The sequence below is a fragment of the Polymorphobacter megasporae genome, from assembly GCF_018982885.2.
Taxonomy (GTDB): Bacteria; Pseudomonadota; Alphaproteobacteria; order Sphingomonadales; family Sphingomonadaceae; genus Polymorphobacter_B; species Polymorphobacter_B megasporae.
The window spans coordinates 287,652-749,024 of sequence record NZ_CP081849.1; the positions used below are offsets into that span (position 1 = coordinate 287,652).

372 protein-coding genes and 23 pseudogenes (1 of these 395 cut by a window edge) are annotated in these 461,373 nt (G+C 62.3%); 213 read left to right on the top strand and 182 right to left on the bottom strand.

Annotated elements, in window-relative coordinates; genetic code table 11:
- A pseudogene (locus KTC28_RS19705) lies at nucleotides 1–71 on the top strand (IS3 family transposase) (it extends 1,076 nt beyond the left edge of the window).
- Between the two features lie 155 nt (nucleotides 72–226).
- Here the strand turns inward: KTC28_RS19705 and KTC28_RS19710 are convergent.
- Complete coding sequence (locus KTC28_RS19710) at nucleotides 227–460, bottom strand: hypothetical protein (RefSeq protein WP_216711542.1); 234 nt, start codon at nucleotides 458–460, stop codon at nucleotides 227–229.
- Nucleotides 461–587: 127 nt separating this feature from the next.
- Between KTC28_RS19710 and KTC28_RS19715 the strand changes: the two genes are divergently transcribed.
- From KTC28_RS19715 to KTC28_RS19725, 3 genes are all read left to right on the top strand, one after another.
- A complete protein-coding gene (locus KTC28_RS19715; protein ID WP_369426598.1) occupies nucleotides 588–1,433 on the top strand; it encodes a BON domain-containing protein in 846 nt (281 codons plus the stop codon).
- Nucleotides 1,434–1,594: 161 nt separating this feature from the next.
- Nucleotides 1,595–2,929 carry a hypothetical protein gene (locus KTC28_RS19720; protein WP_216711543.1) on the top strand — a complete coding sequence of 445 codons (1,335 nt, stop codon included), beginning with the start codon at nucleotides 1,595–1,597 and terminating at the stop codon, nucleotides 2,927–2,929.
- The gene (locus tag KTC28_RS19725; RefSeq protein WP_216711544.1) at nucleotides 2,914–3,288 is read left to right on the top strand and encodes a c-type cytochrome; all 375 of its coding nucleotides are present in this window, start codon (nucleotides 2,914–2,916) and stop codon (nucleotides 3,286–3,288) included. The genes KTC28_RS19720 and KTC28_RS19725 overlap by 16 nt, the downstream gene beginning before the upstream one ends.
- Nucleotides 3,289–3,584: 296 nt before the next feature.
- Here the strand turns inward: KTC28_RS19725 and KTC28_RS19730 are convergent, their stop codons facing one another.
- Nucleotides 3,585–3,758: a hypothetical protein gene (locus tag KTC28_RS19730; RefSeq protein ID WP_216711545.1), complete on the bottom strand. Its 174-nt coding sequence runs from the start codon at nucleotides 3,756–3,758 to the stop codon at nucleotides 3,585–3,587.
- A 74-nt stretch (nucleotides 3,759–3,832) separates the two neighbouring features.
- Between KTC28_RS19730 and KTC28_RS19735 the strand changes: the two genes are divergently transcribed.
- From KTC28_RS19735 to tpiA (KTC28_RS19870), 27 genes are all read left to right on the top strand, one after another.
- The gene (locus tag KTC28_RS19735; RefSeq protein ID WP_216711546.1) at nucleotides 3,833–4,150 is read left to right on the top strand and encodes a universal stress protein; all 318 of its coding nucleotides are present in this window, start codon (nucleotides 3,833–3,835) and stop codon (nucleotides 4,148–4,150) included.
- Nucleotides 4,151–4,286: 136 nt separating this feature from the next.
- On the top strand, nucleotides 4,287–5,606 hold the full coding sequence (locus tag KTC28_RS19740; protein WP_216711547.1) for an NRAMP family divalent metal transporter: 1,320 nt from the start codon (nucleotides 4,287–4,289) through the stop codon (nucleotides 5,604–5,606).
- Between the two features lie 238 nt (nucleotides 5,607–5,844).
- Complete coding sequence (locus tag KTC28_RS19745; RefSeq protein WP_216711713.1) at nucleotides 5,845–6,678, top strand: IS5 family transposase; 834 nt, start codon at nucleotides 5,845–5,847, stop codon at nucleotides 6,676–6,678.
- A 946-nt stretch (nucleotides 6,679–7,624) separates the two neighbouring features.
- The gene (locus KTC28_RS19755; protein ID WP_216711657.1) at nucleotides 7,625–8,302 is read left to right on the top strand and encodes a type 1 glutamine amidotransferase domain-containing protein; all 678 of its coding nucleotides are present in this window, start codon (nucleotides 7,625–7,627) and stop codon (nucleotides 8,300–8,302) included.
- A gap of 397 nt (nucleotides 8,303–8,699) precedes the next feature.
- A complete protein-coding gene (locus KTC28_RS19760) occupies nucleotides 8,700–9,269 on the top strand; it encodes a TetR/AcrR family transcriptional regulator (protein WP_216711658.1) in 570 nt (189 codons plus the stop codon).
- A complete protein-coding gene (locus KTC28_RS19765) occupies nucleotides 9,266–10,231 on the top strand; it encodes an NAD-dependent epimerase/dehydratase family protein (protein WP_216711659.1) in 966 nt (321 codons plus the stop codon). The genes KTC28_RS19760 and KTC28_RS19765 overlap by 4 nt, the downstream gene beginning before the upstream one ends.
- Nucleotides 10,232–10,673: 442 nt before the next feature.
- Nucleotides 10,674–12,104, top strand: coding sequence for a cytochrome ubiquinol oxidase subunit I (locus KTC28_RS19770; RefSeq protein ID WP_223132364.1), 1,431 nt, complete (start codon nucleotides 10,674–10,676; stop codon nucleotides 12,102–12,104).
- A 3-nt stretch (nucleotides 12,105–12,107) separates the two neighbouring features.
- Complete coding sequence (cydB, locus tag KTC28_RS19775) at nucleotides 12,108–13,106, top strand: cytochrome d ubiquinol oxidase subunit II (RefSeq protein WP_223132365.1); 999 nt, start codon at nucleotides 12,108–12,110, stop codon at nucleotides 13,104–13,106.
- Complete coding sequence (locus tag KTC28_RS19780) at nucleotides 13,103–13,228, top strand: DUF2474 family protein (RefSeq protein WP_216711166.1); 126 nt, start codon at nucleotides 13,103–13,105, stop codon at nucleotides 13,226–13,228. The genes cydB and KTC28_RS19780 overlap by 4 nt, the downstream gene beginning before the upstream one ends.
- Before the next feature lie 318 nt (nucleotides 13,229–13,546).
- Nucleotides 13,547–14,047 (top strand): hypothetical protein, encoded by a 501-nt coding sequence (locus tag KTC28_RS19785; protein ID WP_216711165.1) that lies wholly within the window; start codon nucleotides 13,547–13,549, stop codon nucleotides 14,045–14,047.
- Nucleotides 14,048–14,157: 110 nt separating this feature from the next.
- Entirely contained in the window at nucleotides 14,158–17,046 is a 2,889-nt protein-coding gene (locus tag KTC28_RS19790) for a plasma-membrane proton-efflux P-type ATPase (protein ID WP_216711164.1), read from the top strand.
- A complete protein-coding gene (locus KTC28_RS19795) occupies nucleotides 17,043–17,912 on the top strand; it encodes an ADP-polyphosphate phosphotransferase (RefSeq protein WP_216711163.1) in 870 nt (289 codons plus the stop codon). The genes KTC28_RS19790 and KTC28_RS19795 overlap by 4 nt, the downstream gene beginning before the upstream one ends.
- A gap of 132 nt (nucleotides 17,913–18,044) precedes the next feature.
- A complete protein-coding gene (locus tag KTC28_RS19800) occupies nucleotides 18,045–18,797 on the top strand; it encodes a PRC-barrel domain-containing protein (protein WP_216711162.1) in 753 nt (250 codons plus the stop codon).
- 103 nt (nucleotides 18,798–18,900) lie between these two features.
- Nucleotides 18,901–20,880 carry a transketolase gene (gene tkt / locus KTC28_RS19805; protein ID WP_216711161.1) on the top strand — a complete coding sequence of 660 codons (1,980 nt, stop codon included), beginning with the start codon at nucleotides 18,901–18,903 and terminating at the stop codon, nucleotides 20,878–20,880.
- Entirely contained in the window at nucleotides 20,877–22,427 is a 1,551-nt protein-coding gene (gene zwf / locus KTC28_RS19810) for a glucose-6-phosphate dehydrogenase (protein WP_216711160.1), read from the top strand. The genes tkt (KTC28_RS19805) and zwf (KTC28_RS19810) overlap by 4 nt, the downstream gene beginning before the upstream one ends.
- Nucleotides 22,427–23,179 (top strand): ribulose-phosphate 3-epimerase, encoded by a 753-nt coding sequence (gene rpe, locus KTC28_RS19815; protein WP_216711173.1) that lies wholly within the window; start codon nucleotides 22,427–22,429, stop codon nucleotides 23,177–23,179. The genes zwf (KTC28_RS19810) and rpe (KTC28_RS19815) overlap by 1 nt, the downstream gene beginning before the upstream one ends.
- Entirely contained in the window at nucleotides 23,176–24,378 is a 1,203-nt protein-coding gene (locus tag KTC28_RS19820; RefSeq protein ID WP_216711159.1) for an acetate/propionate family kinase, read from the top strand. The genes rpe (KTC28_RS19815) and KTC28_RS19820 overlap by 4 nt, the downstream gene beginning before the upstream one ends.
- A 97-nt stretch (nucleotides 24,379–24,475) precedes the next feature.
- Nucleotides 24,476–25,507, top strand: a complete 1,032-nt coding sequence (gene gnd / locus KTC28_RS19825) for a phosphogluconate dehydrogenase (NAD(+)-dependent, decarboxylating) (RefSeq protein WP_216711158.1) — start codon at nucleotides 24,476–24,478, stop codon at nucleotides 25,505–25,507.
- A gap of 11 nt (nucleotides 25,508–25,518) precedes the next feature.
- Nucleotides 25,519–26,592: a transaldolase gene (gene tal, locus KTC28_RS19830; protein ID WP_216711157.1), complete on the top strand. Its 1,074-nt coding sequence runs from the start codon at nucleotides 25,519–25,521 to the stop codon at nucleotides 26,590–26,592.
- Nucleotides 26,589–28,202 (top strand): glucose-6-phosphate isomerase, encoded by a 1,614-nt coding sequence (gene pgi / locus KTC28_RS19835; protein ID WP_216711156.1) that lies wholly within the window; start codon nucleotides 26,589–26,591, stop codon nucleotides 28,200–28,202. The genes tal (KTC28_RS19830) and pgi (KTC28_RS19835) overlap by 4 nt, the downstream gene beginning before the upstream one ends.
- The gene (rpiA, locus tag KTC28_RS19840; RefSeq protein WP_216711155.1) at nucleotides 28,199–28,897 is read left to right on the top strand and encodes a ribose-5-phosphate isomerase RpiA; all 699 of its coding nucleotides are present in this window, start codon (nucleotides 28,199–28,201) and stop codon (nucleotides 28,895–28,897) included. Before pgi (KTC28_RS19835) ends, rpiA (KTC28_RS19840) begins: the two co-directional genes overlap by 4 nt.
- Nucleotides 28,898–28,992: 95 nt before the next feature.
- On the top strand, nucleotides 28,993–31,413 hold the full coding sequence (locus KTC28_RS19845) for a phosphoketolase family protein (protein WP_216711172.1): 2,421 nt from the start codon (nucleotides 28,993–28,995) through the stop codon (nucleotides 31,411–31,413).
- Entirely contained in the window at nucleotides 31,410–32,444 is a 1,035-nt protein-coding gene (locus tag KTC28_RS19850; RefSeq protein WP_216711154.1) for a class I fructose-bisphosphate aldolase, read from the top strand. The genes KTC28_RS19845 and KTC28_RS19850 overlap by 4 nt, the downstream gene beginning before the upstream one ends.
- Nucleotides 32,441–33,091: a histidine phosphatase family protein gene (locus tag KTC28_RS19855; protein ID WP_216711153.1), complete on the top strand. Its 651-nt coding sequence runs from the start codon at nucleotides 32,441–32,443 to the stop codon at nucleotides 33,089–33,091. The genes KTC28_RS19850 and KTC28_RS19855 overlap by 4 nt, the downstream gene beginning before the upstream one ends.
- Nucleotides 33,092–33,237: 146 nt before the next feature.
- The gene (locus KTC28_RS19860) at nucleotides 33,238–41,781 is read left to right on the top strand and encodes a glycoside hydrolase family 94 protein (RefSeq protein ID WP_216711152.1); all 8,544 of its coding nucleotides are present in this window, start codon (nucleotides 33,238–33,240) and stop codon (nucleotides 41,779–41,781) included.
- 8 nt (nucleotides 41,782–41,789) lie between these two features.
- Nucleotides 41,790–43,439: a phosphoglucomutase (alpha-D-glucose-1,6-bisphosphate-dependent) gene (gene pgm, locus KTC28_RS19865; RefSeq protein ID WP_216711151.1), complete on the top strand. Its 1,650-nt coding sequence runs from the start codon at nucleotides 41,790–41,792 to the stop codon at nucleotides 43,437–43,439.
- A gap of 444 nt (nucleotides 43,440–43,883) precedes the next feature.
- Nucleotides 43,884–44,618 carry a triose-phosphate isomerase gene (gene tpiA, locus KTC28_RS19870; RefSeq protein WP_255602605.1) on the top strand — a complete coding sequence of 245 codons (735 nt, stop codon included), beginning with the start codon at nucleotides 43,884–43,886 and terminating at the stop codon, nucleotides 44,616–44,618.
- A gap of 427 nt (nucleotides 44,619–45,045) precedes the next feature.
- Here the strand turns inward: tpiA (KTC28_RS19870) and KTC28_RS19875 are convergent, their stop codons facing one another.
- The 7 genes from KTC28_RS19875 to KTC28_RS19905 all read right to left on the bottom strand — a co-directional run bounded on the left by KTC28_RS19875 (nucleotide 45,046) and on the right by KTC28_RS19905 (nucleotide 50,601).
- Nucleotides 45,046–46,116, bottom strand: a complete 1,071-nt coding sequence (locus tag KTC28_RS19875) for a sensor histidine kinase (protein WP_216711149.1) — start codon at nucleotides 46,114–46,116, stop codon at nucleotides 45,046–45,048.
- Nucleotides 46,117–46,237: 121 nt separating this feature from the next.
- Nucleotides 46,238–46,564 carry an HdeA/HdeB family chaperone gene (locus tag KTC28_RS19880; protein WP_219774127.1) on the bottom strand — a complete coding sequence of 109 codons (327 nt, stop codon included), beginning with the start codon at nucleotides 46,562–46,564 and terminating at the stop codon, nucleotides 46,238–46,240.
- 153 nt (nucleotides 46,565–46,717) lie between these two features.
- Nucleotides 46,718–47,056 (bottom strand): hypothetical protein, encoded by a 339-nt coding sequence (locus tag KTC28_RS19885; protein ID WP_216711147.1) that lies wholly within the window; start codon nucleotides 47,054–47,056, stop codon nucleotides 46,718–46,720.
- A 771-nt stretch (nucleotides 47,057–47,827) separates the two neighbouring features.
- On the bottom strand, nucleotides 47,828–48,205 hold the full coding sequence (locus tag KTC28_RS19890; protein ID WP_216711146.1) for a hypothetical protein: 378 nt from the start codon (nucleotides 48,203–48,205) through the stop codon (nucleotides 47,828–47,830).
- A 150-nt stretch (nucleotides 48,206–48,355) separates the two neighbouring features.
- Entirely contained in the window at nucleotides 48,356–49,195 is an 840-nt protein-coding gene (locus tag KTC28_RS19895; RefSeq protein ID WP_216711171.1) for a slipin family protein, read from the bottom strand.
- 134 nt (nucleotides 49,196–49,329) lie between these two features.
- Complete coding sequence (locus tag KTC28_RS19900) at nucleotides 49,330–49,566, bottom strand: SHOCT domain-containing protein (protein WP_216711145.1); 237 nt, start codon at nucleotides 49,564–49,566, stop codon at nucleotides 49,330–49,332.
- Between the two features lie 267 nt (nucleotides 49,567–49,833).
- Entirely contained in the window at nucleotides 49,834–50,601 is a 768-nt protein-coding gene (locus KTC28_RS19905) for a PRC-barrel domain-containing protein (protein WP_216711144.1), read from the bottom strand.
- 234 nt (nucleotides 50,602–50,835) lie between these two features.
- Here KTC28_RS19905 and KTC28_RS19910 point away from each other — a divergent pair, with 234 nt between their 5' ends.
- The 3 genes from KTC28_RS19910 (at nucleotide 50,836) to KTC28_RS19920 (ending at nucleotide 54,611) form a co-directional block, all read left to right on the top strand.
- Nucleotides 50,836–51,405: a hypothetical protein gene (locus KTC28_RS19910; protein WP_216711143.1), complete on the top strand. Its 570-nt coding sequence runs from the start codon at nucleotides 50,836–50,838 to the stop codon at nucleotides 51,403–51,405.
- A gap of 522 nt (nucleotides 51,406–51,927) precedes the next feature.
- Nucleotides 51,928–52,806, top strand: coding sequence for an ADP-polyphosphate phosphotransferase (locus tag KTC28_RS19915; protein ID WP_216711142.1), 879 nt, complete (start codon nucleotides 51,928–51,930; stop codon nucleotides 52,804–52,806).
- Nucleotides 52,807–52,985: 179 nt separating this feature from the next.
- Entirely contained in the window at nucleotides 52,986–54,611 is a 1,626-nt protein-coding gene (locus KTC28_RS19920) for a Na+/H+ antiporter (protein WP_216711141.1), read from the top strand.
- A 199-nt stretch (nucleotides 54,612–54,810) separates the two neighbouring features.
- On the opposite strand, the gene KTC28_RS19925 is transcribed toward KTC28_RS19920, so the two are convergent.
- Nucleotides 54,811–59,097 (bottom strand): chemotaxis protein CheB, encoded by a 4,287-nt coding sequence (locus KTC28_RS19925; RefSeq protein ID WP_216711140.1) that lies wholly within the window; start codon nucleotides 59,095–59,097, stop codon nucleotides 54,811–54,813.
- 183 nt (nucleotides 59,098–59,280) lie between these two features.
- Here KTC28_RS19925 and KTC28_RS19930 point away from each other — a divergent pair, with 183 nt between their 5' ends.
- Both KTC28_RS19930 and KTC28_RS19935 read left to right on the top strand, forming a co-directional pair.
- On the top strand, nucleotides 59,281–59,640 hold the full coding sequence (locus KTC28_RS19930) for a response regulator (RefSeq protein ID WP_216711139.1): 360 nt from the start codon (nucleotides 59,281–59,283) through the stop codon (nucleotides 59,638–59,640).
- Nucleotides 59,633–60,250: a chemotaxis protein CheB gene (locus KTC28_RS19935; protein ID WP_370647437.1), complete on the top strand. Its 618-nt coding sequence runs from the start codon at nucleotides 59,633–59,635 to the stop codon at nucleotides 60,248–60,250. Before KTC28_RS19930 ends, KTC28_RS19935 begins: the two co-directional genes overlap by 8 nt.
- A 497-nt stretch (nucleotides 60,251–60,747) precedes the next feature.
- Here KTC28_RS19935 and KTC28_RS19940 read toward each other — a convergent pair whose 3' ends face one another.
- Entirely contained in the window at nucleotides 60,748–62,319 is a 1,572-nt protein-coding gene (locus KTC28_RS19940) for an oleate hydratase (protein ID WP_216711138.1), read from the bottom strand.
- A 163-nt stretch (nucleotides 62,320–62,482) separates the two neighbouring features.
- Between KTC28_RS19940 and gst the strand changes: the two genes are divergently transcribed.
- From gst to KTC28_RS19975, 7 genes are all read left to right on the top strand, one after another.
- Nucleotides 62,483–63,184 (top strand): glutathione transferase, Atu5508 family, encoded by a 702-nt coding sequence (gene gst / locus KTC28_RS19945; RefSeq protein ID WP_216711169.1) that lies wholly within the window; start codon nucleotides 62,483–62,485, stop codon nucleotides 63,182–63,184.
- Between the two features lie 139 nt (nucleotides 63,185–63,323).
- Entirely contained in the window at nucleotides 63,324–64,700 is a 1,377-nt protein-coding gene (gene cls, locus KTC28_RS19950; RefSeq protein WP_255602609.1) for a cardiolipin synthase, read from the top strand.
- Between the two features lie 6 nt (nucleotides 64,701–64,706).
- Entirely contained in the window at nucleotides 64,707–65,438 is a 732-nt protein-coding gene (locus tag KTC28_RS19955; protein WP_216711137.1) for an endonuclease/exonuclease/phosphatase family protein, read from the top strand.
- Between the two features lie 289 nt (nucleotides 65,439–65,727).
- Nucleotides 65,728–66,482, top strand: a protein-coding gene (locus KTC28_RS19960) for an IS5 family transposase (RefSeq protein WP_219774167.1) whose coding sequence is annotated in 2 segments (ribosomal slippage) — nucleotides 65,728–66,061 and nucleotides 66,061–66,482 — 756 coding nt in all. Because the reading frame shifts where the segments join, the coding sequence is not laid out codon by codon here.
- Between the two features lie 262 nt (nucleotides 66,483–66,744).
- On the top strand, nucleotides 66,745–67,110 hold the full coding sequence (locus KTC28_RS19965; RefSeq protein WP_216711281.1) for a hypothetical protein: 366 nt from the start codon (nucleotides 66,745–66,747) through the stop codon (nucleotides 67,108–67,110).
- A 565-nt stretch (nucleotides 67,111–67,675) separates the two neighbouring features.
- Nucleotides 67,676–69,160: an FAD-dependent oxidoreductase gene (locus KTC28_RS19970; RefSeq protein WP_216711282.1), complete on the top strand. Its 1,485-nt coding sequence runs from the start codon at nucleotides 67,676–67,678 to the stop codon at nucleotides 69,158–69,160.
- Nucleotides 69,161–69,162: 2 nt separating this feature from the next.
- A complete protein-coding gene (locus tag KTC28_RS19975; RefSeq protein ID WP_216711283.1) occupies nucleotides 69,163–70,113 on the top strand; it encodes an NAD(P)/FAD-dependent oxidoreductase in 951 nt (316 codons plus the stop codon).
- Between the two features lie 313 nt (nucleotides 70,114–70,426).
- Here the strand turns inward: KTC28_RS19975 and KTC28_RS19980 are convergent, their stop codons facing one another.
- The 9 genes and pseudogenes from KTC28_RS19980 to hypE form a co-directional block, all read right to left on the bottom strand.
- Nucleotides 70,427–70,870 (bottom strand): hypothetical protein, encoded by a 444-nt coding sequence (locus tag KTC28_RS19980; protein ID WP_216711284.1) that lies wholly within the window; start codon nucleotides 70,868–70,870, stop codon nucleotides 70,427–70,429.
- Between the two features lie 47 nt (nucleotides 70,871–70,917).
- Entirely contained in the window at nucleotides 70,918–72,000 is a 1,083-nt protein-coding gene (locus KTC28_RS19985; RefSeq protein WP_370647439.1) for a zinc-dependent alcohol dehydrogenase, read from the bottom strand.
- Between the two features lie 43 nt (nucleotides 72,001–72,043).
- Nucleotides 72,044–72,814, bottom strand: a complete 771-nt coding sequence (locus tag KTC28_RS19990) for a TorF family putative porin (protein WP_216711285.1) — start codon at nucleotides 72,812–72,814, stop codon at nucleotides 72,044–72,046.
- On the bottom strand, nucleotides 72,814–74,265 hold the full coding sequence (locus KTC28_RS19995) for an NAD(P)(+) transhydrogenase (Re/Si-specific) subunit beta (RefSeq protein ID WP_216711286.1): 1,452 nt from the start codon (nucleotides 74,263–74,265) through the stop codon (nucleotides 72,814–72,816). Before KTC28_RS19995 ends, KTC28_RS19990 begins: the two co-directional genes overlap by 1 nt.
- Before the next feature lie 5 nt (nucleotides 74,266–74,270).
- The gene (locus KTC28_RS20000) at nucleotides 74,271–74,621 is read right to left on the bottom strand and encodes an NAD(P) transhydrogenase subunit alpha part 2 (protein WP_216711287.1); all 351 of its coding nucleotides are present in this window, start codon (nucleotides 74,619–74,621) and stop codon (nucleotides 74,271–74,273) included.
- A gap of 19 nt (nucleotides 74,622–74,640) precedes the next feature.
- A complete protein-coding gene (locus KTC28_RS20005; RefSeq protein ID WP_216711288.1) occupies nucleotides 74,641–75,762 on the bottom strand; it encodes an NAD(P) transhydrogenase subunit alpha in 1,122 nt (373 codons plus the stop codon).
- A 63-nt stretch (nucleotides 75,763–75,825) separates the two neighbouring features.
- A complete protein-coding gene (locus tag KTC28_RS20010; protein WP_216711289.1) occupies nucleotides 75,826–77,208 on the bottom strand; it encodes an NAD-dependent succinate-semialdehyde dehydrogenase in 1,383 nt (460 codons plus the stop codon).
- Nucleotides 77,209–78,077: 869 nt separating this feature from the next.
- Nucleotides 78,078–78,689 (bottom strand): adenylate kinase, encoded by a 612-nt coding sequence (locus KTC28_RS20015; protein ID WP_216711290.1) that lies wholly within the window; start codon nucleotides 78,687–78,689, stop codon nucleotides 78,078–78,080.
- A 220-nt stretch (nucleotides 78,690–78,909) separates the two neighbouring features.
- Nucleotides 78,910–79,955: pseudogene (gene hypE, locus KTC28_RS20020) on the bottom strand (hydrogenase expression/formation protein HypE).
- A 400-nt stretch (nucleotides 79,956–80,355) separates the two neighbouring features.
- Between hypE and KTC28_RS20025 the strand changes: the two are divergent.
- From KTC28_RS20025 to KTC28_RS20060, 8 genes and pseudogenes are all read left to right on the top strand, one after another.
- Nucleotides 80,356–81,873, top strand: coding sequence for an NAD(P)H-hydrate dehydratase (locus KTC28_RS20025; RefSeq protein WP_216711291.1), 1,518 nt, complete (start codon nucleotides 80,356–80,358; stop codon nucleotides 81,871–81,873).
- 8 nt (nucleotides 81,874–81,881) lie between these two features.
- The gene (locus tag KTC28_RS20030) at nucleotides 81,882–82,871 is read left to right on the top strand and encodes a zinc-dependent alcohol dehydrogenase family protein (protein ID WP_216711292.1); all 990 of its coding nucleotides are present in this window, start codon (nucleotides 81,882–81,884) and stop codon (nucleotides 82,869–82,871) included.
- 51 nt (nucleotides 82,872–82,922) lie between these two features.
- Nucleotides 82,923–83,213, top strand: a complete 291-nt coding sequence (locus KTC28_RS20035; protein WP_216711293.1) for a YciI family protein — start codon at nucleotides 82,923–82,925, stop codon at nucleotides 83,211–83,213.
- A gap of 154 nt (nucleotides 83,214–83,367) precedes the next feature.
- Nucleotides 83,368–84,006, top strand: a complete 639-nt coding sequence (locus tag KTC28_RS20040; RefSeq protein WP_255602636.1) for an alpha/beta fold hydrolase — start codon at nucleotides 83,368–83,370, stop codon at nucleotides 84,004–84,006.
- A gap of 166 nt (nucleotides 84,007–84,172) precedes the next feature.
- Nucleotides 84,173–84,829 carry an alpha/beta hydrolase gene (locus tag KTC28_RS23350; protein WP_216711295.1) on the top strand — a complete coding sequence of 219 codons (657 nt, stop codon included), beginning with the start codon at nucleotides 84,173–84,175 and terminating at the stop codon, nucleotides 84,827–84,829.
- A pseudogene (locus tag KTC28_RS20050) lies at nucleotides 84,727–85,586 on the top strand (peptidase S10); the annotation flags it as partial. The gene KTC28_RS23350 and the pseudogene KTC28_RS20050, both read left to right, overlap by 103 nt.
- A 454-nt stretch (nucleotides 85,587–86,040) precedes the next feature.
- Nucleotides 86,041–86,283 (top strand): ACT-like domain-containing protein, encoded by a 243-nt coding sequence (locus KTC28_RS20055; RefSeq protein ID WP_500797311.1) that lies wholly within the window; start codon nucleotides 86,041–86,043, stop codon nucleotides 86,281–86,283.
- Between the two features lie 456 nt (nucleotides 86,284–86,739).
- The gene (locus tag KTC28_RS20060; protein ID WP_216711298.1) at nucleotides 86,740–87,966 is read left to right on the top strand and encodes a M20/M25/M40 family metallo-hydrolase; all 1,227 of its coding nucleotides are present in this window, start codon (nucleotides 86,740–86,742) and stop codon (nucleotides 87,964–87,966) included.
- Nucleotides 87,967–88,476: 510 nt separating this feature from the next.
- Here the strand turns inward: KTC28_RS20060 and KTC28_RS20065 are convergent.
- On the bottom strand, nucleotides 88,477–90,486 hold the full coding sequence (locus KTC28_RS20065; protein WP_216711299.1) for an amidohydrolase family protein: 2,010 nt from the start codon (nucleotides 90,484–90,486) through the stop codon (nucleotides 88,477–88,479).
- 29 nt (nucleotides 90,487–90,515) lie between these two features.
- Here KTC28_RS20065 and KTC28_RS20070 point away from each other — a divergent pair, with 29 nt between their 5' ends.
- Complete coding sequence (locus KTC28_RS20070) at nucleotides 90,516–90,875, top strand: hypothetical protein (RefSeq protein WP_216711300.1); 360 nt, start codon at nucleotides 90,516–90,518, stop codon at nucleotides 90,873–90,875.
- Between the two features lie 42 nt (nucleotides 90,876–90,917).
- On the opposite strand, the gene KTC28_RS20075 is transcribed toward KTC28_RS20070, so the two are convergent.
- Entirely contained in the window at nucleotides 90,918–92,006 is a 1,089-nt protein-coding gene (locus KTC28_RS20075; protein ID WP_216711307.1) for a YeiH family protein, read from the bottom strand.
- Between the two features lie 105 nt (nucleotides 92,007–92,111).
- On the opposite strand from KTC28_RS20075, the gene KTC28_RS20080 reads away from it, so the two are divergent.
- Together KTC28_RS20080 and KTC28_RS20085 are read left to right on the top strand one after the other, a co-directional pair.
- Nucleotides 92,112–93,023: a LysR family transcriptional regulator gene (locus KTC28_RS20080; protein WP_216711301.1), complete on the top strand. Its 912-nt coding sequence runs from the start codon at nucleotides 92,112–92,114 to the stop codon at nucleotides 93,021–93,023.
- 92 nt (nucleotides 93,024–93,115) lie between these two features.
- Nucleotides 93,116–93,904 (top strand): hypothetical protein, encoded by a 789-nt coding sequence (locus tag KTC28_RS20085; RefSeq protein WP_216711302.1) that lies wholly within the window; start codon nucleotides 93,116–93,118, stop codon nucleotides 93,902–93,904.
- 827 nt (nucleotides 93,905–94,731) lie between these two features.
- On the opposite strand, the gene KTC28_RS20090 is transcribed toward KTC28_RS20085, so the two are convergent.
- From KTC28_RS20090 to KTC28_RS20100, 3 genes are read right to left on the bottom strand one after another with little or no spacing between them, the layout of a single operon-like run.
- Nucleotides 94,732–95,301, bottom strand: coding sequence for a recombinase family protein (locus KTC28_RS20090; protein WP_216711303.1), 570 nt, complete (start codon nucleotides 95,299–95,301; stop codon nucleotides 94,732–94,734).
- Between the two features lie 9 nt (nucleotides 95,302–95,310).
- Nucleotides 95,311–95,697 (bottom strand): type II toxin-antitoxin system VapC family toxin, encoded by a 387-nt coding sequence (locus KTC28_RS20095; RefSeq protein WP_216711304.1) that lies wholly within the window; start codon nucleotides 95,695–95,697, stop codon nucleotides 95,311–95,313.
- Between the two features lie 14 nt (nucleotides 95,698–95,711).
- Complete coding sequence (locus KTC28_RS20100) at nucleotides 95,712–95,969, bottom strand: AbrB/MazE/SpoVT family DNA-binding domain-containing protein (protein WP_216711305.1); 258 nt, start codon at nucleotides 95,967–95,969, stop codon at nucleotides 95,712–95,714.
- 266 nt (nucleotides 95,970–96,235) lie between these two features.
- Between KTC28_RS20100 and KTC28_RS20105 the strand changes: the two are divergent.
- Together KTC28_RS20105 and KTC28_RS20110 are read left to right on the top strand one after the other, a co-directional pair.
- Nucleotides 96,236–98,876, top strand: a pseudogene (locus KTC28_RS20105) (Tn3 family transposase).
- 525 nt (nucleotides 98,877–99,401) lie between these two features.
- Nucleotides 99,402–100,169: pseudogene (locus KTC28_RS20110) on the top strand (IS110 family RNA-guided transposase); the annotation flags it as partial.
- Nucleotides 100,170–100,499: 330 nt separating this feature from the next.
- On the opposite strand, the gene KTC28_RS20115 reads toward KTC28_RS20110, so the two are convergent.
- The 4 genes from KTC28_RS20115 to KTC28_RS20130 form a co-directional block, all read right to left on the bottom strand.
- Nucleotides 100,500–100,859, bottom strand: a complete 360-nt coding sequence (locus KTC28_RS20115) for an NUDIX hydrolase (protein WP_255602637.1) — start codon at nucleotides 100,857–100,859, stop codon at nucleotides 100,500–100,502.
- A gap of 119 nt (nucleotides 100,860–100,978) precedes the next feature.
- Nucleotides 100,979–102,237, bottom strand: a protein-coding gene (locus KTC28_RS20120) for an IS3 family transposase (protein WP_223132368.1) whose coding sequence is annotated in 2 segments (ribosomal slippage) — nucleotides 100,979–101,875 and nucleotides 101,878–102,237 — 1,257 coding nt in all. Because the reading frame shifts where the segments join, the coding sequence is not laid out codon by codon here.
- Nucleotides 102,238–102,821: 584 nt separating this feature from the next.
- Nucleotides 102,822–103,301 (bottom strand): CHRD domain-containing protein, encoded by a 480-nt coding sequence (locus KTC28_RS20125; protein WP_216711624.1) that lies wholly within the window; start codon nucleotides 103,299–103,301, stop codon nucleotides 102,822–102,824.
- Between the two features lie 247 nt (nucleotides 103,302–103,548).
- Entirely contained in the window at nucleotides 103,549–105,534 is a 1,986-nt protein-coding gene (locus KTC28_RS20130) for a M1 family metallopeptidase (RefSeq protein WP_219774220.1), read from the bottom strand.
- A gap of 325 nt (nucleotides 105,535–105,859) precedes the next feature.
- Here KTC28_RS20130 and KTC28_RS20135 point away from each other — a divergent pair, with 325 nt between their 5' ends.
- A complete protein-coding gene (locus KTC28_RS20135; protein WP_216711623.1) occupies nucleotides 105,860–106,489 on the top strand; it encodes a hypothetical protein in 630 nt (209 codons plus the stop codon).
- A gap of 219 nt (nucleotides 106,490–106,708) precedes the next feature.
- Nucleotides 106,709–107,872, top strand: coding sequence for an Aq_097 family APC-type transporter (locus KTC28_RS20140; RefSeq protein WP_216711622.1), 1,164 nt, complete (start codon nucleotides 106,709–106,711; stop codon nucleotides 107,870–107,872).
- A gap of 242 nt (nucleotides 107,873–108,114) precedes the next feature.
- On the opposite strand, the gene KTC28_RS20145 is transcribed toward KTC28_RS20140, so the two are convergent.
- The 6 genes and pseudogenes from KTC28_RS20145 to KTC28_RS20165 form a co-directional block, all read right to left on the bottom strand.
- A complete protein-coding gene (locus KTC28_RS20145) occupies nucleotides 108,115–109,413 on the bottom strand; it encodes an Nramp family divalent metal transporter (protein WP_216711621.1) in 1,299 nt (432 codons plus the stop codon).
- Nucleotides 109,414–109,732: 319 nt separating this feature from the next.
- On the bottom strand, nucleotides 109,733–110,584 hold the full coding sequence (locus KTC28_RS20150; RefSeq protein ID WP_255602620.1) for a mechanosensitive ion channel family protein: 852 nt from the start codon (nucleotides 110,582–110,584) through the stop codon (nucleotides 109,733–109,735).
- A pseudogene (locus tag KTC28_RS20155) lies at nucleotides 110,581–111,404 on the bottom strand (IS5 family transposase). The gene KTC28_RS20150 and the pseudogene KTC28_RS20155 overlap by 4 nt, the downstream one beginning before the upstream one ends.
- 771 nt (nucleotides 111,405–112,175) lie before the next feature.
- Entirely contained in the window at nucleotides 112,176–112,436 is a 261-nt protein-coding gene (locus tag KTC28_RS23355) for a hypothetical protein (protein WP_216710897.1), read from the bottom strand.
- A complete protein-coding gene (locus tag KTC28_RS20160; protein ID WP_216710896.1) occupies nucleotides 112,433–113,545 on the bottom strand; it encodes a DUF2254 domain-containing protein in 1,113 nt (370 codons plus the stop codon). Before KTC28_RS20160 ends, KTC28_RS23355 begins: the two co-directional genes overlap by 4 nt.
- 9 nt (nucleotides 113,546–113,554) lie before the next feature.
- Complete coding sequence (locus tag KTC28_RS20165) at nucleotides 113,555–114,769, bottom strand: Aq_097 family APC-type transporter (RefSeq protein WP_216710895.1); 1,215 nt, start codon at nucleotides 114,767–114,769, stop codon at nucleotides 113,555–113,557.
- A gap of 104 nt (nucleotides 114,770–114,873) precedes the next feature.
- Here KTC28_RS20165 and KTC28_RS20170 point away from each other — a divergent pair, with 104 nt between their 5' ends.
- Nucleotides 114,874–116,148: a mechanosensitive ion channel family protein gene (locus tag KTC28_RS20170; protein ID WP_255602621.1), complete on the top strand. Its 1,275-nt coding sequence runs from the start codon at nucleotides 114,874–114,876 to the stop codon at nucleotides 116,146–116,148.
- On the opposite strand, the gene KTC28_RS20175 is transcribed toward KTC28_RS20170, so the two are convergent.
- The 3 genes from KTC28_RS20175 to KTC28_RS20185 are packed head-to-tail and all read right to left on the bottom strand — an operon-like array spanning nucleotide 116,145 to nucleotide 120,681.
- The gene (locus KTC28_RS20175) at nucleotides 116,145–117,857 is read right to left on the bottom strand and encodes an SLC13 family permease (RefSeq protein WP_216710894.1); all 1,713 of its coding nucleotides are present in this window, start codon (nucleotides 117,855–117,857) and stop codon (nucleotides 116,145–116,147) included. The genes KTC28_RS20170 and KTC28_RS20175 overlap by 4 nt on opposite strands.
- On the bottom strand, nucleotides 117,854–119,119 hold the full coding sequence (locus tag KTC28_RS20180; RefSeq protein ID WP_255602622.1) for a cation:proton antiporter: 1,266 nt from the start codon (nucleotides 119,117–119,119) through the stop codon (nucleotides 117,854–117,856). Before KTC28_RS20180 ends, KTC28_RS20175 begins: the two co-directional genes overlap by 4 nt.
- Nucleotides 119,120–119,127: 8 nt before the next feature.
- Nucleotides 119,128–120,681, bottom strand: a complete 1,554-nt coding sequence (locus tag KTC28_RS20185; protein WP_226895888.1) for a DUF389 domain-containing protein — start codon at nucleotides 120,679–120,681, stop codon at nucleotides 119,128–119,130.
- 176 nt (nucleotides 120,682–120,857) lie between these two features.
- Between KTC28_RS20185 and KTC28_RS20190 the strand changes: the two genes are divergently transcribed.
- On the top strand, nucleotides 120,858–121,649 hold the full coding sequence (locus KTC28_RS20190; RefSeq protein ID WP_216710891.1) for a DUF535 family protein: 792 nt from the start codon (nucleotides 120,858–120,860) through the stop codon (nucleotides 121,647–121,649).
- A gap of 191 nt (nucleotides 121,650–121,840) precedes the next feature.
- The gene (locus KTC28_RS20195) at nucleotides 121,841–122,635 is read left to right on the top strand and encodes a hypothetical protein (RefSeq protein WP_255602623.1); all 795 of its coding nucleotides are present in this window, start codon (nucleotides 121,841–121,843) and stop codon (nucleotides 122,633–122,635) included.
- A 262-nt stretch (nucleotides 122,636–122,897) separates the two neighbouring features.
- Here the strand turns inward: KTC28_RS20195 and KTC28_RS20200 are convergent, their stop codons facing one another.
- The 5 genes from KTC28_RS20200 to KTC28_RS20220 all read right to left on the bottom strand — a co-directional run bounded on the left by KTC28_RS20200 (nucleotide 122,898) and on the right by KTC28_RS20220 (nucleotide 129,482).
- A complete protein-coding gene (locus tag KTC28_RS20200; RefSeq protein WP_216710890.1) occupies nucleotides 122,898–123,998 on the bottom strand; it encodes a dipeptidase in 1,101 nt (366 codons plus the stop codon).
- A 391-nt stretch (nucleotides 123,999–124,389) separates the two neighbouring features.
- Entirely contained in the window at nucleotides 124,390–125,373 is a 984-nt protein-coding gene (locus KTC28_RS20205) for a transporter (RefSeq protein WP_226895890.1), read from the bottom strand.
- A 1-nt stretch (nucleotide 125,374) separates the two neighbouring features.
- Nucleotides 125,375–126,082, bottom strand: a complete 708-nt coding sequence (locus KTC28_RS20210; protein ID WP_255602624.1) for a MarC family protein — start codon at nucleotides 126,080–126,082, stop codon at nucleotides 125,375–125,377.
- A gap of 10 nt (nucleotides 126,083–126,092) precedes the next feature.
- The gene (gene gadC / locus KTC28_RS20215; protein WP_216710889.1) at nucleotides 126,093–127,640 is read right to left on the bottom strand and encodes a glutamine/gamma-aminobutyrate antiporter GadC; all 1,548 of its coding nucleotides are present in this window, start codon (nucleotides 127,638–127,640) and stop codon (nucleotides 126,093–126,095) included.
- Between the two features lie 66 nt (nucleotides 127,641–127,706).
- Nucleotides 127,707–129,482, bottom strand: a complete 1,776-nt coding sequence (locus KTC28_RS20220) for a pyridoxal-dependent decarboxylase (protein ID WP_216710888.1) — start codon at nucleotides 129,480–129,482, stop codon at nucleotides 127,707–127,709.
- Nucleotides 129,483–130,099: 617 nt separating this feature from the next.
- Here KTC28_RS20220 and KTC28_RS20225 point away from each other — a divergent pair.
- Nucleotides 130,100–132,187 carry a copper-transporting P-type ATPase gene (locus KTC28_RS20225; RefSeq protein ID WP_219774222.1) on the top strand — a complete coding sequence of 696 codons (2,088 nt, stop codon included), beginning with the start codon at nucleotides 130,100–130,102 and terminating at the stop codon, nucleotides 132,185–132,187.
- 73 nt (nucleotides 132,188–132,260) lie between these two features.
- A complete protein-coding gene (locus KTC28_RS20230; protein WP_255602625.1) occupies nucleotides 132,261–132,866 on the top strand; it encodes a hypothetical protein in 606 nt (201 codons plus the stop codon).
- 3 nt (nucleotides 132,867–132,869) lie between these two features.
- Here the strand turns inward: KTC28_RS20230 and KTC28_RS20235 are convergent, their stop codons facing one another.
- The 3 genes from KTC28_RS20235 to KTC28_RS20245 are packed head-to-tail and all read right to left on the bottom strand — an operon-like array spanning nucleotide 132,870 to nucleotide 136,446.
- Complete coding sequence (locus KTC28_RS20235) at nucleotides 132,870–133,976, bottom strand: alkene reductase (RefSeq protein WP_216710886.1); 1,107 nt, start codon at nucleotides 133,974–133,976, stop codon at nucleotides 132,870–132,872.
- Nucleotides 133,973–134,959 carry an NAD(P)/FAD-dependent oxidoreductase gene (locus KTC28_RS20240; protein ID WP_216710885.1) on the bottom strand — a complete coding sequence of 329 codons (987 nt, stop codon included), beginning with the start codon at nucleotides 134,957–134,959 and terminating at the stop codon, nucleotides 133,973–133,975. The genes KTC28_RS20235 and KTC28_RS20240 overlap by 4 nt, the downstream gene beginning before the upstream one ends.
- On the bottom strand, nucleotides 134,959–136,446 hold the full coding sequence (locus KTC28_RS20245) for an FAD-dependent oxidoreductase (RefSeq protein ID WP_216710884.1): 1,488 nt from the start codon (nucleotides 136,444–136,446) through the stop codon (nucleotides 134,959–134,961). Before KTC28_RS20245 ends, KTC28_RS20240 begins: the two co-directional genes overlap by 1 nt.
- Before the next feature lie 322 nt (nucleotides 136,447–136,768).
- On the opposite strand from KTC28_RS20245, the gene KTC28_RS20250 reads away from it, so the two are divergent.
- The 3 genes from KTC28_RS20250 to KTC28_RS20260 all read left to right on the top strand — a co-directional run bounded on the left by KTC28_RS20250 (nucleotide 136,769) and on the right by KTC28_RS20260 (nucleotide 139,735).
- Nucleotides 136,769–137,419, top strand: a complete 651-nt coding sequence (locus KTC28_RS20250) for a BON domain-containing protein (protein ID WP_216710883.1) — start codon at nucleotides 136,769–136,771, stop codon at nucleotides 137,417–137,419.
- A gap of 32 nt (nucleotides 137,420–137,451) precedes the next feature.
- A complete protein-coding gene (locus KTC28_RS20255; protein ID WP_216710882.1) occupies nucleotides 137,452–138,294 on the top strand; it encodes a universal stress protein in 843 nt (280 codons plus the stop codon).
- Between the two features lie 487 nt (nucleotides 138,295–138,781).
- A complete protein-coding gene (locus tag KTC28_RS20260) occupies nucleotides 138,782–139,735 on the top strand; it encodes a L,D-transpeptidase (protein ID WP_216710881.1) in 954 nt (317 codons plus the stop codon).
- Between the two features lie 16 nt (nucleotides 139,736–139,751).
- Here KTC28_RS20260 and KTC28_RS20265 read toward each other — a convergent pair whose 3' ends face one another.
- Entirely contained in the window at nucleotides 139,752–140,357 is a 606-nt protein-coding gene (locus tag KTC28_RS20265; protein WP_216710880.1) for a murein L,D-transpeptidase catalytic domain-containing protein, read from the bottom strand.
- Between the two features lie 65 nt (nucleotides 140,358–140,422).
- Complete coding sequence (locus KTC28_RS20270) at nucleotides 140,423–140,782, bottom strand: PRC-barrel domain-containing protein (RefSeq protein ID WP_216710879.1); 360 nt, start codon at nucleotides 140,780–140,782, stop codon at nucleotides 140,423–140,425.
- Between the two features lie 212 nt (nucleotides 140,783–140,994).
- On the opposite strand from KTC28_RS20270, the gene KTC28_RS20275 reads away from it, so the two are divergent.
- The 3 genes from KTC28_RS20275 (at nucleotide 140,995) to KTC28_RS20285 (ending at nucleotide 147,344) form a co-directional block, all read left to right on the top strand.
- Nucleotides 140,995–145,338: a CheR family methyltransferase gene (locus tag KTC28_RS20275; protein WP_216710878.1), complete on the top strand. Its 4,344-nt coding sequence runs from the start codon at nucleotides 140,995–140,997 to the stop codon at nucleotides 145,336–145,338.
- A 64-nt stretch (nucleotides 145,339–145,402) separates the two neighbouring features.
- Complete coding sequence (locus KTC28_RS20280; protein WP_216710877.1) at nucleotides 145,403–147,013, top strand: oleate hydratase; 1,611 nt, start codon at nucleotides 145,403–145,405, stop codon at nucleotides 147,011–147,013.
- Between the two features lie 94 nt (nucleotides 147,014–147,107).
- On the top strand, nucleotides 147,108–147,344 hold the full coding sequence (locus KTC28_RS20285; RefSeq protein ID WP_226895894.1) for an SHOCT domain-containing protein: 237 nt from the start codon (nucleotides 147,108–147,110) through the stop codon (nucleotides 147,342–147,344).
- Nucleotides 147,345–147,382: 38 nt separating this feature from the next.
- On the opposite strand, the gene KTC28_RS20290 is transcribed toward KTC28_RS20285, so the two are convergent.
- From KTC28_RS20290 to atpD, 10 genes are read right to left on the bottom strand one after another with little or no spacing between them, the layout of a single operon-like run.
- Complete coding sequence (locus tag KTC28_RS20290) at nucleotides 147,383–147,973, bottom strand: F0F1 ATP synthase subunit gamma (RefSeq protein WP_369426600.1); 591 nt, start codon at nucleotides 147,971–147,973, stop codon at nucleotides 147,383–147,385.
- A 48-nt stretch (nucleotides 147,974–148,021) separates the two neighbouring features.
- The gene (locus tag KTC28_RS23360) at nucleotides 148,022–148,273 is read right to left on the bottom strand and encodes a F0F1 ATP synthase subunit gamma (protein ID WP_216710876.1); all 252 of its coding nucleotides are present in this window, start codon (nucleotides 148,271–148,273) and stop codon (nucleotides 148,022–148,024) included.
- On the bottom strand, nucleotides 148,270–149,859 hold the full coding sequence (locus KTC28_RS20295; protein WP_216710875.1) for an alternate F1F0 ATPase, F1 subunit alpha: 1,590 nt from the start codon (nucleotides 149,857–149,859) through the stop codon (nucleotides 148,270–148,272). Before KTC28_RS20295 ends, KTC28_RS23360 begins: the two co-directional genes overlap by 4 nt.
- On the bottom strand, nucleotides 149,856–150,647 hold the full coding sequence (locus KTC28_RS20300; RefSeq protein WP_216710874.1) for a F0F1 ATP synthase subunit delta: 792 nt from the start codon (nucleotides 150,645–150,647) through the stop codon (nucleotides 149,856–149,858). The genes KTC28_RS20295 and KTC28_RS20300 overlap by 4 nt, the downstream gene beginning before the upstream one ends.
- On the bottom strand, nucleotides 150,648–150,938 hold the full coding sequence (locus KTC28_RS20305) for a F0F1 ATP synthase subunit C (RefSeq protein WP_216710873.1): 291 nt from the start codon (nucleotides 150,936–150,938) through the stop codon (nucleotides 150,648–150,650).
- A 22-nt stretch (nucleotides 150,939–150,960) separates the two neighbouring features.
- The gene (locus tag KTC28_RS20310) at nucleotides 150,961–151,659 is read right to left on the bottom strand and encodes a F0F1 ATP synthase subunit A (RefSeq protein ID WP_216710872.1); all 699 of its coding nucleotides are present in this window, start codon (nucleotides 151,657–151,659) and stop codon (nucleotides 150,961–150,963) included.
- Nucleotides 151,649–151,969: an ATP synthase subunit I gene (locus KTC28_RS20315; RefSeq protein WP_216710871.1), complete on the bottom strand. Its 321-nt coding sequence runs from the start codon at nucleotides 151,967–151,969 to the stop codon at nucleotides 151,649–151,651. Before KTC28_RS20315 ends, KTC28_RS20310 begins: the two co-directional genes overlap by 11 nt.
- The gene (locus KTC28_RS20320) at nucleotides 151,953–152,279 is read right to left on the bottom strand and encodes an AtpZ/AtpI family protein (protein ID WP_216710870.1); all 327 of its coding nucleotides are present in this window, start codon (nucleotides 152,277–152,279) and stop codon (nucleotides 151,953–151,955) included. The genes KTC28_RS20315 and KTC28_RS20320 overlap by 17 nt, the downstream gene beginning before the upstream one ends.
- A complete protein-coding gene (locus KTC28_RS20325; protein WP_216710869.1) occupies nucleotides 152,272–152,661 on the bottom strand; it encodes a F0F1 ATP synthase subunit epsilon in 390 nt (129 codons plus the stop codon). Before KTC28_RS20325 ends, KTC28_RS20320 begins: the two co-directional genes overlap by 8 nt.
- The gene (atpD, locus tag KTC28_RS20330) at nucleotides 152,651–154,108 is read right to left on the bottom strand and encodes a F0F1 ATP synthase subunit beta (RefSeq protein WP_216710868.1); all 1,458 of its coding nucleotides are present in this window, start codon (nucleotides 154,106–154,108) and stop codon (nucleotides 152,651–152,653) included. The genes KTC28_RS20325 and atpD overlap by 11 nt, the downstream gene beginning before the upstream one ends.
- Nucleotides 154,109–154,362: 254 nt before the next feature.
- Here atpD and KTC28_RS20335 point away from each other — a divergent pair, with 254 nt between their 5' ends.
- The 14 genes and pseudogenes from KTC28_RS20335 to pgm (KTC28_RS20405) all read left to right on the top strand — a co-directional run bounded on the left by KTC28_RS20335 (nucleotide 154,363) and on the right by pgm (KTC28_RS20405) (nucleotide 179,785).
- Nucleotides 154,363–155,130, top strand: a complete 768-nt coding sequence (locus tag KTC28_RS20335) for a PRC-barrel domain-containing protein (RefSeq protein WP_216710867.1) — start codon at nucleotides 154,363–154,365, stop codon at nucleotides 155,128–155,130.
- Between the two features lie 4 nt (nucleotides 155,131–155,134).
- Nucleotides 155,135–157,213, top strand: a complete 2,079-nt coding sequence (gene tkt / locus KTC28_RS20340; protein ID WP_219774224.1) for a transketolase — start codon at nucleotides 155,135–155,137, stop codon at nucleotides 157,211–157,213.
- 83 nt (nucleotides 157,214–157,296) lie between these two features.
- Nucleotides 157,297–158,760: a glucose-6-phosphate dehydrogenase gene (zwf, locus tag KTC28_RS20345; RefSeq protein WP_255602626.1), complete on the top strand. Its 1,464-nt coding sequence runs from the start codon at nucleotides 157,297–157,299 to the stop codon at nucleotides 158,758–158,760.
- Nucleotides 158,757–159,512 carry a ribulose-phosphate 3-epimerase gene (gene rpe, locus KTC28_RS20350; RefSeq protein ID WP_216710864.1) on the top strand — a complete coding sequence of 252 codons (756 nt, stop codon included), beginning with the start codon at nucleotides 158,757–158,759 and terminating at the stop codon, nucleotides 159,510–159,512. Before zwf (KTC28_RS20345) ends, rpe (KTC28_RS20350) begins: the two co-directional genes overlap by 4 nt.
- Complete coding sequence (locus tag KTC28_RS20355) at nucleotides 159,509–160,705, top strand: acetate/propionate family kinase (protein WP_216710863.1); 1,197 nt, start codon at nucleotides 159,509–159,511, stop codon at nucleotides 160,703–160,705. The genes rpe (KTC28_RS20350) and KTC28_RS20355 overlap by 4 nt, the downstream gene beginning before the upstream one ends.
- A 110-nt stretch (nucleotides 160,706–160,815) precedes the next feature.
- On the top strand, nucleotides 160,816–161,847 hold the full coding sequence (gene gnd, locus KTC28_RS20360) for a phosphogluconate dehydrogenase (NAD(+)-dependent, decarboxylating) (RefSeq protein ID WP_216710862.1): 1,032 nt from the start codon (nucleotides 160,816–160,818) through the stop codon (nucleotides 161,845–161,847).
- An 11-nt stretch (nucleotides 161,848–161,858) separates the two neighbouring features.
- A complete protein-coding gene (gene tal, locus KTC28_RS20365) occupies nucleotides 161,859–162,932 on the top strand; it encodes a transaldolase (RefSeq protein WP_216710861.1) in 1,074 nt (357 codons plus the stop codon).
- The gene (gene pgi / locus KTC28_RS20370) at nucleotides 162,929–164,542 is read left to right on the top strand and encodes a glucose-6-phosphate isomerase (RefSeq protein ID WP_216710860.1); all 1,614 of its coding nucleotides are present in this window, start codon (nucleotides 162,929–162,931) and stop codon (nucleotides 164,540–164,542) included. The genes tal (KTC28_RS20365) and pgi (KTC28_RS20370) overlap by 4 nt, the downstream gene beginning before the upstream one ends.
- Nucleotides 164,539–165,237 (top strand): ribose-5-phosphate isomerase RpiA, encoded by a 699-nt coding sequence (gene rpiA / locus KTC28_RS20375; protein WP_216710859.1) that lies wholly within the window; start codon nucleotides 164,539–164,541, stop codon nucleotides 165,235–165,237. The genes pgi (KTC28_RS20370) and rpiA (KTC28_RS20375) overlap by 4 nt, the downstream gene beginning before the upstream one ends.
- A 92-nt stretch (nucleotides 165,238–165,329) precedes the next feature.
- Nucleotides 165,330–167,753: a phosphoketolase family protein gene (locus KTC28_RS20380; RefSeq protein ID WP_216710858.1), complete on the top strand. Its 2,424-nt coding sequence runs from the start codon at nucleotides 165,330–165,332 to the stop codon at nucleotides 167,751–167,753.
- Nucleotides 167,750–168,784, top strand: coding sequence for a class I fructose-bisphosphate aldolase (locus KTC28_RS20385; protein WP_226895895.1), 1,035 nt, complete (start codon nucleotides 167,750–167,752; stop codon nucleotides 168,782–168,784). Before KTC28_RS20380 ends, KTC28_RS20385 begins: the two co-directional genes overlap by 4 nt.
- Complete coding sequence (locus KTC28_RS20390; RefSeq protein ID WP_226895896.1) at nucleotides 168,781–169,419, top strand: histidine phosphatase family protein; 639 nt, start codon at nucleotides 168,781–168,783, stop codon at nucleotides 169,417–169,419. Before KTC28_RS20385 ends, KTC28_RS20390 begins: the two co-directional genes overlap by 4 nt.
- A gap of 3,971 nt (nucleotides 169,420–173,390) precedes the next feature.
- A pseudogene (locus KTC28_RS23365) lies at nucleotides 173,391–178,124 on the top strand (glycoside hydrolase family 94 protein).
- 8 nt (nucleotides 178,125–178,132) lie between these two features.
- A complete protein-coding gene (pgm, locus tag KTC28_RS20405; protein WP_216710855.1) occupies nucleotides 178,133–179,785 on the top strand; it encodes a phosphoglucomutase (alpha-D-glucose-1,6-bisphosphate-dependent) in 1,653 nt (550 codons plus the stop codon).
- A 163-nt stretch (nucleotides 179,786–179,948) separates the two neighbouring features.
- On the opposite strand, the gene KTC28_RS20410 is transcribed toward pgm (KTC28_RS20405), so the two are convergent.
- Entirely contained in the window at nucleotides 179,949–181,250 is a 1,302-nt protein-coding gene (locus KTC28_RS20410; RefSeq protein WP_223132306.1) for an IS701 family transposase, read from the bottom strand.
- A 104-nt stretch (nucleotides 181,251–181,354) separates the two neighbouring features.
- Nucleotides 181,355–182,109 (bottom strand): IS5 family transposase gene (locus KTC28_RS20415; protein WP_219774167.1). Its coding sequence is split into 2 segments (ribosomal slippage): nucleotides 181,355–181,776 and nucleotides 181,776–182,109, totalling 756 coding nucleotides; the frame shifts between segments, so codons are not numbered across the junction.
- Nucleotides 182,110–182,395: 286 nt separating this feature from the next.
- Between KTC28_RS20415 and tpiA (KTC28_RS20420) the strand changes: the two genes are divergently transcribed.
- The 3 genes and pseudogenes from tpiA (KTC28_RS20420) to KTC28_RS20430 all read left to right on the top strand — a co-directional run bounded on the left by tpiA (KTC28_RS20420) (nucleotide 182,396) and on the right by KTC28_RS20430 (nucleotide 185,967).
- Nucleotides 182,396–183,139 (top strand): triose-phosphate isomerase, encoded by a 744-nt coding sequence (gene tpiA, locus KTC28_RS20420; protein ID WP_216711458.1) that lies wholly within the window; start codon nucleotides 182,396–182,398, stop codon nucleotides 183,137–183,139.
- 569 nt (nucleotides 183,140–183,708) lie between these two features.
- Nucleotides 183,709–184,524: an SDR family NAD(P)-dependent oxidoreductase gene (locus KTC28_RS20425; RefSeq protein ID WP_216711457.1), complete on the top strand. Its 816-nt coding sequence runs from the start codon at nucleotides 183,709–183,711 to the stop codon at nucleotides 184,522–184,524.
- Between the two features lie 503 nt (nucleotides 184,525–185,027).
- Nucleotides 185,028–185,967 (top strand): annotated as a pseudogene (locus tag KTC28_RS20430) (tyrosine-type recombinase/integrase).
- Here KTC28_RS20430 and KTC28_RS20435 read toward each other — a convergent pair.
- Nucleotides 185,964–186,113, bottom strand: a complete 150-nt coding sequence (locus KTC28_RS20435; RefSeq protein WP_219774160.1) for a hypothetical protein — start codon at nucleotides 186,111–186,113, stop codon at nucleotides 185,964–185,966. The pseudogene KTC28_RS20430 and the gene KTC28_RS20435 overlap by 4 nt on opposite strands.
- A 234-nt stretch (nucleotides 186,114–186,347) precedes the next feature.
- Here KTC28_RS20435 and KTC28_RS20440 point away from each other — a divergent pair, with 234 nt between their 5' ends.
- The 3 genes and pseudogenes from KTC28_RS20440 to KTC28_RS20450 all read left to right on the top strand — a co-directional run bounded on the left by KTC28_RS20440 (nucleotide 186,348) and on the right by KTC28_RS20450 (nucleotide 187,535).
- On the top strand, nucleotides 186,348–186,605 hold the full coding sequence (locus KTC28_RS20440) for an ATP-binding cassette domain-containing protein (RefSeq protein ID WP_216711456.1): 258 nt from the start codon (nucleotides 186,348–186,350) through the stop codon (nucleotides 186,603–186,605).
- Between the two features lie 14 nt (nucleotides 186,606–186,619).
- Nucleotides 186,620–187,006, top strand: a complete 387-nt coding sequence (locus KTC28_RS20445; protein WP_216711455.1) for a type II toxin-antitoxin system VapC family toxin — start codon at nucleotides 186,620–186,622, stop codon at nucleotides 187,004–187,006.
- Nucleotides 187,007–187,049: 43 nt separating this feature from the next.
- Nucleotides 187,050–187,535, top strand: a pseudogene (locus KTC28_RS20450) (CinA family protein).
- Nucleotides 187,536–187,588: 53 nt separating this feature from the next.
- Here KTC28_RS20450 and KTC28_RS20455 read toward each other — a convergent pair.
- Nucleotides 187,589–188,617 carry an IS481 family transposase gene (locus KTC28_RS20455; protein ID WP_216711459.1) on the bottom strand — a complete coding sequence of 343 codons (1,029 nt, stop codon included), beginning with the start codon at nucleotides 188,615–188,617 and terminating at the stop codon, nucleotides 187,589–187,591.
- A 24-nt stretch (nucleotides 188,618–188,641) separates the two neighbouring features.
- On the opposite strand from KTC28_RS20455, the pseudogene KTC28_RS20460 reads away from it, so the two are divergent.
- A pseudogene (locus tag KTC28_RS20460) lies at nucleotides 188,642–189,196 on the top strand (site-specific integrase); the annotation flags it as partial.
- A gap of 157 nt (nucleotides 189,197–189,353) precedes the next feature.
- On the opposite strand, the gene KTC28_RS20465 reads toward KTC28_RS20460, so the two are convergent.
- The 4 genes from KTC28_RS20465 to KTC28_RS20480 form a co-directional block, all read right to left on the bottom strand.
- Nucleotides 189,354–189,875 (bottom strand): Ros/MucR family transcriptional regulator, encoded by a 522-nt coding sequence (locus KTC28_RS20465; RefSeq protein WP_216711453.1) that lies wholly within the window; start codon nucleotides 189,873–189,875, stop codon nucleotides 189,354–189,356.
- A gap of 473 nt (nucleotides 189,876–190,348) precedes the next feature.
- On the bottom strand, nucleotides 190,349–190,816 hold the full coding sequence (locus KTC28_RS20470) for a Ros/MucR family transcriptional regulator (protein ID WP_216711452.1): 468 nt from the start codon (nucleotides 190,814–190,816) through the stop codon (nucleotides 190,349–190,351).
- A 504-nt stretch (nucleotides 190,817–191,320) separates the two neighbouring features.
- A complete protein-coding gene (locus KTC28_RS20475) occupies nucleotides 191,321–191,911 on the bottom strand; it encodes a mobile mystery protein B (RefSeq protein ID WP_216711451.1) in 591 nt (196 codons plus the stop codon).
- The gene (locus KTC28_RS20480; protein WP_216711450.1) at nucleotides 191,908–192,372 is read right to left on the bottom strand and encodes a mobile mystery protein A; all 465 of its coding nucleotides are present in this window, start codon (nucleotides 192,370–192,372) and stop codon (nucleotides 191,908–191,910) included. Before KTC28_RS20480 ends, KTC28_RS20475 begins: the two co-directional genes overlap by 4 nt.
- A 436-nt stretch (nucleotides 192,373–192,808) precedes the next feature.
- On the opposite strand from KTC28_RS20480, the gene KTC28_RS20485 reads away from it, so the two are divergent.
- The gene (locus KTC28_RS20485) at nucleotides 192,809–193,195 is read left to right on the top strand and encodes a hypothetical protein (RefSeq protein ID WP_216711449.1); all 387 of its coding nucleotides are present in this window, start codon (nucleotides 192,809–192,811) and stop codon (nucleotides 193,193–193,195) included.
- A 319-nt stretch (nucleotides 193,196–193,514) separates the two neighbouring features.
- Here the strand turns inward: KTC28_RS20485 and KTC28_RS20490 are convergent, their stop codons facing one another.
- Nucleotides 193,515–194,444, bottom strand: a complete 930-nt coding sequence (locus KTC28_RS20490) for an NAD(P)/FAD-dependent oxidoreductase (RefSeq protein ID WP_216711448.1) — start codon at nucleotides 194,442–194,444, stop codon at nucleotides 193,515–193,517.
- On the opposite strand from KTC28_RS20490, the gene KTC28_RS20495 reads away from it, so the two are divergent.
- Nucleotides 194,428–194,607 (top strand): hypothetical protein, encoded by a 180-nt coding sequence (locus KTC28_RS20495; RefSeq protein ID WP_216711447.1) that lies wholly within the window; start codon nucleotides 194,428–194,430, stop codon nucleotides 194,605–194,607. The two genes, KTC28_RS20490 and KTC28_RS20495, sit on opposite strands and share 17 nt — an antisense overlap.
- Before the next feature lie 39 nt (nucleotides 194,608–194,646).
- Here the strand turns inward: KTC28_RS20495 and KTC28_RS20500 are convergent, their stop codons facing one another.
- The 3 genes from KTC28_RS20500 to KTC28_RS20510 all read right to left on the bottom strand — a co-directional run bounded on the left by KTC28_RS20500 (nucleotide 194,647) and on the right by KTC28_RS20510 (nucleotide 196,963).
- Nucleotides 194,647–195,057: a fasciclin domain-containing protein gene (locus KTC28_RS20500; protein WP_216711446.1), complete on the bottom strand. Its 411-nt coding sequence runs from the start codon at nucleotides 195,055–195,057 to the stop codon at nucleotides 194,647–194,649.
- A 135-nt stretch (nucleotides 195,058–195,192) separates the two neighbouring features.
- On the bottom strand, nucleotides 195,193–196,134 hold the full coding sequence (locus tag KTC28_RS20505) for a Brp/Blh family beta-carotene 15,15'-dioxygenase (protein WP_216711445.1): 942 nt from the start codon (nucleotides 196,132–196,134) through the stop codon (nucleotides 195,193–195,195).
- A gap of 49 nt (nucleotides 196,135–196,183) precedes the next feature.
- A complete protein-coding gene (locus KTC28_RS20510; RefSeq protein ID WP_216711444.1) occupies nucleotides 196,184–196,963 on the bottom strand; it encodes a bacteriorhodopsin-like in 780 nt (259 codons plus the stop codon).
- 753 nt (nucleotides 196,964–197,716) lie between these two features.
- Here KTC28_RS20510 and KTC28_RS20515 point away from each other — a divergent pair.
- Together KTC28_RS20515 and KTC28_RS20520 are read left to right on the top strand one after the other, a co-directional pair.
- Nucleotides 197,717–198,127 (top strand): response regulator, encoded by a 411-nt coding sequence (locus KTC28_RS20515; protein ID WP_216711443.1) that lies wholly within the window; start codon nucleotides 197,717–197,719, stop codon nucleotides 198,125–198,127.
- Entirely contained in the window at nucleotides 198,120–198,536 is a 417-nt protein-coding gene (locus KTC28_RS20520; RefSeq protein ID WP_216711442.1) for a response regulator, read from the top strand. Before KTC28_RS20515 ends, KTC28_RS20520 begins: the two co-directional genes overlap by 8 nt.
- 367 nt (nucleotides 198,537–198,903) lie before the next feature.
- Here KTC28_RS20520 and KTC28_RS20525 read toward each other — a convergent pair whose 3' ends face one another.
- The 5 genes from KTC28_RS20525 to KTC28_RS20545 all read right to left on the bottom strand — a co-directional run bounded on the left by KTC28_RS20525 (nucleotide 198,904) and on the right by KTC28_RS20545 (nucleotide 203,621).
- A complete protein-coding gene (locus tag KTC28_RS20525) occupies nucleotides 198,904–200,205 on the bottom strand; it encodes an IS701 family transposase (RefSeq protein ID WP_223132307.1) in 1,302 nt (433 codons plus the stop codon).
- 104 nt (nucleotides 200,206–200,309) lie between these two features.
- Nucleotides 200,310–201,064 (bottom strand): IS5 family transposase gene (locus KTC28_RS20530; protein WP_219774167.1). Its coding sequence is split into 2 segments (ribosomal slippage): nucleotides 200,310–200,731 and nucleotides 200,731–201,064, totalling 756 coding nucleotides; the frame shifts between segments, so codons are not numbered across the junction.
- A gap of 308 nt (nucleotides 201,065–201,372) precedes the next feature.
- Nucleotides 201,373–201,972 carry a PEPxxWA-CTERM sorting domain-containing protein gene (locus tag KTC28_RS20535; RefSeq protein ID WP_226895905.1) on the bottom strand — a complete coding sequence of 200 codons (600 nt, stop codon included), beginning with the start codon at nucleotides 201,970–201,972 and terminating at the stop codon, nucleotides 201,373–201,375.
- Between the two features lie 205 nt (nucleotides 201,973–202,177).
- A complete protein-coding gene (locus KTC28_RS20540) occupies nucleotides 202,178–202,726 on the bottom strand; it encodes a PEP-CTERM sorting domain-containing protein (RefSeq protein WP_223132308.1) in 549 nt (182 codons plus the stop codon).
- A gap of 61 nt (nucleotides 202,727–202,787) precedes the next feature.
- Entirely contained in the window at nucleotides 202,788–203,621 is an 834-nt protein-coding gene (locus tag KTC28_RS20545) for an IS5 family transposase (RefSeq protein WP_216711713.1), read from the bottom strand.
- 503 nt (nucleotides 203,622–204,124) lie between these two features.
- Here KTC28_RS20545 and KTC28_RS20550 point away from each other — a divergent pair.
- Together KTC28_RS20550 and KTC28_RS20555 are read left to right on the top strand one after the other, a co-directional pair.
- A complete protein-coding gene (locus KTC28_RS20550) occupies nucleotides 204,125–204,478 on the top strand; it encodes a hypothetical protein (protein ID WP_216711610.1) in 354 nt (117 codons plus the stop codon).
- Between the two features lie 218 nt (nucleotides 204,479–204,696).
- Nucleotides 204,697–205,083: a DUF1761 family protein gene (locus KTC28_RS20555; RefSeq protein WP_216711609.1), complete on the top strand. Its 387-nt coding sequence runs from the start codon at nucleotides 204,697–204,699 to the stop codon at nucleotides 205,081–205,083.
- Between the two features lie 295 nt (nucleotides 205,084–205,378).
- Here the strand turns inward: KTC28_RS20555 and KTC28_RS20560 are convergent, their stop codons facing one another.
- The 4 genes from KTC28_RS20560 to KTC28_RS20575 are packed head-to-tail and all read right to left on the bottom strand — an operon-like array spanning nucleotide 205,379 to nucleotide 211,290.
- Nucleotides 205,379–206,638, bottom strand: coding sequence for an MFS transporter (locus tag KTC28_RS20560; RefSeq protein ID WP_216711608.1), 1,260 nt, complete (start codon nucleotides 206,636–206,638; stop codon nucleotides 205,379–205,381).
- Between the two features lie 10 nt (nucleotides 206,639–206,648).
- Nucleotides 206,649–207,959, bottom strand: coding sequence for an aldehyde dehydrogenase family protein (locus tag KTC28_RS20565; protein ID WP_255602641.1), 1,311 nt, complete (start codon nucleotides 207,957–207,959; stop codon nucleotides 206,649–206,651).
- Nucleotides 207,960–208,015: 56 nt separating this feature from the next.
- Nucleotides 208,016–208,783, bottom strand: coding sequence for a coniferyl-alcohol dehydrogenase (locus tag KTC28_RS20570; protein WP_216711607.1), 768 nt, complete (start codon nucleotides 208,781–208,783; stop codon nucleotides 208,016–208,018).
- A gap of 23 nt (nucleotides 208,784–208,806) precedes the next feature.
- The gene (locus tag KTC28_RS20575) at nucleotides 208,807–211,290 is read right to left on the bottom strand and encodes a TonB-dependent receptor (RefSeq protein ID WP_216711606.1); all 2,484 of its coding nucleotides are present in this window, start codon (nucleotides 211,288–211,290) and stop codon (nucleotides 208,807–208,809) included.
- 192 nt (nucleotides 211,291–211,482) lie between these two features.
- Here KTC28_RS20575 and KTC28_RS20580 point away from each other — a divergent pair, with 192 nt between their 5' ends.
- The 5 genes from KTC28_RS20580 to KTC28_RS20600 all read left to right on the top strand — a co-directional run bounded on the left by KTC28_RS20580 (nucleotide 211,483) and on the right by KTC28_RS20600 (nucleotide 218,041).
- Nucleotides 211,483–213,186 carry a sigma-54-dependent Fis family transcriptional regulator gene (locus tag KTC28_RS20580; RefSeq protein WP_216711605.1) on the top strand — a complete coding sequence of 568 codons (1,704 nt, stop codon included), beginning with the start codon at nucleotides 211,483–211,485 and terminating at the stop codon, nucleotides 213,184–213,186.
- 266 nt (nucleotides 213,187–213,452) lie between these two features.
- On the top strand, nucleotides 213,453–214,466 hold the full coding sequence (locus KTC28_RS20585; protein WP_226895898.1) for an AraC family transcriptional regulator: 1,014 nt from the start codon (nucleotides 213,453–213,455) through the stop codon (nucleotides 214,464–214,466).
- 142 nt (nucleotides 214,467–214,608) lie between these two features.
- Nucleotides 214,609–215,133 (top strand): GNAT family N-acetyltransferase, encoded by a 525-nt coding sequence (locus KTC28_RS20590; RefSeq protein WP_255602520.1) that lies wholly within the window; start codon nucleotides 214,609–214,611, stop codon nucleotides 215,131–215,133.
- Nucleotides 215,134–215,293: 160 nt separating this feature from the next.
- Nucleotides 215,294–217,084, top strand: coding sequence for a retropepsin-like aspartic protease (locus tag KTC28_RS20595; protein ID WP_223132309.1), 1,791 nt, complete (start codon nucleotides 215,294–215,296; stop codon nucleotides 217,082–217,084).
- A gap of 798 nt (nucleotides 217,085–217,882) precedes the next feature.
- Nucleotides 217,883–218,041, top strand: coding sequence for a PEPxxWA-CTERM sorting domain-containing protein (locus KTC28_RS20600; protein WP_219774175.1), 159 nt, complete (start codon nucleotides 217,883–217,885; stop codon nucleotides 218,039–218,041).
- A gap of 102 nt (nucleotides 218,042–218,143) precedes the next feature.
- Here the strand turns inward: KTC28_RS20600 and KTC28_RS23370 are convergent, their stop codons facing one another.
- From KTC28_RS23370 to KTC28_RS20635, 7 genes and pseudogenes are all read right to left on the bottom strand, one after another.
- Nucleotides 218,144–218,302 (bottom strand): PEP-CTERM sorting domain-containing protein, encoded by a 159-nt coding sequence (locus tag KTC28_RS23370; RefSeq protein WP_223132310.1) that lies wholly within the window; start codon nucleotides 218,300–218,302, stop codon nucleotides 218,144–218,146.
- Nucleotides 218,303–218,365: 63 nt separating this feature from the next.
- Nucleotides 218,366–219,974, bottom strand: a pseudogene (gene tnpC, locus KTC28_RS20610) (IS66 family transposase).
- Nucleotides 219,975–220,055: 81 nt separating this feature from the next.
- A pseudogene (gene tnpB, locus KTC28_RS20615) lies at nucleotides 220,056–220,419 on the bottom strand (IS66 family insertion sequence element accessory protein TnpB).
- The gene (gene tnpA, locus KTC28_RS20620; protein ID WP_216711671.1) at nucleotides 220,416–220,874 is read right to left on the bottom strand and encodes an IS66-like element accessory protein TnpA; all 459 of its coding nucleotides are present in this window, start codon (nucleotides 220,872–220,874) and stop codon (nucleotides 220,416–220,418) included. Before tnpA (KTC28_RS20620) ends, tnpB (KTC28_RS20615) begins: the two are co-directional and overlap by 4 nt.
- 214 nt (nucleotides 220,875–221,088) lie before the next feature.
- Nucleotides 221,089–221,988 carry a lysozyme inhibitor LprI family protein gene (locus KTC28_RS20625; RefSeq protein ID WP_216711514.1) on the bottom strand — a complete coding sequence of 300 codons (900 nt, stop codon included), beginning with the start codon at nucleotides 221,986–221,988 and terminating at the stop codon, nucleotides 221,089–221,091.
- Between the two features lie 91 nt (nucleotides 221,989–222,079).
- Complete coding sequence (locus KTC28_RS20630) at nucleotides 222,080–222,256, bottom strand: hypothetical protein (protein WP_216711515.1); 177 nt, start codon at nucleotides 222,254–222,256, stop codon at nucleotides 222,080–222,082.
- 1,236 nt (nucleotides 222,257–223,492) lie between these two features.
- The gene (locus KTC28_RS20635; protein WP_216711516.1) at nucleotides 223,493–223,756 is read right to left on the bottom strand and encodes a hypothetical protein; all 264 of its coding nucleotides are present in this window, start codon (nucleotides 223,754–223,756) and stop codon (nucleotides 223,493–223,495) included.
- 952 nt (nucleotides 223,757–224,708) lie between these two features.
- Here KTC28_RS20635 and KTC28_RS20640 point away from each other — a divergent pair.
- The 7 genes from KTC28_RS20640 to KTC28_RS23510 all read left to right on the top strand — a co-directional run bounded on the left by KTC28_RS20640 (nucleotide 224,709) and on the right by KTC28_RS23510 (nucleotide 231,569).
- Nucleotides 224,709–225,188: a response regulator transcription factor gene (locus tag KTC28_RS20640; protein ID WP_216711517.1), complete on the top strand. Its 480-nt coding sequence runs from the start codon at nucleotides 224,709–224,711 to the stop codon at nucleotides 225,186–225,188.
- A 565-nt stretch (nucleotides 225,189–225,753) separates the two neighbouring features.
- Nucleotides 225,754–226,263, top strand: a complete 510-nt coding sequence (locus tag KTC28_RS20645; RefSeq protein ID WP_219773740.1) for a Csu type fimbrial protein — start codon at nucleotides 225,754–225,756, stop codon at nucleotides 226,261–226,263.
- Nucleotides 226,264–226,289: 26 nt separating this feature from the next.
- The gene (locus KTC28_RS20650; protein WP_216711518.1) at nucleotides 226,290–227,003 is read left to right on the top strand and encodes a fimbrial biogenesis chaperone; all 714 of its coding nucleotides are present in this window, start codon (nucleotides 226,290–226,292) and stop codon (nucleotides 227,001–227,003) included.
- A gap of 99 nt (nucleotides 227,004–227,102) precedes the next feature.
- Nucleotides 227,103–229,400, top strand: a complete 2,298-nt coding sequence (locus tag KTC28_RS20655) for a fimbria/pilus outer membrane usher protein (RefSeq protein WP_216711519.1) — start codon at nucleotides 227,103–227,105, stop codon at nucleotides 229,398–229,400.
- Nucleotides 229,397–229,684: a hypothetical protein gene (locus KTC28_RS20660; RefSeq protein WP_216711520.1), complete on the top strand. Its 288-nt coding sequence runs from the start codon at nucleotides 229,397–229,399 to the stop codon at nucleotides 229,682–229,684. The genes KTC28_RS20655 and KTC28_RS20660 overlap by 4 nt, the downstream gene beginning before the upstream one ends.
- Before the next feature lie 127 nt (nucleotides 229,685–229,811).
- On the top strand, nucleotides 229,812–230,552 hold the full coding sequence (locus tag KTC28_RS20665) for a Csu type fimbrial protein (protein WP_255602523.1): 741 nt from the start codon (nucleotides 229,812–229,814) through the stop codon (nucleotides 230,550–230,552).
- 939 nt (nucleotides 230,553–231,491) lie between these two features.
- Nucleotides 231,492–231,569 (top strand): hypothetical protein, encoded by a 78-nt coding sequence (locus KTC28_RS23510; RefSeq protein WP_439650133.1) that lies wholly within the window; start codon nucleotides 231,492–231,494, stop codon nucleotides 231,567–231,569.
- Nucleotides 231,570–231,883: 314 nt separating this feature from the next.
- Here KTC28_RS23510 and KTC28_RS20670 read toward each other — a convergent pair whose 3' ends face one another.
- The gene (locus KTC28_RS20670) at nucleotides 231,884–232,822 is read right to left on the bottom strand and encodes a hypothetical protein (protein ID WP_216711521.1); all 939 of its coding nucleotides are present in this window, start codon (nucleotides 232,820–232,822) and stop codon (nucleotides 231,884–231,886) included.
- Between the two features lie 1,131 nt (nucleotides 232,823–233,953).
- Nucleotides 233,954–235,102: a GGDEF domain-containing protein gene (locus KTC28_RS20675; RefSeq protein WP_216711522.1), complete on the bottom strand. Its 1,149-nt coding sequence runs from the start codon at nucleotides 235,100–235,102 to the stop codon at nucleotides 233,954–233,956.
- A gap of 321 nt (nucleotides 235,103–235,423) precedes the next feature.
- Here KTC28_RS20675 and KTC28_RS20680 point away from each other — a divergent pair, with 321 nt between their 5' ends.
- Nucleotides 235,424–236,257: an IS5 family transposase gene (locus KTC28_RS20680; protein WP_216711713.1), complete on the top strand. Its 834-nt coding sequence runs from the start codon at nucleotides 235,424–235,426 to the stop codon at nucleotides 236,255–236,257.
- Nucleotides 236,258–236,479: 222 nt separating this feature from the next.
- Nucleotides 236,480–237,079, top strand: a complete 600-nt coding sequence (locus KTC28_RS20685; RefSeq protein ID WP_226895816.1) for a PEP-CTERM sorting domain-containing protein — start codon at nucleotides 236,480–236,482, stop codon at nucleotides 237,077–237,079.
- A 270-nt stretch (nucleotides 237,080–237,349) separates the two neighbouring features.
- Here the strand turns inward: KTC28_RS20685 and KTC28_RS20690 are convergent.
- Nucleotides 237,350–238,409: pseudogene (locus KTC28_RS20690) on the bottom strand (IS630 family transposase).
- A gap of 160 nt (nucleotides 238,410–238,569) precedes the next feature.
- Between KTC28_RS20690 and KTC28_RS20695 the strand changes: the two are divergent.
- Nucleotides 238,570–239,324 (top strand): IS5 family transposase gene (locus KTC28_RS20695; protein WP_223132311.1). Its coding sequence is split into 2 segments (ribosomal slippage): nucleotides 238,570–238,903 and nucleotides 238,903–239,324, totalling 756 coding nucleotides; the frame shifts between segments, so codons are not numbered across the junction.
- A gap of 62 nt (nucleotides 239,325–239,386) precedes the next feature.
- Here KTC28_RS20695 and KTC28_RS20700 read toward each other — a convergent pair.
- Nucleotides 239,387–240,688 (bottom strand): IS701 family transposase, encoded by a 1,302-nt coding sequence (locus KTC28_RS20700; RefSeq protein WP_223132312.1) that lies wholly within the window; start codon nucleotides 240,686–240,688, stop codon nucleotides 239,387–239,389.
- A gap of 29 nt (nucleotides 240,689–240,717) precedes the next feature.
- On the opposite strand from KTC28_RS20700, the gene KTC28_RS20705 reads away from it, so the two are divergent.
- The 3 genes and pseudogenes from KTC28_RS20705 to KTC28_RS20710 all read left to right on the top strand — a co-directional run bounded on the left by KTC28_RS20705 (nucleotide 240,718) and on the right by KTC28_RS20710 (nucleotide 242,083).
- The gene (locus KTC28_RS20705; protein ID WP_255602642.1) at nucleotides 240,718–241,146 is read left to right on the top strand and encodes a pyridoxamine 5'-phosphate oxidase family protein; all 429 of its coding nucleotides are present in this window, start codon (nucleotides 240,718–240,720) and stop codon (nucleotides 241,144–241,146) included.
- Between the two features lie 85 nt (nucleotides 241,147–241,231).
- Nucleotides 241,232–241,318 (top strand): annotated as a pseudogene (locus KTC28_RS23035) (LysR family transcriptional regulator); the annotation flags it as partial.
- 171 nt (nucleotides 241,319–241,489) lie between these two features.
- The gene (locus tag KTC28_RS20710) at nucleotides 241,490–242,083 is read left to right on the top strand and encodes a substrate binding domain-containing protein (protein WP_255602643.1); all 594 of its coding nucleotides are present in this window, start codon (nucleotides 241,490–241,492) and stop codon (nucleotides 242,081–242,083) included.
- Nucleotides 242,084–242,288: 205 nt separating this feature from the next.
- Here KTC28_RS20710 and KTC28_RS20715 read toward each other — a convergent pair whose 3' ends face one another.
- On the bottom strand, nucleotides 242,289–242,990 hold the full coding sequence (locus KTC28_RS20715; RefSeq protein ID WP_216711574.1) for a PEPxxWA-CTERM sorting domain-containing protein: 702 nt from the start codon (nucleotides 242,988–242,990) through the stop codon (nucleotides 242,289–242,291).
- Nucleotides 242,991–243,271: 281 nt separating this feature from the next.
- Between KTC28_RS20715 and KTC28_RS20720 the strand changes: the two genes are divergently transcribed.
- The gene (locus KTC28_RS20720; protein ID WP_216711573.1) at nucleotides 243,272–245,650 is read left to right on the top strand and encodes an AfsR/SARP family transcriptional regulator; all 2,379 of its coding nucleotides are present in this window, start codon (nucleotides 243,272–243,274) and stop codon (nucleotides 245,648–245,650) included.
- Between the two features lie 1,077 nt (nucleotides 245,651–246,727).
- Here KTC28_RS20720 and KTC28_RS20725 read toward each other — a convergent pair.
- Complete coding sequence (locus tag KTC28_RS20725) at nucleotides 246,728–247,555, bottom strand: PEPxxWA-CTERM sorting domain-containing protein (protein ID WP_223132314.1); 828 nt, start codon at nucleotides 247,553–247,555, stop codon at nucleotides 246,728–246,730.
- 426 nt (nucleotides 247,556–247,981) lie between these two features.
- Here KTC28_RS20725 and KTC28_RS20730 point away from each other — a divergent pair, with 426 nt between their 5' ends.
- A complete protein-coding gene (locus tag KTC28_RS20730; RefSeq protein ID WP_216711572.1) occupies nucleotides 247,982–248,242 on the top strand; it encodes a hypothetical protein in 261 nt (86 codons plus the stop codon).
- Nucleotides 248,243–248,464: 222 nt separating this feature from the next.
- Here the strand turns inward: KTC28_RS20730 and KTC28_RS20735 are convergent, their stop codons facing one another.
- The 4 genes from KTC28_RS20735 to KTC28_RS20750 all read right to left on the bottom strand — a co-directional run bounded on the left by KTC28_RS20735 (nucleotide 248,465) and on the right by KTC28_RS20750 (nucleotide 251,523).
- Nucleotides 248,465–250,300, bottom strand: a complete 1,836-nt coding sequence (locus tag KTC28_RS20735; RefSeq protein WP_216711571.1) for a PLL family lectin — start codon at nucleotides 250,298–250,300, stop codon at nucleotides 248,465–248,467.
- Nucleotides 250,301–250,338: 38 nt separating this feature from the next.
- The gene (locus tag KTC28_RS23040; protein ID WP_255602644.1) at nucleotides 250,339–250,437 is read right to left on the bottom strand and encodes a hypothetical protein; all 99 of its coding nucleotides are present in this window, start codon (nucleotides 250,435–250,437) and stop codon (nucleotides 250,339–250,341) included.
- 203 nt (nucleotides 250,438–250,640) lie between these two features.
- Nucleotides 250,641–251,180 (bottom strand): hypothetical protein, encoded by a 540-nt coding sequence (locus KTC28_RS20745; protein WP_216711570.1) that lies wholly within the window; start codon nucleotides 251,178–251,180, stop codon nucleotides 250,641–250,643.
- Between the two features lie 91 nt (nucleotides 251,181–251,271).
- Nucleotides 251,272–251,523 carry a hypothetical protein gene (locus KTC28_RS20750; RefSeq protein WP_216711569.1) on the bottom strand — a complete coding sequence of 84 codons (252 nt, stop codon included), beginning with the start codon at nucleotides 251,521–251,523 and terminating at the stop codon, nucleotides 251,272–251,274.
- A 267-nt stretch (nucleotides 251,524–251,790) separates the two neighbouring features.
- Here KTC28_RS20750 and KTC28_RS23375 point away from each other — a divergent pair.
- Nucleotides 251,791–251,970: pseudogene (locus KTC28_RS23375) on the top strand (winged helix-turn-helix domain-containing protein); the annotation flags it as partial.
- A gap of 76 nt (nucleotides 251,971–252,046) precedes the next feature.
- Here KTC28_RS23375 and KTC28_RS20760 read toward each other — a convergent pair.
- Nucleotides 252,047–252,871, bottom strand: a complete 825-nt coding sequence (locus KTC28_RS20760; protein WP_223132315.1) for an IS5 family transposase — start codon at nucleotides 252,869–252,871, stop codon at nucleotides 252,047–252,049.
- 332 nt (nucleotides 252,872–253,203) lie between these two features.
- Between KTC28_RS20760 and KTC28_RS20765 the strand changes: the two genes are divergently transcribed.
- The 3 genes from KTC28_RS20765 to KTC28_RS20775 all read left to right on the top strand — a co-directional run bounded on the left by KTC28_RS20765 (nucleotide 253,204) and on the right by KTC28_RS20775 (nucleotide 255,879).
- A complete protein-coding gene (locus KTC28_RS20765; RefSeq protein WP_219773770.1) occupies nucleotides 253,204–254,565 on the top strand; it encodes a tetratricopeptide repeat protein in 1,362 nt (453 codons plus the stop codon).
- A 241-nt stretch (nucleotides 254,566–254,806) separates the two neighbouring features.
- The gene (locus KTC28_RS20770) at nucleotides 254,807–255,079 is read left to right on the top strand and encodes a hypothetical protein (protein WP_223132316.1); all 273 of its coding nucleotides are present in this window, start codon (nucleotides 254,807–254,809) and stop codon (nucleotides 255,077–255,079) included.
- 437 nt (nucleotides 255,080–255,516) lie between these two features.
- Complete coding sequence (locus tag KTC28_RS20775; protein WP_216711565.1) at nucleotides 255,517–255,879, top strand: hypothetical protein; 363 nt, start codon at nucleotides 255,517–255,519, stop codon at nucleotides 255,877–255,879.
- 437 nt (nucleotides 255,880–256,316) lie between these two features.
- Here KTC28_RS20775 and KTC28_RS20780 read toward each other — a convergent pair whose 3' ends face one another.
- Genes KTC28_RS20780 through KTC28_RS20790 form a run of 3 tightly spaced genes read right to left on the bottom strand, consistent with a single transcriptional unit; the run spans nucleotide 256,317 to nucleotide 259,299 of the window.
- Nucleotides 256,317–257,564 (bottom strand): adenosylmethionine--8-amino-7-oxononanoate transaminase, encoded by a 1,248-nt coding sequence (locus KTC28_RS20780; RefSeq protein WP_216711564.1) that lies wholly within the window; start codon nucleotides 257,562–257,564, stop codon nucleotides 256,317–256,319.
- A complete protein-coding gene (bioD, locus tag KTC28_RS20785; RefSeq protein ID WP_216711563.1) occupies nucleotides 257,561–258,181 on the bottom strand; it encodes a dethiobiotin synthase in 621 nt (206 codons plus the stop codon). Before bioD ends, KTC28_RS20780 begins: the two co-directional genes overlap by 4 nt.
- On the bottom strand, nucleotides 258,178–259,299 hold the full coding sequence (locus KTC28_RS20790; protein ID WP_216711562.1) for an 8-amino-7-oxononanoate synthase: 1,122 nt from the start codon (nucleotides 259,297–259,299) through the stop codon (nucleotides 258,178–258,180). Before KTC28_RS20790 ends, bioD begins: the two co-directional genes overlap by 4 nt.
- A gap of 494 nt (nucleotides 259,300–259,793) precedes the next feature.
- On the opposite strand from KTC28_RS20790, the pseudogene KTC28_RS20795 reads away from it, so the two are divergent.
- Together KTC28_RS20795 and KTC28_RS20800 are read left to right on the top strand one after the other, a co-directional pair.
- Nucleotides 259,794–260,042: pseudogene (locus KTC28_RS20795) on the top strand (tyrosine-type recombinase/integrase); the annotation flags it as partial.
- Between the two features lie 679 nt (nucleotides 260,043–260,721).
- Nucleotides 260,722–262,593, top strand: a complete 1,872-nt coding sequence (locus KTC28_RS20800) for a hypothetical protein (protein ID WP_216711561.1) — start codon at nucleotides 260,722–260,724, stop codon at nucleotides 262,591–262,593.
- A gap of 348 nt (nucleotides 262,594–262,941) precedes the next feature.
- Here the strand turns inward: KTC28_RS20800 and KTC28_RS20805 are convergent, their stop codons facing one another.
- The 5 genes from KTC28_RS20805 to KTC28_RS20820 all read right to left on the bottom strand — a co-directional run bounded on the left by KTC28_RS20805 (nucleotide 262,942) and on the right by KTC28_RS20820 (nucleotide 266,661).
- A complete protein-coding gene (locus KTC28_RS20805; protein WP_216711560.1) occupies nucleotides 262,942–263,535 on the bottom strand; it encodes a UPF0149 family protein in 594 nt (197 codons plus the stop codon).
- 29 nt (nucleotides 263,536–263,564) lie between these two features.
- Nucleotides 263,565–265,196 carry an IS66 family transposase gene (gene tnpC / locus KTC28_RS20810; protein WP_223132317.1) on the bottom strand — a complete coding sequence of 544 codons (1,632 nt, stop codon included), beginning with the start codon at nucleotides 265,194–265,196 and terminating at the stop codon, nucleotides 263,565–263,567.
- A 102-nt stretch (nucleotides 265,197–265,298) separates the two neighbouring features.
- Nucleotides 265,299–265,655: an IS66 family insertion sequence element accessory protein TnpB gene (gene tnpB / locus KTC28_RS23045; RefSeq protein WP_369426594.1), complete on the bottom strand. Its 357-nt coding sequence runs from the start codon at nucleotides 265,653–265,655 to the stop codon at nucleotides 265,299–265,301.
- Nucleotides 265,652–266,065, bottom strand: coding sequence for an IS66-like element accessory protein TnpA (gene tnpA / locus KTC28_RS23515; RefSeq protein WP_439650110.1), 414 nt, complete (start codon nucleotides 266,063–266,065; stop codon nucleotides 265,652–265,654). The genes tnpB (KTC28_RS23045) and tnpA (KTC28_RS23515) overlap by 4 nt, the downstream gene beginning before the upstream one ends.
- 449 nt (nucleotides 266,066–266,514) lie before the next feature.
- Nucleotides 266,515–266,661 (bottom strand): hypothetical protein, encoded by a 147-nt coding sequence (locus KTC28_RS20820; protein ID WP_216711579.1) that lies wholly within the window; start codon nucleotides 266,659–266,661, stop codon nucleotides 266,515–266,517.
- A 287-nt stretch (nucleotides 266,662–266,948) separates the two neighbouring features.
- Between KTC28_RS20820 and KTC28_RS23565 the strand changes: the two are divergent.
- The 3 genes and pseudogenes from KTC28_RS23565 to KTC28_RS20830 form a co-directional block, all read left to right on the top strand.
- Nucleotides 266,949–267,620: pseudogene (locus tag KTC28_RS23565) on the top strand (right-handed parallel beta-helix repeat-containing protein); the annotation flags it as partial.
- Nucleotides 267,621–267,899: 279 nt separating this feature from the next.
- Nucleotides 267,900–268,001: pseudogene (locus KTC28_RS23525) on the top strand (PEPxxWA-CTERM sorting domain-containing protein); the annotation flags it as partial.
- A gap of 466 nt (nucleotides 268,002–268,467) precedes the next feature.
- The gene (locus KTC28_RS20830) at nucleotides 268,468–268,821 is read left to right on the top strand and encodes a MarR family transcriptional regulator (RefSeq protein WP_216711586.1); all 354 of its coding nucleotides are present in this window, start codon (nucleotides 268,468–268,470) and stop codon (nucleotides 268,819–268,821) included.
- A 156-nt stretch (nucleotides 268,822–268,977) separates the two neighbouring features.
- On the opposite strand, the gene KTC28_RS23380 is transcribed toward KTC28_RS20830, so the two are convergent.
- Both KTC28_RS23380 and KTC28_RS20840 read right to left on the bottom strand, forming a co-directional pair.
- The gene (locus KTC28_RS23380; protein WP_216711587.1) at nucleotides 268,978–269,034 is read right to left on the bottom strand and encodes a hypothetical protein; all 57 of its coding nucleotides are present in this window, start codon (nucleotides 269,032–269,034) and stop codon (nucleotides 268,978–268,980) included.
- 180 nt (nucleotides 269,035–269,214) lie between these two features.
- On the bottom strand, nucleotides 269,215–269,961 hold the full coding sequence (locus tag KTC28_RS20840; RefSeq protein ID WP_255602525.1) for a Crp/Fnr family transcriptional regulator: 747 nt from the start codon (nucleotides 269,959–269,961) through the stop codon (nucleotides 269,215–269,217).
- 378 nt (nucleotides 269,962–270,339) lie between these two features.
- Between KTC28_RS20840 and KTC28_RS20845 the strand changes: the two genes are divergently transcribed.
- The 6 genes from KTC28_RS20845 (at nucleotide 270,340) to KTC28_RS20870 (ending at nucleotide 277,486) form a co-directional block, all read left to right on the top strand.
- Nucleotides 270,340–270,684: a DUF2382 domain-containing protein gene (locus tag KTC28_RS20845; protein ID WP_223132318.1), complete on the top strand. Its 345-nt coding sequence runs from the start codon at nucleotides 270,340–270,342 to the stop codon at nucleotides 270,682–270,684.
- Nucleotides 270,684–271,328: an OmpA family protein gene (locus KTC28_RS20850; protein WP_255602526.1), complete on the top strand. Its 645-nt coding sequence runs from the start codon at nucleotides 270,684–270,686 to the stop codon at nucleotides 271,326–271,328. The genes KTC28_RS20845 and KTC28_RS20850 overlap by 1 nt, the downstream gene beginning before the upstream one ends.
- Nucleotides 271,329–271,363: 35 nt before the next feature.
- Complete coding sequence (locus KTC28_RS20855; RefSeq protein WP_216711581.1) at nucleotides 271,364–272,308, top strand: DUF2382 domain-containing protein; 945 nt, start codon at nucleotides 271,364–271,366, stop codon at nucleotides 272,306–272,308.
- 429 nt (nucleotides 272,309–272,737) lie between these two features.
- Nucleotides 272,738–274,669, top strand: a complete 1,932-nt coding sequence (locus KTC28_RS20860) for an AI-2E family transporter (protein ID WP_216711582.1) — start codon at nucleotides 272,738–272,740, stop codon at nucleotides 274,667–274,669.
- Between the two features lie 2 nt (nucleotides 274,670–274,671).
- Nucleotides 274,672–275,586 carry a YihY/virulence factor BrkB family protein gene (locus KTC28_RS20865; protein WP_216711583.1) on the top strand — a complete coding sequence of 305 codons (915 nt, stop codon included), beginning with the start codon at nucleotides 274,672–274,674 and terminating at the stop codon, nucleotides 275,584–275,586.
- A gap of 1,145 nt (nucleotides 275,587–276,731) precedes the next feature.
- Nucleotides 276,732–277,486, top strand: a protein-coding gene (locus KTC28_RS20870) for an IS5 family transposase (RefSeq protein ID WP_219774167.1) whose coding sequence is annotated in 2 segments (ribosomal slippage) — nucleotides 276,732–277,065 and nucleotides 277,065–277,486 — 756 coding nt in all. Because the reading frame shifts where the segments join, the coding sequence is not laid out codon by codon here.
- 62 nt (nucleotides 277,487–277,548) lie between these two features.
- On the opposite strand, the gene KTC28_RS20875 is transcribed toward KTC28_RS20870, so the two are convergent.
- Both KTC28_RS20875 and KTC28_RS20880 read right to left on the bottom strand, forming a co-directional pair.
- Nucleotides 277,549–278,850: an IS701 family transposase gene (locus tag KTC28_RS20875; protein ID WP_223132319.1), complete on the bottom strand. Its 1,302-nt coding sequence runs from the start codon at nucleotides 278,848–278,850 to the stop codon at nucleotides 277,549–277,551.
- A 1,656-nt stretch (nucleotides 278,851–280,506) separates the two neighbouring features.
- On the bottom strand, nucleotides 280,507–280,719 hold the full coding sequence (locus KTC28_RS20880) for a hypothetical protein (protein ID WP_216711664.1): 213 nt from the start codon (nucleotides 280,717–280,719) through the stop codon (nucleotides 280,507–280,509).
- 334 nt (nucleotides 280,720–281,053) lie between these two features.
- Between KTC28_RS20880 and KTC28_RS20885 the strand changes: the two genes are divergently transcribed.
- The 3 genes from KTC28_RS20885 (at nucleotide 281,054) to KTC28_RS20895 (ending at nucleotide 282,467) form a co-directional block, all read left to right on the top strand.
- On the top strand, nucleotides 281,054–281,257 hold the full coding sequence (locus tag KTC28_RS20885; protein ID WP_216711663.1) for a hypothetical protein: 204 nt from the start codon (nucleotides 281,054–281,056) through the stop codon (nucleotides 281,255–281,257).
- Between the two features lie 568 nt (nucleotides 281,258–281,825).
- Entirely contained in the window at nucleotides 281,826–282,137 is a 312-nt protein-coding gene (locus KTC28_RS20890; protein ID WP_216711662.1) for an SWIB/MDM2 domain-containing protein, read from the top strand.
- A gap of 177 nt (nucleotides 282,138–282,314) precedes the next feature.
- Nucleotides 282,315–282,467: a hypothetical protein gene (locus tag KTC28_RS20895; protein ID WP_219773782.1), complete on the top strand. Its 153-nt coding sequence runs from the start codon at nucleotides 282,315–282,317 to the stop codon at nucleotides 282,465–282,467.
- On the opposite strand, the gene KTC28_RS20900 is transcribed toward KTC28_RS20895, so the two are convergent.
- The 3 genes from KTC28_RS20900 to KTC28_RS20910 all read right to left on the bottom strand — a co-directional run bounded on the left by KTC28_RS20900 (nucleotide 282,455) and on the right by KTC28_RS20910 (nucleotide 285,612).
- Entirely contained in the window at nucleotides 282,455–283,168 is a 714-nt protein-coding gene (locus KTC28_RS20900; protein WP_223132320.1) for a Crp/Fnr family transcriptional regulator, read from the bottom strand. The two genes, KTC28_RS20895 and KTC28_RS20900, sit on opposite strands and share 13 nt — an antisense overlap.
- A 224-nt stretch (nucleotides 283,169–283,392) precedes the next feature.
- Complete coding sequence (locus KTC28_RS20905) at nucleotides 283,393–284,232, bottom strand: glycosyltransferase (RefSeq protein WP_216711685.1); 840 nt, start codon at nucleotides 284,230–284,232, stop codon at nucleotides 283,393–283,395.
- A gap of 133 nt (nucleotides 284,233–284,365) precedes the next feature.
- A protein-coding gene (locus KTC28_RS20910; protein WP_439650134.1) for an IS3 family transposase occupies nucleotides 284,366–285,612 on the bottom strand; the annotation gives its coding sequence in 2 pieces (ribosomal slippage) (nucleotides 284,366–285,262 and nucleotides 285,265–285,612; 1,245 coding nt in all).
- Between the two features lie 2,374 nt (nucleotides 285,613–287,986).
- Here KTC28_RS20910 and KTC28_RS23065 point away from each other — a divergent pair.
- The 6 genes and pseudogenes from KTC28_RS23065 to KTC28_RS20935 form a co-directional block, all read left to right on the top strand.
- Nucleotides 287,987–288,319, top strand: a pseudogene (locus tag KTC28_RS23065) (divalent metal cation transporter); the annotation flags it as partial.
- Nucleotides 288,319–288,585: a divalent metal cation transporter gene (locus KTC28_RS23070; RefSeq protein ID WP_255602648.1), complete on the top strand. Its 267-nt coding sequence runs from the start codon at nucleotides 288,319–288,321 to the stop codon at nucleotides 288,583–288,585. The pseudogene KTC28_RS23065 and the gene KTC28_RS23070, both read left to right, overlap by 1 nt.
- Before the next feature lie 435 nt (nucleotides 288,586–289,020).
- Nucleotides 289,021–289,761: a Crp/Fnr family transcriptional regulator gene (locus KTC28_RS20920; RefSeq protein ID WP_216711429.1), complete on the top strand. Its 741-nt coding sequence runs from the start codon at nucleotides 289,021–289,023 to the stop codon at nucleotides 289,759–289,761.
- A 796-nt stretch (nucleotides 289,762–290,557) separates the two neighbouring features.
- The gene (locus tag KTC28_RS20925; protein ID WP_216711430.1) at nucleotides 290,558–290,875 is read left to right on the top strand and encodes a hypothetical protein; all 318 of its coding nucleotides are present in this window, start codon (nucleotides 290,558–290,560) and stop codon (nucleotides 290,873–290,875) included.
- A gap of 95 nt (nucleotides 290,876–290,970) precedes the next feature.
- Nucleotides 290,971–291,219, top strand: a complete 249-nt coding sequence (locus tag KTC28_RS20930; protein ID WP_216711431.1) for a hypothetical protein — start codon at nucleotides 290,971–290,973, stop codon at nucleotides 291,217–291,219.
- Between the two features lie 446 nt (nucleotides 291,220–291,665).
- Complete coding sequence (locus KTC28_RS20935) at nucleotides 291,666–292,031, top strand: energy transducer TonB (RefSeq protein ID WP_223132321.1); 366 nt, start codon at nucleotides 291,666–291,668, stop codon at nucleotides 292,029–292,031.
- Nucleotides 292,032–292,748: 717 nt separating this feature from the next.
- On the opposite strand, the gene KTC28_RS23075 is transcribed toward KTC28_RS20935, so the two are convergent.
- Nucleotides 292,749–292,931, bottom strand: coding sequence for a hypothetical protein (locus KTC28_RS23075; protein WP_255602657.1), 183 nt, complete (start codon nucleotides 292,929–292,931; stop codon nucleotides 292,749–292,751).
- On the opposite strand from KTC28_RS23075, the gene KTC28_RS20940 reads away from it, so the two are divergent.
- Complete coding sequence (locus tag KTC28_RS20940; RefSeq protein WP_255602649.1) at nucleotides 292,890–294,485, top strand: BTAD domain-containing putative transcriptional regulator; 1,596 nt, start codon at nucleotides 292,890–292,892, stop codon at nucleotides 294,483–294,485. The two genes, KTC28_RS23075 and KTC28_RS20940, sit on opposite strands and share 42 nt — an antisense overlap.
- Here the strand turns inward: KTC28_RS20940 and KTC28_RS20945 are convergent.
- The 9 genes from KTC28_RS20945 to KTC28_RS20985 all read right to left on the bottom strand — a co-directional run bounded on the left by KTC28_RS20945 (nucleotide 294,445) and on the right by KTC28_RS20985 (nucleotide 305,060).
- The gene (locus KTC28_RS20945) at nucleotides 294,445–296,283 is read right to left on the bottom strand and encodes a YcaO-like family protein (RefSeq protein ID WP_216711434.1); all 1,839 of its coding nucleotides are present in this window, start codon (nucleotides 296,281–296,283) and stop codon (nucleotides 294,445–294,447) included. The genes KTC28_RS20940 and KTC28_RS20945 overlap by 41 nt on opposite strands.
- 85 nt (nucleotides 296,284–296,368) lie before the next feature.
- Nucleotides 296,369–296,722, bottom strand: a complete 354-nt coding sequence (locus tag KTC28_RS20950) for a hypothetical protein (protein ID WP_216711435.1) — start codon at nucleotides 296,720–296,722, stop codon at nucleotides 296,369–296,371.
- 135 nt (nucleotides 296,723–296,857) lie between these two features.
- Nucleotides 296,858–297,187 (bottom strand): UrcA family protein, encoded by a 330-nt coding sequence (locus tag KTC28_RS20955; RefSeq protein ID WP_216711436.1) that lies wholly within the window; start codon nucleotides 297,185–297,187, stop codon nucleotides 296,858–296,860.
- Between the two features lie 493 nt (nucleotides 297,188–297,680).
- On the bottom strand, nucleotides 297,681–299,705 hold the full coding sequence (locus tag KTC28_RS20960) for an AfsR/SARP family transcriptional regulator (protein ID WP_216711437.1): 2,025 nt from the start codon (nucleotides 299,703–299,705) through the stop codon (nucleotides 297,681–297,683).
- Between the two features lie 102 nt (nucleotides 299,706–299,807).
- Nucleotides 299,808–300,518: a PEPxxWA-CTERM sorting domain-containing protein gene (locus tag KTC28_RS20965; protein ID WP_223132322.1), complete on the bottom strand. Its 711-nt coding sequence runs from the start codon at nucleotides 300,516–300,518 to the stop codon at nucleotides 299,808–299,810.
- 231 nt (nucleotides 300,519–300,749) lie between these two features.
- Complete coding sequence (locus tag KTC28_RS20970; protein ID WP_226895829.1) at nucleotides 300,750–301,427, bottom strand: PEPxxWA-CTERM sorting domain-containing protein; 678 nt, start codon at nucleotides 301,425–301,427, stop codon at nucleotides 300,750–300,752.
- A gap of 455 nt (nucleotides 301,428–301,882) precedes the next feature.
- The gene (locus KTC28_RS20975; RefSeq protein ID WP_216711439.1) at nucleotides 301,883–302,782 is read right to left on the bottom strand and encodes an NmrA family NAD(P)-binding protein; all 900 of its coding nucleotides are present in this window, start codon (nucleotides 302,780–302,782) and stop codon (nucleotides 301,883–301,885) included.
- Nucleotides 302,779–303,930: an epoxide hydrolase family protein gene (locus tag KTC28_RS20980; RefSeq protein ID WP_216711440.1), complete on the bottom strand. Its 1,152-nt coding sequence runs from the start codon at nucleotides 303,928–303,930 to the stop codon at nucleotides 302,779–302,781. The genes KTC28_RS20975 and KTC28_RS20980 overlap by 4 nt, the downstream gene beginning before the upstream one ends.
- Before the next feature lie 50 nt (nucleotides 303,931–303,980).
- On the bottom strand, nucleotides 303,981–305,060 hold the full coding sequence (locus KTC28_RS20985) for an IS630 family transposase (RefSeq protein ID WP_216711703.1): 1,080 nt from the start codon (nucleotides 305,058–305,060) through the stop codon (nucleotides 303,981–303,983).
- 135 nt (nucleotides 305,061–305,195) lie between these two features.
- On the opposite strand from KTC28_RS20985, the gene KTC28_RS20990 reads away from it, so the two are divergent.
- Both KTC28_RS20990 and KTC28_RS20995 read left to right on the top strand, forming a co-directional pair.
- The gene (locus KTC28_RS20990) at nucleotides 305,196–306,083 is read left to right on the top strand and encodes a LysR family transcriptional regulator (RefSeq protein ID WP_216711550.1); all 888 of its coding nucleotides are present in this window, start codon (nucleotides 305,196–305,198) and stop codon (nucleotides 306,081–306,083) included.
- Between the two features lie 661 nt (nucleotides 306,084–306,744).
- On the top strand, nucleotides 306,745–307,449 hold the full coding sequence (locus KTC28_RS20995; RefSeq protein WP_216711551.1) for a gluzincin family metallopeptidase: 705 nt from the start codon (nucleotides 306,745–306,747) through the stop codon (nucleotides 307,447–307,449).
- Here KTC28_RS20995 and KTC28_RS21000 read toward each other — a convergent pair.
- Nucleotides 307,424–308,776, bottom strand: a complete 1,353-nt coding sequence (locus KTC28_RS21000; protein WP_216711552.1) for an IS1380 family transposase — start codon at nucleotides 308,774–308,776, stop codon at nucleotides 307,424–307,426. The genes KTC28_RS20995 and KTC28_RS21000 overlap by 26 nt on opposite strands.
- Before the next feature lie 146 nt (nucleotides 308,777–308,922).
- Here KTC28_RS21000 and KTC28_RS21005 point away from each other — a divergent pair, with 146 nt between their 5' ends.
- The 4 genes from KTC28_RS21005 to KTC28_RS21020 all read left to right on the top strand — a co-directional run bounded on the left by KTC28_RS21005 (nucleotide 308,923) and on the right by KTC28_RS21020 (nucleotide 313,341).
- Nucleotides 308,923–309,705, top strand: a complete 783-nt coding sequence (locus KTC28_RS21005) for a gluzincin family metallopeptidase (RefSeq protein ID WP_216711553.1) — start codon at nucleotides 308,923–308,925, stop codon at nucleotides 309,703–309,705.
- A 606-nt stretch (nucleotides 309,706–310,311) separates the two neighbouring features.
- Nucleotides 310,312–310,998 (top strand): PEPxxWA-CTERM sorting domain-containing protein, encoded by a 687-nt coding sequence (locus KTC28_RS21010; protein ID WP_216711554.1) that lies wholly within the window; start codon nucleotides 310,312–310,314, stop codon nucleotides 310,996–310,998.
- A 565-nt stretch (nucleotides 310,999–311,563) separates the two neighbouring features.
- On the top strand, nucleotides 311,564–311,929 hold the full coding sequence (locus KTC28_RS21015) for a hypothetical protein (RefSeq protein WP_216711555.1): 366 nt from the start codon (nucleotides 311,564–311,566) through the stop codon (nucleotides 311,927–311,929).
- A gap of 878 nt (nucleotides 311,930–312,807) precedes the next feature.
- Complete coding sequence (locus tag KTC28_RS21020; protein WP_216711557.1) at nucleotides 312,808–313,341, top strand: PEPxxWA-CTERM sorting domain-containing protein; 534 nt, start codon at nucleotides 312,808–312,810, stop codon at nucleotides 313,339–313,341.
- A gap of 2,366 nt (nucleotides 313,342–315,707) precedes the next feature.
- Here KTC28_RS21020 and KTC28_RS21025 read toward each other — a convergent pair.
- Nucleotides 315,708–316,316: an Npun_F0296 family exosortase-dependent surface protein gene (locus tag KTC28_RS21025; protein WP_223132323.1), complete on the bottom strand. Its 609-nt coding sequence runs from the start codon at nucleotides 316,314–316,316 to the stop codon at nucleotides 315,708–315,710.
- A 304-nt stretch (nucleotides 316,317–316,620) separates the two neighbouring features.
- Between KTC28_RS21025 and KTC28_RS21030 the strand changes: the two genes are divergently transcribed.
- Nucleotides 316,621–317,922: an IS701 family transposase gene (locus KTC28_RS21030; RefSeq protein WP_223132319.1), complete on the top strand. Its 1,302-nt coding sequence runs from the start codon at nucleotides 316,621–316,623 to the stop codon at nucleotides 317,920–317,922.
- A 62-nt stretch (nucleotides 317,923–317,984) separates the two neighbouring features.
- Here the strand turns inward: KTC28_RS21030 and KTC28_RS21035 are convergent.
- Nucleotides 317,985–318,739 (bottom strand): IS5 family transposase gene (locus KTC28_RS21035; RefSeq protein ID WP_219774167.1). Its coding sequence is split into 2 segments (ribosomal slippage): nucleotides 317,985–318,406 and nucleotides 318,406–318,739, totalling 756 coding nucleotides; the frame shifts between segments, so codons are not numbered across the junction.
- Between the two features lie 218 nt (nucleotides 318,740–318,957).
- On the opposite strand from KTC28_RS21035, the gene KTC28_RS21040 reads away from it, so the two are divergent.
- The 7 genes and pseudogenes from KTC28_RS21040 (at nucleotide 318,958) to KTC28_RS21070 (ending at nucleotide 327,249) form a co-directional block, all read left to right on the top strand.
- Nucleotides 318,958–320,346, top strand: coding sequence for an acyl-CoA thioesterase/bile acid-CoA:amino acid N-acyltransferase family protein (locus KTC28_RS21040; RefSeq protein ID WP_216711596.1), 1,389 nt, complete (start codon nucleotides 318,958–318,960; stop codon nucleotides 320,344–320,346).
- A gap of 163 nt (nucleotides 320,347–320,509) precedes the next feature.
- Nucleotides 320,510–322,033, top strand: coding sequence for a M20/M25/M40 family metallo-hydrolase (locus KTC28_RS21045; RefSeq protein ID WP_223132324.1), 1,524 nt, complete (start codon nucleotides 320,510–320,512; stop codon nucleotides 322,031–322,033).
- A 330-nt stretch (nucleotides 322,034–322,363) separates the two neighbouring features.
- On the top strand, nucleotides 322,364–323,098 hold the full coding sequence (locus KTC28_RS21050) for a LytTR family DNA-binding domain-containing protein (RefSeq protein ID WP_216711598.1): 735 nt from the start codon (nucleotides 322,364–322,366) through the stop codon (nucleotides 323,096–323,098).
- 119 nt (nucleotides 323,099–323,217) lie between these two features.
- Complete coding sequence (locus tag KTC28_RS21055) at nucleotides 323,218–324,591, top strand: acyl-CoA thioesterase/bile acid-CoA:amino acid N-acyltransferase family protein (protein WP_216711599.1); 1,374 nt, start codon at nucleotides 323,218–323,220, stop codon at nucleotides 324,589–324,591.
- Nucleotides 324,592–324,708: 117 nt separating this feature from the next.
- Nucleotides 324,709–325,151: pseudogene (locus KTC28_RS21060) on the top strand (IS110 family RNA-guided transposase); the annotation flags it as partial.
- Between the two features lie 885 nt (nucleotides 325,152–326,036).
- Nucleotides 326,037–326,261, top strand: a complete 225-nt coding sequence (locus tag KTC28_RS21065) for a hypothetical protein (RefSeq protein WP_216711601.1) — start codon at nucleotides 326,037–326,039, stop codon at nucleotides 326,259–326,261.
- Complete coding sequence (locus KTC28_RS21070) at nucleotides 326,254–327,249, top strand: GGDEF domain-containing protein (RefSeq protein ID WP_216711602.1); 996 nt, start codon at nucleotides 326,254–326,256, stop codon at nucleotides 327,247–327,249. Before KTC28_RS21065 ends, KTC28_RS21070 begins: the two co-directional genes overlap by 8 nt.
- A 383-nt stretch (nucleotides 327,250–327,632) precedes the next feature.
- Here the strand turns inward: KTC28_RS21070 and KTC28_RS21075 are convergent, their stop codons facing one another.
- The 7 genes from KTC28_RS21075 to KTC28_RS21105 form a co-directional block, all read right to left on the bottom strand.
- Nucleotides 327,633–328,589 carry an alpha/beta fold hydrolase gene (locus KTC28_RS21075; RefSeq protein WP_216711603.1) on the bottom strand — a complete coding sequence of 319 codons (957 nt, stop codon included), beginning with the start codon at nucleotides 328,587–328,589 and terminating at the stop codon, nucleotides 327,633–327,635.
- A gap of 83 nt (nucleotides 328,590–328,672) precedes the next feature.
- Nucleotides 328,673–330,271 carry an amidase gene (locus KTC28_RS21080; protein WP_223132325.1) on the bottom strand — a complete coding sequence of 533 codons (1,599 nt, stop codon included), beginning with the start codon at nucleotides 330,269–330,271 and terminating at the stop codon, nucleotides 328,673–328,675.
- 16 nt (nucleotides 330,272–330,287) lie between these two features.
- The gene (locus KTC28_RS21085; RefSeq protein ID WP_216711504.1) at nucleotides 330,288–331,376 is read right to left on the bottom strand and encodes an alpha/beta fold hydrolase; all 1,089 of its coding nucleotides are present in this window, start codon (nucleotides 331,374–331,376) and stop codon (nucleotides 330,288–330,290) included.
- Between the two features lie 22 nt (nucleotides 331,377–331,398).
- Nucleotides 331,399–334,455: a TonB-dependent receptor domain-containing protein gene (locus KTC28_RS21090; protein ID WP_216711505.1), complete on the bottom strand. Its 3,057-nt coding sequence runs from the start codon at nucleotides 334,453–334,455 to the stop codon at nucleotides 331,399–331,401.
- Nucleotides 334,456–334,701: 246 nt separating this feature from the next.
- A complete protein-coding gene (locus KTC28_RS21095) occupies nucleotides 334,702–335,406 on the bottom strand; it encodes a helix-turn-helix transcriptional regulator (protein WP_216711506.1) in 705 nt (234 codons plus the stop codon).
- Nucleotides 335,407–336,095: 689 nt separating this feature from the next.
- Nucleotides 336,096–339,296, bottom strand: a complete 3,201-nt coding sequence (locus KTC28_RS21100; protein ID WP_216711507.1) for an efflux RND transporter permease subunit — start codon at nucleotides 339,294–339,296, stop codon at nucleotides 336,096–336,098.
- Nucleotides 339,293–340,609 carry a TolC family protein gene (locus KTC28_RS21105; protein ID WP_255602531.1) on the bottom strand — a complete coding sequence of 439 codons (1,317 nt, stop codon included), beginning with the start codon at nucleotides 340,607–340,609 and terminating at the stop codon, nucleotides 339,293–339,295. Before KTC28_RS21105 ends, KTC28_RS21100 begins: the two co-directional genes overlap by 4 nt.
- Before the next feature lie 131 nt (nucleotides 340,610–340,740).
- On the opposite strand from KTC28_RS21105, the gene KTC28_RS21110 reads away from it, so the two are divergent.
- From KTC28_RS21110 to KTC28_RS21125, 4 genes are all read left to right on the top strand, one after another.
- A complete protein-coding gene (locus tag KTC28_RS21110; RefSeq protein ID WP_216711508.1) occupies nucleotides 340,741–341,418 on the top strand; it encodes a response regulator transcription factor in 678 nt (225 codons plus the stop codon).
- The gene (locus KTC28_RS21115) at nucleotides 341,405–342,757 is read left to right on the top strand and encodes a sensor histidine kinase (protein ID WP_255602532.1); all 1,353 of its coding nucleotides are present in this window, start codon (nucleotides 341,405–341,407) and stop codon (nucleotides 342,755–342,757) included. Before KTC28_RS21110 ends, KTC28_RS21115 begins: the two co-directional genes overlap by 14 nt.
- 13 nt (nucleotides 342,758–342,770) lie before the next feature.
- Nucleotides 342,771–343,370: a phosphatase PAP2 family protein gene (locus tag KTC28_RS21120; RefSeq protein WP_216711510.1), complete on the top strand. Its 600-nt coding sequence runs from the start codon at nucleotides 342,771–342,773 to the stop codon at nucleotides 343,368–343,370.
- 103 nt (nucleotides 343,371–343,473) lie between these two features.
- Nucleotides 343,474–344,175 (top strand): VIT1/CCC1 transporter family protein, encoded by a 702-nt coding sequence (locus KTC28_RS21125; RefSeq protein ID WP_216711511.1) that lies wholly within the window; start codon nucleotides 343,474–343,476, stop codon nucleotides 344,173–344,175.
- Between the two features lie 202 nt (nucleotides 344,176–344,377).
- Here the strand turns inward: KTC28_RS21125 and tnpC (KTC28_RS21130) are convergent, their stop codons facing one another.
- The 11 genes from tnpC (KTC28_RS21130) to KTC28_RS21180 form a co-directional block, all read right to left on the bottom strand.
- Nucleotides 344,378–345,964, bottom strand: a complete 1,587-nt coding sequence (gene tnpC / locus KTC28_RS21130) for an IS66 family transposase (protein WP_223132326.1) — start codon at nucleotides 345,962–345,964, stop codon at nucleotides 344,378–344,380.
- Nucleotides 345,965–346,045: 81 nt separating this feature from the next.
- Nucleotides 346,046–346,408: an IS66 family insertion sequence element accessory protein TnpB gene (tnpB, locus tag KTC28_RS21135; RefSeq protein ID WP_223132327.1), complete on the bottom strand. Its 363-nt coding sequence runs from the start codon at nucleotides 346,406–346,408 to the stop codon at nucleotides 346,046–346,048.
- Nucleotides 346,405–346,851 carry an IS66-like element accessory protein TnpA gene (gene tnpA / locus KTC28_RS21140; protein WP_216711350.1) on the bottom strand — a complete coding sequence of 149 codons (447 nt, stop codon included), beginning with the start codon at nucleotides 346,849–346,851 and terminating at the stop codon, nucleotides 346,405–346,407. The genes tnpB (KTC28_RS21135) and tnpA (KTC28_RS21140) overlap by 4 nt, the downstream gene beginning before the upstream one ends.
- A gap of 573 nt (nucleotides 346,852–347,424) precedes the next feature.
- On the bottom strand, nucleotides 347,425–348,165 hold the full coding sequence (locus KTC28_RS21145) for an ATP-grasp fold amidoligase family protein (protein ID WP_216711351.1): 741 nt from the start codon (nucleotides 348,163–348,165) through the stop codon (nucleotides 347,425–347,427).
- Nucleotides 348,166–348,379: 214 nt separating this feature from the next.
- Nucleotides 348,380–348,829: a DUF3833 family protein gene (locus tag KTC28_RS21150; protein ID WP_216711352.1), complete on the bottom strand. Its 450-nt coding sequence runs from the start codon at nucleotides 348,827–348,829 to the stop codon at nucleotides 348,380–348,382.
- A gap of 1,036 nt (nucleotides 348,830–349,865) precedes the next feature.
- Nucleotides 349,866–352,970, bottom strand: coding sequence for an efflux RND transporter permease subunit (locus KTC28_RS21155; RefSeq protein ID WP_255602533.1), 3,105 nt, complete (start codon nucleotides 352,968–352,970; stop codon nucleotides 349,866–349,868).
- Nucleotides 352,967–354,010 carry an efflux RND transporter periplasmic adaptor subunit gene (locus tag KTC28_RS21160; RefSeq protein ID WP_216711353.1) on the bottom strand — a complete coding sequence of 348 codons (1,044 nt, stop codon included), beginning with the start codon at nucleotides 354,008–354,010 and terminating at the stop codon, nucleotides 352,967–352,969. Before KTC28_RS21160 ends, KTC28_RS21155 begins: the two co-directional genes overlap by 4 nt.
- Nucleotides 354,007–355,368 carry a TolC family protein gene (locus tag KTC28_RS21165; protein ID WP_216711354.1) on the bottom strand — a complete coding sequence of 454 codons (1,362 nt, stop codon included), beginning with the start codon at nucleotides 355,366–355,368 and terminating at the stop codon, nucleotides 354,007–354,009. The genes KTC28_RS21160 and KTC28_RS21165 overlap by 4 nt, the downstream gene beginning before the upstream one ends.
- A 23-nt stretch (nucleotides 355,369–355,391) precedes the next feature.
- The gene (locus KTC28_RS21170; protein ID WP_216711355.1) at nucleotides 355,392–358,499 is read right to left on the bottom strand and encodes a TonB-dependent receptor domain-containing protein; all 3,108 of its coding nucleotides are present in this window, start codon (nucleotides 358,497–358,499) and stop codon (nucleotides 355,392–355,394) included.
- A 62-nt stretch (nucleotides 358,500–358,561) separates the two neighbouring features.
- On the bottom strand, nucleotides 358,562–359,566 hold the full coding sequence (locus KTC28_RS21175; protein ID WP_216711356.1) for a YncE family protein: 1,005 nt from the start codon (nucleotides 359,564–359,566) through the stop codon (nucleotides 358,562–358,564).
- 17 nt (nucleotides 359,567–359,583) lie between these two features.
- Nucleotides 359,584–360,423 carry a hypothetical protein gene (locus KTC28_RS21180; RefSeq protein WP_216711357.1) on the bottom strand — a complete coding sequence of 280 codons (840 nt, stop codon included), beginning with the start codon at nucleotides 360,421–360,423 and terminating at the stop codon, nucleotides 359,584–359,586.
- A gap of 180 nt (nucleotides 360,424–360,603) precedes the next feature.
- On the opposite strand from KTC28_RS21180, the gene KTC28_RS21185 reads away from it, so the two are divergent.
- On the top strand, nucleotides 360,604–361,113 hold the full coding sequence (locus KTC28_RS21185) for a hypothetical protein (protein WP_216711358.1): 510 nt from the start codon (nucleotides 360,604–360,606) through the stop codon (nucleotides 361,111–361,113).
- On the opposite strand, the gene KTC28_RS21190 is transcribed toward KTC28_RS21185, so the two are convergent.
- Together KTC28_RS21190 and KTC28_RS21195 are read right to left on the bottom strand one after the other, a co-directional pair.
- Nucleotides 361,110–362,489, bottom strand: coding sequence for a sensor histidine kinase (locus KTC28_RS21190; protein WP_216711359.1), 1,380 nt, complete (start codon nucleotides 362,487–362,489; stop codon nucleotides 361,110–361,112). The genes KTC28_RS21185 and KTC28_RS21190 overlap by 4 nt on opposite strands.
- Nucleotides 362,486–363,151: a response regulator transcription factor gene (locus tag KTC28_RS21195; protein WP_216711360.1), complete on the bottom strand. Its 666-nt coding sequence runs from the start codon at nucleotides 363,149–363,151 to the stop codon at nucleotides 362,486–362,488. The genes KTC28_RS21190 and KTC28_RS21195 overlap by 4 nt, the downstream gene beginning before the upstream one ends.
- A gap of 182 nt (nucleotides 363,152–363,333) precedes the next feature.
- Between KTC28_RS21195 and KTC28_RS21200 the strand changes: the two genes are divergently transcribed.
- The 4 genes from KTC28_RS21200 to KTC28_RS21215 are packed head-to-tail and all read left to right on the top strand — an operon-like array spanning nucleotide 363,334 to nucleotide 367,105.
- Nucleotides 363,334–364,383 (top strand): YncE family protein, encoded by a 1,050-nt coding sequence (locus KTC28_RS21200; RefSeq protein ID WP_216711361.1) that lies wholly within the window; start codon nucleotides 363,334–363,336, stop codon nucleotides 364,381–364,383.
- 15 nt (nucleotides 364,384–364,398) lie between these two features.
- Nucleotides 364,399–365,727, top strand: a complete 1,329-nt coding sequence (locus KTC28_RS21205; RefSeq protein ID WP_216711362.1) for a 2-hydroxycarboxylate transporter family protein — start codon at nucleotides 364,399–364,401, stop codon at nucleotides 365,725–365,727.
- 41 nt (nucleotides 365,728–365,768) lie between these two features.
- Nucleotides 365,769–366,548, top strand: a complete 780-nt coding sequence (locus KTC28_RS21210; RefSeq protein WP_223132328.1) for a hypothetical protein — start codon at nucleotides 365,769–365,771, stop codon at nucleotides 366,546–366,548.
- Complete coding sequence (locus tag KTC28_RS21215; RefSeq protein WP_216711364.1) at nucleotides 366,545–367,105, top strand: cytochrome b; 561 nt, start codon at nucleotides 366,545–366,547, stop codon at nucleotides 367,103–367,105. The genes KTC28_RS21210 and KTC28_RS21215 overlap by 4 nt, the downstream gene beginning before the upstream one ends.
- Here KTC28_RS21215 and KTC28_RS21220 read toward each other — a convergent pair.
- The 7 genes from KTC28_RS21220 to KTC28_RS21250 form a co-directional block, all read right to left on the bottom strand.
- The gene (locus KTC28_RS21220) at nucleotides 367,102–367,947 is read right to left on the bottom strand and encodes a class I SAM-dependent methyltransferase (RefSeq protein WP_216711365.1); all 846 of its coding nucleotides are present in this window, start codon (nucleotides 367,945–367,947) and stop codon (nucleotides 367,102–367,104) included. The two genes, KTC28_RS21215 and KTC28_RS21220, sit on opposite strands and share 4 nt — an antisense overlap.
- A 146-nt stretch (nucleotides 367,948–368,093) precedes the next feature.
- Nucleotides 368,094–371,009, bottom strand: a complete 2,916-nt coding sequence (locus tag KTC28_RS21225; RefSeq protein ID WP_216711366.1) for a TonB-dependent receptor domain-containing protein — start codon at nucleotides 371,007–371,009, stop codon at nucleotides 368,094–368,096.
- 386 nt (nucleotides 371,010–371,395) lie between these two features.
- A complete protein-coding gene (locus KTC28_RS21230) occupies nucleotides 371,396–372,475 on the bottom strand; it encodes an IS630 family transposase (protein ID WP_216711703.1) in 1,080 nt (359 codons plus the stop codon).
- Between the two features lie 235 nt (nucleotides 372,476–372,710).
- The gene (locus KTC28_RS21235; RefSeq protein ID WP_216711495.1) at nucleotides 372,711–375,422 is read right to left on the bottom strand and encodes a hypothetical protein; all 2,712 of its coding nucleotides are present in this window, start codon (nucleotides 375,420–375,422) and stop codon (nucleotides 372,711–372,713) included.
- Nucleotides 375,416–376,702 (bottom strand): ATP citrate lyase citrate-binding domain-containing protein, encoded by a 1,287-nt coding sequence (locus tag KTC28_RS21240; protein ID WP_223132329.1) that lies wholly within the window; start codon nucleotides 376,700–376,702, stop codon nucleotides 375,416–375,418. Before KTC28_RS21240 ends, KTC28_RS21235 begins: the two co-directional genes overlap by 7 nt.
- Nucleotides 376,703–376,943: 241 nt before the next feature.
- Nucleotides 376,944–378,326, bottom strand: coding sequence for a sensor histidine kinase (locus KTC28_RS21245; protein WP_216711497.1), 1,383 nt, complete (start codon nucleotides 378,324–378,326; stop codon nucleotides 376,944–376,946).
- 1 nt (nucleotide 378,327) lies between these two features.
- Nucleotides 378,328–378,999 carry a winged helix-turn-helix domain-containing protein gene (locus tag KTC28_RS21250; protein WP_216711498.1) on the bottom strand — a complete coding sequence of 224 codons (672 nt, stop codon included), beginning with the start codon at nucleotides 378,997–378,999 and terminating at the stop codon, nucleotides 378,328–378,330.
- Nucleotides 379,000–379,093: 94 nt separating this feature from the next.
- Here KTC28_RS21250 and KTC28_RS21255 point away from each other — a divergent pair, with 94 nt between their 5' ends.
- From KTC28_RS21255 to KTC28_RS21265, 3 genes are all read left to right on the top strand, one after another.
- Nucleotides 379,094–379,468, top strand: a complete 375-nt coding sequence (locus tag KTC28_RS21255; protein WP_255602534.1) for a peptidase M4 — start codon at nucleotides 379,094–379,096, stop codon at nucleotides 379,466–379,468.
- A 179-nt stretch (nucleotides 379,469–379,647) separates the two neighbouring features.
- Nucleotides 379,648–382,185: a TonB-dependent receptor gene (locus KTC28_RS21260; protein ID WP_216711499.1), complete on the top strand. Its 2,538-nt coding sequence runs from the start codon at nucleotides 379,648–379,650 to the stop codon at nucleotides 382,183–382,185.
- 37 nt (nucleotides 382,186–382,222) lie between these two features.
- Complete coding sequence (locus tag KTC28_RS21265; RefSeq protein ID WP_216711500.1) at nucleotides 382,223–383,212, top strand: YncE family protein; 990 nt, start codon at nucleotides 382,223–382,225, stop codon at nucleotides 383,210–383,212.
- 293 nt (nucleotides 383,213–383,505) lie between these two features.
- On the opposite strand, the gene KTC28_RS21270 is transcribed toward KTC28_RS21265, so the two are convergent.
- The 4 genes and pseudogenes from KTC28_RS21270 to KTC28_RS21285 form a co-directional block, all read right to left on the bottom strand.
- On the bottom strand, nucleotides 383,506–384,588 hold the full coding sequence (locus KTC28_RS21270) for an alkaline phosphatase family protein (protein WP_216711501.1): 1,083 nt from the start codon (nucleotides 384,586–384,588) through the stop codon (nucleotides 383,506–383,508).
- Nucleotides 384,589–384,982: 394 nt separating this feature from the next.
- Nucleotides 384,983–385,084, bottom strand: a pseudogene (locus tag KTC28_RS23530) (PEPxxWA-CTERM sorting domain-containing protein); the annotation flags it as partial.
- Nucleotides 385,085–387,183: 2,099 nt separating this feature from the next.
- Nucleotides 387,184–387,435 (bottom strand): hypothetical protein, encoded by a 252-nt coding sequence (locus KTC28_RS21280; protein WP_216711502.1) that lies wholly within the window; start codon nucleotides 387,433–387,435, stop codon nucleotides 387,184–387,186.
- 452 nt (nucleotides 387,436–387,887) lie between these two features.
- On the bottom strand, nucleotides 387,888–388,721 hold the full coding sequence (locus tag KTC28_RS21285) for an IS5 family transposase (protein WP_216711713.1): 834 nt from the start codon (nucleotides 388,719–388,721) through the stop codon (nucleotides 387,888–387,890).
- 156 nt (nucleotides 388,722–388,877) lie between these two features.
- Here KTC28_RS21285 and KTC28_RS21290 point away from each other — a divergent pair, with 156 nt between their 5' ends.
- A complete protein-coding gene (locus tag KTC28_RS21290; RefSeq protein ID WP_223132379.1) occupies nucleotides 388,878–389,996 on the top strand; it encodes a metallophosphoesterase in 1,119 nt (372 codons plus the stop codon).
- A 63-nt stretch (nucleotides 389,997–390,059) separates the two neighbouring features.
- Here KTC28_RS21290 and KTC28_RS21295 read toward each other — a convergent pair whose 3' ends face one another.
- The 3 genes from KTC28_RS21295 to KTC28_RS23085 all read right to left on the bottom strand — a co-directional run bounded on the left by KTC28_RS21295 (nucleotide 390,060) and on the right by KTC28_RS23085 (nucleotide 391,746).
- On the bottom strand, nucleotides 390,060–391,133 hold the full coding sequence (locus tag KTC28_RS21295; protein ID WP_255602651.1) for a LysR substrate-binding domain-containing protein: 1,074 nt from the start codon (nucleotides 391,131–391,133) through the stop codon (nucleotides 390,060–390,062).
- Nucleotides 391,094–391,393: a LysR family transcriptional regulator gene (locus KTC28_RS23385; protein WP_216711643.1), complete on the bottom strand. Its 300-nt coding sequence runs from the start codon at nucleotides 391,391–391,393 to the stop codon at nucleotides 391,094–391,096. The genes KTC28_RS21295 and KTC28_RS23385 overlap by 40 nt, the downstream gene beginning before the upstream one ends.
- A 218-nt stretch (nucleotides 391,394–391,611) precedes the next feature.
- On the bottom strand, nucleotides 391,612–391,746 hold the full coding sequence (locus KTC28_RS23085) for a hypothetical protein (protein WP_255602536.1): 135 nt from the start codon (nucleotides 391,744–391,746) through the stop codon (nucleotides 391,612–391,614).
- Between the two features lie 1,058 nt (nucleotides 391,747–392,804).
- On the opposite strand from KTC28_RS23085, the gene KTC28_RS21305 reads away from it, so the two are divergent.
- The gene (locus tag KTC28_RS21305; protein WP_223132330.1) at nucleotides 392,805–393,344 is read left to right on the top strand and encodes a hypothetical protein; all 540 of its coding nucleotides are present in this window, start codon (nucleotides 392,805–392,807) and stop codon (nucleotides 393,342–393,344) included.
- 11 nt (nucleotides 393,345–393,355) lie between these two features.
- Here KTC28_RS21305 and tnpC (KTC28_RS21310) read toward each other — a convergent pair whose 3' ends face one another.
- The 3 genes from tnpC (KTC28_RS21310) to tnpA (KTC28_RS21320) all read right to left on the bottom strand — a co-directional run bounded on the left by tnpC (KTC28_RS21310) (nucleotide 393,356) and on the right by tnpA (KTC28_RS21320) (nucleotide 395,766).
- On the bottom strand, nucleotides 393,356–394,969 hold the full coding sequence (gene tnpC / locus KTC28_RS21310) for an IS66 family transposase (RefSeq protein ID WP_255602537.1): 1,614 nt from the start codon (nucleotides 394,967–394,969) through the stop codon (nucleotides 393,356–393,358).
- A gap of 93 nt (nucleotides 394,970–395,062) precedes the next feature.
- Nucleotides 395,063–395,371, bottom strand: a complete 309-nt coding sequence (gene tnpB / locus KTC28_RS21315; RefSeq protein ID WP_216711647.1) for an IS66 family insertion sequence element accessory protein TnpB — start codon at nucleotides 395,369–395,371, stop codon at nucleotides 395,063–395,065.
- Between the two features lie 29 nt (nucleotides 395,372–395,400).
- On the bottom strand, nucleotides 395,401–395,766 hold the full coding sequence (gene tnpA, locus KTC28_RS21320) for an IS66-like element accessory protein TnpA (protein WP_216711646.1): 366 nt from the start codon (nucleotides 395,764–395,766) through the stop codon (nucleotides 395,401–395,403).
- Nucleotides 395,767–395,925: 159 nt separating this feature from the next.
- On the opposite strand from tnpA (KTC28_RS21320), the gene tnpA (KTC28_RS21325) reads away from it, so the two are divergent.
- The 3 genes from tnpA (KTC28_RS21325) to tnpC (KTC28_RS21335) all read left to right on the top strand — a co-directional run bounded on the left by tnpA (KTC28_RS21325) (nucleotide 395,926) and on the right by tnpC (KTC28_RS21335) (nucleotide 398,335).
- On the top strand, nucleotides 395,926–396,279 hold the full coding sequence (gene tnpA / locus KTC28_RS21325; RefSeq protein WP_216711666.1) for an IS66-like element accessory protein TnpA: 354 nt from the start codon (nucleotides 395,926–395,928) through the stop codon (nucleotides 396,277–396,279).
- A complete protein-coding gene (tnpB, locus tag KTC28_RS21330) occupies nucleotides 396,276–396,623 on the top strand; it encodes an IS66 family insertion sequence element accessory protein TnpB (protein ID WP_216711667.1) in 348 nt (115 codons plus the stop codon). Before tnpA (KTC28_RS21325) ends, tnpB (KTC28_RS21330) begins: the two co-directional genes overlap by 4 nt.
- Before the next feature lie 71 nt (nucleotides 396,624–396,694).
- Complete coding sequence (gene tnpC, locus KTC28_RS21335; RefSeq protein ID WP_216711668.1) at nucleotides 396,695–398,335, top strand: IS66 family transposase; 1,641 nt, start codon at nucleotides 396,695–396,697, stop codon at nucleotides 398,333–398,335.
- Between the two features lie 416 nt (nucleotides 398,336–398,751).
- Here the strand turns inward: tnpC (KTC28_RS21335) and KTC28_RS21340 are convergent, their stop codons facing one another.
- A complete protein-coding gene (locus tag KTC28_RS21340) occupies nucleotides 398,752–399,255 on the bottom strand; it encodes a YciE/YciF ferroxidase family protein (RefSeq protein ID WP_216710773.1) in 504 nt (167 codons plus the stop codon).
- Nucleotides 399,256–399,358: 103 nt separating this feature from the next.
- Between KTC28_RS21340 and KTC28_RS21345 the strand changes: the two genes are divergently transcribed.
- Nucleotides 399,359–399,523 (top strand): hypothetical protein, encoded by a 165-nt coding sequence (locus KTC28_RS21345; RefSeq protein WP_216710772.1) that lies wholly within the window; start codon nucleotides 399,359–399,361, stop codon nucleotides 399,521–399,523.
- A gap of 1,053 nt (nucleotides 399,524–400,576) precedes the next feature.
- Nucleotides 400,577–400,897, top strand: a complete 321-nt coding sequence (locus KTC28_RS21350) for a YhjD/YihY/BrkB family envelope integrity protein (RefSeq protein WP_216710771.1) — start codon at nucleotides 400,577–400,579, stop codon at nucleotides 400,895–400,897.
- Nucleotides 400,898–401,065: 168 nt separating this feature from the next.
- On the opposite strand, the gene KTC28_RS21355 is transcribed toward KTC28_RS21350, so the two are convergent.
- Nucleotides 401,066–401,680, bottom strand: a complete 615-nt coding sequence (locus KTC28_RS21355; protein WP_219773845.1) for an Npun_F0296 family exosortase-dependent surface protein — start codon at nucleotides 401,678–401,680, stop codon at nucleotides 401,066–401,068.
- Nucleotides 401,681–402,008: 328 nt separating this feature from the next.
- Here KTC28_RS21355 and KTC28_RS21360 point away from each other — a divergent pair, with 328 nt between their 5' ends.
- The 5 genes from KTC28_RS21360 (at nucleotide 402,009) to KTC28_RS21380 (ending at nucleotide 405,061) form a co-directional block, all read left to right on the top strand.
- Complete coding sequence (locus tag KTC28_RS21360; RefSeq protein ID WP_216710770.1) at nucleotides 402,009–402,269, top strand: hypothetical protein; 261 nt, start codon at nucleotides 402,009–402,011, stop codon at nucleotides 402,267–402,269.
- An 83-nt stretch (nucleotides 402,270–402,352) separates the two neighbouring features.
- Nucleotides 402,353–402,502 (top strand): hypothetical protein, encoded by a 150-nt coding sequence (locus KTC28_RS21365; protein WP_216710769.1) that lies wholly within the window; start codon nucleotides 402,353–402,355, stop codon nucleotides 402,500–402,502.
- The gene (locus tag KTC28_RS21370; RefSeq protein WP_216710768.1) at nucleotides 402,474–402,626 is read left to right on the top strand and encodes a hypothetical protein; all 153 of its coding nucleotides are present in this window, start codon (nucleotides 402,474–402,476) and stop codon (nucleotides 402,624–402,626) included. The genes KTC28_RS21365 and KTC28_RS21370 overlap by 29 nt, the downstream gene beginning before the upstream one ends.
- A 506-nt stretch (nucleotides 402,627–403,132) precedes the next feature.
- Nucleotides 403,133–403,645 carry a hypothetical protein gene (locus KTC28_RS21375; protein WP_216710767.1) on the top strand — a complete coding sequence of 171 codons (513 nt, stop codon included), beginning with the start codon at nucleotides 403,133–403,135 and terminating at the stop codon, nucleotides 403,643–403,645.
- 159 nt (nucleotides 403,646–403,804) lie between these two features.
- Nucleotides 403,805–405,061, top strand: coding sequence for a GGDEF domain-containing protein (locus KTC28_RS21380; RefSeq protein ID WP_216710766.1), 1,257 nt, complete (start codon nucleotides 403,805–403,807; stop codon nucleotides 405,059–405,061).
- Between the two features lie 268 nt (nucleotides 405,062–405,329).
- Here the strand turns inward: KTC28_RS21380 and KTC28_RS21385 are convergent, their stop codons facing one another.
- The gene (locus tag KTC28_RS21385) at nucleotides 405,330–405,836 is read right to left on the bottom strand and encodes a helix-turn-helix domain-containing protein (protein WP_216710765.1); all 507 of its coding nucleotides are present in this window, start codon (nucleotides 405,834–405,836) and stop codon (nucleotides 405,330–405,332) included.
- A 264-nt stretch (nucleotides 405,837–406,100) separates the two neighbouring features.
- On the opposite strand from KTC28_RS21385, the gene KTC28_RS21390 reads away from it, so the two are divergent.
- From KTC28_RS21390 to KTC28_RS21400, 3 genes are all read left to right on the top strand, one after another.
- On the top strand, nucleotides 406,101–406,712 hold the full coding sequence (locus KTC28_RS21390; RefSeq protein ID WP_216710764.1) for a GntR family transcriptional regulator: 612 nt from the start codon (nucleotides 406,101–406,103) through the stop codon (nucleotides 406,710–406,712).
- A gap of 296 nt (nucleotides 406,713–407,008) precedes the next feature.
- Entirely contained in the window at nucleotides 407,009–407,704 is a 696-nt protein-coding gene (locus KTC28_RS21395; protein ID WP_216710763.1) for a lasso peptide biosynthesis B2 protein, read from the top strand.
- Complete coding sequence (locus KTC28_RS21400; protein ID WP_216710762.1) at nucleotides 407,704–409,446, top strand: asparagine synthase-related protein; 1,743 nt, start codon at nucleotides 407,704–407,706, stop codon at nucleotides 409,444–409,446. Before KTC28_RS21395 ends, KTC28_RS21400 begins: the two co-directional genes overlap by 1 nt.
- Here KTC28_RS21400 and KTC28_RS21405 read toward each other — a convergent pair.
- Complete coding sequence (locus KTC28_RS21405) at nucleotides 409,409–411,847, bottom strand: S9 family peptidase (RefSeq protein WP_216710761.1); 2,439 nt, start codon at nucleotides 411,845–411,847, stop codon at nucleotides 409,409–409,411. The two genes, KTC28_RS21400 and KTC28_RS21405, sit on opposite strands and share 38 nt — an antisense overlap.
- Nucleotides 411,848–411,924: 77 nt before the next feature.
- Nucleotides 411,925–414,735, bottom strand: coding sequence for a TonB-dependent receptor plug domain-containing protein (locus KTC28_RS21410; RefSeq protein WP_255602652.1), 2,811 nt, complete (start codon nucleotides 414,733–414,735; stop codon nucleotides 411,925–411,927).
- Here KTC28_RS21410 and KTC28_RS23090 point away from each other — a divergent pair.
- Nucleotides 414,658–414,885, top strand: a complete 228-nt coding sequence (locus tag KTC28_RS23090) for a hypothetical protein (protein ID WP_255602658.1) — start codon at nucleotides 414,658–414,660, stop codon at nucleotides 414,883–414,885. The genes KTC28_RS21410 and KTC28_RS23090 overlap by 78 nt on opposite strands.
- A gap of 156 nt (nucleotides 414,886–415,041) precedes the next feature.
- On the opposite strand, the gene KTC28_RS21415 is transcribed toward KTC28_RS23090, so the two are convergent.
- From KTC28_RS21415 to KTC28_RS21425, 3 genes are all read right to left on the bottom strand, one after another.
- Nucleotides 415,042–416,019 (bottom strand): FecR family protein, encoded by a 978-nt coding sequence (locus tag KTC28_RS21415; protein WP_216710759.1) that lies wholly within the window; start codon nucleotides 416,017–416,019, stop codon nucleotides 415,042–415,044.
- A gap of 12 nt (nucleotides 416,020–416,031) precedes the next feature.
- Complete coding sequence (locus KTC28_RS21420) at nucleotides 416,032–416,592, bottom strand: RNA polymerase sigma factor (protein ID WP_216710758.1); 561 nt, start codon at nucleotides 416,590–416,592, stop codon at nucleotides 416,032–416,034.
- Between the two features lie 368 nt (nucleotides 416,593–416,960).
- Nucleotides 416,961–417,914, bottom strand: a complete 954-nt coding sequence (locus tag KTC28_RS21425) for a HEPN domain-containing protein (RefSeq protein ID WP_216710757.1) — start codon at nucleotides 417,912–417,914, stop codon at nucleotides 416,961–416,963.
- 514 nt (nucleotides 417,915–418,428) lie between these two features.
- Between KTC28_RS21425 and KTC28_RS21430 the strand changes: the two genes are divergently transcribed.
- From KTC28_RS21430 to KTC28_RS21540, 23 genes are all read left to right on the top strand, one after another.
- Entirely contained in the window at nucleotides 418,429–418,698 is a 270-nt protein-coding gene (locus KTC28_RS21430; RefSeq protein ID WP_255602538.1) for a hypothetical protein, read from the top strand.
- Between the two features lie 37 nt (nucleotides 418,699–418,735).
- Nucleotides 418,736–419,023, top strand: coding sequence for a type IV conjugative transfer system protein TraL (gene traL / locus KTC28_RS21435; protein ID WP_216710755.1), 288 nt, complete (start codon nucleotides 418,736–418,738; stop codon nucleotides 419,021–419,023).
- 6 nt (nucleotides 419,024–419,029) lie between these two features.
- Nucleotides 419,030–419,599, top strand: coding sequence for a type IV conjugative transfer system protein TraE (locus tag KTC28_RS21440; protein ID WP_216710754.1), 570 nt, complete (start codon nucleotides 419,030–419,032; stop codon nucleotides 419,597–419,599).
- Nucleotides 419,596–420,405, top strand: a complete 810-nt coding sequence (locus KTC28_RS21445; protein ID WP_255602539.1) for a type-F conjugative transfer system secretin TraK — start codon at nucleotides 419,596–419,598, stop codon at nucleotides 420,403–420,405. Before KTC28_RS21440 ends, KTC28_RS21445 begins: the two co-directional genes overlap by 4 nt.
- Nucleotides 420,406–420,408: 3 nt before the next feature.
- Nucleotides 420,409–421,848, top strand: coding sequence for a TraB/TrbI/VirB10 family type IV secretion system protein (locus KTC28_RS21450; RefSeq protein ID WP_255602540.1), 1,440 nt, complete (start codon nucleotides 420,409–420,411; stop codon nucleotides 421,846–421,848).
- Nucleotides 421,845–422,678, top strand: a complete 834-nt coding sequence (locus tag KTC28_RS21455; protein ID WP_255602541.1) for a DsbC family protein — start codon at nucleotides 421,845–421,847, stop codon at nucleotides 422,676–422,678. Before KTC28_RS21450 ends, KTC28_RS21455 begins: the two co-directional genes overlap by 4 nt.
- A gap of 115 nt (nucleotides 422,679–422,793) precedes the next feature.
- A complete protein-coding gene (locus KTC28_RS21460) occupies nucleotides 422,794–423,996 on the top strand; it encodes a hypothetical protein (protein ID WP_216710753.1) in 1,203 nt (400 codons plus the stop codon).
- Complete coding sequence (traC, locus tag KTC28_RS21465) at nucleotides 423,993–426,548, top strand: type IV secretion system protein TraC (RefSeq protein ID WP_216710752.1); 2,556 nt, start codon at nucleotides 423,993–423,995, stop codon at nucleotides 426,546–426,548. Before KTC28_RS21460 ends, traC begins: the two co-directional genes overlap by 4 nt.
- Nucleotides 426,549–426,651: 103 nt before the next feature.
- The gene (locus KTC28_RS21470; protein ID WP_223132331.1) at nucleotides 426,652–426,972 is read left to right on the top strand and encodes a hypothetical protein; all 321 of its coding nucleotides are present in this window, start codon (nucleotides 426,652–426,654) and stop codon (nucleotides 426,970–426,972) included.
- Entirely contained in the window at nucleotides 426,969–427,454 is a 486-nt protein-coding gene (locus KTC28_RS21475; RefSeq protein ID WP_216710751.1) for a TrbI F-type domain-containing protein, read from the top strand. Before KTC28_RS21470 ends, KTC28_RS21475 begins: the two co-directional genes overlap by 4 nt.
- Nucleotides 427,455–427,643: 189 nt before the next feature.
- Nucleotides 427,644–428,210 carry a S26 family signal peptidase gene (locus tag KTC28_RS21480; protein WP_216710750.1) on the top strand — a complete coding sequence of 189 codons (567 nt, stop codon included), beginning with the start codon at nucleotides 427,644–427,646 and terminating at the stop codon, nucleotides 428,208–428,210.
- The gene (locus KTC28_RS21485; RefSeq protein WP_216710783.1) at nucleotides 428,207–428,401 is read left to right on the top strand and encodes a hypothetical protein; all 195 of its coding nucleotides are present in this window, start codon (nucleotides 428,207–428,209) and stop codon (nucleotides 428,399–428,401) included. The genes KTC28_RS21480 and KTC28_RS21485 overlap by 4 nt, the downstream gene beginning before the upstream one ends.
- 53 nt (nucleotides 428,402–428,454) lie before the next feature.
- Nucleotides 428,455–429,063 (top strand): type-F conjugative transfer system protein TraW, encoded by a 609-nt coding sequence (gene traW, locus KTC28_RS21490; protein ID WP_255602542.1) that lies wholly within the window; start codon nucleotides 428,455–428,457, stop codon nucleotides 429,061–429,063.
- Entirely contained in the window at nucleotides 429,060–429,311 is a 252-nt protein-coding gene (locus KTC28_RS21495) for a hypothetical protein (protein WP_216710748.1), read from the top strand. Before traW ends, KTC28_RS21495 begins: the two co-directional genes overlap by 4 nt.
- Complete coding sequence (locus KTC28_RS21500) at nucleotides 429,308–429,763, top strand: hypothetical protein (RefSeq protein WP_216710747.1); 456 nt, start codon at nucleotides 429,308–429,310, stop codon at nucleotides 429,761–429,763. Before KTC28_RS21495 ends, KTC28_RS21500 begins: the two co-directional genes overlap by 4 nt.
- 47 nt (nucleotides 429,764–429,810) lie before the next feature.
- Entirely contained in the window at nucleotides 429,811–430,791 is a 981-nt protein-coding gene (gene traU / locus KTC28_RS21505; RefSeq protein WP_216710778.1) for a conjugal transfer pilus assembly protein TraU, read from the top strand.
- Between the two features lie 29 nt (nucleotides 430,792–430,820).
- A complete protein-coding gene (trbC, locus tag KTC28_RS21510) occupies nucleotides 430,821–431,579 on the top strand; it encodes a type-F conjugative transfer system pilin assembly protein TrbC (RefSeq protein ID WP_216710746.1) in 759 nt (252 codons plus the stop codon).
- Nucleotides 431,576–432,160: a DUF2726 domain-containing protein gene (locus KTC28_RS21515; protein WP_216710745.1), complete on the top strand. Its 585-nt coding sequence runs from the start codon at nucleotides 431,576–431,578 to the stop codon at nucleotides 432,158–432,160. The genes trbC and KTC28_RS21515 overlap by 4 nt, the downstream gene beginning before the upstream one ends.
- Nucleotides 432,157–433,842 (top strand): conjugal transfer protein TraN, encoded by a 1,686-nt coding sequence (locus tag KTC28_RS21520; protein ID WP_216710744.1) that lies wholly within the window; start codon nucleotides 432,157–432,159, stop codon nucleotides 433,840–433,842. Before KTC28_RS21515 ends, KTC28_RS21520 begins: the two co-directional genes overlap by 4 nt.
- 17 nt (nucleotides 433,843–433,859) lie before the next feature.
- A complete protein-coding gene (locus tag KTC28_RS21525; protein ID WP_216710743.1) occupies nucleotides 433,860–434,222 on the top strand; it encodes a hypothetical protein in 363 nt (120 codons plus the stop codon).
- On the top strand, nucleotides 434,215–435,057 hold the full coding sequence (gene traF / locus KTC28_RS21530; RefSeq protein WP_216710742.1) for a conjugal transfer protein TraF: 843 nt from the start codon (nucleotides 434,215–434,217) through the stop codon (nucleotides 435,055–435,057). The genes KTC28_RS21525 and traF overlap by 8 nt, the downstream gene beginning before the upstream one ends.
- A 27-nt stretch (nucleotides 435,058–435,084) precedes the next feature.
- Nucleotides 435,085–436,716, top strand: coding sequence for a conjugal transfer protein TraH (locus KTC28_RS21535; protein ID WP_255602544.1), 1,632 nt, complete (start codon nucleotides 435,085–435,087; stop codon nucleotides 436,714–436,716).
- Between the two features lie 58 nt (nucleotides 436,717–436,774).
- On the top strand, nucleotides 436,775–439,606 hold the full coding sequence (locus KTC28_RS21540; RefSeq protein WP_216710741.1) for a conjugal transfer protein TraG N-terminal domain-containing protein: 2,832 nt from the start codon (nucleotides 436,775–436,777) through the stop codon (nucleotides 439,604–439,606).
- Nucleotides 439,607–439,652: 46 nt separating this feature from the next.
- On the opposite strand, the gene KTC28_RS21545 is transcribed toward KTC28_RS21540, so the two are convergent.
- Nucleotides 439,653–439,901, bottom strand: coding sequence for a hypothetical protein (locus KTC28_RS21545; RefSeq protein ID WP_216710740.1), 249 nt, complete (start codon nucleotides 439,899–439,901; stop codon nucleotides 439,653–439,655).
- An 85-nt stretch (nucleotides 439,902–439,986) separates the two neighbouring features.
- Here KTC28_RS21545 and KTC28_RS21550 point away from each other — a divergent pair, with 85 nt between their 5' ends.
- Nucleotides 439,987–440,280 carry a WGR domain-containing protein gene (locus KTC28_RS21550; protein WP_216710739.1) on the top strand — a complete coding sequence of 98 codons (294 nt, stop codon included), beginning with the start codon at nucleotides 439,987–439,989 and terminating at the stop codon, nucleotides 440,278–440,280.
- A complete protein-coding gene (locus tag KTC28_RS21555) occupies nucleotides 440,280–441,122 on the top strand; it encodes a S1/P1 nuclease (RefSeq protein ID WP_216710738.1) in 843 nt (280 codons plus the stop codon). The genes KTC28_RS21550 and KTC28_RS21555 overlap by 1 nt, the downstream gene beginning before the upstream one ends.
- Before the next feature lie 58 nt (nucleotides 441,123–441,180).
- On the opposite strand, the gene KTC28_RS21560 is transcribed toward KTC28_RS21555, so the two are convergent.
- From KTC28_RS21560 to KTC28_RS21585, 7 genes and pseudogenes are all read right to left on the bottom strand, one after another.
- The gene (locus KTC28_RS21560) at nucleotides 441,181–442,605 is read right to left on the bottom strand and encodes a UvrD-helicase domain-containing protein (RefSeq protein ID WP_216710737.1); all 1,425 of its coding nucleotides are present in this window, start codon (nucleotides 442,603–442,605) and stop codon (nucleotides 441,181–441,183) included.
- Between the two features lie 131 nt (nucleotides 442,606–442,736).
- On the bottom strand, nucleotides 442,737–444,002 hold the full coding sequence (locus KTC28_RS21565; RefSeq protein WP_216710736.1) for a DUF1173 family protein: 1,266 nt from the start codon (nucleotides 444,000–444,002) through the stop codon (nucleotides 442,737–442,739).
- 283 nt (nucleotides 444,003–444,285) lie between these two features.
- On the bottom strand, nucleotides 444,286–447,327 hold the full coding sequence (gene mobF, locus KTC28_RS21570) for a MobF family relaxase (protein ID WP_216710735.1): 3,042 nt from the start codon (nucleotides 447,325–447,327) through the stop codon (nucleotides 444,286–444,288).
- Nucleotides 447,324–448,031, bottom strand: a complete 708-nt coding sequence (locus KTC28_RS21575; protein WP_223132332.1) for a hypothetical protein — start codon at nucleotides 448,029–448,031, stop codon at nucleotides 447,324–447,326. The genes mobF and KTC28_RS21575 overlap by 4 nt, the downstream gene beginning before the upstream one ends.
- Nucleotides 448,032–448,064: 33 nt before the next feature.
- Nucleotides 448,065–448,124, bottom strand: a pseudogene (locus KTC28_RS23390) (hypothetical protein); the annotation flags it as partial.
- A 412-nt stretch (nucleotides 448,125–448,536) separates the two neighbouring features.
- Nucleotides 448,537–449,688, bottom strand: a pseudogene (locus KTC28_RS21580) (type IV secretion system DNA-binding domain-containing protein); the annotation flags it as partial.
- The gene (locus KTC28_RS21585; RefSeq protein WP_216710732.1) at nucleotides 449,678–449,995 is read right to left on the bottom strand and encodes a hypothetical protein; all 318 of its coding nucleotides are present in this window, start codon (nucleotides 449,993–449,995) and stop codon (nucleotides 449,678–449,680) included. The pseudogene KTC28_RS21580 and the gene KTC28_RS21585, both read right to left, overlap by 11 nt.
- A 567-nt stretch (nucleotides 449,996–450,562) precedes the next feature.
- Between KTC28_RS21585 and KTC28_RS21590 the strand changes: the two genes are divergently transcribed.
- Genes KTC28_RS21590 through KTC28_RS21600 form a run of 3 tightly spaced genes read left to right on the top strand, consistent with a single transcriptional unit; the run spans nucleotide 450,563 to nucleotide 452,927 of the window.
- Nucleotides 450,563–450,973, top strand: a complete 411-nt coding sequence (locus KTC28_RS21590) for a DCC1-like thiol-disulfide oxidoreductase family protein (RefSeq protein WP_216710776.1) — start codon at nucleotides 450,563–450,565, stop codon at nucleotides 450,971–450,973.
- Nucleotides 450,970–451,464 (top strand): DUF427 domain-containing protein, encoded by a 495-nt coding sequence (locus tag KTC28_RS21595; protein WP_216710731.1) that lies wholly within the window; start codon nucleotides 450,970–450,972, stop codon nucleotides 451,462–451,464. The genes KTC28_RS21590 and KTC28_RS21595 overlap by 4 nt, the downstream gene beginning before the upstream one ends.
- 2 nt (nucleotides 451,465–451,466) lie before the next feature.
- Nucleotides 451,467–452,927 (top strand): deoxyribodipyrimidine photo-lyase, encoded by a 1,461-nt coding sequence (locus tag KTC28_RS21600; protein WP_216710775.1) that lies wholly within the window; start codon nucleotides 451,467–451,469, stop codon nucleotides 452,925–452,927.
- 4 nt (nucleotides 452,928–452,931) lie between these two features.
- Here KTC28_RS21600 and KTC28_RS21605 read toward each other — a convergent pair whose 3' ends face one another.
- The 4 genes from KTC28_RS21605 to KTC28_RS21620 form a co-directional block, all read right to left on the bottom strand.
- Nucleotides 452,932–453,762 carry a hypothetical protein gene (locus KTC28_RS21605; RefSeq protein ID WP_216710730.1) on the bottom strand — a complete coding sequence of 277 codons (831 nt, stop codon included), beginning with the start codon at nucleotides 453,760–453,762 and terminating at the stop codon, nucleotides 452,932–452,934.
- Nucleotides 453,759–454,715 carry a hypothetical protein gene (locus tag KTC28_RS21610; protein ID WP_216710729.1) on the bottom strand — a complete coding sequence of 319 codons (957 nt, stop codon included), beginning with the start codon at nucleotides 454,713–454,715 and terminating at the stop codon, nucleotides 453,759–453,761. The genes KTC28_RS21605 and KTC28_RS21610 overlap by 4 nt, the downstream gene beginning before the upstream one ends.
- Before the next feature lie 598 nt (nucleotides 454,716–455,313).
- The gene (locus tag KTC28_RS23395) at nucleotides 455,314–455,865 is read right to left on the bottom strand and encodes a helix-turn-helix domain-containing protein (RefSeq protein WP_369426602.1); all 552 of its coding nucleotides are present in this window, start codon (nucleotides 455,863–455,865) and stop codon (nucleotides 455,314–455,316) included.
- A 277-nt stretch (nucleotides 455,866–456,142) separates the two neighbouring features.
- On the bottom strand, nucleotides 456,143–459,196 hold the full coding sequence (locus KTC28_RS21620; RefSeq protein ID WP_255602546.1) for a TonB-dependent receptor domain-containing protein: 3,054 nt from the start codon (nucleotides 459,194–459,196) through the stop codon (nucleotides 456,143–456,145).
- A 253-nt stretch (nucleotides 459,197–459,449) separates the two neighbouring features.
- On the opposite strand from KTC28_RS21620, the gene KTC28_RS21625 reads away from it, so the two are divergent.
- On the top strand, nucleotides 459,450–459,986 hold the full coding sequence (locus KTC28_RS21625; RefSeq protein WP_216710726.1) for a hypothetical protein: 537 nt from the start codon (nucleotides 459,450–459,452) through the stop codon (nucleotides 459,984–459,986).
- Nucleotides 459,983–461,161 carry an aspartyl/asparaginyl beta-hydroxylase domain-containing protein gene (locus KTC28_RS21630; RefSeq protein ID WP_216710725.1) on the top strand — a complete coding sequence of 393 codons (1,179 nt, stop codon included), beginning with the start codon at nucleotides 459,983–459,985 and terminating at the stop codon, nucleotides 461,159–461,161. Before KTC28_RS21625 ends, KTC28_RS21630 begins: the two co-directional genes overlap by 4 nt.
- Nucleotides 461,162–461,373 lie beyond the last annotated feature (212 nt).

Consider the following 461,373-nt stretch of genomic DNA (forward strand, 5'->3'; position numbering starts at 1 on the left):
CGACCCGCCGGCACTCGACCCTGGGGTATCTCAGCCCCATGGACTTCGAGAAACAGGCGGTTGTAGCTTAACCTCCTGTCTACGGGACCGGTGGCAGCTCAGTTTGAAAGCCGCCCGAGCGCTTTCGGCCCCACTAGCGATTTCCGCGGGTTGCGTAAATTACCGAGTGTGATCTCGCTGCCGCGAGGGCTATCATAGTCGTAAACGAAAGCGACTTTCGGTCGCTTTAGTGCCGCGTTAGAGCTCCGATCGGTAAGCTAGCGACGACATCACCGTCCTCGTCGACGATTTCCAAAACACTCCCCGAAAGCTTCAAGGCGTGGTCGGCATGGCGGAGTTTATGCCTTGCTAATGTGAAGCGCCCGATCGCGATCGCATCGGTGATGTCGCCGAACTCTGCTTCCCCGCCGTTCAAATGCGTGGCATCGCCTGTACGTACCTGAAAACTATATCGAGCCATTGAGTGCCCCTCGATGATTAACCGTAACGCTCATCCTGTCTGATCGGTATGGCTCGGGTACACCACTAACCCCCTGATGGAGCCGCGACGTTGGGCCCCTGCGGCACCTGCACCGCCGTAGAAAGGTATGGCGTCAGCCATCGGAGGTTACGCAGACAGAGCAAAACGACTGGAGTATGACGCTGCAATTTGCTCACGCTCACTTCCGCACCGGCGACTGAAGTTGCCTGTGGGTAGATTCCGAGGGTACCACCTCTTCTCCGGAAGGCGCTCTCTCGCAGTGCAGCTCCCCGTACCAGGCGAGCGATGCAGGAGACGTGCGATGATGAGCGACACGCTATTGCGCGACACTGTCCAGATTGAGCTTGGCTGGGAGCCGCGGCTTGATGCCGGCAATATCGGTGTGACCGCCAAGTCGGGCGTCGTTACGCTTACCGGCAACGTCCCCAGCTACGCCGAAAAATATGCTGCCGAAATCGCGACGCGGCGGGTCAAGGGTGTCAAGGCCGTCGCCGAGGAACTCGAAGTCCATCTTCCATTTTCGGTCAAGCGCGACGATCGGGATATCGCATCTGCGATCGTCAACCGCTTCGCCTGGGACACGCAGGTACCGCATGACCGCGTCAAGGCGACAGTCGAGAAAGGTCGGGTCGTGCTGACCGGTCAGGTCGATTGGCAGTTTCAGAACGAATCGGCCAAAGATCACGTTCGCTATCTCTTCGGGGTCGTCGGCGTCTCCAATCAGCTGACATTGAAGCCGCGGGTCGAGACCGAGCACGTGAGTGATGATATCGATCATGCCTTGGGCCGGTCGTGGTTCTTCGATCCGGAAACCATTCATGTCACCGCCGAAGGTGGTAAAGTCCGATTGACTGGGACTGCGCGCACGCCGCACGACCGGATGCTTGCCGGATCGACAGCATGGGCCGCACCAGGGGCCACCTCGGTCGAGAATGATATCGTCGTCGTCTGATCAAGCTTGCCCGCGCTCAAACTTTGGCGAGGGGTGGCAACACCAAGGAACGGTGATGGGTCGCGTCCTTCTCGCGGTTATCGTGCTGTTGTTCGTAGGCGCCTTTGCGGCCGCCCATGCCGTCTGGCGATATTGACCGCAAATTCCGATTGGACACCCAATTGACGAAGAGAAAGCGTCTGATCAACTCGGCGCTCGCGGCGGCGGCAGCAGCAATGTTGCTCGGCGACCGCGCTGCTGCGGTTCCCAGTTTCGCGGCACAGACTGGCCAGCCGTGCCAATCGTGCCACGTCGGCGGCTTCGGCCCCCAGCTTACCCAGTACGGTAGGGAGTTCAAGATCGGCGGGTACACGACGCGTGCCGTGCCGTGGAACGTCCCCCTTTCAGCCCAGGCGATCGGATCCTTTACGGCAACGCGCAAAGCGCAAGCTGCCCCGCCTACGCCGGACTTTCACACGAACAATAACCTCGCGCTCGACCAGATCGGCATTTTTCTCGGCGGCGGCATCGGCAATCATTTCGGTGGACTCGCGCAGGCAACCTACAGCGGCACCAGTCACAAATGGTCGTGGGACAACACCGATCTTCGCGCGGTCGACCGCGTGACGATCGTCGGTACGCCGGTGGTGATCGGTGCGAGCCTTAACAACAATCCGGGCATCGACGACCCGTGGAATACGCTCCCCGGTTGGGGATATCCGTACTCAGGTTCGGCGTTGCTGCCGTCGCCGGCGACCGCGCCGCTATTTTCCGGTGGGTTGGGACAGAAGGTCGTTGGCTTGACCGCCTATGCGTGGATCGACGGTAAGGGCTATGTCGAGGGTGGCGGCTTCCGCACACCCAGCGTTGGCACGCTGCGCTGGCTCGGGTCCGATCCCTACTCTCCCGGCGACATCAATGGCATTGCCCCCTACGGTCGCATCGCCTACCAACAGCCGCTGGGCGCCGGCGACATCGAGGTTGGTGCGTTCGCGCTGCGTGCGAGCCTCTTCCCTAGCCGCGACCGCACGACCGGGAACACAGACCGCTACACCGACACTGGGATTGACGCGTCGTTCCAGCTACCCCGGGCGAACAGCGATGTCTTCTCGATCAACGCGCGTTATACGCACGAAGACCAGCGGCTCGGCGCGTCACAGGCGCTCGGCAATGTCGGCAATAGCGGCGGTAACCTCGACGATTTCCGCATCGACGGCTCGTACTACTTCCGCCAGGCGCTTGGCGGCACAGTCCAGTTCTTCCAGACGACGGGGTCGAGCGACTTCGTTCATTACGGCGGCCGGACCGGACGACCCGACAGCGACGGCTTCGTCTTCCAGATCGACGGTACGCCGTTCGGCAACGACTCCCCGGTGGGCAGCTGGTTCAACGTCCGGCTCGGCGTTCAGTACACCGCCTACACCCGCTTCGATGGCGCGCGGATCAACTACGACGGCAGCGGCACCAATGCCGCCGATAACAACAGCTTGAGGATATTCGCATGGCTGGCCTTGTAATCGCACGCGTCGTCATCCTCCTCGTGGGGCTCGCCGCAGCGTCACCATCGCTTGCCGATGCCGCGGCGGGACAAAAGGTGTTCCAAAGCCAATGCTCGACCTGTCATGCCGTGACGAGCGGCACGATGAAGATTGGGCCCAGCCTGTACGCCATTGTCGGCCGGGCCGCAGGGACGGAGACGGGGTATCGGTATAGCCCGGCGATGACAAAGTCGGGCCTGACTTGGACGTCGGCGGAGCTGCACACCTACCTCGCCGCACCGCGAAAGGCGGTACCAGGCACCAAGATGACCTACGCCGGGGTGAAGGATCCCGCCAAACTTGACGATGTCGTCGCCTACCTGGAAACCGTGAAGTGAACGGATCGGGCTATGACCTATGCCACGGCGAGGGTGGTCGTCGAGCTTGGCCGTTCGAACGTGCGACTGCTCGCATTTGCTGCCGACCTCGCAACGCGAATGAGGCTCGGGATCATGGGCGTCGCCGCGTTTCAGCCAATGGCTGCGATATATGACCAATCGATGATCCTCGGTGATTATGGCAGGAGGATCGAGAAGAGCTCGAAACAAAGATCAAGACCGCCAAAGTTGAATTCGACGCATCACTGGATGGGCGCGGAATTAAGCTCGACTGACATTCAATCGTCACAATCAGCTCACTCTGCGAGTACACTGTCGCGCGCGCCCGGGCCGCCGATGGCATCCTGCGCGCGACCGGCGGTGAACCGATGGTGGCCTCGCGCCGTGCCGGCGTCAGCGACATTGTCATACATGCGGGTCGACCGGTCTTGCTCGTACCGACGCATGTCCAGACGCTCGCGCTCGATCATTCGGTCATCGCTTGGAAAGATACCCGCGACGCGCGATCGCCGACGCGCTGCCGCTTCTGAAGCTGGCCCGGAACGTGACGATCGTCGAGATCGCCAGTGCCGCCAAATTGAGCGCAGCGAAGCTGCGGCTCGAGGATCTCGTCGGCTGGCTTCGGCATCAACTGATCACTGCTACCGCCGCGCCGGTCCTCGTCATCGGCGACGATGCGACCCAGCTAGCGCAATTCATTGCTGAGGCAAAAGCGGATCCAACCGTGGCTGGAGCCTATGGTTACAGCCGAATGCGCCAATGGGCACTGGGCGGAGTAACCCGCGACCTGCTCCTCGCGCCGCAGCAATGTGCGCTTGCTGTCGCACCAACCAATTGCGCGTCCGAAATAAAACTACTTTGACAGATCCATAATTTATGCGCTGCGGATACGGCAATGCCAGTCGTGGCCAAGGCCAACGTGAACGCGATTAGCAAGTTGCGCATGATGGTATTTATAGCCCATCATTTCCAGTGGACGCGATCGGAGCGAATTTGCGATGACGCCAAGTATAAAAAATGGCGGACCCCGATCTCACTCAGCGCCGGCGTTCGCTGCGACGTTATCGGCGACGCACGCCACAACGCTCTTGCGCACGTTGGGGCCGGGTCTTGTCACCGGCGCAGCCGACGACGATCCGAGCGGGATCGCGACATACAGCCAAGTCGGCGCGCAGTTCGGGTACGGCCTGGCGTGGACCATGCTGTTCAGTTTCCCGCTGCAGGCGGTGTTCCAGGAGGTCTGCGCGCGCATTGGCGCGGTGACCGGCGTCGGCATCGCCCATAACCTGCGGCGGCACTACCCTCTATGGCTGCTGCGGTCGGCGGTCCTGCTGCTGCTGATCGCCAACGTCATAAACCTCGGGGCCGATCTCGGGGCGATGGGTGCCGCTGCGCAGCTGCTGATCGGCGGGTCGGGCTTGCTCTACACGGTGCTGTTCGGGATAGCCTGCATCCTGCTCGAAACATTCCTCAGCTATGCACGCTACTCCCAAGTGCTGAAGTGGCTGACGCTGTCGTTGTTTGCCTATGTCGCGGTCGTATTTGCCGCGCACGTACACTGGAGCACAGCGCTATTTTATACGATGGTCCCGCATCTAACGTTCGACAGACCCCATGCTACAGCGCTGGTTGCGGTTCTCGGCACAACGATTAGCCCCTATCTGTTTTTCTGGCAAAGCTCCCAGGAGGTCGAGGAAGGTCGACGCCGCCATGTTCAACCGTTGGGCCTCCGGCCTCGCACCGCTGCGGGCGAGCTTGCGCGCATCCGCACCGATACGGTCGTCGGCATGGGTGTCTCCAACCTCATCGCGCTGTTCATCATCCTGGCAACGGCCGCTACGCTGCACGCTGCCGGCATCACCAATATTCAGACCTCGTCGCAAGCGGCCGAAGCCCTGCGCCCAATAGCAGGCCCGTTCACATTCTTCGTCTTTGCCGCCGGGATCATCGGCACCGGAATGCTCGCCGTTCCGGTCCTTGCGGGTTCAGCTGCCTATGCCGTCGCCGAAGTCTTCCATTGGAAAGGAGGCCTAGACAGCCGATTTTCGCAAGCTCGCGCTTTCTACGGGACGATCGCTGCGGCGACGCTGGCCGGGGTCGCGCTCAATTTTACAGCGCTCGATCCTATCAAGGCGCTCTACTGGGCAGCCGTTGTCAACGGCGTGCTCGCCGCGCCGCTGATGGTGGTCATCATGCTCATCGCGACCAAGCCTAAAATTATGGGGCAATTTATTCTTCCGCTATCGATGCGTGTCGTCGGTTGGCTAGCAACGTCGGTAATGGCAACTGCAACAATCGGACTTTTCTTGATAAATTGAAGTATCAGTTGTGATTAACCTGGTCCCGGCGTCCACTCGCCTTCGGCCTTGAGCAGCGAGTTTGTCAGGATGACAAGCTTCCGCATGAGGGCTGTGATCGCAACCTTTAAGGACGGCAGCCGGTCGTCTTTGCGTCAGGCGAGCTGCGCATTTGCGGCTTAGAGCCTGAACGAAAAGTAGTTGAGCGATACCAGTAGGTTGTGATTCACCGTCGTTGTCGAGACGATAGGAGAAGAACTTGCCTTGGACTGATACCGCTCGCCGTCAGCATATGCGCAAGGGGGGGCGCTATCCAAGCGATTTACGGGATGCGGAATGGGCGTTGATCGAGCCGCTGTTTCCGGCAGCCCGCAGCGGCGGGCGTCGTCGCACGACCTGCCTTCGGGCGGTGATGGATGCGATCATGTATATTGCGTCGAGCGGTTGCGCCTGGCGGATGCTGCCCAAATGCTTTCCGGCGACGTCGACAGTGCGCGGCTATTTCTACAGCTGGCGGGATAGTGGGCTGCTGACGACAATCAACCACTTGCTGGTAATGGCAGCACGCGAACAGGCCGGCCGCGAGGCCTCACCCAGTGCTGGCGTTATCGACAGCCAATCGGTCAAAACAACGGAAAGCGGCGGAATTTGCGGCTATGACGCCGGCAAGAAGGTGAAGGGCCGCAAACGCCATATCATCACCGATACCTGCGGCTTTCTGGTGTTTATCCTGGTCCATGCCGCCGACATTCAGGACCGCGACGGCGCTGTCGATGTCCTCAAAGCCATCCGTTTCCGTTTCCCGTTCCTGCGCCATGTGTTTGCCGATGGTGGCTATGCCGGTGACAAACTCAAGGCCGCGCTTGAAGGCCATGGCAGCTGGACCCTCGAAATCATCAAGCGCTCCGATACCGCCAAGGGCTTTGTGCTTTTGCCCCGCCGTTGGGTTGTCGAGCGGACCTTCGCGTGGCTGGGCCGCTGCCGACGTCTCGCCAAAGACTGGGAGCGATCCATCGAAAGCGCCACGGCATGGGCAACCATCGCCAGCATCCGAATGCTCACACGCAGAATCGCAAGGCTCTCAACTCATTGATGTACTTTTGAATCGGGCTCTTAGGCATGGTGGCTCGAAAGGATGTTCGTCAGTCTGATCGACTGCTCAATTTGCTACGGACTTGTGTGTTATTATATCGACTTGGAGTCGGGAGTTAGATAAGATAAATTACACGTAAATCGTGTTAGGTAACGATATTTGATCAAACTTTGTGTCTAGGGTTGCCATGCACTTTATTAGCATTACGAGATTAAGAATTCGATCGTTCCGTTTCCTACCCCGTTTCGCGATGGACTTCCTTGAAACTCGGAAACAGGTGAAAGGCTCAACCGGCTTCAAGGGCGGATCGCTTTTAGCTGATCGTTCCTGGACATTTTGGACTATGACGATGTGGGATAGCCAGCAAAGCATGAAAAGCTATATGAATGTGGGTTCGCATCGGACAGCAATGCCGCGCCTTTTGGAATGGTGCGATGAGGCATCTGTCGTTCATTGGACCCAGTCGGAGGCTGATCTTCCATCGTGGATCGAGGCCGACAAGCACATGCGTAATGACGGACGCCCTTCGAAAGTTCGAAACCCCAGCCCACAGCACGCGACTATGACTTTTCGTGCACCACGTACGATCCTATCAGGGCCGATCAAACCGGAATCCCAATAGTACTGCTTTTGATAATCTTTGCCATGATAACGGATCCGCCACGCGCCTTTGTAGAGGGCGACCTTGCCGATCCTGAGTCGAGTCGCGGCCTCGAACTGAGCCCGCTGCCGATGTGCATCTGGAGTCGCTGCCGCTCAGGCCTAGCTGAGCGCAGCGACAAGAATTGCGGGGGCCGATTGCTGTCTGGCGTGTCTTAGCGCAGAGAACACATGACCAGCCATTTGTGACGGCATCGTACACCGACATTGATGGATTTGGGTGAGACCTGCAGAGGCTTCGGTCCCATCACGCTGTCACCCACGAATTACCGGTCGGAGAATATGAATGAATATCCTCGTCATCCTCACTTCACACCCCGATCTTGGCAATACGGGCAAGAAAACCGGGTTTTGGCTCGAAGAGCTGGCGGCACCCTATTATGTCTTCACGGACGCCGGGGCGGTGGTAACGCTGGCCTCGCCGCGCGGTGGACAGCCGCCACTTGATCCCAAGAGCGCCGAGCCCGATGCCGCGACGGCGTCCACACGGCGGTTCAATGCCGATGCGATGGCAACAGCGGCGCTGGCCACGACCCACAAACTGGCCGACGTCACGATCGCCGACTATGACGCGGTGTTCTATCCCGGCGGTCATGGCCCGCTGTGGGATTTGACGAACGATCCGGTGTCGGTCGCGCTGATCGAAGGCATGCTTGCCGCTGGCAAGCCGGTGGCGGCCGTCTGCCACGCGCCAGGGGTACTTCGCGACGTCAAGAACCAGGACCGCACGTCGTTGATCGCGGGCAAGAACGTCACCGGCTTCACCGACACGGAGGAAGCTGCCGTCGGACTGACCGGCATTGTGCCATTTCTTGTGGAGGATATGCTAAAGGCGAAGGGCGGCCATTACACGAAAGCTGCCGATTGGGCGGTTCATGTGGTTGAGGACGGCCTGTTAATTACCGGTCAAAACCCAGCATCGTCGGCCAAGGCTGCCGAGATGCTTCTGCGAAAAATCGGGTGAAACGCAACAAATTATCTGGGGGGCGGCCGCGGCGAGGCGGCGCTCGACTATAACGGCAAAATACTGCAAGCGGCCCGGCGCATCGCTCTACGGCTATCCAATCGCTTCGCCTCGTTTTTTTTCAACTAATCCAGGCCTCGGCGCGCGAAACGCCCTATGTCCTCGACGGGCCCGTCCACAACGATAGTTGGGAGGTGAGTAACAACGGACCAGAAAACATACATAAGGCAGTCCGCATTTTGGCTGCGCAGCTTCCGGAACGGCAAAAATTGGCGGCTTGTTGCGGGAATGGCTTTTGACCGCAGAGAATCATTAGTGGGTGTTCGTTCATCACAAACACCGCAGGACGTTATAGCATCGCTATAGACTCCTTATATAGCAGTGCTATATATGGTCGATGACGACACGCGAGAAACTGCTAGCGGTAGCGTTACAAGCGCTTGAAAAAGAGGGCGAAGCCCAGTTTTCGACGCGCGCGGTTTGCGCCTTGGCGGGCGTCAGCGCGCCGACGCTCTACCACCACTTCGGCAGCGCCGATGGCCTCCTGAGTGCCGCGATGACGGAAGCCTTCCGCCAGTTTCTCGAGCGGAAGAAAGCGGCGGTGATATCGCCTGATCCAGAAACCGCGTTAAGGCAGGGCTGGGACGATTATGTCGGCTTCGCAGCGGATCGCCCGCGCCTGTACGCGGCGATGATCGCCCGTGTGATGCTCGGCGTGCGCATTCCGGCGGCGGAAGAGGCGCGCCAGCTTCTAAACCACCAGATCGCCGCGATCGCCGCCGAAGGTCGACTGGGGATGTCCTCGTCCGACGCAGCAGCCGATCTCGCCTGGGCAATAGCCCACGCTGCCGCGCTGCTGCATGTGACAGCGGTCGATCGCAAACCCGAACCCGAAGTGATCGCCGCCCTCCGCGATTATGCGCTTCAAACCATCTGCAAACCTCGCCAGAAGAAATTGCTCACATGAAAATATTGGTTACTGGTGGCTCGGGCTTTCTCGGCGCACGGCTGATTCCAAAGCTGGTGGCGGACGGTCATGACGTGCTGGCGCTCTCACGATCGGCGGCGTCGGTTCAAAAAGTGAAAGCGCTGGGTGCGTCGCCAGTTGCGGGCGATCTTGAACAGCCCAACGCACTTTCACTGCCACCCATCGATGCGGTGATCCACGCGGCGGCCGTCTTCCGATTTGCCGGGGCGCGCGAGCCGTATTTCCGAACGAATGTGACCGGCACCCGCGCGCTGCTGCAGGCAGCGGAGACGGCAGGGGCGGGCTCGTTCCTCTATGTCAGCGCCGGCGCTGTAGTCATGGATGATCGAGGTTCACCCGTTCATAACGTCGACGAAAGCGCGCCGACCTACCCGAACAGCTTCTCGGCCTATATTGGCAGCAAGGCGCAAGGTGAGGCCGCTGTGCTAAGGGCAAACAAACCCGGTTTTCGCACGATCGCAATCCGACCCCCAGCCATCTGGGGACCGGGCGATGCCTTCAGTCATGCGATACCCGAGGCGATCGGATCGGGCCACTTCGCTTTCATCGGGCGTGGCGACTATCCGGTCATAACCTGCCACGTCGATAACGTGATCGAGGCTCTGCAATGTGCGCTTGAACGCGGCGCAGGCGGGCGCACTTATTGGGTGGCGGATCAAGAGCGGATAAACTTTCGCGACTTCATCGGCGGCCTTGCGGATCTGCAAGGGCTATCCATCGAGAAAATTCGCTCGATGCCCTATGGACTGGCTTTCGCCATTGGCCGGATCATGGAAATTGGGGCGGCGTTGTCTTTCTCCAAGAAAGACCCTCCCTTGTCGCGTACCATGGTCCGGATGATCGGACGAGAGTTTACGGCCAGCGATGCCGCCGCGCGGAGCGAACTTGGCTATGTCGCCAAGGTGTCCCGCGAGGAAGGCCTCGCAATGTATCGGTCGTGACAGACAGCCCCGGATTTTGCAGTGACGCCGTTGCCGGCATCGATCCGCGGCTGCCAGTCTAATTCAGTCTGGACCGTATCCCGCAGTAGGCATCGGTCATCATCACTTTATCCTGATTTCCTCGCCGGGCTTAGACGTTGTCAGGTAAAAGCGGCAATCATGTGTCGCGGTGACAGGTTCGGAATATACCCAGATGCCTGCGTCCGCGCCTACGGTATTCGGTGCCGACGTAGGTAGCGATTTAGTGCCGGCCGGTATGAGTAGTTTCCGATAGCTGGCGCTGCATGGTGCCGCGCCGCTAATAGAATCTCTTGGACTACCGCTAGTCGCTCGCTTCGAGGATAGTTGATGAAAGATGTTACGCGGTGCGAACCAATCGCGGTCATAATGTGTCAGCCGACGGGTATCCCGGCGCATTTGACGGCAGGATACGGATCCAGCGATGTTCGATAATGCGTCGGCGATCGACCTCGCGCGGGCACAGTTCGCGTTCACGATCTCATTCCACTTCATCTTTCCGGCGCTGTCGATCGGGCTGGCGAGCTATCTCGCGGTCCTTGAAGCGCTGTGGCTGCGGACCGGACGCGAGGTCTATCTAACGCTGTTCAAATATTGGCTGAAGATCTTCGCCATCGCCTTCGGAATGGGCGTCGTTTCGGGCATCGTCATGGCGTACCAGTTCGGCACCAACTGGGCGGTGTTCTCCGATAAGGCGGGGCCGGTGATCGGGCCGCTGATGGCCTACGAAGTGCTGACCGCCTTCTTCCTCGAGGCCGGCTTCCTCGGCGTCATGCTGTTCGGCATGGAGCGAGTCGGACGCAAATTGCACTTCACCGCGACGCTCGCGGTCGCGGCCGGCACCTTCATCTCGGCGTTCTGGATCATCGTCGTCAATTCGTGGATGCAGACGCCGCAGGGCTATGGAGTCAACGCACATGGCCAATTCATCCCGCTCGACTGGTGGGTGGTGATCTTCAACCCGTCGATGCCGTACCGATTGGTGCACACCGTCCTCGGGGCCTATCTGACTGTCGCCTTCGTCGTCGGCGGGGTCGGCGCATGGCACCTGCTGCGCGAGCGCCATCACCGCGAAGGTCCGAGCGAAAGCACCCGCGTCATGTTCTCGATGGCGATGTGGATGGCGGCGATCGTCGCGCCGCTGCAGATCGTCGCCGGCCACACCCAGGGCGAGAACACGCTCGCCTACCAGCCGGCAAAGATCGCCGCGATGGAAGGCGACTACCGCAGTTATCCGCACGGCGCGCCGCTGACGCTGTTCGGCATTCCGGATCAGGCAAACGGCGTCATGCGCCACGCGGTCGAGATTCCCCTGCTCGGCTCACTGGTCCTGAAGAACGACCTGCATGCCCCGATCGCCGGTCTCGACGCCTTTCCGCGCCGCGATTGGGCCCCGGTCAACATCGTTTTCTGGACGTTTCGCATCATGGTCGCCATCGGCGTCGGCATGGCCGCGCTCGGGCTGTGGAGCCTCGTCGCGCGGGCGACGGGCAATCTCTACGGCTGGCCGTGGATGCACCGCTTCGCCGTGCTGATGGGGCCGACCGGCTTCGTCGCGGTGATCGCCGGCTGGGCGACGACCGAAAGCGGGCGGCAGCCGTTCACCGTCTTCCACCTGCTGCGGACGGCGCAGTCGGTGTCGCCGCTGCAAGCGCCGGCGGTGGCGTCGTCGTTGATCGCCTTCGTTCTCGTCTATTTCGCAGTGTTCGGCACCGGCACATGGTTCATTCTCAAGCTGATGGGGCACTCACCGCATCCGGGCGAGAGCGGACCGTCTCGCGGCGACGTTACCCGTACTGCCGGCATCACGCCGGCCCCTCAGCTCGATCCCTCGATCCTGAGCCCGGCAGAATAGGTCATGAACATCGACCTCACCATCGTCTGGGCCGGCATCATCGCGTTCGCGGTGTTCGCCTACGTCATCATGGACGGCTTCGACCTTGGCATCGGCATTCTGTTCCCGTGGATCGCCAGGGGCGAGGCGCGCAACGCAGCGATCAACTCGGTCGCCCCGGTTTGGGACGGCAACGAGACGTGGCTGGTGCTCGGCGGCGGCGGACTGCTCGCAGCGTTCCCGCTCGCCTATGCGGTAATCATGCCGGCCGTCTATGTGCCAATTATCGCGATGCTGCTCGGGCTGGTGTTCCGCGGTGTCGCGTTCGAGTTCCGTGCGCGCACCGGCCGACTGTGGATCTGGGACGCGGCGTTTGCCTTCGGCTCGACGGTGGCGGCGCTTGCACAGGGTATCACGCTCGGCGCGATCCTGCAGGGAATCACCGTTCACGGCCGCGGTTACGGCGGCGGCTGGTGGGACTGGCTGACGCCGTTCAGCCTGCTGACGGGTATCGCGGTCGTCATCGGCTACGGTCTGCTCGGCACGTGCTGGTTGATCTATCGGACGGAAGGAGCGTTGCAGGAGCGGTGCTACCGGCTCGCGCCGTGGCTCGGCGGAGCGACGCTGGCAGCGGTCGTCGCCGTCAGCGCGGCGACGCCGTTCCTCAGCTACAACTATTACGATCGCTGGCTGCGCGCACCGGGCATCTACCTGACCGCGCCCGTCCCGATCCTCGTCGGCGTTGCCGCGCTACTGTTCGTCCGCAGCCTGTCGCGGCGGGCCGAACTCGTCCCGTTCCTGCTCGCGCTCGGCGTCTTTCTGCTCAGTTTCGTCGGGCTCGGCATCAGCATGTTCCCGTATCTGGTACCGCCGTCGATCACCATCTGGGACGCCGCCGCACCGCCGGCGAGCCAGATCTTCATGCTGGTGGGCGTCGGTATCATGGTTCCGGTCATCCTTGCGTACACCGGCTATGCCTACTGGGTGTTCCGCGGCAAGGTCGGCCACGAAGGCTATCATTGAGGACGCGGGTTCTGCCACCGGGGCTAAAGCGCTGGCTGTGGTTCGTCGGCTTGTGGGCGGCGGGCGTCGCGACGGTCGGCGTCGTGTCGCTGATCCTGCGCGCCTGGATCGGGCACGGGTGAGCGATAACGAAAGGCAGCCCCTCGCCGGCCAAGCTCCGACGGACGCTTGTCTATCCTTCAGACCTCTCATCATGGAGTCTTTCGAGCAAGGCGGCGGTCAGGACGCACGTGATTGGCGAGGGCGGGCAATCGCTTGGGCCGCTTCTCCCTGGAGGCCGGGGTGCGAGTTCAAAGTTGGCGCAGGATCATAGGTAATTTCCGAAGCTAAACACCGTCGGGGATCGCCCTATGACGGACTTAGGTTTGTGGCGACGCTCTTTGAGTTTCGCGTCGGCCGCATCGGATTGCTGGCGATGATCGCCGGCAGAGGTCAATTCTATGGTCGAACCGTTGAATATCCGACCGGCTTCGGCATTGCGGCCGGACTTCGATGCCTTTTTATTTGCCAAGGTCGATGAAGTTGCGCGTGACGTTCCGTTAAGGGTCGTATCGGTGCTGGCGCGGCTCGATCTCGACCCCTGGGCCGAGGCGGCCGAGCTGACGCAAATGTCCAAGGAAACGGCGGTTGAGCGACTGACCGCCCTGTTGACCAATCTACCGGACAGTTCACCGACGGGTGCAGATTCGCGAACGATCGCGTCACGCCTGATTGGCCTGTTACCCGCTACTGCCGGGCATACCAGCGGCTGGTCGGTGCCAGACGAGGAGCGAGGCGCTCCCGTTGCAGCCAACTTTGCCCTCGTCTTCATGTTTTCAATGATCGTCGTGATAATCGTCTCCGCCATGGTTCATCTCGCCGAAGGCCCGACGCCGGGGCCAACGATGGCCACGGCCGCAAAGGCAGCAGCTCCTGTGCCGCCCATCCCGGCACGACCGTGAAGCGCGCATCGACGACGGCATCTCCGATGAACAACCCGGCACGCTGACGATGCCCTTCCAGAATCCTGCGGCACACGACCCAGAACCGGTGCCTCAGAAAGGACAGCTCCATGACCGCGCAGAAGCCTAAATCCGACGAGTTGGCGGCCGCGAAGTCGGCAGTGAAGAAATCAGCCGGCAAGGCGGGCGGCGGCAACCCATTCGAGACGATGCCCGTGGCGGACCTCGAGAAAAAACTCGGCTGGTCGGCGGACGGCCTGACCCACGCCGAGGCGACGAAGCGCCTGACGCAGTACGGTGCGAACGAGATCGTCGAGAAGAAGCAGAACGTCCTGCTGAAGCTTCTCACCTATTTCTGGGGGCCGATCCCGTGGATGATCGAAGTCGCAGTCGTGCTGTCCGCCGTCGTCGGCCACTGGGCCGATTTCGGCATCATCCTGCTGTTGCTGGTCGCCAATGCCGGGGTTGGCTTCTGGGAAGAACGCCAGGCGGGGAACGCCATTGCCGCGCTCAAGGCAAAGTTGGCGATCAAGGCCGACGTTAAACGCGATGGCAAGTGGATCACGCCGCCGGCGCGGCAGGTCGTGCCCGGCGACACGGTTCGCCTCAACATCGGCGACATCGTTCCCGCCGACGCTCGGCTGCTCGACGGCGACGAACTGTCGGTCGATCAGTCGGCCCTGACCGGCGAGTCGTTGCCGAAGACCTGCAAGGCCGGCGACCCCGTGTTCTCCGGCTCGATCGTCCGACGCGGCGAGACCACGGCCCTCGTCTATGCCACGGGCAGCGACACGTTCTTCGGCAAGACAGCGGACCTCGTCCAGACCGCGGTGACGGTCAGCCATTTTCAGACGGCCGTGCTGCGGATCGGCCGGTATCTGATCGTCCTCGCGCTGGTGATGGTCGTGGTGATCATCGCCATGGGCCTCTATCGCGGCGAGGCGATCCTGACGACGCTGCAGTTCGCGCTGGTGCTGACGGTGGCGGCGATCCCGGTGGCGATGCCGACAGTCCTGTCGGTGACGATGGCGGTCGGTGCCCGGCTGCTTGCCGAGAAGAAGGCGATCGTCAGCAAGCTCGTCGCGATAGAGGAACTGGCCGGCGTCGACGTGCTGTGCGCCGACAAGACGGGCACGCTGACGCAGAACAAGCTGACGCTGGGCGACCCGTTCTGCCTCGACAAGACGACGCCGGACGAACTCATCCTTGCCGGTGCCCTTGCCTCCCGCGCGGACAGCAAAGACACGATCGACCTCGCGGTCATCGGCGGCGTCAAGGACAAGGCGGCGCTGAAGCCATATGACGTGACGCATTTCGAGCCGTTCGATCCGGTGCACAAGCGGACCGTGGCGACCGTCACCGGGCCAGGTGGGCAGGCGTTCAAGGTTTCCAAGGGCGCGCCGCAGGTCATGCTCGCCATGGCCGCCAACGCCGACGCAGTGAAGGCAGCGTTCGACAAGGCGGTCGACGATTTCGCAGCGCGCGGCTTCCGCGCGCTCGGCGTTGCCCGCGCCGACGGCGACGGCACATGGCAGCTGCTCGGCGTTTTGCCGCTGTACGACCCGCCGCGCGACGACGCCAAGGCGACGGTGGCGACCGCAGCGGCGATGGGCGTCAAGATCAAGATGGTGACTGGGGACGCGCTCGCCATCGCCATCGAGACTGCCAAAACGCTCGGCATGGGCACAAACATCCTCGACGGTGCCATCCTCGGCGATGCCGAGACGAAGGCGACCGCGGCGGTCACCAAGTCGATCGAGAATGCCGACGGCTTCGCCCAGGTCTTTCCCGAACATAAGTTCCACATCGTCGAAGTGCTGCAGAAGAACGGCCATATCGTCGGCATGACCGGCGACGGGGTCAACGACGCCCCGGCGCTGAAAAAGGCTGACTGCGGTTTCGCCGTTTCAGGCGCGACCGATGCGGCCCGCGCCGCCGCCTCGATAGTGCTCGTGGCCCCCGGGCTGTCGGTCATCATCGATGCGCTGAAGGAGAGTCGTAAAATCTTCCAGCGGATGAACAGCTATTCGATTTACCGTATTGCGGAGACGTTGCGTGTCCTGCTGTTCATGACGGCGGCGATCGTCTTCTTTAACTTCTACCCGGTCACCGCGATCATGATCGTGATGCTGGCGTTGCTCAACGACGGCGCGATCCTGTCGATCGCTTACGACAACGTCCGCTATTCGAACCGGCCCGAGGCGTGGAACATGCGCCTCGTGCTTGGCATCGCGACGGTGCTTGGTCTGGTCGGCGTGGTGGCGGCGTTCGGCCTGTTCTACCTCGGCCTGCGTGTCTTTCACCTCGGTCATCCGCAGCTGCAGACGATGATGTACCTGAAGCTGTCGGTCGCCGGGCACCTGACCATCTTCCAGGCCCGCACCCGTGGCCCGTGGTGGTCGACCCGTCCCGCGTGGATCCTGCTGGCGGCGGTGTTGGGCACACAAGTCGTGGCGACGCTGATCGCCGTCTACGGCGCGGGACTGGTGGTGCCGCTCGGGTGGTACTATGCGGGTGTTGTCTGGGCCTATGCGATTGCGTGGTTCCTCGTGACCGACCCGGTCAAGCTGCTCGCCTATCATTTCCTTGCCCGGGCGGCGGAGGCTCCGGTTCCCGTAGTCAAGGCCAAAGATCCGGCAGCGGCGGCGACGGCAAGCCCGGCCAAGGTGGCCGTGCCGTATGATCCGGCGCCAACACCAGCTGCCACGGCAAGCGACACGAATCCGACAGCTATCGCCGCTCTCCTCGACACGCGGCTCGGCGACATTTTGGCGGCCGGGGTCTTGAAAGAGCCGCACGAGGCCGAGCATATCCTAGCAGAGGCGATCGCCGCCGCCGAGACCTCCGAGCGGAAGGGTCACGCGGCACCCGTCGCTGACGCCGAGCATCACGCGGCCAAGCCTAGGCCGCATGCCCAAACCAAAACAACGGCCGCACCCGTCGTTCCTGCCAAGAGCGGCGACCACAAGCGCGCTTCCGCGCCGAAAGGACATCGATGAAGATCCATACCGGAGATTTCCGCGTCCACGAGGACGCGACGGTCGACCTCGGCCACTGGCCGACGGAAGTCGATCCCGTCTACAAATCCAAGAAGCAGTACAAATCGCTGCTGCAGAAGCACGTCGACAAGCTCAGCGAGCTGCAGCGGCTGCACTATGCGTCCAACCGTTATGCCCTGCTCCTGATCTTCCAAGCGATGGATGCGGCCGGCAAGGACGGGGCAATTCGGCACGTCATGTCGGGGGTCAATCCCCAGGGTTGCCAGGTGTTCAGCTTCAAGCACCCGAGCGCTGCCGAACTCGAACATGATTTTCTCTGGCGCACAACGCGCGACCTGCCGGCGCGCGGCCGCATCGGCATCTTCAACCGGTCCTATTACGAGGAAGTGCTGATCACCCGCGTTCATCCCAAGATTCTGCAGGGCGAAGGTCTGCCCGATCTGCCGGCTGACGACGACAGCGTGTGGCACGATCGGTACCGCTCGATCCGCGACCTCGAGACGCATCTCCACTGCAATGGCACGCGCATCGTCAAGTTCTTCCTACATCTTTCGAAGGACGAGCAGCGGAAGCGCTTCCTCGCGCGGATCGACGAACCCGACAAGAACTGGAAGTTCAGCATGAACGACATCGTCGAGCGTGGATTCTGGAAGGAATATATGAAAGTTTATGGCGAGTGTCTCGGCGCGACGAGTAGCGAAGATTCACCGTGGTACGTCGTACCCGCCGACGACAAGGAAAATGCTCGGCTGATTGTCTCGCAAATCATCCTCGACACATTCGATGGGCTTAAAATGGCGTTCCCGAAGACAACTCCGGCCCGTCAGAAAGAGTTAGCGTCGATCCGCAAGACCTTAGAAAAGTAGCTGGCACGATAACCCCGCGTGGGTTGCCGTCGAAACCAGCTGCAGCGGCGACGTAGGTAGTTTCCGGCCCTGCTACCGCACTACTGCATCGGCTAAAAAGTCGTTTGACAGCTACGATTTTGGAATTGGTCGATGATCCGCCATACTTCGAAGATTGAGGGTTTCGCGCTGGAGGCGAGCGACGGCGCAATCGGTTCGATCAGCGATCTACTTTTCGACGACGCGACGTGGCAAATACGCTGGCTCGTGATTGATACCGGAGGCTGGCTGTCCGGCCGCAAGGTACTGCTGCCGCCATCCGCGTTGGGGCACGTTAATCATATTGGTCATCAATTTTCGGTGCGCCTGACCCAACAGCAGGTTAAAGACAGCCCGTCGGTAAATACGGACGAGCCGGTGTCCCGACAGATGGAGACCGGCCTCTATGATTATTATGGCTGGGCGCCGTACTGGTCGACTGGTTTTTATATGGGCGGTTACGGCTATGCCGGTGGCGTCGGAATGCCGCTTTCCATTCCCGCTCACGATGCAAAGGCAATGCACGGCGATCCGCGTTTACGCAGCGTCCGCGAAATCACCGGTTATCGGCTCGATGCCAACGATGGCGAAATCGGCCATGTCGCTGATGTCCTGATCGAGGATGCTGATTGGAGTATCCACTATCTCGTCGCCGACACGCGCAATTGGTGGCCCGGCAAGAAGGTCTTGATCTCGCCGAGGTCGATCGCCTCGATCGACTGGTCACCGCGGTTGGTGCATCTCATCATTAGCCGCGAACAACTAAAGGGCAGCCCGGCGTACGACGGATCGCAGGCTCTCGACCGTGCGTATGAATATGCCTTCCATGGCTATTACGACGGACACCCCGTGATCGAGCCGGTCTGACGTCGTGCTTGAAAACGTCCTGGAATTACATTGTGCCGTAACGCAATCGGAAAGCGGATCAGATCTCGATTCGCTGTGCATCGATACGATCAGGACGCTGTCGATGGATGCGGTAGAGGAGGCCGAATCCGGCCACCCCGGCACGCCGATGGCGTTGGCCCCTGTAATCCATACGCTGTGGCAGCGTTTCCTGCGTTTCGATCCTGCCGACAGCGAATGGCCGAACCGCGACCGCTTCGTGCTTTCGAACGGTCATGCCTCGATCATGCTCTATTCAATCCTATTCCTCACCGGCGTCCGCAACCGGCATCAGGAGCCACTGACCCTCGACGACATCGAGGCGTTCCGCAGCCTTGGCAGCCGGTGCCCTGGTCACCCTGAGCATGGGCTCACCCCCGGCGTCGAGACGACGACCGGACCGCTCGGTCAGGGGTGCGGCAACAGTGTCGGCATGGCGATCGCCGGCCGCTGGCTCGGCGCGCGCTTTAACCGTCCCGACTTCCCGCTGTTCGACCACGACGTCTATGCGTTCTGTGGCGACGGCGACATGATGGAAGGCGTCAGCAGCGAGGCCGCGGCACTCGCCGGCCACCTGATGCTTGGCAACCTTTGCTGGATCTACGACCGCAACCGCGTCACCATCGAAGGCCACACCGATCTCGCGTTTACTGAAGACGTCGCGGCCCGGTTCCTCGCCTATGGCTGGAACGTCGAACAGGTCGGCGACGCAAACGATACCGACGCTCTCGCTGCTGCGTTTGCCAGTTTTCGCGCCCGCGCCGACGTGCCGACGCTGATGATCGTCGACAGCCATATTGGCTACGGCGCGCCGCACAAGCAGGACACCAGCGCCGCCCACGGCGACCCGCTCGGGCCCGATGAAATCCGCCTCGCCAAGCGCCGGTATGGCTGGCCGGAGGACGCGAAGTTTCGCGTGCCGGACGGTGTCGAGGCACATTACCGCGCCGGCATAGGGGCCCGCGGCGGTGCCCTCGAGGCCGCGTGGCGCGATCTGCTGGACGGCTATCGGACCGCCCATCCCGACGAGTCGGAGGCGCTCGACCTGATTCTCGCCGGCACGCCGCCTGCCGGTGTCGCCGACGATCTCCCGGCATTTCCGGCCGATGCCAAGGGTCTAGCCACCCGTGAGACATCCGCAACCGTCCTCAACGCCATCGCGCAGCGCTATCCGGCACTGCTCGGTGGTGCCGCCGATCTCGCGCCATCGACCAAGACCCAGCTGAAGTTCGCCGGCGTCGGCGACTTGGAAGCACCGAACCCAGGCGGTCGCAACCTTCATTTCGGCATCCGCGAACATGCGATGGGCGCAATCGTCAGCGGTATGGCCCTGTCGGGACTGCGCCCCTACGGCGCGACTTATCTCGTCTTTTCCGACTATATGAAACCGGCAATCCGGCTTGCGGCGTTGATGGCATTGCCGGTGATCTACATTCTAACGCACGACTCGATCGGCGTTGGCCAGGACGGACCGACGCACCAGCCGGTCGAGCAATTGGCGGCGCTGCGCAGCGTCCCTGATCTGCTGACCTTCCGGCCGGCCGACGCTAACGAAGTTGCGCACAGCTGGCGCGCCATCGTCGGATTAAATCAACCGGCGTGCCTCGTTCTGACCCGGCAGGCGGTGCCGACGCTCGATCGCGGCGTCTACGCCGATGCGGCAGGCGTGGCCCGCGGCGCCTATGTGCTGGCCGGTGACCCCGACGCCAACCCGGCGTTGATCCTGATCGCCACGGGCAGCGAAGTCGCTCTGTGCATTGCGGTGTTCGAAACGCTCAGCGCCGAGGGCGTCGCGGTGCGCGTCGTCAGCATGCCGTGCTGGGAACTGTTTGAGTCGCAGGACCAGGGTTATCGCGACTCCGTCCTGCCGCCAGGCGTGCGCGCGCGCGTCACCGTGGAGGCGGCAGCGCCGCTGGGGTGGGACCGCTACGCGGGTGCTTCGGGCACGATCATCGCCATGCGCAGCTTCGGCGCATCGGCCCCGATCGGCGACCTGATGCAAAAGTTCGGCTTCACGACGCAGGACGTGCTCGCGGCGGCGCGCGAGCAGCTGGCCGCCGGATGAACGCTCCGACAGCGCCGACACCTGCGCCGCATGCGGTGGTCGGCGACCCCTGCACGATCGTCCTGTTTGGTGCCGGCGGCGACATGACCAAGCGCCTGATGGTGCCGGCGTTGTACAATCTGGCGCGAACTGGCGTGCTGCCGCAGGATTTCGCGGTCATCGGAGTCGATCTTGCGTCGGGGACGGACAAGAGCTGGTGCGACAGCCTGCATGCCATGCTCGCCAGCTTCGTCGGTGACGATCACGCCGAGTTTCGCATCGACCGGATCGACGAAGCCGTGTGGCAGGGGCTCACCGACCGGATGACGTATCTTCAAGGCGATATGACGAAGCCGGAGCTTTACGGCGACGTCACCGCGGCACTCGAGGTCGCTCAGATACGGCACAAAACGCGGGGCAACGCCATTTTCTATCTCGCCGTCGCCGGCGATTTCTTCGCTACCGTCGTGACCGAACTTGCCGCCGCGAAGCTGACCGAGGATGCGGGTACTGGCTACTGGCGCCGGGTCGTCGTCGAAAAGCCGTTCGGCCATAGCCTCGCGTCGGCCCAAACGCTCAACCGCAATATCCTTTGCACGCTCCGCGAAGACCAGATCTTCCGGATCGACCATTTCCTCGGCAAGGACACGGTGCAGAGCATCATGGCGCTGCGCTTTGCTAACGGCATGTTCGAACCGATCTGGAACCGCGACCGCATCGACCACGTCCAGATCACCGTCGCAGAGACCGTGGGGGTCGAGACACGCGGCAAATTCTATGAGGTCACTGGCGCGCTGCGCGACATGGTGCCTAACCATGTCTTCACGCTGCTTTCGATGATCACGATGGAGCCGCCGACCGGTTTCGATGCAGCGTCGATCCGGTCGCGCAAGGCCGACGTCTTCGCGGCGATGGCCACGGCCCAGCCGGCCCAGGCCGTGCGCGGCCAATATGCTGCCGGCACGGTGCGCGACCGTCCCGTTGTCGCCTATCGCGACGAACCCGAAGTCGCTTCGAACTCCACGGTCGAAACCTATGTCGCGATGGAACTCACAATCGACAACTGGCGCTGGGCCGGCGTGCCCTTCTACTTCCGCACCGGCAAGCACCTGTCGGCGCGCAGCACCGAAGTCGCCATCAGCTTCAAGCAGGCACCGTTCGCTGCGTTCCGCGACACGCCGGTTGCCAGTTTGCGACCGAACTGGCTGGTACTTCGTATCGCGCCGGACGAGGGTATCTCACTGCAGTTCGAGGTCAAGCGGCCGGGTCCAGTCGTCGATCTTGCGGCGGTCAAGATGGATTTTCATTATGCCGAGTGGTTCGCAAAGGAGCCAAACGTCGGCTACGAGACGCTGATCCGCGATGTCATGATCGGCGACCAGACGCTGTTCATGCGCGCCGACATGGTCGAGCAGGGGTGGCGCGTCGTCCAGCCCGTGCTCGACGCCTGGGCCGCCGCGCCCGCCGGTCCGGAGCTGTACGCGTCGGGCGGCAACGGACCGACCGCGGCCAATGCCTTGCTGGCGCGGAGCGGGCGTGAATGGCGCGCGATCGGCACACCAGCATGATGCGCGAATTTTCGACTGCGATCGTCGACACCGCGCCGCCGCTCATCGTCGCCGCTTCGGTTCTGGCAGCTGATTTCGGCAGGCTCGCTGATGAAGTGCGCGCCGTCGATGCCGCCGGTGCCGACTGGATCCACGTCGATGTCATGGACGGGCGCTTCGTACCCGAAATCACCATCGGGCCGCGCGCGGTCGCCGCTATCCGTAGGGCCACGTCCAAGCCGCTCAACGTCCATTTGATGATCGTCGAACCCGACCGGCAGATCGCCGCATTCGCCGGCGCCGGTGCCGACCATATCCTCGTCCATGCCGAAGCAACCGCCACCGTTCACCTCCACCGAGTGCTCGGCGAGATACGGGCGGTCGGGTGCAAGGCCGGCGTCGCCCTAGACCCCGCCAGCCCGGTGGCGATGATCGAATATGTACTCCAGCTCTGCGACATCGTCATGGTCATGACGGTCAACCCCGGTGCCGGGGGCCAGTCGTTTTTGCCCGAAATGTTGCCCAAGATCCGGCACCTGCGCGCCTTGTGCAACGCCCGCGGCCTCGCCCCGATCATCGAGGTTGACGGTGGCCTCGACGGCGACACGACTGGCCTCGCCGTGGCCGCAGGTGCCCGCGCGATCGCCGCGGGCAGCGCGATCTTCGAATCTCCCGATTACGCCGAGGCAGTCGCCGGCCTGCGCCGATCGAAGCCTCCGGCAGGGGTCGGCCGGGTGCTCGACGCTCCACGCGCGGTTCTACCACGGCCATGACCGGCGCCGGCGTCATCCTGACGCTGAACGGCGGCTCGTCGAGCATTAAATTTGCGCTGTTTGCGGCGCAAACTCCGCTTGTTCGGGTCGTGTCTGGTGCAGTGGAGGGCATCGGATCGGCGAACCCTCAGCTCCGAGTGGCAGGAAAGCCGGCAACGGCCATAGCTGCAACCTCCGACCACGACAGCGCCGGGGAACTGGTGCTAGTAGAAGCAGAACGGCAGGTCGCCGGATGCAAGTTGATCGCCGTCGGCCACCGCATTGTCCATGGCGGGCCGGTCTTCGTGCGTCCGCAGCGCATCGGACCGGCCATGCTCGCGGCATTGCGTCGGCTCAGGCCGCTCGATCCTGAACATCTGCCGGTCGAGGTGGCGCTGGTGATGGCCGCAATGCGCCGCTTTCCCGACATTCCTCAGGTCGCCTGTTTCGACACCGCGTTTCATCATACCATGCCGCGTGTCGCGAAACTGCTGCCGATCCCGCTGCACTATGCCTCCGAGGGCGTTATTCGCTACGGCTTTCACGGCCTCTCCTACACCTATCTGCTGGGCGAGGTGGAGCGACTAGATGGTGCCGCGGCGGCGCGGGGGCGGATCGTCATGGCGCATCTCGGCAGCGGTGCGAGCCTCGCGGCAGTCTATGACGGTAAGCCGGTCGACACTAGCATGGGCTTCACGCCGGCATCGGGGGTGCCGATGGGCACGAGGTGTGGAGACATCGATCCGGGACTTGCCGCGTACCTCGCGCGCACTGAAACGATCAGCACTGCAGCGTTTGATCATATGGCGAACTTCGAGTCCGGCCTGCTCGGTCTGTCGGAAACCAGCGCCGACATGCGCGAGTTGCTGGCGCGCGAGGCGACCGACCCGCGCGCCGCCGACGCTGTGTTGTCGTTTTGCTATGCGATCAAGCAACGGATCGGTGCTTTTGCCGCCACGCTTGGAGGCATCGATTCGCTGATCTTTAGCGGCGGAATCGGTGCCAATACGCCGGCGATCCGCGCCCGGGTCTGCGACGGTCTGGGCTTTCTCGGTATCGTCGTCGATGCCCGCCGCAACGCCGACGGCGCGGCCATCGTCTCGCCCGACGCCGGCGCGGTTGTCGTCCGTGTCATGCCGACCGACGAGGAAGTCGTGATCGCGCGCGCGGCCCGAGACCTGACCGACGGCGTCGCCGAGCCATCGACTGCGACGCCGTAAGTAGTTTCCGATGCTCGCCGTCGGAGGCCTACGGTCGCTAGCTGCCCGGGAAACGTGATCGGCTCATCGGATGGAGCATGGGTCGCTGGAGGAACGGATGCAAATCGGAATGGTCGGCCTTGGCCGCATGGGGCTCAACATTGGCCTCCGCCTGTCCGCCGCCGGCCATGATTGCGTCGTCTGCGATCATCACCCGGAAGCGGTCGCAGCCGCGGTCGCCGGCGGAGCCAAAGGCGCAGACGATGTGCCTGCCATGCTGGCCCTCCTGGCCTCTCCGCGCGTCGTCTGGCTGATGATCCCCGCCGCTGCAGTCGACAGCGCGATCGACAAACTGGTCCCGTTGCTGACCGCCGGCGATATTATCGTCGACGGCGGCAACAGCAACTATCACGACGACCTCCGTCGCGCTGCGGCACTGTGGGCAAACGGTATCCACTACGTCGACGTCGGGGTGAGTGGCGGCGTCTGGGGCCGCGACCGCGGTTTCTGTCATATGATTGGCGGCGAGGACGATATCGTCGGACATCTCGATCCGATCTTCCGGTCGCTGGCGCCGGGCGTGACGGTTGCCGCGCGGACGCCCGGCGTAGTCGGTGAACCGAGTGATGCCGAACAGGGCTATCTCCATTGCGGCCCGACCGGTGCCGGACACTTCGTCAAGATGGTCCACAACGGCATCGAATACGGGATGATGGCGGCGCTCGCTGAGGGGTTGAACATCCTTCATCACGCCGATGCCGGTGCGGCTAACCGCGCGCTCGATGCCGAAACCGCGCCGCTGCGCCACCCCGAACTGTATCGCTATCATTTCGACATCGCCGCCATCGCCGAGATGTGGCGGCGCGGCAGCGTTGTCTCGTCTTGGCTGCTCGATCTGGCAGCAGCGGCGCTGCTTCAGAACCCGAGCCTCGACAGCTTCGCCGGCGGTGTATCCGATTCCGGCGAGGGGCGCTGGACGCTGCAGGCGGCGATCGACGAGGGCGTTCCGGCGCCGGTGCTCGCCAACGCGCTGTTCGCCCGGTTCGGATCGCGCGGCGAGGCCGAGTATGCCGACCGCGTCCTCTCGGCGCTGCGCTTCGGCTTCGGTGGCCATCTCGAAAAGCCGGCGGCCACGCCGGCCCAGAATTGAAGGTGCCCGCCATGCCCGCGACTGCCGCACTTAGCGCACTCGGCCAGAGCCTTTGGCTCGACAATATTACCCGCGACCTGCTCGATAACGGCACGCTTCAGGTCTATATCGATACCCTCTCCGTCACCGGGCTGACCTCGAACCCGACGATCTTCGACAAGGCCATCGCCGGCAGCGCCGCCTACGACGCGGAAATCCGGCAGCGCCATGCGGCGGGTGGGAGCGACGAAGACCTGTTCTTCAATCTCGCCATCGCCGACCTGCGGCGCGCCGCCGACCTGTTCGCGCCGGTCCATGCCGCGCGCTGCGGTGTCGACGGCTTTGTCTCGCTCGAGGTGTCGCCCCGGCTCGCGCATGATACCGACGCCACCATAGCGCAGGCCAAGGCGCTCCACGCCCGCGCCGCGCGCGCCAATCTGTTCATGAAGATTCCCGGCACCGCAGAGGGATTACCGGCCATTTCCGAATGCCTGTGCGCCGGTGTGCCGGTCAACGTCACGCTGCTGTTCTCGGTCGGACAATACCGCGCCGCGGTCGACGCCTGGCTGACTGGCCTCGAACGGCGCGTCGAGATGGGGATGGCACCGGATATCGCCTCGGTGGCGTCGCTGTTCGTCAGTCGCTGGGACGTCGCAATCGCCGACAAGGTCGACCCGTCGCTGCGCAACACGCTGGGGATCGCCGTCGCCGGACAGGTCTACCGCGCCTATCGCGAAATGATGGCGTCCGACCGTTTCCAGCGGCTGCAGACTCTCGGCGCGCGGCCGCAGCGGTTGTTGTTCGCCAGCACCGGCACCAAGGACCCCGGAGCATCGGACACGCTCTATGTCGACGCGCTGGCAGCTCCGAACACGATCAACACCATGCCCGAGAAGACGTTGCGTGCATACTGCAAGGACGGTCGGCAGCCGCTTGCGATGGTCCATGATGCAGGCGCGGCCGATGCCATGGTCGCGCGACATGCCGCTGCCGGGATCGATATCGATGCGCTCGGCACGCGGTTGCAGGACGAAGGCGCGGGTTCGTTCGTCGCGTCGTGGGAGAGCCTGCTCGCGGCTGTGGCCGCCAAGCGGGCAGCGGCGTGACTCCGAGCCCCGCCTGGGCGGCGCTGACCGCGCATCATGCCCGCGTCAAGGATACGCACCTGCGGGGCTTGTTCGCGGAAGACGAGGGGCGGGCGGCTAGCTTCTCGGCGGAGGGCGCGGGCCTGTTTCTCGACTATTCCAAGAACCGCGTCACCGATGAAACGCTGGTGCTTCTGCTTGAGCTCGCCGCCGAGCGCGACGTCACGGGGCGCCGCGATGCGATGTTCGCGGGCGAGCACATAAACACCAGCGAGGATCGCGCTGTACTTCACGTCGCGTTGCGGGCACCGCCAGGTGAGCGGCTGACAACCGGCGGCATCGATGTCGTGCCCGATGTCCACCGCGTCCTGGCGGCGATGGCGCGTTTTGCTGAGGGCGTGCGCAGCGGCGACCTGACCGGTCACGGCGGCCAGCGTTTCAGGACGATCGTCAACATCGGCATCGGCGGATCCTACCTGGGTCCCGAAATGGCCTGTTTCGCCTTGCGCGAATTTCGCGATCCGAGCCTCGATTTCCGCTTCGTCGCCAATGTCGACGGGGCGGCGTTTACGGCCGCTACGGCAGACCTCGACGCCGCCACGACCCTGTTCATCGTCGCCTCCAAGACCTTCACGACACTTGAGACTATGGCCAACGCCGCCGCCGCGCGCGCTTGGCTCGTCGAGCGGCTCGGCAGTGACGCCGCCGTTGCGAGCCACTTCGCCGCGGTCTCGACCAACATTTCTGGTGCCGTTGCTTTCGGGATCGACCCGGCACGCGTCTTCGGTTTCTGGGACTGGGTCGGCGGCCGCTATTCGATCGACAGCGCCGTCGGGCTGTCGACGATGATTGCGATCGGCCCCGAAAACTTCCGGGCGATGCTCGGCGGCTTTCATGCGATGGACGAGCACTTCCGGACTGCGCCACCCGCCGCTAATCTGCCGATGCTGCTGGGGCTAATCTCGACCTGGTACAATAATTTCTTCGGTGCCCAGACGCTCGCAGTAATTCCCTATGCCGCCGATCTGGCGCGGTTTCCGGCGTACCTCCAGCAGCTGCAGATGGAGAGCAACGGCAAGCACGTCGACCTTGCCGGACGCGCGGTCGGTTGCGACACCGCGCCAATCATCTGGGGCGAGCCGGGCACCGACGGCCAGCACAGCTTTTTCCAGCTGCTCCACCAGGGCACGCGGCTGGTGCCGTGCGACCTCATCGGCTTCTGCCGGCCGATGAGCGCGCTGACGGATCAGCACGACCTGCTGATGGCCAGCCTGTTTGCGCAGGCCGAGGCGCTCGCCTTTGGCCGGACGGCGGCGGCGCTGGCGGCGACGGGTTCGCCCGCCGCCCAGACGCCGTTCCGCGTTACGGAGGGCAACCGACCGACCAACGTCATCCTCGCCGACCGGCTCGACCCGGCAACGCTCGGGGCGCTAGTCGCCCTCTACGAGCACAGCGTTTTCACCCAGGGTGCGATCTGGGGGATCGACAGTTTCGATCAATGGGGCGTCGAATTGGGCAAGGACCTGGCGGGTGCTATCATTCCCGAACTCGACCGCGATGCCGAGCCTGCGCTCGCGCGTGACTCGTCGACCAATGCCCTTATCGCGCGCTATCGGAAGCGGCGCGGATGACCAGCGACACCCAAGGCTATAAGCAACAAGCCGGTGAAGCGGCAGCGGCGCTGGTCGAACCGGGCATGGTCGTTGGCCTCGGCACTGGCACGACGGCGATTTTCGCGATCCGCTCGATCGCGGCACGGCTAAGAAGCGGCGAATTGACCGACCTCGTTGCAGTGGCGACGTCGGTCGCGACGTCCGCGGCGGCTAAGGCTCTTGGCATTCCGCTGCTCGCGGATGATATGCCTCGCGCTATCGATCTGACCATTGACGGTGCCGATGAAGTCGATGCGTCACTCGATCTGATTAAGGGCGCAGGCGGCGCGCTGGTGCGCGAAAAGATCGTCGCGCAGGCGAGCGACCGGGTCGTCATCGTTGTCGACGCCAGCAAGGTTTCAGACGTGCTCGGCATCCGGGCGCACCTCCCGGTCGAGGTGCTCGTGTGGGGCTGGCAAGCGCAGGTGCGCTTTCTCGACAGCCTCGGTGCCACGGCTGCAGTGCGCGAGACGGATAGCCACCGCTACGTCACGGACGGCGGCAACCTGATCATCGATTGCGGCTTCGGCACCATCACGGATCCGGCCGGCCTTGCGGCAGTGCTCGAGGCGCGCGCCGGAATCGTTGGCCACGGCCTGTTCGTTGCGATTGCCAGCGAAGTCATCGTCGCCGGGCCGAGCGGCATCCACCATCGTTACCGCACGCCTGGGTAGTTTCCGACCCTGCATTGCAGGCACGGCAGCGATTACGCCGCTCAACGCCACCTCCGCGGTGGCTGTGCGCTGTTTACGACAGGATGATCGCGATGATGCTCGATGAACCTCGCACCGCCCCGGCTGATGAGCCCGAAACAGCCCTTGGCGGCACTGACGAACTGCGGCTGATCGATGCCTATTGGCGAGCGGCTAACTATATCTCGGTCGGGCAGATCTACCTCTATGACAACCCGCTGCTGCGCCGGCCGTTGACGCTCGCCGACGTCAAGCCGATGGTCGTCGGTCACTGGGGAACGACGCCGGGCCAGAACTTTATCTACGTCCACCTCAACCGGGTCATCAAGAAGTTTGATCTCAACATGATCTATGTCGCCGGCCCCGGTCACGGCGGGCCGGCCATCGTCGGCAATGTCTGGCTGGAGGGCAGCTGGACCGACATCTATCCGAACGTCGGTCGCGACGAGGCCGGCATGAAGGCGCTGTTCAAGCAGTTCTCGTTCCCGGGCGGCATTTCAAGCCACGTCGCGCCGACGACGCCAGGGTCGATCCACGAGGGCGGCGAACTAGGCTATTCGCTCAGCCACTCGTTCGGCGCGGTATTTGACAATCCCGGGCTGATCGTCGCTTGCGTCGTCGGCGACGGCGAAGCCGAGACCGGGCCGCTCGCCACGTCGTGGCAGTCGAACAAGCTGCTTGACCCCGTCACCGACGGCGCGGTCCTGCCGATCCTGCACCTCAACGGCTACAAGATCAGCAATCCGACGCTGTTGGCGCGGATTCCGCACGACGAACTCGACGCGTTCCTGCGCGGCTGCGGCTGGAACCCTCATTTCGTCGAGGGCGACGACCCGGCGACGATGCATGGACGCATGGCCGAGGTACTCGACGAGGTCGTAACCGAAATCCGCACGATCCAGCAGGCCGCCCGGAACGACGGTGCGATTAGCCGTCCCGCGTGGCCGATGATCGTGCTCAAGTCACCCAAGGGCTGGACCGGGCCGAAGGTCGTCGATGGCCTGAAGATCGAAGGCACGTTCCGCGCCCATCAGGTGCCGCTCCTCGTCGATATAGCGCACCCGGCGCATGTCGCGATGCTCGAAAGCTGGATGAAGAGCTACCGCGCCGAGGAGCTGTTCGACGCCCAGGGCTGCTTAATTCCGGAGCTAGCGGCGCTTGCCCCGAAAGGTCTGCGCCGGATGGGGTCGAATCCGCACGCTAATGGGGGGCTCCTGCTGTGCGACCTCGCGATGCCCGATTTCCGCGATCAAGCCGTCGCCGTACCCGCGCCCGGGGCGTGCGAGGGCCATGACATGGTCGTCCTCGGTCGTTTCCTGCGGGATGTCGCGTTGTTCAACAAGGAGCAGCGTAATTTCCGTGTGTTCGGTCCCGACGAGACGCTGTCCAATTTGCTCGGCGCGGTGTTCGAGGCAACCGATCGGCAATGGGATACCAGCACGGTCCCTGGCGACGAGTTCCTCGCGCGGGATGGCAGGGTGCACGATTCGATGCTCAGCGAACACCAGTGCGAGGGGTGGCTGGAGGGTTATCTGCTGACCGGTCGCCACGGCCTGTTCAACAGCTACGAGGCGTTCATCCGCATCGTCGATTCGATGTTCAGCCAGCACGCCAAATGGCTCAAGGTCTGTGCCGAGCTGCCGTGGCGGCGGAGCATTTCATCGCTTAACTATGTCCTTGCCTCGCATGTCTGGCAGCAGGATCACAACGGCTTCACCCATCAGGACCCCGGCTTCCTCGACCACGTCATCAACAAGAAGGCCGACATCGTCCGGGTCTATCTGCCTCCCGACGGCAACTGTCTGTTGTCGGTCATGGATCACTGCCTGCGCAGCCGCGACTATGTTAACGTCGTCGTCGCCAGCAAACACGCCCGGCCGCAATGGCTGACAATGGAGGACGCAGTCATCCATTGTACCAAAGGCATCGGCATCTGGCGCTGGGCGAGCAACGACGAGGACGCACGGCCGGATGTCGTGATGGCCTGCTGCGGGGAGACGCCGACGCTGGAGGTCCTAGCTGCAGTGTCGATCCTGCGCCAGCACCTCCCTGAACTCAAGATCAGGGTGATCAACGTCGTCGACCTGATGCGGCTGCAGCCCGCGTCGGAGCACCCGCATGGGCTGTGCGAGGCCGATTACGACGCGCTGTTCACCCGCGACGTGCCGATCGTCTTCGCGTTCCACGGCTACCCGTGGCTGGTCCACCGGCTGACCTATGCGCGCGCCAACCGCAACCTCCATGTCCGGGGCTACAAGGAGGAAGGCACGATCACGACGCCGTTCGACATGCGCGTCCAGAACGACCTCGACCGCTTCCATCTGGTCGAGGACGTCATCGACCGGGTGCCGGGCCTCGGCTCGCGCGGTGACTATCTGCGTCAGGAAATGCGCGACAAGCTGATCGTGCACAAAAACTATGTCGATACCTGCGGCGAGGATATGCCCGAGATCCGCGACTGGAAATGGGGCACGCCACCGGAAGAGTCCGCGACATGACCGCGGAACTCGTCGACACCGCACGGTTGCTGGTCGCCAGCGGCAAGGGCCTGCTCGCCATGGACGAGAGTAACAGCACCTGCGATCGTCGCTTCGCCGAAGTCGGCATCCCGCAGACCGCGGAGTTCCGCCAGCGTTACCGTACCTTGTTAATCACCACGCCGGAGCTGGGCGAGGCGATCAGCGGCGCGATCCTGTCCGACGAAACGATCCGTCAATCGGCGCCCGATGGCCGACCGTTCGTCAGCCTGCTCGCCGATCGCGGCATGGTGCCGGGGATCAAGGTCGATCGCGGCACCCATGCGCTCGCGCTTCACCCCGGCGAGACGGTCACCGAAGGCCTCGATGTTTTGGGCGACCGGTTGCGCGAGTACGCGACGCTTGGCGCGCGCTTCGCCAAGTGGCGAGCCGTCCTCGCCATCGGGGACGGTCTGCCGAGCCTTGCCGCTATCGCCGTCAACGCCCATGCCCTCGCTCGCTATGCGGCGCTGTGCCAGGCCTGCGGGATCGTGCCGATCGTCGAACCCGAAGTGTTGATGACCGGTAACCATTCGTCGGCGCGTAGCGGGGCCGCCACCGAGACGGTGCTGCGCGCCGTGTTCGCCGCGCTGGTCGAACAAGAGGTTGCACTGGAGGCGATGATCCTCAAGCCCAACATGGTCCTTGCCGGCAGCGACTGGCCCAGCGAGGCGACGGCCGAGATGGTTGCAACCGAGACGTTGTCCTGTCTGCTGCGAACCGTGCCGGCGGTAGTCGCAGGGGTCGCCTTCCTGTCCGGCGGTCAGTCGGGCCCGCGCGCCGCCGAGCGCCTCGATGCGATCAATCGCCGACGATCGCTGCACAGTTCGCGCGCGCCGTGGCCGCTGGTTTTCTCCTTCGCCCGCGCCATCCAACATCCGGGGCTACAGATTTGGCAGGGGGACGATGCCAATGTCGCTGCCGCACAGGCAGCGGTTAGACACCGCGCTCTTTGCAGTCATGCCGCCATCCACGGCCGTTACGACGACGCGATGGAAGGGGAAGCGTCATGAATGTCCTCTCCAGCAAGCCTGAACCGCTGAAGATCTATTTCGTGCGGCACGGCGAGACGGCTTGGTCGTTGACGGAGCAGCACACGGGCAGGACCGATCTTCCGCTGACTGCGCATGGCGAAGCGGAGGCGCGCGCGCTGGCTCCGACGTTGCACGATATCGCCTTCGCCCATGTCCTGACTAGCCCATTGCAGCGCGCCCGGCTGACCTGCGCGTTGACCGGGCTGGCCCCCGCAGCGGTGGTCGAGCCCGATCTCCTCGAGTGGAACTACGGCGAGTATGAAGGGCTGCGCTCGGTCGACATTCGCAAGCAACGACCCGGCTGGTCGCTGTTCGACGATGGCTGTCCCGGTGGTGAAATGCCGGACGAGGTGGCTGCCCGTGCCGACCGGCTGATCGCCAAGTTGGGCGGCCTGACCGGCAACGTCGCCGTATTCAGTCATAAACAGTTCGGCTGTAGCCTGGCGGTGCGGTGGATCGGTCTCACTATCGCCGAAGGACAGAGGCTGGGATTGGCTACCGCGTCGCTGAGCATACTCGGCAGCGACGATCATCACGCCGAAACCCGCGTGATCGACACGTGGAACTTCGTTCCCGGCAGGTTCGCCGCGGCGCCCTATCCGGTGCCGCCGAGCACGCATAGGTAATTTCCGAAGCTGCCCGCGGCGCGCGCCGAACTCTAGACCCTTCTCTCATCCCGGCGGCGATCCACTTGGTCGCCGGCCGCATGCCAATCCATCGCCGGGCGCGCCCTGCAGCCTGGAGCGGTCGCAACCGGCTGCAGGAGGGCGTCTTGAAGTTCGAGCATCTTCGGTCGTGGCTGCCCCAGGAGCCGGTATCGCCAGAACCGCCGATCTGCGCGGAACTGTTTAGCATCGAACGGTTGGAAGCGTGCGCCCGCGCCCTTGCCGCGAATCAGCCGGTCGCCGCCGATCCGCGCACCGGACGGTCGATCTCGGCGCGTCTAGCGGCCAACAGCAAAGTGCTGACGGCGGCGTACCGAGCCGTGGCCGCCGATCTCGCGGCGAGCCGGCCGATCAGCCCGGGAGCCAGCTGGTTGCTCGACAATTTTCACATCGTCGAGGAACAACTCCGACAGATCAGCAACGACCTGCCGCCGGGCTTTTACCGGCGGCTGCCGAAATTAGCGGACGGTCCCCTGCAAGGTTATCCGCGCGTTTTCGGCATTTCGTGGACGCTGGTTGCGCACACCGACAGTGCCTTCGACGCGGCGCGGATTATCCGTTTCGTCGAGGCTTATCAGACAGTCCAGCCGCTCGACATCGGCGAACTCTGGGCGCTCGCCATCACCCTCCGGGTCGTGCTCGTCGAAAATCTTCGCCGGCTGGCCGAAGCGATCCTGACCCAGCAGGCGGCCGGCGACGAAGCGGACCGGCTTGCCGGCCGCATCTTCGGCACCGTCGACGGGCGGCCGCAGACTAACGACGAGATCGTCGCCTGCCTCAAGGCCGCGCCGTGGTCGACCGCCTTCGCCGTCGAGATGGTGGAACGGTTGCGCCATCAGGACCCCGGGGCCGTTCCGGCGCTGCACTGGCTTAATGCGCGGTTGCTCGCCGAAGGTTCGGATGCCAACCGCATCGTCTATGACGATCTCCAGCGCCAGAGCGCCATTGATGTGACCGTGCGCAACGTCATCACCAGTATGCGGCTGGTGTCGATGATGAACTGGGCGGAAGTCTTCGAAACCCTGAGTCCGGTCGACGCGGTGCTGCGCGGCGCGAGCGACTTCGGCGCGATGGATTTCCCGACGCGCGATCACTATCGTAGAACGATCGAAGTGCTCGCCCGGCAGTCGAGGCTCGCTGAGGTCGAGGTGGCGCGGCGCGTAATCGCTGCTGCCGCGGAAGCACCCGCGCTGCCGGACGCGCCGCCGCGGCGCGAACGCGAGCCCGGCTATTATCTGATCAACAACGGTCGCGCCGGATTCGAGGCGACGCTCGGCTGCCGCGTGCCGACGAAGACCTCGCTGTTCCGGCTTTATACCGATGTCGGTATTCTCAGCTACATCGCGATGATCGCCGTACTGGCGCTCGCGGTTCTGGCACTCGCCCTGTGGGCGGTCGCTGCGGCTGGCGGCGATCGCATCGTCGTCATCATGCTTGGCGTCGTCGGCCTGGTGCCCGCTTCGGACATTGCCGTCGCGCTGGTCAACCGCTGGATCACTCGCTCGGTCAGCGGTAGCCCGCTGCCAGCGATGGAATTGCGGGATGGCATAACCGCCGACCTGCGGACGATCATCGTCATTCCGACCCTGCTGGTCGATGCGCCGAGCATTGCCGAGCAACTCGACCGGCTGGAGGACCATCATCTCGGCAATCCCGACGACTATTTCAGCTTTGCGCTGATTTCGGACTGGCTCGATGCGCCGACCAAACATGTCGCGGGCGATCAGGCGCTGCTCGATCAAGCTGCCGCCGGGATCGCGTCGCTCAATACGCTGTATGGGCCGGGACCCGATGGGCCGCGCTTCTTCCTGCTCCACCGGCGCCGCCAGTGGAACGTCGGTGAAGGCAAATGGATCGGTTGGGAACGCAAGCGCGGTAAGCTGCGCGAACTCAACAGGCTCCTGCGCGGGGCAACCGACACCAGCTTCATAACGATCGGCAGCGTAGCCGCGGCGCTGCCAGCCGCTATTCGCTACGTCATTACTCTCGACGTCGACACGCGGCTGCCACTGGGCACGGCGCGCCGGCTCGTCGGCAAGATGGCGCATCCGCTCAACCACGCTGAGTTCGATGACCGCGTAGGCCTCGTCACCCGCGGCCATGGCATGCTGCAACCGCGGGTCACCCCGTCACTGCCGATCAGCAGCACAGGCTCGTTATTCCAGCGCGCGTTCTCCGGCCCCAATGGGCTCGACCCCTATGCGCTTGCGGTGTCCGACGTCTATCAGGACCTGTTCGAGGAGGGCTCGTTCACCGGCAAGGGCATCTACGAGGTCGACAGCTTCGAAGCGGCGCTGAACGATCAGTTTCCCGAAAGCAGCGTGCTTAGCCACGATCTGCTGGAAGGTATTTTCGCCCGGGCGGCGCTGGCGGCCGACATCGAGGTGGTGGAGGAGTTCCCATCCCGCTACGGCGTGGCGGCGGCGCGTCAGCACCGCTGGGTTCGGGGTGATTGGCAGTTGTTGCCGTGGATCCTGGGCCTTGCGCGTTGTACCGGCTCCGGCACGCGGCTGACCTCGATCCCGCTGATGGGTCGGTGGAAGCTCCTCGATAATCTTCGCCGCTCGCTGTCAGCACCAACTGCATTGTTGGCTTTGCTGATCGGCTGGCTGCAGGCGCCCGCCATCGCCGAAGTCTGGACTGCCTGTATCCTGTTGGCCGTCTGTCTGCCGCCGCTGTTGCCAGCAATCGGCAACATCATGCCGAACCGCGCAGGCATCTCGCTGCGCAACCATTTCCGCACGCTTCGCGGCGACTTCGCGCTGGGGCTGATGCAAAGCGGGTTCCTCATCGTTTTTCTCGCTCATCAGGGTTGGCTGATGGTCGATGCCATCGCGCGGACGATGTTGCGGGTATTCTTCCGCCGTCGGCATCTGCTGCAGTGGGTCACAACGGCGCAGAGCAGCGACGCCCATCGCTTCGATACGCGCGCGTTAACGTTGCAAGTTGCCGCGAGCGCCGCGTGCTGCGGTGGCTTTGCAGGGTTGATCGCGGCGTCGGGCGATCGCACCTGGATCGTCGCGTTGCCGATGTTGGCGCTCTGGGCGGTGTCGCCGCTGATCGCTTGGCAGGCCAGCCTGCCGCCCACGGCCGAGTCCGATCTCGCGATCACGACGACCGATGAGAGGGCGCTGCGGCTGGTCGCCCGGCGTACGTGGCGGTTCTTCGAGACGTTCATCACCGCCGACGACAACATGCTACCGCCGGACAATTTCCAGGAAACGCCAAGGCCGGTTGTCGCCCATCGCACCTCGCCGACCAACATCGGCCTTTATCTGCTGTCGATTTTATCGGCCCACGATTTCGGTTGGATCGGGATCGGCGACGTGCTCGACCGATGCGAGGCGACCTTTGCCGCGATGGATCGACTCGAACGCTTTCGCGGCCATTTCTTCAACTGGTACGATACGACCGACCTACGGGCGCTGGAGCCGCGCTACGTATCCTCGGTCGATAGCGGCAACCTCGCCGGGCATCTCCTCGCGTTACGCAATGGGCTTCAAGAGATCGCCACGGGTCCAGCCGTTGGCGCGGGCTGGGCGGCTGGAGTCGACGATGCTGCCGCGTTGCTCGCCGAGACCGTCGCTGGGGGCCGGGCGGCGCGCACGCTATCCGACGCCGCCGCCGCGCCCTTGCTGGCGCGCCTAGCGCTTTTCAACGATCGCCTTTCGGCCGCAACGACGACTGATCACGAGGTGTCGACCAAGCTGCGCGATCTTGGCGATCACGCTGATGTCCTTGTTGTAATTGCACGTGAAATCATCACCTCAGGTGCAAAAGTCGAACTGCTCGACTGGGCGCTGGCGCTTCACTCCAGCGTCGGTGAATGGCGCGACGAAGTCGAAGCCACTAGCGACAAGGTTGTCGCGCGCGTGCAGCGCCTCGCGGGCCTTGCTGGCCGGGCCAAGGCGATGTTCGACTCTATGGCGTTCGGCTTCCTCTTCGATCACGGGCGCGAGCTGATGTCGATCGGCTACCGCGTCGATGACGCCAGCCTCGATGGCAATTTCTACGACCTGCTGGCGTCGGAAGCACGCTTGGCGAGCTTCATCGCGATCGCCAAAGGCGATCTGCCAGCCAAACACTGGTTCCGGCTCGGCCGCACGCTTACGCCGATCGATGGCGGTTCCGGGCTGATCTCCTGGTCCGGATCAATGTTCGAATATCTGATGCCGTCGTTGGTCATGCGCGCGCCCGCCGCAAGCCTGCTCGCGCAAACCAACGCGCTGATCGTCTGGCGGCAGCGCACCTATGCCGAAAAACGCGGAATGCCGTGGGGCATTTCGGAATCGGAATATGATGTTCGCGATGCCGAGCAGACCTATCAGTATTCGAGCTTCGGCGTGCCCGACCTCGGCTACAAGCGCGGCCTTGCCGACAATCTCGTCATCGCGCCCTATGCTACCGGCCTAGCTGCGATGATCGATCCGACGGCTGCGGCCGCCAACTTCAGGCGTATGACCGACCTCGGCGCGCGCGGCACTTATGGCTGGTACGAGGCACTTGATTACACCCAGTCGCGGCTGCCCAACGGGACTAAGATGGCGATCGTCCGGGCCTTTATGGCGCACCATCAGGGGATGCTGCTGGTCGGCATCGGCAATGCGCTTCACGACGGCCGGATGCGCGCGCGCTTTCACGCGGAACCGATCATCCGCGCCTCCGAATTGCTATTGCAAGAGCGCATGCCGCGCGATTTTGCCGTCGCGCGGTCGCCGTCCGAATTAACTGGTCCCGCTGATCAAGCCGCAGCGAGCACCGCACCCGATCCCGATCGACATTATTCGTCGCCGCATTCGCGAGTGCCACGCACGCATCTGCTGTCCAATGGTCGGCTGTCGACGATGTTGACGGCGACTGGATCGGGCTACTGCCGCTGGAACGACCTTGCCATTACACGCTGGCGTGAAGACGTTACCTGCGATGAGCGCGGTGCGCATATTTTCCTCCGCGATTGTGACACCGGCGCAACTTGGTCCGCCGGCTTCCAACCGACCGCAGTCGAGGCCAACCAGTACGATGTTGCCTTTTCCGAATGCTCGGCGCGGATCACTCGAGTCGACGACGACTTGGTGACGACCATGGAAGTATACATATCGCCGGATGACGACGCCGAAGTAAGGCATCTGTCCATCGCCAATCATGGTTCTCGCGATCGCGTCGTCGAAGTCACGTCCTATGCCGAGCTGGTGCTGGCGAGACAATCCGACGATCAGGCGCACCCGGCGTTCGGCGCGCTGTTCGTCGAGACCGAATTTGTCCCCGATCTGGGTGCACTGCTTGCGACCCGTCGGCGTCGCGGACCCAGCGATCCCGAAATCTGGGCCGGGCATCTAAGCGTCGTCAACGGCGAATCGACCGCCGAAGTCCAGTACGAAACGGACCGCGTGGGATTCGTTGGCCGCAGCCGAACCCTCCACGCCCCCGCTGCCATCGCCGATGGTTGGCCGCTGTCAAATTCGGACGGAGCCGTACTCGACCCGATCTTCAGCCTGCGGCGACAGGTTCGCATACCAGCAGGTTCGAGCGTCAGTATCAGCTTCTGGACGGTGGTCGCGGCAACGCGGGAGGCGGTGATGGCACTGGCCGACCGGCATCGCGATCCGGTCGCCTTTGAACGTACCGTGACGTTGGCTTGGACGCAGGCACAGATGCAGCTGCGGCATCTCGGCATCGACAGTCGGGAGGCGCACCGCTTCCAGCGTCTGGCAAGCCATGTTCTGTTCTCCGATCCGGTCCTGCGGCCGGCGCCCGTCGACATCGGCCGCTGGGCCGGAGCGCCATCGACACTGTGGGCTGCGGGCATTTCAGGCGACCTGCCGATCGTCCTCGTCCGGATCGCCGACGACGCGCATCTCGATTTAGTCCGCGACGTGCTGCGGGCGCACGAATATTGGCGGACAAAGCGTCTGGCGGTCGACCTCGTCATCATCAACGAACGCAGCGCGTCCTACGCCGAAGGTCTGCAGGCCGCGCTCGATGCGCTGGTCCGGATGCTGCGACCGTTGGCGAGCGCGGCGGACAAGGCGGTCGGCGCGGTGTTCGTGCTGCGCGCCGACCTTATCACGCCCGAGTTGGGCGGACTGATCGCCAGCTGTGCCCGAGCCGTCCTGCACGGGGACCGCGGCTCACTCGGCGACCAGCTGCGCCGCGCCAGCGACGCGGATGACCGCGGCGCCGGAGCCACTCTGCCGCTGCTGGCTCCGGCTGCAGCTGGCCCGACGCCGCCGTACGAGCTCGAATTCTGCAACGGCATAGGTGGCTTCGACGATGATGGCCGTGACTATGTGACGATCCTTGACGATCGCCAGACGACGCCTGCACCGTGGCTCAACGTCGTCGCCAACCCCTGCTTCGGGTTCCAGGCCAGCGCCGACGGCAGCGGCTTCACCTGGGCGCGCAACAGCCAGCAGAACCAATTGACCCCGTGGTCGAACGATCCCGTCTGTGACCCGCCCGGCGAGGCGATTTATGTCCGCGACGAGGACACCGGCGACGTATGGACGCCGACGGCGCTGCCGATCCGCGACACCTCGGCGCGCTACACCGTCCGGCACGGCCAAGGCTTCAGCCGGTTCGAAACATCCGCACGCGGCATCCTGCTCTCGTTGACGCAGTACGTCCCGGTCGACGATCCGATAAAGATTTCAGTGCTGCGGATCACCAACGCTTCCGGCAGGCCCCGATCCCTGTCTGTCACGGCCTATGTCGAATGGGTACTAGGTCAGAATCGGTCGGTAAACGCGCCGTTCGTCACTACCGAAGTCGATCCGGCAACCGGCGCCATCTTCGCACGCAACCGCTGGAACGCTGCCTTTGCCGACGATGTCGCCTTCGCCGATCTCAATGGGGCGCAGACGACGCTGACCGCGGACCGCACCGAATTCCTGGGCCGCAACGGCGCGATAGGTCGGCCGCTGGCACTGGCAACCGGGCGGCCGTTGTCGGGCAGCGTCGGGGCGGGGCTCGACCCTTGTGCCGCACTGCAGGCGAAGGTCCGGCTGGCACCCGGTGCTACCGCCGAGATCGTCTGCTTTCTCGGTCAGGCTTCCAGTGCCGCTGTCGCCCAGGCGCTATTGATCAAATACCGCGACGCAGATTTAAACGCGGTTCTAGCGGCCGTCACCGCGCAATGGGATGCAACGCTGGGGGTCGTTCAGATCAGCACCCCCGACCGCGCGCTCGACATCATGGTCAACCGCTGGATCCCTTATCAGACGCTGGCCTGCCGGATCTGGGCACGAAGCGCGTTTTATCAGGCGAGCGGCGCCTATGGCTTCCGCGACCAGTTGCAGGACGTGCTGGCGCTGTGCGTGGCGCGGCCCGACATCGCCCGCGCCCATCTACTGCGCGCTGCAGGTCGGCAGTTCGCGGAAGGCGATGTCCAGCATTGGTGGCTTCCGGAATCGGGGCGCGGCGTGCGCACCCGCATCATGGACGACCGCGTATGGCTGGCATACGCGATCGCGCACTATGTGATGGTAACCGGCGATGTCGCCGTCCTTGAGGAATCAGTATCGTTCGTTGCCGGTCCGGCACTGAGGGACGGCGAACACGACTCGTTCTTCCAGCCGACCGCGACCGCCGAGCAGCCGAGCCTGTTTGATCACGTGGCACTGACGCTCGATACCAGCCTGGCCACCGGCGCGCACGGCCTGCCGCTGATGGGCACCGGCGACTGGAACGATGGCATGGATGCGGTCGGAGCCGGTGGCCGCGGTGAAAGCGTCTGGCTCGGATGGTTTCTCTACGGCGCGCTCACCGACTGCGCGCTGTTGGCCGACCGGCGCGGGCTACCGGACAAGGCCGACGCATGGCGCCGCCACGCCGGACTGTTGCAGTCCGCACTCGAAGACGCCGGCTGGGACGGGGACTGGTACCGACGCGCGTTCTTTGACGATGGAACGGCGCTAGGGTCGGTCGGCGATCGCGAATGCCGCATCGATTCGATAGCGCAGTCATGGGCTGTTATTTCGGGCGCGGGCGATCTCGCGCACGCGTCCCGCGCGATGGCTGCGCTCGACCGCTATCTGGTGCGTCGCGACGATGGCATCGTCCTGCTGTTCGAGCCACCCTTCGACAAGCCTGACCGCGATCCGGGTTACATCAAGGGCTATCCTCCCGGAATTCGCGAAAACGGCGGTCAATACACCCATGCCGCGACTTGGGTAGCACTGGCGTTCGCGATGCAGGGTGACGGCGACCGCGCCGGCGAGGTCCTCGCCATGCTCAATCCGATCCACCACGCCGATACGCCAGCAGCGATTAATCGGTACAAAGTCGAGCCTTATGTCATCTGCGCTGACGTCTATTCGCAGGCACCCCATGTCGGGCGCGGCGGATGGACTTGGTACACGGGGTCGGCGGCGTGGATGTACCGGGTGTCCCTCGAGGGGATGCTGGGTTTCCACCTGACTGGCGAAACGCTGCGGATCGATCCGTGCATCCCGCACGACTGGCCAGGGTTCGGCATTCTCTTTCGCCATCACTCGACAACTTACGACATTGTTGTCGCCAATCCCGACGGCGTCTGCCGCGGCGTGACCGCCGTCCGCCTTGACGACGCGGTGCTGCCTGCCACGGCATCGATCGGGTTGGTCGACGACGGCGCGACGCACCGCCTGCACGTCACCCTCGGCTACGCAATATAGAGGTCGTCATGTCTGACATAAGTCCCCTAGCTGGCAAGCCTGCCCCGCGAACGTTGCTCGTCAACGTGCCTCGGCTGATGACCGCCTATTTCACGTTGGTACCCGACCCGGCGATCGCCGCCCAGCGGGTGTCGTTCGGGACGTCGGGGCATCGCGGTTCAGCGTTCGCGACCGCCTTCAACGAAGCCCATGTCCTCGCGATAACCCAGGCGATCTGCACATGGCGTCGACAGGCCAGCACCGATGGTCCGCTGTTCCTTGGCATGGACACCCATGCACTATCGGAAGCCGCCTTCGCCAGCGCGATCGAGGTGCTGGCCGCCAATGGCGTCGAAACGATGATCGACGATGCCCACGGCTATACACCGACGCCGGTAATCTCCCACGCCATCTTGGGGCATAACAAGAGCCGGACAACGGGCCTGGCCGACGGCATCGTCATTAGCCCGTCGCACAACCCACCAGACGAAGGCGGCTTCAAATATAATCCGGCGAATGGCGGCCCTGCCGACACGGGCATCACAGGCTGGATCGAGACAACGGCGAATCGCTTGCTCGGCGATGGATTGAAGGATGTCCGCCGGATGCCCTACGCTCGGGCCCGCAAGGCCGCGTGCATCCATGACCACGATTATGTCACGCCCTATGTCGCGAGCCTTGGTGACGTCGTCGATATGGCCGCGATCGCTGCAGCTGGCGTGCGCATCGGCATCGATCCGCTGGGTGGTGCCGCGGTCCGTTACTGGCAGCCGATAATCGAGCGCTACAAGCTCGCGGCGACGGTCGTGAACGAAATCGTAGATCCGACATTTGCGTTCATGACGGTCGACCACGACGGCAAGATCCGGATGGATTGCTCATCGCCGTCAGCGATGACGAAGCTGGTGGCGCTCCGCGGCCAGTATGACATCGCCTTCGCCAACGACACAGATGCCGACCGGCACGGCATCGTCTGCCCGTCCGAAGGACTGATGAAGCCCAACGACTTCCTTGTCGCCGCGATCGACTATTTGTGCCGCAACCGCCCGGCGTGGACCGGCGGCGGCGCGATCGGCAAGACCGCGGTGTCGAGCGCGATGATCGACCGTATAACGACGAAGCTCGGACGCAAGCTGTATGAGGTTCCTGTTGGGTTCAAATGGTTCAGTGCCGGACTGATCGACGGCTCGCTGGTGTTTGGCGGCGAAGAGAGTGCCGGCGCCTCGTTCCTTCGGCGCGACGGTACTGTATGGACCACCGACAAAGACGGACTGATCATGGGCTTGCTGGCGGCCGAAATAACCGCACGGACAGGTATGGACCCTGGCAAGTACCACGCCAAGGCGACGAGCGACCTCGGCACGTCGCACTATTCGCGAACCGACGCACCGGCATCACCGGAGCAGCGCGACAGGCTGGCGAAGTTCAAGCCGGCGGAGGTTAAGGCCACTTCGCTCGGCGGCGAGCCGGTGTTGACCAAGCTCGACCATGCCCCGGGAAACGGCGAAGCCATCGGCGGGATTAAGGTGACGGCACGCGACGGCTGGTTCGCCGCCCGCCCGTCGGGAACAGAGGATGTCTACAAGATTTACGCAGAGAGCTTTCGCGACGAAGCTCATCTTAAGCTGATCAAGGACGAAGCCCATACCTTGATCGATCACCTGTTCGGGCGGGTATAGTGTAGTTCGCGTCGTCCGTAGCCGCACGCGCGAGGACAGCCGTCTGATCAGCAAAGAACGACCGTGCTCGGTCTAGGTGATTTCCGAACCTGTCGCGGGCCGTGCTCCTGGCTCAGACAGGATATGCGCAAAGACCTGCCCGCGCGGACTTGCTGCAAGGAACCTACCATGACTGAGTCAACTAATTTGGAGCGTAACGGCACCGCGAACGAGGCGCCGGTTAGTGCCGAGGAAGACGGGCAATCGCGCGTCCGAAAGACGTTGCGGCTCTCTCCCACATATGAGCGCCCAACCCAAGGACGCGCGCCCCTGTTTCGTCGATAACGGAACATGGTCATGGTCCTCGGATCGGACCCCCAGCACGTAGCGAATCGGGCTACGGATCCTGTAAGACGATCGTCCGCTACCGGCGGGACGCGGCCGCTAATCGCCGGCAACTGGAAAATGCACGGCCTAGCGGCGCAGCTCGACCAGATCGCGACGATCGCCGCATCGGTTCACGCAACACCGCACGCAGCCGACGTCGTGATCTGCGTTCCGTCGACGCTCCTTTCGCGAGCGGTGGACATCGCCGCGGACCGGATTGCGCTCGGCGGCGAGGATTGTCACGCTGAAGTCTGCGGTCCGTTCACCGGCGATATAAGCGCTCGAATGCTCTCCGACGCCGGGGCTACGGCGGTGATCGTCGGCCACTCGGAGCGCCGCAACCACCATCATGAGACAGACGCGATGGTTGCCGCGAAGGCAGCGGCGGCTTGGGCGGCAGGACTGTCGACCATTGTTTGCATCGGCGAGTCTGAGATTCAGCGGCGTAAAGGCGACGCGTTTACCGTGTGCGCCGATCAGATAAGTGGGAGCCTGCCCCGTGACGTGGCGCGCTCCGGATCGGTCGCGATTGCGTACGAACCGCTGTGGGCGATCGGCAGCGGCAACATGCCAAGTGCCAGTCAGATTACGGAAATGCACCAGCACCTTCGATCTTGCCTTATGAAGCTCGCCGGCCCTTCCGGAGCGGGCATCCGCATCCTTTATGGCGGGTCTGTCACCGGAGATAATGCGAGGGAAATCCTTGGGCTGGCCAACGTCAACGGCGTGCTAATTGGCGGAGCCAGTTTGCTTGCAGCCGACTTCGATGCTGTGTTGCAGTGCGTGCCCGACCTGCAGGCCGCATCTAAATAGCGCAAAGGATCGTCGCTAAGAAGCGAGGTGCAATCGCAATTGGTCAGCTGGAATAATTGACCTGCGCGGGGCTGCGCAAGGCAGCGACGCAGCGGTCGCGGCGCACATTGCGCCGGTCGTCTTGCAGCCGGAACCGGTGACACTGTGCCTGCCAGGAGAAGTGACGCCGCGGCCGATATTCGCAACGTTGGCGGCCAGGCTGCTAACGTTGAATAAGACGACGATCGACCCAGGCGACGACCGTGAGACGACACACAATTACCCTGCGAGCAACATCGGATAGTTGTGTGGGCGTTTGGCGCGAAAGGGGCCACGATCGAGGCGGAGTTTATCACGCTGATTTTACGTCGAGAAGGAAGGTAAAGACACGCTTGGAGACACGCGCTGTCTAGAATAGACGGAATAACTTGCCATTCGAGCGCCGCGCTCAGATGGCATGCTCAACCTGTAAACGAACTGAACCGTCCACTGCTCTCAGCATAGATCGTTTCACCGTAACCCGCGTGCCTGGACCCGTCGCGACAACATGAATCGTCGCATCCAGTTGTTTTGCGAGCGCATTTACGATTGCGGTGCCTAGGCCAGCCTTGGCGTCGTCAATGTTAGGGGATATGCCGACACCGTCGTCGGCGACGCTTAGCTGCCAACCTGTTCTTGTGGCATTGTAGCTGACATTGATTCTACCATGCCGGTGTTCGGGAAAGGCGTGTTTTAACGCGTTGATCACCAGCTCCGTGACGATAAGTCCGATGCTGACCGATGTATCGGGCGCGACGCTGCTGCCGTCGGCATCAACGGCGATAGCTAACTGATTGTGATCGGCAATCATCGAAGCTCCGATGCTGCGGCAAAGCTGATCAAGGTAAGTCTTAATAGCCACATCTGTCAGATTCGTAACAGCCAAGTGCCGCTGAAGCTCGGCAATCGACATCACTCGACTATGCGCGTTGGTGAGGTGATCGCGGAGCTCTTCAGATTGCGTCTTGCGCGCGCTTTGCATCAAGACGCTGGCGATGATCTGCAGGCTGTTGGCTACGCGATGCTGCAGTTCCTGCAACATGAGGGATTTATCACGGACCAGATCATCGCGCAGCCTATCATTGGCCCGCGCCTCGGTCACATCCGTTATGGAAACGAGCAAACGGACGGCCATTCGGTCGTCGTAATCGACACGATGAGCGCTGAGGCACAACCGGCGAGCACCGCGTTCCCTCAAGTTCAGGTCTAGTTCGTAGTCTTCGACCCTTGCGCCGCCCGAAGCCACCGCCGTCAGCAATGACCGTAGCCGTGGTGAGTCCCACTCCCCTCTTCCAAGCGAGAATATCGCTCGACCACCAACCTGGGCCGGATCGACGTTAAAGTCACGGCAGAATGCATTGCTTGCGGCAACAACGTCGAGATCGCCGTCGATTAGGAGTAACGGCATCGTGGCAGATGTCACCATAGCCACGGCGAGGGGAAGTCCGTCCGAGACTGAGGGCGGCACCGGAAAATTCATGGAATGGCACTTTCAGTGGACCGGTGCTCGCAAGTCGTTAGCAGCTCTCGATTTCACGTAAGATTACAGCATTGGAATGAAATCGCGGCATTAATGTCCACCCCGCGCTTAGATGAAACATCTAAAGGCGGCGATTCACCGAAGCCTCTAATTTTTTCCACGACGCATCAAGCTTTGCCCAGAACGAGGCTTGAGGAGCCGCCGAACACTGTTCCACTATGATCGGAACGACGCGGTCAACAGAAGTGACGTCAATGATCGCATCTTGAGGACGCCCCTTATGCTTCGCGCCTTCGGCCCAATAGACGACCTTCGGCCGCTGCACTTCCGTCAGGGACATGAAGTCACTGCACCTCATATCGCCGCGCAAAGGCGCGGCGGTCACCTGGGATGCAACGCCACCAATCGCGATCAAACAGCCGACCATCGCGGATCCTAAAACCTTCATCGCCGACACACTCCTAAATCATTGTTTGTCATGGATAAGTCGCGCTAAATGATTTGCGATGAGAGCCGCTAAGGTTATCAGGCCAAGGCCATTTGCACGATGAAACATCGCTCGTCAGATAATTCTCAGGTCCGTCGGACGGCGTCCGCAATGTTAATTGCTGACGATCAGTGTCGGAATTTCAAACGGGAAAGTTCTGATGCTTCCGTCCTTGCCTTCGACCGTGGCAACGCCAATTTCAAAATCCACGGCGACAACGCGCTTGGCAGCAAATTGTTTGGAGATGTTGTTCAGAAGCATGGTTTCGACGATACCACGCACTGTCTGCTTTCCCTTCAAACGAGCCTCGACCTGACTTCGTACCGTCGGCGACAGCTGCGCCAATTCTGCGCGCTGAAATGGTGTCGGCATTTCAGCGAAGGCCGTATCGGCCATGAGGAACGTTGTCGCGAGTGCGGCGCCAGCGATGACGCGTCCGGTAATATGTCGCATTTTTCAGCATCCTCGATAGACGACAAGTCTTCTACCGGTCCCGAGTGCGGGTCCGGCTTAGCGTTGGAAACCGTCTTACTAAGGCTTGGGTTAATATTGGAGGCTCGGAAAATACCTACGGTCTTCGGCGCTGACCCTTCGAAGATCATACCATTATCGCGCTGTAATTCCCAGGAGCAGCTAATCAAAGTCGATATGCCAATGTGAGCATTTTCCGAACCTGCAAGGCTTTCCGCAAACGGCCAAAACTGCACGACTTCGAATGCGTGTGTTCAGCTTCTCCGTGGCGCCGCGGGCTTGGCTCCCGATCATCGGAGGGGCCAATCGAGCCAATCTCGCTATGCGAAGGCCAAGCGCGATTATCATGCCGCAACGTATCACTACACCGTCCAGACGGCATTCCGCGAGGTTGTCGACGGGTTGGCCCGGCGCGGACCGATCGTCGCCAGCGCGCAGCGCAGGCTCCGCTGATTAAATCATCGGCGACCAGCTACAACTTGCCGACGCCCAGTACCGCGTCGGTAGCGACGCTTTCTTCAAGCCCTGATCTCGCAGTCCAGGCTCTATCCGGCGCGCCAATCACAAGTGTCAACCATCCTCGCGGATCTTGATAGCCGTATTCACTCTACGATTGTATCGGATTGTATGATCCTATTTGAACCAATATTAAGGGCCATTGAAGTGTTCTCAAACGACCAGCATGAAAAGGGCTGCACGTCGCGACCGGCGGGAAAACAGCTGCAGACGCTCGAAATCACGTTAGGACAGGGATCAGTTGTAATTTTCTGCGATCTTGGCGACTCGAGTCGAGAAGGATTTCAGGGCATCTTGCTTTCCGGTTTCGTCGAGCGTCCGATCCGTTTTGATTTTTGGGCAGAAGCCGGTGATCAGATAGTTGACTATTTCGCTCGTAGCCGCTTTCGGATGGCGTGCCTTGATCGTAGCGACTGCCGTCGAGATATCGTTTTCGCTACCCGCACCGAGCCGTTCACCGGCGATCGCAATTTGCTTCGGCGATTCACCTAACGTGCTGCCGGCGTTACGACCTTCGGGCAGCGGACATTGCAATTTGGTTTGTGGATGAGAGCAGCTGGTAACGAGTCCGATTAGACATAGCTGGAAGAGATAGGGAGCCACCAAGCGTTTCACGATCATCCTTTCTAAAAGGCAGTTTCTGCTTCTCGTCTGCCCTGCGGGCTTCAACATCAGAAGCCAACGTCGGCCGTCAGCAGAGTAATGACGACTTTGTAAAAGCTCAGCCGGTTGTCAGCCGCAGTGCGGTTCCGAGGCCTGGCTGACCTATCGACTTGCGATGGCGTGCGCAGATTGCGGGGTGGCAGGCGGAGCGACCGGTCTCGCGTCTCCATTCGCTTTGGCGGTCTTCGCGGCCTGCTCGCGCAGGTCGAGGAAAGGCTTGATGATGTCGATCGGCATCGGAAAGATGATCGTCGAGTTCTGCTCGGCGCCGATCTCGGTCAGCGTCTGCAAGTAGCGGAGCTGCATCGCGGCAGGAATACTCGAGAGAATCGTGGCAGCGTTGACCAGTGTCTGCGACGCTTGGAACTCGGCTTCGGCGTGGATGATCTTGGCGCGGCGGTCGCGTTCGGCCTCGGCCTGCTTGGCGATCGCGCGGACCATATTCTCGGTCAGCTCGACTGTCCTGATCTCGACGTTGCTGACCTTGATCCCCCAAGTCTCGGTCTGGGCGTCGAGGATGCTCTGCACGTCTGCGCTGAGCTTCTTGCGCTCGGAAAGCATCTCGTCGAGTTCATGTTGTCCGAGGACGGCACGAAGCGTCGTCTGGGCGAGCATATTGGTCGCCGGCAAGTAGCTTTGGACCTGGATTATGGCCTGTTCGGGGTCGACGACCTTAAAATACAGCACCGCGTCGACCTTCATCGACACGTTGTCGCGCGAGATGACATCCTGAGTGGGGATTTCGATGACCTGAATTCGCAGGTCAACGCGCACCATTTCCTGGATGAACGGGATCAGCAAGACCACGCCCGGCCCTTTCACTGCTTGGAATTTGCCCAGCGTGAAGACAACCGCGCGCTCATACTGGCGCAAAATCTTGATCGTCGCAAACAGGCAGGCAACCGCGAAGACGACCAGCAACGAACCGAGGTAGAACGACATAGGAAACATCTGCCTATACCTTCAATATTCGCCCGAGAATTTCTCGGGAGTGAAAGCCATTCCGTTTTTAATCGTCATCGGCTTCGACGCTAACCGGGCTCTCGCGATAGTTACGGGCCGCATCGCCTGCGTGATCATTTTGCGAGTATATCCGCCTTCAACTGCACGAACTGCTCGCGGGTGATTTCACCCCGCGCATATCGCTCGTTGAGAATATCGAGCCCGCTATTGGTTATACCGGAATCGTATCTCCGATGGGCGCGATAGGTGTAACCCCAGTTGCCAAGACCTGAAAAGAACAGGAAGATAAACCCAAACCACAGGATCCAACCCCAACCGAAGTACCAGTCGTTCCAGTAGGTGTGAGTCATCTGCGGAGTCCTCAAATCAAGCAGCAGTTCACTAGGCCGGGCATCAGCGCGAACTCACCACCATGGGCCAAAGTACCCAGCTACCGATTAGCGTTCGCAAGTCGGATTAATACCGACTTTCACGTCACAACCGCTGGATTAGCAACGCTGCCAATTTAGGCCCCATCGTGGGATGTGATAGGTTCGGAAACTACTCAGCTACCACATTAGGCGCGCAAATTTGCCGCTGTGTGCACGACCGTGATACCGTGCGTCGCTTGCGGTCGGCTATGCCGGTTCCAATGCCAGCAAGTCGTCATAGTAACCGTGAAATTGACGTTCATAGGCACGATCAACCGCTTCCGAGCCGTCATACGCAGGGCTGTCCTTGATCTGCTGACGGGTAACGTCGAGATCAACGGTCCGACCAGGCCAATTAGTTTTCAAGACCGACCGTGGCGAAACAAGAACCGCCTTCCCGAACCACCACACAGAAGTGTCGGCGATCAGATAGTGGATACTCCAGTCGCCATCCTCGACAAGGAAATCTGCAACGCAGCCGATCGTGCCATCGGAGGCGTGAATATGATACCCGTCGACTTCGTGCACGCTGCGGAGGTGTCCATCGCTCGCGTTCTCCGGGCCTTTGCTAATAGCCGGTCCGGGCGCGAGCCGAGATGCCGGCTCGACGAGCGATCCAGCATCGGAGTACCCTCCCGTATAAAAACTTTTCGACCAATACGGTCTCCAGCCGTAGTAATTGTAAAGGTCCTTTTCCGTCGCTCGCGAGACGGGCTCGTCGGATTCGACGCCAGGGCTATCTTTGATTTGCTGTCTGGACAGTCGCACGGCGTATTGGTGGCTGACATCATTGGCATAACTCAGGGCGGAGGGCGGAATCAGCACCTTGCGTCCGGGGAGGAGGTCGCCGGTATCCACGACCAGCCAGCGCACCAGCCATGTAATATCGTCGAAGAGGAGATCGACGGTTGACCCGATCGGCCCGTCGGTCGCTACGATGGTGCAGCCTCGAATTTGCGAGCTTCGGATCAACATATCGGGTTCCCAGCCCGCAATCGAGCCTAGCTTGATATGCACAGGAAAAGGTAGATCGGGAGGACTCGGAATCTACGCAGTCCACCCCGATTGTAGCTCGGCAAAAAGCCAATTCCGCCTCGCTTGCACGTCAACCATCAAAAATTACGCTTTTTTACGACATAGGTAGTTTCCGATGCTGAACATCGGCGGCTTTGGCGCTTTATTAGATCTTAGGCATTTTGTTTTTATTACGTGCTCCGCGATACCGAAGACTCAATCAACGGCCGTATCCGTCGATTAAAGGTGAATCTTATGGCTGGAAGCTCTCAATCAACGTCGGCTTTGACCCTGCGGCCTGACTTCGATGCTTTTCTGTTCGCGAGGGTCGATGAGGTTGCGCGCGACGTTCCGCTAAGAGTAGTCTCCGTGCTGGCGCGCCTTGATCTCGACCCATGGGCGGAGGCTGCTGAGCTGACACAAATGCCCAAGGATACCGCAGTTCACCGGCTGACCGCTCTGTTAAACATTCTACCAGATGGTCCGTCCACCGAAACAGAATCGCAAACAATCGCCGCGCGCCTGATAAGCTTGTTGCCCGGTTCGGCCGGCCGTCCCCGCGGCTGGTCCTCGCCCAGCACCGAGGAAGGCGTTCCCGCAGGGGTCAATTTCGCTCTATTAGTTATGATCTCCATGTTCATGATGATGATCATCTCAGCCACAATGCATCTCGCCAGCCGTCCGATGCCGGGCGATGCCAAGGCGGTGCCGGCGGGCCCTCCGGTATCGCCCGTTGCAGAGCGACCGTCAGGCACGTTACCCTGAACACTTTTTAGCCAACAAGCGGCCGACACGATCACGATTACCTCACGAACGCCGGCGAAGTGCTCACTAGCACCGGCTTGGCTGAACGGCCCGCAAGATGACCGCGTCGAAGCCATGTCCGAGAAATCGGGAGTTCGACAATGGTGGAGGTACAAGGAACAGTGCCGCACGCAACGCATCCCACGCGGCAGCGGCGAAGGGCAATGAATATCCGTCGCGAAAAGAGGCGGTCAGCGCAACGCCGGGTTCGCTGCCCTCTTTTCTCGAAGTTCGGTGAGATTCGTTCGCTCATATTCCTGAATAACTCGCGCGGAGTCGAAACTTATGGTCAGGCAAGTAATCGCGGCCGCAGAGCTCTCCGATGCGCGTGCACGATCAACCGAACTTTGCGTTGCGCCTGCAGCCTGAGCGGCAGCGCCGGCAGAGCCGAAGCCGCATCGATAGCCAAGAACGCCCGCCGTGAAAGCCGTTGAGGACCGCACGAGCCAGACCTTGCACCCCTACGCTGTCGAAAGAACGAAGATGAAGATCCATACCGGCGAATTCCGCGTGCATGAGGACGCGACGGTCGATCTCGCCGATTGGCCGACGAACGTCGATCCGGTCTACAAATCGAAGAAGCAATACAAAGCGCTACTCCAAAAACATGTCGACCGGCTTAGCGATGCTCAGCGCCTACACTACGCATCCAACCGCCATGCCCTGCTCCTGATTTTCCAGGCGATGGACGCGGCGGGCAAGGACGGGGCGATTCGACACGTCATGTCCGGCGTCAATCCGCAGGGGTGCCAGGTCTTCAGCTTCAAGCATCCAAGCGCTGCCGAGCTGGAACATGATTTTCTCTGGCGTACCACCCGCGATCTGCCAGAGCGGGGCCGGATCGGGATATTTAACCGGTCCTATTACGAGGAGGTGTTAATCACACGCGTCCATCCCGCAATTCTGACTGCTGAAGGGCTTCCGGATCAAGTCGCGAACGACGACAGCCTATGGCACGACCGTTACCGTTCGATCCGCGACCTCGAGAGACACCTCCACAGCAACGGAACACGCATCATCAAGTTCTTCCTCCATCTGTCGAAGGACGAGCAGCGCAAGCGGTTCCTCGCGCGGATCGACGAGCCTGAAAAGAACTGGAAGTTCAGCATGAACGACATCGTCGAACGCGGCTTCTGGAACGACTACATGAAGGTCTATGGCGAGTGTCTCGGCGCGACCAGCGGCGCGGATGCGCCATGGTACGTCGTGCCGGCCGATGACAAGGAAAACGCTCGGCTGATCGTCTCCCAGATCATCCTCGACACTCTCGATAGCTTGAAGATGGCATATCCGAAAACGACCGTTGCCCGTCGGAAAGAGTTGATGGCGATTCGCAAGAACCTTGAAACGTCGAAGGGTTGATCGGTGAACTTCATGGAGTTTGCGCATCACAGAAGTTTCGATTGCCAATATGGTCTCACTATCCGTTGACGACGGTCTCGCAATGGCGGCAAGCGCGGGAGCCGAAACGTTAGCTAGAAAGTTCAAAAGTTCGTTTGGTCGGATTGACCGCGCGCATTCCGCGCGCCAGGAATTGAGCGTTGGAAATAATCACGATCGTTCTTGCGCTCCTGGTTGCCGTTGTCGCCAGCGGGATTGCGTCACGCCTCCTACCACTCCCAATACCCCTCCCCCTCGTTCAGATCGTGCTTGGCGGGGTGATTGGCCTGGCGGGCGACTGGCGGGTGACGCTGAACCCAATTGTTTTCTTCTTGCTGCTTCTGCCGCCGCTGTTGTTCCTTGATGGCTGGCGCATCCCACGTGAGAAGGTCCTGCACGATGCTCGACCTATTTTGGGCCTGGCACTGGGGCTTGTCGTTTTCACGGTGTTCGGCGCAGGATGGTTCATCCACTGGCTGATACCGGCAATGCCGTTGCCTGTTGCATTCGCGCTGGCAGCGGTGATTTCACCGACCGATCCTATAGCGGTTTCGTCGATCGCGCAGCGCGTGCCCATTCCCGACAGGATGATGCACATTCTGGAAGGCGAGTCGCTTCTCAACGATGCGTCGGGCCTGGTCTGCCTGCGCTTCGCGATCGCCGCAGCGCTGACCGGCACATTTTCGCTTTCGAGTGCGGCACTCGAATTCCTGTGGCTCGCGGTGGGAGGGCTCGCGATCGGTGCGGGGCTAACTTGGGTCGTCGGTCGAACAAAGAACTTGATCAGCCGACGACTTGGTGAGGATAGCGGCTCCCAGATTTTGATTAGCCTTCTGATCCCGTATGGGTCCTATCTCCTGGCTGAGCGGAGTCACTGTTCAGGGATCCTCGCCGCTGTCGCCGCCGGTCTGACGATGAGCGTCATCGAAGGGGGCGGGCAGGCGCTGGCCACCACGCGCCTGCGTCGCAGTACTGTCTGGGACATAATCCAATTGATCGCGAACGGCATCATCTTCGTCCTATTGGGCGAACAACTGCCGACGATCCTTGCGCGTGTGGGCGATACGGTTCGGCTCGCGGGACACCAGACGCCTTGGTGGTTGGCCTTCTATGTGCTGGCAATAACGCTCGGCCTTGGGACACTGCGATGCGCCTGGGTTTACGTCTCGTTGCGGGTCACCCTATTCCGGAGAAAGGGGGCGTCGGCACCACCCAACTGGCGCGTCGTTGCGGCCATGTCCTTTGCCGGCGTGCGAGGAGCTATTACGCTGGCCGGCGTCCTTACCATTCCACTGACGCTGGCCAATGGATCGCCGTTTCCTGCACGCAACCTGGCGATCTTCCTGGCGAGTGGCGTGATCGTCACCTCGCTGGTTGCGGCAAGCATCGCCTTGCCTTGGCTTCTCGCCGGTCTACAGATGCCGCCAGAGCCTTTGCGGCAGATTGAGGAAGATACCGCGCGGATTGGCGCGGCGAAGGCGGCCATCGCTGAGATCGACCGGGTCCAAAATAGCCGTGCTAAAGGAAGCAGCGACGCGGACCTCTATGTCGCCGCCGCCGCGAGGGTGATGGCAAGCTACCGGCAGCGCATCGACAACCGTGAGGGCAACGCGGAGGCCAACGCATTGGGCCGGCTATCCGAAAAGATCGAGCTTGACCTGCGGCTCGCAGCGCTGAGGGCCGAACGAGCCGAACTGTTTCGAATGGTTCGACGAGGCAAGATTGCGAGCGATGTTGCCCGAAAGCTGGTCAGGGAGTTGGACTTGGTTGAAACGCGTTATGCATAATGGAGCCGCTGGAATTTCATTGGCACCAAAGTAGAGGTCATCTCTCAGCTGGTCGACTGCGAAATCTGAATTGAACCCGACGACTCGAGGTGCACGTACAGACCGGCGTCGATTGAGCTGACGAATGAAAGCGTTGCAGCGTACGTAAGTCAGGCTTTGTTTCGCACGAGCTCGCAGTGAGGCGCTTCGGAGTTTCGCATCAGATGCTAGGGGCCAGCGATTCTCGCGCGGAGAGCGCCATCCGCGCGAGCTCGGGCAATGATTTCGTGTTCGTCTTGTGCATGATCGCCGCTCGATGGTTTTCGACTGTACGCTGACTGATATGTAGGTCTGCAGCGATGTTCTTGCTTGGATGGCCGGCAAGCACGAGGGTCATGATCTGATGCTGACGCGGTGTCAGTCGGGCGACATACTCTGCCGCTGACGCGCGTCGCCGCGCCAGTGCCGCATCGTCGTGATCTGTATCAAGCGCCCGATTGACCGCCGCGACCAACGCGGCTGCGCCGATCGGCTTCTCGAGAAAGTCAATAGCACCGGCTTTCATCGCTTCGATCGCCATTCCGACGTCGCTTTCGCCGGTCATAATGACGGTTGCCAGGGCATGGCCGTCCGCACGTAGGCGGCGCAGCAGATCGAGGCCGCTCAGACCAGGCATATAGGCGTCGAGCAGCAGACATCCGGCGGTATCGTTCGTGTAGCGACTGAGAAATTTCTCGCCCGACGCGAATGTCTCAACTGTGTGGTCGCTACCTTCAAGCACGTCGCGGATGCTATCGCGGACCCCACGGTCGTCATCGACGACGAAGACGGTTCCCAAATTATGCTTGCGAATTAATTTCGACGGCTCGCCTTTGCCCGATAGCATTTGAGCGATCGCCTCGAGCAATTTGCCGATCTTGACCGGCTTGCTCATCTGGCGGCAGTCGTGAGAGGCGACATCGCGCAGCGTTTCAGTCGAGATTTCGCCGGTGAGCACGATGACAGGCGTCGCAACGTTGGCGAGTGACCGGAGGTGGAGGGCCATTTCAAGCCCGTTGAGATCACCGGGCAAGTTATAATCCGTCAGGATTAGATCCGGACGAACGCCGGTCTGCAATAAGACCGCCGCCGCGCCATCCCTCGCAACGAGTGTGTCGTGACCGGCGTCGCGAAGCGCCATATCGAGCAGGTCACGAATTTCCGGATCATCCTCAACGAGTAGGATCAGCGCCTTTTGTTCGGGAAGCGGCTGTGGAAGTGGCTCGGTAACCGCCCGAACCGGTGCGTTGGCGGCGATCGGCACTTCGAGCCAGAAGATCGAGCCGCGTCCAAGCTGCGAGCGCACATGAACCGGGTGGCCAAGAAGGTCACCGAGCCGGCGGACGATCGCCAGCCCGAGGCCGAGGCCGCGGCTGCGTTCTCGGGCGGAATTGTCGAGCTGTTCGTATTCGCCGAAAATACGGCCAAGTTCGGCTTCCGGAATGCCGATGCCGGTGTCTAGCACCTCTACCCTGAGCATCTCGCCATGTCGGCGGCAGCCCAGCAACACCTTGCCGTTTGAAGTATATTTCAGCGCGTTCGATAACAGGTTGCGCAGAATCTGCTCAAGCAGTCGCGGATCGCTCGTTACTAGTTGTGTGGACCCGACAACCCGCAATACGAGCCGTTTCGCCTCGGCGTGGTACGTAAACTCATCCCGCAACCGCTCGAGCAGGGGGCCGATCGCGAGGCTTTCGGTCTGCGCGCGCAATGTGCCGGCCTCGATCTGATTGATGTCGAGCAGCGTGTTGAGCAACCCCGTCATCGCGCCAAGCGTCTCGTCGAACCGGGCAACCAGATGCTGTCCACGATCGTCGTCGACACGGTTCGCAAGCAACCCCTGAATCAGTGCCAATGTTTGCAGCGGCTGGCGCAGGTCGTGGCTGGCGGCGGCGAGAAAACGGGATTTGGCAAGGTTGGCCTCGTCTGCTGTGCGCCGCGCGGAGTCGAGTGCGGCAGCAACGCGTTTGCGTTCGGTGATGTCGGCGAAAGTGATAACGACACCCTCAATGCTGCTGTCCTGCGCCCGGTAGGGAAGTACCGTGCGACACCATTCTCCCGCGGCGGTCACCACCTCGCGCTCGATTGCGGCTTGGCCGGCCATCACTGCCCGGGCATCGTCGGCCAACGCTGCGTCCGCCGCGAACGAATGAAGGTCGGACAACGGCCGCCCAATGTCGCCGGTGATGACATGAAACAGCGCCCTCGTCGCGGGGGTGAAGAAGCGGATCTTCAGTTCTTTATCGAGGAAGAGTGTCGCGACGTCGGTGCTGTAAAGAACGTTCTGCAGATCGTTCGAGGTCGTTCGTTGCGACCCGAGCGTTTCCTGAAGCTGGCCATTGAGGGCAGTCAGCTCTTCGTTGAGAGACTGGAGTTCCTCTTTCGAGGTTAGTAGTTCCTCATTGGTCGATTGGAACTCCTCATTGACCGACAGTGCCTCCTCGTTGACCGATTTCTGGTCGTCGGCGGCGTGCTCCAGATCATCAAGCGCCGAACGCAATTCGAGCCGGGTCGCGGCTAGCTCGTGTTCGAGTTCGGCGATGCGGGTCGCTTCTGGCGCTGAGAGCAGCGTGGGCTGTTTCGCGTTCGCAAGTCGGTCGACGAAGCAGACCAGCGACATCGCCTCCCCGGACGCGACCACGGGCCGGACGACGATGGTATAGCCGGGGCGATCAGCGGTGCCGCGAGGACCGGTAACATCAACTGGTTTGTTGTCGGCGGTGGCTCTACCGATTGCCGCTCGCAGCTTGGCCCGCAGGCTCGGAGCAACCAATCCGCCGATATCGATCGACGGCTGTCCAGCGGATACGGTTAGATATCTTTCGACCGGACCGAGCGAATACAGGACGGTTTGGCGTGCATCGATCAATACGGCAGCGGGGGCATAGTTTTCGAGGACCAGCTTGCGACACACCTCGGCATACAGAGGTATCCGGCGTGGCGTTGGCGTCCCGGTTCGCGACGACACGCGGGCGGCATCGTGCGTCGTCTGGACGCCGAAGCCGCCGGGACGATGGCGGCCAACATGTCGGTACAGGCAAGCGGTTTTCGACACCAGTTCGAAGCGACCGTCGATCTCACCGGGCGTCTCGGCGCAGCCCAGCAGCAGCAGCCCGCCCTCGCGCAGCGAGAAATGCAGCAGCGCGATCACCTTCGCCTGTGCGTCCCGGCCAAGGTAGATCAGCAGATTGCGGCACGACACCATGTCGAGCCGCGAGAACGGCGGATCGGCGAGTAAATCCTGAACGGTGAACACCACTGTCTGACGGAGTTCGGGCAGCGCGCGGTAGGTCTCGTCTTCGCGGACGAAGAAGCGCGCCAACCGTGTGCGCGACACATCGCGTTCAATCGTCTTCGGGTAGATACCGGCGCGAGCCGTCGTCACTGCATCGCCGTCGACGTCGGAGGCGAACATCTGCAGACGCACGCCCCGCTTGTCGTTTGCAATTGCCTCGTGGAACAGCATCGCCAGCGAATAGGTCTCCTCACCGGTACTGCATCCTGCGGTCCACACCCGCAGCGGCCGATCGGCGGGCTGAGCGCGAACCAGTTCGGGAATGATTGTCTGCGCCAATTCGTCGAAGACCGTGGCGTCGCGGAAGAAGCTGGTGACGTTGATTAGAAGGTCCTTGGCGAGAGCGGTCCGCTCGTCCTCGTTACCGCGCAACAGGTCGAGGTAGCGGGCGCGCTCCGTCAGCTTGATGCCGGCTAAGCCCATCCGCCGCTCGATCCGCCGCTGGAGCGTGCCGGTCTTGTACGGGTGGAAGTCATGCGCCGTGCTCGTCTGTAACATGTCGACGATCTTAGTCAGCCACGCTGGCGCCGTATCGTCCGCGTCATCTGGCGCGGTTTCGGCGGGCTTGGCCGTCGTTACGGAACCGCGTGGCGTGGAGAGCGCGGCCGGCATGTCGGCAATTCGGCAAATTCGGTCGACGTGCCCGGTGTCGATCGCTGCTTGAGGCATCCCGGGGAAGTTCGCCTCTTTCGGGTCTTGCGCGAGCACCCGCCCGCCGGCTGCGTGAAGTGCAGCAAGCCCAACACTACCGTCGCTTCCGGTGCCCGACAGGATGATCGCCGTCACGTGGGTCGCATCGCCGAACGCGAGCGATCGGAGGAGGTCATCGATCAATTGGCGGATACCCTTGGCCGTCTCGGGCGGTCCGGTGTGCAGGTGTCCATTCGCCACCGTGAGAGTGGTTCCGGGCGCGATAACATAGACGTGGTTCGGTTCGATCGACGTGTCGTGCCGCGCTTCATCGACCGGCATCGCCGTGTGGCGCGCAAGCAATTCGACCAAAAGGCTGTCGTGCAACGGATCGAGATGCTGGACGATGATAAAAGCGCAGCCCGTGTCGGGTGCGAGAACGTCGAGTAGCAGGCGGCAAGCTTCCAGACCGCCCGCCGAAGCGCCGATTGCGACGATGGGGCATAATGCGTTGGACGATTTACGGCTGCTTGCGGTCGACATCGTAGACGACCCTTCCTTCCGCCGACCGGCGGCCAGATGAGGTAACACGTCATCGGGGAAAATGTCCCGAAGTTAATTTACGGCTTATGGGTAGATTCCGAAGCTGGCAAGCGAAGCACTCCCATGGAATTTCCTTGGTGAGCACATTGGTCCGGTTCGCGGCCGAGGCGGGGACGTTAGCCGATGGGTCTGAACATTCTTATCGTCGAAGACGAGGCAGTCATTGGCCTACTGCTTGGCGAAGTGCTGGCTGAGATGGGCCATCAAGTCTGCGGAATTGCAGCAACGGCAACCGAGGCGATCGCTGTGGCTACTATGCACCGTCCGGATTTGATGATCGTCGACATCAATCTCGCGGGCAAGAACGGCAGTGCTGACGTCGCAGATCTCCGAGCACAATCGCCAACGCCGTGTCTCTTAGTCGGCGGTGACGAGAATATTCTGGAGGTCTTTGCCGGGCGTGGCGACGCCTTGGTCAAGCGTTATCAGCCACAGCAGAGCGAGATCGCTATAATGCGCGAGCTCATCGCCGCCCTTGCTTAAGCCGGTGCCCGCTCGTGAGGTGCCAATCATATGCGTTGGTGGCTCAGCAGGGGGATTGGACGCATATCAGCGCCTTCTGGACCATTTGCCGGTGGATCTCGGGGCGGCAGTCGTCATCGTAAATCATCTCAGGACAGTATCGACGCTGCTTCACGAGATACTCCCACGCCACACGCGCATGCCGGTCGATCTTATCGTTGACGGTCTCGACATTCGACCTAATCGTGTTTTCATCATTCCGCCGCAGCGAGACCTGCACGTCTTGAACGGCGAGTTCCGGTTGCGACCAATATCCAAACCGCGGGGATGGCCAGACGTGATCACGGTCTTTTTGCGGTCGTTGACAAAGCACTGGCATGGCAAACTCGTCGCGGTAATCGTGTCAGGTTATGATGGCGACGGTGCCGACGCATTATGCCAAATCCGCGAGGTTGGCGGTATAACGATTGCTCAGTCGCCCGCCTCGGCAGGCCAGCCAGATATGCCAGATAGCGCCATTGCGAGCGGATGCGTCGATTTCGTTCTGGCACCCGAGCAGATCGCTGCGCAGATTTCCGGCCTGATCAGATCTCCGCCTTTCCGCGAAACGAAACGGTCGCAGTGCGTTTAATGGGTTACGTCCTAACCAGCTGAGGATCGGTTTCGTTATATGTCAGAAACGGATAAGCCGCTGTATGAGCAGATGACCGATGCAATGGGGGCCATTCGCAGACAATTGGACCTACTTCGCTTAGGGCCGAGCGTCGGCGGTCCCTCCGATGACCGCAACGTAATCGCAAATCTTGAAGCTGAGTTTCAGTCGTTGAGAGTAGGTCGGGCCAACCTGGGCCCCGACGATCGCTGAGCCGCCCCTGATTAGATGTGTTAGCAGCTGATTTGTGGTGAAATCGTGTTGGAGTGTGCAATACTTGCGGCATCTGCTCGGAACACGCCGTTGACACGTGCTCACCCGCAAGCCGCAGGTATCCTCACTCAGGTGGCTAGACATCACCACCCAGCGGTCGACGCCTACTGAGAAGCTCTCATCGTCCACCTAGGCACGAATATGACGAGGTTCCAGTTCGACAGCGATCCAAACCCGATAGTCCATAGAGCGAAAGTTGCACGCTACCGATGCAACGTCCGGATCGCATCGACGATCACTTTCGGGCTGTGCAGACCTTTGTACACCGGCGGTGGGGTCTTATCGATCTTGAGCAGCGTATAGACTGCGGTCATCGCGCAGCGCACGGAATATTCTACCGTGAACACCACGTCGTCGGGCTGCTCGGCGTATTGGCCGAGAAAGGCGAGGTTGGTCGATCCATCGGGGACCACCTTTGGCCGGTCGCCGAGCTTACGCATCATGAATTGGCTGGTGATATAAGGCATCGCGCAGGGGATACAGATCGATGCCGCCACGACCGCTGCCTGGTCCGCCGCAACAAAGTTTAGATGGCCGAGCACTTCCTCGAGGATTTCGGCACCGGTGCACTCGACCATCGGTTTCTTGACGAAATCGCCCGGGCGATCATGGAACAGGCCATAGCCCCACCACACCGCAACGCTTTCGGGCTGGTTCGGGAAGAACGGCTGATGATAGATCGAGATGGTGATCAACCAGCTCGAGTCCTTGAAGGTGATGAGCCCGCCGGTGCCGGCCGCGCTGCCGCTGAAGCGTTCCATTAACTGCAGGAACAGCGGGTCCTTGACCGTGACGGTGTACGAGATCCACGAGCTTTCAGCGAGGTTGCCGTTGAACGCGGCCGGATTGCCGAAAGCCGGGCGTCCCTGCGCGAGCTTTTCCCACAGGTTCCACGCACCCGAATGGTTGCTCGGATTAAGGCCGGGCGCTTTCGTCATCGATCCGAACACCTTGTCGGCGGTCATCGAGCCGTTGGTGACGAACACGCGGTCGTCGGGGGCGACCGGAATGATCGCGGTGCCGTCGGCGCCGCGCGTGGTGATGCTGGTGACGGTGATCGCGTCGCTGCCCGACGCGAACCCCAGATCTTCGACGCGGACGCCATAACGGAACTGCACTCCGCGCGCCTTGAGCCAGGTGACGATAGGCGCGATGATGCCGTCATACTGATTATAGACGGTGCGATAGATGTCGTGCTGCACATCGATCGTCGAGAAGTGATGCACGAACCGCCGCAGGTAGCGCCTGAACTCGATCGCGCTGTGCCAGGATTCGAAGGCGAACAGTGTGCACCATTCCATCCAAAAATTAGTCTCGAAGAAGTGCCGTTCGAAGCAATCGGTGATGCGCTTGTCGTCGAGCAGGCTCTCGGGCTCGGCGATCAGCTTGGTCAGATCGATCCGGTCGCGCTCAGTGAAGCCCATCGTGTGGGCGTCGGGGATGCTGCCGTCGCGACTGACTAGGCGAACTTTGGCGTCCCACGGCCATTTGGCGGCGGCGCGGTTCGTTTCTTGCGTCACCGACATGGTCGGGTCGGTCGCCGAGGGAATCGAATCCAGCAGATCAAAGGTGCAAAGGTACTTTGCCTCGAACATGCGGCTACCGCTCATGAAATAGCCGTTCTCGGCATCGCCGTGGGCATCGAATGCACCGCCGGTCTGATGGCTTTCTTCGAGGATCGTTATGTCCTTGCCCTCGACCGCGGCGTCGCGAATGAGGATCACCGCGCCGGCTAGGGATGCGATGCCGCTGCCGACGAAGGTGTGCGTGGCCATCCAGGAACGTCCTTTTTTAAGGGCTCAAACTACCAGAGTCGCTGCGGCGCCCGGCAGCCTCGGAAATTACCTAGGGTCGCGTAAATGCGACGGCATCGACAAGTCGAACGTTCGTCCGTCGGCGGCGTTATGGTCGTTATCCCGATTTGACTGGAACACCTGCATGGCGGACTATGACCTCTACTATTGGCCGGTACCGTTCCTGGGCCAATTTGTGCGCGCGGTCTTGGCGCATTCGGGCAAAACCTGGACCGAAAGCGACCCTGCCGCGATTGCGACACTGATGGACGGGCCTGTAACGCGGATGGCGGTCCCGTTTATGGGCCCGCCACTGCTCGTCGACAAAAAGACTGACTTCGCTATCGCCGAGATGCCCGCCATTTTACTATATCTCGGCGAGACGCTTGACTTGATGCCATCCACCGCTGGCCGTCGAGCCATGAGCATGAAGACGATCAACGACGCCAACGACGTCATCGACGAAATCACTCTCGATGGAGGCCGCCAAATGTGGACGGTCAAACGCTGGGCCGATTTCGTTCCGCGTCTAAAGCGATGGATGGCGTTCTGGGAGGAAACCGGCAGGCGTCACGGCCTAACGGCACACGCGGGCTACCTGTTGGGTGGTGCGACTCCAGGTGTCGCCGACGTCGTAACAGCCACTCTCTGGTCGACAATGACCGATCGTTTTCGACCGATCCACACTATGCTTGAGGATGCCGCGCCAATGACTGCCGCTCTGTCGCGGCGTATTTCCGCGCTCCCCGCTCTAGCGGATCTCACGGCTAAGGCGAAGCAGGACTATGGCGACGCCTTTTGCGGCGGCGAGATCGAGGCGTCGCTGCGCGACGTGATAGAGTCTTGAGACGCGCGCGCGCGCTGGGGGTGATAGCCCCCACAAACTGTCCTGGCACGGATTCTGGTGCCATTACTCGACGGGCTCGGCGACGGTGATAGCCGCGTTTCCGCCCGTTTCGTCGCTTCTGTCGTGGGGTACCGCATATGTGATCGTCATCTGGACGATCCGCCTTGGTTCGATTGTCTTCGTGCCGCTGCGGCGGTCGCCACAGGCCGCAGCGAGCTGGCTGCTGCTGATCGTCTTTCTGCCGATACCGGGATTGCTCGTATACCTCGCGATCGGACGACCGACATTCCCAAAATGGCGGGCCAACCGATTCGCCAAGCTTACTCCCTTCTTTGTCGATACTGCCAGTCGGCTCGCTGAGCACGCGCCTTCCGGACACGGCAACGCTCAGGACATAATCGACCTGGCCACCAGACTTTGCGGCCTGCCGGCTGTCGGTGGCAATGAAATTAAATTCCTCGATGTCTATGACGAAATGATCGATCGGCTGGTGGCCGATATCGACATGGCGCGCCAACATGTCAGGCTTCTCGTCTATATTTTTGCCGACGATTGTACTGGCCGGAAGATCGTCGCGGCGCTGGCACGCGCCGTTGCTCGCGGAGTCGTTTGCAATGTTCTGCTTGACCCGGTCGGGTCGCGGTCTTGGCGCCGACGAACGTTGACGGCGCTCCGTGGCGCGGGTGTCGATGCCCGGGAAACGCTGTCCGTGACTCTGTGGCGGCCACGTGATCGGAATGACATGCGCAATCATCGCAAGCTGTTCATCATCGACGGGCTGATTGGCTATGCCGGTTCGCAAAACCTGATCGCAAAGGACTTTCGCCCTCGCATCACCAACTTGGAGATGGAAGTGCGGGTAACCGGCCCAGTGGTTGCGGCGATGACGTCGATCTTCATCGCCGATTGGTTCATGGAAACCGAGATCATGCTGCAGGCCGTCGTCGTCGTGCCGCAACCCACCGGCACAACAGTCAGCCAGCTGCTACCGAGTGGCGCAACCTATCGGCTATCAGGTTTTGAAACGCTCCTCGTCTGGCAGATCCATAACGCCCGCCATCGTGTTATCCTAACGACGCCATATTTCATCCCTAATGCAGCGCTCATTAGCGCGATGCGCACGGCAGTGGCGCGCAGTGTCGAGGTCGTCCTGATCGTCTCGGCTGTCGCAGACCAGAAGCTCGTGCGTCTCGCACAATGCTCTTATTATGACGATCTCCTGTCTGCCGGTGTCCAAATCTATCTCTTCGGCCACTACCTTCTGCACGCCAAGAACGTGAGCATTGACAGCCGCCTGGGCATCGTTGGCTCAAGTAACGTCGATATCCGCTCGTTCAAGCTTAATGAGGAGGTTAGTTTGTTGCTAGTTGACGCTCCGACCATCGCCGAGTTACAGGTTCTTCAGGCCCACGCGCTAGCGCAGAGCCAAGCCATCGACCTGCAGACGTGGCGGCGGCGGCCGATGCTACATCGGGTTGGCGAGGGTCTGGCGCGCCTTGTCAGTCCGCTGCTTTAGCAGAGCATGTTGATCAAGGTCGCGACTTACAACATCCACAAGGCCGTCGGCACCGACGGTCTCTATGCACCCGACCGCATTCTCGCCACGCTCGAAGAAATCGGTGCCGACGTCGTCGTTCTCCAGGAGGCGGATCGCCGATTCGGCACTCGCGAAACCGTTCTGCCGTTGGCGAGGATCGTGGAGCGCACACCCTATCGCCCGGTGGTATTCGGCCATAATTCGGCCAGTCTCGGCTGGCACGGCAATGCGGCGCTGGTCTCGGAACGTTTGACGGTCACGGCCTCGGCTACGCTTGACTTGCCGACGCTCGAGCCTCGCGGTGCCATCCTCATTGAGACGCTAACCGACGGCCACCCGATGCGGATTGGTGGCATGCACCTTGATCTGACCGGCCTGCGGCGACGGCAGCAGGCTCGCTCGGTTCAGGCGCAGGTCCTTGCCCGTTCCACTACGATGCCAACGCTTCTGATGGGCGATCTTAATGAGTGGCGGGCGGCGCGCGGCTGCCTCATCGATTTCGCGGAAAACTATCACATCGCTCCCACCGGTCCGAGCTTTCCCGCGCGCCTTCCATTTGGGCGCCTCGATCGCATCATGGTTGGAAGGGGCATCGAGATCGTCGACTGCGGTACCCATCGGTCATCCTTGTCGCGGGTCGCGTCTGACCATCTGCCGGTCTGGGCGACGTTGCGGCTCAGCCCCAATCAATCGGCAGTATCACTCCTATGTATTTAAAGCGCATCTGATCCGCGCGGCGTCGCTCGCTAAAAAAAATAAGCATCAGACCCCGAACGGATATGTCTCGTCCTCGCCTGCGGTGACTGATGTGGGCAGAGGGATCATTGCACGGGTCTCGTCAATCAAGCGAAGGCGTCGTATTGATTGGGAAGCGCTGACGAGCTGTAATGGCTCCAGCGCACCGTCTCCGGCGGATGTATGCAAACGATCTAGGCTCAGGACCTATTAAAGTGCTTGCGGAGACGGTGATCGGTTGATTCAATGGCGGCGCTGAGGAGGCGTCGTGATGAGTGATTTGATCTGGTTGTCGGCGGCACAGATGCGTCGGATCGAGCCGCACTTTCCCCTGTCGCATGGGGTGCCGCGCGTTGACGACCGGCGAGTGATCAGCGGGATCATCTTCGTGATCAGGAACGGGCTGCGCTGGCGCGATGCGCCCAAGGACTACGGTCCGCACAAGACGATCTACAACCGCTTCATCCGCTGGAGCCGGCTGGGTGTGTTCAACCGTATCTTTGCAGCGCTGGCGGCAAAAGGCGGCAAGCCCGACCAGTTGATGATCGATGCGACCCACCTGAAGGCACACCGAACCGCCGCGAGCCTCCTCAAAAAGGGGCTCTTCCCCGATGTATCGGACGCACCAAAGGCGGCCTGAACTCCAAGCTGCACGCGGTCTGCGACGGCCAGGGCCGACCGCTGGTCATGCTCCTCACCGAGGGGCAGACCAGCGACTACAAGGGCGCAGCGCTGATGCTCGACGCCCTGCCCAAAGCGAGGGCCATGCTCGGTGACCGCGGCTATGACGCCGACTGGTTCCGCGCCGCCCTGATCGCCAAGGGCATCACACCCTGCATCCCATCGAAGGCCAACCGCAAAACCCCGATCCCGCATGACCGAACTCTCTACCGGCAACGTCACCGCATCGAGAACATGTTCGGCAGGCTCAAGGACTGGCGGCGTATCCACACCCGCTATGACCGCTGCGCGCACGCCTTCTTCTCGGCCATCGCGCTCGCCGCGACCGTCATCTTCTGGCTGTGATCAATGAGTCCTGAGCCTAACGCTCGAGCCGAGGCTCGATGCCGTGGTCGAATCCGAACTGTCGCATGCGTCGAGTTCATCGAGCTGCGTGCTTCGTGGGTTGCGCCGGCCACGTATGGTGGACCACCTTGACTTCGGGATCCAGTGGCCCAACTCAGATCAGTGCCGCGCTCCGCATAAGTAGTTTCCGAAACTGATGTGGCGTCACCCGAAAGCCTACATTAGGCAATTGGCCGGACCGTGTTGATGGTTTGGTGCCGGAATGGAAGACCTGACCATGTCCAAAGACGCTTTCGCAATCGACCCCGATCATGCCGGTTCACTTTCTGGTACCCATCTTCACGCGCTCGAAAAGGTCTTTCAACACCCCCTCTCGCACAACCTGTCGTGGCGTGAGGTGAACAAGCTGTTCGCGACAATCGGATCCATTGAGCACCGACACAACGGTGACCGTGTGCTGAACGTCGGTGGAGAGAAGCTGATCCTGGAGCCAGAGAAGGGCAAAAATCTCGATGCGACCGACGTCATGGATATACGACATTTGTTGGCCCGCGCCGGATGGGCAGCGAAACCGTCCAACCCGGAGACGGTCGCAGCCAACACGATGGTACGCGGGGACCGCCAGTGAAATTACACATTCTTGGTCTCGGCGCGCTGCTTGTCGGCGGCGGTACGGTATCGGCCCAGATTGTCGGCAAAGAGCTCGCGCGAAGCGCAGCCCATTATGACATGCCTGCTGCCAGGTTGGTTGCCCAAGCGGTTCTCGACCGCGGCCGGTAGGGCGACGTGCAGATGTGGTCGGAATCGGGCAAGACCGGCAAGGTCCATCTCCTTGATGGCGGCGGAGCGTCAAAATGTGGTCGTGTCCGACTGACAGGGATACACCGTGGCGTCGAAACCCACGGCTACATCTTTCGATACTGCCGGAACGCTGCAGGGGATTGGCGCACCTTAGGCTGACAACAACGCGCTTTTCTTCCCGCACTAAAGGTTGCCGGAGGCTTGCGACGATCTGCACAGCTAAAGGGACCTGACGTCAAGCTCAACAGCATTTAACGCCGGCCAGCCTTCCGATGGCGGCCGCGTAAGTAGTTTCCGATGCTCCTAAGGCGGATGGGTCGGCGGCACTAGAGTTTCGGCTAGTAATCGGGCGAGCATCGCCTCTCGGGTCCGGCTAGTCACGGAGGACGGCCATGGTCGAAGCGCTTCCAGACTGGGACAGTGAATACGACGTTATCGTCGTCGGCTATGGCTACGCCGGTGCCACCGCGGCGATCACCGCCCACGACGCCGGTGCCAAGGTTCTGCTCCTCGAGAAAGCCCCGGAAACTGACAAGGGCGGCAACAGCCGCGTGTCCGCCAACCTCGTTTTCTGGCCGAATGACATCTTGATGGCAAAGGCCTATTTCCGCGCGCTTGCCGGGCCCTACACGGACGACATATCCGACGGGATGATCGACGTTTGGGCGACCGAGATGCACGCCAATCGGGCGTGGCTAGAAAACCTTGGTATGACGCCCTTCGACCTGCCGTACATCGAGTTCCCCGAGATGGCGGGGTCTGAGTGCGTTCGCGTGCTGATGAACGGTCCGGGGCCGATGGGCGGTGAACGCCTGTGGCGGATTATCGAGGCTGCCGTTGCGGCGCGTGATATCGCTGTGCTGTATCAGTCGCCCGCGGTCAGCCTCGTCAAAGACGACTGCCAAATCCTCGGCGTTGTCACGGAACAGCATGGCGAGCGTGTTGCTATCCGCGCAAAGCGCGCGGTGGTGCTCACGTGCGGCGGCTTTGAGAATAACCCGGCGATGGTCCGAAACTATGTCGACGGCTTGCCCCGGATCTTCCCGAACGGCACCCCGTACAATACCGGCGACGGCATTCGCATGGGCCTCGAAGTCGGTGCTCAGCTTTGGCACATGAACAATATCTCGGGTCCGATCCTGTCGTTCAAGGCGCCCGAGATCGCAGTGGCACAGTGGCTCAACCTGCCGAAGGGCACGAGCTACCTGTTCGTTGCGCGCGACGGATCACGGTTTACGATGGAGGGCGATCCATGCATCACCGGCGACCTGCACGGCAAGGTCAAGCGTCACGGCTACTGGGGGCAACAAGTGCTGCCGATCCCGATTTACATGATCTTCGACGAAGATTTCCGCAAATCCGGCCATATCGGTAGGGCCACCGCCGACTGGGATGTCAGCCACGGCAATCTCTATAACTGGAGCGACGACAACCTGCGTGAAGTCGAGAAGGGGTGGATCAAGAAGGCCGACACGATGGAGGCCTTGGCCGCGCTGATCGATATCCCAGCCAAAGCACTCGTTGGCAGCGTCGCCCGGTTCGACGCGCTCGCAGTGGCCGGCGAAGACACTGACTGGGGCCGTTCTGCCGGTAAGATGGCACCTCTCGCGGTTCCGCCCTTCTATGCGATCGAGTTGACCCCGGCGTTTGTGAACACTCAGGGCGGCCCCCGTCGAAACGAACATGCTCAGGTAATTAGTACGAACGGCACCCCGATCGGACGGCTCTTCTCCGCAGGCGAGCTTGGCTCGATTTACTCGTTTCTTTACCAAGGCGGGGCCAACATCGGTGAATGCTTTGCCTTCGGCCGCATCGCGGGCCGCAACGCTGCGGCGATGGCATCAGCGCTCAGCGCTGCGAAGCAACTGGCGGCCTGAAAGTGACAGATGTACCGCTCGACTGCCTCATCGTCGGGGGCGGACCGGCTGGTTTGACGGCAGCTACCTACCTCGGGCGCTTCCGCCGGGATGTCACGATCGTAGACAAGGGGTGGAGCCGTGCCGAGTGGATTACGCGCAGCCGCAATGTGCCGGGCTTTTCGGCGGGGGTCGGCGGCTCCGTCCTGCTCGATCTCATGCGGACCCAAGCGCGCTGCTTCGGGGCCGTCCTCGAGCACGGCACCGTCGAGGCAATTGGCCGCGGAGCCGATGAGCTATTCACCGCCACTTTCGGCGGTGCGTCGGTAACTGCATATACCGTTCTGCTCGCCAGCGGCGTCGTCGAGAACAAACCGCCGTTGGCGCATCTCGCCGACGCAGTGAAGCGCGGGCTAATCCGGACCTGTCCGATCTGCGACGGCTACGAAGCGATCGACATGGCCATCGCCGTCCTTGGCAATGGTGAGCATGCTGCTGCTGAGGCGCTGTTTCTGCGCACATATTCGGCAGCCATCACGCTGCTCCTTACAGCCGCCGAAACTGCCGACTTGTCGAGTGCGACGCGAGCGGCACTGCAAGCCGCGGGCATAGCGCTCAGTCATATCATCATCGGCTCAGTCAGCGTTGATTTGAACGGCGTCACGGTTTTGACTGTCGAGGGCGGCCAGCAGCACCGGTTCGACCTCGTATACACCGCCTTCGGGACTACCCCCCAAAGCGCGTTGGCAGCGGAGTTGGGCGCGCGCGTCGAAGCCACTGGCCGACTATGCGTTGACGAGCATCAGGCCACGTCGGTGGCTGGACTTTACGCTGCCGGCGACCTCGTGCGAGGGCTCAACCAAATTAGCGTCGCCGCGGGCGAGGCCGCGATTGCTGCCACGGCAATACATAACGGTCTTCATCGCACTTTCGCTGTTCGCAGTGGCGCCGACAAGCAACCGACAATCAGATAATCTTGCATACTGCGGATTCCGGGACGCGGGCGTCAGCGCTGCTTCGATCCGGGCGAGCCTTTTCCGTGGGGGTCTATCGACCAGCTGGATCTTCCTCGTCGGCCGGCTATGGGTGCCGTGTTCGCTGTCTTGTTCGACTGCGTTCAAAGAGGTGCGCCAAGCGCCGTGAGGAGTTTATTTGCGCATGGGGCACCTGCTCGCGTAACATTTGGCGAACGTCATGTATTCTCCCGAACTGCTGCCGAGCTCTTTCAAGCGCTGTACCAGTCGAGTTAAGGCGTCGCCGATGGCTTTTTCGTTTGCATCGGGTGAACTAATTCGGGGGTGTTAGCCTGATAACGACCCCGCCTGCAGCAAGACTGACTTCCGCGCCGATTTCTTTTGCCCGGAATTCGATCACGACGCCCTTATGGTTCTTTAGGCTGGCGCTACCGCGCTGGCCCTTGCTGATCGTGCTGCCGGCACCGGCGGTGCCATAGGTGCCAGCAAAATCCGCGACATTTGTTAAATGATAAATTTCGCCGGTGCCATTTATACTATTCATACCTAGTCCTACGGCGCTGAGACCATCGACCTTGAAGGGATACGTTTTACCCCTAAACGTCAGCACTCCATTACCCCAGGTGAAAACAACGCCGACCGCGACGGAATCACCCGAAAATGTCGCTGTTGCCGAGGGCATTGTCTTGGCCTCGGCTGGCGCCAGCGTCGCGGTGGCAGCAAAGATAGACAGCGCGATTATGAGACTTGATTTCATAACATTACCCTTGTTCCGACGCATAGTTACCCGGCGCCATTTCGGATTCAGGCGGAGGCGGGTTGCCTCACCTCGGCTTTTGGCTTTTCGGTGGTACCGCCGGTCAAATCGAGCACGACGCGCGAGGGCACCTCACCCTTCTCAAGTCGTTCCAGGACCGAATTGATCGAAGCGAGTGGTTGCAGCTCAATATCTGCCTTGACCTTACCTTCGGCGGCAAACTGCAGGCATTCGGCCATGTCCTCGCGGGTGCCTACGAACGAGCCGCGGATGGTGATGCAATTTGCCACCACGTCGAACAACGGTGTCGGGAAATTGCCTGGCGGCAGGCCGACGAGGACGCAGGTGCCCCGCTTGCGGGTCATCTCCACGCCCTGCTTGAACGCGGGCAGGGACGGCGCAGTGATCAGAACGCCGTGCGCGCCGCCACCGATCGCCGCCTTGAGCATCGCCGCCGGGTCCTGGGTCTTGGCGTTGACCACCATGTCGGCCCCAAGCCGTTTGGCGTGGTCAAGCTTGCCGTCGTCGATATCGACCGCGCAGACGTGGAGGCCCATCGCCTTCGCGTATTGTATCGCCATATGGCCAAGACCGCCGCAACCCGAGACGGCGATCCATTCGCCCGGCCGCGCCTCGGTTTCCTTGATACCCTTGTAGGTCGTAATTCCGGCGCAGATCAGCGGGGCCGCCTCGGTGGGGCTGAGCTTCATCGGGATATGGGCGACGTAGTTTGGGTCGCCGAGAAGATATTCGGCGAACCCGCCGTTCTGCGTATAGCCGCCGTACTTAGCCTCGGGGCAGACCGTCTCCCAAGCCGACAGGCAGTATTCGCAGTGGCCGCATGCCGAATAAAGCCACGGTACACCGACACGGTCGCCTTCTTTGACGAGCGTTACGCCGGCGCCAAGCGCAACGACGATGCCAATCGCTTCGTGACCGGGAATGAATGGCGGCGTCGGCTTCGCTGGCCAGTCGCCGTTGGCGGCGTGTAGGTCGGTATGGCAAACCCCGCACGCCTCAGTCTTGACGAGGATTTGACCCGGACCTGGCGTCGGCACATCCCATTCCTGCAGTTGCAACGGCTTGCCGAAGGCGGTGACGACAGCAGCATGCATTTTCTTGGCGATCATGGTGCGTTCCTTTTCGAATGAATGGGGGATGGGCGTGGCGGGTTCAGAAGCCCACCCTGACCGAGCCGACGTAATGCGGGCCGTAGAGCCTGCCGTCGGCATGAGAGTCGGTGTCGGAATATCTAAATCCCACGGCAACATGCTTGTTGAGGGCATAGGCAGGGCCGAGGTTCCAGGTGGTAAAGCTGTGGCCTGCATCGATTTCCTGGCGGCCGATCGCGCCGCGCAAGGTCAAACCATGAACGATCGTATACGTAGCGTTGCCCTCGAAGTAGTTCGCGGGCCGCTTCGTGCCGAAATACTCGAAGGCGTGATGGAAGCTGGCGCCCAGCTTGAGCGGGCCGATGGTCCGCGCAACGGCGGCGTGGAGTTCGATCGTATCGATCGACACGCCGGCCGGTGCGCCGATATAGCCGTAGCGGATAAAGCCGAGGTCGAAGTCGAACTTGGTTAGCGACGGTGTCCAGCCGCCGGACAAGTCATACTCGGTATTGATCCCGTTGTGGAAGTCGACGTTTTCTCCGCCCGCGGCAAGATAGAAGTGATCGTAGGCAACCTTGGCGCTGCCGAAGATCGCGACGTGGTTATCGGTCTGGCTAACGCCGCGAAAGATATAATCCGAGGCGCCGGTGAGATTGACGCTGAGCACCGGCGGCGGCGGCTCCGCTACTGGAACCTCGGGCAGCATTGTTTCCGTGTCCGATCCATGCACTTGCGCGTCCGCCGGGCAGAAGCCGCTGCAGAACAGGGCCAACGTCCCCGCGATTACTACAAAGCGCGACATCAGTTTTGACTGGCGCGTGCTATCGGTCATCACGCTGCTGCCGCGCCGAGGCCGCGAACCGCCTCGATCATCTTGATCATTACCGCCTGCGCGTCGCCGAAGACCATGTTGCAATTGGGCATGTAGAACAGGGCGTTGACGATCCCCGAATAACCTTTGCCCTGGCCGCGTTTGATCACGTAAACCTGTTTGGCCTTGTCGGCGTTGAGGATCGGCATGCCGAAGATCGGCGAGGACTTATCGGTGCGAGCCGCCGGGTTGACGACGTCGTTGGCACCGATCACCAGAACGACGTCCGTGGTCGCAAAATCGTCGTTGATTGTGTCGAGCTGAAAGATGAGATCGTACGGCACCCCCGCTTCGGCGAGCAGCACGTCCATCTGCCCCGGCATCCGCCCGGCCACCGGGTGGATTGCGAAGCGAACCTGGACCTTCGCGGCGAGCAGCAGCTTGACGAACTCGTAGAGCTTTTGCTGGGCCTGCGCCGCGGCAAGGCCGTAGCCCGGCACGATGATCACGCTGCTCGCATAGCGCATCTTTATTGCGGCGTCTGATGCCTGGGTCTCGCGCTCGGTCCCGGTGATCGCACCATGCTTCTTCTTTTTGGACGTCTCACCAAAGTTGGCAAAGAGGACGTTAGCGACCGAGCGGTTCATCGCCTTGGCCATCAGCAGGGTCAGCAGCAGACCCGCCGCGCCCACGACCATGCCGGCGATCATCAGGGCCGGGTTGCCGAGGACAAAGCCTTCTAGACCGACGGCAAGTCCGGTAAAGGCGTTGAAGATCGAGATCACCACCGGCATGTCGGCACCGCCGATAGGCAGGGTCATCAGGATGCCGAACAGCAGCGCGAGGCCGAAGAAGATGGTAATCCAAGTGGCGACCGGAAGCATCGGTGCCGCGCCGCCCACCGCCACAAACACGATCCAACCGCCGACCACGACCGAGGCGAGGAAGGCAACGCCGTTCAAAATCCGCTGGCCCGGAAAGCGGAGTGGCTTTTTGATGACGCCTTGCAGCTTCGCCCACGCAATGACTGAGCCCGACATCGACACGGCACCGATGCAGGCACCGAGCAACGTCACCACCAATTGTGTGACGCCGTGCGCCCGGTTGCCGAATAGCTCGACGGCGGCGATGCCACCGGCCGCGCCGCCGCCCATGCCGTTGTAGATCGCCACCATCTGCGGCATCGCAGTCATGGCCACCCTGCGGCCGACGACCCAAGCGCCGCCGCCGCCGATAGCGAGCGCGACGACCGCCAGTCCCAGATTGACCAAGATGTGTGGCTTCGCAGCGGCATCAACGGTGAAGAAATAGAGAAAACTGATGAGGACAGCGGCCGCCATGCCGATGCCCGCGACGCGAATGCCTGATGTTGCGGTCGCCGGCGACGACATCCGCTTCAGCCCGTAGAGGAATAGGAAGGCGGCAACGAGATCGGTGGCGCCGATCGCGATCTGCGAGAGTGTGACGAGCATGTCCCTCACCCCTTCTTCTTGAAGTGATGGATCTTGGCTGAGGTGTGGTGTTTTGCGGCCGCGCCGCTCACCTTGAACATCGCCAGCATTCGGTCGGTCACGGCATAGCCGCCGGCCACGTTCCCGGCCCCGAGCAGCACCGCGAAGAAGCCTATCCCCTGCTCGAGAGGTGTGTTGGCGTTGAGTAAGGCGAATAAGCCACCAACGACGACGATACCGTGGATGAAGTTCGACCCCGACATTAGCGGGGTGTGGAGGATCGCCGGCACGTTGCCGATAATCACCCAGCCGGCAAACGCGGCGAGCATGAAGATGTACAGCGCGACGAAGCCTGTGATCGTGATGTCGAAAGTCATGGTTGGTGTCCCATCACGGTCACGCCGCCTTTGCCTGCTTGGGGGTGTCACACAGCTTGCCGTCGTGAGTGAGCGCGGTCTTCGCGAGAATCTCGTCGCTCCAGTCGATCGTGATGACATTGTCCTTCAGCATCAGCGCGAGCAGGTTGAACTGGTTCTTGGCGTAGAGTTCGCTGGCGTCCGTCCCCAGAAGCGACGGCACGTTCAATGGCGCGACGATGGTGACGTCACCGACGCGGATCGTCTCTCCCGGCTGGGTCATCTCGCAGTTGCCACCGCCCTCGGCCGACAAGTCGACGATCACCGCGCCCGACTTCATCCCCGCAACCTGCGCCTTGCTGATCAATTTGGGCGACGCCTTGCCGGGAATAGCGGCGGTGGTGACGATCAGGTCGGATGCCTGGATATGTTTTGTTAGCGCGGCGTCGACCTTGGTCTTTTCCTCCGCCGTGAGCGCACGTGCGTATCCGCCCTTGCCGGTGGCATCGACGCCGGTGTCGACGAAGGTCGCGCCGAGCGACAGCGCCTGTTCCCTGGTTTCCGGGCGAACGTCATAGCCCTCGACGACGGCTCCCAGCCGATGGACGGTGGCCACCGCCTCCAGCCCGGCGACGCCGAGGCCCATCACGAGCGCTTTCGCCGGGCCGATTACCCCCGCAGCCGAGGTGATCTTGGGCAGCACGCGTGTCATGTGCGTCATACCCAACGCGACGGCATAATAGCCGGCCAACGCCGATTGGCTCGACAGCGCGTCCATTGCCTGCGCCCGCGAGATGCGCGGGATCCGCTCCATCGCGAAGCAGGTGATGCCGCGGGCGAGCATCCGCTTCACGAGTTCGGGTTCGTTGGCCGCATAGACGAAGCAGATCAGGATCGACCCCGGCTTCATCGCATCGACTACCGCCAGCGCCGGCGGCTGGACGCAGAGCACGACGTCGGCGTCGGCGACCATCGCGGTGCGGTCATCCATGAAAACGACATCGCCGTACGCGGCTGCCGGCACCCGGATCGCATCGGCCGCGCCGGTCTCCATGTGGAGCCGCGCGCCGAGCTTGGTCAGCTTGGGCACCAGCGACGGGACGAGCGCGACGCGACCCTCGTTCGGCTGCTTCTCTTTCAGGACGGCGACATTGACGTACATTGGGTGCTCCGGACTGCGGCTGCTGCGGGACGCCCGGCAGAATTACCGGACGTCCCTGACAGCTCAGGCGGGCGCTTTGGCGTTGTGGGTTCGGACCAGCTTCTTGTTGACGAACTGTTGAATGCCCATGTCGCCGAGCTCGCGGCCATACCCTGAGTCCTTGATGCCACCGAACGGCAGCTCGGCATCGGTCCAGTCGATGTTATTGATGAACATCATGCCCGTCTCGACGCGGCTGGCGACGCGCTTGCCGCGAGCGACATCCTTCGTCCACACCGAGCCACCGAGACCGAAGTCAGAGTCGTTGGCGAGCGCGATCGCGGCATCCTCGTCCTTGACCCGGAAGAACAATGCTACGGGACCGAAGAATTCTTCACGGAAAGCGGGATTTTCCGGTTTGATGTCGGTCAGGATGCTAGGCTCCATGAACGACCCCGGACGGTCGATGCGCTTGCCGCCCAACGCCAGCTTCGCACCCTTGGTGACCGCGCCGTCGACCTGCTTGAGCAGCGCAACCAGCGCCTCTTCGGTCGATAGCGGCCCGAGCGTCGTCTTCTCGTCCATTGGGTCGCCGGCCTTGAGCGCACCGAGCGCGGCCTTGAACTTCGCCAGGAACGCGTCGGCCATGCTCTCCACGACGATGAAGCGCTTTGCCGCGCAGCAGGTCTGGCCCGTATTGTACATCCGGCCCCAAACTGCCCATGGGATGGTCAGGTCGAGATCGGCGTCCTCAAGCACGATGAAGGCGTCGCTGCCTCCGAGCTCCATCGACGACACTTTCAGATTCTTCCCGGCGCGCGAGGCGATGCTGCGGCCCGCAGCGACGCTGCCGGTCAGCGCGACACCCTTGATCCGCACATCCTCGACCAGTTCATCCGACTGCTCGTGGCTGATTAGGAGATTGGTGTAGAGGCCAACCGGCGCGCCGGCTTCGAGGAACAGCTTTTCGAACGCGATCGCGCACTGCGGGACGATGCTGGCATGCTTCACCATCAGCGTGTTGCCTGCCATCAGGTGCGGACCGGCGACGCGGGCGAGCTGGTAATAGGGAAAGTTCCACGGCTCGACGCAAAAGATCACGCCGATCGGGCTGCTCTCCATGTGGGCCTCGCCGTTCGTCGGGTTGAGCTTCACCGGTGCAAGGAAGCGTTCGGCGTTCTTGGCGTAATAGGCCAGGATTCGCGCGCTGAACTCGACCTCACCGCGTGCTTCGCCGATCCGCTTGCCCATCTCGGTTGTCATGATCCGCGCGAATTCGTCGGCACGGGCGTGGAGAATCTCGCCGGCCTTGGCGATAATCGTTGCGCGCTCGGCGTACGACTTGTGGCGCCACGTCTGGAAGCAGGCGTCCGCCGCAGCAATCTTGTTCTCAAGTTGAGGGTCGCCCAGCACCTTGAAGGTCTCGACGAGCTTCCTACTGAACGGGTTGAAGCTTTGATAAGTCATCGGTTTTCCTTTTGCGCCACGCCAAGTTCAAAGACTGAAATCCCATCTCGGCCGTTTTAGAATCACGGGGTCAGGTCGTTGCGGCAGCGACTATTTAGGGAATTTCGTTATTGTTTCCGTCCTGATCGCAGCAATCAAATAAGTGCGATCGCTTTGTTCCGGCAGGTTCGGAATGTACCTACAGGCTGCCATAGCCGCGCCGACGGAAGACGGTTATGGACCGATCCGATACGTTCCAAACTCGACGACCGCGAAACCGCAGTGATAAAGCCTGCGGCGCAGACCGGGCATCGGAGATCCTGCTGGTCCCTCACCTTATCGCAGGTCTTCGGGCTAGAACGAGGGTGCTTATCAGTAAGTCTTGAAATAACTTGCCCTGGATGCTATGTCAGCAACTATTGTTGTGGATGTGAGTGCGCCCAGTTGAGATACGCGCTTGCTATTCCGTTGATCCTAGCCGTCGCAGGGTGTGGACGATCACCGTCACGTGATATTGGGCTTTGCCGCAGTGAAGTCGCGCCTCGAAATTCCGAGGTTGGCAGTTCCCCTATTTTGGGATGCATGGAAGCGAAGGGGTATAAGTTTCATAACAAGAACGGTTGCATCCCTAATTCTGTCGCTTGTTACGATGCACCAGGTCGGCCGCCAGCCAATTACCCATTTCCACGAAACTAGGACTCCAACTGCCGATTTGACCCCGTGCAATGCTCACCGTGGCGTGGCGGAGCACTCCGTGCGCAGCTTCCAATGGTTGCGTGTACCTCGTGAATAAAGTAAGCCGCAAATCGCCGTTAGCATCAGATTGCGCGAGCAGAAAACGTTCTGATTGCGATAGGACGTACTGAATTACGGGCGAGTCAATTTAAGAGTTATCGTATCGCAGCTCTACGACAAAGTCGGCGCCGTTGACTGCCCCACGCGTTATCAACACGGGCAATCTCATCGCTAACTACAGTGATTGTTTCCATGATGTTCTCCATCTCCAGCTTTCCTTCCCCCTGATAGAAAGCAATCAGCGCTGGTGCCGTGCGGTAATAAATCACTAGCCGGTTCTTCAACGTTTCAGCAGTGTCGTCCGGTCGCGCCGGTCCATCCACTTTGCGCACCTCTATTCTCTTAATAAGTACATCGTCGTCAATTATTAGGTTGAGCACGAGATCGACCTTCGCCTGTTGTCCGGCCAGTAGCTTGTCAAGTGCCCTTGCTTGCCTGATCGTTCGGGGAAAGCCGTCGAATATAGCGCCGTCGGCACAGTCGGCTTCTCGCAGGCGCTCGGCGATCAGCTCTAAGACGATATGAGCTGAAACGAGGTCGCCGCTAGCCAGGGTCGCCTCCACCGATTGGCCAAGCGCCGAACCGGATGCGACAGCGGCTCGCAGCATGTCTCCGGTCGAAACCCGCGGGACACCTATATGCTTTGAAAGCAATTGGCCTTGCGTTCCCTTGCCCGCACCGGGCGGTCCCAGGACGACAATATTCAATATTTCAGCTTGTTTGGTAAAGCGTTCGATAAGAACCGGCGCTGCAACTCGCCGCTGCCCAAAGCACCGCTCGCGGAGGGGCCGGCGAGTGTCGTCCTCGCCCAGGCCGCCAGCTTGGAGGGTGCTGGCAGGCGAAAGGGATCATCGGTATGCCGACGTGAGTAGTTGGTGTTCCGCGCCACAAGCGGTTCGGGTATGGGCACGGTGTTTGACGATGAGGTCAGCATATCCGCGGAAGCTGCTCGCCGCGAGCCGATCGATGATCCGCCCGCCGCCAAACGACGTCGTCATCTGGACAAAGCGTTGATCGTCGGCGGTGACTGTGCCGATTATGGCAGCGTCGCGCCCGAGCGGATGGGCGCGCATCGTTGCTAGAAGGTCATCAGCAGCCCCTGGCACGACCACGGCGACGAGTTTGCCCTCATTGGCGACGTCGAGGGGGTCGAGACCCAGGAATTCACACGCGGCCATGACTTCCGGCCGAGCGGGTATGCGGGCCTCTTCAATCAGAAAGCCGCACCGCGACTGCTGAGCGATTTTGTTGAGCGTGGCGGCCAGACCGCCGCGGGTCGGATCGCGCAGAAGACGGATCGCGGAGCCCGCAGTATCGACCATCGCGGCGACTAGACCGTGCAACGCCGCGCTATCAGACACGATCTCGGTTTCAAACCCGAGATTGTTCCGCTTCGACATCACTACGACCCCATGATCGCCGATCGAGCCGGATACGATCACTTTGTCGCCGGGCCGGGCCCGGTCGCCCGAGAAGTCAATATGCGGCGGAATGACGCCCACACCGGTGGTGGTGATGAACACGCCGTCGGCCTTGCCGCGTTCGACAACCTTGGTGTCGCCGGTGACGGTAGCGACTTCCGCCTCCCGCGCGGCGTCTACCATTCTGACGGCGATGCACTACGGGTCGGCGGGGGTAAAGTCTTCTTCTGTGATAAAGCTGGCAGCCAGATGCAGCGGCCGCGCGCCCGCCATCGCGACGTCGTTGATCGTGCCGTGCACGGCCAGCGAGCCGATGTTGCCACCAGGAAAAAACAGCGGCCAGATCACATAGGCGTCGGTCGAAATCACCATGCGGCCGGGCGGCGGATCAAAGGTCGCCTGGTCGTTGCCTTGACCGAGGTAGGGATTATCGAAAGCGCTGCGGCAGACTTCGTCGATGAGTTCCGCCATCGCGCGACTTCCCGCGCCGTGCGAGAGATCAACCGTCCTTCTCTTATGTCGAGCCCTCGTACGCCGCCGCGGCGCTGTCACGCGACAGTCTCGGCCATGCGTTCCTTGGCGTTGGCGCGGAACCGGCCATACGCCCAGTAGGCCGCACGGGAATTGCTACGACGCGTCTACTTAACATAGCAGACCGCCAAAAGGAACGGCCAAGCACGGCCCGGTGAGCAAAAAATAGGCAATTCGGGTTGCGGGCGAGGAGGATCGGAATTTACTTAGTTGGCGGGTGATGGGGTGCCTTGGACGGATGTCAGCACGGCTAGGTATTTCCCGACCCTGCCGCGGCCCTGATTCTAGCATTAGTTTTCGATAGAGCGACCACCGCATCGATTTTCAGATGCGGTCCCGTCGTCTGGAGCGTGACTGCAATGCGAGTTTGCCGACCGAAACCTCGCGGCCACTCCGACATGCTGCTCCGGGCCACAGTTTGATGAACAAAGTCGCAACCCGAGGCGCAGCGCCAGGTCACGCGGCGCGGCTGGACGATCACGCCCTGCTGACGTCCGTGGAAATGGGGGCCGTCGATCGTCTTGCCGCCGCCGGTGTCGTTCCCGCCGGTGGATTCATGGAAGCCGCGGGGGCGGCGGTCGCGGTCGCCATCAGCGCGCGCTGGCCGATGCGGCCGGTGACTGTGCTGTGCGGTCCAGGAAACAACGGTGGCGACGGATACATCGCCGCCCGGCATCTGTCAGCTGCGGGCTGGCCGGTTACCGTGGCCGTGATGGGGTCGCGGGCCGCACTATCGGGCGACGCTGCGCACGCCGCAAGTCTGTGGACTGGGACGATAGTTCCGTTCACTGCCAAATGTCTCGACGGTGCTGGCCTCGTGGTCGATGGGATCTTCGGCGCGGGCCTGAGCCGTCCACTGTCGGGAGCGGCGCTCGCTATTGTTGAGGCCCTGAATGATCGTCCGGTCCCGGTTTGCGCGATCGATTTGCCAAGCGGGGTCGACGGGTCGACCGGTGCGGTCTTGGGTGCTGCCGCATCTGCCGACCTGACGGTGACATGTTTCCGCAAAAAGCTTGGCCATCTGCTTTACCCGGGCCGAGGTCTGTGCGGCGACGTCGTCCTCGCCGACATCGGCACCCCGGTGTCCGTGCTAAACACGGTCAGGCCCATGGCGTGGGAAAACGATCCGGCACTGTGGCTCGATCGATTCCCGTGGCCGCAGGCGGAAAGCTATAAGTACACCCGCGGCGAGGTCCTTGTACTCGGCGGCGAGGCAATTACCGGGGCCAGCCGCATGACCGCTATAGCGGCCTCGCGCGGCGGTGCGGGCATGGTCACGCTCGCCGCGCCGGCCAAGGTGTGGAGCGTCTATGCCACGTCGCTGATTAATGCGATCGTTCAAAGCTTCGATGGACTGGCCAACTTCAGCGCGATGCTCGCCGACGTCCGCCGCAACGTCATCGCGATCGGACCGGGCGTAGGCGTCGGGGCCGCGACCCGCGACTATGCGCTCGCGGCGCTCGCCACCCAACGCAGCGTGGTACTCGACGCCGACGCCCTGACGTCGTTCGCCGACGCCCCGGAAGACCTGTTCGCGGCGATCAAGGGACCGTGCGTGCTCACGCCCCACGCGGGCGAGTTCAAGCGCCTGTTCCACTTCACCGGCGACAAGCTTCATTTGGCCCGGTCGGCTGCCAAACAGTGCCAAGCCATCGTCGTATTGAAAGGGCCGGACACGGTGATCGCCGCCCCCGATGGCCGCGCGATCATTAACGCCAACGCGCCGCCGCAGCTGGCGACCGGCGGCAGTGGCGATGTCCTGACGGGGTTCGTCGCCGCCATGCTGGCACAGGGTCTGCCTGCGTTCGAGGGAGCAGCCGCCGCGGTGTGGCTCCACGGAGCGGCGGCCGCCGCGTTCGGGCTTGGCCTGGTCGCCGCCGACCTTCCGGATGCGTTGCCGCATGTTCTGCAGCGGCTCGCTGCCCAGACCAAAAGTTAGGACAAGCCATGCACGCGATGGTGCTGAATAAGCCGAAGACGCGGCTAGTCTGGACCGAACTGGCCGACCGCCAGCCTGGCGCGAATGAAATTCGCGTTAAGGTGCTGGCCTGCGGCGTCTGCCGGACCGACCTGCACGTCCTTGATGGCGAGCTGCCGCACCCGAATTCACCGATTATTCCCGGTCACGAAATCGTCGGCCGCATCGACGCGATCGGCGCGGGCGTGACGGACCTCAAGATCGGCGAGCGCGTGGGTATCCCGTGGCTCGGCCACACCGATGGGACGTGTCCCTATTGCCGCACCGGCCGCGAAAACCTGTGCGATGCGCCGCTGTTCACCGGCTATACGCGTGACGGCGGCTTCGCCACATCTACGATCGCCGATGCTCGATTTGCCTTCCCGCTGGGCGAAGACGGCGACGACGTCTCGCTGGCCCCATTGCTCTGCGCCGGCCTTATCGGCTGGCGCGCCCTCGGAATCGCTGGCAACGGCAAGAAAATCGGACTCTACGGCTTCGGCGCTGCTGCGCATATCCTGGCGCAGGTTATCAAATGGCAGCGGCGAGAGGTCTACGCCTTTACCCGGCCCGGTGACACCGCCGCGCAGGCATTCTCCAAGAGTCTTGGCGCAGTATGGGCGGGCGGGTCCGACATCGCACCCCCCGACCAGCTCGATGCGGCGATCATTTTTGCGACGGTCGGTGCCCTCGTGCCACTGGCGCTGAAGGCCGTTCGAAAGGGCGGGCGCGTCGTCTGCGCCGGCATCCACATGAGCGACATTCCGAGCTTCCCGTATCAAATCCTGTGGGAAGAGCGCCAGATCATGTCGGTCGCCAATCTCACCCGCCAGGACGGCCTCGATTTTCTCGAGCTAGTGCCAAAGATCGGCATCGTCACCAAGACGACGACTTACCCGCTTGCGAAAGCCAATGAGGCATTGGCCGATCTTCGCGCCGGTCGCTTCGAAGGGGCGGCCGTGCTCGTGCCCGAGGCCTGATTTGTGAGGCTGCCTCGCTGAGGAACAATTTCTTCCATACGGAGACAATCGATGCTGTTTGCGGTCATGGGCTTTTTCAAGCCAAAAATTGATTCCGAGGCCGTTGAACTTCTGCCGGCGCTTAACGCTCATCTCGGTCAGCCTGGTTTGTCAATCCGCTTGGCGGGGTTCTTAAAGGACCGAGATGGCAATCGCGCCGGCCTTCTAGTTTGTCTTGAATCTGATGGATTTGCGGCGGCCGACGCCTACTTGAAGGAAAGCCCTTTTGTTGAGCACGACATGTATCAGCGTGTCGAGGTCGTCGAGCTGTGTCTCGAGGTGGGGGCAGGCCAGCTGCGGTGACAAAGTCTATTTGGATCATTTCCAGGCGCGACAGCCGCGGCGCGCACGGCGTGGCGCCAGCGGCGCGACAGGTACGGAGCAGCGTCCTGCCAGGCAACAAACCGTGACCCGGCTGGTCTTCGCCCACTATTTCGGTGGTTCCGCGCGATCATGGGTGCCATTAGTTCACGCGCTCACAAATTACGATTGCAAGGCACCAGATGTACCGGGATTTGGCGGCACGCCGGCGCCGACGGTCCCGTCGCTCGATACATATGCCGATTGGCTAATCGCGACCGCTGGATCTGACCCGTGGGTTGCCATTGGGCATTCGATGGGCGGCAAAATCGCGCTGGCGGCGGCGGCGCGGCAACCGCCAAAACTGACCGCGCTGATCCTGCTCGCGGCGTCGCCGCCGACGCCCGAGCCTATAAGCGACCGCGACCGCGCGGCGATGCTCGATGCCTTCGGCAACCGCCGCCTCGCGCGGGCGCAGCTCGCAAGAACTGGCAGCCTCCTGCCACCTGCGATGCTCAAGGTTGCGATCGACGACGAGTTGCGCGTGGCCGAGCCAGTATGGCGCTGGTGGCTGGAGACCGGTAGTTGCGACGACATCTCGGCGGCGACTGCTGGCATCGACCTGCCGGTGCTGGTCGTTGCAGGCGATCGCGACGAATCGATGGACCCCGGCGTCGCCCCGGCGATCACTCGCAGGCTTCGCCGCGCTGAATTATGTGTTATCGCCGATGCCGGGCATTTGCTGCCGCTCGAGAGACCGCGGGCGGTCGCCGATCTTATCGCTGCGTTCGTCTGAGTAATGCGATCCACCTAGACGACCTGCACCGACTGCCAACGCCGGAAGAGGACCGCGGCGTCATGGCATAGCCGTATGACTATATTAGGAGATCGCTGGTGGGAAAGCGCCGCTTCATGGCTCCTATCGAGTTCCACAGGGTTTCGCTCGAGGACCTGCGGTTCTGATGATCGCCGGTTCGGGGCCGACCGACCGCAACAGCGACAGTACGATACCTGGCGTCAAACCGGGAAGCTTTCGCCTTCTGGCTGACGATCTCGAACGACAAGGTATCCCATCTCTCCGCTTCGACAAGCGCAGTATCGGCGCGAGCGCTGGTGCCGCGCGACTGGAAGCGGATCTGCGCTTCGACGACTTCGTCAGGGACGCAGCCGACTGGGCGGCATTCCTCGGGAGCCGACCTGGTGTCACTTGTGTTGTTATATTCGGGCATTCGGAAGGAGCACTGATTGGTGCCGCCATCGCATCTCATGTGCCGGTATGCGGGCCTGTCGAAGCATCGGGCGTCGGTCGCCCGATGGATGCGGTTGTCGAGGCACAAGTCGCTGCTGCCGGAGCACCGAGTGAGGTCCAAGATCAGGTGCAAGCGATTTATGAGGCTCTAAAGCAAGGCAGAACAGTCGATTCTCCGCCAAAGTTGAGGGGCCTGTTTCGTCCTCCGGTACAGCCCTACCTGATTTCTGCGTTGAGGGTACGATCCCGTAGCGACAATCGAGCTAGGGCAGCTACACAGACGTTGCGCTTAACGGCATTATACTCATCTCGACCATTCTCGACTTCAGCGAGGCCGCGGATGCACCAGGCAACGAGCTGGGCTATGTGACCAATCTGCCCTCGATGGCCGCGACGGCATGGTATCATGATAAGGTGGCGAATAAGCCCGCTACGGTCGAGGAGTTCGTTACGCAAGCAAAGGCGTTTGCCTTCGGACCGTACGCGACGGCCTTGTTGAAGGGCAGCCTCATCCCTGCCGGCGAACGGGCGTCGATTGCTTCCCAGCTATCGCGGTTTACGGGCATCTCCGAGGGCTTTCTCGAACGGGCTGACCTTCGGTTGACACCAAACCGTTTCTTCAAGGAGCTGCTCCGTGATCGCGGCTTGAGCATTGGCCGTTTGGACACCAGATACACCGGGAAAGACTACGACAACGCAGGTGAGTCGCCTGACAACGATCCTAGTTTCTATGGTATTGATGGCGCTTACACTGCGGCGATGAATGAATGGACCAGGGAAGGATTGAAATATTCGCCAAGTGTGGTCTAATCCTCAATCGGGGGCGTGAAGGATTGGGACTGGAAGCTCGAAGGTGAGCCACGAGGTGGTGAGGGTTACCTCAATGTAGCGCCTTACATTGGTCGCGCTTTGAGGGGAATAGTGGTCTTCGGGTCTTCGTCGGGCAGGGATATTATGATTTTGCAACCCCTTTCGCCGGCGCTGAGTATTCACTGAGCCGCACGGGGATGCCCACTGATGGACGCATATCGTGGCATTATTATCATGCCGGGCATATGATGTATGTCAGAGACGAGGATCTTCGGAAACTTTCATCTGACATCAGGGCGTTCATCCACGCAGGATGATCCCTATCTAGAGGATTGACCCCCTGTTTTGGTGTTTCGCTGTCCACCGCCAGCCGGAAGGAAGCTCAATGGGCCAGATGCTTTACGGAAGCGGCGTAACGGCTGAGGAAGTCCGTTGGACGAAACAGCAGGCTCGAACGTGCTCGAGGGTGTTGGCAATGCGCAACGACGTTAGGGTTGTTGGCCATAGGGGTCACTCGGATCTCAAGACACATATAGGCAGATCCGTTTGAACCTTACGATAGATACCTCAACGGGATACGCCCGCATTTTCTCGGGATTTGGCATGCGTCTGGCACTGCGAGCCCTGTCCGTTCAATGGACCTCTTCGACGAGGACAGCGGCTTGGTAAATTACATTACCTTTAAACAACAATATGAGCAGGCGGCACGATCTGGGAATGGGGATAATCAGCGAGACGGTGGCGCGGCGAAAGACAGCCTCGTTGGCAAGCATGACACGGACCCAGTTCTGCGTCCGCGCGACGCTTGACGTCGAGGCCTTGCCGAGGATCATCAGCTTGTTCGCACAGCGCGGGCTGGTGCCCGAACAGTTCTACTGTCGCCGCAGCGGAGCGTTGCTGATCGTCGACATCGATGTCGAGGCGGTCGACCGGACGCTTTTCGACATCCTCCTTCAGAAGGTGCGGGCGCTCGTCCTGATCGACCGCGCCAGGATCGTCGGAAGTCGCGCATGACAGCCCGCCGTCCTCGATTCCTTTGCAGCCCGGCCTTGTTGCACATACCCCAGTTCTCATCGCGTTGCGGCGTCCTGTCGGCCTTCTCCTATCTCGCTGAATGCATATCCGGTGAGCTCATGACGGCACCGCCGGATTGGGCCTGTGATGCCGGTTAGGTCACCAGTCGTGTCCAGCACTATCGCGATGATCACCAGGCAATCGGAGTGACGCATGATTACGTCGAATCGGAATTCAAAATCTGCGTTCGTTCAGTTGTCGGGCGCGTGCATGGCGAGGAATAGGATAGTTGCCGCCGGGTCCAGGGGCGTGCCGACTGAGGATGCACCAGCGGCTGAAAAATCACCTCGTCTATGGCGGCTCCATTTCGGGTATCGCTATTGGCCGGTCCTCGGCTACGACGGATTCGGTCGTCGGCGATCCATCGCGGACAATGGCGGCGAGAGGGGTCTCGTGATGAGCGATGAACATGTCCATTCGAGGCTTTCATGCGTCCTTCGGGTCATCTCCGGCGTGATGGCTCTCGCCGTAGCATCGCCAATTCTTGCTCAATCGGCGGCGACGGATTCCGTGCGCGTGCTGGTGAATCGACTCGATCTCACGAGGTATAAGGCGACGATCAAGGACCTCACCCAGTTTGGCGACCGCCGCCAGGGAACGGCGCGCAACGGTGCCGCGATCAACTGGATCGAAGCCCAACTCAAGAGCTACGGCTGCACCAACACGGAGCGCGTGAAATACACCTTCGGCGAGGAGCCCGTGCACACCGTCGCACCGGCGAGGGCGACGGTCGCCGCCGCATCGGACGAACCTGGCCTGTCGGTCGGCGGCGGTCGCTCCCGCGGCTTCACGCGCGAGACCGGTGTGAACAGCGACCCCAGTGCCCAGCCCGACGCTAGGATCAGGACGCTGGACACGCCGCCGGCAGTCCCGGGGCCGCGCGAGGAGGTTTATTGCACCAAAATCGGGACCGGCCATCCGAACGAGATGTATATCGTCAGCGCACACATGGACGGTATAGGCTTTGGCGAAGCGGCCAACGACGATGGCTCGGGGACGGCGCTGGTGATGGAGTTAGCGCGGGTGTTCAGCAGCCCCGACGTGCAGACCGACCGTTCGATCCGTTTCATCCTGTGGAACAACGAGGAAACCGGGCTGAACGGCGCCAAAGCCTATGTCGAGCAGCGGGCCACCCTGCAAGGCAGGGAATCGCCTGCCGGATCGGGCCATTACCCCGAGCCGAAATGGCTCGGAGTAATGCAGCACGACATGATGCTGTTCGACCACGGCATGCCCCGGGCCGATGGCAGCATGAGTCCGGTGCAGCGTCCCGAGGCCGACGTGAACATCGAGTTCCAGTCTATGTCGAAGTTCGCCGCCAAGGCCCAGGAACTGGCCTGGGCCCTCGAAGCGGCGAACGAGCGTTACGCCACGGATTATCCGGCCGCGGTCGGTCGGCACATGACCAACACCGATTCAACCCCGTTTATGGACCTGGCGCCAGCAGTCAGCCTACGCGAGAATGACCGCGGGGCCCAGGTCGGCAGCGGCTGGGACCCGCAATGGCACCAGCCGACTGACCTCTATGCTACTTACAGCGACAAGGACTTCCTGCTCGGGCTGAACGCGGCTCAGACGACCCTGTCGGCTACGGCGCGGCTGGCGGGCGCGACCCTGCGTTAGCCTTGCTCAGTGACCAACGATGCTACGTTCGCCTCGGATGGCTTTCTTCCCTGAAGCGGACGCTTTCCGTAGATGGCACTCGCGTGTCGCAAGAACAATTCGACGATTTGGCTTAGGGTCGGGTGCAGCCCTCTGTTCTGCCTGTTGGTGCGTAAGCGCCGGAAGGCGGAGCGCAGCGGAACAGAAATCCTGATCAGGACCGGGGTCTGGCAGTCGTAGAATTTTTGCACGGGTGGATATGAGATTGAGGTGAGAACGACTTCTGCGTCGCATTCACAATGGAACGACGCCGCATAAAACATGAAATAGCGGCGGCGCGACAGAAACCTCGTTGGGCCGAATCGACACAAAGCCCGTTAATCCACTGATCTTTAATGGCTCTACAGGTCCTGGCGTTTGTTCATTTTGGGCAGCAAGGCTGATAGCCCAACGGCGTGGCTCGGCGTTCGAGATGGTTGCTTAGCTCTCGCCCAAAAGCCGAAGCCGACACGACATCACGAGAGCGACCTCTCAATGCGGTATCTGAACCGTCGGTGCCTTCGTGAACGGCGTGATTCCGAACTTCGGATAGACCTCGGTCGGATAGTAGAAGACGCCGTCCTTGACGACCATCGAGATTGTCTTGATCGCCTTGAGGTCTTTGGTCGGATCGCCGGGAATCAGGAAGAAATCGGCGAGCTTGCCCTTGTCGATCGACCCCATCCGCTGGTCTTCGCCGACGTATTTCGCACTGTCATAGGTCGCGCGCTTGAGGATCTCGGGCGCTGTCATGCCAGCCTTTTGATAGAGTTCGAGTTCGCGGTGATACGTGAACGAGCCGCCGGTGTCGGTGCCAAACACGATGAAGACGCCGCGGTCGTGGAGCATGCGGACGGTATCGACCAGCTTGGTAAACGCCTGACTGTAGAGCTTGTCGTCGCCCGGGGCCGAGGTGTCGATCCACGCCTTCATCGCGTCGCGCCGCGTGCCGATCGGCATATGGTCGATGTAGTCGACCGCGCCCGGCGGAACCTTGCCGTCGCGGTTCTGCAACAGGTTCTCGTGGATACCGAGCGTCGGGTCGATCGCCTTGTGGCCGTCGACCATCAACTGCAGCGTATGCTGGACCTTGGGTTCGTTGAGGTCGAGCGCCGGTAGCCGTTTGAGCGCAGTCAGGCGGAACAGCGTGCGCGTGTCTTCCTTGGGACCGATGACCCAGCCGAGAACGAACTGATTAATGTGGGTCATCTCGTCGTAGCCGGCCGTGATCATCTGGTCGGCGTTGGCGAATGCGGGGACATGGCCCGCGACGCGCATCCCGAGCTTGTGCGCCTCGGCGACCATCGCCGGGACCCATGCCGGGTTCATGCTGTTGTAGATCTTGATCTGCCAGAAGCCCCGCGCGCCGTACCAGCGGACCGCGTCGACCGCCTGCTGCTGGCTGTCGACCAATATGCCATTGTTCGCGCTGAACGGGCTCTTCCCCTCGATGAAGCCCGAGCGGATGATGTGTGGGCCGCCGATCTCGCCGGCGTCGATGCGCTTGATCAGCGTCGCCAGCACCGCGTTGTCGTTGCCCATGTCGCGGACCGTCGTGATGCCGGCCACGAGGTTGAGTAGCGCGATGTCCTGCCCGATATGGCCATGCATCTCGTACATACCGGCGATCAGCGTTCCGCCGGCCCCGTCGATGGTGACCTCGTCCGGCGTAGCGGGGCTGTCGATCGGTTCGATCGCTGCAATGATCTTGTCATTGACCAGCACCGACACTGGTGCGGTCAGGCTGCTGGTCTTCGGATCGAATAGCCGGACGTTGCGGATGCGGACGGGCGCGCCGTAATCGTGGGCGACCTCCTTCTGCATCGAGGTGTAGCGTGCCGTCGTCCAGTCGGCGGCAAGGCCACGCAGGCGCTTCTCTTCGCCTTCGTAGCCGGCGCGGACGACGATCGAGTTGGGGCTGACCGAGGCGAACAGCAGGCCTTGATCGTCGAGCAGCATTGTTTCGGGCGTCAGGTCGATCCCACTCAGCGTGTAGCGCGTCACCTTGAGCGGGCCGCCCGCGCCGGCGACGGCAACGGTCTCGCCCTTCTCGAGGCGCAGCGTCCCGCCGGGGAGCGCTGCCATCGACATTCCGGGCGCCTTCAACAGCGCCGTCGCGTAGATCTGATCGGACCACGGGCTGCCGCTTTGCGCGACGTACAGGCCTGGACCTTTGACGGCAGCGGTGCCGCTGCCGGTCGAATCGGTCCACATCGCCTTGTCGTCAACGCGGGTAAATTTCTCCTCGACCTTGCTGCCGAAGGTCGTTGCGCCGGTGATCGCCCATGTCGTCGGCAGCCCGTCGGTCCCGAGGGTCAGGGCCTCCTTCATCGTCGGCCCGCGACCGTTGTTCTTGACGTCGTAATCGACGGTGACGTTGTCGCCCTGCCGGTCGACGATGACATGGCCGACGTTCTTGCCGCCGAAAATCGCGGTGTAGCGCACCGTCTCCCCCGATGCGGTCGTGGCGAGAAGGGCAGCGGCGATAAGGATTCTGGTCATTCCGTAAGGTACGGCGGTGGCGAGGGCGCATGCAACGAAATACGCATGAAGGTGTGCTGCGGTTGATGCCGCTTACGCCGGCGGTCTGCGCCTTTGGGCGTCGTCCCGATTCCGGAGCGCTGGAGTGGCATCGTCAGCTTGTCATTGTTGGCGCAAAGTATGCGCGCATCTGGGCAGCAATATTACGTCTGCTTCCTGACCACGATCCCCCGGCATACGTCAGTGATCGTCACGACCCGGCCAGACACGATCTCATCTCGAATTCAGCGGGATCCTTCTTCGGCGCCTATCCACATTTGTCTTTTCGCGCGCGCGACGGCGCCACGCTGATGCTGGACCGGTCACACTTATCATTTTGGATTCGAGCAATCATCATGTTGCAAGACTAAATCCAAGGACGATCTCGGTGGGTTGCGAGCCTTCACATGTAGCTAAGCCAGACGCAGGAGGGCGAGTAGCGCAAAACTGATCGCGCCGAGCCCGACTAGCGATATCACTACGGCGGCCGTAACCCGGCCCCCGGCCTTCACCACGGTGCGAACATCGACACCGAGTCCGAGCGCCGCCATCGACACTACGGTCAGCAGCGTCGCTATCCGACCGATCGGCGCGATCGCTGCGGTCGGCACGAGGCCCAGCGACCGGCAGGCAACTAACGCCAGGAAGCCGATGATGAACCATGGCACGAGATGCGCGAGGCCAGGCCGCTTCCCGGGGACGTCGCCGGCAACGAATTTGCCATCTGGCTCCGCCTGGGGTGAAAGCCGGGGAGCGATCAGTGACAGGATGAGGCTGACCGGCCCGAGCATCAGCACGCGCATTAGTTTCACCAGCGTGCCGGTCTGAACCGCTATCGCCCCCATCGGCGATGCTGCCGCAATCACCTGCGGCACAGCATAGACTGTTAGTCCGGCAAATGCGCCGTAGGCGATACCGCTCATCCCCAGAGCGACCCCAAAAAATGGCAATCCCACGACGACCACTACACCCAGCACCGCGGTGAAGGCGATCGAGGCGGCGACGTCGTCGCTGTCTGCACCGATCACCGGCGCCACTGCGGCGATTGCCGAATTGCCGCAAATCGAGTTTCCGCATGCAATCAGCAACGCCATGCGGGTGGGCAAGCCCAGCAAGCGGCCGATGCCGAAGCTCAGTAGGATGGCGACGGCGACCACGACGACAATGCCGACCAGCAGCGCCGGTCCGGCCGCGAGAATGGTCGCAGCACTGACCGAGGCACCAAGCAGGACGACGGCGACCTCGAGCAGATATTTGGCGCTGAAGACGATCCCGCCATCCCACCGGGCGCCAGGCATCCATACGCTGCGAACGGCGGTTCCGACCAAAATAGCGAGCACCAGTGCCTCAAGCCATGCCTTGCCGGCGACCGCGCGCTCGCCTGCTTCCAGTCCATAGGCGGCTATGGTCACGGCGGCGCAGAGCAGGATGCCCGGGATAAGTTCGCCATTGTATTGGTCGAACTCCGTATCCAGCGTCGACTGCGGATCGAGATTTGGCATCATGGTATCCTTCCACAGCGTTTTAACCGATGGGAATCGTTCAAACCAACGCATCATTCTTATCATTTCAATCGTCTGACCTGATTGGTCGTGCTAGGCGCCGCCATGACGTTCGAGCAACTTCGTATTTTTGTCGGCGTCGCCGAGCGCGAACACATGACTTTGGCTGCCCGCGCGCTTCATATTACCCAATCGGCCGCATCAGCTGCGATCGCAGCACTCGAAGAGCGGCACGGCGTAAAACTTTTTCACCGCGTGGGCCGCGGTATTGGCCTGACCGAGGCGGGAAATGTCTTCCTGATCGAGGCACGTAGTATTCTCGCCCGGGCCACGGCTGCCGAAACCATTCTAGATGAGTTGGGCACCCTCAAGCGGGGCACGCTTCGCGTCGTTGCCAGCCAAACGATCGCGGCATACTGGCTGCCGCCGATCCTTGCTGTCTTCCACGATCGTTATCCGTTGGTGTCGGTTGTGCTGACGATCGGCAACACTAGGCAGGCAGCGGTGCGCGTCCGCAATGACGAGGCCGATCTCGGGTTTGTCGAAGGCGAGGTCGACGATCCTACCCTCGTCGTTTGGCCGATCGGCGAGGACAGGTTGGTGTTGGTCCGATCAGTGCCGTTCGCGGAGGAGACGGTCGATGCCGACTGGCTGCGGCAGGCGCGTTGGGTTGAGCGTGAGCCGGGTTCGGGCACCCGTTCGACGCTCGATCGTCACCGACTTGCGCTCGGCGTTGATCCAGCGATGCTCGATGTGGCGCTGGTGCTGCCGTCCAATGAAAGTGTCCGAACCGCGGTCGAGGCCGGTGCCGGCGTCGCCGTGTTGTCGTCACTTGTCGTCGCACCGGCGCTAAAGGCGGGCTTGCTGTACGCGGCACCGATCACCTTCCGACCACGACCGTTCTACGGGCTGCGTCACAAGGAGCGATACCGGACCAAGGCGACGGATGCGCTGCTCGAATTGATCGGATCGTCCCGCCCTGGGCAAACAACTGAGATGTTTAGTCTTGGAATTTAATGGGTCGGATCTGACGTAAGTCGATGGGCCACGCTGGGCCAGCGTTTGCAGATCGCTTCGTGTCAACTCGATCCCGCATCGATTGAAAAGGCTTGGCCATCATCAGCAGGCGGCGCATGATGTGCGAGATGACGCCTTTATTTGCTCGTATTGCAGTCGGCGTCCTCGCTGTCGCCGTTGCTTGCCCGACTACCGTGAGCGCGGAGCCGACGCATCTAATGGTCCGTGCCCAGAGTGTCGACGCCAAGTTTATGGGAACGCACACCGGCGGCGTGGCGGTCACGGTCACCGACGAGCGGTCAGGGAAGGTGCTCGCGAAGGGGATGATCAAGGGAGGAACAGGCGACACCGAACGGATCATGGAGAAAGCTCACGCACGTTGGCAGGTGATTTCTGACGCCGAAACCGCCGGTTATGACGCATCGCTTGACATTGAAGCGCCAACCCTCGTGCGAGTTGACGCGCGGGGTCCCATGGGTGCGTCTGCTGCCGCTATTACGGTCTCCTCGACCCTCTGGATGCTCCCCGGGCGCAACGTGCTCGGCGACGGGTTGGTCCTCACTTTTCCGGGTCTGATCATCACGCCTGCCACAACGCGCAATCCTGATGGTACGCTCCGCATCGACGCCCAAGTGACGATGATGTGCGGATGCCCGATCACACCCGGTGGGATATGGGACGCCAAGGACTACACGGTTACGGGCTATGTGCTGGATCATGGTCATGTCGTAGCAACGGCAACGATGCATTATGCGGGCCAGCCGAGCCAGTTTACATTCGGTGACTTAAAGATCGCCCGCAATCGTCTGTCGGTCCGACTCGTCGCCAGTTCCAATCTCACCCCTAACGTCGGCGTCGTCGAGACGGATATCGGTAACTAGAGACCTTCGCAGATGTAATCAGGCGGCGTGCGGGCCCCTTAGCGTCGCCAAATCACAAACATGCCAACCGCGGCCCCCAGCATCGCGGCCGTCTGTAGTCATCCGACCGATTGCAGCACCGGAGAGGTCCCGAATTCTCCAATCATTTTCGGCCGGTTTGCAAGATTCGTCATCGCGATTTCATGCGGTGGAGACACATGTGGCAGGCTAAATGTGCGAATAGGCGTTGAAGCGGGATCCTACCGCACTCGTGGCAAGTATTTGTAGTCAAACGCTTTCCCTCCTTGCAGAGGGGGTCTCGATCGGCGCCGATTGGGACCCCTCTATGGCAAGAACCGTCAAAGATTACAGCTATTGCCCGAAACTGATGGGGTCCGGCTTCGACGCCTATCCATGTGGATAGGCGTTGAAGCGGGACCCCACTCAACTCGGGGCAAGTGATTGTAGGCAAGCGCTTTTCCTCCCGCGAAGGGGGTCCCGATCGGCGCCGATCGGGACATCGCGTTGATAGAGGTTTCCAGCACGATTTCAAAGGTTTACGCAGTGAAACAAGTAACCGGGGCAAATTCCTGTGCGGGGTGTCTTCCCAGATTGGTCCGGGTGTGATTCACACTGCCGGTGACTCCTTCTGGCTCAGACTCGGTTGATGCCCTGCCGCTAGCGGATTTGCGGCGTGTGGTTTCGGCTTTGGTCGCACAGGTGGCGACGCTTCAGGAAACGGTCGACAGGCTGACCACCGAGAATGAGGTCATCGCAACGGATGTTGTCTGAATTGCGCTAGACGCGAACAGACCGGGAACGGCAGGCTAAGCGGCCTGCCAAAATGCCTACGCCGGTCGACTGATCCCAAAACGTCTCATCTCGCGGTAGATGGTTGAGCGCCCCAGTCCGAGCTGTCTTGCGGCTTCAGCAGGTGGCGTATTGGCCTGGATAAGCGTCAGCGCCGCATTGAGCTTTGTCACATCGAGCGGCTGTCGCCCCGGCTTCCTGCCCTTTGCACGTGCCGCAGCAATACCGTCCTTCGTTCGCTCTGAGATCAGTCGTCTCTCGAAATGGGCAATGGCACCGAAGACGTGGAAAATCAGTTCGCCGGCGGCCGAGGAGGTGTCGATCTTTTCCTCGAGGCTGAGGAGCGCGATCTTGCGTTCGCGCAGCATCGTGACCGTGGATAGCAATTCCGCCAGCGAGCGACCGAGCCGATCGAGGCGCACCACGGCAAGCGTGTCCCCCGACCGTGCATAGGCGAGAAGCGCCGTAAGGCCGGGCCGATCCATGCTTCTGCCCGACATGACATCGGTAAAGGTCTTGATGGCGCCGGCCTCGGTCAACCGCATGGTCTGGCCGGCGACATCCTGGTCGCCGGTACTGACCCGGGCGTAGCCAAGGATATCAGGCATGGGAGTCCTTTATCGCGCCAGCATCAGTTTCAGGCCCGGGATTTCGATCCTGGCCCATTCCCGATCCGCAGTGAGGACCGGCAGGCCTTCAGCGATCGCCAAGGCCGTGCAGGTACGATCGCCAAGGCCGCTGCCGAATGCCTTGGTCGCAGGATAGAGGTTGGCCGCGGCGACCGCATCGTCACGCCCGTGCGGACGCACGTCGAGATGCAAGGCGTCGAGCATCGCCAGCGCCGCATCGTTCGGCACCTCGCGACGCAACAGGCCCTTGATCACCTCCTGGAAGTTGACCGCCGAGATAAGCCCGTCACCGATGTACTGCGCAACAACATCGGCGCCTGGCTCATCGCGTAGCAGCGCCAGTATCGCCGAGGCGTCAAAAACGATCGATGCCATACTTGTTCCGGGGCCTAGTCGAGGTCTTCGCGCGCGGCTTCGGCCCGGCGCTCGGCAATGAAGTCATCCACCGGAAGATCGTTTGTTGCATGTTGACGGTATAGATCCTGGGCACGCTTGATGCTCTGCCGCATCGACGTAAGCTTCACGTTGTCACCGTCGATTGACAGCACGACGACGCCAGCTCCCGTAACGCCAAGCGCCTTTCGCGCCGATCGTGGCAGCACCATGCGACCGTTCTCGGCAATTCGGATATCGATCATTTCCTGCACGAGTGGCACCTCGCTGTTAGTGACATAGCTTGCATATCTGTCATATCGCAGTGATTGTCTATTGCTGTCACGTTGCACCGGCTTTTACGGGAATGCGCCGTCTCGCAACCGACCGTTCTGGGGACAGCAGGCGAAGCCGCGCTTTGATGGTCCCAAACCCGTCCAGAGACTACGTCTCTTTATTGCCTTATGTCCACAATCTTGTGCAACCTTGATGGACTGTTTTCATGGCCCGGCGCGATCTCCTGACTTCTGACGAACGGCAAATGCTGTTTGGCGTCCCGACGGACCGGGAAAACCTCGCCCGCCACTACAAGCTGTCCTCGCAGGACATGTCGCTGGTCGCGACGCGCCGCGGTGATACGAACCAGATCGGGTTCGCCGTGCAGCTCGGGTTACTGCGTCATCCAGGGTTCAGATTTACTCTCGACGAGGGCGCGCCAACCGAGCTTGTCGGGTTCATGGGCGAGCAGATCGGCGTTCCGCCAAAAGCGTTCGAGCGCTATGCGAGCCGGCCCGCGACCGCATCCGTCCACGCACGCGAAGCCGAGGCGGCACTTGGCCTGCGACCACCGGTCAACGCCGATCTGCCGCTCCTCATCGACGCCGCAACAAAAGCGGCCTGGGCGACCGATCGCGGCGTGCCGATTGTCGCCGGCATTACGGATGCCCTTCGGGCTTCGTGCATTACGCTACCTTCGCCGTCGGTGATCGAGCGTGCCGGGCTCGCCGGGCGGGCCCGTGCCCGACAGCGTGCCTATCAGGCAATGCTGGCCGGCGTGCCGGCCGACAGCATCGCCAGGCTCGATGCTATCTTGATCGTTGATCCAAAAAATTGGTCTGACGCCACTTGCCTGGCTGCGCGATATCGCCACCGCGCCGACCGCCGACAATGTCTGCGGGCTGCTTGAACGCCTGCACCGCATGCGCCTGTTCGATCGCACCGTCGCCGCGCTCGAGAAGTCGCAGGACAGCGGCATCGACGGGTTCGCTGCGGTCGATGCCGCGGTTGGCTGGGACAAGTTGCTGCGCGCGCGCAGCGAGGCGCGGATCATCGCTGATCTTGCCGAGGAGAACCCGCTGATCCGTGCTGCCGATCGGTGGAAGACGCTGCGCAAGTTTGCGCCGCTTCTCCTGGAGGCAATCGACTTCAAGGTGGGCCGGGGCAGCTCCTCGACCATCGCCGCCGTCAATGCTTTGCGCGAATTGAACCGGTCCGGCCGACGCGATGTGCCGGCGGACGCGCCGATGCCGTTCCGCAAGGAATGGCGCGCACTGGTGAAAGAGGGTGGCGACAAGCCCGACAGGCACCTTTGGGAAACCGCCGTCCTTGCGCATCTTCGCAACAAGTGGCGCTCGGGCGACGTATGGATCGAGCGGTCGGCGAATTACCGGCGCTTCGACAGTTACTTGCTTCCGCCGGCTCAGGTCGCGCCGATTGCAGCCGGTCTGAAGCTGCCGGCGACCGCTGACGAATGGCTAGCCGACCGGGGCCGCGAACTCGACCGGCGGCTGAAGCGATTTGCGCACCGGCTCGGGCGCGGCGAGGTCGAAGGCGTGTCCTTTGAGAATGGAAAGCTTTCCATCTCGCCGGTGCGCGCTGATGAGTCCGTCGCCGCCAAGCAATTGGCGGCACGGATCGACGGTATGATGCCGCGGGTGCGTATCACCGAGCTTCTCCACGAAGTCGCACGCTCGACCGGCTTTGCGCAGGCCTTCACCAACGTCCGGACCCGCGAACCGCACGACAATGAAAACGCGCTGCTGGCCGCGATCCTGGCTGACGGCTCCAACCTCGGTCTCGCCCGCATGGCCGAGGCCAGCCAGGGCGTCACCGCCGATCAGCTGATCTGGACGAAGTCGGCGTACATCGCCCCCGACAACTACAAGGCCGCCCTGGCGCGCATCATCGACGCTCATCATGGGCTGCCGATTGCAGCCGTCTGGGGCCAAGGCACGACCTCGTCATCCGATGGTCAGTTCTTCCGCTCGGGCAAGCGCGGCAGCGGCGCCGGCGATTTCAACGCAAAGTACGGGGTCGATCCTGGGTTCTCATTTTACACCCATGTCTCCGACCAGCACGGGCCGTATCATGCCACGGTCATTTCGGCGGCCACGCACGAAGCGCCGTTTGTGCTCGATGGTCTCCTCCATCACGGCACCGGTCTCGAGATCGACATGCACTTCACCGATACCGGCGGCGCCACCGATCACGTCTTCGCGCTCTGCCAAATGCTCGGCTTTCGGTTCTGCCCGCGTCTGCGCGATTTTGGCGACCGCCGCATGGCGAGCATCGAGGCGCCAGGACAATATCCCTTGCTGAAACCGCTGATGGGCAACCGGATAAAGGTCGACGTCATCCGCGCGCACTGGGACGAAATCGTCCGCCTGGTTGCGTCGTTGAAAACCGGCACCGTCTTGCCCTCGGCAATGCTGCGCAAGCTTGCCGCCTACGAACGCCAGAACCAGCTCGACCTCGCGTTGCGCGAGATCGGCCGTGTTGAACGCACGCTGTTCATGCTCGACTGGTTGGAAAGCCCGTCGCTGCGGCGGCGCTGCCAGGCGGGCCTCAACAAGTCCGAACAGCGCCACTTTCTGACGCAGGCGATCTGCACGTTCAAGCAGGGCCGTATCGCCGACCGGACCCACGAGGCCCAGCAGTTCCGTGCCTCCGGCCTCAACCTGATCATCGCTGCCATCGTCTACTGGAACTCGACCTATATCGCCGATGCCGTCGCCCACCTCCGAGCGAGCGGCGAAATCGTGCCCGACGAGCTTCTGGCGCACACATCGCCTGTCGGGTGGGGCCACATCGCATTCTCGGGCGACTTCCTCTGGGACCGCGCCGCTGCGATGGCACCCGGGCGCCGACCGCTCAACCTTGGCCGAACGAGCCTTGCGGCATGAAACTCGGGAATGTTCGTGATACGTTCACGTCTAGCGCAATTGAGAGAACATCCGTTGCGATGACCTCTAGACGGTCGGGGAGGGGTGGTCAGCCGCAATCACTGTCGTGCTGAGCCGAGGCGAACCGAGCCTCGCCCACAGTCACTTTGTTCTGTTCTAGATAGCGCAGCCCGAAGAAGACTGCAGCACTCATAGCGATTAGGAAAGCTGCGAGAAAAATGTTCCAGATCAGATGATTAGGCTCGTGCAATTCTCGCCAGAGCGGGATTGCGAGGAATGCGCTTACCCAAAAAACCGCGTACCGTTTAGACATCGCGCCCACCAGTGTTCTGCTGCCGATCCTCATCATAGCGAGACAGTCTATGTCCGCCAGGGGGTCGGGAGCTGCCATCGGATCCGTGATCCGTTGAACGGCAGCTATTTGCATTTCATGCCGGAAAGCGGACAGGCAGCAAATGATGCGGTGGACGGCTCTCCTACCCGACCTGCGATATAATCTGCGGGTTGAGCCAGAAGGAGAGCGATGATGCGGCCGATGCCGAAGCGATCTGCGAGGCGGTGACAAGGCCGACGATGCGCTTCGTCGCAGTGAAGACGCCCGAGCAGCAGAGCGTGATGATGCTCCATCGGGTGCGACTGATGCTGAGCCGCCAGCGGACGCAGGTGTCGAACGCGATGCGAGCGCACCTGTCGGAGTTCGGCATCGTTGCCGCCATCGGACGCGGCGGGATCGAGCAGCTCCTGGCGGTGCTCGCGGACCCGAACGATGCGCGCGTCCCGCCCGACGCGCGGCTGTGCCTTGAGATGCTGGCGGCACAGCTGGCAGTGGTGAAGTCGCAGATCCTCGACAACGACCGCCGCATCCGGGAGAGCGCGCGGGAGACCGAGGTCGGTCGGCGGCTGATGGAGATCCCCGGCGTCGGCCCGGTGATCGCCAGCGCTTTCGTCGCCGCGGTCGCCGACCCGGCGGTGTTCAAGAGCGGACGCAACCTCGCGGCGTGGATCGGGCTCGTCCCGAAGCAGAACTCGAGCGGCGGCAAGGAGCGGCTCGGCGGGATCACAAAGGCAGGCAACAGCTACCTCCGCCAGATGCTCGTTGTCGGCTCGATGGCCGTGATCCGCACCGCCGAGCGACATGGCACCCGGCGACCGTGGGTGCTGCAGCTGCTGGCGCGACGTTCGAAGATGGTCGCCGCCGTCGCGCTGGCCAACAAGATGGCGCGGATGATCTGGGCGCTGATGACGAACGGCGAGCGCTACCGCGATCCCGTCGTCGCGACAGCCGCGGCATGAGCATGAGGACACAGAAATAGGCGCACGCACCGACGCGCCGACGAGGTTGGAAAGGGCGGACACGAGTTAATGCACCAAGCCGGTCGATACCGCCGGATCAGGAAAACCCAGTGGGGCCGTGGCACTTAGAGTGCGAGCTACCGATCGGGACCTGAGACGCGCGAATGGCATTATGGCCAGCGGCACATGATAAGGCCGCACTACAGGTCGAACACATGGCCGCACCGACCAACGAACGTGCAGAAGCTCAAGAAAGCCCTTGCCAACGGAGAGCCGTCCACACACGGCCCCAAAGCTGCCGGACCGCTGACGGTTCCCGTACAATACCTCTCACGCAGGGAGCGGGTGGCGGAAAGCAGCGATGATCAATTTAAGTTCAGGTTCTTCGACCGCGTTGGCGGCGTCGTTCAGGCCAAACCATTCCGTTACGCGCTCATGCTGCTCAGGCCAATGCTTGGCGCGCCCGAGCACGGCGAGAGGAAATACATCCACCCGCGCCGCCCGAGTTGTGCCGTCGTTGATCACCTTGGCATAGCCGTAGCTGCCGATCGCCTCCGCCTTGACGACGCCAGAGATGCCCGCTTCCTCGAAGGCTTCGCGCGCCGCGGCCAAATGTGGTAACAATCCGCGGATTGGATTGCCCTTCGGAATAATCCAACGCTTGGTAGTACGTGATGTAATTAACAGCACCTCGAGCAAACCGCTCGGACCGTCACGGAATGGTAGCGCGGCAACCTGCTTGATGGCGATAGTCCTCCGTAAATCTACCAATGCGTTATACGCCGAAAGTGCTACCTTGTTGTTGCCCCCTAAAGGCCTGACAGGTCCTCTTGGGTTGAGCGAGCGATGAACTCGCGGGGGGAACGATAGCCGAGGGCGCTGTGCGGGTGAACCGTATTGTAGTGTTTGAACCAGCCCGGCAGCTGGTCGATGACTGAGCGGGCGTCGGGCTTTGGGTTCACGCGGGCGTAGTCGCGTTTCAAGGTCCGGACGAACGCCTCAGCCATCCCATTCGACTGCGGGCTTTCGACCGGCGTCGTGCAGGGAACGAGGCCGATGTCGCGGGCGAACCGACGGGTGTCGTGGGCGGTGTAGCAGCTGCCGTTATCGGTCAGCCACTCGATGGGATCTGCCAGTGTGTTGACCTGGCCGAACCGGTGCTCGACGCTGAGGGTCATGAGGTCGCGAACGTCCGCGGCGCTGATCCCGGCGGTCGTCGCGACATAGCCCATGGCTTCCCGGTCGCAGCAGTCGAGGGCGAAGGCGACGCGGACCTTCTCGCCGTTGTCGCACGCGATCTCGAGCCCGTCGGAGCACCAGCGGGTGTTGCGGATATCGACCGCGACGCGGCCGTCATGCCGGCGTTGCTCGTTGCGAGTCCCGGCGCGCTGGAGGAGCAGGCCGTGCAGCTTCATCACCCGGTAGACGCGTTTGGGGTTGGGCGCTGCGCGCCCGGAGGCCTCGGCCTGTCGACGCAGCAGGGCGTGTATGCGGCGATATCCGTAGGTCGGCAGATCGGCGATCAGCGTGCCTATCGCTGCGACCAACTCGCCGTCGGGTTGCGGCGGCCGTCCACGTCGGCGGCGCGGGCCGGCGTGGAGGGTCGCGGAGAGGTGCGGGCGCGACATGCCCATGGCAGCAGCTGCGGCGCTCACTGTCCGACCTCCGGCCACGAGCTGGAGCGCAACAGCAGTTTTTTTGGGCCTGTGGCCCGGGTCACGGCCTCGCGCAGGACCTCATTCTCCATCGTCTTCTTGCCGAGCATGCGTTGAAGCTCGCGGACCTGGCTCTCGAGCGCGCGGTACTGCGACGCCGGCACGACCTCCTCGCCGGCACCCGCCGCGGTCAGCGCCCCCTGCGCCATCAACCGGCGCCAAGCGAACAGCTGGTTGGCCGCGATGCCGTGGCGACGGGCAATGAGCGAGACCGAGTGCCCGGGGAGGTACGTCTCCTCGACGATCCGCACCTTCTCCTCGGGCGTCCATCGCCTACGGCGTTGGACGCCGAGAACGTCGGTCCGCCCAATCCGGCCGCCATCGTCATACGTGCTGGTTATAGTATCAGGCATAATCATCACACTTCCATAAGTGTGAGGGACTGTCAGGCGATTTAGGGGGCTACTTCATACCTTGTGAAATCCTGGAGTTGAGCCTTCTTCCACTGGATATACTGCGTTCACCGGTAGCGTCCTCAGGCCGCGCTCGAAACTCATGCAATGACGCTGCGGTTATCGAGAGGGCCGCCAATGTTTGGCCCCGAGCACAGAACGTCCACCTGTTCGCGATTTTCTCCATCGCTTCGGTCATCTGCTGGCGCAGCGGCTTCCCTGATTCCGACATATCCGACTGGGCCCTACCTTCTTGAGTTTGCTCGCCGGATGTCGACGCGTCATTCAATACCGATCCGATCGAAAACCGATCCACTGAAGATCGACTATGCGCCGATAGGTTCGCCGTAAATCGTGATCCGATGCATTAGCCGACGATCACCCTGATAGTCGTTCACCGCATAGTTCCATGTCGAGAGGTTATCCCACACCGCGATCGCGCCTGAAGCCTGGCGCACCAATTTTATAAGGCCAGGTGCTCAACGAAGCTGTCAGCCCCCCGACCCGAATAACCGTGCTATCCGGGCCGTTCACTCGTCTGAGCATTAGCGGCTTAACTGTCCTCGCATCGCTCCCTTCGGGAAGGCGGCCGTATGGACGTTGACGTAATAATCCGAGGGAGTGGCGATAATTGCACTCATTACGTCCGCGGCAACGGGTGTGCAGCCCTTCGCGCGGCCGTTTGCGGGAGCGGTTAGCGAGACGACTACAGGACCAGGCGTGCCGATCGCGCCCTTGTGGATGTGAGCCATCGTGGGCGTGTCAGTTCCGCTAGCGGTCAGCGTGTAGCAGACATGACCCTTCTCGCTATCGAAGGCCAACTTGGCCAAGCCGGTTCCCTTCTCGGCACCCGGACCCGGCGCTTCGGCCGCGCCTATCAGCTTGGTCGACATTTTTGTGGTGGTGGCGACGGCTGGCACCGCGAGGACAACGGCCATCAAACTCGGCAGAAGATATCGCATGGGGTACTCCTTGTTGCCTGCAACAAACACCTCGGTGATCGAGCGGTCAAGCGCGATCGCCATTGTTTGGCTATAGACGTCGAAGCGTATCCCCCTACGTTCCACTAAGTATCCCTTCGAAATGATACCGAAACCGCTATTACAATGATCTGAATTCTCGATTGGGAACCATTTTTCGTGAAGAACGATCGGAAATTACACGCCCTTGCATAGAGTTTGCTCGGCTGTAATCAGGCGTCGAAGCGGGATCCTAATCCTTAATAGCCTATTGTGAGTCTTCGATGCAATTAAGTGGATCTTCTCCGTTCTCTCAAGGCACGAAGCTGTTGTTGCTTCGATCACGGTCCGGCAAAAGATGGTCGGGGTCGAGCATGACCAATGTTATGCGGCCGGCAGGTGCCGCGATGACGGGCTTAATCCGCATCCATGTTTCGACGGGCAGCTTAATCCGCGTGGCGTGTCCGTCAGCATATTTAACCTCCAGCACCGCCGGCATGACCAGCTTGTCGCGGCTCTCCAGCGTGATGCTGGCCCCCTTGGCTGGGTCGCCATCGGTATAGGCGATGTTCGTCACCGCCAGATCGAGCTGCCAGTTGTTGAAGAACCAGCCGCGCCAGAACCAGCTAAGGTCTTCGCCAGATTCGCTCGACATTTCGCGGAAGAAGTCGGACGGGCTGGGATGTTTGAACGCCCAGTCGGCGGTATATTTGCGGAAGGCAGGATCGAACCGGTCGGGGCCAAGGACGACATCGCGCAACAGGCGCAGCCCCAGCGCGGTCTTGAAATAGCTCACCGAATGGCGGTATTTTTCGCCCATGACGTCGGGATAGCTCATGATCGGCGGCGCATCCCGGTCGGCGAGCAGCGGCAGAATCTCGTCCACCGGATTGCCGCCGTCCGGCGCATATTCGCTGTCGCGCTTGGGGCCGAACACACCGCTCTTGAACTCGTCGCTTTCGAACGTGTCGATGAAGGTGTTGAAGCCTTCGTCCATCCAGGCGTCGCGGCGTTCGTTCGAGCCAACGACCATGGGGTACCAGCTGTGGCCGATCTCGTGTGCCGTGATCCAGAACAGCTCCTTGCCCTTGTCGGGGATGCCGTCGAACGCCATTCCCGGATATTCCATGCCCGTCGACCCGCCGGCGATGCTCCACGCGGTCGGGTAGGGATAGGCGAACCAATGCTGCGAGAAGCGCTCGACCGAATCCTTCAGATATTCCGTCGACCGTCCCCAGCCGGCGTCACCGGCACTCTCAATCGGATAGACGCTTTCCGCCAGCGCGGTCTTGCCGCCGGGCAGGTTCATCCGCGCCGCATCCCACACGAATGCGCGCGAGGCGGAGAAGGCCACATCGCGGGTATTGGCGAAGTGATAGCGCCACGTCTTCTCGGTTTTCGCCGCCGGACGCGCACTGTCGCGCGCCACTTCATCGGGCGTGCGGATCATCACCGTCGCGTCGCTGGCAGCCGCCTCGGCGAGGCGTGCGCGCTGAAGCGGTGTCAGGACTTCCGCCGCATTGATCAGCACGCCGCCGCCGGCGACGATCATGTCGGCGGGTACGGTGACCGCGTAATCCACATCGCCATATTCGCAGTAGAACTCGGACCCGAGGTAGGGGAGCGTGTCCCAGCCGCGCAGATCGTCATAGACGGCCATGCGCGGGAACCACTGAGCGATATCGAAGATCGTCCCGTTCGGCGTGTCGAGCCACGAGTTGCGCCCGCCCCATATGCCCGGGATGGCATAATGGTAGGCGATCCGGAACTTAAGCTTCGTCCCGCCGCCCTTTATCGGCTGATCGAGCCGGAGGTTCATGCGCGTATCGGAGACAACAAAAGGAATATTCAACCAGGCCTTGCCGCGCAGCACTTCCACTGACGCGATTTCATAGCCGTCGCTATGCTCGCCCCCGCCGCCGCCCTTACGCCGGCCGCCTATCGTCGCCGCGCGCGAGTCCGGACGATAGATATTCTGGTCTAGCTGCATCCACAGGCTTGGCAGGACGTCGGGACTGTTGTTGGTGTAATCGATCGTTTCGGAGGCTGTCAGCGTTCTGGCTGCAGCGTCGATCCGTGCGGTGATCGCGTAGTCAACCCGGTTCTGCCAGTACCCTGGCCCGGGTGCGCCGTTGGACGAGCGATAGACGTTCACCCCGTGCGGCAGCGGCTGCGCGGCGAAGGCAACCTTGGGGTCGAAGTCGGCAGCCCGCATCGGAGCCGAGCACAGAACCGCAGCAGCGCAGGCGCAACGTAGAATCGCCCGCGACAAATGATGTCTCACCGACCCTCCAGGCATTTGAACTTGCGCATAATGACCGTTCAGCAGCACTTTGAAAGCGGTCAAATGCCCGCAAATCCGGATATCGATCAAGTACTCAGCACGATGCCGGCTTTGCGTGTTCGGCGCTAAGGTTTGCCGGTCCGTATTCCACAAGGCAGTGTGGAGTAGCGAGTAATTAACACCGACAATAGCGATCGCCTAGACCAAATTTCGTTGCCTGCATCGAACATGCATGGGGAGCGGAAGTCGGAGGGATAACGACGTGCCAGGAACGACGGAGATTAGCTCCTCGGCCAGCATTTAAAGTGACACGTCGGTGGGCGCCGGTTAATGTAAATTGGTGGCTACGAATGACATCGAAGCAGGGCAATCGCGAAGCCAGTCCGATGCGCTGCGAGGCCGCGCCAGCGGCGTGGTTGTCGGTTCGGTGATTGCCTTCGGCTGGGCCGTCTACGCTGCATCGAGCCTAGCCTCCACCTCCCGATATCTTCTCATCGCCGTTGCGGCGACCTTGAGTTCCTCGCTTTTTATTGCTGGCGCAGCGATGATGCGTCTCGCGCGATTGTTACCGTCGGCGACAGCGGGTCAGGTTTTGGCAAGACGACGCATTTGGCGAATGTTCTGGCTTAATCTGGTCGCCGAAATCATCTTGCTCAATGTTGCTGTTTCCCTTCTAGCGTCGCCAGATCGGCGGGCGTTTTGGATACCGGCGATCTCCGTTGTAGTTGGGCTGCATTTCTGGCCGATGGCCGTCTTCTTTCGGGTGCGAAGTTACTGGTTTGTTGGCGGTGCGATGATCGCGATCGCAGCCGTCGTCTCCTTCGTCGTTATCAACCATCCTGATAGCACCTCCGCTGCGGTGCACGGAGAGGGTTTGGGTAATGCTCTGGTCTTGTGGATCGCGCTAGCGACAGGTGCAGCATTTGCACTGCGGCAGCGGCGTGAGCATTCTGCAATTGACGGTGAATAGGCGTCGAAGCGGTCCCCCCCTGTTTCGCTGTGTAACCCTTTGATGTAGCGCTGCACCTCTATCAACGCGGTATTCCGATCGGCGTCAATCGGGACACCCTCCTCAGGAGGACGAGCGCTTGGCTACAATTACTTGCCCCGCATTCGGTGGGGTCCCGCTTCGTCACCTATCGATGGTCGACCCTATTTTTCGATACGAGAATCGCGAAAGAGACGATCGTTGAATCGTCAGGCTGCAGGTCGAATTTCGGACGCGAGTTGGCGGCTTCGCCTATCGGCGATGACGACGCCGCTCGCATCGATCTTCGGCAGCGGGTTCCTCGTCATCGTCTCAGTCCTGGGCGGCAGCGTGGGCGCGTGGTCTGTACCGGCAATGGCGGGAATATGTGCGCTCGCATATGCTGTCGGCGCGGTCGTCCGCCACAATATCCGGCGTGCCGAGCCGGTGCTTGCAGCCGAGGACACGCCACGACTTGTGGCGATCCTGTCGACCGTCGCTCAGCTGGCGTTGATCCCCGCCTATATGATTTCTGTCACGCTCTACATCCGTATCCTTGCTTCATATGGGCTGGGTTTTTTCAAACACGATGGCATGGTCGCAGAGCAGCTTTTGACAACCGGGGTGATCGGCGCCGTGCTCGCGATCGGGGTCACAAAAGGCTTGAAGGCGCTGGAGGCGGGCGGGAAGTGGGCGCTGGCGCTGACGGTCGCGATTATGGTCCTGCTTCTTGCTGCTTTTGGTTTTCACGACGTAAGATTGCTCTCGACAAGCGGCATCGTGCTCCCTGCGGCATCGAGCGCCGGGGCGTGGCAGATCGTGACCACACTCGCGGGCGCGCTCATCGTGGTTCAGGGTTTCGAGACAACCCGCTATCTTGGCGGACAGTTCGACGCTGACACGCGCGTCCGTGCGGCGCGCGATGCGCAGATCGTTTCGACTGTTGTCTATCTGTTGTTCGTGGCCAGCGCGACGCCGCTGCTGCACTATCTGCCACGCCACGTTGCCGACAATTCACTGATGCAGCTCGCAGGAATCGTCGCGGTCTGGCTGACCTATCCCCTGGTAGCGATCGCAATCTTCAGCCAGCTCAGTGCCGCAATCGCCGATATCATCGGCGGGTCGGGTAGCCTGATCGAGGTTTCACGGAGCGCGTTGTCGACGCGTGCTACTTATTTCCTGATCTGCCTGTCGGCGATTGCATTATGCTGGGCGACGACGACGCTGACGATCCTCGCGCTCGCCTCGCGGGCTTTTGCATTTTATTATCTGATGCAGTGCCTTGTCGCGATCACGGTATCGGAAAAGCTGACGCACAAGCTTGTGTTCGGGGGGGTTGGGGTGACACTCGCGTTTATTACGGTCTTCGCGGTGCCTGTCGACTGAAATCGGCAAAGGCTTTTGGGGAGAGGTTTAGGGACAGATCATACAATTAAAGGCTCTAACGATTTGAACCAGGGATTATAGTGATGATGAGTGGTGTTGCCTTGAAGGGGTGGACCGACAGCCGCCGCTGCAGCTCGCGATCAGTCAAACGTCCGCTATGCCGCCGTAAATTCTCGAAAACAGTCAGGCGGCTAGGAGCCCCGAGCCAGACGCAAAACCTAAACTCACGTCCGGCGCCGCGCTCAGTGGTACACTAAATTCCAGAGCAACGCTGCGTTCAGGACGACGATCAGACCGGTTGCTACCCAAGCAGCACACGCCAGCCATCGCGGATTGGCAAAGCGGCCCATTACCTCGCGTCGATTGGTGAACGAGACGAGCGGTACCACTGCAAACGGCAGTTGCAGGCTGAGGATGACCTGGCTGAGGATCAGGAGTTCGGTTGCGCCGCGATCACCCTTCGCCGCGACGATGATCGCCGCCGGCACGACGGCAAGGAGCCGTGTTACCAGCCGGCGGAGCCAGACCGGAAGCCGAAGGTCGAGAAAGCCCTCCATCACGATCTGACCGGCGAGCGTTCCGGTGACAGTGGAGTTCTGACCCGAGGCGAGCAGCGCCACCGCGAACACCGTGCTCGCGACGCCGACGAACGGCGTCAGGAGATCAGAGGCCTGTGAAATATCGGCGATCTCGGTTCGGCCTGCGCGATGGAACGTCGCCGCCGCTAGCATCAGAATGGCGGCGTTGATGAAGAAGGCAAAAAATAAAGCGATGGTGCTGTCCAGGGTCGCGAGGCCGATCGCCTGCGCCTTGGCGTGATCATCGTCGGCGATGGTTCTGGTCTGAACGAGCGCCGAATGCAGGTAGAGATTATGCGGCATGACCGTCGCGCCAAGAATGCCGATCGCCAGATACAGCGCCTTGGGGTCGGTGATGATCTGCTGGGAAGGGACCAGTCCGACTGCAGCCTGCATCCAATTGGGCCCGGCGATCGCGAGTTCGAACGCGAAGCAGCCGGCGATCACCATGAGGAGGGCGATGATCACCGCCTCGAGCTTGCGGAAGCCGAAGCGCTGCAGCGCCAGGATCAGGAAAACGTCGAACGCGGTGACGATGACCCCCCACAGCAGCGGCAGGTGAAACAGCAGTTGCAGTGCGATGGCGGTGCCGAGCACCTCGGCGAGATCGCAGGCGACGATCGCGATCTCACACAAGATCCATAAGCCGATCGATACAGGTCGGGGGTAGAATGCGCGGCAGGCCTGAGCGAGATCGAGGCGAGCGGCGACGCCTAGCCGGACCGACAGTGCTTGCAACAGCATCGCCATAACGCTGGCAGCGAGCACGACCGAGAGGAGCATGTAGCCGAACGCCGAGCCGCCACCGATGTCGGTCGCCCAGTTCCCCGGGTCCATATAGCCGACGGCGATGAGGTAACCGGGTCCAATGAAGGCGAAGAACCGCCGCCACCACGGCGCGTTGCCAGGAACCGAAACGCTACCTTGTGCTAGCGCGGCGAACGCAGAATGTGGGGCTTGCATGGCGTCGGTCTACAGAAGGCGCTGATAGCGACAAGCGGTCGCCGGTGACGCGGCAGATCATAAGAGCATGCAAATATGCCGGCGTGACCCTTAATATTGAAACGGTTTGGGTGGGAAGCAATATGCCCGAATATGGGTCATCCACCGTACGAGGGTTTCGGTGTCCTTCTTCCGCAGTGCTGCAGTGGCGCAAACCCGGCCGCAATTAGGACGCCTTCGACGATCATTCCGAGCGCGCTAACGAACGCGGGCTTCGCGTAGTGCAGGTTCGGTGAATGAATATTTGGATCCACGCAGGGGCATCCGTCGCTGCATATCGCTAGGCGTTTACGTCAGCTGACCGCCGCACCTCGATCGGCGGAAAGCCGACGATGTCGTAGGTCGCCGAGGCGATGCCAATTCCGGCCTTGTCGAGCTCGGCGATGATAATTCGGCTCATCTCATCCTTTACGGTCCGAATACCGTGCAGGTGTACGGCGAAGCGCACCGTCAGCTCGAGCCAATTGTCGGTGATGCGAAAGAATACGCGCGGGGTGAGATCGACCGGCACGACGCCGAACCGCTCTTGCAGATTGCGCTTGGCATCTGCGGCGAGTGAGTCGGCATCCACCGCATGCTTTTGAGCGGCGGCGAGCATGATGTCCTCGACCTTCGCTCGGTCTGCGGCATAGGTAATCGGGATCACCATTTCCTCCCAGATGAATGGGAAGTCGCGGGTATAGTTGAACACTGGCTCAGCGAATATTTTGGCGTTGCTGACAGTGACAATGCGACCAGTAAACTGCCGACTGTGGACCCACATTGCCGGGGTTGCAGCTTGGACCGCCGGCGGTTGACCCATTTCCATGATTGTCGTCTGGATGAAGCCTAACCGAATGACGTCGCCACGCACCCCGCCCATCGAAATCCGGTCGCCGACCGTGAAGGTTCCGCCCCGCAGAATGACGAAATAACTCGCGATCGCGGTCACCGGCTGCTGGAGGGCAAAAGCCAGACCGGCCGACACGAGGCTGAGTGCCGTCGCCAGTCGCGTCGGGTCACTGAACCAGATCGACAGAAGGCCGAGCAAAAGGATGATCGTCGCGAGTAGGCTTACTGCCTGGCGCATCCAAAACTTGGACTGAACGGTAGCATGTTCTGTGCTTCTTAGAGTCCGTTTGAGAATGCTCACGGGTGCACGATCCGTCTTAGCATCAGGCTGCCGAGGGCGACGTGGATCATGGCTTCGGAGACATCGATCCGCTGTTCGTAATCGCGGACGAGGCGCTTCCATCGTGTCATCCAGCCAAAGGTGCGCTCGACCACCCATCGCCGCGGCAGCACTTTGAAGCCGGGCTCCTTGTCGGTGCGGCGGAGGATCTCGAGGACGAAGTCCTGGTAGATGGCCGCGTCCATCAACTTGGTGCGGTCATAGGCGCCATCGGCGAACAGGTGCTTGAGCCAGGGCCACCGCTTGCGGATCGCGGCAACGATCGCCTGCGCGCCGGCGCTGTCGGAGATGTCCGCCGTCGTCAGGTTGATCATCAAGAGCCGCCCGTCGGTGTCCACGGCGATGTGACGCTTGCGGCCGAGGACCTTCTTGCCGGCGTCGAACCCACGGCTTTGCGCTGCCGGAGCCTTGATCGACTGACTGTCGATCACTGCTGCACTCGGGCTTTGCTCACGACCCTCGCGTGCCCGGTCCAGCATCAGCGTGACGTCGTGGAGCGTGCGAAACAACAGCCGCCGCACAAGCCGCCGAAACCACCAATAGACCGTCTGCCATGGCGGAAAGTCGTTCGGCAGCATCCGCCAGCCCCACCCGTCCGAGCAAGATAACGCAAGGCGTCAAGCACCGCGCGAAGATCCGTCGTCGGCTTACGCCCTCGTTTTGGCGCGGGTGGCAGAAACGGCTGGATAAACCGCCACTCCTCGTCCGTCAGATCGGTCGGGTAGCGCTTCGCTCGCTGCTCAAATCCAGCCATCCGGCCACGGCTCGCTCGGGTCCACATCCCAAGCTTGAATCACAACCGCGCCACCCCTTCAAGCCATTCTCAAACGGTCTCTTAGGGCCAAACCTATAAGCCAGCGAAGGAGCCAGCTTGTGAATAACACGATGACGATAAAAGCGATCGACAGGAGAAGCGTGCGGCCGTTGGCAGCATCGACTCCGACCCAGGTGATTCCAAGGAAGTGCATGCAGTATAAACCTGTTACGCCAATGGCGGGCTCTGGTTGCAGAAACCAGGTGCCCCGTTCGCCCAACGACGAACGGGGCACTCACCTAACCTTTTACGCCGGACATTTCGCAACATTAAATGGTACGGTTGTCAAATCTTATTAGTAGAAGTTTTCGACCCGTGGGGTCGGAGCTCGGCATGCGCGATGGTTGCCGTGCCGACATGCGCGTACCTGAGTCCGCCAAGATGCCATCGCATCCGCATATGCCATTTGCTGCCGAAGGTATCGGCGATCGTACCGGTTGACCGCTCTGTGATGAGCCCTCATCGCGGACATATAGGCTTGCCGATCGGCCTGGTACCGTGCGCCGCGATGCACACGATGCCGGTAAGCCCGGCGTGCGGATACATAATTTGATGCGCGATTGAGCTGACTGGTCGTTGGCGCTCTGTTTTCCGACGATGTGCTAGCCGGTGCGTTTTGGATCGATGGTGGTGGGTTCATCTCTGACTGAGCAACAGCTGGCACCGAAAGAGTAAATATGCTGGCAAAAGCCAGGAAGGCGCTCGCCGATTTTATAAATAAGCTCATGAAACGGTTTCCTAAAATGAGACATCGTTGGAGATGCCGGACATTATAATAACCGGCGCTCGCTCGACAGGTTCCGTCTGGAACTGCCGTCCGACCATGGTCGCGTCATCAAGCTGTGAATTTGCTTGGCGCGAAAGCAACTCGGTCAGATCTGCGGAACTGCCAATCGTCCGTTTTGCGTCGTCAACGACGAGGTCGGCATGCCGCCGAAGCGTTGCTAAACGCGTCGCGTCACGCTCGCAGCTGGCGACCGCAGCCAATACCTCGATCATTCGAATGAGGACAGCTGCGCTACCGGCAGCGTTTGCCGGATCATATGGAACATCGCATCAGCAATGCCGTCGTACGATGAAGCGGATGTCCGCAGTGCCGGAGTGCCCTCGTGGTACGTGATGCCAGTCGGCAGAAACCGGGGGACGATGTCGAAGAGGGTCGCACCCATGCGGTCCAGCACGCTGATTGCGGTGTGCGGGTCGTTGATCCCGGGCGATAGCGCCCGCACCGCAATCTCAACAAGCTGCCGAATCGGATATTCAAGATCGGCGCGACTGACGCGCTGCGCGCCCAGCGCTGTCGCTCGCCGGATCGCTTCGCCGATGCCCTCGACCCCAGGCTCGACACGAGCGATCACCGCCCCCGGGAACACGAAGTCGCCCGGACGGACGAGCAACTCGATTCTGACCCCATTTGCTGCGGCCCACTCGGCGAGCGCATCGCGATCAAGCTTTTGCAGATAGCCACGGCGCGGATCGGTAACGGCAACTGCCGCTGTCCCAAGCTTAGACCATAAGACCGAATGAGGCGCATTTGCCAGCGTCGACGACGCGAGTGCCTCGTTGACGTCTTCGCTGACTAATTCGATGACGGTGTCGACGTTGATCCGGCCGGCCATATGACCGACGAAGAAGACAAGCGTTCCGACGCACAGGAAGGCAAGAAGGATGCCTACCGTCATGGACACGTGTGGGACGAAGACGCCTTCGCCCTGCGTTCGGACGGTGCGCAAAACCATCAGCGCGTAGGAAAATGTGCCGAGAAAGGCACCAAGCGTAAATTGGTTGCCGCGGTCGCTGACGAAGTTGCGAAGTAAGCGCGGTCCCATCTGCCCGGCTGCCATCGAAAGCGCAGCGATGGTGATCGAGAACACCGTACCTGCGACACCGATCGTCGAGGAGGCGACCGCGCCGAGCAGCGTCCGCGCGCCGGTCCCGCCGCCATTGTAAAGCCACGGACTGTCGATCAGAGCCTGAGAAATCCGCCCGCTACGATCGAGCTCGACGAGACCGAGTGCCAGTGCGATGCCGGCGACGACCAGCATGGCCGGAACCAGCCAGAATGTTTCGGCGAGATTCCCCAAGAACTGTCTGATGCGGGCGTTCATACATCCCCTCTAGCCGCCAGCGGGCGCGCCGACGAGAGCGGCGACGATGCAGATCAGCCCCACCAGGGCAAAACCAGACTGGAGCAGCGCCGAACCGGCCCGGGTCCGGCGCGACACCCATACCGCGAGGCCGGCCTGGACCGCGTAGAACAGCGCGAAGGCGCGCGACGATAGTGCGATGACTTCGAATGGGTCGGTCAGCCAAACCACCGAGATCGTGAGCGCATTGGCCACGAGGAAAGCAGTCCGCACTCCCAATTTTCGGCGCGACACCTCGATGATGAGTCCGCCCGAGCCGATCGAGTCAGCGATCGCTGCACTGAGCTGGCTGAACACCGCGCCCACGAGCACGAACACACCCATGATTGGCGCGACGAGCGCCATGATATCGAGGATGCCGGCGACCCCTTCGGCATGGGTGGCCTGCTGTAGAAACGGCGTCAGCAAGCCAAGACACGCGAGGTAGATCGCCGACGATAGCAATTGCGCGTAGCGCATGGTGCGAACTCGGGTCGCCTGATCGTAGCTCTCTCCGAGATAACGCGACGTCTCGAAGCCCTGGACCGTAATCAGAAGGCCGAGCAGCAGCGGAATCGAGGTGAGCGAGACTTTCGCCGGCGGCAAGTCGAGCGAGGCTGCGGCGTGGCTCGCCCACCATACGGCGAGTCCGGTCAGCAGTCCGGCGATAATGCCCAGCTTGACTGCAACGGTCGCATGCGCAGCATGCTCGATGCGTTTGAGCTCGCCGGAATAGGTCAGCAGGGTAAGGGCGACAATGATCAGGGATACGAGAACATTCGCGACGATAGCGTGATGGCTCACAGGGAACGGCACCGACTTGAGCACAAACTCAGCGAGCAACTTGAGATAATATGCGACGGACACCGAGTAGGCGATTGCCAGCAGGAATTGACCGACCCGCATCGCCCACGCGAACGGGTCATTGAGCGTCAAGGTTGCCGCGTGGTCTTCAACATGGACGATATTGAATCGTATGACGACCCCAACGGCATAGGCGAGCGCCAGAAGGGCCGCCATTGCGGGTAGAGCCGCCGCGCCGAATTCACGCGCGAGCAGGGGGCCGCAGATCAGGAAGCCACTGCCGATGATCGAAGCAAGCGGGGTCACCGTCGCTTTCCAGCCGGTCGAGCGCGCCAGGGGACCGATGCTGAGCAGAGCGGTCACCGCAAGTGCAGCGACGCAGGCGAGAATTACGATCAGCATCGACGGGCCGCCTTTCGGGCAAAACCCGTTAGATGGGTGGAGAACTTTAGCGTCGTGCCATTACGAGCTGGTTGTGCCAAGCCTCGACGCTCTCGGGAGAAGACGTGGATCTATTGCTGAAATTGCGCGCGCTCGGACTGCCCCTCCCCGCGGTGCCGGAATTCCGCGATATTGCGACTACGGTCACGGTGATCCTCGTCGCCGTGACGGTCGGGTGGCTCACTGGGCGTGCCGCGGCGCTGCCGCTGACTCACCTCCTTCAGCGCGCCACCGGGCGCCCCGGCGGCGCGACGCTCGGCGACCGCATTCGCCGACTGCTGCGCAGCGGAATCGCCGGACTGCTGATGGTCGTTGGCAGCGCCGCAATTCCTGCGGGTGGATATGCAGCGCTGCTGCTCGCGGCAACGACTGGGCTGACGCTTGCCGTCTTCGCATATCGCGTCGCCCAAGCTGTCGGTTTGCGTTCTGGAGCGGCGATGACCGCCGGGGCGGTGGTCCTCGTGACCGGTGCGGCATCAATGCTCGGCGGACTGCATTCGCTAACGGTGAGCCTCGACGCTTTCGCGTTTAAAGTCGGCACGCATCGCCTGTCGCTGCTCGGCGTGATCAATTTTGGATTGGTGGCGGTTGTCCTTTTCGTGCTGGCGCGGTTCCTCAACCGCGTCCTTGGTCACACGATCGAGCGGATGAGCGGGTTCGATTCTTCCCAACGCGCATTGTTGCAGAAATTGGCAGGCATCGTCGTCGTCGTGGCGGCGATCCTGTTCGGCATCGATCTTCTCGGCATAGATCTGACCGCGCTTACCGTCTTCTCGGGCGCGTTCGGCTTAGCGGTCGGTTTCGGGCTGCAGAAAACCTTTGGCAACCTGATCGCCGGGGTCATTCTGCTGATGGATCGGTCGATCAAGCCAGGGGACGTCATCGTCGTCGGCAACACCTTCGGCAGCGTCAACAAGATCGGCGTGCGCGCGGTCTCGGTGGTCACCCGCGACGGTAAGGAACACCTCATTCCGAACGAGAAATTGATGACCGATCCGGTTGAGAATTGGTCGTACAGCAGTCCGAACATTCGCGTGCACATTCCAGTCGGCGTTGCCTACAACTGCGACCTCGCTCTGGCGCAGCGTCTCATGATCGAGGCGGCGACCGCGTCCGAGCGCGTTCTCGCCGAGCCGCGACCGACCGTCTGGCTGATGGCGTTCGGTGAAAGTTCGGTCGACCATGAAATCCTTGCGTGGATCAGGGACCCGGAGGCGGGCGTTGGCAATGTCCGCTCCGAAATTCTCAATCGCCTGTGGATTTCATTCCGCGAGCACGGCATCGAAATTCCGTTCGCGCAGCGTGACATCAATATTCGCAGCCTGCCGTCTCAGCCCTAGCCAAGCGTCAGCACCGCCCCAGTGATCAGGACCACCAGCATAACGAGCGGTGCGCCCATCCGGGCATAGTCGCTGAACCGGTAGCCGCCGGGGCCCATCACCAGCAAGTTGTTCTGATGGCCGATCGGCGTCAGGAAGTCCGCGGACGCTCCCACGAGAACGGCGAGAAGCGCGGCATCCGGGCTGACACCGAGCATCCCTGCGGCGTCGATCGCCAGCGGCCCCATGATGATCGCGGTGGCCACGTTGTTGAGAAAGATCGATAGCAAAATGGTGACGGCGCAGATCGCCATCAGCACCAGCGGTAGCGGTGCGCCTGTCAGCAATTGGGCAAGAAGCTTGGCCGCCGTTGCTGCGGCTCCGCTCGTCTCAAAGCTTTGGCCCACCGGGATCATCGCCGCGAGCAGCACGACCACGCTCCAGTCGATCGAGCGGTAGATTTCGTCTGCGGCGATCAGCCGGGTTGCCGCCAGTGTGACCGCAGCCCCGAGAAACGCCAACGCTGGCGAGACATGGCCTAAGACGATTGCGGCGATCGCGCAGATGAATATCGCTAGAATTGCCAGTGCGCGCCGCCGATCAATCGGCACGGGATCGAGTCGATCGATCTCCAGCAACCGTGCGCTGGTCGAAAACCGCGTCAAGGCATCCGGTTCGCCTCGCACGAAAAGCTGGTCGCCGGCTTCGATGCGAAGCGTCGCGAGCGGCACGCGCTGGCGAGCGGCCCGGGGACCGGCGGCGACCACGGCCAGTTCGTGGTTGCTCCGAATCCGAACAGCTTCATGACTTAGACCAATGAGGAATGAGCCATGGGCGACAGCCACGCGGGCGGTCACCCCGTTCGCTACTAACGCGGGATCGAGCGAACTTAGCAGGCCGGTCGCTTCGGCTAAGCTCCACTGATTACCCCGTGACAAAAGCAGTAGCGTATCGTCCGTGGCGAGATCGCCGGTCGCAGGTAAGCGGGCATCGTTCCGATAGGCTGCAAGCAACCGCACCGACATGCTCCGCAATCGCGCCAGAAGGGCATCGCGGGGCAATGCGGTTTTCGCGGTCAACTCAAAGACCCGCCATGGCACCCGAGCGAGGTCGCGGGCCGATTGACGAATCGGCAGCAGCCGCCAGCCGATTAGCCCTAGATAGATAAGGCCGGCCACGGCCACAGCGCCGCCGACCGGGGCCATCTGGAAAAAGCCGAAGGGTGCGCCCAACTCGGTTTCACGGACTGACGAAAGGATCAGGTTGGCCGGCGTGCCGATCAGCGTTGTCATGCCGCCGTGGATCGTCGCGAAGGCGAGAGGCATGAGCGTGGCTGCCGGCGCGCGCTTGCTTTGCCGCGCGATTTCGGTCGCGATCGGCATGGTGATGACCAGCGCCGCAATATTGTTCATGAAAGCGGACAACGCCGCACCGACCAGCAGCAGGGTAGAAAGCCGGACCGCGAAACCGGCGGTTGCGGGCACAATATTTCGCGCAACGGCAGCGGCGATGCCCGACAACTCGACCGCACGCCCGACAACGAGGACCGCAGCAACCGAGATGACCGCAGGGTCGGCGAATCCTGCCAGCGCCTTCTCCGGCGTCGTCAATCCGGCGAACAGGCAAGCGAACAGCGCCAATAAGGCAACGAGGTCGTGGCGAACCTTTTCTGAGACGAACATTGCAAGGGCAAACACGAGGATAAGCGTGCTGAGGATCGCGGGGCTCAATCGTCTGCACCGTCGGCGCGGCTGGATTTCCAGCGCAGCACTCGCTCGATACTGCCGCCCTGAACGATAACCGAAAACAGCACGATGATGTAGGTTGCCGCCAGCGATGTGCTGCGTGCCGGGCCTTCGGGCAGGCTCAGCGCGAGGGCAACCGAGATGCCGCCGCGTAGACCACCCCAGATAAGCGTGGTCGGAGCAAGCGGGCCCAGATTTAGCCACGGCCGCAAAGCATTTAGCGGCACAAGGACCGATACCGCGCGTGCAATCATGACCAATGGGATCGCGGCGACGCCGGCCAACAAGAGGCGGGGATCGGCAGGAATGGCGACGACTTCGAGCCCGATCAGTAGGAAAAGAACCGCATTGAGGATCTCGTCGATGATCGACCAGAATTTAAGCAGATACTCGCTGGTCTTGTCGCTCATCGCCTTGTCGACGACATGGTTGCCGATCAGCAGTCCGGCAGTCGCCATCGCCACCGGGCCGCTGATGTGCAGCCAGCGGCCGAGCGTATAGCCGCCCATAACCACGGCAAGGCTGATCATGACCTCGACATTGTAATCATCGATTGAACGCATCGCGACGAATGCCAACCAGCCGAGGACAAGTCCCATCGCCAGTCCTCCGCCAGCCTCGCGCGCGAACAGCAGGACCGCCCGGCCGGGTTCGAACGCCTGCGAGCCGAGCGCTGTACCGAGAATGATCGAGAACAGGACGACCCCGACACCGTCGTTGTAAAGGCTCTCGCCCGCGACCGTCGCTTGCAATGTCGGTGGAACGCTTGTGCGTTTCAACACCGCCATCACCGCCACTGGGTCGGTCGGACTGATTAGCGCGCCGAAGACAAGGCACCAGACCAGTGGCACCGGCAACCCGATCGCTGCAGTGATGAGCAGAAAGCCGCCAGCGACGATCGCCGTCGACATGAGAACGCCGACGGTGCTCAGCGTGACGACCCCAAGACGGCCGCGCTTCATCGCGGTCCAGTCGACATGCAAAGCGCCCGCGAACAGCAGGAACGACAGCATTCCGTCCATCAAGGTCGCGTGGAAGTCGATCGCTCTTAAGAAACGCACGATATCGGCGTTGACGGTCACGTCCGGCAACAGCAGGTCGAGACCGATCACCCCCAGCGATGCCACAGCTCCCATAACCGTCAGGCCAACCGACGGGGGTAACCCGATAAAACGTTGGTTAATGTAGCCGAGCAGGGCAGCCAGCACGATCAGGATCGCGGCCGCGTCGAAGGGGGTGATCGACACGCCACCGATCACGGTTCGTCTGTTCCCGACGGAGCGACCCGCATGTTGATGATCTGTCCCTGCGGCGGAGCAGCTACCGCCGCGATGTTCTGAGCCTTGAGTAATGCCGCGATCGCGAGGGCCCTGCGTTCATCGAGCTTTGGTCGAACCGGCACGACCCCGCGCGCCGGTAGGCCGGGCACGATCAGCGCTGGCGCATTCCATCGCTGCGAGGCCCAGAGTGCGAGTGCGACCGCAGCACGTGCGCGATCATCGAGGGTATCGATGTTATTGGCAAATTGGACTGGTGGGAGGGCGGCGAACGGTGGGACGATGACGATGTCCCAGCCTTCGGCCGCCGCTGCCGCGCGCGCCTCGAGGGCGCGATATGTCGCGAGACCGGCCCCTGCAAGCGGTGTCGCGGTTGTGGTCGCCCGCTGATGGTCACGGTCCAAAGTAACACGCGCGGCTGTCGTCCCTGCAGCGAGACCGACCAGCCGCGCTATTTCGGATGCATCCCGCTCCGCAGCATTGTTGGCCTCGGCCTTCTCGACCTCGGCCCGTTGAGCGGCGAGGGCATCTGCACCGGGTTCGAGCAAGACGCGATCGAGCTGCAGGCTTATTGGCCGGCCGAGCTTGTCGACAAGCGCCGAGCGAAGATGCGCGTTGCTGATCTGTCGTGCGCGCGGTGCGATCACGACCGCACGGACGACGAGTGGATCACGGGCAAAATCGACGTCGAGCTGACTGACTCGAGCCTGCGCACCGAAGCGTTCGATCAGCAGTGTCCTAACCTGACTCACTGTCACAGCCTCGCTTGCGATCTGGCGGAGGGCGAAGGCGAGGGGAACCGAGAGTACGACGAACGCTGAGATAAGCAGCAGCGTCTGCATCATACTCTGACGAACCGACAGGGCATGGCCGAAGCCAAAGAAACGCGCCATCGCGGTCGCTGTCAGTGCAATTGTGACAAAGTTGGTTGCAAATAGCTCGATCGCGCCGGAGAAAACCGGCATATTTCGTGTCGCTAACCCGTAGCCCACGACCGCCAGCGGGGGCATCAACGCGGTCGCGATGGCGACACCGACGATCGTCTCGCCGCGACCGCGGATGATCGCGAATGTTCCGGCCAACGCAGCGAACAGCGCGACCAGCAGATCGAACAAATTCGGCCGGGTGCGCGCTAGAATCTCGGCGGTTGGCGCTTTCAGCGGCGAGGCCAGTACGACTAACGCCGTGAACAAGACGGCAAGTGCCGCGCCGCCCGCGAGCGCGAGCGATGACCGCCGCACCTCGGCGAAGTCGAAGGTTGCGAGGCCGAAGCCCAGCCCGAGGATGGGGTTCATCAATGGCGAGATCAACATCGCGCCGATGACGACCGCAGGCGATGACAGCAGCAGCCCCAGCACCGCGATGCCCGCCGACATGAGTGTCATGAAGATGAACCGCGCCGACCAACCGCTTTCTCCCTCGATCCGCGCGACCACTTCGGCATGATCGATCCCGGCGACGAGCGGCGCGCGCCAGATGTGGAAGAGCCCATTCTTCGGCATAGGCATAGCGGCGGCCGGTTGGTCGATCATATTCATCCTTAGTCGGCACAACTACGATGGCTCGGCAACCGAATTTTCTCGCCTAATGCTTTCGAGGGGAAAAAGATGGATCAGGTACATGCTCCGCAGCTGGTGGTTTAAACCTTATTCGCATTCGATCGTCGGCTTACAGGCTCGCCGGGCTGGCAACTCGGCTGATCGAGCTATTGGCCAATTTCGGCCGACATCGCGCGGTTCGGGATGCGGTAGGGCGGCCCGTCGTTGCGCCGATACGCGCTCGCCAGCCTCAGCTAGCTCGAAAGTATCTCAACCCGCTCCATCTCGCGATTGGTCTGAAGAGCGACGAACGGGCCGCAGTGATGATCCATCACTATGACTTCCTTGCGACGCGATTTCCTCCGGTCGCGCTCGGTACGATTTTTGCTCAGGGCATGTGCGTGTGCACACGTGAAACTGTCGTCGGCCAACACCGCGTCGACCTGATTTTTTCGCATCCCACCGACAACGAGGGTGAATTGACACTCAACTACACACTCGACGGTGTTCTCTTATCGATTTGCTCGTTTACCTTTGCGCCTGGCTCACTCGTCGCGGCTCAAGATGAAACGATCATCGCGGTGACGCTCATCGAGGGCGTTCGCGCCAATCTTGATAGCCTGAAGGGAGCGATGCGCACGCTTTGCGGCGTTTCACCTGCAATGATCTTCGGCGCCGTTCTGGCGGGAATCGCCGGCCGCTTCGGCATATCTACCCTAGCCGGCGTTGCGGCGAGCGCCCATCCTGCGCGCGATGCGACAAACGAGGCGGCGTTCGCTCAGGTCTACGACCTGTATTTCGAGAACATCGGCGGTGTCCAGGCAACGTCGATCTTTTACCGCATCGGGCTACCGCGGCTAGAAAAGCCGCTCGCTGAGGTTAAACGCAACCGCGCCAGGACAAGGGCGCAACGCGAAATCCGCGCCGGCATCGCGGTTTCTGCCGGCGCGGCTTGTACGTAGGCGTCGACGCGAGACCGCATTTTCTGTTTCGTAACTCTTCAAATAGTGCTGGAGACCGGCATCAGCTCAGGCTCAATCGCACCAACCTGAACCCCCCTTCTCAGAACGATGCTGTGAGATTCCATAAGGAAATCATGACCTTGGTTGGCCCGGTTACAATACCTTTGTAATTTGTGGTGTGTAGAGCTCACTTGCTGAAGGTCCGCTTTTCGCAAGCTGACGTCTTGAAGCGGCCAGTCCGGCAACGGGCCCAATCCGAAATGCTGGGGCGCTTGAACGAACGCCTGTTCCTGAAAAGTGGGCATGAGCCTCTGAGCGGCCGGAACTGGTTCCTCGGCGACCCCAACCATTTGTCCCAGCCACGATTTCATCGATCTTCGCGGCGCGTTCCTTGCATCCAACTTGCCGCCGGCGGCGTTATGACCGCGTTCATAAAAGGATTTGCGATGCGGTTCACGACAGCCCTGCTCCTGTGTCTTGCCATTCCTGTGGTCGCGATGGCTCAGACCCCGGCGCCAGCGAGCGCCGCGGCCCAGGTCAAGGCCGGCGCGAAGGTGTTCGACACGAGCGGCGGCGAAGTCGGCACGATCGACGCGGTCAACGGCGACGTCGCCGTCGTCACGACGGGGACCAATAAGGTCTCGATCCCGACGGCGTCGTTCGGCGCCGGGGCAGCCGGGCCGGTTCTGGCCATGACCAAGGTGCAGCTAGACGCCGCGGCCAGCGCAGCCGCCGCCAAGTCGGCCGAGGCGGCGAAAGCCGCGTTGAAGCCCGGTACTGAAGTGCACGGCTCGGCGGGCACCGTCATCGGCACGGTCAAAGCGCTTGATGGCGAGTTCGCCATGGTCACGACGCCCAAGGGTGACGTCCGCCTTCCCACCACACTTTTCGGCATGGCCGCGAGTGGCCTCACGATCGGCATGTCGTCCGCCGAATTCGACAAGGCAGTCAGCGCGGCGACCGCCGGGGGGGCCCCGGCGCAGTAATCAGGCGAGTTTGGCGAGGGCGGCGTTGACCAGCGACCCGGCCCGCCATGCTTTAGCGGCCCGTGTCTGAGCTGCTGCTAGTTCCGTGGACACCGAGATTAGGTTATTTTGGAACCGGAGGGTGCGCTAACGTCCGCAACCGGGGCGCAAGCCGCCGTCGAATCCCCGATTAGTTGAACGTCAGCTATGCCCTATTGACGCCGGGAAGCGGACAGACCGCTTACGGCCCCATTCGAGGCAAGAAGTGCGCGTGGACCAATCGTCAGGCTGCTGTCCAGCTCCGTTCGAACGCTGCCACCCAGTTGCTCCCCAAGACTTTTTCGATCACGCGAGCCGATAGACCTTTAGCTGCCAGCGCGTCTGCGATCACCTCCGCGCGACGCGACGTGTTCATCCCGATTACGAAGGGTGGACGTTCCTCGCCAGGGGCGCCGATACCGCGCGCCTTGCGATCGGCGACGACTTGCAGATAGCCGCGCATATTTTCAGGTGATGTGTCGAAGCCCGCGAACATCGCATCGCTACCGATCCCGACGTGATCCTCGCCGCACACATTCAGCGCGTGAAGCAGGTGGGCGATATAGTCGGTAACCGTTGGCTGACGGTCAAATGGTGCCAGGAAGGGCAGGTCATAGATGCCAACGACGCCACCTTTTTCGGCGACGCCGCGCAAAAGTTCGTCGGGCTTGTTGCGTGGATGAGGATTAACCGCCGCGCAGCCAGCATGCGAGATAATCGGAGAGGCCCGCGAAGCCGCGAGAACATCCATCGTCGTCTTGGAATCAGAATGGCTCAGGTCGATCGTGACGCCCAGCTTGTTCATCCGATCGACCGCGCTGCGACCGAGCTCGGTCAGCCCGGTGCTAACGATCGCCGGTGTCAGCGCGCCAGAGGCGAATGGTGACGCCTGATTGTAGCTTAGCTGCATGACCCGCACGCCAAGCGCGCGGAAATGGTCGATGCTCGCGACCTTGTCGTCGAGCTGCCCGACCTTCTCGAAGGAGAAGATGATCCCGAGCTTGCCCAACTCCTTGCAGCGACGGATGTCCGCCACTTCCTGAATCTGTGCCAGGATCGCGCTATTGCTGGCGATCGCCGACCTGAAGTCGCGGATCATCTCGGTAGCGCTGTCGAATGTGTCCGACCCGTCAACATCCGCCTTCAAAGCAGTAAGTCCCGAACTCTGGATGGCGATTACGGCTTCGGCCGATAGCGCGCCGCCCCCTTCGATCGGCGGCACGAGATTGCCGTCGATCACGAGCGCCCTCTTATAGAGGTCCGCGGTGCCGGCTCCCGGACGGGAGAGAGCGGGTTCGGCTAACCCAGCGATGCCGATGGCCACGAAAGTTCGGCGGTCAATCATATTCTGTCGGGCTCCACTCAAGGCATGCATGGGCTTCCCCAGGATTGCGAGCAAACGATCCTTGCTGAACTGTGAGCCGGTAGCCCCTGGCGGATAACAACGATCGAGCGCGCGTTTGACGGCAGTCAAGTGGAAACCGAAGTGACCGCTTTGGAGCGGTGGGTTTGAGGAAGGCGCCCGTTCGTTGGGCAACTCTAGGACGGTAGTTATGCGCCCCAACCCGAACTCACTGAAGTTGTCGTAACTCATCAACAGCCTTCGTTGCATACAGGTCTCGAAGCGAGTCGCTCCGCTGAAAGAGGGTTATTATTGCGGTTACTTACCTCGCATTCGGCGGGGTCTCACTTCGACGCCTATCTCCACGTCTGCGCTGCAAAGAACTTGCCCGTCGTCAGAACGAGAAAGCAAACGCAACTTGGGGTGCGACGTAGGACGCGCTGTTTCGGCCTGCCAGGGTGAAATCAACGCCGACGATCAGGCCGACATTGGCCGACCAGTTGTATTCTACTGCGGGTGCGATGCTCGTTGTGTAGCGGCGCATCCGAGAGGTGGAGACGAATCCGCCTCCGCCATCGGTGCCGAGCAAGCGAGCGCCGTCGGCATAGTCTTCAACAACATCGGCTGCAAACACCCATCGTTGATTAAGCGCCCAACCGCCCGCAAAGCCTACCTGCGTCGTAATCCCAGGCTTGACGCGGCCGAAGAATCCCGGGCCGGTACCATAGGCAGTCTGGCCGCGGAGACCGACGTCGGCGAGCGGTTCGTTCACCGACCCAAACAGGCGCAACCGGACCGGATGGTTCCCCCAGGTGGAAAAGAGCGACTGTACAACCAGGCCCTGTTTCAGCGTGAAAGCACCGCTGCCGATCCCGTCGATCGGATCGCGCAGGTTCTGGTAGTCGCCGATTGGAGCGGTGATCCCCACACTGAAAGTGACCGAGGGCGCGCCGGTGCGGTTGTTCTCATCGAGAATTCGATATTCAAGCTCAATGGGAAGATCGGCGACACCTGATCCATGGCTAAGGGCCTGATCGGTCCAGCCGCGCAGGAACGTGGGTAGTGCCTCGATCGTCAGTCGGTTTGTAATCCCGTATTTCATGACGACCACCGATTCGACGAGGCTGCTGTCGTGCGCGACCGCCGAGTGATGACCGGCGCCATTATAAGCTCCGGTATGCGTCTCAAGAATGAAATAGGGTTCGAGCGCAAATGCCCCAGCCTTTGATAGCGCCGGGGACGAGGCTTCGAGCGAGCCGGTGAACCACTGCTTGTCCACATTATCCAAGGGCTTTGGCGCGGCGTCGGGCACAGTCTGCGCCGCCGCTGTGCCGGCGATTGTGAGGGCGAGGAGCGCGAACGCTGTGGTCGATTGCATCTTAATGCGCCGTTCCGGCGAGGCCAGGAAAGAGCACGAGGAGCTCACTTGCCATGCCGCCGACCGCGATCGCGACGACAATGAGGCCGAACACTTTTTCGGTGACGAGCAACGCCTGCGCTCCGATGAGGCGGGTGATCGGCGTCGCAAGGAAATCAAGCGCGAGGATGATTGCCGCGTTGGCGAGGATGGCGATGGCAGCCGCGAAATACACCGGGCGGGGCCCCGAGCCCCACGCGATGATGATCGAGAGAACGCCCGGCCCGGCATAGATGGGAAAGCCGAGCGGCATGATGCCGACCGAAAATGGCGATGGTGCCGGCTTGCCATGATTGGCGCCGGCGGCGGGTACCTTGGTGTTCGACGCGGCGTGGAGATGATGGGTATCGGGCGTCGTGGCGTGCGCGGCGACGATGGGGGTTGGCGCGTTAAGCATCTGCCAGCCGATGACGGCGATAACTGCCATGCCCGCGACGCGGAGCGCCGGCACGCTGATGCCGAATACCTCGAGCGCGGCCTGACCTGCGAACAGCGCGAGGAATCCGAAGACCAGGTACGTGCCGGTCGCAACGAGGGCGGTCATTCGACGTTGCCCACCGGTCTGCCCATCGGTCGCGCCGATGAAGATCGGCAGGACGGCAATTGGTGCGGTGATCGCGAACAGTCCGACGATCATCGTCAGGAACATGCCGTGGTTGATGCCGCTCACTTTGCCACTCCTATTCAGCCGGGACGGGGGCCGCGGCAATGGCCGGTGGGCGAGCAGCAAGTGGGTTCGTTTCGAACGGCTCGAAGTCAGAATCGGCGGCCTTCCAACCAGGCTTGTGGAAGAGGAAGATCACAAACGGAACCGCGGCGAAGGCAGCTGTTCCGACGACGAGAATTGCGACATAGGTAACCGGATTGCCGCTGCTGATCTGGGAGGGCGGTATGAAACTGAAGAAAGTTGCGATGAGTGCGCCCGCAAGCCCGACGAGCCCAACAGCCCACATACCCATAATGCCGCCGGGAATTTTGAAGGGCCTCGGCTTGTCCGGCTGGCTATAGCGCAGGTGGATCGCGGCGATGTACATGATGAGATACATGAGCAGGTAGATGATCGTCGCCATCTGGCTCAGGAGTTGATAGGCTGACTGGACGGATGGCAGGATCGTGAATGCCGCGCAAAGCGCAGTGACCAGCGCGCCCTGCACGAACAGGATCGTCGTTGGCACCCCGTTCTTGTTTGTCTTCTGGAGGGCGTGGGGAAGATAGCCCGCCTTCCCGACCGCGAGGATACCGATTGAAGGGCCGGCAACGATCACGCTCACTTGGCCAAGCACGCCGAAGGCTAGCATCGCTGCCATCACGTTGCCGAGCCAGGGCAGGCCGAACGCCGCCCATAGCTCGCGGTATGCGATAAGCAGGCTCTGGTTGAGCTCGATGGCCTTGGTCTTCACGACGGTTTCGACCGCGACGGTGCCGGCGACGAAGAGGACGAGCACGACGACGGTCGCGATCAGGACTGACAGCGGATAATCCCGCGAAGGGTTCTTCAATTCTTTTACATGGACGGCCTGCATCTCCATGCCGGCGAAGAAGAGGAAGACGCTGGCGGCAAGCACCATATTCTGGAAGTGACTGAAATCCGGGATCAGACTGCCGTGAAGATCGACCGCCACCGGGTGACCGGTAGCGATGTAAGCGATGCCGAGGAGAATGAGGATCGCGCCCGGGATGATCGTGCCGAACAGACCGCCCAGAGAACTGAGTTGCGAGGATGCCTTGACGCCGCGGAAGGTGAACAGGGTCACGCCCCAGTAAACCGCGAGCAGGACGATTATAGTATAGACCTTATTGCCGGCGAGTGCTTTGTCGAAGCTCTGGGGCCACCAGATATAGGCGAGCGCGGCAGCGGCAAAGATAAGAACTGTCGGAAACCAAATGACGATAGCCTGCCATTGGTAATAAATGGCAGCAAAGCCCCATTTGGGGCCGAACGCTTCTCCCACCCACCGGAATACGCCACCCTGATTGGGGAAAGTTGATGCCAGTTCCGCAGCGACCAGCGAGACCGGGATAAGAAACATGACGGCCGCGAAGATATAGTAGAAAATCGAGGTCAGCCCGTATTCTGCCATCGAAGGCAAGCCGCGAAGGCTGATGATTGTCGCGATGTTCATCACCGCGAACGTCATCATGCCGATTCTGGCAACGGCGACTTGCTTTTTGGGCGCGGCGCCGCTGCCGCTGACGGGCAGCGCGGCCGCTGCCTTCACGGTGGCCATAGTCGCTTTTCCTTTTCGCACGGGTGGCTGTGGCGCGCGAATAATCGCGCGCCACAGCCGGGCGGTTTAGGCGGCGAGCACCGCGTCACGCGCGGCACGCACGCAATGGATCGCCCATTGCATGATCTCCGGCGTCACGAAGACGTTCATCGGAAAGGCCTTCAGCGCGTAGATGACAGCCTCAGGGTCGGCTCCTTCGCGATTATACTCAGCTTTGCGGAAGCCGGTGCTGAAGCTCATGTATGGCGTATATTTGCCGTCGATCTGCTTGCCCTCGCGATACCAGGCGTAGAGCTGGTCACCGATCGCTCGGGTTAGCGCATTATGTTTGATGAGATCGGTCCGCGAACTTTCCTGCGTCAGCTCGCGATGAAATTGCGCCTTGGCGTCGATGTCTTCCGGGTAAGCGCGGAAGAGCGTGATGAGACCCGTGTCGTCGGAGTTGACGCAGACCATATCGCTCTGTGTATTGACGAGGTCGGCCAAGTAATATTTCGTCTCGAGAATACCGCCGAGAATCGACTGCATTCCTTCCATGCCGAAATACTTGAGTGTCGCCCAACCCGCCAGCGAGCCCGATGCGGTGCGCGACACCTCTAGCGTATAATACATCGGGTTGTAAGGCGTCCGCACTTGGAGATAGGCATCCCCGCCCCAGCGGTGAAGCGATTCAAATTCTTCGGCGTCCTTGTAAAGGAAGCAGCTGCTGACATACGGGGCCCAGCCGACCTTGTGAAAATCGATGCCGACCGCGTCGGCATACATGATTTCCTTCAGCTGCTCGCCGTTACGCTTCAGGACCGGCAGGATCCGATCCGAGAAGCCGAGCGGATTTTTGGCAAAATCATAGGTGGCGAAATACACCCACGACCAGCCGACAACCGCGTCCGCATAAAGAACCGCCTTCCCGTAGCCCTCCGGATTTGGATACCGATCCATAAGTTCGCGCACTTCGCGGATGGGATCGATAGCGCTCGCGTCGGTCGTGCCCATGGTGCACACGATCGTTGCGACGGGGATCTTGCGGGCGGTAAAATCTTTCAGGATCTCTTCGAGGTGGGCCGTGTCCATCTGGTTGGTGGCTACATCGGTTCGCACGTGAACGATGTTGTCGGTGCCGAGGCCTAGCCAATCGGACGCGTTCAGCTGAACGAAGTGCGCCTGCTGCGAGCAGATGACCTTGGCATCCGTCCGCACGCCGGCGGTGCGCGAATGCGGCATCGAGCGTGTGATCCCGTATTTCAGACCATAGGTCCAGCATCCGCCGCCGCCCCAGGTGTAGATGGCGCCCGTCTTGACCGGATCCCAGCCGAACAGGTTACCGATCATCCCGGCGGTTTCGAGTTCCGCCTTGTGGACGTTCTGAGCGTATTCGCCTTCCAGAATGTTGGCCGAGAATACTTGCGACAGCATCGAGGCGATGAGCGCGGCTGTGTTCGACTGAGGAATGACGTTGCACATTGTGAGCGGATTGCCCCAATTTGCCATTCCCTCGAACAGGCCGACCACGTCGTCCAAAACGGCATCAAGGTCGCCCATCTTCTGGCCGATCCGAACATTTTTGACCTCAGGGTAGGTGTAGGTCAGGGCCGCGTTCTCGCCGAGATAGGCTGGTCCGCCTTTCTCAGGCCGCAGTTGATCGAGCTTTCCAACAAATTTTTCGATCTGTCTCGCCAACGGATCCGAAGTGCCGCGAAACGGCGAGGGGAACTCGCTCGCCATCTTGGCGTGATACTCCGCCCATTTGGGCGGCTGAAACGCGCCGCCAATTTCGACGCGTGGCGCATCGTCGTCTGTTGAAGACGCGTGTCGGATCGCTGCTGCCTGTGCTGGGTTGTCCATGGTGGCCTCGCTTGGGAGTGTGACTTACACCGCCCAATGAACCGGCTGCCTGATCTCAGGGAGGTTCGGAATTTACCTATGGGCATGGGGCAAAAAATGTGGGTAGTTTCCGTGGAATGACACGTCGAATTTCAGAGCGCTTGTTGGCGGCTTCGAAGCCGGCCTAATTTACGGCAGGCTCGTGCGCGGGTAGATCGACTTTGATCCGTCAGTGTAATTCGATCTGAATGGCTCCGAAGTAAGCGATGCGACTAATGGCAAGCGAATGCTCCTGTGAGTTTTGCGATCCGACCTGGCGCTGACCGGGCCAAATACGGTTGTGGCCAAGGAATCTGCGGCCCATGCCGTGCTGATCAACGGTGAGGCGAATATGTCATGAAGGATTCGTTCAGCGACGTGGCCCGTGGGCCTGATATCGCGTTGGGACGCGCGGTATATGCCGCTGGCGAACGCGGAACGACGACCTTTTTACGACCTTCCAAAGTGCGGATCGTCATTTCGAGGATGCCGGCGACTGCGTCCACCGATGACGTCTAAGCGCATCGCCGCAGCGCTCGGGGCAAGGACCTAGCGTGGCGGCACGGCGCGACGCCGTCGCCGCGATCTGGACGTGCCCGATGCACCCGCAGATCAGGCAGGACGGCCCCGGCGCTTGCCCGATCTGCGGGATGGCACTCGAGCCCAAGGAAGCGACGCTCGACGATAAGCCCAACCCCGAGCTGATCGACTTCACGCGGCGGCTGTGGGTCGCCGGCGCCCTGTCGATGCCGTTGTTGGTCGTATCGATGGGCGCCGAGATGTTCGGCTGGCACTTGTTCGCCGCGCCGACCTCGGCATGGGTCCAGCTCGCGCTGACCGCGCCGATCGTGCTGTGGGCGGGCGCGCCGTTCTTCGTCCGGGGCTGGACCTCGCTCGTCACCCGCCGCCTCAACATGTTCACGCTGATCGCGATCGGCGTTGGCGCGGCGTTCGCCTTCAGTCTCGCCGCGACATTGGTCCCCGGCATCTTTCCGACGGGCTTCCGCATGAAGGGTGGCGTGCCCGTCTACTACGAGGCCGCCGGCGTCGTCGTGACGTTGGTGCTGCTCGGTCAGGTCCTCGAACTCCGCGCCCGCGCCGCGACCGGCACTGCGATCCGCGCGCTGCTCAACCTCGCGCCCAAGACCGCGCATCGGGTCGCGGCCGATGGCAGCGAGAGCGTCGTCGCGCTCGCCGAAGTTCGCGCCGGCGACCGGCTTCGGATTAAGCCCGGCGAGGCGATCCCGGTCGACGGCATCGTCCTAGACGGCCTTTCGGCGGTCGACGAGTCGATGCTGACCGGCGAACCCGCGCCGGTCGAGAAAATGGCCGGCGCGACTGTCACCGGCGGCACTGTCAACGGCACCGGCAGCCTGCTGATGGAGGCCCGCGCCGTCGGTGGCGACACGATGCTCGCGCGGATCGTCCGAATGGTCGCCGCCGCCCAGCGCAGCCGCGCGCCGATCCAGGCGGTCGCCGATCGAGTGTCGGGCTGGTTCGTCCCCGGCGTCGTACTCGTCGCGGTCGTCACCTTCATCGTCTGGAGTTTGGTTGGTCCCGAACCGCGGCTCGGCCATGCCCTGCTTAACGCCATCGCCGTGCTGATCGTCGCGTGTCCGTGCGCGCTCGGCCTCGCGACGCCGATGTCGATCATGGTCGCCGCCGGGCGCGGCGCGCAAGCGGGCGTGCTGATCAAGAACGCCGAAGCGCTCCAGGGCTTCGACGCGGTCGACACGCTGCTGGTCGACAAGACCGGCACGCTGACCGAGGGCAAGCCGCGTCTCGTCGCCGCCGTCCCGACGGACGGGTTCACCGAAGACAGCGTGATCGCAGCCGCCGCCGCGATCGAGGCGCAGTCCGAGCATCCGCTCGCGCAGGCGATCGTCGTCGCCGCGCGTGAGCGCAAGCTGGCGCTCGGCGCGGTAACGGACTTCGCGTCGCAGACCGGGCTCGGTATCAGCGGCGCGGTCGATGGCCGGGTCACCGTCGTCGGCAACGGCGCGCAGATGCGCCGCGTCGGCGTCGATCCGTGCTGCATGGAAGCCGCAGCCGACGCGCAGCGCAAGACCGGGGCGGGGACGCTGTTCGTCGCGGTCGACGGCAAGCTCGCCGGGTTTTTGGCGGTCGCAGATCCGATCCGCGCCGATGTCAGGCAGGCGATCGCCGCGCTCCGCGCCGATGGACTGCGGGTGATAATGCTTACCGGCGACGACGCGACGACCGCGAACGCGGTGGCCGCGGCAGTCGGCGGGCTCGACGACGTCCGCGCCGGACTCAAGCCCGAGGACAAGGCGCGGATCGTCGGCGAGCTCAAGGCCGGCGGCGCCAAGGTCGCGATGGCCGGCGACGGCATCAACGACGCCCCCGCGCTCGCCGCCGCCGACGTCGGGCTGGCGATGGGCACGGGCACCGACGTCGCGATCGAGAGCGCCGGCATGACGCTGACCAAAGGCGACATCTCGGCGATCGTCCGCGCGCGCAAGCTGTCGCAAGCGACGATGCGCAACATCCGCCAGAACCTGTTCTTCTCGTTCGTGTTCAACGGTATCGGCGTGCCGGTCGCGGCCGGCGTGCTCTATCCCGTCGCCGGCATCCTGTTGTCGCCGATGTTCGCCGGCGCGGCGATGGCGCTGTCGTCGCTGACGGTGGTCCTCAACGCGCTCCGGCTCAACCGGGTGAAGCTCTGATCACCGGCTGGCGATCTTTGACTGTGCCGGACACGGCCTGCCGCGACAAGGATGCCCGCCGATGACACAGCGCATGCACGAGCTGGCCGCTGAGATCGTCCGCCTGCAGGTCGAGCTCGACCGCGAAATCAATAAACGGCGCGACCAGCTCGGGTTTCGCCTCCATGCCGGGCTCGTCGAGTTCGCGAGCGATGTGACTGTCGAACATCGTCGCCTGAGGGTTGGCGTCGCCCAATTCATGGCGCAGGCCCAGCTCGGAACGGTGCTGAGCGCACCGCTGATCTATTCGCTGATCGTCCCATTCATCGTCATCGATGCGTGGGTGAGCCTGTATCAAGCGATTTGTTTCCGCGTATACGCAATCCAGCAGGTACGACGCGCCGACTTCATCTCGCTCGACCGCCGCCATCTCACCTACCTTAACAGCATCGAGGCGTTGAACTGCATGTTCTGCGGCTATGGCAACGGCGTGATCGCCGACGTCCGCGAGGTGGCGGGTCGCACCGAGCAGTATTGGTGCCCGATCAAGCACGCTATGCGGGTCGCCGACCCGCACCTGCGCTATTATGAGTTCCTCGAATACGGCGACGCGGCGGGCTACCGCAGCCGTCTCGACGCGTTCCGGGAACGCCTTCGGGCGGCGGCACCGGCTGATGGCGCGGCACCGCCAGCATCGTGATGGTCAGCTTTGCTCGCCGAGCGTCGGATAATCGGTGTAGCCGTGCGCGCCGCCTCCGTAGAGGGTTTCGCGGCTCATCAGCGAATTGAGCGGGGCGTCCTCGCGGAGCCGGCGGACGAGGTCGGGATTGGCGATGAACAGCCGGCCGAACGACACGAGGTCGGCGCGGCGGCTGGTCATCTCGTTGATCGCCATCTCGCGATCATAGCCGTTGTTGACCATCCACGCACCGTGGAAGCGGTCGCGGAGTGCAGAATAATCGAACGGGATATTGTCGCGCGCGCCGCCGGTTGCCCCCTCGACGACATGTACATAGGCGAGGCCGAAGGCATCGAGCGCTTCGACGACGTGCTCGAATAGCGGCTGCGGGTTGCTGTCCTTCGAATCACCGGCCGGCGACACCGGCGACAGCCGTACGCCGAGCCGTCCCGCGCTGATTTCGGCGGCGACGGCCGTGGTGACTTCGATCAAAAGCCTCGCGCGGTTGGCGACCGAGCCGCCGTAAGCATCGGTGCGATGGTTGGTGCCGTCGCGCAGGAACGCGTCGAGCAGGTAGCCATGAGCGCCGTGCAGCTCGACGCCGTCGAACCCGGCATCGATGGCGCAACGCGCGGCGTGACGGAAATCGGCGACGATCCCGGGGAGTTCGTCGAGCCGCAGCGCGCGCGGCGTCGAGACGTCGACAAAACCTTCGGCGGCGACATAGGTCTTGGCGTCGGCGCGAATGTTCGACGGGCCGACCGGTGGCTCGCCGTTCTGGAAGACGCTATGCGAGATCCGGCCGCAGTGCCACAGCTGGATGACGATGACCCCGCCCTTGGCATGGACCGCGTCGGTGACGACCTTCCACCCCGCGACCTGCTCGTCGGTGTAGCAGCCCGGCGTGTCGGAATAACCTTGCGCCTGCGCCGACACCTGCGTCGCCTCGGCGATAATCAGGCCTGCAGTGGCGCGCTGGGAATAATATTCGGCGGCGAACTTGCTGGGCACCAGCCCCGGGCCGGCGCGGTTGCGGGTCAGTGGGGCCATGACGATGCGGTTGGCGAGCCGAAGCTCGCCAACGGCGACGGGCTCGAACAGCGACTGAGCGGCGACGTCGATATCGGTCATGACAACTCCATGGCGGGCCGCGCCTGCATCGTTCCGGGCGGCGCTCCGTTGCCTGGTGGCATATGAGAGATCGTCGTTACAACGTCCTTTGAGGCGAGAATGGCAACGGCCCGAGGGAGGCTGTTATGGATCGCCGTGGCTGCGATCGCCGCCTCACCAGCGGCGACGCTAATCTGGTTGAGGCCTCGGACGAGGTCGCCGGCAGCATATAATCCGGGAACCGAGGTTTGCTGATGCTCGTCAGTATAGAGACGCCCGGCGGCATCGACCCGCGCGCCGACAGCGGCTGCGAGCGCACCCTGCGGCGTTGTCCCGAACGCCGAATAGACGACGTCGAAGCGATGCTGCCTGCCGTCCTCGGCGGTGAGCACGGTAACGCCATCCTGATCGATCCCGACCGAGCCGATAATGACGTGGCTGACGTGGATATCCACTGCCTGTAAGGCCGCCCGCGTCAGAGATAATAAGCTCGCGGTCTCCGCCGCGGTCAAGAGCAGCGTGATCCGCGCCGAATAAGTGCGCAGGAACAATACGGCGATCGACTTGTCGATTGCCTCATAGCCGTCGCAGATCGGGCAGGTCCGGATCAGGCCGCGCTTCACCGCATCGGCGAGGTGCGCCAGCGGCGGCTTGTTCTCGACGACGCCGCTGGCGAGCAGCACCGAGCGCGCCGTCCGCGACGTGCCGGCGTATCTAACCGTGAACAGCCCGTCGGCATCGAGGGTCAATGTGTCGATCGTCCCGTGCTCGATGCTGGCACCGTAGCAGTGTGCCTGAGTGCGCATCAGGTCGAGCAGTACGGGGCCGCCGACGCCGGCAGGAAATCCCGGTACATTGCGGCTGCGCGTGATCCACTCAGCGCGGCTCCAGCCCTTGTCGACGACGGTCACGCGTCGACGGAAGCGGCCAAGATAGGTCGCCGCCGTCAGACCGGCCGGGCCGCCACCGATAATCAGGCAGTCGAGTGGGACGGTGTCGAGCATCACGCAGCCGCCAACTCTTTGGCCGGACTCACCTCGCGGGCTTCGGCTGCCGCATTCCGGCCGGCGATCCGGCCGAAGGCGAAGCACTCGCCGATGTTGCCGCCACCTTGGTAGAGGAACGAATAGATCGAACCGAGCTCCCCCGCCGAATAGAGCCGTCCGATCGGCTCGCCGTCGACGCCGATCACCTGCGCGTGCTCGTTGCGGCGCGGACCGCCCTGTGTGTTCACGAAGGCCGGGGTCAGTTCCATGGCATAATAAGGCGGGACGGCGAGCGGGGCCATCTCATTCGCGGCTCGGTCCCAGTCGGCGTCGCTGCCGGCGGTCGCGAACCCGTCGAACCGGGCAACGCTGGCTTCCAGAGCTGCTGCGGGAATGTCGATCAGTGCGGCCAGTTCGCCGAACGTATCGGCCCGCTTGATCCAGCCCTTTGCAACCTCGCGGAGATTGTCGTCGCTCCAGTTATAAAGATTGCCGTGGCTGACATCCCAGTCGGCCGCAGCCTTGCCGATGTGGCCCGATTTGCGAAAGGCGTTATCGAAGATCATGTAGATGGGGACCGGCAGGACCTGCTGACCCCACTCGCCGTGCCGCTTGACCTTGCCGTGCAGGTCGCCAGTGAGGCAGGGATCACCTTCCATCGTGAAGCGCGATCCATCGCCGGCGACGAAGAGGTAACTCTTGCCGTGCGGCAGGTTGAGCCACTGCGCGACGGCGATCTCGGGGGCCTTGAACGACAGCAGCGGGCCTGAGATGTTATTCATGTGCCAGAGCTGGGCCCCGACCTCGAGGCCCATCCGGATGCCGTCGCCGGTGTTATTGGGTGTGCCGTTTGGAAAGATGCGGGGCAGGCCGTCGACGTAGTTCCGGACCATCGCCGGATTATTCTCGAAGCCGCCGCACGTGAGGATAACGGCGCGGGTTGCCTTGATGGCGACGCGCTTGCCGCCCTGTTCGGTTATGACGCCGACGATGTCGTCGCCCGCTTTCACCAGATTAACTGCGGGGGATTCGTAAAGTACGTCGATGTCGCGCGCGGCGACAGCGGCCTCGACGACACGCCACAGGCGTTCGCCGCCCATCGGGCCGGGACCGTTCATCAGCACGCGAACGCATTCCGACCCTGCCATCTCGGGAAACTCGATAGACGGCAAGTCGAACGGCGTCATGCCGAGATCTTCGAGCCAGGCGCGGTTCGCATGCATCTCGGTCGCCCATACGTCGACCATCGTGTTGGAAATGTCATCCATGTAGGGCCCGGCCAGCGCACGGAAATACGCCTTGCCGAGGGCAATATCGTTCGGCCAGAAGACGAGATTGGCGGAAACCCGGCTGTTGCCGCCCTTGTCAGTTTCGGGAGCTTTTTCGAGCAGCAGGACTTTCGCCCCCGCCTCGCAGGCAGTGATCGCGGCAGTAGCCCCGGCGAAGCCGTAGCCGACGACGATGACGTCATACTCGCTCGACCAGATCGGCAAGGTTTCGCGCATGATGGATCTCCAGCGGGTGCGGCGCGCCGCACTACTGCGAAACGCCGGACTCATAATCGCAACCTAGCGGCGCCCGGCCCACAACCAGGAGCATCGGAAACTACTTACTTTGTCTCGGTCTCGTCCGCGGCTCCCGCTGGCGCAGCAATCCTCGGGGTCAGGTTCGGACTAACCGAGAGAAGTATGCCGGCTCCTCACTCGCTCGAACACGCCTAGGTAATTTCCGACGCTGCCGCGCACCCATCCCACCGCATAAATCCAGAACAACGATCGGCGCTGCCGCCCGCGCTCGGACGCATCGAATGATCGACTGGAGGACGCTATGCTGACCGACAAGCAATTGCAGAACAATGTGCTGGCCGAACTCGACTGGGCACCCGACGTTGCTGCCGCGCACCTTGGAGTCAGCGCGCGCGACGGGATCGTTACGCTGAGCGGACAGGTCGGCAGCTACGCCGAAAAGCACGCCGCGGAAACCGCCGTGCGCCACGTCCACGGCGTCAAGGGCGTCGCCGAGGCAATCGAAGTGCTGTTACCCTTCGACCGCCAGCGGACCGACGCGGAGATTGCGGCTGCCGTCATCGACCGCCTCGCCTGGGACGTGTCGGTCCCGCACGATGCGCTGACTGTGGTCGTCGAACACGGCCAGGTGACGATCGGTGGTGACGTCGAGTGGCATTACGAGCGCGACGCCGCCGAGCAGGATATCCGACGCCTGATGGGCGTGACCGGCGTCGTCAATCGGATCGAAGTCAGGCCAACCACGACTGCCGAGCAAATCGGCGACGACATCACCCACGCGTTGCACCGCTCGTACTTCTTCGATCCCAAGACGATCGCGGTGACCGCGGTCGACGGCCGCGTCGAGCTGACTGGTTCCGTCAAGTCGTGGAACGACTGGGAGACCGCTGCCGCGACCGCCTGGGGAGCGCCGGGCGTCCGCGCGGTCGACAACCGTATCACGATCATCTGAGCTCGCAGGCGAACCAACCGATCGGACCGGATATGAGTTATGGGACGCTTCTCGTGCATCTCCAGATCGGTTGCCTGAATTCGGGGCTGCTGAATATCGCTCGCGACTTGGCGCCACGGTACGACTCAAGGGTAATCGGCATCGCCGCTGGCCGGCCCTTGGACTTCGGTGCGACCGACGGATTTGCGGGCGGCATGGTCTATATTTCGGGCGAAGCCATCCAGCAGGATCGCGACGAGTTCGATCGCGAGATCGCGGCCGCCGAAGCAGAATTTCACGCCGCTCTGAGCGGACGGGTCAGTGCCATCGAATGGCGTTCCTCGGTGACCTACGAGGCGCTCAGCGATTGCCTCGTTCGACAGGCCCGGAGCGCCGACCTGATCGTGAGCAACATGTCGTCGCGCGGTATCGACCCGTCGCGTCGGGTCGATACGGGCGACTTCGTGATGCGCGCCGGACGTCCGGTACTGATTGTGCCCCGGACGTTGACATCGCTCGACCTCGACCATGTTCTTGTCGCCTGGAAGGACACGCGCGAGGCTCGGCGCGCGGTGGCGGACGCACTGCCCCTGCTGAAACAGGCGGCCCGCGTTACCGTTCACGAAATTGCTGCCGAGGTCGATCTTGCTTCGGCCCGCACGCACGTCGATGATGTCAGCGCATGGCTTGCCCGGCATGGGATCGTTGCGGAAACGAGTGTCTCGACGTGTCGCCACGGCGATGCTGCTCACCTAGATGCGATCGCTATTGAGCTGAGCGCAGGCGTCATCGTCGCGGGGGTCTACGGCCACAACCGGATGCGCGAATGGGTATTTGGCGGCGTGACCCGCGACCTGCTGCTGGTCGAGAACCGCTGCGCCCTGGTCTCACACTGACCAAGTGAAAGGCGCCGAGTAGCGCAATTCAGAAGACTGACGCGCTGGACGGCGAGCTCTCGGCAAGACCGGAGAGATCAACGCTCGGAGGTATTTAAACTACGACGGCCGTGTCCCGAATAAAATGACGTGGGCTGTGAGTAGTATCCGAACCACGACAGCCTGGGCCAGGCGACCTAATGTTTAGGAGAGCGAAGGGGATTAGTGCCATGTTTCGAGACGATACTGACGAGATCTATCTTCGCGGTCGTGTCCGCGAATCCCGCGAAATGGCAAAGAATGCGACAGACCCGCGCGCCGCGCTGGCACACGAACAGATGCACCGTGGCTACGTCGCCCGCCTCGCCGCATTGGAACGTCGTTCCGGACCGGTCTGAGTGACGGGTTTCCAGGTAGAACCGGATCGCGTTGATCCGGCAGTTTCTGCGTCAACAGGATCGGCGCACAGCCGTCGGTACCCACGTACGCCGACACTACGGAGTGACCGATGACCGCATATATCAGATGCGCCGTGGCGCTCACGCTGGGCTTGGCGGTCGCCGCCGCGGCCCCTTCGCCGCCGCCCGCGACGAACATGGCCGAGCCGCTTAAGGCGGGACAGTTTTCATGGGCGCCGCAACTCGCACCGGAGGGGCCGGTGACGATCATTGTCAGCCTCAAGGCGCAACGTGCGTATACCTACAGAAACGGCGTACCGATTGCGGTCTCGACGGTATCGACCGGCAAGCCCGGCCATGCCACGCCGACGGGGGTGTTCACGATCCTGCAGAAGGATCTCGCTCATAAATCGAACCTCTACCACGACGCGCCGATGCCGTTCATGCAACGCTTGACCTGGCAGGGCATCGCCTTACACGGCGGGCATCTGCCGGGCTTTCCGGCGTCGCACGGCTGCATCCGCCTGCCACCGAAATTCGCCGAACTGCTATTCGGGATCACGAAACTAGGGCTGACGGTGGTCATCACCGACGATTCCGATGCGCCCCAGGCTGTCTCGCTGCCGATCGTGCTCGCGGGTCCCAAAGGCGTCGAGCGGTCCCCGGCTCGCTATAGCTGGGAACCCGAAAAATCACCGTCGGGTCCGGTGTCGATCGTGATCAGTGGCCGCGACCGGCGGATCGTCGTGCTGCGAAACGGCATCCAGATCGGTACGAGCACAGTCGCGATCGATGGGCCGGTCGAAACGACGATGGCGTTCATGCTCGGGTCGGTCGTCGGTCAAGACTATAACTGGCTGCGGCTGCCGATCCCCGGCACGGGCATCGCGAGCGGTACGGACATGACCGCAGCAGAGCGCGCCCGCGTGCATCTCCCGGAGGGGTTTCGCACCGCGCTCGACAGCGTGCTGCAAGCGGGCACAACGCTGCTGGTGACGCGCGACACGCTGCGAGCATCGGGGCTGGGTACGCGCCTGACTGTCATCTCAACAGATGAAGAGTGATGATCGACCGGTCGAGTCAGGTCGACTTGTCGGCAAAAAGCAGGCGACCGGGCCCCAGCCGTTCGAGAACCTGCTCCAGATCCGTAGGGGCGACAGCGAAGCATCCCTCACTTCGACCGAGCTTGCCGGTCGCGCGAGCAATCTCAGGCGACACATACCAGGCGGCATGGACCACGATGGCGCGGGCGGCGGCATTGCTGTTATTTGCATCGAGACCGTCGAGACGCATCGAGCGCCCGTGCGTGCCGACATAATAGCCGCCCGTTACGTAGGCCCCGCCCGACGACGCATAAGAACCAGGTTCGTTCGACAGGCGACTAACCCAGCCGGTGTGCAGCGGATCAGAGCCTCGCCCGTGCGCGACGAGGAAATGCTCAGACCGTCCGTTCGCCAGATCGACGATCGACAGGCGCGGGACGTTCGATGCGCTCGAGAAGTCGACAATTCCGATCCGGTCGCGATATGTCAGGTGTTGCGCATGCCGATCAACGGCGTCGCGGGCCTTGTCGAGCAAGCTTGCGGCGTCCGGTATTCCGGCATCTGCTGTTACCGGCAGAGCCGCGACAAACGCAATCGCCGCGCTACCAAAGCCGAGCAGCCGACGCCGAGATAATTTTCTCATGGTCCAGATATAGGCCTCCGCGCGTCATCAGCAACGTGCGGCTGGTGTTACGGCGGTCGTTCGCGTCAGTATTCATATGTGAAACGCGGTAACTTTCCCAGTGCGGCTCGTGTCGCGCCATGCAGAACCAAGCCCTTGGGCGATCTGTCGAGCGCGGTCGCTGGCAGCACCACGAGGCGAGGTGCAACTCTGGGAAAGATACCGACCGCCAACACGACATACGGCACCTTGCCAGATAATGTAACGATGAGGTCGTCGACCCGACCGACGGTCTCGCCAGCGTCGTCGATGACCTCACTACCGACCACACGCGTGATGCGATACCCTTGTGCAAGCGTTTTAGGATCGACGACGACAAGAGGGGGCTTTTGCGGGAAAGCTGCGCTAGCAACCTCGACGGCAATTAAGACACCAGCGGCTGTCACTAAAATCGAGCGCTTTTGCTATCCCGGAGGGGACTTCCCGACGCGCTTTTCGCCCGTCTCATGCGACCTCGCCAGTATCGGAAAATACGCAGCCGAACTCAAGACGCGGCAATTTAAAGCGATGATTGTTTGACAGTGTACCGTGGATAGCGGTTAGCTATACGTCCGCCCGTCGACGAGACGCCCTGCGGATATTGAAAGCGATCATTTCAATGAGCCGTTCGCAGAGTGCCGCGGCCGATACTGCAGCCAGCTCCCTAGCCAGCCTGCTGATCGTCGCGGTCGGTGCATCGGCGGGCGGGCTCGACGCGTGCACGCGGCTGGTCGAGGCGGTCCCCGACGGCACCGGAATGGCTTTCGTCGTCGTCCAGCACCTCGAACCCACCCATAAGAGTATGATGGTTGACCTGCTCGGGTCGCATACCGCAATGACGGTCGTCGAGGCGGTCGATGGGATGCGGGTCGAGCGGGACCATATCTATCTCATTCCGCCAGGAACCTACCTCGCGGTAATCCGCGGTCGACTGAAGTTATCGCCACCGACGGTCCGGCACGGCGCGCGGATGCCGTTCGACTTTCTTCTCAACGCTCTCGCCGCCGACCCCAGTTCACGCTGCGCTGCTATCATTCTGTCAGGCACAGGTAGCGACGGGAGCCTGGGATTGCAGGCGATCAGGGCCTCGGGCGGCCTCATCATTGCCCAGGACCCCGGGGAGGCTGCCTATGACGGCATGCCTCAAAGCGCTATCGATACTGGCGACGTCGATCGGGTGCTCAGGGTCGCCGATATGCCAGCAGCGCTGGCGCAGTTTCAGGCGGCTATGCCGAATACCCGCAGCGCGGAACCGGCAGACAATCTCGCGGCGATCATCTCGCTGTTGCGCAGCGGCACCGCTCACGATTTCACCCAATACAAGCCGGGCACGATTGCGCGTCGTATCGATCGGCGGATGGCGATGCTGGGAATGCCATCCGGCGACAGGTCTGCGTATCTCGACGTTCTGAGCAGGGAAGCGGGCGAACTTGACCAGCTCGGCAAGGACTTGCTGATCAACGTTACCTCCTTCTTCCGAGATACCAAGGTATTCGAGACGCTCGCCAAGACCGTCGTACCGGCGCTCGTCCGCGACCAGCGCCCCGGCCAGCCATTACGCATCTGGATTGCCGGCTGTAGTAGTGGCGAAGAGGCCTACTCGATTGCGATCCTGTTCCATGAGGAGATCGCGCGCTCGAAGCGAAGTCTCAAGCTGCAGATCTTCGCATCCGACCTCGACGAGGATGCCGTCGCCACCGCGCGCGATGGCCGCTATCCGGCGGCAATCTCGTCTACCGTATCGTCTGCGCGCCTAGCCCGATTTTTCGTCAAGGGCGACGATGATTGCTACACTGTCACACCCGCTTTGCGCAGCGATGTCGTGTTCACCGTGCAGAATGTTTTGGCCGATCCGCCATTCTCCCGGCTCGACATGATTTCATGTCGCAACCTGCTGATCTATCTCGACCCGGAGGCCCAGCAAAAAGTCGTCGCGCTGTTCGCTTTCGCGCTTCGTGACAATGGCGTCCTTGTCCTCGGCAACGCCGAGACGACCGGCAGCACGGAAACGTTGTTCACCGTAACGTCGAAGAGCGACCGGATTTACGAACGCCTGCAGCGCGCCGGTCCGAGGAACGAGCCGACCGGCGCGCGGGCTGCGCCATTACCTATAATCGCCGATCGCTCGGCACTGACGCGATCGCGGCACAATATACTTGCCGACCTCTGTCGGCGACTCGTCCTCGAGGCGCACGCTCCCGCGGCTGTGCTCGTCAACCGGCGGTTTGAATGCCTCTATTCGCTCGGTCCGACCGAGCGTTACCTGCGCGTTCCTCCGGGACATCCAACACAAGACATTCTCGCCATGGCCCCCCATGGGCTGCGGGCCCGCCTGCGCGCCGCGATCGATCAGGTCGGACGAGATGTGCAGCGCCACGTCGTCACCGGCTGCCGGACGACGTACGACGGCCATCCGCTGCATTATAGCCTCGACCTTCGTTCGGTGATGTGCGGTAGTGAGGAGCTTATCCTGATCGCGTTCATTGACGTGTCCGCCGAACGCGCCTTCGACATGCCCGACAAGCCGCCACGGTTGATCGGCGCCGACCAGCTCGACAGCGAACTCGCGACGGTCCGCAGCGAACTCGAGGCGATGACGCGCAGCTTCGAAATCGCGGAGGAGGAGCGAAAAGCGACGAGCGAAGAAGCATCATCGGTCAACGAGGAGTTTCAATCGACTAACGAGGAGCTTCTGACATCGAAGGAGGAGCTCCAGTCGCTGAACGAGGAACTGACCGCACTCAACGCTCAGCTCCAAGAAACGCTCGATCGACAGCGTACGACGGCAGACGACCTCCAGAACATCTTATACAGCACCGACGTCGCGACCCTGTTTCTCGACCATGACCTCAACATCCGTTTTTTCACGCCCGCCACCAAGGCATTGTTCAATGTCATCCCTGGTGATGTCGGCAGGCCGTTGGCCGATCTGCGCTCGCTTGCCGCCGACCCGCACTTGCCCGCGGATGCACGCGCAGTGCTCAAAACCGGCGAGGCGGTCGACCGCGAAGTCGCCGACTCGACCCGGTTGTGGTGCCGAACGATCCAGCCCTACCGCGTGCAGGGCGGTGGCGTTGAAGGTGTCGTAATCACCTTCGCCGACATCACCGATCGCATCCATGTCGCTGAAGCGCTCGAAGCCGCCAAGCATCAGGCGGAGCTCGCCAACCGCGCCAAGTCGAGCTTTCTCGCCGCGGCAAGCCACGACCTGCGTCAGCCGCTGCAGACACTGAAACTGCTCGAAGGTCTTCTCGAAAAATCTGTCGAGGGCGAAAAGCCGAAGGATCTCGTTGAGCGCTTCGGTCAGACCCTCGCGACGATGGCGCAGATGCTCGACCGGCTGCTCGATATTAATCAGATCGAGGCGGGTACCGTCACCGCCAGATTCGAGCGTTTCCCAGTCATGCGCGTGCTCGACACACTGCGCGACGAGTTCGGCCTTCATGCGCAGGCGAAGGATCTCGAGTTGCGGGTGGTGCCGTGTAGCCTCGAAATCGACAGCGACCCGCGCCTGCTTGAACAGATGCTGCGCAATCTCCTCAACAATGCGCTCAAGTACACCAGCAGCGGCAAAATCCTGATTGGTTGCCGGCGCCACGCAGACCGTCTGAGCATCCAGATCTGCGATACCGGCATAGGGATTGCAGCCGACGATCTTGACACGATCTTCGAGGAATATCGTCAACTGGCGAGCGGCTTCTACAGCCGCGATCACGGCTTGGGCCTCGGCCTGTCGATTGTCCAGCGCCTCGGCAGACTGCTCGGCCATTCGGTCAAAGTGGCTTCGCAAATCGGCAGCGGTTCGACATTCTCGATCGATATTGCATGCACCTCACTAGAGGTTATCCGGCCCGCAGAACCAATCGAGCCAAGCGCGCCGCGCGGCGGGGAAACCACCATCGGAACGATCTTCGTGATCGAAGACGATGATAGTGTCCGCGAGACCAACGAGCTTGTCCTGCAGGACGCCGGCTACGCCACCGTCGCGGCCGCCGACGGTGCAGAGATCCTTCGACTTGCGCTGAAATCAGTGGTGCCCAGCCTCATCTTGACCGATTTCAATCTGCCGAACGACATGGACGGGCTTGCCGTCGCCGCGGCACTGCGTAAGCGCTTTGCTCGATCGATCCCGACGATCGTCTTGACCGGCGATATCTCGACGGCGTCATTGCGTGCAATTGCCGAGCAGGACTGCGTCCACCTGAGCAAGCCGGTCAAGCTGAAGGAGCTGCTCGCCGCCATCGCCAGCGCCTTGACGCCCGCGGCGGCGGCCATTGCACGGCCGGCGTTCGACCTGACCAACGCCCCGGTCATTTTCGTCGTCGACGACGACGATCAGATCCGCACCCTCCTGCGCGTCATGCTCGAAGACGAGGGTCTGGCGGTCGAGGACTTTGCCAGCGCCGAGGATTTCATCGCTGCCTACCGCCCAGGTCGCGAGGACTGCCTGCTGGTCGATGCCTATCTGCCCGGGATGAACGGGCTCGACCTGTTGCGAACATTGGGAAATGCCGGGCATCGCATCCCGTCGATCATGATCACCGGAAGCGGAGATGTGACGATGGCGGTGCAGGCGATGAAAGCCGGTGCACTCGACTTCATCGAGAAACCGGTCGGCACGGCCGAACTGCTTGTTGGAGTCGCGCGCGCGCTGGAACAGTCACGCGATGCCGGCAAATTGTTTGCATGGCGGAGGTCGGCGGCCGATCACGTCGGCTTGCTGACCTCCCGCCAGCATCAGATCATGGATCTGGTGCTGGCGGGTCATCCCAGCAAGAACATCGCTGCCGACCTCGAGATCAGCCAGCGCACGGTGGAAAACCATCGTGCCGCGATCATGAAGAAGACGGGGTCGAAGTCGGTGCCCGAACTCGCCCGGCTGGCGCTCTCCGCGGCGTCGGTCGGTTCTGGCGGCGTACTCATCGCGAGTTCCATGAAGGTGCCGGCGGTGCCGGCTGAGTAGATTCCGAATCGCGCGGCGGTGACCGGGTAGGTCTAACCCTCTTCCGGCAAGAGGAACGCGCAATATGGTCAGTCACGTCACCGGAATCGTACCCCCTGCAAGCCACTCCAAGGCGTATCTGGTAGGCGGCGGGATCGCATCGATGGCGGCGGCGGCATTTCTTATACGCGACGGCGACATGCCCGGGCATGCGATTACTATCTTCGAGGAGTCTGACCGGATCGGCGGCGCGCTTGACGGCGCAGGCTCGCCCGACACGGGCTATTCGCTGCGCGGCGGGCGGATGCTCGAGAGCAAATATCTGTGCACCTGGGAGTTGTTCGCGTCGATCCCGACGCTCGACAGCAGCCAGACCGTGACGCAGGAGACGTTCGCTTGGAACGAGACGCTGAAGACGTCGTCGAAATCGCGCCTCGTTCGCGACGGCCAGCGCCAGACCGCGCCGGCATTCGGGCTCAGCGAACGCCACATCCTGACGATCGAGCGGCTTGCGCTCGAACCCGAAACGATTATCGGCCACACCAGCATTGCCGATCAATTCGATCCGACGTTCTTCGAGACCGACTTCTGGTTCATGTGGTGCACGACGTTCGCGTTCCAGCCGTGGCACAGCGCAGTCGAGTTCAAGCGCTACCTCGTCCGCTTCGCTCACATGGTCGGCGGCTTCGACCGCCTGCTCGGGATCATGCGGACGGTTTATAACCAATACGACTCATTCGTTCGACCGCTGCGCAAATGGCTGCTCGACCGCGGCGTGACGTTCCAGTTCGAGACGACGGTCACGGATATCAATTTGGTCGAGCCGAACGGCATCAAGTCCGTCACTGGCATCTCGTGTCGGCATGATGGGCGCGACCAGACCATCGCTATTGAACCCGACGACTTCGTCATCGTCACGCTCGGCTCGATGACCGAGGCGTCGAGCCTCGGCAGCATGGACGCCGCGCCGCTGCTGCTCGGCAAGGATGACGGCGGTGCGTGGGCGCTGTGGGAAAAGCTCGCGCTCGGACGCCCCGAGTTCGGCCGTCCCGCGGCATTTGCCGACCACATCGGCGAGTCGAAGTGGCTGTCGTTCACGACGACCCTGTCCGACCCGACCTTCCTGCGACTGCTCGGCGATCTGACCGGCAACGTCCCGGGCGAGGGCGGGCTGATCACCTTTCCCGACTCGAACTGGCTGGCGTCGATCGTCGTGCCGTATCAGCCGCATTTTATCGGCCAGCCCGCCGATGTGGCGGTGTTCTGGGGCTATGGACTATCGGTCGACAAGCCGGGCAACTTCGTTGCGAAGCCGATGTCCGCGTGCACCGGCCGCGAGATCATGACCGAGATCCTTGGGCACCTCCGCTTCGCCGACGACGCCGAGGCGATCATCGACCATGCAATCTGCATACCGTGCATGATGCCGTTCATCACCAGCCAGTTCCTTACTCGCGAGCACGGCGACCGGCCGCAGGTAATCCCCGCCAACACGAAGAATCTCGCTTTCGTGGGTCAGTTTTGCGAACTGCCCGACGATGTCGTTTTCACGGTCGAGTATTCGATCCGCTCGGCCCAGGTCGCGGCCTACGCGCTGCTCGGCATCAAGCGTGAACCGCCCGCAGTCTACAAAGGAGCGTTCGACCCGCGCGTGCTCTACAAGGCGTTCCGCGCGCTGCACGACATCCACGGCTGACGATGCCCGCTGACGCGGGATGCGGCGTGGGTAGTTTCCGATGCTTTGCCGGCACGGCCAAGTGTCCGAAAATCACCCCGCTCGAGATAAGGAAATGATCGCCATGCACGATGCAAACAATTGGGTCTTCGGCTGGGGCTGGGTCCTGTGGCTCGCGTTCATCTTCCTGCTGTTCTCTGGCGCCGGCAACTGGGGCTACACCTATCGCGCCCATCGAAAATACGATCGCTGGACGCCGCGTACCGCTCGCGAAATTCTCGACGAACGCTATGCGCGGGGCGAACTAACGCGCGAACAATTCGGTCAGCTAAAGGCCGATATTGCGGCATAGGCCCAGCGGCCGGGATCACGTAGCGGACAGGTACCGGCTCAGGGGGTTCGAGCCGCATCGGCTCGAAGGGCCTCGTAGCCGGCAACAACGTCGAACAATTCCTCGTCGATGCCAGCCTGGCGCAGGCGGTGATATTCGCCGCCGAGCGTGTCGCGCAAGTCGTCGATGTTCTTTTCGGCGCGCTGCATCGCGGCCAGGCGACTAGTGTTCTCACTTGCCAGCGATTCAGCGCAGGCACGGAACAGCGAGACGAATAGATATTCCCGGATGAAGGCGGCGAGGGTCCCAGCGTTGGTGGCCAGCACCTCAGGTAGCCCCGAGGTTGGCCATGCCACTGCGGCCGTGCGCGAGCGCCATGCGTTGTCTAGAGGCAGAAGCTGGATGCTGACCGGGCGAAAGGTCGCCGACGGCGCGATCTGGTTATAGACGAGGTGGAGCTCGATGAGCCGGTCCGCGTCCAGAAGCGCTTGGTCGGCGATGAGTAATTGGCCGACAAAGGTCGTGATCGCATCTACCGACGCCGGAACGTCGAACGAATGCTCGATCACCCGGCCGGTATCGCTCATCAATTCGTGCACGCGCTGGCCGACGGTCCAGATCGCGACGGCGCCGGACTGGCCGGCGGCCAAGGCCGTGGCGCGATCGGTGACGATATCGTTGAAACGGCCGACCAGCCCCTAGTCGGAACCGAAGACGACGATCCTGACCGCACGCTGCCGTTGGTCCGGGGTGGGCGCTACGACGCTCCGCGCGCGAATGCAGACGCCGAGACCCAGCGATACCGTTCGCTGATATTCGGCCAGCGCCGTGACCGAACGTTCGAACTGTTCGATGCTCGCGGCCGCCTGCGCCTTCATGGCGCGCACCACCGATTGCAGGTCGCCCGCGCTGGCGATCTTGCGCCGCAAACCGGCGATCGTCGCGCTCATTGTGCAGGCGCCGGGTTTGCGGCCGGGTCTGCCTCGCCTGCCGGCTTTGCCGCGCCCGCTGGCGGCACGAACTCAGCGAGCGCGGTCTGCAGCATTGCCATGACCGCGGCCCGGTCCGCATCGGCGAGTTTGCCGGTTCCGGAAAGCCGGTCGAGCAGCCCGGTTGGCAAGGCGTCAACCGCCGCGCCGATTGCCGCCTGCGCCTCGTCCATGCGAGGCAGTGGCACCGGATCGAACAGTCTGGCCCCAAGCGCCAGAAGGATAGCGATCTGCTGCTGGACGGCGAGCGGTGCCATCTCGTTTTGCTTCAGGGCCGCGCGGATACGGCGGCCGTGGGCCAGCGTCTTCGCCGTTGCGGCGTCTAGGCGCGCACCGAATCGCGCGAATGTCTCCAGTTCCTCGAACTGGGCGTAGGCGAGCTTGATGTCGCTGGCGACGCCGCGCAGGATGGCGTGCTGCGCATTGCCGCCGACGCGTGAAACGGACTTGCCAACATCGACCGCCGGCAGCACGCCAAGCTCGAACAGCGACGGCGATAGATAGATCTGGCCATCGGTAATCGAGATCAGGTTGGTCGGGATATAGGCGGCAATATCCTCAGCTTCGGTCTCGATGATCGGCAAAGCGGTCAGCGAGCCGGCGCCGAGCGCCTTGTTCAGATGCGTCGACCGCTCGAGCATCCGCGAATGGATGTAGAAGATATCGCCCGGGAATGCCTCGCGGCCTGGCGGGCGGCGCAGCAGCAGCGAAATTTCGCGGTAGGCGCGGGCGTGCTGGGTCAGGTCGTCATAGACGATCAGCACGTCGCGGCCCTTCGCCATGAACGCTTCGGCGATGCTGGTCGCGGCATAGGGCGCGATATAGAGCAGGCCCGGCGGCTGGTTGCCCTCGGCGACGACGACGACGGTGTAGGCCATCGCATCGTGTTCCCGCAGCGAGGCGATGACCTGCGCGACCGCTGACGCCCGCTGGCCGATGGCGCAATAGATGCAGACGACATCCTTGCCGCGCTGGTTTAGGATCGTGTCGAGCGCGATCGCGGTCTTGCCCGTCCGCCGATCGCCGAGGATGAGTTCGCGCTGGCCGCGGCCGATCGGCACCATCGCGTCGATCACCTTGAGCCCGGTCTGCAGCGGCACCGTGACCGCCGCGCGGTCCATGATCGCGGTGGCCGGCCGCTCGATCGGCAAGCGGTCGTGCGCCGCGATCGCGCCGTTGCCGTCGAGCGGCCGGCCAAGCGGATCGAGCACCCGACCGAGAAGCGCATCGCCGACGATGACATCCATGACCCGCCCGGTGCGCAGCACCTCGTCCCCAGCCCGCAAATGGTCGTGATTGCCGAGCAGCACGACGCCGATCTCGTCGGCGTCGATATTGAAGGCGATGCCGAAGATGCCGCCGGGGAAGCGCAGCAGCTCCTCCGACCCGGTGCCCGGCAGGCCCGATACCTTGGCGATGCCGACCGAGACATCGGTGATCGCGCCGATCTCCTGCGGCACCAGCGCGACGGCGAACGCGGCCTGCCCCGCCTCGATCGCCGCGAAAGCGTCGTCGAACGCGCGATGCAGCGGCTCGGCGCGCTTCACTTCGCCGACTTCGCTGGCTTCGTCGCGGGCGTCGCTTCGAGCTGGGTATCGATGCCGGCCTGCATCGCCTGCAGATAGTCGGCGATACTCCAGCTCAGCTTCTGCCCCGAAACGACGAGTTCGAAACCGCCCAGCAACGCCGGTGAAGTCTCGAAATCGATGGCGACGTCGCTGCCGAGCAGGTGCCCGACCGCCGTGCCGATGGCGGTACGCTGGTCCGCGGGGAGATCAAAGGCGGTACGCACCATGGCCTTAGCGGCATGCGACGAGGCCAGCGCCACCTTCATCTGCGTCACGGCGGTGGCCTCCATCGACTCCAGCCGGCGGAGGAACAGCTTGCCGATGCTGGCCTCGAGGCTCGCATCGGCAAGATCGGCCAGCATCTTCCGGGTGATCGCGAAGACACCGTCGCTGGTGCGGCGGCGGATCGACGCGACGAGTTCGACATCCTCCGCTTTCAGTGCATCGCGGCGTCGCGCGGCCGCAGCGTCCGCGGCCGCGCGCGCCGCTTCGACGAGCTTCTTGCCCTCGGCATCCGCCGCCGCCTGCGCCTTCGTGAGCAGGTCGGCGCGATCGGCGTCGAAGTCGGCGTTCTTCTTCCCGAACGCGAGCTTTTCCGTATGCGCTTCGGCCTTCTGCCGCTTGGCATCGGCAAGCTGCCCGTCGATGCGCTTCTCGCGGGCGTCGATGGCATCGAGAACGGGGCGGTAGAGGAACTGCTTCAGCAATCCCATCAGGATGAGGAAATTGAGCGCCTGCGCGCCAACCGTGAACCAGTCGATCAGCATCTATTTGCCGGCGTGCGCGGCGACCGCCGTGACGGCCGCGTTCCAGAACGGGTTGGCGAAGATCAGGATCATCGAGACGACGAAGCAATAGATCGCCGTCGACTCGATCATCGCCAAGCCGACGAACAGAGTTCGGGTGATGGTGGCCGACGCATCGGGCTGCTGCGCCAGCGAAGTCATCGCGGCGGCGACCGCCCGGCCCTCGGCAAAGGCGGGTCCCATCGTGCCGAAGCCGGTGGTGAGACCGGCCATGACGATCGAGACCACGGCGATGATGACGCTGGCGTCCATGGGTGTTCCTTGTATCGGGAGATCAGGCGGGCACTGGCGGGGTGCGGGGTGCGGGGCGCGGCTGGCGCGCGGCGGCGGCGATGTAGACGGTGGCCAGAATGGCGAAGATGTAGGCTTGGACCATGCCGATCAGCAGGCCGAGCGCGGTCATCACGACCGGAAAGAGCAATGGCGTGATGCTAACCAGGATGCCAACGATCATCGCGCCGCTCATCATGTTGCCGAACAGGCGCACCGCGAGCGCCAGTGTCCGCGACGCCTCGCTGATGATGTTGAACGGCAGCATGATCACCGTCGGCTGGACATAGGAGGCGAGGTAGCCGCCGACGCCGCGCGCTGCGATGCCGAACACCGGCACCGCGACGAACACGCAAAGCGCCAGCGCGACCGTGGTCGACAGTGATCCGGTCGGTGGTTCGAACCCCGGGATGATGCTCGACAGGCTGGAGGCGCCGATGAACAGGAACAGCGTGCCGACGAAGGGAACATAGCGGCGCGGGTTGTCGAGGCCGATCTCGCCGATCTGGCCTTCGATCGCGGTCACGACGATCTCGAGCAGGTTCTGCCAGCGCGAGCGGCGGCTGCCGGTCGCCAGCCGCCGCGTGGCAAGCGCCGAGCCCGCCACCAGCACGACCATCAGCACCCAGGTGAACACGATCGTCGCATTCAGGCTGACGACACCGCGGTGCCAGAAGACCAGTTGATCGGGGCTAAGGCGCATGGTGGCCCATTCCGGGTGCCAACGTTCCCGCGACCGGCACCGGCAGCAACCGCGCGATAACAAGGCGCGCCGCGACGAACCCCGCCAAGACGACGAGCCAGCGCTGCCATTGGTCACCGGCGGCGACGAGGAAGCCCGCGAGCACGAGGGCGATCCGGACAATGAAGCTGGCGATCAGCCACGCTGCAGGAAGGCGCGCCGCCAGCACATGGCGGACCGTCCACCACAGGCCACCGAAGAACAGCGCTCCGAGCGCGACGCCGGCGGCCAGCGCCGGGGCGAGCGCGATGACGTCAGACGGAGTCGTCATCGTCAGCCTCCAGCTTGGCCTGTTGGGCCGCGACCCAGTGCCAGGCATTCCACGCGCCGATCGCCAGGCCTGCGACAAGCAACGCCAGCGTCCACGAGCGGCCACACGGATGGTGATGATCGAGCCAGCTGCCGAGCGCTGCCCCGAGCAGGGTCGGAATTGCCACCGACCAGCCGACGAGGCCCATCATGCCGAGGCCGAACCACACGCCGTGCCCGGCATTGCGCCGCGCCCGCGCACGGCGAACCGCCTGCGCGCCGACCGAAGCGGCAAACCCCGGGGCCCCGCGTGATCTTTTCGGCTCAGGCATTTTCGAGCGCCGCGAAACGCTTGATGAAGCCGCTCTCGAGCTGTGCCGAGACGCGGCGCTGGGCCTGCTGGAGATCACTCAGCGTCAGGAACTCGGCGGCGATGTTGTGCTGCAGCTGTTCAATGTCGCTCCCGGCGATGGCGCGGCGCACCGAAACGAGGACGTCGTCGCCGGCCTTCACCAGCACGCCCTCGTCGAGCGCCAACGTCACCTCGTCGACACCCTCGGCTTGGTAGACGAACAACCCCGGTACGATCGCCGCGACGCAGTCCGCGCGGCGCGACAACAGCCCGAAACTGCCGCCCGGCGTCATGAAGACGATCCTTGCGATCCTCGCTTCGTCGGCAAAGACCCGGTCCGGGAGAAGGATCTTAAGCTGCAAGGGGCTGGGCCTCGGATTGCGGCGCGTCGGTGTCGGCCTTTGCCTTGGCCTCGTCGACCGCGCCGATCATGTAGAGCGCGGCTTCGGGCACGTCCTCGAACTCGTCGGCAAGGATGCGTTCGCAGCCATCGAGAGCATCGGCGCGCGATACCTGCTTTCCCGCCTTGCCGGTGAATTGCTCGGTGGTGTAGAACGGCTGGGTCAGGAAGCGCTCCAGCCGGCGCGCCCGGCCGACGGTCTTGCGGTCATCCGGCGACAATTGCTCGAGGCCAAGCATGGCGATGATGTCCTGCAAGCCGGCATATTGCGCGAGGGTCTTCCGGATTTCCTGCGCCAGCCGGTAGTGGCGCTCGCCAACTACCGCCGGCGTCGCCATCTTGGAATTGGACTGCAACGGATCAATCGCCGGATACAGGCCCTCGGCGGCGCGCTTGCGCGAAAGGACGAGCGAGGCCGACAGATGCGAGAAGGTGTGGACCGCAGCCGGATCGGTAAAGTCGTCGGCTGGCACATAGACCGCCTGGATCGAGGTAATCGCGCCCCGGTCGGTGCTGGAGATACGCTCCTCGACCTCGGAAAGCTCGGTACCCATGGTCGGCTGATAGCCGAGCCGCGACGGCATCCGCCCCATCAGGCCCGAAACTTCCGCGCCCGCCTGGATAAAGCGGAAAATATTGTCGATCAGCAGCAGCACGTCGCGGTGCTGGTCGTCGCGAAAATACTCGGCCATCGTCAGTGCCGCATATCCGATGCGGAAGCGCGCGCCGGGCGGCTCGTTCATCTGGCCGAACAGCATGACCATGCCGGGCAGCACGCCCGCCTTGTCCATCGCATGGTAGAGTTCCTCGCCCTCGCGGCAGCGCTCCCCGATCCCGCAGAAGATGCTGACGCCGTTGTCGTGGCCGATCATGTTGTGGATGATCTCGGTCAGCAGCACCGTCTTGCCGACACCCGCACCGCCGAACAGCCCCGCCTTGCCACCGCGTTCGAGAGGCGCCAGCACGTCGATCGCCTTGATGCCGGTTTCGAAGATTTCCGACTTCGTCGACCGTTGGACGAGGGGCGGCGGGGCGCGATGTATCGATCGCCAGTCGACGCCCGCCAGCGCGGGCTTGCGGTCGATGGCGTTGCCGAACACGTCGAACATTCGCGACAGCACCGCCATGCCGACGGGCGCCTTGAGCGGGCCGCCGGTGTCGGTGACCGGCATGCCGCGGGCAAGGCCCTGCGTGGGTGCCAGGGCGATGCCGCGGACATGGTGTTCGTCCGGGTGCGACAGCACTTCGAGCGCTATGTCCAGATCGGCGCCAGCGCGCAGCAGCGAATAGATCGGCGGCAGGCGGCCCGGAAAGCGGACGTCGACGACGCTGCCGCGAATCGCCGTGACGATGCCCTCGCCGCGCGACGGTGACGGTTGCTGAGCCGGGGGGGCGACCGCCGCTGTCATCGCGAAAGCGCATCGCGCGTCGGTCTCGTGTAGGGCTGAGAGGCGAACGGCATCAGGACGATGTATTGCGCCCGTCGATGAACGAGCAGCCTCGGAAACTACGCATGGATCGGGGTCGATGGCCGGCGTCGGGGCGTTGTCCGCCCCGACGCGGCGCGATGCGACGACTGCCCCGTAGGTAGTTTCCGGCCCTCAGAGCCGGCGGTCGCGGCGGCTAATACAGCGACTTGTATTGGTGCTGCAGGGACGAACCGATGATCCTCCATGCCTCGAAGATCGAAGGCTTCGCACTGGAAGCGAGCGATGGCCCCATCGGCTCCGTCGTCGATTTGCTGTTCGACGACGTAACGTGGCGGATTCGTTGGCTGGTGATCGATACCGGCGGCTGGCTGGGCGATCGCAAGATATTGCTTCCGCCGTCGGCGCTGGGTCATGTCAACCATATTGGCCACCAATATTCGGTGCTGCTGACAAAGCAGCAGATCAAGGACAGCCCGTCGGTCAATACCGACGAGCCGGTATCCAGACAGATGGAGACCGGACTCTATGATTATCTCGGTTGGGCGCCTTATTGGTCGACCGGCTTCTACATGGGCGGCTACGGCTATACCGGCGGCATGATGGAGCCGCCAGGGCCCGGTTTCGCAGAGGCGCAGGCCAAGACGGATCACGCGGCCACGGGCGACGCACATCTGCGTAGCGTTCGTGAAGTCACCGGTTACCTGCTGGAGGCCACCAACGGCGAGATTGGCCATGTCGCCGATTTTCTGGTGGAGGACGCCGACTGGAGCATCCACTATCTCGTCGCCGACACACGCAACTGGTGGCCCGGCAAGCATGTTCTGGTTTCGCCACGGTCGATCACATCGATCGACTGGTCGCCGCGGCTGGTCCACGTCGATATCAGCCGCGAGACGCTGAAGGGTAGCCCGGCCTACGATGGCTCGCAGGCTGTGGATCGCGCTTATGAATATGCCTTCCACGGCTATTATGACGGCAAGCGCGTCGTCGAACCGGCCTGACACCATGCTGGCAACCGCGCTCGAGCCGCATCCCCCTGCGGCGGGACCCGAACCCCGCGACGACATCGACGCGCTCTGCATCGACACGATCAGGACACTGTCGATGGACGCCGTTCAAAAGGCTGATTCGGGTCATCCTGGTACCCCGATGGCGCTGGCACCGGTCATCCATACGCTATGGCAGGACGTCCTGCGCTATGATCCGGCCGACAGCCACTGGCCGAACCGTGACCGTTTCGTTCTGTCAAACGGCCACGCCTCGATCATGCTATACTCGATCCTGTTTCTCTGTGGCGTCCACAGTCCGCAGCAGGATGCGCTGACTCTCGACGACATCATGGCGTTCCGCAGCCTTGGCAGCCGGTGCCCCGGCCATCCCGAGCACGGACTGACGCCGGGTGTGGAAACCACCACCGGGCCGCTCGGTCAAGGCTGCGGCAACAGCGTCGGTATGGCGATCGCCGGACGTTGGCTCGGCGCACGCTTCAATCGCCCCGGCTTCGTGATGTTCGATCACGACGTCTTCGCATTTTGCGGCGACGGCGACCTGATGGAGGGGGTGAGCAGCGAGGCTGCTGCGCTTGCCGGCCACCTGATGCTCGGCAACCTCTGCTGGATCTACGACCGCAACCGCGTCACGATCGAAGGCCATACCGACCTTGCCTTCACCGAGGACGTCTCGGCGCGGTTCCTCGCCTATGGCTGGAACGTCGAGCAGGTCGGCGACGCCAATGATACCGCGCGCCTGGCCGCTGCCTTCGCCGGCTTCCGCGCCCGCTCCGACGTGCCGACGTTGATCATCGTCGACAGCCACATCGGCTACGGTGCGCCGCACAAGCAGGATACGAGCGCTGCGCACGGCGACCCGCTCGGGCCCGAGGAGATCCGGCTCGCCAAGCGGCGTTATGGTTGGCCGGAAGAAGTCGCCTTCCGCGTGCCGGGGGGAGTCGAGGCGCACTACAGCGCGGGCATCGGCGCGCGGGGCGGCACCCTCCACGCAGCGTGGCGCGATTTGCGTGAAGCCTATGGGGTCGCTCATCCGAAAGACGCGGCAGTGCTCGACCAAATCCTTGCAGGTCGTCCTCCCGCTCGCGTGACCGACAACCTCCCGGTCTTCCCGGCGGATGGAAAGGGGCTCGCCACGCGGGAAGCGTCTGCAACTATCCTCGACGCGGTAGCGCAGCGCTATCCAGCGCTGCTTGGCGGTGCCGCCGACCTCGCGCCGTCGACCAAGACCCGGCTGAACTTTGTCGGGGCCGGCGATCTGGAAGCGCCGAACCCGGGTGGGCGCAACCTTCATTTCGGCATCCGCGAGCATGCGATGGGTGCCATCGTCAATGGCCTCGCCCTCTCGGGTTTGCGCTCCTACGGCGCGACCTATCTGGTCTTTTCAGACTATATGAAGCCGGCCATCCGACTCGCTGCGCTGATGGCGCTACCGGTCATCCACGTCCTGACGCACGATTCGATCGGCGTCGGGCAGGACGGCCCGACGCACCAGCCGGTCGAACAGCTCGCGGCGCTGCGCAGCATGCCCGGCCTGCTGACCTTCCGCCCCGCCGACGCCAACGAGGTCGTCGCGTGCTGGCAGGTCATCGTCCAACTGCGTCAGCCTGCCTGCCTGGTGCTCACCCGCCAGGCGGTGCCGACGCTTGATCGCAGTCGCTACTCTGCGGCGGCGGGTGTCGCGCGCGGGGCTTACGTGCTGGCCGGCGACGCTGACGCCACCCCGGCGCTGATCCTGATCTCGACCGGCAGCGAGGTTGCGCTGTGCATCGCGGCGTTCGAAACGCTGAGCGCCGAAGGCATTGCGGTGCGGGTCGTCAGCATGCCGTGCTGGGCGCTGTTCGAGGCGCAGGACCGATACTATAGGGACGCCGTCCTACCACCGGGTGTCACCGCGCGAGTCGCGGTCGAGGCAGCTTCGCCTCTGGGCTGGGACCGCTACGCCGGTCCGGCCGGCACGGTCATCGCCATGCGCAGTTTCGGCGCATCGGCCCCAATCGGCGACCTGATGGAGAAGTTCGGGTTTACGGCGGCGGATGTGCTGTCGGCGGCCCGCGCACAGCTGGCCACCGGATGACACCGACAGATCGGTCGAATCCCGCACCGCGCGCCGTCGTCGGCGACCCCTGTACAATCGTCATCTTCGGGGCCGGCGGCGACATGACCAAGCGCCTCATGATTCCGGCGCTCTACAATCTTGCGCGGACAGGGGTGTTGCCAGAGGATTTCGCCATCATCGGCGTCGACCTCGCGCCGAACACGGCGAGCGGCTGGAAAGGCAGCTTGCACGCCATGCTGTCCACCTTCGTTGGCGACGAGCACGCCGAGTTCCGGATCGACGAGATCGACGAGGCGGTATGGCAGCGCCTTGCCGAAAGAATGACGTACCTCCAGGGCGATATCACCAAACCCGAACTCTACGCCGACATCGCCAAGGCGCTCGACACCCTCGGGGAGCAGTTCTCGACCCAGGACAACGCGATCTTTTACCTCGCAGTCGCCGGCAGCTACTTCGCCACCGTCGTTGCGCAGCTCGCGGCCGCCAATCTGACCGCGGATGCCGGCACCGGCCATTGGCGGCGCGTTGTCGTCGAGAAGCCGTTCGGCCACAGCCTGGCGTCTGCGCAGGCGCTCAACCGCGACATTCTCTGCAGCCTGCGCGAGGACCAGATTTTCCGTATCGACCATTTCCTCGGCAAGGACACGGTGCAGAGCATCATGGCGCTGCGCTTCGCCAACGGGCTGTTCGAGCCGATCTGGAACCGCGACCGCATCGACCATGTCCAGATTACCGTCGCCGAGACGGTGGGCGTCGAGACTCGCGGCAGGTTCTACGAGGCCACTGGCGCGCTGCGGGACATGGTGCCGAACCACGTCTTCACGCTGCTGGCGATGGTCACGATGGAGCCCCCAACCGGGTTTGACGCGGCTTCGATCCGTTCGCGCAAGGCCGATGTCTTCGCGGCGATGGCGACGGCCCGGCCGGATCAGTCGGTACGGGGTCAATACGCCGCCGGCACAGTGCGCGGGCGTCCTGTCGCCGCCTATCGCCAGGACGCCGACGTCGCCGCCGGCTCGACTGTCGAAACCTATCTCGCGATGGAGCTGGCGATCGACAACTGGCGCTGGGCCGGGGTGCCATTCTACTTCCGCACCGGCAAGCATCTGGCGGCGCGCAGCACGGAAATCGCCATCCGCTTCAAGCAGGCGCCATTCGCCGCGTTCCGCGATACGCCAGTCGGTAGCCTGCGGCCGAACTGGCTGGTGCTGAGCATCGCTCCTGACGAGGGCATTTCGCTGCAGTTCGAGGTCAAGCGCCCCGGTCCGGTCGTCGACCTCGCGGCGGTGCGGATGGACTTCCATTATGCCGACTGGTTCCCGAAGGAGCCGAACGTCGGCTACGAAACGCTGATCCGCGACGTGATGATTGGCGATCAAACGCTGTTCATGCGCGCCGACATGGTCGAGCAGGGCTGGCGCATCGTCGAGCCGGTGCTCGATGCCTGGGCTGCCGATCCCGGCGGCCCGGCGCGGTACGAATCGGGCAGCGACGGGCCGGCGGCAGCCGACGCTTTGCTGGCGCGCGACGGACGCGAATGGCGCGCGATCGGCACTTCGAAATGAGGCGCACACCGTCTTCCGACGTCGTCGGCCTCTCACCGCCGCTAATCGTCGCCGCCTCGATCCTCGCGGCCGATTTCGGACACCTTGCCGATGAAGTGCGCGCGGTCGATGCTGCCGGCGCCGACTGGATTCATGTCGACGTGATGGACGGCCGCTTCGTGCCCTCGATCACGATTGGGCCGCAGGTCGTCGCCGCCGTCCGCGCGTGCACGGCAAAGCCGCTCAACGTCCATCTGATGATTGTCGAGCCCGACCGGCAGATCGCCGCCTTTGCAGCAGCGGGCGCCGACCACATCCTCGTCCATGCCGAAGCGACCGCGACGGTTCATCTCCACCGCGTTCTCGGCGAAATCCGGGCGCTCGGTTGCAAGGCCGGCGTCGTGCTCGATCCCGGCACCCCGGTCGCGATGATCGAATATGTCCTTCGGCTCTGTGACATCGTGATGGTGATGACGGTCAACCCCGGGGCCAGTGGCCAGTCCTTCCTGCCCGACATGCTGCCCAAGATCCGTCACCTGCGCGCGCTGTGCGACGCCCATGGGTTCTCCCCGGTCATCGAGGTCGATGGCGGCCTCGACGGCGATACAACCGGCCTTGCCGTCACCGCCGGCGCCAATGCCATCGCCGCGGGCAGCGCCATCTTCCAATCGCCCAACTATGCCGCAGCGATTGCCGACCTGCGGCGATCGCCACGCTCGGCAACGCCCGGCCCCGCGCGTGGCCTGCTGCAGGCAATGCCGCTCACGTCGTGAGCACGGACGACATCATCCTGACGCTGAACGGCGGATCGTCGAGCATAAAGTTCGCGCTGTTCCCAGCGCAAGGTTCGCTGGTTCGTTTCCTTTCGGGTGCCGTCGACGGGATCGGCTCGGCAAATCCGCTCCTGCATATGAAGACGACCGGCAGCGCCGCGACCGCGATGAAGGCGGCGGCGGCAGACCACCGGGCGGCAGGTGACTTGGTGCTCGCTACGGCTGAACGGGAGGTCGCTGGCCAGCGAGTGCTCGCCGTCGGACACCGCATCGTCCACGGCGGTCCCGACTTCGTCCGCCCGCAGAGGGTCGGCACGACCGAGATTGATGCCTTGCGTCGCCTCGTCCCGCTCGACCCCGAGCATCTGCCAATCGAGCTCGCTTTGGTCATGGCAGCGATGCGCTGCTTTCCATCCGCTATCCAGGTCGCCTGCTTCGATACCGCCTTTCACCACGCCATGCCGCGCGTCGCAAAGCTGCTGCCGATGCCGCTTCGCTACGCAGCCAAGGGCGTTATCCGCTACGGATTCCACGGCCAGTCCTACGCCTATGTGATGGGCGAAATCGAACGCCTCTGCGGCGTGGCCGCAGCGCACGGACGGATCGTCATTGCGCATCTCGGCAGTGGTGCCAGCCTGGCAGCCGTGCATGGTGGTTGGCCGATCGACACTAGCATGGGCTTCACCCCGGCATCGGGCGTGCCGATGGGTACGCGCTGCGGCGATATCGATCCGGGCCTCGCGCCCTATCTGGCGCGCACCGAGGCGATGGACATCGCCACATTCGACCAGATGGCCAATTTCGAGTCCGGCCTGCTCGGCCTGTCGGAGACCAGCGCCGACATGCGCGACCTGCTCGCCTGCGAAGCGAGCGATCCGCGCGCCGCCGATGCCGTCGCCCTGTTCTGCTATGCGGTCAAGCAGCGCATTGGCGCCTTCGCCGCAAGCCTTGGCGGTATCGATATGCTGGTATTCACCGGCGGAGTCGGGGCGAACGCACCGGTCATCCGCGCTAGGATATGCAACGGGCTGGGCTTTCTTGGCGTTGTCGTCGATCCCGACCGCAACGATGCAGGCGCCGCCATCGCCTCGCCCGACGCCGGCCAAGTCATGATCCGCGTCATGCCGACCGACGAGGAGGTCATGATCGCAGGTTCGACCCGTGATCTGGCTGTTGCCGGGCATACCCGCTGATGCGGCGTGAGTAGTTTCCGATGCTCCCCGCCGAGGAGCGACCCAGGCTAGCTAACGCCGCGACTTACGCTCGGCCCCGAATGCGGGGCTGGCGTCGCTGGAGAAACGCGGTGCAGATCGGAATCGTCGGCCTCGGTCGAATGGGGCTCAACATCGCAATCCGGCTGTCTGCCGCCGGCCACGAGTGCGTCGTTTTCGACCATGATCCCGCAGCGGTTGCGGCTGCCGTTGCCGGCGGCGCCAAGGGTGCGGCGGACCCCGCCGCGATGGTTACGAAGCTGGAGTCCCCGCGGATCGTTTGGCTGATGGTGCCTGCTGCCGCTGTGGACGGTGCAATCGACGGGCTGGTGCCGCTGCTGGCGGCGGGCGACATCGTCGTCGACGGCGGCAACAGCAACTACCACGACGACCTGCGACGGGCGCACGCCGTGGAGACCTTAGGCCTCCATTACGTCGATGTCGGCGTCAGTGGCGGCGTTTGGGGCCGGGCGCGCGGCTTCTGCCACATGATCGGGGGCGAGGACGCGATCGTCCGCCATCTGGATCCGATCTTCCGCTCGCTAGCACCGGGCGTCGCTGCGGCGGCGCGGACGCCGGGCGCGGTCGGCGAGCCCGGCAATGCCGAGCTTGGCTACCTCCACTGCGGCCCGACTGGCGCCGGCCATTTCGTGAAGATGGTCCACAATGGAATCGAATACGGCATGATGGCGGCGCTTGCGGAAGGGCTGAATGTCCTGCGCCATGCCAATGCCGGCGCGGCGAATCACGCAGCCGATGCCGAAACTGCGCCGCTGCGCCACCCTGAGCTCTATCGCTACGACTTCGACATCGCCGCCATCGCCGAGATGTGGCGGCGTGGCAGCGTCGTATCGTCGTGGCTGCTCGACCTTGCAGCGGCGGCACTCCTGAAGAGCCCCGGGCTCGATGGTTTTGCAGGAAGGGTATCCGACTCCGGTGAGGGACGCTGGACGTTGCAGGCGGCGATCGATGAGGGCGTTCCCGCGCCGGTGCTTGCCACGGCTCTGTTCGGCCGGTTCGAATCGCGCGGTGAATCCGACTATGCCGATCGCGTGCTCTCGGCGCTCCGCTTCGGCTTCGGCGGCCATCTTGAAAAGCCGGCGGCCGCGCCGGCCCAGCATTGAAGGCCCAGGCCATGCTCGCCACCGCCGCCCTCAGTTCGCTCGGCCAGAGCGTATGGCTCGACAACATCACCCGCGACCTGCTCGATCGCGGCATGCTGCAGACGTATATCGACACGCTGTCCGTCACCGGACTGACCTCGAACCCTACGATTTTCGACAAGGCGATCGCCGGCAGCACTGCTTATGACGCGGAAATCCGGCAGCGCCATGCGACGGGCGAAAGCGACGAGGACCTGTTCTTCCATCTCGCGATTGCCGACCTGCAACGCGCCGCCGACCTGTTCGCGCCCGTCCACACCGCCCGTTGCGGCGTCGACGGCTTTGTTTCGCTCGAAGTGTCGCCCCGGCTCGCGCACGACACCGACGCCACCATCGCGCAGGCCAAGGCGCTTCACGCCCGCGGGGCGCGTGCCAACCTGTTCATGAAAGTTCCCGGCACCGCGGAAGGCGCACCTGCCATTTCTGAATGCCTGTTCGCCGGCGTGCCGGTCAACGTCACGCTGCTGTTCTCGGTCGAGCAGTACCAGGCGGCGGCCGACGCTTGGCTGACCGGGCTCGAACGACGCGTCGACGCGGGGCTGGCGCCGGATATCGCCTCGGTCGCGTCGCTGTTCGTCAGCCGCTGGGACGTGGCTGTCGCCGACCGGGTCCCCCCGTCGCTGCGTAATACGCTGGGGATCGCGGTCGCCGGACAAGTCTATCGCGCCTATCGCGAAATGATGGCGTCCGACCGTTTCCAGCGGCTGCAGAATCTTGGCGCGCGGCCGCAGCGGTTGTTGTTCGCCAGCACCGGCACCAAGGACCCCAAAGCATCGGACACTCTCTATGTCGACGCGCTAGCGGCGCCCAACACGATCAACACCATGCCCGAGAAGACGTTGCGCGCTTACGGCAAGGAAGGTCGGCAGCCGCTTGCGATGGTCCATGAAGCGGGCGCTGCCGATGCCATTGTCGCGCGACATGCCGCCGCCGGGATCGATATCGACGCGCTCGGCACGCAGCTACAGGACGAAGGCGCGGGTTCGTTTGTCGCGTCGTGGGCGAGCCTGCTCGCGGCGATCGCCGCCAAGCGGGCAGCGGCATGACTCCGAGCCCCGCCTGGGCAGCGCTTACCGCGCATCATGTCCGCGTCGCGGATGTGCACCTGCGGGACCTGTTCGCGGAAGACGAGGGGCGGGCGGCTAGCTTCTCGGCGAAGGGCGCCGGCTTGTTTCTCGACTATTCGAAAAACCGCATCACCGATGAAACGCTGGTGCTGCTGCTTGCGCTCGCCGCCGAGCGCGACGTCACCGGCCGCCGCGATGCGATGTTCGCCGGCGAACACATTAACACCAGCGAGAATCGCGCGGTTCTTCACGTCGCATTGCGGGCGCGGCCCGGCGAGCGAATTACGACCGGCGGTGTCGATGTGGTGCCCGAGGTCCACCGCGTCCTGGCGGCAATGGCGGGATTTGCCGAAGGCGTGCGCAGCGGCGCGCTGACAGGCCACCGCGGCCAGCGCTTCAGGACGGTCGTCAACATCGGTATCGGCGGCTCTTATCTGGGTCCCGAGATGGCCTGTCTCGCCTTGCGCGAATTCCGCCATCCCGGCCTCGACTTCCGCTTTGTCGCCAATGTCGACGGGGCGGCATTTACGGCCGCTACTGCAGACCTCGACGCCGCCACGACCCTGTTCATCGTCGCCTCCAAGACCTTCACGACACTCGAGACCATGGCCAACGCCGGCGCGGCCCGCGCGTGGCTGGTCGAGCGGCTGGGCAGCGAGGCTGCCGTAGCCAGCCACTTCGCTGCGGTTTCGACCAATATTGAAGGCGCCGTCGCGTTCGGCATCGACCGAGCACGCATATTCGGCTTCTGGGACTGGGTTGGCGGCCGCTATTCGATCGACAGCGCCGTCGGGCTGTCGACGATGATCGCCATCGGTGCCCAAAGTTTCCAAGCGATGCTCGGCGGCTTTCATGCCATGGACGAGCATTTCCGCAACGCACCACCCGCCGCCAATTTGCCGATGCTGCTGGGGCTAATCTCAATCTGGTACGACGATTTCTTCGGTGCCCAGACGCTCGCCGTGATCCCCTATGCCGCTGATCTGGCGCGGTTTCCCGCCTATCTCCAGCAGCTCCAGATGGAGAGCAACGGCAAGCATGTCGACCTCTCCGGACACCCGGTCGGTTGTGACACTGCGCCGATTATCTGGGGCGAGCCGGGCACCGACGGCCAGCACAGCTTTTTCCAGCTGCTCCACCAGGGGACGCGCCTGGTGCCGTGCGACCTGATCGGCTTCTGCCATCCAACCAGCCCGCTCGCAGGTCAGCACGACCTGCTGATGGCCAGTCTGTTCGCCCAAGCTGAGGCACTCGCGTTCGGCCGGACGGCCGCGACCCTGTCGGCTGCGGGTTCGCCCGCCGCCCAGACGCCGTTCCGCGTTACAGAGGGCAACCGACCGACCAACGTCATCCTCGCCGATCGGCTCGACCCGGCAACGCTCGGGGCGCTGGTCGCCCTCTACGAGCACAGCGTTTTCACCCAGGGTGCGATCTGGGGGATCGACAGTTTCGATCAGTGGGGCGTCGAGCTGGGCAAGGACCTCGCCGGGGCCATCATCCCCGAGCTCGACCGGAGCACGGCGCCGACGCTGGCGCACGATGCCTCGACCAATTCCCTTATAGCACGCTACCTGGGTCGGCGCGGGTGAATGACGCCGCCACCTTCAAGCAGCAGGCCGGCGAAGCGGCGGCGGCGCTCGTCGAGCCCGGCATGGTGGTGGGCCTCGGCACGGGGACCACGGCAATCTTCGCCATCCGGCGGATCGCGGCGCGGTGGCGCGGTGGCGAACTGCCCGGTCTGGTCGCGGTTGCGACCTCCACCAAGACCGCGGTCGCGGCGCAGGCGCTCGGCATCCCGCTGCTCGGCGACGACATGCCTCGCGCGATCGACCTGGTCATCGACGGCGCCGATGAAGTCGATCCGGCGCTCGATCTTATCAAGGGTGCCGGCGGCGCGCTGGTCCGCGAGAAGATCGTCGCGCAGGCGAGCGACCGTGTCGTGATCGTCGTCGACGCGAGCAAGGTTTCGGACGCGCTCGGCAGCAAGGCTTTGCTACCCATCGAGGTACTAGCTTGGGGCTGGGAGGCGCAACTGCGGTATCTTACTGGTCTCGGTGCGACTGTGACAGCGCGCGAGGCAGATGGTCGCCGCTACCTCACCGATGGCGGGAACATGATTCTGGATTGCGGTTTCGGCACCATCACCGATCCGGCCGGCCTCGCGGCGACGCTCGAAACGCGGGCCGGGATCGCTGGCCACGGCCTTTTCGTTGAGATCGCAGACGACGTTTTCGTCGCCGGCCCCGCGGGCGTCGAACACCGCCGCCGGAGCCGCACTGGGTAGTTTCCGATCCTGCACGGCAGCGGTGACAACCGTTAGCCTGACCTATGTCAACGGCGCACCGGCCATGCGCTCGCCATGTCAGGATGATCCAAATGACTCTCGACGAACCCCGCACCTGCGCGACCGACGAGCCCGAGGCTTTAGCCAACGGCACCGAAGAGCTTGCCTTGATTGATGCCTACTGGCGCGCCGCCAACTATATCTCGGTCGGCCAAATCTATCTTTACGACAATCCGCTGCTGCGCCGGCCGCTAACGCTGGCCGACGTGAAGCCGATGGTCGTGGGGCACTGGGGAACGACCCCGGGACAGAATTTCATCTACGTCCATCTCAACCGCGTCATCCGCAAATTCGATCTCGACATGATCTATGTTGCCGGCCCTGGCCATGGCGGGCCGGCGATTGTTGGCAACGTCTGGCTGGAGGGCAGCTGGAGCGAGGTCTATCCCAACGTCGGCCGCGACGAGGCGGGGATGAAAGCGCTATTTAAGCAATTCTCCTTCCCTGGCGGCATTTCGAGCCATGTCGCACCGACGACACCCGGATCGATCCACGAGGGGGGTGAGCTGGGCTATTCTCTGAGCCACGCTTTTGGCGCGGTGTTCGACAATCCGGACCTGATCGTCGCGTGCGTTGTTGGCGACGGCGAGGCTGAGACTGGTCCGCTCGCGACTTCATGGCAATCAAACAAGTTGCTTAGCGCAAGGACAGATGGTGCCGTCCTACCAATATTGCACCTTAATGGCTTCAAAATCAGCAATCCGACCCTGCTAGCACGAATTCCACACGACGAGCTCGATGCGTACCTCCGCGGATGCGGCTGGGATCCACACTTCGTCGAGGGCGACGATCCCACGACTATGCACGCACGCATGGCCGATGTGCTCGAGACGGTGGTCGCTGCCATTCGTTCGATCCAGCACAATGCCCGACATGGCGGTGCGCCACTCCGCCCAGCATGGCCAATGATCGTGCTCAGGTCACCAAAAGGCTGGACCGGACCGAAGGTTGTCGATGGCATGAAGATCGAAGGGACATTCCGCGCCCACCAGGTGCCGCTCCTTGTCGATCAAGCCCACCCGGCACATCTCCCGCTCCTCGAAAGCTGGATGAAAAGCTACCGCGCTGAGGAGCTGTTCGACGCCCAAGGCTGCCTGATCCCGGAGCTTGCAGCCCTCGCCCCGTCGGGTGCGCGCCGTATGGGTTCAAATCCCCATGCTAATGGCGGCCTGCTTCGGTGCGACCTTGTGATGCCCGATTTCCGCGATCAGGCCGTCGCCGTGCCGACGCCTGGGGGTTGCGATGGGCAGGATATGATCGTGCTCGGCCGTTTCCTGCGGGATGTCGCGTTGTATAATTCGCCACATCGCAATTTTCGCGTTTTCGGCCCTGACGAGACGCTATCCAATCTGCTCGGCGCGGTGTTCGAGGCGACGGATCGGCAATGGGATGCCACCAGCGTTCCAGGCGACGAATTCCTCGCGCCCGTTGGCAGGATCCACGACTCGATGCTGAGCGAGCACCAGTGCCAGGGGTGGCTCGAGGGGTATCTGCTGACTGGCCGTCACGGTCTGTTCAACAGCTACGAGGCCTTTATTCGGATCGTCGATTCGATGTTCAGCCAGCATGCGAAGTGGCTAAAGGTTTGTGCTGAACTGCCGTGGCGGCGCAGCATTTCCTCGCTGAACTACGTCCTCGCATCGCATGTCTGGCAGCAGGATCACAATGGCTTTACCCATCAGGATCCCGGCTTTCTCGATCACGTCATCAACAAGAAAGCCGACATTGTTCGGGTATACTTGCCGCCCGACGGCAATTGCCTGTTGTCGGTCATGGATCACTGCCTGCGAAGTCGCGACTACGTGAACGTCGTCGTCGCTAGTAAGCATTCCCGGCCGCAGTGGCTGTCGATGGATGATGCGATCGTCCATTGCACCAAAGGCATCGGCATCTGGGCCTGGGCGAGCAACGATGCGGGCGCGCGACCTGATATCGTCATGGCCTGTTGCGGCGAGACGCCGACGCTGGAGGTCCTCGCTGCAGTCTCGATCCTGCGCCAGCACCTCCCTGAGCTCAAGATCAGGGTGATCAACGTCGTTGACCTGATGCGGCTGCAGCCCGCGTCGGAGCACCCGCATGGGCTGAGCGAGGCGGAGTACGACGCACTCTTCACCCGCGACGTGCCGATCGTCTTCGCCTTCCACGGCTATCCGTGGCTGGTGCACCGGCTGACCTATGCCCGGGCCAACCGCAACCTCCACGTTCGCGGTTACAAAGAGGAGGGCACAATCACGACCCCCTTCGACATGCGCGTCCAGAACGATCTCGACCGCTTCCATCTGGTTGAGGACGTCATCGACCGGGTGCCGGGCCTCGGCGCGCGCGGAGACTATCTGCGCCAGGCGATGCGCGACAAGCTGATCGTCCACAAACATCACGTCGACACGTGCGGCGAGGATTTGCCCGAGATCTGCGAATGGAGATGGGGCACGCCGCCGGAAGTGTACGCGCCGTGACCGCCGAACTCATCGAAACCGCCCGGCTGCTCGTGGCGTGCGGCAAGGGCCTGCTCGCGATGGACGAGAGCAATGACACCTGCAACCGGCGCTTTGCCGAGGTCGGGATCTCGCAGACCGAAGATGCTCGCCGCCGCTACCGCACGCTCCTGATCACGACGCCGGAACTGAAGGAGTCGATCAGCGGTGCTATCCTGTCCGACGAAACGATCCGGCAACAGGCGCCCGACGGCCGGCCGCTTGTCGCCCTTCTTGCCAATCGCGGTATCGTGCCGGGCATCAAGGTCGATCGCGGTACCCACCGGCTGGCGCTCCACCCCGGCGAGACGGTTACCGAAGGCCTCGACGGATTGGGCGACCGGCTCAGCGATTATGCGGCGCTCGGCGCGCGTTTCGCCAAGTGGCGCGCCGTCCTCGCCATAGGCGACGACCTGCCGAGTGCGGCCGCGATCGCAGCCAATGCCCAGGCCCTCGCCCGCTATGCCGCGCTCTGCCAGGCTGCCGGCATCGTTCCCATCGTCGAGCCGGAAGTCCTAATGACCGGCACCCATTCGTCGGAACGCAGCGGGGAGGCGACCGCGGCGGTGCTGCGCGCGGTCTTCGCCGCCCTGGTCGAACAGGGGGTAAAGCTCGAAGCGATGATCCTGAAACCCAATATGGTGCTTGCCGGGAGCGACTGGCGAGGAGAGACTACGGCCGAAATCGTGGCGGTCGAGACGCTGTCCTGCCTTCTGCGCACAGTGCCGGCGGCGGTCGCTGGCGTCGCCTTCCTGTCCGGCGGCCAGTCCGGCCCGCTCGCGGCCGCACGCCTCGATGCGATCAATCGTTGCCGCTCGCTCGACAGTTCGCGCGCGCCGTGGCCGCTGGTGTTTTCCTTCGCCCGCGCGATCCAGCACCCGGGGCTGCAAATCTGGCAGGGTGACGAGGCCAATGTCGCTTTGGCACAGGCGGCGGTCGGCCACCGCGCGCGCTGCTGCCATGCCGCCATTCATGGTCGCTACGATGCAGCGATGGAAGAGGCGGCGTCGTGAGCGGCGACGCGGGACCTCCGACGATTTACTTCGTGCGTCACGGCGAAACCGCGTGGTCGCTGACTGGGCAGCACACCGGCAGGACCGATCTGGCGCTGACCACGCACGGTGAGGCTCAGGCCCGCGCGCTGGCGCCGGCGCTGCACGGCATCGTTTTTGCGCATGTACTTACAAGTCCGCTGCAGCGTGCCCAGCAAACCTGCGCACTGACCGGGCTAGCGGCTGCGGCGGTAACCGAACCCGACCTGATCGAATGGGACTACGGAAAGTATGAAGGGCTGCGCTCGGCCGAAATTCGCGAGAAGCGCCCTGCCTGGTCGCTGTTCGACGACGGTTGCCCAAGCGGCGAAACGCCCGACCAGGTGGCGGTTCGTGCCGACCGGCTTATCGCCAGGCTCGCCCCTCTGTCGGGCAATATTGCGGTGTTCAGCCACAAGCAGTTCGGTTGCAGCCTCGCGATGCGCTGGATCGATCTAGCCGTCGCCGAGGGTCAAAGGCTGGCGCTCGACACGGCATCGCTGAGCGTGCTCGGCCACGATGCGCGTCACTGCGGAACTCGCGTCATCGAACTCTGGAATTTTGTGCCCGATCGGTTCGCCGCGAGCCGCGTGGAGGTGTCGTCTACGCATCCGTAAGTAGTTTCCGAACCTGCCCTCTTAGCGCACTGAGCATTAATCTTCGACCTCAAACCGGCGGCGACGCGCGCAGCCGTCCAACCGCCATGCCAATCCGTCGCTGGGGCTCCCTGTCGCCCGGGCGCGGTCGCAACCGGTTTCAGGAGTGCGTTTTGTTGCTCAAGTATCTTCGGTCGTGGCTCACCCCGAAGCCGGCGGTGCCAGAGCCGCCGATTTGCGCCGAATTGTTCAGCATTGAGCGACTTGAAATATGCGCCCGCGAGCTTGCCGGCAGCCAGCCGATCGCCGCCAATCCGCGCCACGGACGCTCGATTACGGCACGGCTCAAGGATAACAGCAACGTCCTGACCTCAGCCTATCGTGCCGTCGCTGCCGATCTGGCCGCGCGACGCCCGATCAGCCCGGGCGCGAGCTGGCTGCTCGACAATTTTCACATTGTCGAGGAACAGCTGAGGCAGATCAGCAACGATCTGCCTCGGGGTTTCTACCGCCGGCTACCCAAACTGGCGGAGGGTTCGCTGCGCGGCTACCCACGCGTCTTCGGCATTTCCTGGACCTTGGTCGCCCACACAGACAGCGCCCTCGATGCGGCGCGGATCATTGGGTTCGTCGAGGCTTACGAGACCGTACAACCGCTCGACATCGGCGAGCTCTGGGCGCTCGCTATCACCCTGCGGCTGGTCCTCGTCGAGAACCTGCGCCGGCTGGCGGAAGCCATCCTGATGCAGCAGGCGGCGGGAGACGCAGCGGACAAGCTGGCCAGTCGGATCTTCGGCACGGTTGCAGGGCGGCCGCAGACCGACGATGAGATCGTCGCCTGCCTCGCTGCCGCGCCGTGGTCCAACGCCTTCGCGGTCGAGCTGACTGAACGCTTGCGCCACCAGGACCCCGGCACCGTACCGGCGCTGCGCTGGCTGAACGAACGGCTGGTCGCCGACGGCTCCGATACAAGCCGCATCGTCCATGACGAACTGCAGCGCCAGAGCGCCACCGACGTGACTGTGCGCAACGTCATCACGAGCATGCGCCTCGTCTCGATGATGAACTGGGCGGAAGTCTTTGAGACCTTGAGCCCGGTCGATGCGGTCCTGCGTGGCGCCAGCAACTTCGGTGCGATGGATTTCCCGACGCGCGATCACTATCGCCGGATTATCGAGCTCCTGGCCCGGCAGTCGGGCTTGGCTGAAGTCGAGGTCGCGCAACGCGCCATCACCACCGCGGCGGCGGTCAAGCCGGCGCCGCCGGGCGCAACGCCGCCGCGCGAAGCCGATCCCGGTTACTATCTCATCAACAATGGTCGCCCCGGCTTTGAGGCGGCGATCGGCTGCCGAGTGCCGCCGCAGACAGCGCTGTTCCGGCTTTACACGAATGTCGGCATTCTGAGCTACGTCGCAATGATCGCGTTGCTGACCTTGGCGATACTGGGCCTTGCCCTGTGGGCGGTTGTCGCGGCCGGGGCCGACAGCATGAAGCTGGGCATGTTTGCGATGCTGGGCGTGGTGCCGGCATCCGACATTGCAGTGGCGCTGGTCAATCGCTGGATTACCCGATCGGTCAGCGGCAGCCCGCTGCCTGCGATGGCCTTGCGTCAGGGTATCACCGCCGAATTGCGCACGATGATCGTCATCCCGACCCTGCTCGTCGATGCCGCGGGTGTCGTCGAGCAGCTCGACCGGCTCGAGGATCACCACCTCGGCAACCCGGATGAATATTTCAGCTTTGCGTTGATCTCGGACTGGCTCGATGCGCCGACCGAACATCTTGCCGGCGATCAGGCGCTCGTCGATCAGGCCGCTGCCGGGATCGCGCATCTCAACCACCTGTACGGGCCTGGTCCGGACGGGCCCCGCTTTTTTCTGCTGCACCGCCATCGAATGTGGAATGCCGGCGAAGGCAAATGGATCGGTTGGGAACGGAAGCGCGGCAAGCTTCGCGAGCTCAACCGCCTGCTGCGAGGTGCGACCGATACCAGCTTCATGGCGATCGGCGACGCGGTGGCCGCGTTACCGACCGCCATTCGCTATGTCATTACGCTCGATGTCGATACCCGGCTACCGCTGGGGACGGCGCGCAGGCTGGTCGGTAAGATGGCGCATCCGCTCAATCGCGCCGAGTTCGATGTGCAGGCGGGCATCGTAACGCGCGGCCATGGCATGCTGCAGCCGCGCGTTACCCCATCCCTGCCGCTCAGCAGCAAAGGTTCCCTATTTCAGCGGGCGTTTTCTGGGCCGAACGGTCTCGATCCGTATGCATTCGCGGTTTCTGACGTCTATCAGGACCTGTTCGAGGAAGGCTCATTTACCGGCAAGGGCATCTACGAAGTCGACAGTTTCGAAGCCGCGCTGAACGATCAGTTTCCTGAAAGCACCGTGCTCAGCCACGACCTGCTGGAAGGCATCTTCGCTAGGGCGGCGCTGGCCGCCGACATCGAAGTCGTCGAGGAGTTTCCCTCTCGTTATGCCGTTGCGGCGGCGCGCCAGCATCGCTGGGTACGCGGGGACTGGCAGCTGCTCCCGTGGATTCTCGGTCTTGCCTCTTTCACGAAGGCCGGCCCGCACTCCACCTCAATCCCGCTCATGGGCCGGTGGAAACTAATCGACAATTTGCGCCGGTCGCTGTCAGCTCCGACGGCACTTCTGGCGCTGTTGATCGGCTGGCTCCAGCCGCCCGCCATCGCCGAAGTCTGGACCGGCTGCATCCTGCTGACGATCTGCCTGCCGCCGTTGCTGCCGGCGATTGCCAGCATCATGCCGACACGCGCCGGCATCTCGCTCCGCAACCATTTCCGCACACTGCGCGGCGACTTCGCTTTGGGGCTGATGCAGAGCGGCTTCCTGCTTGTCTTCCTAGCCCATCAGAGCTGGCTGATGATCGATGCCATCGCGCGGACGATGCTGCGGGTCTTCATCCGGCGTCAGCATCTGCTCCAGTGGGTCACTGCGGCGCAGAGCCGCGACGCCCATCGCTTCGATACCCGCGCACTGACGCTGCAAGTCGTCGCCAGCGCCGCCTGCTGCGGCGGGTTTGCGCTGCTGATCGCAGCGTCGGGCGACCGCACGTGGATCGTCGCGGTGCCGTTGCTGACACTGTGGCTGGTGTCGCCGCTGATCGCCTGGCGAGCCAGCCTGCCGCCCGCCGCAGCGGCCAACCTCACGATCACCGACGGCGATGCGATCGCCTTGCGGCTGGTAGCGCGGCGTACCTGGCGGTTCTTCGAAGGGTTCATCACCGCCGACGACAACATGCTGCCGCCCGACAATTTCCAGGAGACCCCGAGGCCGGTCGTCGCCCATCGCACCTCGCCGACCAATATAAGCCTCTACCTATTGTCGATCATCTCGGCGCGCGATTTCGGGTGGATCGGGACCGAGGAAGTAATTGATCGCTGCGAGGCGACCTTCGCGGCCATGGACCGCCTCGAACGCTTTCGCGGCCATTTCTTCAATTGGTACGATACCACCGACCTGCGTTCGCTGGAGCCGCGCTACGTCTCGTCGGTGGACAGCGGCAACCTTGCAGGTCACCTGCTGGCGTTGCGCAATGCGCTTCAGGAAATCGCCGCCGGACCGGTTGTCGGACGGGGCTGGACGGCGGGGATCGAGGACGGTGCCGCATTGCTCGCTGAAGCCATCGAGACGGACCGGGCGGCCGGCAGCCTGCCCGAGCCCGCGGCGGCGTCGATGCTGGCCCGCCTCGAGCTGTTCAACGCTCGATTGTCCGCCAAGGCTTCGGCCCATGGCGAACTGTCGTCGCAGCTGCGCGATCTCGGCGACCACGCCGACGCGCTGGCGGCGGCTGCGCGGCCAGCCGTAGGCTCCAACGACGTCAGCGAAACACTCGCTTGGACCCGGGCGCTCGTTGCAAGCGTCCGTGGCTGGAAGTTGGAGGTCGATGCTGCGAGCCAAGCTGTCGGCGCTCGCCGGCAGCGGCTCGCCAGCCTCGCCGATCGCGCAAAGGCGATGTTCGACGGAATGGCGTTCGGCTTCCTGTTCGATCCCGATCGTGAACTGCTGTCGATCGGCTACCGTGTCGACGATTCGAATCTCGACGCCAATTTCTACGATCTGCTGGCCTCCGAAGCCCGGCTGGCGAGCTTCATCGCCATCGCCAAGGGCGATCTGCCGGCCAAGCACTGGTTTCGGCTGGGTCGCACGCTCACCCCGATCGACGGCAGCTCGGGGCTGATCTCGTGGTCCGGATCGATGTTCGAGTATCTGATGCCGTCGCTGGTGATGCGCGCTCCCGCCGCGAGCCTTCTCGCCCAGACCAATGAGCTGGTCGTCTGGCGTCAGCGTGATTATGCCGAGAAACGGGGGATGCCTTGGGGGATATCGGAGTCGGAATACAACGCCCGCGACCTCGAGCAGACCTACCAGTACTCCAGCTTCGGCATCCCGGACCTCGGTTACAAGCGCGGCCTAGCCGACAATCTGGTGATTGCGCCCTATGCGAGCGGCTTGGCCGCGATGATCGATCCAGCTGCGGCGGCAGCCAATTTCGACAGGATGGCCAAACTGGGTGCGCGCGGAGTCTACGGCTGGTACGAAGCGCTTGATTACACCCGTTCCCGGCTGCCTGACGGGACCAAGATGGCGATCGTGCGCGCGTACATGGCGCACCATCAGGGGATGGTGCTGGTCGGCATCGGCAACGCGCTGCACGACGGCCGGATGCGCGCGCGCTTTCATGCGGAGCCGATCATCCGCGCCTCCGAACTTCTGCTTCAGGAACGCATGCCGCGCGATTTTGCCGTTGCGCGTTCGCCCTCCGAGCTGACCGGCCCCGCCGACCAAGCCGCTGCAACCGCGACGCCCGACAACGACCGACACTATTCGTCGCCGCATTCGCGCATGCCACGCACGCATCTGCTCTCGAACGGCCGACTTTCGACGATGCTGACGGCAACGGGATCGGGCTATTGCCGCTGGAACGACATCGCGATCACGCGCTGGCGCGAAGACGTGACCTGCGACGAGCGCGGCGCCCACATCTTCCTTCGTGACTGCGACAACGGCGCGGCATGGTCGGCAGGCTTCCGACCGACCAATGTCGAGCCCGCGCAGTACGACGTCGCCTATTCCGAAAGCGCCGCCCGGATCACCCGCATCGACGACGATCTCGAGACCGCCTTGGAAGTCATGGTGTCGCCGGACGACGACGCCGAGGTGCGACAGCTCTCAATCGTAAACCACGGCACCCGTGACCGGTTCATCGACGTCACCTCCTATGCGGAGCTGGTCTTGGCGCGACAGTCCGACGATCTGGCACACCCCGCATTCGGGGCGTTGTTTGTCGAAACCGAGTTCATTCCCGATTTGGGTGCGCTGCTGGCGACCCGCCGACGCCGCAATGCGAGCGATCCTGAGGTCTGGGCCGCGCACCTCAGCGTGGTCGATGGCGAGGCGACCGCCGAGGTCCAGTACGAGACCGACCGGGCGCGGTTCATAGGCCGCGGCCGCACGGTCGAAGCGCCCGCCGCCATCACCAACGGCTGGCCCTTGTCGAACTCGGTCGGAGCCCTGCTCGACCCGGTCTTCAGCCTGCGTCGGCAGGTTCGTGTACCGGTAGGTTCGAGCGTCCGCATCAGTTTCTGGACCTTGGTCGCGGCGTCGCGCGAGGCCGTGATTGCGCTCGCGGACCGTCACCATGATACGGTCGCCTTCGAACGCACCGGCACCCTGGCCTGGACCCAGGCACAGATGCAGTTGCGTCACCTCGGCATCAATAGCGGCGAGGCGCAGCTCTTCCAGCGCCTCGCCAGCCACGTGCTATTTTCCGATCCCGCGCTCAGGCCCTCGTCGATCGATATCCAGCGCTGGGCCGGGCCGCCGTCCACGCTCTGGGCGGCGGGCATCTCCGGGGATTTGCCGATCGTCATGGTGCGGATCAGTGACGATGCGCATCTCGACCTGGTTCGAGATGTGCTTCGCGCGCACGAATATTGGCGGCTGAAGCGGCTCGCGGTGGACGTCGTCATCATCAACGAGCGCGGCGTGTCGTATGCCGAGGGCTTGCAGGCTGCGCTCGATGCGTTGGTCAGGATATTCCAGTCACTCTCCGGAGAAGCGGACAGGTCCGCGGGTGCGGTGTTCATGCTGCGCGCCGACCTTATCGCGCCCGAACTGGGCGGCCTGATCGCCGGCTGTGCCCGCGCCGTGCTGTACGGCGACAGGGGTACGCTCGCCGACCAGCTGCGACGCGCAGGCGACGCGGATGACCGGAATGCCGGCGACTCGTTGCGCACGCCGCCAAGTGTTGTGACGCGACCGGCGGCGCCGCCCCTCCCCACGCTCGAGTACTTTAACGGCAGCGGCGGGTTCGATAGCGACGGGCGCGACTATGTGACTATCCTGGATGACGGCCGGACGACGCCGGCACCGTGGCTCAACGTCATCGCCAACCCCGGCTTCGGCTTTCAGGCGAGCGCTGACGGCAGTGGATTTACCTGGGCGCGCAATAGCCAGCAGAATCAGCTGACGCCCTGGTCGAACGATCCGGTCTGCGATCCGCCCGGCGAGGCGATCTACATCCGCGACGAGGACACCGGTGCCGTCTGGACGCCGACCGGGCTGCCGATCCGCGATCCCGCCGCCCGCTACACTGTCCGCCACAGCCAGGGGTTCAGCTGTTTTGAAACGTCCGCTCACGGCACTGCCCTGTCGCTGACTCAGTTTGTCCCGGTCGACGATCCGATTAAGATCTCGGTACTCCGTATTCACAACGAGTCCGGCCGCCCTCGCTAGTTGTCGGTCACAGCCTATGTCGAGTGGGTGCTTGGCCAAAGCCGGTCGGCAAGCGCCCCGTTCGTCATAACCGAGGTCGATCCCGGGACGGGTGCCATCTTCGCGCGTAACCGGTGGAACGCGGCCTTCGGCGACGATGTCGCCTTTGCCGACCTGAACGGCGCACAGACTTCGCTGACCGCGGATCGCACCGAATTTCTCGGCCGCAACGGCGCCATGGAGCGGCCGCAGGCGCTGGCGTCGGGGCGGCCACTGTCGGGCAGCGTCGGTGCGGGTCTCGACCCGTGCGCCGCGCTGCAAACGAGGCTGCAGCTGCCGCCCGGTGCAACCGCCGAAATCGTCTGCTTTCTCGGGCAGGCGGACTGCACCGCAGCGGCGCAGGCGCTGCTGGCGAAGTATCGCGCCGCCGACCTCGACGCCGTGTTGGCTGCCGTGACCACTCAATGGGATGCAACGCTTGGCGTCCTCCAGATCAGCACCCCCGATCGCGCGCTCGACGTCATGTTCAATCGCTGGATGCCATATCAGACGCTCGCCTGCCGGGTGTGGGCGCGCACTGCCTTTTATCAGGCGAGCGGGGCATATGGGTTCCGCGACCAGTTGCAGGACGTGCTGGCGCTGTGCGTGGCGCGACCGGAGATTGCCCGCGCCCATCTCCTGCGTGCCGCCGCCCGCCAGTTCGCAGAGGGCGACGTCCAGCATTGGTGGCTGCCCGAGTCCGGGCGTGGTGTCCGCACCCGGGTCTCGGACGACCGCGCGTGGTTGGCCTATGCGATTGCGCACTATGTGATGGTAACCGGCGACGCTGCCATTCTCGATGAACCGGTACCGTTTATTGCCGGTCCAGTACTGGCCGACGGCGAACGCGACGCCTTCTTCCAACCGACCACGAGTGCGGAGCGACCCAGCCTGTTCGACCATATGGCGCTGGCGCTCGACGCCAGCCTCGCGACCGGTGCGCACGGCCTGCCGTTGATCGGAACCGGCGACTGGAACGACGGCCTGGATGCGGTCGGCGCTGGCGGCCACGGCGAGAGCGTCTGGCTTGGGTGGTTTCTCTACGGCGCACTATCCGACTGCGCGTTACTGGCCGATCATCGCGGGCTGCCAGACAAGGCCGATGCCTGGCGCCGCCATGGTAACTTGCTGAGGTCGGCGCTCGATGACGTTGGCTGGGACGGAGACTGGTATCGACGCGCCTTCTTCGACGACGGAACCGTACTGGGTTCGGTCGGCGACCGGGAATGTCGGATCGATTCAATCGCCCAGTCGTGGGCCGTGATCTCGGGCGCGGGCGATCCGGCCCGCGCGACCCGCGCGATGGCCGCTCTCAACCGGTACCTGGTACGGCGCGATGACGGCCTAGTGCTGCTGTTCGAGCCGCCCTTCGACAAGCCGGATCGCGATCCCGGCTATATCAAGGGCTATCCTCCCGGCATTCGCGAGAATGGCGGCCAGTACACCCATGCCGCGACCTGGGCGGCACTGGCATTTGCGCTGCAGGGCGACGGGGATCGAGCCGGCGAAATCATATCGATGCTCAATCCGATCCGCCACAGCGACACGGCGGTGGCAATCAACCGCTACAAGGTCGAGCCCTATGCGATCTGCGCCGATGTCTATTCGCAAGCGCCGCATGTCGGGCGCGGCGGCTGGACTTGGTACACCGGGTCGGCCGCGTGGATGTATCGCGTGTCGCTGGAGGGGCTCCTCGGCTTCCGGCTGAGCGGCGCGACGTTGCGGATCGACCCGTGTATTCCCCGCGACTGGCCGAGCTTCGGCATCGTCTATCGCCACGGCTTGACCACCTACGACATCGTCGTCGACAATCCCGACAGCGTGTGTCGCGGCGTCGTCGCCGTCCAGCTCGACGCCGCGGCGCTCCCCCCTTCGGCACCCGTAGTGCTGGTCGACGACGGCGCAACCCACCGCCTGCACATCACCCTCGGCTCCACATCCTAGAGGTCGCCATGCCCGAAACCATAAGCCCCCTTGCCGGCAAGCCGGCGCCGCGGTCGCTGCTCGTCAACGTGCCGAAGCTGTTGACCGCGTATTTCACGCTGGTGCCCGATACGGCCATCGCAGCGCAGCGGGTGTCGTTCGGCACCTCGGGGCATCGCGGGTCTGCGTTTGCGAGCGCCTTCAACGAGGCCCATGTCCTTGCGATCACCCAGGCGATTTGCACGTGGCGCCGGCAGGCCGGCGTCGACGGCCCGTTGTTTCTCGGCATGGACACCCATGCGCTATCCGAAGCTGCCTTCGCCAGCGCCGTCGAAGTGCTTGCCGCCAACGGCGTCGAGACGATGATCGACGACGCTGGCGGCTATACTCCGACGCCGGTCATCTCTCACGCCATCCTCGGCTACAACAAGGGGCGGAGGGCCGGCCTCGCCGACGGCATCGTCATTAGTCCCTCGCACAACCCGCCCGACGAAGGTGGCTTCAAGTACAACCCCGCCAACGGCGGTCCCGCCGATACCGACATCACCGGCGCGATCGAGGCGGCGGCGAACGGCTTGCTCGCTGATGGGCTGAGGGATGTGCGCCGCATCCCATACGCGAGAGCGCGCAAGGCCGCATGCATCCACGAGCACGACTATGTCACACCCTACGTCGTCAGCCTCGGCGACGTCGTCGACATGGCGGTGATCAGCGCGGCTGGCGTGCGCGTCGGCATCGACCCGCTGGGCGGTGCCGCCGTCCATTATTGGCAGCCAATCGTCGATCGCTACAAGCTGGCGGCGAAGGTGGTGAACGACGTGATCGATCCGACATTCGCCTTCATGACCGTCGATCACGACGGCAAGATCCGGATGGATTGCTCGTCGCCTTGGGCGATGACCAAGCTGGTGGCGTTACGCGACAGTTACGACGTCGCGTTCGCCAACGACACCGACGCCGACCGTCACGGCATCGTCTGCCCGTCTGCCGGACTGATGCAGCCGAACGAATTCCTCGTCGCTGCGATCGACTATCTGTGCCGAAACCGGCCTGATTGGACCGGCGCCGGGGCGATCGGGAAGACCGCGGTTTCCAGCGCGATGATCGACAGGGTGACGGCGAGGCTCGGACGCAAGCTGTTCGAGGTGCCGGTCGGTTTTAAGTGGTTCAGTACCGGGCTGATGGACGGATCGCTCGTATTCGGCGGCGAGGAAAGTGCTGGCGCCTCGTTCCTCCGCCGCGACGGCACCGTTTGGACCACCGACAAGGACGGGTTGATCATGGGCCTGCTGGCAGCCGAGATAACTGCCCGCACCGGCATGGATCCGGGCCGCTATCATGCGCAGGCAACCGCCGGACTTGGGAAGTCGCATTATGCTCGTACCGACGCTCCGGCGTCGCAGGAGCAGCGCGCTAAGCTCGCAAAGCTCTCGCCCGAAGCAGTAACAGCGACCTCGCTGGGCGACGAGCCCGTCCTAGCGGCGCTGGACCGCGCACCCGGCAACGACGAGCCGATCGGCGGGATCAAGATTGTGGCGCATGATGGCTGGTTCGCCGCCCGCCCGTCGGGGACCGAAAATATCTACAAGATCTACGCCGAGAGTTTCCGCGACGCCGCGCATCTCGGGCAGATCGAGGGTGAGGCCCACGCGCTGATCGACCACCTGTTCGGGCAGGCTTAAGGGCCCTGGCCTGGCTTGCGGCCGCCGGAGGCAAGGAGTTGGCCGCCCTGCAGCGGACTTGCCCGCCATGAGTAGATCCCGAAGCTGTTGAGTCCCGAGCAGCGGCGTAGAGATGACCTAGCACTACTTTGGCAGATTAGATTTTGCAGGCGGGGTGAGGTGTTCATTGCAGTGCGGGCATCGCATCGGTGGCGCCCTCGCGAACAGATCGACGATCGCCTGCCTGACGGCGGGCATGCTTGGTTGAGGGGGTGGTCCTGAGACTCTTTTTTTTCCGTCCCGCTGCGGCGAGGCGGCGGGACTGGAGGAAGGCGTAGGCGATCATCGTCATCAAGGCGTGTCGATGCAGGCCTGTCCACGATCGACCTTCAAAGTGGTCGAGGCCGAGTTCTTCCTTGAGCTGCTGGTGCGCCTGCTCGCAGATCCATCGCGCCTTGATTGCGCCGGCGAGCGTTTTGATCGCGGTGTCGGCAGGCAGGTTCGAGAGGTAGTATTTGCGCTCGCCGGTCGAACGATGCTCACCAACCAGCCACACTTCTTCACCCGGCAGATGCTGGCCGCCCATGTCGCGGATACGCTGGGTCGGGCCGTCGGCGACACGCACGCGCAGTGCGGCGAAGCGCGCGGCCAGTCGCCCTTTCGTACCCCGTCGCCAACTGACCCGTTTCCATGGCTGCCCGGCGAGCAACGTCTCGGACGCAACAGATTTTGCATCGGGGATATGGTGTTGACGAGGTCGGCCATGTCCCGCGATCGGGAAGATCATCGCGACATCAGCCGGATAGACCTTCTGCCGGCCGGGTATGCCGACCGCCCAGGACAGGCCGCGCTCGCTCAGCGCCTGGCGGAACGGCGCGCTCATGCCATATCCGGCATCCGCCAGCACACAGCCGAAGCGCACGCCCGCGGCCGTGACCCGGTCGATCTCGGCGATGGCGATCTCAGGCTTGGTCAAGGCGACCTGCCGGTCGGCGGGCACCTTCGCCTTCGTCATGCGCTCGGGATCGCTGGTCCAACTCTCCGGCAGGAACAGGCGCAGACCCACCATCACTGGCACCTCGCGCGATGCGAGTGTCACCGACACGAGCGTCTGGCAGTTCGCGTTCTTGCCGAGCGAGGACGCATATTGCGGCGCGACACCGACCGAGTGGCGCCCCTTCTTCGGCATCGCGGTGTCGTCGATCACAAGGAAGGCATCGCCGCCGCCGACCAACCGGTCGGCTTCGGTCAGCAGCGCCGCGTCGAGCGGAGCACTATCCCAGACCCCTGCCGCCACGAAGTGATGAAGCTGGTCATACCCAATGGCATCGTCGCGAGCCGCCATCGGCTGGACGCTCTTGCGGTCTCCAGGGCCGATCAGGCCGGCAACATAAGCGGGACACATCCGTGCCCGCTTCTTATGACCCAGCGCCGTCAAAAACGGCGCCAGCCAAACCTCAAGGTCGCTTCGCCATTCTCCGCCCATCGCCAGCCTCCATAGCTGGCTCCCTATGAATCACGCAAAACTACCCAAGGGAATCCCAAAAATTATGCTTCTGCCAAAGTAGTGCTAGGCTCAGGACTCATTGATCACAGCCAGAAGATGACGGTCGCGGCGAGCGCGATGGCCGAGAAGAAGGCGTGCGCGCAGCGGTCATAGCGGGTGTGGATGCGCCGCCAGTCCTTGAGCCTGCCGAACATGTTCTCGATGCGGTGACGTTGCCGGTAGAGGGTTCGGTCATGCGGGATCGGGGTTTTACGGTTGGCCTTCGATGGGATGCAGGGTGTGATGCCCTTGGCGATCAGGGCGGCGCGGAACCAGTCGGCGTCATAGCCGCGGTCACCGAGCATGGCCCTCGCTTTGGGCAGGGCGTCGAGCATCAGCGCTGCGCCCTTGTAGTCGCTGGTCTGCCCCTCGGTGAGGAGCATGACCAGCGGTCGGCCCTGGCCGTCGCAGACCGCGTGCAGCTTGGAGTTCAGGCCGCCTTTGGTGCGTCCGATACATCGGGGAAGAGCCCCTTTTTGAGGAGGCTCGCGGCGGTTCGGTGTGCCTTCAGGTGGGTCGCATCGATCATCAACTGGTCGGGCTTGCCGCCTTTTGCCGCCAGCGCTGCAAAGATACGGTTGAACACACCCAGCCGGCTCCAGCGGATGAAGCGGTTGTAGATCGTCTTGTGCGGACCGTAGTCCTTGGGCGCATCGCGCCAACGCAGCCCGTTCCTGATCACGAAGATGATCCCGCTGATCACTCGCCGGTCGTCAACGCGCGGCACCCCATGCGACAGGGGAAAGTGCGGCTCGATCCGACGCATCTGTGCCGCCGACAACCAGATCAAATCACTCATCACGACGCCTCCCTGGCGTCGCCATTGAATCAACCGATCACCGTCTCCGCAAGCACTTTAATAGGTCCTGAGCCTAGCACGGCCGTCGCCATGCCAATCGAAGGACGAGACCATGACTGAGGATGCAAACTCGGAAGCCAAGGTAACCGCGAGCGATCCGCCCGTCGCCACCAGGGAAGATGGCCAGTCCCGCGACCGCCGGACACTGCGACTGTCGCCCAACCCTCAGCATCCGTCGGCGGGTAGACCGCCCCTTTTTCGTCAGTAGGGTACCAGGTCCGACCGCGTGAGGCCCCTGATCGCCGGTAACTGGAAGATGCATGGGCTGGCTGCGCAACTGAGCGAGATTGGCACGATTTCCGAGTCCGTGATCGCCAATCCGCCTGCCGCCGACGTGCTAATCTGCGTGCCGTCGACCTTGCTCGCGCAGGCCGTGCAGGTCGCTGCGGGTCGGATCGCGCTCGGCGGCGAGGACTGCCACACCGAAATATCAGGGCCGTTCACGGGTGATATCAGCGCTCAAATGCTCCGGGATGCAGGGGCTGCGTCGGTGATCGTCGGCCACTCGGAGCGGCGCCGACACTATCACGAGACGGATATGATCGTAGCCGCGAAGACGGCGGCGGCTTGGCGTGCGGGATTGGCCGCCATCGTCTGCGTTGGCGAGTCCTCAAAGGAGCGAACCGACGGCGATGCGTTCGCTGCCTGTTCAGATCAGGTCACGGGTAGCCTGCCCCGTGATGTCGCCCGCTCCGGACGGGTTGCGGTCGCCTACGAACCGCTGTGGGCTATCGGGAGCGGGGACGTCCCGACCCTTAGCCAGATCAGCGAGATGCACCGGCATCTTCGCTCCAGCCTGATCCTGCTAGCGGGTTCTGCAGGGGCGGACATTCGCATCCTCTACGGGGGGTCGGTGACCGCCGACAACGCGAGCGAGATACTCAGAATGCCTGACGTAGGTGGTGTGCTGATCGGCGGCGCGAGCCTGCTGGCAGCGGACTTCGATGCAGTGCTCCGCTGCGTACCGTGAGACACTCCATCCGAGTAGCTTCGGGCCGCCTGTCACGCCGCAGTTGCCAAGCCATCGCTGAATGCGTGAGGCGCACAGGCCGCCGTGCGGGCACGGATGAGCGAACGGCAGTTTTCACCAACAACGACACATTGGAGCCTGCACTATCGTAATTAAAGCGGCTGTCGGTTTACGCGAGGAAGATTCCGCCATCCAGAATGGTGGCTATGGCTGTTATCGACCTCGCTCGAGACTGATGCCTAGCTTGCGAATTGGAAGTCAAATGAGCTTTGGGCTTCAGACGCCCCGCGAGAGAGGCTGAGATCGGAAAACGTAAATCACAAAAACGATATGCGGCAATCACTTGATAAGGCGACACTTCCCGGCCTGCGCTTCTGCCGGACTGCACCCGACCAAGCCAGAATATCAATTGAGCACTTGCAACGCGGGTGCCATCCACAGAAGACAGTCAGGAAAAGGCCCCTTAGCTGCATTGGATGGCCCGCTGACGTGGGCCGAACCGCCTGGAGAGACCATTATCCGACGCCGCTCGTTCTGCTGCCACATTATCTGCCGTGGAGCAGCTTCTTATGACGACGCCAGCGCAACGAACGGTCATCGTTACTGGAGCGGCGGGTGGCATCGGCGCAGCAATCGCGTCGAATCTTACGATGTCGGGATGGCGCGTATTTGCAACCATGCGCCGACCGGTTCTAGCGCAGCACGGGCCGGATGCTCTGGCGCTGGATGTCACCAGGGATGATAGCGTAAATGCCGCCGTCGCTGAGGTCGTGGGCCGCACCGGGCGCGTCGACGCAATCGTCAATAACGCGGGTGTCGATATGCTCGGCGCTGTCGAGGAAACCACAACCGAGGAAGCGCTCAAGCTTTTCGAGACAAACTTCTTTGGCGTGCATCGGCTCACCCGGGCAGTGCTACCAATTATGCGTGCCCAGCTTTCCGGCCGCATCGTTACGATCGGATCGATCGCCGGGTTTGTACCGACCCCGTTCAACGCGTTCTATTGCGCATCCAAACACGCGTTGAACGGCTACTGCGAGGCGCTCGACTACGAGATCAGACCTTTCGGCATTCGTACCATCCTGATCGAGCCGGGATTCATTCGGACAGGTCTCCGAGCCAAGAAAAGGACGGTGGCCGACAGCATCGACGCATATAGCGAAATTCGCGGCCGCGCGGGGGCTGGGTTCGACGAGAGTGTCAGTCGTGGGACCGATCCGGCTCGTGTTGCTGAAGTGGTCCAAAGGGCGCTCGTTGCCGCTCACCCAAAGTTCCGGCAGCTGGTGGGCAATGACGCCCGGTTACTCAACATCGTCTATCACTATTTGCCTGGCTTCCTCTTCAAAGCCGGTATGAACCGGCAGTTTGGGATCGCGGGTCGGTAAATGCGCCAAGGGCGAGCCGGCAGGGAAGCAAACGCAGCGGAGGAAAGATGACAATCGCAGGGAGCGCAATCATCGAGAAAAGGAACGGCGGAATGGCCTTGGGCGCACTGGCTATCGGGGCGGTCGCCTTCGGGGCCGCCGCGGTAGGAGCCTTTGCCGTAGGTATCATGACTGTCCGGCGCTTACGGATTTTGGAAGCTCGTATCGACAAGCTCTCCATCGGAACGCTAACCGTTGATCATCTCAATGTGAAGTCAGCTGACGCGACGGGCTCTCTGTAGCTCATTTCGTTTGAAAGCCGCCCGGCCGTGTGTGGCCGCCCCGATGGATGCAAGGGGTTTTTGAGGGCATGGGTGCGCGGGACTAGGTGCTTCCGTGTGTCCGGCCTGTTGATGCAGCCATATCACGGCTGCTGGCCTGTATGAAGATCGCGGATCGGGTCCAGACCGCTTTGGCGCGCTCGAAGCGCTTGGACAGTGCACTGGTTTTGCCGACCCTGTCTTCTGACCGTTGCGCCATACCTCTCTGCTGACCTTACCGTTGCGGCCTATGTCCGTGCGCTGTCGGGGCAGGACCTCGGGAGTGACGCTGCGCGCGCCACCGGAGAGCGTGCCGCGGCCACGATCGGGCGGTACCTCGTCCATATCGGCTGGGCTTACCGCATGGCGGGGCGTGACGATCCGACCGCAGCGCCACTGGTGCGGTTCGAGCATAAGGCGGCGCGCAAGCTCCTCGGTGTGCGGCAGCGCCAGGCGCGCGCGATCCGGTTCAAGGGCGACGTCACCGACCTCGACGGGCCGCCGGCGGGGGTGTGCCTCGCGACGCTGCTCAAGGCGTGCCGCAAGGACATGCTCGGCGCGCGCGACCAGGCGCTGCTGCTGCTCGCCTACGACACCGGCTGCCGGCGCTCGGAACTGGTGGCGATCGAGGTCGACCATATCGATGGTCCCGACGGCGAGGGGGCGGGAACGCTGTTGATCCCGCGGAGCAAGACAGATCGGGAGGGGGAGGGGGCGCTCGCTTATCTGTCGCCGGCGGCGATGAAGGCGATCAAACGCTGGCGCGAGATGGGGCACATCGATCGCGGGGCGCTGTTTCGTCGGGTCGAGACCTACTTCGACGGCGGCGTCCGCACGGTCGGGGAGGGGGCGCTCCACCCCGGCACGATCGGGATCATCTACACGCGGTGATCCGCGCCGCGTTTGACAAGAAGCTGCTCGGAACCATGAGCGAGGCCGAGTCGAGCGCTGGGTTAAATCGGTGTCGAGCCATTCGATCCGGGTCGGGGTCGCGCAGGACAATTTTGCTGCAGGGGAGGGGTTGCCGGCGATCATGCAGGCGTACCGCTGGCGCGACGCCAAGACGGTGATGCGCTACGGGGCCAAATTGGCAGCGAAAAGCGGGGCGAGCGCGCGGTTGGCGAAGCGATTTGCCGCGGATTAACGGTCAAGGTTGTCGGCAACTCCCTCGACATCAATGGCGAAGCAACCAACCATCTGCCGGCCGAGCGGTTCGAGGAGTTCCTCGCCAGTCTGCGAGCCGCGGTCGAAGCCGGCGAGTTCGACAAGGAACTCCCCGACTAGGGCCACGGCGACGCCAAGGTGCAGGCTCGCAAGCGCGCACCGCCATCGATCTCGCCCGAAGTCGCCAAGCTGCGCGAATCAGGGCCGCTGCTACCCGCTAAGCAATCGAGAGAAGGCTAAAGCCGGCAAGAGACAGACGCTAACATTTACAAAGAGCAACTACCGCAATTTGAGGACGGCAGGCAAGATTTACAATGTGGCACTTGTGGTGGTCGTGTCATTTGATGTACAGTGTCACGCATGAACGAGATGGTCGACATCCGGATTGCTGAGAACGGGCGCATGGTGCTGCCACGAGCAGCGCGACAAGCGCTTGGTGTAACGGGAGCTGGTATCGTAGTCCTGTCGATCGACGGGGACAACGTGAAGCTGACTTCGATGCGTCAGAGCATCAAGCGCGCTCAGGACCTGTACCGTAAGCACGCGACCCATGATCTCTCGGTCGATGATTTCATCGCCGAGCGACGCGCCGAAGCCGTCCGCGAAGACTTCGACTAAGCCAGCAAGAAAGCATGGCATCGATCGTTTTTGACGCCTCGGCGATATTGGCGCTGCTGCGCGACGAGCCCGGGGCCCATGTCGTCGCGCCGTATATTGGCGACGGGGTCATTTCGGCGGTAAATTTTCAGGAAGTGATCAAGGGCCTGTTGCGCCGCGAAGTTCCCATCGAGGCTGCGTTAGCGATGCTCGACGCCCTGCATCTAGAGGTGCGTCCGCACGCGCGCGAGGACGCTATCGCGGCGGCCAAGCTCTATTCCGCCACCAAGGAATTTGGCAGCGGCCTTGGGGATCGGACGTGTATGGCGCTGGCAATTGCTGAAGGACTGCCGGTCCTTACCGCTGATCAGGCGTGGGCGCGGATCCAAATCCCAGACCTCAAGCTTGTGCTGGCGCGATGACGGATCACGGCCGCAGTCGCCAAAAAGCATGTCTGTCATGACCATTGATAAGCTGTTCGATCAAGCGCGGGCGGTCGCCGCCGCGTTAATCGCGAAGAAGCAAACGATCGCCGTCGCCGAATCGTCGACCGGGGGCTTGATCTCGGCAGCGCTGCTCGCGGTGCCGGGAGCCTCGGCCTATTATCTCGGCGGCGGCGTGATCTATACGCCTCGCGCCCGCCATCGCCTGCTCGACCTCACGCGCGAAGATGTTCGTGGCCTGAAATCGGCAAGTGAGCCGTATGCAGTCCTGCTCGCCTAGACCGTCCGTCGGCGGTGCAGCGCCACTTGGGGCATTTCCGAGACCGATGCTGCGTGTCGGACCGGCAACCCCCATGCTGATGTCGCCGGTCATTGTTGCTTCGCCGTTGCCAGCACCACCACCGTCGCACAGACCCTCGAGATCCGACGCAGCGACCGGCTGAAGAACATGATCGCGTTCGCCGCCGCGGCGTTGACCCTGCTCGAACAGCAAATCGCGTCGAGCTGAACGACCTGCGGGCGCCTACTGAATATGGCAGCGGTGCGCCCATATCTCGTCACCTAGATGTTTGGTCCCGGGATCTGATGGGTCGGATCTGACGTAAATCTATGAGGCTCGGCAAGCCACGCTTTGCAGATAGCTTCATAGGGTGTGAGGCCTTTGAGGGTCTTGAGCCTGCGACCGAAGTTGTAGGCGGCAACGAAGTCGCCAAGATGCTGCCTGAGCTGATCGTGCGTGTCGTAGTGATACCGTTTGACGGTCGCTTCTTTGATGGTGCGGTTCATCCGTTCGACCTGCCCGTTGGTCCAGGGATGGCGAGGCTTGGTGAGCCGGTGGTCGATGTCGTTCTGGGCGCAGGCGAGCGCGAAGGAGAGGCAGCGGAAAAGTTCGCCATTCGCGATGGCGCGCTTGACCTCTTCGACAGCCGAGCCCGGATACTTGGGATCGGTGAAGTGGATGCCGTTGTCGGTGAGCACGGTGCGCACCGTGTACGGCACCGCGGCGATGAGATGCCGAAGGAAGTCGGCAGCGACCCTGGTGATCGCCTTCTCATGAAGCTCGACGAAGGCGAACTTGGAAGTGCGGTCGATCGCAACGAGCAGATAGAGCTCCCCCTGCTCGGTGCGTACCTCGGCGATATCGATGTGGAAGTAGCCGATCGGATAGCTCTTGAACTTGGCGCGGACGGGCGCGTCGCCCTCGATCGTGGGCAGCTGCGAGATGCCGTGGCGCTGCAAACAACGGTGTAGCGACGAGCGCGTCAGGTGCGGGATGCTGGCCTGCAGCGCGTACAGGCAGTCGTCCAGAGGCAGCAGCGTATGTCGGCGGAAGGCGACGATCACGGCTTCATGTTCGATCGACAGCACCGTCGATCTGGCGACCTTGGGGCCGGTCGGAAGATCGGCTGTCGAGGTCCGCTTCTTCCACTTCGCGACGGTCTTCCGGTTGATGCCGTGGCGCTTGGCCAGCGCCCTCAAGCTAGCTTGACTATGCTGTATCGCTCGACGGACTGCCTCAGTCGTCGTGGCGTTCCCGTGGAGGACCTGCCCATAGCGCTTCCTTGCAGCTGGCACTGAATAATACACCATCAAAGCATGGGATCACACATCTAGGACACCGCCTGTCGGCGCTCGGAACTGGTGGGGATCGAGGTCGACCATATCGACGGGCCCGATGGCGAGGGGGCGGGGACGCTGTTGATCCCGCGGAGCAAGACAGATCGGGAGGGGGAGGGGGCGCTCGCCTATCTGTCGCCGGCAGCGATGAAGGCGATAAAACGCTGGCGGGAGAGGGGGCATATCGATCGCGGGGCGCTGTTTCGTCGGGTCGAGACCTACTTCGACGGCGGCGTCAGCACGGTGGGGGAGGGGGCGCTCCATCCCGGCACGATCGCGATCATCTAGGAGTGGCTGATCCGTGCCGCGTTCGACAAGAGGCTGCTCGGGGCCATGAGCGAGGCCGAGCTCGAGCGCTGGGTCACGGCGGTGTCGAGCCATTCGATCCGGGTCGGGGTCGCGCAGGACAATTTTGCGGCAGGGGAGGGGCTGCCGGCAATCATGCAGGCGTACCGCCGGCGCGACGCAAAGACGGTGATGCGCTACGGCGCGAAGCTCGCCGCCAAGAGCGGTGCGAGCGCGCGGCTGACGAAGCGGTTTGCCGCTGAGTAGCTACTAGTCGGACCGGGTGCGAGACTGAAGCCTCGCAGTGGGAGGTGCCGTCGCCGATATGTCCGAAACTCTTGGGTTCCGGACATATCAAGCGCGTGAGCCCAAATCGTTTGCCCGCGTGTCCAACGCCCTGCGCGTCAGGCGATATTTGGACCTCTTAAGCCGCCTGTGCGTCGAACGCCGGCGCGAGCTTGGCGCGTAGGGAACGTGGCTTTTTTGCCGAAACGGCCTCAACCGCGGGTGCGGGCGGGGCCTTGCGTCCGAGTCCGATCTTTATCGCCAGGCTGCGACGCTGCTCGGCATAGGCAGGCGCGACCATCGGATAATCAGCGGGCAGTTTCCACTTGGCGCGGTACCCGTCCGGCGTCATGCCATAGCTGGTCATCAGGTGCCGCTTGAGCATCTTCAGCTTTTTGCCGTCCTCGAGGCAGACAAGGTAGTCCGGCTTGACCGAAGCCCGGATCGAAACCGCCGGATCCTGCTGGACCTTCTCCGGCTCGACCTGTGTTCCAAGGCGAGCAAGCGCTGCATGGACGCTTGCGATCATTCCCGGGACGTCAGAAAGCGCAACCGAGTTATTGGCGACGTGCGAGCTGACGATATCGGCCGTCAGGGTCAGAAGTTCATTATTAGACGCAAGATCGTTCACAGAAAGTTCCTTGTCTGAGGCCGTTTGCATATTTCAGCTGACCGGTAATCCGCACTTAGTCTGCCAGTTGTCACATTACCAGATGCCTAATCAAGATCTTCGATCTTAATTGCAAATCAATGTCGAGGCAGTTTTGTCCAAACGCCGGATTATTGGGGAGAAGGGCTGATCGGAGGCTCGCGATCGCTTCTGGGAAAGTTCATCGGGCTACTATTGTAGTGATGCAAGGCCTCGTGGACAAAGGCTGACCCTAGGCTCAGGGTTGATTGAAATCTGTCTTCTAAAGGCAACTTAGCGCCAGCAAATCGGGGGCGCGGATGAAGAACGAATGTTGGTTCTGGTATCTCGCCCCAAATGTCGTTTTTGAGCGGGGGGCGACATGTCCGCGATATTCAATTTTAGACATGTCGAACAGATTTTCTCGCGGCCTAATCGAGCACCCGACCCCGCCCATCAGGCGATGTCCGGCTCCAACGACGCGATCCTCTTGTTAGATGACGTTGCTAGGTGCGGGGGGAGCGGGTTTTCTTTGAGTCGCCGGCCCGTGCGGTAGATGCGCGCTGCGCGGTGGAGTTCATCCGCCCGAGCCCGATTTTTAACGCCAAGTTGCGACGCTTTTCCGCATAAGCGGGGGCGACCATCGGGTAATCTGCAGGTAAGCGCCATTTTGCGCGGTACGCGTCTGGCGTCAAACCGTAGCCATTCATCAGATGTCGTTTGAGCATTTTAAAATGTCTGCCGTCCTCAAGACAGACAAGATAATCGGGCTTGATCGACGCGCGAATCGAGACCGCCGGTGTCTGCTGGCCGGCTTGCGGTTCGACCTGGGCGCCGAGGCGAGCGAGGGCCGCATAGACGTTCGCAATCATTCCTGAAAGGTCGGAAAGCGCGACAGAGTTATTGGAGACGTGCGCACTGACGATATTGGCGGTTAAGGAAAGCGTTTCACTTTGAGCAGCAAGCACGTTCACACAAAATTCCTTAGTTTAGGCCGGTTGAATTTTTACGTCGTCTGTATAACTCGTGCTGAGTAGCGACGTTCCAATCGCACTTTTAGTGGCTCATCGGCGCTGGGCGCTTTCGATTATTTAGTCCTAAAAGATGAAAACTATTTGAACCGTCTCAGACGGACTGAAGGGACAAAATAACGTAAACGGTCATTCGGTCGAAAGACGTCTCGTCCGCTGTGCGCCCATTTCTCGCCGTACAACTTTCCTGAGCCCGAAAGCCGCCGTCCGTTCAGGTGGCTCAGCTGACTTAATTGGTAGATTAAGGCCGGCCGCTTTCGAGCGCTGAGGTGACGCAAACGGCCTTTCGTTCATGCGTCGCCGGCCGACAGCTTCGCTTCCGATTTAAGACAATTGCGATGGGCGATTCGAGCCTGGAAGCGGTGGTTTATGGCATTGTGCAGGCCGCTTGCACGCTCAGCCTCGGATGTGTCGCGAGCCCGTTGAAGGCGGATGGTCGGCGCGACTTCACGACCGCGCGAACGCGATCAACGGCTCAAAGTCTTCGGCATCGGCTGCTTTGAGCGCGGCAATGTAGGCCTTGCGGGTCTCGGTCGGATCGACGAGATTGACCTGCCCCCAAGTGAAACGCGGTTGGGCAAGTTCGATCGCGAGAAGGTCGCCGACCATACGGGAAAAGCGACCGTTGCCGTTTGGATAGGGGTGGATCGCGACAACGCGGTGGCTGAAGCGAATGGCAATCTCGTCGGCCGGAAAGGTCTTGTTTGCGGCCCAGTATATGGCGTTATCGATTGCTTGGTAGAGCTCGACCGGGATGCGGTGGGCGTCGATGCCGATATTGCGTGCGGTGGTGCGGTAGGTGCCCGCCCACCTCCAGACATCACCATACATGCGTTTATGCAGCTCATTTAGAAAACGGGGATTGAGTACTTCTCGCTTTCGCGACGACAGCCAATTCCTCGCGTCTGCGATGTTGGTCAGTTCGGCTTCGTTCAGTTCGGCGCGCAGCGTGATGTAAGATGGAATGAGCTGCTCGCGCTCTTCGGCTTCGAGAGGCGTGTTGGCATCGTCGTCACCCTTAAGGAGCGGATCGCTCATTCCTTTTCCCACAAGCGGCGGTTCAGGTGGGTAAGCCATTCACCAATGAGCCGTCGCTCCTCGTCTTTTAGATCGGCAGGCGTGAGCGCCTGATTTTCGAGGCGCATCGTGTGATTGAGGTGTGCAAGTTCGTTACGCACCTTACGCGCGGCCTGATCGTAGAGCATCTCGTCGAGTGGCTTTGTCGGCACGAATGCATAGACAAACTGACAGCCCAAAGCTCCGGCCGTTTGGCGCAGAGTTTTGAGGGTAACTGCGCCTGCCGTCTCCGCTTTCTCGATCGTGGTGACGCGCGAGGGTGCTACGCCCATGCGCTCGGCGAGCTGGCGCGTGGTCATGCCAAGGGACTCGCGAATGGCTTTCGTCCAACCGCGCGAAGGCGTCACAATCGGCTCTGTCCGTAGGGGGGCGAGCTTCTTGTCGAGGTTTTTTCTGGCGAGTTGGGCCTGTTTCATGCTCATATATATGTGTCCATCCTTGAGTACAATAACATCTTTATATGAGCAGAACGATGATAAATAGTCATATACAAGTGAGCAAAAAAAGACAAACTGCTTATACATAAGTGAGCGGGCAAGGCTGCAGCGGCGGAATGAAGTCGGCGTCCCGCTCTAATCGGAAAAGGTAGTGTCCACGCGATCGGCAAGTTTCGGACATCGCCATCGTCTCCGGGCACGACTGCTATTGGGGGCGGGAGCTGCCATCGGATCCGTGATACGTCGAACGGCAGCTATGCTGCACTCATGCCGGAAAGCTGCCAGACAGTTACCGGCCCCCCCCTTGTCGCTGGGGTTCAAGCACAAGAAGTGGCGCCGGCGCGATTTGCCGCCAGCGGGCTTTCGGCATAGCTAAAGGTGATAAACATCCTGTTGAGGACGTCCGACGGTGAAAGGTGCAATGCGCATGCTGGTTGTCGCGGTCACTGCGGCGACCTTTCTGGCTGGCTGCGGTAAGCAGGAGCCCTCGTCAGGTCCCCCGAGGAACTCAGGTCGATTTACGGGCATAGGTGTATTCGATGCGGGACGGCTATGGGCGAAGATGAACATTGCTCGAGCCAAGCCCGACGCGGCTGATGCAGGGATCGAGGATGATGAACACGTGATCGTCGTCCTCGACAGCCATACCGGTGAGGTGCGCCAATGCGGCGACCACAGCGGCTACTGTGTAGAAATGAATCCCTGGAGCGGGACGAAGGGGCAAGGAATGCTGCCGGCTAAATTGACGAAGCACGCTTCCGACTTTGCGGTCGAGGACCAGACCACCACGGTTGAAACCTCAAAGTAGCGCCGTAGCTATGACGCCACATTAAGACCGGCAGAAGCGTTCAATTTTATTTTCCGAGGAACGACTGCGAGAGGTCGAATGCGGCGGCGACATCGCGGTCTACGATGACAGCTTTCTCCCTCCTGACTGCCGAAAGCGGACTGGCGACTATCGGCCCCGTCCCAGCTAGCACAGAACACCATTACGTGGATTTGCCACGAGAGGGTGTTTAGAGGTCGGCAGAAGATTGCTAACTCTCCTGGGGCGGGTGGTCGGCCGACTGTAATTGGGCGGGCATGCCTTACGACAAGTCGACAGCTCCGTGTCTGCGAACCCCGCCTCAGCCGATCAGGCCTGCTAGGAGCCGGCCCGACAACCACGCTGCCTCGATGCGCGGCGCCAGCAGCCAGTCGCCGCACACTCCGATCCTGAGAGCGTTATCCCGCAGCGCACCGGGCCCGCTAGTGGTGTCGCTGCGGGCGTAACGCCACCGGTGCGCTGACAGGTATACTGGCGCCGGTAGCGGCATGCCGAGCGCGGCTTCGAGACGACGCAAGAGTTTGGGCGCTATTTCCTCTGGTGACGCTTCCAGATGGGCGACTGACCATTGCGGCGAGGCTTGGACGATCCAGGTTTCCGCATGATTACGGCCGGGTTTCGCGCCATCGCGAGTTGCCCATGCGACAGCACCAATGTCGCGTATGATTGTGGTCTCCGTCACGATCGCCTCCGCAAAAGCGATCATTGCCGTCCAGCACGGCGCCGAGCGGCGGCGAGCCGCGGACGCGGCGAAGTCGGCATGAAACGGCTTCAGCAGCGACGCGGCCTGTTCGGCAGGGACGGCAATGATCATCGTGTCAAAGCCCCCGGCCTCGGGCCGACCGACGATACGCCATGTTCCGCCGTCACAGTCGAGCGTCTCAACTCGCGCGTTCCATGTTACCGCGTGACCCGCCGCCATCGCCCTCACGGGTGCGCTCATGCTGGGCGTGCCGACCCACGCGTCCGCGCCTGCTTCGGGCCAGCGTGCCGCCACACCGTCGCGCTCCCAGTCGGCGACCTGCAACGCGAAGGCGGGATCGCGCACAGTAAAATATTGGGCGCCATGGTCGAAGTGCAGCGTAAGTCCGAGCGCCTCGACCCGCCGCGTCGACATGCGGCCGCCTGGTCCTCGCCCTTTGTCGAATAAAGCCACCTCGTGGCCCTGCCGGACGAGAGCGTCGGCGCAGGACAGACCGGACAAACCGGCACCAATGATCGCGATCAGCATAATCGGTTGCACCCGCCTCATGTTCGACTGGGCGGCAAGTTCCTTATCTATCCGCATGCTTGAGTTCATGGCTCGGTTCGACAGCGATTGCCCGCTTTGCCGCGATATTGGTTCAGGCCATCCCAAGCTCGGCCGCGTGCTGACATTTAATTTTGGCTCTTGAGGCGTTGGGGGCGGCGGTGTCGCCGCCCCCGGATCATCCTCAGGCCGTCGGCATCAGAACGGTATCGATCACGTGGATGACACCGTTGGTGCACTCAATGTCAGCGGTTGTGACGTGCGCGCCGTTGACGCTCACACCATGATCCGTGGTGATGTTGAGGTGCTCACCACCAACCGAAGCGGGCGACATCGGCCCAGTGATGTCGGCTGCCATGACCTTCCCCGGAACGACATGAAGCGTAAGGATCGCGGTCAGCTTGGCCTTGTTCTCGGGCTTCACCAGTTCCTCAACGGTCCCATCGGGGAGCTTGGCGAACGCGTCGTCCGACGGGGCGAAGACGGTAAACGGGCCGGCACCCTTTAAGGTCGCGCCTAGGTCGGCCGCGGTGACGGCGGCGACGAGCGTCTTGAACGAACCCGCGGCGACGGCAGTATCGACGATATCGTGCATGATATATCCTTTAAAGATCGCCCCGAATATCCTGGGTCGACACAATAACCCTAGACTAGCTGCGGATTAAGATCAGCAAAAAGATCTAACATGTGACGTTCTGTCTTTGCGTCAGATTAATGACACATTAGAATATTATATCGGAGCGATATTGTAATCGCTTGATACTGGACGCGGCGCTGGCCGCGGTATTCGTCGGCGGCCAAATGGGTCGGTGTCACGGCGCTTAAACAGGATCGGGGCGAGCATATGCGGTACCGTCAGGATCGACAGCGCCATGAAAGTCGCCGCCGTCAGTCGTTCCGGCACCGCAAGCCCGCCACGAATTAGATAAATGCAGGTGACGATCGCCAGCGCTGCACCGGTCACGGGAACGACAACCGGGAGCCACTGTGCGACGCGCCCGCGCCGCGCAGCCCGGAGAGCACCAACGAAATGCCGCGGGGAATGGAACAGGCAAAAGAACGCTGCAAACCCGATTACAGGAGGCAACGCGGTGAGTGCGATCAGGCTCGCGATCGCTGCCGCTGCGGAAGTAAAGCGGCGCGCGGCGATCATGGCCAGGATTCCGGCCGCAGCGATCGCCAGCGCGACCGGCCCGACGAGTAGGAGCCCGTCGGCAAGCCGCGCGGCGGCCGGCGCTTTTGTCAGTGCGACAAAGATATCGGCGACCTGAGCGTGGTGCAGCATCGCGGGCGCGGCGATGAGGGCGACTGCGAGACCCGTGGCAAGGAAGCGCGAGTCGGTTGCCTCCCAATCCTCGGCAAAATGGATAACGGCGATGACGATAAATCCCGCGAGCGCCGCCACTGGTTCGACCAGCCAAGCAGCGGTCGTTATCGCTGCGATGCCAAGATAGACCGAGAGGATCGAGGCCAGGCCGTGACTGGTCCTGCCGCGGCGGTGGATCAGCTCGATGTCGAGTGCGCCATGCGGTAAGCCAAAGACGAGGATCGCCGCACACGCCGCGACGAGAGCGGTCGAACCGGACAGCGGCACGCCGGTGACTGCTGCGACGAGCAAAGCCACGGTTGCGCTAAGCGCAACCGTGGCACCGGGGAAGGTCGATTTTTCCATCGTCGTGGTACGAATGCCACGCGGTCCGTGCGAAACCGCGTGGACCATCCTACGCTGCAATCGGCCGGTTTCCGGCGAAGGGCTCATCACGCTCGGCTGCCGATTTCCGCACAGCGATATTGTACACAAGAATGCCGAGACCGACCTTCGAGATGATGTCGGCAAATGTATATCCAATCTGCACACCCGTCGTCACTGCACCGCCGCTTAGGCCGGTATACGGCAACATGTAAACGAGCGGGTAAAAGCCCCATGACGCAAACGTCAGCAATCGCGCGCTCTTGATCAGGCCGCGGACATTCTCGGGCTGCCGGTTGATCGATTCGCCCAAGCCCTTGAACAGCGCCCATACGATATAGATGAACGGGATGGTCGACAGCGTGCCCCACAATGCGCGGGTGGCGTTGTCGCCTGCAATCTCACCGGGGTAGCCAAGGCCGATCATCAGCACGGCCGCAAAGCCGAGGCGGAACGACCGCGAAACCGTCTCGCTCTGCGGCAGTTTCATTACGAGAATTAGCTCAATGAGCAATAACGGCACGGTCAGCAGCCAATCGACGTAACGATAGGCATCGTTAAAGGCGAAGCCGGTTGCCGTCAGCGCATCATTACGTAGTGTGTAGGCGCTCTCCCAGCTGTTGAAGATGCGAAAATAGTGATAAGCAGCGATCGCTGTGACTAGTCCGGAAATAGTCAACGCTGTCTTGTAAGAGGTCGAAACCTGGCTTCGCCCCATCCATAAGAAGATCGATGCGGCCGCCATCGTAGCTAATGTGAATGAAAAGGCGTTGTACACAAGCGTGTACTGCCCCACTGTTAATTGGGTCATGTCGGTCTCCGCTGTTGACGAAGCCATATCGCGCCGACACGAAACCCCGTCTATGGGCGAAATGTCATGCGTGGGGATGCCACACGCGGCAGATGCGCCGCACTGGGCCATTCGGCGACCAAGGGCGGCGGCACCGCGTCCGAATAAATGCACAAGCGATTGCAAGGCCGTCGCACCGGCGTACTCCCACATAGTTGGCATTTCTAGGCCCGTACTTACCCCCAACCGCCCGTCATCACGAAGATCCCGGTGAAAAAAGGCAGGATTGCGAGGACGAAAGCTGGCGGGATGGTGCCTCTGGTCCCTCATCGCACTTAGCCGGGCGTTGCCATCCGGGCCTGATCCGGCATCTCGCCAGCTTTCTTAGATCGTGACCTCCGCAGGCTCGCCACTTACGCACGCCAAATCAATGTCGAGTACAGCGAAACCGCCAAGGGCTGGCAGCTGACAGTCACCGATGACGGGGTCGGAATGCCTGGCGATGTGAGCGCTGCCAAGGCTGGACTGGGAACGACGATCGTAACCGCGCATGCCAAGCAACTTTATGCCACTGTTCACGTCGTCGCCGCCGAGCCAGGCACAATCGTAACCGTCAATCGGACCACGTTGAGGCTCGTCGGAGGGGCCGCCCGCGATCCCGAAGTCTAGGCAGTCTAGCAGAAGGCCTTCAGCGCCTGCGATTTCAAAGCCTTATTGTCACGGCACGGAACAGCGAATGACACGGTCGGTTAAGCGTTGGTTATGGGGGCCATTGTGAAGATTGATATGCGCGAAACCCTAGATGTGCCTGAAGCGATCCCCCTGCTTCTCATGGTCGTCGACGACGAGGTTCTGATCCGATTTGTTGCGGCGGACATTCTGCGGGACGCCGGCTTTGCAGTTGTCGAGGCCGGCGATGCGGACGAGGCAATGATATTGCTGGCGACGGGAATGCCCTGCAGTCTGATTTTTTCTGACGTGAATATGCCGGGCTCGATCGATGGGGTCGGACTGGTGGCTCATGTGAAAGAGCATTACCCGGTCATCCCGGTGGTCCTCACGTCGGGTGGTGTAGCGTTGCACGAACTCGTCAATGCCGGAGCCGTGGCGATCGTGCCCAAGCCCTATTCCGAATCTACGCTCATCGGCACAATCGACCGTGTGCTCGGCCGATCCGGTGACTGAGCGGCCAAAGCCGCGGGTCGAAGAAGCGCTGCTTCTGGTCGATGGTGAGGTGATCGCCCGCCACGCCTTGGCCGAATATCTGCAACACTGCGGCTATGCCGTGATTGCGGCGGCCTCGACCGAGGAAGCGATGACCGTCCTGAACGCCCCGGATTATGTCATCTCGGCTATGCTGTGCGCATTGCCGGCGATTGGTTCGCAAAATGGCTTTGCTTTCTGCCGCTGGGTTCGTGACAATCATCCGACGATAGAAATCGCGCTGGCCGGCACCCTCGATGCTGCGGCTGAAGCGGCTGCTGAGTTTTGCGACGCCGGGCCGCGACTGGTTCGTCCCTACGACCCCGGCGCTATTGTCGAACGGGTCCAACTGATGCGCGAGCGCCGCAGGCAGAAGCTCGCGCTGGGCTGATTGACGCATTCCCGCGGCGGCTCAGCATAGGTGTGTCGCCGACCGAAGTCTCTGCTCCTCAGCGACGTCTCGAGGGTCGCGGACTAACCTAAAGGTCCGCTTTCCACGATCGGTCGCCCGAAAGCCGCCAGGCCGGAAACGGCCCCCGCGGTTGTGGCGCTGACACTCGCAATCGTCGGAATGCATTTTCTGATTATGTTACCCGCACTGGGGCCCCGAGTCGGAGGGCTCGGGGTAGCGTGCGTCGTCAATGCAGCGTTGTTCTGGCGGACGCGAAGCTACAGGGTGCAGGCAGCATGGGTGATAGATGGGCTGTTGAAGCTAGCACTACTTTGGCAGATTAGATTTTGCGGGCGGGGTGAGGTGCTCATTGCAGTGCGGGCATCGCATCGGTGGCGCTCTCGCGAACAGGTCGACGATTGCCTGCCTGACGGCTGGCATGCTTGGTTGCGGTGGTGGTCCCGAGACTCTTTTTTTTCCGTCCCGCTGCTGTGAGGCGGCGGGACTGAAGGAAGGCGCAGGCGATCATCGTCATCAAGGCGTGTCGATGCAGGCCTGTCCACGATCGACCTTCAAAGTGGTCGAGGCCGAGTTCCTCCTTGAGCTGCTGGTGCGCCTGCTCGCAGATCCACCGCGCCTTGATTGCTCCGGCGAGCGTTTTGATCGCGGTGTCGGCAGGCAGGTTCGAGAGGTAGTATTTGCGCTCGCCGGTCGAACGATGCTCACCAACCAGCCACACTTCTTCACCCGGCAGATGCTGGCCGCCCATGTCGCGGATACGCTGGGTCGGGCCGTCGGCGACACGCACGCGCAGTGCGGCGAAGCGCGCGGCCAGTCGCCCTTTCGTACCCCGTCGCCAACTGACCCGTTTCCATGGCTGCCCGGCGAGCAACGTCTCGGATGCAACAGATTTTGCATTTGGGATATGGTGTTGACGAGGTCGGCCATGTCCCGCGATCGGGAAGATCATCGCGACATCGGCCGGATAGACCTTCTGCCGGCCGGGTATGCCGACCGCCCAGGAGAGGCCGCGCTCGCTCAGCGCCTGGCGGAACGGCGCGCTCATGCCATATCCGGCATCCGCCAGCACACAGCCGAAGCGCACGCCCGCGGCCGTGACCCGGTCGATCTCGGCGATGGCGATCTCAGGCTTGGTCAGGGCGACCTGCCGGTCGGCGGGCACCTTCGCCTTCGTCATGCGCTCGGGATCGCTGGTCCAACTCTCCGGCAGGAACAGGCGCAGACCCACCATCACTGGCACCTCGCGCGATGCGAGCGTCACCGACACGAGCGTCTGGCAGTTCGCGTTCTTGCCGAGCGAGGACGCATATTGCGGCGCGACACCGACCGAGTGGCGCCCCTTCTTCGGCATCGCGGTGTCGTCGATCACAAGGAAGGCATCGCCGCCGCCGACCAACCGGTCGGCTTCGGTCAGCAGCGCCGCGTCGAGCGGAGCACTGTCCCAGACCCCTGCCGCCACGAAGTGATGAAGCTGGTCATACCCAATGGCATCGGCGCGAGCCGCCATCGGCTGGACGCTCTTGCGGTCTCCAGGGCCGATCAGGCCGGCAACATAAGCGGGGCACATCCGTGCCCGCTTCTTATGACCCAGCGCCGTCAAAAACGGCGCCAGCCAAACCTCAAGGTCGCTTCGCCAATCTCCGCCCATCGCCAGCCTCCATAGCTGGCTCCCTATGAATCACGCAAAACTACCCAAGGGAATCCCAAAAATTATGCTTCTGCCAAAGTAGTGCTAGGCTCAGGACTCATTGATCACAGCCAGAAGATGACGGTTGCGGCTAGCGCGATGGCCGAGAAGAAGGCGTGCGCGCATCGGTCGTAGCGGGTGTGGATGCGGCGCCAGTCCTTGAGCCTGCCGAACATGTTCTCGATGCGGTGACGTTGCCGGTAGAGGGTTCGGTCATGCGGGATCGGGGTTTTGCGGTTGGCCTTCGATGGGATGCAAGGGGTGATGCCCTTGGCGATCAGGGCGGCGCGGAACCAGTCGGCGTCATAGCCGCGGTCACCGAGCATGGCCCTCGCTTTGGGCAGGGCGTCGAGCATCAGCGCTGCGCCCTTGTAGTCGCTGGTCTGCCCCTCGGTGAGGAGCATGACGAGCGGTCGGCCCTGGCCGTCGCAGACCGCGTGCAGCTTGGAGTTCAGGCCGCCTTTGGTGCGTCCGATACATCGGGGAAGAGCCCCTTTTTGAGGAGGCTCGCGGCGGTTCGGTGTGCCTTCAGGTGGGTCGCATCGATCATCAACTGGTCGGGCTTGCCGCCTTTTGCCGCCAGCGCTGCAAAGATACGGTTGAACACACCCAGCCGGCTCCAGCGGATGAAGCGGTTGTAGATCGTCTTGTGCGGACCGTAGTCCTTGGGCGCATCGCGCCAACGCAGCCCGTTCCTGATCACGAAGATGATCCCGCTGATCACTCGCCGGTCGTCAACGCGCGGCACCCCATGCGACAGGGGAAAGTGCGGCTCGATCCGACGCATCTGTGCCGCCGACAACCAGATCAAATCACTCATCACGACGCCTCCCTGGCGTCACCATTGAATCAACCGATCACCGTCTCCGCAACCACTTTAATAGGTCCTGAGCCTAGGTCGCCTCTGAAAGAGGCTTCTCGCGCAATACTTGGCAAGTGTCATGCCGTCGATGCCGCCACTCGCTGATAGAGATATAGCGAAAATGGCTTCGGGCTTCGACGGAAAGGCTTCCGCTTGCTCGACCGATCACGCTTACTACAGCGTTTAGGCTACACTAGTTGGATATGGCCCCGACTAGCTTCAAGAATGGCCTCGGCGTTGATCGCCGAGGCCATATCATGCTCGTTTCAGATCAGGCCGATGCTCGCGTTGCGCCGACGGATCGAGGCTCCCACCATTCCAAAGCCAAGGATCATCGCGCCCCAGATCGACGGCTCGGGGACAGCCGCAGCAACGCTCACCGTCAATTGCGTCGGGTAAAGGTTGCCGATGGCGGCCGAGATTTCGCCGCCCGAGTTATTGTCGATAAACGACACGTTGGCGGCCTGACCCGCCGCCAGTGCCAAGCTGATCGGCTGGTCGACCGTGGCGGGAAATCCAGCTCCAGTGAGATCAACGTAGAAGTTGTTGTCGCCCGATCCGCGGACCATGTCGTTCGACAAAATCTGGTAGTCTCCCATAGTGTACAGCGAACTGTAATTGCTGCCGGCCGTGGAGAAGCTCCGGCCGTTGATTGTCAGGGTTCCGCCGACGGCATACGGCGGGCTGCCACCGAAAATGCTGTTGGAGGACACCCCGGTGCTCGTCTGCGGCCCGAAAGCGTTCACCGCCGACGTGTTCACGATGAACGTCTCGACGAAGCTCTTGTCGGTGAGGCGCTGATCCGTCCCGTAACCGAAGACGTCGGCGTTATCAGAGATGTTCTCCGCGTTGCCGGTGAGCGTCACGGTGATCAATGTCGCCGCGGCGGGCGAAGCCGCAAGGATCAGCGAGCTCAGCGCTGCGCCGACCAGAAAATGCGATCGCATGATGTAGCCTTCCAAGATATTGATCAGAGCCGGACCGCTGGAACGTCGTCATTGCTGCCAAGCAGCACGAATCATTAACCGTTCTTAATGACGACAGTGTGACGTTCGGCCCGGACGACGCCGATCATGCAGTGACGGCACCGGCTTCTGCGCGGCGACTGCGAAGGAAGCTGCCCAAAGTCACGAAGCCCAAAAGCAAGCTTATCCAGGTTGAAGGCTCCGGGACGCTGCTCGTGACGGTTAGCGTATCGCCAGCGCCACCTAGGACAGCGTCTTGATAGACGCCGGTCGCTGCGAGCGCCGTGCCGGCGAAATATCGGATAATCGTTCCAACGCTCGCGGCACGATATTCGATGACCACGTCGGTTGGGCGAGGGGAGAAGTTCAGCCCAGTAGGCAAGATCGACTGAGTGTCGCAAGGTGCTCCGGCATATCCAATGCAGCTGGCCATTTTTCCGTACGGCTCGATCACATTCAGATCGAAGTTATATTCGCCAAATGTATTCGCAGCTTCCTGAGAGAGAAATTCCGGAGCGACAACGGTAAAGCCCGATCCTTGCCCCAGATCGAAGGTGTATTTTACGGTCACCAAGGCCGGGGTGGTTGCAACGAGTGAAGCAGCTACCGCCATTACGTGAAACAGAGCTATTTTCTGGCTCGTGATAAAGCGCATAATTTGCTCCCTGCATCGCGATCTCAGAAATCCGATATTTAGAGCCCGATTCAAAAGTACATCAATGAGTTGAGAGCCTTGCGATTCTGCGTGTGAGCATTCGGATGCTGGCGATGGTTGCCCATGCCGTGGCGCTTTCGATGGATCGCTCCCAGTCTTTGGCGAGACGTCGGCAGCGGCCCAGCCACGCGAAGGTCCGCTCGACAACCCAACGGCGGGGCAAAAGCACAAAGCCCTTGGCGGTATCGGAGCGCTTGATGATTTCGAGGGTCCAGCTGCCATGGCCTTCAAGCGCGGCCTTGAGTTTGTCACCGGCATAGCCACCATCGGCAAACACATGGCGCAGGAACGGGAAACGGAAACGGATGGCTTTGAGGACATCGACAGCGCCGTCGCGGTCCTGAATGTCGGCGGCATGGACCAGGATAAACACCAGAAAGCCGCAGGTATCGGTGATGATATGGCGTTTGCGGCCCTTCACCTTCTTGCCGGCGTCATAGCCGCAAATTCCGCCGCTTTCCGTTGTTTTGACCGATTGGCTGTCGATAACGCCAGCACTGGGTGAGGCCTCGCGGCCGGCCTGTTCGCGTGCTGCCATTACCAGCAAGTGGTTGATTGTCGTCAGCAGCCCACTATCCCGCCAGCTGTAGAAATAGCCGCGCACTGTCGACGTCGCCGGAAAGCATTTGGGCAGCATCCGCCAGGCGCAACCGCTCGACGCAATATACATGATCGCATCCATCACCGCCCGAAGGCAGGTCGTGCGACGACGCCCGCCGCTGCGGGCTGCCGGAAACAGCGGCTCGATCAACGCCCATTCCGCATCCCGTAAATCGCTTGGATAGCGCCCCCCCTTGCGCATATGCTGACGGCGAGCGGTATCAGTCCAAGGCAAGTTCTTCTCCTATCGTCTCGACAACGACGGTGAATCACAACCTACTGGTATCGCTCAACTACTTTTCGTTCAGGCTCTTACAAATTATTATCCATCCAAGTGAAGTTTTTGAGACAGCCCAGGGGCGTACTAATTTTGGTGATGACGACTGGTGCGATCCCTCTCTCAAGCTCAAGAACTCGTCCACAGGGCAGCATAAAGATAGGGGCTAACGCAGGATCTAAATCTTCTGCTTCGAGGTGCCCAAAGCCGGTTGTGCGACCGAGGTAAAAGGATGGCCGCTTCTGGGAGCCGCTCATGTCCACCTAGCGTCCGGAACTGGGTCTTGCTGGTGTACGGCGGTGGCTGAACGAAAGTCCGCTTTGAAGCGTCAGATGCCCGGAAGCTGCCAGTCCGGAAACGGCCCCGAGGCCGCCCCGGGACAGGCTCCGCGGCAGCGGCGACTGAGGGGTGGAAAGCGGACACTCAGCGCAGCGTATTGAGTCGACGGGACCGAAGCGGCCGTGAACTCAAAACCAGGACTGTGCTTCGCCATTGAAACCAAAATGGATGGCTTGCCAACCCATGCCCGACCGCACGAAAACGAAGTTCCATTTCAACACATTGTCGCGATGTTGAGCGAGGTAGATTTGGCGAACCGCCATCCTGCCCAACGTTTCACAACAAATCCGCTCATAGCCGGTCATCGGTCCATTTATGCGTATGGAACTGTCGATCTGCCCGACCAACTGCTAGCGCATTCCAATCTTTGTTGCCCACAACGGGGAACAGCCGAATATTTCGTCGACCGCTTCGGCACTCCTTCGATCATGCATCAGGCTGAAAAATGCTTCGATTTGGGTTTCAACGTCGTCTGACATTCAAGCCTCGGGATGGCCGCACGATGCGATGGAGCGAAGAGAGACTAGCTGATACTGCGAATGACAGGAACGGGGTCGGAAGCCACGGTCGGAGCCGGGACTGGTTGAACGGCAGCTATGCCCGGTTTCACGCCAAAAAGCCGACAGGCCGCTTTCGGCCCCGTTTAGGAATTAGGATCGGTCGACGACGAAAGAGCGTTTGGGAAGGAGGGATCATGCATATCCTCTGGGTCATGGGTGTCAGTCTGGTTGTCGCTTCGCTTGCCGATTGGCTTTTCATAGGCGTGCTGTTCCACAATAGTTATTCGACATTTCCCGAAGTTTGGCGTGACGCGAAGGATAAGCGGCGTCAAATCCTGATTGCTCAGGCATATTCCGCGATGACAGCCGTCGGGTTCATATGCTTAGCAATTCGGTTGACTCTTGTTTCACTTGGTGGTGCGCTGAGCCTTGCGGTCTTAATCTGGATTATTGCGCCTCTACCTTTGCTGCTTGGCAATCACGTTTTCATCAAACTTGATCAGAAAGTGACGCTCGCCCACGCTTTAGGTTGGCTGGTTAAGCTGCTTCTAATCGGCGCGACAACTGCAGCACTGCTTTAACAGTCGGTCGACAAACGGAGCCGCTTCGCATGCGTGTCCCTTCCCCTTCGCCGATCGCGACCGTCAACACGGGTTTTGGCCGCCGGCAAGTCAGTGGTGGCAGACGGCGGTTATCCCGCTACTGGCGCTCCAAGCAGCCAGACGCCTTACGGCCCCACTACGTGGTGACAGACTGCACGCCTTCGTCCGCGACCGGTTTGCCGTGATTGTGGTCAAAGCGGGCCGGATTCAATTACTTAGCGACGTCCTGTGCCGCGCAGGCGACCATCGCCGAGAACTACGTCGGCCTGCCGCTCTAGTCGACGTGGCCCGGCAGGCGCTCGCGGCGCGGCGCCGTTTCCCGGAGGAAAAGCGACAGGGCAAGCCCGATCGCGAGACCGGCGAGCGGAATGACGAAGATCTGCGCGATGCCGTAGTGCTGGGCGACGAAGCCGGCGATGACCGGGGCGATCCCTCCGCCGAAGATCTCGCCGGCGCCCGCTACGACCCCGACGGAGGAGGACATCAATGCCGGCGACACTGCTTCCGAGGCGACAGGGCCCGCAAGGATCGACGTCAGACCGAGGGCGAAGAAGGCGGTGACCGACAGCCAGCCGAACAGGAGCCATGGGTCTGCGGGGGCGTGGGCGAAGAACCACGTGCCGACGGCGGCGCCGAGGAAGGCGAGCGCGGTGGCGGGACGTCGGCCGATGCGGTCCGAGATCCCCGCAACCATGAATTCGCCGAGGAAGCCGCCCCAGCCCATCCCCGACATCACCAGCCCCATCGTCACCGGCGTGAGGTGCAGGAAATCGACGAGGTAGTTCGGAACCATGGCGCCGAGGACGAAGATGCAGCTCATGGCGGCGAGCAGGCACAGCGCACCCAGGATGACGTTGCGGGACTTTATGACGTCAGTCCACGGTGCGCGCGGGGCGGTTACCGCCAAGCGTGGGGCGTCGCGGAGGACGCGGTTGAGCAGGAAGGCGAGGATGAAGCCGGGGATCGCGACGATCATGAACACCTCGCGCCACGACGGCAGGACCTGGAGCAGCTGCGTCGCGACGATGGGGGCGATGCCGAAGCCGAACAACGCGAAGGCACTGAGCTGAAGACCCTGATTCAGACCGCGCCGCATGGGTAGCGATGCCTCCGCGGTCGCGGCGACGCTGGCCGGGAGGAATGCCCCCTCGGCTGCGCCCATCGTCGTCCGCGCGAGCAGGAGCATCACGAAACCCGTCGCCAGTCCGGCCGCACCGGACAACGCCGAGAACACGACCAGTGCGGGGAGCAGAACGGCGCGGCGCCCGATCCGGTCGGACAGGTTGCCGATCAGGATCGCGAACACTCCCCACGCAATGCCGAGGCCGCCGACCAGCGTGCCGAGCTGGCCGTAGTCGAGGTGGAGGTCGGCCATGATGGCTGGGAACAGCGGCCCGAGGATCCAGCGGTCGAGACCGACGAGACCGAAGGACAGCGACAGCAGCAGGACCACGCGCCATTCGTATCGCGCATCCCAAGAGCCGCCGCCGCGGAGTGCAGCCGGGGTCGTGTTCGCGGCTATGGCGGCGGTCATCGGCGCGTCCTCAAATCGGGAAGTGTCCAGGTTGGGTCTCTATGGTGATCCAGCGGAGTTCGGTGAAAGCGTCGATGCCGGCCTTGCCGCCGAAGCGGCCGTAGCCGCTCGCCTTGGTGCCGCCGAACGGCATCTGCGCCTCGTCATGAACGGTCGGGCCGTTGATGTGGCAGATCCCGGACTTCATTGCCCGTGCGATCGTCAATCCCCGGGCGACGTCGCGGGTGAACACGCTTGCCGAAAGGCCGTAGTCGGTATCGTTGGCCAGTTCGACGGCATGCGCCTCGTCCCGCGCCCGGGTGACGGCGACGACGGGACCGAAGCTCTCTTCGCGGAAGAGCGCCATCGCAGGGGTCACATGATCGACGACGTGCGGCGGCATGATGACGCCGTCCGCCGGGCCGCCGGTCCCCAGACGTGCCCCCGCGGCGACCGCGGCGTCGACGAGCGCGGCGACGTGGTCCACCGCCCTCGTGTCGACGACCGATGCAGCGTGCATCGTCGAGACCTTGGCGGTGAAGGCCGCGACGAACGCCTCGGCGACCGCGTCGACGACGATGATCCGCTCGGTCGACATGCAGATCTGTCCGGCGTTCATGAATGAACCGAATGCCGCGGCTTTTACTGCTTCGTCGAGATCGGCGTCAGCCAGCACGATCAGCGGTGCCTTGCCTCCCAGTTCGAGCAGCACGGGTTTGAGGTTCTGCGCGGCGCGGATGGCGATGATGCGCCCGACCGCGGTCGAGCCGGTGAAATTGATCCGGCGGACTGCGGGATGGTCGATCAGCGCGCCCACGACCTCGCCAGCATTTGCAGGGGCGTTGGTCACCAGTCCGACCACGCCCGGCGCGAAGCCTGCGTCGGCGAAGGCCTCGACGATTAGCCCATGCGTCATGGGGCAGATTTCGGACGCCTTGAGGATCACGGTGTTTCCGCAAGCCAGCGGCACCGCGAGCGCGCGCACGACGAGGATGACCGGTGCATTCCACGGCGCGATGCCGAGACACACACCTGCGGGTTCGCGCAGCGCCATCGCGAGGCACCCCGGCTTGTCCGACGGGATTACCTCGCCGCCGATCTGGGTCGTGAGCGCCGCCGCCTCGCGCAGCATGTCCGCGCCGAGGCGCAGGTTGAACCGCGCCCATCCCTCGTGCGCCGCGCATTCGGCGATCATGGCCGCGACTATGGCGTCGCCCTTCGCCTCGAGCGCCATCGCGGCAGCATTGAGTTGCGCGCGGCGCGCATTGGGGCCGAGCGCGCTCCACGCCGGCAAGGCGGAGGCAGCGGCGGCGGCGACCGCGGCCGCCTCTCTGACGGTCATTGCCGGTGATCGCGAGGCGAGCACCTCCGTCGCGGGGTTCAACCGATCGAAGGTCGTCACGCGAGGATCTGATGCCAGGCGCCGGCCCCCGCTCCGGCATCGACGGACACGTCGGTCCCGTTCATCCACCGCGCATCGTCCGAGAGCATGAAAGCGACGACCGGCGCGATCTCCTCGGGAGTGCCGGCGCGGTTGAGCTTGAGATCGTCTTCGGCGCGCTGGCCGAGCGTCTTGATGAAGTCGGCGAGGATCGGCGACGACACCGGTCCGGGCGATACGCTGTTTATGCGGATGCCGCGATCCTTCCAGCGCTGGCATTCCCATAAAGTCCAGGCAATGACGAGTTCCTTCGACAGGTGATACGAAGGGGCGCCCTCCACGTCCTGTGCGGCGATCCACGCGTCGGCATCGGCGAACGAAGTCGTCAATCCCGCCCGCACCACCGCAATGTTCGCGCGCCACTGGAAGCCGGCAAGCGAGGCCAGATTGATGATCGCGGCACCGTCGGCCAGCCGGATCGTCACGGCTTCCGTGAAGTGACGCAGGCCGAAGAAGTTGACCTTGAGCACCGCGTGCTTGTCGGCGGTCGGCGGAAGACCGGCCGAGTTGACCAGACCGTCGAACAGTATGTCCACCGATCTGAGCGTCTTCTCGATCGCGCTCTGGTCGCCCATGTCGATCGGGAAGAAGCCGTCGACCGCGAAGCCGGGCGCGTTGCGGTCGAACCCGACGACCCGCGCTCCCCGCGCCTGCAGCAGTTTCGCCGTCGCCGCCCCGATGCCGGACGATACACCCGTCACGGCGAAGACCTTTCCCTCGAACATCCCCTAATCCCCTTTCCGCGCGATCAGAACTTGAAGCCGGCGCGGACGTAGAATTCGCGCGGTCGGTTATAGGTGCCGCCGACGTAGCCGATGCCGGCCTGGTCCTGCCCCGAAATTATGAAGCGCTCGTCGGTCAGGTTCGTCACGCCGGCGTCGACATGGTAGTTCTTCGCCGCCGAGCGGTATGAGATCAGCGCTCCGACGACGTTGGTCGCCGGCGAGATTAGCTCGGGGGTGTTCTCGGCGTCGCGGGCTATGCTCGACTTGAACGCATAGTCGACGTGCGCATCGACCGATGCGCCCGAGGGCAGCGGAATGACATAATCCACGTTGGCCGAGGCCGCGTAGTCGGGGGTGTTGACGAACTTGTCGCCGAGGTTTGTGCCGGCATCCTTCTGCGTGTAACGCGCGTCTATATAACTGAAGGTCGCCGCCAGCGTCAGCGCGGAGGTCGGAACCAGAACCAGTTCGGCCTCGATACCTTTGATCTCGGACTGTGCGGCGTTGATCGTGATCGGCGAAACGCCCGAATACACGGTAACTTGCAGGTCCTTGTATTTGGTGTAGTAGCCGGCGAGGTTGGCTTGCAGCAGTCGGTCGAAGAACTGCCCTTTGACCCCAACCTCGTAGGTATCGGCTTTTTCCGGATTGAACGTCGGCGCGGCGAGGATCGGGGTTGTCGCCCGCGTCGTCCAGCCGCCCGCCTTGTAGCCTTGGCTGAACGTCGCGTAGGTCAGGATCTGGTCGGTCGCCTGGTAATTGACGCCGGCCTTAAATGAGACGTTGCTGAAACTGAGGTGATTGTCCGTCGTCGGAAAATACAGTGTCGGGTCAGTTGGATCGGGATGAAGCGATAGTGGATAGCCGAGCTTGTAGGCGAGGCTGTTCAGGTCGCGCTGACCGCCCTGGAATTCCTTCTCATCGCGCGTGTAGCGGACGCCGCCGGTCAAACCCAGCTTGTCGGTAATCTTGTAGTCGGCCTGAGTGAATGTGGCGTAACTTGTTGTGTGGAATGTGTTTGGTCCATCGATCTGGAGCAGGCCGCCCGCAAAATGAACGTAATCGGTCAGGTCGCCCTGCTCGTGAAAGTAATAGAGACCGGTGACCGTCTTCAAACGGCTGTCGAGGAAGTCACCAAGCAGCTGGACCTCCTCGCTCTCCTGCTGCTGGCGCATGGTGAAGGCATGGTCGCCCATCGGGATCGGCGAGCCGTCGACGTCGAGCGCGAAGCGGCTGTCGAGGTTGCGATACGCGCTGATCGACTTGACCGCGAGGGTGTCGGTCAGTTGCGCGTCAAGCGTGCCGGAGAAGCCGAACGTCTTGATCTTTGAATAGCCCGCGCCGGTGGCATACGAGGTGTCGATCCGCGGCGAGAAAAACCGGCTGTCGAAAACCAGATGGTTGTTGTTCGGGTCGGCGTCGACGTTGACCCCGCCGAGCGGGGGTAGCACGACGTTGGTGAACCCCGGCACCGTCGCCGCCGGCAAACCGCGCGGCGTGTTGCAGATGGCGTTTAGCGGCGTTGTCGCCAGGACGGCGGCGGGTGTCGAAATGCAGGTATTATAGACATCCTTCAGACCCGGCTTGAGGGCGAGTAGCTGGCTGCCGGTCGACTGGTCGTCGTCGTTGGTATAGTCGCCGGTCAGGCGGAAGGTCACGTCGGGCGCGATCTTCCACTTCAACTTCACGCGCAAATTCTGATCATTGTAGCCGCCGGCCGCTTGATAGGTCGTCGAGTCTGGCCGGACGAAGGCCCCGGAATCGTCGACGTAGTTGCCGGGAAACTTCAGGAAGTGGAAATAGCCGTCGGCGTGCTTCGCCGAGAACGACACCTGCGCCAGCAGTTTGTCGTCGATGATCGGAATGTCGACCGAGCCGCGGACATCGACACGATTATACGAGCCGTAGGTGACGTCGCCCGCCCCGCTGAAGGTGTTGCCGGGGTCGCGGGTGACCACGCTGATCGCACCGCCGATCGTGTTGCGGCCGAACAACGTCCCCTGCGGGCCCTTGAGGATTTCGACATGGTCGAGATCGAGCAGGTCGACAACCGCGCCGACGGTGCGGGCGTAATAGACGCCGTCGACATAGACGCCGACGCCAGGATCGAGGTTGAAGGCGAAGTCGTTCTGCCCGATGCCGCGGATGAATGCCGAAAGAACCTGGCTCGAACCGGAGAAGGGCGAGGTCCCGACGATCTCGACCGACGGTGCAAACTTGCCGAGCCCGGCGACGTCGGTGATCCCCTTCTGCGCCAGCGCCTCGGGCGTGAACGCGGTGATCGCTATCGGCACGCGCTGAAGGTTTTCCGACCGCTTCTGCGCGGTTACGGTGATCTCCTCAATCTGCCCGCCCGAGCCCGGGCCGGGCGTACTGCCGACGGCCGTCGCCTCCGGCGGGTTCGCGGCTTGCGTCGCCACCTGTGCTCCGACCGGCCATGCGGCGGTGACAAGAAGCGACGCGCCGATGCGCGCGGCGATGATGACGCGGTTCGAAACGATGGACATTGGACGATCCCCCTGATGGCTGGGCTTCTTGACGAGCTTGAGCACTGCCTTGCACCGATCGTGCCAACTCGGGTCGCTCCTACGACGGACACCGCGGAGCTGGACATTTTGGGTTTTAAGGCGTCAGTCTACAGACGGTCGCAGGCCGGGTTTTGGGTCGAACTGTCGACAATTCGACGGGGGAGAGAAAGTATGAAGGTTGGATCAGGCGCTGCTTCGCTTGTCGTGCCGCCTGATCTGCCACGTATCTCCGACTTGGCGGCGACGCTCCATTTCGCTCCCGAGCAGGGTCACATCTGGCTCGCCGGGAGGCGGATGGTTCTTGTCCACGCGCGGACCATGGGCATCGTCCGACGCGAGGTAATCAACGCCGTCGGCTACGACCGCGCCCGTGCGGTCTTCACTCGGCAGGGATACGAGGCCGGGGCGATGGACGCCGACGTTGCCGCCAAGGTCCGCTCCAACGACAGCGTCTACGACGCGTTCTCGGTCGGGCCTCAGCTTCACGCGCTGGAAGGCGCGGTCCTCGTCGAGCCGATCACGGTCGACGTCGATGTCGCAAACGGGCGTTTCTATGCCGAGTACAGGTGGCGTCACTCGTCGGAATGCGCCGAGCACGTCACGGCGTTCGGCATCGGGCAGGCTCCCGCCGGATGGGGACAGATCGGCTATGCCAGCGGCTACGCCAGCGTCTATTTCGGCCGGCCGATCGTCTACCGCGAGGTCGAGTGCATCGCCATGGGCCATGACGAATGCCGCATTGTCGGCAAACCGGCGGAGGCCTGGGACGATGCTGAGCCCGATCTCCGCTACATGAGGAGCGAACAGCTTCACACTGCAACAGACGCGATCCGCACAGTTCGTGAGGGGGACGCGAAGGCCGCCGACAATCGATGGCGGGTCGTCGGCGCGTCGTCGGGGTTCAACACCGCCTTCGATATGCTGCGTGACGTGGCCGACACCGATGCGCCGGTACTCTTCCAGGGTGAGAGCGGCGTCGGCAAGGAGATGTTCGCACGCAACCTCCACGCGATGGGCAAGCGCGCCGAAAAACCATTCGTCGCGGTCAATTGCGCCGCAATCTCGGAGACGTTGATCGAATCTGAACTGTTCGGCGTGGAACGGGGGGCCTTCACCGGTGCCACGGTGAGCCGTCCCGGCCGGTTCGAGCGGGCCGAGGGCGGCACGCTTTTCCTCGACGAGATCGCGACGCTGTCGCTGATCGCGCAGGCGAAGCTGCTGCGGGCACTCCAGGAGGGCGAGATCGAACGCGTCGGCGATACGCGGGTGCGGTCGGTCGACATCCGGCTGGTCGCCGCGACCAACGTCGATCTGCGCGAAGCGGTCGCGAAGGGGGCGTTCCGCGCCGACCTGTTTTACCGGATCAACGTCTTCCCGCTGCGCATACCGCCGCTGCGCGACCGTCGGGCGGACATACCGCTGCTGATGGATCATTTTCTTTCGGTCTTTCGTACCCGCTACGACAAGAAGGTATCAGGCTTCGACGAACAGGCCGTGTCGGCGATGCTCAGCTACGATTGGCCGGGAAACGTCCGCGAACTCGAAAACATGGTAGCGAGGGGCGTCATTCTCGGCCGCAGGGGCGAGCCACTGCGCGTCCACCACCTATTTACGAGTGGAGAGCGGCTCGGCGACCAGCGCTATCGGCTCGGCGCGGACGGACGCGTCCGATCTAGTGGACATCATGGCAATCGGTCACCGGTCGCAATCGCCGCGCTTATGGATGCGGGACTGACGATGGACGACGTCGAGCGTGATCTGCTGGACGAGGCCTTCCGCCGATGCAGCGGCAACAGGTCCGCCGCCGCGCGTCTGCTCGGTGTTTCAAGGGCCCAATTTAATCACCGCTACACCCAGGCTTCGAAGGCGCGATAAGTCACGGGTAGCTGTAGCGACGCTAAATGATCCGCCGTATTCTCCGCGCAAAGGGAAAAAGTTGGCTGCCGAAACTTCTCGAGAAGTGCATCGACATGTGTTCGGTCGATCGGGCATGTGCCCGCCGGAAGCTCGACGCCGTCCGTAGACGAATGTTCGACGATGGATATACGACATCTCATCAATCGGTCCTATTCGCGTTGCTTCACTTACGTGAACGGAAATCGGCTTCCGGGTGGTCAATCAGCAAATGCAAATGACCGAATGTGGGGGTTCTCGACGGCAGCTCCGGCTTAACAGAGGTCCGCTTTCGCTATCTGATCACCTGGAAGCCATCAGGCGGCTACCGGCCCCGAAGTGCCGAAAGTGTTCACATCGCAATTATCATTGCCGTCGCAAGCGTTCGCGGCGGGCCGACGCTCGCCGCGTTAGCAGACTATCAAATTTGCGTACTTGCGTCTTCCTGCAAGCTGCGCATCATCCTCCAAATGAAAAGAGGATCATTCGCGATCCAGCGCGGCAGCGGCGGTCCCACGGCGGTCGAGGCGCATTCTGGACAGAGCTTCGACCGCCACTCGCATGATGAGTACGGGATTGGCGTCATGCTCGCGGGGGCGCAGCGGTCGTGGAGCGGACGTGGAACCGTCGAAGCCATCGCCGGCGATGTTATCACTGTCAATCCAGGCGAGGTCCACGACGGCTCGCCGATCGGGGAAAGCCGTCGTTGGGCGATGCTCTACGTGGCACCCGGTCTGATGAAGACCATTGCTTTGGATATTTACAACGGCGATCGCGGAGACGTCGTATTTTCCAATCCGGTGGTGCGTGATAGTCGCGCCGCGGGGCGCTTTGCTGCGGCGTACGCTTCGATAACCGACAGGGAGGAGATCGATGCCGCTGATGAGCGCCTGACGTTGCTTATCGCGGGAATGATCGACTATTCGCCGCGCCCGATATCGGTCGCGTGTTCATCAACTGCGCGTGCCAAGGCGAGGATCGATGACGATCCGGCCGGAGATCATCCATTGGACGCTCTGGCCCAAGAAGTCGGAACCGGCCGCTTTCAGATGTTGCGTGGTTTCGCTCGCCTCACGGGACTAACGCCGCACGCCTATGTCGTACAGCGCCGACTCGACCTCGCAAGATTAATGCTCCGGCAAGGTGTAGGACTGGCTGACGCGGCAATCGGCGCCGGGTTCGCAGACCAGAGCCACTTTCACCGGGCATTTACGCGGCGATACGGCCTTACGCCCGGCAATTTCGCGGCGGCAATGCGTTAAGCGGCTGCAATTTCGTTCAAGACCGCCGCTTTGTGCCCCGGCATCAATCGTCCGCCATAGGAGACGATCGATGCGACCTCACGATGATGACGCTTCTGGGACTGTGATCCCTCCGTTTATTCGACGATGCGACGAAAATGACGTGTCTGTCATTCTGGCGGTGATCAATGCCGCCGCCGATGCGTATCGCGGCGTTATCCCAGCCGACCGGTGGCGCGAGCCGTACATGCCGGTCGAGGAACTTCGGATCGAGATGGCAGGCGGCGTTGTCTTCGCAGGGTATGTTCAAGACGGAACACTAGTGGGTGTCATGGGCATCCAGCGCGTACGCAACGTATCCCTGATTCGTCACGCCTATGTTCGACCAGACGTGCAGGGGCGCGGAATTGGCTCAAAGCTGATCGCTGATCTTCAAAGCGCAGGCGATCGCCCCTGTCTGATCGGAACATGGGCAGCGGCGACCTGGGCGGTCCATTTCTATGAACGACATGGTTTCAACCTCGTACCACACGAAGCGATCGGCCCCCTCCTGCGAGCCTATTGGAACGTTCCTGATCGGCAAATCGACACGTCGGTCGTTCTGGCGATGCCGGCCCTAAGTGCAAGCGCTGCAAGCCAGTTGATCGAGGCCTCGCTCGACCCACGTTATGTCTTCGCAGCTCGATAAACCGACCGATTAAATTGCCGCTTCGACAAAAGTCGTAACAATTCTTCGGCAGTCATCAACAAGCGGCAATTACCTTGTATTGCTATCCTAATACATTGCGTCGTCAGCGAATAAGAAGTTAGAGGTTGTCCCATGTTAATAGCATTTGTCGCCTTGCTCCTTGCTCCTTTCTCCTGTAAACGTCGATGCGTCGGCCGATCTTAAGACAATCATTGATCGTTACACCGTGTGGCGCGGTGGGATTGCCTTCGAACATCTGTCGTCCATCCGCGAGTCGAATACCCTCGACAGCGGTGGGCTTCATGGAACCGAAAAGATCCTCACTGCTCGCGACGGGCGTAGTCGCGTCGACCTGGATTTGGGGCCGTTGAAGCAGATCCAGGCGGTGACACCCGATGGCGCGTGGGAGGTCACCCCGGCCGCGCAAGTGCAGTCGATGGCCCTGATTGACACGCTGTCGTTGCGGCGCAGTGCAGCCCTCCAATTTGCCGATGCGTTGCGTGGTCGAGGTGGGGCTAAAGTCGAACTTGCTGCACCCACTACCGACAGCGGCCGCACCTGGGCCACCGTGCGGGTTACGTTCGGCGACGATGATATCTACGATGTTCTGGTCGATCCGGTATCCGGCGAACTTGGCGGCATTCGAGTGACGGCAGAGCGGCAGCTGCAGATTGAGCGGTTCAGCGACTGGCGGCCCGTCGACGGGGTTCGGATGCCATTTCTGAAAACAATCGAGGGGGCTGTGCCGAGCGACAACGAAACGCATCGCGTTATTACCATGAACATCAACGAGCCTGCGGGTCCGGGCAGCTTCACCAGACCATCCTTTATCAGGAAGACGGCGTTCACCGGCTGCGCGTCATCGACTGGATGGCTGCACTTCGAATTTTACGACGGCAACCGCATGTTCATCCCGGCGAGAATCAACGGTCACGACACGCTAGCGCTTCTCGATAGTGGTGCGACAGTGTCTACGATCGACAACGACTATGCGAAGCAAATCGGGATCAGTGCCGCAGGGCGAGTTACCGCCGGGGGTACAGGCGGGCTTGATACTGCGGGGTTCGCAGGTGACGTCGATGTCGAAGTCGGCAACCTCAAGATCGCCGGATTGACCGTCGCCTCGCTCGACCTGAAGCCAATCGCCCGGCGAATCGGCCACCCAATGCCTTTCGTTCTCGGCGATGAACTGTTCAACGAGCTGGTTGTCGATATCGATTTCCCGCACCGTCTGATTGCGTTTCGCGACCCCACAGGCATTGCGCCGCCATCAGGTGCCGCCACGGTCCCGCTAAGGCGGCTAATCGGGAACCGATCGGTTCCGGTCAGCGTCGAAGGCGCGCCGCCCGTCGAGTTTGAGTTCGACCTTGGCAACGGCTCTCCGATGGAAATCTATCCGGCTTATTATCAACCACGCCAGCTGCTCGCGGGCCGGAAGAGCTCGGAAGTGCTTGGTGGGGCGGTCGGTGGCTTCCACCCGGAAATTATAGCCACCCTCCGCCGCATCGAGTTTGCGGGCGTCACCTTAAATGATGTCCCGGCGAGTTTTACCCGTGACGTCGTTTCAGCATCGAACTCAAATCGCGTCGTGGGCAACCTTGGCCTTCCGGTCCTGGCAAGGTTCCGGTTGCTGATCGATTATCCACAGGACCGGCTTTACGCGGTGCCGCTGGCTGATGCCGGTTCGTCAGCCTTCCACAAGGACCGCCTTGGCTTGAGCATGTCGGGAGAGAACGGCGTGCTCATGGTGCAGTTCGTCTCGCCCGGTAGTCCGGCGCAGGCGGCAGGGTTCAAGGCTGGCGATCAAATCGCGGCATTGAACGGCGAAGCAGCGGCGCTCTGGACGGACGATCGAGTTGCAGTGTTCCGCGATAATTCGGGCACCGCCCCGATCACCTTCTTGATGTTGGATGGCAGTACCCGACGGGTTAGACCGAAAGCCTTTTATTAGTCGGCCGAGTATATAGATCTCGCTACAATCTCGGTGCGTATGAGTGCCGCACCGAAGTCGGGCATTAGCCGGTACGGTTTCCGTAAGGCGCGGACTCTTGACCGTTCCGCTCATTGGGCTGTTGAATTTAACGGCTGCTTTTCCGGGGCCGCGTGCCGCAAGCCGCCTGACCGCTTACGGCTATGCCGAGGAGAGCAGCAAAAAACTTTGTCATCACTGAGTGAGCTCAAAATCACGTATTTGTGCTCATAGCGGTCGTTTGCCGCATCGCAGGTATGAACCATACCGTCAGGATAACGTTTGGGGGTAACCTTGAGTGGAGCCGATCGCATGATGACTTTTGTTCAACGAACAACTCGTTTCGCTATCATTTCCAGTCTTGCGCTGTTTGCAATGGGCACTGCTCCGGCGGGCGCAGTTACTGTCTATAATCAGTTTTGAGTTCGCTCGATCAGGTGCCACCGCAGGAAAGCAACGCCTCTGGGATGGGCGAGCTAATACTTGCTTGGGATGAAACAGCTTCAGCGTGGTGATCGATTACACCAGCCTGTCGTCGTCAATCGAGGGCGCACATGTCCACTGTTGTGAGTCCGCTAGCGGCAGCACGCCGATCGCCGTCGCCTTCTCGCTCCCGGCCGGCAATCCCTCGACGGGTGTGATCACGGGGACATACAATCTGACACTGGCATCGACCTATACCTTTGACGTTCTGACTCTGGCCGACGGTACCGCAACAGCCGCTCGAACCTACTTCCTAAACGGCCTGACTAGCGGATGGCGTATCTCAACGTACATTCAATGGCGTTTCCCGCCGGTGAGATTCGCGGTCAGCTTCCGGCAATGGCAGCTGGCGGCGTTCCCGAGCCGTCGAGCTTGGCGATGATAATCACTGGTTTTGCGCTCGTCGGAGGCACGATGCGCCGTCGAACGAATGTCGCTGTTGTAGCATTGGCATAGCCGCCCGGAACTATCTTCTGCCCGATACCCGCGAACAGGCTATCGGGCCAGATGCTTCGTGGCGCTTTCGGAGCAGAGCAGATAAGCGGCTTGGCCCTCGCGCTACTGCAGTTGGCGAATACAGTCGGCGCTAGGCAGCGACGACGGGCAGCCCTTGGCGCCGACGGCCGAAGACGCCGACGATGCCAATCCGGTGAGCATCATCGCCCACGAAGCCGGCTCGGGAACGCTGCCGATATTGGTGATTTGCCCCTGGCTCACCTCGTCATCCGATTTTAAGAACCGTGCAAAGCCCTTCAGTCGTAAGCGATGTGCCGAGGCCCTTCAGGCTTGGAAGTTCCACGGCATGAGCTGATCGAGGTTCTGGCTGGAGTGTCCGCGGGCAAGGCGCTCGAGGGTGTCGGTGAGCCAGGCGAGGGGATCGACGGCGTTGAGCTTGGCGGTCTCGATGAGGCTGGCGATGACGGCCCAGTTGTCGCCGCCGTCGTCGGAGCCGGCGAACAGGGCGTTCTTGCGGTTAAGGGCAATGGGCCTGATGGTCCGCTCGACGGTGTTGCTGTCCATCTCAACGCGGCCGTCTTCGACGAACAGCGTCAGGCCGGTCCGTCGCGAGGTAGCGTAGCGGATCGCTTCGGCCAGCTTGCTCTTGGCGCTGACCAGGGGGAGCCGGGCGGTGAGCAGTCGGAACAGCGCGTCGACGATCGGCTTGCTCTTCTCTTGCCGCAAAGCGCGACGGGCTTCGGCGTCCTTCCCGCGGATCTCGTCCTCGATGGCGTAGAGCGCCTTGATCAGCTGTAGTGCCTCGGTGGCCGTTGGTGAGGCGTCGGCCCTGGCGAGCTCGAAGAACTTGCGGCGCGCATGGGCCCAGCAGAACGCGAGCGCCACGTCATTGCGGCGGCCGAGCTTGTTGTAACCGGCATAGCCATCGACCTGCAGGATGCCGCTGAACCCGGCGAGATGTGCCAGTGGCCGCTCGGACTTGCGGTCGGGCGCGTAGATGAAGGCCACCGCCGGCGGATCGGTGCCGCCCCATGGTCGATCATCGCGGGCATAGGCCCAGATCTGCCCGGTCTTGGTGCGTCGTCGTCCTGGATCGAGCACCGGTGCCGTCGTCTCGTCGGCGAACAGCCTTGGTCCCCGCTTCAGGACAGCAAGCAGGTGATCCCGCAGCGGCGTCAGCCACCAGGCGGCGCGGCCGGTCCAGTCTGCCAATGTCGAACGGTCAAGGTTGACGCCCTGACGGGCGTAGATCTGGGCCTGGCGGTAGAGCGGCAGATGATCGGCGTACTTGGAGACCAGCACCTGCGCGACCAGCGCGTCGGTCGGCAGCCCGCCTTCGACGATCCGCGGCGGTGCCGGCGCCTGCACGACCTGGCCGTCGCAGGCACGGCACGCATAACGCGGACGGCGGGTCACCAGCACCCGGAAAGCTGCCGGCACCACGTCGAGGCGTTCGGCCACATCCTCGCCGATGGCATGGAGATCACCGCCGCAGCAGGCACACTGCTTGCTGTCGACGTCGATCAGTTGCTCGACGCGTTCAAGATGCGCCGGCAGCTGGCCGCGGTTGGTACAGCGCTGCTTCTCGGCGCGCGCGTTGGGTGAACTGATCGTATCCAGCTTCGCTTCCACCTTGGCGAGGGCGATGCCGAGATCCTCGAGCACCAGGCTCGAGCTGGTCGTCGTCAAGCTTCTCCGAGCGGGGACCGAACCGGTGACGCATGAAGGCGGCAATGATGCTGTTCAGCCGAGCGATCTCGGCATCGGCTTCAGCCTGGACGACGGCGTTCTGCTCAGCTTCGGCGCTAATGCGCGCGACCTCCGCCGTCGCGTGCTCCACCTTCGCCATGAGCCGCGCCGTCTCGGCGTGGGCGGCGACGATCATGGCGCGGAGCACCTTGGGATCGTCGGGAAGATCAGCTACGGCGAGCATGATAGCGGTAGTGAATCACGCGCGCGCACGCGCGTCGAGGGCTACCGCCGATATGAGTCAATCTACCGCAGGCACAGTGGCTTAGCCGGCGATCTGCGGCACTCTCGTGCGTCTGGCCTGATGCACCCGGCGCCAGTCCAGACCTTCCACGAGTGCGGCGAGTCTGGGCGGCGGACAACCGCATCACGCCGTCATGAACAGACGGCCAGCTAAAGGCGCCGGCTTCCAGCTTCTTGGCCATCAGGCACAGGCCGGTGCCGTCCCACCAAACCAGCTTGACCCGGTCGGCCTTCTTGGCCCGGAACACATAGACGACGCCGGAGAAGGGATCGCCGCCGAGCTGGGCCGTCACCAGCGCTGCCAGGCCGTCCATCCCCTTGCGGAAATCTACCGGCCGCGTGGCGACCAGCACGCGGGTGGCACCGCTTGGCCCCGGCGCCGTCAACGGCTGCCCTTCAGCGCATCCAGTACCGCCGCGATCAGGGTCGCATCGGCACCGCGGCCGATCCGCACCGAAATGCCGTCCATGCTCACCTCGATCGGGGCTGGGATACTGCCGCGACGCGCAGACCGACGTCGTCGCGGAGATCTGGCCGCCGATGTTGCGGGTAGCGGCGATGGAACCTCTTCAGGCTCGACGATCGCCGGCACGAACAATGGCGCTTCGGCGGGCTCCACCGGGCGGCGCAGCTGCCGCCGCCACGTGAACAGCTGGCTGGGGCAGATGTCGTTCCGACGCGCCACGTCACAGACGGTGATGCCGTTGCCGGCATAGCTCTCGGCAACGATCTGCGCCTTCTCATCATCGGACCATGGCCGACGCCGCCTCGTGCCGGTGAAAACCTCGATCCGCGCCGCACGACCGCCCATCGAGCCAGCATCGTCACATGACATCATCATAGCATCAACACCGCCAGCCCCTGGGACAAGCAGGACTCGCGGGTTACGCCAACATCAGCAAGGCGGGGTCAGCACAGCGCTTACGCTTCGCGAGGTGAGCGGCAACATCGCTTTGGCTATTGTCGACGGCGAATAAATTGTTCTGACAGGAGCTGCTCTCCAGGCGTATTACGTCCTCATGACTTGAAACTGACGAGCTTGAACTCGTGTACAGTCACGGTTTGATTGCGTCTAGATCGCGTAGTCTTTCGCGATAGACGTCGGCAAGACACGCTTTATCAAGACACAGTTGCCGCGCATTTAGGAAAGTCGTTTCGCCATGATGCAGCGCTTCGACCGTCGCAGGGTCGACACTATCGTCCAGTGCTGCGAAGCGCGCAGCGAGCGTCCGATCGAGCGCAGCCAGGGTCGGGTCAGTACAAATCGATCTAGTTATCTCACCCTGGCCAGCATGGCACTGAAAACTTGGACTTTTCTGGGCTTCCATAAAGGCGCTCGGCGCTTGCGAGGGTTTCGATCGATCCGACCGCGGCGGCGGTAACGAGACCGTTGACGAAAGAGGGTCGCTTGATGGCTCGATCTGCCCGACGCTCGCGATAGTCCTCGGGGCGTTCTTCATAGCTCTGAGATGATCCGATCCGGGTTCGTTCGTGACCGGCTCAATATGCGCTACGATCGCCGGTGACGAATTTCCCGACGCTCTGGGAAAGATTCGAAATGTCGACTGCGCCACCATTGCTGGAGGTTGCCGATTGATCGATGCCACTATCTGCGCCTTGGGCTGGTGTTGAGGCGGCTTCGTTTCCCAGCCAAACGTGGCCGCCGCAGCGATCACAAGCAACCCGGTCCCGAACCACCAGACCCATTTCGCGCCGGGTCGCTTCAATTGAGCAGATCCCGATTCGGGAACAGCGGATAACGGTAGAGGCATCGAGCGCATTGGGTTGGCTGTATGATCATCGGCTCCCACCGATGGCGAAAAAACCAATTTGGGCGTCGCACCATGACGCGGTCCAACCAGGTCTAAATTAGTTTTCCGCGCGAAGCCTGGCGTCAACGTATCTCCGTAGCGTGCATCTGCCAGCTGTCTGCGCCAGTCGTCATCGTTGGACATTGAAGATCCACCTCAAGCTCGGACGGATTCCCATCGCTTGATTTCAGCTACGGTGCCGCACATGCGTTATCGGACTCACTGCCTGCAGTGGTTAGGGTCGAGCCGGCGTTGGAACCTGCTTGATCTTGGCGAGCGATGCTCGATTCAGTGCGGCGATCTCAGCGGATTGCGGCACGGGCGGCAGAACCCGTTTGTGGGCCTTCCGCGCATTGCTGGACCCCGCCGCCATCAATGTAATCGCGCCAACAAAAATCAGAAGGAGCTTCACGATCGCTATCCCTTGCCATACGATTTAGGTTAACAGTCTATTAACACATAATGTTGTTTCGCTCAAGTCCGCATCCTATCCTAAAGGACGACCCGGATAGCCATCCTCACTCGGCATGCTCAATACAAAACGCGCTATCGCTTGTCACAAATTGAAATAAAACGTAAAACTTTTTTCTAAATCGACCAGTTTCTAGTTGTTACTTGAGACGAATACGGCCCAACTCCTTTAGACGCCGTGTGTAAATGTCTTTCAAGCATGCGGTATCACCGCATGCTTGACGCAAATTTAAAAACCTTGTTTCTGCATGATGTATTATACGATTTTGATAATCGTTAAGTTTACCATCGAGTCTCGCAAAATCGAGCGCTAATTGATAATCCAAATGCGACAGCAAAGGTGTTGAACATATCGCATTAGTAATTACGCCATGTGAACGATTACAATCAAAACTCGCTCTGTACGCGGGCCTATTGGTCGACGAGACATCGCTTATATCTGTGAAAGGATCATTATTCGAATCCGGGCCGGCAGAAGGATCATATTCATTCAAAGAAACTCTTGAATATTGCCCCGATCCTATAAACGCGCCCTGATCTAGCCTCACTTCTGGCCTAGAAGTTGTCGGATTGGTATTGCGTGTTAAAATAGCCTGAGATTGACTAGCTACTGATAAGGCAAAAAGTAACATTGTAATCATTGGACTCACTTCCTACATGGACGGCTTCCTCTAGAACGAGACGGTTAACTTGTCGCAAGCTAGGCATCCGGTATCAAAACACCTTAATAATTAATCAATATAATTTCCGGCCTGATCCATTACGATCTCAGTGAGCGTTCGCTATGTCAATCCGACTTAAGATAGTCGAGCCTGAAGCTGTTTCTGATCAGCATGATATGGGAGCGATGAACTGCCAGCGCCGAGGTTCATGGCTGACTCCCCCCCAAGCAAAGCGATCCGAAAACGCCCCTGTTGTCACCGTTGATGACGGCGAGATCGTCGTACCTGGTCTTATCACGGTAGCGCCGTCGCTGAGTGCCGAGGCCGCGCGCACGCCGGCTATGGTATCCTGCTCGTGCGTCACTCTGCGCGAGGTTGGCCGTCTTGGCTCGGTTGTCGAAGCGAGATGCCCATAGGGCGCTGATATCTAGGTTCGGCCAGACCGTAGCCACCTTCGGTCAATTGCTCGAGATGGCCGCGGTGGCGAACGACGATCGAGTTTCGCGCCCGCTCGATTAAACTCTTTTTTCTAGCGCGATGAGCGCCGAGGTGATCCCGGCACGACGGACACGAAGCGTCATTCTAAGCGAATCGTGGGTGAGGTGAATGTTATTTCCGTCGAGCCGGTCCAGACACATTAGCAGCGAGGGGGCGATGCGCTGCTCGATCGTCTGCCCTGCGGCTGCAATCGAACTCGCTGACTGGATCGCCAGCGCCTGTACAAAATAGAGCAGATGCCGGCGCAGCGCGGTGGTGGCTTGAAGCGGATCGGTGAGCACGCTGACTGGGAGTTTAAAAGCCGCGCTTCCGTGATCTTGACATAGGCATTGTGCGGCGACTGGTCGAGCAAAGAACCGTCGCGGTTTCCGACATCCCTTCGCGGCCGACAATACCGACCTCGCACGCCTCGAAGTTGCGCGCGGGCGACGATCGAAACGATGCCGTCCTCAGGAAAGTAGACGTGCTCGATCATGTTTCCCTCTTCGTGCAACTGAAAGTGATGCGGTCAAGCGACGTGGATTAGGTGAGGGGCGAGGAGTTTGAAGTCGTCCGCGGAAATGCTCCACAACGGACTGTTGCGCACCGTTGCTCGGGACATATCCATCCATCATCACCTCGGAGATGCGTACGCTTGCGGACAAATAACTCTAGGGCTCCAACATTTAATACCGCGGTCAGCTCGATCGTAACGCAAGCAGCCGTCGCTCGTCGCTCATAAAGTCGATGCAAAAATGCGGCGCGCGCTCATGAACTTTGGATGCGGCGCGATATCTGCGGGACAACGCCCTAATGGATACGATGACCACTCTCGCGATATGACGTTCGAATTCTTTGAAGTTTCGAACGTCATGCTAGCATTGTCATATCACATTATCAGAGCATTGGCACCGCCAGTTCAAGGAACCAGCGGGACTCGCGGGTTACGCTGCCATCCGCAAGACGAGGTCAAGACACCGCTTACGACCAATCAGGTCGAGAGCGTACAAGACTTTCCGTGACGGTTGGAAAACGGCCCGAAATGGATCATCCAAAAAGTTACGCATCGCAACGCGTCCTAGGTCAACTTTCGACCGTAACTAGCGAAATCGAAAGTGAGATATGATGTCAGCCCGGTCGCCCAGCACGTCGCGTAGCATAGTTATTGCTCATCCCATTCCGCTCGTGGCGGAGGCGTTAGCGACGATCGCTACGAAAGCTGGATACGCTCTGGACAAGGCCTGTGGCGATGCGATGGGGACCGCGTTGGTCACGGCCGACCTCGCGATTGTCGCGGTACAGCTCGACGGGATTGCAGTCCTCCGCACACGTCGCGCGGCCGGCATTCCGACTGTTGTGATCGTCGACCATCCGACTATCGAGACGCTACTCGCTATAGTCGGGCTCGCCGCCGAGGGGCTGGTGTTGATGACCAGCCCAGCAGCAGCGGTTGCAGATTGCTTGACAGTAGTTGCTTCGGGCAAGCAATGGCTCGACTCCGAGGCAACGCGGCTAATCATCGACCGCGTTGCGCGTCCTGCCCCTCCAATTTTAACACGACGCGAGCGCGACGTTGCCAATCTTGTCGCCGCTGGTCAGCGTAATCGCACGATAGCCGAGCGGCTCAGCATTACCGAGGGCACCGTCAAGATGCACCTCCACAACGTCTACGGTAAGCTCGGCATCGAAAGCCGGACTCAGCTGGCGATGGAATTGCGCGTGTGCGGGGTATGATCGCACAGCTTGCTATTTAGGACTAGAGAGCCATCCACGTCCCCTCAGCTACTGCCGTTGTTGCAGCGTTGCAGCGTTACCGCACTGCTGGGCAAATTATCGGTTACGCAGCATGAAAACCGGCGTGGGCGATGATTGCCAGGTCGCAGGCGTGAACGGCTTGGCTTACTCGTGATGGTCAACCGCGCTTTGGGTCTTCTAGGCGTAAGAAGGTAGCTGATAAAAGGTCGGCTTTGCTGCATTCGACGTCTGGATGCGATCGGACCGCTATCGACCCCGTCTTAACCCCGGGGCGTCGTCGCCGAGGAGAGTATCATGCAGGGTACGGCTGGGCGTTTTTACGGGAAGCGAAGTCAAAAATAATAATATTCTGTATGTCTACCTTATGTGCAAAAGTGCACTGCTCAGCCCTAGGCATATTAAAGCAATTATAATATGTACTCAACCTTCGATACACTGGTCCAATATTTAATCATAAATTAAGATACAATTCTGTTGGTATGGCAAAAGATTGCTCCTACCGAATAAATGATATTGCTCAGTTGCTTAGATTAGGGACTATCAAATGATGTTGAAGGTTTGGCCGTGCTATTTTGACGCAGCGTTCAAGGCAATTTTGTCTGTGCTGGCCTTGGGTGCGGCAATGCCTGCGCTGGCCGCAACATCGACTGCCAGTTTTCAGGTCACGGCGACGGTCGCTGCGACATGTGTCATCAGTGCTACTAACCTTGCATTCGGGACTTATTCGGGGGTTCAATCCGACAGCACATCGACTCTGTCAGCGACGTGCACGAACACGACGCCGTATACCGTCGGCCTGAGCGTCGGAGCGGCGACCGGTGCGACCACGACCGCCCGGTCGATGACCGGCCCCGGGGCCGCGTTGTTGGGCTATGCGATGTATCGCGACAGCGCGCGGACGCTCAATTGGGGTGCTACGGCCGGAACCGATACGGTCGGCGGGACCGGCAGCGGTGCGGCGCAGACGTTGACCGTCTATGGACGGGTCGCCGGGAGTCAATACGTCGCTCCCGGTGCGTATACTGACACCATCACCGCAACGATCACCTTCTAGACATTCGAACCATGATGGGTCGGGCGATGAGAAGCGTCGCGGGTCTACTCGGTGCCTGCGCCGTGTTCAGCGGGGGCACGGCTTCGGCACAGGTGCTGAACGTCCTGCCGGTGACGATCGAGCTTGCCGCGGGACAGCGAGCGGCGGCGTTGACGATCATCAATGAGGGTGATGCGGAGGCATCGTTCCAATTGCGTAGCTTCCGGTGGACACAGGGCGAGGACGGTTCGGACGTTCTGGCACCATCGGATGAGATCTCGGTCAGCCCGCCGCTCGGCACCATCGCGCACGGCGCAAGTCAGGTCGTGCGCATCGTCCTGCGACAGGTGACGCCGGGGAGGGAAGGCACCTATCGGCTTCTGCTTGACCAGATCCCGGCGCCTGCTGCGCCGGGCACGGTGCGGATCGCGCTGCGGCTGTCGCTGCCTGTCTTCGCACCGCCCGTCGCCCGCGCGACCCCCGATCTGAAGTTCCACGTTGAACGATCTCACGATCAGATCTTCCTCGTCGCCGTCAATCACGGCGTGCGTCATGAGAAGCTGCGGGACATCACTCTAAAAACCGGCGATGGCACCGTGCTGGCGGTCGAGAAGAACGTTTCGCCTTACATCCTCGCCGGAGCAACGCGGCGCTGGCATGTCGGCAGCAAATCGATGAACGATCCGACGGTACAGCTGTCGGCACGCGGCGAACTCAACCAGATCACCGATCAATCGGTAACCGTCACGGCAACACCTTGAGCCGTGCAATGGCTTCCGATCGCCGCGCTCATGCTCGTATCGACAGGTCTCACCGGGGTGGATGCTGCAGCCGAGCAGCCGCTTCTGCTGGAGGTTCATGTGAACGGCCGTCCCTCAGCGCAGATCGGTGAGTTCATCCTGAGCGATGGACGCCTGTCCGCGCGACGCAGCGAACTCCGCGAACTCGGCATGACCTTCCCCGACCCGCAGACCCCTGGACAGAACGACTTGGTCGCGTTGTCGGGATTGCGCGGACTTGCGTTCCGCCTCGATCTGCCGAGGCAGGCGATCTACCTGACAGTCGATGACGCGTTGCTGACTCCGTCTGTCCTGCATGCCGGCGCCGAGGCGTCACGGAGCGGCGATGTCCAAAGCGGCACTGGGCTTGCCCTCGACTACGACTTGACGGGATCAATGGCGGGCGGACGCGCATCCGCGGCAGGCCGGGTCGATGTCCGCGCCTTTTCGCCGTGGGGCATCGGCAGCAGCGGGTTCCTGATCTACGCGAACAGCGGCAGCAACGGTTCGGGTGGCGTCGCCGCGACGTCGGTCATCCGGCTCGACACCAGCTACACCTTCTCCGATGCCACCACCCTCCACCGCATCCGCGTCGGCGATTTCATCTCGGGCGGGCTGAGCTGGACGCGGCCGGTGCGGATGGCGGGGGTGCAATTCAGCATCGACTACGCGCTGCGGCCCGATCTCGTCACTTTCCCACTGCCGTCGGTGAGCGGTTCGGCGGCTGTGCCCTCGACGATAGACGTGCTGGTGAACGGCACACGGCTATTTTCGCGCGAAATTGAAGCCGGGCCGTTTACCGTTCCACAATTGCCCGTGGTGACCGGGGCGGGCACGATTTCGACGACGCTGACCAACGCGCTGGGACGGCAGGTCAGCACCACTCTGCCGTTCTACGCGACCTCGCTGCTGCTCGCCCCGGGCCTGCAGTCGGCGTCGGTCCAGGCAGGCGCGCTGCGGCGCAATTTCGGGCTGCGGAGCGACGATTACCGCCGTATGGCCGCGAGCTTCACCTACCGCCGAGGCCTGTCGGACCGGTTGACGATCGAGGCGAGTGGCGAGGGAACGGCGAAAGTCGCGATGGGCGGCGGCGGCGCGGTGCTCAACATCGACAACTTCGCCGTCGTGAACGCCGCCGCGGCGGCTAGCGGCAGCCCAGCCGGGGTCGGCTCGCAGGTCACGATTGGCATTCAGCGGGCGGGCCGCAAGCTCAACCTGAGCGGGTCGGCGACGGTCGCCAGCGCGCGTTTCCGCGATCTCGCCGCCGATGACGGCGATGCATCGCCGCGGCTGCAGATCAACGCCAATGCCGGTTGGACGCTGGGACGCTTCGGCGCAATCGGCGTCGCCTTCGTCGGTATCAAGCGTGATGCGCTGTCCGCCCGTGACGTCGTCGGGCCGGTCAAGACCGCTTTCATGCAGGCGCCGGTCTCCATGGAGAGCTTGATGTTCCTCCAGCCTGCGCAGAAGGCCTATGTCGCGTCGGCCAGCTATTCGGTGCAGGTGAAGCGCATATCCCTCTTTGCAACCGGTTTCCGCGACTTCGCCGGCATCGGCGGGAGCGGCGCTTTGCTCGGCATCGCCATGCCCCTCGGGCGGCGCAGCTCGGTCAGCATCGATTCGAGCATCAGCAATGGTAGTCGGATGCTTCAAGGCCAGGCGACGCAATCGGCTGTCGCGATCGGGGATTGGGGATATCAGGTCGTCGCGTCGCCGGCCAGCCCGCAGCGTGCCTTCGGTGAGATCCGATATAAGGCACCCTTCGCCGCGCTGGCGGCCGGCGCCGACTATAGCTCGAAACAGACGACGTTCCGCCTGGAAGCGCAGGGATCGGTGTCGATGCTCGATGGCAGCGTCTTTGCGTCGAACACAATTTACGACAGCTTCGCAGTCGTCGACACCAGCGGCCTCGCTGGGGTCCACGTCCGCAACGAGAACCGCGATGTCGGAACGACTGATCGTCACGGCCGCCTGCTCGTTCCCGAACTCCGTTCCTTCGATCTCAACCATCTGTCGATCGAGCCGAACGACGTTCCGCTCGATAGCGATCTCGACACCGCCGGCCGCTTGGTCCGCCCGCAGGACCGCTCGGGTGTCGTCGTCAGATTCCCGGTGAAGCCGAGCAATGCGGCGCTGCTGCGCATGGTCGCTGCCGACGGGAATCCGATCCCAATCGGCAGCACGGCACGGCTCGCGAACGGTGAAGCTGTTCCGGTCGGCTATGACGGCGAGTCTTTTTTGCCGGGCCTGTCGGCGCGAAACGATGTCCAGGTTGAACGCGCCGACGGCGGGCGCTGCGTTGTTCATTTCGAATATGCGCCCGTCGTCGGACAGGTGCCCGTTATCGGCCCGCTGCGTTGTATCGCCCAAACGCCGTGACGGCCGCCGCGATCAGATACGCCTTGCTTTATGGGTTGGCTACCGTTTGTGCTGTGCCATCGGCGGCGACAGAGTTGGGCCTTTCGACGACATTTAACGTTGGTGCAGTCGTCGTCGACCTTTGCTTGGTACCGAATGCGTATCGCGCGATTAAGGAGGTCGACAGCCGGGTCAATGCGCAGTGCGAAGGGCGACGGGCGGTGGCTTACGCCGAAGCACTGCCGGTCGCTGCTATCACGCGCACCGCGAACGGGGTGGTCACCGCGATCAGCCTCGAGTTTTAACGGCAAAGTGTGCGGCCTTCAGCCCTTGGCGCGAAAGCGCAGCGTTCTTTTTGTGCTTGTGCTTGTCCCTGCATTGGCTTTCGGGTGGCAGGTAGACGCCGCCTGCGTTCTCGACCAGCCGCCGAATATGACCCTCGGCCCGTATAGCGGAATGCAGGTTGATACAGGCTCGACCAATCTGACGGTCAATTGCACCGCCGGTTCGGCGAACTATACGGTCGGCCTTAGCGGCGGTAATAGCGGCGTCACTACTGCACGGACGATGAAATCGGGCACGGTGGTGCTCAACTACAGCCTGTCTCGCGACGCCGCGCGAACGCAGAACTGGGGTAATGTTGCGGGGACCGACACCTATGCCGGCAACGGTGCCACCGCTTCGGTATCCGTACCGATATACCCAAGGATTGCTGCAGGTCAGCTTGTCGCGCCGGGAACCTACACCGATACTGTGAGCACAGCATCGAAATCGTTCACTGTCAGTGCAACGATCCTACCTTCGTGCAGCATTTCTACGAGCGCGATGAGCTTCGGAATATATGCCGGAACGGTACTGGACTCGACATCGACCATCACGCTCACGTGCTCCAATACAACCTCATACACGGTCTCGCTCAACCAAGGTGTCGCGACAGGAGCAACAACGTCCGCCCGGCAAATGACCCGTTCCGGTGCTACTACGCTCAATTATACGCTGTCGTCGGACGCCGCCCGAACGGCAAACTGGGGAAATACCGCCGGTGGCGACACCGTGGCCGGGACCGGTAGTGGGAATTCTCAGACGCTGACTATCTACGGTCGTGTACCGGCTGGCCAGCGCGTTATGCCAGGTTCGTATGCAGATACGATAGTCGCAACGATTACGTATTAGAATGTCGTCGGGCTAGCCCGCTATTGGCATCAAACGCGTCGAAATAATTTGTTATAATCATCCGCTGGTCATAAATGATCGGGTCGAAGTTCTACGAAATACTGTCTACCGGTTGCACAAGACCTGCTAAACTAATTCACAAGACATAGCACTCGAGCGAGTGATTGGCGTCTATACAGCGCTGGATATCGCTGATCACCGGAAGCCGCCCGACGCTCCCGGCCCCCGGCGCCGCTCCGCAGCCTGATCTCCTAAATCGCTCCCCTGCCTGCTTTCGGCGGGACGAGAGTTAGCATACTCCGGTTTCGGAACAGAGGCGGAACGGATTGGCATCGGCGCTCTGCCCTTGGCTTCAACATTTATTTACGAACGTTGACAAATCGATGGCGATTATGGGCGCGCGATTTTATAGTGATACCGAATTTCCAGAAGCGAACGCGACGTTCCGACGGTCCTGCCCAGACAAGGGTCCAACAGTCGCCGGCAGGTAGCTCAACGATGCGGTGGATATGTCGGACTTCGATTTGGCGGACAGTCCCGGGCGCGCGATGCACCAGTTCGCTATTCCAGGCGCCACTCGATAGGGCGTGGAATACCTCCTCAACATAGCCGCCAGCCAGGATCTCGGTCTCAAAGCCCCATGGGTGATCGTGCGGATTGGCGCGCGGTGCCTTACGCCGGAAGTGATGAAGCGTCTGACCGTTGTTGAGGTGATATCTGATGAGTGACGGCGAAAGCCGCTCGACGCGGGTGATCTCAGTCCCGGCCGGGACGCGCTCTCGGGCGGCAGGAGCTACTCGCAGTCCCATCGCACCATATCGAGCTCCGGCCTCTGCATCGTAACGATTCGCGCCATATCAGACTTATGCAGCTTCGCCCCCTGCTTCAGCTTATCGCCAGCGTGGTGCACCTGAGCAGCTGGCAGGCGCGGTCGAACGCATTACCTTCCACGACACAGAGAATGGCTACTGCGTCCTTAGGGTCAAAAGCCCGTGGACATCGCCACTGCCATTTTGATTTGTAACCATCTGAAGTTATGCCGAAAACCTTTTACTGGCGGGTTTAGATAGGCGCCGCTCTGCCGCCTTTCTGCGGACATATCATTTGAGGATTACAAGCTCTTGCCTCAAATTTGGAGGGGGTCCCACTTTAACGCCGATTCGAAGGGCTGCTGTTTTCAAGGTGCGGTTCGTTCGAGATGGGGCGGGAGCTGCCAACAGACTCCCGTCAACGAATGTCAGCTTCCCAGGTCCGTTGCGGGAAGCGGTCAGTCCGTTAACGGCCGCATGTCTACCGCAAGCTCGAGATGCGGTTGTAGCGCAATATCTGCGTCAACCGCTGATCGCACATCCTGCCGCGGCCGCCGAGCGGCTCGCCATTTGCCATGCGACGTGGTCCTCGGCGGCCAGGGAAAACACGGAGCGCTGGGCAGCCTGCGTGACTGCGTCGGTCAGCGAGCGACAACGCCGCGCCTGCGCCCATGGGCTATTGTCGTCGGAGAGGATCGTAAAGTCGCTTGAGAACCCCGGGAGGTAGCGAACGGTGAACACGTCGCCGGGTCCTGGGTAACTCGTGGCGTTGTGGGGTGGGTAAACGTTGAAGTCGTCGTCTTCGAAGCTCGTCGCGGCCGTTCGCCCGTCGGAGCCCCGAAGCATGACGTGATAGCCGACCACGTCATGGCTATTATATTGGGTGCTCGTCGCATAGCTGCCGGTGACCGTCGCCGCGGCTACCGTCCCGAACCGATGCAGCAGGCGGTTAGCCAATGCGGTGCCGAACACCAGGTTGGCGACGAGCGCGGCGACCACCGGCAATCCCAGTGCGATGCGGTTTGGTTGCGAACGCACGCTACCGTTAGTGCGAGTGAGTATTACTCCGACTGCGATCGGACCGAATATGCCGGCGAAGAGCATGAAGAAGCCGTGGCGCAAAATCAGTAGCGTCAAGTGTAGCAGCAAGTCGGTCAGAGGCGATGCGCTTGCCGACGGATTCGCTGGTGGCTGCCAACCGATGTCCGGGTTCAGAGCGGATGCCCGCTCGTCGAGCGACACCCATTTTGCCGTGGTCCCGGGCGCTACCCAAGGCGGCGAGTTTACCGTCGCCCCTGCCGCCTTGAGTGCGAGCGCATCGAGCAAGTAGCGTGCCTCGAGTTGCCCTGGGTTGGAGAGTTCAGCCCCACGGGCATCGATCACCGCCAGGTCTGCGTCATGCCGGGCGACGATCACCAAAGCGCTCGACCTGATCAACGCATCGTCGCCGCCGCTCGTCATCGCGGTCGAAGCGCCGGTGTCGCCGCTGTGCGGCTGTCGATCGAGCTGACCCTGCGCAGTCTGTCGATCGGCAAGATGATAGAACGAAAGCGTCGCGAATCGTGGCGGCGCGTCAGCCGACCGGCCCTTTGGTCGCGCTTCCCACCGGCAGGTCGACATGCCCGCCGCGGGGTAGTTGCTCCAGCTGTCCAGCACTCCGCCGGTACCGGCAAACAGCAGCGGCTCGAGGTCGAGGTTGCTCAGTAGTTGGCACGCATCGGGATCCGGCCGCAGATCAGTCGGAGCAGGGGCTGCAGCGACGATCAGCAGCGCAAGACAAGCGGCCGAACACGGGGCTATCGTTGAGAATTTGACTTGTGCCATCGAGCGAGGGGTGCGGCGTAATGGCAAGGACATGGGACCACTGTGATGACGGTGTTATTCCCTACACACCAGCACCGACGATGGCTTGTCGTTTCGATAGGACGCTGAGAAATCTGGCCATTTTTCGTTGCCGCTCGGCGGATGATGGATAGCCGTGAAACGATATGAGGTGATCGGCAAAGATGAAATCGTACAATCTTATCGTGTACGCCATCCTGGTCCTTTACGCAATAATTTGCAGCAGTCTTGCGCCGGCCCAAATTGGTCCTTGGTGGGAGCTAGCTATCACGACTGCATATTTGGCCGCTGGGTGGTACGTTGCGGGACGCTACCCCGTTTCGGCAATCTGACGACGGTTGGCAGGTACCTCGAGGCCGGATTGGTCAGAGCAATATCCCCATCTTGAATCATCTCGGTCAGAAGGAGGGATGTGAAGACCTAGGTCATCGACCCGATCTCAAACACCGTGTCACCGTCGAGGGTTTGAGGCTTATCTTGAGCCGAGGCACCATAAGTGATTATCCGGCGACCGTGTTCGTCAACCTCGCCTACCACGATGCCCAGACCATGATGCTGGACGTCGATGCGATCCAGAAGGATTTGCCGAATTTCTAAATCCGGGGGTGTCGTCCAGACATCTGGAAGCATCACGGAAATTATCGTTGTGCCTGCGCACGAACAGGCCGACTGGTGGCAAGATTAAATAATAGGGCGAAAGTCAGCTTCAGCATCATCAACCCCGGAGCGGTGCTCGACAAGCTTTTTATCTCAAGCTGCTATCCGCACCTCAGAATCATACGCGGTGCTATCCACGATTGCGTCACACTGTTTGATTCCGCCGCCCCGCGCCTTGACGGCGCAAAGCGCCTGATCGGCGCTGGCGACAAGTTGGCTGAGATCGGATCCGTGCGTCGATGACAGCACGTAGCCGATGCTCGTCGCGATCTGGACGGTATGGCCCGCGATGCAGAACGGTTCGGCGATTGCTTTAGCGACGCGCGTCGCCAGCGCCTTGACCTCGTCTGCGTTCTTTGCCTCGGTCTGCACGATGACGAATTCGTCGCCGCCGATCCGTGCGGCAAAATCACACTCGCCGATACTGCCGAGCAGGCGATCGGCGACGGCCTTTAGCAAGGCGTCGCCAACCGGATGGCCGAAGCAATCGTTGACCGGCTTGAAGCGGTCGAGATCGAGACAATGAACGGCGATGATATCGGCACCCCCGGCCGCGTGCACGAATTCGTCGTAGCGCTCGCGGAGCGACAGCCGGTTGGGTAGACCGGTCAGGTGATCGCGGCGCGCGAGCAGCGAGAACGAGCGGCGCATGGTGATGTCTCCGGCCGCGCGCCGGTACCGCGCCGACATTGACTGGATTGCACCGCCGACGAAGAGCGCGGTGAGCAATCCAAGCACCACGTGCGTGGCGTCGGGCGTCGACCACGTGACAATTATGGTCGGGACCGTGGCGACAAGTAGGCTGGGAACACTGATCCACGGTCGCAGTGACACGCCCGCGGCGACTCCGGCCCCGTAGCCGAACAGGAGGCCGATGATCGCTGCATTCGATGATCCCGGACCGGCCATCAGTGCGGCGGCGCAGAATGCGCCGAATATCCCGGCAAAAGCGAGGTAAGCGCCGCCGAAGCGCCGCTCGAGTGCCCGGGCGCGGTCGGTCGTCAGACGCGCGTCGGCCAATTGGCGGCGGTAACGCAAAAGCACCGCGATCCGAGCCAGAGCCGCCAAGGTGCCAAGTGACACCAGCGACGCCAGCACCGTGCTGCCGGTCTGAAACACGACCAGCGCGCCGATCGTCAGAAAGGATACCGCCATGATCGTCGTCGGCACGAGCGTCAGAAACAGACTGCGCACGAGATCGATATACGTGTCGTCGGGCAGCCTGAATTTAAATGTGGCCACGAGGAATACCAATGCGTTGACGGACAATACTCACGCACAGAAGCTAATATCGTGTGAAGGGCACCCTGTGCCAACAATGCCATTCGATCTCGAGCGCGGACTGGAGGCATCTGCCCAGACTGGCTAACTGCGCGGGATAAATGACGTCAGGCCCGCTGGGATCCCCAGGCCGACGCGAAATATGGCCCGAAGCACCGGGCCTCGCAGGCGCCAGAGCGCGGCAGCCTGCGTTTGCGATTCATTAGAGCCTGAACGAAAAGTAGTTGAGCGATACCAGTAGGTTGTGATTCACCGTCGTTGTCGAGACGATAGGAGAAGAACTTGCCTTGGACTGATACCGCTCGCCGTCAGCATATGCGCAAGGGGGGGCGCTATCCAAGCGATTTACGGGATGCGGAATGGGCGTTGATCGAGCCGCTGTTTCCGGCAGCCCGCAGCGGCGGGCGTCGTCGCACGACCTGCCTTCGGGCGGTGATGGATGCGATCATGTATATTGCGTCGAGCGGTTGCGCCTGGCGGATGCTGCCCAAATGCTTTCCGGCGACGTCGACAGTGCGCGGCTATTTCTACAGCTGGCGGGATAGTGGGCTGCTGACGACAATCAACCACTTGCTGGTAATGGCAGCACGCGAACAGGCCGGCCGCGAGGCCTCACCCAGTGCTGGCGTTATCGACAGCCAATCGGTCAAAACAACGGAAAGCGGCGGAATTTGCGGCTATGACGCCGGCAAGAAGGTGAAGGGCCGCAAACGCCATATCATCACCGATACCTGCGGCTTTCTGGTGTTTATCCTGGTCCATGCCGCCGACATTCAGGACCGCGACGGCGCTGTCGATGTCCTCAAAGCCATCCGTTTCCGTTTCCCGTTCCTGCGCCATGTGTTTGCCGATGGTGGCTATGCCGGTGACAAACTCAAGGCCGCGCTTGAAGGCCATGGCAGCTGGACCCTCGAAATCATCAAGCGCTCCGATACCGCCAAGGGCTTTGTGCTTTTGCCCCGCCGTTGGGTTGTCGAGCGGACCTTCGCGTGGCTGGGCCGCTGCCGACGTCTCGCCAAAGACTGGGAGCGATCCATCGAAAGCGCCACGGCATGGGCAACCATCGCCAGCATCCGAATGCTCACACGCAGAATCGCAAGGCTCTCAACTCATTGATGTACTTTTGAATCGGGCTCTTAGTACGGTAAAGGTGTAAAGAAATCCGACAGTATGATGACAAATCAATGCGATTGCCGCTTCCCCAACTAATATCTCTGGATTAACCGCCTGTTATTCTTCAACTTGTTTTCTTTACGATGATGTTTAGGGCTCGCGGCCGCAATTGGCACGGAGCTTGCTCTGCCCCCCGAGAGCCAATGATGGTTCTGGAGAGACACGATGAGCCTAAAGTCCCTGATTGCCGGCGTGCTTGCTCTAGGCACTGCCACAGTGGCTGACGCCACCGTCATTCTCACGTCAAACTTTGACTCGCTCGCGCTTAGCACCGGCAGCTACACGACCGTGTCGTCGATCGAGGGTTGGACAAGCACGACAAACGGCATCGAAATCCAGAACCATGCTGCCGGAGCGCCGTTCTCAAGCCCGAACCTCGTCGAGCTCGATACCTTCGCCAACAGCTCGATGTTCCATACTCTCAGTGAGGGGACTTATCTCGTCAGCTATTACTACTCGCCGCGCCCGGCCATTGGCGCTGCCTCGAACGGGATCACGCTGTCGATCGGCTCGACCGCCCTCGACACTGTGACTGGCACCGGCGGCAGCGACACGATGTGGACGCTTCGCAGCGTCAAGTTCGCCACGACCGGCGGCGCGCTGACCTTCGCAGCGACCGGTACATCGGACTCACTCGGCGGCTATCTCGACAACATCACGATCGCTGCAGTGCCCGACGCATCGACGTGGATCCTCATGATCGCGGGCTTCGGGATGGTCGGAATCGCCGCGCGCCGCCGCGCGCTGCACACCGTGGTCGCCTGACCCGCGGATCAACCGCACCCAAGGAGCCGCGCTCGCGGCTCCTTGGGTGCGGCCGGCGCATCGACGGGCATTGCGCTGAACGAACAGCTACTTTCGGTGGCGCGAAATGCTCACCTGTGTTTCCGACCCTGGGGCCGCAGCCACCCTCGGATCCGCGACTTGTCGAACGGCAGCTATGCCGCGTTCGATGCCCGAAAGCTGACAGGTTGCAATCGGCTCCGATGCCGCCCCAGCACCGTGGCCGCGGCGAGTAATACCAAGACTCTTCGATCAGAACGCATGCGCCCACGTCCGCAGTCCGAGCGACATGATCCGCCATGGCTGATCGGTGAGACAGTTCCAAGCGAAGCAACAATGATCGAGGATGTCATCGTAGGATTTGAAGATGCAGTTCGACAGCCAGTTGTCGCGCATAAACTGCCAAACGTTTTCGACCGGGTTGAGCTTGGGGCATTTGGGCGGTAGCGGCAAGAGGGTGATATTGGCCGGAATGACCAGCGCCCTTGAGCCGTGCCAGCCCGCCTGATCGAGGAGAAGCACGGCATGGGCGCCGCATGACACGGCGGCCGCTATCTCCGCGAGATGCAGCGTCATCCCCTCAATAATGCAGCGTGGCAGGACCAGACCGGCGCCTTTGCCCTCGGCCGGGCAGATCGCGCCGTAGATATACGCCGACGTGGTGTGCTGGTCCTTGGGCGCCGATGGCCGGGTCCCGCGCTTGGCCCACCGGCGCGTGATGCCATTCTTCTGGCCGACCCGGGCCTCGTCTTGCCACCATAGTTCTATAAGTGTGCCGACTGGGAGCGTCGCTTCGATCGCTGCCAGCTGGGCGGGGAAGTCTTTTTAAAAACGTCGATGGCATCGGCCCCTTGCGCATGATGCCGGAGCCGGGCCGTCAGCTTGCGGTAGCCCATGGCGCGCAGATCACGGCTCAGGGTCTGCTTGCTCACCGACACGCCATAGTCGTCGAACAGCCACTGGATCAGGCCGACGATCCGCCAGCGCACGACCCCATGCGAGGCCGGGATCGGGCCTTGCTCGATGATCGCACTTAGCGCCTGCTTATGCTCGGGAGCAAGTACCGGGCGCGGACCACGCGCCTTGCCATCCAGCAAGCCATCAGGGACTGGGGCATTGAACCGCAAACCCAATCCCGAACCGACTGCAGACCAGCACCACCGACTCGCGCCGCTTCTTGCCGCGCACCGCCATCGTAAATCACCGCCAGCGCCAGCAACCGCGGAACCTCGTTCGCGTATCCGCTCAGTCGCGCCTGCCGCCGAAGACCAGCCCCGTCAAAGTCGTCCCGAAGCCCAACCGCCGATGCCACCGCAAACCTCCCACTGCATGCGATGTTGAATCAAATCTTGCCCTGCTTGGGGATCCCCCGCGTTGAGTCAGAGACAAAGGGATCTAGGCTCAGGACCTATTAAAGTGCTTGCGGAGACGGTGATCGGTTGATTCAATGGCGGCGCTGAGGAGGCGTCGTGATGAGTGATCTGATTTGGTTGTCCGAGGCGCAGATGCGTCGGATCGAGCCACATTTTCCGTTGTCGCACGGGGTGCCGCGGGTCGATGACCGCCGGGTCATCAGCGGGATCATCTTCGTGATCAGGAACGGCTTGCGCTGGCGGGATGCGCCTGCGGACTACGGTCCGCCCAAGACGATCTACAACCGCTTCATCCGCTGGAGCCGGCTCGGCGTGTTCAACCGCATCTTTGCAGCGCTGGCGGCCAAAGGCGGCAAGCCTGACCAGTTGATGATCGACGCGACCCACCTGAAGGCGCACCGCACCGCTGCCAGCCTCCTCAAAAAGGGGCTCTTCCCCGATGTATCGGACGGACTAAGGGCGGCCTGAACTCCAAGCTGCACGCGGTCTGCGACGGCCAGGGCCGCCCGCTGGTCATGCTCCTCACCGAGGGGCAGACCAGCGACTACAAGGGCGCAGCGCTGATGCTCGACGCCCTGCCCAAAGCGAGGGCCATGCTCGGTGACCGCGGCTATGACGCCGACTGGTTCCGCGCCGCCCTGATCGCCAAGGGCATCACACCCTGCATCCCATCGAAGGCCAACCGCAAAACCCCGATCCCGCATGACCGAACTCTCTACCGGCAACGTCACCGCATCGAGAACATGTTCGGCAGGCTCAAGGACTGGCGGCGTATCCACACCCGCTATGACCGCTGCGCGCACGCCTTCTTCTCGGCCATCGCGCTCGCCGCGACCGTCATCTTCTGGCTGTGATCAATGAGTCCTGAGCCTAGCACTACTTTGGCAGATTAGATTTTGCAGGTGGGGTGAGGTGTTCATTGCAGTGCGGGCATCGCATCGGTGGCGCCCTCGCGAACAGATCGACGATCGCCTGCCTGACGGCGGGCATGCTTGGTTGAGGGGGTGGTCCTGAGACTCTTTTTTTTCCGTCCCGCTGCGGTGAGGCGGCGAGACTGCAGGAAGGCGTAGGCGATCATCGTCATCAAGGCGTGTCGATGCAGGCCTGTCCACGATCGACCTTCAAAGTGGTCGAGGCCGAGTTCCTCCTTGAGCTGCTGGTGCGCCTGCTCGCAGATCCACCGCGCCTTGATTGCTCCGGCGAGCGTTTTGATCGCGGTGTCGGCAGGCAGGTTCGAGAGGTAGTATTTGCGCTCGCCGGTCGAACGATGCTCACCAACCAGCCACACTTCTTCACCCGGCAGATGCTGGCCGCCCATGTCGCGGATACGCTGGGTCGGGCCGTCGGCGACACGCACGCGCAGTGCGGCGAAGCGCGCGGCCAGTCGCCCTTTCGTACCCCGTCGCCAACTGACCCGTTTCCATGGCTGCCCGGCGAGCAACGTCTCGGACGCAACAGATTTTGCATCGGGGATATGGTGTTGACGAGGTCGGCCATGTCCCGCGATCGGGAAGATCATCGCGACATCAGCCGGATAGACCTTCTGCCGGCCGGGTATGCCGACCGCCCAGGACAGGCCGCGCTCGCTCAGCGCCTGGCGGAACGGCGCGCTCATGCCATATCCGGCATCCGCCAGCACACAGCCGAAGCGCACGCCCGCGGCCGTGACCCGGTCGATCTCGGCGATGGCGATCTCAGGCTTGGTCAAGGCGACCTGCCGGTCGGCGGGCACCTTCGCCTTCGTCATGCGCTCGGGATCGCTGGTCCAACTCTCCGGCAGGAACAGGCGCAGACCCACCATCACTGGCACCTCGCGCGATGCGAGTGTCACCGACACGAGCGTCTGGCAGTTCGCGTTCTTGCCGAGCGAGGACGCATATTGCGGCGCGACACCGACCGAGTGGCGCCCCTTCTTCGGCATCGCGGTGTCGTCGATCACAAGGAAGGCATCGCCGCCGCCGACCAACCGGTCGGCTTCGGTCAGCAGCGCCGCGTCGAGCGGAGCACTATCCCAGACCCCTGCCGCCACGAAGTGATGAAGCTGGTCATACCCAATGGCATCGTCGCGAGCCGCCATCGGCTGGACGCTCTTGCGGTCTCCAGGGCCGATCAGGCCGGCAACATAAGCGGGACACATCCGTGCCCGCTTCTTATGACCCAGCGCCGTCAAAAACGGCGCCAGCCAAACCTCAAGGTCGCTTCGCCATTCTCCGCCCATCGCCAGCCTCCATAGCTGGCTCCCTATGAATCACGCAAAACTACCCAAGGGAATCCCAAAAATTATGCTTCTGCCAAAGTAGTGCTAAGTCGGAAGGCGGTGAACTCGCAGGCCGACCAATGAGCAATAACGGCAAAGTCGAGTATCAAGGCGACAGCTACTTTTTCGCGTATGACTCGACGCGGACGGCGCAGGATATCGGCCGCGAGCCCAAGGTCGGCCTGTCCTACCAGGGCTCGGGGGGCCTGCTGGGAAAGCCGCCGATCTTCATCTCGATCGAAGGGGATGCCTCGCTGATCCGCGATAAGCAGGCCTTCGCGTCGCGGTGGTCGAAGGACCTTGAGCGCTGGTTTCCCGAGGGTATTAATACGCCGGGTCTCGTCATGATCAAGGTAAGCGCGACACGGATCCACTACTGGGACGGATCGGACGAGGGTGAGTTGGCGATGGAAGATTGATCAGTGATGCTCACGACGAACGATTGGCGTCACGGGAGCATCTGCGCTGCTCGATCCCGCTGACCTGAAGGCGTTCCTTCGCGTCGTGGAAACCGGCAGCCTGTCGGCTGCGGCGCGGTCGCTCGCTGCGCCTAAGTCGTCGATCAGTCGATCTGTGGCGCGCCTTGAGTCTGCGGTCGGAACTGTCCTCGTCGAGCGATCGGTGCGGGGTCTTCGGCCAACCGATGCGGGCATCCTTTTTGCGGTGCATGCCGACCGTATCCTCGCGGAAATTGATGGAGCGCACGCAGCGCTAGACGAGCTCGTCGGCGCGCCGCGGGGAACGCTGAGAATTAATGCCGCGGTGACATTTGCCGCCGGTCTTATCGCGCCGATGTTGCCCGCTTTCCTCGCACGCTACCCCGACGTGCGCGTCGTGCTCGAGACCGAAAACCGCATCATCGATCTCGCGCGTGAAGACGCCGATATCGCGATCAGGATCGGCCCGCTGGAAAACTCCGATCTGCGGGTACGGAGCCTGGGTCCGATCGAGCTCTGGTCCTGCGCAAGTCCTTCCTACCTTGCCAAGAACGGTCAACCGACCTCGGTCGCCGATCTCGTCGGTCACCGATTGTTCGGCTGGTTCGACGGGCCGAGTGAATGGACGTTCACCGGCCCCAACGGGCAACTCGAAACTGTTCAGGTTCCGACAGGGACTGTCGTTCCCGAGCCGATCGTCTTTCAGGCGCTGCTGGTCGGAGGCGCGGGCATCGGGCGGCTGCCGGACTTCCTAGCGCGCGGCTTGATCGAGAGTGGGCAACTACTGCGCATATTGCCCGGGTTCGGTTCGGAAACGACCGCGGCGCACGCGTTATATCCGAACCACCGGAGTCTATCGACCAAGGTCCGTGTTTTTATCGACGAGCTGATCAACTTCATTGGGCAGCAGACTGACTGATGAAACCCTGCTGTCGGGATGAACAAAGAACGTGCCCGCCAGATCCCGACCAAGACCAAACCGCTCGATACCGGCCGAGGCGCCGGTTGCAGGCTCAGCCAAGGTAGAGACTGGAGTGCGGCATCAGTATCCAGCCTAGAGCATCCGGCGTGCGCGCCAAAGCAATCAGCGTGTGCGTGGTAATCATCTGTCCGAACGTGCTTATCTATTGCGCGACGTAGGTCCTTCGGCGTAGCGCCCCGCCCGCGAGGCCGAAGCCGCCGATCATCAGCGCCCACGTCGTCGGTTCGGGCACCGCAGCCGTCGTTGCCGACGAAGCGTCGAAGTTACCCACCGCAAGGGTCTTCCCGAATGGATCGCCGCCGATCGATTTTCCAAGGAAAAAATCATAGCCGCCATTGCCGCTGCCGAGATCGAAGCCGCCGAAGGCATCGGCGATCGGATCGGCGTCAAGGCTGTAGCCGGCGGCGTTGATGAAAATGTTGCCGACGCCGGCGAAGGCGCCATTGAGTATCTCGACGATCGGATAGTTTCCTCCGCCAAGGTCGCAACCGGGCCCGCAGTCGCCTTCGGGATTGCCGTAGCTTTGGGCATCGAACTTGGTGAAGCTGGTCGATCCGAGCTTAATCCTGAGCGAGGCCTTGGGATCGTCGGACAGGCTCGCGGTCAGGACGCTTGAGAAGCCGAGGCCGGTACCGTCGTTGACCGATTGAGTGTGGTCGACGAGCTTGCTCGTGTCGTAACGAGCCTCGAAGGTGATCGGCGTATTGACGCCGAACGCCGCCGCCGTCCCCGGATTGATCGCAAGGATATGTCCGGAAAAGTCCACTTTGACGTAGTTCGCTTGCGCTGCCGACGCGGCGAAGGCGATGGGCAATACTGCTAGACCCAGTCTTGAAAAACGCATGACCATCTCCCTTGCGGTGCCCACGCTTCGTCGCGCGGGCCCATGAACTGAACGGAACGGACAGGACGAAAACGGGATAGTGGCGCGGCGTCAGGACAAGCGCGGGGACAGCGTCATTCCACGGTCAAAGAATCGTCAAATCGGCTAAAAAAGATGAGATGGCGGCCGCGGCACAGCTTAGTTACGCGGGAAAGATGCCCGCGAAGGCGTTTGCGCCGACGATCGCAGTCGGACCAATCTAGATGTGATAAGCCATCCAACTAGCCGCGGCCGAGAGGAGCATGGTGGACCAGGATAGTGGCGCGGGCTCGGTCTGTGAGGTGCCGTCGTACGATATACGGCTGTTCGGGACTTTCACGATCGTCGCTGCGAACGGCGAACCGGTTACGCCAGGCGCACGCAAGGCGCGGGCGTTGCTCGCCTATCTAATATTAACGGGCGAGCCGGTCCCGCGCGAGTGGATCGCCGCCCTTTTGTGGAGTGACCGGGGCGACGAGCAGGCGCGCGCCAGCCTGCGACAGACCCTGTACGAGATGCGGGCATTTGTTTCGGGCGAGTGTCCACCGATGGCGGCGTTCGACCGGACGCGGATCTGGCTCGTCGCTGGCAGCGTCATGACCGATCTCGACCGAATGCGGCTGCTCGGAACAACCGGGGAGGCATCTGCGCTGGTGGCGATCGTCGGCGATCAGCCGCGCGACCTTTTGATCGATCTCGACGGCGTCGATGCGGCATTCGACGACTGGCTCGTCGTCGAGCGCGTCCGTCGGCGTGACGAACGGCGTCGGATCCTCCTGGCGATGGGTGAGCGCGCACTCGCCGGCAGCGACGCGGCGGTGGCGCTCCATCTGGGCAACTGCCTTCTTGCGATCGACCCGATCGACGAGGCCGGAGCGCGACTGGCAATGACGGCGCACCATCGTTCCGGCGACCGTGACGGGACCCGTCAGACCTTCGCGCGGCTCGAAATGGCGCTGCGCGACGACATCGGCATGGCACCGTCGGAAGAAACTGTCGCGATGCACCGGGATCTGATGTCGGCACCGCCGGCGCGTCCTCCCGACAAGCCGGCGGCCCCGTCGTCCCGCCACAGCGTCGACGACGTCACCGGCGTCGAAGCGGCGCGTAAATTCACTGCGCCGGCGGCGCGGCGACCGTATCTGCGGCGGGCGACGGTGGCCGTGACCGTCGCCGGCGTGATCGCCGCTGCCGTCGGCCTCTGGGTCTGGCCGTCGAGCGGAGCGGAGCAGCGCATGCTCCTCGTTGAGCCGCTTCGTGTCGCGCCCGGCGACGGCACCGCACAGACATTGAAGGAGGGGCTGTCGACCGACCTCGCCCGCATGATCGTCGGGAACGACGCGACTTTGACCGTGGTCGACGCCGGTGACCAGCAGAGCGCTACACGGACCCGCTTCGCGGTTTTTGGAAACGCCCAGAGCAGCAATGGCGTCCTCCACGCCAACATCAAGCTCGTCGGCGACCATGATGCGATCCTATGGTCGAACAGCTTTTCGCGGCCGATCGGCGACGTCGACGCACTCCGCGAACAAATGGCCGCGGCAGTCGCCGATGTGACCTTATGTGCTTTGGGCCGCCACGATCCCGGTGCCCTCGACCTTGAGACGATGCGTCTGTTCCTTGGTGCCTGCGAGCAAAAACATGGAGACTGGGAGGTATCGGTCAAGTTGCTCAAGCAGGCGGTCACGCGAAAACCTGATTTCGCGCACGGCTGGGCGATGCTGGCCGCAGCAACCGCGTCGGTCGCCGACGAGAGCGACGACGCCATGGCAGCGAAGCTTCGGGAACAGGCGGGCCTCTACGCAACAAGGGCGCTGGCGCTCAACCGCAACGAGCCCGAAGCGTATTATGCCCGCGCCGAGATCCTGCCGGGGCTCGTGAACTGGCACCGTCGCATGCAAATTCTAGCGGCAGGCCATGCCGTCGATCCGACCAATTCGGTCGTGAACAGTACGATTGCCGGGAACCTCGCTCTCGTTGGTCGCCTGCACGAGGCCGTCGACTATGCTCGTTCGGCCGTCCAGTTCGATCCGTTCAATCCGCGTGAGCTCGCGTGGCTGGTTGAACTACTTGCCGACGATGGGCAACTTTACGCATCGGCGGCGGTCGCGCAACAGGCCGGGCAGCGATTTCCGCTGAACCGCTTCATCCTGCGCAGTGAGTTCATCGCCGCCGCTCTGGTCGGCGACCCCCGCCGCGCCCGCGCCCTGCTTGCCGACGAACTCTCACTTGGCCTCGAGATGGACAGCGCGGCGAACTGGAACCAGTTTATCGCTGCCCGCATCGATCCGGCGCCCGCCCGGCTCGACGATGCGGTTCGGTCAATCGTTGCCAGCGCATCCGACCCGCAGCACGGCGGGCTTGGATCGGTCGTGAAGCTTGGCGTTCTCCAACAGGTCGCCGCAGGCTACGAGCTTATCGCGCGAACGAGCCTAGACAGCCACACGGAGGTCGACACCGATCAGCTCTTTATCCCGACGATGGCGGCGTTCCGCGCAGATCCCCGCTTCATGGACCTTGCCGTGCGCGTAAAGCTGGTCGCGATTTGGCTCGAGAGCGGGCATTGGCCCGATTTCTGCGACAGGTCGCTTTCGTATGATTGCAGGATGGCAGCGCAAAAGGCTTTCGCGCACGGAGGATGAACAAATCATTGTGGCGCCTCAGGCCGACTCCCGACATCAGGCTGCATCACACTTAAATCACGCAAATGAACGTGAGAACGGCGGTTGAGTGGGAGCGCCAAATGTCGTTTTCGGGTCTCGCAGTCTTACGGAGTGAGCTTCATGAAAGTCCGCTTTCGCAGCTGCTCGCGCAAAGCCGTCGGACCGCGTTCGGCCCTGGTGCCCCATTGGCGTCGTCGCTGCCTCCAGGATTGAGAAAGAGTAGATTGCGGTCCGGCAACTCCGCTTGGGTCAGGATGCGACCGTTTTGTTCGACACGCCCGCAATGAACCTCATGCGTGCTGGGCTTGCGGGGTAAGCGGACGACGGGGCGCTGGACTGTACTCTTCCGGAAGCGGTGCTCGGCGGCTGCGCCCTGTGCCATCCGGGGGGGAGCGGTGATGACGGGCTGCAACTAAAGTCGAGTAGCGTACAAAGGAAGAGTCGTGATATCGCGCAGATTGTAGCAAAGTCGGCGCTGCGTTACGGCTGCAATTCAGCCAAGTGCAGGATCATCGGCATCGCTTTAGGATGGACTGTTCCGACAGGTTTGTTCGGTGCCGTCGCAAGGACTGCACACCCGTTCGCTTTCCAATAAGCGCCATACGGCAGTAAGCGTTTGCGACATTTGAAGGACGATCGGGAAGCGGGCGCAAGGCGACCGCCGCGCCAAATCATTACGCTGCCGCATAGATCGCCTCCGCAACGATTGATGCTTTTCAATGCGGCCGCGGTGCGGCGCGGATCAACGGGAGGCGTACATGATCGATGAACGCTTGCTTCGGCGTCGGGCGGACGAGCACCGTGGCCGCGCTCTTCAGGCGTAAAAAAAGCAAGTGGCAAAGACGCACAGAGAGTCTGCCCAGCAGTATGCCGCCCGCGCGGATCATCTGAAGGCCGGCGTCACGCCAACTGGATCGATGGCCTAGAATACCAATCGCCGCGTTCTGCAAAACGGCCGAGCGCCCCGCGGTCTACTTGTATCGGCATAGCCTGGTGCCAGGCGAGGCGGGACGGCCAAGTAAGGCCGTCCCATACAACATGATTGAGGATGGTCATTTAAGCCGCGACGGTAGTCGGGCGACGGCGGCGTACGCTTAGGCCCACGAAACCGAAGCCCGCGACCATCATGGCCCATGTGGCTGGCTCAGGTACGCCACCGACCGGCGGCGTGACGACGATGTTGCTTGTGTCGACGTTGAAATAGAGCCCCGCGCCGGTAACGTTGCGATCGACGTAGAACAGTGTGAAGTTATGCACGCCGGCAGCGAGGACCGATGTCGTCACAGGAGCCGCTGAAACGCCGTGGATCCCACCCTCTTGAGCGATGACATTGCGGTCGAGCGCAAGGAAGGCGTCGTCGTCAGCGCCGAAGCTGAAAGTGACCGATTCGGGCGCAGTCAGGTTAAACTGACCCGAAATCGTTGCGCCCTGAAATCCATGGGAATCGTCAGTTCCGGTTCCGTTGTTTGGATAGAAATTATAGTTCGCGAACGGGCTCGTGACGGTCGCGGTGCCGGTATAGGTAACATGGCTATTCAGACCCGGGCTCCACCACGTGATCTGGCCGTCTGGCGTGGTGTCGTGGATAAACGGAGCCGCTGAGGCCGCGTTATAGACCGGCAGGCCGAGTGCGCCCAACGTCGGCTTGACTTCGTCATAGTAGGTCGGCGTGCAGCAGCCGATCGTGTTGAAATCGGGGTCGCCGCTGCCGCCGCCATAGGTTCCTGCAATCGTATAGTAGTTGATAGTGAATGTGTTAGCAGCCAGCGCCGGCGCGGCGACCGTCGCGGCTAAACAACATAATCCAAGCGAGATTGACTTTAGCATGCTGACACCCCTCCATCCTTCAAAGCGACCAAGCGCGACGTTGCGCGATATCGTCATGATTAATGAATGATTTCCGTGCGTCCGTCCTCCTGCATAAGCAGGCATGAACCGGCATTTACCTGCATTGCGACGTCGGCTCGGGGCGATAAGCTTCCAAGCGTCGCGACGCCGGATCTGGGCAGAGCGTCCGACGTCAGCTTATCCCAGATGAAATCCGAGAAGAGGTGAGGCGGCTTTCGGGCCCCCTTATTGCTGGTTAAGGCACAAGAGAGCCGCGCCGGTGCGGTTTGCCGCCAGCGTGCTTTTGGCATAGCTAATTGAATAAGCATCCGGTTGAGGACGTCCGACGGTGAAAAGCGCAACGCGCATGCTGGTTGTCGCGGTCACTGCGGCCTTACTGGCCGGCTACGGTAAGAAGGAGCCCTCGTCCGGTGCCTTGAGGAATTCGGGTCGATTTACGGGCATAGGTGTATTCGCTCCGCGATGGCTGTGGGCGAAGATGAACATGCTCGAGCCAAGTCGGACGCCGCTGATGCAAGGATCGAGAATGATGAAGACGTGATCGTCGTCCTCTACAGCGACACCGGAGAGGTGCGCCAGTGCGGCGACCACAGTGGCGACTGCGTTGGAATGGATCCTTGGAGCGGGGCGAAGGCACAAGGAACGCTGCCAGCTCGATTGACGAAGCACGCTTCCGACGCTGCGGTTCAGGATCAGACCACCACGGTTGAAACCTTAAAGTAGCGCCATAGCTGTGTGACGCCACATTAAGACCCGCGGAAGCGTTCAGCTTCCATGTGCCGGGGAACGACTGCGGGAGATTGAATGCGGCACGGCATCGCGGTCTGCGACGGCAGCTATCTCCCTTATGACTGCCCAAAGCGGATTCGCGACTATCGGCCCCTTTCGGGCCAAGAGCATAAGCCAAGTCTTATCGATAGCTCCAGCCTCTCCCAGTTCGTTAAGCTAACGATCGACGCGATGGCCCACCATTGGTCGAAGACGGGGTGTAACTTTGGCTGTCGTGCTCGTGGCGATTGATTGAAACAGGTCGAACGCTGCCGCGGCGGGCAGCGTGCCATAGGTGCCATTGATGCTCGACTCAGCTGTACCCCCGTTCCAGGCGAGGCCGGGGGGCTTGGCGAACTGCGCCATAGTCGCCGTTCGCGCTGAATAATGGAGCGTTCCCGCGCCGCCGGTCAGGGTCACGCTTTCGCTGTTGCCGGGTCCGACTAGGTCGACCTCATAGGCCGCGATCGGGCAGATGTTGCCGGCGGCGACACCGAGGTCGCGGGCGAGATCCCATGTTACCTTGCCCTTCTGCGCGCCGGTCGGGTCGGTGGCAATAAAGGTCGCGCCGGTGACGCGCTCGTCGGTATCGGTGGCGAGCTGGATTGTAAGGTTCCAGCCGGCTGCGACCCCGCCCGGCACGGCGCACAACTTCGTCGTCTTGTTGACGAAAAAGCTCAGTCCGCCGCCTACGGTCGTCGGCGGCGAGGCGATGTTCCAGCTATTGATCCAGCAGTTGAGGTTGGTGCCGTCGTAGTCGATTATATACTGTTGCCACACTGCCGCCTGTCCGTTCAGGGCATAGGCGTTGAACTGGAGCGAATAGCCGAACACCTGCGATGCGCCGATCTGCGGCAAGCCGTTGGCGCTGTACGCAAGCGCGCTAGACACTGATAACGTCACCTGTGGCGACTGGATCGGCCGGCCGTGGTTGTGGAGCAGGTAGTTCGTCGAGCTGCCCAGGGTGCCGGTGGTCGGCGCGATCCCTGTCACCGCCGTGGGACCGCCCTGGAAGGCGACAACCAGCCGACCATCGGTGCTCCGCGTCGCGGCGACCGCACTCGCGACGAACCCTGCCGCGACGCCGGTCCACGGCCCGTTGACTGCCGTTTGCCAGTTGCCATAGGCATTACCGTCCATGCCGATGTAAAAGAGTTCGAGCCGTCCGTCCTGGTCCATGCATAGAGAAAGCTGCTGCGCTTGGCCGCCAAAGTTCGACTCGCCGTTCCAGCCGCCGCCGGCGCTGACCTGCCAATTGTGATAGATTCCGTCGTTTGTGCCGATATAGAAGATCTCGAGCCGGCCATCGGCATTTCGTATCGCTGTCACGTCCTTGCCGAAGCCGCCGAGCCCGGCCGCAGTTGCGCCCGACCCGCCACCGCCCCAGTCACTTCCGTTGGGCGACGTCTGCCAGTTGTGGTAGAGACCGCGGTCCATCCCGACGTAAATCAGTTCAAGCCGGCCGTCGGCGTTGGCCAGCAGGGTCAGCCGCCGGGCTTTGCCGCGAAACGCCGCCCCATCCCACGGACCGTTGCTTGGGGCGCGTTCCCAATTGTGATAAATATTGACGTCAAGGCCGATATAGAACAGCTCGAGTCGGCCATCGGCATTGGCCGCGAGCGCAACCTCCTTTGCCGACGCTCCGGTCAGCCAGGCGCCCGGCCAGTTATCCGATCCAGCATTATCCGGCCAATTATGATAAATGCGATTGTCCATACCGACGTAGAAGAATTCGAGGCGGCCATCGCTATTGCGCGCGACCGCAAGTTGGCGTGCGGTGATATTGAGCGCCTTACGAGCAGACCACCCCGACGTCGCTGACGCCGATGTCTGCGACCAGTGATAGACTTGGAAATCGCCCGCAATTACAAACAGTTCAAGCCGCCCGTCGGCATTGGCCGCGAGAGCGACCTGCTGGACGATGTTAAGGTCAGCCCCGACGTCGAGCACCTCGCTCGGCCCCCAGCCATTGTTCACTGCCGTTTGATAACGGTAATACACTCCGTCGGTCATGCCGCGCTCCTGACGAATAAATCCGAGCCGAGTAATCTCTAGAGCTTGCTAGCCCGCCAATTAAAAAGCTCTCGACCACGCTTACGCCGGAGCGTTAGCCCAACGCCGCCAAAACCGGCGAGAAGAAGAAGCCACATAGAAGGCTCCGGAACTGCGCCGACGGAAGCACGGTTACCGACACCGTCACTGATCTCCAACTTCACATTTGGATGTAATGCCTGATAGGCCGGGTCGATATAGATATAGGGATCGGCAAATGCGATAGACGAAGACGTGAAGTGGGGATACCCAAAAGAAGCGGCTGTTGTCGCCAAGATGATCTCGCCAGACGACTCACCAGCTATGAAGGCGGTATGAAAGATTCCATCGATCGACTGGCTGCTGGGATTTGGGTACCGCCACCAGCACCTACGCGAAAATCGCCGTTATCTATCATTCCATAAAATGTATTTTGAAAAAAGCTGATCAAAGCTGTGCTAGCCGGAGAGTCACCTGTCCCCGGAGCGGGAAGCACACGTGACGCACCAATAGCGTACAAGATGTCGACTGGTACAGTCGATGTTGCGCCAACAACGTCGTAGTAATAAGCTAAACCATTTTCCGCTTCAGAACTAATACCATCCTCTAGCTTTGCTACAGAAGAAGCGCTGCTTTCGAGTCTCGCCGAAGAAGTGCTTGTTACCGCTGTCGCGGATGCGCCATTGAGACTGTAGTATAAAGTTGTGTTAAGTGCACTACTTTTGAGATAAATAGGCTCCGCAGATGAATCAATAATTAGGAGCGTGGTAGCAACCGCCGGTGGCGGGGCCGCTTGTCCGGGCGATCCAATTGCCCCTGAAATAAAGAACAGAAACAATAATTGATCAATTCGCATAATCATCAACCTGTAAAACTCTGTGATGGTCTGAACGGCAAATCGTAATAAAGCTATAATCCGAACCTTGGGTATAGGCGTCTGACGTTGCTTGAAGTCATGGCCCGCACGCGACGTTTTCCAGCCTTGCGCAGATCTGCGAGGTGCCGGGGCCGAAACTCAGCTGCAATATTATCAGCAGTAGCATAGCCGCAGCCGATGCCAGCTGCATCGCCAACCAGACGTGGTGGCGTGGAACGACAGGTTCATCCATCAGGCCCCCCGTTAATACCGCCTCGCCTGACTCCGGCGAGGTGCCACAGTTGCGATCGGAGCGGATGCCGATGCACCCTAAATCTTCAGCTGTCATAGCGAACCCCTTGGTCGGCACAGAGGATCGACCGCGGGTCGGCGAGGTAGGCAAATCAATCCTTCTCAAAAGTCATTAATTGTCACATATACAACTACTTGCGGTATAGAGCGCATTCAATCTGCGAATTCAGGCGCGTTTGCTTTTCACTGGAGGGGCACGATCTTTGCGATCGAACAGTGCTCGTTTATGGTGTTGCTCATCCAAATTTGCCGCTATTCAGACGTGCCGTTCTTTCCGGAGTGATCCTCCATGGATGTTTCGATTATGGACGACAGCTTCTATCGGTGGGGGCGCTTCACGCTAGACCCCGGTCGCCGTTCGCTTTGTTGCGACGGCGAGACTGTCAAAGTCAGTGAGCGGCTCTTTGATGTCCTTCATTATCTTGTCGCGAACTGCGAGCGCGTTGTAGGCCGGACCGACTTGCTCGAGGCGGTGTGGGCCGGCCGGATCGTTGATGACAATAATGTCAGCCAAGCCATTTTTGAATTGCGCAAAATTCTAAGAGTCCGTTTGAGAATGCTCACGGGTGGACGATCCGTCTTAGCATCAGGCTGCCGAGGGCGACGTGGATCATGGCTTCGGAGACATCGATCCGCTGTTCGTAATCGCGGACGAGGCGCTTCCATCGTGTCATCCAGCCAAAGGTGCGCTCGACCACCCATCGCCGCGGCAGCACTTTGAAGCCGGGCTCCTTGTCGGTGCGGCGGATGATCTCGAGGACGAAGTCCTGGTAGATGGCCGCGTCCATCAACTTGGTGCGGTCATAGGCGCCATCGGCGAACAGGTGCTTGAGCCAGGGCCACCGCTTGCGGATCGCGGCAACGATCGCCTGCGCGCCGGCGCTGTCGGAGATGTCCGCCGTCGTCAGGTTGATCATCAATAGCCGCCCGTCGGTGTCCACGGCAATGTGACGCTTGCGGCCGAGGACCTTCTTGCCGGCGTCGAACCCACGGCTTTGCGCTGCCGGAGCCTTGATCGACTGACTGTCGATCACTGCTGCACTCGGGCTTTGCTCACGACCCTCGCGTGCCCGGTCCAGCATCAGCGTGACGTCGTGGAGCGTGCGAAACAACAGCCGCCGCACAAGCCGCCGAAACCACCAATAGACCGTCTGCCATGGCGGAAAGTCGTTCGGCAGCATCCGCCAGCCGCCACCCGTCCGAGCAAGATAACGCAAGGCGTCAAGCACCGCGCGAAGATCCGTCGTCGGCTTACGCCCTCGTTTTGGCGCGGGTGGCAGAAACGGCTTGATAAACCGCCACTCCTCGTCCGTCAGATCGGTCGGGTAGCGCTTCGCTCGCTGCTCAAATCCAGCCATCCGGCCACGGCTCGCTCGGGTCCACATCCCAAGCTTGAATCACAACCGCGCCACCCCTTCAAGCCATTCTCAAACGGTCTCTAAGGGCCGGCGGCGGCTCCGATCGCAGCATCGTTACAATTCCCGGCAAAGGATTCCGGTTCGTCGAGGCGGTGACCGCCGGCCCGAGGTCCGGACGCGGGCTAGTGGATCCAGAAAGATCGACGCGACGTGTCTGGCGGCGCGATTATCTATCGCTCGGCGCCGCGCTTCTGGCGCTGGTAGTGGTTGGGCTTAGCCTCGCGATCTGGATAGCTCGCCCACCGATACCAACCGGTCGCCCACTAGCCGATCGAGTTTTTTCTCCCCCGGCATATTCTGTGGCTGTGCTCGGGTTCGATAACTTAAGCGGTGAACCGGCCCAATCCTATCTTTCGGACGGCCTTTCCGAGCAGCTTATTGACTCACTGACGCAAGTCCAGCGGCTGCGTGTTGCAGCGCGCGTCTCGGCCTTCTCATTCCGTGGGGGCCACGCCACCATTGATCAGATCGCCCATGCCCTCAACGTCGGTGTCGTCCTGGCCGGGAGCGTGCACCGCATCGGCAACCGGGTAGCGGTCACCGCGCAACTGACGAACGCCCTGACCGGGTTCAACATTTGGTCCAGGACTTATGACCGCGACCAGAAGGAGATCATGACCGTCCAGTCCGACATCGCATTAGCGGTAGTGCGGTCGATGCAGCTTCCCACGTCTGAAGCCGATCAAATTAAGCTGGCTCTCGGCGGAACGAGCAACTCGGCGGCTTACGACGCATATTTGCGCGGCATGAATTATCGGCGCAACGCGCACATCTTGCGCGACTATAAGGCGGCTCTGGCCGAATTCGATCGTGCGCTAGCGATCGATCCAGGCTTTGCGCTAGCCTATGCTAAGAGAGCTATCACTTTGGTTGCGGTACAAGCGCTGGGTGCGAACAGCACGCTGGCGGAGCAGCATTTGATTCAAACCGCTCGGACAGCGGCGGACCGTGCGGTCGCGCTGGCGCCGATGTCGGGGGCGGCGCATTCCGCGCGCGGAGCAGTCCTGGGCCATCTCATGCTCGACAAGCTGGGCGCCTTCGATGAGCAAGCGAAGGCCATAGCCCTAGCCCCTGGTAACGCCAGCATTGAAAGCAACTATGCATCCGCGGCTTTAGCGCTCGGCCATGTCGACGAGGCTGTGGCAGCGGCTCGCAGAGCGGCTGATCTCGACCCGCTTGATCCCAATTTCTGGGGGCAGATGGGGCAGATTCTCTATGAGGGTCACCGCTACCACGAGGCGTTGGAGGCCTTGGACCGCGAACGTGCGGTAGCTGGTGCCTTGCCGCTGCGCCATCGCGTCCTGCAGGCTCTGGTCCTTTTGATGTCAGGCCAAGCGCAGGCCGCACGGACGATGTGTGCTTCAGGCAGTGACTGGCAAGAAAACCAGCTCCTCGCGTTGGCCGATCAGGCGCTTGGGCACCAGGCAGCGGCAGAGGCCGACCTGGCGAAGGTGCGCGCAGCGTTGGGAAACGACGCCGCTTCCAACTACGCAGAGATTTATGCGCAATGGGGCAGGAAGGCCGAGGCGCTTCACTGGTTTGACAGGGCGGTTCGGTCGCGGAGTCCAGGATTACTTGATGTCCGTCTGGACCCGCTGCTCGACCCAATACGTGACGAGCCGCAGTTCAAGGCGAGCCTGGCGCGACTTGATCAAGGTTGAGATATATCGCTGGTGGTTGGTCGGGGGCCGCCCGGTCGACTGGGCCAGTGGTCGAGCGTCCGGCAGCGTTCTCGCGTCCGACCGCCGGAACCGGACTGTCGCCTTTCGGCCCCTAGGGCGTCCAAGAGGAATTGGAGCCGCGGCAGCGGCGACTGAGGGGTGGCCAAGCGATCAGCAGCTCTTGGTACAACTTGCTAGAGAGCGGACCGACCGCAATCAGCCTGTAGAAGAGAATGTAGCGATGAGGGCGTGTACGAATCATATCGTCTCGACCGTGCTGTGTGCATTGCCGACGGTCGGTTCGCAAAACGGCTTTGCTCTATGCCACTGGGTTCGTGACAACAATCCGACGATAGCAATCGCGCCAGCCGGCACACTCGATGTCGCGCCTGAAATGGCCGCCGAGTGTTATGACGCCGGGCCGCGACTGGTTCGTCCCTACGACCCCGGCGTTATCGTCGAGCAAGTCCAACTGATGCGCGAGCGCGGCCGGCAGAAGCTCGCGCTAAGCTGATCGGCGCTTATCCGGGCCGGCTCGACGACGGTGTCGCTGACCGAAGTCTCTGCTCCTCAGCGACCACGATACGAGGGTCGAGGCCTAACCTAAAGCTCCGCTTTTTGACGATCGGTCGCCCTCAAGCTGCTAAGCAGCACCCGGCCAGTCCCGTCAATTCGATCCGGCACCTGCTGTCGCGACAAACTTCCGTCTATCACAGCCACAACACTCTCACGACGATTTATCGACATCCCCATGATTACGCACGTCAGCCGCATCGCCAGCACACAGCTTACATCGGCTCACAGGTCCTTTGAGCGAGTTCCCAACGAGCCGTTCAGCACATAAAATGCAAGCCGCTTGTGACGTGGGGTCGATTGCTCTCGACCAGCGTTTTGTCACTTTACCACAGGTTAGGGACTTGATCGACTGATCGCTTCGGGCAATTATGCTACATGCGGGTTTTAGATGATCAGGATTACAAAGATTATCGGATTAAGGTGACTGAAGTTTATGCTGAGCAAATGCGAGCTCTGATCGGCTATCAGGCTGACTTGGCCAAATGGATTTTTGCTACTTTAATCTTGATAAATTCGGGCGCGTTGGCCGGAATAGTTTCGTCTTCGCGGATCGTTGATGGCGCGGCGCGCATAGGCGCACCATGGTTTATTGCCGGAATTGGGACAGCGCTCGCTTCCGGGTTCATATCGTGGCTGAATACAACGATCGCGATCGGCATCTACGGCAAGATCGTATCGCCGGCCGCCATATTTGACAGAGCATCACAGCCGGAATTTAAGAAAAATCGCACGCTATAGGTTCCGGCGCTGGCTTGCTGTGCGATCGTGGCGGGTCTTGTTTCGGTAGCTTGCGCAGGCGTCGGAGCAGAGGACGTTATGAGCTTCGAGTTAAAAGCACCGATCGGGTAGCTTTGCCGCGTATCATACGCCGAGGCGGGGTAAGTGCCCGATCACTAACCGTTATTGTGTCTCCGTCGAACCCGGTGCTGGGTGCCAGCGCGATGCTAATAACCAATGTTCTACATACTCGACAGTAGATTAATAGGCCGGCTACGGCGAGCTGACTGTCTAGAGACCAACATTCCACTTACGACTCCCGAAGGTTCGTCTGGTGCATCGGCGGGCGCTTCAAGGACTACCAACGTTCGCGGCCCTTCAGCTAAACGTGGATATCTTTAGCACTGTTCGGTTGACGGCACGATCGGCAGCGCGAGCGCCCAAAAACGGATGGTTCTTCACGTTGAGGCTATGGCTTCTGCGATGCTGTCGTAGACGAGGTCGAGATCTTCGTCCGAGATGCAGTACGGCGGCATGACGTAGACGGTGTTACCAAGTGGCCTCAGCAGCACGTCGCGTTCCCGAAAGAAAGACATCAGGCGCGGCGCAAGAGTAGACAGGTATCCGTTGCTATCCCCGATTTCGATCGCCGTGACGGTGCCGAGCTGGCGTCCATTAATCGCGCCGGGCTGCGACTGAAGCATAATGAGCCCCTTAGACTGGCGCCGCGCAAGATCGGCGACGCGTTCCAGCACCGGCTCTTCCCGCCAAATCGCGAGGTTGGCGTTCGCGGCGGCGCAGGCGATCGGGTTGGCAGTATAGCTTGACGAGTGGAAGAACATGCTCGACCGGTCGGTGCCGTAGTGAGCGGCGAAGATAGGCTCGATCGCCATCGTCACCGCTAGTGGGACGGCGCCCCCTGTCAAGCCCTTCGATAGGCAAAGGATATCGGGCACGATCTTTGCTTGCTCGCAGGCCAGCAACGTGCCGGTTCGTCCCCACGCCGTCATCACTTCGTCGGCGATAAACAACACGCCGTGCTGCGCACAGATGCGACGCATCTCGGAAAGCGTTGCCGCCGAATAGACCAGCATGCCTCCGGCACCGAGCAGCAGAGGCTCGATGATCAACGCTGCCGCTCCCTCGCGACAGGCCTGATCGAGCGCGTCCAACGTCGTTTGCTCGCCGCCCACGGTCGGAAAAGGGATAGTCTCCACGTCGAACAGGAGCGGTGCGTAGGCGCGGTTAAAGACGCCGCGCGCACCGACCGACATCGCGCCGATCGTGTCGCCATGATAGCCGTGCTCGAGCACAAGGATGCGATGCCGAGGTTCGCCGCGGTTCAACCAATAGCCCAGCGCCATCTTCAGCGCGACTTCAACGCTGGTCGAACCCGAGTCGGAGAAGAAGACACGCGTAAGAGCCGGCGGCATTATCGCGCGTAGTCCGGCTGCCAGCGTCTCTGCTGGTTTGTGCGTCCACCCCGCGAAGATGATCTGATCGAGGTTACCGACCTGTTCGGCGATCGCGGCGGCGATGCGTGGGTGGGCATGGCCGTGGGTCGTCACCCACCAGGATGAGATCGCATCAACGATCCGCCGGCCATCGGCGGTAAAAAGCGCGGCGCCTTGGGCGCGCTCGACCAGCGGGATCGGCTCGGCGAGGCCGTGCTGCGTGAAGGGGTGCCATATCGAGGATTCGCTCAACGGAAATCCTCCAGTCTGAAGTTGGCATGGAACGCTGCCCGTAAGCTGGTCGCCGTCAGCGGGGTAAGGCGCGGGAGCCGGCCCAGGCGCCTGACTTTGCCAAGTTCGACGACGATCGCTTCGCTGTCTTCGTTTGGATTGCCGACGAATGCGATACCGAGGATCGGTACGGCGCGGGCGCGCAGGGCTTCGATGGACAACATGCTATGGTTGATTGTGCCTAGTCCAGTACGCGCAACGATCACGACTGGATGGCCCCAATGGGCGAACAGGTCGGCATAGAGCAACCGCCGCGTGACCGGCACCAGCACGCCACCGGCCCCTTCGACCACCAGCGTCTCGCGCGTAAGTGAAGGCGTTAGAAGGTCAGGATTAATCTCGATACCGTCGAGCTCGGCGGCGCGGTGCGGCGAACAAGGCGTCGTCAGGCGATAGGCCTCAGGCAAGATATGTCGTTGCGGCACCCCGAGTGAAGCAACGGTTGAGGCATCGCTGCCGTCGTCCAACCCGGCCTGGATCGGCTTCCAGTACACAGCACTCAGCGCTGTGGTAAGAGCGGCGGCGAAGACAGTCTTGCCGACGTCGGTGTCGGTGCCGGTTACGACGATCGTGGTCACAAATGCTCCTGCAGGGCGGTCACGAGCGCCGCAATCGACGCCTTGTCGACGTTGAGCGTGAACGACAGTCGCAGCCGCGCGGAACCGGGCGGGACGGTGGGCGGACGAACGCCACGCACATCGAATCCTGTCGCCTGCAACGCGGCGGCAATCTCCATCGTCCGGCGGTCGTCACCGATGACCACTGGTTGGATCGGCGATCCTGACACGGGCATCCCGATGCGGCACAACTCGCGCGCCGCTGAGTGGAGAAGCGCGTGAAGCCGGTCTCGGCGCTCTGGCTCATCGCGCAGGCAGCGCAGCGCGTCGCGGACCACGGCCGCGATTAGCGGCGACGGCGCGGTCGAGAAAATAAAGCCTCGACCTCGATTGATCAGGAAGTCGCGCACCGTGGCTGGCGCGAGGATTAGGGCCCCTTCGCACCCCAACGCCTTTCCGCACGTGCGTAGCACGACGACATTGGCTCCCCCGTCGAGATCCGCGGCTAAGCCGCGACCATCAGGGCCGAACACGCCGGTGGCATGCGCTTCGTCGATCAGAAGCATTGCGCCTTCCCGTTCGGCGAGCAAGGCAGCGTCGGTTAGCGGCGCGCGGTCGCCGTCCATGCTGTACAGGCTCTCCATCGCGAGCCATGGCGTTCCCGATCCACCACGATTGCGCCACGCGGCAATCACGTCGGCAGCAGCGTCCACGTCGTTGTGTGCAAAGGCCCTTGTCTCCGCTCGGCCAAGTCGCATTCCTTCATGCGCGCTCGCGTGGATTAGCTCGTCATAGACGACGAGATCGCCGCGCTGCGGCAACGTCGAGAAGAGCAAGGCGTTCGCACCGTAACCGGACCCCACGAAAAGAGCGGCTTCGGATCCAAAGAATTGGGCGGCTTCTTCCTCAAGCATCTCATGCTCTTCGCAGTTGCCGCGCAGCAGGCGCGATCCTCCCGAGCCGGTGGGAACTCCGCGCGCCAAGGCCGCAATGACCGCGTCTCGCAGACGGCTAGATGCCGCCAGTCCCAAATAATCGTTCGATGAAAAGTCTAAACCGGACCGGGGCGTCAGAGACCGACGTCGACCCATTGCGGAAAGCTGCGTCAGTCCGTTCACCAAAATATCAAGTGCACCCATTCGCCCGTGCTAGCGCCAGCGTCGCCGCTTGCCGAGAGGCATTCGGTCGCTACACCGACCATATAAAAGCCTCGACGTGAACCGGCATCGTGTCATCAGGTCGCCGTGGTAATTGGAGCAGTTATGCCATTTCCGTGACAAGCCGTGTGAACTCCGCGCACTAAGCCCAAGATTAAGCGATGGCGTTCCGTCCCTCCCCATCGCGAGATCGCCCATAGCGGCTTATCTTTATGTCCGCCTTTTGTTCGCTTCGAGGAGAAGAAGAACCATCAACACGTCCAACAATCTTGATGAAGATCGAGTTTGACCGGAACCCGCAAGACTTCTCCGTAAGTGATTATGATTTAACATTCTTCGGCCCGTGCAGAGAGACCGTAATTGGACGATTAACAGTCTTCCCGATAGCGGTTTGCGATAAAAATTAGAGGGTCACGCGGTAAGGCAGCGAGTCTTTGAGTTGAGTTTTTCTGCTGGATCATCGACGCCGCGCCAGGCATGTCCGGACTGCGGGATATGCCGGAACGCCTCGGCAAAGGGCAAGCGAGTGGGTGGCGGCCGTTGGCTTGCCCCGGCTGGACTACGGCATGCACTCACTCAGGCGGACAAAGGCGGCGCTGGTGTACAAGCGTACCGGCAATCTCCGCGCCGTTCAGATGCTCCTCGGGCATACCAAGATCGCGACGACCGTTCGCTATCTTGGAGTCGACCTCGAGGATGCGCTCGCGCTCTCCGAGGCCACCGATCGCGACCTTATCGCGCGCGCCTGCCGTGCGAGCCGCGCACTCTCTTCGGTCATCGCGCCGCGGCCGTGGCGACCACGCTATCAGCATCCGATCAAGTAGGGTTCCCGTGAGACAAATCGTCCTCGATTGGCGGAGCGGCGGCGAACGGCCGCTTTCCTGCATTGAACATCTAAGAGCGGACACGCAGAAATCCCTCGCGCTCTGGCCAAACCGCAGCGCCTGAATGAAGGTCCGGTCTTGCGAGGCGCTTGGCAGCCTAGAATGTCGAATTGTGGGTCTTCAAATCAGCGCGCCGCGCGCTCGCCCACCTGTGGCCACCACTCCGACGCGCGACGCCCTGTTTCAATCACCATCATTTTGGCAAGCGGGGCATGCAACCTCCTTCGAACTCGAACACGTCCCACCGGACGAAATCGATCCCGCCCCGGATCGTGATACGCGAATTTGGCTATCGTCCGCGAGCTAGCCAAGGGCGCTCTACAATTGGCACGATCGAGCAGCCCAATGCTCAGCGCGTTGTCGCAATCCTGCACGACGAGGGGGGCATGCATAAACGCCGCCCGATTGCTCCTCTGCCGACTACGGCGTTTCGGACAAGTTACAAATTTGATAACGTCATCGCGACGATTGTAAGGCACCCACCTTTCCATATGCCATAGCAATCAGAGGAGGGACGGCGATGGCGGGCGAGGCGGCGAGCAGCGCGGCACCGGACAGTGGTTACACCGCGGTCGTGTACTTCCACGGCATCGGCCAGCAGCGACGCTTTGAAGAAACCAGCCGCCTGATCGACAGCCTCGACCGGTACCTCGCCGGTTGTTTCTCACGCGGCCAGCCCCGCGGTATGTTGATGGGGATCAAGCCGCAGCTGCGACCCGGAATCGCCGATCCGAGCGATGTTTTCACCCATATCGTCACCGTCTTTTCGCCCGACCGCAGTGGCCGCACCGAGCTTTCCTCCGTCCGCTTCCACGAGGTCTATTGGGCCCCGATCATGGCGGGCGAGCGCTCGCCACTGGGCGTCGTGCGCTGGCTCGGCCGCCAATTGACGCGTCCGCTCGGGACGGTGCGGTCACCTTGGCGCGAACGGCAACGCCTCCGCCGATCGGCGTTGGCCGCACTCTACGAGGACAAAGCGCACTGGCCGCGAGGCATCCTTGAGCAGGATTTCACGACCTTGGTGCAGCGCTACGACGACTTCGAATCACCTCAGGCACTTCGCGCCTTCGCGGAGGGCACCTTCGCGCAATTCAATTTCTATCTCGAACAGCGATGCGCCGGCGACATCGAGGCCATTGGCCGTCATCTAGCTTTGGCAAGGGCTTGGCGCCGGGCCTATCTGGCAACGGAGGCGCGCAACGCAGCGCTGCTCGCGTCGCTGGCTCTTGCTCTCGCTTTGCTCGCTGGCGGCGCGGTCGCGCTTGTCCTTGTGCTCCTGCAGCGCTTCACGGCGGTGACCGCGGGCAGCTCGCTGGCGCAGCTCGCTGCAGCCGCACCACCGACGCTGACGACTGCAGCCAGCTTGGCGCTGACGCTGGCGGGACTGTTCGGCATCGGCGGCTTCCTGACCGGATACGTCGGCGACATCGAGGCTTGGGCGACCTATGAGGAAACTGACGAAAAGTTCGAGAAGCGGGCGAAGGTCATTGCGCTCGGCGCCAAGGTCTTCGGCCAGGTGTTGGGCGACGAAAATTGCCGCCGAGTTGTCGTCGTCGCCCACAGCCTCGGCACGACGATCGCCCATGACACGCTGCTGTCGCTCGTTCGGACCAACCGTGTCTCCAACCCCCAGGACCCGATCAAGGGGCCGGTGCCGCTAACCAAGATCGAGCATCTCGTCACGCTCGGCAGCCCGATCGACAAGATCGAGTATTTCTTCGAGAGCTACCGTTCGCCCTTCCATCGCTATCGCCGGGTCGTCGAGGAATTGCGCGGCGACATCAGCACCGCGCCATTTACCCGGATGCGCAAGCCGTTCCTCCACTGGATCAACTTTTGGGACGACGGCGATCCGGTCAGCGGCGCACTGCATTCGCCGACCGGCAAACTGGGGTTCGTCCAGAGGGTCGACAATGTCCATGTCGCCAACCGGCCATTTCCCAGCCCTGGCGCCTCGCATTCCGGATACTTTTTCAACCGCGACGTCATCGCGACGCTGTTCGACGTCATCTACCACCGCGCCGCGAGCTTCCGCGCGCTGCCACCGCGACCCCGCCAGGATCCCGACTGGTCGAGCGCGTTCATCGGACCCGCGATCGATGCACCAGGCGCCCGGCGACTATGGACGCTCATGGCGATCGCGCTGCCGTGGTTGGCGCTAATTGCGGTGATCGTGCAGCTGAGCCTGTCGCACGGTGCTGCCATAGCATGGGTGCCGTTCGGGATCACCGTAACGATTATCGGCGTGGCGGCCCTTACGCTTGGCAGGCGCGAGCCTCGTCACGCGCTGGAGACCGCACCGATCGTCACCACCTCGGTCGGGGCATCTGAAGCCATCTCACGGGACGCCAAGAGCTTCGAGCCGTTGCGCAGCGAAGACGCGGACATATAGCTATTATATATCCACGGCCCAGGCGAGCTCTCGCTGCGCGCTCAAATTTGCTGAATGAAGGACCGCTTTGGGTCTTTGCGTAGGTCGGGCTGAGCGTCCAGAATTGGGGCTTCCGGACATACCGAGGTCCATGGAACAATAGCCCGCTTTGCCAAGTCGAACGCCCGTATGCCGCCAGGCGGCGACCGGCCCCGACGCAGCGCCGCTACCAACTGCCGGTTTTGGGGGTCACTAAGCTGCCTTGAATGACTGCATCGGGGTTCGGCGGCCTTATCTGTGGGGCCAAGCTTCTGCTGGTTGTAAGCGCCGATCGAACCCCACGCCGACTGCAGCATTGACGTTTGCGGGTTAGCGTTGGTTTTGGCGTTGTGGCGCTGCTTCAGCTTTTGCCTGTGCGACCCGTGCCGGCATGCAGGCGGTTCGGATCGCGATCACGCTTTCTGGAATGAGCGCGCAGGCGGTGCCGAGGATTTGCTCGCGGATCGCGGGCTCGATGGGGATCAGATCATCGCCGTTGGCGTCGCCGCAATAGACCAGGATCATCGAAAAGTGCCTGGCGGTGTCGTGGTGGGCGAGGAACGGCGCCCAGGCCTCGATCGAGAGCTTGATGGCGTCGAGGAAGCCCTCGGCCCAATCGCCGGGGATGGCGGTGCCGTCGGGGTGCTGCCAGAAGATCGGCGCCCAGTCGTCTGGTGTGTTCCCCAGCATGGTGGAGATCGCGTTGTAGCGGGCCACGATCGCCTGCAATGCGCGCTCGCCGTTCCGGCCTGCGGGCTGGACGAGGTGCTTGTTGCCCCAGACGCTGGGCAGCCAAATCTCGGGATGGACGAATGCCGGCCCGGCGACGAGGGCGGTCAGGAATCCGTCGAGATCGCTGAGCATCATGGAGTCTTCGGGCGCTTCGTCGCTCGACAGCCAGGAATCGAGTTCGTCGAGGGTCATGGCCGCACCCTTGGCGGATGGTCGCCGGGTCATGCAGCGATCTTGTGGCCGTGGGTCTTCGCCCACACCCATGGCAGCAACTCGTCGATCCGATTAATCGGATGCTCGCCGATCCGCTCGATAATGTCGGTGAGCCAGGCCTGCGGATCGATGCCGTTCAAGCGACAGGTCTCGACCAGCGAATAGAAGATGGCGGCATCCTCGCCGCCCTTGGCGGAGCCGACAAAGAGCCAGTTCTTGCGTCCTAGCGAAACACCGCGCAGGGCGTTCTCGACCAGGTTGTTGCTGATCTCGAGCCGACCGTCGTCGCAGTAGCGGACCATCACAGCCCAGCGGGATAGCGCATAGTTGCAGGCGAGCGCGAGGTCGCTCTTGGGTGCAAGTCCACGTGACTGCACCTCGAGCCAGAGGCGCAGCGCCGCAAGCCTGGGGATCGCCTCGGTCTGGCGCAGGGTTCGTCGCACATCGGGCGGCGAGCCTTTGATGCGGCGTTCAATGGCGAACAGCGCACCGATGCGGGTGATGGCTTCAGCCGCGATCGCCGAGCGCCCCTTGCTGGTCACCAGCACGTCGTTGAACTTGCGGCGAACGTGGCTCCAGCAGCCGACCTCGACGATGCCGCGCGCGGCGCCAGTGGCCCGATCGCGGTAGAGCGCGTTGTAGCCGGCGAACGCATCGGCTTGAAAATATCCGGCATAATCCTGCAGATGCTCGGCGGGATGCGCGCCGCGGCGATCGGCGCTGAACCTGTAGACCACCGCCGGTGGGGCACCGTCTCCCGAACTGCGATCGTCGCGCAGGTAAACCCAGAAGTGGGCGGTGCGGGTGCCGGCTTCGCCGGCTGCGCCCGGGGTCAGTAAGGTCACAGGTGTATCGTCACCATGGATCTTACCCGCCGCCAGCACATGGGCCATCATCCGGTCGACGAGTGGCACCATCAGCCAGGCGATCTTGCCGGCCCAGTTGCCCATCAGGTCGCGGTCGATCGCGACGCCGGCGCGGCGCAGGATCGCCGACTGGCGATACCAAGGCAGGTGATCGGCGAAGCGGCTGACCAACAGATGAGCGAGCAAAGCGCTGGTCGCCCGTGCCTTGGGGATCGGCAATGGCGGCACCGGCGCTTGCATGATGCGCTCGCAGGCCCGGCAGGCAAGCCGGGGCCGGATGTGGCGGATGACCTCGAACCGTGCGGGGATATAATCGAGAACTTCGGTGATGTCCTCGCCGATCCGGACCTGGGCTCCGTGGCAGCCCGGGCGGTCGCAGCGGTCGCCGCCGGCAGCGGGCAGATGTTCGATCTCGCGGCGCGGCAGATGGGCCGGCAGTGGCGCGCGTCCGCCGCGGCGGATCGCGGGCACCGCGTCCTCGCCCGGCGTGTCGTCATTGGCTGGCGCGCCCGTCACAGTGTCACTCGTCATGGCCTCATCGAAGAGCAGGCGCAGCTGGTCTGCTGCGTGTTGCTCCGAGCTGCGACCGAACTGACTGCGCCGTAGCCGGGCAACTTCATGTTCGAGCTTGGCGATGCGCAATGTCTGCAGCTTGGCCAGCGCAGCACTCTTGGTTAGATCCGCCGTCGTCCGGTCGATCGTCTCGACCGCGTCGCGAACCATGCGCTGGAGAAGAATGGGGTCACGGGGTAAGTGACCAAGGTCAAACCGCATGTACAAGCACTAGCCGATCGAGCGACGTACGGCCATCGAAAACATTGAAAAGCCGATTAAAAACAACGCCAAACCGCCGTTTTATGGCATGGTGTTATCGGCTTAGACGAGCGTCGGGACAACCGGCTCGGAATGGACAATCGCCCGCTTCCAGTCGAGCCCCTCGATCAACATCGCCAGTTGCGCCGGCGACAGCCGCAACGCTCCTTCGCTGGCGCGGGGCCACACGAAACGCCCATGCTCGAGGCGCTTGGCATAGAGGCATAAGCCGCTTCCGTCCCAGACCAGTGCCTTCAAACGATCGGCGCGCTTGCTGCGAAACAGGAAAACCGTGCCTGAGAACGGATCAAGCCGGAAGATCTGGCTGACCTGTGCCGCCAGGCCGTCAAAACCCTTGCGCATGTCGCACGGCGTCAGCGACAGATAGATCTTGGTTGACGGCGGGAAACTTAGGCTCACCGGCCGAGCTCGGAAATGACGCCGAGCACCTTCTTCAAGGCCGCGCGCTCGATCTCGGGCTCGATCGTTACCCGCGCGCCCGATGGCATGACGATCTCGACCAGTCCAGTCCGCGGCGCAGGCGGGCGCTCCTCGGGTACGGATAATGCTGGCGCGCATAGCTCGACCGGCATGAAACCCTTCATTGCGCCCGCCAGCATCTGCTTGCGCCAGGTGTACAGCTGCCCCGTTCCGATCTCGTGTCGCCGCGCCACCAGCGAGGTGATCGCGTCGGGTACCAGCGTCTCCTGGACGATCCGAAGCTTGGCCTCGTCGGACCAGCGCCGGCGCCGCTCAGACTGGATCACCACAGCCGGCTGATCGCCGTGAGCACTCTTACGAGCCTCGTACGTGCGGTCGTTGTCGTGCATCCGCGCAAGCCCTCCACAGGCCGGCGAAAATCGTCGATAGCAGCAGTGTCAACAATGTGGGGATCGTTCGACGCTTACTGCTGGTTTCCCGCGTCGCTAACCTAAAAGTCAGTGATCATCCGTGTAACCGACGTCTCGGACAGCTTGCCGAGCCCCCCCCGCAATAAAACGCTTGGATGTGCTTCATGGCTCGCGAACGCATCGATGATCTCGAGGTACTGCTAACCGTAACGCGCGAAGGCAGCTTCACCCGCGCGGCCCCCAAGCTGGGGTATCGAAGTCGGCGCTCGGTGAGACAGTGCGGGCGCCTAAAAAGCACGTTGGCCTGCGTCTTCTCGTCAGGACAACACGCAGCGTTTCCCCGACCACCGTCGGCGCGCGCTGCCTTGCGCGACGCGGAGGGCGATTTTGCGAGGACGGTCGTGCGCGTTACGCTCAATTCGGGGAATTCATTTCTGGCGCACGGGAACCTGTTTGGTGAGCGACAGTGCTTTTGACTGCAAATCGGCGGGTGATTTAATGCTGCCGAGGCAAAAATCAGTCAGCGACCTGCCGCTATCGTCATAGGTGCAGGGCATAATATCAGGCATAATCATCACACTATCATTAGTTTGAGGGTCGGTAAGGCACTTTAAGAGGGGCTAATTCGGGATTAGCACATATATCGCAACAACTTGTCGCGTCGCTCAGAGGTATTATCGGACCGAGCCCAATGCCGCGCCACTTCACACAGATTTAAGCTGTTGTCCCTAAAGACTTACTTGAGTTTGTAAGTGTGGAGTTGCGTATTATGATTAAGCTTGTTAAGCATGCGGTATTATGTGCGCTGGCTGTCACGACGTCGGCAGACGCAAAAATCCTTTATGCGACATCTTCGACCATAATGAGCATCTGGAAGACCGCGGTGAGCGGCGACACCATCCGGCTGTCGGGGACGTTTGCCGGCACCACGTCGCTCCAGAACAAGACCGCCACGAAGGCGATCACGATCGATGCAACGAAAGCGACCTTCATCGGGACGCTCAAGTTTCAGTCGGTCAATAATATCAAGGTCGTCGGTGGACGGTACGACTCGACGGGCGGTCCGACGGCGTACGGTCGAGGGATCGTCGTCTACAAAAGCAGCAACCTTTCCTTTGACAAGCTCACCGTGGTGGCAAGCGGCACCGACGGCGAAACCGGAGTCGGGCTGGAGGGCGTCACCAATGCAAGTGTGACGAACTCGACCTTCACCAACGTCGGCGTCGGTGTCGGCGTCACCGGATCGAGCTACATCACGCTGACCGGTAACAAGGTCGTCGGCGCGACGAAGGACGGCTACGACGCCTACAACGACCATAATGTGGTCATCGCCAACAATAGCTGCAGCGGCAGCAAGCCGCAGGCGGGCGCGCACCCTGATTGCGTCCAGCTTGCCAGCACCGGCGGACTGCCTGTCCAGTCGGACATCAAGGTCATCGATAATATCGCGACCGGCATGACCCAGGGATTCACCTCATTCTTGGGATCCGCGACGGGTAGCCTGCGCATCACGATGACGGGAAACATCATCAACGGCCTGATGTCGCAGGGCGTCGCCTGCTATGGCTGCGTCGATAGCTTCATCACCAACAACTTCCTGTCGTCGCAGCCCGGTGCCCCCCATTTCGTCAATTTGAATGTCATTGGCGGGTCGAACAACGTCGTGTCCGGCAATACCTTTGGCTCGCTGAACACGTCGTCGGTCCTGCCGACTGACTATGCTTCGGCTTACTTCCGGCTGACTGGCACGACCTACAAGCCGACCTTCGCCGACTTTTCGTCGATCGGCGCGACGGCGAGTATGGAGCGGATCGGTGCGACGATCCCCGAACCCGCCGAATGGGCGCTGCTAATCGCCGGCTTCGGCCTTGTCGGGTTTGCCGCCAGGCGCGCATCGCCTCGCGCTGTTGCTTGAGTACTTTTGCCGCTGCCCCTCGTGGTCGGCGGCAATTATTCACGTTCTTTGAGACGAGTGCGGAACGACCGATCGAAAACAAACCCAGCCCGACTTAATCTTCGAACTGGTCTTGTCGTTCGAAGGGTCAACGAATTCGATCGATCAGTTGCAGCAGACATCTTTATTCGCATGACGGAATATGGCTGGGCGGTGCACATCGTCTCGCTGACCGAACGCATGACGTCCACGAACGGCGTTACCGGCAAGTGGCAGAAGCGCTTGGCGTCAGCGGCCTCTGTTGGCCGCGTCGAGGCGGCGCCACGACCCGGAGGCTTCGAGCCGTAACCAGACGTTAAGGGTGCCCTAGACCGAAAGAAATCGTTACGCCGCCGCCCTATTTGGTCTAGAGAGGTGTGCTATGATTGACCCAGCCCGCATTACCTGCGCGTCCGAAATTGCTGTCGGCGAAACGATGTCGGCGTGGATGGGAACGCTGATCAACTATGTGCATTCAGGTCAGCCCGATCTAACCAATCGCCAGATGGCGGTGCTGATGATAGTTTATTTTCTCCCGGCACCGCACACTGTGCGCGGTCTCGCGGCGCAGTTGCGGGTTTGTAAGCCGGTCGTAACCCGGGTACTCAATAAACTTGGAGCACTGGGCTTCTTACGACGGCAGAAAGACCTCTCCGATCTTAGAAGCATATTTGTTGAGCGAACGCCGCAGGGACGCGCGTTTATTGAGGACCTCATTAAATTGTGGGATCCTGGTTACAATCTGGAGGTCAGAGCCGAAAGCTTGAGAGTCGTGTCAGAACGGCGCGATACGGGACGTTGACTCAACCCCGCCGCGAATTGACCGGAGGAAGCAGTTGGGGCATCCCACGGCCCCTGACGCATCCATATTACCCCGGATCGTTTCCAAAACAGGGGAGCACCCTGCGGTGCGCCCCTGTTGTCTGCCCAGCGATGATGCTTAACTGGCGACCACGCTTCAGCGGCGGCGCGCGCAATAACCGACCAGGCCGAAGCCCGCGACCATCAGGAACATCAAAGCTGGCTCGGAAACGGTCGCGAGTGCAAAGGTTATGCTGCTGCCGACACCTGCCGGTCAATGTCGGCTCCGCGAAGCGAGTAACCGATATGCGTTAATGTCTACAGGTCCTATTACAGAGTGGGTGTTCGGTTCGACCACAACCCGCTGTGTATTGTTCTAGCACCTTTGCCACCGCTAATCGTCGCACTCTGAACTCAAAACATTGCTTAACAGCTTTTCGACCTCGGCATGGATGATCTCGTAACAGTCGCAAGCGATGCTCAGCAGCCGATCGCGATCGACGACGGTAATCTTGCCTCGACGATGTTCGACAATGCCTTCAGCCTGAAGATCACGCGCAACTTTTGAAATCGCGTTTCGCTTGACCCCGAGCATGGCGGCCAGGAATTCCTGTGTCATCGGCAGGCGATCGCCGTCGGTGCGATCGTGCGTAAGGAGGATCCAGCGCGCACACCGTCGCCGCACATCGTGAAGAGCGTTGCACGCGACAGACTGCAATGTCGTCCGGGTGAGAACGTCTCGGTACCGTGATACTGCCGAGCAGAACCGAACGCTATCGTCGACCATGTCCTCGAACGCCGCCGCGGTGACCCTCTGCGCCGAACCCGGCAGTTGCACCTGAAAACGGGTGAATGCGGTATCGACGAACCCGCTGGCACTCATGCCCGCAGCGCCCTCGCAGCCGATTGCGGCGGTTTCAGCGCAGCGTCCATCAGGCATGACGACAATCAGGGAGATGATGCCGGCGGTCGGGAGATAGACATGCTCGAGGCGTTGGCCGGGCTCATACAGCACCTGCCCGAGCTCGAGAGGAACAGTGGTCATCCACTGTGCTAATTTGGGTTGATCCTCGGCAAGCACGCGGGACAGAAGGTAGTTGGTGTCGGGCCAGGCGTCGTGGGCTGGCAGTTGCATGGCCATGAGAAAGCTCTTTCGCTCGCGCCGCAGAACCAACCCTGTTCGGTATCGGACGCAGACTCTGAGAGACCATACGACTTCCGGGAAAATCGTGGCGAAAATACGAATTGCCGCGGGAACCACGTCACGATCGCATCGTTAAGCGCACTGTCAGATACATAACGAGCTCTGGCGACGCTGCTTTCGGCGTTGGCCTCGAGGAGAGGCGCTCGTTTTCAGATCACTCTGGAGCCAGCAATGGTCGTATCGGCACGTACCCAGTTTGGGAATGGCGGCGAGTTACCGAGCGCCGATCCCGCCTGTGATGGTCTTGCGGTTACGACAAGTGTCGATTGCACGCCGCAGCCGCAGGACGGAATTATCCAGCTTGTCGAAGAGACAGTGCGCATCGACAAGCGCAAGGTCGAAACCGGCAAGGTTCGGGTGCGCACCGTCGTCGACGAGGAGCCGGTCGTCGTCCGCGCCACCCTGTCGGGCAATTACGTCACCGTCGACCGCATCCCGGTCAACCGCGTCGTCGATGCTGCACCGCCGCCGCGTGAAGTCGATGGCGTCATGATCATCTCGGTCGTCGAAGAGCGCATTCGCGTTGTCCGCGAGCTTGTTCTCATCGAGGAGGTCCATATGCGCGATGTGCAGACCTCCGAGCCGTTCGAGCAAACCGTAATGCGCCGCGTCATGCGTGCCGAGATTGAACGTGAACACATCGATCGGGAGATAAATTAATGGCCAACGACCGCAACAATACCGACGGCGCCCCGCCGAGCCACGTCCACATCGAAAAGGGCAAGTCGGTCAACTGGCTGGCATGGATGGCGCTCGGCCTTGGCTTGCTGGCGCTGTTGTGGGCGCTGACACGCCACCGGGACACCCCGATCTCGACCGAGACCGTTTCGACGACCACCACATCGCCCGTCGCGGCAGTCGGTTCAACTGTTGATCCGACCCCTAGCTCAACTGTTGGGGCGACTACGACCGCGTCTGTTAGTACCCTTGGTGCCTATCTTGCCGGTAACGAAGCGGCACCGCGCACCTTCGCCTTCGATACGATGCACTTCGCGACGTCGTCGAGCGAGCTGACCGCACCGGACAGGTCGACGGTCGATGATGTCGCTGGCGTGCTCGGCAAGTACCAACAGACGAACATCAAGATCGTCGGGTACGCAGATGCCCGTGGCGCCGCTGATGCCAACCAGAAGCTTGGTCTCGACCGTGCGAACGCGGTCAAGGCTGCCTTGGTCGGCAAGGGCATAGCCGCCGGTCGTATCGGTACCGGCAGCGGCGGAGCCGCCGACCCGGTGAACACCAATGCGACGTCGTCCGGCCAGGCGGAGAACCGCCGCACCGAGCTCGTCGTCGTCAACCGCTAACTTCGTTCCACCCCAGCCGAGTAGAAGGACATATCATGTCACGTACAATTACCGCACTGTTTGACACCCGTGCCGATGCCGAAGCCGCAAAGAACCGGCTTGAAGCTGCCTCGCTCGAGGTGAGCCATGTCGATATTACCGACAAGACGAGCACTGGCTACACCGATAACCTTGGCACCGGCACGACGTCGCCCGAATCGCAGGGGTTCTGGGCATCGCTCAAGGGCGCGTTCAGCCCAGGCGAGGACCGCCATGTCTATGAGGAAGGCGTCCGCCGCGGTGGCGCGTTGCTGACCGCGACCGTCCACGACGACGACACCGACAAGGCCGTCGACATTCTCGACAACGCCAACTCGGTCGATATCGACGGCCGTGCCAATGACTGGAAGCAGTCGGGCTGGGTCGCCCCGGTTGCGGCTTCCGGCATGGCCGCCGCGCCGATTGCAGGCAATCGGACCACAGGCGCGAACGTAGAAATGATTCCGGTCGTCGAAGAAACGCTGCGGGTCGGCAAGCGGGAAGTCGAGCGCGGTGGTGTCCGAGTCCGCTCGTACATCGTCGAAACGCCGGTCAGCGAGCAGGTCACGCTCCGCGACGAGCATGTGTCAGTCGAGCGTCGTCCGGTCAGCGGCGGCGCGGTCCCGGCCGATGCCTTTCGTGAGCGGACCATCGAAATGACCGAGACCGACGAGGAGGCGGTCGTTGCCAAGGACGCGCGGGTGGTCGAGGAAGTCGTCGTTCGCAAGACGGCCGAAGACCGGACCGAGACGATCAGCGACACCGTGCGTCGGACCGAGGTCGAGGTCGACAACGTCGCCGGCACCGACACGACGCGTGGCGCGATGACCGGGTCAACGACGGCCGGTGTCGGCCTTGGCGACAAGATCGCCGGCCTGGCCAAGGAGGGGGCCGGCAAGATGACCGGCAACGACGAGCTCGAGCGACGCGGCGAAGTCCAGCAAGGCAAGACCGCTATTTAGCTTTTACCATCGAAGGGGAGCACTTCACCGATGAAGTGCTCCCCTTTCGTGTCGTTTAGGACGCAGGCAGACAGCCTCATTTCAATTTCATTCTGGTTTCTGCTCGGGTGGTGTTTGGCTTCGATCGACAGCGAGATCGTCAGCAGGTCTGGGGAGGGGCTGCTACTTGATATCGTTTTCGAAATCGTCGGCGCGGGCCTGACGGTTTCCTGTTTTGCTGGTGCGCGCCGCGCCGGTCAGCGGCTTCGACCTCTATTGGCTTTTCATCACCGTAATCGCCGCGATCGTTATCTTTATCGCAAATCAAGCGGTCGCGGGTGCGCGAGCACAATTTTACGCGTCGGATGGGGCCATCGATCTTACGACCGGCGGCAACCAGCCGGACAATAGTGTTAGCATTACTCTAGTAACCGAAGTGGAGAGGCGAGCTTGCCAACACCTGCATCGCCTGTCCCGGCACTGCCACCGGTTGAGCCGCCTGCGTCCCCCGATGTTGCAAAGGCGCTGACCACCTTCGTCCTGTCTGTCACGATCCTCTACTTTGGGAAAGAGGTGCTGGTGCCGGTGACGCTGGCGCTCTTGCTCGCGTTCGTTCTCGCGCCGCTTGTAAACCTGCTCCGTCGCCTGCACCTTGGGCGCGTTCCGGCTGCTCTGCTCGCGGCAACGCTGGCGCTCGGCCTGGTTCTCGCGATCGGGACGGTGATCGGAACGCAGATTGCGCAGTTGACCACCGACCTGCCGAGCTATGCAGCGACGGTCGAAGCCAAGGTCAACCGCGTCAAGGCCTACACGCTCGGTCGAGTGTCCGAGCTCACCGACAAGATCGGATCGCAAACCAAGGCACCTGCGCCAACAGTCACATCGACATCGGCGGGAGCCAGCACGACGGCGCCCGTAGCAGCGCCCACGGAAACGACCGGCTTCACGCCGCTCGATCTTGTTCGTCGGTACCTGTCGCCGGTTCTGTCACCGTTGGCGACGTTCGGCGTCGTATTTATCGTCGCAATTTTTGCGTTGCTCCAGCGAGAGGATTTGCGCGACCGAATGATCCGCCTCGCCGGCTCGAATGATCTTCACGGGACGACCGTCGCGATCGACGACGGTGCCCAGCGCCTGCGCCGTTATTTTCTGACTCAGTTGTCGATCAATGCGCTGTTCGGTGTGGTGATCGGCATCGGCCTACTCGTGATCGGTGTCCCCAACCCGGTCCTCTGGGGCATCCTCTCGGCGCTGCTCCGCTTCGTGCCGTATGTCGGATCGCTGATTGCGGCCGTACTGCCAGTAACGTTGGCGGCGGCGGTCGAACCGGGCTGGTCGATGAGCCTGTGGACACTCGCGCTTTACGTTATCGTCGAGGGCGTGACCGGTCAGGCGATCGAGCCGATGGTGTATGGGCGGAGCACCGGCCTGTCGCCATTTTCCGTTGTCGTCGCGGCTATCTTCTGGTCGTGGCTGTGGGGGCCGATCGGCCTGATCCTGTCGACGCCGCTGACGCTGTGCCTCGTCGTCGTGGGACGCCACGTGCGGCGGCTCGAGTTCCTTGACGTTCTTCTCGGCGATCAGCCTGCGCTGACGCCGGTTGAAAGCTTCTACCAAAGGATACTCGCCGGCGACGCCGACGAGGTTCGCGACCAGGCCGAACGGCTCCTCAAGGACCGTTCGCTGTCGAGCTATTACGATGATGTCGCCTTGAAGGGATTGCAGCTCGCGGCGATCGATGCGCAGCGCGGCAATCTTCGGCCCGACCAGCTCTTTCATATCCAGTCGACGATCATTGCCGTGGTAGACGATCTCGAAGGCTTTCCCGACCGTCAGCCCCCCGCCACGGTCCCCGAACGATCCGTCGTGTCGCCGCCCGCCGAAGCTTCAATCAGCGTCGCGGCCGATACACTCCGGATCGAAGACCTGCATGCGGAAACGCTACCGTCGGCGTGGCGCCAGGAAGGCGCAGTGTTGTGCGTCGCGGGGCGGGGGCCGCTCGACGAAGCAGCCGCAGCGATGTTGAAACAGCTGCTCGACAAGCATGGCATAGGTGCCCGCGTCGTGCCGTATGCGGCGGTTGCCCGCGAAGCCATTCGCAGCTTCACCGCCGGCGATGCGAGAATGATCTGCATCTCGTATCTCGAGCTTAGTGGCGAGCCGTCCCACCTGCGCTATCTCATCGAGCGACTGCACCAGCGGATGCCCGGCCTTCAAGTCGTCGTTGGCATGTGGCCGGAGGGGGAGACCATACTCAAGGACACGGTAATGCGCCGCAGTATAGGGGCTAACGATTATACCTCTACGCTCGGTGCTGCGGTGACGGCGTGCTTTGCGGCCGCGCGCGCAACTGCGGTGCCATCGCTCAGCGGCGGTGTTTGAGCATGGTCAAGCCCACTGCTGCGACGCCGGTAAATGCCGATCAGACAGTCGCGCTTCGCCTCACTGGCTGGGGCCGCACCCTTATCCAAGTCTACAAGGGGTCGGCGAAGGACAACCTCGGACTGATCTCGGCCGGCGTTGCCTACTATGGCTTCCTGACCCTGATCCCGGCGCTCGGTGCCTTAGTGCTGACGTACGGCCTGATCACCGATCCGGGCGAGGTCGCCACACAAATGCGGGCGATCGTACAACACGTGCCGGCGGACGCCGCCAAGCTGATCGACGCGCAACTGACCGGTATCGTCACAACCGCAACTGGCAAGAAGGGGCTGGGACTAGCGATCGCACTGCTGCTCGCAATCTATGGCGCAATGAAGGGTGCCGGCGCTGTCGTCACCGCCTTGAACGTCGCCTACGAAGTGCCGGAAGAACGCAGCTTCGTGCGGACGACGCTCGTCAACGTAGCCGTAACCGTTGGAGCAATCCTGGTCGCGGTGGTGGGCCTGGCGTCGGGTTCGGTGTTCGCCGCGCTTGGTCATTCGGCAGCAGGTCTTTCGCCTGTGGCGGTAATGCTCATCAAGCTCGTCTCGTGGGCCGTTACCGCCGCTATCGCCGTGACGGCAATCGCTTTGTTATATCGGTTTGCGCCGGCCCGTCGGGAACCGCGGTGGCAGTGGGTCACGCCGGGATCGCTTTTAGCTATGTTCGGGTTTCTCGTCGTTACCTTCGGCTTCGGTCTCTATGCGAAGAATTTCGGTCACTACGGAGCGACTTATGGTTCGCTGAGCGCAGTTGTTATTCTTCTGCTCTGGCTCTACCTGTCCGCCTACGTCCTGCTACTCGGTGCGGAACTGAACGCTGAGCTCGAACGTCAAAGCGCAGCGGAGCAATCGGAGATCAGCGATAAGGTCTCTTGAGACGACTATCAACCAAGCATCGCAGAAAACCGAATCGTGAATTGGATTCATTGATCTGGATATTGGAAGCATCGTTCCGGCATTTTCTCAATCAGGCGGCATCGGCACTGCGGCACGCAATGCTGATGCAAGTCGGGCAGATACGCAGAACATCACGCGCGGCGCGCTGGAGCATATTGCTCAGGGCGGGAACATCGAGACGATGGTTGAGGCCGTTGCCCAAAAAGTCGACGTAGATCCGTCTCTGGTTAACCAGGTGCTGCCGCATATACTGCCGTTTATCGAAAGCCAAGTGAGCGAAAGGGCGGCGCTTGAGCAACGGGGGGCGGCCTTCTGGGCATGTTGGAAAGCCTGAACGGTCGTCTTGGGCCGTAGCTTTACGTTGGATCGGCATGCTGCCACGTTTATTCGATCGCCTCGACAACTCAGCGATCGCGAAACGGCAGCTATCCCGAGTTCCATGTCGAACAGCCGACAGGCAGTTTTCGGCCCCGTATCAGCGCTTCGGCACCGTTAGTTACTAATCCCGGTCGGGCCGGCCGCGCGGTAAATCCGCTCTATACAGTCGTCTTTTCGATGCAGCGAGCAAGCGACGAGCGGGAAATCGACGTGCGCGATAGACTTTGAGCGTGGCATGCTCGTCGGCGATCGGATACGCCCAATCGGCGGAGACGAGTGAAGGAGCGGCGGCGCAATTGGCAAGTCTGAAGTCGGACCTGCCAGCCCAGTCGTTGCCAGCCAGCTCGCCGTCGAGCCGGACATAGAGTCTGTCGAGATCGGCGCGGGCACGCTCGACACAGTAGGCGTCGCGGTATTTCTCCGGGTGTAGCGAGTCACCATCACTCACCATAATCACGTTGATGATGTTTCGGGCGCTCGGACCAGCATTGGCGTCTTGACCGCCGCAGCGGGATCGGTGGGTATCAATTTCATCGGTCCAAGATGAAACTCTCGAAATACTCGATGATCGCCGTAGCCTCGAACACCGTGGCATCACCACCTACCCTGCCTTGCCGACAGAGAAGTCGCGATCGGCGACGCGTATTTCTCAAGAGGAACGCCAGTAACCTAGGCTCAGGACCTATTAAAGTGCTTGCGGAGACGGTGATCGGTTGATTCAATGGCGACGCCAGGGAGGCGTCGTGATGAGTGATTTGATCTGGTTGTCGGCGGCACAGATGCGTCGGATCGAGCCGCACTTTCCCCTGTCGCATGGGGTGCCGCGCGTTGACGACCGGCGAGTGATCAGCGGGATCATCTTCGTGATCAGGAACGGGCTGCGTTGGCGCGATGCGCCCAAGGACTACGGTCCGCACAAGACGATCTACAACCGCTTCATCCGCTGGAGCCGGCTGGGTGTGTTCAACCGTATCTTTGCAGCGCTGGCGGCAAAAGGCGGCAAGCCCGACCAGTTGATGATCGATGCGACCCACCTGAAGGCACACCGAACCGCCGCGAGCCTCCTCAAAAAGGGGCTCTTCCCCGATGTATCGGACGCACCAAAGGCGGCCTGAACTCCAAGCTGCACGCGGTCTGCGACGGCCAGGGCCGCCCGCTGGTCATGCTCCTCACCGAGGGGCAGACCAGCGACTACAAGGGCGCAGCGCTGATGCTCGACGCCCTGCCCAAAGCGAGGGCCATGCTCGGTGACCGCGGCTATGACGCCGACTGGTTCCGCGCCGCCCTGATCGCCAAGGGCATCACACCCTGCATCCCATCGAAGGCCAACCGTAAAACCCCGATCCCGCATGACCGAACCCTCTACCGGCAACGTCACCGCATCGAGAACATGTTCGGCAGGCTCAAGGACTGGCGGCGCATCCACACCCGCTATGACCGCTGCGCGCACGCCTTCTTCTCGGCCATCGCGCTCGCCGCGACCGTCATCTTCTGGCTGTGATCAATGAGTCCTGAGCCTAACACTACTTTGGCAGATTAGATTTTGCAGGTGGGGTGAGGTGTTCATTGCAGTGCGGGCATCGCATCGGTGGCGCCCTCGCGAACAGATCGACGATCGCCTGCCTGACGGCGGGCATGCTTGGTTGAGGGGGTGGTCCTGAGACTCTTTTTTTTCCGTCCCGCTGCGGTGAGGCGGCGAGACTGCAGGAAGGCGTAGGCGATCATCGTCATCAAGGCGTGTCGATGCAGGCCTGTCCACGATCGACCTTCAAAGTGGTCGAGGCCGAGTTCCTCCTTGAGCTGCTGGTGCGCCTGCTCGCAGATCCACCGCGCCTTGATTGCGCCGGCGAGCGTTTTGATCGCGGTGTCGGCAGGCAGGTTCGAGAGGTAATATTTGCGCTCGCCGGTCGAACGATGCTCACCAACCAGCCACACTTCTTCACCCGGCAGATGCTGGCCGCCCATGTCGCGGATACGCTGGGTCGGGCCGTCGGCGACACGCACGCGCAGTGCGGCGAAGCGCGCGGCCAGTCGCCCTTTCGTACCCCGTCGCCAACTGACCCGTTTCCATGGCTGCCCGGCGAGCAACGTCTCGGATGCAACAGATTTTGCATTTGGGATATGGTGTTGACGAGGTCGGCCATGTCCCGCGATCGGGAAGATCATCGCGACATCAGCCGGATAGACCTTCTGCCGGCCGGGTATGCCGACCGCCCAGGACAGGCCGCGCTCGCTCAGCGCCTGGCGGAACGGCGCGCTCATGCCATATCCGGCATCCGCCAGCACACAGCCGAAGCGCACGCCCGCGGCCGTGACCCGGTCGATCTCGGCGATGGCGATCTCAGGCTTGGTCAAGGCGACCTGCCGGTCGGCGGGCACCTTCGCCTTCGTCATGCGCTCGGGATCGCTGGTCCAACTCTCCGGCAGGAACAGGCGCAGACCCACCATCACTGGCACCTCGCGCGATGCGAGTGTCACCGACACGAGCGTCTGGCAGTTCGCGTTCTTGCCGAGCGAGGACGCATATTGGGGCGCGACACCGACCGAGTGGCGCCCCTTCTTCGGCATCGCGGTGTCGTCGATCACAAGGAAGGCATCGCCGCCGCCGACCAACCGGTCGGCTTCGGTCAGCAGCGCCGCGTCGAGCGGAGCACTGTCCCAGACCCCTGCCGCCACGAAGTGATGAAGCTGGTCATACCCAATGGCATCGGCGCGAGCCGCCATCGGCTGGACGCTCTTGCGGTCTCCAGGGCCGATCAGGCCGGCAACATAAGCGGGGCACATCCGTGCCCGCTTCTTATGACCCAGCGCCGTCAAAAACGGCGCCAGCCAAACCTCAAGGTCGCTTCGCCAATCTCCGCCCATCGCCAGCCTCCATAGCTGGCTCCCTATGAATCACGCAAAACTACCCAAGGGAATCCCAAAAATTATGCTTCTGCCAAAGTAGTGCTAAGTTGACAACAAGTTAACAATGGCACAGCTTGCTTAAGGCGCTTCGTCACTGCCTTCGAGAGTGGTGGACGCTGCGACGTCCGCTGGCCCTGATCCCACACCCATCAGAGCCAGCGGACTAGCTGACCACCGGCGGCCTCGTTTCAATGACCAGTGGACCGTGCAAAGTCGGATGATAGTGGGGTTATGGCCCGGCCTTATCGAAACCGCCGCCGAGCAGATCGAACCGCCCCAGCAGCCGGAACTTGCACGCCGGCGCGCGCAGTCCGGCACAGAGACCAGAGCCAGCTGGTATCGCGCTGCCCCTCGACTTCGCCATGCCTCTCGCTCTCGTCACAAGTTCCATCGGAGGTGAGCCGGGCTTTCAGCGCACCACTGACCGCGTGGATTGCCTGAAGCTCGGGAAGAAGCCTTCTGGAATGCCGAGCACGCCGCTGGGCAGCGATGCCGCATAGTGTTTGATATCCGATGCATTCAATAAGCCACCGATCTCATAGTCAGCGAGCGTCAGCGTGAGTGGTGGGTAGCTTGCCTCCCCAACCTGATACGCATCGTACGCGGGGTTAGGTTTACTCGATCGTATGCGGTCGACAGCGCCTCGGCAGTCGCGAACGGCAGCATGGCACGATCCCAGGCCGCGCGGTCCCGCATGCCCGTGGCGACGCCGGAAGCGCAGTGATGGCGGGCGGGCCGTGCCGCGGAGTAGCCGTGCACCGCGCGGCAGATGATGACGGGCTCGAAAAGGCCACCCGCTAAGGGCAGCGGCAACGCCTTCCGTGGCGAGGCCGCACTGCGACAGCTGCAGGCACAGCAAGTTGATTGCCTGCCGTAAAAAGCGCGAGGTTGCTCTTTTCACCCCCGTCACCGTCTTTGACGAACTCGCGCACGCTCTCGACGGTATCGATGGTCGCATGGGAAAGCGCGTGCAGGTAGCCCAATGCAGTGCCGGTGCCATCGAGACAGTCAAAAAGCGGCAGGGTTGGCACCTCGGAGCTGCAGCAGCCGGTCGGCCCATTGCTGCAAGGTCTCGGCATCGCACTTGGTTAGCGGCAAGCGCCAGCTTAGTGTCACGTCAGCCATGATCGTTTTTTTTGAATGGTTGCGGTCAGGGCTGGCGAAAAGGTGCGAACTTCCTTCCGATCCGCAATTGTGCTATCACAATTCTGATGGCGTCGCAAGAAAGTCTGGTCTCATGGACACGTGGCCCGGTTCCGACAGGGAAGGGGACACCCGTGATGGTCAGGATAGGCGCTGATCAACTTGCAGCGCTCGACAAGTGGATCGCTTCACACCCGGATACCCCGACGCGGCCTGAGGCGGTAAGACGGCTCATGAAGCGTGCGTCGGCAAGCGAGAATAATCTTGGCTGACCTCAAGCCGGCTTTGCTACCACGGGCTTTCGACTTAGCGGCCAATTCTAAATGCGTAACCGTAGAAGAGATCAAGCGACAACTGAGGAAAGAAGGCTACGACGGTGTAGTCATGAACTTCACGGGCGGTTCGCTGTCCCGACAGCTGCGAAAGATTATATTGGCGCGTTAGATATGGCGTCCACGATGCCCGATTCATTCAGCCCGACATGATCCGTGGCATGAAAATGCTTCCGTCGCTCAGCACGCAAGTTGAAACGAAACCGACGCCTTCAGTAAGCGCAGTGGTCATGTGCCACTTTGAAAGCGCCCGGTGCGTATTTCGCGCCTCCAACGTCATCGTGGTGTCGATGTGTCCTAGATGCATCGAGGCGTGCTGAACATGATAGTCGAAATGATTCTGAAGCATCATGTTGTCCCCCGCAATATTAACGGCTGCTGAGGATATGACCTAATCGCAGACAAGGTTATTTAGAGGTTAATGGGACTGTCCGGCGGGCGTGTTTGCTTGCTTGATGTACCCGCGTTGATCGGCGGTCGCTGACGAGCGCACGGCTGAATATCGATCGATAGCGCTAGCACTGCTGCGTTAGAAATCCGTCGTGGCTTCGTACATCTATCGTTTTGGAGATCATCGATTCGATCGCCAGCGCGACTTGATGGCATGTCAGGCGATCTGCAGATCGATCATACACTGTTGCTTTTGCTCGCCGAGAAGAGCCTTGATCTGGGTTGTGGGGAGGGGCATGGATATCCTGGACTTTGATGCGGACGAGGCTGTTGGTGCGGCATCATACCTGATCGCGAATGAAGCGATCTCGATGTTCGACGACGCTGCTACCGCATGCGAATGCGGCGACAGAGCTGCTGAGCGTCGAGCGCGCGATCGGCACTTCCACCTCGTGCTCGCCCATTCAAGATTGCTGAGAGACAAGCTGATTCTTCAGTGAAAGCTGCTTGACCCGCTGCCATACGAGATTCAACCGCGTGCTTGGTTCGGCAATCTGCGATAGTTCGATGTCGAGAAGCGCGTCAAAAACCCACCGCGTACTACGCATATGTTCTGGCGGCTGGCCAGACCGCTCCACGATCTCGACGTCGGTTATTGCGGTGCGGTAAGCCGCCAATGCGAAATAGTGGACTGAGCCAACATCGCAAGAACGGAGATATTGCTCCTTCAACGGAGCAAAACCGACCGCAGAGGGGGAGGGGGTGCTTGCCTACCTGAGTACCAACAAAATGCAGAAGCCTGGTGCGTACGGCCGAGATCCAATCTTTCCCGGCTATATCGCTGATTGAATAGATGCCCGCTCTCATCATGCGATGTTTGATGAGCCGGAAGGCGACTAACGGTGCTGTGATGAGCTGCCGAGACAGCCGTCAGCTCTGCTGCCTGACGGTTATCGTTCGCCTCGACGGCTCCAAGCTAGAATCATGCTTACCGACAGGTGGGCGGAGCTTGACCAGTATCGCCGTTGACCGAAGATTGTATAAGCCCAGCAGCGAGGAAAGACCAGTATGGCAGACGGAACTGCAAAGAATAGGGTCAAGAAGGTTAAGGCGGCGACTACGGGCGCGGCATTGCCGAAGGGTGGGGGACTGAGCACGCCGGTGATGCCGTCGCCACAGCTGGCTGCTATCGTCGGCGACAATCCGCTTACGCGCAGCGAAATCGTCAGCCTAATGTGGGTCTATATCAAGGAACATAAGCTGCAGGATGCCGCTGATCGCCGCCAGATCAACGCCGATGCCAAGCTCGAGCCAATCTTTGGCAAAGCGCGCGTCGGCATGTTCGAGCTAAGCAAGCTGATTTCCGACCATGTGAAATAGCCGCACGGTGGCATTGATCGAACCTGCTGCTTTTTGACGATTGCCTCGAACAGCTTTGCAGTCTGGCATCTGGCAGCTATTTCGCACTGAACGTCTGAGAGCTGCCAAACAAAGATTGGCCCCATTTTCTGTAAGCGGTCGGGGTAGTGAAAAGTTGGCTTTGGGATGGCGTCGGACATGACCATCAACGATCAGCGGGATGCCCATAATCGGAATGCCACGATGAGCGACCGGCGAGATAAAGCTGGCGGCTCGCCCCGCCGCTCCGGCGATCGCGCGCGCCTTGCTGCGGGCATGGGTGGTGCAACGCGCTCTTATCAGGCGGCTTGAACGCCGATCAGCCGGACGTATTCACGTTCGGGCAGGCCGTAGCCGCTCGCGCACAGACGGAGGAGGCGGGGGCGGTTGGCGATCGCGATGTGCGATCGCCGAGCAATAATCGCGCCGGTCTTTGCGAGGTTGCTAACCGCGACTGTGACGCTTGCGCGGCGGACGCCGAGCATGATCGACAGCGCCTCATGGGTCAAACCGATGTTGCTGTCGCCGACACGGTCGCCACACATCAGGATCCAGCGTGCAAGGCGTTTGTCGATCGAGTAGCGCGCATACGCGATCGCCGACGTCGCCACCTGAATGGTAAAGACCTGGACGTAGGCGAGGAACAGCGCCCTCGCTGCAGGGTGGTGCGCCATCACCGCGCGAACAGCGCTGGCCTCGACGCGGATTGCTGATCCAACAACCTGCACCATGACGCGGAGCGCGCTGCAATCGTCACCAAGGACGACCGGCAGGTTCACGATTCCCTCGCGCCCGATCATCCCAACCTCGGCTTCGCCGCCCTCGGCATCGAGCGCAATAATCGATACAAGGCCGCTCGTTGGAAACCAGCAGAACTCGATCTTCTCCCCCGCAGTCGCGAGATTGACGCCGAGCGCCAGCGGTTGTTCGACGGCGCGGACCATGATTTCGCGGTACGCCACCACGTCGAGGCGCGTGAGAAGATCATTGGCGACAGAGGACTGCGCGATCATAATTCGTTCCCATGGAGCGGGAAGCTCGATCGTCGACTCGGCGGCTACGGCAGCCGGCACATCCCCACCCCGAGGCTTATATCACAAATTGTTGGTAAGCGTACGCTTCCGCAAGGAAACTGACACTGCGCTCAGAAGGACTGCGGCGCCCAGACCGCTGTCGTCATGAGGCTCAGCCACCACTTTACGACATCGCCTCCTGCACGATTGCGAGCAGTGGCGCGCTAAGCCTTATGGGTTTGATCTGCGTCGAGAAGCTCGCGGCTCAATTCCACGTGGCGGCGGATGTATCTATCCGCATTTAATCCGCTTGAAATGAGGTGCGCTTGAGCGCGGTCGGCCATCGCGGCTGCTGCGACAGGGTCGCTTGCCACCGCCCGTACGGCGGAGCAAAGCGCAGCGGCATCGCCGACTGGCACGTATCGAATTTCCGCGTCGCCGAAATAGTCGCGAAGACCGCCAGTGTCGGTCGCGACGACCGGCACACCCATCAATACCGCTTCTTCGATGACCGTTATTCCGCTCGCATGGTAGTTCGCCTTCAAGGGGACGCACACGAGCGTAGCTCGCGCCATCTCCTGGTGTAGGCTCGTATTGGTTCGCAGAACGGCGATTTTGACGTTTGGCATCGCGTTCGCAAGGCGACGATTGATCGAGCCCGAAAAAATGGCAATCTCGATTTCGGTGCAAGTCTTTGCCGCAGCGATCAAAGTTGCCCAATCGCGATGTCGATCATTGCCGATTGCGAGCACGCGGATGGGAGTGTTCGAGCGTACCTTGGTGGCGAGCGCGACCTCCGAAGCAATACCGAACGGAATGCGCTCCACCCGTTTCTTGGGGAATAGAGCCCGTGCAATTGCGAGATTATCTTCCGAATGAACTGTCAGCACAGTTAACCGCTGAATGAGCCGTCGAAATAATGCCCGTCGGATTGAGCTCAAGCCGGCCCAGCGATCGAACAACCAAATCGCTTGCCCGAGGATGAGCGGTCCATCGCCGACTACAGCGGCGACGCCAAGAAACTGCGACTCGGTGTGCGTCCAAATGATGTCCGCCTGTCGCATCGCGTGTCGTTGCCGCCACGCATGAACTAGATCGAAACCTGTAATGACACGTAATCCGAGCCGAATGAATCGGCTCAGATAGTTTTCACGATGTGATTGGGAGAATGTGACGGTGCATCCCTGTTGTTGCCCCCTAAAGGCCTGACAGGTCCTCTTGGGTTGAGCGAGCGATGAACTCGCGGGGGGAACGATAGCCGAGGGCGCTGTGCGGGTGAACCGTATTGTAGTGTTTGAACCAGCCCAGCAGCTGGTCGATGACTGAGCGGGCGTCGGGCTTTGGGTTCACGCGGGCGTAGTCGCGTTTCAAGGTCCGTACGAACGCCTCAGCCATGCCGTTCGACTGCGGGCTTTCGACCGGCGTCGTGCAGGGAACGAGGCCGATGTCGCGGGCGAACCGACGGGTGTCGTGGGCGGTGTAGCAGCTGCCGTTATCGGTCAGCCACTCGATGGGATCTGCCAGTGTGTTGACCTGGCCGAACCGGTGCTCGACGCTGAGGGTCATGAGGTCGCGAACGTCCGCGGCGCTGATCCCGGCGGTCGTCGCGACATAGCCCATGGCTTCCCGGTCGCAGCAGTCGAGGGCGAAGGCGACGCGGACCTTCTCGCCGTTGTCGCACGCGATCTCGAGCCCGTCGGAGCACCAGCGGGTGTTGCGGATATCGACCGCGACGCGGTCGTCATGCCGGCGTTGTTCGTTGCGAGTCCCGGCGCGCTGGAGGAGCAGGCCGTGCAGCTTCATCACCCGGTAGACGCGTTTGGGGTTGGGCGCTGCGCGCCCGGAGGCCTCGGCCTGTCGACGCAGCAGGGCGTGTATGCGGCGATATCCGTAGGTTGGCAGATCGGCGATCAGCGTTCCGATCGCCGCGACCAGGTCGCCGTCGGGTTGCGGCGGCCGTCCACGTCGGCGGCGCGGGCCGGCGTGGAGGGTCGCGGAGAGGTGCGGGCGCGACATGCCCATGGCAGCAGCTGCGGCGCTCACTGTCCGACCTCCGGCCACGAGCTGGAGCGCAACAGCAGTTTTTTTGGGCCTGTGGCCCGGGTCACGGCCTCGCGCAGGACCTCATTCTCCATCGTCTTCTTGCCGAGCATGCGTTGAAGCTCGCGGACCTGGCTCTCGAGCGCGCGGTACTGCGACGCCGGCACGACCTCCTCGCCGGCACCCGCCGCGGTCAGCGCCCCCTGCGCCATCAACCGGCGCCAAGCGAACAGCTGGTTGGCCGCGATGCCGTGGCGACGGGCAATGAGCGAGACCGAGTGCCCGGGGAGGTACGTCTCCTCGACGATCCGCACCTTCTCCTCGGGCGTCCATCGCCTACGGCGTTGGACGCCGAGAACGTCGGTCCGCCCAATCCGGCCGCCATCGTCATACGTGCTGGTCATAGTATCAGGCATAATCATCACACTTCCATAAGTGTGAGGGACTGTCAGGCGATTTAGGGGGCTACTTCACCTTGAGACCGAGCGTCTTCACAATGCGCTTGGTTGAGCGGCTTACCTACCGACCGCTTCGCACAAGGGGGCGCTCAACGAAGGTAGATCCCACGCGAACTATCTGGGCAAGCGATATCCTCACGCCGTGGTCGCACACTACCTCAGAACCCTCTAGCCGACGAATCGTGGTGAGAACGCCCTTCAAACTTAATATGCATAGCTGGGCTCCCTCCCGTCGATCTTGCTCAAGGCATGCTCTGAATTCAGTTTCAGTCATTATCTGAACGTAATACCTGTGGTGTTATTTTGGCAAATGGCGCGCGGTGAGCCTCCCAACGCTAGTTCGGTCAGCCTCCTCACCACACCTGCGAGCGAGACGATCGGCTTTCGGATTCGTTCGATAGCAGGGCAGCAGATTCATCCAAGCCGCCCACGTTTGTCGCAGAAACTAGGCGAATTTAGGTCGCATCTGCGTCCGACACCGCGCTGTTGGTTGGGGATTAGCGAAGTTTCATCTCGTACCGATGGCACCCGCCTGCGATTCGTCACCTGAAAGATGCTGTAGCGCTCCCCGCGTCTCATGCTCGGTTAAACCACATGACGCATAAAATAACGCGTGACCTTCAAGCCGAACGTGAGCGGCAGCACCGCGAATGACCCGAATCAGCAGCCCATCCAGACTCTGGAAAATTTCATCTTGAGATGGCGGAATATTACGCAGGGGCCGGAACGCTAGAGGCAGAAGCTGGCATCGGCGATCCTCGAATGGTTGGACGTGCCATCTCGTCGCCTTGGTAGGACAGTCTGTAGCGTCTATCACCCTCGCAAGTCGTGGGCACCCCCCGCATCACGGCCCAGACCGCGCGGTGGCCATCAGTACCCCTCACCGCGCGGTCGCCCTTGACGGCTTGCCTTAGGTCCCGCTTTAGTTCTCACAGTCTGGCTGGCTACCGCCGGCTGCCACTCCGCCGCGCACCACCGCCGGAATGCGTTCAGCTGACCGAAATCTGGATCGTCGGCTATCAAGCCATCAAGCGCCGTGGCGGCGGCAATGGTTTCCGGTCCTCGTGACCTAATGCCCCCGCGATCATGGGAGCCGCGCCCACCAACATAACAACCGCCGTCTCTGCGATGCGAGCATCGCCGGAAGTTGACGCCAAGTGCAGGATAACGCTCGACAGAGCGACGATAAGTTGAACCGCGACGGCTACGCGTGCAACTCCATTACTTTACACGATCCGCCAGCCGTTATTCAACAAATCGTTCACCTGTAAAGGCTTATATGTCGGCCTCACGCAACATGACGCGGCCGTGCACAGTCTAAGTGTGAATTCGTCAAGTGCTGATAATGGCAGTCTGGATGGCTATGCGGCCCGGGGGGATAATCGCGGCCGCAAGTGAGCTTAGTGACGCCGAGTACGTGCGTCTGCGAGAGCGATCTTGCTCGCCAGAAATTTCGCCTGTCGCCGTATTAGTCCAATCGAGAGGCCATTTAATTCAAATCTCACCTCAACAGAGCGATCGGGCCCACCGTAACAGATAACCTGCGTTTCTCCCTCTGCCAGCCTGCACCTGGCGCCAGGGATCAGCTCACGGACAATCTCTTGGATACGCGCGAGCTGCTTTTCCCTAGACAAGTGGATTGAATCTCCAAGTTTGAATGTCAATTGAGTGGCGCAAAAGCTGCGAGAAGTCTAATTAACACTTAGACTATCCGCTGCTTTAAGCAGCCGCTGAGCCGTGGTGCGTGCGGCCTCGGCACTTAGTGACGGTGCAACCGTGGCAAAACCGGTTATGACAATCTCGCCGTCAACAACGGTGACATCGAGAGGCGTTGTCGGGTCGTTTTGCATGCGAGGGGCGTCAGCCATGCGCGATGACGACTTATTCTGTCGCTCCTGTCTGTACGAACATGTTCCGACGCGGCTCGGCGACGTCGGCTTCTGACAAGGGGACAACGCCCTCGCGGCCAGTATCGACGTACATACGATCCCGCGATTTGGCAGCGCTCGTCGCAACGATCCCAGATCCTACCAACCGCCGGACGGCTCCAGGGCGCGGGAGATCGTCGGTATAATCCGCGCGTCTGGCATTTAGCTCAGCGACGGCTTCGGGCGGGAAATGTCCGGCATACGCTTTATTGTATGGGGTTGGCGCAGCACCCGCCCCCAAGTCGGTGCGCTTGGTAACAGCGTGGGGGATAGGCTAACCGCGGATCAAATCGTTGATGATGAATAGGAAGCTCCGGCGCAGGAGCCCTTATTGGCCAGCCGCGTCACTGGCGACCGCTTGCTGCTGTCAGCCTCGTTTGTAGACCGACGCAGTGCAAGCCCCACATTCTGCGTTCGCCGCGCTTACACAAGGTAGCGTTTCGGTCCCCAGCAACGCGCCTTGGCGGTGGCGGTTCTTCGCTTTCATTGGGCCCGGTGACCTCGTCGCCGTCGGGTCTATGGACCCGGGGAACTGGGCGACTGATATCGGAAGACGCCTCGGCGTCGCTGCTCGCCTCGATCTCGCTTAGGCCTGCTGCGCATTCTACCCGCGACCTGTCTCGATCGGCTTATGGTCTTGTGTGAGATCGCGATCGTCGCCTGCGATCTCGCCGAGGTGCTTGGCACCGCCATCAAGCTGCATTTGCTGTTTCACCTGCCGCTGGTGACACGTCGGCTCGCCGTTCTCCCAACGGCGATCCTCGTCGCGGCAAAGGGTGATCGCGGCGCAGCCGAACTCGTCATCCTCAGTCAGGGCATCCTCAGCTTGCAACTGCCGTTTGCGGTGGTGCCGCTCGTCTCGTTCACCGGCCGACGCGATGGGATGGATCGCTTCGCCAATCCGCGATGGCTGGCGTGTGCTGCCTGGGCAGCGACCAGTCTGACCGTCGTCCTCAACACAGCGTTGCTTTTGAATCTAGTGCGCCACTGAGCCAGCGCCAGCCGCGCTGTCGCCAGCGACTAGCAGAGAGTAGATCGTAGAGCGGAATAGGCAAAAAAAGATTTACTGCGGTTCCCCGAGGCCGCGCAAGCAATGCCCGAGCCCAGTCGCTGGTCCAAGCTACCCGTCGACTGAAACCGCGCGAGAAGCCGCCGGTCAGCTTAATATGATGAAACGCAGCATAGCCGACGTTCAATGAATCGATAATTGTCTGACATTTTCCGCCCCCAAGAATCACGGCTCGTTAGTAGACTGAATAATTAAATCCGTTGCCTCAATAGATGAACGACTCCGTACATTCATCTGGTGTTAAGCAAATTTAGCGTTTTGAAGCCTTAGCAGGCGGAATTGGGTTACGTCCGGCTTCGTTCCTCCACGTAGCGCTCGAGGTCAGGCGCGGTCGTCATTTCCGAGAAAGCATGAATTATGGATTTTCCTCGAGCCCCTCCCGGCAACCTATTGCTCGCCGCGATGTCTAACGCAGACTCCGCTCTTCTCGCGCCGCATCTACACCGCATCGCGTTGCAGTTGCGGTTCAACCTCGAAACCCCTGGGAGTGTTATTGCGTGGGTCTACTTCCCGGAGGGCGGCATCGTATCTGTGGTTGCAACAGATCTCGACGGCAGAAAGTGCGAGGTCGCCATGTTCGGTCGCGAAGGTATGTCGGGAACCGCCGTTGTGCTTGGCACCGAGATCTCGCCGCATCATGTTTACATGAATATCGCGGGCCTCTCCGGGCTTCGCATATCAAGAACGAATCTTCGTTCGGCAATGCGCGCAAGCGAGACACTGACTGCACTCCTCCTCAGCTATGTACAAACCTTCATGGTGCAGGGAGCCAGCACAGCCCGGGCAGCTGGAGTTCATCTGATCGAACAGCGTATCGCGCGCTACCTGCTAATGTGCCATGACCGCCTTGCGGGCGATGATATTTGCCTGACCCATGGTTCGATATCGACGATGCTCGGCACGCGTCGGGCCGGAGTTACGCGGGCGTTGCAAGGTATCGAGGTCGCAGGGCTTATCGAGCGGCTTCGCGGCCGCATCACTGTAATTGATCGTGCCGGTCTCGAGCAGCTTGCTGGCTCATGCTATGGATATGCCGAGAGCGAATATGGCCGCGTGATTGGCCAAACGCGGCGCCGTGGCGAACCTTTCCGATCGTGAAGGCGGATCGGCGGAAAACGTAACAGACTGTAGGCGAACGAAGGGCGCGTCGTTCAGACCGCTCGGCGTCAAGTTCGCTCGTCACGTTCCGTAGAGTCATAGATGAACCCGTATTGCAGAATTTGGGTCTGCGAACGGTGTAGGGAGGGTGGGATGTCGTTGTTCATTGCGACGCCGTCGCTTCACCATACGGCATCGTCGGCTTGATGGACCGACGAAATCGTTCGACAATCCGGCGTCGAATTGCATGCTTCCGCCACGCCCCCAACGCCCGGCGTCCGCCGCAACGCGTATCTCCATAAAACCGTAACGAAATTCGTCGAAGACTCCTTGCGCCGGTTCGATCGCTGCTCGATGATGATGTCGGGGAAGGGTTGTGCGGCTACACTGAGCAAGGTGAGCCATGTCCCGAATCTTGATCCTAGCGGCGTTGGTCGGTGCCGCGGCCTGCGCACCGAAGGTCTACGCCTTAAAGTCAGACGGTGTGAGTACCGGTGGAGCGGTCCCGCGCGATCGCGTTGGTGAACCGATCCTCGCAATGGTCCGGCCAGTGGCCGACGTTCGCTCGCAACGACCAAACGCGTCGCGCAAATCACGCTAACCGTGGCTGCCGACGCAAGGCGACGACAATCGAGCAATCAGATCTCGACATCAGAACCCCAAAGACCGGCTCGTCGCTCCGTGCTGATCAACGCTCCGCGTCACCCGTCAACTTCTCACTGATCGACGAGCCGCTTGCGCTCCCGCACATATATCGGTCGCGCAGTTACACTCATTGGCCGGCACGCGGGTGGCGGTGGCCGCAGCCCCGCGCGTCATGCCGTTTGAACAGGGCAAGATGTCCGCGGCGCTTCCCCTGCTGCCGGCCAACGAGGCGCTTATAAGAGACCGGCGACAAAGTCAGCAGCTTCGATCCACACTTCAACCATCGCAATTCAAGGTGCGCCCCATGCCAGTCAGTCTGCCAGCCGCGCCGATGAAAGAGGGTGAGGATGCGCAAAATCGCGACAACAAGATCGTGACGGCACTCGACACGTTGGATGCGCAGATCGTCCTTGTTGGATTGCTCGGTGAGATCATCGAGGGGCCGGGCCATTGTCGTAACACGGGGTGAGAAAGACGGGCGGCGTTATGCATTCCATCGGAGCGCGACTACGCTTCGGCGCAATTTCTATAGGAGCTGCCATGTCTAACCACGATGAGACGGCGTTGAGAGCCGCAGCGCTTGTTGCCCGGCGCAAGTCAGCGGTTGCGATCGGTGCGCTGCCGATCTCCGAGAGGGTCGCTCAAGCTTGGCCCGCCGAGCTCGCGGCAACGATTGCAGGGATGAAGGCTGAACGCGAGCGATGCGCGGGGATTGTTGAGTCGCTGATTGGCGAGTCGAACGGACCAGAGACGGACGCAATGTTGGTCACGGCGGCCGAGGCTATCCGGAGCGGCAATAATTACAACGATTAAGATCGGGCATTTGCGAAGTACACAGTTATGGAGCACGCTCGCGTGCCAGCAAATCACAATGAGCTGCTTTCTGAAAGTGGGGAGCCAGCCTCGATCTAGCCGCGCCTGATCGCAGCGTGCGGCCCGGCGACGACTTGTTCGAGCCGACCAGCGGCGCTTACCTGAAGAAGCTCATCATTCCGCCCAACCGACCGGGTCTACGAACACGAGCAGCTAATCATGGCATCGCGCACATTTGACGCTCGATTAACGCTGCGTTCCCCGATCGCTTCACGTCGAAACGATAGCCCTGTCGTATCGGATCCGGATTTCCCGGCCAACCGAACAGGGAGCCTATCATGCAATCCTGCTTTATCAACGCGACCATTGCCGCCGTTCTCTTCGGCGCCGCCGCAACGGCCGAGGCGAGCGAATTGTCGGATTGGGTTGCGACGGTCAACACGCGCGTGAACGCGGTCGCCGTCGCGCCCGATGCTAATGGCCCGGACGCCGGATCAATTGTCATGCGTTTTGTCCGCGGCAGCGACGGCAAGGCAACCGATATCCAGTTCGTTCGTGGCGTCCGCGGCCTGCAGAAGGCGGCGGAAAAGACGCTTCATGGGGCCGGCGTGCTGCCGCCGCTGCCTTCGGGCTTCCCGGCATCGACAACAATTGCGATGAACCTGATTATTTCGCCCTCTGGCGCGACGGGGGCGGCCGCATACAAGTTCGAGCAGCACCGGGCGCTCGCGCTTGCCAGCGCCGCACAGAACAATGCATCGCTCGAGCAGGACACCCTCAGCCAGCTCGCCATGCGAGCGCCGGCGAAGTAAACCAGTGGGGAGACGGGAACAATCGAAACGCCCCGCCCCGCCGCCTCACCCCTCATCATCCACAGCGGTATCCCGCCACCGTGTTAATATGGTTTTGCACCCGATTTCTGAGCGTCAATGCAACCCACCGAAACCCAGAACTCCATTGAACCGATTGTTACACGTTCGTTTCACGCTTGTTTGACGACTACCAAGTAAAACAACAGAAATTTCAAGACGTTAAGGAGGCGACAACGTCCGACCGATGGAGCGTATCGACATCTCTGAACTTGGTTCGGATCTACTTTATAGCCGGCGTGAATTGTTCGGGATGACCGCCTTGGTGACCGCGCGCCGGAGAGGCGATCAATACTCTTGCCTAAAAAACCCGAAACGCACAGTGTTCAGCGGGGCCTTTGACATGACCGAGGCACACTGGGCGCTTCAAGTATGTCACATCTTGCCAACGATGCGCCTGTCCCAATGCTTTACTTGGGCCTCCTCGGAGATTTCCGGGTCGAAGCTGGGTCCGATCATGTCCGACTGCGGGGGCGCAAGGCAAAGGCGATCCTCGCCTATCTTGCCGTGGTTCCCAATCGTCTGGTATCGCGCGACCGTGCCGCCGATCTGCTGTGGAGCGATCGCGGCACCGAACAGGCGCGGGGCAGCCTGCGGCAGATGCTTGCCGAGTTGCGCGCGAGCCCCCGGATCGCGGACGCGATCGTCGTTTCGCGCGAATCAATCGCCTTCGGCGCAAATCTCGTCGTCAGCGATGTCGATGCCATACTCGCCGCGACCGAGAAGCGCGATGCGGTTGCCCTTGCCCATCATATCGCTGGGGTCGGCGAAACGTTTCTCGCCGATCTGTCCGAAGTATCGATGGCCTTTGACGACTGGCTCGCGGTCGAACGCGTCCGGCAACCCGAGCGCGTCGTCGTCGCCGTATGCGCAGGGCTGCCCGACATGATCGGGCGCGCGGCCCCGATACATATTCAGGAGATCCTCCGATCACTCGACCGGCTCGACCCCTGGAACGAAGCAATCGCCCGCCTTGGCTTCTCGGCCGATCATGCGGCGGGAGATATCGCGTCGCTGCATCGGCGGTATCGTCGCCTCTGTGACGGATTGACCAAGGAGTTCGGGGTCGACCCGTCGACCGAGACGCAGACGATGTTCGAGCGGCTGTCGACCATGGGAACTCCTGCCCCGGTCGGCCCCGTGGTCGCCGCACCTTCCGCGAGTGCTGTGTTGCCAACGGTTCTGGTCAGCCCAATCGAGACTATCACCGACGACCGGGTGTCGCGCGACATCGCCGAGGTTCTCACCGACGATATCCGTACCGCGCTCGCGCCGTATCGTGAAATTCGCGTCGTCGCCTTGGCGGCTGACGTCGCAAGCGTGAAAGATACGGTCGCAGACGCGCTGGCTGCTTATGTTCTTACGGGAAAAATTAGGCTGATCGGCGCGCAGATCCGCCTCAACCTGCAGCTTGGCAATATCGCAACCGGCATCATCGTCTGGTCGGACCAACTCAGCGTCGAGCAAACTAATCTATCGACGGCAATCGATGACGTCGTCGCAAAAGCAGTCGGTTCGATTCTCCCGGCGATCGAGTCCGATATCACGTCCATGCCCGAACTCGCCGCATATGCTGGTGCCGACGACATCATTCTTTTCGCCAAGGCTCGACGGTTGATGAGCTTCGATAGGACCCTGCCGGAAATCCAGGCGGCGGCCGCGATGCTCGAAGAGATCGTGGAGCGCAATCCGCGCCACGTTCACGCGACGATCTGGCTTGCAAGGATGTACAATACCGATTTTTGGCAGAAGATTGCTGGCCATGATGTCGCCGCGTTCCGCGCCCGAGCGCTCGATCTGGCGCGCCGCGCCACCGCCTATGAACCGAGCGACGGCCGGTTGCTGTTGCGCCTCTCATGGTGCTACCTGCGGTCCCGGAACTGGCTTCGTGCAGATCGCGGCTTTCGCAAGGCCATCACGCAGATGCTCAACCACGCTGACAGCATGAACGAATGCGCCGCCGGTCTTTGTATCTTAGGGGAGCTCGAAGATGCCGAGCGATACATGCAGCGTGCCTTTGCCCTCAATCCCGCTGCCCCGGCGCATTACCACGCCGACCATGCCGTATTGTTGATGCTCAAGGGCGATGCGCAAGCCGCCGAGGAGCATTTTGAGGTCTGCGGCGAGCGGGGCCTGATGTATCTCGCCGCCCGGCTCGCCAATGCGGCATATCTGCCTGCCTTCGACCAGGCTGAACGCGAGGTCTTGCTCGTCGAATTCACCACGCTGTTTCATGACGCATGGCAGACGGAGCGTGAATTAACGCTCAGCGGCGCGCTAGATTGGGCGAGGGATACGCTACCGTTCAAGCTAGCGGAGCACGCGGCACGGCTTCGCAACGGACTGGAAGCGATGCTCAGCGCAACGTGGCCAGCAAATCTGCGTACAACCCGGTGAGCGGCGGGCGCGGACGCGCCGCGTGACGACGAGCATCGCCTAGTTCGGCAATGAGCAGCCGTGCATCGGCCTGTTTCAACGACGGTATCGTCGTCAGCACCGCTCGATCGATTGAAACTGGCTGTCGGGTACGCGCATGAAACACGTCGAAGCAACGCGACCAGCTTCGCTCGGCGAACGACATCGTCCGGATAATACGTTGCAGTTGCCGCCGTTCCTTGCTTGGCAGGTCGAGCTCAAGAAGGGCCGCCTCGGCGTCGACGAGCGCGATCGTCAGATGCGGATAGCCGATTTCGGCGGGGCCGTGGCTCAGCATGACGGCATCGTCACGCTGGATCATCCTGTCTCTATACGCGGCGTAGATCGTGCCGACCCCGATCATACCATGCCGGTCGAGCTCGGCCGCGCGGATCGCGCCAAGGCTGGCGCCGCCCAAAACCGGCACTCCGAGCGCGATCAGGTCGAGAATTTCCTTGTGCCATACCGTCGGCGCGGTTTCGAAGCAGCCGTCGACGATGCCGACCGCCGGCGGCGGATCGACAAGAAGCGCTGCGATATCGCCGCAACTCAGCGGCGGCCGGACCTCAATCGTGTCGGGCACCCCTTCGGGCGGCAGGCTCGGTCCAATAAACAACAAGGGCCGATGCGAGCGTATCCGAACACGTGCCGGACGCCGACCGCGCTGCAACGTCTCGGAAACTCCGTCCGATGCCTGCCGTTCGAGGTCCTCGAGCCCCGGGGCGAGCGCGTGAACAATGACAAGGTCGGGATGCGGCGGCGTATGCGTGTAGAGCACAAGGGGAAGCGTCGAACGCGAAGCGGCGACCGCCAGCAAATGGTCAAGGTCTTCAGCTGCCCCGCCCGTTGCGCGATGCGGGATATCCGACCATGCTAGTGGCCCGGGTCCGAACGCCAACGTGCCGAAAACAAGCTGGAGTGATTTTTCCGGACCGTTGAGGTAATGCGCAATCGTGAGGTCTTCGCGCGAGCCTGCAACCATAGTGACCCGCGACTGGACGGCCTCAAGCACGGCGCGGATCAGCGCAATAGTGCGGTCGGGGTGGCAACCGGTGCCGGCGGTCGGCGGTAAGCATGCCCCAGTTGGTAAAGCTTCGGAGATCGTACAGCGAAACGCGGCGATGTTCGCGTCCTGCCCCATACTCCATATCCTGAGTGAAAAACGGCGCGATACAATCCGCCGCAGCAAGGCCGCACATATAGGGTCGTCGACGCTCGCGAGATCGAGCTGGCACGCGCGCATTTCTCGCGGCGCGAGATGGCGCAGGGCGGCATGAAGGTCGTGTTCGACCAATTCGCCGACCGCGCCGACCGTTGCCTCGATGATATTATTGCCGGTCGCCAATCCGACCGAGGCGGGCCGAATATCCGGCAATATCGGACGGCAAATGTCCAGGGACAGCAGGTCCCAAGGCAGCAAGGCGCGTCGGTCACTGAGAAGGTCGCGACCCTCGAGCCAGGCGCGCGGGAGGCTCGGATCCAGCCGGGTGCCGTAGGCCCTTCGCGGCGCCGACGACCATAGGTCGATCGTCGCATCGTCGAGCGCGTCGAGGGCCGCGGTTGCTGGCGGCGCGCCCAGTCGCTCCGCTGTATCGATCTCGACTGCTTCGAGCAGCGCCGAGACCATCGCTGCCATGCGCGATAGGCCCTTGCCTTGCGAGACCGACAGCAATCGCGCCATCGGCCGCACTGCCTGGTAAACTGGAATGCCCAAGGGCACGAGCCCGGATACGTCGGCGAGGCGCGACACGCCGGCAACTGCCGCCGCCTGCCGCGCCACGCCGAGTGTCTCCGACAGCGGTCTCGCGCGTCGCTGACCGCTTGGCGCCAGCCAGGCGTTCACGGCGAAGATTGCCGCCGCGCCGTCATTTTTGTGGGTTATTCTCGAAGTTGACGTTGAAATTTACGTCGCCGCCCAGGCCACCGGGCCCACCTTGCGCGAAACCGGAGCGGCCGGTTTGACCGGCGTAGACGACGGTAGGCAAAAGCATGCGGGCCAGTTCAGCCCCGCCCCCTTCCGCCAACAGTGTCGTCGCGCGCAGTGTCCGCGCGGCGATGCTCTGCTCGACGAGGCCGGGGGGAATGCCGTCGCGTCCGGGCGAGAAGGTCGCGATCCGTTCGCAGACCGCGTACGAGGGTTCGCTTCCCGACTTGAGCTCGACCACGAAATATCTCGCGGCGTTATCGCCTGCTTGCTCAGTTTTTGGAGTGTCCGCCATCAGTCATCCTTGAGTTGGATCCGGTCAGATCGAGCTGCAACCAGATGTCTGATATCATGAACGACTGTAAACGATAAGCCGATTGCACATGATGGACGTCGCGATATTGGTCGCGACGTCCATCATCCAGCAGCGTCAGCGGATTGCAATCTGCGTTTCGCGGCCTGTCTGGGTCGTTGCATTCGCCACTGCCACCGTCATCTGACGAGCGGTCGAGACCAGGGCCTGCCGCTTGCACGTTTTGGTCGTCGCCTCGACCGATAGGGGCGCGCCGTAGGTTTCTCCACACACCACGTCGATCGCGCGGGCGACACGATGCTGCAGAGTCGCTTGGCCGGCATTGGATGCGAGGTTGAGGTCGGCGTAGCTGACATGCTGGATCGGGACGGATCCCGTCAGCGGTCCTGCGGCGAGCGACGGAGCCGAAGCCAGAAATGCGAGCGAGAAGAGAGCCGAGTTACGCATTGAATGATCCTTTTAATTATATGTTGCCGGCCACGCTTCGCTGCCTGCCCGTGAAGTGGTCATGCCGGCCAGAGCGTGAGGCGGCCGTTAATGCGCGGGCCGCTTCGCGTGAAAAGTTCGTGAAATGACAGCGAGCACGGCCAAAAGCGGACAGTGCAAGCGACAATGCATTCAAACACAAGCACAGCGATTGTCCGATATCGGGGACTTTTACACGTCTTTATTATAAAGACTCGACGGCTTGCGCTCAGCTGCCGACACTGCCCTCCCGGCAGCCCCACAAGTCGGCTCGTCTCGTCGTTGACCTTACCACCTTCTTATATCTCGTATCCCCGCGGCTCGCGCCGTGCGAATGAACGGCTCCGGAGCGTCCGGTGCTTTTATGCCGCTTCGTTAGTCTCTATGCGCCAAAAGGTCGGAATCTCCATTTGGTTGTCCAGACGCCGGGGTGGACATGGAACAAGGCAGCGCGCTGGAGGGAATCTCTGAAAATTCATGCTGCCGCGTGAGATCGTTCCCAGGAAAATCGTTCAGCGGTTTGACGGCAATCATAGGGCACTGAACCATCGCGACAGAAATCGGGCCATAAATTCGTAGTTCGCCAGATCGCAAGCAGTCCCTGCCTCTGAACAACTCTCATGAAGCGAGGATCTGCACGGACAGACTGCAGTATCTTCCTGAACCAGAAATCACTTTCCTGCTGAGGCGGCATCTGCAGCGCAATATCGAGCGCTGTCGCCGGCCTTCCTAGGAGTGCGAAGTCACTGACGAGTTGAACATCGCTTGTAAATCCGCGACGCCTTTCTTCCACGAGAGCGGCGACGGCATAATCGATGTTGGCCTGCGTCGGCGACGCTCTCGCTCGGAGGAAAGTCCGCCACGACGCCATGTCATCCTTGTTGCCGACAGTCTCGTTTCGATCGTTGAGCATTGCTAAAGCTTCGCGCGGATCACCAAAGCGTGCCGCGGTGGCGAACCGAGCATGCCAGGTGTTGGCGTCGTCCGGCCACGTTTCTCGCATATGATTTATCGCTTCGTTGGCCGCATCGAGTTCACCTGCGTTGGCAAGCGCGCGTACGAGTCGTGCGGTTTTGCCCGGGAAAAGCGGATCGAGCGCAACAGCGCGTTGATTGGCGGCGATGCTATCTTGGACGCGGCCAATTGCGCCCAGATCGATCGCATAGCGGTTATAGAGCTGCGCATTATCCGGCTCGACCTTGAGCCCAGCCTCAATAAGTTTCTCCCGTGGTATCCAATGCTCGATGCCGGGCAATAGAAGCGCTTGCGCGTAATAGGCATTCCCCTCGTGCGGGTCGATCGCAAGCGCGCGCCGCGCTGCGCCTTCGGCCTCGCGCCGCATCGCTTCGGCATTAGCGGGGTCGGCATCTTCGCGCGCATAGGCCAGACTGATTGCGAGGTCTGCCCACGCACCCGCAAACTGCGGCACGCGCGCGGTCACCTGACGGAGCAAAAATGCAACCTGACTTTGGTCGCCGCTGTGGAGATTGCACGCTTCCAGATAGAGGGCGGTCGCTCGCGCATCGACCGCCTCGGGGACACCACGAGTACCGAGCGCACAAACGAGAACCGCCGCTACATTGGTGCTCACTTGCTGTCTGAAACCCGCCATATCGGCAAGCGGCGCTGTATAATCATGCGACCAAAGTATAGCGTTATCGGTGCTATCGCTGACCACAACGACCGCATGCAAATCACCGCCGCCGCTCGCGACATTACCGCTTACACTGAACGCCGCCCTTCGCGAAGCGATGCGGTCGTCGGCAAATTCCAGTGCGCCGTCATGACCGAGCACGGCGCGAGATAGATCGCTCGCTAGATCTTGTGACAGGCGACGTGCAGGCAAATCGCCCGGTGTGACACGGAGAGGCTGGACAACAATAAGACGACGATGCTCCTCCGGTGCGTCCGAGCGCGAGTGGACGAGCGCGATCGATACGAGGGCGGCAAGCGATGCCGCCAGTGGGAAGGCCACCCGCCACCGGCGAGCGGCGGTGAGCGGGCTAAGTGCGGATGACGCAACCGTGATCGGCGCAATGCGTGCGCGATCGTCCTTGGTGGCCTCCACATGCGATTGGCTTTGTCGCTCGCTAACCAGCCAGCGATCAAACCCCGGCGAAATTCCGTCGAGATCAGTTGAAGTCACGGACGCAGCGGTCGCGCCCGAGCAATTCTGCGATGCGACCGCCAAACAGCTTGTATCCAGCCAGACTGAGACACGATCCGCGGCAACTAGCGGATGAGCAGTTCCCATTAGGGGGCGAAGTTCATAGAGAGTCTGACGAAGGCTCTGTCGCGCCTGCTCGTCGCCACGGTCCCCCCACAACAGGGTGATCAAGACTTTTCGTGCCTCGATATGACCGGGCTTGCGCAGCAGATAGAGGATCAGCGCCCGCGCCTTCCGCCCGCGTGGGGTGACGTCGCATCCGTCGGCGGTCATCAGCTTGAGAGCCCCGACCGTCTCGACGGTAAGAATTTTGCCCGGCGGACTTTGGAACATCTCGCGGCACGCCCCCTCGACACACCGATTTACAGCGGAATCATCGAGAGATCGACGAGTGAATCCGCCGCCCATGAATGGGGCCGCGGCGCACCATCCACGCTATCGGGCTGTCAAACGCATATCTGTCGCGCTTTTACGACGCCGAATTGTGGCACCGACGAGGCCGAAACCGCCAACCATCATCGACCAGGACGTGGGCTCGACCACCGAAGCGACATTCGCAAAGATCGGTTTGCCAAAAAGATTCCCCTGCCCATCGCTTGTCCGATCATCGAGTTCGAAATCGTGATCGAGGCCCAAACGGTCTTGAAAGGCACCGTTTGCAGCAGCAATTGGATCAGTGTAAATGGTAATGCCATGTCTGATATGAAATACGCCTCCAATCCCGGCGAATGATCCGTGCAAATACTCGATTATCGGAAAATTTCCTGAACCCAAGTCCACAGTAGTGTCACTGGTCGGCGTTCCGTAGTTAATCTGATTGAACTTCGAGAACACCGTGTTGCCGACGGTGATCGAGAGAGACGCATAGGGATCGTCGGACAGGCTAGTGGCCTTGACGCTCGTGAACTGGACCGCAGACGAGCCATAGAATTTGGCGACGGTCGCGTTGGTTGTGCTCGTGTAGTCCATCAGCTTTTTCGGATCGAACGTCGCCGAATATGAAACGCGGTCGCCCAGCGAAAATGTAGTGCCGTCGTCGCCGTCATATACATCGACCGCGCTCACAATGCCGCTATAGGTAACGTTCACATAATTTGCCTGCGCCCGCGACGCGACAAGCGTCGCAAGAAGCGCTGCGATTCCCAAACAATTACCTACCATGAAAAGCTCCTGCGAATGTTAGGACGGTGAATACCCAGCTGGACAGGTTAAGAAACCGGAGAAAACTGCATAGCGCTGTTATAAATCTAGCATCAGAAGTTAACTAATGAACGGGTATATGGTATATAGACGTCTCCGGCGGAGCGGCCACCTTGAGCTTTGTCTATAAAACCATTGTCATTAGGACTGTCGGACACGGATCGGCTTCGAAGAGCATTAGGTAAAATTTATCGATCGTGTGGAACGGTGGCGCATACCGAGACCGACCACGCCAAACCCGATTATCATCATTGCCCATGTAGCTGGCTCGGGGACCGCTGCAGTAACGGCGTTGAAGCTGTACGACGCGCCTTCGTCGCCGTCGTAGAGCCAAAGAGAGTAGGTACCCGCGCCAAGCGGCCCATTGAAGGTAGTCGCACCTGGGACCGGAAAGCCGGGTGCCGTGGCTTTGCCGATGGCAGGCAATATGTCGGTCCCGACCTGGGCCTGGGTCACGAGCGTCCAACCCAGCAGACCTGCCGCCGAAGTGAACGAGGGATTGACCGAAACATCGGCGCCCGATGCCAATCCAAGGAACATGCTATCGATCCGCGGGTCCGTTATAATCGATGTCCCCGGACCGACCACAAATTTTGTCAGACGTTCGCCGGTGGGAACGATAAACGTCACATAATCCATGTCCTGGTGCGTGCGTTCGCCATGCGGGCCAACACGAGAACCGAACGTGTCGATCACGCCGCTAATCAGATTGGTGCCGCGTGTCAGATCCCCGAGGAGCGTCGGACGATCCGGATCATCCGAGAAGTCGGCCGTCTCAGTGAAGTTCGTGGCGTGCGCGGAGGCAGTAGCCAGCAGCGCTGCAGCGATCGAGGTGATAATGGCGACGCGGAGCATAGCATTCCCCTGTAGTTGCTTGGCGCGGCTAACCGCCCACGGCGATATAGTTAACGATGTGACTGGCTTGTTGCGCGTCAAACACGGCGTCAGAGCGCTGCTGACGCATTTTTGACGGGGAAGAGCCATCGAGCGCAAAGTCCGTCCTAAGGTCGGGCCGGTGCTTGGTCGTCTTCCGACATGTCCATAGACGTTAGAACGAGCGGCAGCCGGTAAGCGCGCCGACAGCAGCAGCGAGCGGGTGTTTGCCAAAAACGTTGGTCTGGGTCGACGCGGAAAGGGGAAACGATGGGGCCGTTCACAGCCTGTCGGCGTTCCGCGCGCTTCGCAGCCTAACTGTCATATGCTCAGGTCGCAAATTCGCCCCAAGTTCCAACACATGGAAACACCCGATCTGCCGGGCGGAGCGAGCCGTAGGAAAGCTGAGCATGCTTGAATGCGGGGCGCGCTGATGCCTAGTTCGTCATTCCCAAAACATCCCTGGCTGTTTTCCAGCTTCTGACACCATAGCGGTCATTATCGAGCGGCTCGAGCTGGCCGCGCCCACTGGACATATCGCGGAGATATTGCATCCCCTGCCACACCGGGAATATGGCCCTATTGCTCGGGCTTAATGTCCTTGCGACGCCGATCACGATGCTCAGCAAACCGATCCCGCCGGCACGCCACAAGCCAAACTTATGCCCCGTCAAACTTGTCATGATGTCCGCAAGTTCGCGCGGGCTCACGGTGGTGCCAGCGATCCGCAGGATCCGCGGCGTTGTCTCGTCCAGTGTCGCCGCGGCAACATAATCCGCAACATCGTTCTTCGCGGTGAAGTCGAGCTTCTGGTCTGCAGTCCCCCAGTAAAGAATCTTGCGTTGTTTGTGGAGCACGATCGGCGCTTGCCCGGTCAGCAGGTCGGCGAACGCGCCGTTGAGAACCGAGGTTGCGCTAATCGGCCGCGTATCGATCTGCGCCATGAACCGACGGCGCAGATCGAGGTTACGATTGCCGCCCGGCTTGGTCTTCGTGAAGTCGAGCGAATAATCGGACGGAATGAAGCGCGGGACGCCCGTCGCTACCGCCGCGTCGAGCAGGTTTCCTTGCGTCTCGATCATCACCGGCTCCAGCCCGTTTAGCGCGGAGACGATACAAGACGCGCCCTCGCAGGCGCGGCGCAACGCTGCGGCATCGTTATAATCGACCACTACGAGGTCCGCGCCCGTCGCCTGCAAGTCAGCCCGCGCTTTTGCCGGCGTCTCGGACCGGATCAGCACACGGAAGGCCATATGTCGCCGGCCCATGGCGACGGCGATGCGCTTACCGAGGTCGCCCGTGGCGCCAGCAAGAACGATCGGTCCAATAGAGCTCATGCGCGCATCTCCCGAAAACCAGTCCTAATCTCGTCGACGAACAGCGCCGGTTGTTCAAGCGCCGCGAAATGGCCGCCACGATCGAGTTCGTTGAAGTGCACCAGATTGGCGAACCGCGTCTCTGCCCAGCGCCGCGACAGCCGAACGAGTTCCTTGGGGAACATGCTGATCGCCGCACGTGTCCGTATTGGCGCGGAAGGCGGATTGGCTATAGACGACTGACCTTCCCAGTAGAGGCGCGCGGACGACGCGCCCGCGTCGGGCAGCCAATACAGCATGATGTCGTCCAGAATCTCGTCGTACGTAAACGCCTTTTCGGCATTCCCGTCACTGTCCGAGACGTCCTGCAGCATGGCGTAGATCCACGCCGCCTGCCCGATGGGCGAATCCGCGAGCGCGTAGCCGATCGTCTGGGGCCGCGTACCCTGCAGCTGCGCATAGCCCGACAGCACGTTCTGATAATAGGCCATGCTATCGAGCATGGCCTGCTCCGCCGGTGTGGCACCGGCCGTTTCGTCCGGGGTGGGTTGGTACATTACGAAGTTGAGGTGGATGCCAACGCAGCCTTGCGGTGCCTTGTAGCCAATCGCGGTCGTCACCGCCGCGCCCCAGTCGCCACCCTGCGCCACCCAACGATCATAGCCTAGCCGATCCATCAAAGTCGCCCAGGCATCGGCGATCCGCGGAATGCCCCAGCCCGGCTCGGCTGGCTTATCCGAAAAGCCAAATCCGGGGAGCGTCGGGATCACAAGGTGAAACGCATCCTTGGGATCGCCGTCGTAAGCCGCCGGATCCGTAAGCGGTCCGATCACCTTGTGAAACTCGAGCACCGACCCCGGCCATCCATGCGTCATGATCAGCGGTAATGCGCCGGGCTCGGGCGAACGAATGTGCAGGAAATGAAGGCCAAGCCCGTCGATCACAGTGCGATGCTGGCCAAGGCCATTGAGCATTCGTTCGCAGCGCCGCCAGTCATAGTCGTTGCGCCAATAATCGATGAGCGCCCGGAGCTTCTCGAGGTTCGGGCCCTGCCGCGTGTCGGTGACGGTTTCGCGATCAGGCCAGCGCGTGGCGTCCAGTCGCCGGCGCAGGTCGCTGAGTTGGTCCTCGGGTACCGACAAATGAAACGGTTCGACGGCAACGGACATAAACTTATCTCCAAGCTGAGCAGCATCTCATCGCGCTGCGTTTCATCGATCTAGTGGACTGATTCTAACGTTTGGTGCCCGCGTCTGACGGCGGCGATGATTTCGTTTGGATCGGCGCGCCAGACGAAGGGACGCGGTTCCTGATTGTGCTCCTTGATGAAGCGGTTGATGGCGGCCTGGAGGTCGACGACGGAGCAGAAGACGCCATTCTTCAGGCGCCGGCGGGTCAGCTTGGCAAAGAAGCCCTCTACGGCGTTGAGCCACGAACACGACGTCGGCACGAAGTGGAACGTCCAGCGCGGATGCCGGCCGAGCCAGGCGCGGACCTTGGGCTGTTTGTGTGTGGCGTAATTGTCGAGGATGACGTGGACGGCCTTGTCGGCGGGCAACTCGGCCTCGACGGCGTTCAGGAAGCGGATGAACTCCTGGTGCCGATGGCGCTGCATGTTGCGCCCGATCACCGAGCCGTCGAGCACGTTCAGCGCCGCGAACAAGGTCGTCGTCCCGTTGCGCTTGTAGTCGTGGGTCATGGTCGCACCGCGGCCGCGCTTGAGCGGCAGCCCCGGCTGGGTACGGTCGAGCGCCTGGATCTGGCTCTTCTCGTCCACCGACAGCACGATCGCGTGTGCCGGCGGCGAGACATAGAGGCCGACCACGTCGTGCAGCTTCTCGGCAAACGCCTTGTCGTTGGACAGCTTGAAGCTCCGCCAGCGGTGCGGTGCCAGGCCATGGTCGTGCCAGATCTTCACAACCGAGGACGCAGCGATGCCGACCGCCTTGGCCATCGCACGGACCGTCCAGTGCGTCGCTTCATGGTCGGGGCGTTCAAGGGTCAGGGCCACGATCCTGTCGACGAGCCCCGCCTCGAGCGGAGCGATGCCCGGCGGGCGGGTCTTGTCGCGCAGCAAACCATCGACACCTTGGGCCATGAAGCGTTCCTGCCAGCGCCACACGCAGGTCTTCGACTTGCCGGCCGCCGCCATGATCGCGAGCGTTCCCAGCCCTTGATCCGTGAGCAGAATGATCCGTGCACGCCAGACATGCTTCTGCGGCGAACCCCGCGCCGAGACAATCGCTTCAAGCCGAGCCCTGTCTGAGGCCGTGACCTCGATCCTGATACCAGTGCGCATCCAACAACGTCGCACGTCCGACCGGCGCCGGGAATCCCCAACAGGACTCGTCCGTCTCGTTCAATCCACTAGCGCGTTCCAGCGCTCCGGATTAGACCGTCAAACTGCGATAGGGTGTTGCGAAACGGGAACGCGATGGAACTGAACGATCTCCGCGCGTTTGCGCGTACCGCCGATATCGGCAGCGTTTCCGGTGCGGCACGGTCGCTTGGTCTGCCGAAGTCGACCGTCAGCCGAGCGCTGACGCGGCTTGAGGCCGACATCGGCGCCTTACTAATTGATCGCTCGACCCGGCATCTGCGACTGACCGATGCAGGAATGCTCTTTCATCCCTACGCCACGCGGATCCTCGCCGACGTCGACGAGGCGGGAACCGCGCTCGACAACTTCACCGGTATTCCCCGCGGAACGCTACGGATCAGCGCACCGTTCACCTTCGTGGTCGCACTCGTCGCGCCGATGCTGCCGGACTTTCTTGCGCGCTATCCCGAAATCCGGGTCATCCTCGATGTCGAGAATCGCATCATCGACATGCCAGTCGAACCGGCAGATCTTGTGATCCGCGTCGGCACCCTCCCCGACAGCGACCTCATCGCCCGGCATCTGCTGGCCACCGAGGCGTGGACCTGCGCCAGTCCCGGCTATCTTGCGGCATATGGGATACCGGCGAGCGTCGCCGACCTTCGTCGACACACGATGATCGGTTACGCCGATCGCCAAGAAACCTGGTCGTATCGCCGATCGTCAGGCGACGTCGAACACTTCAAATTTAGCGCCGCGCATGCCGTGTCCGACTCGATTGCCCTCGAAGCAATGTTGATCGCCGGCGGCGGTATCGGCCGGCTGCCGGACTTCATCGCGCGGCGGGCGGTCGCCACGGGCGATCTGATGCGGCTGTTCCCCGAGACTACCGGAGACACGTTGGAGGTGAACGCACTCTACACGAGCCATCGCAGCCTTTCCGCGAAGGTCCGGGCTTTCATCGATGCTTTGATCGGGCATCTGTCGGGCGGTCAAGGGTAAGACGAGTCCTCGTGCTTGTCCTTCTTGCCAGAATCCTCATCGAGCTTCGGCGCCGCGAGCCGCCCATCATCTTTCCGGAGCAACAACGTCGAACGCAGACATGGGCCTGCTTACAGGAATACTCGCTTCAGATCGACGATCTGCCACCCCGCCTTGAGCCTGCAGCGTCGCATCAATCTCCATGTCAACCTTGCGGCCGCGACCGTTGCGTTGGACGTTGTTCGGCGACGTGGCCAATGGCCACGACGTATGGGATCTTCATTCGCGGCAATTTGTAAGCTTGCGATCGGCAGCGTATTTGCCCAATAGCAGCATGCGGTCGCTGCGAGAGTAGTGCGCAATTCGTCGTTGGACAACTTGTCGATTTTGAACGCTGTGAATTCGTTCCAGAAATGGACCGCATCTGGGAACCAGTCAACAACGGCTGGCTCGCTTACGCCTCGACGATACCGAATGACTTGCCTCGACTAAGGTCGAGTGTCATAGTTGTTGCGGGAAGCAGGGGGCGACTCGGATGGCACGGAAAGCTGGATCGAAGACCGGAAATTCGCCTGGATCCGCCGTCCGTCCCAGGAAGCCTCCCAAATCTTCTCCGACCTCGGGCGGGACCGTCGTTGCTTGGGAAGACGATCCAGGATCGGGTGTGCTCGGCCCACGGCCCGTGCCCGACATCGCACATACGCCATTAGCCTTTCGCTTCCCAAAACCCGCGCCCCCAGCAGCGACCTACGCGCAGAATACCAAGGAGTTTCGCTATTGGACAGCGGCGGAAGCCCTCAGGCGAGGAGCGGACTTCTGGGCGGTAGTCGTTCCCCTGACGGCGTGGGAATTGGGCAAGACACTTCCAGTTCTGCTCGACGAGGGCCAAGACCTGAACGCCTATTACGATCGCAAGGCTCTGAACTTCTTTCATGGGCCTTCGCCGTCCGGCACCGTCTACAGCGGCGAAAGTCCCGACGTGATCTGTCACGAGATGGGCCACGCCATCCTCGACTCGTTCAAGCCGCAGTTGTGGGGTGCCGCGAGCCAGGAGGTCGCGGCCTTCCACGAATCCTTCGGCGACATGAGCGCGATACTGTCCGCCCTCCAGCTTCAGTCTCTGCGCTCGGACATTTTATCGACCACCGGCGGCAAGCTTGCGCAGGCATCCAGACTTTCGCGGCTTGCTGAACAGCTAGCCCGTCTTATTCATGAGCCTTTCCGCTGCGGCTTTTCTGCCTCGGTTTTGCGGCTTGGCGATGGACGCGGGACGCAGTTTTCTGCGGCGCGGGGAACAGCGCGATTTCGGTATGCTGGCAGGTTTGCGGGGCTGGGTTTGATCGGCGGCACGGCCGCATCGGCTATGGGCTTGCGGCGCGCAAGCTGAGGGCGACATGGCGGAACAGCGCCGCATCGGGACAGGCGCTGGCGAGCGCGATGCGGATCCGGGTGGCGGTCTCGATGACGCGGGCCGCGACCTTGATCAGCCGCAGGCGGATGGTCGCGAACTCAGCGGCCCTGAGCGCAGTGGTTTTCGGCAGCGCCTGGCGTAGGCGCCACATCAACCAGTAGGCGGCGGTGTGCAGGAACAGCCGCATCTGGTTGGCATTGGCGGAGCGACACGAGGTGCGATCGCTCTTCAACTGGGTCTTGTGGAGCTTGATCAGGTTCTCGGCCTGGCCGCGGGCGCAATAGAGCGTGTCGTAGATATGCTGGGCGCTGCCACCCTTGAGCGAGGTGACGACGAAGCGGATGTCGAGCCCCATCGTGGTGGCCTCGATGCGCGCGACAACCCGCCTGCCAGTGTCGCCCCAGCTCCTGGCCGCATAGCTGGTCTCGGCATAGCGGCGCAGCACCGGTAGCGCGCGGGTGGCACGGTCGACGCAGACCGCATCGGCGGCGGCGGCAATGACGGGATCGGCGTGCAGCGTCCGGTTGCCGGGGAGCCCGAAGACATAATCGACCGCGTTGGCCTCGCACCACGCCATGACATCGGGCCGGCCATAATGACCGTCGCCGCGCAGCGTGATCCGTGTGTCGGGCCAGTGGCCCTTGATACGCCGGATCAGTCGGCGGACATGGCCGGCGATCTCGGCCCCTGAGGGGGTCTTGCCGGTGCGCAACAGCATCGCCACCGGCCGCCCGGTGGCGGTGTCGTAGACATGGAGCGGCAGGAAGCAGCGTTCGCCATAATGGCCGTTCCAGAACGACAGCTGCTGGCCGCCGTGGACGACATCGACCGTCTCGTCGATGTCGAGCGTCACCGTCGCCGGCGGAGCGGGATAGCTGGCGCAGTAGATATCGACCATGACGTCCATCATCCGCACCAGCTCGCGGGTTGTCGGGGCGTTCTCCCAGCGGCTCATCGTCGGCTGGCTGGCCAGGCCGACAGCGCCGCCGGGCAACTTGCCCGCCGCCAGCTTGAAGCCGGGATCGTGGCGCAGATCATCGAGATCGTCGGCATCCTCATAGCCGCAGGCGATCGCCAGTATCCGCGCTCGCAGGATGTCGGCCAGACCATGGACAACACGGCTTTGGTCGCGGGGGTCGGCGATGCAACCGGCCAGGCGGCCGGCAATGTCCATCGCGCGCTCCGCCTGCGCCAGCAGCGGCACACCGCCGTTCGATGTCAGCCGCCCGCCATCGAACGCCGCCGTCACTTTCTTGCGGCAAATGGCTGGGAATCCGAAACCGGCAACGCTATCCTCAGCCATGGCGGGCGTGGCACTTTCTGTCCGGGGTCAGAGGGTCGTCTAGACAACCATTCTCTACACCAAATCAGCAGGTTAAGCCACGCTCGCCAACCTGGAGCGCCCAGTCCGGTGAATAAGACGGGCTAGGTGCTGCGATCCGGGCACAGATGCCCGATGCCGTCGAAGTCGACTGTCTGCGCAATGCGGCGAACTCCTTTACTTACAGGGTCCCCTCCAGCCTGCCGAGTTCCGGTCCTGCCTCGCAGCTCTCTTCCGAACCACACTCGTTCTCCCGCGTATTTACCGGTGCCTTCTTTGAAATCCTGGGCGCCATGCTGCAAATCAAGGCTGGCGCTTCTCCGCCGACGGAAGCGATGCTGTTGGCCGTCTCCAACGAAATGGGCTCGATCCTCGCGATCGCAATAAAGGCCGCTTCCGTGGTATCGGACTGGTACGCGCAGGTGGCGGCGCAAATGGTCCTGGCCTCAAAAAGCGCCGACGAAAATTACCCATCTGCTCTCAAGGCAGTGTTCGTCCGGCGCCAAATCCTGTCGCTCCATTCGTCGACCACATTAAGTCTCGTCGCGAGCGCGCCAGCGGCGATGGCGGAAAGCATGGCCGCTGTGCCGGGCACCTTGCCGCAGATTGCACTTAAAGCCGAGCATTATGGGCTGGAAGGCCTCTTGTTTGTCGATGCTCCCGGCCAGCACAGGGCCTTCATCGCCGCAGCGGCTTCAAATAACGCGCAACCGATCGCGGCTCCGACGGGCGCGGACGCCGCGCAGCATTTCGTCGACGACCTGTTTACGCGTGGTCGCGTGGAGTACAGGCCAACGGTGCATACTGTGCTCGATCATCAGAAGCGACTGAAGACGCACCGCGTCGTCAGTTCGGGTGGCAACCACCGCCTAGAACGTATCCTCTTCGATTGCGGACTGTGTGACCACTGATCAGCGTCGTCTGCCTCCCGGTCACCCTTTGGGATCCGGCGATGTCATCGTCCCTGACGACGATGAAAAGCGAGCCTTCGTCTTGGCGCAGGTTCGAAACGGCAGTGCGGTTCTTCCCCCGGATAACGGCAAGTTGCCTGCCGGCGCCACGCATGTGATTGTCGGCACCATGGCTGATGGCTCACCTGTGCTCCAGCGCGCGCGCTTTAGCGCATACTAAGCGCGTTACCGGCAACGTTGCCGGACGTCGTTCAGGACGAGGCGGATTGCCGCCTGGCAGCTATAGCGCCAACGGCTGCGGAAAGCAGACCTTCAATTCAAACCGTCTGTCGTTGGCGGTTCTCCACGATATCTTCAAACGGCGAACAGTAAATCGTGCGGGTGCTGCGTCGGTGCCGGGAAGATACCACACATCTAGATCCACTCGATTGTAAAGTATTCCGACACCTTTAGAGCTGATCCCAGTCGATGAGTGTCGACATGGGATACCCGAATTGCTGTAATCTGTTGAAATCATGGACTTGTCGAGCATTGATGGTCGCGTGGGTTTTTGGCACAAAAATTGCATATTGGTTAACGTCTCTCGAGCAAATAGTGGGGTCTACGATGGTCGACGTTCTGAAGATTGCGATCGCCGCCACGATCGCAGCCGTTGCCGTTCAAGCAAATGCTACCTCGGTTGCCCTCGGTGCCGGAAGCCAGAGCCTGACTCTCTATGGACAAGGTCCGGTCGCTCCCGGCATCGGAAGCTTCAAGGTCGGGCAAGGATCAAGCAGCTACGATGGAACGACGTCAACGTTCACCTTCTCGGGCGCAATCAGTGGCGGCGACCCCGGCTTTAACAGCGGTACGTATTCTTTCGTCACGAGCTATGCCGGACCAGACACGACCGAGGGTGGCCCAGCCGCTCCGCGCGCACAGTCAAATCCGGCCAACACCAATCAGTTTTATTATACCTTTCTTGATCCCACGACGACGATTACGCTCTTCCTTGATACGCCCGGCCAAAAATACGCTATCCCGCTGGTTGCCGGTGGTAACTTCGTAGCTGGCACGGGCTTCGATTTTCAATTCACCACAACCAGCTGCACCGGTGTCGCAGTTTGCGGCCAGAACAATGTGGGCCTGACGCCACGTGCCACGATCGCCGGACCGGTGACAATCGGTGCGTCGTTCACCATCGCGACCGTGGCGCCAGGAGTGCCTGAACCGGCATCATGGGCGCTGATGGTTCTCGGCTTTGGCCTTGTCGGTGTTTCTGCGCGCTACCGGAATAAGGTCGTTGTGACCTAAATACGTGCCGAATATGAGGATGTCCGGCACCTATCAGCGTGGGACGACGTGTGCCCGCCATGAATTGGTGGGCGCCAGACCAACAAGCTTGTGGAGACGTCTGCAGCCTGGCCGCTTTACGGTGGCGAATACAGCAAAGCTGCCATTCGCCGGCGGATAAGGCTGCCGACAGCTCCCTCCCATAGCTAGCCGTGTCGGGCAGACGGCCGCTTGCTAAAGCGGTCGCTTGGTCAACTTGCTCTTTGGCTCCGTATAGGAAACCAGGATTTGGAGGGTAGCTTTTCGCAAAAAGCTGCGTTGCCCGATTAGGTCATAGAGAAGCTAGCGCAGCCTAACTGTTCGAACTGGATTTAGGGACAGATATGCTGTGGTTTGCCATCGCGATGAGTAATTCTATCGCGTCGGTAAGCGCTGTCGCACCTTCGCGAATCACGATTATCGGGCACGCTGTTGATAAGACGCCGCCAGACGTCGCCATCCTCAGCTTTACCGTCCGCGGGGACGGCCAACATCGGACGCAGGAGCGCGAGATCTAGTCCGGAAGCAGGTCGCCACTAATTTAGCGATGGCAAATCAGCTTGGCGTTGCCGACGATGCGGCGACAGGCGAGCTGACGCATCACGAGGTGCGGGACGCCACCTGCAAGAGCGACGATACCCCCCAGATGTCATTCGGGGGCGCCGTTATGGGTTTTATCGCCGAATTACCAGTGATGCTGCGCGTCGTAGCTGTGGATACTGCCGGCACGGTCGTAGAAATCGCCGCCCGAGCAGGTGCGATCGACGTTGCAGTAAAAAACCTCGGCTCACAGGATCTCCATGCAGCCCTTCGACGTGCGGAAGCAGCGGCTATCGCCGACGCACGGGACCATGCCCCAGAGCGCATTACGGCGTTGGGGCCGATCGCCGTCTGGCAGCTTTCGGGCGACTAATCGCCGTAAGCGGACCTTCGTTATACAGGGCTAGAACGCCGCGACGGCTCGGAAGCTCAAATCGGTCATGGCGGCACATCGGGCCGCCACCGGTCGTTAGGTAGGACCGAGCAATGACCGACATCGCACGCAAGACCTGTCTTTCCAGCGGCATATTGTGCACGGTGAATTACGATACTAAAATCAAGAACGCTTACGACTGGCTGGTGCCACCAGTGTCGAACGCTTCGTCACCCGCTCAATCGCCACAAGGTCGTTAGGGATGCGTGCTGCAGCTATAATCCCACTTATATTTTTGATTGTTCAAACTGCTGACGTCGATGCCAGTCCGATAACGCATAGCTCTGCATTGCCCTTTCCGACGGATCAGAAGCCAAGGTCTTCTGGACCTACTGCAGGTTGACGACGCTGCGATGACCCGAGCGGATACCATCGCCCGATACACGATCGTGGAGTTAGACCGCATACTCTGACCCATGACCAACAATGTTCGTTCCGAAACCGGTGTTCGCCAAGGAATCCGAAAGCCACATGGCGGCTTTCAACCTCGAAGTGCTAAATAGTCGGCGATCAATTCTCGTGAGCCCTAAAGGGTACTGCCCTGCTTCGCACCAGGATGCGTCGCGATTGATCTTGGCCATGTTTGTGCTGCGGATCTACGCGGCGTCATTGATCGCGATCCGGCGATTCTACGGCGGACATACTCGAGCATCATCAGTTCAGTTCGAGGCCGGTTCGTCTCGGCTTATTCTTTTCTTTATTTCGTTAACCAACGATGTATTTATCAACCTTACCGCTTCGTATATTTTCCCGCAGTCGTTGAGATGTAGCATGACGCACGTTTGCAGCGCGGAACACGTAGCTGAAGGATGTAAACCATGAGCGTCAAGTCGCTTTTCACGGTTGGTACGGCGATTGTAGCTTACGGCATATCGGTGTCTGCTGGCGCTGTGCCGCTTGCATTCGATCTTTCTGGTCCATCAGGCACGGCGATATTCCAGCTCGACTCGAAGCCTACTCCTGACTTCTTCAGCACATTTCTGGGCTCGGATCAGTTTGGGTTTCGAGATGTGGTCGGCATATATGGCGGGACCCGCGGAACTGCGTCCACCATCAGCTTTGGTAATGGTCTTTTCTCCATCCTCAGCGTCACGGCTCCTAATTTGGGATTCACACAATTTATAGCGCCAACGCTGTTCACCGGCTCGCCCAGCGCACCGGTCTTCGCGACTGGCTCGTTCACCCTGATCAATCCGTTCTTCGGCAATGCAAACCTCAGCATCTCTCAGGCTCAAGGCACGGTTCCCGAACCAGCTGCTTGGGGCCTGATGATTGTCGGATTTAGTGGTATTGGCATGGCGTTGCGGTCTCGCAGGGGAAGCCATGCCGTCAGGACGTATCACAATGTTTAGCTCTGCGATTTGCGGTGGCCATAATCGCGTGGAGTTCGACCGCGGCTAGCAAGCCGGATCTCAAGGTGGTTTCGATCGGTCTCGGCGACGAGGAGCCTATGATCCTGAGCAATCTCGGGCGGGTTCCGGTCAGTCGCTTCCAGACGATCGCTCGCGGTAAGCGGTCCTTTGTTCAACTACCTCTATACGGCAATCGACCACTTCAAAGCATCCCCGCCATAGCTTCACACTCCGGTTTAAGCCCTTTCCTACTTTTCGGTTTGGATTAAGCGCAGATGGCTTGGTTAACATTCGCCATGATGAAATGACTTCGGTGGAGTGTGAACCGGCTGCTAAGCAGAACTCGGCTCCATACGCGGCAGGCCATTGCAATCGCTGGATGTTATTCCCCCGGAGAGGATCACAATCGGAGCCAAGTGTGTCCTCCAATAATGGCGGCTTGAGACATGACTTTGATAGCGTATCGTCGCAACATTAGGGGTATGGCTCGACGGCCATCTTTGTCAGCCGCGAAAGGCGAAGCAGACTTTTGAAATGTCGATGTGGCACCTTGTGTGAGCACCATCCCTTAGATCTTCGATTACGGCGGCGAACGACGAGCTTTGAAATACGGCTCTTGGTAATCGACCGACTCTCTCGATAGCGCGATTTTGAATAATTCTCATAAATTTATGGTTTAACCGCTTCTAAGTCATCCGGTCGGTCGCGATACGCCTTAGCAAGACAAGCCTATTCTGAATACATCTGTCGTTCGTTGAGAAAGGTCGTTTCACCATAGTCCAGCGCTTCAATTGTCGAAGGATCGACACTATTATCCAGAGCTGCAAAGCGGGCCGCCAGCTTTCGGTCAAGTGCGCCAGAGACTCGTCCGACCAAATCGAGCTGGTTGTTTCGCCTTGGCCGGAACGGCACTGAAAACTTGGAGTTTTATGAGCTTGAATCAGAGCATTCAGCGCTTGTGAGGGTGTCGACCGGTGCGATCGCGGAGGCGGTAACGACACCGGCTGTACACGAACGTTAGTCGGCCGCTTGAATTGCTCGCCTATCGCAACATCCGCTATAGCCTTTGTCATCATTGTCGATCGATCAATCGAGTGATTGCCGTCAACCTGCCCAGTCTGACTTACAATCTGCGGCAGTAAGATTCCCGCGGTCTGTTTGACTAATGATATGGCTACATTTTCGGATGATGTTCCAGCTGCGGGATGCCGCTGCTGTATCGACGCCGCTATCCGAGACGTCGGCTGGAGCGTGGATCGCCAAGTTGCCCAGCCGATCTCTATCAGCATAGCAGTGACGAGCAAACCGACGGCTAACCACCGGTTCCATCCGGCACCGAGTGTTTCTAATCGGGCAGAATACGCCTCAGGGAAAGCGAATCGAGGTGAACTGAGGGTTGGCACAGCTTGCCCTTAGTACGCCTCACGATCAACCATCCCCACCAATGGTATCGATACCGATTCTGACGGCGGGCGATGACGCGTTAGTCTGCGATCGTAACGGATTATTGAGCAAACCCTGGCGTCAGCGACTCCCCATACCGTGCATCCACCAATTCTCATCGCCAGTCGTCATCTTCGGACATTGACGGCCGACCTCAAATTAGGGAGAAAATCCTCGCGTACAACCGGGCTCTCATGATGTGCTCTGATCTTCGAAGATTTTGGTCAGAAGTGTTCAGGGCCGCGCCAGCCTCGGGGGCCGATAATCCAGCCTCGAAAGCCGTGGCGGTTCACATATTATATCGGTGATTAAGCCGTATGAACGACTACAATAGAAGCTTACTTTGGGTGCTGACCCGTACATCAGCGAGGCGTCATTTACTTGAACGAGCCCGTTTACATTCAAAACAAGACCAGTGGAGGGATAGATCACGGTCTCGGATCGGATCTCGTTATAGCGCCATCTCAACCCTATGTCTGAATAGCTTGAAGTAAGGCTCACTTCGGCTCGCGCATGACCACTAATTAATATCGCGATTACGATAAGACTACTCAACTAAACCCGCTTCTGAGAAGATGATCTGTGTTCAAAAGGACAAGATGCACCCTTCGACAGCATACCAGTCAAATCCTTTTGCTTTTCGTTCATCCAGGGCTACGACAATGTCGTTGCTTCTGAATGATAAAACAAGCTCACAGCTGACTAGCTTGTTGTTATTACAAATTACGAAAGGCAGGTACCGACTGATAGGGTTGGAATGCTCAGTTAATGGCGCGGACGTTTACTACAACGATCGTGACGCCCTTAAGGCGCAATGATCAGCGGCTACGATATCTGATCGACGGCCACGCGCATATCAAGTTCGCGAGCGTAAGGGCGAACGCAGTACGGTTGCGACCCGGCTGGATCGCAACCGTATTTGTCTATGCAGCGACGACAGTCGAGTGACGACGGCGAACCGATGCGCCAACAAGTCCAAATCCGACGGTTAGGAGCGCCCAGGTCGCTGGTTCGGGAACCGCAGCAGCGACGTTGTCGAGCTCGAAGGCGTTCTGAGACGAGCTAAACTGCACCGAATCAACCTTGGCACCATCGAAGCTGAAAAACACCCGGCGGTTGTTCAGGGGATTGCCCTGACTACCGTCAGCGGGAGCCGGTGGAACCTGGGTACCGGTGAACGATCCGACCTCGGTGCCGCCGGAGAAGAATTTCACTGTATTATAATTGTCGATTGAGCCCCAATAGAAGCTCAACGTCTTCACAGCGGGCGAAATCGCCAAGGAAGCGACTTGACCAGCAAGGACCGCCAGATACTGCGTCGAGTCGCCGAGTGGCGCAGCGTATTGACTCGAAACAGAGCCGGTCGCAAGTGTATACGACCCGGTCAACCCAGCGGCGGAGCTGAAGTCCGCGATAATGTGCTGGTTGGCAGCCGGACCCATGTCAGGACCATTGGTCGATGAAACCAGGGTCATGGCATTGGCGCTGCCGGCAAAGACGAGCAGTGCGGTGGTGGCGAGATATTTACGCATAACACACCTCTTTATAATGGTGGGGATGATACCCCAAGCTGAACCAAGCAAACTTCGTGCCAGATCTTAAGGCATTGTTAAGGCTGACTCGGTTTTAATGACCTCGTAATAAGTGTAAAGAATTCCGACAGTTTTAACGCACACGACGCCTAATGAGTCTTCAATCGCGATGAGTGATCAGGCGCATCTTGTGACCTTTCGATAGATCCACTCGAACTAGCACTACTTTGGCAGAAGCATAATTTTTGGGATTCCCTTGGGTAGTTTTGCGTGATTCATAGGGAGCCAGCTATGGAGGCTGGCGATGGGCGGAGATTGGCGAAGCGACCTTGAGGTTTGGCTGGCGCCGTTTTTGACGGCGCTGGGTCATAAGAAGCGGGCACGGATGTGCCCCGCTTATGTTGCCGGCCTGATCGGCCCTGGAGACCGCAAGAGCGTCCAGCCGATGGCGGCTCGCGCCGATGCCATTGGGTATGACCAGCTTCATCACTTCGTGGCGGCAGGGGTCTGGGACAGTGCTCCGCTCGACGCGGCGCTGCTGACCGAAGCCGACCGGTTGGTCGGCGGCGGCGATGCCTTCCTTGTGATCGACGACACCGCGATGCCGAAGAAGGGGCGCCACTCGGTCGGTGTCGCGCCCCAATATGCGTCCTCGCTCGGCAAGAACGCGAACTGCCAGACGCTCGTGTCGGTGACACTCGCATCGCGCGAGGTGCCAGTGATGGTGGGTCTGCGCCTGTTCCTGCCGGAGAGTTGGACCAGCGATCCCGAGCGCATGACGAAGGCGAAGGTGCCCGCCGACCGGCAGGTCGCCTTGACCAAGCCTGAGATCGCCATCGCCGAGATCGACCGGGTCACGGCCGCGGGCGTGCGCTTCGGCTGTGTGCTGGCGGATGCCGGATATGGCATGAGCGCGCCGTTCCGCCAGGCGCTGAGCGAGCGCGGCCTGTCCTGGGCGGTCGGCATACCCGGCCGGCAGAAGGTCTATCCGGCTGATGTCGCGATGATCTTCCCGATCGCGGGACATGGCCGACCTCGTCAACACCATATCCCAAATGCAAAATCTGTTGCATCCGAGACGTTGCTCGCCGGGCAGCCATGGAAACGGGTCAGTTGGCGACGGGGTACGAAAGGGCGACTGGCCGCGCGCTTCGCCGCACTGCGCGTGCGTGTCGCCGACGGCCCGACCCAGCGTATCCGCGACATGGGCGGCCAGCATCTGCCGGGTGAAGAAGTGTGGCTGGTTGGTGAGCATCGTTCGACCGGCGAGCGCAAATATTACCTCTCGAACCTGCCTGCCGACACCGCGATCAAAACGCTCGCCGGCGCAATCAAGGCGCGGTGGATCTGCGAGCAGGCGCACCAGCAGCTCAAGGAGGAACTCGGCCTCGACCACTTTGAAGGTCGATCGTGGACAGGCCTGCATCGACACGCCTTGATGACGATGATCGCCTACGCCTTCCTGCAGTCTCGCCGCCTCACCGCAGCGGGACGGAAAAAAAAGAGTCTCAGGACCACCCCCTCAACCAAGCATGCCCGCCGTCAGGCAGGCGATCGTCGATCTGTTCGCGAGGGCGCCACCGATGCGATGCCCGCACTGCAATGAACACCTCACCCCACCTGCAAAATCTAATCTGCCAAAGTAGTGCTAGGCTCAGGACTCATTGATCACAGCCAGAAGATGACGGTCGCGGCGAGCGCGATGGCCGAGAAGAAGGCGTGCGCGCAGCGGTCATAGCGGGTGTGGATGCGCCGCCAGTCCTTGAGCCTGCCGAACATGTTCTCGATGCGGTGACGTTGCCGGTAGAGGGTTCGGTCATGCGGGATCGGGGTTTTACGGTTGGCCTTCGATGGGATGCAGGGTGTGATGCCCTTGGCGATCAGGGCGGCGCGGAACCAGTCGGCGTCATAGCCGCGGTCACCGAGCATGGCCCTCGCTTTGGGCAGGGCGTCGAGCATCAGCGCTGCGCCCTTGTAGTCGCTGGTCTGCCCCTCGGTGAGGAGCATGACCAGCGGGCGGCCCTGGCCGTCGCAGACCGCGTGCAGCTTGGAGTTCAGGCCGCCTTTGGTGCGTCCGATACATCGGGGAAGAGCCCCTTTTTGAGGAGGCTCGCGGCGGTTCGGTGTGCCTTCAGGTGGGTCGCATCGATCATCAACTGGTCGGGCTTGCCGCCTTTTGCCGCCAGCGCTGCAAAGATACGGTTGAACACACCCAGCCGGCTCCAGCGGATGAAGCGGTTGTAGATCGTCTTGTGCGGACCGTAGTCCTTGGGCGCATCGCGCCAACGCAGCCCGTTCCTGATCACGAAGATGATCCCGCTGATCACTCGCCGGTCGTCAACGCGCGGCACCCCATGCGACAGGGGAAAGTGCGGCTCGATCCGACGCATCTGTGCCGCCGACAACCAGATCAAATCACTCATCACGACGCCTCCCTGGCGTCGCCATTGAATCAACCGATCACCGTCTCCGCAAGCACTTTAATAGGTCCTGAGCCTAGGGTGGAACCCATCGGTTCCTTCCGGTAAAGAACTGATGATCGGCCCAGCCTCAATCTACCAACTGCTCAGCCGTACCAAGGCGGTCGGGAAGGCAGGGCGCGGTGAAGGCAATGTGAGATCCTCCCGGCAGGAGCTGCGACATGACCTCGCCAGCGTTAGTCGCCTTTGGGTTGAGCGTGCTCGCGTCGTCGGCTCAGCTGGTCGCTGCGCCAATGCTTGAGGTGTCACCGGCGGAGGGTCCAACCAACTCCCCACTGAGCGTGATCGTGCAAGGCGTACCTCCAGGCGCCCAAATCACAGTCACGACCGACCGCATCGGTGAGACTGGCGATACGTGGACAGCCTCGGCCGTGTTCACAGCGGACAGGCTCGGCATCGTCAACTCAGCGACAGCCCCATCAATCGGCGGCACCTATCGCGGCGTCAGCCCGCACGGCCTTTATTGCTCCGTTCTGCCCGAGAAAGGCGAAAGCCCCGAGACATTCGTTGCCGCGTTTTTTGCTCAGCCCAATCAGTCGACATCAATCATATCGCCCATGACTCGCTCGCCGATAACGGTAAGGGCTGCGATTGACGGCAAGGAAGTCGGCTCCGCCACAATCGGGCGCGGTTTCGCCATAGGAACGGACGGACAGGAGGTTTCGGGACTTTCTGGCTGGCGGGGCGTGTACTACCCGCCCACAGCAGGCGCTCCCGTCGGCGAGCCCGTCGTCGTGCTGACTGGCTCGGGGGGAGGTGTCGCCTCTTCAACCGCGGCTCTTCTCGCGAGCAATGGCCATCCAGCCCTCGCGCTGGGGATCTACAACTACAAGGACCTTCCGAAGGCCTTGCTGCATCGTCCGCTGGAACACATCCAAGCAGGCGCGGTCTGGCTTGCCCGCAAGTCCGGCACGCCAAGGGCGGCGGTCATGGGTATTTCGCGTGGGTCTGAAGCGGCCCAGCTCGCGGCGGCGTTCTTCCCCGAAGCTTTTTCAGGTGTGATTGCTGAAGTCCCCTCGCACCTTGTCGGGGGCGCGCTCGGGCCGGGTACCACGCCGGGTGACCCGGCCTGGAGTGTTGGGGGACGTCCCCTCCAGCCCTTTCCCGCCGAGATCGACCTCGCAAAGATCAATGAAGCTATCAAAACGCCGCCTGGATATCGAGGCTCGCCCGGCTTTCTGCCAATATGGAACGACCCCGCTGTCGAGGCTGCGAACGGCATCCCCTACGAACGGATCAAGGTGCCACTTCTGGTCTTGGCCGGCGGCTCGGATGATATCTGGCCCTCGAACGTCAGCGCGGAACACATTCGGCGTCGAATGGAAGCTCTCGGGGAAAGCGGCCAGGTGGAGATCCACATCTATCCCGACGCGGGCCACGGACTTGTTAACGTCGGGCGGGGCAACGCGCTGTCAAACCTCAGCTACAGTTCAAGCCTCAAAGGCTACATGTCGATCGGCGGAACGCCCAACGGGAATTGTGAGGCTTCGTTCGATGCCTTCAATGACATGCTCAAGTTTCTCAACGGAATTAGACATTCGCGCAAATGACGTTTGTCAGCAGGCTCGCCCCTTGGCGAATGTCCGCTCCCCTACATCCGACGTCCGGAAGCGGTCGGTCCGGTAACGGCCCCGACCATTTCCAATCCGCCAGCGATTGCGCGGGTCGAGGCGATCGCTCACAATCGGCCGTGGCGACAGAGGGAGCAGCTTTTTGACGCGATCATGCTGCTTGTTTGCCGCCGCCGTATCTCTGCTTGTCACCGGTTCGACCGCTGCGGCGGCGAATACCCCGCGCGATGCGGTGCGCAGCTGGCGCGTCGCCCACGACCACCAGATCCTTGCCGACTTCAGCGCCTTCCTCGCGATGCCCAATGTCGCGACGACGCTCGCCGACGTCGATGCCAACGCCCGCTACATCTCGCGCCAGCTCGAAGCACGGGGCTTCCGGACCGAGCTGCTGCGCGCGGCACCGGGGACGCCGGCGACGGTCTTTGCCGATCGGTCGACGCCCGGGGCCAGGCGGACGGTGCTATTCTATGCGCATTACGACGGCCAGCCGGTCGGTCAGAAGGGCTGGCTGTCGCCGCCGTTCACGCCGACGCTGCGGACCGCGCCCCCGGCAAGCGCGGTCGCCGATCCCACGGCGCCGCTCGACCCCGACGCGCGCCTCTTTGCCCGCGGGGCCGGCGACGACAAGGCCTCGATCATGGTGATGCTCGCCGCGCTCGATGCGCTGAAGGCCTCCGGCGTCTCCCCGACGGTTAACATCAAGCTGCTGTACGAAGGGGAGGAGGAGCAGGGTTCGCCGCACTTCGCCGCCATTGTGCGTGCCCACCGCAAGTCGTTGCGCAGCGACCTGCTCGTCATGGGTGACGGGCCGATGCATCAGTCGGGGCGGCAGGCGATCAACGGCGGCAACCGCGGCATCACCAGCTTTGTCGCCACGGCCTTTGGTCCGGCCAAGCCGCTCCACGACGGACACTACGGCAGTTGGGCGCCAAGCCCGGCGGTGATGGCCGCCGACCTCGTCATGCAGTTGCGCGACGATGACGGTCACATCAAGATCCCCGGCATCTACGACGACGTGACGCCGGTCAGCGTCGCGACCCGCGCCGCGATCGATGCGATGCCGCCGGTTGAGGCTGATCTTAAGAAGGCGTTGCTGCTCGGTCGTAATGTCGGGCCCGCGCGGCTGGCTGACGGCTACATGATCCCGACCCTTAACATCCGCGCGATCCACGCCGGAGACGACGGTCCCAATGCCGCCAATGCCATTGCCACCGAGGCGACGGTGTCGGTCGACTTTCGCCTCGCACCCGGCGAAACGCCAGCGCACGTCAAGACGCTGACTGAGGCCTATCTGGCGACGCGAGGCTGGACCATCATCCACGCTATGCCCGATGATGCGACGCGCCTCGCCCATCCAAAGGTGTTGCGCCTCGACTGGGAGGCAGGCGGCGCGGTAGCGACGATGACGCCGCTCGATACCCCCGCGGCGCTGGCCGTGGCGGCGTCGCTCGAGCGGACGACAGGCACGCCTGTGATCAAGCTGCCAATCGTCGGGGCAAGTTCGGGTTTCGCCGAGGTCGTCGATGCCTTGCACGCGCCGATGGTTGGGGTCAGCATCGCAAACTACGACGACAATCAGCACGCGCGGAACGAGAATTTGCGGCTCGGCAACCTGTGGGACGGAATCGAAGTCTACGCCGGGCTGCTGGCCGACCTCGACTGGTAGCGGCAGCTCCCCGCCGAACCTCCCACGCGAACGGCAGCTTACCTGCATTTGACATCTCGAAGCGGACAGGCAGCAATCGGCCGTGATTCCAAGGATTCATCGGACGCGGAAGTGAGACGAGTATAACGTTCCCCCCAGCCGGTGCATCACAGCCGCCTTGCTCAGAAAATAGGAGACCATTCAGCACCTAGAGCTCGAGCGCCTGATGATCACGCAGTCGACCGGAAAAGGGAGTTAGGTTAGACCGTTGTCATGGCGAAGAGTTTCTGGTCCTCAGCAAGACACCCGCTGCCACCTCCGAGCATACCTGCGCTATGGGGCAGCGGTACAATGCTCCTTTGGGCGCTTTACGCTTTCGTCTTCATTGAAACCTCCGGCGACACTATCGGCGCTGCCGCCTGGGACGCCGCCGCGAACGTGCTGCCTGTCGCCGTACTCGCCGCAGGGGTCCATTCACTGCTCAAGGCGCATGTCATGCCGTGCGTCGTTCCGGTACAAGTCGCCGCGCACGCCGGGTTAGCGATCGCCTTCGCAACGACATGGTACGCGCTCATCCTCGTCATGCTTGCCTTCTTCGGCGGCGTGCGCGGCCACGGCTTTGCGGTCTCAGGGCTCTCCGGACCGGCGTTCACGTGGCAGGTGTTCCAGGGCTTGGTGCTCTACGCGACGATCGCAGCCACATGTTACGCGACGCGCGGTGGGCGTGAGGCCGCAACGGTTACGATTGTCGCTGCGCCGCCGCTTGAGCGCTACCTGACCCGCACCGGCGACGAGATCGTGCCAATCAATGTCCGCGAGATCGTCAGCATCACGGGCGCACAGGACTACGCCGAAGTCGCGACGATCGGCGGCCGCCACCTCGTCCGCATGAGCTTGGCCGAGTTCGAGCGCCGCCTCGATCCTACGCGCTTCGTCCGTCTTCACCGCTCGACGATCGTCAACTTCGACCACTTTGCGCGGGCCGAACTCGCCGGCGGCGGGCCGATGCTCGCGCATATGGTGAACGGCGATGTTATCCAGGTCAGCCGCGCGGGAGCACAGACGCTGCGTGCGCTCATCGTATAGCGCGTCCGTTCGTTGCCGCAGCCGGCAGCCGAACGAGCTGAAGTGTCGATTGGCGGCTTTTCTGCCCGAGCGTGGAGATACCGCGTCACTCGTGCGACCTCACTTGCTGGAGGTCGCCCGTGCGTTTTGTCTTGATCCTGTCTTGTCTGCTTGCCGGAGCCGCGCATGCGGCTCCCCGATTGATTGTCCCGGCCGACCTTAGTGTCCCAGCGCCGTCCCCGGTGATTGTCTACGACGCGACACCGGGGGTGGCGGTGACAATCACCACCGAACGCCTCAACCGCGATGGGACGAAAGCGTACGTCGGCCGCGCGGAGTTCATCGCCGATCGCATGGGGCGGGTCGACACCGGCACGGCTGCGGCGCGCAGCGGTACGTACACTGGCGTAGACCCGCTGGGTTTGTTCTGGTCAGCCGCGGAGACCCCGTCGATAGGCAAGGATCTCGTGCGCGGTGAGGTCCGCGTAACCGCCACCGCAGAAGCGGCAACGACGACCGCTCTTACGCGGTCTGCACCTGATCCGGCGACTCTGCTGTCCTCGCGCGACACGCCGTTCCCCGGCGCAGTCTGGGTCCGTCCACGATCTGCAGTTCGGCACCCAGTCGTGATCGTTCTTGGCGGCTCCGAAGGCGGCAGCTCGACGGCGCGGGAATGCGCGCCGCTGTTCGCCGCGCGAGGCTATGCGACGCTGGGCCTGCCCTACTACGATCCCGGCTATGATCCCACCGACCGGATCGAAGGTCTCCCGCATACCTTCACCGATATTCCGGTTGACCGCCTCGCACAGGTCCGCGCCTGGCTCGCGACGCAGCCTGATGCCGACGCCAGTTCGATCGCGCTGTGGGGAGTGTCGAAAGGAGCCGAGTTCGCGCTCATTGCCGCCAGCCGCTTTGATTGGATACGCGCTGTCGTCGCGGTCGTGCCGACCGATGTCGTCTGGGAAGGCTGGGGTGCTTCCGGGCCGCCGACAGCGTCGTTTTCTTTCGATGCTAAGCCGCTCGCATTTCAGCCGTACGCCGGCATGGACGCCCAATTAGCCAAGGCGGCAAAGGGTGAGGTGATGGACCTGCGCCGTGTCCACCTTGCCGGGCGCGCAGCGTACCCCGATCGGCTCGCCGCCGCGCGGATCCCGATCGAGCGCTTCCATGGGGCGCTGCTGCTTGTCGCCGGTGGTGCCGACCAGATCTGGCCATCGGCTGAGATGGCTGTGAATATCGTGGCCGCGCGGCGTAGCGTGGGATTGCCGACCGAGTTGATCACCGCGGCGAGAGCTAACCACTTCCTCAGCTCGCCAGGAACCGAGCCCGTGGCAGACGCGATGACGCTCGGTGCCGACGGCTCGACGATCGCGCGCACGCGTGCCGCCGCCTGGAAGGCGACGTTTGACCTGCTGGAACGCGTTCTTCCGCACGAGGAGCTCGGTCACGCCCAAGCGCAAAACATCACATCGAAATCTAGTACGAAAATCGCTCGAGCTATGTCAGCTCTCTGAGCTTGTGGACGGTAAGCGGACAGGCGGCAACGGATGCGGTGAACGGCTCTCCTACCGACCTGCGGTATAAGTCGCGGGTTGAGCCGGAAGGAGAGCGATGATGACGAAGGCAATGCGGTGACGATCGGGCTGGATATCGCAAGGTCGGTGTTCCAGGTGAATGGGGTCGATGGGGCAGGGCAGGTAGTTGTTCGCCAGCGGCTGACGCGAGGTCGGATGCTGGGGTTATTCGAGCAGCTGGCACCGTGCTAATCGGAGACGAGGCGGGCAGCAGCTCGCACTATTGGGCGCGCGAGCTGATCGCGCGGGGACACGATGTGAAGCTGATGCCGGCGCAGTACGTGAAGCCGTACGTCAAGCGCGGCAAGAACGATGCGGCCGATGCCGAAGCGATCTGCGAGGCGGTGACGCGGCCGACGATGCGCTTCGTTGCAGTTAAGACACTGGAGCAGCAAAGCGTGATGATGCTCCACCGGGTGCGGCTGATGCTGAGCCGCCAGCGGAGGCAGGTATCGAACGCGATGCGGGCGCATCTGGCGGAGTTCGGCATTGTTGCCGCCATTTGGGCGCGGCGGCACCGAGCAGCTCCTGACGCTGCTGGCGGACCCGAACGATGCGCGCGTCCCGCTCGACGCCCGGCTGTGCCTTGAGATGCTGGCGGAGGACACAGGAATAGGCGCACGCACCGACGCGCCGACGAGGTAGGGAAGGGCGGACACGAGTTAATGCACCAAGCCGGTCGATACCGCCGGATCAGGAAAATCCATTGGGGCCGTGGCACATTCGAGTGCGAGTTACCGATCGGGACCTGAGACGCGCGAATGGCATTATAGCCCGTGGCCACACAATTAGGCCGCACTACAGGTCGAACACATGGCCGCACCGATCAACGAACGTGCTGAAGCTTAAGAAAGCCCTTGCCAACGGAGAGCCGTCCACACACGGCCCCTTTGATGTGCCACCTTGGGGGATCAGCCTTCTACTGTGTCGAATGAACTGCAGAACGACCAGCCCTCGTTCCAGATGCTGCACGCATCGGAAATGGCCGACCCTCGCTCGAATAACCGGCCATGACTCGTTACGTGGTGAGCTGATTTGCTCGATCGAAGGTCCGCTGCCAACGTTGGCCGCTCAAGAGCTATCAGATCCAGGCGGTTCTTTGGCTAGTCCGCTCCGTGCTTGACGTTGGCCAAGGGCGGACTCGCACTGATCCTTTATGCTACATTCGTGCGGCTCGACAGTCCGTCGTTGATCAGCAGATTTCTGGCAACTGGATTTCGACATGTATACGTCATTAGCGAGAACGGATCGCGCAGCACTCTGACAAATAGTGGCATTGAAATGAACAAATCAGCTAATCGTAAAACTTAACTGATGAGTAAGGATCATCATTGCTGGCGTGGTAATACGATGTCCTATACTAAGGAAGAATGTTAGTAGCCGAAATGGGTCTTGACAATTTTTCGGCAGACGATCCTGAATTGCCACCCGAATTGCGGGCCAGCGTTCAGCGGCATCAGAAGCATCTGGGCGTGCTTGTCGTCAGCCTGCGCGCCGCCGGAATCGACGAAGGAACGATCGAAGCCAGTGTGCGGCAGCTTGTCGAAAGCTATGGCGAAGAGCTGACCGTCGCCATGCGCGCTTTTGTCCTGGGACGGCCGAATGCTTGATTGGTTTTTACGCGACGAAGCCGGGCGCATTGCGGCCGTCGATCGCTTGGCGGTTCTGGACACTCCGCCCGAGGTGCCGTTTGAAAAAATCGTCGATCTGATTCGGACGATTTTGAACGTGCCGATGGCAACGGTCACGCTGGTCGATCGTGATCGCCAGTGGTTTCTGGCGCGTCGCGGCATTGCTGCGCAGGAGACGCCGCGAGCAATTTCATTCTGCACTCACACCATTCAGCAGCGCGATCCATTGCTCGTGCCCGACGCCCATCTCGATCCACGCTTTATGGACAATCCCCTTGTGCAAGGCGATCCGCGTATTCGCAGCTATGCCGGTGTGCCGCTGCGGACCGCGGAGGGATATAATGTCGGGGCTCTGTGCGCGATCGATACACGACCGCGAACCTTCAGTGACGCCGAGGTCAACATCCTGGTGAACTTCGCCAACATCGTGACCGATGAACTCGAACTGCGTTTGATCGCCCAGCGAGATCATTTGACCGGCGCTCTGACGCGGCGGGGATTTGTCGAGCAGGCTGCCAAGCAGTTCGCCGCTTACACGCGCCATGGTCGTCCCGGTGCGCTGATCATGCTCGACGTCGATCATTTCAAGACGGTGAACGACAGCCATGGACATGCGGCCGGTGATCAAGTGCTACGCCAGCTCGCCGAGCTCTGCAGCTCGGTCATGCGTCCGAACGATGCTTTTGGCCGGCTCGGCGGTGAGGAATTTGCACTGCTTCTCCCTGATGCAGCCCCAGCGGAAGCCTCTGCCGTTGCAGAGCGCTTTCGCGAAATGATCGAAGTGTATCCATTCGAAATTGGCGCGGGTCGGACATTGCAGGTCACGGTCAGCCTTGGCGTAGCCTCGCTCGACTTGTCGACCACGAGTGTCGATTGCTGGCTCGCTGCCGCAGACACCTTGCTCTATCGAGCGAAGCAAACTGGCCGTAATCGGTATTGTACCGATGCATTGGTCGAAAATGTTTAGGCGAGTATCGAGCCAACCGGCCTGATTCGAGTGCTACTGATTATCTAGCTCTCCCTCGGTCTTCGTCGTAGCTTCGCGAGCGCATCGCCGCTGTTTATGATTACGCACATCGGTATAGGCGGGGCAATAAAGTGATCGGATCTCGGTTTGAGAGAAATGCCGTTCTGCCGCCGAATATCCAGCTTTGGGTCATCGCCGCGCGCAGCGCGAGCTCGACGACGGTCGACTTTATACAGCCGGTTGCCCGAGTGCCGTCAGGCAGCAAGCGGGCCTGACACCCGCCAGGTGTCTAACGGGCTCGGCTCCCCATAACTATTGAACGGTATGATAAGTAATCAAGTAGCGACCGCGCACAGCGTATCGAGTTATCGCCTCGCTTGCAATCATTGTGACAGAAAGTCAGAAACACGCTTAAAGTATTCTTTCGGTTCTTCGTAAGAAGGTAGATGGCCACTATGCTCAAAGATACGCAGTTGAGCTCCCGGAATGGCATGGGCCATGCGCCAAGCTGTGATCGGGGCGACGTTCATATCGAAGCGGCCAGTTAAGATCAGCGTTGGCACTTTTATGTTATGCAGCTGCGAGGTGAGGTCGACGTCTTGCGTTGCGGCACTCACTTTCTCATTTATGCTGGCGTCGAGGCCCAAGTCGTGAAAACTCGCTAGATACTGGTCAGCCTTCTCGGGGCTGTAGAAGCACTCGCGAATATGCACGCGAAAGGCGCGGTCTTGGGATGTCCTGCCGTCTGGTATACTTTTGCGGTTGGTCGCTTCTTGATTCTCAAAGTCAGGAAAAACATCTGGTAGCGGATGGACTATGGCTTTCCAGCCGGGAAGTCCGTCGCTGACGATCAGGTGTTGAACATGGGTCGGATACGCAAGGGTGTAGGCCAGCACAATCAGGCCGCCGAACGAATCGCCCAGGAGATCGATTCTCTCTGCTCGGAGCGATATCCGCAGGGCTTCCAGATCGGCAACTTGCGCGTCCAACGTTTGCGGCGCGTTCATCGCCACTCGCGTCGAGCGGCCATTGCCGCGCTGGTCGTAGAACACGACCTTTCGATGTTTCGACAATCGCGTCCAGAGATCGTTCCGAACCATGTAGGCGTGGGTCAACCCGGGTCCGCCATTGACCGCAACCACGGGGGGCAACGTGAGATTGTTACCTTCCGTTTCATAGGCAAGGTCGACGGCGGGCGTATGAACCATGCCAGCCACTGTGGTTTGCGCGGCGGCCGTGTTAGAGCAACCGATCAGCAGCATCGATACGACTGGGGTACGCCAGAATACAATCAGCGTCCGCGCGGAAATACGCCAAGTCAAACATGAAAATCGCAGCATCTTTTCACCTTTGCAGTCCGGTCATGCTCGTTTCAGCAGGTGGTGGATTGCGTTTAGACTCGCCAAGGGAGATTAAAGTCCAACTACATCTCGCTCGCCGCTCGATTTAATGCCTTGATGCCGTAATCGATCGTCGACAGATAGCGCGGCGGGCGGCGTGCCTGCGCGGCCTGCTCATAGGCATAGCCGTAGCGGAGCAGTGCGGCGTCGCTCCACGCCGTCCCGATGAACGAGAGCCCAACCGGCAGGCCGTTCGCCAGCCCCATCGGCACGGTCAGATGCGGATAGCCCGCGACCGCTGGCGGCGACCCTGCGCCGCCGCCGGCGAAGTGATCGCCAAGCACCGGATCGATCAGCCACGCCGGCCCGAGCGTCGGCGCGACGAGGACCGAAACCTTGTTGTCGGCGAGCAATTTGTCGATCCCCTCGGGCCCCGCGAGGCGGTGCGCCTCGGCCTCGGCCTTGAGGTAGGCGGGGTCGGCGAGGCCCTTGGTCTGCTCGGCGATCTCGAACAATTCCTGCCCGAACAGCGGCATTTCGGTCGCGGCGTGCGCGGTGTTGAAGGCGATCAGGTCGGCGAGCGTCCGGCTCGGCACGTCGGCAGCCTTGGTCGAGGCGAGGTAGGTCGCGATGTCGGCCTTTAGCTCGGTCATCAGCACGATCTGCTCGAGGCGGCCGATCTCGCCGTCCTTGTCGTGCGGCGGCTTGGCGATCTCGACGAGCACCGCCCCCGCCTGTTTCAGCTTCGCCAGCGCCGCGTCGAAGGCGACATCGGTCGCCGGGTGGAAGCCCGCGGCGTAGCGCAACACGCCGACGCGGACGCCCTTGAGCGCGTCGGGGCGCAGCCCGCTCGCGAAGTCGGTGCCGATCGCGTCGGCGCGCGCAGTGGCGGGGTCGGCGGGATCGCTCCCCGCCATCGCACCGAACAGCAAGGCCGTGTCGGTGACGCTCCGCGCCATCGGACCGGGCGTGTCCTGGCTGTGGCTGATCGGGACGACATAGGTCCGCGAGATCGCGCCGACGGTCGGCTTTAATCCCACCAGCCCGTTGATCGCCGCCGGGCACGTGACCGAGCCGTCGGTCTCGGTCCCGACCGCGGCGGCGGCGAGGCTCGCGGCGCCGGCCGCGCCCGATCCCGCGCTCGATCCGCAGGTGTTGCGGTCGAAGGCGTAGGGGTTGCGCGCCTGCCCGCCGACCGCGCTCCACCCGCTGATCGAGTGCGTCGAGCGGATGTTGGCCCATTCGGACAGGTTGGTCTTGCCGAGGATGATCGCTCCGCTCGCGCGCAACTTCGCCACCAGCGGCGCGTCGCGACCCGGCATGTTCTTCGCCAGCGCGAGCGACCCCGCGGTCGTCGGCATCGGGTCGGCGCTCTCGATGTTGTCCTTGATCAGGATCGGCACCCCGGCGAGCGGACCCTGCGGCTTGCCCGATCGCCGCGCCGCGTCGGCGGCCTGCGCCTGGCTCGCGGCGAGCGGGTTGAGCGCGATGACGGCGTGCAGCTTAGGATTGAGCGCGGCGATCCGCGCGCGGTACAGCCGGACGAGCTCGACCGAGGTGACCTTGCCCGCGGCGAGGTCGGCCTTGATCTGGACGATCGACTTCTCGGCGACGTCGTACGCCGCGGCGGGCAGGGCGGCGGCGAGCATGACGCCGCCGGCGATGAGCGAGTGCAATTTCATAGCGGCTCTCCGGGACTCACTTGGCGGCGAGGAAAGCCGCAATCTTGTCGTTGAGGAATTTTCCATCGGCGGGGTTGCTCGCCGCGCCGGCGGTATGGCCCCATAGTGACGGGATCGGCATCAGGGTGACGTGCGGGATGAACTGCGCCTCGTAGTGCGCGTCACCGACCGGGAAATACATGTCGGTTTCGGACGGCATGTACAGCAACGGCACTTTGATTGAGGCCAGCGCGCGCTTGGTGTCGCCGTTGAAGCCCGGGGTCGTCCCGACGTCGTGCTTTTCCCACGTCCGCATCTGGAGGATCAGGTCGTTGGCGTCGGCCCCTGGGATGAAGTCCTGATGGAAACCCTCGTAGACGTCGTCAAAGGTCGTGCCGGGCTTCGAATACGACCGCCACAGCTCGTCGCGCCACCACTGTGGCGAGAATAGCCACGCCGCCCAGACCGCGCCGAACGCCTTGAGCCCCGCGCGCGGCTGTTCCTTATAGTCACCCTTGGCGAACACCGGGTCGGTCTCGATCGCGGCGATTTCGCTGCGCAGCCGGACGATGCCGGCCGGCCATGCCCTCGCGGTCGCCGAGGTGACGACGATGCGGTCGGCGAAGTCGGGATGGCTGACCGCCCACTGGAACGCCTGCTCGCCGCCCATCGAAAAGCCGATCACCGCGCGGAGGTGGGCGAGGTGGAAGGTCTCGCCGAGCAGGCGGTGGACTGCCTCGACGTTGTCGCGGATCGTGGCGACCGGGAAGTGCGGGCCGTGGAACGGCTCGGGGGTGTTGCTCGGCGACGATGACTTGCCGTTGCCGAAAAGCTCGGTCGCGACGATGAAATACTTCGCCGGGTCGAGCGCCTTGTCGGACCCGATCAGCCATTCGTAGCCGTGCGCATCGGCCATGTAGTGCGACGGCAGCAGGATGGCGTTGTCGCGCGCGGCGTTGAGCGTGCCGTAGGTCGCGTACATCACCCGCGCCTCAGGCAGAATTGCGCCGTTCTCAAGCTTGAAGTCGTGGATGACGAAGGCGCGGCGGTCGCCGTCCTTCGCCGCCGCAGCGCCGGGGGGAAGCGCTGCGGCGACGAAGAGGAATGCGATGAGGGCCCTGATCATGCCCCCCTCCAAGTACCGCGGATCACACCTTGACCTTGATTTTGAACGCAAAGAATTGCCCCAGATAGTCGTATGACCCGAGTGCGGCGTTCGAACTGAGCGAGATCGCATAAGCGGGCGGGGCGGTGTTGAAGACGTTGTTGACGACCAGCTGCGCGGTGACGTTCTTGGTGATGTCGTAGCCGAGCGAGCCGTTGAACACGGTGTACGCCTTTGCCGTCAGGATCTCCTGCGACTTCGCCGGCAGCGTCACGTCGGACGAGCCGCTGCTCAGGTGCCGCGCTTGAAGATAGACGTTGAACGGCCCGCGCGTATAGCGCCCCGACACGTTCAAACGCACCTTCGGATCGCCGATATTGCCGCGCGTCGGCGTCGTCACGCCTAGGATCGTGAAGTCGTGGCGGTTGGTGTAGAAGCCGTTGATATCGAACGTCAGCGTGCCGTAGTCGTTGCCTTCGGGCATGCCCAGCCAGCGGATCACCGGCAGGCTGCCGACGCCGAAGGTGTAGGTCATGTCGAGTTGTGCGCCGTTGAACCCCTGCGCGCCGGCGTTGACCAGCGGCGTGCTGAAGCTCGTGACCTGTCCGCCCGCGTCGCGCTGAAACAGGTTGCAGAAGCTATTGGGGAAGCTCGACGTGTCGTAGCACGCGTTCATCACCTGCGTCAGCGACAGGCTGGTGATCGGGTCCTTCAACTGGATATCGATCCAGTCGAGCGCGAGCGTCAGCCCGGGCATGAAGCGCGGGCGGGTGACGAAGCCCGCGGTCCACGCATCGGCGCGCTCGTTGAGCAGTTTCGGATTGCCGCCGGTCGTGCCGAGGACCGAGGCGTTGACGACGTTCGACTTGAACGTCGCAAGATTGGCCCCGAGCGTCTTGAACACCGCGGCGCAGTTCGCCTGCCGCTCGGGCTTGCTGCTGATGAAGTTCGGATCGCACGGGTCCTGCGCGAACGACTGGGTGTTGGTCGTCGGCAGGAACAGCTCGCCGATCGAGGGTGCGCGGACCGAGTGGGTGAAGTTGCCGCGGAACTCGATATCGCGGATCGGCGAGAACTTGCCGCCGATCGTGTAGACGTTCGACACCCCGGCGTAGCTGTTGTCTATCCGGCGGAACGAGCCGTCGATTTCGGCCGAATGGATGAACTTCCAGCCCATGTCGGGCGAGACGACCGGGATGTTGACCTCGGTGTAGACCTCACGCGACTTGTAGCTGCCCGCGACGTCGCTCGTGGCGGCGGCCCGCCCGAGACCCGCGGCGGCGAACGCGTCGACGTTGTAGCTGCCGCCCTCCTCGCGATATTCGAAGCCCGCCGCCAGCTGCACCGGTCCGGCCCAGATATCGAACGGCGAGCCGTTGGCATTGATCTGGAAATCGCGCTGCGTGAGGATCGACACCGCGAGGTCCTGCGCGGTGACATAGGCGCGCGCGGCGGCGCTCGGCGCACCCGCACCGAACAGGTTGAGCGGCTGGCAGCCGGTAACCGAGGTCGGCTGGCCGCCACCGCCCGCGGGCACCGCCGGCGGGGTGAGCGTCACGGCGCAGACGATGCGTCCGGTCGCGGGGTCCTTGACGACGTCGATCGCGTTTAGAAAATTCGTCTCGTTGATGTCGTAGTAGGTCAACCGGCTTTCGGAATGGCCGTAGTTGAACGCGGTATCCCAGTTGATCTTGCGCCCGCCGAGCTCGAAGTCGCCCTTGATCCCGGCGACGACGCGGTACGTCGTCGAATCGTTGGTCGTCGACTGCGGCGAGATATCGAGGTTGGCGCGCGAGACGTAGAAGGTGCTTGCGCCTGCAGCGTTGAGCACCGCCGCCGCCTGCGGGCTGAGGAAGGGATTGTCGGTGGTGAACTTGATCGGCGCCGCGCCCTTTTGCCCGGCGAAGAACGCCGACTGGTACGATGGCTGCGCCGCACCGAGTATCGCGGTCGACTGGGCGAACTCGGTCTCGAAATACGCTTTGACATGATCGGTGACGTCGTAATGCCCGATCGAGCCGATCAGCAGGCGGTGGTTCGGCGCGACGAACTGCGACTGGCCGGCGAGGTTGTCGGCGTCGCCGCCCGATCCGAACACCAGCCCGTTGTTCTGGATGCCGAGGTTGACCGGCTGGAGCGTCCCGTCGGGGGCGAAGGCGACGACCTGCCCGGCGGCATTGTGGATCGCGTTCGGGTACGCAGGGCTCCCTGAGTTGGCGAGTCCGGCATTGATCGCCGGAATGCCGCCGGGGAAGATGCTCGGTACTGTCGCGTTGGCGACGTAGCACGCGTTGAAGCCGCGCGCGGTGCACGCGTCGGACGGCTGGAAGGTCGCGTACGGCAGGAAGTTCGGGCGGTTGAGGTAGGTCAGCCCGTCCTGGTTCTGATACTCGATCGTCGCGGTGATGTTGCCGCGGTCGTCGGCGAAGTTGCTCCCGGCGAGGCCGCGGACGACGTACGACGTGCCGTCGCCGTAGCGCGTGACGCCGTCCTGCGCCTCGACCTGGAGCCCCTGGAATTTGTCCTTGAGGATGACGTTGACCGTCCCCGCGATCGCGTCGGCGCCATAGATTGGCGCGCCGCCGACCGACAGCACCTCGATATGGTCGATCAGCCCGACCGGGATGGTGTTGAGGTCGACCTCCTGCCCCGGAGGCGCGCCGCCGAAGGTGCCCCCGACCGTCGGCGCATTGCCCGAGACGAAGCGCCGTCCGTTGACGAGGACCAATGTCCGCTGCGCGCCGAGATTGTACAGGTTGACGAATTGCTGGCCGATGTTGGTCGCCGACTGCTGCCCGGTGTTGTTCGACCCCGGGGTGCCGAACGCCGACAGCTCGTTGAGCGCGTCGGCGGCGTTCAGGAACGCGCGGTCGTCGAGCAGCTTGCCGCTAATCGTCTGCGCGGGCTGGAGCGTATCGAAGCCCGCGCGCGGGATGCGCGAGCCCGTCACGACGATATCCCCAACCGCAGCGCCGGTATCGTCGGCCGCCGCGACCGTCGTCGAAGTCGCCGTCTGGGCGAGCGCAGGGGCACCCAGCACGGCGAGGGCGATACCCGCCGAGGCTAGAAGCCGTGAATGCACTATCTTTGATCGAGCCATCGTCGTCCCCTTCGTCAAATCCTCCGTCCCGGACGGTTCCGGGCGGCCCGCTCTCCCAAGGACGGGTCCTTCCGCTGGCGCTGCGATTATGCTCGTCCGCACGGCTCGTTGGCCTCGCGTCGACTGCATGCGTCACGGCGTATTTTGCGGACCGTTCCGGCCCTTGTTGCTCCCCAATTTCGACCTGAAGGTTATGGGTGCGGGATCGCTTACCCTACCCCCACGTTTAGGGGGGCGGGGCTCGGTCTAGTCGAGGTAGGACAGGCTATGCCCGCGCGTCACGGCGTGCGCGCGGCTTGTCGCCTTGAGCTTGATGAACAGGCTGTGGACGTGTTCCTTGACGGTATCGACCGACAGTCCGAGCGTATCGGCGATCTGGCGATTGCCCAGCCCGCGCGCGATCCATTCAAGGCATTCGCTTTCGCGCCGCGACAGCAGCTTGTCGCGCGGCTCGGGGGAGGTCGGCTCGAGCCGCGCGTGAAGGCGGTGGCCGATCAGAAACAGCACCTGCATCGCCCGATCGAGATCATCGGCGGTGTGCTCGCTCGCGCAGAAGAAATTGATCGACGCGCATCGGCCCTGCGGCATGCGGATGCGGAAGGCGATGCCGGTCCGCATGCCCTGCGCGAGGAACCAGCGCAGCATCGCGGTGTCGCTCGCCGACAGCCGCCGGTCGGGCGAGATCGACAGCCGCGACCCGTCATTCTCCCAGACGATCGGCGTGTTGGCGACGACGATCTCGCCGCGCGCCACCATCCGCCGCATCGGATCCTGATTGACCCGGTCGAGATACTCGCTGCGGTAGCGGTCGGTCAGGCCCGATCCCGTCAGCCGCCACGGCGGATCAATCACGCCGTCGGGTTCATCGATCCCATAGATGCACTTGTCGAAGCCGATGCCCCTGGCACTCGCAAGCATATCCGCCGCGTCGGACGGCATTTGCGCGATCATCACCGACCCGGACCATGCCGGAACTTTTCATACCGCGCGCAATCGCCTGCTATTTTATCCATCGCGACCCCTGACGAAGATGATCGTCAAGCGCCGATGTTGTTAAGCCAATGATCATAATTGTCGCACGTCGCAAAGGCGAAACTTGTGACAATTCAGCCACGCATCGCCGCTCGCCATTGCCAGCGGAGCGATCGGCCCTCGACCGATCAGATGTCTAAATGGAAGAATGAAATAGGGCTGACAGTCAGGATCCACCGGGCGGTGCGCTAGAGCGCCACCTACGTTTCGGTTGGAACAATGAGCCAATGCATCTCTGACTTCGCATTCGTGGCGACATCCGCGTCGGCAAGGGCCTTGAGCATATGCTGCAAGCTGCCAAACGGTGAGCCGCGGCAAGGCTTCGCGGACTGGAGGCGGTCATGATGGCAAGAGGGCGCCTGAATCCAGCCATGCGACCGAGATGACCGAACGACTGCTTTTGACCAACCGTCATTTGCCGCTGAACGTTTGATCTTGGGTCTTAGGGATCCCGCAGCCAGTTTGATGGATGTCTGCTTTCACGTTCCGTTTGCCCGAAGCGGTCGGGCCTGGAGTCGACCCAGATTTGCGCACTAGCGGCGTTCGACCAACCTCTCAAGCGCCTCAGGCGTTATATTATCCAGCCGTCGCAAGGCCCGCGCGCCAGCCTATTCGGCTGGTTGCAGACTCGGATGGTCGTGCCGCGCCGGCTCGGCTTTCGCGGCGGGTCTTTCGGCTTGACGCTCCATCCAACGATAGAGCGCCGGCAGCAGAAGCAAAGTGAGCAACGTCGAGGTGATGACCCCGCCAATCACGACGGTCGCCAACGGACGCTGAACCTCGGCCCCCGGGCCGGTCGCGATCGCCATTGGGATGAAGCCGAGGCTCGCTACCAAGGCGGTCGCGAGCACTGGGCGCAGCCGGTCGAGCGACCCTTCGTGAACCGCATCGTCGAGCGACTTGCCGTCTGAACGCAGCATGTTGATGTGGCTGAGCATGACCAACCCGTTGAGCATTGCGATCCCGAGCAGCGCGATAAAGCCGATCGCGGCGGTGATGCTGAACGGCATGCCGCGCAACGCCAAGGCATAGATGCCACCTGTCACGGCGAGTGGGATGCCGGTGAAGACGATGATTGCCTGACGCGCGCTGCCGAGCGCGAAGCAGACCAGGACGAAGATAAAGGCGAGCGCGGCGGGAACCACGATCGTAAGGCGCGTGCGCGCGGTCTCGAGGTTGCGGAACTGGCCCTGGAACTCGACGTGGTAGCCCTTGGGCAGCTTGACCTGCTTGGCGATCGCCTGTTGCGCCTCGGTGACGAAGCTCTCGACGTCGCGGTCGCCGATCCCGACCATTAGCGCCGCACGTCGGCTCGAATTGTCGCGCATGATCGGGTCGACGGTCTTGATGGTCTTGATTGTCGCGATCCGCCCGAGCGAGACGAGGCCGTCGGTGCCGACGCGGATAGGCAGGTCGAGGATCGCGGTGTCGCTCGCCCGCTCGAGCTCGGTCATGCGGACGACGACGTCGTGGCGGTGGCCTTCTTCGAGGATCGACCCCGTCGTCCGGCCGGCGAGCGCGGTGGAAACCGCGCGGTTCGCCGCCGCCAGCGTCAGATTGTAGCGAGCAAGCGCGGCGCGATCGATCTCGAGTTCGAGCGTGCTGGTGCGGCCGTGTGATTCAGGCTCGACGCTGCCAACGCCCTTGGTCGCCTTAAGCACTTTGGCGATCTGCGCGGTCAGTTTTTCGAGCGTGTCATAGTCTTCGCCGAAGATCTTGACCGAGACGTCCGACCGCGTGCCCTGGAGCATCTCGTTGAAGCGCATCTCGATCGGCTGGGCGAATTCGAAGGTCTGGCCGGGAACCTGCTTGTCGAGCACGTCCTCAATGCCCTTGATCAATGCCGGCTTGTCATCCGGCTGGCCGTCACCCTTGGGCCAGTCGGCCTCGGGCTTGTAGAAGATGTAGAGGTCGTTCTCGTTCGGCGGCATCGGGTCGGTCGCGACCTCGCTCGTGCCGATGCGCGAGAAGGTGCTCGTCACCTGCGGGAAGCGCCGCATGATCGCGCGCTCGCTGGCAATCTCCATCGCCAGCGACTTGTCGAGGCTGGTGCCAACCGGCTTGTAGACCATCGTCGTGATCGACCCTTCGTCGAGCTTGGGGACGAACTCGGCGCCGAGACCGGAAAACAGTGCGAACGCCCCGACGGCGAGGGCCAGCGAGACGATCGAAACCAGGAGCGTTCGTGTTAAAGCGAAGTCGAGTGCCGGACGGTATAGCTTCGTCGCCCGGCGGACGATCCAGCTGTCGCGGTCCTCATGCCCCGCCTTGCCCGACGGGCGCAGGAACCATGCGGTCAACATCGGCACGAGCGTCAGCGCGATTGCCAGTGCGCCGACGAGCGCGAGCATCACCGCGATTGCCATCGGGTGGAAGGTCTTGCCCTCGACCCCGGTCAGCGACAGCACGGGCACGTAGACAAGAGTGATGATCGCGACCCCGAACACCATCGGCCCGGCGACCTGGCGTGCGGCGTCGACCACCGCGACGCGACGTTCCTCGGGATCGAGGTCGCTGCACTTGTCGGCCCGACGAACCGTCATCATCCGCAACGAGTTCTCGACGATGACGATCGCGCCGTCGACGATCATCCCGAAATCGAGCGCGCCGAGGCTCATCAGATTGCCCGACACGCCGCCGATCCGCATCCCGCCGATGGCGAACAGGAACGCGGTCGGGATGACGAGCGCGACGAGGAGCGCGGCGCGCCAGTTCCCTAGGACGACGAGCAGGACGACGCAGACGAAGATTGCGCCTTCGGAAAGGTTCTTCTCGACCGTGCCGATCGTCTTGTCGACGAGCGTCGCGCGACTGTATTCGACGGTCAGCGTCATGCCCGGCGGCAGCGACGCGCGGATGCCGGGGATCGCCGCCGAAACGCGTATCGCGACCGCGCGGCTGTTCTCGCCGATGAGCATCATAACGGTGCCGAGCACCGCCTGATGCCCGTTCATCGTCGCCGCACCGGTGCGAATGCGCGAACCGATATCGACCTTGGCGAGGTCGCCAACGGTCAGCGGCAGGACCCCGGCGGCGAACTTGACCGGCAGCCGGGCGATGTCGTCGACGCTTTGGACCTTGCCGGTCGTCCGGATCGTCAGGCGTTCGGGGCCGCGCGTGATCGCGCCGCCGCCCGAATCCTCGACGTTCTGGCTGATGACGTCGGCGAGATCGCCAAAGGTCATCCCCGCTGCGGCGAGGCGTTCGGGGCGCGGCTGAATGAGGAATTGTGCTTCGAGCCCGCCGTTGCTGTTGATCTCGGCGACACCCCTGACGCCGCGCAGGGCGATTTTGACGATATATTCCTGCGCCTCGTACAGGTCCATCAGCGCTTGCTGCGGGTCGGCGGGCTTGGCCTTCGCGCCTGGTGCCCAATCGAGCGTATAGTAGAAGATCTCGCCGAGCCCGGGCGAAATCGGCGCGAGCGTTGGCTGCGCGTCGGGCGGGAGCATCGCTGATGTCTGCTGGAGCCGTTCCGACACCAGCGTCCGCGCGCGGACATCGTCGGTGCCGTCCTCGAACTCGAGCGTAAGCTGCGAGAGGCCGAACTTGGTGATCGACCGCATTTCGGTCAGTCCGGGGACGCCCATCATTGCGCGTTCGAGCGGGATGGTGACGCGCTGCTCGACCGCTTCGGGCGCAATCGCGGCGACCGGCGTGTTCACCTGGACCTGGACCCCGGTGATGTCGGGCACCGCTTCGATCGGCAACGTGTAGAGGGCATAGCCCCCGGCGGCGAGGAGCAGCGCGAGCAGCAACAGCACGACGCCGCGCTGGCGCGTCGACCAATCGACCAGTGTGCCTATCACCGGGCGTCGCCGGTCGTGTTGCCGGTGAGGACATCGACCTGCAGCCTGGCCGCGAGCGCCTCGCGCCGCGTGTCGAGGATGGCCGTCTCCGCATCGAGATACTGGCGCTGCGCATCGAGATAGACGGTCGCCGTCACCGCGCCGAGGCGGTAGCTGCGTTCAGCAAGGTCGGCCATCTCGCGGAAACGCGCGGCGCTGTTGGCCGGGAGCCGGGTAAGGCTTGCGCTCCGCGCGCGGTAGATTGCCGCCTGATCGAACAGACTCCGCTCGACAGTCCGTACCTGCGCGAACAGTGACGACTCTGCCTGCGCGACGCGGCCCTGTTCGATAGCGACGTCGGTGGCCTGGCGGTTCCACACGGGCAGCGGCATGGTGACGTGGATGCCGGCGAAGCGATCAGTCGTTCCTGCGGTCTCTTGCCGGTAATAAGGCCCGACGCTGACCAGTCCGGCGCGCGATCGCCGCGCCAGCGAAACTTTGAGGCCTTGCTGGTCGAGTTCGGCTTGCAGGCTGCGAATTTCGAAATTGCGCGTCTGCGCCTGCTCGACCAGCACCGCTGGCGGCGGCAGCGCGGGCAAGTCGAGCGGCGGGGTGATCAGGCGAATGCGCGATGCGAACGGCGTCCCGCGAAGCTGATTGAGCTCATACAGCGCGGAGTTGTAATCCGCGATCGCGGTTTCGGCCTGCCGCCGCGCGATCAGTGCCCCGGCCTCGAGGATGCGCGCGGCGATCAAAGGCGACGGCCCTGCGATGTCGCGTTGCACGGTCACCGCGGCGACGCCTTCGATCCGGGTCGCGACAGCGTTGGCCGCATCGACCTTCGCCGATGCGGTGAACAGCGTGTAGGCGAGCGTCCGCGCGCGCGCCGCCAGCGTCGCGGTGTATTGCTGGTAGCCGAGTACGGCGATGTCGATCTGGCGGTCGGCGATGGCCCGGCGCAGCGCGATCCGGCCGTTGAATTCGAGCGGCTGGACGATCGACACCTGATAGGCCTGCCCCGGGCCCAGGGTGCCGCCGCCGTTCCCGCCGCCGGACGGTAGAACACCGCTGGTCGTCTTCTCACCGAACTCGACGATCAACTCGGGATCGGCCAGCCGACCCGCCGCCGTGCGCCCGATCCGTGCAGCAGCCAGTTCGCGTTCATAGAACTGCCGCTCGGCGTTGTTGGCGACGACGTCGTCGACCAGCCGGTCGATGCTAACCGCGCCGTCGGTATCGGCAGAGGCAGCGGCCGCAGGAAATGTTGCGACGGTCAGCCCTACGGCGCACATCATTCTTACGCCGGTCCGAAGGACCATGGCGGCGGTCCGCATCAAATTATGCTCCCGAAAGTTTGGCCGCCGGTGCTAGCAACCGTCATTCGGCGCGGTCGACTAAATCCGGGTTCAGAGTCTGAAATGCTATTCAGTTGACGGTCCGGGAGGCGGACTGCGAATAGGACATCGTGACGCATATCCTACTCATCGAGGACGATGCTGGAACCGCGCACGAGATTACTCTCGAGCTCACCGGCAACGGCTACGGCGTGACCCATCGGGCGACTGCGGCCGAGGGCTTAGCCGCCGCCCTGGACGATACCGTCGACCTGCTTATTGTCGACCGCCAGCTTCCCGACGGTGAGGGGCTGGAGCTGATCGCCCGGTTGCGGAGCCAGGGACGGCGCACGCCCGCGCTCGTCCTTAGCGCGCTCGGCAGCCTCGACGACCGCGTCCGCGGATTGCGCGCGGGCGGCGACGATTACCTGCCGAAGCCATTCGCGCTGGTTGAACTCGTCGCGCGCATCGAGGCATTGCTGCGGCGGCCGAACGAGACGCGCGATACGCGATTAATCGTCGGTCCACTCGACCTCGATCTGCTCGCGGGAACTGCGACGCGCTCGGGGCGGCGGCTTGAGTTGCTGCCCCGAGAACTGAAGCTACTTGACTATCTCATCCGCCGCCCCGACCGGATTGTGACGCGATCCATGCTCCTTCGCGACGTCTGGGGCTATACCTTCGAGCCGAACAGCAATGTCGTCGATGTCCATATCGGCCGCTTGCGCCGCAAGGTCGACGGAGATGGCGAGCCACAGCTAATCCGCAACGTGCGCGGCCAAGGATATGTTTTCAATGTCGTCGCTTAGTCCGCGGGCACTCGCGACGTTGCGCTGGGGCGGGGCGATTGCGGCGATGCTGGTTGGGCAGTCGTTGATTACCGCCACGCTGTTCTGGCTCCTCGCAGCCGGGGGTCACCAGCGCGCGGTCGAACGCATCTTCGCGGTCGATTGCAGCCGCCTCGCCGCACTCACGCCGCCCAAGCGCCGGACGGAGGTGCGTGCGATGCTGGCCCGCGACATTCACCGTGATCGCTTCATCGGCCTGTTCACGCCGAGCGGCGCGCCGATCGAGGGCAACGTTGCGCGGCTTCCCGTCACAGCGACCGGCACGGCGTCGGTCATTGCTACCGTGGAGCCGACCGAATTGCCCGGCAAGGACAGCGACGTCGCTCGGCTCGCCGTCTGCGCGATGCCCAACGGGACGCGACTGCTGACCGGCGTCGACCTCGACGATGCCGAGGAGGCGCTGCGCGTCGTTGAGCGGTCGCTGATGTTCGGCCTTCTCCCTGGCCTTCTCCTCGCGGTCGGCTTCGGCCTCGTCGCTGGGCGGCGCGCGGCGAAGCAGGTCGATGCGGTGCGATCCTTGACCGAGCACATCGTCGCCGGCCATCTCCACCAGCGGCTCGCGGTTGAGGCACATCCCGACAGCTTCGGGGTGTTATGCGCGCATATCAATGCGATGCTCGACCGCGTGCAGTCTCTGGTCGCCGATGTTCGCGGCGTCGGCGATGACATCGCGCATCAATTGCGGACACCGCTGACCCGGCTGCGCGCCCGTATCGAGCGCAGCCTGCGCGAAGCGACCGACCCGACCGCGTTCGCCATGGCGGGTGATGCCGCCCTTGCTGAAATCGACCAGTTACTTGGGATCGTCGCCGCGTTGCTGCGTATCCGCGAACTCGCAGACCACGCTCGTCGCAGCCGCTTCGCCCCGGTCGACCTGGCGCGTCTGGTGGAGGATGCGTGCGATCTCTACCGGCCGATCGCCGAGGATCGCGGCATCGACCTGGTCTGCGATATCGAACCGGTGATCGCGGTCGATGGCGATGCGAGCCTGTTGATCGAGGCGGTCGCCAACCTCCTCGACAATGCGATGAAATTCGGACCAGCCGGCGGGCGCGTGGTGCTGTCGCTACGTCAAGAGGGGGACGTCCCCGTCATTACTGTCACCGACGACGGCCCGGGAGTGCCCGCCGCCGAGCGGTCGCTCGTCACCCAGCGTTTCTACCGCGGCGCACACGATTATGCGGGGGCGGGTCTCGGTCTCAGCCTCGTCAAGGCGATCGGCGATCTCCACGGCTTCACGCTGCGCTTTGCCGGGCAGGGCAGTGCGGTCGCCCTAGTGGGGCCTGGGGGCGAATTCTGAACCCGAATTTATATTGGCCCGCTTCGAATGGGCGCTAGGCGTGCGGCCTTGCCTGCTCGTCCCGGGAGTTACCATGCCGCGCCTTGTCGACCTTTGTGCCGCCCTCGCCATTGCAGCAGCGACGGCCGCCCCCGCCGCGGCGAGTGACAAGTTCTGGCACGGCTTCGCCAACGTTGGAGAGATTGGCATCCCGCTCGCGGCCGGCGGCATCTCGCTTTTCGAAAACGATCGCGCCGGACTGATCGAACTCGCGGAGACCGGAGCGTTGACGGTCGCCGCCACTGAGGCGCTCAAGTACTCAGTCAAGGAACAGCGCCCGAATGGCGGCGAGCATTCGTTTCCCTCGGCGCATACCTCGATCGCCTTTGCCGGTGCCGGCTACCTTGACGTGCGCTACGGCTGGAGGGTCGGGCTGCCGTTCGAAGCCCTCGCGGCCGTCGTCGGCTTCGCCCGTGTCCATACGCGCGACCACCATTGGTACGATGCGGTGGCCGGCGCGGCGATCGGCGAGGGCTCGGCGCATCTGTTTACTCGCCATCTGAACCAGACCACACGCCTAACCGCCTACGGCGACAGCAGTGGCGGTGGATTGCAGTTCGCAACACGGTTTTAGTACTTTGGATGGGCTCGTTGGACAGACGCTAGTTGCGGGCAGTTGCGACGCCTATCGGTGCCGACGTCGACTCACGCTCGACGGCGATAAGTGAATCGTTTCCATGACCTCGTCTCCAGCCCAAGAGCAGCATCTCATTACTCGCATTGGTTGGCTGCGCGCCGCCGTACTCGGCGCAAACGACGGCATCCTGTCGACCGCGAGCGTAATCGTCGGCGTCGCCGCCGCCAAGCCAGGAGCCCACACCATCCTCCTCGCGGGCATTGCCGCGCTGACCGCCGGCGCGATGTCGATGGCAGCCGGCGAATATGTTTCGGTCAGCAGCCAGGCCGATACCGAGGCCGCCGACCTCGCCCGCGAAGCCGAGGAGCAGCGCGTCGACCCGCGCGGCGAGGCGCGTGAACTCGCCGCGATTTACATCAAGCGCGGCCTGAGTTCGACCTTGGCGAAAGAGGTCGCGGCCGCGCTGATGGCGAAGGACGCGCTCGGGGCGCATGCACGCGACGAGCTTGGGATCACAGAGGTATCGGCAGCCAACCCGGTCCAGGCGGCACTGGCAAGCGCGGCATCGTTCGTGTCGGGCGGTATCTGCCCAGTGCTGACCGTCCTTTTGGCGCCAGCATCGACGCTTCTTTACGCGGTGGTCGCGGTCGCGCTGGTCTTGCTTGCGGTGCTCGGCGGGGCGGGAGCGAAGACTGGCGGTGCGAAGCTCGCCCCGGCGGTTATCCGCGTCGTATTCTGGGGAGCGCTGGCGATGGCGGTGACAGCAGGGGTCGGTCGGCTATTCGGGGTCGCGGCGGGCTGAGCGGCGCAGCACGAGCAGGATTATGAAATGTGAGATGTGAAAAAGGAGTCACGACCTCATCATGGCTCGGAGCGCATCTGCAAATCAGCAGCACGGAGCATCCAAATCTTTGCGCACATCGCATGGAGTGTTTCGTCGCAGATGATGTTTTTCGGAAGCGCCGGACGACACTGGTCGTTCGTAAGCGATGTTCTGAGGCCCTTTAGCTGCGGAAGTTCCAGGGCATGAGCTGATCGAGGTTTTGGCTGGAGTGGCCGCGGGCGAGGCGCTCGAGGGTGTCAGTCAGCCAGGTGAGCGGGTCAACGGCGTTGATCTTGGCGGTCTCGATGAGGCTGGCGATGACGGCCCAGTTCTCGCCGCCGTCGTCGGAGCCGGCAAACAGGGCATTCTTGCGATTGAGGGCAATAGGCCGGATGGCGCGCTCGACGATGTTGCTGTCGAGCTCGACGCGGCCGTCGTCGACGAACAGCGTCAGGCCTGTCCAGCGCGTGGTCGCGTAGCGGATCGCTTCGGCGAGCTTGCTCTTGGCACTGACCAGGCCGAGCCGCGCGGTCAGCAACCGGTGCAGGGCGATGATTATCGGCAGGCTCTGTTCCTGACGAACCGACCGGCGCATGTCCGGCGACTGACCGCGGATCGCGTCCTCGACGGCGTAGAGTGCCTTGATCAGCTGCAACGCCTCGGTGGCCGTTGGTGAGGCGTCGGCCTTGGCGAGCTCGAAGAACTTGCGGCGCACATGGGCCCAGCAGAACGCCAGCGCCACGTCATTGCGGCGGCCGAGCTTGTTGTAGCCGGCATAGCCATCGACCTGCAGGATGCCGCTAAATCCGGCGAGATGCGCCAGTGGCCGCTCGGACTTCCGGTCGGGCGCGTAGATGAATGCCACTGCCGGCGGATCGGCGCTGCCCCATGGCCGGTCGTCCCGCGCATACGCCCAGATCTGCCCGGTCTTGGTACGTCGTCGTCCCGGATCGAGCACCGGTGCCGTCGTCTCGTCGGCGAACAGCCGTGGTCCCCGCTTCAAAACGGCGAGCAGGTGGTTGCGCAGCGGGGTAAGCCACCAGGCAGCCCGGCCAGTCCAGTCGGCCAGCGTCGAGCGGTCGAGGTTGACGCCCTGACGGGCGTAGATCTGGGCCTGGCGGTAGAGAGGCAGATGGTCGGCGTACTTGGAGACCAGCACCTGGGCGACCAGCGCGTCGGTCGGCAGCCCGCCTTCGACGATCCGCGGCGGTGCTGGCGCCTGCACCACCTCGCCTTCGCACGACCGGCAAGCATAGCGCGGGCGACGCGTTACCAACACGCGGAAGCTTGCTGGAACCTTGTCGAGACGCTCGGCCACGTCCTCGCCGATGGCATGGAGGTCGCCGCCGCAACAGGCGCACTGCTTGCTGTCGACGTCGATCAGCTGCTCGACGCGCTCGAGATGCGCGGGCAGCTGGCCGCGGTTGGTACGGCGCTGCTTCTCGGCCCGCGCCTTGGCCGAACTGGCGGCATCGAGCTTGGCTTCCACCTTGGCGATGGCGATACCGAGATCCTCGAGCACCAGCTCGAACTGGTCGTCGTCGAGCTTCTCCGAACGGGGTCCGAAGCGGTGGCGCATGAAGGCCGCGATGATGCTGTTCAGCCGCGCGATCTCGCCATCGGCCTCGGCCTGGGCGATCGCCCTCAACTCCACGTCGGCGTTGATGCGCTCGACCTCCGCCGTAAGAAGCGCCGTCCTGGCGTTGGCGGCGACGATCATGGCGCGGAGCACCTCTGGATCGTCGGGGAGATCAGCTGCGGCGAGCATGATAGGGGCAGTGAATCACGCGCGCGCACGCGCGTCGAGGACTTCCGGAAAGCCGAGTCAATCTACCGCAGATACAACGCGTTATCCCGCGATCTGCGGTACTCGCGTGCGCCTTGCCTGATGCACGCGGCGCCAGTCCAGGCCTTCGAGCAAGGCGCCGAGCTGGGCGGCGGTCACTCGCATCATGCCGTCATGCACGGATGGCCAACTAAAGGCGCCGGCTTCCAGCTTCTTGGCCATCAGGCACAGGCCGGTGCCGTCCCACCAGATCAGCTTTACCCGGTCGGCCTTCTTGGCGCGAAACACATAGACAACACCCGAGAACGGATCGCCGCCGAGCTGGGCCGTCACCAGCGCCGCCAAGCCGTCCATCCCCTTGCGAAAGTCCACCGGTCGGGTCGCGACTAGGACCCGGGTTGCGCCAGCGGGGCCCGGTCCTGTCATCGGCTGCCCTTCAGCGCATCGAGTACAGCAGCGATCAGAGTCGCGTCAGCGCCCCGGCCGATCCGCACCGAAATGCCGTCCATGCTCACCTCGATCGGGGCTGGGCTACTGCCGCGGCGAGCTAATCGGCGACGCTGCTGCCGCTGTGCCGGTAGCGGCGCCGGAGCGGCTTCAGGCTCGACGATCGCCGGCACAAACAATAGCGGTTCGGCGGTCTCCACCGGGCGGCGCAACTGCCGCCGCCAAGTGAACAGCTGGCTGGGGCAGATGCCGTTGCGGCGCGCCACGTCACAGACGGTGATGCCGTCGCCAGCATAGCTCTCTGCAACGATCCGCGCCTTCTCATCATCGGACCAGGGTCGCCGCCGCCTCGTACCGGTGAAAACCTCAATCCGCGCCGCACGTCCGCCCATCGCGCTAGCATCGTCACATGACATCATCATAGCATCAGCACCGCCAGCCCAAGGACCAGCAGGACTCGCGGGTTACGCCGTCCTCAACAAGGTGGGGTCAGCACAGCGCTTACGGTCGTTCAACGCCTGAACCGAAACAATTTCAGCGAAACGTGCAGCCGCTGCTCAATGCCAAGGCTGCATCTCAGTCTGAGCGTACGGGCCGTTTATTCGCTCGACATGAGTTTTCCGACGCGCCTCTATACGGTCAGTCAGCCAAGCACAGGACGCTGCGATTACCGTCGGTGATCCACGCCGTAACTAGACCTTTCAATTCAGGCGCGGAGGTAGCATGACCAGTACGAAGTCATTCATTGCCGCCGCAGCTAGCATCGGCGTGCTTGCCGCGATTGCGCTCGGCACGACAGCCTTGGCGCAGCCAGCGAGTCCTCCCACATAGGTTGCGCAATTCGCGCATCAGGCGACCGGCGTGTCCTTGACTTCCGACGGCCATCGCTTTCGTCAGCTTTAACATTTCCACAGGGTCGCATCAAAATCACATTTCCCGTATGTTGCGGCGTCCTGGATCTAGTCGGTCTCCTTGGCGAGACTATTGGGTCGCATTCAATACCGATATTCAACGAGAGGCTGATCTTTGCGAACTGCCGACCACCAGGCACCCATAGCCTTGTTAAGCGATGCTGGTTCGAGCGGCTCGAGACCGGACCCTGGATAAAACGTCAGTTCGCCGAACAGCGGATGTCCGTCGATTTCGTAAAAATCCGCGCGCACGAAATCGAAATCGCGGCCCAGTTCCTCTGCTGCTACGATCATTTGAGGAAGCGATACAGGGGGCACCGGATCCAGCTCGGCGACCGGTTGGGAGACACGATGCCATTCAAGATCGAAAACGATCCATCGGTGGTTTGTGGCTCGATCGAGATGAACTTGAACGTATCGCACCCGGCCACCAAAGACGAACAGCTTATAGTCGAGCGGCAGAGTAAAACCTTTCCCGAGGAAGGGTTCGACGAGCAGACCAAGTTCGATCTCCCCGTAGAGCCACTCATCGAGCCAGCGCCCATAGCGACCGGCCATCCATCGCCGCGACCGACGAAGCGCGGTACGATAATCGGCGTCGTTGTGCACGACGCATACATGTCCGCAACCGTGCCGCGACTTGACCACGAAGGGCATCTGCCACGCCGCGTCACGCGGAAGGCGAACGCCGCGCCATAGGGTCGGGACAAGCCATCGGTCACCGATCCGCTCGCCGACCCTCGCTTTTACCAGTACTTTGTCCGCGAGCAGCGGCAGACGAGGGTCGCGGTCAGACAGCTTTCTGCACTGTATATGCTCCGTCATTAGCTCCGGAGCGTCGAGTTTCGCAAGTCGACGATGACGCCAAAGGTATGTCGTTTGAACCCTTAGTCGGCGAAGGCGCGGTGCGATCCACTTCAGCAGAGCTCTTACTGCGCGCACATATTTTCCATGATCGAGACGAACGAGGAATCCTTCAGCCTCCAGAGAATAAGAAGCACGACGGGAGCTCTGCGTTTCACGTGGCCGCCGGAGATCATCAAGAGGGTCGCCGGAAGATTGTCTCGTCGAGACTGGCGACGGGGACGCCAAGTTTCCTGATGACCATACGGTTACGAGCGACCTGTCCGCCGGGCTGGAGGTATAGAAACTGCTCCGCTTGCAAACCGCCTCGCATAGCGAAGCTGAGGTGCAACTGATTGCCTGTACCATCCCCGGAAACCGGACCCTTCGCATCGCTCAGTGTCCCTGAGTAGCGACCCGCTGCGACACGATAAAGATGCCAGGTGCGTCGGGTTGCAGCCTTGTCACCAACGCGCACGGTCTGCTCGAGGCGGAGCGAGCCATCGGCCTCAACCACCCCATGGCCTTCAACAAGCGTTGGCTTACTCCCCGAAAAGGCTACAGCAAGACTTCCGTGACCCTGGGTTGGACCGGCGAAAAATGCGATCGGGTCGAACGTCGGCACCGGTGCCTGATAACGTGTCATATGCCCCGAAGGAACGCACGCCACAGCGATCAATGCGGGAGCCAAAGCGGCCAGCACGGTCCCGCACCGGCGAAGCGTCAGCTTAGTTGACCGGAACACTGGGACTGACACCAGCGGAAACCAAATTACCGTTATTGAGATCAGCTAAAATGTCCGAAAAGGTCCGCGCCAGCTGAATCATCTCACGGGTTGCCACTGATGTTTTGTCGATCGCATACTGCTCTTCCTGTACTTGTCAGAGGTCGTCGAGGCGCTCTCGTTGGATGCGTCGATCGCCAGCCCGATTTTGTCGCCGCCAAGGCGATCATATTGCTCAAACCACCGGATGACGTGCTCACAATCAACCAACCCGTCACGAAACTCGGAGACACGGCTTGAGCGCGCAATCCCGCCGGCGCAGCCGACCGACGAGGCAGCCCATCAATCTGTATCGTCTCAAGCAGCCTTGGTAAATTTATCATAATCGCCGCCGTAGTGTTCAACTCGCGTTCCACTGGTAAGTGTGCTGCGACGAACGTGCGGCCTGCAAAAGGGTTGTCTAAACTCGCTTTCAGGATTGACATCGCGGTCTGGACAGTAGGCGACGCCGCGCCCCTCAGTGGACCGTGGCTCAAGCCATGCACCCGGCGATCGCCCTCACAAGGCAGGACCTAATCTAGGGGCCATTACCGCCGGGCTGACGCTCAGGCTGCTCCATCTCGGCGTGTATTATGCCGTGATCATCATCGGCGGTTGCTGACTATCGCCGTCGCCTCCGTGATCGCGGTTCTGGGGCGACGCATCTTAATTGGTCTCAGCCGCTGGCGCGCGCGCGGGCGGCCGCGCCTCGGCTGGTCCGCTACTTGCGCTGTTGCGGGTCGTCTGTTGTCCTGACGGCGCTGACCGCGGCGTGGCTGACGCTGACCATACGCGTCCCGACCGACGCCCTGACGCCTGCTTTCGCCCATATGGCGGCAGTGTCCGCATCGTCATTCGCGTCAATGACCACGCCGACCCGATTGCGCTCAGGGCGCTCATCCTCGGGGCTGCTGACGGCCTACGACGTCCGCGTCTTGCTGGCGGACTTTATCGGCCGATCGCGGCCAAGAAGCAGCAGGATTGCCGGCAGCAGAACAACGATCAACGCCGCACCCACGCCGAGGCCGAAAATGATCGCGGTCGCTAATGGCTTCTGCAAACCCGCGCCTCGCCCAAGACCGAGCGCGAGGGGCAGCAGGGTCAGGATGGCGATCAGCGCCGACATCACAATGGGGCGTAAGCGCGCCCGGCCGGCGGCGAGGAGCACTGGCCCTGTGATTGCCTCATTGATATCGATCTCAGCGAGGAAAAAGATCGCGAGTTCGGTCAGCATGCCGATGACCATTGTCAGCCCCATCAGAGCCGCGATGTCGAGTTCGATGCCGGTCAGCCACAGCCCGCCGAGCACCGCACAGGCGGAGAGCAGAACGGTCGCGATGACCGCGACGGTAAACACCCAGCGTTCGAACAGGAAGGTCAAGAGCAGCGCCGACAGCAACAGCGCCGCAGCGAAGACTCCCGCAAGATCGGTGAACGACTGCTGCTGTTGCGCGTACAGCCCGCCATATTCAACGCGGATGCCGGCGGGGAGGTGAAGGCTGGCGACCTTGGCCTTGACCGCCTTGATCGCGCTGCCGAGGTCGCGGTTCTCAAGCCGCGCCGTTACCGGGATGAACGGAGCGAGGTCCTCGCGCGTGATCTGGCGTTGACCGGCGGCGATGCCGATCTTGGCGATCCGGCCGAGCGTGACCGTCCGCCCGTCGGTCGCGCGAAGCGGCAGCGCGGCGAGCGCGTCGGTCCGCTGACGCAGGTCGCGCGGCAGCCGGACGCGGACGTCGATGACCTCTTCGCCCGACCGGACCTGCGTCGCGATGCTGCCCTCGATCTCGGCGGTGACCTGCTTGGTCACCGCGTCGGGATCGAGCCCGGCGAGCGACGCCGCACCCCTGTCGACCTCGATCGTGATCGCGTCGCCGGCGACGCGCAGGCCGTTGTTGACCTCGACGACGCCGGAAATTTTGGCGATGCTGCTGGCAACATTTTCCGCCGACTTGGCGAGTTGCTCGGCATCGTCGCCAAACAGCTTGACCTCGATCGGCTGGGGGACCGCCGTCAGGTCGCCGATCAGGTCTTCCATCAACTGCGCGGTTTCGACCTGGAGACCGGGAACCTGTGCCGCGACCTTGGCGGCGATCTCGCTCATCACCTCCTCGATGTTGCGACGGCTGCCGCTGTTGAGGCGGATGAAGAAGTCGCCTTCGTCGGGTTCGGTCAACCCGCCACCGAGCTGGACGCCGGTGCGGCGCGAGTAACTCGCGACTTCGGGCGTCGCCTGGACGATCGCCTCGACCTGGCGCAGCAGACGGTCGGTATCGCTCAGCGCGGCACCAGGCTTGGCTTTATAGTCGAGGATGAAGCCGCCTTCGTCCATCTTCGGCATAAACCCCGACTGGACATGGAGCCATGAGAACGCACCGATCCCGGCTAGCACCAGTGCTGTGATGGCGACGAACAGCCCCGGGCGGCGCAGCAGGCGTGCCGTGCCCTCGGCGTAGCGCCGAGTCATCCCGCCGGTGAATCGCTCGGCACGCTCGGCGGCTTCGGCATCCTTGACCGTGAGCCAGCCATCGGCGACGAGCGGCAAGGCGTAGCGCGCGTAGACGAGGCTGACGCCGAGCGCCGCGACCATCGTCACGGCAAGTGCTTTGAAGAAGCCGCCGGTGACGCCGCTGATAAAGGCGAGCGGCAGGAAGACGACGATTGTTGCCAGCGTCGAACCGATCAGCGGACGTCCCATCTCGCGTGCGGCGGCGAGCATCGATGGCCGTTCGGCGGCGGCCTTACCGTCGGGACCGTGCGCCTCCTGCAGGCGGCGCATCAGATGCTCGAGCATGACGACCGCGTCATCGACGACGAGGCCGACCGCCGCCGCCATTCCGCCGAGCGTCATCATGTTGAAGCTCATGCCGAGCGCGAGCAACGCGAGGCAGGTCGCCGCGAGCACCGCCGGCAACAGCGTTGCGGTAATCACCATCAGCCGCCAGCTGCGCAGGAAGGCGAACAGGACCAAGCCCGCCAGCACCGCGCCGAGCAGGATCGCGTCGCGCACCGACGTCGCGGCGTCGCTGACCAGCTCGGACTGATCGTAGAACGGGCTGACCTTGACGTCGGTCGGCAGCCCCGCGCTGCGCAATTTGTCCTGTATTGCTGCGACCAGCGCGATCGCGTCGGCAGTCGGCGTCTGGCGGACGTTGATCAGAACGGCGTCGGTGCCGTCGGCCGTCACTCGGGTAAAGGCGGGGGCCGATGCGCGCCGGACGGTCGCGACCTGGCCAAGGGTGACGATGCCGGCACCGCCGGTCGTCCCGGCTTTGATCGGCACGGCGGCGATGTCGGCCTCGGTGACGACGCGGTTCTCGACGAGGGTGAGGTAGAGCCGGTGGCGATCCTCTATCCGCCCGACCGCGGCGACGCTGTTCGACGCGCCGAGCGCCGCGGCAAGGTCGGCGCTGGTCAGGCCGATCGCGCCGAGGCGCGCGGGGTCGGCCTCGACCTCGATCTCGGGGGTGCCGCCGCCAAGAACATCGACGCCGGCGACGCCCGGCACCGTCGACAGCAGCGGCCGGAGCCGAAGCCGGGCAAGCTGCTGCAGCTCGACCCCGCTGCGCCGGTCCGAGGTTAACGAGAGGCCATAGACCGGAAAGATCGTCGGGTCGGAACGCCGAACGCTGAAGCGCGTGCCGGCGGGCAGGTCGGGCAGGATTGTCGCCAGCGCGCCCTGGGTCGCCAAAGTCCCGGCGACCATGTCGTCGCCCCACGCGAAGGTTAGGGAGATTTCCGCAGTGCCGCGGCTCGTCGTCGAGCGAATCTGCGTGACGCCGGGTATCTGGCGCAGCGCGATCTCGGCCAGACGGGTGACCGATGCCGCCATCTGCGCGATGTCGCGGTCGCCGGCATCGATCGAGACGACGACGCGCGGATAGTCGATATGCGGAAACAGCGTCACTGGCAGCTTCGACGCCGCAAGCAGTCCGGCGAGCGTGACTAGCGCGACGAGGAGCCATATCGACCGCGCGTGGCGGCGCAGCGCGGGCAGGGGTGTTACTGACGGCAGCGAAGTCACTTACCGGCGTCCCTGACCTTCATACCGTCGTCGAGCGCCGTCCCGCCGGCGACAACGACACGCTCGCCCGGCGCGACGCCGCTGGCAATCGCGATCCTGTCCCCCGCCGAGCTGCCGGGAACGACGTTGCGCGACCGTGCCACGCCCTCCTTGACGACGAAAACATAGCTCCGACCGCCGTCGTCGAGCAGGGCAGCGTAGGGTACGACAACGCTCGCGGTCGGGCCGCCGCCGACCGGCAGCACCGCCCCCAGTGCTTCCCCCGGGCCAACCCGGCTTCCGGCAGAGAAGCGCGCGAAGACCGAGGCGAGCCGCGTCGTCGTGTCGGCCTGCGGATCGACGCCGACGACGACTCCTGCAACCGGCGGACCGCCGCCGAGCCGAGTGATCTGGAGCGGCTGGCCGGGACGAACCTGCGCCGCGAGCGACGGATCGATGCCGAACCGGGCGCGTGCCTCACCTCTTGTCGCGATCGTTGCGACCGCGACCCCGGCGGCGATGATATCGCCCGGGCGAGCGGTCAGCGCCTGAACCGTGCCGTCGGCGGGCGCACGGATCGTCAGCGACGCGGCACGCGCGGCGGCGGCCGACGTCGTCGCAGCGGCGGCAGCGGCGGCGGTTCGCGCCGTCTCGACATCGGCGTCGCTCATCAGTCCGTCGGCACGGAGCCGCTTGGCGCGCGCGAGGGCAAGGTTGGCAGCGGACGCATCGCTCGCCGCCTTCGCCGCGTCGAGCCGCGTCGTCGGTGTCGGGGTGAGGACGGCGATGAGCTGACCAGCGTGGACGGCAGTCCCCGACGGCGCGGCGATCTGCACCAGACGCGCCTCGACAAGGGTCGCCAGCGCTCGCTCCGAACCGGCCCCAGCTTCCGCCACGCCGTACAGGGCGACCGTCTGCGCCGCACTTCCCGGAGTGGCAACCGCGGTTCGAACCGTCGCGACGGGATCCGCTGGCTTCTCAGTGGCGTCGGGCGCCGACGAGCAAGCTGTCAGCAGCAACAGCAGCGCCGTCTCGCCCGCCAAAGGCGTCAGCCGGATCATCGGGTCCATCCTTCACTGAGGGTGCCAGTCGACAGTTCAAGGGCGATCGTCTGCTCGGCGATCGATTGGTCGAGGACAATGAGCGCCAGTGCGCGGTCGCGCACCGCCTGCGTCGCCGTTTCGCCGGTCGCACGCGCGAGATCGCCGCGGTTACCAGCGCGGACCGTCGCCTCGGCATAGCGCTGCAATGGCGGTAGCGCTTCGGCGAGGGCGGTCCGCTGCCGGCGTGCGGTCGCGATGTTATTGACCGCATCGACGATGTCGGCACGCGCCGCGAACAACCGCGCCGCATATTCGACCTTGAGTTGCGCCCGGGTCGCGCTGGCGACGGCGATACCGCCGCGATTTCGGTTCCACAGCGGCAGCGTGAAGCCAACCTGTGGCCCGAGGGTATAATTCGCGGCGGTATCCTTCAGTCCAGACAGGGTCAGCGACAGGGTCGGAAACTGCAGCAGGACCTGCTTGTGCGTCTCGGCCTCCTGCGCCTGATAGCCCGCCCGCAACGCCGCAAGGTCGAGACGCCGGTCGAGCGCGAGCGCGACGAGTGTATCGGCTTCCGGGATGGGGGGTGGGGCCGGCGGCGCGGCGATGATCAGGCGCGAGGTCGGCGGCAGGCCGAGCTGCTTGTTGAGGTCGCCTCGCGCCGCGACGAGCGCGCTTTCGGCCGTGCGCGCCTTGTCGCTGGCGTCAATCGCCGCTTGCCGCCGGATGTCGAGCTCGGCTCCCCCTAGGTCGCCGCGTCCCGCTGCACGGAGCGCCGTGTCGAGCAGCTTCGCCGCTTGTTCCGCGCTCGCGCGGGACAGCTCGGCGGCGTCGGTGAGCGCGACGATCCGCACGCCGAGCAGCCGCGCCTGACCCGCCGCCTGCCATTCCGCCCACGCCATGTCGAGGCGGACCTGGCGCTTGCTCGCGTCACCGGCTTCGCGGATAACCCGGCTCAAACGCAGCTGGTTGAGGTCGAAGCCGAGCTGCGCGGCGAGGCCGTTGAACGGGTCGGGTCCGGACAGTCGCTGGTCATAGCCGAACTGCGTCGTCGGATCGGGCAGCAGCCGGGCGGAAAATGCCTGCGCGTCGCTGACCCCGGTCTTCGCCCGCAGCGCCTTGAGCTCGGGGCTTTCGAGCACCGTGATCACCGCAAGCGCATTGAGCGTCAGCGGTGTCGATAGGTCAATCGGTTGCGCCGCGAGGAATGGACGGTCGATCGACTGCGCGGCGACCGACAGACCAGCGGTATCGGGCGCCGCGAACAGCTCCGATGCCGTCCGCGGCGGATCGGGCCGATAATGCGCGCAGCCGCTGGCTGTCACGGCGAGGACGATGGCAACGAGGCGGGGCGAGGCCGACCGAAAGAAGAGCATTTTATCCAGGCGGCCTTGTCGCGTCAGAACTTCACCGAGGCCTGGACATAGACCAGACGCCCGATCGGAGAATAGGTCGAAACGTCGGCGGTATTGTCGGTGTAGGCGGCGCTCGGCGTGAACACGCTGGTCGACACCGGCGGCATGCGGTTGAATACGTCGTTCGCCCCCGCAGCGATCGAGAACCCGCTTGGGTGACCGTCACGATCCCTGACCGAATAAGCGACACGCAAGTCGAACGCGGTATAGGGCTTGATTCGCCCGGCGAACGACGTCGCCGGAGTTTTTGCCGCGTTGGTTTCGTAAGTAATGCCGCCGACCCCGAGATCGGTAACCGCCGAGACATAGGTGTTGCCGAGGACTACGTCGAAATTGCCGAGCGACCAGTCGAGCGTGGTGTACGAGCGGAACCGCGGCAATATGCCTTGGACCCCCGTCCCGCCATTGGTCGCGGTGCCGGCGTATTCATAGAACTTCTGCGACGGGATGACCTGGAACTTGTAGTTGAGAAAATAGGCGATCGCCGAATTGACCTCGAAGCTGCCGAGGCGGTTTGTCGGCACCAAATAGTCGATCGCGGCGTTGATGGTTCGCACGCGAATGCCGCCGAGGTTGGTGAAGCGGTCGATCGCATAGACGTTGTTGTAATTTGCCGGATCGGCGGCGAGGTAGGCGCGCAGGTCGCCTGGGTTGACGAACGGCATCGCCCCCGGTTGTCCCGGGAAATTGCCCTTTGCGATGTTCCCCGCAAACTGCGAAGCCGCGCCGTTCTGGTTGACGTCGAGGAAAATGTTGCTGAAACCTATTCCGCCGGGAAAGCCGTTTTCCTTGACGAAGCTATAGTCGGCCTCGATGCGGAGCCTGGGCACGAAGGTCGGTTTGAACACCGCGCCGATCGAATAGGTCTGCGCCTTGGCCGGTTTCAGGTTGGGATTGACGCCGTCCTGCACCGGCGACAGGCCTGCCGCGAGACCCGGGAACGCTGCCGGGATGATGCCGGGACCCGCGAGGCGGTTATTGACCGGTCCGTACTCTTGATACAGCGGCGGCGCGGTAAACGACCGCGAATAGGTGCCGCGCAGCGTCAGGCTCTTGTCGAACGGCTGCCAGAAGAAGCCGATCTTGGGTACCGTCGAACCGCCTGCATCGCTATAATGTTCGTAGCGCACCGCGCCGATGAGGTCGAATTCGCGCAGGCCGGGAAAGCTGAAATTATCGCCGGCGATCGGCACGCGCGCTTCGCCAAAGACCGAGGTGATCGTACGACCGCCGGGCGTCTTCGATCCGGCCGCGCTCGTCGAGCACACCACCGGGAACGGGTCGGCAGACTGACCGCCCGTCCATGTGGACGCATTCGGCGTCAGCGTCCCGCCGTCGTTGCAATAATTTGGATCGGTGTGAACGTACCCGTTGCGGTCGGTGGTGCCGGTAAGCGACTCTTTGCGCGTCCCGCCGCCGATCGCAACGGCGACCTTTCCGCCCGGCAGGGCAAACGGGCTGCCGGTGATCTTGGCGTCGAACGAGTCGAGATAACTCGATGCGTGGAGTTGTTCGGTGCCGTATATCGCCGCCAACGCCGCAGCGTTCGGCGTCCGCGACAGCGGATCGAGGGCCGGGATGATGACGAACGGACTTGCTAATGAGAAGAACGAATAGACCTGGCTGTACGCACCCCCGGGCGTCGGCACGCCGGCAGCATTATATCCGCCCGCGATCGCTCGCGCGACGTTCGGTGCGTAGATGACATTGGTCTGGCGCTGGTCGAGGACGTTGGCACTGTGGACGTACGCCGCTTCGTAGTTCCACGACGGCCCGATAAACTCAAGCTTGCCCTTGAACCCGGCGGTGATGCGCAGGCTGTCGTTACGATTGTAATAACGCTTCGGCAGCGTCGGCACACCGAAGGTCACACCGGCGAGCGAACCAGTGACTGGGTCGAATGGCGATCCCTGCGGCAGCGTCACGCCGACGGTCACCGGCCGGAATTGGGTGAAGCTTTTGTTCTCCGCAATCTGCGCGTCGCCGAAGAAGACGATCGCATCGTCGACGATGTTCGCCGTCACGCTCGCAGCAAGCGCCTTCTGCTTCTGTTGCAGCAGGATCGTCTGAAGACGCGACAGGTCGTAGGTGCCGCCGATCCCGGTGCCGGCAATGCCGATATTGCTTCGGGCGGTCGAAGGGGTGGTCTGCGGCGACACCGTGGTGGGCGTGTTGACGTAGGTGCCGTTGGCGACCAGCGCGGCGAAGTTCGATGCCGTTGCCGCGGGGCCGGTCGGGTTAGTCTGCGACGGGCTGGTGAGGCCCGGGGCAAGAACGCCGAACAGGCCTCCCGTGACGACCGAGCCCGGGACCGCGGTCGACGTGCTGTAGAACGGGGACGTGAATGAACGCTGGTTCTGATAGAGCGGATCGGAATTGACGATACTGCCCGACAGGGTGACGTTCAAACCCTTCCCGAAATTGTGGCCGATCGTGAAGCTCAGGCTATTTTCGCGGTATCCGCCCTGCGCGAAGCCGTAGCGGCCATCGATCTGCGCGCCCTCGTAGTCGCTCTTGAGAATGAAGTTGATGACGCCGCCGACTGCATCCGAGCCGTACGTGGCGGACGCGCCGTCAGTCAGTACCTCGACGCGCTCGATCGCGCCGGCCGGGATCTGCGAGAGGTCGACGAACACCTTGCCGCCGAGCCCAGCAATCGCGTTGACCGCAGCGCGGCGGCCGTTGATCAAGACCAATGTATCGAGATTCCGGAGTTGCGCCTGACTGCCGCCGGCGGTGTTCTGGTTGGTGTTATTGGCATTGCTGTTGCCCGCGTTCGACCGGCCGGCGAAGGACGGGATCTGCTTGCGGACGAGTTCGAGGACGTTGTTGTTCACGCCGCCTTTGGCAATCGCGTCGGCGCCGATGATGCTCACCGGGACCGCAACCTGATCGGGCGTCGTCGGCAGTGCCGAGCCGGTGACGATGATCTCGGGTGCGTCGTCGGGATCGGCGTTGGCCGGGGTGAGTGCCACCGCTCCAATGGGAGTCGGTCCGGCCTGTGCGATCGCGGCGCTGGCGATCGTCAGTACTGCGATCGCGGCGGTCGACCGGAGAATGGTTCTTGCCGTCAGTCTGGTATCGATAATCATGGTTGGTGCCTCCCCTGGGTGCCGGCGGGCCTTCTGGTGCCCTGCCGGCGATCGTATTTCGTCTAGCGCGGCGCGACGTCGTAGCGGAGGACCTTGGCCATCGCCTTCGTCTCGCCCGGCGATGCGGCAACCCACAAGTGATGGCGAATTGGATCGAGGATCGCCGTCTTCGCGCCGGGGATGCTTAGAATCTTGGCTGCCTCGTGGTATTTGTCAGCGCTGTCCTGCTCGATGACGGTGATGTACCCTTCGCCGCCAGTGGCATAGATGCGGCGGTTTGCGGCATCCCACGTCACCTGGTCGGTCTTGCCCGGCGCGTCGAACGTCGCGACCGTCGCACCGGTGTCGACGTTGATGACGACGAGCTTGCCAGGCTTGCGGCTGACGATGAAAAGCCGGTGGGTCGTCGCGTCATAGGCGGCGCATGCGTTCTGCTCGGCGACAGTGAACGGCCACGTCGCGGCGATCGTGCCCGCCTTCATATCGACGACCGCGATCGCGTTTTTGTCGGTGACGTTGATCCACAGCTTGGACCCGATCGCCATCGCCTCGACGTGGTCGGCGTCGAAGTGGACCGACTTGAAGACCTTGCCGGTGACCGGATCGATCTCGATGAGCCGGCTGTCGGGAAGCGGCACATCCTTGCCGCCGGTGACGACCCAGAGGTGCCCGCTGGCGGGGTCGAAACCGGTCGAATCCGCGCCCTTCGGCAGCGGATAGGTTCGCTTCGTCTTGAGGGTCGTCGCGTCGAGCACCGGCGACGGCTTGTCGCCGTCGATAACCAGCAGCTCGTTCGCCGCTGGCATATAATGGAGCGAGTGCGGCGTACCGAAGCCCTTCAGCCGCGTCTTGACCTTGCCGCTGTTCAGGTCAAGCGCCTCGAGTTCGGCGCTCTCTTCGCCAGCGAGAAACAGTGTCCTGTCCTTCTCATCGATCGCGAAGTGATCGAAGTCGCCGGTATACCCCGGAAGATCGGTACTGCCGGACAGCTGAAGTGGCGCGGCGGCAAGCGCGGGCGCGGCAAACGCGAGCAGGGCGGCACCGGAAAACAGGGAACGCAGGGTCATCGTCATCTCCGGCAAAATCACTTGGTGGGGGCGAACAGCGCGGCGCTGCTCGGGATTGCGGCGGCGACCTCGTCGCGGATCGCGAGGCCCTTCCGGTGGATCGCTTCTCTGTCGTCGCCGACCTTGAACGGGAAAACGAGCCCAAGCGCGCCGATCCGGTGGCCCTTGGCGTCATTCAGCGGCAATTCGGTCTCGAACCGGTCGTTGTCGCCACCGACCTCAAGATTGGTCGACCCCTTGTCGATTACGCGCAGGTCGTCCTCGTCCGCCGCCTTGCCGAAGCGGCCGATGTTCGAGCCGATAATGACGTTGTGCTTGCCGGCGGGCGGCGTCGCGTGGATCATCATCACGAGAAGTTCGGGATGTTTGGCGATCGTCTTGGTCGCCAGCGTCTGGGCATAGGTATCCGGACCAAAGGCAGAATCGAACGGCCACGGGTCGGCGGCGTTCTTCGCGCTCAGCGTCGCCTTGGCAAGCTCGGTCTGGACCGCCACTGCGGTCGCCGCATTCGCCGCTCCCGTGAAGACGAGCTCGATTGTGCCAAGCCGGTGACCCGAATTGCTGTTGAACGCCTCGCGCACGGTGGATCCCGTCACCGCGTCGGCCGCCGGTGCCGGGACCGCGGTCATGACCGTCGTACGGTCGGCGGTCGAACCGAGGACGAGCATGCCGTCGCCTTTCTCGCGCTTGCCGATGACGGTAATCGCGACGATCTCGGGGTGGCGGGCTTTCGCTGCGACGATCTGATGCTGGACATAGGTCTGGCCGTTGACGACCGGGGGCGTCTCGTCGTCGGCGAGCACCGCTGCGGGCATAAGCCCTGCGACGATAGCCGCGATCATCAGTTGGATACGCATTTTATCAAGTCTCCCCACGCGCCGTGCTCCACAGCTTATGCGGCTGGTAGTGACGACCGAAGCTGACGCCTGTCTTGCACCAACTTAAATTGCTGTTCAGGCAACCAAGTTGTCACGACAGGTTGGCTTCAGCTTCGCAGTCTAGACGCAACTTAAAGCAACGACTTTGGGAGTGACGTCATGCGACGAGGATTGGCGATCGGCGCGGTGCTGCTGCTGGCGGCAGCGAGCGCCTCGGCTGAAGGCGCGAAAAACTGGACGCCGCCAAAGTTCACGACCTATGCCCAGACGCTCGCCGACGCGACAATGCGCGAGCATCCCGAACTGCTCAGCATGACCTTTCACGGCGTGCCGCCCGGGCTCGCCAAAGTCTATACGATGTTTGCCGGGTCGTACCCGGACCGCATCGGCAATCCCGACGATCCCGATGACGTCGACGTTATCGTCAAGGGCATCACGGTCGTCGATCCGCGCTGGCACCGGACTAAGGACGCGACACCAAAATTCGTCGTTCAACTCCCGCTGCGCGACCTTGCCGGTGAGAATGTCGGCTTGATCGTCTACGCTTTCCGTGTTCCGGTCTCGTCAAACGCGGGCGAGCGCGAATATTACGTCAAAGCGCTCGATCTTCGCGATGCGCTCGCTACGCATATTCCCACGTATGCGGCACTGTTCGATCGGGCGCGCTAGACCTGTATTACGGTGTCGAGTGCCGTGTCGACGCGCGGCAGTTCTACGATGATGGCGAGGCCCCGAAGCCCGCTTGCCGGCTCGGCCCAAATCCGGCCGCCGTGGAGACGAACGATACTGCGCGAGATGGCGAGACCGAGGCCGGCTCCACGCGGGGCGTCCGACCCGGCAAGGCGAACGAAGCGCTCGAACATCCGGTCGCGTTCGGCTCCGGCGACGCCGGGTCCATCGTCCTCGACGCTGACACGCCAGAGGGAGCCGACAAACCCGGCCTCAAGGCGAACCCTGCCGCCAGTCGGCGTCGCCTTGAGCGCATTGGTGACGACATTGAGCAGCACCTGCCGCAGCCATACCGGCTCGAGCGCGATAAGTCCGGCATCGCCCTTCGAGCAGTCGAACCGATGGCCCGAGTCTTCGGCGAGGACCTCGGCATCGTGCGCGAAGCTGTCGATCAGTCCGCACGGATCAGCGGTCTGAAGGTCGAAAGCGATCGCATCGGCGTCCGCGCGCGACAGGAACAGCATCTGGTCGATAAAGCGGTTCAATCGCGCGATCTCCTCGATCTGCTCGATTGCGGCTTCGGCGTGGGTCGTCGCACCGTCCTGAAGGATCGCTTCGGCATGGAGGCGCAGCAGCGACAACGGGGTCTTGAGCTCGTGACTGACCTCCTCGCTGAAGCGGCGCATCTGGAGGAAGGCACTCTCGAGCCGATCAAAGGTCCGGTTGAGGAGCTCGGCAAGGTCAGAAATCTCGTCGCGGACGTCGCCGACCGGGATGCGTTCGCCGAGGTTGTCGGAGCGGATCCGGTCGGCCGTCTCGCGAATTGCGCGGATCGGACGCAGTACGAGCCGGCTGAGGCCGAGGCCTATCGCGATGCTCGCCACTAGCATGACCGCGATCAGCGCGACGCTGGTGATGGCATAGGCACGCAAGGACGCATCGACGGTCTGCGCGGAGGTGGCGACGGTGACATCGTACGGCGGAAGCAGGAATTCACTAACGCGAAGCGAGCCAAGCGCTGGGGTGCTGGCATCGAAGCGTCGCTGACCCTTGACGTCGGGAATGCGCTGGCCATGCAGGTTCGACGAGTTGAACAGGAAATCGTTCTTCCGGGGGTTTTGTATGCTGATGAAAAAAAGCACCGATTCGTAAGGATTTATTCCCGCCAGCCGCGTCTCGAGGACCTCGGGATCGACCGTCGCGTAATCGTCGCCGATGTGCGCCTTCAATTGGCGAAACTCGGCGGCATTCAGCTGATCGAGGCCGTGGATCAGCTGGGTGTTGAGCAGCACGCCGCCGATGGCGCTGAGGCCGGCGAAACTGAGCGTCGCGGCGACGGCGTACCAGAAGGTCAGGCGGGCGCCGATGCTCCTCACAGCAGCTGGTAGCCGATGCCGCGCACAGTTTTGAATATTGGGGCCGCGGTGACTGCGCCGATCTTAGCGCGCAATCGGCTCATGTAGACATCGAGCAAGTTGGTATCGACGTCGAAATGCGAGTCCCAGATCTTCTCGGCGATCAGCGACCGCGTGAGCACCCGACCGGCGTTCTGGACGAAGATCGTCATTAGCGCATACTCGCGTGCAGTAAGATCGAGCTGTTTGCCGTCGACGCGTATGACGTGGGCGAGAAGGTCGAGCGTAATGCCGTTATGCTCGTAGACCGTCTGCTTGCGCGCCGCCTGCCGCCGCAGCAGCGCGCGGATGCGCGCGAGCAGTTCATCCATGCCAAAGGGCTTCGGCAGATAATCGTCGGCACCAAGATCGAGCCCGGCGACACGATCCTGGCGGCTATCGCGCGCGCTGAGAATTAGGACCGGCTCTACGAATCCCGCGGCACGCCAGTCGCGGATGAGATCGAGCCCGTCGCCGTCGGGCAGGCCAAGGTCGAGAATGACGAGATCATACGCTGTCTCGACGAGGGCGTCCGAGGCCGCGGCGCACGTCGTCACCCAGCGGACGATGTGCGCATGCTGGGCGAGGCCGTGCTGGAGGAAGCGCCCCAGCCGCTCCTCGTCCTCGACAACCATCAGTTTCATGCGATCTCCCCACGTGCGCGTTGGGCGCGCTTCTCGCGTGCGAGGATCGGCACCCCCGAGCGCGCCGTCAACCGTGTTGCCGTTCCTGAACAGCTCGTCAGGATGGCGTTAGGCTGCCGTCAGGAAGCGCGCCGAAAAAGCGTAGGCAAGCGGTAAAGGCCGCAGTCATGGGGGAGGCAAGTGTGCGCCTGAAGTTCGGCATCATCGCCATAGGCTTGATCAGCGCGAATCTTTCGGCGGCACCGGCGTCGCCGGTCTACGGCCTGCAGTCCGAGGTCAGGCTGAAGGGCGCAGCGCCAGCGTGGGATTATGTTGCCTTCGAGGCGGCGCGCAACCGGCTTTTCCTTGGCAGGCGCAAGGACGGGGTCACCGTTGTCGATGCGGCTAGCGGACATGTGGTGGGCGCGATCGCCAACAGCGCCGGTGCGAACTTTGCGCTGCCGGTGCCCGGCCTCGGCCGCGGCTACACCGCCAACGAGGATGGTTCGACGACCGTGTTCGCCCTCGATTCGCTGGCGACGATCGCCCGCATCAAACTCGGCGAGAGCGTTGATGCGGCGTTCTTCGACCCGGTGACGAAGCTGGTCGCGTTTACTGACGGCGATCACCACCGGCTCATATTGTTCGACCCCGCGACCAATGCGCCTGCCGGGGCAATCGCCATGCCCGCCGAGGAACTCGAGGGCTTGGCGGCAGCCGGGGACGGCAGCCTCTGGGTCAACGAGCGCGATAAAGACCGCATCGCGCATGTCGACCTCGTGCACCGCAAGCTCGTTGCCGATTTCCCACTACCCGGCTGCACCCAGCCGACCGGCCTAGCATATGATCCGTTGACCGCACGACTTTTTGTCGGCTGCAAGGGTACGGCCCCGATCCTTGCCGTCGTCGATGCCACAACCGGTAGCATCGTAGCCCGGCTTCCGATCGGCCGCGGCAACGACGGCGTTGCCTGGGACGCGAAACGCAGACGAATTTTTACCGCGAACGGAATCGATGGCAATGTCGTGATGATCGACCAAGGCGGACCTGACACCTACCGCTTTGCGGGGGCGTTCACGACGCGACCCATTGCCCGAACGCTGGCGGAGGATCCTGCCACGGGTCGGATCTTTACCATGACCGCATCGGGCATCGTCGACTCCTCAAAGCCGCGGAATCTCAAGGCCGGCGCTTTCTATCCGAACCGCTATCTCGACGATACGTTCGTCCTGCTGACGTACGCGCCGCAATGACGGGGGATCGCTGACGTGCCGGAAGAAATACAGAATGAAGCCGCGCCGGTGATTCCATTGCCGCGCCGTCATTTGATCGATTGGTCGATCGGCATCGTCCCGATTCCAGTTGCTGTTGCGATCGTTGCCATCATCAGTGTCTACGTCGCAAAGGGTTCGGTCCCGGCAGATTTAACGACTGCGATCGCGGTTCTCGCGCTCGGCGGCTTCGCCTGCGCTGAAATCGGCAAACGGCTCCCCGGATTGCGTCGAATCGGCGCTGCAGCGATCCTCGCGACATTCATCCCGTCCTTTCTCGTCTACATCCACGCCATTCCGAAGCCGCTCGAAAAAGCGATCAAGACGTTCACCGACCAAAGCAATTTCCTGTACCTCTTCATTGCTGCGATCATCGTTGGCTCGATCCTCGGCATGGACCGGCGGGTCCTGATCGGCGGCTTCGTCAAAATCTTCGTGCCGATCTTCATCGGCTCAATCGTCGCCGTCGTTGCCGGCTGCCTTACCGGTATGGCGCTTGGCATCGACCTGCCGACTGTCGCATTCAAGATCGTTGTCCCCGTTCTCGCTGGCGGCATTGGCGAGGGCGCGATCCCGCTGTCGATCGGCTATGCCGCAATACACGGCGGCGACCAGGGTGTGCTGCTTGCCCAAATCCTCCCGGCGGTGATGTTCGGCAGCCTGACCGCGATACTTCTGGCCGGGGGGCTGAACTTGCTCGGCCGCCGCCGACCAAACCTCACCGGTAATGGGACGCTGCAGCCCGGCGAAATCGACGTGCCGCTCGACTCTCCAGATGCAGCACGCTTCATTCCCGATCTGCCGACGATCGGCGCCGCGCTGGTGCTGGCGATGACCCTCTACATGACCGGCGCTTTGGTTCAGAAGCTGACCGATTTTCCGGGACCGGTGACGATGCTGTTCCTCACGGTGATGCTCAAGCTCGCGGGCTTCGTTTCGCCGCGCCTCGAGCAGGGCGCGTACCGCAATTATCAGTTTGCCGCGACACTGCTGACCTATCCGCTGTTGTTTGCGATCGGTGTGTCGAAGACGCCGTGGGACAAGCTGATCAGCGCGTTCAACGCTCCCGAACTAATCACGATCGTCGTCACCGTCGTTTCGCTTACCGTAACCGGCTTCGTCGTCGGTCGGCTCGTCAACATCTTCCCGGTCGAGGCCGGGATCATCGCAGCGTGCCGAGCGAGTCAGGGCGGCACCGGCGATGTCGCGATCCTCAGCGCATGTGACCGCATGCAGTTGATGCCATTTGCCCAGGTTGCGACGCGGATTGGCGGTGCGCTGACCGTCACTCTGGCGCTAGCGGCATTCGCTCGCTTTGGCGGGTAGCGCGACGTGACCCGGCAACAGACTCTGTTGGAGACTGAACAATGCGGATGATCCGGCGATTGACCATTATTCTGCTCGCACTTTTGGGTTTGACGGCATCGTCGGCACTAGCAGCGTCGGTCGACCCGGCTGTCGCGCGCGGCAAAGTCGTCCTCTACGTTTCAAATATGACGAAGCTGGAGAAAGCGCGCGCCGCCGCGCCGCTCGACCCGAAACGCGTTGCCACGCTCGAGACTTGGCGGCGCAACGACACCGCGCTCGTCACGTGGCTCAAAGGGCTCGGTTTCGGCGTCCGACAAGTCGACGAGAGCGCGCCGTCGGCGACGACGCACGGTGCCGACCTGATCATTGTTTCCGAGAGCATCGATGCACTTGAGGTCGCTAACAAATATCGGGCGACACCAATCCCTCTCATCACCTTCGAGAACGATATCCTCGGTGACCTGGCGATGGCGGGACAGAAGAACCACCGTGACTACGGCACCGACGACGACCAGCGCTTCGTCGACATCGTCAATGCGCCGCACCCGCTGGCCGCCGGCCTCGCCGCGGGCATCCAGAACGTTTTGATCGACGAGCATTTCAAGATGAACTGGGGAAAGCCCGGGCTTGGCGCGACGACGATCGCGACCCTGCGCGGTGAACCCGACAAGGCGGCGATCTTCGCCTACGAGCGCGGCGCGACGATGAATGGCGAGGCACTCGCGCCTGCGCGCCGGGTCAGCTTCTTCCTCTGGCAGGACACGTTCGAGGCCCTGCGACCCGAGGGTCTTGCGCTGCTCCGCGCCGCCGTCCTCTGGGCGGCGACCCCTCCGTCATGATCCGCTGGTCGGGACCGCCGCGGGATCCGGTCGAACGGTACGACCGGCGGACGATTGCCGCGCATTGGCTCGTCGCTGCGCTCGTCATCGGCCAATGGGCCAGTGGTCGGACGATCGACTGGTTTCCCAAGGGGGCGCCGCGGATTGATGCACGCTCGGTCCACCTCGTTCTCGGCACGCTGCTCACGGCCGCCCTGATCTACCGCCTTTACTGGCGCTTGGGGCGAGGACGTCGCTTCCCGGTCGATGCGGGTTCGATCGATGGCCGGGTGGCAGCGGTGATGCAGGCGGCGCTCTACGCGACGCTGGTCGTTGTCGTTGGACTGGGCCTATGGAACGAAGCGTTACGCGGCGATTCGCTGTTCAATGTCATCAGCCTTCCGAAGTTTGGCGCGTATGCCAAGGAGGCTCGCCACCTCCTGTCGAACCAGGTGACAACGTGGCACAGCCTCGCCGCAAATCTTCTCCTGATTCTCGCCGGGCTGCACGCGGCCGCGGCACTCGTCCATCACTATGTCCTACGCGACGGAACGCTGCAGCGCATGTTGCAACGCTAGCGCGGATCGGCGCTCGAAATGTACGACGAAGACAGGACGACGTTCGGCACGTTACCCCCGAACTCGTGTTCGGCTAAAGTCTCGATGCCGTCGAGCAGGCGCGCGCGAACGTCATCATCGAGCCGGCGAACGAACGAATAGGTTGCATAAAGCGCCCGGATCGCGGCAGCGGAAATAACGCGCTCCTGACGGATGACGACATGCTCTGTCCTGCCAAAGCCCACTTTCGTCAGTGTCGTGCGCCAAAAATCAACGTCGAGAGAGCCGTGTCCGTCGATCGTTTGCATCGGCGGAAATTGGATGCCCGCAAGCAGGGGCATGGCCGCGAACGCAAAGGCATCGCCGTGATGCGGATTGCGATAGCTGTTCCACCACATCGCCCAGGTGCCCCCGGGGGTCAGCGCCGCATGGACCTTGGCGAGCGATGGCGGGATGTCGAGCCAATGGAACGAGGCGGCGGCGCACCCGACGTCGAACGAGGCATCGCGTAGTTTGGCATCTTCAAACGACGCATTGATGACGACGAGGGCGTCGTCGCCGCCGGTGAACGACGGCAGTTGCCGGGCCAACTCAGCGTCCGGCTCGATCGCGACGAGCCGGGCGACGCCACGCCTGAGCAGCTCGCGAGTGACAAGACCGGTTCCAGGACCAACTTCGAATACGGCCCGGTTCGTGAGCCCGCCCGTCCGGGTTTCGACCGCGTCGTAGAGTTCCGCCGGATAGCCCAGGCGCGCCGCGTCGTAACCCTGCGCGTCATGCCCGAACAGGGCCCGGCCTTCCTCTCGCGCAATAGTTGATCCGGTCATAGGAACTCCTGTGGCCGCGCCATCGCTGGCGAACATATTCTGCCAGCGATCACCATCGGAACTTCGCTTTCGCCGACACGAAGACCGTCCGGCCGGCATGATACCCCGCTGCGGTCGCCCGAAAGCCGAATAGCCTACCTCGCGTGTTAGCCGGTCGGGGGGCGCAGTTGTTAAACATCACTCTAAAGCTTAACCTTGGCCGACAGGAAGAAGGTCCGGCCAATAACGTCGTAGGTTGCAGCATCGGTCCGCAGTTCGAGCGTGCTGATGAATGGCGGCTGACGGTCGCCGATGTTCACGATGCCAGCGCTCAGCGTTAGCGTCTTGTTAATCGTATAATGGACATCGGCGTCGAAATAACTGATAGACGGCACCGGCTGAGCGGGCGAATCGAGGTTGGCCATTGGCCCGATATAACGCCAGCGGACGGTGCCGACGAAGGGCCCATTCTGGTAGGTGAGGTAGCTGTTCGCCTTCCACCGCGGGTGCGAATAGAGGTTTTCTCCGTCCGACGTGACAAACGTGTCGCTGATCGCGCCGGCATAGCGTGTTGGCGCGGTGCCGTCGGCCGGGGTCACGGTATACTTGCTTAGATATGTGGCGATCGACCCGACCTGCAGCGCCCCAGACGAGTGCGACAGCCCGACCTGATCGAGGTCGAACCGGTAGTCGAGCTGGAAATCGATGCCGGCGACGTCGAACTTATTGAAATTGAACACACCGGATGTCAGCAGGGAGATCTGGCCGCTGTTCGCGTCGCGAACAATACGCTGGCAGAAGGCATTGCTCGCGGCAAATCCGGGATTGGCGATACCGCCGTAGCAATTAGCGAGGATCTGCCCCGACGACAGGCTGGAGATCGCCCCCGAGACGGTCAGGTTGTAATAGTCGATCGACAGGTTCAGCCCGTGCACCGGGCTTAGCACCGTGCCAACAGACCATGTGCGCGCGGTTTCAGGCCGGAGCAGGCTGTTACCGCCGGTCTGCACGGGCACGGTGACGTTGGCGCCTCCAAACGAATAGCTCGCCGATCCGGCTGCAGTCGACTGGGCGGCACACAGCGCCTGGACCTTGCCGCCGTTGGCTCCGGTGCGATAGCTGCTGAGAATGTCGCACGGATCGCCGCCGTTCAGGCTCTGGTTGCCAATCGACACACCGTTATAGAGGTCGGCAAGGCTTGGCGCGCGGAAGGCAAAGGCATAGCCTCCGCGAAGTCGCAAGCCCTTTACGACTGTCCAGCTAAGATCCGCCTTCCAAGTGCTCTTGGCGGCAAAGCTGTTGTATTTCGAGTAGCGATAACCGAGGTCGAGCGACAGATCTTGGGCGAAATGCTGGTCCGACACGAAGGGCAGCAACAACTCGCCGAACAATTCCTTAGCGTCCTGGGTGCCGTGGGCCGGCGTCGCCGTGCCGTAGGACAGGGTATCGCCAGATATGAATAGCGAGTCAGGCTGATAATCGAACGACGACCGGCGGTAGTCGGCCCCGACCGCAATCTTGGCCTCGCCGCCCGGCAGAGTGAACAGCGGTCCCTCAAGCGACAGCTCGATATCGGTTGCGTCGAGCGAGCTCGTCGTATTGTCGGTGCGTCCGGCATAGGCCAAGCACGCACTGCTGACCGGCTGTAGGCCGAACGGGTTGTAGGTGCAGCCGCCGACACCTTCGTTCGCGAACACGTTGTTGATTGCCGAGATGCTGATGTCGCCACTCGCCTTGCTGGCATATGTACTGCGCCCAAACGAGCCGTAAACGTCGAAGGTGAACCGCGTCCCTGGGATGTCGCCCTTGACGCCGGCAAGCGCCTGCCAAACGTCATAGTTGAAGGTCTGGACCCGGTTGCCCCAGCCGAACAGCAGCTTTGATACGCCGACCTGAGAACCCGGAGGCGCGACGCCGCCATAGGCCGAATTAATCAACGACAGAAGCGCCGGGTTCGACTGAATGAACTGGTTTCGGACTGGGACGTAGAGTTCGATCGTGTTGTTCGTCTTCGTGCTGCCAGGGCTGGTCTGGTCGAGCGAATGCGACTCGGCGAAGTTGAACTGACCGTAGATGGTCAGGTGGTCGGTAAGCTTATAGTCGGCGCTGCCGAAGGCGTTGTAGCGGGTTAGCGGCGTCTGGACAGCGAAGTAGTTGCCCAGGATTACGCCCGCCTGAGTGCAGCTCGGCGAAATCTGCGCGCCGACGACGCTGCCAACGCCCTTGTAGTTCTGGACGCAGCCGAGGCTCGAGGGAACGACCGAGGTGAAGACGGTGCCGTCGGTATTAATGCCGATTGCACCCTTGTAGGGGCCGCTGCCTGGGTATGGCGTGGTCCCGGAATAGCTCGCTAGCACCGCGTTGACCGCGGCGATGCTCGGTGCGGTCGCGCCGGTGCCAAAGCCGCCCGCGTAGATGATCCCCTCCGGCGGCCGGGCGAGGAAACGCACCGCTGGCTGGGTGAAGAATGTCCGCTGCGACCCGTTGACGGCATCGCGCCTGCCGTATTCGAACGCGATCATCGCATGGCCGCGCCCCTCATCGAAGTTGCCGCCGAGGATGCCGCTGACCTGTGCCGTCGCGCCGTCACCACGCGTCGAGGCCCCGCCCTGGGCATTCAATTCGAAGCCGGTAAAGCGGCGGCGCAGCTTGAAATTTGCAACACCCGCGATTGCGTCGGAGCCATAGGCAGCCGAGGCACCGCCAGTGATGACTTCGACATTCTCGATCAGAGATACTGGGATGGTGTTAAGATCGATCGCTCCGTCGGGCGTTGACGGGACCAGCCGATGCCCGTCAAGCAGCACCAGCGATCGGTTGCGTCCGATGCCGCGAAGATCGCTGTACGACGCGCCACCGCCAAAGCCGACGCTGCCTTGAACATCGCCGACCTCGGCTGCGCCCTGTGCCGCCTCGAACTGCGGCATTTGTCCGATGACGCGGTCAAGCGACGGCTGCCCGGTGGCAGCGATAGCGGCGCTGCCGATGGTGAAGATCGGACTCTCGGCACTATAGTCGCGGCGGGAAATTCGAGATCCCGTAATGACGATGGCGTCTGTGTTGCCGCTATCGGTCACGGCGTTGGCCGGCGTACCACCGACCGCTGGAGCGACGGGCACTGGGTTGGCTTGAGCACCAACACGGGTGGGCATTGCTGCGAGGCTGAGAAGGGCTATTCCGATGGCTAGACTGCTAACATTCTCGCAGATTTGATCGGCGCTCGCGCGATGGAGAATGGACATGCGCGCGGTTGAGCGCGGTGCGGCGTTCAGCATGAGACATCCCCCTAGGCCGGCGTCATTATCGCGCCGTTGATCTAAGATCAGTAGTCCCGAAACCTGAAGCGAACCTGACAAGCGCGGCGGAATCGACGGCTTCATAGCGCTGGGATCGCTCGCAATTAGAGGTTCGGCCTTTTTACGTATCACGCAGGGCGGCTATCGCATAAGCAACTTGATGTGATTACATGTAGTCCCCGCCAGTAGATTTTTGTCTCGACTACAGACTAGTGGACTGATTCTAACGTTTGGTGCCCGCGTCTGACGGCGGCGATGATTTCGTTTGGATCGGCGCGCCAGACGAAGGGACGCGGTTCCTGATTGTGCTCCTTGATGAAGCGGTTGATGGCGGCCTGGAGGTCGACGACGGAGCAGAAGACGCCATTCTTCAGGCGCCGGCGGGTCAGCTTGGCAAAGAAGCCCTCTACGGCGTTGAGCCACGAACACGACGTCGGCACGAAGTGGAACGTCCAGCGCGGATGCCGGCCGAGCCAGGCGCGGACCTTGGGCTGTTTGTGTGTGGCGTAATTGTCGAGGATGACGTGGACGGCCTTGTCGGCGGGCAACTCGGCCTCGACGGCGTTCAGGAAGCGGATGAACTCCTGGTGCCGATGGCGCTGCATGTTGCGCCCGATCACCGAGCCGTCGAGCACGTTCAGCGCCGCGAACAAGGTCGTCGTCCCGTTGCGCTTGTAGTCGTGGGTCATGGTCGCACCGCGGCCGCGCTTGAGCGGCAGCCCCGGCTGGGTACGGTCGAGCGCCTGGATCTGGCTCTTCTCGTCCACCGACAGCACGATCGCGTGTGCCGGCGGCGAGACATAGAGGCCGACCACGTCGTGCAGCTTCTCGGCAAACGCCTTGTCGTTGGACAGCTTGAAGCTCCGCCAGCGGTGCGGTGCCAGGCCATGGTCGTGCCAGATCTTCACAACCGAGGACGCAGCGATGCCGACCGCCTTGGCCATCGCACGGACCGTCCAGTGCGTCGCTTCATGGTCGGGGCGTTCAAGGGTCAGGGCCACGATCCTGTCGACGAGCCCCGCCTCGAGCGGAGCGATGCCCGGCGGGCGGGTCTTGTCGCGCAGCAAACCATCGACACCTTGGGCCATGAAGCGTTCCTGCCAGCGCCACACGCAGGTCTTCGACTTGCCGGCCGCCGCCATGATCGCGAGCGTTCCCAGCCCTTGATCCGTGAGCAGAATGATCCGTGCACGCCAGACATGCTTCTGCGGCGAACCCCGCGCCGAGACAATCGCTTCAAGCCGAGCCCTGTCTGAGGCCGTGACCTCGATCCTGATACCAGTGCGCATCCAACAACGTCGCACGTCCGACCGGCGCCGGGAATCCCCAACAGGACTCGTCCGTCTCGTTCAATCCACTAGGACAAAATTGGTCTGCGTCACTGGTCCGGCGGCACTCGACGGATGGTCGGCATGCAATTTATACCAACATGGTCGGACAAGGCGTTTTGCAGCGATGTTGCCCAATATAACGTGGGTCCGCCTTTCTCCCGACGACTCCCTGAGAGAACTTTCGATAATATGCTTACGCGACGAAGCTCACAGCTTCTTGCGGCGTCCGCATATCCATGTTGCGGCCGCGGTTCAGGTGATCGTCGATCTCGGCGATGGCACCGATCATGCGGCCGTAGAGAAAGACGTTGAAGGCTGCGACCTCGAGCCGGTGCTCGTCGACCCGACCCGCGACGTAATCCTGCCAGAAGATCGCCAGTAGCAACGCGGCGATGACGCCGTCGATGTTGACGCAGAACACGGTATCGGATGCGCCGACGTCGTGGAGGGCTTGGACGAGTTCGCCATAAAAGTCGTGGAAGACGTTGTACTCGCCCTGCCGAGCCAGATACTCAGCGATGAAGCGCTCGCGCGGATCGAGGTTGACCGGCTCGCCGCGAAATACCGGGTGATGGACGCCAGGCAGCGCGCCGGGACCGCCGGCCCCCGTTTCCCGCGCGGCGCGGCGTTGACGCCGGTAGTCCTTGGCAAAGTCGAGCGCCATTGCGCGCAGGTCGAGGCCGTGCGCGCGGTCACCCGGGTCGGTCAGACTGCTATCGCGGAAGCGATCAAGCAGAAAGACGATGCCTTCGAAGCCGTTGCCGCCGTGGCTGAAGCCCGTATGGGTGAGGAAGCCTATAACCGCCTTGTTGAGGTGCACCCGGCGCGGCGTCTGCGGGCCGTCGGCCGATACCGCCCCCTTCGCACCCTGTGCCGAGATCGCGCCGGGGCCGTTCGAGACGAGTAGACCGATAAGAAGCTCAAGCGCCTTCCCTGCACCGGCGGCGGGCTCTCCGGTTAGTGCAAGGAATAGGTTGTCGGCCATCGACCAACTGCCCAAACGGTCGGCGTGAAGGATCCCAAATAGGGTCACCGCACCATGCTCGTCGGCGCAGATCGACGCGCCGATCATTACTCCGTAAAGCCGCAGGTACCATGGAAGTGTCTCGGCGGTTAGCCGCGAGATCCGTTTACGCATCAAAGGCCCCCAAGCCAGCGTCGTCGCGATAGCCGCCAGAACTGCGTCGCGCGAAGGTGGCTCGCCGAGCCCCGCGATGAATTGCACGAACGCCGACGTCGCATCGCGCTTGGCAATCGCCATTAGCATGGCGGCGGCGCGCGGGTCGCTCGCTTCATCGGCTTCGGCGACGAACCGGGCTCGGTCTGCGGCACTCATCCGGATCGTGGACACGTCAATCGAAGTGTCCCATGCATCGCGCACCCCTGCCGCCGCGAATGCATCGATCAGCAGACGAGTACAGTCGAGCGCTCGTTCAACTCGCGCCGGGCCGATGAGCGCGGCCGCAGCGGCCATCACGGTGTTGGGCGAGTTTCCGGCGCGCCGTGCAGCCTCGGCCGCAAACAGCGCTGGGTCGCCCGCGAGTTCCATCTCAGCCCCGATCGCGATGTCAAGAAGCGTCTGGTCGGCTGTGGTGACGAGTTCGTGGGTCAGCGGCAGCGCAAAGACGGCGCTGAGCGGCTGAAGAGCAAGGTCGAGAATCGAGTGGCGATGGACGCTTGTCACCTGCGTCGCTGCGTCCATCTGACTCGCGCCAGACATGTCCTTCATGTTCTGGCGCGGAATGACCGCACCGACTTGACGCGCTAGCGCCGCAAGTTGCTCGTCGTAAGGAGCCGGCGCTGCTACCAGCGGCAGTGCGAGGTCGGCGGGCAGCGCGATGCCCTGGTCGTTCGCGATCCACGGCTTCAGCGACAGGTCTCCCCGCGCCGCGAAGTCGGGGCCGATGCCGTTCAGTTTCATCACCGCCGTCAGCGCGGCGGGAATATCGGCGATATTGGTGACAACCGCCCCGCGCGCGCTGACGGCCGGGGTCTCGGGGGTAAATAGGCTATCGACCCCAAACAGGTTCATCAGCCACCGTTCCTTCGCCTCGGCGCTGTCGCCGGTTCCCGCCATCGCACCGGCATGGCCGACGGCGCGGGTCAGCCGCGATTTCCAGCGTCCGACGACGCAGACCACCGCCGGTTTCGACAAGTCGAGGTCGCGCTCGTAGTAGCCTCCGGGCTCAACGTACAGAACCGCCGCCCTCGACCGCTCATCGCAGTTGAAGGCGTAGGCGAAATCGCGCGCGCCATAATGAATGTAGACGTCTTTGCCTGATGAGATCAGCGTCGTTGTCCCCCAGCCGAAGGTCGCGAGATACTGCGCAATCGTCGTCGTGAAACCGCCCGAGTTAGAGAAAATCGCGACCGACCCCTTGAGCAGCGATTCGGCCGGTGCGTCGCCGCCCAACGCACCGCCGATCCGGACGCGGTTCCACGAGTCCGCCATGCCGAGACAGTTGCCGCCGAAGATGTCGACTCCTGCGCTTTGGCCAAGCGCCCGGACTTCGCGCGCGTCGTGGACCGAGATTTTCTCGGTGACGATGACGATCTTCGTCAGCGCGCGGTTGACGCGGATCAATTCGGCAACGCCGTCGCGAACGCCGGATGGCGGCAAATAGACGACTCCGGTGTTGAAGACGTGCCCGGCATCCAGCCCTTCGCGGACGTTGCTGAATACGGGAATGTCGCCGATTGCGGTTGCCAGCTTCTGCCCGGACCGGCCCGGCGAAGTGCCGAACGCGACATTGCCGCCCGAAAAGACATGACAAACCGGCGTTACCTGGCGCGATTCACCCCCGAGAATGTTCAGTACGCAGACCTGATCGGCGCGCGTGGCAACGTCGGCGAGCGAACCGATTCCGAGGAAATAGGGAAACTCCGCGATGCCGCGCGTCAACATCTGACCGGCTCCGCCAAGCGCATCGCCTGCGCGACTGCCTCTCGGCCGCCGCCGCGCATCCACGTGTCGACCTTTCGGGCGTAAAGCACGACCTCCGACATTGCGCTGTCGAAACCGAACTGGCGGTATGGTAGCCCGAGGCTGTCACATGTCTCCGCCAGCGCGCCCATGCCGCGGACGAGGTTTGGGCCGCCGCGGGCAACGACGACATACAACGGCGTCGACCCGTGCTGACTAAAGTGTTCGCGCAGCGCATCGCCCATTGCACGGAAAGTCTCGTAGATGTCGGTATTGTTCGATTTGCCGCCGACGATGAACAGGACGTTCGACTGCTTCAGCCAGTGGCGGTAGCAAATGGCCGCCACCTGCTTCATTTTCTCGTATGGCGGATTGCCTCCAAAGTCGGTCGAGATAATCGCGGCATCCCCGAGCATTTCAGTGACCAGCGAATTCGCCCCGCCGCCAAACGTCGGCGCGAGGACGGTGCCGTGCGGATTTAGAACGAACACGTCGGACTGTCCTTGATGTGTCCGCAACGTGTTGACCTCTCGCTCGAATGCAGAGGCGTCATCGGCGAACAGGTGCGCGGGGAGATCGAGCCGCTCCCAGCGATGATCGTCACGATCGAAGCCGCATTTGAAGTCGCACGCGACCGGGGTCAGCCGTCCGTCGCGCCCGCGCTGCATCCGGATCGGGTTCACCTCAAGGGCGGTCATGCCGTAGTGGTGAACGAGCTCCCACAGCTTAGGCAGGTGCTGGACCAACGGCGAGATGAGTTCACGCGGGGCACCGATGTCAGTCAGCGCATTGGCGACGACGAACGCCTTCAGGCCCGTCAGCGCGTCGAACGGCACGGTCGCGACCTGACCTGGCGAAAGATCTTCGATATCGACACCCCCAAGGTGGGTTAGCGTCATCGTCGGCGCACGGTAGATCGTGGAGTCCGAGATCGAGAAATAGATTTCGTGCGTCGCAGGCACGCCTCCCTCGAAGGTCACGCCATTCGCTTTGACTAACGAATCGCCATGCCGATGCTGAGCGAAGAAGAGTCGCTCTTTTTCCGCCAAGGCGGTAGCGAGGTCGACTGCGCGGCCGACCAAGCCTGCCTTCCCTTTCTTTCCGACGGCACCCCGGAAGATCGGCTTAATAAATATGGACCCGTGTCGGTCGATCAGGGCTTGGATTGCGTCATCAGACGCGTCGGCACCTATCACTTCGGCGGTCGGAAAGTTGACATAACGAAGTAGCCTGGCCCCTTGATGCATCCCTGCAATTTGCATAGCGCTTTACCTCGTAGGCTCTTTCACGAGCCGTAGAAGAAAGGTTTTGCTTGCGTTTCCTGACACCAACCTGTCGCCGAGCAGGTCCAATCTCTGATTGATTGGAATAGTCGCCGCGGACGGCGCGTCCGTGACGTCGCCGAGGCGACAAGGATGGCTGCATCGATGATCGGGATCATTTGCCAGAAGCCCGCCTAACTTGTTCGGCATATTTTTGGTGGGGTTAGCCTGTTCTTCTGCATCATGGGTACGGTTGCGCGCGACCGTTCTCGCCATGGGGGAGCCGGAACTCGACCCGAAGTCCGGGGTAGTTGTCCGTCAGTCGCAATGTTGCGCCATGAACCGAGGCTACTGCCGCAACGAGCGCGAGTCCGAGTCCCGACCCCGGCGCACCTCGGCTGTCGTCGAGCCGGTAAAAGCGCTTCAGCACGTGCTCGCGCGCGGCCTCGGGAATCCCCGGACCATTGTCTGCCACCGATAGCACGATGCCATCGTCACGACGTTGCAGCGTGACCGCGATTTGGCAACCGGCGGGAGTATGGAAGATTGCGTTTTCAATCAGGTTGGTCAGTGCCTGAACAAGCATTTCTGGATCGGCGCGACCGTGAATGCCCGGTTCGATCGCACTTACAAGAATGTGTCGCGCGTCATCGGTAACCGGGCGATAGATATCGACCAGGTGCAGCAAGCAGTCGCTCAGATTGGCTTCGACGACCCGGCTCCGCGCACTGCCCGCTTCCAAAGAACTAATGCGCAGCAACGTGCGAAAGACACCCAGAATTTCGTCGGTCTGTGCAATGGCCGCGTCGATTTGGGTTTCGGTCGCTTCGTCCGGATTATCTTTAAGCGTTTCGAGGCGGTGCCGGAGTCGGGTCAATGGCGTGCGAAGATCGTGCGCAATGTCAGTCGAAATCTGTCGCATACCTTCGAGCAGAGCCTCGATCCGTTCGAGCATGCGGTTGAGATTGGCCGAGAGATGATCAAACTCGAGGCTCATGCCAATCGCCGGCAAGCGTTCGGTCCAATTTCCTTGCATGATGTGCTCAACCGACTGATTGACACGGCCAAGACGACGCAAGAAAACTGTCCCGATGGCGAAGCCTCCCACGAGCGCCAACAGGATTATGCCGACACCAAAGAGGACGCTTGACCCACGGAGTCGCTGACGGAGTTCATCCAAATCGGAATTATCGCTCGCGACGACGAGAATAGCGCCGTCCGGGAGCTTGACGCCCAAGGCCCTGAGTTGAACCGCCTCCACGGTACCCGCACGATCAGGATTGGAGTTCTTCACGAATATCTGATGCCACCCGGTTGCAGCGGTCGACGCGGGTAGGCTGCCCGCAAGGAGGTGTCCGGAGCGATCGATCATGCCATATCTCAGGTCATGTTCGCGCACTGCATTTTCGCGGCGGACCACCGACTCAATCGCCTCTGTGCGTCCGGCGTCGCGATCCTCATCGACAAGGATGGCCACTTCGGCTGCCACAGTGTCGTCGGCGACTTCGGTCGCATATCGATAGACCGTCCGATCCACGACAATTAGCAATGCGATCGTACCAATCGCGAACACTGTCGCCATCAACAGTGAGAATCGGAACGCACCGCTGCGGAGCGGACTCATTCTAAGCATCCAGCCGGTAGCCCGCACCGCGGATGGTGTGGATCAGGTCGCGATCAAACCCACGGTGCACTTTCGCACGTAACCGGCTTATATGGCTCTCGATCAGATTCGTGCCCGGGTCAAAGTGAAACGACCAGACATTCTCGAGCAGCATCGTTCGAGTAACGATCTCGCCGACATGCTGCATCAGATATTCAAGTAGCTTATATTCCTGTTGCTGCAGATCGATTGGGATATTGGCCCGCGTCACGGTCCGCTTGAGCAGATCGACTTCGAGATCCCCGGCGATCAGCCGGGTAACGATATTAGCCATCGGCGGCCGCCGCCCGAGCGCAGCTACCCGGGCCAGGAGTTCCGAACCGGCGAAGGGTTTGATGAGGTAGTCATCGGCCCCGGTTTCCAATCCTTCGACCCGGTCATCGACGCTGTCCATTGCCGTCAAAAACAGTGCCGGCGTCCGGATGTTCGCGCTGCGGAGCGCCTTCAGCACTCCAAGACCGGTGATTCCCGGGACCATTCGGTCGAGAATGAGAACAGCATACGTGTCGCTGGTACCAAGGAAAACGGCGTCCGGGCCATTGGCGCACTCATCGACGATGTGGCCAGCCGCGCGCAGCAGCCGCGCGACATGCTCCCGCACTTCGCAGTCGTCCTCAAGGAGCAGGAGTTTCATCGTATGACCCTGTCGCGTCTGAGCAAGCCGGCTAGCGCTGAAAGCGAAAAATGCGAAGCATAGACAATTTGGCAATTCCTAACTTGGCTTGAGCGTGGCCGACCCGGTGGCGTCTATCCCGTCATCAGGGCATTCCGCCTCGACGGGAACAACTACGCGTATCTTTGTCTATTTGACGACAGCCGCCACGCTGGCCAACTCCGCCGTGGTCGCCGCGCCGATCGCGATCAAGTTCAAGGGGGACAAGCTTGCACCGATCGCTAGTGTGATGCTCGCCAGTGCGCGGGCAAGCGCCCTCACCGCGCGTCCGGATGTCATCATTGCTCAGGAACTGGAGAAAGAGGCGCGAGGGCGCGGCCTGCGGTATTCGTTCGATATCAAGAGCAAGGGCAAGACTTTCGAAGTCGGGATCGACACACGTACCATCAAGCTCCTCGAAAATAAGCCGGACGGTCCGAACGCCGATTGATCGCCTGGGCGCCGCTGGCTCATCCATGAAGGAGAATACTCGTGTCGGCTGAGCGATGAAGCATTGGGAATTCCCAATCTCTCTGTCATCGATACGTCGCTGAACCGCAATTTCACCGTCATTTGCCGGCCGCAGAAGACCGCGTCCGGCGAATAACGTCAGCGTTTCAGAGGTGATAAATGTCTTTAGGGCTTACCAAGATGACATTGCTGAGCTCGGCGACGCTCATCGCGAGCTCGGCGTTTGCCGACGCGGCACCTGCCGACCAGGCTGCGAGCGACATCGTCATCACCGGCGTCCGCGCAAGCAAGACCGCTCGCGCCGAGGAGCGCGCTGCGCCGAACCTCGTCAATGTTCAAGCCGCCGAGGACATCGTCAAATATCCCGACTTCAACGCCGCCGAGGCGCTCGGACGCATACCTGGCGTCAGCCTCGCGATCGACACGGGCGAGGGGCGCTTTGTCAACATCCGCGGGCTCGATGGCAACCTCAACGGCACGACGTTCGGCGGGGTAACCCTCCTAAATACCCAACCTGGTGGTACCTATTTCGGCGGCGGCGGCCGCGCGGTCGAACTCGATACCGTGCCGGTCGGCGCGATCGACCGGCTCGTTGTCCGCAAGACCGGCCTGCCCGACCAGGAGGCCGAAGGCCTCGGCGGCTCGGTCGAATTGACGCCGCGGACCGCCGTCGGCCTGACCAAGCCGTTCTTCGAAGGCACGCTCGGCGGCGGCTATCAAAATGCGCACAAAAGCGGCGACGTCTTTATCGGCGAGGCCGCCGCCGGCACCGCGTTTGGCCCTGACAACCAGTTTGCCGTGGTGCTGACCGGTTCGTTCCATACGGATAAGCGCGGCTTCGACGACGTCGAGCCCGGCCTGCTCGATGCGGTCCAGCCGGGGACGCCCGGCGACAAAGTGCTCGATAGCCTCGACCTGCGCCGCTATACCTACAACCGCCGCCGTTTCGGCTTCGGCGGCGAGCTCGACTGGAACCCCGACCCGAAGAACCATTATTATCTGCGTGCGAACGACGCGGGGTACACCGAGTCGGTCAAGCGCTCGATCCTTCAGTATCGCGGCCTTGGAGACACCACAACGACCAACGGCAACATCATCACCGCGACAGGGGTCGACGCGCGTGTCACACGGCGAGACGAGCAAGAGACCCATCTCAACTTCATCGCGGCTGCCGGTGGACACAATGACCTCGAGAGCGTGATCCTCGACTATCAGATGTCGTACACCTCGGCGACGTATCACCGCGATTACGATCGCAACACGACCTTCTCGCGGGTTGGCCAGCCCGGCTTCACGGTCGCGTACGACAACACCACCCGCGTCGTGCCGATGCTGACGACGACCGGCTTCAATCCGAGCGACCCGAGCCAGTTCACGCTCACGGGTGCGACGAATACCACCGAGCGCGCGCACGACCGCGAATATGCCGGCGTGTTCAATGTCACGGTGCCGACGACGCTGCTCGGCGGCGACGGTGCCTTTAAAATCGGCGGCAAGCTTCGCTTCCGCGACAAGATCGACGCACCGAACAACCTGACCTACAGCGGCGTGCCGGCAACGTCGCTAAGCGCACTGCTCGGCGAAGGGCCGTTCACCGATTATTACGCTGGCACCTACAACGTCGGCTATGCGCCGAGCGTACCGGCTACCCGCGCTCTGTTGGGCTCGCTGACGCAAATCACCAGCGCGTCGAATGCCCAGCGCAACGCCCAAGGCTTCTTCAACGATACCGAAAACATCTACGCTGGTTACGCGCAATATTCGGGCACGTTCGGCAAGCTTGGCGTCCTGGTCGGCGTCCGCGTCGAGAACACCGATGGGACCTATCGCGGGACGACAATCACTGACGGCACTGTCTTCACACCGTCGTCACGCAAGTCGAGCTACACCAACTTTTTCCCGACGGTGCAACTGCGCTACGACATCGCCGACAACCTTGTCGCACGGGCGACATATTCGACCGGTATCGGGCGTCCCGGATTCCTCCAGCTCCTCTCGGGCGCTGTCGTCGACACCGGCAATCAGGCAGTGTCGGTCGGCAACCCGAACCTCAAGCCGACGACTGACAACGCCTTCGACGGCGCGGTCGAATATTATCTGCCCAACTCAGGGATCGTCTCGGTCGGGGTCTTTGACAAAGAATTCAACAACTACATCATTAACGGCATCACCTTCGACAATAATTATCCGGGCATAACCGGGCGGACGACGATCACCACCTACACCAATGTCAGCAGCGCCTATTCGCGCGGCGTCGAAGCACAATATAACCAGAAGTTCAGCTTCCTGCCGGCACCATGGAACGGTTTCGGTGTCGTCGCCAACGCGACCTATGTCTGGTCGAAATTCCAGATCCGTCCCGGCGAGACTAGTCGCCTGCCCGGAACCTCGCCGCTGACGTACAACGCAGGCGTGTTCTATGAGGCGAACAAGATGCAACTGCGGGTGTCGGTCAGCCATGTCGACGCAGCGATCTTCGGCGTCGGCGGTGGTGCGGGCTTCGATACGTTCGAGGACCAGCGCACCCAGGTAGACCTGACTTCGTCCTATCAGTTGTTTCCGAAGATGACAGTTTACTTCAACGCGCGCAACCTGAACAACTCGCCTCTGCGCTATTACGAAGGCTTCGCCAACCGCACGACGCAGCGCGAATTCTACGATCAAAGCTACGAGGCAGGGTTCCGGTTCAAGTTCTAGGGGTTAACGTGCCGGACCCGAGTGAAGGATGCTAATTATGCGACGTATAACTGCCAGTGCCCTGTTGATGCTGTTCGCGACACCGGTGCTCGCTGCCGACCCCGGCATGATCGTCAGCAAGCGCATCCCCGGCCCCGACGGCGGCTGGGATTATGTCAACGTCAGCGCCGACGGCAGGACGATGCTCGTCTCACGCTCCGATGGCGTGATGACGATCGATCTCGCAACCGGAGCGGTAAATCCGCGCTTAGTCGCGGCGCAGCGGACACACGGCGCGGTGACGGTGCCCGGCAGCACGATCGGAATGGTCACGAGCACGATCAGTGGCGGGGCATTACTGTTCGACGCGGTTTCGGGAGCGATTGTCGCCGACATCAAGACGGGCACGAAGCCCGACGCCGCCGCATATGACCCCGCGACGGGGATGCTGCTGGTGATGGACAACGCGGGCGGCGGCGTCGCGGTGATCGATCCGAAGACGAAGGCACTCGTCGGCAAGGTCGCGGTAGCGGGCGCGCTCGAATCGGCGGCGGTCGACGGTAAGGGCACGCTCTACGTCAACGTCGAGGACAAGGGCGAGCTGGTGGTGATCGACGTCGCGCGCAAGGCCGTCGTTCGCACGATCCAACTCACTGGCTGCGAAGACCCAGGCGGGCTCGCGCTGACCAAGCAGGGCTATCTGATCTCCGCGTGCGCCAATGGCCACGCCAAGGTGGTCGAGGCGAGATCGGGCCGGTTGCTTGCTGACATCGCCATCGGGTCGCGCCCCGACGCCGTGATCTACGACGGCCCGCGCGACCGCGCCTACGTCCCAACCGGCGGCGACGGTGCGCTGACCGTCATCGATACGACGGTCGTGCCAAGCGGCGTCGGGGTCGTGTCGACGCAGAAGGGGTCACGCACCGGTGCCGCCGACCCGGCGACCGGCAACGTCTACCTACCTGGCGCGCGATTTGCGCCGGCCGAAGCGGGACAGCGGCCAAAGGCAATCCCGGGGTCGTTCGAAGTGCTGGTCGTCAGCCGGTAGTCGTGACCGGATCAAAATCCGGAAATGTCGCTTCTTGATGGTCAGGGTACGGCCATAACCGGCTGCGCCGTTGCCACAGCGCCAGTCTTGAACAATCAAGACGGTATACCGCAACGGGCGGGCGTGTGGCGGGCCTGAGCCCCGTTTCCGCGTACAGGGACTCGCCGCCGTTTCCACAGGCCCGCACGCCGTCCACACCGCGCGCTCTCGAACCGTCCGTACCGATCGGGGTCGGAGCTGGATACCTGTGCGCCTTCGAGGTCATCACCTCAGCTCGGGAGCCGCGCTCTTATCTAGCGTTTGGCTCCATCGACGGCGAACAACGGGGTCATTGGCACGACTCCCGCGGCGGTGTCCGCCGCATGGCCGAGATAGGCGGGCAAGCGGAATGCGTCCTCAAGTGTTCGCAGCAGAGAGTAATGGCTGTACGGCGTCGAGTCAGAAACGCTGCGAGGACCATGGTTGGTGATCACCACCATTGGGATGTGGCCGCCACCAAAGTTAGAGATCGCGCCTGGCGTCACGCCACAGCAGCCTTCGCGGGTGCGACCTGCACCTTCATCGAAACCAATTATAATTGCGACGTTCTCACGCGACCTCCACGCCTTGGTCGCCTGCAGCGCGGCTACAAGTTGACCAGCTTCCGTGTCACCGCGGCGGATTAGGCCAGCGAGGTCAAGGGATCCGTCGCAGTCGGCAGGGACGCCGTCGCCGTGCAGTCCGTGCATCTCGTTGCATTGGTTAGGCACGATAAGAGCGAAAGCCGGGAGGCGATCAGCAGCAATATCCATCTCCAGCTGATCGAAGCCGACAATATGGCGGGCGCGCTGCGGGTCTGCCTGAACACTCGCGAAGTTGATAAACCCTGAGTGCTTAGAGGCATAAAGCGCTGCGGTCTTCAGGCCGTTGGTCGCCGTCGGGTCGCCAGCCGTGACGACCGTCGAGCCGGGTGCCGGCAGGGTTTCGTAATAGCCTTTCCAGTCGCGTCCGCTCGCTTCCAGCTGCGTGCCAAGATGCGGCTGGCGAATGGTATGGTCGACATAGCCTGGTCCGGTTGATCCGGCGCATTTGGGATCATCGGAGGGACCCGGCCTGCAATAGAATGCATCGTCGTCATGGATGCCATAGGTGTCGCCTCCCAGCAGCGCGACGTAATTTGCCTCGCTCGGATGGACTTCGGCATAGAATTGGGTGGCAGTGCCATAGGTGGCCGCCAGACGCGAAATATTGGGCGCGGCGTTCTCGCCCATGATCTGCTTGTAGTCCTTATTCTCCTCGATGATGACGTACACGTGATCGTAGCTGGGAACCGCGCGGTCTATTTTGGTGGCACCGGCGGCGGCCGCAATCACAGCAGCAATTATCGAAATGATCATGCTCGGCTCCGTCGTGATAAAATCCGTGCTCACAACAAGCAATAACGCGTCATTATTACGGGCGGGGGTGCGAAAGGGTCCATACCATTTTCTACCCAATGACGCGGGAGGCAAGCGAGCGTCCGCTACTGGAGCAGGAGCCGCCATAGGATCCGCAAGTATTTGTACGGCAGCTATGGTGCATTCCACGCCCGAAAGCTGCCAAGTAGGTACCGGCCCCAATTTCAACTTGGGAGCAGCACCTGCATCCAATATCCGGTTTTAGACATCGCTCATGCCGCCCAAGATCACTGGATCTGTGTCGTCTCGACGGCAACCTCAGAGCTGGGCGGCAACAAAAATGCGAACAGGCGGAGCCGCGGCCCCGCCCGTCCGTCGTTCTTCGTCGCTAGGATCAAGCGGTCGCATACCCGCTGCGACGGCGCGCCATCATGCCGACGAGCCCGAACCCGGCGATCATCATCAGCCAGCTGGCCGGCTCGGGAACGGCAGCCGTATTGATTTCCGAAATCCACGTCGACCAGCGCGACCCGCCGGTGCCGCCGAGATGCCCGCCGGCTGCATCGTTATACTCACGGGCATATTCGCCGATCAGCCAAAATTTGGTCCGATCGGTTGGGTCGAGCGTGACCTGGCTGTAGTCGCCCCAGCGCTGGCGTCCGGAGGCGACCTGACCGTCGACCGATCCGTTGTGGTAGTCGTCGACCAGGCTAACTTGCAGAAGCTGGGCACCGCCACGGGTATATAGAATACCGTTCGAATAGGTCCCGAACTGCTGCTCGAAGAAGCTGATCTTGCCATCGGCACCCGATCCCGAGCGATTGTAGCCGACGACGACCTGACCGAGATCGTTGACCGAGAGCGAACCTTCGAAATAGTCATGGACGCCGTCACCGATGTCGGTCTCCGACACAATCTTGTTCGTAGCTGCGTCGATGACGGTCAGACGGACCTTCGAAGTGTCAGAATTGTCGTCGGACACCGTCTGGACGCTGTAAATCTTGCCTTTCGCCTCGTAAACGTTTGAGCCAATTCGAGCATCGAGGCTGTCGACGACGCGGTCATTGCTTGTAAAGACTGCGTTCGGATTGGCGTCAGGCACCGCATTCGGCTGACGCGCCGGACCCGATGGATCGGTAAAAGCAGTATTATTGAGATAGGTGCCGTTCGCGAGTGTCGCCCCGGCGGTTCCTGCGTTCTTAACGTCATAAGCGATGTCGGTGTAAGTATAGAGTGACTCGGCAACGACCTTCCCTGTTGTGCTCGACGAGGTCGAATTCACGCCCTGCATGGCATAGCCAACATACGGTGTATTGACGCCACCCGTTGCTGGATCATACGGATTGTCGAACGACTTGATGCCGGCCGTGGTTGGGGCAGCACCGCTGACGAGGCTCGACAATGGAATAACGTTCATCGTCGTCCCGTTAAATTGACCGCTGGAGTTAAAGTTGTTGGTGCCGATGTAGACCGCATTGTTGTCGATCGCGAGGGTCGGATAGTCGGCCGTTCCACCGGCAAAGCCAGTGAACTTGGTCGATTGCCACGTACCGGCCGCGTCGGCGGTATTCGACACTGCGATTTGGATGTCGGACACACTGGCGCCAAATGACAGCGCGACCCAGCGATTCGTGGCCTTGTTAAAGAGCACGCGGCTGTCGCCGTTGGCCCCGGTCTGGCCCGCTGCCGCCCAAAAAGCGAGGTCCGACGTCGCTTTTTGCACGGTACCGTCCTTGCCGAACACGGCGAATCCGCCGTTGGCGAACTCAGTGAACTGCGTCGTGCCAACAGCGCCCATCGTGTCGGGCGGAATGAAGTTGCGGGCGTAGCTGGCAACATCGTACTGGCTGATGCCCTGGAAGCTTTTCACCACCGTAGCGGTTGGCTTGAAAGTGGCGAGTTGGCGCTGCTGGCCGATGCTGTCGGCGAGGAGAGGAGCGGCCGCCGTGCCGCCCGACGTGAAGTCGCTCGGAACAGGGGGCACGTATTCCATCTTTTCGAACCCTGTGAGCGAGTCCAAAGCGAAAGAGTTCTGTGCCCGCGCCTGTACAGCTACTGTCGCGATTGCTACGACGGCGACTGAGGCTAACGTAGTATATTTCACGTCTGTGCTCCTACCCCGACGCCAGCCCACAAGGACGTCTGCGCTTAAATAAGAGCGTTTGGTCAGTGACTTGGATAGTGTGGAAAAGCCACACTCATAGTTAATTCCTATTTATGTCGATCGTGCCGTCATGAGACATAAATAATGTCCATGCGCTGCCTATCGCCCTTCAAAAACAAGCGCATCGCGAATTGCATCCGTTGGGACATGACTCGATAGTCTGCTTGCTTTAAGTATTGTGGGACCTCGTTAGCTGCGGGAGCGGCGTGCTAATCAGGTTGTCGATGATGGAACGCCAGGTATCTTTGCGCGTCTCAACACAGACGGTTGGCCCGCCCGCGCGTGACCGTGTAAGCGCAAAACGCCTGACCTTACATCCCCTCAGCAAGGTCAGGCGGACGCTGCAGAGCAAACACCCAGTCGGCTAAGAGAGATGTTTTACTATAACAGCAGCTACATAAGCAGCGCCGTAATAAATGGTCTATAGGCATTTAGAGGAACCCTACCATGAAGCTCCTGATCGCAGTTACCGCCTGTCCCATGTTGATCGCGATTGCAGCATCCGCGCAGACGGCACCGTCATCGGGCGGTTCTTCAGCCAGAACGAGCTCCACGGGCCCTGGTGCGATCAGTAGTTCGGTGAGCACGGTATCGACGGGCACAGCCAATTCGACCGGTATGCCGGGTTCCACCGGCAGCGACACGATGGCGCCGCCGAGCGCATCTTCAAGTACGATCGGCATGAAGCGTCATAGCAAGAAAGCGGAGTCGCGCCGGATGATGTCCACTTCGGCCTCCACGGCTACTCCTTCGAGGATGACACCGCAGGAACGCCAGTAACTGGGGTCGCCGAAGGTTTCTTGATCAAGACGAGAGCATGGGCGGCCTTCGATTTGATAGATCCCGAGATCTTGCTGCCTCGATCGTTGATGCAAACGATGGCCAGCGAACTCTTGTGGAGCAGTAAGTCCACTGTCCAAGCGTTGCTACCTACGAGATGGCGGCAAACGCGGGGCTCGACGTAGTCTGGGACAACTGCCTTACAGAAATGGCTGACGGGGTCGCAGCCGGGCCCTGATTTTCCACGTTCCCTGCGTTGAAGCTTCCTATTCATCATCAACGGTGTGATCCGCGTTTGGCCACTCCCACGGGGTGGCATCAAGCGCTCGAACTTAGAGCCCGATTCAAAAGTACATCAATGAGTTGAGAGCCTTGCGATTCTGCGTGTGAGCATTCGGATGCTGGCGATGGTTGCCCATGCCGTGGCGCTTTCGATGGATCGCTCCCAGTCTTTGGCGAGACGTCGGCAGCGGCCCAGCCACGCGAAGGTCCGCTCGACAACCCAACGGCGGGGCAAAAGCACAAAGCCCTTGGCGGTATCGGAGCGCTTGATGATTTCGAGGGTCCAGCTGCCATGGCCTTCAAGCGCGGCCTTGAGTTTGTCACCGGCATAGCCACCATCGGCAAACACATGGCGCAGGAACGGGAAACGGAAACGGATGGCTTTGAGGACATCGACAGCGCCGTCGCGGTCCTGAATGTCGGCGGCATGGACCAGGATAAACACCAGAAAGCCGCAGGTATCGGTGATGATATGGCGTTTGCGGCCCTTCACCTTCTTGCCGGCGTCATAGCCGCAAATTCCGCCGCTTTCCGTTGTTTTGACCGATTGGCTGTCGATAACGCCAGCACTGGGTGAGGCCTCGCGGCCGGCCTGTTCGCGTGCTGCCATTACCAGCAAGTGGTTGATTGTCGTCAGCAGCCCACTATCCCGCCAGCTGTAGAAATAGCCGCGCACTGTCGACGTCGCCGGAAAGCATTTGGGCAGCATCCGCCAGGCGCAACCGCTCGACGCAATATACATGATCGCATCCATCACCGCCCGAAGGCAGGTCGTGCGACGACGCCCGCCGCTGCGGGCTGCCGGAAACAGCGGCTCGATCAACGCCCATTCCGCATCCCGTAAATCGCTTGGATAGCGCCCCCCCTTGCGCATATGCTGACGGCGAGCGGTATCAGTCCAAGGCAAGTTCTTCTCCTATCGTCTCGACAACGACGGTGAATCACAACCTACTGGTATCGCTCAACTACTTTTCGTTCAGGCTCTTAGAGGCGTGTGCTACGCCAGTCCCATACGGTAAGGCGTGCTGTGGCACCGGAACCGCCCACCGATCGGAGACTAGAGATCTTCCACCTTATCTTCGCCGTGCCCAGCCTCCTCGTCATCGCCAGGTGGCTGTTGCCGCTCGGGTTACCTTTGTGGGGCAATGCAGCTTTGGCGGCGTTGCTGATCGGCGCGTCGCAGTATCACCTGTGGTGTCGGCTCTCGTCCGGATCGGTGTTCGCGCCCGAGTTTCCCAGGCCGGTCGTCATCCTGTTCAACTGGGCGTTCGGCGCGATCCTGCTGCTCGCTGCTCTTCAGCTCATGCTCGATTTCGGCACGCTGGTGGTGATGCTGGTGCTCGGCAGGATGGTCGTTGAGCCCGAAAGCCTGCGCTATGCCATAGCCGGCCTCGCCGCAGTGCTCGCCGCGATCGGTGTCGCCGCAGCGCTGCGGGTGCCGCCGCTTAAGGACGTGGAGATCGTCGTCCACGGCCTGCCGACGCAGTTCGACGGCTATCGGCTGATCCAGTTGACCGACCTTCACGTCAGCCGCCTGTACCCCGCGCGTTGGGTTCGCGCGGTGGTCGAACGCGCGAACGCCGCCGGTGCCGACCTTATCGTCGTGACCGGCGACTTCATCGACGGATCAGTCGCGATGCGCCGCGCCGACGTCGAACCGCTCCGCCAACTCCATGCGCCGCACGGCATCTATGCGATTCCCGGCAACCACGAATACTTCTTCGATTATCCCGCGTGGATGCGCCACCTGGGCGCGTTGGGGTTCCGCATGTTGCCGAACGCTCATGCGGTTCTCTCCCGCGACGGTGCCGATCTCGTTCTCGCTGGCGTCACCGACCTGTCGGCACCCGCGGCGGGACAGGCCGGGCCGGATCTCGACCTCGCGCTGGCAGGCGCCCCTCGAGACGTACCGGTGCTGCTCCTCGACCACCAGCCGAAGAACGCCCGGGACGCTGCAGCGCTGGGTGTTGCGATCCAGTTGTCCGGTCACACCCACGGCGGCATGATCCGCGGCCTCGACCAGATCGTGGCGCGCGCCAATGGCGGCTTCGTATCTGGACGCTACGACGTCGGCGGCATGATGCTCTACGTCAGCAACGGTACGGCCCTGTGGCCGGGTTTTGCGCTGCGCCTCGGCGTGCCGTCCGAGCTGACGCGGATCACCTTGCGCGCTGGCCGCTAGTTCGCAGGGTGCATCGAAGTAGCTGACGGGAAACCAGCGTCGCATGGTTGCGCGACGACATGCTCACCGACCCGTGCCCCCGGCCGGACATGAGCCGACGCGGCGGCCGCTGTCGCGACCGCGGAAGCTGACCGTCATGTCGCCGGACTGTGCCTCGCCCGCGAAGCTGAAGTCATAGCCATTCGCGCCATACGTACCTGAGCCGTCGACGCGGAGGGCAGGGTAGCGGCTGTCCTTGCACTCGCCGGCTGCCGTAATATTCCCGTCCGCCATCGCAACGCGGGAAAAGCGGCACTGGACGGCGTTGCTGGCGAGCAGAAAGCTCCGCGGATCCGCCAGATCCGAAGCCGAATAGCACGCCCGATAGGGGGGAGGGGACGGCAGCACGCTTTGCGCCTGGTCGGCTATGAACGAGGAGCCGTTAACCTCATCGATCACATAAACGACAGTATGCTCCCAGAGTCCGGGCATCGGCACGGGCGCCGACGCTGCGGCCAGCAGGACTGGCAACAGGACTACGAGAGGAGTGATGCGACGCATGATTATCTCAACTCGCAAACTGGTGTCATGACCTGCCACATCGGAACTGAACGAACAACCGAAGTTGAGAGCAGTGTACCAGAGGCGGCATGTCGGATCGTGGGTCTTCTCAACCACAGCTGGCTTAACAGACGTCAGCTTTCGCGATCTCGTCGCCTGGAAGCGGTCAGTCTCCCAAAGTCCCCGAAGCTTCATGAGGATTCGGGCGAGAGGGGAAACCACGAAGGACCCCTCGCATCCCTGACCGCCCGACAGATGCCCGATCAAAGCATCGATGAAAGCCCGGACCTTCGCGGAAAGGCTGCGATGGCTAGTGTAGAGTGCGTGCCCCTCCAACGTGTCTCCAGTGGTCTCGGGGAACAGCCACATCAGATCGCCCGTGGCGACCGCCCGCCGCGCGATGAAGTCCGGCAGCCGGCCGAGACCGCCGCCGGCGATCAACATTGCTTCGAGGGCAATCGAGTCGGACACGGCATGCGCGGCGCTAGATTTGAAGTGTTCGACGTTGCCTGACGATCGGCGATACGACCAGGTTTCTTGGCGATCGGCGTAACCGATCATCGTGTGTCGACAAAGGTCGGCGACGCTCGCCGGTATCCCATATGCCGCGAGATAGCCGGGGCTGGCGCAGGTCCAAGCCTCGGTGGCCGCGTGGCGTAGGGATGAAAGAGCATTCCCGCATCGGTCAGTCGCAGATGCCGGGTCGAACGATCAATTAATAAGGCGCCGATGTCGGCTTCAAGCCGCGTCAGCGCTCGGCTGACGGTCGACTTCGGCAGACCAAGCGACCGTGCCGCACCGGAAACGCTGCCGATTTCGGCGGTACGCGCAGATGCGCCGACATCGTTCAGTTCCATCGCGTTCCCGTTTCGCAACACCCTATCGCAGTTCGACAGTCTAATCCGGAGGGATGGAACGCGCTAGATCGATGAAACGCAGCGCGATGAGATGCTGCTCAGCCTAGAGATAAGTTTATGTCCGTTTGCCGCGACACTTGCGCAAGAATAGGCAGAAACGGTCCAGTCGGTCTTCGAGATGTCGCTGATCATGCTCGACATCGACAACTTCAAGGAAATTAAACGACGCTTTCGGTCATCAGGTGGGCGACGACTGCCAGCGAGCGGTCGGATGAGCAACCGAAGCCGGCGTCGACAACCCCGTTCATGTAGTCGCGCGGTACGGCGGAGAAGAGCTTGCGATCGTCCTGCAACGGTCGTCGTCAAGCACCGCGATAATCTGCGCCGAGGGCAGGAATATTGATCGCCGAAAGAACCGTGGGATGACGCGTTACGCTTTCGCTCGCGAGCACAAGTTCCGCAAAACGTTGTTACGACATGGTAACCATTTTCATTTCGGAACCCGAACGTGAAAAACCCGTTTTGTTGGACGGTCAATAAGCTGCCGTGTCCGTCGCTTACTGCACGTCCGCTCATGACTACCGATAATGCGCCGCCGCGCCAGTTGCTTACCGCGCGGCGGCGCCCCGCCTTAACACAAATGGCGAGCCGCCGCGCAGGTGCCCCCTCAACTTAGCGCGACGGCTCTAACGGTCGAGGCCGATAACAAATAGTACACACTCAGCATCTTTATGCAATGATGGACGAGCCGCACGCGGGGGGGGTGCGTGCGGCTCTAGCGACAGGACATGATTGGGGGGGCGTCCCGTCGCTGACTAAAATGTAGCGGCGCTTCCCTGCGCGTACCATAGCGTCGACACGGTTATTATTTCGATCACTGTAAGTGGCAGACGCGGCTTTGGCGGTCGCGGAGTCGCATGACCTTTAGTCGTTTAAGCGGGGCCGGGGCGTCGACTGTAGGGTCGCCATCCGTCTGTAGAAGCGTCAGGTTTCGACTTTTGCAACTTGCTAGATCAGGCGTGACGGTGCTCGCTCAGCGGAGTGGGCACCGGCAGACTTCCGGTCGCGACATTCTGGCAACAGGCCGCTGCTTTGGCTCTGATCGTTGTGACCATGTCTGGCATCAGCAGCGAAAGCGCCGGTCGAGTTTCCTGACCGTACCTTCGTGCTATCGGCCGATCGGGTGATCGCCCGACACTGTCGCGGACGGGGTCGGTTTACCGTCCTCCTTTAACCAGGCGATCGGCGCCATGCCACGCATAAGGTGGCGCTGTTCACCGCGCTGTCGAGAGAGTATCAGGTATGCGACTGCGACCGCCGCAGCGTCGGGCGAAGCTAGGCTGCGTCGGTACCGCGCACGGCGGCTGATCTGGCGGCAGCCCCCTTCGACACGCTCGACGCCGCCGCCGTCATGGGTCCCTATATTTTGTTTGGCTCCTTGATGGGCGACCGGTTAGTCCGGCCGTATGCCGCGTCGCGCACTGTCGCCGGTTTTATCGCGAGCAATCAGCCCGGAACAGCTCGCGAATGGCACATGCGGGCCTATCATCTCATGTCGCCGTCGCAGCTTGATATGGATGCGGCATGGATAGCCGGAGATAACAACGAGCTTATCGACGCCAACGGTCTCAGCCGAACGATCGATAAGGTCGCAGCGCCAGCGATCCTCTACGTTTTCATGATTTCTACCGAGTGGTACCGTATCCATCCGGCGAAGGCCGCGGCGGGGTCAGCTGTCTTTCATGAACTCGATGCGGCGGTCGTCAAGGAGATCGCCGAGGTAGTCGAGGCCTCGGGGCGTGAACGCGGTGACGGACTCGGCTGCTTCGTCGAGGCCATCGATGACGCTGAGGCGGCCATCTTCGGGTTCCATCTGCTCGGCAAGCTCCTCGATGACCTCGATATCGACGCCAAAGCTGCTTGCCGCGAACTTTGCGGTGAACACCATTGATGGGGCGGCCATCAGGCGGCCTTTGCGAGCGCGGTCGGTGGCGTCCAGTTCCACGGCAGCAGCTCGTCGAGGTGCTGTGCCGAATGGCCCGCGATGCGAGCGAGGACGTCGGCGAGCCAGGCTTGGGGGTCGACATTGTTGAGCCGAGCGGTCTGGATCAGCGTGTAGAGGACGGCGGCACGCTCGCCGCCGCGATCGGAGCCGCAAAACAACCAGGCCTTGCGACCGAGCGGCACGCAGCGCAGCGCGCGTTCGGCAGCGTTGTTGCTGAGGCAGACCCGGCCGTCGACGAGGAGCCGGGTGAACGACGGCCACCGGCGCAGCATGTAGTTGATCGCTTTGGCGAGGTCATGGTTACGCGACAGCTTCGCCACTTGAGTGGTCAGCCAGCTGTGGAGGTCGTCCATCAGCGGCGCGCTATGTTCGATGCGGACTGCGAGGCGCTCGACCGGAGGACGCCCGTTGATGCTGCGCTCGATCTCGAACAGCGCGTCGAGCTTCTGCACGGCCTCCAGCGCGATCGGGTAGACCAAGCCGGCGTGCTCGCCGCGGCTCTTCTTCCGCGCCGCGCCCTCGACGTCGGCAAGCTCGAAGAACTTGCGCCGGGCGTGGGCGAAACAGCCCGCTTCAACCACGGGGCTGGGCAGCCGGCCCGGCCGGTAAAGCTCGTTGTAGCCGGCATAGGCGTCGGCCTGCAGGAGCCCCGACCAGGTGGCGAGATGGGCACGCGGATGCTCGGCGCGCCGGTCGCGGGCGTAGTGGAACAGCGCCGCCGGCGGTGCCGGACCGGCGAACGGCCGGTCGTCGCGGACGTAAATCCATAATCGGGCGGTGTCGGTCTTGCCTCTGGCCATCACCGGCACCGTGGTATCGTCGCCGTGCAGGCGCTCGGCGGCGAGGATATGGGCCTCGATCAGCCGGTAGACCGGCATCAGGGCGAAGGTGGCGGCACCGACCTGGTCCGCTAGGGTCGATATACTCAAAGGTACGCCTTCCCGGGCGAACCGGTCGGCCTGCCGGTTGAGCGGCTGGTGCTGGCCGTACTTCTCGAACAGCAGCATGGCGAGGAAGCTGGGTCCGGCCCAGCCACGCGGCACGACGTGGAACGGCGCCGGCGGCTGCGTGATCGTCTCGCAGTCCCGGCAGGCGAACTTCTCGCGCACGGTCTGGATCACCTTCCACGTGCGCGGAATCACCTCGAGCGTCTCGGTGATATCCTCGCCGAGCTTCGACAGCCGGTTGCCGCCGCAGGTCGGGCACGAACAGGGCGCGACGAGGACGACACGGTCGCGCGGCAGGTGCTCGGGAAACGGCTTGCGAACGGGCGGCTTGCGCTCGAAGCTGCGGACGCTGGCGGTCTTCTCGGCCGCGGCTACGGCGACGAGGGCATCCTCGCTGGCGTCGGCTTCGAGCTCCTCGAGTTGCAGCTCCATCTGGTCGAGCAGCCGGCGCGTCCGTTCGGCGCTGGCGCCGTACTGCTCGCGCTTCAGCTTGGCGATCTGCAGCTTGAGATGCGCGATCAGCGCCGCAGTGGCGCTCTCCCGTGCGTTGGCGTTGGCGAGCTTCGCTTCGGCCTCGTCGGCCCGCAAAACGGCTGCCGTAGCGAACGCCAGCAGCGCTTCCATATCGTTGGGCAAAGCAGAAATGGCGGTGACCACGAGGCCGAGTGAATCACCCGGCACGCCTTCCTGCAAGGGCAAAATGCAGGGGCGAACGGCTTATCCAGCGCTCTGCGGCCGCCAACTATACTGCGGGTTACGCCAGTCGATCCCGTCGAGCAGGCACGCCAGCTGCGAGGCGGTCAGGGCCACGATCCCGTCGGTTGCCGATGGCCAGATGAAGCGGCCCTTCTCGAGCCGCTTGGCATAGAGCGACATCCCGATCCCGTCGTGCCAGACAATCTTTACCAATGATCCGGCGCGTCCGCGAAAGACGTACAGGTCGCCGGAGAACGGATCCCGGCGCAACGCCTGCTGCACGATCAGCGCCAAACCCTGCATGCCCTTGCGCATATCGGTGTGCCCCATCGCAATCCATACCCGCGCGCCCGGTGGGATCACCGCAGCGCCCTCAGGGCTGCTGCCACGAGGACCGCCGACGCGCCTGGAAAGATGGTCATCCGCCGGCCGCGCCCGAGATCGACAACGAGCGCGGGACCAGATCCCGATCGCGGCGCGTCCGGGTCCGCCACCACGATCGCTTCGGCAAAGCCGGTAACCGACAGGTCGTCGGCAGACGGTGCCGTCTGCGCTGCCAGCTTCTTGCGCCAGGTGTAGAGCAACCCCGTCGAAATCTCGTGCCGCCGCGCTACGTCGGAGGCGCAAACCCCTGGCGCGAACGCCTCCGTCAAGATCTGCAGCCGCTGCTCGTCACTCCAGCGTCGCCGTCGCTCCGGCCCCGAAAACACCGTGATCTGGCCCATCGACCACTCCTAAGCGCGCTCATACGAGTGCTCTTAAGACCGGTCGTTCGCCGATCCGACGTACGCCTCCGGTGAGGGCCGCCTTGAGTGATTTGGCGGCTGCGGTGACGTAGCACTGGTGCAAGCGACGGTGTTTGCACCAGTGTTAGCGACGGTGCGATGGGCCAGGTCACGGTATATTCGGGTGTCGAGCGTCGTCGCCGGTGGAGCGACGAGCAGAAGCGGGCCTTGATCGATGCGGCGTTTGCGCCCGACGCGATTGTCGCTGAGGTGGCGCGGGTCGCGGATGTTCGACCGAGCCAGATCTATCGGTGGCGTCGCGACCTGTACGGCACTGGCCACGCGGGCGCGGGCTTTGCGCCGGTCGTTGTCAGCGCCGACGCCCGCGATGTCGCGCCAGCATCATCACCGCCGCCGGCGATGCTGGTCGAGGTCGGTGGCTCTGTCGTGCGGATCGCAGCGGACGCGCCGGCAAAGCTGGTGACGGCGGTCCTGCGGTCGCTGGCGCGGTGATCCCGGTCCCGGGCGGCGTCCGGATCTGGCTCGCAACCGGTCACACCGATATGCGTAAAGGCATGCACGGGCTGGCGCTGCAGGTGCAGCAGGGGCTGCGCCGCGACCCGCACGCGGGCGACCTGTACATCTTCCGCGGACGCACCGGTGGCCTAGTGAAGATCCTGTGGCACGACGGCCTCGGCACGTCGCTTTATGCGAAGCGGCTCGACCGCGGTCGCTTCGTCTGGCCTTCCGCGACCGACGGTGTCGTCGCGATCTCGGCGTCGCAGATGGCGTGCATGTTGGAGGGCATCGACTGGCGCAACCCGCAGCATACATGGCGGCCAAGCGCTGCGGGATAGGGTCTTTTCCCAAGCCAGACGACGCCAAAACGCTTCACGGTTCCTCGCGATTTTGCTATGTTGTGGGGGCGATGGAAGCGTTGTCTCCCGCCGATATTATTGCGCTCCGACAGGCGCTTGACGAGGCACGAAGCGATGCCGCCGTCGCCCGGGCCGACGCCGCCAACGCTCGCGCGATCAACTCCGACCTTGAGGCCCGCATCGCCCTTCAGGCGCTCCAGATCGCGATGCTCAAGCGCGACCGGTTCGGCCAGCGTTCGGAGCGCAGTCGGCGATTGATCGACCAGATGGAGCTGGCCTTCGAGGAGGCCGAGGCAACCGCCGCTGCCGACGAAGCCGCCGCCGCTCATGCTGCAGCGAAGACCACGACCGTCACCGCGTTCGTCCGCGCCCGGCCGTCGCGGCAACCGCTGCCCGCGCACCTGCCGCGCGAGCGCGTCGTGATCCCGAGCCCTCCCTGCTGCGCCGGCTGCGGTTCGAACCGCCTGTCGAAGCTCGGCGAGGATGTCACCGAGACCCTCGAGGTAATCCCGCGCCAGTGGAAGGTCATCCAGACGGTGCGCGAGCGCTTCGCCTGCCGGGCCTGCGAGCGCGTCAGCCAGCCGCCGGCTCCGTTCCACGTCACCCCGCGAGGCCTGTTCGGCGCGAGCATGCTGGCGATGCTCCTGTTCGAGAAGTTCGGGCAGCACCAGCCGTTAAACCGGCAACGCGACCGTTATGCGCATGAAGGTGTCGATCTCAGCCTGTCGACGCTGGCCGACCAGGTCGGCGCCTGCACCGCCGCGCTTAAACCACTGTATCGGTTGATCGAGGCCCACGTCCTCGCCGCCGAGCGCCTGCACGGCGACGATACCACGGTGCCCGTGCTGGCTAAGGTCAAGACCGATATCGGCCGCATCTGGACTTACGTCCGCGACGACCGGCCGTTCGGCGGCCCGGCCCCGCCGGCGGCGCTGTTCCACTACTCGCGCGACCGGCGCGGTGAGCATCCGCGTGATCATCTGGCCCACTATAACGGCATCCTGCAGGCCGATGCCTATGCCGGGTACAACGCGCTGTTCAAGCCGGGCCGCTCCGCCGGGCAGGTCGCCCGCGCGCTGTGCTGGGCACACGCACGGCGCAAGTTCTTCGTTCTCGCCGACGTCGCCACCCAGGTGAAGCGCAAGCCCGACATTGCCCCGGTGATCTCGCCATTGGCGCTCGAGGCGGTGGCGCGGATCGACCGTATCTTCGACATCGAACGCGCGATCTGCGGCAAGACCGCCGAAGAGCGGCTCGCCGTGCGTCAGGAACTCGTCACGCCCATCGTAACCGAGCTCGAACACTGGCTGCGCCAGCAACGTGCGACGCTTGCCCGGCATAATCCGGTCGCGGTGGCGATCAACTACATGCTCAAGGACTGGCCCGCGTTCACCCGGTTCCTTGCCGATGGACGGATCTGCCTGACCAACAATGCCGCCGAACGAGCCCTGCGCGGTGTCGCCCTCGGCAGGAAGTCGTGGCTGTTCGCCGGCTCCGACCGCGGCGGACAGCGCGCTGCGTTCATGTACTCGCTCATCGTCACCGCAAAGCTCAACGATATCGATCCGCAGGCGTGGCTCGCCGATGTCCTCGGCCGCATCGCCGAACTCCCACAGCAGCGCCTCGCCGAACTGCTCCCGTGGAACTGGCGATCCGACACCTCAAACGTTCCGATCGCTCAAGCCGCCTGAGCATGCAGCAGCGAGCCTGCGGCCCTCACCGGATGCGTACGATCCGACAAGGCGGCCCTCGCCGGATGGATACGTGGTACCAGTCCAAGGCGACAGTGGTGTGTGGACCGGTCTATTGTGCCTTCTTCGCGACGTCGCGCGACCCGGCTCGAGCCGGACGAGGTGGCCAGTTTCGCGTCCATAATGGCGACCGCGACCTCTACGTCAAAAATCTTTGGATATTGTCGTGGCCAGCGGTGAAACCGCCGTAGCATCGGCAACTAAAGCGCGCTGCGCATCAAACTAAATCTGGCCGGATTGCTAAAATTGGCGAGCCGACTACGGACCGTGACTGTCGACACCTGGGTCGTTTCGGCTCAGGTGCTGCAAACGTCGCCGATCGGGCCGGGCGAATATTCGCCCGGCCCTCGGTATTTTCAGACTTCGACCGCTTCAACATTGACAGCCGACTCAGCGAGCTCGCTCATCATGTCGTCGCCCCGGTGCATATCCGCTACAGCGGCCTCGAGCTTGTCCACGTCATCGTTAAGCTTAAGTGCCTTCGCGAATGCGGCGACCGTGCCAAAGCCGGTAATGCCATAGTGCGTCATACGCTGGTACTGAGCGATGATCGCGGCATCCAAGACCGGACCTGACTTCGGCGCATCCTCGACGGTGTGCTTGAGCGCCTCGGCGGCAAGACCCTCCATCCCCTTGCAATGCTCCTTCTTGGGCTTCTCGCCTTGCCCCTCGATAAGCGCTTTCAGCACGTCTGTGTGCTTGGCGATGCCGTCCTGCGACGCTTGAAGCATATCCTTCAGCTTGGGATCAGTCGCGTGCTTGGCTATTTTCTTAAGTGCCTTAGCCATCTGGTCGTTCGCTGACCACAGATCTGCTAACTCGTCTACGTAGAGCTCTTGCAGCGTTTCAATCTTTGCCATAGTCCATCTCCTCGTTGGTCGTGCAACACCCAGCCCAACGGCCGGGCAGGTATAATCGCTCCTTACCTCCAAAGATTGAGTTTGCACGCTCTCGAGACTTAGCGTGACACTCGTCTTCCAATGCCGTTTCGCTCAGGCGGCTCATCGCCAACCCCCGACCTTGTCGGGGGCCAAGATCATCTACGTCGCCACGGCGATCTATTACGTCCGACGCTATCTTGCTGCGGCAAAGGCGCTTCGGACGCTTGCTTTTCACTCGCCTGAATAATTGCCATCCCGGACCTTATTGATTTCGCACCGGCTTCCATCCTATAAAGTACATAATGAGAACACTCGCGCCAAAGGAGTCGCGCCATAGTTGTTGTCAAAGGAATTTTCTTGACGGGCCTTGCAACCGTCATCACGAGCCTGTCGGCGCTTCTCTAAGCGTTTACGCGTCCGATGTGTCGACCGCCATGTGTCCCACGTGGGTGATCGCCCAGAATGTCTCGGTGTATACGACGCTCCGTTGATCGAGAGCGGCATCCCGAGCACGACGCGCCGAGCGGGTGTGTCGGGCTGCACTCCGCTGAGCGCTTTATGCGCCTGCTCACGATGCTACCTGTTTTATGGTCGGGCAGCGGCCACGCTATATCCGGGAATATCTGCAAGGGTCGCATTCAGTTACAGCGCTGCACGAGACCATCGCTGGTTTCATGTCCGTTTTAAAAATTCACGATTCAACTAAACTATGGAGATAGCCGACGCGAGCCAATGCACCACAGGCTGTCTGCAATATCGATCGCCCGCATCAATTTAATATCGGTGCCTGTGTAGCGGTCTTGCTGGGGTCGACTGCCGGCGGGCTGTGTCCCTTAGCAATCCACATATTTATCACAAAAGTCGCGAGTGCGAGGACCACCACGGACGTCAAACCGACAACCCATCGCCTGCTCATCATTCGGCCTTCTAATCTGCGTCCGGACGTCCAATGTATTCGCCCGAGGTTCGACATTCATTTTGGGTATTCCTGGCGCTTGAGCCACGCCGGTTAGAGCAGCACGGTTATACATGCTAAACAGCTGCTGGCGACAAGTCCGTTTCGCTGCGGCGAATGCCCCCACCATAGACATTACGAACGCAGTGCGCTGCGCCGGATCTCAGCGGTCTTCAGTGTGGCATTCGTGTCGAGCCATCCCCCTCTCCCGCTGCACTACTGCTGAAGGGTTGGGGTCGACACTGCTTCGCGTGTACAAAGGGTCTGGCAAAGCCAATCTTGGACTGATCTCCGCCGGGGTCGCCTATCGCGGGTTTCTGAAGTTGATTTCCGCCCGGCGTGCTTATGCTGACCTATGACCTCGTCACCGATCCCAACGCGATCGCGACCCAGATGCGTGCGATCGTGCAGCACGTGCCCGCCGACGCGGCCAAGTTGATTGACGAGCAGATGAATACTGTTGTCATCGCCGCGACGGGGAAGAAAGGCCTCGGGCTCGAGCTGGCGCTTGTACTGGTCCTGTTCGGTGCAATGAAGGGCGCCGGCGCGGTCGCTATCGCGCTTCATGTTACATACAATGTTACCGAGGATCGCAGCTTCATTCACTCGACGCTGATCAACGCCGCCGTGACGATCGGCGCGGTCTTGGTCGCAGGTAACACTTAAGCGTCGGAATCAGCATTCGATGCGCTCGGCCATTCCGCCGCCGGGCTATCGGCTTTCTTGTCCGGCAGCAACCTCTCTGGGTCGTCCGCGTTTGCAAGTCCAGAAACGCTTTCCCTCGTGAAACAAAAATGTCGGGCCGCAGCAACGCCGCTGCGGCCCGACGATTGATTAAGCGGCAACGACGGCCGGATTGCGGCGCCGCGCGGCGGCACCGACGAGCCCGAAACCGGCAACAAGCATGACCCACGATGCGGGTTCGGGGACTGCGCCCGCGATGGTGTCGAGTTCAAACGAGTTGCTCGAAGACGCAAAGTTTACGCGGTCGATGGCAGCGCCGTCGAAGGCGAAGCTGACGCGACGGTTGTTCGTCGGCGAGCCCTGGCTACCATCGGCCGGGGCTGCGGGAACCTGGCCGCCAGTGAAAGATGCGACAAGGGCCGATCCCGAGAAAAAACTGACAGTATTGTAGTTGTCAATCGAGCCCCAGTAGAAGCTCAGGGCCTTGACCGCAGGCGAGATCGCCAGTGAGGCAATCTGGCCGCCGAGGACTGTCAGATACTGGGTCGTGTCGCCAAGCGGCGCGGCGTATTGGCCGCTCAATGAGCCCGTGGTCAGCTGATAACCGCCACCGAGCCCGGCAGCCGTATCGAAGTTGGTGATCAGGCGTTGGCCAGCCGGAACACCGGCGTCAGGGCCATTGGTAGACGACGCGATCGTCATTGCACCTGCCGGGATAGCGGCGAACATGGCGAGGATCGTGGTGGTGTGAAACAGGCTACGCATACAGACCCCTTCTGGAATTAATAATTCGGTAAGGACTCCTTAAACCCTCTCCACTCAGAGACAAGCTAATGAGTAGTTAACGCATTCGCTGATCGCGAACTTGTCAATGGGCGGGTGGGACCGCCGGAATGATCACACTGCTGCTCAGGTTTCGAAGCGCTGACGATTATGTCCGTAGAGCATCGGTGAAGCGGTCGGGCGGTCGTCAGCAATCAGATGCGCATGTGAGCGCCAGGCTTGAATCGATCGAAGACCGAGACGGGTGAGCGGAAGGCGAATTTGTCAGGATAAATAGCGGCAGCATCTCCAGAAATAGTAACGGCGACGGATGATCGCAGATGGCGCATTGAGGCCTAAGGTAAACGACGATTTATGTATCGCATCGACCCGCGCGACGGTCTCCTACACGCTAACACTGCTGTTCATCCTTGCCCTTGATGCGGTGCTGATCACGGTGAAATCGCTCGCCGTCGCCGGATCGCGGCGGCTTAGCGCGCTGCAGTCGATCGTCATGGTGCTGAGCGGCGCGGCGATCAATTTGTTTAGGCTATCCGATGAGGGCGAGCGTGAGGCCGCCGACGCTAAGTAGGCGGAGGTCAGGGCGCGACTGGGGACGATCGACGCGGTCCTCGTCGACATCGACCATTCGATGCCACCGGCGAAGACCCGACGATGATCGAGGCGCTACGCCGCCGCCACGGCGGCCGGCGCAAGGACTATGCCGTTACCGCCGACGACGCGGTCCAGGGCAACCCGGTCGCGCAGCTCCAGGCTCGACTGATCGAGGCCGAGCGTGGCGCATCGCCACGCCTATCGCGCTGATGCGATTACCGACGACGCCCGCCGCCGGATCGAACGCGAGCTCGACCCCGACGATGCGCGCAACCCGCACGCGCTCGAGAACGCGACCAGCGATCGTCTCGCCGAGCCCAAATCCGGGAGCTGATCGATCTGTAACGCAAGTCTTCGCCGCTCGCGTGAAAGGCCGACACCATGATGTCTGGTACCTTTGAGACCAGGATAGCTGGCGGCACCAGTTTGAGTTTGGGTAGCAACATCGATGCATGTCTTCGACGCGCTTGATACCGACCCAGATGGTGCGTGCCTGCAACGATTGCGAAGCCCTCACGATATGAGAATCCTGAATTACTGTGCCAAAGTCTGGGTCAGAATGTACAAGACCGATCCGAGCCGAATTGGTCGGCAATCAAAATCATATCTGAGTTGCTGCCGATCGTAACGGAGACGGGATATTATATATTGCTCGCGCCGGCCGTCTCGACGTTCCGCCTAGGTGTCAGTGGTGACACTTTACCGAAAGTCGTGGGTAAAGTGTCACCAGCGACACATCATTGTCAGTTGGTCGCAAATCCGACTCGTCGTGACTCAAACGGGATTCACTTCGGCGCGATAAGCGCCCTTCGTCCCGTGAGAACATTACGGGGACGCCTTATGGACATCGCAAACACGACACGGATGATCGACGTATGTGATATTCTTCTAAAATTGTCGGTCACTTCGGCGCGCCCGAGATACGCTTTCCTCGTACTCACTCTGATCTCGGAAGCGGCAGATGCCGCTGGCCGGGCAGGGCCGTTGGTTGTCGACGGCAACCATGAGCACTTGCTTCGAGATTGGCTCAGCGATGCACTATCCCCGCTTGTGCGAAGCGAGCGGAGGAATCTCTTGAGGCAACGTATTATTGCGCGCCTTGCGGCAGATTTGCCGGAAGATCCGATCATCGCCGAAGCCATCGTGTCGGCTGCGGTCGACGACCAGGTTCGCGCGTCGAGTAAGACCAACATCAGCCGTGCTGTCGGCGATCTCCTTCGAGCTGGCCTGGTGCGCCGCCACTATGCGGGTTGGCGGACCAATCATCAAAATCGCGGTGGCCGGCGATCGGCCGTGTATACCGTCGAAGCCGGAACGCTCGCCGCGCTCCGTCGACGTTCGATTTTAATCTAAGAACTACAGGCGGTATCACGCCAGCGTTATGCACGATTCCGCACGACGGCGCGTCGCAGGCAAGCTATCGAGCAAAAGCACCAGCGAGGTTCAGCTTATTTCTAACGAAACGTCGGCGGTCGATCTGCCTCTTAGGGGCGGTCGTGAGCATCAAACTTGATGCCTCAAGCTTTGCTTCCGCTGATCATGAACGCCCTCGTTGCGACGATGTTCGTCGCAAGCTTTCTGACGGTTGCTTATCTCAATCCAGCTGCAGCGAAAGCGCGCTGGCTGGCGCTCAGCTACGCCTTTGGAGCCCTCACGCCGATCTCCGAACTGGCGATCTTGCACGGGGCTTGGGGTGAGCCGCTGACGATGATTTCGTCGGGTAGCCTACTTATTGGGCTCGTCGTCATGTCGCCAGCACTCTCGCTTTTCTACGGCAGGCGACCAATGTTGATTGTTGCGGCTTCGATCATCGCGGCGGGGTTATCGTACCGGTGGCTGACGTGGGACGCGACGCGCGGATCGTTCTGGAATGAAATGGCCTTCCAGGTGTTTTTTGCGTTGGCCGCGGGCCTTTGCGCCGTCACCGTCAGACGGCAAGCACCTCGGTCAGCACTGAACACCGTCTTGTTCGGCATTTTCGTGCTGACGAGCTTACATTTCCTCATAAAGCCGTTCGCAGCTAGCAATCTTGGCACCGGGCCGACGAAGCAGGCTTACGCCGGATCGCTCTATGCGGTGATTTCGCAAATGACCACTGGCGTTCTGTTGATCGCAGGTGGGCTGATTTTGCTCATCACCGTTCTGCAGTCGGTCGTTCAGGCCAATCATGCTCTGGCCCACTCGGATCCGTTGACTGGCCTTCCCAACCGACGCGCGCTCCAGAAGTCGTTTGAGATGATAAAGTCGCAGCGGAGGGGCCCGAAAACGCCTGTATCGATTGCCATCGTCGACATCGACAACTTCAAGAGGATCAACGATCGGCTGGGACACGACGTCGGTGATGACGTCTTGCGCGCGGTGGCGACTTTATTGGATCACAACCGACCCGCGATCGCCAGCGTGGCCCGTATTGGCGGTGAGGAATTCGCGCTCGTCCTCCCCGAGCAGAACGAGCAGGGCGCGTTCCTCATATGCGATGCTCTCCGGCTGCTGATCGCCGAAATTCGAATGCCCGGCGTGCCGCAAATCACGGTAAGCATCGGCGTTACGCAGGCGCTACACGACGAGTTGTTGACCGACAGTCTCCGATGCGCGGATCGGGCATTGTACCAAGCAAAGCGAGCCGGACGGAACCGGTGCGAGCTCGCTGGGCAACGTGTAATTACACCGCTGGAAACCGATAACGGACTGAATGATAATACCAACGGCTCGCATCAAAGCGGCCTTGCTCGATCACCGCTTCAATTAAATCTAGGTAATGATATCTGAAAGGTTTTGTCGGCTATACTGACGCGATTGCGACCGATGCCGATCTGCTCTCACGGCGTATACATTAGCGTCGAAAAGGGACGCTCTCCTCCCCTCAATCTTAAGAAATATTGGGACAAGCTGCTGTAATAGGCGACGCGCACGGCATCGATCGGCGTTTAAGTCATGTTGATGGGCGTACAACGACATGGATCTGATCAGTCTAGACGGGGTCCTGCTTCGACAATCAATAGTATCGTCGTACGGTGATGACGCCCGTCGCGCGAGCTTATCCAGCTTGGCGCCGCCGCAACAGAGTGGACAATGGGACCGAACCTGCCATCCGTTCAGACCGCTGGCTCAACCACGTCTCCGCAAAGATGTCGCGCTTGCGGAAATGTTCGACCAGTTCGCGCGTGGCCCGGGTGAAGGTCGCGATCAACGCTCCCGTTTCCAGGTATCCAATGTCGGGGCCTAGTTCATCGGCGAGTTCGTCGACGACCATCATCATGATCGTCATCAATTTATTGTCGGCGCACCATGTCGCGAACTCGGGCCGCCCAAGTGGCAAGACAGCGATCAGGGCGACCGGGTCCGAATTCGTCGCCTTGGCAAAGCTGGCGATGCGCTCGAATGTCAGTGGTCCATGGCCGGCCTCGAATCGCTCGTAGGTTCGTAGCGGGAGTGCCATCGCCCTGGCGACCTCGCTCGCTCGCATCCGACGCTTGCTGCGGATCGCGCGCATCGCCGCCGACAGCAGGATCGTGTGGTCGCGATTAGTCGAGAATAAATCCATTGCATTAATCTCTCTGGTGAGACCCTTCGATATAGACGACATGATCGAGATCGTTGCGCAAGCCAAAGTAGCCCGCTCCGCCGCGCGAAGGATTTAGCCCGTTCTACGGCGGCGGACAGTGCGACGTTCCGCGAGATTATTTGGGCACCAGGTGTCGCGATCGCGTCAGAAAGTGGCGGGAGCGAAATTTCCGCCGAATATAGCTGGCGTATCCCAGCCGGTTGCTCGCCCGGTCGCGGCCGGCTCTCGGTCGGCGGAGGATATATGGCGAAATACAAGACTGAAACGACGCCGCGGTTCCGGGTTTTCTCGTTCCTCGCGCAAGCGCTTGCCGAGGGCATATATCGCCCCGGCGAATTTATCCGGATCGCGGAAGTTGCGCGTGATCTTGGCCTGAGCGGCACGCCGGTTCGCGAGGCGCTCTGTCGCCTAGCCGGTGCCCGGCTCGTCGAAGACCGCCAACGCGAAGGCTTTTGCCTCGTGCGGCTGACCCGCGACGAGGTTGCGGCCGCCTATGATCTCGAAGCGCATGTCTACAACCGCATCATCGACGGTCTTGAGGGTGAACAGCTCCCTGATGTCCCGACGTCCCCGGGCCAGGACTCCACAGGGGTGGGGCCACCGATCGCCTTTCAGATCCTGCAGCAGATGACGGCCAACGCGCTACTGCGGGCGCAAGCAATCGATCTCGGCGCCCGTCTCGCCCCGTATCGGCGGCATGAGACCGACGTCATCGCCGACGCTCGCGCCGACACGCTGCGTCTTGATCAAGCGGTTACGATTGGCGACTGGCAAGGCGTCCGGATTGCCCTCAAGCAATATGTCGACCGGCGCGTCGCAGCGGCGCACCGTCTGCAGGATGCCGGATCGCGCTGAGGCGGTACCACGTTGTCGAAACCTCATCAGATATAGTTTGGATATAGGTTGGGAAGGTTGCTTTCTGACTAGGCCGCGATGAAGCGGCAGTTACACGGAGAAGGCAAATGACAAAGAAGGGAAAGGTCCGGCTGACCCGGATTGGCTCGCTCAAGCGCGATACGCGCGCGAGTTTCGTCGGTGATCTCGCCGAAGGTGTGATCCGCTATCAGCAGCCGTAACGCGCCGGTGCCGGTCGCGCGCGACCGGCACCGTTTGCCGCAGATTGCCGCCCGGACCGACTGGACCAATCGAGCATGACCGAAATCAGTGCTGCCGGAATTTTCGCGGTCCGCCTCGGCGACGATGTCGTCTTTCTCGACGTTGCGACCGATACATATTCGTGCGTCCTCAGTGAGACGGATGACGCCCGCGGCAGCGGGCCTTTTGACTCTCTCACCCCGGATCAGATTGCCGGGCTCGTCACTGAAGGGCTGCTTACCGATGCGGCCGACTTGCCTGGTCAGGATGCGGTCGCCATCCTGGATCGTCGCCGATGGTGTGATTTACCCGCGCCGAGCCGGCGACGGCCGCTTGGCATCGGGGACTGGCTTACCTTCGCGCGCGCGCAGGGCTCGGCCGCGCGACTTTTACGCGGCGACAGTCTAGCGCCTGCCCTCGCTGCTGCTGAGCGGCTCGCGGCTGCGCCCTCTCGCCAAGCGGGGATGAGCGGCAACTCGAGCACGTCGATCGCCAAGATTGCATCAGCGGTTGCACGCTTCGACGCGATGGCGATCTGGTTGCCGCAAAGAGCCGCGTGTGTCGCGCATGCCCTCGCGCTGATGCATTTTCTGTGGCTGGAAGGCATTGCAACCGATTGGATCTTCGGCGTCCACCTGTATCCTTTTCGGGCGCATTGCTGGCTGGCAGCGGGCGAGCATGTCGTCGGAGATGCAAGCCACCGGGTTCTCGCCTTCGCGCCGATCATGGCCGTTTCTTCCAGGCGTCGGTGATGGACTTTGCGGCGGCATATTGGCCATTTGACGACCCCGCCGGCGCGGCGGTCGGCGTGCGCTTGCGGATTGCCCGACCGCCGGGGTGGCGCATAGTCGTCGATCTCCCTGGTGCTTTTGTCGCGGTCGATGACGACTTGGCGCGCAACAGGATTGGCGTGCCGCTCGACGACGGCCGGGGTGTGATCATCGGCCAACTGTTCGACCGCGCGGCCACGGAGGCGGGTACGGTGGCCACCGTCGATCCAAGCGCCTGGCGGGGCACCGACGCCATTGCAATCGGGCAAAAACTCCTGCGTCAGGCCTGGGGTGCCTATGTCGTCATCGTTCCCGGCCCCGGCCATGCAACGCTCGACATCGTTCGCGACCCGCTCGGGGCGCAGGACTGTGTGACGTGGCAGGCGGGACCGGTCCGGCTTGTCGCGTCGGGAGCGGCGTATCCTGCCGACATCGCCCCACCGTCGCCACTGGCGATCGACTGGGCGACTGTCGCGCTGCAGCTCACCGTGCCGGTGCGCGTCAGCGAGGCGGTCGCGCTTACTGCTATGGTCGCGGTTGAACCAGGGAGCCTCTGTCAGATCGCTGACGGCCGGATCAGGCAGCGGTCGCTTTGGCGCCCCGCAGACTATTGTTCGCCGCTCCAGTTCCCGACACCTGCTGCCCTCGAACAAATGATCGATGCCTGCGTCGCCGCATGGGCAAGCAGTTATATGAGACCGGTTGCCGAACTTTCAGGCGGGCTCGACTCATCGATTGTCGCCAGCGCACTGCAGCAATGTCCGACGAAGCCCGTGCATTGGTTTACGTATTTCGGGGAGGCGCCCGAGGCTGACGAACGAAGCTTTGCCCGAGCGACGGCATTGCGGCTCGATCTCGCGTTGACCGAAGTTGCGCGGTCAACACGCGCGCTCGTTTCGTCCGACTTCGAATCTGTGGCCGCGGGTTTGCGGCCCGGGATGGCAGGCATGGATATCCATCACGACCGGGACCTCGCTGAACGCGCAGACGATCTCGGTGCCGATGCGATCTTCACCGGGCAGGGCGGCGACGCTGTATTCTTCCAGATGCCGACGGCGGCCGTCGCCGCCGACATACTCGCGAGCGGTGCGTCGCCGATAGCCTTTGCCCGCGCGGCGATCCGCGCGGCGCATTGGACGCGATCGAGCGTGTGGTCAGTCGCGGCGTTGGCGCTCGCGCGCCGGTTTCCGTTCCCGCCGCCGCGACCGGCGTCGTTCGTCCGCTGTGCGCCGGGCGATCATCATTTGTGGTTCGACGGCTGCGAAAGCGTACCGCCGGCGAAGCGGCTTCAGATCTTCGGCTTGGCCAACAGTCGTGTGTACTTCGGTGCGAGCCTACGCTCCCGGCGCTGCGATCTCGTACATCCGCTGCTGTCGCAGCCGCTGGTCGAGCTCGTTCTTGCGACCCCGATCGCGCATCTGACCGGCGGCGACCGAGACCGCCGTCTCGCCCGTGACGCGTTCGCCGGGCGGCTCCCTCCGAGCGTGACCGGTCGGCACGGCAAAGGCGATCTCACCGCTTATTACGGCCGGCTGGTCGCGCGCAGTCGCCAGTTCCTGCAAGAATATTTATGCGAGGGACACCTCGCCGTGGCGGGATTGATTGACCGTCGCCGGCTTGCGTCGACGCTCGAGCCCGACAATCTTGCACCCTGTGATGCCTATACCGAGATTTTGAGCGCCGCGCTCATCGAATCTTGGCTTCGAATGCGTCGTCATGATTAGGCATGTCGACGGGGTGCCCGGGACCAAGTGTGGTGTCGAACCATGCGAAGATCCGCGTGTAGAGATCGCGGAGATTTGCGGGGCTGGCGACGACATGGCCTTCTCCCCAATAACTGGCCAGCACCACGTCCTTGTCCTGCCGGAACAGCGCCGAAAATAATTCTTCTGCCTGACCGAGCGCGGCGATGTCCTGATCGCCCTGAAGCAAGAGGACCGGAGCCTTGATCGTCTTGACCGCGAATATCGGACTGTTGGCAACGTAGATCGAGGGATTGACCCACGGCGGCACGCCGAGACGTGCCTGACCGGTCTCCGACCAGCCCGCCATCGTTGTTACCGAAAGGCCATCTTCGGGATGAACCCGCCGTGACGGCAGGAATGTGCCGTAAGCGCTGATGAAGTCGTAAAGGCCTCCAGACGCAACGATCGACCCAAAGCGCTCCGTCCGCGCGGCGATCGCAATTGCCGCGGAAGCGCCGAAGCTGTGACCCCAAATTGCGACCCTCGACCCGTCGATATCGTCACGCTGATCGACTTGGTCGAGGAGCGCGAGGACAGCCCTCGTCAGGGCCGCGGCCTGAAGACCGCCGCCCTGAGCACGCGGAAGGCTCGGCAGCAGGACAGCATAGCCCCGACCGGCCAGGACCTGCGCACTGATGCTATCGAGCGGCGCACCGGGCGCCTGATCGCGCGGCGGCAGCGGGCCGAACTCGCGCCCGGGATAGGGGACGATGACCAACGGATATCGTTCCCCCGGTCGGTGGTCAGCCGGCAGGAAGAGCCAGCTCGTCAGAGTCTGCCCGTCGGATCCGACACTGACGATCGGTGCCATTCGAGCGCTTTCAACCGACGCGAGATGCACGTTAATTGCTGCAAGCTCGACCGGCGCAAGGTCGGCGCGCGCGAGGAAAAGACGCGACGTCCCTTGCGGGTCGATCTGCTCTATGATCGCCATCGCACGGTGAGGCACGCGAGCGATAGCCGAAGCGCCTACGAGAGCAATTTCCGGTTCAGACTCGGTTCGCCCGGGGAAATGAATGATCAGGCCGCCCGGCGTCGTCGACCATTCAACAAGCGCATCGAGTTGACTTGGCGCGGCGCGCCCCCGTTCGCCGAGCTCGCTTGCCTGGCCGCCGACAATGCGCCCGCCAGGGCGCGACCGCAGGACGGTCAATCGCCGGCTGCGTCCGACCCGAACCAGCTGGTCGCCGTCACGCACGATGATCCCGCCGGGCTCCACTGCGGCGAGCGCCGGCGATACATGCGCGAGCCCCGCGGTGAGCGCCGTCGCGTGCCCGTGATCAAGTGCAAACCAGTCATCGCGCGGTGCGCTCCCGGCCATCGTTGGACGAGCATAGACGACCACTGTTTCCCCGCTCCAGCCCGCATGAATCACCGGCGCAAAGTCGGGGGGGCCGGTCACGACCGGAATAACCGAAGCGCCTCCAGGACGAACAGATTTACCTGTTGTGGCGTCGATCGACACCACGCTGCCCGTGTCCCATGCTGCTCCGTTGCCCCGCGAAAACGCAAGGAGACGACGGCCTCTTGGCGACCAGCTCAGCAGCGACCCGGCATAATCGCAGGACGTGCAGGCCGTGACCATTCGTGATCCGTCCGCATCGACAAGTACAAGGCGTCGCCGCCGTGTCGCCGTACCGACGCCCAGCGCAAGGGTAGTCGGCGCGATGTCGTCGCCGGCGAGTATGACCGCGATCCGACCGGTGGTTGCGGCTTCGAAATCTAAAATTGCGCCTTCGACAATCGTTTGGGTGGAGCCGCGGTCGACGTCGATTGCGACGAGCCGCAGCGCCGACGTCCGCGGCGTGACTGCGCGAAAGCGACCGCTTCCGACGGTGGTGACCGTGACCGCTTGACCGGTTGCGGCATGCTCCCAGAGCAGCGGCAGGTCATGCTTCGTTTGCCACCCGGCGCGCAGGTAGACTGGTAAATTCCCAGCGGGGTAAATGATTGCTGCGAGACGCGTCTCCGACAGCCATTGTACCGCGCGGCCCTCGCCGGGCAGGCCTGGCGTCAGTCCCAGCCAGCGCGTTGCCGTGGTCGTCAAATCGACCACCCCGAGTTCCCAAGCGCGCCCGCGGAGCCGAGCGACCGCGAGATGACGTCCGCCAGGCGAAAAGGCGAGCGCGACATAGCCGGTCGCCAAGTCAGCGGTCAGCAGCGGTCGAGCTGCCGTAGGCGCGTCGAGATCGACGACAAAAAGCGAGCCGAGCGTCAGCCCCTTATGGGTCTCAAGGTCGAACCGCGGTGCAGTCCCGGCGGCCCGGCGGCGCTCGATGACGAGCCACCGCCCCGTCGGATCGGGCAGGACTTGGGAAAATTGCTCGACGCGGAGAAGATCGTCGACGACGAACGGCCTTGCTAGGGCGGATGGAGCCACGACAAGCGAGATCAGCCCCCATGCCCACACGGCACTTACCCGGCGGCCGCCACGTGTGGCCCAACCCGGCGATATGCTCACCATTTCTTGGTAATCTGAAGCGACACGAACCGACCGAGCGCATCGGCATTGGCGGCGTCGTAACCGACCCCCGCCGCGGTGTTGACGAACGGCGGGCTTTGATCGGTAACGTTCTGCACATTGAGTGCGACGGCGATACCGTGCAGCGCGCCGGTCACGCGTTGCGGCGCATAGCGCAGTTGCAGGTCGAACGTTGCCCAGGCAGCAACTGTGCGACCGCCGAGATCGTGATACGCGTTGGCGAAGTTGACGCCAATCCCTGCACCGACATCCCCTCGCGTCCAATCGCTGCTTAGCCGGCCACGAAGTGCGAGGGGTTTGCCCGCGAGGTTGACGTTGTTCAGACCAGGCGCGGTCGGGGTCAGCTGTTCTCGATAATCGAAAAGGTTCGTTCCGGTTGCTGCGAGATCGAATTGGCTCCGCCCCGACGATACGGTGTACGCGACCGTCCAGTCGATGCCGTCGACGAGCGTGTTGGCGGTATTGACGTAGCGGGCGTCGACGATCGCGCCGATCGTCGACGGCGCATAACTACCATGGATGATCGACGCGGGGTCATTGATTAGGGCGGTAACGCGCGCGAGATCGGCGGCGCTGGTGGTCGGCGACACGATTGTGACGAACGGTACCAGCGCCGGATTGATGAGCGCGTCGGCAAGGTCGTCGAGGGCCGGCCGTCCGATGCGTGAGCGGAAGCTGGTCCGGAACCATGTCGCGCTCATCCGCACGCCGGGCAGCTTGGACGGCGTCAGGCCGATGCCGGCGGTCCATGAATCGGCTCGTTCGGGCCTGAGTTGCGGATTGCCGCCGGCAAGCAGGATCACCGCAGCCTGCCCGGTCGCGGTCGACAGCACCGTCCCGCTGATCCGCTCGGCGGTCGTCGTCTGGCGCAGATTCGGTGCGCGAAACGAGGTGCCGAAGCTCGCGCGAAGCTGCGCCCCCGGTGCTGGCGTCCAGACGATCCCGACCTTTGGATCCTCCGTCGCACCAAAGTCGCTGTAATTTTCGACGCGTCCTGCAAGGGTCAGGTCGAGCCGGCTCAGTCCCGGCAGCGCCGTGCTCGGGCCGACCAGTGGAACTCTGAGCTCGGCAAAGGCAGCTTCGACGGTACGGGCCGACCGATTTGGCAAGGTGATCGACGGGCTATCGGTGAACAGCAGAACCGCGCCGCTCGTGGTGAAGGCTTCGCGTCGGACATTGATCCCGAGCGCGAGCTTGACGGTGCCACCGGGCAGGTCGACGAGCGGGCCGTCAGCATCGACGTTGTAAGTCGTTACCCGGCTCAGACTATCGAACGCCTGATAACCGCTGCCGACAAAAGAAAGAATTGCTGCGCTGTTGACCGCTCCGTCGCCGAATGGATTGAAGAAACCGTCGCTCGCGGTGCTGTATGACGCGCCAGCCGGAACCGGTGCCGACCCCAGCGCTTCCGCGAGCGATTGGGTGTTGACGATATTGACGACACGGTTCCGCTCGAGCTGTTGGGCGAAGGCCAAATACGGGCGAACTTTCCACTGATGCCCGAGGCTGACTTCGGCACCCCCGGTGATCCCGATTGTCGCTGCGCTGCCCGTTGTCCGCGACGGGCCAAGTTCGCGGGCAAACGAGTATGCGATCAGGTCATACGGCTGGCCGTTGGGCGAAACGAAGAAAGGGTTGGCCGGCGTCGCAACGATGACCGCAGGCGACCCCGTGCCGCGAACTGCAAAGCTACGGTACGAATAGCGGCCGTCGAGCGATAGGGTGACGCCATCGCCGATGGTTTGAACGACGCGCGCATAGAGGCTGTGGCGATCTTGGCTCGGCAGGAGATCGGTATTGAGCCGTTGGTTCTCGAGATTGACGGTACCGGCGACAAAAGCGCCCGGCGTGAGCATCGTCCCGGTCTGACCAGGCGGAATGGCATAGGCCGGGCCGAAGCTGCCCGTGCCCGGGTCCAAGGCGAGAATATTTCCGGGCTGGCTGTAGAATTGGCGATGATCGGTGCCGCCGAGCGAGCGCAGATCGGCACTTTGCGCATAGGCGCGGGCGGACGAGGCGAGCGCGTCGCGATGATAATATTCGTAGGCGACGAGCGCTGACCCAGTGGGCCAGGTCGTTCCCAGCGTTTGTCCGGCCTGAAGCTCACGGGTGCCGCCGTGCGTGACCATCCCGGTCTCAAGGCGGGTGTCGGCCCCCTCGTAGCGATCCTTCAAGATGATGTTGACAACACCACCGACCGCGTCGGACCCGTAGATTGCCGATGCGCCGTCGAGCAGAATTTCAACGCGGTCGACCACCGACGCCGGTATGCTGGAAATGTCGCCGAACTCGCCCAGCGTTCCGGAGCCCGCGAGGCGGCGGCCGTTGACGAGCACAAGCGTGGCGCCGGCGCCCAGGCCCCGGAGATTAACACCAGTCGCGAGGCTCGCGTTGGTTCCCGAGCCGTCTGCAAGTGTCAACGCGCTTTGTTCACTGGCCGCCCCGCTAAAATTCGCGGGCAACGTCGCGAACGCCTCGGCGAGCGTGGCCCGGCCAAGCCGGTCGAGGTCGGTCCGGGAGATGATCGTGACCGGTGATGCGCTGGAGTCGCTCCCACGAATATGCGATCCCGTGACGATGATATCGGCGGCAGTCGGCTCGGCAGGCGAAGACGCTTGGCTTGGATTTGCGGCTTGTCTTGACGGTATCGCCAGATACGGTCGCCGGGTCTCCGAGGGTGGAGCCCGATCGAGGACGACGACATTTCCGTGAATGTTGCGAAAGACAATTGCGGTTTCAGCAAGCAGACGCCGCAGCGCATCGTCAGGTGTAAAAACCCCATTCAAGGCAGCGACGCTTTTACCCGCGACAAGGGGACTACGGTAGAGCAACTGGCGATGGGTTTGCCGGGCGTAGTCCTGCAGTGCGCGGTCGAGCGACCCGGAAGCGATGTGCACCACGATGGTCGTGGTCTCGCCGGCGGCGGCGGCGTTTGATGCGGTTGTTATTACCACCGCAAAAAACCCGACGCCGATTGATCCTGTAATGCTCAACTGTTTTCCCCGCGTTGCATCGCGGGCACGTTGCGTGCTGGCGATAAGCAGGAAACGCATCAGCCCCCAGTCAACCCTAAGCCGCTGTGAAACTCTGCTTCAGGTGGTTGAAGTCAAGGTGATGCTACCGTCCGCGTCTTTTACGGCGTGCAATGGAAAAAGTTCGGTGACGGCACCGAGAAACCCGTCGACATCGCCAATCTCGAAACGCCCATCGACCTCAGCGTCCCTGAGGCCCGACGCATCGAGCCGGATTTTGCGGACGGTGTACCGGTTCATCTCGGCGATGGCGACCGCGAGCGGTGTCTGGTGGAAGACGAGGTGCCCACTCAGCCAGTTCATCACCATCTCGATGTTGACATGTCGTGGCGTGTCGTACGGCACCCGGCCGAGCGTGATTGCTTCACCGGGGTTGAGAAAAACCGCAGGCCGGGCCTCGGCGTCTGGACCGTCGTAGATCCGAACTCGGCCATCAGTGAGGACAACGCGCGTTTCGTTGTCCCGGCGATCGACGTCGAACCGGGTTCCGGTTGCGACGATGCGGCCGCGGTTCGTTCGAACGATAAAGGGTAGCGACGGATCATGCGCGACCTCAAAATAGGCTTCGCCGCGCTCGAGTTCGAGTTGCCGACGCGTCGTATCGACTCGCGCAATCAAGCTGCTATCGGAATTGATGTGAACGCGCGATCCATCGGCCAGCCGGATGAGTTTCTGCTCCCCGACCGCTGTTGCGTATGTTGTCGGGCGGTCAAGGGCAATAAATAGGCCAGCGACCGCCAGCGACGCGACGAGTCCGCCGCTCCAGGCATAAGCTTTTATCGTATCGGCGATGCCACGTTTGCCGCCGCGTGCGAGCGCCGCGCGCGTGGCCTCCGCAATATCGCGGTCTGCGCCGAAGTCCGCTGCTCGACTCCACGCCGACTCGACTTGGTGATAAGCTTGGGCGTTTCGCGGGTCGCGTCGCCACTGGGCGAACGTCTCGAGTGTTTCGGTGTCGATGACGCGGCCGTTGAGCCGAGCCGCCCAGTTGGCGGCTTCGCGCGCGATGCGCTCTGTATCATCCGGGCGGTCAGTCATGGCGACAGTCGCCTAGTCCTTGAGGTGCCGGGCGCAAAGGGCCAACGCCTTGCTCAGCCGCCATTCTACAGTTTTTACCGAAATTGCGAAATGAGCGGCGATATCGTCGTTGCTCATCGAGGTGAAACGGCTGAGCATGAAGACGTCACGACAGGTCTGTGGCAGGCCAAGAACGATTTTCTTTAACAGTACGTCTGCTTCTTGTGTCGCGGCCGTCGACAGGCGGGCGTCGATGTCATCCCCGTCGCTATCGAGCGACGCGGGCCACCCGCGCACGACGGTCCGACGCATGTGATCGCGGGCGAGGTTCACGGCGATCTGACGCAGAAGCGCACGTGGATGGCGGGAGATGTCGTCGGACGTGTAGCGACCGACGCGGACATACGTATCTTGCACGAGATCTTCGGCATCCGCAGCGAAGCTGCCGAGTGTCCGACGCAACACTCCGGTCAGCCACGCCGCGTGCCGTCGGTACAGCACATCAAGCGACCCGCCCGACATATCGGAGGTCTTTTCCAAGCCAAGCGTTGTATCCGCGTGGGACAGTCCAGGAAGATTAGGTCCGATCGGCATCTTGCCTCCCTCAGGCGACGCAGCTGGGTTCCACCGCGCTGGCGGATAAGCTCGTGTCAGGGGAGTGCGCGACCATCGGACGACAACCGCGCAAAACGGCGGGCGCATCGATGGGGTGCGGCCATCCGGCCAGAAGGACGGATGCGTGTGACGCCTGGCTTCGGGATTACTCCCTGCAGAATACCCGGAAAGGGGATGCTGATCGTCGAATTCTGCGGTGACACCGGGAAATTGGCAAGCCACAAAATCCGTCTTCATCAGATGATGGTCCGATGACGCAGACGGTATCAGCTACGATCAGTTCGAGCGTCATTTGGCACTCGGCGATGTTTGGCTGGCCTATCTCGGCCGACGTTCTGTTTCAATTATCAACAGGCAACGGCTGCTGCGGCACCTCTTGAAGGCGATGCGACCGCGGCTTCGAGCGCCGCAATCCGGTCAACGCAAACGGCATGGACTGCTTGGCCAAGTGCTTCGACGCATTTGCCGAGCCACTCGAGCTCGGCCGCGTCGATCCTATAGTGCTTGGAATAACGCGCCTTCACGTAGGCGTCCTTGAGCTTCTCGAACATCGCCCGGTGCTGGCGGCTCTCGCGCGGCCATGCCGCAATCAGCCGTGCGTCGAGCCGCTCGGCCTGCGAGCGCAGGAAGGCAATATTGTGAACGTGCGGCGTGTAGAAGGTCAGCACAAGGAGGACGCAGTGGTAGAGGCGCTCGGTGGTTTGGTGAAGATCGAACGCTGCATCTTTCAAGAGATGCTCTTGCATCGCAAACTTGGCGAGTTTTTGTCGGCTCATCGCCGCCGGTAGCCACTCCTCGAGATATTCCTTCGCCAGGCAAAGCGCCTGCTCGGGCGTCTTCGGCTTTGGCGTGTGCAGGTCGGTGTCGTCGGCCTGGTAGACGGCGATGCCGTCCTTCGCCACGTCCATGAAGAAGTAGCGCCCGTGGGCGAGCCCGTCGTTCACTTCCTGCAGAGTGTGGACGATGAAGTTGACCGGGGTCCGCAGAGTCTGCGTGATCGACAGCTCTCGGATCAACCGTTCCTCGGCATCGGCCCAGTACGCCACCCGGTCGGTCAGCTCGCCCTGGTTGACGATGATCAGCAGGTCGTAGTCCGACTGATAGCCCTTGGCGGTATGCGGCTCGTCGACCCAGCCACCGCGCGCATAGCTGCCGTAAAGAACGACCTTGAGGATCTTGCCCGCCGCTCGCTTGCCGGTGGCATTCGCCTGCGCCAATCCGAACTCTTGGCACAGGATCGCGACAACGCGCTCGAGCTCGCGCTGCTTCGCCGCCGGCAGGTGATCGAGGCTGGTTTTCATCGCCCCAAGAATATCAGCACGGCACGGCGGCTTGGCAAGGATGATCGCAGGATCACCAAGCCTTTCCCGATATGAAGCTGCTCTCAACAAGCGTCGCGACGCCAGCAGAATGCCGTATCGCCTGGCCGCGTATATCAGCCGGGATCGGAGCGGAGACGGCAATGTCTGGACACATCGCGAAACACTATTCTGTCCCACTTCAACTGCGACTTAGTCCTGCGGCGAACGCACTCGCAGCGTCACACCGACGAATTTTAGGTCAATCTACGACAAGTTCCGGCGGATCATAGGTCAATCATCGACGCAATTTGCGATAGTAAAGAATACGAACCGAGGAATAACTGCCGATTTTATGTAGATCACCGAAATATCGGTGAGATACGAGCAGTCCTCTTGCGTTATCCTGCCGTTATAGGCGATTTTTTCGTGCAGCCGATGTGGCTGCGATGAGAAAAGGAACGCGAGGATGAATTTTAGTTCATTAGCTCCACGGGGGGGAGGTCGATTTATCGATATGGCCGTTGGTGCGGCGGTATGCGCTGTCGCCGCGGCGGCGGCACATGCCGGCGCCGACACCACGTTCGCGCCGGCGTTAACCAAGTTCACCGACTTTCTGGAAGGTTCAGGCGGTAAGATCATCACCGTCATGAGCCTCGCCGGCGGCGTCATCGGTATGGCGTCGGGGCGCTTCAGCCTCGGCCAGATTGCCGTGCCGGTCGGTGTTGGTGTCGGCGTCGGCACCGGTGTGCCGATCGTCACCGCCGCCGTCACCGCGCTGATCTAAGCGCGGTCTGTCGCAACCCAGAGGGCGGTGACACTTCATGTCGGATCAATATCAGATTCCCCAGCGGCTCGACGATCCCGAGCTCATCGGTCTGTGGACGATCGATGAGTTCCTCGCGATGGTCATCCCGTTTGGTTGGGGCATCCTTTCTCAGCACATATTTATCGGGATTCTTATTGCAGGGTTGGCGTGGTTTGGTCTGCGAAAAGCAAAGTCAGGTCGAGCTTCGTCGTGGCTGCTGCATGCTGCTTACTGGTATCTGCCGGGATCGTTCGTCCGACTAAAGCTGACACCGCCCTCGCATTGCCGCTTGTTGGCGGGGTGAGGGCAAATGCTCGCCGAGATCTCGCACGGCCGTTCGCAATCGCTGCTCAAGCAGCGCAATATGCTAGCGGTCTTCGCCCTGGCGCTGATCGGCATCGTTCTGATGCTGGTCCTCGCGCTGTCGACAAAAGATCGCGAGATGGTGTTGCAGCCGGTGCTGTCGCGTCCGCTTACGCTGTCATCGGCCGGCATCAGCCCTGAGTATTTAGAGCTGGTCACCCGCGATACCGCGGTGATGGTGCTCAACCGGACCCCGTCGGGCCTCGACTACTGGATGGAGCAGGTTCTCAAGGTCGTTCATCCGTCAGCCTACGGCCGGGTCAAGAACGCCCTGACCAAGATCGTCGCCGAGCAGATGGGCTCCGACGTCGCCCAGGCGTTCGCGATGACGCGAATGACCGTCGATCCCAAGCGTCTCGTGTCCGAAGTCACGGGTACCGTGACGACTTATGTCGGCACCAAGATCATCGCCAGCGATGTGCGGACCTTCCGCTTCCGCTGGTCCTACTCGGGGCTGTCGCTCAGCCTCGTCGAGTTCGGCGAGCTGGTCGCCGACAAGCCGGGAGCAGCATCATGAACATTCGCGATGCCGGGATTATCGGCTTCGCCACCGGCGGCGCAACGTACATCGCCGGCACGCTGGCGGCGGTCGAACCGCGGCTCAAGCTCGCCGGCCTCGGCTTGCTCGCCGTCGGCTCGATGTTCACCACGCGCCCCGCGCTCGCCGATCAGTACCGCATGGCGGGCGACAACGCCCGGGTCGAGTGCGTCGCGTCGAAGAAGGACCTGACCCGGATCAGCCTCGTCGGCGACCAGTTCGCCAACCTCAACAAGGTTGCGACCGGCGTCCCGTACAACGATTTCTCGGTGGTCAACGAGCCGGTGCGCGGCGACATTTATCTGTCGGTCCCCGAGACCTATGCGGCCAAGACGATCAACTTCTTCGCCACGTCGAAGAAGGGTTACGTCTACAAGTTCGCGTGCACCGTGTCGCCGGTCGAGGCGCAACAGGTGTTCGTCACCAACCCGGGTCTCGCTCAGGCGAAGGCGCGGGAGTGGGAAGAACAGACGCCGGTCGAGGAGACCGCGGTCCGCCTGATCAAGGCGATGGCGACCTCGGCGACAGTTGAAGGGTTCGAGGTTCGCCAGCCCAACTCGTCGCCCGCGATGGTCGGGTCGCTCTCAGTCCGTCTGATCGCCGAGTATCGCGGCGCCAGCCTGCTCGGCAAGGTTTTGCGGGTCGAGAACAAGGGCACCGCCCCGGTCACCCTGCACGAGGCCGACCTCGCGCCGCAGGGCACCTACGCCGTTACCATCGCCACGCCCGAGATCGGCCCCGGTCAGTCGACCGTCGCCTACCTCGTCGGCCAGAACGGGAACTGAGCCATGGCCGATCGTGACATGGGTGCGGGCGGCGAGCGCGATGCGAGCGGACGCGCTACGCGCGGCGGGCTCGGACGGGGTCGCGTCGCCGATCCGCGCGATCCGCTCGGCGGGGTCAACGCACGGACGAAGAAGCGGCAGGCGATGTGGCTCGCTGGGATCAGCGGCGTCGTCCTGCTTGCGGGCTCGAGCTACATCTTCAGCGGGTCGAGCAAGCCGGTGAAGAACGATCCGTCGCAGCCGCTCGTCACCAAGATCTCGACCGATGACATGGTCGGCAAGAACCTCGCCGACAAGGCGTGGCGCAGCCAGGCCGAGGTCATTCAGTCCGACCAGTCGATGCGGCTCAAGACGATCGAGGGCGAGGTGCCCAAGGTCCAGACGATGCAGCAGCAGATCGCCGATCTGCAGCAGCAGAACGCCGCGATGAAGGCCAACGGCGAGAAGGTGCTGCAGGTCCTCAACAGCGATAACGCCGCCAAGGCGGCGCAGATCGAAGCGTTGCGCAAGGGCGGCGGACCAAACGGTGGCACGCCCGGCGCTGGCGGTGCCGAGCCGTTTCGGGTCGCTGGATCGTCCGCCCCGGCCTATGGCCCCGCCGCGGGCGGCTACGACGCCCAGGGCCGACCGATGGTTGCCGGTGCCCCGGGAGCGCCGGGCGGGATGCCGTCGATCGCCGAGGTCAAGACGATCAGCTTCGGCGGCCAGGGAGCAACGGTCGGAGGTCCGAGCGGCAAAGACCCGATCGGGTTCAAGCTCGAGCATCCCGACGCACCGCCGACGGTGGTCGAGGATTCGATCGATTATCTCCCACCCAACTCGTACGCGTCGGCCAAGGTCATCGTCGGCGTCGATGCGTCCGCGGGCGTCCAGTCGCAGACCGATCCGCTTCCGGTGGTGCTGCGCATCACCGGGCCGGCCCGCTCGGTTGTCCAAAACGGTCGCGTCCTGACGACGAAGCTTGAGGGCTGCATCGTCAATGGTGCAGCGCGCGGCGATCTCTCGGCCGAGAAGATTTACGTTAAGCTCGCCAAGATGACCTGCGATCAGCCGGGCGGCCGCGTCGCGGTCAGCGAGGTCAAGGGCTTCATCAGCTTCGGCGGCAAGACCGGTGTGCGGGGCAGGGTGGTCACCCGCGAGGGCGGGTTGATCGGCCAGGCGTTCCTCGCCGGTATCGCCGGCGGGTTTGGCCGCGCCTTCACCGCCAACACGGACTCGGTGCTGCAGGGCTCGAACGTCACGGTCAACGGCACCCGCCAGCTCCTCGGCCCCGGCGCGATCGCCACCGGCGGCCTCGGCGAGGGCGTGTCGAAGGCCGGCGATATGGTCAGCAAGTATCTGATCGAGCGCGCTGAACAATATCAACCCGTGATCGAGATGCCGACCGGCATCGATGTCGAGATCGTGTTTCTCGACGGTGTTTACGTGAGGAGCAGTAAGTGAACCGTACATCGATTGGGCGGTTCGTCCGCTCGCCGGCAGTCGTCTTTGGTGGTGTCCTCGCGGGCGCGGCCGCGATCGGATTGGTCAGCGGCGTAGTTCCGGCGCTGGCGGCGGGACGGGTCGATATTTCATTGCGCGCCGCGCTCGCCAAGCGTTTGCCGCGGACCAAGATAACTGCGGTCGACTGCAACAAGCTGACGGGTCTGTGTGAGGTTAGCGCTGGCAACACGCTGTTCTACACCGACAAAAACGCCCGCTATCTCGTCATCGGTCGCGTCTACGATATGGAGACGCGGACCGACCTGACCGCGGCGAAGCTCCTCGAACTTAACCCCGACACGCTGCTCGGCGCAGCGGCGCACAACGACCCTGCAACCGGCGAAGGCGGCATTCGCGCTGCGCCGTCCAAGGTTGCGCTGTCCGAACTTCCCGCAGCCGGTGCGATCCGGTGGGGTCCCGCGACCGGCCCCAAGGTCGTCGTCTTCACCGACTTCCACTGCCCGTATTGCATGAAGCTGTCGGAAAGCCTCGGCGCGATCAGCGCGCGTGTCGAAGAGCGGCCGATTTCGGTCCTTGGCACGCGCGCGCTGAGCGACAAGGTCTACTGCGCCAAGAACCAGGTCGCCGCGCTCCACGGCGCGTATCGTCACGAAGAGCCGGAGACCGACACCGCGAAGTGCGACGTCTCGGGCCTCGATGCCAACGAGGCGTTCGCCAAGCGGCACATGTTCTCGGGCACGCCGATCGTCGTCCGCGCCGACGGCGCTGTGATCGAGGGCTTTCGTCCGGCGGCCGAGCTCGCCGCGTGGCTCAAGGGCGGCGCGGCATGATCCAGCTGGCGATCATGGCCGGCGCGACGATCGGGACGGTCGTCCGGCCCTTCTGGGTCCTGACCGCCGCTGCGTTCGCGGCTGTCGCCGATGTTCTGTTCTCTGGGAGGTGGTAATGAAGCACTTGCTACGGCTTGCGTTGATCGGGTCGGCTCTGCCGCTCGCCGGTTGCATGACCTCGGGCACCAACATGCACGGCGATTTCGCGTGCCGCGCGCCGAACGGCACCTGCGCGCCGATGTCATCGATCGATGCCAAGGCGGTCGCCGGCATGGGAGCATCCGCGCAACCGGTCGGCGGCATCGCTGATTCGGCGATGCCGCGCGAGGGCAGGGTGGTCACCGCGTCGACCGATGGCTCGCCCCCGGGACGCACCTCGGATCGTGTCCTTCGCGTCGTCTTCCCTGCGCATATCGATGCCAGCGGCATCTACCATGACGAGTCGACCGCCCACGCTGTGATCGAGCATGGTGGCTGGACCGACAGTCTGACCGGCGGCGCGCGGCGCAACGCCGAAGCGACACAGACCGCTGCGGTCGCACAGCCCGCTGGTCCTGACGGGTCGGCGACGAGCAAGCTCGCATCGCTCGACGAGGTGATCGCGGGGAAGGCGGCGAGTACGCGGAGGAGCGAAGGCCAAGCGGTCGCTGGCTCATTTACCCCGACGTCGGCGGTCTCGACACCTGTAGGGCCGCGTGCGGCGATCATGCGCTCAGCTGCAGCGATCGACCTTCGCGAGGCGGCGGCGGCGGCGTCGGCACTACCGGTTGCAGGTCTCGATCCGAACTTCGACACGCCCGATGTCGCCGCTGTGGTCGCCGATCAAACGACGGCGGCAGTAGAGCATTGCACCGGCTATCGCCCGGTCTGGTGGCATGGTCACGCCTATCGCCGCCTCCGCCCTGTACCCTGCCCGACGACCGTCGCTGCAACCGGAGTTATCTCGACCACTGGCGGTTCGGTTTCCTCCGCGTCGTCGACGCGCGCGCTCAACCTCGCGCGTCTTGATTCTGCAGCGGCTCCTGTCGCTGCCGCGGGTTCCATTGCGCCAGTGTCATCGCCTCCATCGTCTACGGTTTCCCCTCCGGTAATTACTCCGACGGCATCTGTGCCCGCGAACAAGGCTGTCGGCTACGCGCCCACGACTGATGCGAAGGTCGCTGCAGCCCGCGTCTCGATGCTGGCCAAGCCGATTATTGCCGATCAAAGCCGGCTTGGCCGCGCCGATGCCAAGGCGGCAGCGCCGCCGCCAATCAGTCAGCTCTTTGCCGGGACTGGTGTCACCGCGAGCGCGGTCACCGGCGAGACGCCGCAATGAGCATTTTCAGCAAGATCGCCGGTGCGGCCTTTGGCGACCGCGCCGAGCCCGACGCCGAGCGTCCCGTCATCGGTCTCGACATGCTGTCGAGCTTTCTGCCGTACCGGTCGTACGATGCGAAGGACGGGATTTTCCTTAACTCGCGCTCGAACGGCTTCGCGATCGAGATCCCGCCGTTTGTCGGCTCGGACGAGCGCACCGGCGAGGTACTGGCGCAGTTCTTCCAGGAGGCGATGCCACAGGGGGCCGACGTCCAAGTCCTGTCGTGGTCGAGCCCGCGCATCGCCCGCAACATCGGTGCGTGGTTCTTCCCGCGATACGAGTCCGGGGCGTTCTACCGGCGCATGGCGCGGCACCGCGCCAAGCACTTCTTCAACGGCGTCTGGACGTCGCTGTCGGTCGACGCGCCGTTCCATCTCAGAAACCATCGCGTCATCATCTCGGTGTCGGTCGACCATAAATCGAAGTCGTCCCGCGAGGAGCTGGTTCAGTGCCGTGACGGGCTTGTCAGCGTGCTGCGTTCGCTCGAGGCGAACGCGACGATCCTCGACCCGGTCGCGCTGATCGCGCTGGTCGACGATCTGACCTCACCGACGACGGCGAGCGAGGACGAGGCGGTCGACTATAACGCACTCGACCCGATCGCCGAGCAGGCAGTCCGCCGCGACATCGAGATCCATGTACACGAGGACCGGCTGATGCTGCGGACCGAGCGGATTCGGCCGACGGGCGAGAATGATGACGGCGTCGCCGAGATCGGTGAGGTCTATCCCGACACCTTCGACATTCGCCACTTCGGCGTGCGCAACTTCCCTCAGCGTTGGGCACCATGGGAGTGTGCCCGGCTGATCGGCGACCTGTTCTCCGACAAGCTGCGGCTGCCGTGTCCGACCGCGACTGTGCTGTGCCTGCGTTACCCCGATGAGACCAAGTCGAGCGGCAAGTCCGGGTTCAAGGTCATGCGGACGACGAGCCTCGCCGAGAGCCGTGGCGCAAAATACATGCCGAAGATCCGCGAGCAGTCGGCCGAGTGGAAGCACGTACAGGACCAGCTCGGCGAGGGCCGCAAGATCGTCCGGCTGCACTACGGGATCACGACTTATTCGGTCGCCGACGAGGGTGACACTAACGAGCGGACGCTGAAGTCGATCTACCGATCTGCCGGCTGGGACCTGATGGACGAGCGGTTCCTGCAAATCCAAGGTCTGCTGTCCGCGCTGCCGATGACGCTCGGCGACGGGCTCGGTGACGACATGGAGCGCCTCAAGCGGTTCAAGACGATGCTGACCTCGACCGCGGCCAACATGGCGCCGATGCAGGGTGAGTATCTCGGCGGGCCGATCGCGCACCTGCTCCTCGTCGGTAGGCGGGGTCAGCCGTTTTTCTGGTCGCCGTTCGAGAACGGCGCGGGCAACCACAACGTCACGATCATGGGCAAGTCGGGCTCGGGCAAGTCGGTGCTGCTCCAGGAGGTCTGCGCCGCGCTGTGCGGGGCAGGGGCCAAGATCGTCGTCATCGACGACGGCCGAAGCTTCATGAACTCGGTCAAGCTGCAGGGCGGGGCCTTCATCGAGTTTACGATGTCGTCGGGGTTCTGCCTCAACCCCTTCTCGATGATCGACGCCGAGCGGATCGCCATCGACGAGGACTATAAGCTCGACTGCCTGGCGATGCTCAAGGCGATCGTCGGCCAGATGTGCCGGTTCATCGACAAGCTCAACGACACCGAGCGCGGCTTGATCGACGCCGCAGTCAACCATGTCTGGGACACCCTCGGCAACACAGGATCGGTCCACGACGTCGCCCAGGCGCTCGCTGACGCCAAGAACCGCGATGCCAAGAACCTGTCGTTGGCGATGAGCCCGTTCTGCAAAGGGGGCACTTACGGCGGGTTCTTTGTCGGGCAGTCGACTTTGAAGCTCGAAGCCGATTTCACTGTGTTCGAGCTGAGTGACCTGTCGACGCGTGAGGAGCTGCGCGCCGTCGTCCTGACGACGATCATGTTCATGACGACCCAGATGATGACGCGCACGCCGCGCAGCGTGAAGAAGATGCTGCTGATCGACGAGGCGTGGCAGATGCTCAAGGGCGGCAGCACCGCCGATTTCGTCGAGGCGTACGCCCGGACCTGCCGCAAATATGGCGGCGCGCTGTGCACCGCGACCCAGTCGGTCAACGACTATTACAAGTCGCCCGGCGCGCAGGCCGCGCTCGAAAACTCGGACTGGATGCTCGTCCTCCAGCAGAAGCCCGAGACGATCGCCGACTTCAAGAGGCACGATCGCCTCGAGATGGACGCGGCCACCGAGACGATGATCCGGAGCCTCAAGCGTAACGGCTCGGAGTATTCCGAAGTGTTCATCAAAGGTCCGGAGATGAGGGCGCTGGGTCGCCTCGTCCTCGATCCGTTCTCGGCCACGGCGTATTCCAGCTCTCCCGCCACGTACGCGAGAATCGAAGCGCTGATGGCGCGCGGGATGACCGTCGACGCCGCGGTCGAGGCCGTCGCCTTCCCCGAACAGGAGGTTCCCTATGCAATCGCAGCCGAATGATGCTGCCGTCCGCGGCCAATTCCGCAGTCTCGACGATCTGCCCTCCGTTCCGGTGACGATAACCCAGGGCGCGGACACATATATTCGGCGTGAGCGTCCCACTTTGCGCAGCAGTGAGGCGCTCACCGATCTCGCCTATGTCGCCCTTACAACAACAGGCTGGCTTGCCGGAAACCTGCTTGGCATCCTTGGCTGTGCTGTGGCGATGTTCATCGTCATCAGCCACGGCCACGTCGACACCTTCTTCCTCCACGTCGACAACCTCGCCTCGCGCTACGTTGCCGCCGATCTCGGTCGCCGCGAAGCGTTCGAGCATCAGCTGGTGCAGGTCTTCGTCATCGTTCTCGGCGTGACGCTCGCGGTCCGCGGGCCGCTGTTCGTCCGGCGCGTGCGCCGCGAGTTGCGCGAAGGGAAGGGGGCATGAGCGCCGCTGATTCTCTGTACCTGCCGGGGTCCGACGGCTCGCGCGATGGCGAGCCGGTCGCGGTGGGTGATACGCCGATAGCACCGGTCGCACTCCAGGACCGTACGTTCGCCGGGTTGCCCATTCCGACGCTGATCCTCGCGGCGATCGTGTTGCTGCTCGGCCTGTTGTCGGCGTGGCAGACCCGCGAGATCCTCGCGTTGCGCTCGCATCGCATGGTCTCGGTCAGCCTCGCGACCATCGTTCGCGATTTCATCGCCACCGAGGCGCACAACGGCGGGACACCTGAGACCTCGGCAATGCGGACCAAGCTCTATCTGGCGGCGACCCAGGCGTCGATCCGTGAGCTGACCGAGCAGGGCACGACCGTGCTGGTATCCGAAGCCGTCGCCGGCAACTCAGTCCCCGACGTTACGCCGGCGCTCAAGGCGAACATCGATGCCAAGCTGAAGGCCGTCCAGATCTCGGCGGCGGGGAGGTAGCGATGCCGACGGGGCTCCACGCCGTGGTCGTTACGAGCAGCATGCTCCTGGCCGCCGCCAGCGTCGTGATCAGCGACGGCTCGTCGTCCCGCTGTGGTGTGCTCGGCGCGGGGCTCGGTCTGATCCCGTGTCTCGTCAAACCCTCGCGCGGCTCCCGTGTCCGCGCCTGCAATTCGGCTGGAGGCGAAGATGCCCGCTGACAAGATCATTGGTGGCTCGTCCGCCAGCGTGGCGACCGACAGGGAACGGTTCTGGACTGGCAAGCGCAAGCGCTTCTATGCGACGATCACCGGCGCCGGGCTGATCTATGCCGCCGCGAGCAGCCTGTCGGACTGGCGCGACACCCATACCATTCTCATCAATACGACGACGTCGCTGCCGAACTGGGCGTTCGTCCTCGACAAAAGCCACGAGCCCGTACGCGGTGCGCTGGTCTTCTTCGACCCACCGCCGTCGGCGCTGATGACCGCGCACTTCGGGGCGCACCCGTCGGCGTTCGGCAAGCGCGTCTACGGCGTCGCCGGCGATGTCGTCACCCGCGTCGGCCGGACCTTCTTTGTCAACGGCCACCCTGTTTCGGTGGCGAAAGCGACCTCGACGCGCGGCGAGCCGCTGGCGCTGGGACCGACCGGCGTCATCCCGCGCGGCTGCTTCTACGTCGGTTCGGGCCACAAGGACGGCTTCGACAGCCGCTACGCCGCGATCGGCTGGATCTGCATGAACCGCGTGTTCGGCACCGGGACTGCGATCCTGTGACCGTCGCGGTCGCCTGGGTCCGTTCGGGCGTGCCGATGTGGGAGGCGTGGGACGTCGAGATCTCGCGCGCTGAAGCGATCGCCGAGATCGATAAGCATGATGTCGAAGGTGGCTCGGCGGCCTTCCTCGCAGAGGTCGGCGACAAGCAGGACTATCGTGGTGCGGAGGTGCTCGAGTGGCTCGGCTACTAGTGCCTCGTTCATCCGCTATCCCGCGCACCGCCTGTGCGATCGTGGTAGCGTGCTTGGCTGCAAGCACGGTTGCCGCGCGCGACTACGGCCAGCTCGGCACGACCACACCGGTCATCGAGCCCGACCTTCTCGCCGCGATCGAGGCGCGTCTGCTCGCGGCGCAGGCCTCGGGCAAGATCGCCGCGATGAACAAGACGCTCGCCGCGCGGACCGAGGCCAAGGTCAAGCGGCCGCCGCCGGTTGAGGGCCTGTCGCCGACGACAGCGGTGCGGTCGTGGACCTATGACCCGACGATCACCGTCGGCAGCGACATCTTCGACCATCGCGGCAACCTGATCATTCCCAAGGGCCGCAAGGTCAACCCGCTCGACACCGTCTCGCTGCGTCAGAGCCTCGTGTTCATCGATGCCGACGACGCGGCGCAGCTGCGCTGGGCAATCAAGTCGACGACGGTCACCAATGCCAAGTTGATCCTCACCGGCGGGTCGCCGTTCACGGTGATGAAGGCAGAGCAGCGCCGAGTGTTTTTCGACCAGGGCGGCAAACTGATCGCGAAGTTCGGCATTCGCCACACGCCGGCGGTGGTCGAGCAGGCCGGACATGTTCTCAAGGTGACCGAGGTCGTGCCGCCTCGCGCTGCCCGTCGGGAGGCCGCGCTATGATCGGGTTGACGATCATCCGTGATTTGAACTTCCGCCAATGGCTCGCCGCGCGGCCTGGTCTGTGGCTCGAGGTCGGCGCGGTCGATGATTCGATTTCGCTGCTTGCCTTGTTGCTCGAGCGACGGCTGCTCGGTCTTCCGCCGATCGCCGCCCTTAGGGTCGCGCCGTCTCGCCGTCGGCCGTCGCGCAAGACGGCGCCGCCGCCACGTCCGACGTCCGCCAATAGCCTCAGTGGAGGTCATCCATGAACATGATCGACCAGAGCCGGATGGCGACACCACCGGCACCGCAGCCGCCGTACCTGCGTCGGCTTCGCCTCGCCAGCGCTACGCTGTGCCTCGTCACCGCGCTGGGCGTCGCCGGCATCGAGCCGATCCGCCAGTTCAGCATCTATGCGGTCGGGGTTGTTGCGGTCTCGATGATCGGCGCGATCGTCACCGTCCTGCTCTATTGGGTCCTGTGTCGTCGGGTCGAAGCGGCGTATTGGACGCCTGCTCGCGAGGCGGCTCACATCGACAGCGTCGTTCGTGGCATCGATCTGAGGCGCGCGGAGGGAAGGGGTCGACCGGCCTCCGGTCGCCGCGACGTCATCGTTCTCGATCGACGCGCCGCCGCACCCGAAGGGGTGTTTACCCGGCTGTGGGCGGCTACCGTCAGGCTCCGCCGCGGTCACAGCGCAAAGTGGTGGACGCCGCGATGAAGCGCGGGTCGTTCCTTTTCCGAGCGCTGGCGCGTGTGTCGATCATCATGGCCGCGTTCGGCCTTGGCGCGGCACCGCCGGTCGCAGCCGCCCCCGGCGTCTGCACCGGCCACTTCGTCAACCCGATCACCGACATCTGCTGGGGCTGCCTGTTCCCGTTGTCGGTGGGGGGCTTGTCGATCTGGCCGTCGTCGAACGTCGACACGTCGAACCCGGCGCTGCCGGTGTGCGCGTGCGCCACCCCGATCCCCCGGATCGGTATCGCCATGGGGTTTTGGGAGCCGGTTAGGCTTGCTGACGTCTCGATGAAGCCGTGGTGCTTCGTCAACCTCGGCGGCCTCAAGCTCGATCCCGGGTTGGACATCGGGTTCAAGACGATGGCGGGACCCAGCGCGGTCGGCGGCGACCAGCAGAACAATGGCAGCTGGCACATCCACTGGTACATGTACCCGCTGATCTACTGGCTCGAGCTGATCGGCGACTGGATCTGCCTCGAGAAGGGCTCGATCGACATCCTCTACCTGACCGAGATCGACCCGCTGTGGCAGGACAGCGAGCTGACGCTCATCATCAATCCCGAAGCGGTGATCTTCTCGAACCCGCTCGCGGTTGCCGCCTGCGCCGCCGATTGCGTGCTCGCATCGACCCATCTCCCCAATGACGCGCTGTTCTGGTGCGCCGGGTGCCAGGGGACGATGTACCCGCTCAACGGCAATAACTCGGCGCAATACGGCCACGTCCAGGGCAGCCGCCTCGCGCTCGAGCGGTTCGCGTTCAAGCTGCACCGTGAAGCGATCGCGTGGGGCACGTCGGGTGGGGCGGCGCTGTGCGGCCCGTACGTCATGCCGATCATGCAGAAGTCGCAGTACCGCTTCCAGATGACAAACCCGGTGCCGTCGACGTTCGGCCCGGGGACCTGTCCGCCGATCGGCGCGACGACCGCGGTCGGCTCGGGTCAGATGCTACCCGTCATCGGCGAGGACATGGGCTATCTCGTCTGGCGCAAACGCAATTGCTGCGTGCTGTGATGGCTGATCGTCTCCCGTCAGCGCCCCGCTTGCGCCTCCTCCTCCCCGCGCTTCTCGTGCTGGCGGTCGACGTCATCGTCGTGCCGTGGCTCGCGCCGATCCACGCGCAGGTTGTCGAAGGCGTCGATGTCGGCGCGGCGCGGGCGCGCGCCAAGGCGCAGTCGCACGACCTCGAAGCGTTCTCGGCCGAGGTCGGCAAGCGCGGCGAAGCGCTTCGTCAGGAAGCCCTCGATATGCGCACTAGCGCGCAAGCGAACCGGGCGCGTATCGGCTCGGTCAAGACGGGTGGCGCGAAGGGTGTTTTCGACTTCGATGCGATGATCGCCGGAGCTGATGCCTCCGCCGCGGGGTCGAAGACTGAGCGCCCCAAGCTGATCGTGTTCGCCTCGCTGTCGATGCCGGTGCCCTCACTCAAGACGCTGTGCCGCGATGTCACCAAGGCAGGCGGTGTCGTGGTCTTTCGCGGCTTCAAGAACGGGTCGGTCAAGGATTTCATGACCGGTCTCGCGCCCGCGTTCGACAAGGGGCAGAAGATCGACGGCGTCGGCATCGACCCACGACTGTTCCGCGCGTTCGATGTTCAGGCGGTGCCGACCTATGTCGTGACCGCCGGCGACGTCGAGCCGTGCGACGGGTTTCACTGCACAACGACGTTGCCCGCGTACGATCGCGTCGCTGGCAACGTCACCACCGACTATGCGCTGTCGACGATCGCCGGTGGGCGCGGTCCCGGATCGGCGGCGGCTAAGGTCTATCTTACGCGGCTTCGGCGCGGAGGGCAGGGGTGACGCCGCAGTTGCATGCGCAGTTGACGGCTGCGGGCCAAGCGGCTGCCGGAGGCGTGTGGCGCGTCGCCGGTGGGTATGCGCTGCTCACGTGCGGGATCGTGGTTTTGCTCCTGCTCATTCGCATTGCCGGTCTAGGAGCGGGAAGGCTGTGGCTGTCGCGCATCGAGCGGAAGCGTCTGATGACCCCCGCAGAGGTCCGGTTTTGGCACGTTCTCGAGATCGCGCTGCCCGACCAGCGCATCTTCGCCCAGGTCGGGATGGGGGCCTTGCTCAAGCCGGTTGCGGGTCTCTCAGGTAAGGAGTGGTGGTCGACGTTCGGCCGGTTCAGCCAGAAGGTCGTCGATTTTGTCGTCGTCGACAGTGCGGGCGAGGTCATCGCCATCGTCGAGCTCGACGATCATTCGCATGTGACCGCCAAGGATCAGGCGCGTGACGCGCTGCTCGCCTGCGGCGGCTATCCGGTCGTTCGATTCCTGCCCGGCGATGGGCGTAACCCGGCCGTTGTCCGCGCGAGGCTTATCGCGGGTGCGGAGCCGGGTCCGCAGCGACCGGCCCGCCGTCACCTCGAGGCGGTGCGATGATCGGGCGTCGCTTCATCGGTCTGCTCGTCGCCGCGGGTATCGCGTTCGGTGGCGGCGTCGCGATCGGTCAGACCGCACACGATGACGGCAAGGCGTTCGGGGCGCTGCTTCGCCCGCGCGCCGCGACCAATGCCAAGACGACGCCGACGCCGTCGACCATCCCCGGCTATGTCGCCACAACGCCGCCCGAGACGAGCTACTACACGTCGCCGAGCAGCCTCGCCCCCGCTGCCGCGGCTGCGGCACCGGGGACGACCGGTTATCAGGTCGTGACCTCGTCGGTCGCCAGTCGAGCGCATTTTGCGCCGGTCGATCTCGACGCGACGGTCGCGCGGGGCAGGACTGTTGCTGCCGATCCGATGACGTATGTCGCTGGCTACGGTGTCGCCGGAGCGCCGGGATCGTGTCATCCGCTGCCGCCGAGCACGCCCTCGGGCGCGACCTATGAGGTGACGTGCAACACCGGCTACACGATCGACCCATCGGTGCCGCATTCGTGCGTCATTCCGGTGACGCCGCAGTTCGCGTCGACCTATCGCTACGAGTGCACTGACGGCGATTATCGCGGTAATCACACCGCGAGCTGCGACCCGTTCTACGCCGCCGCCTGTAGTGTGACGGCATCGCGGCATGGCCGGTGCCTCGAGGGTGCGTGGCCCGATTGCGTCGAGCCCGGTGATCCGATCTACACGATGACGTGTTCGGCGATCGTTCCCGGGCAGACCCTGCTCGGCTCGTCGACCGTCTATACCGGCTCGGTGACCGATACGAGCGCGTGCGCGACCTGGGCCGGCGACACGACGTGCACGGCCGCGCCCGACGTCTGCACCGACAGCGATCCCGTCACGCGTATCGTCAGCGGCGTATCGGTCACGCAACCGTGTTGGGCGTGGTCGCGGACCTATACCTGTGGCGGCGGCCTCTCGACTGCACCGAGCAACGACTGTTCGAGTCTGCCGACCGGCTGCGTGTTCGAGCGCGAAGACTGCCTGAGCCCAGCGGGCTTGCCGTGCACGACGACCGACCGGGTCTATAAATGCCCGGTGCCGCCGGGTCCGGCCGACAAGACCCAGTTCATCTGTGACGGCGACGTCTACTGCCTCAACGGGTCGTGCGACACGATCGTCCGGACGCCGAACACCGACTTTGCCAACGCCGCGGTCGCGCTCAATGCCGCGAGCCAGGCGGGCAAAGAATTTAACCCCGCCGACCTCACCCTGTTCAAGGGATCGCGGCAGACCTGCCAGAAGGCGATCTTCGGGTTGATTAACTGCTGTGTGCCGCGCGGCCTGCCGCTGCTCGGCGGCTGCAACGCGGCCGACGCCGCCTTGAAGATCCAGCAGGACAAGGGGCTGTGCAGCCTCGTCGGTAGCTATTGCTCGAGCCACACCCTGTTCGGGATCTGCCTGCAGAAGAAGGAGGCGCACTGCTGCTACCTGTCGAAGATCAGCCGCATCCTGCAGGAGCAGGGCCGCGTCCAGATCGGCAAGCCGTACGGCGATCCGTCGAAGGAGACATGTCCCGGGTTCACCATGGACGAGTTCCAGCGGCTCGACCTGTCGCGGATGGATTTTAGCGAGATCTACGCCGACTTCACCGACGCCGCCGTCCTGCCCGACGAGCTGGCGACGACGACGTCAATGCAGACCAAGATCACCGACTATTTCGCGACGCACCACTGATGGAGGGCAATAATTTCATGACCGTGGCGTTCACTGACAGCGCGGGGATGACGATCATGGAGATCGGCATGGCGATGCTGCTCATGCGGACCGGATCAGCGGAGCTTGACGACTTCGCGGCCGAGTTCGCACGTCAGTTCCGGGTTCCGGTCGAGCCGGTCGACCTTCGCCCCTGCTATACCCGGATGCTCGAGCGGCACTGGATCGAGCCGCATCCGACCGAGCCGCTGCGCGTGCTTGTGACCAAAGCGGGCGAGGACACCACCTTTGCCGCGTTCGCCGGCTTCGTTCGCCTCGTCGACCCGACCGGCGATTACTTCAAGGCGTCGATCATCTTCGGGATGACGACGCGTGAGCACCAGGAGGATGACGATGGGTAACCCTGTGAACCGCGGGCGCGCGCTGCTCGCCTGCATTGCGACGCTGATGACGATCGCTGCGCCGATCGCGCCGGCGATCGCGGCGGACGGTGCCATGATCGAGGACCCGGCCAACGGCAGCAATTTCTATTGTGCCGAGCGCAAACTCGGCACCTGGTTCTATTGCACCAAGCCGAAGGCCAAGCCGGTCGATCCTGCGGTCGCGCCGCCCCCCGCAGCCCCGGCCGAGACTGCGACCGAGCGCCTCGACAAGGTCACCGCCGAGCTGCGCGAACTGAAGGCGAAGGCGATCCTCGAGCCGTCGACCGAGAACATCACCGCCTATGTCCAGTTTCAGCGTGAGCAGCTCGACCGCGCCAGCATGTTCTCCGACGTCTGGCAGCGCGCCGTGTGGCAGAACCCCGAGCTCGACTACACGCTCCAGCGCCCGGTCGGGACCGTCGCCAAGGCGGCGTGGCTCAATGACCGGAAGGTCGACCGCGACCAGGCGATCAACCATCTCGGCGAGCGCTACGGCATCTTCTACTTCTTCGCCCAGTCGTGCGGCGCGTGCGAGATCTTCTCGCCGATTTTGAAGTCGGTCACCGACAGCCATGGTCTGCACGTCATGGCGATCTCGACCGACGGCGGACCGTCCGACGTGTTCACCCATTATTCGGTCGACAGCGGCCAGCGCGAGCGCATGGGCCTGACGTCGAAGGCGACGCCGGCGGTGGTCCTGTTCGACACCGTCACGCATCGCGCGGTGCCGATCGGTTACGGCGTCATAGCCGCCGACGAGCTGATGGACCGGATCTACACGCTTACCCAGACGAAGCCCGGCAGTGATTACTGACCGCGCACCCGCAATCGGAGGCTGACAATGGACGCTCCCCGCTGGTTCATGATCGCGCTCGAGGCGTCGCTGAAGCGCGCGGGGAGGGGGCTGGTCACCCTTTATCTGGCACTATGCCCGATCTGTAATCTCGCCCGGCTGCTCATCTGGCTGCGTACCAAGATCAGCCTTCGCTCGCTCCCGCGCCTCTTCGGCCGGGCTGCCGGTCACGGCAGCGCGGCGCTGTTTGTCCTGGCCGCCGCCAACCTTCTGGTAGTTCCGCTGCTCACGTCGCCTGCGCGCGCCGACGTCGCCGGCGCGATGGACGGATACTTCAATGACATGGGCGCAGCGGCGAACGTCACCGGGCCTAGTGCGTATCAGGGACAGGAAGCGGGATATTACTCGGCCGGGAATATCTGGACGCGGTTTCCGCAGAAGAACACCAGCCTGATGAACCTGCAGCTGCCGCACGCCAGCGCCGGTTGCGGTGGCATCGACATTTTCGCGGGGTCGTTTTCGTTCATCAACTCGTCGCAGCTGATCTCGCTGATGAAGTCGATCGCCAACAATGCGGTTGGGTTCGCCTTCAAGCTCGCGATCGATACCGTTTGCCCCGAGTGCTCCAAGGTTATGGAGGAGATGAAGCAGACCGCGCAGCTGATGAACAATCAGGCGATCAACAGCTGCCAGATGGCGGCGGGCCTCGTCGGCTCGGTGTGGCCGAAGTCCGACATGGCCGACAAGGAGATCTGCCAGCAGTTCGGCAGCTCGACCGGCGTGTTCTCCGACATGGCGGCGTCGATGGCTGGCTGCGGCAACGGCGGTTCGCGGACGTCGACCCTGACCTCGGCGGCGGCTGATCCGCAGTTCAAGGATGCCGCGGCGATGAGCGTCCCGATCAACTTCACCTGGCACATGATGAAGAAGTCGGACTTCTTTGCGCCGGGCGGAACGATGGATACGAGTTTAGCCCAATACGTGATGACGATGGTCGGCACGATCATCTATGTGCCGGCAACCGACGGCAACCCGGGCGTCTACAATACAATTCCCGGCGACGTCTCGACGACGCTGGTGACCGCGCTTCTCGACGGCACCGACGCCACTGGGGCGGTCAAGGTGTGGACCTGCGATACGGCCGACCCGTGCACGGCGCCGACGCTGCAGCCGACGACGATCGCGGCGGCAAAGGCGATCCGCTACCGGGTAAAGGCGCTGATCGACGGCATGGCGGCAAACATGGCGAGCGACACGGCGCTGACCGCACAGCAGATCGCGCTGCTCCAGGTCGCATCATTGCCGCTCTACAAGATCCTCGCGGTTCAGGCGGCTGCCGGGCGGGGTGCGGGCATCGAAAGCTCGGACACGCTTGCCGAGATCACCTCGGTCGACCTGCTGACCTCGATCCTCGACCAGCTGATGGCCGAAGTCGGCAAGACCCGGGCGACGCTCACGGCTGCTGACGCGGTCAAGGCCGAGGCGTGGCAGGCGAACTTCGTCGCGACGCGGACCGCGCTCGCCGAGCGTCAGGCGAACACCCAGGCCAAGGTCTCGGCGCTGATGCAGATTATTCAGAAGACCGCGTTCCTCGAATCGACGCTCGCCGCCCAGATGTCGCCGACGATGACGGCGACGCTCGACTGGTCGCGTTCGGTCGGTTCGCACGGTCTGAACTAGGAGTCCTCGCCACGCGCAGAGGCGCGGGGCGGGAAAGCGCGGAGAAGGAAGGGCGCGTATGTCGGTCGTTGAGGTCTACACGATTGGGGGCGGCGAATACATCGTCAACACTTTCAACGCCGTTGCCGCGTGGACCGGAGAGGGCGGCTACAAGAGCCTGCTCCAGGTCGTCCTCGTCATGGGTTTCACCATGTCGTGCCTCGTTGTCGCCTTCAACAGCGACTGGCGGGCGTGGATCAACTGGTTCCTCCAGGGCACGCTGATGTACATGTGCCTGATGGTGCCAAGGGTCGACGTCCAGGTCATCGACCGGATCAACCCCAGCCTCGCACCGTCCTATGTTGCCAACGTGCCGATCGGCCTCGGCCTCGTCGCGAGCTTCACCAGCCAGGTCGGCGACTATCTCACGCGCGAATCCGAGGTCGTGTTCGGCATGCCGACCGACATGCAATATGCGACCAATGGCATGGTCTACGGGGCGCGTCTGATCGAAGCCGCAAACGCGATGCGGATCGACGATCCCGAGTTTGCGACCAACCTCGACGAGCATATCCGCAACTGCGTGTTCTACGACATCCTGCTCGGCCACAAGACGATGACGGCTCTCGGGGAAAGCACCGACTTATGGGCGTCGATCGGTCCGGGCAGCCCCGCGCGTGCCCAGAAATACATCACGATCGATCCGTTGAACGCGACGACCACGACCGACATCGTCACCTGTCAGACTGCCTATGGCCGCTTGTCGACGGCATGGACCGATGCCGAGAACCGCGCAACGTGGGGCTTGGGTCGGCTGCTCTACAAAGGCCCGGACGCCGTCGTCGGTGCCAAGCTCGCGGCCGACCTCGGCGGCGCATACACGTTCCTGACCGGAGTCAGTCAGGACGGCTCGGCGACGTTCAAGCAGACGCTGTTGTTGAACGCGTTCACCCAGTCGATGCACACAATGTCGGCGTCCGGCGGCGGTGGCGCGGTCGACGTCTATGCGCAGACGCGCGCCGAAATCCAGACCAAGAACACCTACGGATCGATCTCCGCGGCGGCGCAGAAGTGGGTGCCGATCCTCCACGTCGTGCTGACGGTAATGTTCTATGCCCTGTTCCCGGTGCTCTTCCCGTTGTTCCTGCTGCCGACCGGCGGGGTCCCCGCTCTGAAAGGCTACGTCACCGGGTTCTTCTATCTCGCCGCGTGGGGGCCGCTGTTTGCGATCCTCCATATGATCATGATGCTGAAAGGCGTCGACACGCTAACGGGTGCCGCTGGCGGCGAGATGCACCAATCTCCGACGCTGTTCCACATCGGTGGCATCAGCGATGCGGCGAGCGATATCGCGATGCTCGCGGGTTATATGATGGCGTCGGTGCCGTTCCTCGCCGGCGGCATCGCCAAGGGCGCGATGGCGATCTCGAGCAACGCGACGAGCTTCCTGCAGCCGTCGCAGAACGCGGCCGAGGTCGCGGCGAACGAGGCGTCGACCGGCAACATCGCGCTCGGCAACACCAGCCTCGATAATTTCTCGGGCAACAATCGCTCGTCGAACAACTGGAGCGACGTCGCCAGCTACTCGTCGGGCGCATCAGTCTTCAACACGCGCGGCAGCGACGGGTTCATGACGCACGGCTACCCGGGAGCCGAGGTCGGCGATGCCAGCGGCGCACTCTCTCGCCTTGCGGTCACCCCATCGCTGACGTCGGATCTGCAGTCGTCGTTCTCGACGTCGGCAACCGAGGCCCGTTCGCGATCGGAGACATTGTCGAATAGCGCGTCGTCCTCGCTTTCCACGGCGAACACGCAGGCGAGCGAGCTGCGCTCGGCGCTTCAGCATACGGTGTCGAACAGCAATGACATTGGTGCTGATACACGGCAGTCGATCACGTCGGGCCTTAGCGCTCAACGGCAGCTATCCCAGCGCCTTCAGGAGAGCGCTCACCTCTCCAAGGCGGAGGCCGACGGTGCGGCGTCCGAGTTGTTCCTGACCGGGCAGGTAGACGGCAGTCTCAGCACCCCGGGCGGTGGGTTTCTTGGCGCTCGCGCTGGTATCAGCGGCGCTGCTGGCGGCCGGAAAAGCTCCTCTAACTCGAGCACGACGACAGGCAGCGTTGACGCCGGCAAAGCTCGCGAGATCCTCGCTAGCGTGGCAGAGTCGAAGGATTTCCGCGACCAGCGCGACGACTTCAATCGCGCTGTTAGGAGCACGGGCGATAGCTCCATTTCGGCGAAAGCAAATTCAGCAAGCGCCTCGTACTCTCAGGCTGCCAGTCGTAGTCAGGAGGCACGCACTTCGTATGACCAGGCTCAGCGTTTTGAGAAGTCAGCTTCACTGCGTGATAGTGAAGGCGTGTCGGTCTCTGGCAACCTCAGCCAGCGCTTCGTGGAATATGTCCACGGCGAGCAGCGCAAACTCGCCGCCGGCGGTGCCTACGCTGACGGTACTAAGCCGTGGAATCCGACCCGTGAACTTGCATCGACGCCGGACGAGCAGGCACAGCAGGCGTTCTTCATTGCCGGCTTTGTGAAGGCGGAACGTGCGCGGGTTGCCGCTGGGGTCGAACCGAGCCTCGTCGCGCCGACGCCGGCTGGAATTACCCGACCGAGCGCAAACGCCCAGTCCAAGATACATCCAGTGTCCACTGGGTCCGTATCGTCAGCTGGAAGTATCCCGTCTGCGTCTGGACCTGACGGCGGATCACTGGATGCCGGACGCGCCGCATTTGCGCAGGAGTTTGTGTCTGGTCGGCAGTATGGCGGTCGCGTCATCGACCGTGGGGTCGGTGATCTTCGGAGTGCCACGCGAGGTGTGTCAGCTGATCCGGATAAGAGCGTTCGTTCTGTCGGTCCCAAGCATTGGGCCGGTTGGGCAAGCGACGCCACAAACGGCATCGTTCCTTGAAGACTCCTATAGAATCCGGGGCAGTCTGCAGGCTAACCGCAAACTATCAGGTAGACCCTCTACTCAGGCCCACCCAAATGCAGAAGCAGACGGGCAATGCCACAACAAGCACAAGTATGGTGATCGTTAGCCATCGCGGCTGCGTCTTTTCCCGTACAAATGCACCGAGGCGGTTATTCACGATCGCGTCGTTGAGCTGGCGGAAACCTTCCAAATCGGCCGGACGCGCGGCCTCGAGCTTCGCAACCTGGTCGCGAAGGCGGGCAACTTCAGCCTCAAGAGCAACGTCGCTCATCACACCGTCCATTCAGAACAATACAAGTACACTTCTAGCACAATCTGCGCTACGATTCCAGTCCGTCACCGATGGATCGTGCGCCATGCCAAGCCTTTCCACTCCCGCGCCGTACACACTGATCGACGGTCGTCTCGAGCTGCTGGCCGTCGATCACGCTCGCAATATCGCTCGTCGCTATGCGCTCGAGGTGTCGGAAGACCTGTTCGGTTTCCACGTCGTCGAGACGGCGTGGGGCAGGGTTGGGGGATGGACGACGGCCAAGCGCGTATCGTTTCCGACGCTCGCCGAGGCGGATCGGCTGATCTCCCATCATCTTCGTCGCCGGGCGTCGGCCGAGCGACGGATCGGTGTCGCATATCGGCCTGTAGGAGCGTGATGCGGGCCGCCCTGATCCTTGCCGCCGCCGTTGCGATCGCTTCTCCCGCGAGCGCGTGGGGTGACAGGGGCCACCGCGCGATCGCCGACATTGCCTGGACGCAGCTGACGCCGGTGGCGAAGCGCGACGTCGCGCAGCTGCTGGTGGCCGCGCCCGATCTGGCGACGCCGGTATGTCCGGTTGGATCGTTCGAGGATGGCGCAACGTGGGCGGATTGCGTTCGGTCGCAGGACCGCGATCGCTATGCGCAGACCGCGACATGGCATTATGTCGACGTCTCGATCTGTCGGCCGTTCGTACTGCCCGAGGACCGCGAGGCCCGGTTCGTTGTTCGTCGCTACGATCGCGAGCTCGCCGTGCTCGCCAACAGGAATGCTCCCGCAACGGTTCGCCTCGAGGCACTTCTTTGGGTTGAGCATCTGGTCGGGGATATCCATCAACCGCTTCACGTCGGTGATGATGGCGATCGCGGAGGTAATGAGGTCAAGGTGGTGCCTCAATTCGGGCGCTACCCGCTCAACCTCCACGCCGAATGGGACCGGGTGCTGGTCGATGACGCCCTGCGTGCAACACCGGGTGGTGTTGCAGGTCTTGCCGCCGCCGCTGCGGATTACGCCGGTCGAGCGCGCGAGTTGTCGCCGGCGGCGTGGGCGCGGGAGAGCTGGGATATCGCCGTTCGCGTGGCCTATCGGCACTTGTCGGTCATCGATTCATGCGGTCGCGGCCATCGCTCGATCGATCTCGGCGAGGATTATAGGGTCACTGCTATTCCGATCGTCCAAGTTCAGCTTGAGCGTGCAGGGGTCCGGCTTGCATCGGTTCTCAATTCAGTCTTGCGGTAAGGTGGCGTCTCCAGACGGCGCTGGTCGTATTCACACACGGATTCGTCTGTGCTCAGGGTCAGCAAAGTTCGTCGAACAGCTTTGGCGCGAGGCACAGGCGATAGGTGGCGCGTGAGCAGGCGACGTAGAGAAGATTGAGGAGCTGATCTGTTTCCTCGGTCTTGGTCGCATCCTTGGCGCGTCTGGCCATAAGCTCGCGCGGAGAGTCGAAGTCGTCGAGCACGAACACAGTGCGAAACTCCCGCCCTTTGACCTTGTGCGCGGTCGACACGGTGATCTGCGCGTCGCCTTCCTTGTCACGGTGCAGGCCGGCGAGCCTCTGCAGCAGCGCTGGAAGCTCAGAGCCGTGCTTCTCGACGATGTCGCGCAGCCGCCGTGCATCGACGTCGCCGCGCTCGGCCGCGTCGTTAAACTGTCCCCACGACGTGAAGCGGGAAACGTCGGCGTCGGTGACCTGAGCAAGCTGGTTGTGGCGCAGCGCGTAGGCCGATGAAAGTTGGCGCTCGAGCCCGGCAAACCCGCCGATGAGGTGGAACGGCTTATCGACCAGCGACAGGCCTTCGAACAGGCGCGCGTTGGTCCGGGCGAGGATTGCGGTGCCGGGGCCGGCACTTGCTGCCCCGCCGTAGCGGACGATCTCATTCTCGATCGCAGGGTTGCCGTGCAGCGGCCGCCGCGGCGGCCGCGAGTGGTGCTTGAGGATGCGGTTGCACAGCGTCGCGATCTTCGGGCCGAAGCGCCAGCTGTGCGTTAGCGGCAATTCCTCCGCCGAGAACTGCTGCATCGCATCGATTGCGCCCCTGAAACGGTAGATCGACTGGTACGTGTCGCCGACCACGACCGTCGGGAGCGCCGCCTTGCGCGCGACTGAGATCAGCACCGGGTTGAGGTCCTGGGCTTCGTCGAGAAGGAGATATGCAAAATTCCCTTCGATCCGATGCCACAGCTCGAACGCCTTGAGGTAAGTGTCGTGGGTAATTGGCAGGTCGTGCCGCTCGAACCGGAGCAGCTTGACGGCGATCGCCTTGACCATGTGGCGGATCGCCGACCGTTGGTCGAGATCCGCGAGCTGGCAGTGGTCGGCGCGCAGCTTGCTGCCGGCATCGATCAGGAAGCTGTCGAGCGTGTTCAGGATAGCGGCACGAACCTGACCGTAGGTCATGCCATCGACCGGGCGGATAAACTCATCGTAGGGGCGCAGGTGCTCGAAGCGGAACTTGTTGATCGGGTCGCCGCGCTTGCCGATCTGCAGCGCGCGGTGTGCGAAGCTATGGGCGGTTCGCGTCTCGATCGAGCCCGGGAACTTCCGCCGCGCCTCGTCGGCGATCGAGCGATTGAACGCCAGATAGAGGCCTTTCGCCGGCCAGCGCTTGGCATATTCGACGAGGGTCGAGGTCTTTCCGCATCCGGCACCGGCGGCAACTTTGATGATGCCTTGTGGCGGTCGCGCGAGAATCTGCGCTTGTTCGGGCGTCGGGGTCATCGATGTCTTACTGATGGTTGGCCGACCGCGCTTCTATGTGCGACCTGCATAAATATATGATTTCGTCGGGATACATGATTAGCGCGGACGACACGAGACGATTGAACGGTCTGAATGCGCGCACCTTGTTTTTAAGGGTGCACGGCGTCGAAGAATGGCGGTAGGCGAACTAAGCTATGATCGGCTTTAGAAGCCCAATCAATAATGGTGCTCGCCACGCCGGCTATGGGGAGCGTCGCACCGGGTCGCCACGCAAAATGCTCGACACCTTCCGTTGCTAGGAACGCGGCAAGCGCATCGTTGTCGATCTCGTTTTCAGTATCGGCGGCGATGTGAACGGCGATCGCAGTGGGCTGCGTATCAGTCAATGTGATGTTCGCGATCGTCCGGTCAGGATTCAGGTCGACCCGAAGTCCCTTGACGAACTTTCGCTGCGCCGCGACGGCGATGCGAAGCAGTTCGCGCTCGGGCAAGTTCTCGTATGGCAGCCATTCACGGGTCACCGGCATAAGGGCGATATCGAACATCTCTGCCGCGCCGGATGGTCTCAGCGCGAAGCTGGCAGCGATGATCAGATGACCGTCTTCGGCGGCCGACGATCGCCACAGATCATGCTCGAGCGCAAACCGCTTGTGGAACCGCGCGGCGGTGTCGGTGTCCATGTACAGCGGCCAATCGGCGAGGTGTCGGAGGGTGATGACCTCGCCGTAGCGGGACGCACCGATCGACTTCACCTCGCCGATCACGACCATCAGCGTGTCGGAAACACGGGCAGGGGCCAGCGTCGTATGCCGTCGACCCGCTATGCCGGCGACGTCATCGCTCTTAAACGTCTCGGGGATGAACACGCACGGGCCGAGCGTGGCGCCTTTGGCCCAGCAGTGTTCGACGGCACCGAGCAGCGCACGGCGAACGACGTACCAGTTTCGTTTGCCTGCCATGCGCGGCACCCAGTGGGTCAGCTCGGCCTTGTACCACAGGACATGAAGCAGGCCGCGCATCGATAGCTTGCGCCCATTGTGCTTCAACGCGGGCTTCTCGTTGGTGATCGCCGACGGGGCTGCACGCGCCGCGCCGCGTTTCAGCGGGAACGCGAGCTTCAAATAGACGTCGCCCGTCTCGTCTTCGCAGACCGCGTTGCCGAGGACCTGGCCGATTCCGGTTAGATCATCAGGAGCATCATAGTGATCGCACCCGGGCAGATGCTGCGCGCCGCTACCAGGCCAGCGTGCAAGCACGCAACCACCGGTTCTTTTGGCGACGTAGAGCGCAAGCTCAACATCGTCCCGGCATTCGCATAGAGCCCGCGCGCGCTTGGCGTGGGCGCGGGCGAGGATCGCCTCGAAGTCCTCATCCGCCGGCGAAACGGACCGGTCGAATAGTCGATAGCTTTGCATATCGTCCCCCCCGTTCATCGGCCGGAATCGACTGCGGCCCAAAGTTTGATAATATGGGTTATGTTAAATGATTACAATTGGTTAGGCAGTTTTTTGGGTTTGACGATACGCCTCCATAGCCTGCCGGTGGCGTCTGAGGTGCTGGTGCCAAGGCCGCATTCTCCGGCAATGACGGGTCAGCTTGTTGAACGCTTCAAGCAGTGCGACGGCGATCATCTTCGCCATGTCATTGAAGACTCATTGTCTTTCGCCGTAATTAAGATTGTGGGCTGCGTCATTGCGGCTAAAGGCCGTGGTCTGGTTGGATTTCCGGTGCGCGCGCGGGCACGCGCTCGATGAACCGCTCGGGCGGCGCGCGTGACGGTTCTGGTGCCTCCGACTTCGCATTCCGCGCTGCGATGCCGGCGGCGATCGCTTCGCGCTCTCCAGGGCGGACTGGTGGCGACAGAGAGCGCAGCGCGCCGATAATTTCGAGAGCGCTCGTCTTGTCGCCACTATTGCCCTCGAGGCCGGCGGCGATGCGGTCGTGGCTGTCAATGACGAGCGTTATCGCATCGCGTGGGCGGGTCGTGTTGACGAGAAACAGCTTGGCGCTCGCGAGCGAGCGTTCGCTGCTGTCCATCACTGCGATTGCGCGGTCGGCGGTCGCCCCCTGGACCTTGTGGGTGTTGAGCGCATACCCGAGGTCGAGGTTCTTTAGCATCCTGTCGCGGGTGGGAAGCGTCACCTCGATGCCGCTGGCGTTGCGTACGACAACGCCGTTTTCGCCGATCGAGACGACGTCGGCGATGCCGGCGTTGAGCAGGCCGCGGTCGCGGTCGTTCGCGGTCCAGCGCACCTTGTCGTTCTCGCGAAGCTCGATCTCCTTGATCGTGCCGATGCGGAAGCTGTTGGCGGTCCGCCGATCCGATAGGCGCTTCGGGTCCAGCCGATCGACCGTGCCGTTGGCTCGCGTCAGCTCGACGATATTGTTCTTGATCGCCGTCACCGTCGCGCTGCCAGGGGCGATTTTCTGATCCTTGATCTCGCGGCCGATCTCGACGATCGCGCCGATCGCGTAGCTGCTGGCGTAGCGCTCCTGCTCGCGGGTCAGACTGAGCGTGTCGAACACCTGCAGCTTGAGCAACCCGGCCCCTACCCGCCCTTCCTCCACCAGCGCCCGCTGAACGCCCTTGTTGAGCGCATCTCCCAGCGCGCGGCTCGACGAAATTAGCAGCGTCGACGCGCGCTCGTCGGGTGTCAGCGCCAGGTACTCGGCGGTGGCGGTGGCGACGAGCCAGTCGCGGCGGCTGTCGCGGTCCCGCAACGTAGGCGCTTCGGCCGCCGCATCGCGGGTCCATGGTTTCAGTACGTCGAGCGCCGCGACGGGCCGGTCGTTGTTGACGTGCTCGGCGGCCGCGCGGACGAGGGAATGTCGTCCCCGCAGATTCTCGGTCAGCTCGGCGGTCTGGACCCGGTCCTGCGCCTGGGCGAACGGCTTGCCGGCTTCGATCGCGCCGAGCTGGCGCTTGTCACCGACGAGCGCGAGCCGGTCGACGCCGAGGAGGTTGGCGAGCGCGACCAGCTTGGTCGTTTGGCCGGTGCCGAGCATCGACGCTTCGTCGACGACGATGACGCTGCCGTGGAATGCCTCGCGGGCGAACGTGAGCCGCTCGGGATTGACCGTATCCTTCAAGAGCCATTGATGACTGGCGACGAACTTCGCAGTCGTCATCGTGTCGATGCCCGAACCACGGCCGAGATCGTCGACGAGTTTGTGCGTCGGGACAAGCGCGAGGACGTTGCGCCCCTGAGCGCGGGCGACGTCGGCGACGGCGCCGAGCGCGGCACTCTTGCCGGCGCCAGCGATCCCCTGCACCGCGACGATACGGTCGCGTGAGGCGAGGATCAGCCGTCCAGTGCCTTCCTGCCCTGCATTGAGGGTAAACTGCCCGCGGGTCGCGGCAGCGCTCTGCAGACGTTGTCCGGCGTCATCGCGGTCGGCGACGATCGGCACGACGGTGCCGTGATCTCTCGCGATCGCGTCGAGCAGCGCCCGCTCGAAGCCGATCGCCGCGGGCGTCGTCAGCATATGTTTCTGGTCGCCTGTGCCGGCAACAAGCTTGCCTTCGCGGGCGAGCGACTTGAGATTGCGTTCGACGTCGCCGATCGTGATTGGCAGGCCGAGATCGAGCGCGGCTTTGATTACCCCGGCGGTGCTAAACGCCGCCTCGCGCTCGTGGAGATGCCGGATTGCCGAGGCGACGCCGTGCGCGGCGGCGACCTCAATGGGGGTGCCATATTCGGCACGCGCGGGGAGTAGGACGGCGTTGTCGTTCGGCTCGATGCCCAGATGCTCGCGGATGTAGTCGACGATACGAGCGGTGCGCTCGCTGATCAGTCGGGTGCCAGCGACGAGCTTCGTCCAAGCGGATGGTTGCTCGGCGGCAGCGGCAGCGGCGGTTCGGGCCGCTTCGACGACGGGGGTAAGATCGATGCCGTTCGCCGCCGCGCGATCTTGCCACGTTTGCAGCAGCTCGCCGCGATCGGCGATATCGGCTTTCTCGGCGCGCGTACGTAACGCGACCTGCTCGAGACCTGCCGGGCTTTGATAGTCGAGGACTTCTGCCGCGGCGGCGAGGATCTCGGCGCGGCGCGTGCTGAACGCCTCGACAGCGTTCCGGTCGACACCAGCGATCTCGAAGCTGCCGTGCTTGCCGATGCTGCCGATGGCGTAGCCGAGCTTGGTCACACCTTCGCGGAGATAGGCATGGTAGATCGAGCCGAGCAGCGTGTTGTTCGACCACAGCTTGTCGTTGTGCAGCGCGTGCCATTTACCGTCGGCTGTCTGCGTCGCGTTGGCGATAACGGCATGCACATGCGCCTGGGGATCGAGGTTACGGCTGGTGTCGTGCTGGAACAGGGCAACGATTAAATTGCCGGTCTTGACGACGTTCGCGCCGCCGGCGCCAGTTCGCGCCTCGGCGAGGTGCTTTTCTGCCCAGGCGAGCGTGGCTTTTACTGCTGCCATATTGGCATCGAGGAGGCGGGTATCTCCGCCGACGTAAGCGAGCATCGAGAGCGACTTCGGCGCTGAGAATGTCAGGTCCATCCCGGCGCGGTGAGAGCCGGTCTGGCCGTTGCCGATCACCCTGCCGTCAGGCAAGCGGCCCTTGAGGACCTCGGTGAACGTATCGATCGATACCGACCCGACGAGGCCCGCGGTCTGTGCACCAGCGCCAAGCCATTGCGAGCTCTGTTCGAGGTCCTCGGCGCTGTAGGAGTTGTCGCGCGTGTAGTAGCTCCCCGCGGCCCCTGCCCCGCCAACGCTCGCTGCCGAAATCACCGGCTATGCTCGTCGTCATGGTCGCGGCCGACGTTGGAATCGGCGACGTCCGCTTCGGTACTTTGCTCGGCTGCGCGCCGATTGGCGGGTGCGGAGACCACGCCTCCCGCGATGTCGCTGCGATGCGCGTGCGAGCGATCGCGCGGGCCGAAGTTGAGTGTAAGTTCTCTGAGGCCGAGATGAAGAGTCTGATCTCGACGGACGGCCTCTGATGCACGGCCAACGTCGTCGCCGCGATCGGGTTCTGACGGTTCGCGTTGGGACGCTGCCTTTCCGGAGGTCGCGCCAACAAGTGGATCGGCGCTTAGCCGCTTAAGGGTCGTCACCATCGCGGGCGACACGTCCGTGCTGACCCTTGTCGGGAGGGTGATCAGCTTCGCAACGTCGATCGGGGCGCGCTCGGGTGGCTCGCTGCCGACCGCTGTCTGATAGCCCTCGCCTGTCGTATCGACAGGCGTCCCGGACGTGCCGCCGTTTGCATCATCTTCTGATGCAGGCGTAACCGCATCGGTCGACGAAGCTAGAACGTTCGGCGCAACCGATGGCCTAACCGTGACGAAGTCTCTGACCGATGTTACCGGTGCGTCGGCAGCCGGATCGGGGTCGAACCCGGGAAGCTGCAGCGGAGCGATCTCGCGCTCAATGAAGCCGGGGGCCTGGCGCCGATATTTGACGTAGGTCAGCTTGACCCGCGCCGCTGGCAACCCTTGCGGGAACTTGAGGTAGCCGTGGAGGTCGGGCAGCTCGCCGAACTCGGTCGGGAGGACCAGCGGCTCGAGCTTGATCTTGCGCTGCAGAGTGGCGGCGTCGCGGACGTTGTCGACGCTCGCCGTCCTGAGCCGTTATCGGTGCCCTTTCAGACAACTCTGGATCGGTAGCTCGTGAGACTATTGAGGTTTCGTCTGCGGCCTCATCCTCTTTCCCGTCCGCGCGGTTTCTGTCGATGGTCGCCGCAGCTGCGGCGTTTTCTTCGGTTTCCAAAACTTCCCCGGTAAGGGCGTCGATTATGATCGATTTGTCGTTCGCGGCGGCGCTTTTCTCGACCGCGGCGGAATCACTGACAGCACGGGCTTCAGCTTGCTCGGACGGGGATAGAGACGTGAGGATATCAAGGCCTTCGTCGTGGCCGTATGAACCCTCTGGATCGATACCGAGCACCCAGTCGCGGATCGAGAACAAGTCACCCTCATCCGGGAGCACCATGAGTGCTTGGGCATAGGTATTAAACGTCGCACGGATCGATTCCGCCATGCGCTTGGCTTCGGGGTCTGTCAGCGGCGCGGCGATCGTCCTCGCGACGTGGGCGTGGAGGTCCTTGAGCTTCGACGTCATCAACACTTCGGCCAGTGCCTTGTTGTTGCCCCTCCCCTGCTGGACGAGCCGCACGCAGGTCTCGACGAACAGCATGCGGGCCGTCTCCTGCCAGAAGCTGTCGCCGCCGATGTCGGCCACCGGGATGAGTGCCTGGCTGACCTCCTTGAAGTGCTCGCGCGTGTGCGCGTCAGCGAACGGCGACCAAGCCGGACAACGGCTATCGAACGGGTTGAGCAAGACGTCGGTTTGCCGGTTGAAGAAGCCTTCGACATAGGTGCCGGTGAGGTCGAAGACGACGGCGCGGTCGCCTCGGGCCTTGATCTGCCGAAGCAGGTCCTTCATCGCCGTCGACTTGCCGGTGCCGGTCGTGCCAACGACCATCGTGTGCGACTGCTCGGCCCGCCAGGGATAAGGCACGCCAGCGATCGTATAAGGCGTGTGGAGCATCCCCTCGACCTCGGCGCGGGCTGCCGGCGTCATCATCTTGATCGTTGCTTTACGACCGTAAAGCTGTCCCGCGATTTTGCGTTTGTCATCGAGACATTGGACGCGGTTCAAGGCGACCACGGCGGCAAGCAGAAGTGGCACGTCGCCGATGGTTGCGCCGCGGGTGTGTTTGCGTTGTGTCAGGTCATGTCCAAAGCGCCGAAGCGCTATTGCGGCGATGATCGAAAGCGGCAAACCGAAGACCAGACCAATGCCTGCGCCGTGCCGGAGCGCGGCGGTCATCCGGTCCCACGCTTCGATCAGTGCGGGGTACGAATTGATCATGCTGATCGGGACGCGAACGGTGTCGCCGGCGACCATCTTCAGGCCGATCAGATGGCTCGGATTGAACGCAAAATAGTGCCACACCGAGGCGTAGCAGTGCATCATCCAGTAGTAATCATCGCCTTGATTTGTGTGCCGCCAGAACTGGTAGCCGATCGCGGTCAGAAGAATTGCGACGACGGTCCAAAACATCGGGCGCAGCGCGGTGCCGAACATCATCCCCACCGTCTCGGCGACCTGGCTCCCGCGCGTGAAATCGAGGAAGCTACCGCGCATTGGGAGCCTCCCCAAACTGCTTACGGTAAATCTCCTGAACTTGGGCGACCAAGCCCGGGCTCAGCCGTTCGGCAGTCGCGTTCTGGATGACCATCAGATAGCGAGCGAACTCGAGGACTTCGTCCAGGCGCGCACTAAGACGGTCGAAATCTGATTGTTGTTTCGATGCCTTGGACGCCTGATCCTGTTCGATCAGAAACTTTAGATAACGCCCAATCGAACCGTGCGCGGCCACGGCCTTGGCTTTTAACGCACGACCTTCATGCTGCGGATAATACACCGACAGCTGATGCAACTTTGATGACACCGACACCTCCGACAAAGTCGGGCGGCGTGGCTTGGCCTGCGAAAAGCGTCACTAACCTACCATACGCATCCGATAACGCAACTTCGCGATTATGCCGTTATACCAATGGCTTAAGAGTTTTCACTCACCTATGCACGGTGAACCATAGAATATATGTCGCAATGGTATAATATCTATCAGGCAAACCGTACCATAACTGGACGCTACATCGCTGTTATTATTGGCGTTTCGGTACCATGACGCTCCCGCCAAGGTGCGTAGGGTGTGCTGATCCTAAACACCCAATTCGACTGCGCAGAGCCGAGGTCATGATACCGGGTAAGGGACTGATTTTCAATAGGGTCGCGGAAGCCGGCGGGTGTCTGACGCAGATTATTTGATGGGGCTCGACCGAGTTTGTACACAATTCGTTCTGTGCCGGAAGCACATAGGTAGCAGTTTCGGTGTTCCACCGTGGGGCGAAGACGCGAGGTGTCGGCGATGTCACGGTACGGGCCGCTGCTTGCGCACCCGGGAACACGATTGTCGCCGTCGCGCTTATCCACGATGACGCTGCCATCTAACGTTATGCCTGCCCATGCATCACCGCCGTCGGCTCGCGTCGTGCGCGTCACGGTCTGGCATGACGGCGACTGTCCGCTTTGCGCACGCGAGATCGCGCTGATGCGCTGTCTCGACCGCCGCGGCGCGATTGCCTTCGTCGACGTGACCGAGCCGGCCGCCGTCTGTCCGCGCAGTCGGTCGGAGCTTCTGGCGCGGTTCCATGCGCGGGAGGAAGGCCCACGCGGCAGCGGGCCGATGCTCTCCGGCGCCGCCGCATTCGCCGCGATGTGGCGCGCGATCCCGCTGCTGCGACCGCTCGGCCTGCTTGCACGCAACGCCGTCGTGCTCGGCTTGCTTGAACGGCTCTATCTGCGCTTCCTCGTCGTGCGCCCGAGGCTGCAACATTGGCTCGGCGGCGGGCAGGCGCGGGCATGAGGCCGCGACCGGATCCAACCGCCCCGGGACAGCAAAGCGTCTGGGATTACCCGCGCCCCGCTGTGGCTGAGTCGAGCTCCCGCCACGTCCGGATCGAGCACCACGGCGTCATCGTCGCCGACACCCGCGCCGCGTTCCGCGTGCTCGAGACCAGCCACCCGCCAAGCTGGTATTTGCCGCCCGACAGCATCGCTTCCGGGCTGCTACAGTCGTCGGCGCGTCGCTCGTTCTGCGAGTGGAAAGGCGTCGCGGTTTACTGGCATCTAGCGATCGGCGACGAACTGCTGCTCGATGTCGGCTGGAGCTATCCCGAGCCGAGCACCGCCTTCGCCGCGATGCGCGATCACGTCGCCTTTTACGCCGACCGGCTCGACCGCTGCCTCGTCGACGGCGAGCCGGTCACCCCGCAACCCGGCGGGTTCTACGGCGGCTGGATCACCCCCGATGTCGTCGGGCCGTTCAAGGGCGTGCCTGGAAGCGCCGGCTGGTGACGATGGGCCTGCCCGCGAAACTGGCTGAGTGGCGCGAAGCACCACGTGTGCGAGCGCTCAACGACCGCGCGATCGCTTCCGATGGCGGCTACGTCCTATGCTGGTTGCAGCAGGCGTTGCGCGCGCACGACAACCCCGTGATCGACGCTGCGGTGCGCCTCGGCAACGCGCTGCAGCGACCGGTTCTCGTCTACCACGGCGTGCGCGAAGACTACCCCTACGCCTCGGACCGGTTCCACCGCTTCATCCTCGGTGCCAGCCGCGATCTCGGCCGCGACTGCCGTGCGCGCGAGCTCGCTTGCGTCCAGCATGTCGATCGCGCTGGCATGCACGAGAAGGGCCTCGTGCACCGCCTCGGCGCGTCGGCGGCGGCGATCGTTGTCGAGGACCAACCGACCTTCATCGCCCGCTGGCAAGCCGAGCGGGTCGCCGCTCGCGCCGCCGTTGCCGTGTATGCGGTCAACGCCGCGTGCCTCGTTCCACCGGCGGTGATCGGCAGCGGCATCACCAGTCGTACGGGCTTCCTGCGTCGGCACGAGCCGGCGCGGGCCGACTGGCTCGAGAGCGTCGCTGAGATATCCGACGTCGCCGCCTACACCGGGCCTCTGCCCTTCGTCCCGGACCGGCTCGACGACCGCAGCGACGCCGATCTCGCCGCCCTCGTCGCCGGGCTCGCGATCGATCATACCCTGCCTGCCAGCAGCGAGTATCCCGCCGGCCGGGACGCGACGCAGGCCCGGCTCGACCGGCTGGTTCGCGAGGTGCTCCCGGTCTACGCCGCAGTGCGCAACGACGCGACGCAAGCTGTCGGCGCGAGCGGCCTGTCGCCGTATTTTCACTTCGGCGTGATTGGTCCGCGCGAGGTCATGGCGGCGGTTCGGGCAGCCGCGGCTGGTGCCCGCCACAAGGCCAAGTTCGCCGACGAGCTGCTCGGCTGGCGTGAGTGGTTCCATTACCAAGCGACCGAGCTTGCCGCCCCCGAACGCTACGGCCGGGTCGCCGGCTGGGCGGCCGAAACCCTCGCCGCGCATGCGAGCGATCCGCGTCCCCAACTCGAGACACTGTCAGCTATGCTGCGCGGCGAGACCCGCGACGAGACGTGGAACGCCTGCCAACGCCAGTTCCTTATCGACGGCTGGATGCACAACAATCTGCGGATGTATTGGTGCAAGCAGATCATCGCCATGACGCCCGACCCTGTGACGGCATGGGCGACTGCCTGCTATCTGAACGACCGGTTGAGCCTCGACGGCCGCGATCCCTCGACCTACGGCAACATCGCCACGATGTTCGGCGGTGCACCGGCCAGCCGCGACGTGCTGGTCTACGGCCGGGTCTCGACCCGCAGCGACGATGCGATTTGCGGCCGGGCGAACGGGCCCACGTGGGTGGCTACGGCTGCGACGCGGCTGGCGCCAGAGGTCAGTGTGCCGGACGGCCCGCGCATCGACGACTACGCCTGAAAGATCACTGATCGCTGTTCGTGTCGATGATCACCGGCGCGGACTTGATGACGAACGACTTGGCTACAGGAATGTCGCGGGTTCGATCGTTGACTGGAGCGGCAATGATCAAGGGCGTCAATGCGTAGCGGCACGCTGCCTGACCTGAAAGCCCGAGCTGGATATCGACCTTGCTTGCAAGCCTGCCGACAATAGCGAAGCTGGAGAGCACGCCGAGGTCTGCACCGTAGCAGGCCGGAGACGTCTGCCCCCTCTTCGACAGATCCGACAGGACGTATTTTAGATCGCGCGTAGTCGGACTGTTCGGCCCAGGAGCACCAAGCCGCGTCGCACCGATGACTTGGCCCAGCACAGTTAGATCGTAAAGCTGCCGCAAATCGAGCAGCGTCGCATCGCCCGGCATTGGACGAAGCGGTTCAGCGTCGTCGAACCGGTATGTTGCTGGCCGGCGCAGATCGATCGTCCACAGCCGGGTCGATCCTCCGGGGAGGGGCTCGGCGGTATTGATCTCGGTCTCGTCACGGATCGCGAGATAGGGCCCGGCGAGCGACACGACCGAGAAGCTGTGACGGATCGTCTTCAAGTCTGGACCGAGAAGCTTCGCCAATGCCACCCGCTCACTCTGGGCAAATACCTTGGCTGAAAACGTGACTTTTCCGTTCAGGTCGCGAACTACGATGTCTCCGGGAGCGGGGGATACAACATAGCTCTCGCCAGATCGGGCGCGAGCCTGAGAGGATCCAGCAAGCGGGACCTTGGCTGACGATGCGGTAGCCATTGCACTGAGGCAAACCAAGATCAATGCGCCCACGGGTAACTTGGCAATGTCGGTCATGGCTTCGGCATTCCAGCACCCTTGAAAATTGATGAGCCGAAGCACGCTCTTGTTGATAGCCAAAGCAGCCCCTCGATCATCTCGGCACAATTCGCGATCTCGTTCGCCATATCGACCCCGTTGATGATGCGCCGCGCCTCGCGATAATCACATTTCGTGCCAACCATATAGTCGGATAATTTGTGAGCAGCGGTCGTGAACGATCCGTTGCGCATCCCGTACGACATGACATTATACGCGATGCTGGGCTCTAGCGCTTTGCCAGGATCCATGGCTAACGTCTCACCGCGCCCAAGCAAGTCACCCATCTTTACGTAATTCTCGAGGTGGGTCAGCTGCACGTAACCACGACCATAATAGATGTTGGTGTATTTCTTCTTGTCGGCTGCTGTGAAAGTCATTGGCTTACCGTATGGCTTACCAGCTCCTCTGCCGCCCTCCTCCACTGGCGTAAACCTCCCGGTCTCGCGCTGAACCGTCGCCATCATGTCGGCTGCCCAGCGCAGATCAGTGATCGCCGCGTCGGCAATGATGCTGTCGAGGACGGTGCGTAGACCGACTGGACGTGGCGACGTCCAATTATAGGGCTGAGGATCCTTGAACTGCAAAGCAAACAGGTCGCTGAAACGCGTTCGGTCGAGCAAATTCCATGGGCCGAGTGGCAGTTGCAGAAAGATCAGAGGGCCCTTGTAGGACTTGCCGGCCGCTGCCAACAGCGCTGTGAAAGTTCGGCCCCCGGGATCGACCTTCCGGTCTGGCGCGGCCGACTTCATCGTGGCTGTCTGAAAGGTGCCGATGCCGGCGAGCAATTCGTCGGTCATAAGTCCATCGACACAGTCGCCCGGCTTGCCCGTATTTGCCAAGGCGACAAGGTCCTGGATGAGAGCCACGTCGACTGGTCGATTCGGAGCCTTGGGCCCCACGGCATCGGTAAGACTGTCGAACGGAACCAAGTCGCCCTCCCTTGCATGGCAGACAACGGCTTACAGATCAGATTTCTCTTCCGGCGAGCCAATCTTATCGCCCGAACACTCCGTATACGATTGATAAGTTATCAACCTATTTCACCGATCGATAGCGGGTAGCCGGGGCGGGCTAGCGTAGCGGCGATAATGAGCTTCGTGGCTAAGCAGCGGAGCTGGAGGAGTCGACTTATATCGGCTCATTCATGATGCCCGAGCGGCTACCAAAAACTCGGCCTCCATTCTCAATCACGTTCCAGCTTGACTGGGGCCGATAGCCGCTTGGCAGCTTTCTGGCGTGGAACGCGGCACAGCTGCCGTTCGAATAGTTGCGGAATCGATGGCGGCTTTTGACCCTCATAGCGGACAATGAGGAACTGGCGTATAAGGCGGCATGACCTTCCGCATCATTGAGCGCGGTAACCGAGCGTGACGGGGCCACGACGAAAACCGTTCATGGAGTGTGACGGTGTTTCTCAGCCGGCGGTTGAACGCCTTCGAGATTAACTCCGGGCCATTGTCCGAACGCTCTTGGGCGATCAGCGTGTTCCGAGTCATCATCATTTTCCCACGCGGAAATAACAAAAGATCATATTTTGCGAATGTCGTGAAACATCTCCTCCAGTGATTGAGATCCGTGCTCCGAACGGCTTTGCCGATGACTACGCACTATCCGAGATATTGTGGAGGGGGCTACACCGTATGTTTGGGCAAGGCTTGCGAGTGACTCCTTCCCGAAGGTTGCGGCCTCTCCGATTGCGTTCTGGATCTCAGTCGAGAGCTTCGGCTTGGGCCCGCGCCTGTTTCCCGAAGCAGTTGCCTTGGCGACTCCTCTGGACACACGCCTTCCCAGTTCACCGGCGTCAATCTTAATTACGACGGGAACCGATGGCGCTTTCGGACCCCGGAGTACACGCGAAATCGTACTCTTGTGGACACCAAACTCCAGCGCAAGGTCCGTACTCATACTCGTGCCTTCAACGACTCGCTGAATGATCTCGACCTGTTGGGCTTCGGTTAGAGCCATTCGACCCCGTGACGCTGGAAGCGCATCAGCTAATGGCTCTTTATCGCCACGAAGTCTGGAACGCTCCTGCAACATACGGGCGACAGCAGGATTGGCTTCCCGCTCCGCACTCATGATTCTGTGCACGGTTGCCTCACTTACCCCGTAAGCACGGGCTGCTTGTGCGCCGTTCAATCCACCGCGCACCACCGTCTCAATGATCCGACACCGGACACCGGATAGAATGCGAGGTCGTCTGACGCGCTGCCCGTGGGTCGAAGTTGACTGGTCGACGACATCCGGCTCACCTTCAGTGAAGTCTTCGTCCTTCAAACCATCCTCCACCTACCGCTTGTAACGAAAAAGGGCGGACCCGGAGGCCCGCCCTTTCACGTGTCGATGTTTCTGGCGACTAGAACTTGACGCGGGCAGTAACGGCGTAGCGGCGGCCCAGCGCGTCGTATGTCGACGGATACGTGTTACCGCTGTTGAACGCCGCTGAACCGATCGTGCTACCCGTCGCCGGCGGCTTGCGGTTGCCGAGGTTCTGCGCCGTCAGCGTGAGCGAGAGGTTCTCTAGGACGCTGATGCGGGTCGACAGGTCGAAATAGTCATACGGCTTAATGTGACCGTAGTTGACAGTCTGGCCTGCGCCATCGGTGCCGATGAAAGCCGCACCGCTGGCGATCACGTCGAGAGGCTCCTGGTTGAGCTTGTCGATATGGCGCCACAGCAACGACACATCGAACGAGTCGAAGCTCAGCGTCGACCGCTGGGTCCACTGGAACTTAGGCTGAGGCGAACCGGTGATGGTACCGCCGTCAGCGCCGCAGTTGACGCTGTAGAATCCGACGCAATCGCGGTTAACCGAAGTTGGCGTCGCCTGGAAGCGATTGTTAAAGGTGTAGTTACCAGTGAACGACAGACCGAGCTTCGCAAAGCCAACGTCCTGGCTATAGTTAAAGCTCACATCCACGCCCTCGGTCGCGATACGTCCAAGGTTAGAAAGGCCCTGGAAGATACCCGCGGTCGTCGCCGGGTCACCATCAAGGCCGCCGGTGGCAGGACTACGCCGGATGATCGTGCAAGCCGGATCGGTCGCACTCGCTGCGGTCAAATTACCAAAGCAGGAATTGATAGCATCCGCGGGCGTCGGGTTCGAAACAGCGCGCTTCACCTTGATGTTGTAATAATCCGCAGTGACCGAGAAGTTACGAAGGAACATTGGCGTGAAGACAATGCCACCGGTGTACGTATCCGCAACCTCGGGACGGAGGTTGACGTTACCACCGCTCGACGCATTGATCTGTCCGGCAGTACCATTCTGGATGGCACCGATCGAAGCTGCCGGCGCACCCTGCGCAAGGCAGACCGCGCGCAGGTTGGCGTTCGTCGTCGGCGCAAGCCCGGCGCAGGGATCAACGGCAAGGTTTGTCAGGCCTGTCGAAACCGGCGTGAACAGCTCTCCGATGTTAGGTGCGCGAACGGCGTGGGCGTAGTTTCCACGGACCTTGATGCCGAACCCGGGCTCGTAGCTGCCGCCGCCCTTGTAGGTGGTGGTGTTATACGACGGGTTACCCGGAGCGTTGACCTTGTAGGATGAATAACGAATTCCGCCTTCGAACGTCAGGCTCTGGATGCCGGGCTTATCCTGGATCAGCGGAGCGACGAGTTCGCCGAAGCCTTCCTTGACGTTATAGCTGCCGGTGATGTCCGGCAGGCCGCCCCCGGTTCCACCAAGCTCGCCCGGCGTCTGGGAAAGCGTGTCAGAGCGACGAGTCGCCTTATAATCACGGTATTCGGCACCGACCGCAAAACTGATCGGGTCGGTCGCGGCGGGTGACGTGACGCCAAAGTCACCACTCAACTGGGCATGAACCTGACCGAGCTGGGTCTTGACACGCTCCGTGCTGGTTGCGTTCAGATAAGGAAGCTGAGTCCCGCTCAGACTGCCGATCGGTCCGAAAATGTTGATCGGTACGCAACCTGTTCCAGCGGTGATGTCCGCTCCGCCAGGCGCGCCCCCGAGGCAAGTTGCAGTATTGGTCGCATAAAGCGCCGAACGGACACGCGATGTCAGTACGTAGTTCTGAATCTGCTGGAGATTCTCGCTCTCACCATAAGCACCACTGACATCCCAATCCAGATGGTCGCCGAACTTGCCGCGGGCGCCAACCTTATAGTCGAAAACGGTTGTAGTGAACTCGCTGATGCGCGGCCCGACTTCGGGCGTCCTGCGCTTGAGCACAGTCGTCGCGGCGCGGAAGTTGGGATCGTTCGGATTGGTCGCCGTCGATGCAGCCGCGCACTGCGCCGGCGTCAACGTCTGGATGCCATCAGTGTTCGGATCGAAGTCCTGGTTATTACAGAACTGATTACGCAGAGCTGCGGGCAGATACGGGTTGCTCAGCGGAATGACGACAGACGAAGCGAAGACGCCCGACGGAGCGATGATCGTGTTGACGGTGTTCTTCGAGAAAAGGCCGCGAGTGTAGACCTGGAAGCTGTCCGACACGTCATACTTCGCCTGCGCAAAGATGTTGAAGCGCTTGAATGGGGTCTGAAAAATATTGTATGGATTGAAGTTGAACGGCGCGTAGGTGGCCGGTCCAGTCGGTCGGACGCCGCCGGTAGCCGGATCGATCTGCCGGTTGCCGGTGAGCCGCAGAGGATCACCCGCCACGCGGTTGCCACCCTGGAAGGTAAATGAAGCGGGAACCGCAGTGGATGACCCGCTCGCCCCGCCCGAAAACGAGTCGAGGTTCTGCACGGAGGCGGAACGATCGCCCTGATAGACCGGATCCGAATGCTGATAACCGACGCTAAGTACGGCGTTGCCCTTATCGTCGGCAAAGTTGCCACCGATCGTCAGGTCCGTGCGGTAATAGTTGCCATCGCCCTTTTCGGTGATCTGGTTCGATGCCGATAAATCAACGCCGGTGAAGTTCTGCTTGGTGATGAAGTTGACGACACCCGAAATTGCGTCGGCGCCATAGGTCGTGCTGGCTGCACCTGTTAGCGATTCGACGCGATCGACCAAGGCGAGCGGGATGTTGTTGAGATCAACCTCACCAGCAAGGTTGGCAGGCACGATACGATTTCCGTCCAATAGGACGAGGTTGCGGTTCGGCCCAATGCCGCGAAGATCAACAAGCGAGAAACCATTATTGCCATTGTTGACCGCCGAACCGATCGACGGAATGATCCCAGGAATTTCGCGCAAGACATCTTCGGCGACGTTCGACTGGCGAAGCTCAATCTCTTCCGACGTTGTCACGATGACAGGAGTCGAACGTACGAGATTCGGATTCTTGATCAGCGAGCCGGTCACCGTGATCTCGCGCTCTCCCTCGGGGTTCGGCGCAGCTTCGGCGGGCGCACCGACGGTGGCGTTGCCGGCGGCGGGGGTGCCGGGGGTAACCTGGGCGAACGCCGGGAGGGCGAACGCGGTGACGCCGACGAGCATCGTCGAGCGCAGAAGAACTGTCTTGAGCGAAAGGTTTACCATTAGAGTCCCCTTGATGTGCCGCGCTGGCCCGCTCGGCCCTGTTCAGGATCGATGTCGAGCTGCATGGATGTTGTATGAAGAGTCGTTCACGGTATCGCAACGTAATCGCAATCGGCTAGTCACACTTAGGCGAAGCTATGTTGCAAATCCGACACATGCCCGATACGCCGAAAACATCGTACCGGCCCATTCCCGCCGGTTGGGGAGGTCTATGCGCAATATTTCATTCGCTGCCGCTATGCTTTTCGCCGCCGCGGCATCGGCCGCCACATCCGCAACGACAAAGCCCGCGAAGACATCGGCAGAGACGACCGGCGTCATCGCTGAACTGACCGGCTGCAAGGCGCTGACCGACAATGCGGCACGGCTGGCGTGTTACGATCAGGCGGCGGCGAAACTTGAAGCGGCGACGGCGAGCGGTGAGGTCAAGGTGCTCGACCGCGAGGATATCCGCGCGACGCGACGGTCGCTGTTCGGCTTCGACCTGCCGAAGCTGCCGTTCTTCAAGGGCGACGACAGCGCGAAGGACACACCCGAGGAACTCGATGCGGTGATCCGCAGCGTCCAGGCGGCACCATACGGCAAGTTCAACCTGACGATGGAAGACGGCGCGGTCTGGGCATCGGCCGAGCCGCTGCCGCGCGACCCGAAGGTGGGCGCCAAGGTGCATCTGAAGAAGGGTGCGATCGGCAACTACTTCATGACGGTCGGCTCGATGCGTTCGGTCAGGGCGACGCGCGTTCGATGAGCGAGTCGCCGCAGACACTCAACGCGGCGGGGATGCAGCGACTCGGAGCCGGTGACGCGGCGGCGGCGGTGGCACTGTTCGCACGTGCTGCCGCACTGGATCCGGCCGCGGCGGTGTTGTGGCTCAACCTCGCCAATGCACAGCGCCAGTGCGGCGACGAGCCGGGCGAGGCGGACAGCCTCGCGCGCGTGCTGGCGATCGACGCGCGCGATCTGACTGGCTTGATCCGCTTCGCCGAACTCAACGAGCGGCGCGGCGATCTGGCGAAGGCGATGGTGGCATGGTCGGGCGTGCTCGCGGTCGCGCCGCCAGTTGCCGAAACTGCGCCGCCGCTGAGCGATCTCCTAAGGCATGCCAGCGCGTTCGTGACGGCGCGAAGCGCAGACTTCGCCGCGACGATCGATGCGGCGCTCGCCCCGGCGGTCGCAGCGGTCGCGCCGGCGGCGCGGCGGCGATTCGACGAGGCGGTCGCTGTCGCGACCGGCCGGCGGCGGATCTATCTCAACGACTGCGCCGGGCTGCACTTCCCGTTTCTTCCCGCCGACGGGTATTTCGCGCGAGAGCATTTCCCGTGGCTGGCGGCGTTCGAAGCCCAGACCCCGGCAATTCGCGCAGAGGTCGAAGCGCTGCTCGGGACTGGCGGCGGAGACGGCATCGAGCCGTACGTCGTGATGGACGCAGGCGCTCCGCCGAACAAATGGACTCCGCTCGACAAGTCGTTCGACTGGAGCTGCTATTATCTGTGGCAATACGGCAAGCCGATCGATGCGGCGCTGGCGAAGTGCCCCGCAACCGCCGCCGCCATTGCCGCGGTCCCGCGCGTCGAACTTCCTTCGCGCGCGCCGACCGCATTCTTTTCGATCCTCAAGCCGCATACGCGAATCCCTGCGCACACCGGCGTCAGCAATACGCGGACAACGGTCCATCTGCCGCTGATCGTGCCGCCGGGGTGCGGCTTCCGCGTCGGCAACGAGACGCGGCCGTGGGTCGTGGGACAGGCGTTCGCCTTCGACGACACGATCGAGCACGAAGCGTGGAACGACAGCGACGAGGTCCGGGTCATCCTGATCATCGACGTCTGGAACCCGTACCTCACCGCCGAGGAGAAGGGATTGCTTCAGGAATTCTATCGCGCGGCCGACGCGAGCGGGCATAATCCAGAGCCGCGAGATTAACGCTTTTGCCATCGTGACACGTGATTGGTTAAATAGACCATTCATTTCACGCGTACTGAGACTTGGCATTCATCTCATCCGACGCCGCGTTAGCGTCAATATAGCCTTCAGTTGGTGATCGCAGCGATCCGGCTTTAGAGCCTCTACCTTTTTCAGTGCGGGCTGCTCGGCAGCCGTCGCCATTCCTCCATCGAATGAGCGGGCAGAATCGA

Coding starts and splice junctions, on each gene's coding strand:
- KTC28_RS20030 (WP_216711292.1), top strand. CDS start 81,882: ATGCACGCGATGGTGCTGAATAAGCCGAAGACGCGGCTAGTCTGGACC.
- KTC28_RS21105 (WP_255602531.1), bottom strand. CDS start 340,609: ATGCGGACCGCCGCCATGGTCCTTCGGACCGGCGTAAGAATGATGTGC.
- KTC28_RS21400 (WP_216710762.1), top strand. CDS start 407,704: ATGGACTTTGCGGCGGCATATTGGCCATTTGACGACCCCGCCGGCGCG.
- KTC28_RS20955 (WP_216711436.1), bottom strand. CDS start 297,187: ATGCGTAACTCGGCTCTCTTCTCGCTCGCATTTCTGGCTTCGGCTCCG.
- KTC28_RS20245 (WP_216710884.1), bottom strand. CDS start 136,446: ATGCGCGAAACCTTGCCGATCTGGTCGAGCGAGTATGACGTCATCGTC.
- KTC28_RS21535 (WP_255602544.1), top strand. CDS start 435,085: ATGGACGCTCCCCGCTGGTTCATGATCGCGCTCGAGGCGTCGCTGAAG.
- KTC28_RS21350 (WP_216710771.1), top strand. CDS start 400,577: ATGCTGACCTATGACCTCGTCACCGATCCCAACGCGATCGCGACCCAG.
- KTC28_RS20490 (WP_216711448.1), bottom strand. CDS start 194,444: ATGCTGATCGCGATCATTGGTGCCGGTTTGTCCGGTCTGTCCTGCGCC.
- KTC28_RS20720 (WP_216711573.1), top strand. CDS start 243,272: ATGGTGGACCAGGATAGTGGCGCGGGCTCGGTCTGTGAGGTGCCGTCG.
- tnpB (WP_223132327.1), bottom strand. CDS start 346,408: ATGACAGGACCGGGCCCCGCTGGCGCAACCCGGGTCCTAGTCGCGACC.
- KTC28_RS23355 (WP_216710897.1), bottom strand. CDS start 112,436: ATGATCGAGGTATTGGCTGCGGTCGCCAGCTGCGAGCGTGACGCGACG.
- KTC28_RS21215 (WP_216711364.1), top strand. CDS start 366,545: ATGATCCGCTGGTCGGGACCGCCGCGGGATCCGGTCGAACGGTACGAC.
- KTC28_RS20130 (WP_219774220.1), bottom strand. CDS start 105,534: ATGCCTGGAGGGTCGGTGAGACATCATTTGTCGCGGGCGATTCTACGT.
- KTC28_RS21125 (WP_216711511.1), top strand. CDS start 343,474: ATGACCTCGTCTCCAGCCCAAGAGCAGCATCTCATTACTCGCATTGGT.
- KTC28_RS20685 (WP_226895816.1), top strand. CDS start 236,480: ATGAGCCTAAAGTCCCTGATTGCCGGCGTGCTTGCTCTAGGCACTGCC.
- KTC28_RS20645 (WP_219773740.1), top strand. CDS start 225,754: ATGATGTTGAAGGTTTGGCCGTGCTATTTTGACGCAGCGTTCAAGGCA.
- KTC28_RS19885 (WP_216711147.1), bottom strand. CDS start 47,056: ATGCGACATATTACCGGACGCGTCATCGCTGGCGCCGCACTCGCGACA.
- KTC28_RS20920 (WP_216711429.1), top strand. CDS start 289,021: ATGGATTTTCCTCGAGCCCCTCCCGGCAACCTATTGCTCGCCGCGATG.
- KTC28_RS23360 (WP_216710876.1), bottom strand. CDS start 148,273: ATGAGCGCGACGATCGCCGGTTTGCGGCGCAAGATCGCCAGCGCGGGC.
- KTC28_RS21160 (WP_216711353.1), bottom strand. CDS start 354,010: ATGATCCGGCTGACGCCTTTGGCGGGCGAGACGGCGCTGCTGTTGCTG.
- KTC28_RS20830 (WP_216711586.1), top strand. CDS start 268,468: ATGGGAACGCTGATCAACTATGTGCATTCAGGTCAGCCCGATCTAACC.
- KTC28_RS20775 (WP_216711565.1), top strand. CDS start 255,517: ATGCGGGTTTTAGATGATCAGGATTACAAAGATTATCGGATTAAGGTG.
- KTC28_RS20185 (WP_226895888.1), bottom strand. CDS start 120,681: ATGATCGACCAACCGGCCGCCGCTATGCCTATGCCGAAGAATGGGCTC.
- KTC28_RS20455 (WP_216711459.1), bottom strand. CDS start 188,617: ATGGTGTATTATTCAGTGCCAGCTGCAAGGAAGCGCTATGGGCAGGTC.
- tnpA (WP_216711646.1), bottom strand. CDS start 395,766: ATGGGCCAGATCACGGTGTTTTCGGGGCCGGAGCGACGGCGACGCTGG.
- KTC28_RS20890 (WP_216711662.1), top strand. CDS start 281,826: ATGGCAGACGGAACTGCAAAGAATAGGGTCAAGAAGGTTAAGGCGGCG.
- KTC28_RS23350 (WP_216711295.1), top strand. CDS start 84,173: ATGATCGCCGGTTCGGGGCCGACCGACCGCAACAGCGACAGTACGATA.
- KTC28_RS20010 (WP_216711289.1), bottom strand. CDS start 77,208: ATGACTTATCAAAGCTTCAACCCGTTCAGTAGGAAGCTCGTCGAGACC.
- KTC28_RS19820 (WP_216711159.1), top strand. CDS start 23,176: ATGACCGGCGCCGGCGTCATCCTGACGCTGAACGGCGGCTCGTCGAGC.
- rpe (WP_216711173.1), top strand. CDS start 22,427: ATGCGCGAATTTTCGACTGCGATCGTCGACACCGCGCCGCCGCTCATC.
- KTC28_RS23385 (WP_216711643.1), bottom strand. CDS start 391,393: ATGGAACTGAACGATGTCGGCGCATCTGCGCGTACCGCCGAAATCGGC.
- KTC28_RS21010 (WP_216711554.1), top strand. CDS start 310,312: ATGGTCGACGTTCTGAAGATTGCGATCGCCGCCACGATCGCAGCCGTT.
- KTC28_RS21115 (WP_255602532.1), top strand. CDS start 341,405: ATGTCGTCGCTTAGTCCGCGGGCACTCGCGACGTTGCGCTGGGGCGGG.
- KTC28_RS21590 (WP_216710776.1), top strand. CDS start 450,563: ATGCCTGCCCATGCATCACCGCCGTCGGCTCGCGTCGTGCGCGTCACG.
- KTC28_RS21195 (WP_216711360.1), bottom strand. CDS start 363,151: ATGAAACTGATGGTTGTCGAGGACGAGGAGCGGCTGGGGCGCTTCCTC.
- tal (WP_216710861.1), top strand. CDS start 161,859: ATGCTCGCCACCGCCGCCCTCAGTTCGCTCGGCCAGAGCGTATGGCTC.
- KTC28_RS21630 (WP_216710725.1), top strand. CDS start 459,983: ATGAGCGAGTCGCCGCAGACACTCAACGCGGCGGGGATGCAGCGACTC.
- KTC28_RS20255 (WP_216710882.1), top strand. CDS start 137,452: ATGAGTTATGGGACGCTTCTCGTGCATCTCCAGATCGGTTGCCTGAAT.
- KTC28_RS21085 (WP_216711504.1), bottom strand. CDS start 331,376: ATGATCAGGGCCCTCATCGCATTCCTCTTCGTCGCCGCAGCGCTTCCC.
- KTC28_RS21305 (WP_223132330.1), top strand. CDS start 392,805: ATGGGTCCCTATATTTTGTTTGGCTCCTTGATGGGCGACCGGTTAGTC.
- KTC28_RS20500 (WP_216711446.1), bottom strand. CDS start 195,057: ATGCACGATATCGTCGATACTGCCGTCGCCGCGGGTTCGTTCAAGACG.
- KTC28_RS21605 (WP_216710730.1), bottom strand. CDS start 453,762: ATGACCGACATTGCCAAGTTACCCGTGGGCGCATTGATCTTGGTTTGC.
- KTC28_RS21075 (WP_216711603.1), bottom strand. CDS start 328,589: ATGCTGCGATTTTCATGTTTGACTTGGCGTATTTCCGCGCGGACGCTG.
- KTC28_RS20850 (WP_255602526.1), top strand. CDS start 270,684: ATGGCCAACGACCGCAACAATACCGACGGCGCCCCGCCGAGCCACGTC.
- rpe (WP_216710864.1), top strand. CDS start 158,757: ATGAGGCGCACACCGTCTTCCGACGTCGTCGGCCTCTCACCGCCGCTA.
- KTC28_RS21565 (WP_216710736.1), bottom strand. CDS start 444,002: ATGCAAAGCTATCGACTATTCGACCGGTCCGTTTCGCCGGCGGATGAG.
- KTC28_RS21365 (WP_216710769.1), top strand. CDS start 402,353: ATGATCGAGGCGCTACGCCGCCGCCACGGCGGCCGGCGCAAGGACTAT.
- KTC28_RS20950 (WP_216711435.1), bottom strand. CDS start 296,722: ATGGCGGACACTCCAAAAACTGAGCAAGCAGGCGATAACGCCGCGAGA.
- KTC28_RS20250 (WP_216710883.1), top strand. CDS start 136,769: ATGCTGACCGACAAGCAATTGCAGAACAATGTGCTGGCCGAACTCGAC.
- KTC28_RS21260 (WP_216711499.1), top strand. CDS start 379,648: ATGTCTTTAGGGCTTACCAAGATGACATTGCTGAGCTCGGCGACGCTC.
- KTC28_RS21560 (WP_216710737.1), bottom strand. CDS start 442,605: ATGACCCCGACGCCCGAACAAGCGCAGATTCTCGCGCGACCGCCACAA.
- KTC28_RS20840 (WP_255602525.1), bottom strand. CDS start 269,961: ATGGCCATGCAACTGCCAGCCCACGACGCCTGGCCCGACACCAACTAC.
- KTC28_RS23395 (WP_369426602.1), bottom strand. CDS start 455,865: ATGAGTGCGGAGCGGGAAGCCAATCCTGCTGTCGCCCGTATGTTGCAG.
- KTC28_RS19790 (WP_216711164.1), top strand. CDS start 14,158: ATGACCGCGCAGAAGCCTAAATCCGACGAGTTGGCGGCCGCGAAGTCG.
- KTC28_RS19715 (WP_369426598.1), top strand. CDS start 588: ATGGCGTCAGCCATCGGAGGTTACGCAGACAGAGCAAAACGACTGGAG.
- pgi (WP_216710860.1), top strand. CDS start 162,929: ATGACTCCGAGCCCCGCCTGGGCAGCGCTTACCGCGCATCATGTCCGC.
- KTC28_RS20895 (WP_219773782.1), top strand. CDS start 282,315: ATGACCATCAACGATCAGCGGGATGCCCATAATCGGAATGCCACGATG.
- KTC28_RS19770 (WP_223132364.1), top strand. CDS start 10,674: ATGTTCGATAATGCGTCGGCGATCGACCTCGCGCGGGCACAGTTCGCG.
- KTC28_RS19800 (WP_216711162.1), top strand. CDS start 18,045: ATGATCCGCCATACTTCGAAGATTGAGGGTTTCGCGCTGGAGGCGAGC.
- KTC28_RS21525 (WP_216710743.1), top strand. CDS start 433,860: ATGACCGTGGCGTTCACTGACAGCGCGGGGATGACGATCATGGAGATC.
- KTC28_RS19940 (WP_216711138.1), bottom strand. CDS start 62,319: ATGGCCACGCACACCTTCGTCGGCAGCGGCATCGCATCCCTAGCCGGC.
- KTC28_RS21625 (WP_216710726.1), top strand. CDS start 459,450: ATGCGCAATATTTCATTCGCTGCCGCTATGCTTTTCGCCGCCGCGGCA.
- KTC28_RS21230 (WP_216711703.1), bottom strand. CDS start 372,475: ATGCGCACTGGTATCAGGATCGAGGTCACGGCCTCAGACAGGGCTCGG.
- KTC28_RS21080 (WP_223132325.1), bottom strand. CDS start 330,271: ATGAAATTGCACTCGCTCATCGCCGGCGGCGTCATGCTCGCCGCCGCC.
- KTC28_RS20790 (WP_216711562.1), bottom strand. CDS start 259,299: ATGGGTGCACTTGATATTTTGGTGAACGGACTGACGCAGCTTTCCGCA.
- KTC28_RS21235 (WP_216711495.1), bottom strand. CDS start 375,422: ATGTTGACGCGCGGCATCGCGGAGTTTCCCTATTTCCTCGGAATCGGT.
- KTC28_RS20640 (WP_216711517.1), top strand. CDS start 224,709: ATGGGGACCGCGTTGGTCACGGCCGACCTCGCGATTGTCGCGGTACAG.
- KTC28_RS19955 (WP_216711137.1), top strand. CDS start 64,707: ATGTTGATCAAGGTCGCGACTTACAACATCCACAAGGCCGTCGGCACC.
- KTC28_RS20055 (WP_500797311.1), top strand. CDS start 86,041: ATGACACGGACCCAGTTCTGCGTCCGCGCGACGCTTGACGTCGAGGCC.
- KTC28_RS20065 (WP_216711299.1), bottom strand. CDS start 90,486: ATGACCAGAATCCTTATCGCCGCTGCCCTTCTCGCCACGACCGCATCG.
- pgm (WP_216711151.1), top strand. CDS start 41,790: ATGTCTGACATAAGTCCCCTAGCTGGCAAGCCTGCCCCGCGAACGTTG.
- KTC28_RS19875 (WP_216711149.1), bottom strand. CDS start 46,116: ATGAATTTTCCGGTGCCGCCCTCAGTCTCGGACGGACTTCCCCTCGCC.
- KTC28_RS20145 (WP_216711621.1), bottom strand. CDS start 109,413: ATGCAAGCCCCACATTCTGCGTTCGCCGCGCTAGCACAAGGTAGCGTT.
- KTC28_RS21390 (WP_216710764.1), top strand. CDS start 406,101: ATGGCGAAATACAAGACTGAAACGACGCCGCGGTTCCGGGTTTTCTCG.
- KTC28_RS20875 (WP_223132319.1), bottom strand. CDS start 278,850: ATGGGCGGAGATTGGCGAAGCGACCTTGAGGTTTGGCTGGCGCCGTTT.
- KTC28_RS21380 (WP_216710766.1), top strand. CDS start 403,805: ATGCCTCAAGCTTTGCTTCCGCTGATCATGAACGCCCTCGTTGCGACG.
- KTC28_RS20580 (WP_216711605.1), top strand. CDS start 211,483: ATGAAGGTTGGATCAGGCGCTGCTTCGCTTGTCGTGCCGCCTGATCTG.
- KTC28_RS20475 (WP_216711451.1), bottom strand. CDS start 191,911: ATGAGCGATCCGCTCCTTAAGGGTGACGACGATGCCAACACGCCTCTC.
- KTC28_RS19990 (WP_216711285.1), bottom strand. CDS start 72,814: ATGACCGATAGCACGCGCCAGTCAAAACTGATGTCGCGCTTTGTAGTA.
- KTC28_RS19710 (WP_216711542.1), bottom strand. CDS start 460: ATGGCTCGATATAGTTTTCAGGTACGTACAGGCGATGCCACGCATTTG.
- KTC28_RS20125 (WP_216711624.1), bottom strand. CDS start 103,301: ATGGCGATCGCGCTTGACCGCTCGATCACCGAGGTGTTTGTTGCAGGC.
- KTC28_RS19795 (WP_216711163.1), top strand. CDS start 17,043: ATGAAGATCCATACCGGAGATTTCCGCGTCCACGAGGACGCGACGGTC.
- KTC28_RS19730 (WP_216711545.1), bottom strand. CDS start 3,758: ATGATCGAGCGCGAGCGTCTGGACATGCGTCGGTACGAGCAAGACCGG.
- tkt (WP_216711161.1), top strand. CDS start 18,901: ATGGATGCGGTAGAGGAGGCCGAATCCGGCCACCCCGGCACGCCGATG.
- KTC28_RS19850 (WP_216711154.1), top strand. CDS start 31,410: ATGACCGCGGAACTCGTCGACACCGCACGGTTGCTGGTCGCCAGCGGC.
- traC (WP_216710752.1), top strand. CDS start 423,993: ATGAGCATTTTCAGCAAGATCGCCGGTGCGGCCTTTGGCGACCGCGCC.
- KTC28_RS19880 (WP_219774127.1), bottom strand. CDS start 46,564: ATGAAGGTTTTAGGATCCGCGATGGTCGGCTGTTTGATCGCGATTGGT.
- KTC28_RS20670 (WP_216711521.1), bottom strand. CDS start 232,822: ATGACGAGCGGCGGCGACGATGCGTTGATCAGGTCGAGCGCTTTGGTG.
- KTC28_RS20305 (WP_216710873.1), bottom strand. CDS start 150,938: ATGGACGCCAGCGTCATCATCGCCGTGGTCTCGATCGTCATGGCCGGT.
- tnpC (WP_216711668.1), top strand. CDS start 396,695: ATGGAAGCGTTGTCTCCCGCCGATATTATTGCGCTCCGACAGGCGCTT.
- KTC28_RS20240 (WP_216710885.1), bottom strand. CDS start 134,959: ATGCTCGACACCGTCCCACTCGACTGCCTGATTATCGGTGGCGGCCCG.
- KTC28_RS19755 (WP_216711657.1), top strand. CDS start 7,625: ATGAATATCCTCGTCATCCTCACTTCACACCCCGATCTTGGCAATACG.
- KTC28_RS20380 (WP_216710858.1), top strand. CDS start 165,330: ATGACTCTCGACGAACCCCGCACCTGCGCGACCGACGAGCCCGAGGCT.
- KTC28_RS20665 (WP_255602523.1), top strand. CDS start 229,812: ATGACCCTCGGCCCGTATAGCGGAATGCAGGTTGATACAGGCTCGACC.
- KTC28_RS20080 (WP_216711301.1), top strand. CDS start 92,112: ATGACGTTCGAGCAACTTCGTATTTTTGTCGGCGTCGCCGAGCGCGAA.
- tnpC (WP_255602537.1), bottom strand. CDS start 394,969: ATGGAAGCGCTGCTGGCGTTCGCTACGGCAGCCGTTTTGCGGGCCGAC.
- KTC28_RS21145 (WP_216711351.1), bottom strand. CDS start 348,165: ATGACGGAGCATATACAGTGCAGAAAGCTGTCTGACCGCGACCCTCGT.
- KTC28_RS20275 (WP_216710878.1), top strand. CDS start 140,995: ATGAGCCGTTCGCAGAGTGCCGCGGCCGATACTGCAGCCAGCTCCCTA.
- KTC28_RS21280 (WP_216711502.1), bottom strand. CDS start 387,435: ATGCCGATCGTACTTGAAGATGCGCTCGGCGGCGCCATCGTGTCGCTG.
- KTC28_RS21495 (WP_216710748.1), top strand. CDS start 429,060: ATGATCGGGTTGACGATCATCCGTGATTTGAACTTCCGCCAATGGCTC.
- KTC28_RS21360 (WP_216710770.1), top strand. CDS start 402,009: ATGATCGCAGATGGCGCATTGAGGCCTAAGGTAAACGACGATTTATGT.
- KTC28_RS20560 (WP_216711608.1), bottom strand. CDS start 206,638: ATGACCGCCGCCATAGCCGCGAACACGACCCCGGCTGCACTCCGCGGC.
- KTC28_RS20525 (WP_223132307.1), bottom strand. CDS start 200,205: ATGGGCGGAGATTGGCGAAGCGACCTTGAGGTTTGGCTGGCGCCGTTT.
- KTC28_RS19740 (WP_216711547.1), top strand. CDS start 4,287: ATGACGCCAAGTATAAAAAATGGCGGACCCCGATCTCACTCAGCGCCG.
- KTC28_RS21540 (WP_216710741.1), top strand. CDS start 436,775: ATGTCGGTCGTTGAGGTCTACACGATTGGGGGCGGCGAATACATCGTC.
- KTC28_RS20465 (WP_216711453.1), bottom strand. CDS start 189,875: ATGCAAACGGCCTCAGACAAGGAACTTTCTGTGAACGATCTTGCGTCT.
- KTC28_RS21180 (WP_216711357.1), bottom strand. CDS start 360,423: ATGCGTATCCAACTGATGATCGCGGCTATCGTCGCAGGGCTTATGCCC.
- KTC28_RS20445 (WP_216711455.1), top strand. CDS start 186,620: ATGGCATCGATCGTTTTTGACGCCTCGGCGATATTGGCGCTGCTGCGC.
- KTC28_RS20485 (WP_216711449.1), top strand. CDS start 192,809: ATGCGCATGCTGGTTGTCGCGGTCACTGCGGCGACCTTTCTGGCTGGC.
- KTC28_RS21150 (WP_216711352.1), bottom strand. CDS start 348,829: ATGACACGTTATCAGGCACCGGTGCCGACGTTCGACCCGATCGCATTT.
- KTC28_RS21030 (WP_223132319.1), top strand. CDS start 316,621: ATGGGCGGAGATTGGCGAAGCGACCTTGAGGTTTGGCTGGCGCCGTTT.
- KTC28_RS21500 (WP_216710747.1), top strand. CDS start 429,308: ATGAACATGATCGACCAGAGCCGGATGGCGACACCACCGGCACCGCAG.
- KTC28_RS20285 (WP_226895894.1), top strand. CDS start 147,108: ATGATCGCCATGCACGATGCAAACAATTGGGTCTTCGGCTGGGGCTGG.
- KTC28_RS20940 (WP_255602649.1), top strand. CDS start 292,890: ATGGCCTTTGACGACTGGCTCGCGGTCGAACGCGTCCGGCAACCCGAG.
- KTC28_RS20715 (WP_216711574.1), bottom strand. CDS start 242,990: ATGCGTTTTTCAAGACTGGGTCTAGCAGTATTGCCCATCGCCTTCGCC.
- KTC28_RS23040 (WP_255602644.1), bottom strand. CDS start 250,437: ATGTGGCTTCTTCTTCTCGCCGGTTTTGGCGGCGTTGGGCTAACGCTC.
- KTC28_RS21600 (WP_216710775.1), top strand. CDS start 451,467: ATGGGCCTGCCCGCGAAACTGGCTGAGTGGCGCGAAGCACCACGTGTG.
- tnpA (WP_439650110.1), bottom strand. CDS start 266,065: ATGCACGACAACGACCGCACGTACGAGGCTCGTAAGAGTGCTCACGGC.
- KTC28_RS19930 (WP_216711139.1), top strand. CDS start 59,281: ATGGGTCTGAACATTCTTATCGTCGAAGACGAGGCAGTCATTGGCCTA.
- KTC28_RS20570 (WP_216711607.1), bottom strand. CDS start 208,783: ATGTTCGAGGGAAAGGTCTTCGCCGTGACGGGTGTATCGTCCGGCATC.
- KTC28_RS20260 (WP_216710881.1), top strand. CDS start 138,782: ATGACCGCATATATCAGATGCGCCGTGGCGCTCACGCTGGGCTTGGCG.
- KTC28_RS20235 (WP_216710886.1), bottom strand. CDS start 133,976: ATGACCGATATCGACGTCGCCGCTCAGTCGCTGTTCGAGCCCGTCGCC.
- KTC28_RS21375 (WP_216710767.1), top strand. CDS start 403,133: ATGGACATCGCAAACACGACACGGATGATCGACGTATGTGATATTCTT.
- KTC28_RS20505 (WP_216711445.1), bottom strand. CDS start 196,134: ATGGAAAAATCGACCTTCCCCGGTGCCACGGTTGCGCTTAGCGCAACC.
- KTC28_RS20885 (WP_216711663.1), top strand. CDS start 281,054: ATGGATATCCTGGACTTTGATGCGGACGAGGCTGTTGGTGCGGCATCA.
- KTC28_RS20575 (WP_216711606.1), bottom strand. CDS start 211,290: ATGTCCATCGTTTCGAACCGCGTCATCATCGCCGCGCGCATCGGCGCG.
- KTC28_RS19995 (WP_216711286.1), bottom strand. CDS start 74,265: ATGCTCGTCACACTCTCGCAGATCGCGATCGGCGCCACCGATCTCGTT.
- KTC28_RS20900 (WP_223132320.1), bottom strand. CDS start 283,168: ATGATCGCGCAGTCCTCTGTCGCCAATGATCTTCTCACGCGCCTCGAC.
- KTC28_RS21000 (WP_216711552.1), bottom strand. CDS start 308,776: ATGGCTGAGGATAGCGTTGCCGGTTTCGGATTCCCAGCCATTTGCCGC.
- KTC28_RS21040 (WP_216711596.1), top strand. CDS start 318,958: ATGACCTCGCCAGCGTTAGTCGCCTTTGGGTTGAGCGTGCTCGCGTCG.
- KTC28_RS21020 (WP_216711557.1), top strand. CDS start 312,808: ATGAGCGTCAAGTCGCTTTTCACGGTTGGTACGGCGATTGTAGCTTAC.
- KTC28_RS20820 (WP_216711579.1), bottom strand. CDS start 266,661: ATGATTATGCCTGATATTATGCCCTGCACCTATGACGATAGCGGCAGG.
- KTC28_RS20300 (WP_216710874.1), bottom strand. CDS start 150,647: ATGCTGATCGACTGGTTCACGGTTGGCGCGCAGGCGCTCAATTTCCTC.
- traU (WP_216710778.1), top strand. CDS start 429,811: ATGGCCGCGTTCGGCCTTGGCGCGGCACCGCCGGTCGCAGCCGCCCCC.
- KTC28_RS20855 (WP_216711581.1), top strand. CDS start 271,364: ATGTCACGTACAATTACCGCACTGTTTGACACCCGTGCCGATGCCGAA.
- KTC28_RS20090 (WP_216711303.1), bottom strand. CDS start 95,301: ATGCCTGATATCCTTGGCTACGCCCGGGTCAGTACCGGCGACCAGGAT.
- KTC28_RS20555 (WP_216711609.1), top strand. CDS start 204,697: ATGCATATCCTCTGGGTCATGGGTGTCAGTCTGGTTGTCGCTTCGCTT.
- KTC28_RS20510 (WP_216711444.1), bottom strand. CDS start 196,963: ATGACCCAATTAACAGTGGGGCAGTACACGCTTGTGTACAACGCCTTT.
- KTC28_RS19895 (WP_216711171.1), bottom strand. CDS start 49,195: ATGTCGTTCTACCTCGGTTCGTTGCTGGTCGTCTTCGCGGTTGCCTGC.
- KTC28_RS20320 (WP_216710870.1), bottom strand. CDS start 152,279: ATGCCTGAGCCGAAAAGATCACGCGGGGCCCCGGGGTTTGCCGCTTCG.
- KTC28_RS20225 (WP_219774222.1), top strand. CDS start 130,100: ATGCACCCGCAGATCAGGCAGGACGGCCCCGGCGCTTGCCCGATCTGC.
- KTC28_RS20975 (WP_216711439.1), bottom strand. CDS start 302,782: ATGAGCTCTATTGGACCGATCGTTCTTGCTGGCGCCACGGGCGACCTC.
- KTC28_RS20980 (WP_216711440.1), bottom strand. CDS start 303,930: ATGTCCGTTGCCGTCGAACCGTTTCATTTGTCGGTACCCGAGGACCAA.
- KTC28_RS21245 (WP_216711497.1), bottom strand. CDS start 378,326: ATGAGTCCGCTCCGCAGCGGTGCGTTCCGATTCTCACTGTTGATGGCG.
- KTC28_RS21095 (WP_216711506.1), bottom strand. CDS start 335,406: ATGATCGCGCAAATGCCGTCCGACGCGGCGGATATGCTTGCGAGTGCC.
- KTC28_RS21270 (WP_216711501.1), bottom strand. CDS start 384,588: ATGATCATTTCGATAATTGCTGCTGTGATTGCGGCCGCCGCCGGTGCC.
- KTC28_RS21265 (WP_216711500.1), top strand. CDS start 382,223: ATGCGACGTATAACTGCCAGTGCCCTGTTGATGCTGTTCGCGACACCG.
- KTC28_RS21445 (WP_255602539.1), top strand. CDS start 419,596: ATGAACATTCGCGATGCCGGGATTATCGGCTTCGCCACCGGCGGCGCA.
- KTC28_RS21025 (WP_223132323.1), bottom strand. CDS start 316,316: ATGCGTAAATATCTCGCCACCACCGCACTGCTCGTCTTTGCCGGCAGC.
- KTC28_RS21170 (WP_216711355.1), bottom strand. CDS start 358,499: ATGATTATCGATACCAGACTGACGGCAAGAACCATTCTCCGGTCGACC.
- KTC28_RS20205 (WP_226895890.1), bottom strand. CDS start 125,373: ATGCAATCGACCACAGCGTTCGCGCTCCTCGCCCTCACAATCGCCGGC.
- KTC28_RS19925 (WP_216711140.1), bottom strand. CDS start 59,097: ATGTCGACCGCAAGCAGCCGTAAATCGTCCAACGCATTATGCCCCATC.
- KTC28_RS20540 (WP_223132308.1), bottom strand. CDS start 202,726: ATGCGCTTTATCACGAGCCAGAAAATAGCTCTGTTTCACGTAATGGCG.
- KTC28_RS19985 (WP_370647439.1), bottom strand. CDS start 72,000: ATGATCGCCAAGAAAATGCATGCTGCTGTCGTCACCGCCTTCGGCAAG.
- KTC28_RS19900 (WP_216711145.1), bottom strand. CDS start 49,566: ATGACTCACACCTACTGGAACGACTGGTACTTCGGTTGGGGTTGGATC.
- KTC28_RS20315 (WP_216710871.1), bottom strand. CDS start 151,969: ATGACGACTCCGTCTGACGTCATCGCGCTCGCCCCGGCGCTGGCCGCC.
- KTC28_RS20990 (WP_216711550.1), top strand. CDS start 305,196: ATGGAACTGAACGATCTCCGCGCGTTTGCGCGTACCGCCGATATCGGC.
- KTC28_RS20625 (WP_216711514.1), bottom strand. CDS start 221,988: ATGTCCAACGATGACGACTGGCGCAGACAGCTGGCAGATGCACGCTAC.
- KTC28_RS20565 (WP_255602641.1), bottom strand. CDS start 207,959: ATGACCGTCAGAGAGGCGGCCGCGGTCGCCGCCGCCGCTGCCTCCGCC.
- KTC28_RS20905 (WP_216711685.1), bottom strand. CDS start 284,232: ATGCGACAGGCGGACATCATTTGGACGCACACCGAGTCGCAGTTTCTT.
- KTC28_RS21420 (WP_216710758.1), bottom strand. CDS start 416,592: ATGCCGATCGGACCTAATCTTCCTGGACTGTCCCACGCGGATACAACG.
- KTC28_RS20335 (WP_216710867.1), top strand. CDS start 154,363: ATGATCCTCCATGCCTCGAAGATCGAAGGCTTCGCACTGGAAGCGAGC.
- KTC28_RS20220 (WP_216710888.1), bottom strand. CDS start 129,482: ATGGACAACCCAGCACAGGCAGCAGCGATCCGACACGCGTCTTCAACA.
- KTC28_RS20070 (WP_216711300.1), top strand. CDS start 90,516: ATGCAACGAAATACGCATGAAGGTGTGCTGCGGTTGATGCCGCTTACG.
- KTC28_RS20880 (WP_216711664.1), bottom strand. CDS start 280,719: ATGATGCTTCAGAATCATTTCGACTATCATGTTCAGCACGCCTCGATG.
- KTC28_RS20200 (WP_216710890.1), bottom strand. CDS start 123,998: ATGATTGACCGCCGAACTTTCGTGGCCATCGGCATCGCTGGGTTAGCC.
- KTC28_RS21070 (WP_216711602.1), top strand. CDS start 326,254: ATGCTTGATTGGTTTTTACGCGACGAAGCCGGGCGCATTGCGGCCGTC.
- KTC28_RS21440 (WP_216710754.1), top strand. CDS start 419,030: ATGCTCGCCGAGATCTCGCACGGCCGTTCGCAATCGCTGCTCAAGCAG.
- KTC28_RS21050 (WP_216711598.1), top strand. CDS start 322,364: ATGCTCCTTTGGGCGCTTTACGCTTTCGTCTTCATTGAAACCTCCGGC.
- KTC28_RS21385 (WP_216710765.1), bottom strand. CDS start 405,836: ATGGATTTATTCTCGACTAATCGCGACCACACGATCCTGCTGTCGGCG.
- KTC28_RS21340 (WP_216710773.1), bottom strand. CDS start 399,255: ATGGCAAAGATTGAAACGCTGCAAGAGCTCTACGTAGACGAGTTAGCA.
- cydB (WP_223132365.1), top strand. CDS start 12,108: ATGAACATCGACCTCACCATCGTCTGGGCCGGCATCATCGCGTTCGCG.
- KTC28_RS20095 (WP_216711304.1), bottom strand. CDS start 95,697: ATGGCATCGATCGTTTTTGACGCCTCGGCGATACTGGCGCTGCTACGC.
- KTC28_RS20725 (WP_223132314.1), bottom strand. CDS start 247,555: ATGACGATATCGCGCAACGTCGCGCTTGGTCGCTTTGAAGGATGGAGG.
- KTC28_RS20310 (WP_216710872.1), bottom strand. CDS start 151,659: ATGCGCCTTAGCCCCGATCAACTGGTCTTCTGGCACCGCGGTGTCGTC.
- KTC28_RS20865 (WP_216711583.1), top strand. CDS start 274,672: ATGGTCAAGCCCACTGCTGCGACGCCGGTAAATGCCGATCAGACAGTC.
- atpD (WP_216710868.1), bottom strand. CDS start 154,108: ATGACAGCGGCGGTCGCCCCCCCGGCTCAGCAACCGTCACCGTCGCGC.
- KTC28_RS20960 (WP_216711437.1), bottom strand. CDS start 299,705: ATGTTCCAAAGTCCGCCGGGCAAAATTCTTACCGTCGAGACGGTCGGG.
- tnpB (WP_216711647.1), bottom strand. CDS start 395,371: ATGGGGCACACCGATATGCGCAAGGGCATGCAGGGTTTGGCGCTGATC.
- KTC28_RS19765 (WP_216711659.1), top strand. CDS start 9,266: ATGAAAATATTGGTTACTGGTGGCTCGGGCTTTCTCGGCGCACGGCTG.
- KTC28_RS20165 (WP_216710895.1), bottom strand. CDS start 114,769: ATGCTGATCGTAATTCTCGCCTGCGTCGCTGCACTTGCGGTGACCGCT.
- KTC28_RS21210 (WP_223132328.1), top strand. CDS start 365,769: ATGCGGATGATCCGGCGATTGACCATTATTCTGCTCGCACTTTTGGGT.
- KTC28_RS21220 (WP_216711365.1), bottom strand. CDS start 367,947: ATGTTCGCCAGCGATGGCGCGGCCACAGGAGTTCCTATGACCGGATCA.
- KTC28_RS21250 (WP_216711498.1), bottom strand. CDS start 378,999: ATGAAACTCCTGCTCCTTGAGGACGACTGCGAAGTGCGGGAGCATGTC.
- tpiA (WP_255602605.1), top strand. CDS start 43,884: ATGCACGGCCTAGCGGCGCAGCTCGACCAGATCGCGACGATCGCCGCA.
- KTC28_RS20730 (WP_216711572.1), top strand. CDS start 247,982: ATGGCTGTGGGCGAAGATGAACATGCTCGAGCCAAGTCGGACGCCGCT.
- zwf (WP_216711160.1), top strand. CDS start 20,877: ATGAACGCTCCGACAGCGCCGACACCTGCGCCGCATGCGGTGGTCGGC.
- KTC28_RS21480 (WP_216710750.1), top strand. CDS start 427,644: ATGCCCGCTGACAAGATCATTGGTGGCTCGTCCGCCAGCGTGGCGACC.
- gst (WP_216711169.1), top strand. CDS start 62,483: ATGGCGGACTATGACCTCTACTATTGGCCGGTACCGTTCCTGGGCCAA.
- KTC28_RS21475 (WP_216710751.1), top strand. CDS start 426,969: ATGAGCGCCGCTGATTCTCTGTACCTGCCGGGGTCCGACGGCTCGCGC.
- KTC28_RS21450 (WP_255602540.1), top strand. CDS start 420,409: ATGGCCGATCGTGACATGGGTGCGGGCGGCGAGCGCGATGCGAGCGGA.
- tnpA (WP_216711666.1), top strand. CDS start 395,926: ATGGGCCAGGTCACGGTATATTCGGGTGTCGAGCGTCGTCGCCGGTGG.
- KTC28_RS19855 (WP_216711153.1), top strand. CDS start 32,441: ATGAATGTCCTCTCCAGCAAGCCTGAACCGCTGAAGATCTATTTCGTG.
- KTC28_RS19905 (WP_216711144.1), bottom strand. CDS start 50,601: ATGTTGATCCGAAGCTCGCAAATTCGAGGCTGCACCATCGTAGCGACC.
- KTC28_RS20035 (WP_216711293.1), top strand. CDS start 82,923: ATGCTGTTTGCGGTCATGGGCTTTTTCAAGCCAAAAATTGATTCCGAG.
- KTC28_RS19970 (WP_216711282.1), top strand. CDS start 67,676: ATGGTCGAAGCGCTTCCAGACTGGGACAGTGAATACGACGTTATCGTC.
- tkt (WP_219774224.1), top strand. CDS start 155,135: ATGCTGGCAACCGCGCTCGAGCCGCATCCCCCTGCGGCGGGACCCGAA.
- KTC28_RS19725 (WP_216711544.1), top strand. CDS start 2,914: ATGGCTGGCCTTGTAATCGCACGCGTCGTCATCCTCCTCGTGGGGCTC.
- KTC28_RS20650 (WP_216711518.1), top strand. CDS start 226,290: ATGAGAAGCGTCGCGGGTCTACTCGGTGCCTGCGCCGTGTTCAGCGGG.
- KTC28_RS20805 (WP_216711560.1), bottom strand. CDS start 263,535: ATGACCCTCGACGAACTCGATTCCTGGCTGTCGAGCGACGAAGCGCCC.
- KTC28_RS20425 (WP_216711457.1), top strand. CDS start 183,709: ATGACGACGCCAGCGCAACGAACGGTCATCGTTACTGGAGCGGCGGGT.
- KTC28_RS20700 (WP_223132312.1), bottom strand. CDS start 240,688: ATGGGCGGAGAATGGCGAAGCGACCTTGAGGTTTGGCTGGCGCCGTTT.
- KTC28_RS21395 (WP_216710763.1), top strand. CDS start 407,009: ATGACCGAAATCAGTGCTGCCGGAATTTTCGCGGTCCGCCTCGGCGAC.
- KTC28_RS19980 (WP_216711284.1), bottom strand. CDS start 70,870: ATGAAATCAAGTCTCATAATCGCGCTGTCTATCTTTGCTGCCACCGCG.
- tnpA (WP_216711350.1), bottom strand. CDS start 346,851: ATGATGATGTCATGTGACGATGCTAGCGCGATGGGCGGACGTGCGGCG.
- KTC28_RS20750 (WP_216711569.1), bottom strand. CDS start 251,523: ATGACAGCTGAAGATTTAGGGTGCATCGGCATCCGCTCCGATCGCAAC.
- KTC28_RS20060 (WP_216711298.1), top strand. CDS start 86,740: ATGAGCGATGAACATGTCCATTCGAGGCTTTCATGCGTCCTTCGGGTC.
- KTC28_RS21240 (WP_223132329.1), bottom strand. CDS start 376,702: ATGCAAATTGCAGGGATGCATCAAGGGGCCAGGCTACTTCGTTATGTC.
- KTC28_RS21555 (WP_216710738.1), top strand. CDS start 440,280: ATGCGGGCCGCCCTGATCCTTGCCGCCGCCGTTGCGATCGCTTCTCCC.
- KTC28_RS19965 (WP_216711281.1), top strand. CDS start 66,745: ATGGAAGACCTGACCATGTCCAAAGACGCTTTCGCAATCGACCCCGAT.
- KTC28_RS20970 (WP_226895829.1), bottom strand. CDS start 301,427: ATGCTCCGCGTCGCCATTATCACCTCGATCGCTGCAGCGCTGCTGGCT.
- KTC28_RS20770 (WP_223132316.1), top strand. CDS start 254,807: ATGAGGGCGTGTACGAATCATATCGTCTCGACCGTGCTGTGTGCATTG.
- pgm (WP_216710855.1), top strand. CDS start 178,133: ATGCCCGAAACCATAAGCCCCCTTGCCGGCAAGCCGGCGCCGCGGTCG.
- KTC28_RS20760 (WP_223132315.1), bottom strand. CDS start 252,871: ATGTGGACCCGAGCGAGCCGTGGCCGGATGGCTGGATTTGAGCAGCGA.
- KTC28_RS20025 (WP_216711291.1), top strand. CDS start 80,356: ATGAACAAAGTCGCAACCCGAGGCGCAGCGCCAGGTCACGCGGCGCGG.
- gnd (WP_216711158.1), top strand. CDS start 24,476: ATGCAAATCGGAATGGTCGGCCTTGGCCGCATGGGGCTCAACATTGGC.
- KTC28_RS20230 (WP_255602625.1), top strand. CDS start 132,261: ATGCACGAGCTGGCCGCTGAGATCGTCCGCCTGCAGGTCGAGCTCGAC.
- KTC28_RS21550 (WP_216710739.1), top strand. CDS start 439,987: ATGCCAAGCCTTTCCACTCCCGCGCCGTACACACTGATCGACGGTCGT.
- KTC28_RS20280 (WP_216710877.1), top strand. CDS start 145,403: ATGGTCAGTCACGTCACCGGAATCGTACCCCCTGCAAGCCACTCCAAG.
- KTC28_RS21595 (WP_216710731.1), top strand. CDS start 450,970: ATGAGGCCGCGACCGGATCCAACCGCCCCGGGACAGCAAAGCGTCTGG.
- KTC28_RS21175 (WP_216711356.1), bottom strand. CDS start 359,566: ATGACCCTGCGTTCCCTGTTTTCCGGTGCCGCCCTGCTCGCGTTTGCC.
- KTC28_RS20495 (WP_216711447.1), top strand. CDS start 194,428: ATGATCGCGATCAGCATAATCGGTTGCACCCGCCTCATGTTCGACTGG.
- KTC28_RS21460 (WP_216710753.1), top strand. CDS start 422,794: ATGAAGCACTTGCTACGGCTTGCGTTGATCGGGTCGGCTCTGCCGCTC.
- KTC28_RS21090 (WP_216711505.1), bottom strand. CDS start 334,455: ATGGCTCGATCAAAGATAGTGCATTCACGGCTTCTAGCCTCGGCGGGT.
- KTC28_RS20440 (WP_216711456.1), top strand. CDS start 186,348: ATGAACGAGATGGTCGACATCCGGATTGCTGAGAACGGGCGCATGGTG.
- rpiA (WP_216711155.1), top strand. CDS start 28,199: ATGACCAGCGACACCCAAGGCTATAAGCAACAAGCCGGTGAAGCGGCA.
- tnpC (WP_223132326.1), bottom strand. CDS start 345,964: ATGCTCGCCGCAGCTGATCTCCCCGACGATCCAGAGGTGCTCCGCGCC.
- KTC28_RS20480 (WP_216711450.1), bottom strand. CDS start 192,372: ATGAGCATGAAACAGGCCCAACTCGCCAGAAAAAACCTCGACAAGAAG.
- traF (WP_216710742.1), top strand. CDS start 434,215: ATGGGTAACCCTGTGAACCGCGGGCGCGCGCTGCTCGCCTGCATTGCG.
- KTC28_RS21415 (WP_216710759.1), bottom strand. CDS start 416,019: ATGACTGACCGCCCGGATGATACAGAGCGCATCGCGCGCGAAGCCGCC.
- KTC28_RS21545 (WP_216710740.1), bottom strand. CDS start 439,901: ATGAGCGACGTTGCTCTTGAGGCTGAAGTTGCCCGCCTTCGCGACCAG.
- zwf (WP_255602626.1), top strand. CDS start 157,297: ATGACCAAGCGCCTCATGATTCCGGCGCTCTACAATCTTGCGCGGACA.
- KTC28_RS20745 (WP_216711570.1), bottom strand. CDS start 251,180: ATGATTATGCGAATTGATCAATTATTGTTTCTGTTCTTTATTTCAGGG.
- KTC28_RS20410 (WP_223132306.1), bottom strand. CDS start 181,250: ATGGGCGGAGAATGGCGAAGCGACCTTGAGGTTTGGCTGGCGCCGTTT.
- KTC28_RS21430 (WP_255602538.1), top strand. CDS start 418,429: ATGGCCGTTGGTGCGGCGGTATGCGCTGTCGCCGCGGCGGCGGCACAT.
- KTC28_RS21165 (WP_216711354.1), bottom strand. CDS start 355,368: ATGCTCTTCTTTCGGTCGGCCTCGCCCCGCCTCGTTGCCATCGTCCTC.
- tal (WP_216711157.1), top strand. CDS start 25,519: ATGCCCGCGACTGCCGCACTTAGCGCACTCGGCCAGAGCCTTTGGCTC.
- KTC28_RS21620 (WP_255602546.1), bottom strand. CDS start 459,196: ATGCTCGTCGGCGTCACCGCGTTCGCCCTCCCGGCGTTCGCCCAGGTT.
- KTC28_RS20600 (WP_219774175.1), top strand. CDS start 217,883: ATGGCGTTTCCCGCCGGTGAGATTCGCGGTCAGCTTCCGGCAATGGCA.
- KTC28_RS20000 (WP_216711287.1), bottom strand. CDS start 74,621: ATGACTTTCGACATCACGATCACAGGCTTCGTCGCGCTGTACATCTTC.
- tnpA (WP_216711671.1), bottom strand. CDS start 220,874: ATGATGATGTCATGTGACGATGCTGGCTCGATGGGCGGTCGTGCGGCG.
- KTC28_RS20800 (WP_216711561.1), top strand. CDS start 260,722: ATGGCGGGCGAGGCGGCGAGCAGCGCGGCACCGGACAGTGGTTACACC.
- KTC28_RS21520 (WP_216710744.1), top strand. CDS start 432,157: ATGATCGGGCGTCGCTTCATCGGTCTGCTCGTCGCCGCGGGTATCGCG.
- traL (WP_216710755.1), top strand. CDS start 418,736: ATGTCGGATCAATATCAGATTCCCCAGCGGCTCGACGATCCCGAGCTC.
- KTC28_RS20985 (WP_216711703.1), bottom strand. CDS start 305,060: ATGCGCACTGGTATCAGGATCGAGGTCACGGCCTCAGACAGGGCTCGG.
- KTC28_RS20735 (WP_216711571.1), bottom strand. CDS start 250,300: ATGACCGACGGAGTGTATTACCGTTATCAAACGGCAGTGAACAATGGC.
- KTC28_RS20160 (WP_216710896.1), bottom strand. CDS start 113,545: ATGAACGCCCGCATCAGACAGTTCTTGGGGAATCTCGCCGAAACATTC.
- KTC28_RS19760 (WP_216711658.1), top strand. CDS start 8,700: ATGACGACACGCGAGAAACTGCTAGCGGTAGCGTTACAAGCGCTTGAA.
- gadC (WP_216710889.1), bottom strand. CDS start 127,640: ATGGCCACCGTGAAGGCAGCGGCCGCGCTGCCCGTCAGCGGCAGCGGC.
- KTC28_RS20265 (WP_216710880.1), bottom strand. CDS start 140,357: ATGAGAAAATTATCTCGGCGTCGGCTGCTCGGCTTTGGTAGCGCGGCG.
- KTC28_RS19845 (WP_216711172.1), top strand. CDS start 28,993: ATGCTCGATGAACCTCGCACCGCCCCGGCTGATGAGCCCGAAACAGCC.
- KTC28_RS20005 (WP_216711288.1), bottom strand. CDS start 75,762: ATGTACGTCAATGTCGCCGTCCTGAAAGAGAAGCAGCCGAACGAGGGT.
- KTC28_RS21005 (WP_216711553.1), top strand. CDS start 308,923: ATGCCCGATGCCGTCGAAGTCGACTGTCTGCGCAATGCGGCGAACTCC.
- KTC28_RS21355 (WP_219773845.1), bottom strand. CDS start 401,680: ATGCGTAGCCTGTTTCACACCACCACGATCCTCGCCATGTTCGCCGCT.
- KTC28_RS21065 (WP_216711601.1), top strand. CDS start 326,037: ATGGGTCTTGACAATTTTTCGGCAGACGATCCTGAATTGCCACCCGAA.
- KTC28_RS20075 (WP_216711307.1), bottom strand. CDS start 92,006: ATGCCAAATCTCGATCCGCAGTCGACGCTGGATACGGAGTTCGACCAA.
- KTC28_RS21425 (WP_216710757.1), bottom strand. CDS start 417,914: ATGAAAACCAGCCTCGATCACCTGCCGGCGGCGAAGCAGCGCGAGCTC.
- KTC28_RS21185 (WP_216711358.1), top strand. CDS start 360,604: ATGCGACGAGGATTGGCGATCGGCGCGGTGCTGCTGCTGGCGGCAGCG.
- tnpC (WP_223132317.1), bottom strand. CDS start 265,196: ATGCGGTTTGACCTTGGTCACTTACCCCGTGACCCCATTCTTCTCCAG.
- KTC28_RS19915 (WP_216711142.1), top strand. CDS start 51,928: ATGAAGATCCATACCGGCGAATTCCGCGTGCATGAGGACGCGACGGTC.
- KTC28_RS21015 (WP_216711555.1), top strand. CDS start 311,564: ATGGCAAATCAGCTTGGCGTTGCCGACGATGCGGCGACAGGCGAGCTG.
- KTC28_RS19785 (WP_216711165.1), top strand. CDS start 13,547: ATGGTCGAACCGTTGAATATCCGACCGGCTTCGGCATTGCGGCCGGAC.